A 451,784-nucleotide genomic window follows, 5' to 3' on the forward strand; every position below is an offset into this window, starting at 1 on the left:
CGGCGCCACGCGGAAGCAGACGGTGCTGGCCATCACCCGCATGACGGCGGCGCTGCTGGCGCTGCCGTGTCCGCTGGTGGCCGCGGTCAATGGCCATGCGCTGGGCGGCGGTTTCATCCTGATGCTCTGTTGCGACCATCGTCTGGCGGTCGATGACGGCGCGGCGCGCCTCGGTCTCACCGAAGCGCGCGCCGGTGTGCCGTTTCCGGCAGGACCAGTGGCGATCATGAAACACGAGGTGCCGGCGGGGCTGCTGCGGCAACTGACGCTCTCCAGCCGTGTTTTGAGTCCGCAGGACCTGGTTGCGCATGCGGTGATCGATGGAGTGGTCGAGCGCGGCACCATCGTCGAAACTGCAGTCACCATCGCGCGCGATCTCGCTGCGCAACCGGCCTTCGCCGTGGTCAAGCAGCAGCTGCGTGGGGCCCTGGCCGCCGAGGTGCGAGCGTTGGCTGCGTCGGAGAGCGATCCATTCTTGTCGGCGTTCGGCTAGCCTTTGCTGCAACGACAATCTTTCGGCTCCCTCCCCCCTTGTGGCAGGGCTGTCCCGGGAATGATTCACTATGCCGCAGCGCATGCCCGGCGACTCCAGCGTGAACCGGATACTTTCTGGTTGTCGAGACACAGAAAAGGGCCGGGCATGCAATACGTGAATAGCATCTTTGGGGAGCTCCTCAAACCGATTGATCGACGACAATTTCGGGAAATCGTCGAGCGACATAACGGTAATGCCTACGACAAGACGTTCAAAAGCTGGGATCATCTTGTGGCGATGGTGGGCGCCCAATTGGGCGGGGTCACGAGCCTGCGCGCTGTGGAAGCGACCTCTAAGGCAAACTCCCATCAGCATTATCATTTGGGTGTAGGCAAGACCCCTCGCTCGACACTCTCGCGTGCGAATGCACGTCGTCCGGTGAGTATTTTCGCGGAAACTTTCGCGATGCTGGCAAAGAAGGCCGATCGACACACGCGGGTGGAAGGGGCCGAGATGGTTCGGTTGATCGACTCGAGCCCGGTGCCGTTGGGCAAGATGTGCGAATGGGCCGAATGGAATGGCCGTATCCGCGGCCTGAAGATGCACGTCGTCTATCATCCAGGGAACGATGTCCCGCGTTGTGTCGAGATTACGCCGGCGACCGTCAATGACGTCGAGATCGGCCGTCAAACGGAGCTGGAAGCCGGTGCGACCTACGTTTTCGACAAGGGCTATTATCACTTTGGCTGGTGGAAGAAGATCAATGCTGCCAAGGCTTTCTTCGTCACCCGCGTCAAGGTGAACACGCGCTTGCGCATGACAAAGTCCCGGTACGTGCGCAAGACCATAGGCGACGGCTTCAGAGTCATCGCCGATGCCAATGTCTCGCTCGCCAGCAAGGGCGATTCCAGTCTGCCGATCCCATTGCGACGCATCAAGGTCAGGCGTGACAAAGGGGGAATGATCACTCTCATCACCAACGATCTCGAACGCACGGCAGTCGAGATTGCGGCTCTCTACAAGAGCCGCTGGCAGATCGAGCTCCTGTTCCGCTGGATCAAGCAGCATCTCAACCTCCACAAGTTCATGGGCAAGAACGACAACGCCATTCGGCTGCAAATCATAGCCGCGATGATCGCCTATCTGCTCCTGCGCCTCGCGCGGCGTCTGAATTCCTTGCCGATGCTGCAGCTACGTTTCGCTGAGCTCGTTTGCCAACGCCTGTTCATGCGAAAACCGATCGCAGAAATTGACACCCCGCCACCCGTCAATCCGAGCAGGCCAAAACCCAGGTTCTCTCCCGATCAGCTGGGGTTCACCTATGCGTGATTTTTCCCGGGACAGCCCTGCCCTTGTGGGGGAGGGTCGGGGAGGGGGGTATCCCGGATTCCGAAATCAAGATCATTCACGGGGCGCAGCTGAACCGACACGCTACGGAGCCACATCACCCCCCTCCCTACCCCACAAGGGGGGAGGGAACAGCTCATCGTCGCGACGAGATGTCGGAGGATAATTGCGAGTGAAGTGTGCGTGCGTCGAAGCCGCTACTTCGACGGCTCGAACGACAGCGGCGCCTGTTCGATCTCGGGCAGCTCGATCTTCACCTTGGAGGTGTCGATCACGGTCTTGTCGAGCCAGTAGGTCACCGAGCTCGGCCAGGCGATCACCACGATCACCAGGATGATCTGCATGAACACCCAGGGGATCGCGCCCCAGTAGATGTCGGAGCTCTTCACTTCCGGGGGCGCGATGCCGCGCAAATAGAACAGCGCGAAACCGAACGGCGGATGCATGAACGAGGTCTGCATGTTGACGCAGAGCAGCACGCCGAACCAGACGAGGTCGATCCCCAGTTTGCTGGCGACCGGCGCCAACAGCGGGATGATGATGAAGGCGATCTCGAAGAAATCGAGGAAGAACGCCAGGAAGAACACGAAGATGTTGACGAAGATCAGGAAGCCGACCACGCCGCCCGGCAAGCCGGTGAGCAGGTGCTCGATCCAGCGCGCGCCGTCCATGCCCTGGAACACCAGGCTGAAGCAGGTCGAGCCGATCAGGATGAACACCACCATCGAGGTGATGCGCATGGTGGAGGTCATGGCTTGCTCGACCAGCGGCCAGGTCAGCCGGCGGTGCATCGCCGCCAGCACCATGGCGCCGACCGCGCCCATCGCGCCGGCCTCAGTGGGGGTGGCGAGGCCGAGGCCGATGGTGCCGAGCACCAGGAAGATCAGCACGATCGAGGGAATCATGCCCCACAGCACCCGGCTGACCAGTTTCCAGGTCATCGGCTCGCGATCGCTCTCGGGGATCGGCGGCATCGCGTTGGGCCGCGCGATCGACAGGAATACGATGTAGAGTAGGAAGATCACCACCTGCAGCATCGAGGGGCCGATGGCGCCGAGATACATGTCGCCGACCGAGCGTCCGAGCTGGTCGGCAAGCACGATCAGCACCAGGGATGGCGGGATCAATTGCGTAATGGTGCCGGACGCCGCGATCACGCCGGTGGCGAGCTTCATATCGTAGCCATAGCGCATCATGATCGGCAGCGAGATCACGCCCATGGCGATCACCGAGGCCGCCACGGTGCCGGTGATGGCGCCGAGAATGGCGCCGACGATGATCACTGCGTAGGCCAAGCCGCCCGGAATCTTGCCGAACAATTGCCCGGTGCCTTCCAGCAGGTCTTCCGCAAGGCCGCAGCGCTCCAGGATCGCGCCCATGAAGGTAAAAAATGGAATCGACAGCAGCAGGTCGTTGGAAATGATGCCGTAGAAGCGGAACGGCAGCGCCTGCAGGAAGGCCGGATCGAAATGTCCGGTGGCGATGCCCAAGATGCCGAAGAACAGGCCGACGGCGGCGAGCGAGAAGGCCACCGGAAACCCGATCAGCATGAACAAGACCATGGTCCCGAACATGAGCGGGGGCATGATGCCGTGCGAAAACATAGAGCGTATCCTGTCCCCGAGGAAAGCGGCGCCTTACTGCAGTGGCGCTTCGTAGTGCGTGTCGATCTTGACGACCCCGATCAGGGCCGCGACGCGTTTGATCAGTTCGGCCAATCCCTGCAGCCACAGCAGCGCGAAGCCGAGCGGCAGGATCGCCTTGGCCGGCCACAGGATCAAACCGCCGGCGTTCGACGAGCTCTCCTGCAGCCGGAACGACTGCAGGAAGAACGGCCAGGTCAGCTCGACCAGATAGGTGGTGACGGGCAGCAGGAAGATGGAGAAGCCGACAATGTCGATCCATAGCCGGGTGCGGTCGGAGACCGAGGAATACAGCAGGTCGACCCGGACATGCTCATTGAGACGCAGCGTCTGCGCCGCGCCCAGCAGCACGATGCCGCCGAACATGTACCACTGGATTTCCAGCCAGCTGTTGGACGAGTAGCTGAACAGATAACGAATGCTGGCATTGCCGGCGCTGACCAGGCAGGCCAGAAGCACCAGCCATTTGGCGATGAAGCCGGCGACATCGCCGATACGGTCGATGACGCTGGTCAGTTTGAGCAGAAATTGCACTTAATCCGTCCCTGGTGTGAGCGATTGTGCCGGGTTTTTACGGTTCTTGTTGTTCACTGGTCGAAAGCGCCAGACGGCAGCCGTGAAAGGCAGCCTAAAGTCGCATAAACGATCCATAATCGTGTCCGCACATCGCATAAATTGGTCATAAAAACAACACCTCGTGGCCACTCTGGCGGGCTCGTGACCCCAACCAAAGTATCATCCAGGGCAGGCGCGAAAGTGGGCAGATCGCATCGCGTTGCAACCTCGCGCAAGACGAGCATGGGCGGTGAACCGGTTCCGACAATTATGATGGTATACTGATGAAATTTGCCGAAGCTGTCAAACGGCAACGCAAGCGGGACGAGAGCGAAGAGGATCGTCCGACGGGCGGGCGGTCCTCCTCAATGGATCTTGTCCGTCGCTGCCGAACGGGCGCGTGATATGGAAACCGGATCCGGAAACCATGGGTTTCGAAAACCTCTCCCTTGCCGCACCGGTATCCGCGATTAAGTACTGACCAATCAAGGCGTTCTCCCTCTCCTTATCGATCTCGCAGCGCCGTCGCGCTCTCCTGCGCGGCGCGACTGGCGATGTCGATGAGGTCGGCGCGGGCGCAGTCACAATGGGAATCTAGAGGATGTCACAGCAACTGGAATTCGGCCTCGATACCTTCGGCGATGTCACCCGCGATGCCGGCGGGCAACTGCTGCCGCACGCCCAGGTGATCCGCAACGTGATCGCGGAAGGCGTGCTGGCCGACGAATTGGGCATCGACTTCATCGGGCTTGGTGAGCACCACCGCGCCGATTTCGCGATTTCGTCGCCGGAGACGGTGCTGGCGGCGATCGCGGCACGCACCAGGACCATCAAGCTGGGCTCCGCGGTGACGGTGCTGAGCTCCGACGATCCGATCCGCGTGTTCCAGCGGTTTTCCACCGTGGACGCGGCCTCGAACGGACGCGCCGAGGTGATCCTCGGCCGCGGCTCGTTCACCGAATCCTTTCCGCTGTTCGGCTTCGACCTGCGCCAGTACGAGGCGCTGTTCGAGGAGAAGCTCGATCTGTTTGTCGCACTGCTGAGCCAGGAGCCGGTGACCTGGGAAGGCAAGCTGCGCCCGCCGCTGAAGAACCAGCTTGTGTTTCCGCCGATCGAAAACGGCACCTTGAAAACCTGGATCGGTGTCGGCGGCAGCCCGGAATCGGTGGTGCGCGCCGCGCATTACGATCTGCCGCTGATGCTCGCCATCATCGGCGGCGATCCCAAGCGTTTTGCGCCTTATGTCGATCTCTACAAGCGCGCGTTTACGGAGTTCAAGCGGCCGGTGAAGCCGATCGGCGTGCACTCGCCGGGTTATGTCGCCGACACCGATGCGCAGGCGCGCGAGGAACTGTGGCCCGACTACAAGAGCATGCGCGATCGCATCGGCGAGGAACGCGGCTGGCCGCCGATGGGGCGCGACGAGTTCGTCCAGGAGGCCGACCACGGCTCGCTCTATGTCGGCTCGCCGGAGACCGTGGCGCGCAAGATCGCGGCGACCGTGAAGGCGCTCGGCGCCGCGCGCTTCCAGCTCAAATACAGCGCGGGGCCGCTGCCGCACGCCAAGCTGATGCGCAGCATCGAACTCTACGGCACCAGGGTGGTGCCGCTGGTGCGGGAGTTGCTGGGGTAGGGCTTAGATTGTAACCCGGGTGAGCGATAGCGACACCCGGGACCGCAGATACCGTCGCTCCCGGATATCGCGCTGCGTGCTCATTCGGGCTGCGGCTTGCTGAAATTCTTCTTCTGTGTGCCGAGGCGTTTCAACATTTCGGTGTCATCGTCCGGGCTTGACCGGACGATGACACCGAGAGGGGCGAGATGCCTCACTCTTGGCGGCTAGAGCCTTTTCCGTTCTGGTTGAATCACAACAGAGGCTCTAGCTTTTTGTTTTGACGCGTTTTCTTCACGCGAACCGGTATCCACTTCGCTCGAAAACGCTCTAGCGACGCGCGATCCGTCATCTCCGCCCGCGCCACTCGCTCGGCGAACACTCGAACCGCATCCGGAAACGCCGCGCGAAAGGTGTCGGGCAGCCATGACCTGTGTTTCACCGATCCGGAGCGCCTTGCGAAGGCGCTGATGGAGGCGGGACGGGACTGAAGGGATCACCATGACGGCGTGCCGCGCGCCGTCATGGTTGTCCCCATTCGGAACGCAGCCTCAACGCGTTGAGGCCTTGCGGCCACAGGCAACAGAAACCCGCAGACTGTCCTTGGGTTTTTGATTGATCTCCTGCTGGAAAAACACTTTTCACACCCTTTGATCCATTCCAAAAGCAATGGTGGCGCGGTTGGCTCCTCACGGTCGCCGCAATACGATCCTAATCAGGCGTTTTCGGAATGGGGAAATCACACAATGGGTTGTCGCGGGTTTGACCTGGGTCCAGACTTGGGTCGAAGGCTGGATCGAGGGCTGTCCAATATCCTCGCCGGTCTGTCGGTTGCGTTTGTCCTGGGCGCTTCGGGAGCGGCGTTCGCTCAGAACCAGGGAACGTTCGAACAGCAGGAGGCCTGCAAGCCCGACGTGTTTCGTCTCTGCGGCAACTACATCCCCGACGCGGACCGCATCACCGCGTGCCTGCGGGACAACGAACCGCAACTGAGCCCGCCCTGCCACGACGTCTTCTTCCCGCCCCAGGCGGAAGAGCCGAAGAAGAAGTCGAAGGCGCCACGCCGGGAGCGCTAGGCCTGCCGAGTGCGGCGTCCTCATGCGTGGGGACGGCGCAACTGCGCCTCCTCACCAGAAGGAGATCGGCAACTGAACCCCCTGATATCGGGCGTCCGCCATTTCCAGCGGCTTGACTTCCGTTCGTCGCCGACGACAGTGCGGGCGGGGAATTTTTCAGGGGCTGGGGATGTTTTTTCGTATTTTGACGACAGGTTGTATTTTTCTTGGTCTGCATGCGAGCGCTTTTGCGCAGTCCGTGCCGGCGACACAGCTCGGCGGATGGAGCTCCGCCTATCCCGGCGCGGTGTATGTCTCGCCGCAGGATTCGTCCTTTGTCGCGCCGGGGATTTACCGCTCGCTGGCACCGGCGGCCCGCGTCGTCAGCCCGATGGAGATCACCCAGATCTGCACCCGCGATTTCCGCGAAACCCAGGCGCTGAACACGCTGTTCTCCCGGGAGAGCGAGGCTGCCGGCCTCACCGACGTGGTGCACAAGGATTTCGCCGCCAAGGTCGCCGGCCTCGACCTGAAATATGTCAGCCTCGGCGCCAATCTGGAATTCAAGGACGAGGCCGCGTTCTCGGCGACGCCGCTGCATGTGGTCTCCGCCGATGACGACGTGGCGCAGACCGTGCTGGCGAACATCGGCGCCGGCTGCAAGACCATCATCGCCGGCCACCTGAAGCAGGGCCGCGCGGTGTTCGTCGCCGGCAAGGTGATCCAGGCCAAAAGCTTCAGCGTATCCTTCAGCATCGGCCCCAAGGGTGACGCCAGCGTCTCCTGCAGCATTCCGATTTTCTGCAACAGCGGCACCGGCGCCTCGGTCAGCGGCGATGGGCAGCGGGTGATGACGCGCTCGTCGGTGCAGACTGTCACCTTCGCGATGGTGCCGGCGGAGGTCGCCGACGGCCGCCGCGAGTTGCGCGCCACCGACCTGCAGTAGGGGCGAGGCGAGGCATCGGCGCGGGTTTCCATTTTGAAACTTGCCGAAGTGATGCGACAATCGCAAAATTGTTTGAACCTTTTCGCCGGACCGCCAGACCCATTTATCGCTGGGGGATTGCGATGCTCAGCTCATTCCGTGGCGCTGTCGGGCGAAGATACTCCGCCGGGCAGCGCCATGCGTTTTTGGGGTCTGCTCACACCGCCGCGCGCGTATTGAGATAAATGGAATACAGCGACGTTTGCCCGCAGATGTAGAGCCGGTTGCGCCGCGGGCCGCCGAAGCAGACATTGGCGACGATTTCGCCGATCGGAATGGTGCCGATGTGGGTGCCGTCCGCGGCAAAGCAGAACACGTTTTCGCCGGCCGAGGTCCAGATGTTGCCGTGGATGTCGCAGCGGAAGCCGTCGAAGAAACCGTCGGTACAGGTGGCGAAGGTCGATGACGCACCGAGCGAGCGGCCGTCGGGGTTCACCTGGTAGGCGGTGATGGTCACCGGCAGATCCCTGATGTGAGAGCGTCCGGTGTCGGCCACGTAGAGGATGCGCTCATCCGGCGAGAACGCCAGGCCGTTCGGCTGCACCCGGTCGGTGATGACGGCCGCGAGTGCGCCGGTGGCGGGATCGAGCCTGTAGACATTGGAGCGGCCGATCTCCGACGTCGCCATCAGGCCCTCATAATCGCTGTCGATGCCGTAGGTCGGATCGCTGAACCACACGGAATCGTCCGACTTGACCACGACATCGTTCGGCGAATTGAAGCGCTTGCCCTCGAAGGCGTCCGCCAGCACGGTGATGGAACCGTCATGTTCGGTGCGGGTTACGCGTCGCGTCAGGTGTTCGCAGCTGATCAGGCGTCCCTGCCGGTCGGTGGTGTTGCCGTTGGAGTTCTGGCTCGGCTGGCGGAACACCGACACCGATCCGTCGGTCTCGTCCAGGCGCATGATGCGGTCGTTGGGAATGTCGGACCAGACCAGATAACGCCCGGCCGCGAAATAGGCCGGGCCTTCCGCCCAGCGGCAGCCGGTCGCCAGCTTCTCCAGATTGACGTGGCCGATCAGGCGCGCGGCAAACCGCGCATCATGGACAACGAATGGCTTCATGACGGTCTCCTTGAGGGATCCGGCGCCGGGAGAGCGGCGCCGGCATTCGGTGAGGGTTCGTGCGCCGCGGGCGCGGCGTGGCCCCAGATCGCACGATAAGTGTCGACCCATCGCCCCGCATGGGCCAAGCGAAAAATCGCCAAGAGGTGCGCGCCGATCAGGACACCTAGCGCGACCAGAACGAGATCGGGCGCGTCGGTAAACACCGCACCCGACACCAGCGCCGCGCAGGCGAGGCCGAGCGTGATCCAGCCGATCGTCTTGTGCAGCGCCTCGAACAGCAGCCGGCGGCGGGTCATGTCATAATGGTCGCCGCGCAGCGTGGTATCGGTCGGGCCGCCCATGGTCCCGCGCAGCAGCGCAGCCGCGATCTGCAGCCATCCCAGCAGCAGCACGCTTGCGCCGATCCGGCTGTGCCAATTGGCAAAACCGCTGGTGCCTGTCACATGCACCACCAGCGCACCGAGCGTGGCCAGCCCCATGCCGGCGATCTGGAACAGGCGATGCGAATTCCACCAGAAACGATTGTCGGTCTCGCGCGGAAAATCCTGGTCGCGCGTCACCTTGAAGTAGCGCGCAACGATGCTGCCGACCGGCAGCAGGATACCCCAGGCATAGATCATCAGCCCGGCATGAACAGCATGAGCCGGCGAGAATGCCCCGGCCGCCGCGAAGCCGAGGCCGGCTGCGAGCAGGGCGCCGCCCACGGCGACCAGCGCTATGATCCGTCGCCTGTGCCAAGCGGCGCGCTGGTCCACGGCTTGCCGCTCCCGCTTCGTCCCGGATGTGATCTTATGTTATCGATAACATCGTATACGGCGCGAGGGGCGCTGCGCAACCGGTTTATGATCGGGATATTGAACCTGTCGATCTAAAAATGCGTCGGTGGATGCCTGCACCAATCCCGCTGCGTCATAGACAAACTCAATCCTCATCCTGAGGAGACAGCACTATGGCGCAGCAGGGTTGGCGTGTTGAACGCGGGCGGTGTGAAAAGTGCCGACTGCCGGCGCCTCCATCGACCAGCTGATCACCGTCGCCGTGGTCCGATAACGCGGCAGGTGATCCTCCATCGCATAGGCCACGCACAGCGCGAGGCTGGACCACACCGCCAGGCTGAAATACAGCGACATCCAGGCAATCTCGCCCTTCCATGCGGCGAGGTCGTGCGCCACCACCCAGCGGGTGCTGACGTCGCGCAGGCCTTCGAGCGGCGTGAGCGGCGTGCTGCCGTCGGTGACGTCGGCGCGCCAGCGGCTCAGATACATCGGGACGTCGACGGTCATCAGAAACGCCAGATAACCGGCGATCCCGACGATGGTGACGATGAGGGCTGCGCGCACGGCGCCATCGAACTCCGGCAGCAGCCGGCAAAGGCCGATCCCGGCGATAAAGAAGGTCACGGCCCAGATCGAATTCTCGATGGCGTTGCCGATGTATTTGGTGGTCAGTACCGCATGCCATGAAAAACATTCCGCGATCAGGATCAGCGGCACGATCATCCACGCGGCGTTCACGGTGGTGTCCGCCCCCGTGATGGTGCCGAGCCGATGCAGGATCATCGCCCACTGCGCCGCAAAGCAGACCTCGGCCACGGTCGCGACGGAACGGCCGACCACCACGCTCGACAGCCAGGTGTCGAACAGGCAGATCCGCTGCACGTCCGCGCGCGGCAGGAACGAGCGGAAGGCGCAACCGAACACATAAGCCGCGCAGAGCAGCAGCATGAGTTCGATGCCGGGGGTGCCGGTGAGGCTGCCCGTCGCCGGTTCGGAGAACCGGCGGTACAGCAGGACCCAGACCGCGATGTTGATGCCGCTGACCAGTGTCAGCAGGCTCCACCACCAGGCCAGGGGATTGGACCAGGCAAGAGAGCTTGCCTGGGAGCTTGCTCGCGAGCTCGACTGCGCCCGCCATTCCAGACTCATGGATCGCTCCGTGTAACCAAACTGATATGTTTCCGTATCAATTCTGTCACAAATCGCGAGGCAGTCACGACAAAAATCTGTGCGTGGCGACCCGAGCCGCGATGGCGGCGGGATGCACCGATGTTTTTGGGCAGGTCAGAACGCCGGATGAATCGAAGTACAGATACCGCTCACGGGCGCGGCATGGCGGCGCCCGTGCCGTCAGGGCCGCAGCACCGTCATCTTGAACGGTCCGCCATGGCTTGCGGCATGGGTGACCGCCTCGTTTGCGCGATCGAGGTCGAAGATGGTGGTCTCGAACTGGTCCAGCGACAGCAGCCCGGCGCGGACCAGCCCCGCCAGACGGATCGCGGCGTCGGGCGGATACATGAAGACGCCGCGGATGGTGATGCAGTTTCGCATGATCCAGGGATAGGCCAGCTCGAGGCCCGGTCCGCCGGACATCCCGACGCCGCCCATCAGCACCACCCGCCCATAGGGCCGCACCGCCATGATCGCCGCCCGCACCACGTTCGGGCTGACGCCGGGCGGCAGGATATCGAACACGCAATCGATCGGTCCCGGCGCCGCCTGCTTCATGCGTTCGCGGTCGATGTCTTCTTCGCCGCTGAGTGTTTGCGTCCGCACCCGCGGGCCGAAACGGCGAACGAGATCGGCCAGCACCGTCTCGTTGCGGCCGGTCGCGATCACGCAGCCGGCGCCCATCGCCAGCGCCACGGCCACCGCGGCGCTGCCGAAATTTCCGGTGGCGCCGCTGACCAGCACCGTCTCTCCCGCCTTCAGATCCGCGGCCAGCCATCCGCCATAGGGCACCAGCAGGGTGCCGAGCGCGCACCACTGGGTGGCGTCGGCCTCGCTCAGTTCGCCGATCCGGATCGCGTTCTCGGTCGGCACGCGTGTCCGTTCGGCCCACGAGCCGTGATGGAAGTGCTTCTGCAGCCGCAGCCCGCCGTCGCCGCCCGCGCTCCAGCCCTGCAGCGTGATATCGGGCGAGCGCGCATCGTCGCGCGAGCGGAACGTCGGATCGCAATAGACCCAGTCGCCTTGCTTGAGATGCGTGGCGTCCGGCCCGAACGCGCGCACCCGGCCGATCGCGCCGGGGCCGGGAATGGCGGGCAGGTTCAGCAGGTAGTTGCGCGCGCCGCTGAACACTTCGTCGGCATAGGACAGCACGCGGGTGGCAACCACATCGACGATCACTTCGCCGGTGCCGAGGACGGGATCGTCGACCTGCTCGATCGACAGTGGCGTTCCGAATGCCTTCAACAGTGCAGCCTTCATTGATCTTCTCCCTTGAGGAGACCATCATGCCGTGGCTGGCCAGGATTAATCAGGACTGGTATTATCCTGGGATAAAGCCACCCACCTTGAACGGGATCGAACGCCATGATGGATCCGCGGCGCAGTGAGCTCGGCAATTTCCTGCGCTCGCGCCGGCAAAAATTGACGCCCAAGGCAGTGGGCCTTGCCGACGGGCGGCGCCGGCGCACGCCCGGCCTGCGCCGCGAGGAAGTGGCCGAGCTCGCCGGCATCGGGGTCGACTGGTACATCCGGCTCGAGCAGGGCCGCAGCGTCAGCCCGTCGGTCACGACCATCGACGCATTGGCGCGCGCGCTGCGCCTCAGCAAGATCGAACACAAGCATCTGCGCGAACTGACACTCAGCGCCGATCGTCGTGCCTTCGTGCGCGAAACCGTCCCCGATAATTTGCGTTGCCTGATCGAAAGCCTCAACCAGCCAGCCTACATCACCGGCCGGCGGCTGGATATCCTGGCATGGAATACGGCTGCCGATGACATCTTTGCGTTCAGCAAACTGCCCGAACAGGATCGCAATTCGCTTCTCAACATGCTGCTCAATCCCGCCACCCGCCGCCTGCTGGGGCCGGCGTGGGCCGAGCAGGCCAAACGCATGGTGGCGCAGTTTCGCGCCACCCACGATTTGTGGGCCGGCGATCCGGCCTTTCTCGATCTGCTGGCGCGGCTGCGCGCCGGCTGTCCGGATTTTGCCGGATGGTGGGACTCGCACGACATCCGCGGCGCCCCGTCCGGCGAAAAGGTGCTGCGGCATCCGACGAAGGGCCTGTTGCGCTACGTCTATGCGAGCTTCCAGTCCAATGACGACCCCGCCTTGAAACTCGCGATCTACGCGCCTGTGAGTTAGCGGGGATGAGCCGGACGAGCCGAAAATTCGGCGGCTTCCGCCGGAGCGCGTCGCGGGCCGATCCCCGGCGTTGGCGCCAGGCCGTCGGCAGTGCATCACGCTGTTTGGGCTCGGGCTCGGCCGCTGCGTCTGCCGCCCTGACGACCTATCAGGATGCCAAGGTCCAGATCGCCACCATCGGCGCTGCCGTCAATCAATGTTCGCCCAATCCACCTCAGGTGCTGTCCGCGTCCGAGACGAATGTCTTGAATCCGCTGATCGGCGGAGCGCATGCCTTCGAGCATACGGTGAACCTGCTCAGTCTCGACGATGGCAAATTTGTATTGCAACGACTGGGCGCATGCCCCGCGCGAATGCCGAAGCCCTGGCGAAGGGAAAGGCCGGCGCGCGTGTCGCGCGAGAGGATCTGAAAGATGCGTCGCGCCTGACGGGGGGAAATCTCCGCGAATGGGTCATTCCCAACACCGCGCTGCAGGACGGCCTGATCGATCCGGGGTCGTGGGTGATCCGGGAGATTCCCCGTCCATCAATCTCCTGCGGGCTCGTCGACTTTTGCAATGAGGCCCGAACGCACCTGTTGCGCGGAGGTTGCCGACGGGCCGGCAAGGATGATCGTCGCGATGGTGGCGAGAATTATCTGGATTGTCTTCGTGGTTATTTCGTTGTCGTTCGCCCCGATGCCTGTTGGTGTTTCAGATGGCGCCGGCCGCACGCAGCAGCAGGCCGGCGCAGCATGACGCTGCGAGGACCGTGAGCATCCCCACATTGAAGCGGAATACCGCGGTGGCGGCCGCCACCGCCAAAGCAAGCGCGACAAGGTCGATGCTTGCTGGGATGGGCGCATCGAGCGAGAGCCCGAACGATCGCACCGGAAAGGTTTGGCGAAACAGCGTGTGAAGTGCAAACCAGATCGACAGATTGAGGATGACGCCGACCACGGCAGCGGTGATCGCGGACAGAGCTCCGGCCAGCGCCTTGTTGCCGCGCATCACCTCGATGAAAGGCGCGCCGAGAAAGATCCAGAGGAAGCACGGGATGAATGTCACCCAGGTTGCCAGCAGGCCACCGAGCGTGCCCGCCATCATCGGCGACAGCGTGCCCGGATCGCGGTAGGCGGCCATGAATCCCACGAACTGCAGCACCATGATCAGCGGTCCCGGCGTCGTCTCCGCCATGCCGAGGCCGTCGAGCATTTCGCGCGGCTGCACCCAATGATAATGCTCGACGGCCTGTTGCGCGACATAAGCCAGCACCGCGTAGGCGCCGCCGAATGTCACCATCGCCATTTTGCTGAAGAATATCGCGATCTGGCTGAACACATTGGCCTGGCCGAACATCGCGAGCAGGATGGCCACCGGGGTGAGCCACAGCAGCAGCCAGATCACGCTGACCTTCAATGCGCGCGCGACGGTCGGGCGCGCGTGCTCTGGCAACTGGTCGCCGAGCATGCTGTCGACGGCGGCTTCCGTCCTGTTGCCTGCGGCATGCACGACCGCTGCGAACTCCGGCCGACCGAGCCGAGCGCCCGCGAATCCGATCATGCCGGCGGTGATGATGATGATCGGAAACGGGATATTGAAAAAGAAGATCGCGACGAATGCCACTGCGGCAAGGCCGATCATGACCGGATTGCGCAGGGCGCGCTTGCCGACGCGGACGACGGCTTGAATCACGATGGCAAGGACGGCGGCCTTCAGCCCAAAAAACAGCGCCGCCACAAAGCCGACATTGCCGAACGCGGCGTAGATGTAACTCAGCCCCATGATCGCGATGATGCCCGGCACGATGAACAGCCCGCCCGCCATGATGCCGCCGGCGGTGCGATGCAGAAGCCACCCGACATAGGTGGCGAGCTGTTGCGCCTCGGGTCCGGGCAGCAGCATGCAGTAATTGAGCGCATGCAGGAATCGACTCTCGGAAATCCAGTTCTTGTCCTCGACCAGGATGCGATGCATCACGGCGATCTGTCCGGCCGGGCCGCCGAAACTCAGCAGCGCGATGCGCGTCCAGACCAGAAACGCCTCCCGGAAGGAGATGCCGTGTCCGGCATCTCCTTTGACCGCTGCTCGGTTGACGACGACGTCGCTCATGGCTTCGTTCATGGCTTCGCTCACGATTTGGCCTTGGAGGTCGGCCAGTTGTGGGTTTCGCCGGTGGCGTCCCTGCACCAGCGATAGAACGCGTCATAGAGCGCGATTCCGGCGTCGAGCTGCCTGAGATCGTCGTCGTACATGCGTGACAGGCCGAGGGAGGCCGCCAGCAGGCCCGGCGCTTCCGGCGACAAGTTGAGGCGTCCGGTATCGGCGGCGCGGACCATGGTCGCCAGCCGAAGCAGGGGCGGCGTGGCCAGGCCGAGTTCTTCGATCAGGATATCGAAGGTGCAGAGTTCGCCGCGATGGCTCCAGAATGTGTTCTCGATGTCGAACGGTACGGCATTGAAACGCTCGCCGACGGCGGAGACCTCCGAAGGCGCCACGAACAGGAACACCGCGTCGGGATCGACAAAACGCCGGATCAGCCAGGGGCAGGCGATGCGATCGATTTTCGGTCGCGAGCGGGTGACCCAGACGGTGCGACCGGAAGAATCCCGCTCGGGCAGTTTGGCTGTAGGGACGAGCGGCAGCTTTGCGGCTTTCCAGCCTTCGAAGCCGCCCTCCAGAGTTTCGGCCGCAACGCCCGTGTGGCGGAGCCATGCCGCGGTGCCTTCGGCGAGCTTCGCGCCTCTTTGGCAGATCACGATCACCGAACGGCCGGCCATGGTCGCCGACCACTGGGCCACGGTCTCGTGCGAAGCCCTGGCGGCACCGGGGATCAGCCGCGGGTCCGCGGCAAAATCCTCGCTGGTGCGCACATCGACAAGCACAGGCGTATTCGCCGTGCCGATGAGCCGTGACAATTTTTCAGATGAGATAGAGGTATAGGATGACATGCGGGCGCCCTCGTGGGAAACGGGACGCGATACTTGGGCATGTCGCCTCGTGGGGGGATCGCAGGCCCCCATATGCGAGAGCTAAGGCGAATGGCGGTGGTCTGTCAAGCCGCCTTCAGGGGCGCTCAAGGCCATTTGGGATGAAGGTCATCGATCACAAACGAGTGCGCGTGAGCGGCTGGTTGCCCGCGCATATGTGGGTGGTCCGATGGCAGCTCGGGATGGTGATGCTGGATGACATCGGAACTTTCTCTGGGCCACAATCGGGTGGCCAGCGCCGCACCGGCAAACGCGATGGTCGCCAGAACCAGGAGCGTGGCCGGAACTCCGGCGGCAATGGCGAGCCATCCCGCCAGCGGATAGGTCAGAAGCCAGCATCCATGCGACAGCGCGAACTGCGCGGCAAAGACGGCCGGCCGGTCGGCGGGCTGTGCGGAGCGGCGGAGCAAGCGGCCGGACGGCGTCATCACCGCTGAATAGCAGATGCCGAGCAGCGCCCATGTCAGCAGCAGCGCTCCCCAGACAAGGTTTGAGCCGGAAGGTCCCCATCCCAGAACGGCGATAACGGATGCAAGGCAAAGCAGTGTGACGCCGAGCGCCGCGGCTGCGGGCAGTATGACGGCACGGTCGGAAATCCGCTCGAGCATGCGCGGCAGCAGCAGTGCTGCCGCCATGGACCCGCCGCCGAAACAGGCCAGCGCAATGGCAACATTGCTGTCGGTCCCGCCGAGCAGGCCCCGCACCACGACCACGGTGTTGACGATCACCATCGCGCCCGCCGCCGCGACCGACAGGTTGAGGGCCAGAAGCCCCCTCAAGCGCGGCGTCGCGAGATAGATGCGCAGGCCGCGCGTGGTGTTTTCGTAGATGCCGCCCATGCGGTCCGCGGCTGGAGGCTGGGGAATCGTAACGGAAAGAACCAGGGCCGCGGAACAGAAGAACCCGATGACCGTGCCGAAGAAAAGCCAGTTGAAGCTGATCAGGGTCAGCAAGGCGGCTGCCAGTGTCGGGCTGAGCAGGCTTTCCATGTCATAGGCCAGTCGCGAGAGTGACAGGGCCCTGGTGTAGTCGCCCTCGTCGGGCAATACGTCCGGAATCGTGGCCTGGAACGTCGGCGTGAAGGCCGCCGATGCCGACTGCAGCACGAAAATCAGAACATACACCTGCCAGACCTGATTGACGAACGGCAACGCGACGGCGATGGCGGCGCGCGTGAGGTCCATCGAGACCAGGAAAGCGCGGCGCGGCAGATAATTGGCGAACCCGCTGACCACCGGTGCCACTCCGACATAGGCGATCATCTTGATGGCCAGGGCGGTGCCGAGCACGGCTCCCGCCTTGGCGCCCGCGATCCTGAAGGCCAGCAGGCCGAGCGCGACGGTCATCATTCCCGTGCCGATCAGCGCGATGACCTGCGCGGCGAACAGGTGCCGATACGTTCGGTTGGCGAGCACGGACAGCATTGGCGACCTCCGACCGGTTACTCCGCGGCACGCCGGGAGAGGAATTCGTCGGACTGGCGATCAGAATTCCCCTGTCGATGTGTCGTTGCGAAATGGGAATACAGCGCGGGCAGCACCAGAAGCGTGAGCAGGGTTGCGCTGATGAGGCCGCCGATCACCACGGTTGCCAGGGGCTTCTGCACCTCGGCGCCGGTTCCTGTCGCAAGCGCCATCGGCACGAAACCCAGCGAGGCGACGAGCGCCGTCATGATGACCGGGCGAAACCGGGTGAGGGCGCCCTGGCTGATGGCCGGATGGATGTCGATGCCTTCGGAGATCAATTTTCGAATCTGGCTCAGCATCACCAGCCCGTTCAGGACGGCGACCCCGGACAAGGCGATGAAGCCGACCGCGGCCGAAATCGAAAACGGCATGCCGCGCAGCCAGAGCGCGGCGATGCCGCCAGTCAGCGCAAGCGGGACCGCGCTGAAGACCAGAAGCGCATCCCGCGCCGACCCCAGCGCGCCGAGCAACAGCAGGAAGATCAGGAGGAAACAACCCGGCACCACGAACATCAGGCGCTGCCTGGCCACCGAGAAGTTCTCGAACTGGCCGCCCCAGGACAGCCAGGTGCCCGGCGCCAGCTTGATCTTTTCGCTCACCGCCGCCTGCGCCTCCGCCACCAGCGAGCCGATGTCCCGGCCGCGGATTTCGGCTGTGGTGACGACGCGCCGCTTGCCGTTCTCGCGGCTGATCTGGTTGGCGCCTTCGGTCTGTTCGAACATGGCCAGGGTTCGCAGCGGGACAGAGGCCGCCGGCGCGTTGTCGCTGAGTCGGGGCAATTGCACCGGCAGGTTTTCCAGCGCCGCGATGTCGTTGCGCAACGTGTCGTTCAGCCGGACGATGATCTGGAACCGGCGGTCGCCTTCGAACACGAGGCCGGCAACCTTGCCGCCGATGGCGGCTTCGATCACGTCCTGGATTGCCAGCAGGCTGAGGCCTCGCCGGGCGATCTCGGCCTTGTCGATCTTGATCTCCAGGAAAGGCAGCCCGGTGGTTTCCTCGACGCGGACGCTCTCGGCGCCGTCGATGCGCCGCAGGGTGTTGGCGATGCGTCCGGCCGTTCGCTGCATCTCCTCGAAATCGTCGCCAAATACCTTGACCGCCAGGTCCTCCCGCACGCCAGCAACCAACTCGTTGAACCGCATCTCGATCGGCTGGGAGAAGCCCACCTTGTTGCCGGGCAGCTTGGTGGCTTCCGCTTCGATCTGCTTGATCAGGTCTTCCTTCGATTGACTCGGGTCGGGCCACTCGTTCTGCGGCTTGACGATGATGTAGGTGTCGGACGAACTTGGCGGCATCGGGTCGGCCGCAAGGTCCGGCGTGCCGGTGCGGGAGAACACGAATGCGACCTGGGGAAACTTGCTGATCGCATTTTCGATCAGAAGCTGCATCGCCTGCGCCTGCGACAACGATGTGCTGGGGACGCGCTTCACCTCCATGACGATATTCTTTTCGTCGAGGGTCGGCGTGAACTCCTGCCCCAGCCGGGTGAGCAGCAAGGCCGCGGCGGCGAACAGCAGCGTCGCGCCGGCGATGACGGGCAGCGGCGAGGCGATGACGCGAGACAGCAGCGGCTCATAACCCGCCTTGAGTTTGCGGATGATGGCGTTCTCCTGCTCGTTGACCGGCCTGGTCACGGTCAGGCCGATCATGGCGGGAACGAACGTCAGCGACACGACAAAGGCCACCACCAGCGCGATGATCACCGTCAGCGCCATGGGTTCGAAGGTCTTGCCTTCGACGCCGGTGAAGGTCAGCAGGGGAACGTAGACCAGGATGATGATGAGCTGGCCGTAGACCGTCGGCCGGATCATCTCGCTGGCGGACTCGGTGACGGTGCGCAGCCGTTCCTCCAGCGACAGCGCGCGACCATATTCGCGCTGGCGTTCGGCCAGATGGCGAAGGCTGTTTTCGGCGATGATCACTGCACCATCGACAATCAGCCCGAAATCCAGGGCGCCCAGGCTCATAAGGTTGGCGCTGATCCTGCCCTGCAGCATGCCCGAGGCCGTCACCAGCATGGTGACGGGGATGACGCAAGCGGTCACCAGCGCGGCGCGCAGGTTGCCCAGCAGCACGAACAGCACGACGATGACGAGCAGGGCGCCTTCCGCCAGATTCTTGGCGACCGTCTCGATGGTGGCATCGACCAGTTGGGTGCGGTTCAGCACGGTATGCGCGTAGATGCCGGGCGGCAGCGTCCGGCTGATCTCCTTGATTTTGGCATCGGCTGCCGCTGCGACTGTGCGGCTGTTGCCGCCGATCAGCATCAGCGCCGTTCCCAGCACGACCTCCCGGCCGTTGACGCTGGCGCTGCCGGTGCGCAACTCCCTGCCAATTGTGACCTCGGCCACATCCTTGACGCGAACCGGCACGCCGGCTCGCGTCGCCACCACGATCTGCGAAATGTCCTCGCTGCTTTCCACGCGACCACTGGCCCGGACCACATAGCCTTCGCCGTTCTGCTCGATGTAGTTGGCGCCGCGGCTGACATTGTTGGCCTCGATCGCGCCGATGACTTGGTTGAGCGACAGCCCGAAACTGATCAGCCGCAACGGATCGGGCTGGACCTGGAACTGCTTGACGAAACCGCCGATGGCGTCAGCGCCGGCAACGCCCGGCACCGTCTTCATCTGCGGGCGCACGATCCAGTCCTGCACGGTGCGCAGATACACGGTGCGCTGGAAGTCGTCGGTCAGGCGCTCGCCCTCGGGGGTGAGATAACTGCCGTCGGTTTGCCATCCCGGCTGGCCGTCGCGCGCAGGTGCGATTTCGCCAGGTTCGGCGTATTCGACGGCCCACCAGTAGATCTCGCCAAGTCCGGTCGAGATCGGCCCCAGTTTCACCTCGACGCCGGGTGGAAGGCTGGCCTTGGCTTCGTTGATGCGTTCAGACACCTGCTGACGGGCGAAATAGATGTTGGTGCGGTCGGTGAAGACGGCTGTGATCTGGGCGAAGCCGTTGCGCGAGAATGAGCGTGTCGATTCCAGGCCGGGTGTGCCGGCCAGCACTGTCTCCAGCGCCACCGTGACTTGTTTTTCGATCTCGACCGGGGTCAGGGCGGGTGCGACGGCGTTGACCTGCACCTGGACGTTGGTGACGTCAGGAACGGCGTCGATCGGAAGCCTTGTCAGCGACCAGAGGCCCGACACCGCGGCCGCTATCGCGATCAGCAGAATCAGCCACCGGCGCCGCACCGAGAAATCGACGATGCTCTCGATCATCGCTCAATCCTCGTCCTTCGGCTTCGCAAGCTCCGCCTTGAGCGAGAACGTATTGGTGACGGCGATGGTGTCGCCGGGCATCAAGCCGGAGACGATTTCGACGGTCTCGTCTTCCCTTTGGCCGAGCACGACATCGCGCTTTTCAAAGCCGTCTTTGGTGCGGACGAACACGATGGGGCGGCCGTCCAGTTTCTGAATCGCCGATATCGGGGCGACGACGGCGGCATCGCGTTCGTTGAGTGCGATCGCCGCGGTGACGAACGAGCCTGGGCGCCAGCGCGCGTCGGTATTCGGAATTTCGGCGACGACCCGCGCCGTTCGTGTATCCTTGTCGACCAGCGGGCTGACGAAGATGATCTTGCCGGTGACCGTCTCCGAAAGGCCTCTTGCCGAAATCCTGACCGGCTGGCCTTCCTTGATCGATGGCAGATCGGCGGACGCCACCGACAGCTCCACCCAGACCCGGCTCAGGTCGACAACGACAAACAGCTCCGTTTCGAGGCTGTCGCGGCCGACGGCCGTTCCCAGCTCGACCTTGCGTTCGACCAGTCGTCCCGAGATCGGCGCCCGGACGTCTTGGCGGCGCAACGACGCTTCGGGGGCCTTGGGCAGCGCAACGATCTCGCTGTCCTGAAGGCCCAACGCGAGAAGTTTCTGCCGCGCGATGTTGAGGCGCATGTCGGTCTGCGCCGCCGTGGTGCGGGAGCGAAGAAACTGCTGCTCCGTCGAGACCCGGCTATCCCAAAGCATCTTGTCGCGCACAAACAATTCCCGCTGCAGTTCGTCCGTCAGCCGGGCGGCGAGATATTCGCTCTTGGCGTCGGCCACTTCGCGACTTTCGAGCACGGCGATGACCTCGTCCTTGACCACATCGTTGCCGATGTTCTTGCGCAGCTCCGCGACCGTCCCGGACAGCTTGACCGACACATGCGCGATCCGGTTGGCGCTGGGAACGATGGTGCCGGGCACGACCAGGCGCTTGGCAATGGTTGCGGGACCGACACCGGCCTGCTCGATCTGGGCCAGCTTGATCCGCTCGTCATCCATCGGGATGACGGATGTTTTCGTCTCTGCCGCTTCCGGCTTGGCCGCACTCTGTGCGGCTTTTTTATCCGCACCAAAACCGACCGCGCGCTGCAACGTGGTGGACAGTCCCGGTGCCAGGGCGACAAGGGCTGCGCCCGCTGCGAAGGCAACCAGGACGGGGAACAGGCGGCGTGCCATCAGGCACCTCTTCTGAATGAGCCGCATTTTCCAGAACGCAAACGCGCGCAAGCGGTGGTGTGCATTGTCACAGGTATTTCGAGATCGCTTTGAATTCGGCGAGCACGGCCTTGGTGGCTTTGCCGGGCCCGTTCGCGGCGGCGTCCAGGCAATGATCGACATGGTCGTGGATCAGGGTCCGCTTGGCCTCGGAGATCGCCTTCTCGACGGCATGCAATTGCTGCGCGAGATCGAGGCACGAGCGCCCCTCGCCAAACATCTCGATGACGCGGCGAAGATGCCCGTCAGCACGCTGCAGCCGTTTGACGATGTCGGGATGGGTTTCGTGGATGTGATCATGAGCCATGGCATAAACCTATCCCCCTGGAGGGGATATGGCAACGGCTGTTTTGTCGCGGAAAGCAATGGGGAGTGACGTTTCTGCGCACCGTTGCCGGGGGGCCCGGAACGGCACAAAAGCGGGCGACTGCGTTTGAAATCAGCTGCCCTTATCCTGCTCGGCATACCCCAGCAGGTTCAGCAGCAGCGTTCCCGTTTCGCGGCCGATGCGCCCGCCGTCGACGGCGGTGGTGAGCGCCGGCAGGCAGTAGCGCGAGATCTCGAAACCGCCGAAGCCGATGACGGCGGGTTGTCCGGTCACGCTGAGGCCTATGGCCTGGGCTTCGGTGAGCGCGCCGAATGCGCAGGGGTCGGACACGCACATGATGGCATCGATGTCGGGCCCGCGCTTCGGCATCTGCGGCAGCGCCACGTGCAAGCCGGCGCGTGCTGGCTGGACTGCTGGCCGAGCTGCCGCCGATGCGTGTATCATGCAGCCAGACCCGGTAGGCAGGAGAACACATGGCCGGCGGAATATCCATTCATGCGGTCGATGTCGCGAGCGGGCGTCCGGCCCAGGGCTTGCGTGTTGAGATCTGGCGAACCGAAGGCGCGCCGACGCAGATCGCCGAAGGCCGTCTTGGCGCCAATGGCCAGCTCGACCATCCCATCGTCGGCGGATCGGGCATCGAAGCCGGCGAGTATGAAGTTCGCTTTTATCTTCGAGAATTCTTCGCGGGAGGCGACGGTGCGAGCTTCCTCACTGTCGCGCCATTTCGATTCAGGATCGAGCAGGTGGACGAGCATTTTCATCTGCCGCTGAAGTTCACCCGCTGGGGGTACTCCCTGTTTCGGGGCGCGTGAGGCGTTAGCTCGTCAATCGTTTCGACAGCCCGGTGGCCCGCTCCATGATCGCCATCAGCGCCACCGTGGCGATGATCAGGACCCCCGACAATGCGGCGATGGTCACGTCGAGCTTGCCCTCGAGGTCCTGCCACATCCGGATCGGCAGCATGTCGGTGGCCGCATCGCGCAGGAACAGCGACACCGGCACATTGTCGAACGACGACATGAACGCAATGAAGGCGCCCGCGATCACGCCCGGACGGATCAGCGGCAACACGATCCGCCTGAATGTGTAGGTGCGGCTGGCGCCGAGAATGCTCGAGCTTTCCAGCAGGGTCGGCTCGAGCTGGGCGAGCGACGCCACCGTGTTGCGCACCACATAGGGAACGCAGACCACGGTGTGGCCGATCACCAGAGTGAGTGCGGACACCGGCAAACCGATCAGCGAGAACAGCATCAAGGCGGACAGCCCGAAGGCGAGGGCGGGAAGCACCAGCGGCGACATGAACAGCGAGTCCAGGATGCGCGCCGACAGTTTCGGTGACCGCGCAATGGCCAAGGCCGCGGCAACACCGAGAACGATCGACAGGCCAGTCGACCACATCGCCACGACAAAACTGTTGCGCGCGGCAAAATGCAATTGCCACGCATTCCATAGCTCGGCATACCAGCGCGCTGAATAACCCGGCGGCGGGAACTTGAGCGAGAACCCGTTGGTGAAGGAGACGATCAGGACGACCAGCGACGGCGCGATGATGACGACCAGTGCGATCAGCGCGATCGCTGTCAAAACGACCTCGAAGCTGATGGCCTCCCAGGTGCGTTTGCGGCCGCCCATCGCTCAGGCTCCGCCGTAGCCGCGGGACAGCCGGCCCAGCAAACCGAACACGCTCACCACGGCGAGAACCGCCAGCAGGAAGATGATCGAGATCGCGGAGGCGAACGGCCAGTTCTGCAGGGTCGAAGCCTGCTGGTAGAGATACATCGGCATGAACAGCATTTGCCCGCCGCCGACCAGCGACTGGGTGATGAAGGCCGTGATGGCGGCCGCATAGGTGAGCGTGCAACCGGCGATCACGCCCGGCAGCGACAGCGGCAGTATGACTTTCCAGAAGGTGCGCCAGCTTCCGGCGCCCAGCGAACAGGAGGCATCCTCGAGGTTGCTGTCGATGCGTCCGAGCGCCGTGATCAGCGGCAATGTCATCAGCGGCATCTGCACCTGGGCGAGAGCGAGCACCACCCCGAGCTGGGTGTAGAGCAGCCGAATCGGGGTGTCGATCACGCCGATGGATTGCAGTGTCGCGTTGATGATGCCCTGGCGCCCCAGGATGACGATCCAGGCAAAGGTGCGGACGACCACACTTGTCAGCAGCGGCAACAGCACGATCAGGATGATCAGTGTCTGGGCCCGCGATCCGACCCGGTGGTAGAGCCAGGCGATCGGAAAGCCCAGCACCAGGCACAAGGCGGTGACTTCAGCGCCCAGCAGCAGCGTCGAGCCGAGCACGCTCAGGCTGAACGGGTCGGTCAGGAAATGGACGTATTGGCCGAAACCCCAGGCGGCACCGGCCGTATCGTTGTGCAGTGACAGCACCAGGAGCTGGACCAGTGGCGCGACGAAGAACACCAGGAAGAACAGGGCCAGCGGCGCGGCCAGCCCCAGGCTGTAGGATGTCACGTCGCGCGGCACCGATGCAGCCATCGCGATTCTCAGAGCTTGATTTCGCGGTTGAACCGTTCGATCCAGGCGGACCGCTGCTCGTTGATTTTTTTCCAGTCCTGGAACACGAACTTCTTTTTCAACTCCGCGGTGTCTTTCGCCAGCACGCTCGCGATCTCGCCGCCCATGGCGACCTTGGAGTTGGTCGGGACGATCAGATAGGGCGAATTCATCAAGGTGGTCTGCACCTGCGGTGAGAGGGCCGCTTCGATCAGCTTGAAGGCGAGGTCCTTGTTCGGCGAGTTCTTGACGACATGGATCGTGGTCTTGAAGGCGATCGCGCCTTCTTTTGGCGCCACGAATTCAACGGGAACGCCGCGCGCCTTGAGAATCTGGATGGCATTGAAATTGCCGGGCGAGATGTCGATCTGGCCCTGCTGGAACAGCGTTGCCAGCGCACCCGGATTGGCCGCGACCGCCGCCAGATTGGGTTTCAGCGCCTCCAGCGCCTTGAAGCCGGGATCGACATTGGCCTCCGAGCCGCCATGCATCCGGGCAACCTCCACAAGCCATCCGGTGCCCAGGGTCGAATTGAGATTGGTGATGCCGACACGCCCCTTGAATTCCGGCTTCCAGAGGTCGGCCCAGGAGGTCGGCGGCGTCTTGATGGTCTCGGGATTGTAGGTGAGGCCAACGACCTGGAAGAACGGCGCCGGTCCCATCGGCTCCTGCGCTTCGGTGATGAGGTCCTTGTAATAAGTGCTCTTCTCGACCGGGAAGGGCTCGACGATGTCCTGACCGATGGCCACCAGCGCCGGGCCCGGATCGTGCAGCATCACGTCGATCGGCGGATTGGCGCGGGCCGCGTTGACCTTTGCGATCTGGTCGACGGACAGCATCGGGTCGAGCACGATCGACGCGTCGGCGTTGGCCTTGCGGAAGGCCGGGACCAGCACCGCCTTGTGGGCCTCTTCCCAGCTTCCGGTGAAGGTGGCGAACACCAGCGGGCGGGCCTGGGCATAGCTCAGGCCGGGGAACGCTCTCATGGCCCCAAGTGTCAATGCGGTCGTTAGAAGTGTTCTGCGATGGATCATCAGGTTTGTCTCCCGCTGGTAATATTGACGCTGTGCTCAAAGTGATGCTGGAAAAACGGTGGCGAGGGCCGGCGCAAGCGGTGCAACGCGCACCGCAAGACCACTCTCCAGCAGGCGCGTCTCGCCGAAGCGCGCCTGGGATATTTTCACGCCGGAGCCGTCGGCGGTCGTGACTTCATGCACGACGGTTGCGCCGAGGGGCAGCGCCATTCCGACCACGCCGGCAAAGCCGGACTCGTCGCTGACGAACTGCAGGTGTTCCGGCCGAATACACACGGTGACGCGTCCGCCGTCCGCCATCGATTTCGACGCCGGCCGGGCGATGATCTCGGCGCCGGCGTCGAGGCGGACTTTCGCACCGGTCGGATCGCTCGATACCAGCGTGCCCGGCATGCGGTTGGTCGACCCGACGAATGTGTTGACGAACAATGTCTGCGGACGATCGTAGACGTCGGAGGGAGAGCCGAACTGTTCCAGCCGGCCCTGGCTGAGAACGGCGACACGGTCGGCCATCGACAGCGCTTCTTCCTGGTCATGCGTCACGATCAGCGTCGTGATTCCGGACACACGTTGCAGCCGCTTGATTTCGATCTGCATGTCCAGCCGCAGGTTCTTGTCCAGCGCCGCGAAGGGCTCGTCGAGCAGCAGGATCGATGGCTTGATCGCCAGTGCGCGCGCCAGCGCCACGCGTTGCTGCTGGCCGCCGGAGAGCTGGCGTGGCAACCGCTCGCCCATCGCGGGAAGCTGGACGAGTTCGAGCAGGCGCTGCGCCTCGCGCCGCCGTGTCGCCGTGTCGACGCCGCGTGCGGCGAGGCCATAGGCGACATTCTCGGTGATGGTCAGGTGCGGAAACAGGGCGTAGTTCTGGAACACGATGCCGACCGCGCGCCGGTTCGGCGGCAACCGGTCGACGATGTCGTCGCCGATGATGATCCGCCCCTCGGTCTGGGCGATAAATCCCGCAACGATGCGCAGCAGCGTGGTCTTGCCGCAGCCCGATGGCCCGAGCAATGCGATGATCTCGCCGCCCTTGATGTCGAGATTGATGTTCTCCACCGCGATCGCACCGCCGGGATAGCGGTGCGTGATCCCGTCAACGACCAGCGAACGACCGCCCTTTGCGTCACTCATGGAGAGCTCCCTCCCGGATCGTTGGGAAAGCGTTGCGATGGTCGCGGCGGGCCCCCGGCTTCTTGAGCGTGGTTTTGGCCAGCACCTCCAGCAGCGCCGTGCCGGTGCGCTGCACGTGCGCCGAGAGCAGGCGCCCGGCCGCTGCGCCGTCGCGGGCCTCGAGCGCGGCAAGAATGCCCGAGTGCTCGTCGACGGAATTGCTCCAGCGCCGGTCCGCACCGAGCGCCAGATAGCGGGCGCGCTCCGCCCGCGACAGCAGCGTTTCGTGCGCCTCGCGCAGCGGCGCATTGCGCGCTGCGCGGACGATCAGGCCGTGGATCTCGCCATTGATGGCGAAATAGTCGTTCAGCTTGCCGTCCCGGTGATGCTTCTCCATGCGCGTCTGCAGCAGGCGCAGGCGCTGCAGGTCGCGCGCGGTGGCGCGCCTGGCCGCGAGTTCGGCCGCGAGCCGCTCGATCCCCGCCAGCGCTTCGAACAACTCGATGATGCGATCCGGTTCGATATCCGCGATCCGCGGGCTGCGGTTGGGTCTCAGCTCCACGAGTCCCTCGGCGGCCAGCAGCTTCATGGCTTCGCGCAACGGCGTGCGGGACACGCCGAGCGCGCTGGAGAGCCTGGTTTCCTGCATCGACGCACCCGGCGCCAGTTCGCCGTGAATGATCATGGCGCGCATCCGCGCCGCGGCGCGCTCATGCAGGCCCGCTCGCTTGAGCTGGAGTGTCTTGCGCCCCGCACCTTCGTCCGTCGGTTTCTGCACGCATCCGCCTCGCTGGAGGTCCATGCTAGCCGGGATGGATGTCAGGCGTTGCCCAAATTTATTCCGTATCCGGATGAAAACAAAAGCATTTTGAACAAAGTGCATGCAGTGTGCAGGAATTCGGTGCGGCGAAGGCGTCAGGGACGGGTGGTTGAAACGAGCCGATGCTGTTGCGATCGGGGGCTGCCGAACTGCTGGCGAGGGCGCGGCCGCCACGCCGTAACGCCTGCCAAAGGTGATGGATCTCTCGCGCCTAATCCGCGCGCGTGGTGCCGCGCGGCGTCAAGTGCACGTCGATCTTGATGCGCTGGCTGGTCTTGCCGTCACTGATATCACCGCTCTCATCCTGCTCGGCATGTCCCAGCACATTCAGCAGCAGCGTTCGGGTCTCGCGGCCGATGCGGCCGAGCGCCACCGAATATCACCTCTCCCACGACAACGATTTTGCTCCTGTTGGCCCCGGCGCATCGGATCGCAGGGAATCGTGGATTTGGCGGAGTTGGCGCAGCACGGTCGATGAAGATGGGCACCATAGCTTCGCCGCGGCGCCGTAACGAGTTGCGATAGCGCACGCCGAGGCAATCGGGAATGCGACGCAAGGTGCCGGAGTCGCTACGCCAGGCTCGTGCTTTTCCCTTGTGAGTATCTCAAAATTGAGATATATTGGATTGTGCCTTGGCGTGTCGAAATCCTCAACGAAACCGTTGTCGCGGAGATCGCCGCCCTTCCGCCCGATATGCAGGCGCGCTTTCTGCGGCTTGCGGAGCGTATTGCCTCGGCCGGGCTGGAAAGCCTGAGCGAACCTCACGTCAAGCACCTTGAGGGGAAGCTCTGGGAGTTGCGGCTGACGGGCCGCGACGGAATTGCTCGCGCCCTTTACATCACGGCGATCGGCCGGAGGGTCGTCGTGGTCCGAGCATTCGTTAAGAAAACTCAGAAGACGCCGCGTGTCGAGATCGAACTTGCGTTACGGCGAGCGAAGGAGATTACATGACAATCCCATTCGAGAAGCTCAAGGCTCGTCTCATGGCCAACCCCAAAGTCAAGGCCGAGTATGACGCGCTAGCTCCAGAATTCGAGATCGCCGCTGAATTGCTCAGGGCTCGCTTGCGGGCTGGCCTCTCGCAGTCCGAATTGGCTGCCCGAATGGGCACCAGCCAGTCTACGATCGCTCGACTTGAAAGCGGACAAACCCTGCCGAGCACGAAGACGCTACTGCGTTATGCCGAAGCGACCGGCAGCAAGTTCCATGTGCGGCTCTCGGCGGCCTGATGCGGCGCTTGCGCGCGATCGGCAACGGCATCGAACAAAATCGCGAACTGGCGTGCCCGAAGAGATTCGAACTTGTGACCTTTTCTGATCTGGCCTTGCCCGATGTCCGACTTGAGGCCGGGATGCGCACCAAAGCGGACGGGCTCCCACGCCTCTGATGGGTTCATGCCCTAATCCCCCCGCGTCGTCCCGCGCGGCGTCAAATGCACCTCAATCTTGATGCGCTGGCTGGTCTTGCCATCACTGATATCACTGCTCTCATCCTGCTCCGCATACCCCAGCAGATTCAGCAGCAGCATTCCGGTTTCGCGGCCGATGCGCCCGCCGTCGACGGCGGTCGTGGTGAGTGCCGGCAGGCAGCAGCGCGACACCTCGAAATCGCCGAAGCCGATGACGGCGAGCTGCGATGGCACATCGATGCCCATGGCCTGGGCTTCGGTGAGCACGCCGAATGCGCCGGGGTCGGATACACACATGATGGCGTCGATGTCGGGCCAGCGCTTCAGCATCTGCGGCAGTGCGGCGCGGCCCTGCAGCATGCTGATCGGTGGGGGGCACTGATCGTGCAGGCGCACCGGGCCGAGCTTGAGCTCCTTGACGGCGCGCACGAAACCCTGCCGGCGGCGGGCGCCGCGGGTGCCCTGGTCGTTGATCTCGCCGAGATAGGCGAGGCGGCGATAGCCGCGCTCGGCGAGGTAACGCACCATGTTGACGGCGACGTCCTCATTGGAGAAGCCGACCACATGGCCGATTGGGCGGCTCGGCCAGTCCCAGATCTGCACCACGGGGATGCCCGCCTTGAGCAGCAGTTCGCGCGACTTGGCCGAATGGCCGTCGGACACCAGCACCACGGCCTCCGGGCGGCGCTGCAGCAGCGCGGCGAGCAGCGGCTCCTCGCGTCTGGTTTCGTAATTGGTGTAGCCGATCAGGGTTTGCAGCCCGGCGGCCTGCAGCGTATCCGCCAGCGCGTGCGTCGTCTCGGCGAAATGCGGGTTGTTCAGCGACGGCACCAACAGCGCGATGAAGCCGGAGCGTTTGGACGACAGGCTGCCCGCGATCTGGTCCGGCACATAGCCGGTCTCCTTGATGATGCCCAGGATGCGGCGGCGCGTGGCGGGTGATACCGAGCTGTCGCGTTTCAGCGCGCGCGACACCGTCATGGCGGAAACGCCAGCCAATCGAGCGACATCGGCCATTTTAATGCGGCGCATCATCGCTCCGGTCTGTGGTTGTTGTGCGCAAGTCCCGACTCCCTCGCTCCCAACGTGGCATTACTTGCGGGGAGCCGTCATCGATGTTATCGATAACATAAACCAAAAAGCAGGGGCGACTTTTGGATCGTCCCGTATGGCTGGACAACGCTGGCCGGCTGTTACGGCCGGGACAAGGGGAGGATGGCATGAGAATTTCGCGTCGCGCGGCTCTTCAGGCGTCACTCGGATCGGCGGTCGCCGCCTTCGCATCGCCCTATGTGGCGCGGGGCGCCGAAACCGGCTGGGCCGGCCTCAAGGGCCAGTCCATCGTCATCAACTGGCCGTCACATCCGCATTACGACGTCGCCAAGACGCTGATCCCGGAATTCACCGCGGCGACCGGCATCAAGGTCGAACTCGACGAGATGCAATACCTGCGGATGAAGGACGCCCAGGTGCTGCAGATGTCCAAACCACAAGGCGACTACGACGTCATTGTCTATGTCATCATGTGGAAAACCGAATACGTCCAGCGCAATTTCCTTAACGAGCTGACGCCGCTGTTCGCCGACGAACGGCTGGCGATGAAGGACTACAACAAGGACGGCATCATCAAGGCGTATTACGAAGGCCTTGGCCTGGTCGGCGGCCCGCGCGGTTATCTGCCGGGGCCGGGCGCGAAACTCTACGGCATTCCCTATGGCGCCGAATGCAGCGTGCTGGCTTATCGCAAGGATATCTTCGCCAAGCACAATCTGACGCCGCCGCGCACCTATGACGAGATGCTGACCGCCGCGCGCGTCATCAAGGAGAAGGAGCCGGGCATGGGCGGCCTCGCGCAACGGGCGCAGACCGGCCACCAGGTCACGGCCGGCTGGCTGATCCATCTGACGCCGTTCAACGGCCAGGTGATCGACGACAAGTTCGTGCCGCAGGTCGCGGCGCCCGAGGCGATCAAGGCCACCGAAGTCTACAAGGAGTTCATCGACACCGGCCCCGCGGGCGCCGCCTCGTTCGATTTCGGCCAGAGCATGAACGCGTTCCTGCAGGGGCAGGCGGCGATGTATTGCGATTCCATCTCGGTGTTCGGCCCGGCGCGCAATCCCGCGAAATCCAAGGTGGTCGACAGCGTCGGTTACCTGGTGCATCCGAAGGCCACGCGGTATTCCGGCGAGCTCGGCGGCTTTGGTCTTGCGATCCCGAAAAACTCGGCGCGGCGAGAGGCGGCGTTTGCCTTTATGCAGTGGATGACAGCGGCGCAGCAGGATATCCGGGTGACCGCGCAGGGCGGCCAGCCGACCCGCCTGGCCACGCTGGAGCATCCCGACGTCAAGAAGATCTATCCGGTCGACGTCTATCGCGAATGCCTGGAGATCGCCAATCCGGACTGGCGCCCGATCATCAACGAGTGGACCGAGATTTCCGAGAAGGTGCTGGGGCTGCGGCTGTCCGAGATCATCACCGGCAAGGCTCCGATCAAGCCGACCATGGAAACCGCGGCGACGGAGATCAAAACCGTGCTGACCCGCGCCGGCTATTACAAGACCTGAACCAGGGACGCGGCATGTTGGGTCGCTGGGGATTCGATCGCAGGCTGGCGCCGTATGTATTTGCGGCGCCAGCGGTGCTGATCATGGCGGTCGGGCTGTTCTATCCGGTGGTCGAGGCGGTGCGGCTGTCGCTCTACGAGGTGCGTCTCGGCGAGCCGCCGACGCCGCAGGCGTTTCGCGGGCTGTCGATCCTGGCGGAAGCACTGGCGGATTCTTCCGTCCGCACCTCCATGGCGGTGACGCTGCAGTTCTCCGTGCTGGTGGTGGCGGTGGAGATGGTGCTGGGCGTGGCGCTGGCGCTTGCTTTGGAAAAGCCGCTGCGGGGCATGCGCGCCTTCCGCACTCTGTTCGTGCTGCCGATGATGATCGCGCCGATTTGTGTCGGCCTGATCTGGCGTTATATGTTCGATGTCAATGTCGGGCCGATCAATAGCTGGCTGGCGATGTTTCATGTGAAACCGGCCTGGCTCGCGGACCCCAGCCTGGCGTTTTTCACGCTGTGCGTCACCGACATCTGGCAGTTCACCCCGTTCGTGTTCATTCTCGCCTTGGCGGGGCTGCAAGGCATCGACCAGTCGGCGGTCGAGGCCGCCAAGATCGATGGCGCCTCGGTGCTGCAAACCATCCGCTACATCAAGATCCCGCTGCTGGCGCCGATCCTGATGATCACGATTTTGATGCGGCTGATCGATGCGCTGCGCGGGCTGGAGGTGGTCTACGCCATGACCAATGGCGGCCCGGGGCTTTCGACCGAATTGTTTTCGCTGCACATCTACAAATCCGCCTTCGTCACCCAGCGCATGGGCCATTCCGCGGCGCTGTCAGTCTGCCTGCTGGTGGTGACCACGGCGCTCAGCGCGGCGCTGCTGATGTGGAGCAATCCCATGCGCCGGAAGGGAGGCTGAGGCATGCATCAGCCTCTTTTCAGTCAGCCTCGCGCCAGCCAGCCGCTTGTCACCCAGTCTCGCGTGAGTCACGTGCTCGCCGCCGCCGCGCCCGCTGCGGCCGAGTCTGGTGCAGACCGCGGCGGCCAAGGCCTGCGCTTCGGTGTCCTGGTATTGCTCGCGGCGCTCTCGGTGCTGCCGATCCTGGTGATGCTGTCGACCTCGCTGAAGACCCAGCGCCAGATCTTGGGCGGAGACTTCTCGTTTTTCGTGATGCCGACCTTCGACAATTACCGCGGCGTGCTGGAGGGGCGCTTCCTCGGTTATCTCGGCAACAGCGTGATTGTCAGCATCTCAGCCACGCTGCTGACGCTGATCTTCGGCACCATGTGCGCCTACGCCATCTCGCGGTTTCGCTTTGCCGGCCGCTCGCCGATCGCGATTGGCACGCTCTTGTTGCGCACGGTGCCGCCGGCGGTGCTGGCGATCCCGGCCTATTTCATCCTGACGCCGCTGCATCTCGACGGCCTGACCGGCCTCGTGATCTCCTATGTCGCGCTGAACCTGCCATTCACGATCTGGCTGCTCTACGGCTTCATCGAGCAGGTGCCGACGGAGCTGGAAGAGGCGGCGACCGTCGACGGCTGCGGGCCGTACCGGCTGTTCTTCACGTTGATCCTGCCGCTGCTCAAGCCGGGGCTTGCGGCGGCCGCGATCTTCACCTTCCGGATCGGCTGGAACGAACTGGTGCTGGCCTCGATCCTGACCAACCGCACCAGCCGCACGCTGCCCTACGGCGTTTATCTCTTCATCACCGATGTCGGCATCGACTGGGGACAGCTGATGGCCGCCGGCATGCTGGTGGCGCTGCCGCCGCTGATTTTCACCTTCATCGCCGCGCGCCAGATCATCACCGGCCTGACCGCCGGTGCGGTGAAGGGGTGATCAATTCGAAATTCCGTCCTCCAACCACAAGGAACACAGCCATGGACATCAAGGGGACCCGCCAGGAAATCGCGGTGAATTACGACACCAGCATCGGCGCCTGGTTCGGCCGCTCGCTGCCGATCTCGCATGAGGAGATGCAGAGCCGGGTGTTCCGTTTCGGCGAACTGCCGTCCAGCGACACCGCTTTCATCGACGCGGCGATCCCCGGCCATAACAGAACATTGCTGGGCGCGCTCGGCCGCGGCACCGCGGAGGAGGACCTCAAGCATCAGGTCGAGAAGGCGGAGAATTATCACATCGATTACATCCGCGCCGATCCCGGCAACGGCGCGGCGCTGCACTCGCACGACACCGAAGAGACCTTCATCTGCATTACCGGCAAGTGGCGCGTCACCTGGGGCACCGACGGCGAGGAGAGCGTCGAGCTGAACTATCTCGACGGCATCTGCTGCCCGCCCGGCGTGATGCGTTCGTTCGAGAATCTCAGCGACCAGCCGGCACTCCTGATGGCCATCATCGGCGGCCGCGAACCCGGCAATGTGGTGTGGTCGCAGTCGATCCAGCAACGCATCGCTTCGGGCCAGCGCTAGGACCTCGCTTCGATGAAGGACGTGCGCTGTGGCGCAGAGCCGAAAGAGCAGGGATGACGACGCGGTGAAAACCGCGCAGGCGCTGCGTCTGGTCAAGGCGTTTACGGCGCTGGACAGCCAGCCGGTCCGTGAAGCGCTGCTCACTCTCGCCGAAGCTCTTGCCGCCGCCAGCGAGGGGCGTCGGCAATAAGGCGCCCGATTGCGCCGAGTTCCCGGCATCCTTCGCTCTCGCGGAGACTGAAACGCTTTTCCGTTTCGGCCGTATCTGGAGCGGAGGCCGCTGACGTTCATCCCGCGGCGGCCTTCGGGCGGCCTCAACGACGCCCCCGGATTAAACCTCCAGCGTTGGGGCCGCTCCCTGCCGGACGTCAGGCCGCGCGCACCGGCGGCGGAGCCGCGTCCAGTTCGGCGGCTTCGGCGTCGGTGAAGACACGGCTGCGGGTCAGGAAACGCACGCCTTCCGGCGCCTCCAGCGAAAACCCCGAGCCGCGGCCGGGCACCGCGTCGATGATCAGCTGGGTGTGCTGCCAGTATTCGAACTGCGCCGCGCCGATATAGAATTTGCAGCCGGCGATCTCGCCGAGTAGCACATCCTGCGGGCCGACCCTGAAATCGCCCTGCGGATAACACATCGGCGCCGAGCCGTCGCAGCAGCCGCCGGACTGGTGGAACATCAGCGCCCCATGCTGCGCCTTCAGCCGCTCAACGATCTCCGCGGCGGCGGCGGTGATTTCGACACGATGGACCACGTGGGTGTCCCTCCGTTTATTGCAACACGATACCCCTCCTTTGTCGTTGCCGGGCTTGTCCCGGCAACCTCGCTTGCGGACGCAGTGCGCCTCTAAGCGGGATCACCGGGAAAACAAGCCCGGTGATGACGATGTTGGGTGAGGCGCCTTCGGAGTAACCCAGGCTCAGAAGAAGCCGAGCGCCTTGGTGCCGTAGCTGACCAGCACGTTCTTGGTCTGCTGGTAATGGTCGAGCATCATCTTGTGGGTTTCACGGCCGATGCCCGACTGCTTGTAACCGCCGAACGCCGCGTGCGCGGGATAGGCGTGGTAGCAGTTGGTCCAGACACGGCCGGCCTGGATGGCGCGGCCGAAGCGGTAGGCGCGGTTGCCGTTGCGGGTCCATACGCCGGCGCCCAGCCCATAGAGTGTGTCGTTGGCGATGGCGAGGGCGTCGGCTTCATCCTTGAACTTGGTCACCGACACCACCGGCCCGAAGATCTCTTCCTGGAACACCCGCATCTTGTTGTGTCCCTCGAAGATGGTCGGCTCGACATAATAGCCATCGGCGATCTCGCCGCCGAGCTGTGCGCGTTGGCCGCCGGTCAGCACCTTGGCGCCTTCCTGCTTGCCGATGTCGAAATAGGACAGGATCTTCTCCAGCTGATCGTTGGAGGCCTGGGCGCCAATCATGGTGGAGGCGTCGAGCGGATGGCCCTGCTTGATCTTCTTGGTGCGCGCCACCGCGCGTTCCATGAAGCGGTCATAGACCGATTCCTGCACCAGTGCGCGGCTCGGGCAGGTGCAGACCTCGCCTTGATTGAGCGCAAACATGGCGAAGCCTTCCAGCGCCTTGTCGAAGAACTCGTCGTCAGCGTCGGCCACGTCGGCAAAGAAGATGTTGGGTGACTTGCCGCCGAGTTCGAGCGTCACCGGGATGATGTTGTCGGAGGCGTACTGCATGATCAGCCGCCCCGTGGTGGTTTCGCCTGTGAAGGCGATCTTGGCGATGCGCTTGTTCTGCGCCAGCGGCTTGCCGGCCTCGACGCCGAAGCCGTTGACCACGTTGACCACGCCGGGCGGCAGGATGTCGGCGATCAATTCCATCACCGTAAGGATGCCGAGCGGGGTCTGCTCCGCGGGCTTCAGCACCACGCAGTTGCCGGCGGCAAGCGCGGGCGCGAGCTTCCAGGTCGCCATCAGGATCGGGAAATTCCAGGGAATGATCTGGCCGACCACGCCGAGCGGTTCGTGGTAATGATAGGCTACGGTGTCGTGGTCGATCTCCGAGATGCCGCCTTCCTGCGCCCGCACCACGCTTGCGAAATAACGCCAGTGGTCGACCACCAGCGGCATGTCGGCGTGCGTCGTCTCGCGGATCGGCTTGCCGTTGTCCAGCGTCTCCACCAGCGCCAGCAGGTCGAGATTGGCTTCCAGCTTGTCGGCGACCTTGTTGAGCAGGCGCGAGCGCTCCTGCACAGAGGTTTTGCCCCAGGCGTCCTTCGCCTTGTGGGCGGCGTCGAGTGCAAGCTCGATGTCGGCGGCGGACGAGCGCGGCACCTGGCACAGCCGCTTGCCCGTGATCGGGCTGGGATTGTCGAAGGTGCGTCCCTCGACCGGCGCGACCCATTTGCCGCCGATGAAATTGTCGTAGCGCTCGCGGATGAGAAGCTGCTTGGAAACCTTATCGATGGCCTCTTGATACATGGCGTTCTCCTTGGTGTGTTGCGCCGTTCGGCGTCGTCATCTTGATTGCAACCGGGGAATGAGTGTTGCCGAAGGCTGTGCCTTTCTCTCGCTCACCGCGGTTCTCGATGTCGAATGAACATGTCGACAGCGCAAAATCCGTCGATCTCACGGCCGTTGTTCTCAGGCGCGACGGCAACCCCGGGGTGTGGAAATGTGCTCCCCGGCACCGGTTCCGTCAACGTTATATTCATTAGAATATCACGACAGTTCCGTGTCGAAGCGACGCGGGAGCGCGATCGTCGCTGGAACCGGATCGCAGAGCTATTTGAGCGCTTCGCACACGCTGATGTGATCCTGCAGCCCATGCGGCGATGTGGTGCGTCGCGATACCACGTGCCACCAGGCCTCGAGCGAGGGACGGTCGCAATGCAGCTTGACGCTCATGCCATCGGAGAATTTGATCCAGTCGGCAAAGCGTTTGGCCGGCACCGCGACCACCACCGGGATGTCGGCACTCAGCGCACGCTCGATCACATCGACCAGGCCCTTGCCTTCGCTTTCCTGCCGGCCGAACCGGTTGACGATGACGAGATCGGCGCCATGGTCGATCGCGCCGGCGATCTTGTGGCCGGCTTCCAGCAGCCGGCCGATGTCGAGCCGGCAGCCCTGCGAACAGGCGCCGAAGTCCTGAAATAATCCCAGTTCTTCCCCGGTATGAATCAGCCGCGCCGAGAGTTGTGGTCGGTCGCTGCAATGCTGTCCAAGCTGCACCAGGCCGGCGACGCGGTTGCCGCTGTCGATCAGTTCCGCGCTGAAGGCGCTCAGCAGTGCGTCCGGATCTTCGTGGCGCTCATAAACGATGGCGGCGAGGTCGCACTGGGCGTCGAATGTCATGGCGTTGAAGGTCATGGGCGCGAAGCTCTCGGAATCAGACTTTCGGAATCAGGCCTTGCAGCGAGCGGATCAGTCTCGCGACTTGTGGGTCTTTGATCCGATAGTACAGCGTCTGCGCCTCCCGGCGAAAACTCACGAGACCGCCGTTGCGCAGCTTGGTCAGGTGTTGCGACAGCGCCGACTGGCTCAAGCCCACAGCGTGCACCAGGTCGCCGGCCTTCATCTCCCGCCGCCGCGTCAGGTGGGCGAGGATCAGCAGCCGGTTGCCATTGGCCATCAGGGTCAGCAGCCGCGCGGTCTCAGCGGCCTGCGCCACCGAGGCCGGTGATGTGCCGGCGGTTGGGCGCAATGGCTGGCCGCGTCGCCCCGTCCGTCGCACCGGTTGCGGGGCGAGGGGATCGCGCAGGGCCGGCTCTGGGGCCGGCCGCAGCAGACGTGGTGAGGACCGTGCAAGCGCACGGTCCTCCTTGTAGAGCGGTTGAGGTTTAGCGAGCGGCATTGATGATCTGGAGCTGGGTGAACTCGGCGAGGCCTTCTTCGGCGAATTCGGTGCCGATGCCGGACTGCTTGGCGCCACCGAACGGAATGTGCGGCGCCATGTCGAGATGCTTGTTGATCCACACGGTGCCGGCTTCCATCCGGCTCGCCACCTTGTGCGCACGCTCGGTGTCCGACGACCAGACCGAACCGCCGAGGCCGTAATTGGTGGCGTTGGCGCGGCGGATCACGTCCTCGGAGTCCGAATACTTGATCACCGGCAGCACCGGCCCGAACTGCTCCTCGTCGACCAGCTTGGAGCCTTCCTTGATGTCGCGCACGATGGTCGGCTGGATGAAATAGCCGGGCCGGTCCATCGCCGCACCACCGGCGATGATATTGCCGTCCTTGCGGGCGGCGTCGAGGAAGCCCTTCACCTTTTCATACTGCATCTTGTTCTGCAGCGGGCCGAGCTTGGTGCCCTGCTTGAGGCCGTCGTCGACCACCGCATTGTTGGCGAGTGTCGCAAGCTCCGCGCACAATTCGTCATAGATCGATTCATGCACATAGAGCCGCTTGATGGCGAGGCAGACCTGGCCGGAGTTCTGGAACGCACCCTCGAAGATGCCGGGCGCCACCTTCTTCGGATCGGCATCGTCGAGCACGATGCTGGCGTCGTTGCCTCCGAGTTCGAGGGTGATGCGCTTCAGGGTTGCTGCGGCGCTCGCCATCACCTTCTGGCCGGTCGCTGTCGAGCCGGTGAACGAGATCTTGCGGATGTCGGGATGCCTGGTCATGGCGTCGCCGAGATCGTTGGCGTCGGTGATGATGTTGAGCACGCCCTTGGGCAGGATGTCGACGATCAGTTCGGCGAATTTCAAGGTCGACAGCGGGGTGGTCGGCGCCGGCTTGACGATCAGGGTGTTGCCGGCGAGCAGCGCCAGCGGCAATTTGAAGCTGAGGATCAGCAGCGGATAATTCCAGGGGATGATGGCGCCGACCACGCCGAGCGGACGGCGGTGCGCCTCGACGCGGCGGTCGTTGCTGTCCTCGATCACCTTCATCGGCAGGTCGAGCGAGGCGAGGTAGCGGAAGAAGCCGGCCATGCCCATGACTTCGAAGGTGGCGTCGGCCAGCGGCTTGCCCTGTTCGGAGGTGAGCAGGCGGGCGAGGTCGCCGGAATTGGCCTCGATCACGTCGGCCATTTTCAGCACCAGCTTGCGCCTCGCCTCGATCGGCGTGGCCGCCCAGGCCGGAAAGGCCGCCTTCGCCGCGGCGACGGCCTGGTCGAGCTGCGCCTTGGAGGCGCGCGGGCACTGCGCCAGCACCTCTTCGGTCGCCGGATTGAGCACGGCCATGGTCTGGTCGCCATCGACCATCTTGCCGTCGATCAAAAGCCTGTATTCGCTCATTGGATCGTCTTTCCCTGGGTTGCGGACCTTTGGACTGGTCTCGTTATATCTGTGTAAATATCACGAATAATGGAGCGATCATAGGGAGTGCCGGGGTCGTCATGGCTGCCGGTCGGGGAACCGGCTGGACGGGGTGGTCGTATCCGATATATTCTATGGAATATAACGTGAGAGTCACGTAACGAAAGTATGACCGCGGCGGAGTTTGATAGATGGAAATCGAAAGCCAGTCCCTGACCACATGCGAGGTGACCGCCGACGGATCGGCGATCTCGCTGGGGTTCGTCGATGCCGCAGGCAGGGCTGCCGCGATCAATTTTCCGGTCGAGCAGGTCGGCGCGCTGGCGATGACATTGCCGGCCCTGATCGAGAAGGCGCTGCGGGCGCGGTTTCGCGACGACAGCCTGCGCTACACTTATCCGCTAGGCTCGTGGGCCTTCGAGCGCTCATCCGACCCCGCCACTTCCATCGTGACCCTGCGCACGGTCGACGGCTTCAGCGTCTGTTTCTCGATGCCGCGCGAACAGCAGAGCGAACTTGGCGAGGCGCTGGTGGCGGAGCCGGTGATCGAGACGGAACTGGTGGCGAATTAGGACGTGTTCCGGACAAAGTAGCCGCGAGCGGCTTCGGTGGCGGTGGGAAAACGGCTCACCATATTCAGTGTCATCACCGGGCTTGTCCCGGTGATCCCGCTTAGGAGTGCAGTGCGTCCCTAAGCGAGGTTGCCGGGACAAGCCCGGCAACGACAAGGGAGAGGTGGTGTCGCACACCTTGACCCTCTCTCCTATCTTTCCGAAAGTGCCGGATGCGCAACTTATCCCGTCTCGCACTGGTGGCCCTCCTCATGACGCTCGCTGTCTCATCCGTGTCCGCATCCGATATCCGCGTGATGGCTGCGGGCAGCCTGAAGGATGCTTTGACTGCTGCGTTCGCCGATTACGGCAAGCAGCACGGCGCGACCTTCGTCCCGGTGTGGGGACCGTCCGGCGTGCTGCGTGAACGATTGCAGAAGGGCGAGGCGTTCGACGTGTTCGCTTCGGCCGCGCTGCCACACGCGCAGGCTTTGACGGACGCTGGAATCTCCGGCCCGAGCGTTCTGTTTGCGCGCAACGCCCTGTGCATCGTCACGTCGACAGACGCTCCGCTCGACGCGGGCAATCTTGTGGAGACCCTGCTGCGGCCAGAGATCCGCATCGGCACCTCGACGCCGGGAGCCGATCCGGGCGGCGACTACACCTGGGAGCTGTTTCGCCGCATCGATGCTCGCAAGGCCGGAGCCTTTGCGACGCTGTCGACCAAGGCGATGCAGTTGTTCGGCGGCGCCACCACCACCGCGCCGGTCGACGGACGTCATCGGTTGCTGGCTGCGCTGGATGACCGCGAGATCGACCTGTTCGTGTATTACTGCTCCAGCGCGCAATTCATGGTCGCCGCTGCGCCGGCCAAATACAAGATGATCACCTTGCCGCCGGAGTTGTCGGTCGGTCCCGAATACGGACTGACGGTGTCGAAAGCGGCCACCGCGGGAGCTGTGGATTTCGCCATGTACGTGCTGTCGCCGCAGGGACAACGCACCCTGAAAGCTTATGGCTTCATTCCCGTGGCGCTGCCGACCGATTGATATCTGCCCGCTGCGGCAGACTTCGTGGTTGAAAAAAGCCCGGGACCACCGCCCGAGGGGCGGAGCGGTGGTCACCGGGGTCTCTCCACGAGGCGGAGAGCCGCCGGGCAGGCCGGATGGGGTCCGGCTCAGTCCGGCGATCCGGATCGGAGCAAGCGATCCGAAGTCGTGTATTGCAGTTACGCGATCCGTTCGTCCTGCAGCGGGCCGTGCGCAGGCTGCGGCAAACGCACGATTCGCCCCGACGTATCCGGATCGCTGGCTTCCAACACGCGGTGATCGCGGGCGAGCAGCACATAGAATGTCGGCAGCACGAACAGCGTGAACAGGGTGCCGATCAGCATGCCCATCACCACCACGATGCCGATGGCGAAGCGGCTGGCGGCGCCGGCGCCGTCGGCGAACAGCAGCGGCACGATGCCGGCGACCATGGCGGCGGTGGTCATCAGCACCGGTCGCATCCGCACCATCGCCGCCTTGCGGATGGCGGCGGCACGGTCGAGGCCCTCCTGGTGCTGGATCTCGTTGGCGAACGACACCATCAGGATGCCGTGCTTGGAGATCAGGCCGATCAGGGTGACGAGGCCGATCTGGGTGTAGATGTTGAGTGTCGTGAAGCCGAGATACAGCGGCAGCAGCGCGCCGCAGACCGCGAGCGGCACCGTCACCATGATCACCAGCGGATCGCGGAAGCTCTCATATTGCGCTGACAGCACCAGGAAGATCACAATCAGCGCCATGCCGAAGGACACCGTGAGGCGGTTGCCTTCCTTGACGAACTGGCGGCTGTCCGAAAGCCAGTCGACGGTGATCCCGGGCGACAGCGGCTGCGCCTGCATGAAGGCGACGGCCTGTCCCATGGTCACGCCGGGCTTCAGCACGGCGGAGAGCGTCGCCGAATTCATCTGGTTGAACTGCGGCAGGCGGTTGGGTTGCGGCGCGACGTCGACCTTGATCACAGTGGAGAGCGGGATCATCTGGCCGGAGCGGGAGCGAACTTCGAAACGGCCGAGGCTGTCCGGGGTCAGGCGATCCTTCTGCCGGACCTGCGGGATCACGTCGTAGGAGCGCTCGAAGAAATTGAAGCGATTGACGTAGTTCTCGCCGACCAGCACCGCCAGCGTATCGGCGATGGTCTGCATGGTCAGGCCGACTTCGCCGGCCTTGGCCTGGTCGATGCTGATCCGCGCCGAGGGGCTGTCGAATGCCAGATCGTTGTCGACGAAGACGAACAACCCGCTTTTCCAGGCCGCCCATTTCAGTTTGTCGAGGTCCTGGTAGATGGTGTGGAAATCGGCGGCCGAGCGCAGCACCATCTGGAACGGCAGGCCACCGGTCGCGGCCGGCAGCGGCGCCGGTTCGAACGGTGATACCGTCACGCCGAGCACGCCGGCGCCCGCGCCATAGAGCTGCTTGAGGACATCGGTGGACGAGCGCTTGCGCTGCGACCAGTCGGTCATCATGATGCCGCCGAAGGCGTTGTTCTGCCCGTCGGATCCGTTGATCACGAAACTGCCCTCGTATTCGGGCATCGCGCGGTAGATCTGCTCGACGGCATCGGTGTATCGCGCCGTATAATTGACATTGGCGTATTGCGGCGCGCGCGAGGCGGTGAACACATAGCCTTGGTCTTCCGGCGGCGCGAGCTCCTTCTGGCTGCCCAGGAACAGCACCGGGATTGCGATCAGCACGAAGATGGCGACGGTGAGCACCGCCGGACGCATGTGAAGGGTGCGTGCCAGCAGGCGGCCGTAGTTGTCCGCAAGCTTCCCGAGCGTATGCTCGACCATGCGTTCGAGCCGTCCCTGCTTGGCGCCTGCGGGAAGCAACTGTGCGCTCATCATCGGTGACAGGGTCAGGGCGATGACGCCGGAGACGATCACGGAGCCGGCGAGGGTGAAGGCAAACTCGCGAAACAGGCTGCCGGTCAGGCCGCCCATCAAGCCGATGGGAGCATAGACGGCGGCGAGCGTGATGGTCATGGCGATGACGGGCCCGACGATTTCGCGGGCACCGGCAATCGCTGCATCCGTCGGGCTGAGGCCCTCTTCGATATGGCGATGGATGTTTTCCACCACCACGATGGCATCGTCGACCACGAGGCCGATCGCCAGCACCATGGCGAGCAGGGTCAAGAGATTGATGGAGAACCCGAACGCCAGCATCAGTGCGGCGGTGCCGATCATCGACAGCGGGATTGTCACCACGGGGATCAGCACGGCGCGGAACGAGCCCAGGAACAGCAGGATCACGATCACCACGATCACGATCGCCTCGATCAGGGTGTGCTGCACTTCGGAAATCGAGGCATTGACGAACTTCACAACGTCGAAGCCGGATCGCACCTCCAGCCCGGGAGGGGCCTGCTTGTTCAACTGCTTGATCATCTCGGTCGAGGCCTTGACGATCTCGATGGGGTTGCCATCGGGGGTCGGCTGCAGGCCGATGAACAGCGTGGGTCGGCCGTTGTCGCGGGCGCCGGAATCGTAGTTCTGGCCGCCAAGCTCAACCGTGGCGACATCGGCCAGGCGCACCAGGCCTTCGTTGCCGGTCTTGATCACCATCCGCCGGAAACCCTCGATATCGTTGAGGTCGGTGGCCGCGGTGATGTTGATCACCGTGGAATCGCCCTTCAGCTGGCCGGGTGCGGCCTGAACGTTGTTGCTGCGCAGGGCTGCTGCGATGTCGGCGGCGGTCAGGCCGCGGGCGGCGAGCTTGACCGGGTCGATCCAGACCCGCATCGCGAGCTGCTGCGCGCCGTAGAGGTCGGCGGAGGCGACGCCCGGGATCGAGGTCAGCAATGGCTGCGCCACACGGGTGGCGAAGTCGGTGATTTGCGGAATACCGAGGGTATCGCTGGTGAAGGCGATGTACTGCACTGCGGAGGCGCCGTCGGTGATCTTGCTGATCACCGGATCGAAAGCGCCGGGCGGCAGGCGGTATTTGACCTGCTGCACTTTCGCCAGGATTTCGGTCATGGCGCGGTCGGCATTGGCGTTGAGCACGAGCTTGGCCTTGATCTGGCTCTTGCCCATGGTCGAGGTGGAGGTCAGGTATTCGATTCCGTTGGCAGTGGCGATCGACTGCGCAATCGGCGTGGTGACGAAGCCCTGCATCACATCCTGGGTGGCGCCGGGAAAACTGGTGTCCACCGTGATGGTCGCGCTTTCCAGGTTCGGATATTGCCGCACCGGCAGCGACACCAATGCGCTGGCGCCGACCAGCAGGATCAGCAGGCTGACGACCGTCGCAAGGACGGGGCGGCGGATGAAGCGATCGGTAAAATGCATGGGACGGCCGCCGTTACTGGGACGCTGATGAACTGGCGACAGCGACCGGCGATCCCGGCTGGACGCGCAACTGTCCGACCGTGATGATCTGGTCGCCGGCTGCGACGCCGCGCTCCACCACGACACGGTCGCCGATGCGCTGTCCGGTCACCACCGGCACGGCGAGAGCCTTGCCGTCGCGCACCAGCATCACGCTGTCGCCGGAGGCCGTGGTCTGGATTGCGGTGGTGGGGATGACGATGGCATCCGGCCGCGGCGGCAGCTCGATATTGGCCGTCACATAAAGTCCCGGCCGCAGCAGCAGATCCGGATTGCTGAATTCGGCCTGGACCGTGACGTTGCGGGTGTCCTGCGCGACGATCGGCTCGATGGCGTTGATCCTGGCCTGGAACGTGCGGTCGGGAAAGGCGTCGGTTCGGAGCGTCACCGTGCCGCCGACATGCAGCCTGAACAATTGCTGCTGTGGCACCGTGAAGTTGACATAGAGCCGGTCGAGCGCGGTCAGTGTGGCCAGTGTATCGCCGGCGTTGACATATTGCCCGAGGTTGACGCGGCGGATGCCGATCTGGCCGGCGAACGGCGCGCGGATGGCGCGCTGCGTGATCTGGGCGTCCAGCTGGTCGATCGCGGCCTTGGCCTGGATCAGCTCTTCCTCGCGCTGCTGGATCACCTCCTGGCTGACAAAGCCGGAGGGGGCGAGACCCTGCGAGCGCTTGCTCTGCAGTTGTGCGAAACGGCCGCGCGACAGCAGTGCGTCACGCTCCGCGCGCTGTGGCGCGTCGTAAAGCTGCACCAGCGGCGCGCCCTCGGCCACGTTCATGCCGGCTTCGAGATTGATCGCGACGACGCGGCCGGCCACTTCCGGCGACAGCGTCACCTGGCGCACCGCCTGCAGCGAGCCGATCGCCTCTATCGACTGCGGCAGGGTTTCCGGCCGCGCCATCATGGCCGACACCGGCGTCGGCGGATGGGGATAGGCGACGTTGGCCGCCGCCTGTCGCGCCGCACGCCAGGCATAGACGGCGGCGAACAGGCACAGCAGCGCGACGACGGCAATCGCCATCGGCCCAAGACGGCGAACGGAGGGGCGGTGATGCAGGGGAATGGCGGTGGGCATATCGGCTCCGGAACAAGGCTCCGCGCGGACGCGGAAAGCTTGCACCAGCAAGCCGACACACGATATACAACCTCAAGCATAGTTGAGGTCAAGAGGGATGGAGATCTCGCGGGATCTGTCGGTCGGCGAGGTGGCGGAACGCAGCGGCGTCGCCATCTCCACCCTGCATTTTTACGAAACCAAGGGGCTGATCGCGAGCCGGCGCACCAGCGGCAACCAGCGCCGTTATCCCCGCGGCATCCTGCGACGAATTGCCATCATCAAGATTGCCCAGCGGGCCGGAATTCCGCTGGCCGAAATCAGGAAGGCCTTTGTTGCCATTCCGCCGGACCAGACCCCCAATGCGCGGGACTGGGCCCGCGCCATGAAGACCTGGACCGCGACATTGCAGGCCCGGATCGAGGATCTCACCGCCCTGCGCGACAAGCTCTATGGCTGCATCGGCTGCGGCTGCCTGTCGCTCAGGGATTGTCCGCTGCGCAATGCGGACGACCGGCTTGCCGCGGAAGGCGCCGGACCGCGCATTCTCATCAAGGCTGTCGGGAAGGCCAGCAAGGCGCGGCGACCGGGCGCATCCTTGTCCCGAATCCGCTAGCCGCGCGAAACCTTGCGGCGGCCGCCGATGTCGGAACGCAGCTCCACCAGGTCCTTGTGCGCGGCGCTGGTGGCGGCGCGTTCGATCCGCCGGTAGCGCTCGATCAGCGTCAGCCCGAACGGGGTGAGCGTCGCCCCGCCGCCGTGCTTGCCGCCGGTCTGCCGTTCCACCACCGGATTGCCGCAGATCCGGTTGATCTCGTCGACCAGGTCCCAGGCGCGCTTGTAGGACATGTCCATGGCGCGGCCCGCCGCCGAGATCGAGCCGCAGGCCTTGATCTGCTCCAGCAGTTCGATCTTGCCGGGGCCGATCCGCCCCTCGGAATCGAGGTCGATCCGCACGCTGAGGGAGGGAAGGGCGGATTTCGGCATTGCGGGTCTCGCTGGTCGGCTGGCTTGGTCGTCGCACGGGGCGCTGGCTTGCTGCGCCATCATAGCCCGGAAGTGCGGTGGGGCGTAAGACGGCAAAGTCTCGTCGCGCAATAAAATCCACGGGAGCGCGGCCAACCGGGCCGCATTGCCGGGTATCCCGGCGTCTGTCGTGCGGGTGTTGATCGATATATTCATATGTATATAACGGTGCGTCGTCCGGGCTCAAAAAATAAATCACGGGAACAATCTGACATGCGTCGTCTGCAACGCACTGCCGTCGCGCTCCGCCATGTGGCGTTCGAAGATCTGGGGCTGCTCGCACCGGTGCTCGATCGCGCCGGCTGGACGGTGTCATTCTGCGAGGCCGCGGTCGAGGACCTGTCGCACGCTTCGATCGTCAATGCGGACCTCCTGATCGTGCTGGGCGGCCCGATTGGTGCCTACGAGATCGACAAATATCCGTTCCTGTCGCGGGAAATTGCGTTGCTCGAACGCCGGCTGCGCAAGAAACGGCCGACGCTGGGTATCTGTCTCGGCAGCCAGCTGATGGCGAAGGCGCTCGGCAGTCGCGTCTATGCCGGTGCCGTCAAGGAGATCGGCTGGGGCAAGGTCGAGCTCACCGAGGCGGGCGCGGCCTCCTGCCTCGGCGGGTTGGCCTGTGACGACGCGCGGGTGCTGCATTGGCATGGCGACAGTTTCGACCTGCCGGAGGGGGCGGTGCGGCTTGCCTCCAACGCGCATTACGACAATCAGGCGTTCGCCTTCGGTGGCCAGGCGCTGGGGCTGCAATTCCATCTCGAGGCCGAGCCGCGCCAGCTCGAAGAATGGTATGTCGGTCATGCGGTGGAGCTTGCCGCCGCCGGCATTTCCGTGCCCGAACTGCGCACGGCCACCTCGGCGCTTGCGGGTCGGTTGCGGACCCAGGCCGACAGCGTGTTCGACCCTTGGCTGCGGCAGATCGGTCCGGTGTGATGCGCAGGAGCGAGCGCCGGTCAGCAGTCGAGCCGCCTGATTTGCCGCGGCGTGCGGCGGTCAGCGAGACTGCCAAACCGTCGCGTGCAAGCCCTGCGGCCAAATCCGTTCAGCGCCAGCGTCTTGATCCCGCCGACCGTGCCAAGACCATTGCGGATGCCGCTGCCGCTTTGTTCGCCGAGAAAGGCTTCGAGGGCCAGACGCGCGAGTTGGCGGCGCGGCTCGGCATCACCCAGCCGCTGCTCTATCGTTATTTCCCCAGCAAGGACGCGCTGATCGAACGCGTTTGCCGCGATATCTTCATCGATCGCTGGAATCCGCGCTGGGAGCAACTGGTGGTGGACCGGCGGCTTCCGCTGCGTGAGCGCCTGATCACGTTCTATCAGGCCTATGCGGCGGCGATCCTCACCTACGAATGGGTACGTCTTTTCATGTTTGCGGGCCTGCGGCAGCTCGATCTCAATGCGCGGTATCTGGATTTCCTGAAGCAGCGGCTGTTCGGCCGCGTGATCGGCGAACTGCGCCATGACTTCGGTCGCCCGCCGCTGCGCGAGATGCCGGTGACGTCGATGGAAATCGAAATGGTCTGGGGCCTGCACGCCAAGATCTTCTATCTCGGCGTCCGCCGCTTCATCTACAACATGCCGCTCGATGACGACATCAACAGCATCATCGGAGCCCATGTGCTGAATTTCCTGGACGGCATTGCGGCCAATTTGCCGCAGGGCGCGACTGCGTCTGTCAAGAGCCGGACGTTGCGCGCGGGGCGCCGCAATTGAGGCAATCTCGACGCTTTCAACCCAGCCCGGCGTTTTTCCGTCTTCGTCTTTGCCGCCGGGTCTGGTAATGAAACTCACCTCAAAAAATCACTCGGATTGAAAAGAACTTAGAGAGGAAAAATCATGGTCAATCGGATGCAGTTCTATATCGACGGCGCCTGGGTCGATCCCGTGGTCAAGAAGTCCACGCCCGTGGTCAATCCGGCCACTGAGGAGCCGATGTATGAGATCGCGCTGGGCTCCAAGGCCGATGTCGACAAGGCGGTGGCTGCAGCCCAGAAGGCCTTCGAGACCTTTTCCCAGACCAGCCGCGAGGAGCGCGTCGCGCTGCTCACCAAGGTGGTCGAGGTCTACAAGACCCGCATGAAGGACATCGGCGCCGCGGTCTCCGACGAGATGGGCGCTCCGCTGCCGTTCGCCGAAAAATTCCAGGCCGGTGCCGGCCTCGGCCACATCATGTCGACCCTCGAGGTGCTGAAGAATTACCAGTTCGAGGAGCCGCTGGGATCCGCCGTGGTGGTGCGCGAGCCGGTCGGCGTCATCGGCATGATCACGCCGTGGAACTGGCCGCTGAACCAGATCGCCTGCAAGGTGGCGCCCGCAATCGCCGCCGGCTGCACCATGATCCTGAAGCCGTCGGAATTCACGCCGACCTCGGCCTTGATCTTCGCCGAAATTCTCCATGAAGCCGGCGTGCCGAAGGGTGTGTTCAATCTGGTCAACGGCCTCGGTCCCGACGTCGGTGCCGCGATGAGCGAGCATCCGGGCATCGACATGATCTCGTTCACCGGCTCGACCCGCGCCGGCATCGATGTCGCCAAGCGTGCGGCGCCGACCGTGAAGCGCGTCAGCCAGGAGCTCGGCGGCAAGTCGCCGAACATCATCCTGGAAGACGCCGACCTCACCAAGGCCGTGACCGGCGGCGTCGCGCACGTGTTCAACAATTCGGGCCAGTCGTGCAACGCGCCGACCCGGATGATCGTGCCGCAGTCGAAGATGAAAGAAGTGGCTGCGATCGCCAAGGGCGTGGCTGAGAAGACCAAGGCGGGCGATCCGCGCGCGGCCGACACCAACATCGGCCCCGTCGTGTCGCGCATCCAGTGGGACAAGATCCAGGCGCTGATCCAGAAGGGCATCGCGGAAGGCGCAACCCTGGTCGCCGGCGGTCCGGGCCTGCCCGAGGGCGTCAACAAGGGCTTCTATGTGCGCCCGACCGTGTTCGCCGACGTCACCAATGACATGACCATCGCACGCGAGGAGATCTTCGGGCCGGTGATCACGATCCTGGGTGCGAAGGACGAAAGCGAGGCGGTGAAGATCGCCAACGACACGCCATACGGTCTGGCCGGTTATGTCTCGGCCGGCACCGTCGAGGGCGCGCGCAAGGTCGGCCGCCAGATCCGCGCCGGCAACGTCAATCTCAATGGCGTGCCCAACGAACGCGCCGCGCCATTCGGTGGCTACAAGCAGTCCGGCAACGGCCGCGAGTGGGGCAAGTTCGGCCTGGAAGAATATCTGGAAGTGAAGGCCATCGCCGGCTTCAGCGCGGCGTAAGGCGCGTCACTTCAAGACTCGGATTGATCCGGGGCGTCGCAATGCGGCGCCCCGGATTTTTTAATGTGCGTCCGAAAGTTAGACCGGACTGACAGTGGTGGTGCGCAGGGCGCGTCAACATCTTCTGCTGTCGTCCCCGGCTTGACCGGGGACCCAGTAAACGCAGGCGCTACTTGGTGTGCACCGCGTTCACTCCATCAACACCGGGCGTACTGGATGCCCGCGTGCGTGCGCGGGCATGACAGCTTCGGGTGTCGCGGTGCATTGCTTCCTACGCAGGCGGTAACTCTCTGCATAACGAGCATGCCGTCGCTTTAGCTACTTCTGCAGCGCGCGAAACAGGCCCAGCAGCGCGAGCGCGCTTACCATCATCGCGGCGGCGAAAAACACCGGGGCCGACGAACTCCCCATGCTGTCGCGCAGTCGCCCGGCGAGCGCCGGCAGCAGCGCCATGCCGGCATAGTAGCAGGTGAAGTACACGCCCATTCCGGTGGCGCGGCTTTCTGGCCGCAGCACCTCGACCGGCAGGGCCATGATCAGGCCTGCCGGAAGCCCGGCCGCGATCGCGATCACCAGAAAGCACGCGACCGGCGCGCCGACCACGGGCAGCGCTGCCGCGGCGACGGCTGACACGATGAAGCCGCCGGCCATCAGCCAAGTGGCGTGGCCGACTCGTGTGCCCAGATAACCGCCGAGCACGATCATCGGGACCAGGAACCAGCCGAGCAGGCTGACGATCCAGCTGCCTTGTGCCAGCGAGAAGCCACGGCTGACGAAAAACTCCGGCGCGAAACTGATCAGGGCGATGAAGCCGACATTGTAGACCGCCCAGATTGCGCCGGCGATCAGCGCCATCCGCCATTCATAACCGTTGAGCTGCAGCGAGAACGCCGCCGCCTGCGCGGTCTGCGTGCCGGGTGGTGGACGATAGACCACGGCCACCAGCACGAGGCACACAAGCGAGACGGCGGTGCCGGCATACATCAGGGCCGGCCAGCCGAAGGCAGCCGCGATGGCCTGTCCGCCGGCCAATCCGGCGCCGACCCCGAGCGGCCAGCTGGTGACCAGGATCGCAAGCGCCGTCGAGACGTTGCGATCGGTGAACCAGTCCGCCACCATTTTGGTCAGCAGCACGTTGAGCAGCACCGCGCCGGTTCCGCTGAGCAGCCGTCCCGCCGTCATCGCGCCGAAACTCGTGCTAGCGCCCATGATCAGCCCGCCGATCGCCATCAGGACGAGGCCGCCGAGCACGACCTTTGCGCCGAAGCGCTGCCCCAGCACGCCGCCGGGAAAGGCGATGACCACGCCCGGCAACAGATAAAGGCCGATCAGCGTCCCGATATCGGAGTAGCTGAAGGCCAGCTGCCCGACGAGCAGCGGCCCGCTCGAACCCACAGTCTGGAATTGCAGGGCCATTGCCGTGCGAGCCGCAAACAGCACGGCGAGAATGATCCAGCGCGTTCGGGACATGGGGACTCGGCGGATTACAAGGGGAGCAGCGGTAACGGGGCGTATTGCAACAAGCACAACTCAGCGCAGATTTTCAAGTGCTCTCGCACTTTTGGGTTGCAGTGCAAACGTGTGTTGGCCGTTCGCAGTCCGATCGATACTGTCAACGGGGCCGAAAGACTCAGAAGAAATTTCTTCGATGGCGGCGATATATCGGGTTATGCGGGAGAGATCTCGCTGCGCCGAGTGATTTTTTTGCTGGCAATGATGAACGTGTCAGATGCGGCGGCGGCCAGGTTTCGCGAATTTTATTTTGTTTGGATTTGTGTCTGAACATGTCTTGACGACAGGGCGTGAGCGGACGGCAATCCGCGATCAGTGTTTGACCGACTGATCGCCCGACGGATCGAACAGCGCCTCGGTGAACGGAAACTCCAGCACCACCTCGCCGCTGGCGTCGGTGACTTCGAGGTGGGCCGTGAGAAGGTGTCGCGGCTGGCTTTCGCTGCCGAGAAGCTCCCGGATCGTGGTGCGAGCCACATCCCATGCCTGGTCGGGATCGCGCAAATCGATGCCATCGGGATCGCGCACGAGATCGGCGCCGATGCGGGTGTTGAAAAAGTATTTCGGCATAAACCTCACCTTGACATGCGACCGTGAACCATACGGAGAGGCGAGGGGCCGTCTGACGACGCTTTGAGCTCTCTTCCCGTTCTCCTGCGCTTCTTTTGGCGTCCGTCACTGTGTCTCGCAAGCAACAAGTCCGTGAGCGGTGTTGGCTAAAAGTCGCACACGGTTTTGCAGCTGCTTGCTGCTAGGATACTGGGATCGAAAAACAAGAAGAGGTAGCGGACATGAAAGATCCGACCCCCACCGGCGCAGCCTATGATGGTTCCCAACACAGCGGTTCCCATCGCCACGGTTCCGACGCCAATCCCACACCGGACATCGACCGCGTCTGGTTCGAAAACAACCCGGATCGTGTCCACAGATTACGGAACCTGATCCCATTCGAATCCAAGGATCCCCTTGGCCTGCCGCCGCTTGGCATGAGCTGGCGCATCCTGGTGACGCGGACTGTCGGTGGTGGGCGGCTGCGACTTCCGGTACCGCTGCCGACCAGCGTCGCCAACGAAAGCGTCGACGACGATCGGCAACTGTCGCTGATATTCGATCGGATTGCGCCGTCGGATGCGGTGACGATTTGCAGGACGGGCATGAACAAGAAGGGGCAGAAAGCCCTGCGCGATCCAAAACGCGATGCCGGAGATTGATGTTCTCCGGCGACGTCCCCGCGTCCGATCATCAGAAGATCCGACATGACGTCTGAGACAGAACGCCTAAGACATGCCGCCTAGTTGGTGAGGCGCGCTTGTGTCACGGCTTTCTGAAACAGCTTGGTCATGGCATCGGCAATGCCCTGGGTCGGGCTCACCTCGAAATAGAAGCCGGGCGAGGCACAGCTCTGCATGTTGGTGGCGATCTCGCTGGAGAACGGCGCGATCCAGGTGTTGTACCAGGCGTTGGTCGGCAAGGGCAGATAGGTGGTGTAGAGCACCGCGATCTGGATGCCGCGTCGTTTCATCGCGGTGCAGGCCGCGACTGTGAGGGGTTCCTGGCAGCGGCCGCCAGTGGTTCGTTTGGTACAGGTCGTGGGATAGTAGGCGTCGGCAACGCCATCCGAGACGAAGAACAGGAATTTCTGCGGAGACGACACAGCACCGGATCCGGGCGTTGCAATCGCGTTGTTCATTGCCGCCAGGACGTTGTCGTAATCGGTGCACTGATCGCTGTTGTAGTTCTGGTAGGGGACGGTCATCAGATCGATGGCGTTGGCCGCGGTCTTGGCGCTCGACAGACTTGCGGTCAACGCGGTGATGGTCGTCAGTGTGGTGCCGTTGCAGGAGGATCCGAATGTGTAGATCGCCATCCGGAACTGCTCGGGCACCACCGCTGCCGCCGCGGCCGTGTCCATCAGCGACTGCGTTGCCTGTCGCACCACGTCGATGCGCATGGTCACGCCGAGCCGTTTCGCGAGCTTGTAATAGTCGTTGGAGTTGGACAGGTCGTGACATGCAAACGCGCATTTGTCCGACGTGTTGGCGATCATCGTCGCAACGTCGGTCGGTGTGGCGGCGACCCCCATCGACGGCGTATTGTCCAGCAGCAGATGAAAGTCGATATAGGTCGGCAGTGCGGATGCCGCCGTCGATGACCCGGCCAGCGTGATGGTGCTGAAGCCCGCGAGTTTCATCATCTGGGTCTGTATCTCGGCCGAATAGCCGACGGTCGCGGTCCGGCCCGTGGCGCTGTCATTGACGCTGACCGTGGCGTTCTTCGAGGTGACCCAGGCGATGTCGGATTGCACGTCGAACATGTTTGCTGCGGTGGCTTGAGCCGCCGATGCGCTGATCGTCAAAGCAGAGCGATTGACCGCGGCCAGAACGGCTGCGTCAGCAGCCGAATCCAGCCGGACCTTCGCAGCCGTGGCGAGACTGTAATCGATGGCGGAGCCGACCATGCACACCAACGGCAGCAATGTCAGCCCGAACAGCAGCGAGATGTTGCCACGCCGGTCGTGCCGAAACCTGTGCAATCGGTTCGTCGCACGGCCGACGGCGCGTGCGGCCCGTGATCCCGGCTTGATGAAGAATGTAATGCTCATGCCCCTGGCCCGTTATCATCCTGCCCACCTCGCGACAGGTTTGTTGCATTCACTGTGCGGAACTCTAGGCCCTGCGGGATAAGCCCATGCAGTGCGCAGGACACCACCCTGTCGTGGTATGTGCATACGCGTCGCGAGGCCTCCGGGCAGATCCGGAACGTGACAATTGTAGGTTTTACGGGCTTATCTGCGTCTTGCTCTCGCCGTTTCGACGATGAAAAACGAGGGGTGGCCGTATGCCAGGATTAACTATCCGCGTTGAAAGCGCGGCCACTCGGAGCAACGATTCGATTGCGGGGGCATCGCTTGAGGCCGAATGCTTCGCTCCAACGCGGCCATGACGTCTGTTTTATGACTCAGTTTTGCATTCTGGGAGGTGTCTAGCGGGCGCCCGGCCGTTTGCTCGCCTTGCGTGCTGTCATCACCGTGCGCACATAGCCCGGCGCTGCCAGGCGGATGCTGCCGTCGGGCACGCGCAGGATGCGATCGAGCGCGATCTCGTAGAGACGGATGCGCTGCTCCAGGGCGTTGATCGCTTTTTTCGTGGCAGCGACACCGCTACTGCCCTCCGCCAACACCATGTCGGCGACGATGCCGCGGGTCGCGCCGCCCAACTGCATGATCATGTCGGCGACGCCTTCCGGATCGAAGGTGTCGAAGGTGCCATCCTTGACCCCTTGTGCGATGACGGCCGTCAGCACCGGGCGAAACAGCGCGCCGGCGGCGACATTGATGCGGTGGAACAGCACCTGGTTTTCGGGACGGAACAGCGTCTCGAACAGCGCCCATTCGGCGGCGGCATTCTCGATCTTGTTTTGCCGCAGCCGTGCCATCAGCGCGTTGAGCCGCGTCAGCGCGTCGAGGCCGGGCTGTTCCAGCACGTCGGCGACGCTGGCGAGCGCTGTAGCCGCAAGCCGTTCGGCCAGCGCCGCGAGCAGATCCTCCTTGGAGGAGAAGTAGTGATAGAACGCGCCCTTCGAGAGCCCGGCCTCTGCAATGACGTCATTGAGGCTCGCCTGGTCATAGCCGCGCGTCAGGAACAGGGATTGCGCGCAGTCCAGGATTTCAGTGCGGCGCACCTCCGGGTGCTTGACGATGCGAGGCATGAATCTCCGTGCGTGGCGTTCAACAACCCGTGCGGTTCCGGCGGCTGAACCTTGAAATTAGACCAGTGGTCGGTATAATAGACCAATGGTCGGTCCAAGACAAGTTTCATGGACAAGTTTCATGGGCAAGTTCCGTGACTGGCCGTGCGTTGTGTGAGGTTTCGCCATGATCGTGAAAATGATCGTCCAGACCCTGATCTCGTTCGGCGTCATGGGCGCGCTGCTGTTCCTGGGTGCGGGGACATTGCACTGGCCGGCCGCCTGGGTCTTCACCATCGGAATGACCATTGCCGGCCTGATCGGCGGGCTGTTGATGGCGCATTACGATCCCGCGCTGCTGAAGGAACGGATGGCGCCGCCGATCCAGAAGGACCAGCCGGCCGCGGACAAGATGTTTGTGTGGGCGCTCGGGACCACCATGCTGGCCTGGCTGGTGTTGATGGGGCTCGATGTCGTGCGTTTCGGCTGGTCGCAGATGCCCCTCTGGCTGCAATGGGTCGGCGGATTGGTGCTCTGTTTTGGTGTCTGGTTCACCTATCGCGTGATGCGGGAGAACAGCTTTGCCGCGCCGGTGGTGAAGATCCAGAAGGAGCGGGCGCAGACCGTGATCTCCACCGGACCGTATGGCTTTGTGCGCCATCCGATGTATCTGGGCATGCTGTTCCTGTTCCCGGGCATCGCGCTGTTGCTGGGCTCGTGGTGGGGCGTTGTCATCGCGTTCGGTCTGGTCCTGCTGCTCTGCGCCCGCATCCCACTCGAGGAGAAAGTGCTGCGGGCCGGTCTCGATGGTTATGACGCCTATACGCGGCAGGTGCGCTACCGGTTAATCCCGGGCCTCTGGTAGGGCGAGATTCAACGGGGATGTTTGTCATGGAAAGCCAGTCGGGTGGACCGCCGGTCGCCGTCCGCCGCCTTGGCGTCGCCGACGCTGAGGATTACCGCACCATCCGCCTCGCGGCACTGGCGCGGGAGCCGGATGCGTTCGGCTCGGTGTATGACGTCGAGGTCGCGCGCCCATTGTCCGCGTTCGTCGAGCGGCTAAAAACCTCGCACGTGTTCGGCGCCTATGCTGGCGAACGGATTGTCGGTTTGGCCGGCTTCAAGCAGGAAGACGGCCCGAAGGACAATCACAAGGGCTTCGTCTGGGGTCTCTATGTCAGGCCGTCGGCGCGCGGGCAGGGCGTGGCGCGGGCGCTGATGGCGGAGGTCATCGCGTCGGCCCGCGATAGGGTCGAACAACTCACCCTGGCGGTGGTCGAAGGCAACGAGGCGGCGCTGAAACTCTATCGCAGCCTCGGGTTCGAGGTTTACGGCCTCGAACCCCGCGCGCTGAAAAGCCCGGCCGGCTATCGCAACGAAGTGCTGATGGTGTTGATTTTCTCACCGGATACGGCGCCACCAGGAGCGGTCGCGACGGCCGAATAAAAATCAAATTTGTTTGAACCGTCCGAGAGCACGGCCGACATAATGGGTGCTGGGGGATTGCACACTCAGCTCAACGCACGGCGCCGCCAGACGAACATACTCCGTCGGGTCGCGCCGTGCTCATATCTTCGCGGATGGTTTGATCAGGCCGGCGCGGCCTCGGACGGAGCGCGGGCGGCGAGCCAGGCCGGCCACACCGCAGCACTTTGCAGCGTTGCCGTTGCAATCCAGCGCGACACCTGCCGCAACGGCGCACCGACCACGGGCGCGCGGCTTGCCTCCTGAAACACCTCGAGCTGGGTATCGGCCGACGTGCCGTCGCGCACGATGGCGCGGCAGTGCTCGACTTCGCTGACGCAATCGAGCGCGATCGCGTCGTCCGCGACCAACGCCAGCACCTTGCCGAGCAAGTCCGCGATTGTCACCGCGCCATCGCGGGTGACGAGCGATCCCTGCACGCCGAAACGCTGCGCCCGCCACTTGTTTTCCACCGCAAACGCGCGGTCGAGGGCATCGATGTCCGCATTGAGAGACGGATCGAGATAGAGCCGCCGCGCCAGGGCGCGATACAGCGCCGCCAGCGCCACGGCATCTTCCAGCCGGGTGCAGCAGTCGGCGGCGCGCAGCTCCAGTGTCGGATGGCCCGATGACGCCCCTCATGTCATTTAAGTATTTGAAATTGAATGAAATTATTTCAGTGAAGGCCAGCCGTGCACGATGGTGAGACGCCATCGATCCGGCTCGTGTCGGCCCGGAGGGCCGGCCATGCATCCTTTCTTATAATCGTTCTAAGAGCGGTCACATCCCGCGGCGCGGCGCTTGACCGAAGCGGGCACGGCTGCGACGTACGGCCTCATGACTCCTGATCAGCAGACTTTCGGTCGCATCCGGCTTGGCGATGCAGCGCGCGGCTTTTCCGGCGTGGTTGCCGCGCTGGAAACGACGGCCTCCACCTCGGCGCTCGATGCGGTCGAGCTGGAGCAGCGGCTGATCGAATTCGGCTTTGTCGAGGGGGCGGCGATCGAAATCCTGCATGAGGGTGCGATCGGCCGCGATCCGATCGCGGTGCGGATCAACAATGTCACGATTGCGCTGCGCCGGCGCGAGGCGATGGCCGTGGTGGTTGCGGCGGTGGAATAGGTACATGCGAATTGATGGCGCCGGCTCCCTGCATCTTGCCCTGGTGGGGACGCCAAACAGCGGCAAGACTTCGCTTTTCAACGCGCTGACCGGCAGCCGCCAGAAGGTGGCGAACTATCCCGGTGTCACCGTGGAGCGCAAATCCGGCGGCTTCATCACGCCGGCGGGCCGGCATATCACCCTGGTCGACCTGCCGGGCACCTATTCGCTGCGTGGCCGCAGCCCCGACGAAGAAATCACCCGCGACGTGGTGCTCGGAAAATTTCCGGGCGAAACCCAGCCCGACGTGGTGGTGTGTGTCGCCGATGCCACCAGCATGCGCCTGGCCATCCGCCTGCTGCTCGAGCTCAAGCGGGCGGGACGGCCGCTGGTGCTGGTGCTCAACATGATCGACATCGCGCGGCGGCGCGGCGTGCTGATCGACATCGAAAAATTGTCGGCACGGCTCGGCGTCCCGGTGATCACGTCGATCGCGGTGCGCAAGGGCGGCACCGAGGATCTGCTGAAACTGGTCGACGTCACCGCGGCTGAGGCCGCAGCTCCCACCGAGAATGTGTGGGCGGCGCCGAGCATCGCCGACATGCGGGCCGCACAGCGCGAGGCCGACCGCATCATCGCCGACTGTATCGGCGCGCCGCCGAAGCCCGACACCCTGACCACCCGTGTCGACGCGGTGGCGCTGCATCCGGTCGGCGGGCTCTTGCTGCTGATCGGGATCCTGTTCCTGATGTTCCAGGCGGTGTTCAGCTGGGCGCAGCCGGTGATGGACCTGTTGTCGTCGGGATTCGACGCCCTCGGTGTGCTGATCCACGACACGTTGCCCGACGGCCTGTTGCAGAGCTTCCTGCAGAACGGCGTGATCTCCGGCGTCGGCAGTGTGATCGTGTTCCTGCCGCAGATCATTTTCATCTTCCTGTTCATCCTGCTGCTGGAAGACTTCGGCTATATGGCGCGCGCCGCGTTCCTGATGGACCGCATCATGGGCGGCGCCGGGCTGCATGGCCGTGCCTTCATTCCGCTGCTGTCGAGTTTCGCCTGTGCCATTCCCGGCATCATGGCCACGCGTGTGATCGACAACAGGAGAGATCGCCTCACCACCATCCTGATTGCGCCGTTGATGACCTGCTCGGCGCGCATCCCCGTCTACACTTTGATCATCTCGGCGTTCATTCCGGCGAAAACCGTGTGGGGCTTCGTCAACCTGCAGGGGCTGGTGATGTTCGGGCTGTATGCGGCCGGCATCGCCAGTGCGCTCGGCATGTCGTTCCTGGTGAAATTCTTCATGCTGCGCGACTATGCGCCGGCGCCGTTCATGCTGGAATTGCCGGACTACAAGCTGCCGCGGCTGAAAAGCATTGCGCTCGGCATCTACACCCGGGTGAAGATGTTCCTGTATCGCGCCGGCACCACGATCTTCTCCATGATGGTGCTGATCTGGTTTTTGGCCTCGTTCCCGCAGGCGCCGGCCGGCGCCACCGAGCCCGCGATCGATTTCAGTCTTGCCGCCATCATCGGCCACGCGCTGCAACCGCTGCTGGCGCCGCTCGGCTTCAACTGGCAGATCGCGGTGGCGCTGATCCCGGGCATGGCGGCGCGCGAAGTCGCGGTCGCTTCGCTCGGCACGGTTTATGCGGTGGAAGGCGGCAAGGAAGCCGCCGAGCAGATCGGGACTGTTCTCGCCGGCCAGTGGAGCCTCGCCACCGCGCTGTCACTGCTCGCCTGGTTCATCTTCGCCCCGCAGTGCGCCTCGACGCTGGCGGTGATCAAGCGCGAAACCGGCGGCTGGCGCTGGGTGGCCGTCACCTTCAGCTACATGCTGGCGCTGGCGTATCTCGCCAGCCTGCTCACTTACAATGTCGCGGTGGCGCTGGGAGCGGGGTAGGGCGCTTCGGCGTCATTGTCTCCGCTTCATCATCATTGGCCCCCGTCGGCATCACTTTTCTCAGCCGATCCTTTTGTCGCCTCTCCGTCACCGCGCTTTCGCTTCACGCGCCCGCGGGCGTACCCCTTGGAGACGGCGGCGAACATCTCGCAGAGTTCGTATTCCAGATATTCGTTGGCGAGGATCAGCGCGCGGATCGCGCTGCGCATGTCGCCATTGCAGGCGGCGATCGCCTGATCGGCGGCAGCTTCCAGCCGATCGGATTCCTCCGATGCGGATGTTTCCAAAGCGGATCTTTCCAAGGAATGGCGTTTCGCGCCGGACGATGCGGCTGCAGACATGTCGGATGCTCGGGATTGTGTGGACCGGTCAGGATAATGTTCTTGTTTTGTTCTTTAGTCAATCGAGAGCGCCAGCTATTTCCACATGCTCTGTTGCCGCAGGATCGTCTGTCAGCGCGGATGACATCATTTTTTGAACCAGTTGCCGTTTTCCGGGTTGTGTCGGCATGGGCGCATCAGAAAAACAGAAAATGCTGGCGGGGGAGATGTACCGCCCCGGGGATCCCGAAATTCAGGCAGACCAGGCGGCGGCGAAAGCGTGGATGGTGCGCTACAACGCATCGCTCGCGGCGCCTGCCAGCGAGCGGCGCGCGCTGCTGCGCGAACTGTTCGGCGAAGTCGGTGATGACGCGGTGATCCGGCCGCCGTTCCACTGCGACTTCGGCTACAACATCCGCATCGGACGCAGCGTGTTCCTCAACTTCAACTGCGTGATCCTGGATGTGGTCTCCGTCACCATCGGCGCCGACACCCAGATCGGACCGGCGGTGCAGATCTATACCGCCGACCGTCCGCGCGATCCGGCAGAGCGCCGTAGCGGCGTCGAGTTCGGACGTCCGGTGGTGATCGGCAGCAATGTCTGGATCGGCGGCGGGGCCATCATCCTGCCTGGCGTGACCATCGGCGACGATGCAATCATCGGCTCCGGATCGGTGGTGACACGCGACGTGCCCAAGGGGGCGACGGTGGTCGGCAATCCGGCACGAGCGACAAAGTAAGGGCTCGTCAAACCAGGGTGACACCGTCGCGTTGCAGCCGCTCCCAGATGACCTGGTCGAGCGTCTGCGCGATGCGCGTGTAGTCGCTCTGGTGCAAGAGAGGGGGCCGGCTTCGGTCATATCCTCCACCTTGGTACCTCCGAACACATGCCAGAACCGCATCAGAGCGAATCTACGAAAGACGTTGACGCCCGCATGGCGCGCGACCCTGGCGATCCGCGCGACCATATCGGTGCTGTTGGCGATGGTCTCGGGATGGATCATGGCCGTGGTGTATTGCAAATCCATCAGCACGATGTCCGCCGAGAGTGTCTTCAGTCGAACCAGGCCCGCTCGGATGGCATCCTCGACCTCATCCAGGTCGTAGCCCTTCCAGGCGGCATTGGTTCCGATCTGCCAGATCACCATAGTCGGATTTTCGGCGACGACCTGCGCTTCAAACCGCGCGAGCTCGTCGGCCGCTTCCTCGCCATTGACGCCGCGGTTGATGACGTCCGTCGGTGGATAGCGGAATCTCAGCGCGTCTTGCAACAGCTCCGGATAAGGCTTCGCACCGCCTTCGCCAAAGGTCGACGACGAGCCGATGGTTACGATCTTGACGCGGTCCTTGTGGGCCATGCATCGCGCCATGTTGGCAAGCGGGTGGCGAAAGCGGACGACCTCGCGCACGTCGTTCGGCAGCGGCTGTTGCTCCGGCATGAAATTCGCTCCGTCATAAAATAAAGCAGGCGCAATCGCGCTGCGGCAAAATCAATCCTGCGAGGATATCCCGTTCCCCCAGTGCGGACAATCGCTGCGGCGTTCGCTGAGGCGCAATGTCGATTAATTGCTTCCTTTGCCGGTCTCCTTAAGGAAGCATCCGGAAGGCTCGACAAAGAGCTTCACAAAAGCAGGTCCCCGGGGGGACACGGGTTTTGCTGTGGGTCCGGTCAGGGCAGGCTCCGCAGAGATCAACAGGGCGCCGTTTCTACCAGAGCGGCGGCGCGGAGAAGATTCATGCTGAGGAGCAGACACAGTCGCGTTGCCACGTTGGCGGCGAGCGCCGTTCTCGCGTTGTCGATCACTGCGCCCAGCGATAGCGGGGCTGCTGAGCTGCTCAAGGCACGGCTGGCGCAAAACCTCGCGCCGATCTCGGCGCTGGCCATCGTCGCCAAGGCGAACGGCCTGTTCGAGAAGCACGGCCTCGATATTTCGGTGAGCAACTTCACCTCGGGCAAACAATGCCTGGATACGGTGGTGGGCGGTGGCGCCGACATCGCGACCACGGCGGAAGCGCCGGTGACCGCGGCCGCCATGGCCGGCCAGCCGATCGCATTCGTCGCCGGCATGGAATATTCCGACCTCAAAACCATGACCGCGGCGACCGCCGGCATCAAGACCAAGGCCGACCTGCGCGGCAAGAAGATCGCCTTCACCGCCGGCACCGGCAGCGAGGTCTATACATCTCGGCTGCTGAAATCGGCCGGGCTGACGGCCGCCGACGTGACCCTGGTGAACCTGCGGCCGCAGGACATGCTGCCGGCGCTGGTGGCCGGCAGCATCGATGCGTTCGACACCTGGGAGCCGCACATCTCCAACGCCCGCAAAGTGCTGGGAGAGAGTGCGATCCAGCTCGATACCCGCGGAATCTATTCCGAGACCTTCAACATCGTGGTGACGCGCGCCTACCTCGAAACCAATCCCGCGCTGGTCGGGAAATTTCTCGCGGCGTTGATCGAGGCCGAGGCCTTCGTCAAGGCGAACCCTGATGCGGCGATAACGAAGGTGGCGGATGCCGTCGGCATGAAGCGCGATGAGCTCGCGGCGATCTGGCCGGACTATGTCTATCGCGTCGGCGTCGACGATCGCCTTGTCGAGACGCTCAAGATCCACGCGGCGTGGCGGCTGGAGAGCGGCAACCATCCGCCGAATGCGACCATGCCTGATTTCACCAAGGTGCTTGCGCTCGAGCCGCTGCGAAGCCTTGATCCCGGCCGCGTTTCCGTATCGGCCAACTAGACCGAATGGACGCGAGCGGTCCCATGCGACGGATGAACCTTCTGGTCAGCGTGCTGTCCATTCCGCTGTTCCTTGTGGTGTGGGAGTTCGTTGCCCGATCCGGCATCGTCAACATCGTGCTGTTCCCGCCGCCGTCGACAGTGGTCGTGGCTTTGGTCGCGTGGATCAAGAGCGGACAGTTCGCCGTCGATCTGCTGGCGAGCCTTACGCGCGTGGTCGTGGGCTTTGTGCTCGGCGCGACCATGGGCATCGTGCTCGGAGTTCTCACCGGGCAGTTTCCGCTGGTCTCCAGCCTGCTGTCGCCGCTGTTCCATATCCTGCGGCCGATTCCGCCGATCGCGTTCGTGCCGATCGTCATTCTGTGGTTCGGCCTCTCGGAAGCGGGCAAGCTGTTCCTGGTGGTGTGGGGCGTGTTCTTCACGGTGTGGCTGGCAGCGCACATCGGTGTGCAGAAGGTCGACCGCGGCCTGATCCGCGCGGCCCAGATGCTGGGAACGCCGCGCCGGCAGATGCTGCAGGAAATCGTCCTACTGGGGGCATTGCCCTATATCGTGGTGGGGCTGCGCACCGCGGTGAGTATTTCGTTCTACACGCTGGTCGCGGCCGAACTGGCGGGAGCATTCGCCGGCATTGTTTATCGGATCGAGATCGCCCAGCAGAATTTGCAAACCGGGCAGGTGATGGGGGGCCTCGCGGCACTCGGGCTGTTGTCGTTCATCGCGGACCGGCTGTTCGCGGTGGCGGCGGAGCGGGCGATATGGTGGCGATGATGCTGAAAGCGGCTCCGGCCCCCGCGCGGTTGCAACCTGTGGCGGCATCGCAGCCCGACAAGGCCGCGATCTCTGTGAAGGATCTGAGCATCGTGTTCGACACGGCGCGCGGCGAGGTCATCGCGGTGGATCGCGTGTCGTTCAGCGTGACCCATGGCGAGTTCGTCTGCATCGTCGGTCCGTCCGGCTGCGGCAAGTCAACGGTGCTCAATGCCATTGCCGGCCTCGAGATGCCTTACCAGGGCGAGGTGACCGTCGATGGCCGGCCGATGCGGCGGCCGCGGCCCGATGTCGGCATGGTGTTCCAGCAGCCGCATCTGTTTCCATGGAAGTCCGTGCGCAAGAATATCGCCCACGGCCCGCGCATGCTCGGCAAGTCGACCAAGGACGCCGGAGCGATCGCCGACGGCCTGATCGAGATGATCGGCCTCACGCGGTTTGCCGACGCCTATCCGCATACTTTGTCCGGCGGGATGCAGCAGCGGGTTGCGATCGCGCGGGCGCTGGCCAACCAGCCGCGCGTGCTGCTGATGGACGAACCGTTCGGCGCGCTCGACGCGCAGACCCGTGCGGTGATGCAGGACAACCTGCTGGCGCTGAGCAGCCGCATCAACGCCACGGTGGTGTTCGTCACCCATGACATCGATGAGGCCATTCTTCTGGCGGACCGCGTCCTGATCATGAGCGCCGGGCCGGGCCGCATCCTGCGCGACCTCGCGGTCGACCTGCCGCGGCCGCGCTCCCACGCCATCATGCTGGAGCCGGCCTATCTCGCGCTGAAGAAGGATTGCCTCGATCTGATCCGCACGGAAGGCCAACGCGCGTTCGATCAGGCGCTGCAACGTTGATGGCGAGCCGCACGTCTTCGATTTACGTGACCAGCGAGCGTAGCTGATCGCAAAACCGGGATTTGCTGTTGTTGAACATGCGGCCGGCCCGTTCGTTCTACCGCATCAAATATCTTTGGAAAGCGATTGCCCACTTTGTTCCCCGCAGTCGGTGGTGGGCGGACTATCTTGCATGCCTTGTTGAGAGGCATTGGCATGAGTCTTGAATTGATCACATCAAATCAATTCAAGGAGGCGGGGATGGCAGCGGTGGATATGACAGCGGCGGCCGGCGTCATGCTGGTGGAGTCGGACAGCCTGGTGCGTCCGCTTCCCGGTCTGCTGGATGAGCTGGGCCCTGCGGATCGCGCCCGCCTGCGCGCCATCGGACGGGAGCGGGTGCTGGAGGTCGGCGATCTGGTATGGCGCCAGGGCGACGTCCAGACCGGAATCTACTTGATCAATTCAGGCCGTATCCGCAGCTATTACGCAGCACCTTCGGGGCGCGAGGTGACGCTGGCCTATTGGTTCGCCGGCAATTTCGTCGGTGGTCCCGATCTGTTCGGCGCCGGACCTCACATGTGGTCGTCGTCGGCGATCGAGCGCAGTGAACTGACCTTCCTGCCGGGGCCGTCGCTGCGCAAGCTTGCGCTGGAGTCTCCGACACTCGCGGTCGCGTTGCTGGATGCGCTGGCCTTCAAGGCACGATGCTATTCGGCGATGGCGCAGATGCTGGGCACGCGCTCGGTGACGGAACGGCTGCAACGCCTGCTGATCTTCCTGTCGCGCATCTACGGCACCCGGCGCGGCCGGGAGGTGGTGATCGGAATGCCGTTCACCCACGGCGACCTCGCCAATCTGATCGGTTCAACACGGCAGTGGGTGACGGTTCAACTCGCCCGCATGCAGGCGCGCGGCATCATCAAATATCATCGCGGCCTGATCGCGATCCAGAACCTGCCGGCGCTGGACCTCGAGGTGGTCTGAACTTCACTCACGCACGCGAGATCAGTTCAAACGCGGCGCCGCCCGCATTGACTTCGAGCCGCCGCGCCAATGCAATCAAGGCCCGATCCGACCAGGCGGGCGCCAGCAGCGTGACGCCCATGGGAATGCCGTTCGGCAGCACCGCATTGGGAATTGCGACGGCGCAGAGATCGAGCAGGTTGGCGAAATAAGAATAGTAGCCGAGGCTGGTGTTGAGGGTGATCGGATCGCGGTTCATGTCATCTAGCGCGATCGGACGCGGCGCGGTCGGCACCACAAGGGCATCGAGATCGGCCATCACCGTCTGCGTCTGCCGCCGCAGCCGCAACAGCCGGTGGTGGGCGGTGAACGCATCCATGGCTGAGAAGCCGCTCGCCGCGCGTAGCACCGTCTTGGTAACGTCCAGCAGCTCATCGGTGTCGATCTCGGTCAGTGCTGCGATCGCGGCGCGCCGCTCGGCGACCCAGGGGCCGGCGAACAGCATCTTGCCCGCTTCCGCGAACGGCGCGAAATCGATCTCGACAGCCGTGCCGCCGAGACCGGTAAATCGCGCGCAGGCCTCTTCATAAAGCGCGGAGCATTCCGGCATGCCGTAACATTCGAGCTGGCCGGGCGCGATGCGGCCGAACCTGAAGGCGGAACTGGGAGCGGCGGCGCCGATACCCGCCGGCCGGCTGTAGGGGTCCTCCGTGTCGAAGCCTTCGATGATGTCGAGGATCGTCGCGCCGTCCTGCACGGTGTTGCAGAACACCGACACGCAGTCGAGTGTCGGGCAATTCGGCACCAGGCCGCGCGACGACACGCGGCCAATGGTCGGCTTGATGCCGACAATGCCGTTGAAGCCCGCGGGAATGCGGCCGGAGCCTCCGGTATCGGTGCCGAGCGCGAATACGACGTGGCCGGCCGCGACCGCCACAGCCGATCCCGAGCTCGAGCCGCCCGAGACGTAGCTGTCGTCAGCCACCGTTGCACAGGCACCGTAGGGCGACCGTGCGCCGGACAGGCCAGTCGCAAACTGATCGAGATTGGTCTTGCCGATGCAGATGGCACCGGCGGCGACGAGGCGCTCGACGCTGCGAGCGGAGCGCGCTGGCTGATAACTGAAGGAGGGACAGGCCGCGGTGGTCGGCATGCCCAGGACGTCAATGTTGTCCTTGACGCCGAACGGAACACCGAGCAGGGGCAGATGTTCGCCGGCCTGCGCGCGCGCCATCAGTTTGCGGCACTCGTCCAACGCCTCCGCAAATGGGCGCACGTGAATCCAGCAGTTGCGGTCGTGTTCGGCCTCAATGCGCCCATAGGCCGTTTCGAGAACCTGCAGGGCATTGGATTTTGCATCGAATGGGCTCTGCCGGCCGGACTGGACCGGCGCGGCGGACCGTGCGTTGGGGCTGCTCACCGAAATCGTCTCCTTCGAACGCTTGCGTTGGGGGAAACTGGTCGGGGCGCCTCGTCTGGACAAGCAATTAAGTGCTTGGGCCTCAAGTGAGGCGATCCCACCTCTCACATCTCGGCGAGCCCAGCTGTTTCCGGTGCAGGAGCGCCGAAAAGGACTTGGCGAAAGCCCCGCTTGATGATCAAGTGATCAGCATGAAACAATCGATTGCAATCGGTGTTTTGGTGCTTGTCGGAGCGGTCGGCGCCGGTGCCTTCGCGCTGACGTACAAACCGGTCATCGCGCCGCGCGATCCAGCCCAGAAGCCTGCTTTCGACCAGGCTTTGGTGCGCCGCGGCAGCGAACTCGCCGCGGTCGGCGATTGCAACACCTGCCACACCGCGCCGGGCGGCAAGGTCTTTGCCGGCGGCCTTGGTCTGCCGACGCCGTTCGGCACCATCTATTCCACCAACATCACGCCCGATCCGGAGACCGGCATCGGCCGCTGGCCGGAGGCCGCGTTCCAGCGCGCCATGCGCGAGGGCGTCGATCGCGAGGGCCGGCATCTTTATCCGGCGTTCCCGTATGATCACTTCACGCTGGTCACCGATGACGATAACCGCGCGCTGTATGCCTTCCTGATGACCCGGCCGGCGGTGCGATCGCCGGCGAAGCAAAACGAACTGCCGTTTCCGTTGACGCTGCGGCCGGTGCTTGCCGGCTGGAAGCTGCTGTTCCTGAAACAGGGGCCATACACGCCCGATCCGGCGCGCGATGCGCTGTGGAATCGCGGCGCTTATCTGGTGGAGGGCATCGGCCATTGCGGCGCCTGCCACACCCCGCGCAACATTCTTGGTGCGGAGAAGTCGCATCAGGCGTTCGCCGGTGGTGATGCTGAGGGCTGGCACGCCTTCACCATCAATTCGGCCTCGCCGTCGCCGGTGCCGTGGGATGTCGATACACTGAATGTCTATCTGCGCCAGGGCTGGCACGGCCTGCATGGCGTCGCACGCGGCCCGATGGGGCCGGTCGCCGACAATCTGGCCGCGGTGTCGGACCAGGACGTCAAGGCGATCGCGGTCTATGTCGCCGACATGATGGGACATCCGACGCCTGAGCGCCGGCAGCAGGGTGAGGCTCTCGCCACCGCCGCGCCGCGCGACAGCACCGGCAGCAAGCCGCAATCCGGGGGCAGCCAGACGGTCGCCTCCGCTGTGCCGAGTGGCGATATCGGCGCGGCCATCTATGCCAGCGCCTGCGCCATGTGCCACGAGAGCGGGCGTCCGGTGCCTTATGGCGGCATGAGCCTGTCGCTGAGCACCACGGTCAGCGCGGACAGCCCGCGCAATCTGATCAACCTGCTGCTGGCGGGTCTGCCGGCTGCGGACGGCAAGCGCGGTCCGATCATGCCGGGCTTCGCCGCGACACTGACCGACCCGCAGATTTCAGCACTGGTCAGCTATCTGCGCGCAAATTTCAGCCGCAAGGGGCCGTGGCCGGATATCGCATCGCCGCTGCGCGAGGCTCGTGCCGCCACGCTTGCGTCCAACACCGCCGAGGCGAAACCGTAAGGAGACGTCATGATCGATCTGATGGTCAATGGCCGCAGCCACAGCGTCGACGCCGATCCGGATACGCCGCTGCTCTATGTGCTGCGCGATCACCTCGAACTCAACGCCGCCAAATACGGCTGCGGGCTCGGCCAGTGCGGCGCCTGCACCGTGATGATCGACGGCGTCGCCGCCTTCTCCTGCGTGACGCCGATCCTGCTGCTGGAGGGCCGCAAGGTCACCACGCTGGAAGGCCTCGGCACGGTGGAGAAGCCGGCGCCGATCCAGCAGGCCTTCATCGAGGAGCAGGCAGCGCAATGCGGCTACTGCATTGCCGGCATGATGATGCGCGCGCAGGCGCTGCTGCAAAAGAATCCAAACCCCTCTGACGGCGACATCCGCAGCACGCTGCAGCCGCATCTGTGCCGCTGCGGCACCCATATGCGCATCCTCAAGGCGGTGCAGCGTGCCGCTGAATTGATGCGCGCCAGCCCCAATACCGTCAAGGGAGCGACCTGATGAACGCCCCGTTCGCATCCCTGTCCCGGCGCGCGCTGCTGCAAGGCGCGGGCGCCCTGGTCGTCGGATTCTCGCTCGATCCGGCCCACGCGCAGCAGGCCGCGCCCGTGCCGCCCGCCGCGGCGCCGCCGAAATTGCCCGGCAGCCTTGCTGGCAGTCCGTATCTTGATTCCTGGATCCGGCTCGACAGCAGCGGCGCCGTCACCGTGTTCTCCGGCAAGGCCGAACTCGGCCAGGGCATCAGGACCGCGCTGTTGCAGATCGCCGCCGAAGAACTCGACCTGCCGATTGAACGGCTGACGTTGGTCACCGCCGACACCGGCCGCACCGCGAACGAGGGTTATACCTCGGGCAGCCACTCCATGCAGGACAGCGGCACCGCGATCCGCCATGCGGCGGCGCAGGTGCGCGAGTTGCTGATCGCGGAAGCCGCGCGCCGGCTCAATCTCGACGCGGCGCAATTGAAGGCCGACAGCGGCGTGGTAGTCGCGCCCAATGGCAGCAAGTTGTCCTACAGTGATCTCGTCGGCACCACCGAGCAGCACGTCAAGGCCGAGCCGACCTCGCGGCTGCGCGATCCCAAGACCTTCAGGATCATGAATACGTCGCTGCGCCGGGTCGACATTCCCGCCAAGGTCACCGGCGGCGAGGCTTATGTGCAGGACATGCGGCTGCCCGGCATGCTGCACGCCCGCGTGGTGCGGCCGCCGAGTTATGGCGCGCAGTTCGCAGGCGCCGATATCGAGGCGGTCGCGGCGATGCCGGGCGTGGTCAAGGTGATCCGCAACGGCAATTTCCTGGCGGTGGTGGCGATCAGGGAATTCCAGGCGATCAAGGCGATGCGAACGCTGGCGGCGAGCGCGCGCTGGAACGAGACCGCAAAATTGCCGGTGCACGCGCCGCTGCCGGAGGTGATCGCGGCGATGCCGGCGAAGGATTACAAGATCCTCGACAATCACGGCGCCACTGAGCCGGCGGTGACGACGGTGGAAGCGAGCTACACCCGTCCCTATCAGTCGCACGGCTCGATCGGCCCGTCCTGTGCGGTGGCGCACTATGAGGGTGATATGGTGACGGTGTGGACCCACACCCAGGGCGTCTATCCCGATCGCGCGGCGATTGCCGAGATGCTGCGGATGCCGCCGGCGAAAGTCCGCTGCATCCACGTGCCGGGCGCGGGCTGTTACGGCCACAACGGCGCCGACGATGCCGCGGCTGATGCTGCGCTGATCGCCGTGGCATTGCCGGGCAAGCCGATCCGCCTGCAATGGATGCGCGAGCAGGAGCATGCCTGGGAGCCTTATGGTCCGGGGATGGTGACCGGCGCCAAGGCTTCGATCGACGCCAGTGGCAAGATCGTCGACTGGCGCTTCAGCGTGCGCAGCAACACCCACTCGATGCGGCCCGGCACGGCGGGCTCGCTGCTTGCCGGCCAGCACATCGAGAATCCGTTCCCTGTGCCGGAGCCGAAACCGCTGCCGCTGCCGGAAGGCGGCGGCGACCGCAACGCCATTCCGATCTATGCCTTCGCCAATGCCGAGGTGATGCATCACTTCATTCCGGAGATGCCGCTGCGGATCTCGGCCATGCGCGCGCTCGGCGCCTATATGAACATCTTCTCGATCGAGAGTTTCATGGATGAGACGGCAGCCGCGGCAAAAGCCGATCCGGTGGCCTTCCGGCTCAAGCATCTGACCGACGTGCGTGCGCGCGATGTCATCACCCTGGCCGCGGAAAAATTCGGCTGGGACAGGCGACTGAGGCCGGTGGACGGCCGCGGCTGCGGCTTCGCGTTCGCGCGCTACAAGAATCTCGCCGCGTATTGCGCCATTGCGATGGAGGTGGAGATCGATCGCGAAACCGGCCGCATTCACGTGATGCGCGCGGTGTCGGCGGTCGATGCCGGGCAGGTGGTCAGTCCCGACGGCATCCGCAACCAGATCGAGGGCGCGATCCTGCAGTCGCTGAGCTGGACGCTGTATGAGGCCGTCACCTTCGACGACACCCGCATCACATCGGTCGACTGGGCGACTTATCCGATCCTGCGTTTCAACAGCGTGCCGCTCAGTGTCGATGTCCACATCATCGATCGTCCGGGATTGCCGTTCCTCGGCGCCGGCGAAGCGGGGCAGGGCCCGGCCGCGGCGGCGGTGGCCAATGCCATTGCGGACGCCACGGGCCAACGCTTGCGCGACCTGCCGCTGACGTCGGCGAGGCTGAAATCGGCGATCGGGATTTGAGGGGGCTTTGAGGCCACAAAGCGGTGCGGCATGTTCAGTGGCACGGGGCTGCGTTTGGGCATATTGCCACGCGGATTGAACTGGGCCCAAATATCGACTGATCGGTCCCGGCTGCGGTCGGTGATCCCAGTTCGAGGAGCCGTCCGGTGCGCCAAGCCAGTCATCATGTCACATCGCTGATCCATGGCCGTTCGGTGTTCAAAAGCGATCTGGGGTCGGTGACCCAGGTCGATGCCGATGAACTGCCGATCCTGAAGGGGCTTTCGATCAAGCGTCTTGTTCTGGCGCCGGGGGCGATCCGCGAGCCGCATTGGCACGCCAATGCCACGGAACTGGCTTACTGCGTGTCCGGCCGCCTGCTGGTTTCGATTCTCGGCAACCGCAGCGTCTTCTCGTCCTTTGCCATCGACGCCGGGCAGATGTTTCATGTTGAATCGGGAGCCATTCACGCCATCGAGAACATCGCCGCCGGCGCGGCCGAACTCATCATCGCGTTCCGGCACGAGCGTCCCGAGGATTTTTCGCTGCACGCCGCGTTCGGCGCGATGCCGGATGCCGTGCTCGGCAATACCTACGGGCTTGCCGCGTCCGCTTTCGCGCCGATCGTGCGCACCACGCAAGCGCCGTATATCGTGCGGCGGCAGGCCGGTGCTGTGATTCCGCCGACCGCGCTGCAAGGCAATTCACACAAGTTCGATGTCGAGGCGCAATCGGCCCCGGTGGCTTTTGACTATGGCTCCGCACGGCTGGCACGCGACCAGTTCTGGCCGGCGTTGAAGGATATGTCGATGTATTCGCTGCGCGTCACCAATATGGGCATGCGCGAACCACATTGGCATCCCGAGACCGCCGAGATGGGGTACGTGCATCGCGGTCATGCCCGGATGACGGTGCTCGATCCCGATGGCTCGACCGACACCTATCAACTCGGACCCGGCGATGTCTATTTCATCCCGCGCGCCTATCCGCACCATATCGAGGTGCTGGGTCCGGACGAAATCCATTTCCTGATCTTCTTCGACCAGCCGACACCGGGCGATGTCGGTTATCGTGCGTCCGCATCCGCTTTCTCCCAGGACGTGCTGGCGTCGACACTCGGCGTCAGGATCGGCGACCTGCCGAAGCTGTCGGCGACATGGGCGGATCCGCTGATCGTGGGTCGCTGCAATCCACAGAGTTCATTCGACGAATGATCGCCCGCTCGTCCTCACAAGCGCGCGTTTGGAGTCTTTGGTGTCGGCGCCGGTGTCAGCTGATGCCGAGCGCGCGGATCAGGATGAAGCTGATCGCGATCAGCACCATCAGCGAGATGGTCACGGCCGTGGTGACGCGGCCGCCGGCGCGGGCGAGTTCGCGCGCGTCGACACCGAGGCCGAGCGCGGCCATCGAGAGCACGGTGAGGAAACCCGCGATCTGTGCGATCGGTTTCAGCGCGACTTCAGGAATGAGCCCGAGGGAGCGCAGCGTCGCCAGCACCAGAAAGCCGACAATGAACCAGGGCACCAGCCGGCCGAGGTTCAGGCGGCGCCTGGGCGAGGACGCCGTTTGATCCAGCCGCAGCAGCGGCGCCAGCAGCGACAGCGCCACCACCACCGGCCCCAGCATCAGCACGCGCACCAGCTTCACGAGAGTGCCGACCTGCGTGCTCACCAGCCCGACCGGGATGGTGGCGGCCAGCACCTGCGGCACGGCATAGACGGTGAGGCCCGCCAGCACGCCATACTGATGTTCCGAGAGGCCGGCGAGCGGCACGAACAGCGGCAGGCCGATCACCATCAAGACGCCGATCGCCGCGGTGAAGGCGATCGACGCGGCCACGTCGTTGCTGTCGGCATCGATGATGGGGGCGACCGCGGCGATCGCCGAGTTGCCGCAGATCGAGTTGCCGCAGGCGATCAGGATCGACATCTTGGTGGGCAGGCCGAGCAGCCGGCAGGTGGCGTAACTCGCGCCGATCGCGAGCACGACGGTGCCCAGGATGCCGGCCAACAGCGCCGGTCCCGATGCGACGATAGCGGTGAGGCTGAGAGAGGCGCCGAGCAGGGTGACCGCGACCTCGAGCAGCTGCTTGGCGCTGAAGGCGATGCCGGACTGGAACCGCTCGGGCGGGGTCCAGGCGGTGCGGATGGCGACGCCGATCAGGATCGCCATTACCAGGGCCTCGACATAAGGATGGCTGAAGACCCGTTCCTCGATAGCCTGGATGCCCATGGCGACGGCGGTGATGGCAAGACAGATGACGATCCCGGGCAGCAGGGCAGCCAGGGCCAGACGGGGTGGGCGGGCGGGTGGGGTCATCGGGTCGAGGGGCCGTTTCGGAGGGAGTGGGTAGAAACTTCCAAATCCGATTGTGGATAGGGAATAATGCTTCCCGGCGCACGCGAAATTCGAAAAATGCGTCCATTTATTGCCTAGCACCCATGCGCTATCTGTCTAGCATGAGCAGCCACACCGAAAACCGCGAGATTCAGAGCGTTTCGTTCGATCCGTTCGGCGAAAAGGCTGTGGTCGTGCGCCCGGCCCCCCGGGACGGACGGTCGTATCGGACCGGAATCATTGTGTTCTGGGCGATCGCGCTGCTGCTGGTCGGCGGCCGGATCTATACCTCGGACCTGCCGATTGCCCGCACCGTGGTCGCCGCTTTGACCGGCACCATCGCGCAGTAGACCACGTCGGTTCACGGATCTCTCGTCGGTTCGCCGATCGTTCTTCCCTGGATTAGTCCTTCTTGCCTTGATGGTAGGCCGCGAGCAGATCCTCGATCGCGATGCCATTGATGCGCATGCCCTCGATCCGGCAATCGGTCAGATTGGCGCCGGCCATGTTGGCATTGTTGACATGCAATCCGGCGAGGTTGGCATTGTCGATGCGCAGGCCGCTCATGTTCACATTGTGAGCCGTCCAGCCCGACATGTTGACGTCCTCGAATGTCGACCCGGAGACGTCGGCGCCCTCGATGTTCATTCGTCGTCTGGTGCCCTTGGCGATATCCATGGATAGTCCTCCAAAAATTGATCTCAGGTATCAGACGTCAGCACCGTAGCCCGGATGAGCGCAGCGACATCCGGGATAAACGCTCAATTAGCCCCGGATGTCGCTTCGCTCATCCGGGCTACAGCCTATCCCTCCGCCGTCAGAACCCGGCCACGGGTTTCGGGCAGCGCATAAGCGGCCAAGAAAAACAGTGCGTAAGCGGCGACCGCGAAGATCGCAATCGCGTTCGCCAGTGTCGTGGTCTGCGACAGATAGCCGACCAGGAACGGAAACAGCGCGCCGATGCCGCGGCCGAAATTGTAGCAGAAGCCCTGGCCGGAGCCGCGCAAGCGTGTCGGATAAAGCTCTGTGAGGAACGCTCCGACGCCGGAGAAATATCCCGAGGCGAAGAAGCCGAGCGGGAAACCCAGCACCCACAGCAGTTCGTTGCTCAGCGTCATCTGGGTGTAGACCAGCACCACGGCGATGGCGCCGATTGAAAAGATCAGGAACAGGTTGCGGCGGCCGATGCGGTCGGCGAGCCACGCGCCGACCAGATAACCGATGAACGAGCCGATGATCAGTGCGGCGAGATAGCCGGTGGAGGACACGATCGAAAGCTTGCGCTCGGTGGTGAGGAAACGCGGCACCCAGAAGGTGATGGCGTAATAGCCGCCCTGGCAGCCGGTGGCGACCAGCGAAGCGAGGATGGTGGTCTTCAGGATCGGGCCGGAAAAGATCTCCCAGATCCTGGGGCGATCGCCCGAACTCGATTGTCGCGCCATCGTCTCAGCCGAGACCGTCGGCTCCTCCACATAACGGCGCAGGTAGAACACCAAGAGCGCCGGCAGCACGCCGATGGCGAACATCCAGCGCCAGGCCTGCTCCGCCGGCAGCAGGCTGAACAGCAACGCCTGCGCCAGCACGGCGAGGCCCCAGCCGACCGCCCAGCCGGACTGCACCGAGCCGACTGCGCGTCCGCGATACTGCGCGCGGATGGTTTCGCCCATCAGCACGGCGCCGGCCGCCCATTCGCCGCCGAAGCCGAAGCCGAGCAGCGCGCGGGCGATCAAGAGCTGGTTGAAATCCTGCACAAAGGCGCAGACCAGCGAAAACGCCGAAAACCAGATGATGGTGATCTGCATGGTGCGCACGCGGCCGATGCGGTCGCACATGAAGCCGGCAAACCAGCCGCCGATGGCGGACGCCAGCAGCGTCACCGTGCCCGCGAGCCCCGCCAGACCAGCGTCGACATTCCACAACTTGATGATGGTGCCAATCACCAGCGGATAGATCATGAAGTCCATGCCGTCGAGCGCCCAGCCGGTGGCGCAGGCCCAGAACGTGCGCCGTTCCGGCACGTTCATGTCGCGGTAGAAGGCGGTGAGGCTGGTGTCGTCAGGCAGGACGACTTTCGCGGCATCGGTGCTCATGGAGGCTCCCTTGTTGGTCTTGTTCTTGGTTTTGATCGCGTTCCTGGTCGCCAGGCCGCTGGGGCGGCCGGCAGGAGACAGTATACGACGATCTGCATCATTGCAGGGAAACGACGTTTCCGGTCCCCGGCGACGGCATGGTCACGAGAATTTTGACGACGATTGCCGAAATCAGCGGCGTCTCTTCAATCAGGAGGCGATGGTTTTATCTTGTCAGCCTGAAGTTGTGATGTCAGGTTATCGGCATTTCCGAAAGACTTTATTCCTCGCGATTTTTTCTGCGCGCCTCCCGGACCTGACTCGCGCATTTTGAACAGAGGTCGAGATGGTCACCAAACCCGGTCGGACATCGAAGAAGCTGACATCGGCAAAACAGCCGCGCGTTGCCGCTGGCCAAGTGAGCGAGGTGACTGACAAGACACCAAAAAGGCCCGCCAGGTCACCGCAAAAAAAGCAGGCCGATCCGGCGCCAAAGCCAAAGCTGAAGTTTCCTCCGTTTCGACCGTTTCCGATTGGCGAACGCGTCAAGGGGCTGCGGGAAGCGGGAGAGGGGCGCCCGGGAGCGCGGGCAAAGCCCAAAAAATGATGTCGGTTCGCGGCGACATCGATGTCGTCGATGTCGTCGTTGCTCCATCCGCCGTTTGTTGGAGACCATGATGCCAGCCCAGCTCATCCTGCTTCAGGCCGCGACAGCCAAGGCCGACGGCAAACCGCCGAAACAAAAACCGGCAAAGCGCCCCGATGACGTGACGGCCGCTCCCAAGCCGCCGGCTCCGCCGAAGAAGAAATTTCCCGAACACATTCCACTTCCCATTGGAACGCTCATTGTGATGGGACAGGAGCCGCATGGGGTGGGCCATTTCGACAATCTCTCGTCGTTGGCGGCTTCGCTGCGTACCAAAGTGGGGAGTTTGCCAGGCGGTTCCAACACCGTGTTCGCGACGGTCGGCGATATCGCGGACCTGCAGTCGACATCGTTGCATGACAGCCTGGCGAAGCTTCCCGATCATCTGACGATCGTTGTCGGCCAGGGGACGTTCAATGACTGACACCGATACGAACAAACTCTATGTGGATGCGCGGGCGTCGCTGCGCGATACGGCGAAGTGGATTGTCACCATCCTGGGGGCGACAGTCGTCGTGGTCATCGGCGGTGGACTGATCGCGAAGATCGCCGACCTGGACACGCTGCCGAGGGTGGCCGCGGCCTGTTGCCTTTTGCTGCTGACGCTGTTTTGCCTGATCCCGCTGCGATCGGCCGTCGACATCGTCGCCTCGTCGCTGACGCCGCTCGGTACCATGGCCCTCTCGCAGGATTATGACGACGCCCGCACCATCGTGAACGGCTGGTTGGCGGGACATTATCCGCCTGGAATCGACACCATCGAGACGCTCTACGGTGAGTATCTCGATCAGACCGCGATCGTGAACAATCCGGCAAAATCCGATCAGCAGCGAACTGACGCCGCTGGCGTGCTGGGGGAACTGCAGCCGAGAATCCGGGAAGTCATCGAGATCACCAACACGGAACATCTCCGGCTCAAGTTCGACAGGATGGTCAGAGCGACCAGCTATGCACTGCCGATTATCGGCCTCTCGCTGTTCGCGTTCCTGACCCTGTCACACAAGGACGACGCGACCGAAAAGGCGCTCAAGAAGCCGTCGCTGTTGCAGATTGCGTGGAGCGGCGACGTCGAGGAGGTGCTCAAGAAGGCCGGCATGCCGTCGAGTTGCTACATGAGCACGCCGCCGAAATGGATCCAGCTTTCGGAGATGTCGGGACTGCGTGCCGGCGTGCTGGTCGTGCCCCGCGATCTCGGAACCGGATGTCCGGCTGTCCGCGTCATCGTCACGAACGCCAACCAGGTGATCCCGTTCGACTGAGCGTCTTGTTTCAGCGAAGCGTCAGCCGCAGCCCCTGCACGTCGATGCCGGCGAGTGTGGTCGACCAGGTTTCGCCGGCGGCGATGGGCATCGCATCGGTGAGTGTGCCGGTGGTGATGATTTCGCCGGCGGCGAGCGGCTCGCTGCCTGGGTGGCGGGCGATCTCGTCGATCAGAAAACGCAGCGCCGGCAGGGGACCATCAAGCACATTCTGGGCGCGGCCCTCCCGGCTGAGACCGTCATTCCGCTTGAGCTGGAGCGTGAATGTGCCGAGCGCCTTGTCCCAGCGCGCGAGATCGTCGGTGATGGTGTGGCGTTCACCAATCAGGTAGGCCGCGTGCATGCCATAACCGGCGATCGCATCCGTCGCGGTGAACGACCAGTTCGGATAGACCGACTGCACGACCTCGAAACCATGGGCGATCCAGTCGATGCATCCCAGCAGTTCGGCGTCGTTCATGCCGCTCTGCGGCGCGCGGGCCAGATGCAGCGCGATTTCCGGCTCGATCAGCGGCTGCGCAAGGCCGGCCAGCGCGAAGTCGCCGCCGCCCGCGGGCAGATCGTGCACCGTCTTGTCGTACATGTAGTTCCAGATAGGCCCGTTGACGCCGTAGGTTGTCCACATGCTGCGGTTGGTGAAGCCGATCTTGCGGCCGACCGGCGTCTCGCCCCGCGCCTTGCGCAGGTCGCGCAACTTGGCGACCACGGCATAGGCGTCCGCCACATCGAGGCCGCCGGGCCGCGAGGCGAACGGCGTGACCTGCCGTCCACTGCCCAGCAAGCCAAGTAATTCACGCGCGATCGCATCGGTGTTGGCGGCTGATCGTTCTGCGGCAGTCATGGCATTCCCCGTTGCGTTTCTTGTTTCAAGGACGCGGAGACTAGCTGCGATTGATGCATTCGCCCAGATGGTCCGGACATAAAAGGCGGACAAAGGACACAAAAATTGTTGCGCCCATCCGTGTTGACGAACGCGCGATGGCATCTTGCGGGACGCACCAGCGCACGGCGCTCATGATCTCGCTCAGGAGTTGTCGTCAGCTTCGGTGCGCGGGGCGATGAACGTGCCGTTCGGCTGATGATAAACCAGCTCGTCGATGATGCCGGACGGGCCGCGGCGAAATTCCACGCGAAAGCCGTCGAGCTCGACAATGCTGAAGATCGCGTCCTGGTAGGGACGCAGGTGGTACAGCGGCTGGAACGGCAGCTTGAGTGTGAGCTGGCCGTCGGCCTCCTGCGATACGGCATGGATGTCGCCGCCGCGGGTGTAGCGGCCGACGCAGGCGGTGCGGAAAGCGGGATCCATGCAGGCGCCGGCGGGGGCGCGCGTGAAAACGATATCCGTGACCAGCGCCTCGAGCTGGGCGGACAGGCTTGCGATGTTGCCGTCGCGATCGGTGCCAAACGAGATCGCGAGGCGATCCGGGTTCAGCTCGCCGATGATCTCCGGCAGCTCGAATGTGTCGTAGTGACGATGCGACAAGGGGGCGGCCATGCCGCGATAGGCCCAGTGCAGCGCATCGCCGGTCTGTGTGATCACCATCCGTCCATAGGCGGAATGTTCGTAAGCACCGGCATAATCGGCCAGGCCGTGACTCGGACGCGTGTCCGATTTGCGCGCCGTCCGCCGCGTCTGCTCGTCGATCTCTTGCTGCTCCAGGGATTTGCGGCGCATCTCGCGCAGGCGCGCCAGCCAGGGCACCGGCTCGTTGCTGCAGACATGATCGAAGATCCGGTTGATCAGGATGCTGGGCACCGGATTGCCGTCCCCCCGGTTGCTGAACACCGCGACCCCGATATTTCGCCCCGGCAGCAGGCGCAGCAGGGTGTTCCAGCCGATCCAGCCGCCAGCGTGCCCCACCACGCGTTCTCCGCGATAGGTGAACGAGCCGAAGCCAAGACCATAATGCGAGTGACCGAATTCGGCGAATTCGGGCGCACCCGCGAACACCCGCGGCGCCTGCATCTCGCGGATGAGCGCGGGGGACAGCAAGCGCTCGCCGGCAAACTCGCCCTCCGCGAGCAGGAATGTCATCCAGTTGGCGATGGCCGTGATCGAGGTGTTGATGGCGCCGGCGGCCGTCGTGGGAAGGGGAAACAGCTTGGCGCGGACGCGTTCGTCGCGGTTCATCAGATAGGGGACGGCGGCGTCGTCGGCTTCGACGAGGTCTTCGACCGAGAAGCTGACCGGTATCCGCAGCTTGTCGGTCAATCGCCTGCGGATGAAGTTCTCGAAGCTCAGGCCGCTGACGCGTTCGATGACGATGCCGGCGACGTTGTAGGCGAGATTGTTGTATTGGAAGGTGGTGCGGATATCCCTGGCCGGTTCGAGATGGCGCATGGCCAGCATCATCTCCTTGCGCGAGAGACCGCCCGGCATCCAGATCCAGTCGTGGCGCGGCAGGCCGGAATGATGGCAGAGCAGGTCGCGCACGGTCACACGCTCGGTGGCGACCGGATCGTGCAACCGGAATTCCGGAATATAATCGCGAACCGGCTTGCGCCAGTCGAGACGCCCCTCGTCGACCAGCAGCGCCAAAGCCGTTGCGGTGAACGTCTTGGTGATGGAGCAGATCAGGAACTGGGTCTGCGTTGTCATCGGCAATCCGGCCTCGACGTCGCGCTGGCCGTAGGCTTTGAGAAGCGTCGTCTCGCCATTTTGCACCACGGCCAGCGCGATGCCGGGCACCTTCCACTCCGCCATCGCCTCCGCGGCGAGGGCATCGAGCTCGGGCACGATGGTGGCGACGGTCGTTTGTTTCGCGGCGGGCTGCGTGGTCATTCCGAATCCTCAGGCGGCAAAAGGCTTAGGCCGATGACGACGATCTGTAGTGCTACAATCCGTAGCATTCAGGATCAAACAAAACAAGGGCTCGGCCTCGTAGCTCGGGTGAGCGAAGCGATACCCGGGATCAATCGCCGAGCACTTCCCGGATATCGCGCTGCGCGCTCATCCGGGCTACGAACCACGCGAGCTCAGCCGTCGGAGCTCACCGCTGCCGTGCGTAGGCGGTCAACCGCTCCTGCAGCAGCGCGATCATCTCATCGCGCAGCGGGTCGCGTGAGCCGCGCACCCAGGCCGCTGCCAGCGGCAGCTTGTTCATGGCGCGCCGGGCGGTGCGCAGCGGAACGTAGCGCACGCCTTGCGTCGCCATGCGCGAGGTCCAGCGCGGAACGATCGCGATCCCGAGGCTTGCGGCGACCAGGTTGACGATGGTCTGCTTTTCGTCCGCGAGCTGGATCACATTCGCCTTCAGGCCGGCCTCGGCGAACAGCGTCATGGTGAGGTCGTGGCTGTGCGGACGCGAGCGCCGCTCCGGCACGATCATCGGTTGTCCCGCCAGATCGGCAACCGTGAGGGCGCTGCGTTTCGCAAGCCGATGCCGTTCCGGCACCGCGACCACCGCGGTCTCGTGAAACAGGAACAGGATCTCCAGCCGCTTGTCCGGGTGCTCCGGCGGCCGGACCAGCGCGAGGTCGAGCCGGCCCGACAGCAGTCGCGGCAGCAGGCGAATCGTCTTGTCCTCCAGCAGCTGCACCGAGACATCGGAGCGTCGCGCGCGAAAATCGTGCAGCAACCGCGGCAACAGGCCGGCGGCGGCGCTGTCGATCGCGCCGATGCGCAGCCCCGCGGCCTGCCGGCGGGTGCGCGTCCGCATCCGTTTCGCCAGCGCATCGGCACGGGCGATCAGGTCGCGCGCCTCGTCGAGCAGCGCCGCGCCGTCGCGGGTCAGCGCCACGCTGCGGGTGGTGCGGGTCAACAGCCGTGTGCCGAGATCTTCCTCGAGCAGGCGGATGCGACGGCCAAGCGCCGCCGGCAGCATATCGAGCCTGTGCGCCGCGCGGCCGAAATGCAGCTCGTCCGCGGTGGTGACAAAGCAGCGCAGCTGGTTCAGGTCCATCGTGCGATCTCCTGACTCAATTGGCCGCAATTCGCTTTGCATGCTGATGACTGTGTAAGCCGGTGCATTTCGTCTCGCTCTGCGTCATTGCCGGGCCTGACCCGGCAATCCAGCTTACTCACCGCCCGACGGGAGTTCTAAGCTGGATCACCGGGGCAAGCCCGGTGATGACGCTGAGTGAGGGGCGCCGAGTTGGTTCCGGCCATAACCGATATAACTCCTGATTATATCATTTAATTGTATAATGCCATGCGGATTGATGCGGCCCTGCGGGCTCGCTTAGGGTGACAGATGAATGAGGAGCTTGTCATGCGTGAATATTCCATCGCCGCGATCCCCGCCGACGGTATCGGACCGGAGGTTATCAACGCCGGTCTTGCCGTGCTCGTGGCGCTGCAGCAGCGCCTTGGGGACGTCAGCTTCAAGGTCACGACCTTCGACTGGGGCTCGGACTATTACAAGACGCATGGCGTGATGATGCCGGAAGACGGACTGACGCAGTTGAAAGCTTTCGACGCGATCTATTTCGGCGCCGTCGGCGCCCCCGACGTACCCGATCACATCACGCTGTGGGGGCTGAGGCTGCCGATCTGCCAGGGCTTCGACCAGTATGCCAATGTGCGCCCGACCAAGATCCTGCCCGGCATCACCTCGCCGCTGCGCCATGTGGGCGTGGGTGATCTCGACTGGGTGATCGTGCGCGAGAACTCCGAGGGGGAATATGCCGGCAGCGGTGGCCGCGCCCACCGCGGCCTGCCGGAAGAGGTCGGCACGGAAGTCTCGATCTTCACCCGCGTCGGGGTCACCCGCATCATGCGCTATGCCTTCCGACTGGCGCAGGCGCGGCCGCGCAAGCTGCTCACGGTCGTGACCAAGTCGAACGCGCAGCGCCATGGCATGGTGATGTGGGACGAAATCGCCGCGGAAGTGGCGAGCGAATTTCCCGACGTAACCTGGGACAAGATGCTGGTCGACGCCATGACCGTGCGCATGACGCTGCATCCCAAAAGCCTCGACACCATCGTCGCCACCAACCTGCATGCGGACATTCTGTCGGATCTGGCCGGCGCGCTGGCCGGCAGTCTCGGCGTGGCGCCCACCGCCAACATCGATCCGCAGCGGCGCTTCCCCTCGATGTTCGAGCCCATTCATGGCTCGGCGTTCGACATCACCGGCAAGGGCATCGCCAATCCCGTCGCCTCGTTCTGGACCGCGGCGCAGATGCTCGAGCATCTCGGCGAGCCTGACGCGGCTGCGCGCCTGATGCGCGCGGTGGAGCAGGTCACCGGCGCCGGCATTCTCACCCCCGATGTCGGCGGCAAGGCGACGACCAAGGAGGTCACCGACGCCGTGGTGGCGGCGATCCAGGGCTCGAACGAATAGGGTGCGAGCGGGGAGAGGGCGCGCCGTGACCGGCGCGTCCGGGTCTCACCTGACCGGGCGGATGTTTCACACGGTTACGTTGTTCATCCGACGACCTTTTCTGCTACGGTCGGGCCATGCCGAATCCATCCGACACCGCCGCGCCCCCGCTGGGGTTGCGCGAGCGCAAGAAGCAGAAAACCCGTGCCGCCATCGTGGAGGCCGCAACGCGGCTGTTCGAGCAGCGCGGTTTCGATCACGTCACCGTCGCGGAAGTCGCGGCGGCGGCCGATGTCTCGGCCAAGACGCTGTTTACGTACTTTGCCAGCAAGGAAGACCTGCTGTTCGGCGACGAGACCGAATTGCAGGAAATGATCCTGGCCGCGATCCGCGACCGCGCGCCCGGCGAGAGCGTGCTCGGCGCGGTGCGCAGGCAGATCGAGGCGCTGGTATCGCCGCGGCAAGCGCCATCGCTGGTCAGCGGGCTCGATGGCCTGCGCCGCAGCCTTGGCGACAATGCCGCGCTGCATGCCCGCCTGCGGCTGATGTGGGAGCGTTATGAAATCGCGATCGCCGCAGCCCTGATGCAGGAGACGGATGCGGCGGCCGACGATCCGCGCCCGCGCATGGTCGCGGCGCAGATCGTGGCGCTGTATCGACTGCTGATCTCGGACGCGGTCGGCGGCGCCCTGCTGGCGCGGGCGCCGGGAACCCGCCCGGTGGCGGTGCGACGCTGGTTCGAGGGGGCGCTCGATTTGATCGAGCAGGGCACCGGCAGCTACGGGCGGAAGGGCAAACGGCCAAAAACGTAATTTTATATATTTATGCCTTGAATATAAAACTACACTAAGTTACCTAATTGGCATTCTCCGACCAGGATGGAGTGCCATGACTGTCATGCATGCAACCGATTTGCCCGCGAGCGATCTGCTGACCGATCCCCTCGCGTTGCCGATTCTGCGAACCCAGCCGTTCATGCCACCGGCGTTTTACGCGCAGCTGCGTGCCCGCGAACCGGTGAAACGGGTGATGCTGGCCGGCGGCGGCACCGCCTGGCTGGTGGCGCGCCATGTCGATGTGCGCACCGCACTGAAGGACCCCAGGCTCAGCTCGGATTCCCGCAAGCCGGGTTTTCCGGAGCCGCAGGACGCCGATCACACGCCGTTCCTGATCGAGATGGATGCGCCGGAACACACACGCCTGCGTCGTATGCTGGCGGCGGAGTTCTCGCCGTCCCGGCTGGCCGCATTGCAGGCCGATATTCAGGCCGATGCGGACCGGTTGATCGCGGCCATGCTGGCGCGTGGCAATTCGGCCGATCTGGTTGCAGACTATGCACTGCCGATTCCGTCGCTGACCATCTGTCATCTGCTCGGCATTCCCGAAGCGGATATGGCGTTCTTTCACGAGAAGGTGGCGGTGGCGTTCTCGCTGAGCGAGGACAAGGGTGCGGCATTCGGCACGGTGATGGCGTATTTCGAAGATCTGGTGACGGCGAAGGAAAAAGCTCCCGGTGATGGACTGATCGATCGCCTGGTGGTGGAGCGGGTTCGCACCGGCGAACTGTCGCACGACGACCTGGTGCGGCTCGCCTTCATCCTGATGATGGCGGGGTTCGAGACCACCGCGACCATGATCGCGCTCGGCGTCGCGACGCTGTTCCAGTATCCGGACCAGCTGGCGCTGTTTCGGGCCGAACATGCGCTGACCGACGGCGCGGTGGAGGAGTTGCTGCGTTTCCACAGCATCGGCGATTCCGACGGTTTGCGGGTGGCGGTAGCCGACACCGAGATCGGCGGTCAAAAAATTCGAACCGGCGAGGGCGTGATCCCGCTGGTCTGGTCCGCCAACCGTGACGAGGCCGCGTTCGAGCGCCCCGACCACCTCGATATCCGTCGCGACAGCCGCGGCCAGCTGGCATTCGGCTATGGCGTGCATCAGTGCATCGGTCTCAATCTGGCGCGGGTCGAGATGCGGCTGGCGCTGCGCACGCTGTTCGATCGGATCCCGACGCTGCGGCTCGCGGTGCCGGTGGCCGAACTGCCGTTCCGTTACGATGCGGAAGTGTTCGGCCTCAAGAACCTGCCGGTGAGGTGGTGAGGGCGCTGCGGCCGAAAGCGCGCGCGAGGGCGCTTGCCGGCCCGGCGTGCTGAACTGGAAAACTGGCTCAAAGGCAACGCAGCGTCGTAGCCCGGGTGAGCGCAGCGATACCCGGGACCGACCTCACCGGTTGCCCCGGATATCGCGCTGCGCGCTCATCCGGGCTACGGGTCATTCACACAAACGGCATCCCAGCCTCGGTCGCGCAATCGTGAAGGCGATCTGCTGAGAGGCGCCATGCCTGCATGCGTGTTTGTCCTGTCTTGCTGGTGTCATGCCGGCGGACATTAAATCAAATGCCGGAAGTCATGCGTCGGACGAGGGCCGTGCCCATGCATGTCTCCGTTTCGGCTGCGAGTCCGGAGTCATCACTGCCGTCGCCAATGATCGTGCGGTAGTGGAACCAAAACGCCTGTGTTAGCCTTAAGGTCCTGGTCGCAGTGAGGGAGGGGGCGGGATGCACCTTGCGAGGCTTTCGATCAGCCTGCCGATGGCGTGTGCGATTGTCGCCGGTCTCAATACAATCGTGTATGCCCAGCCCGCGCCGGCCGGCCCTCCCGCGGTCGGCGTGATCGAGGCCACCACGCGGCCGATCACCGAAAGCAGCGAATATCTCGGCCGCATCGAGGCCACCAATCGCGTCGATATCGTCGCCCGCGTCACCGCCTTCATGGAAAAGCGCCTGTTCGAGGAAGGCGCCGACGTCAAGGAAGGCGATCCGCTTTATCTGCTGGAGCGCGGGCCGTTCCAGGCGGATCTTGCGGCCAAGGAGGCCCAGGTCGCGCAGATGCAGGCGACGCTGGATAATGCCAAGCTGACCACCGAGCGGCAGCGCATCCTGCTCAGCGGTCCGGCCGGCCAGCAGTCGACCTACGACACCGCGGTCGCCAACCAGCGCAGCCTCGAGGCGCAGCTGCAGGCGGCGCAGGCCCAGGTGCAGGCCTCGCAGATCAATCTCAACTACACGGATATCCGCTCGCCGATCAACGGCCGGATCGGCCGAACAGCGGTGACCATCGGCAATGTGGTCACCCCGAGTTCGGGGGTGCTCACCACCATCGTCAGCCAGGATCCGATGTACGTCACCTTTCCGGTGTCGGTGCGCGAAGCCCTCGACCTGCGCGATCGTTATGCCACGGCCGGGGGCTACGCCGCGGTGGTGATCAAGCTGCGGCTGCCGAACGGGCGCACCTACGACAAGACCGGCCAGCTCAATTTCGCCAACAACACCATCGCGCAGAACACCGATACCATCCTGCTGCGCGGCACGATTCCCAATCCGCCGCTCTACACCAACAGCAATACCGCCAACACCGGCGGTGTGGTTCGCGAATTGTTCGACGCTGAATTCGTCACCGTGATGCTGGAGGGCGTGCAGCCGGTCGAGGTGCTCGCCGTGCCGCGCTCCGCGGTGCTGTCCGACCAGCAGGGCGACTATGTGTTCGTAGTCGGCGCCGACAACAAGGCCGAGCAGCGTCGCATCCAGCTCGGACAATCGACGTCGACGGTCGCCGCTGTCATGAGCGGGATCTCGAAGGGCGACAAGGTGATTGTCGAGGGGCTGCAGCGGGTGCGTGCGGGGCAACCCGTGGCGCCGGGACCGGCGAGCCCGCAGGTGCAATCCTCGATGACGGCGGCCCCGCAGGGTGGCGGTGCCGGGACGACACCCCCGGCCGCCAAGCCCGCAGCCAAGGCCGGCGGCTCCGGGGCGGCGGCTCCCGCAGCGGCGGGTGCGGGCAAATGATCTCCTCGGTCTTTGTCGATCGTCCGCGCCTTGCCATCGTCATCGCCTTTGTCATCACCATCGCCGGGGCGCTGGCGATGCTGCGGATTCCGGTGGCGCAATTTCCTGACATCGTGCCGCCGCAGGTGACGGTCTCCGGCGTATTTCCCGGAGCCTCCGCCTCGGTGGTGGAATCCAGCGTCGCCCAGCCGCTGGAGGCGCAGATCGTCGGCGTCGACAAGATGCTCTACATGAAGTCGACCAGCGGCAACGACGGCAGCTACAGCCTCACGGTGTCGTTCGCGCTCGGCACCGATCCGGATATCGACACCGTCAATGTCAACAACCGCGTGCAGACCGCGCTGTCGCAACTGCCCTCCGAGGTGCAGCTGCAGGGCCTGACGGTGGCGAAAAAATCCTCCGCAGTGCTGCAGTTCATCACGCTGTACAGCGAGAGCGGCGCGCAGGATCCGCTGTTCATCACCAACTACGCCATCATCAATGTGCTCGACGCGATTTCGCGCACCCCCGGCGTCGGCCAGGCCAACCTGTTCGCCAAGATGAACTATTCGATGCGGATCTGGTTCGACTCGCAGCGGCTCACCAGCCTCAATCTTGCGCCCTCCGACGTCGTCAATGCCATCAAAGCCCAGAGCGTGCAGGCGCCGGTCGGCCGCATCGGCGCCCGTCCGATCAGCGACCAGCAGCAATTTCAGCTCAATGTGCAGACGCAGGGCAGGCTCGCCAGCGCCGAGCAGTTCGGCAACATCGTGCTGCGCGCCAATCCCGACGGCTCGGTGCTGCGGATCAGCGACGTTGCCCGGGTCGAGATCGGCGCGCAGAACCTCGACAGCGAATCGCGGATCGACGGCCGCTCCGGCGTTCCCATCGGCATTTATCTCGCCCCCGGCGCCAATGCGGTGAGCACCGCCAAAGCCGTGCAGGCCACACTGGATAAATTGTCGACGCGGTTTCCCGAAGGCCTGAAGTATCTCGTGGTCTACGATTCCACGAGCTTCGTGCGTGAGACCATCGGCGAAGTGGTCAAGACCCTGGGCGAAGCCTTCATCCTGGTGGTGATCGTGGTGTTTCTGTTTCTCGGCAATTTGCGCGCCACGGTGATCCCGGCGGTGGCGGTGCCGGTCAGCCTGATCGGCGCCTTCGCGGTGCTGCTGGTGCTGGGTTATTCCGCCAACACGGTGTCGCTGCTGGCGATGGTGCTGGCCATCGGCATCGTGGTCGACGACGCTATTGTGGTGGTGGAGAATGTCGAGCGGGTGATGGAGGAGGAGCCGGAGCTCTCGCCTGCGGATGCCACCAAGAAAGCGATGACGCAGATCACAGCGCCGATCATCGCGATCACGCTGGTGCTGCTGTCGGTGTTCGTGCCGATCGCCTTCATTCCCGGCATCTCCGGCGAGCTGTTCCGCCAGTTCGCGGTGACGATCTCCGCGGCGATGGTGATCTCGGCACTCAACGCGCTGACGCTGTCCCCGGCGCTGTGTGCGGTGTTCCTGCGCCACACCGGGCCGCGGCGCGGCATCATGGGACGCGTGCTCGGCGGCATCGACTGGGTGCGCGATAAATATGCTGGCGGGGTGCGCCGGCTGGTGCGGATGGCGGCGCTGTCGCTGGTGCTGGTGGCGTTCTTCGGGCTTGCCGTGTTCGGGGTGTCGCGGATCACGCCGACCGGATTCCTGCCCGAAGAAGACCAGGGCGCGTTCTTCATTTCGGTGCAGTTGCCGGACGGCGCCTCGGTGTCGCGCACCAGCGATGTGGTCAAGCAGGTGGAGGGCCTGCTGAAGCAGATGCCGGGCATCGACCACACGCTGTCGATCGTCGGCTTCTCGCTGCTGGACGGCGCGTCGGAGCCCAACGCCGCCTTCATGGTGGCGCGGCTGAAGCCGTTCGAGGATCGCAAGGCGGCGTCGGAATCCGCGCAGGCGCTGATCGGGCGCACCTTCGGCGCGGGGTCGCAGATCCGCGCGGCCAGCGTGCTGCCGTTCAATTTGCCGCCGATCATCGGTCTCTCCACCAGCGGCGGTTTCGAGTATCAGCTCGAAGCGCTGGAGGGGCAGGATCCGGCGGCGATGGGCAGTGTGATGGGCGCGCTCGTTGGCGCTGCCAATGGTGATCCCAGGCTGACGCGGGTGTTCTCCACCTTCACCGCCACCAATCCGTCGATCTATCTCGACATCGACCGCGCCAAGGCGCAGGCGCTGGGCTTGAACATGAGCGACGTGTTCACCGCGCTGCAGGCGACGCTCGGCGGCATCTACGTCAACAACTTCAATCTGTTCGGCCGCACCTGGCAGGTCAATGTGCAGGGCGAGGCGGCCGATCGCGGCGACATCCCCGCCATCTGGCAGATCTATGTGCGCAACAGTGGCGGCCAGATGGTGCCGATCCGCTCCATCGCCAGCCTCAAGATCGTGCAGGGCCCACAGGTCATCACCCGCTACAACAATTATCGCTCGGTCACCGTGAATGGCGGCCCGGCGCCCGGGATATCGTCGGGCAGCGCGATCGCCGCGATGTCGGAAATCTCCAACACAACTCTGCCGCCGGGCTACAGCTTCGAATGGACGGGTACCGCCTATCAGGAGCAACAGGCGTCCGGCCAGACCGGGATCATTCTCGCGCTGGCGATCCTGTTCGCCTACCTGTTCCTGGTGGCGCTGTATGAAAGCTGGACGATTCCGATCCCGGTGCTGCTGTCGGTGGTGGTCGGCGTGCTCGGCTCTTATTTGGGCATCAAGCTCGCCGGGCTGAATCTCGATCTCTATGGCCAGATCGGCTTGGTGGTGCTGATCGCGCTGGCCGCCAAGAACGGCATTTTGATTGTCGAATTCGCCAAGGAGCGGCGCGAGGCCGGCATGGCGATCGACGAGGCGGCCATCCTCGGCGCCCAGACCCGGTTCCGCGCCGTGATGATGACCTCGATCGCCTTCATCCTCGGCCTGCTGCCGCTGGTGATCGCCACCGGCGCCGCCCAGATCAGCCGGCGCGGGGTTGGCACCGCGGTATTCGGCGGCATGCTGGCGGCGAGCTCGATCGGCATCTTCCTGGTGCCGATGCTGTATGTGACATTCCAGAAACTGCGCGAGCGGGTGAAGGAGCGTTTTGGCGGATCGGCGGCGCCAGCTCACGGGGAGATCACTCCACCGGCGGGCACTCCCTGAGCGTTGCGGCGTTGTCTGGCGTGCTGCATTTGCTCAGAGACGATTGCGATGGACGCCTATGACCTGATCCGCTCCGCCGTTCTCGACCACCGCTGTCTGACAGCGACGTACCGGCGACGTGTCAGACATTTCAGTCCACACTGCCTGGGTCGCAACAAGGATGGCGGCTTCAGTGTGCTCGGATTCCAGTATGCCGGGCAATCCAGCACAGTCTTGCCAGCGGGCGGCGAATGGCGGTGCTTTGCAGTGAGCGAGTTGACGGGGATCCACATCAACAACGATCCCTGGCGCACCGGTTCCCATGCCGGCTCGCGCAGTGGTTGCGTCAAACTGGTCGATGTGGATGCCTATCTGGACAGCGGCTCGGGCGATCGTCGGCGGCGATAAAAATCAGCGGCCGCTGGGCAGTCGCGAACGTCCGTCATCGCGCCGCACAAGAGGTCCGGCCGGCGGCACCTTGTTCTGCACCGAAAACACCCGCGCAATATGCTGAAAATCCGAGCGGCGGCCTCGCTTGATCAGCCGCGCCAATTCAACCGGGTCGAACGGACAGCCATCATGGTGGTGTTGCGCCACCGAAGGAGCGATCCATTTCGCAAGGAGGATCTTGAAACGAGCGAACATGGTGGCGAGCCGAGCACGAGTGTCGAAATGCATAATGCAAGGGATCGGCGATGGTTGCAAAGTTATTTCGTCGTGACGTGGCGCAATATTGGATTGCAGTGGGATCAGAGCTTGTCGTGCCCGGATCGGCAAAAAAAGAGGCTGGTTCAACACAGGTTGAACCAGCCGTTAAAAGCTGCCCGGCCCGCCGGTTGGAGGTCAACCCGCGGACCGGGCACGACAAAGGCGAGGGGCCATCCCCGACTTCGCCGTTTTCAAAAGGCGCATCGCACCTCGTGAACCGAATTCAGTGAATCTGGATGCTCCGTGCTCATGGGTCGAACAGCACACGCAGCACGTCCGAGCCCGGCGGCGACGTGAGGACGTAGATGCCGACCAGCAGCACCACGAAAATTGCGAATGCGGGCCAGAAGATCGCCTTGTCGGTCAGCGGGTTTTTGTCGTCGTCCAATTGCTTGTCCAGTTCGTTGCTCACCACATCAACTCTCCCGCTGTCGTTCGACGGCTCACGCGTACCGAGGCAGGTCTTTGCTTGATCCCCTGCATTTGAAGAAAATGTTTCAGCCACCAAGCAACGCCATCTTCACCCAGCTGCCACCCGCGACCGGCGCCGATGTCGTGAACATCGCCTGGACGACATTGCCGCCGGGTGGCGCCGTGACGAGGTAGAGCCCGATCAGCAGGGACGCGAACAGCAGGAACGCCGGCAGGAACAGCGCCTGGTCGGTCAATCGGGGGGCGTTCAGTTCGGTGTTCATGGGTCCAACTCCGGTGGCCATGTTGCGTGTCGGCGTCATGTTCTCGGGGCCTAGTGGCCGGCGGCCAGCCGCGTCACCGGCGCGGCACCGGGAAGCGCTGTGCCGGCGGCAGAGGATGAGGACTGGGCGATCGGGAATTCGGCCTGGACGGCCTCCGAGACCAGTTTCCCCCCGTCGGAGCCGGCGGCCATGAACAGCACGACCGCGGACGCGATCAGGCCGCAGACGGCAAACATGCCGATGATCCAGGGTTCGTCGGTTCGGCGGTCGATCCGGAAAGTGGTCTTGTCGTGGGTGGGGTGGGTCATGAGATGCCTCCACTGCACTCGCGCTGTCCTCACGCTGCACTTGGCATCCCTCCCTTAGGGCGAATCCCGATTCCCAAATGTGAGCTGGCTCACATTTGCTAAGAGACTCGTCGGGCTAGGGTATTTCGAGCGGGGACGGGCAATCCGCGGGGCTGAAATATGATCCGGACAACCAGGATGTCGACTTTCAGGATGCCGATTTGGTGCTCCGCGGGCCGTGGGGTCATCCCCGCGCACCCGCGTGGCCGCGGCGTGCCGGCCAAGCGGCGTTTTCGGCGGTTTTCAGGCCCGTGTCTTTTAGGTTTCCGGCTCGTCTTCGGCGGCAATTACCCTGAGCGGGGTCATGTCCAGCACCACAATGGCGCCATGGCCGAGCTTGACCCAGCCCCGCGCCACCCAGGCCCGAAGCTGCCGGTTGATGCTCTCCCGCGACATTCCGATCATTTCGCTGAGTTCCTGCTGGGTCACGGCGACCTTGTCGCTTTTGGCGGTCGCCGGATCGCGCTCGCCAAGCCGGATCAGGGTTTTGGCCAGGCGGGTCTGCAGGTCGGGCAGGCCGATCTGCTCGACATGCTCGCTGACCCAGCGCAGCCGCTGGCACAACAGTTCGATGAACTTCATCAGCAGCAGCGGCTGGCTCTGCATGAAGGGCAGGAAATCGCGCTTGTCGAAACTCAGGATTTCGCAGGCGGTGTTGGCAACCGCATCTGCCGTCCGTGGCGAGCCGTCGAGAAAGGCGATTTCGCCGAACAATTCACCGGCGCTGACCAGGTTGAAGATGGTGCTGCGGCCGCTGGCGGCGGATGTGCCGATCTTGACGGTGCCGCTCATCACCGCCAGCAGCCGGTCGCCGGGGTCACCCTTGGCAAGGACCATCGCGCCTTTGCGGAATTTGCGGGTTTTGGCGTATTGGCAGAGGTGCGCCAGCGCCTCGCGGTCGATGTCGCGAAAGATCGGGTGCGCGCTGAGAAAAGCGACCTTGTCGTCCAGTCGGGTGGTGTCTTTCGCCATATGCCTGATCGTAATGGGTCTGACCGTAATGGGCCTGATTATAATGCGCCTGATGATGTCTCGCGTGGAAGCCGGTCCCTACCGCCGGCTTTGAACCCAAATCACGCGGGAACTACAAACAATTGCCGAGTAAAGTGCCAGAAGTACCAAGTGAAAAATAATTGCATCGACGGGACACTAGCCTCGAAACAGCGGCTCGAAAAGGGCGTCGCGCGCCGCGATGGCGCGTCGGCCCGCTTGCGTCGCTTCGTCCCGGATCGGGAATCAAACCCCGCCGCCATGCGTGCCGGGACGACATCGTGAGGACAGCATCATGCAGACCAACGTTTCCGAGCCGGCGGTGAAGGCCGACCTGACTTTCAATGGCGGCGCGTCCACACAGCCGTCGACGGAGCCGGACACCTGGTTCTGGAAGCGGCTGAAGCTGCGGGGCCAGATCGCGGGCTATCGCATCTTCTGCTACCTGATGAACCACATGCTGCTGTTCAAGCTGTTCTTCGCCGTGCTGCGGCGGATGCGGCCGCTGGCGCTGATCGGGAACACGCTGTGGGTGACCAAGGCGGACGACATCCGCGAGGTGATGAGCCGGTTCGACGATTTCCTGCTCGGCGAATCGATCGAGCCGGGGATGCCGTGGGGGCAATTCATGATGACGATCGACTGGCGCGAACAGCATGCGCTGGAGCGCGCCATGCTGCAGAGCGTGGTCAATCCGGCCGCCGACGTGCGGACGTTGCACGCGATCGCCGCGGATGAGTGCCGCAAGCAGGCCGACCTCGCCAGCGGGCGGATCGACGTGATCGCGGGGATCGCCGAGCCGGTGGCGGTGCGCATCGCGGCGGACTATTTCGGCGTGCCGCCGCTCGGGGGCAGCGCGCATCGCATGGCGGACGCGATGGCTGATCTGTCCGGCCTCGTCCTGCTTCAGCCGCCGGTCAATTCGCAGCCGTGGGCGAGTTCGCGCGAGTATATCGCCGGGGTGACCAAAGCCATCCTGGCGCGGATTGCGGAGCGCAAGGCCGCCATCGCGCAGGGCGACGCCAGCCTGCCCGACGACTTGCTGACCCGCCTTGTGCGCAAGCTCGGCGACAGCAAGCTGCCGCCGTGGTTCGGCGAGGACTGGGTCCGCCGCTATCTCTCCGGCCTGATGTCAACAGGCGGAGCGACCATCGTGCGCGCCGCCGCTCATGCGATCGACCAGTTGCTGGAGCATCCGGAAGGATTGCAGCAGGCAAAAGTGGTGGCAGCGCAGCTCGATCAGGCGCCTGGCGATCCCAAGCTGACCGCGCAACTGCGGCAACTGATCTATGAAGCGCTCCGCCAGCGGCCGATGCTGCCGATGATGGTGCGCACATGTCCGCGCGACACCGTGGTCGCCGCCGGCACAAAGCGTGCGCGCGTCGTGCCTGGTGGCTCGCATGTCATTCTCGCCGCGCTCGGCGCAATGCTCGATCCGGAGACGGTCGAATCGCCCAGTGAATTCCGTGCCGGCAGGCCAGACGACGTCTATCTGCTGTTCGGATACGGCCTGCGCGAGTGCTTCGGCCGCTACGTCGCCGAATCCGCGCTGATCGAGATCATCCGTTGCGTGGTGCAACTGCCGGGGCTCGCGCGCGCGCCCGGATCGGCCGGCAGCATCAAATATGTCGGTGTGGCCCCGCGCTCGCTGACGGTGACGTTTACAGCGCCGGGCGCGAGGAGTGCCGCATAGTGTCCAATGTCGCCACCATCATCACGCCGCTCGATCCCAACCATGTGGAAACGTGCCGGCAATATCTGCGCGCCAATGCCGATCCGAACCCCGACTTTGCCCAGGGACGGCTGCAGTGCAAGCCGTTGTTTCAGTTCGACCGGATCAAGACGCTGCATTTCTGCAGCTTCGTCATTCTCGATGCCGAGGCGAACTTCGGGCCGAGCCTGGTGTTCGAAGCCACCTTCGACGGCGCGCGCGCGGATTTCCTGCGCGAGCTGCTGCGCGTCGCGCCGGACGGCCTGCACGAGCTGTACAAGCATTGCATCGGATATCCGGCGCTCGGGCTTGTGTCGCCCGAGACCACCGCGCCCGAGCTGATCCGGGAATATCTGGAGCGCTACGATGTCGGCGCAAACACCTTCTTTTCCGGCTATCCCGGCCGCTCCGCGGCGCAGGTCCGCGACGAGAATGCGATCCATTCGGGGATCGTGACCTTCCTCGGCGATCGCTGGCGCGCGGCGCAGGCCCTGCCGGGGCGGCTGGTGGGCTTCTTCGACAGCATTCGCGACGAGTTCATTCGCGGCCGCCCGGAGAATCGCTGGGCCGCCGAGCCTGCGCAATTGCCGTGGGAGGTGACTGCGCGCGATGCAACGGCCTGGGTGGCGACCGCCGTCATTGCCTTGCTGGCGTGGGCGATCGGTGCGCTGGTCGGACGTTTGATGCCCGCGTTGCGTCCGAATTCGCTCTATGACGACATCACCGGGGGCGTCGATGCCGCCGGCCAGACCGGCGTCGGCATCGCCCGTGCCATCGGGGCCGTGCTGCCGTGGATGGGGGGCTTCATCGATGCGCTGCAGCCGGCGCTGCCCGGTTTGATCGGCGGCACGGTCATCTGGGTGATCGTTCGCGGCCTCGAATTGTTCCTGAGCGATCTCACTCGGAATCCGAGGGATCAATCGTTCATTCTGCGCTTTCCGTTCCAGTTGGCCGTGGTGTTTCGTTATGCACTGGTTCTGTTCATGGCGGGCTCCGTGCTCCGTGTGATCGTCTCGGGCCTGGAGAATCGTTCGCCGTCGTACGAACCGGACCTTGTCGCCGTGCTGGTGATAGCGCTGACGTTGTTGATATGTGGGGTGGTGTTGTTTGCCCTGCAACACTGGGCGAACACACTGCGTCTCGCGGTCGAGCTCAAACCGTTCGGGCTGCGCCGGGAGCGGTCGCGCCGGGCGCTGCTCGATATCATCCAGCTTGCAATGGTGCTGACCTGCGCGATCGGCCTGTTGATCGTGGTGCGGCAGACGGCGTGGCTGGCGCTCAGTCATGAGGGTGCGCAAACCCTGCGTGCACTGATATGGCTGGGCTTCAAGGGCCTGTTCTATGTCGTGCTCGGGACCCTTGCCGGTTATGCCGCCGCGCTGCTGCTGTTCGGCGTGATCTGGGTGCTGGAATGGCGCGACAAGCGCAGCTTTGCCGATCCGTCCGGCCTGATCGAGCGGGCGCAGATCAACGCGCGCAAATATGCCCGCGAGGAAGGCGGCATCAACACTTTCCAGAATCATCTGGCGAGCATCACCTATGTGAAGCCCGGTCTGGTGCGCTGGCTGCTGGTCTGGCTGGCGCTTGCCGCCGTCAATTTGCTGGCGCGGTTCTGGTTCAACCGTGGCGAGCTCGGCGGCATTCCGACCATCATGTCGGCGCGCTGGGTCCTGATCGATCGCGGCCGCCGGCTGCTGTTTCTCGATAATTTCGGTGGCGCCTGGGAAAGCTATCTCAACGAGTTCATCGACCTCGCGGCGGTCAAGGGGCTGAACGCGATCTGGACCAATACCTTCGTCCACGCCGCCGGCCGGCGATTCGGCTTTCCCGCGACAGACCTGCTGTTCTGGCAGGGCGCCCAGGCCGAGCAGCCGTTCAAGGCCTATGTGCGGCAGAGCCAGATCGAGACGCTGGCCTGGTACAGCGCCTATCCGACGCTGAGCGTCGTCAACGTCAACGCCAACACCGATCTGCGGCAGGCGCTCAGCCGCGAACTGACGTCCTGCGAGATCGATACCGTGTTTCAGCGGCTGTAGCCCGCCGTTCGTAAAATCAATCCGTTTTGGCGCGCGAGCGCGCCGTACCATGAAGAGAGACCGGGTCGCGATGGAAAAAGTGGAATGGGACGACGTCCAGGGAGTTGTGCTGAGCGGATATCCGCGTCTGCCATATTCCGCCTTTGTGCTGTGGCGCTTCCGGCCGCAGCGCGTCGCGGCGGCCCGGCAGTGGCTCGGCGGGCTCGCCGGACGGCTGATGCGCGCGGGCGACGTCGAAGGAGGACTGGAATCCACCGTGCCGTCGATCAGCATCAATACGCTGAAGCATGCCGGACAGCGTGATCTGCGGGCCATCAACCTGGCGCTGACGGCGCGCGGGCTGGAGCAGCTCGAGGTCGGCGACAACACGCTGAAGAGTTTTTCCGTCGAATTTCTCGAGGGCATGGCGCCGAAGCCGGATCAACTCGGAGAGACCCCGCGGCGGACCAACGCGCTCGGCGACCTCGGCGAGAGCTCGCCCGCATCGTGGGAGTGGGGCGGCTGGGCGAATGGTGAGCTCGACGGGCTGCTGATGCTGTTCGCCGCCGACACCGAGGCGCTGCGGTCGCTGGTCGACGACGAAATCAAGGCGATGGCGGAGGCCGCCGAGCCCATCATCGTCGCGTCGCCCGGCGGTGGCGATCCGCGGCTGCTGCAGGGGCGGATCTACGAGGATCGCAAGGAGCATTTCGGCTACACCGATGGCATTTCGCAGCCGGTGATCGAGGGCTCGCCGCGGTCACACCGCCGCGGTGAATACACCGCGGAAGACAAGCGCATCCACTTCGTCAAGCCCGGCGAATTCCTGTTCGGCTACAAGAACGAGCGGCGGATGCATGCCGTGGGCAGTGATCCGGCGGACCTGCGGCGCAACGGCAGTTATCTGGTGCTGCGGCAGCTCGAGCAGGATGTCCCTGGCTTCAACGATTTCGTTGCAAAAGCCGCCGGCCTGTTGCACGGCAGCGAGGATGCCGAGGAGAAGAAGGAGTGGGTCGCGTCCCGGCTGGTCGGACGCAGCACCAGCGGCGAGGCGCTGGCCTGTCCGGCGATCAACTCGCGGAACGACCAGGATCCGCTGGCGAAACACAAGTCCGGCAACGATTTCCTGTTTTATCACCAGGATCGTTTCGGCATGAAATGCCCGATCGGATCGCACATCCGGCGCGCCAATCCGCGTGACACCAAGGGACCGGATCCCGACACGGCGCTGCGGTTGTCGAAGATGCATCGCATCATCCGGCGCAGCCGCATGTATGGCGACAGGTTCGATCCGGCCAAGCCGGCCAGCGACAAGGGCAAACGCGGCATCCTGTTTGTGTGTCTCAATGCCGATATCGCCGGCCAGTTCGAGATGATCCAGCATTCCTGGCTGAACAACCGCCACTTCGGTGATCTCTATGTGGGCACCGATCCGATCGGACATTCAGCAGCCGACGGCGGCGCCATCGTGATCCAGCGCCAGCCGACCAACATCGTGCTGGAGCGGCCGAAGCCGTTCGTGCGCGTGCGCGGCGGCGGCTATTTCTTCCTGCCGGGCATCGCCGCGGTGCGCAGGCTCGGCGCCATGGGAGCGGACTCCGGCGTCGAGACGCGCCGGGCTTCGTAAGTCTTCCCTCCCATCATGGTGGTCCGGAAGTCGGCGCTCCGGTCGAGGAAGCCGGTGTCCGGCCCGGCGCCACGGCATCGAAGACGCGCGCGATGACGCAGCGGAACCTGGGCAGGACGATGGGAGCACGCGCTACCCGACGCGGGCGTGCTGCGCCGGCAGCTTGGCCTGCGCCTCGCGGCAGCGCTGCATCACCAGCTTCATGCCGCAGCGTTCGGCGAGCTCATAGGCGGGGCGGTAATGCTCGTCGGCGGCCGTGGGCTCGGTGATGGCGGCGATGTCGCCGAGCAGGATCAGCGCATTGGCCTGTTGCGGCGGTTCACCGCGTTCTTGCGCCAGAGCGAGCGCCAGCTCCGCCGCCGCCAGCGCGTCGGCGATGCGGCCGGCGGCCAGCAGCGCACGGCCCTGCGCCACGAACAGATAGCGCCAGCCCCAGCTGTGCTCCGCCAGCGGCACGTCGAGCTTTTCGGGAGCGGCGGTGATCTCGATCGCCGCATCGATATCGCCTGCCGCCAGATGCGCTTCGGCCATGCGCGCGGCGAGCGTCGGATACATCTGCACCATTTCGCGCTCGAGGCATTCGTCCCAGGTCTGCTGCAGCAGCACGAGGGCTTCAGTGGGCCGGCCCAGCACCGTGAGCAGCCGGCCGAGCACGTGGTTGATGGTGGCGCGGGAATAAGCGTCCTTGGTGACTTCGGCGCGCAGGCGTGCGTCCTCGGCCATGGCGCTGGCGCGCTCCAATTCACCGAGCTCGATCAGCGAAGCGGCAATGAAGGCCCGCACCATGACACTGGGGTAAGCCGCCCAGCCGGCGCGCTTCTGGTCGATCTCCGGCGTCCAGGACTGCAGGCACTGCTCGTGAATCTCCAGCGCTTTGGCGAAGTTGCCGATCTCGTGGTGCACGATGCCGATGACGAAGGTTGCGCCGAAGCTCAGCGTCGGCACCTTGATATGCTCGGCGATTGCGCTCGCATCCGTCGCCGCGGTCATGGCGGCCTCATGCTCGCCCAGCCGCCACAGCGCGATCGCGAGCTGGATGTTGACGGCGGTGATGCGCAGCGCATCGTTGGAGGCATAGGCGAGGCGCTGCGCCTCGCGCAGCACGTCGGCGATGCGGCGGTGCTGTCCCAGCGGCTCCAGCGCGATCACGGCGGTGAGCCGGAAATCCAGTTCGGCCCGGGTCTTGTCCGGCGAGGGCAGCCAGCGCGACAGCGTTTCCAGCGCCCGCTCGAAAATGGTGACGGCGCCGTGATAGGCGCCGCGCTTCAGCGCGCGGCGGCAGCTGCGCAATTGATAGGGGACGGCCTTCTGCCAGAGCTCGGCGAGGAAGGCGTGGTCGGCGAGGCGGTCAATGTGCTCGTCGAGGCGATCGCTGAACCGGGTTTCGATGATCTCGACGGCCTTGGCGTGCAGCGAGCGGCGCAAGCCCAGCAGCATGGTATTATAGGCCACTTCGCGCGTCAGCTCGTGTTTGAAGGAGTATTCCGCCGCGGCCGTTACTTTGTTGCGGCGGAGGAAGTCGCCGTGCTCGAGCGTATCGAGTTCGCCCGCCAGCGCCTTGGGCTCGACACCGACCATGCCGGACAAAAGCGTGATCGACACGTCGCTGCCGATCACCGCCGAGGTCTGCAGCAGGGTTTTCGGCAGCCCGTCCAGCAGATCGATACGCGCCGCCAGCACCGAGGCGATGGTCGGCGGAATGTCGATGCGGGTGGTCGGCGAAGCGAAGCGATAATTGCCCGGCTGGCCGTCGAGCACCTTCTTGTCCTTCAGCGCCTGGACCAGCTCTTCGAGGAACAGCGGATTGCCCTGGGCCTGCGCCAGGATGGTCCGCTTGATCGCGTTCAGGCTGGCATCCTTGCCCATCAGCCAGTCGAGTAACTGGTGCGAGGCCTCCATCTCCAGTGGGCCGAGGTCGACGCGGCTGAGACCGCGATCGATCGGCTTGGCATCCGGACGCTGGGTGGCGATCAGCAGAATCCGTGCGCGCCGCAGCGCGGCCACCATGGCGTGCAGGACCAGCCGGGATTCGACGTCCATCCAGTGCACGTCCTCGACCAGCATCACCACCGGCGTCAGCCGCTCCTGACGCAGCACCAGTCCCCGAACGGCGTCGATGATTCCGGCCCGCCGCTGGGTTGGGTCGAGTTTCTTCCAGTCTGGATCGTCACTGTCGATGTCGAGCAGCGACAGCACCGCGGGCAGAAACGCCATCGCGTCGGGGCCGAAGCGGTTGAGCACCACCGGGGCGCGGGCGATGATGCGTTCCGGCGTGTCGTCGGGACCGATGTTGAACATGGTTCGGATCACGGTGGTGACCGGATAATAGCTCGATGTCACCCGCTGGGGCGCGCATGCGGTTTCCAGCACGATCCAGTCCGACGACAAGTGCCGGATGAAGTCGTGCACCAGGCGCGATTTGCCCTGGCCGGCCTCGCCGGAGATCAGCAGGGCCTGGCCCTTGCCGCTTGCGGCGCGGGTCATCGCGTCGGTCAGGCTGCGCAATTCCTCGTTGCGGCCGACCAGCAGGCTGAGGCCGCGCGCCGAGCGCACCTGCCAGCGCGTGCGCAGGCGCAGCTCGGTCAGCTCATAGGTGTCGATCGCTTCCGAGATGCCCTTGACCCTGGTAGGGCCGCGTTTGACCGCCTTGATGAAGCCCTCGGCCAGGCCGTGGGTGTCCGCCGACAGCACGATGGTGTTGCGCGGCGCGATCTCCTCCATCCGCGCGGCGAGATGCACGGTCTTGCCGACCGCGTCATAATTCATCGCGAGATTGCTGCCGATCGAATGGATGACGACCTGGCCGGAATTGATGCCGATGCGGATGGCGACATTGGCGCCGGTGGTGCGGTTGTGATTGTCGACCGCCGCGCGCATCGCCAGCGCCGCGCGGCAGGCCTGCACGGCATGATCTTCGCTCGCGATCGGGGCGCCGAACAGCGCCATGATGCCGTCGCCCAGCGTCTGGTTGACGAAGCCCTCGTGCTGATGCACCGCGTCCATCAGCAGTCGCAGCAGGGGAGCCAGTACGCCGAGGGCTTCCTCCGGATCGAGCTGGTCGATCAACTGGGTGGATTCGAGGATGTCGGCGAAGACGACGGTGACGTGCTTGCGTTCACCGAGGATGGCATTACCGGAGCGCTGGATATGTTTGGCGAGGGCCGGGGGAACGCTGGATTGCAGGAAGGTCTGGGCATGATGGCCGAATGCGCTCGGTAGCGTTTTCGGCCGCCCGCATCCGCCGCAAAAGCTTACGGCGGGTCCCATTGCGAAGCCGCAATGAACGCATGGAATTGTGATGCCGCCAGCCACTCCGCTGCCCTATGTCCCTCGGCAGCCCCAACCTTGAAAAGCCCCGACCTTTGCGCAGTGCACACGATAGCATGGCGGATGTCATGCTAAAAGGGTCACCAGCGCGCCGCTTTGGCGCGACAATTTGCAAAGCCGCCGGTCGCGAGACCGCAGGCTGTCTCGGGGAGCCGCATGTAACTGCAGGTTGCGCGGGGGCTGCAGCCTAAAATTAACGCAGGCCGCCCGGAGGGTCCATGCTTCCGGCGATCTGGCTGCTCGATGCCTTTTGCGCGAGGCCGGGCGCTACTCGCTCACCGGCTTGTCGGAAATGTCCCAGTCCTTGCCGTTGAAGATCTGGATATAGAGCGTCCCGATCGAGGTGTAGTCGTCGGGCTTGTAGCTGTAGGTGACGCCGTCGAGGAAATGCGGCGCATGGAAGCCTCCCAGCGTCGCGGCCTGCTGCATCACATTGGCGCGGGTCAGCTCGTTGCCGCAGCGGCGCAGGATTTCCGCCATGGTCGCTGCCTGGCCGTAGCCGGCGAACGCGATGCTGTTGTCGGGATCGATAGTGGGGAGGGATTTCTTGCGCAGCGCCTCGAACGCCATCACGTCGGGATCACTGGCCCAGCGTGGCGCGCCGATGTCCTTGATGTAGCTGATGGCCGCGATGCCTGCTGCATTCTCCAGTCCGGCGGCGTTGAGGATCGAGCGGCCGGTCGAGCCCGCCGAGAGTAGGTGCAGCGGCTTCCAGCCGAGTTCGGCAACCTTGCGGATCGACTGCGACGTCGCCTTGCCAGTGGTGATGTTGTAGAATACGTCGGCGCCCGATTTCGACAGGTTGATCAGCTGGGAGTCGATGGTCGGATCGGTGAGATCGTACGTCGTCTCCATGATCACCTTGGCGTTGCCGCCTGCGTCCGCCAGTACCTTCTTGAACGGCCCCAGGAAGTCGCGGCCGAAATCGTCGTTCTGGTAGAGGATGCCGACGTTGGCGTTCGGCTTCACGTTCAACACGTGCCGCGCCAGGATGCGCGCCTCGGTCGGATACAGTGGCAGGCCGGCGGTGGTCCATTTGTAGGTCTTCGGATCGTTCCATTTCGAGGCGCCGGTGTTGAGCAGCAGCTGCGGCACGCCCTTGCCGTTGAGGTATTTGTGGACCGCGGTCTGTGGCGCGGTGCCGAGCGAACCATAGAGCGCGAGCACTTCGTCCTGCTCGACCAGCCGTCGTGTCGCCTCGACGCACTTGGGCGCGCTGTAGGCGTCGTCCATGGTCAGGAAGGTGATCTTGCGGCCATTGATGCCGCCTTTCTCGTTGAGCATGTCGAAATAGGCCGAGCCGGTGCGCCCCAGCACGCCATAGAGCGAGCCCGGTCCGGAGTGCGGAATGGTCTGGCCGATCTTGATTTCGGTGTCGCTCGCGCCGGCGTCGTATTTGCCCGCGGCGGAGGCGCGCCGGATCGATCCGCCGAGTGCGACGGACGCTGCTGCCGTCGCGATGAAGAATCGTCGGTTGATGGTGCGTTTGCTCATCGGTCGTCTCCCCTGACATGTTTTATGTTGTTGGCATCGAGGCTAATCGATTGCCTGTCCGGGAGCTACACCCGTGCGACGAAATCACGCCGCACGTCGATCATGACGCGGTAACGCCGGCCGCATGGTGCGACCGGCGTTGGTTATTTCCGCGGAGAGGAATACGTTAAAGCGGCTTGATCTGCACCTTGCGGAATTTGATCACGCCGGAGGCGTACTGCAGCGCGAACGGGCCTTCGGTCAGCCGGGAGTTGTTGGCATCCACGGTCTTGACGCCGTTGAAGATCACGACGAGATGCGAACCCTGGGCGGTGATGTCATAGGTGTTCCACTTGCCGGCGGCCTTCGGCATCGGGTCCACCTTGCCGACATCGACGATCGCGCCGGTGCCGTATTCGGGCTTCGGCCGCTTGTCGAAGATGTTCACTTCGTAACAGGTGTCGGAATCGACCTTCTTGATGTCGGAGCAGCGGATGAAGATGCCGCTGTTGGCCTCTTCGTCGGCCCAGAACTCGGCCTTGATCTGGAAATCCTTGTAGGACTTCTTGGTGATGATGTAGGTCGGATCCTTGCCTTCCTTGCTGTCGGCGACCAGCGCGCCGTCGGCGATGCGCCAGTTGGCGACGCCGAGCTTGTCCCACTCGCCGACCTCCTTGCCGTCCACCACGGTGATCCATCCGTCCGACTGCGCGATCGCAGGCGCGGTGAAATTCAGGGCACCGAACACGGTGACCGTACCCAGCAGCAGCGACCCCATCCCCAAAACGACCAGACGATTCATCACGCACTCCCTCTGTTTTTTGATGCGCGTATCAGCGACCTCGATGCGCGTACGCACGACGCGCTCTTGTTCGACGGCGCGGGACGATATCAGCCGTCCCCGGCAATTGGTAGCTCCGGTGGAAAGCTGTCTCGACGAAATCTTTTTCCATCCAGGGATTAGTTAGCAACTGCAGCATTGATGATGCGCCGGCGTCGTCACGTGTTCGCGACGGAGCGTGGGATGCGCTCGGCTTCTGCTTCGGCCGTGCTATCGTGGCGTCAAGCTCTCACCAAAAGAGTGTTATGGGAGACTATCATGACTGCTCGGTCGATCTCATCCATCCGCAAATGTCTGCAAGACGGCCTTCTCGCCGGCCTCGTTGCCATAGTGCTTGGTGTATCGGGCGCTTCCAGCATCGCCGCCGAACTCAATCCGGCCGCGATCGCCATCAAGCTGCCGGACCAGATTCCCTGGAGCAAGCCCGACGCGCGCGGGTCGCAGAATGCGGTGCTCGTCGGTGACCCCTCCAAACCGGGCTTCTATGCGGTGATGACCAAATGGACCAAGGGCAATCACTTCAGCCGGCCGCATTTCCATCCCAACGATCGTTTCATCACCGTGCTGAAAGGCACCTGGTATGTCGGCACGGGCAACAAGTTCGATCCCGACAACGGCACGGTCGCGATGCCGGCCGGCAGCTTCGTCACCCACTTCGGCAAACAAGTGCACTGGGACGGCGCCAAGGATGAGGACGCCGTGCTGCTGATCATGGGCGAGGGGCCGGGGTCGTCGACAGCGGTCGAGGAAGCGAAGTAGCAGCGCGAGCGATCTGTTGATGGCAGACGGATTCCATTTCGGGCTGAGGCAGCTTGACCTGACGGATATGGAGCCAGCCGCCGTGGTTCACCGTGTCGCGTTCAATGCGGCGCTCCCGTGCCTGGCCGACCTGCACACCCCGGAGGAAGATCGTTGGTTCTTTCGGGAGCGTGTCTTCGCGAACTGCGAGGTCTGGGGAGCGTTCGACGATGCCGCGATGACCGGGATCATCGCGTTTCGCGACGGCTGGATCGATCAGCTCTACGTGTTGCCGGACGCTCAAGGTCGCGGCATTGGTTTGGCGCTGCTGGGCATCGCGCAACGGGCGTTCGACCGGTTGCAACTCTGGACGTTCCAGTGCAACGCGCCCGCGCGGCGTTTCTATGAGGCGAGAGGCTTTGCGTTGGTGGAAATGACGGACGGCGCGGGCAACGAAGAGCGGGAGCCCGACGCCCGTTATCTCTGGACACGCCCATAGGCTGCGGTCGACGGATCCTCTCTAACCGCAGTTATAATGCGGTCCGATCGGCGTATAGGTCCAGCACGGCCCGAAGCCACCGCCGTTCCAGCGTCCGCGATAGTAGCCGGGGTAGCCGTAATAGACGTTGAAGGGGTCGCGGCGGCGGGCCTGGTCGCGTTCCCATTCGATCCGCTCCTGCGAACGCACGCCCGGCAGGAAGCCATAGCCCTGCCAGCGCTGCACCTTGAGTCGGGTGCGCGGCCGTGCATCGGCGGTCGTCACCAGGGCGAACACCGTGGCGATCACGCACAGGCCGGCCACGATCCGCATCATCTGTCGTCCTGGCGTCATGTCGTCGTCCTGTCTCATCGCAGCCGATTGCGGCTGCTGAATTCGTGCATCTCGTGGGGGGCGTCGGCGGAAAACGGTCCGTAGATGCCATAAGCGACCTCACCGGCGGCGAGCGCCAGCATCAGCAAGATCAGGGTGATGAAGAACGAGCGGTCTTCCATGGGATTTCTCTGGAGGGTCTCTCTGGGGTCTCTCTCGTTCGTCGAACCGGTTGAAACTACCGCGCCCGGCCGCGCTGGGCAAATCCCTGGGAGCGTGCGGCGGAAGGTCGCCACATTTTGTCATCGGCGATAACAAAACCAGCAGGGATCGGCAATATCGCGAAATATTCACGATTGATTGAGGGAATTGGTTCGGAACGGTTCTAGCGGGGATTGCGGAAACTTAATCTCCATGGTCCGGGCCACACGATAATGTCATCTGGCAAATCCGATTGGCCACCCCAAGAGACATCCTGACATGGTCAAATTGATCGTCCCTGCCATTGTCGGCGCGCTCCTGAGCATGATGTCCTTCGCAGCCCATGCGCAGGCGCCTGGCCGCGACGAATCGAAACAGGCCGATCCCCTGAAAAACGGCCCGCTGATCTGGGACGCCAACCATGACGGCGTCTACACCTGCGACGAATGGAAGAAATTCGCTGACCAGATCTTTACCGTGGCCGACCGCAATCGCGACGGCTTTCTCAGCGCGGCCGAGTTTTCCGTCATCCGCAAGACCGATCCCTCGCTCGCGGATGCGGAGCTCGGCTATTTCGATGACAATGGCGATGGCAAGGTCAGCCGCAAGGAGTTCGTCGACAAGCCAAGCCCCTTCATCATGCGTTACGACCGTAACGGCGACTGCCGCGTGACCGCGGAGGAACTCAGGGGTGTCGCGCCCAAGGAGACGCCGGCCGGCAAGGGCAAGCGCGGTGGCGGCGGTATGGGGGGCGGAATGGGCGGCGGCTCCAGATTCTAGCTGTGGCGGACCGCGTCTGCCGGTATCATCGCTCTCGATCCGTCCGGCCATGGCGCCGGCGGACGATGGAGCACAACTATGGGCATCGGCTCGCTGTCTGAACTCGACGATCGCATCGCCATCATCCGCGACAACATCCGCCAACTGGTCGAACAGGCGGCCGCGGCGTCCGGCAGCCAGAACGAAACACTGGTTGCCGACCGCATCGCCCAGCAGACCGACGAACTGGAGCGACTGAGCAAGGCGCGCGACGATCTGCTGGCGAAGAAGTCGTGACGGATCCCCAGATCCTTCTTCCTCAAGTCTATCTGGCCGGCCCCGGCGTGTTTCGCAGCGATGTGGCCGAATTCGCGACAGTGCTCAAGCAGTTGTGCCGGCAACACGGCCTTGTGCCGCTATGGCCGATGGATAACGACATCGCGCCGGAGGCCGACAAGGCGCGGCAGGCGGATCACATCCGTCGCGCCAATGAAGACATGATCCGCCGGGCCGATGCGGTGCTGGCGGAGCTCACGCCGTTTCGCGGGCCGAACATGGATCCCGGCACGGCTTATGAAATCGGCTTTGCGGTGGCGCTCGGCAAGCCGGTGTTCGCCTGGACGCCGGACGGGCACACGCTGCTGGAGCGCACGGTCAACGCAACATCGGTAAATCGTGGCGGCGTGATCTACGACGCCGACAACTTCGCGATTGAGGATTTCGGCTTAAGCGAAAACCTCATGATCGCGACGTCGGTGCGACGCACGTTTGCGACGGCGGCCGAGGCAGCCGCGGCCTGCGCCGATTTCCTGAAGCAGGCACCACGCTGAGCGACGGCAGTTCGCCGCAATCATCACATCCATGATCGATGCGGGCTTTCCAGGTCTGTGCTCTTGCATGGCGGTCGCCGCCGCGGGACGTTGCGCGCCAACAATACAAAAAATGCGGGAGCGCACATGCCGGACCTGCCCTCGAACCTGACGTTGCGGCTCGCGCGCCATATTGTCGGCTATTCCGACGCCAGGCTCGACGCGGCGGCGCTCACTGTCCCGAAACAATGCATGCTGGACTGGTTCGGGGTAACGCTGGCCGGTTCGGATGAGCCGGTTGCGCGTATCCTGCGCGAGGAGCTGTCGACCGGCGCGCGAGGTGGCGCGTCGATTGTCGGCTTTGACCTGCGCGGATCGCCGGTCGATGCGGCCTTGATCAATGGCGCGACCTCGCATGCGCTCGACTATGACGACGTCCATCCCCTGATCGGGCATCCGACCGCGGCCATCCTGCCCGCGGCGCTTGCCGTCGGCGAGGCGGAAGGGCGCTCGGGCCTGGAGGTGCTGCGCGCCTTCATCGCCGGCTATGAGGCGGCCGGTTCTATCGGATCGCTGGTGATGCGGTCGCATTATGAGCGTGGTTTCCACTCCACGGCCACGCTCGGATCGTTCGGCGCCGCCGCCGCGGCTGGCTTGCTGATGAAGCTCGATGAGGCCCAAATGGCGATCGCGCTCGGCCTTGCCGGAACCCAGGCGGCCGGATTGAAATCTATGTTCGGCACGATGGCGAAACCGTTTCACGCCGGTCGCGCCGCTGCCAACGGCGTGCTCGCCGCCCGGCTCGCGGCGCGGGGCTTCACCGCCAATCCCGGTGTGCTCGAGGCCGCGCAGGGATTTGTCGTCACCCAAAGCGACGGCGATCTCTCGGTCGACATGCCGCTGCCGCCTCCCGGCAGTCTGGTGATCGAGACGCTCTTCAAGTATCACGCTGCGTGTTATCTCACCCACTCCGCCATCGAGGCCGTCAAGCTGCTGCGCCGGCAGTTGTCGCTGAGCGGGCCGGATGTTGCTGCCATCGATGTCCATGTCGCGTCCGGCCATCTGTCGGTGTGCAATATCCCGTCGCCGCGCACCGGCCTGGAGAGCAAGTTCAGCCTGCGCCACGCCGCGGCGCTCGCGGCCTGCGGTGTGGATACCGCGGCAATCGGTACCTATTCGGATGACAATGCCGTCGATGCGACGCTGACCGCGGTCAGGGAGCGGGTGACGGTCCATGGCGACCGGCCGCAAGGCCGCGATGCCCATGTGGTCATCAAGACCCGCGCCGGTGACGTTGCCGAAACCAGCCTCGATGTGGCCGTCCCCGACCGCGATCTCGATCGCCAGGGCGAGCGCCTCGCCAGCAAGTTCCGCAGCCTTGCCGTGCCCGTGATCGGCGCGGAGCGTGCGGAAACGCTCCGGCGCAATATCAGGGGTCTGGAATCCGCAGAGGACATTCATGCCCTGATGGCGTTATAGAGAACCTGATCCGGAAACGTGGATTACCGGTTTTCCCTCGCGCAAACGCGGAGCGTTTGCGCGGACATCATGCTCACCCCGAAGAGCGTCGATCGTGCGAGCGCCTGACTGATGAAACCTTATGTCGAAGTGGTTTCCGGCGGAACCGGGCCACATCTCCTGCTGGTCCACGGCTTTCTCTCCAGTCGCGCGCAATGGCGGCCCAATCTCGAAGGCTTGAAGGCGTTCTGCCGCCCGGTCATTGTTGAATTGTGGGGCCATGGACGCTCGCCGACCCCGGACAATCCAGACATGTACCGTGTCGCGAGCTATCTTGCGGCCTTTGACGAGATCCGGCGCGACCTCGGCGTCGAGCGCTGGTTGGTGTGCGGCCAGTCGTTTGGCGCGGGCTTGACGATCCGTTATGCGCATCAGCATTCGCGACACGTCATCGGCCAGGTCTTCACCAATTCGCTCTCCGCTCTGTCGGCGCCGGGTGAGCGGGAAAGCGAAACCAACCGACTGGTACGCGCCGATGCCATGGAGCGCGACGGCCGGCCCGCCATCGAAGCACTGCGCTTTCATCCGCGCTTCGCCACCCGATTCGCGCCGGAGGTGAAGCAGGAGATGCTGGACGATGTCGCGCGGATATCGCCGGCTGCGGTTGCCAACGCGCTTCGTTATACCACGCCGCAACTGTCGGTGGTCGATTGTCTCGGCGAGATCCGTGTTCCGAGCCTGCTGATCAACGGCGTGTGGGAGCGGCCGTTTCAGCCGCTGCGCGAGCGGGCTTTAAAGCTGCTGCCGTCACTTGGGGTCATTGATCTCGAGGGCGGACATTCGATCAATGCCGAAGCGCCGCTGTTGTTCAATGAGGCGATCAAGAGCTTTGTTTCCTCATTCTGAAGAACCTGCGTAACTGTCAGTAGCCCGGATGAGCGAAGCGACATCCGGGTGAGGTGAGATGAGCTCCCGGATGTCGCTTCGCTCATCCGGGCTACTCTCCAGACACTTGCCCTCAAGATGTCGATCCGCGTGAGCGCGCAACAGTGCCTCCTTGCCACGAGGATGAGCCCTCCAACATCACATATGTGATTCCATCGTCGGCACCTGTCGTTTCGGGTGGACGAACCGCGATGCGGTTGCCACTGTCGATCAACATCGAAAAACGTCGAGGGAACGATCGAGATGAGCACCGACATCGTCGCCGAGCTGAAAGCGAAAGCGAAGCCGTGGCGGCGCGGCAACCGGTTCGAGGATTTCTCGGTCGGGCAGGTGTTCAGGCATCATTGGGGCCGCACGCTGACCGTAGCCGACAACACCACGTTCGCGACGCTGACCCTGCACTATAACCCGCTCTACACCAATGCCGATTATGCGCGCGCGCATGGCCATGCTGATCTGGTGGTCTGCCCGCTGCTGCTGTTCAACACGGTGTTCGGATTGACGGTGGAAGATCTCAGCGAGGGTGGTGGTCCGTTTCTCGGCGTCGACCAATTGACCTATCACCGTCCCGTGATTGTCGGCGAGACTGTCTACGCGGACAGCGAGGTCGTCGCCCGCCGCGAGACCGAAAGCCGCCCCGGCTTCGGCATCGTCACCTGGCACAGCAAGGGTCTCGACGCCAAGGGCGCGCTGCTGATCGACTATCAACGCACCAATCTGGTGAGGAAGCGCACATGACCATATCTGCGGACGTCACCGTATCCGGCGACGGCAATGGCTACATGACGGAAGAACGCCGGCTGATCCGCGACACCGCGCGTGAATTCACCATGAAAGAGGTGCTGCCGGTCGCCAATCGGCTCGATCCGCAGCAGGGCCTGATCCCGATGGACCTGCGCCAGAAGATGGCGGACATGGGTTATTTCGGCATCCGCATTCCGGAAGAATACGGCGGCCTCGGGCTCGGCTCGTTCGAATACTGCCTGGTGGCGGAGCAGTTGGCGCGTGGCTGGATGTCGGTCGCCTCCATCATGGCGCGTGGGCAGGCGGGCTGGCTGCGGCTCGGCGGTTCGCTCAGTCCGAAGAATGCGGAGCGGATGCGCCGCGCCGCAAAGGGCGAATTCCTGCAGGCGGCGGCGCTGTCGGAACCGGGCACCGGTTCGGACCTCGCATCGATCTCCTGCCGTGCCGTGCGCGACGGCGATCACTGGGTGATCACCGGCAACAAATACTGGTGCACGTTTGCCGATGGCGCCGATTATATCACGGTGTTCGCCCGCACCGCGCCGCCGCCCTCGGCCGACAAGCGTTATCTCGGGATCTCAGCCTTCCTGATCGAGAAGCCGCGCGGCTCGCTGCCGCAGAACTGCGAAGGCAATCCGATCCCGAAAATCGGTTATTTCGGCTGGAACACCTATGAACTGGCATTCCAGGGCACGCGGGTGCCGGCGGATGCGCTGATCGGCGAGGAAGGCAAGGCCTTCTATCTGATGACCTACGGCCTGGAGACAGCCCGCGCCCACACCGCGGCGCGCTCGATCGGGCTGGCGCAAGGTGCGCTGGAGGACTCCATCGCTTATGCCAGGGAGCGCAAGCAGTTCGGCATGCCAATCTCCGAATTCCAGGCCATCCGCTTCAAGATCGCGACCATGGCCACCAAGATCGAAGCAGCCCGGCAATTGCTGTACTACGTCTGCAACGAGATCGACCAGAAGCGTCGCTGTGATACCGAGGCGTCGATGGTGAAATACTTCGCCTCGGAGATGGCCGAGGAGGTGACCTCGGAGGCGATCCAGATCCATGGCGGCGCCGGCTACACCAAGCTGCATGCGGTCGAGCGTTACTGGCGCGACGCGCGGCTGACCAAGATTTTCGAGGGTACCTCGGAAATCCAGCAGCGCATCATTTCCGACAACCTGCTCGGCAAATCGGCCACCGATCGCCGCATGATCGAGCAGGCCTTCGAGCATCTCGGATGAGGGCGCCATGAGCAACATCAGCAGCAACATCAGCGCAAGAACATCACCGGACAATTATTTCGAGAATTTCGAGGTCGGCCAGGTGATCGCCCATGCCCGCGGCAAGACCGTCACCGAGATGGACAATGTCCTGCTCACCAACATGGTGATGAACACCGCGCAGGGTCACTTCAACGAGCACCTGATGCAGCAATCGTCGGACATCCCGGGCTTCGACACCCGCGTCGTGTACGGCGGCATCAATTTCTCGATGGTGATCGGGCTTGCCGCCCAGGACACCGGCGAGCAGGTGCTTGAGGAGCTCGGCATGGACAAGATTCGCCTGAAGGCGCCGGTGCACCACGGCGACACGCTATACGCCTTCACCGAGGTGCTGGAGAAAGCCGATGCCGACCGCACCGACGCGGGCATCGTCTGCTTCAAGCATTTCGGCATCAACCAGCACGACAAGCTGGTCTACGAGGGCGAGCGCACCGTTTTGATGAAACGCCGCAGCGCCTGGGGCGATCGCTAAGCCAATTCAAGATTTCGGAGATATCCATCATGACCAAACACGTCCGCCCCAGGCGCCTGCGCCGTTGCCAGCTATCGGTGCCCGGCAGTTCCGAGAAGATGATGGCCAAGGCCGCCGCTCTCGACCTCGATTATGTGTTCTTCGACCTGGAGGACGCGGTGGCGCCGGACCAGAAGAAGGCGGCGCGCGGCAACATCGTCAAGGCGCTGAACACGTTGGAGTTCGGCAAGACCGTGCGATGCGTTCGCATCAACGACACCGCGACACGCTATTGCTACGGCGACATCATCGAGGTGGTGCAGGGCGCCGGCGAGAAGCTCGACTTGATCATGATTCCGAAGGTGCTCGACGCCGACGACGTGCTGTTCGTCGACAAGCTGCTGTCGCAGCTGGAGAAGGATCTCGGCCTCACAAACCGGATCGGCCTCGAGTGTTTGATCGAGGAGGTCGAGGCCATGATGAACATCGAGCGCATCGCCGCATCCACGCCGCGGCTCGAGGCGCTGATCTTCGGCATGGGTGACTATTCCGCGAGCCAGGGCGTCTCGGTGAAGGATATCGGCGGCTCCGGCGGATATCCCGGCGATATCTGGCACTATCAGCGCCATTGCCTGGCGATCGCCTGCAAGTCGTTCGGGCTCGATCCGGTGGATGGTCCCTATGCCGATATCCGCAATCCGGAGACCTATCGCGAAGAATGCCGGCGGGCGATGACGCTGGGGCTGGTCGGCAAATGGGCGATCCATCCCTCCCAGGTGGAGATTGCCCAGGAGGTGTTTTCACCGACCCGGACCGAGGTCGACCGCGCCCGCGCCATGAAGGCGGCGTTCGACGACGCTTTGGCGCAGGGGCTGGGTGCGGTGATGTACGAGGGCAAGATGATCGACATCGCCTCGATCCGGATCGTCAACAACGTCGTGGAACGCGCCAATCTGATCGGCATGTGATGGCACACGCCGTGTTCATGTCCCCCGATCCCTGTTGCAACAGCCAGGTAAGACGATGACGTCAACTCAATCGACGGGCGCGTTGGAGGGCATTCGGGTCATCGACCTGACCCAGATGCTGGCCGGCCCCTACTGCACCATGATGCTGGCCGACCAGGGCGCCGAGGTCATCAAGGTCGAACCGATGGAGGGCGATGCCACCCGCGCCGGCGGGCCATTTCGTGCCGACGATACGCTGCAGCTTTACGGCGGCTATTTCGCCAGCGTCAATCGCAACAAGAAGAGCATCGCGCTGGATTTGAAGAGTCCGGAGGGCAGGGCGATCCTGATCCGCCTGTGCAACAGCGCCGACGCAGTGATCGAGAATTTTCGCGCCGGCGTGATGGACCGTCTCGGATTATCCTACGAGATGCTGCGCAAGGAAAATCCGAAGCTGGTCTATGCCTCGATCCGTGGCTTCGGTGATCCGCGCACCGGCCGCAGTCCTTATACCGACTGGCCGGCCTATGATCCGGTGGCGCAGGCGATGGGCGGCATCATGGGCATCACCGGCCCCGATGCTGATACACCGATGAAGGTGGGCCCGGGCGTCGGTGATACCGTGCCGGCGGCGATGGCCGCCTTCGGCGTGGTCTGCGCCATCCTCCGTGCGGGCCGCACCGGCGAAGGCCAGTATGTCGATGTTTCGATGGTCGATGTCATGCTGTCGATCTGCGAGCGGATCGTGCACCAGCGCGCCTTCCAGGGCGTCAATCCGCATCCGGAAGGCAATCGTCATCCGCTGCTGGCGCCGTTCGGCATGCTGAAGGCGAGCGACGGCTGGGTCACCATCGCCGCGCACACCGATGAGTTCTGGAAGACGCTCTGCGGCCTGATTGGGCGCAAGGATCTGGTCGACGATCCCCGCATGGCCACCCGGCAAGCGCGGGTCGCCAACAAGGATGCGGTCTATGACGCGGTCGGCGCCTTCGTCGGCCGCCATACCAAGCAGCAATTGAAGGATCTGCTTGGCGGCAAGATTCCGTTCGGGCCGGTCTATCACATCGACGAGATTGCCGGGGACCCGCATTTCGCTGTGCGGGAGATGATCGTCGAGGTGGAACAGCCCGGCTGCGCGACCCCGGTGACGATCGCGGGCGTGCCGATCCGCATGACGGAAACGCCAGGCGCAGTGCGCCGCCGCGCGCCGCTGCTCGGCGAGGATTCCGACGAGGTGCTGCGCGCGATCGGCTTTGCGCCCGGCGAGATCGCCGGATTGCGGCAGGCCGAGGTGATGAAGTAGCGGCTGGCTCCGCGACTTTGCCGACTGAGGGACTTTCAGGTCTCGCGCAACAGCCGCCGCATCACCCGCAGGATCTCGTTGCGCTGTTCCTCGATGCGCACCATCGGGCCGCCGACGCCGATGGCCAGCGGAGCGCTGTCGGGCTGACCGGGCACCAGCATGCCGATGACATTGGCGCCGGGCGTCATCTTGCCGCGGCTTTCGGCAAAGCCCTGGCTGCGGATCACCTCGATGTCCGCCATGAACTCCCGCTCAAGGACACGATGGTCGCTGTCTTCGGCGTCGGCATTGTTGCGGCGGACGATGGCCCGGATTTCCTCGTTGCTCTTGCGGCTGAGCAGAACGCGGCCGAGTGCGGCGCAGGTCATCGGCCGCAGGATTCCCACCTGGGCGGCGAGTTGAACCTGATAACTCGCGGGGACGATGTGGACATATTGCATGCAGGGGCCGTTCTGGAGCCCCAGCAGCACTGTCTCGCCGATCGCGTGCCCGATCTCGTCCATGATGTCGGTCAGCGGCCCGCTCTTGAACAGGCTCTGCTGGATCCAGCTGCCCAGCACCGCCACACGAAATGTGGGCCGGAATTTTCGGGTCAATGGCGTGTAGTCGAGGTAGCCGAGATTGAGCAGGCTTTTGAGCAGCATGGTGGTGCTCGATTGCGGTAGCTCGAGTGCGCCGGCGATCTCGCCGACGGTGGCGGCGCGTTTTTTCTCCCGGAAGTATTCCAGGATGGCCAATGTCCGTTCGGCGGATTTCACCGCCGTGCTGGCGGCTTTGCTTTTTGCCGGCATATCCAACGCACCGATCAGTCAACGGGATGATGCCCGCCCGCGGCGGGGATGTCCACGATCGTTGCGGCCTCAGTCGCTCAGAACATGAACTCCCCGCCATTGACATGGATCACCTGGCCGGTGACGTACTTGCCGCTGTCGCCGGCGAGATAGAGACAGGCTTCGGCGATGTCGGCGGAATCTCCCGCATGCTTGATGGCGAGGCGCGCCAGCACATGCTCCATGTTGACATGGCCATATTGCGCGCGATCGCGCTTGGTATCTATGGCGCCGGGCGCCACCGTGTTGCTGGTGACGCCGTGAACGCCGTATTCCCGCGCGATCGCCTTGGTCAGGCCGTGCATGCCGGCCTTGGCGGTGACGTTGTGCGCACGCTGGTCCATGTGACCGGTGAAGCCGTCATAGCCGGAGATGTTGATGATGCGGCCCCAGCCCCGCTTGCGCATCCGGGGCAGCACCACATGGGCCAGATAGAACACCGAGCTCAGATTGTGGTTGATGGTGTCGCGCCAGTCGGCGATCGAGATCTCCTCGAAGTTCTGGCGCAGTCGGCGACCGACATTGCTGACGGCGATGTCGACCTGGCCGAAGGCCGCTTCGGCCTGCGCCACCATCTGCTTGACCTGATCGGGATCGGACACGTCCGCCATCACGCCGATCGCCTTGCCGCCGGCGGCGGTGATGTCCTGGACCACCGCATCGACATTGGCGCGGTTGGAATGCCCGTTGACAATGACGGCGGCACCCTCTCTGGCGAAAAGCCTGGCAATCGCGCTGCCGATATTCTGTCCCGATCCGGTCACGATCGCCGTTCGGCCCGCCAGACGTCCCGCGGTCATTGTAATCTCCATTACCGTTCAAAATGCATTGTGCGCGTCTGAGCGGGTTATTGCGACTGTCCGCTGCCGACTTCGCCGGTGATGACGTCGTTCATCAGACGCCAGGCCTCGCCGTCGAACTGCATCAGCTGCATCTGTTCCATCGGGAAGAAGTCGGTGGCGCTGGTGTTGATCTTGATGCCCGGCAGCAGCATGCCGAACTCGAAGTCCTTCAGGTTGGCGGCCTGTTTCATGACATTGGCGCGGGTCAGGTCATCGCCGCACTGTTTCAGCACTTGTGCCAGAGTTTGTGCGGCCGCATAGCCATACACCGTGGTGTTGTTGGTCTTGTCGCCATCAGGGAAATACTTGTCCATGAAGGCGGTCCACGCCTTCACACCCGGGTCGTCCTTCCAGGCGGGGTCGGTCGGATCCTTCAGATAGGCGCTGGAGATAATGCCTTTGGCGTGCTCGAGGCCGGCCGGCTTGAGCACGCTCGCCACCGAGGTCGAGGTGTTGCCGAGAAAATAGGCCGGCTTCCAGCCGAGCTCGCCGATTTTGCGGATGGCCTGCGCCGCCGCTTTCGGTGTGCTCCAGGACACGAAAATATCGGCGCCGGAATTTTTCAGCCGGACCACCTGGGAATCCAGTGTCGGGTCGGCCATCTCGAACGGTGCATCGGCAATGATCATGTCGGCCTTGTCGCCGAGTCCATCGCGCAGGCCCTTCATCTGATCCTTGCCGGAATCGTCGTTCTGCCACAGCGCCGCGATCTTGCCGTGCGGATAATGCTGCAGGATGTATTTGGCGTAGATGCGGCCTTCACTCTGGTAGTTTGGCTGCCAGCCCATGGTCCATGGAAATTTCTGCGGATCGCCGAATTTGGTCGCGCCAGTGGCGACGAACAGTTGCGGCACCTTCTTGGCGTTCATGTATTTCTGGATCGCGGAGTTGGACTGGGTGCCGAGCGACTGGAAGATCAGCAGCACCTCGTCGCTCTCCACCAGTTTGCGCGCCTGCTCCACCGCCTTGGGTGGACTGAACGCATCGTCATAGCTGATGAAGGTGATCTTGCGGCCGTTGATGCCGCCGTCATCGTTGATCTTGCGGAAATACGCCGCCTCGGTCTGGCCGATCGACGCATAGGCCGAGGCCGGTCCGCTGTAGGGCATGATGTTGCCGATCCTGATCTCGGTGTCGCTGGCGCCGGGATCGTATTTCTTTTGTGCAAGGCTCGGGGTTGCAACGCAAAGCGTAGCCGACAGGATCGCCGAGAAGGCGAGATGCAACGGTTTCGGTGACACGGTTTCTTCCCGACATGGTTCTGCGCGCACACTCGTTGGCCTTGACAGGCGGTGTGGCTTCGGGGCGCAGAGTTGCGCCGGCGAGGGCGGCGATCAAGCCGCTTTGCGGCTTGATCCGCGAGTCATCACGGTTGTGATATGTGAAAACCTGGCTTTGGCGGCGTCGAGGCAGGCTCCGGCAGCTACTGCGATTGTCCACTGCCGACCTCGCCGGTGATGATTTCACCGAACAGCTTCCAGGACTCGCCGTCGAATCTCATCATCTGCACCTGCTCGATTGGAAAGAAGTCGCTGGCACCCGTATTGATCTTGATACCGGGCAGAAGCATCCCAAGCTCGAGATCATTCAGGCTGGCGGCCTGTTTCATGATATTGGCACGCGTGAGATCATCTCCGCAGCGCTTCAAGACCTGCACCAGGGTTTGCGCGGCCGTATAGCCGAAGACATTGTTGCTGTTGGTTTTATCGCCCTCTGGAAAATACCTGTCCATGAAGGCGTGCCATTCCTTTGCGGCTGGATCGTCTTGCCAGGTCGAATCGGTGGGGTCCTTCGCATAGGCGTTGGACATGAGCCCTTGTGCGTGTTCGAAGCCAGCAGGCCTGATCACGGATCCTACCGAGTTGGAGATGCTGGAAAGGAAGTGAATCGGTTTCCAGCCAATCTCGGCGATCTTCCTGATCGTTTGAGAGGCAGCCTTTGGTGTTGAAAAGGTGACCATGATATCAGCGCCCGACGCTTTCAGGGCCACGACTTGTGAATCGACCGTTGGATCGCTCATTTCGTAGGGTTTCTCGGCGACGATCATGGACTTGGCCTTGTCACCGAGGCCGTCCTTGAATCCTTTCAGGTAATCCTTGCCGAAATCCTCGTTCTGCCAAAGGATGGCGATTTTGCCGTCGGGATGATGCTTCAGAATGTATCTGGCGAAGACGCGCCCTTCGCTCTGGTAGGTCGGCTGCCAGCCCATCGTCCAGGGGAAATGTTTGGGGTCGCCCCATTTCGTTGCGCCGGTTCCAATGAAGAGCTGCGGGACCTGCTTTGTATTGAGATATTTCTGGGTTGCGGTGTTCGATGCAGTTCCGACGGAATTAAAAATGAACAGCACTTCATCGCCTTCGACAAGTTTGCGGGTCTGCTCGACGGCTTTCGGCGGGCTATTGGCATCGTCGTAGGAAATGAAATTGATCTTGCGGCCGTTGATGCCGCCCTCATCGTTGATCTTCTTGAAATAAGCGGCTTCGGATCTGGCGATCGTCCCGTAGGACGAGGCCGGACCGCTATAGGCTACCGTGTTGCCGATCTTGATTTCAGTGTCACTGGCGCCGGGATCATACTTCTTCTGCGCATGGCCGGGCGTACTGAAACAGGTTGCTGCCAACGCAATCGCAAGCAATGCCAGATGCGAAAATTTCGACGCCATGATCTCTCCCGGTATCCGCTCACGGGCGCACTTTGTGATCCTCGGAGAGGACGTGGCTTCTCGTGAAAATGCAGCGGCCAGACTTGCGCCTGTGCGCGGGACGATCAAGCTGATTTCGTGTTTGTGCCTCGAAGGATCATGGTTGTGATAAGGCGGCGTTGCTTTCTGCATGCTTGTTCCGTCGCATCGTCGTGCTCCCGCCCGTGCGCCATCACATCACATCACGTCCATGATTTCTGATGACGAGGTGCGCGGCTCGACTGGACGACAAGCTCCAGGAATTGTCACAGTACCGTCGCCCGCAACGACAAGCAGCACAAACAGCGCGGTCCGGAAATGTCCCGGACGGAGGAAACTACATGATGTGGCGATCGGCAATCTGCGCAGAACGCAACCGGATCCATGACTAAGGCCTCTATCGTCGGCGCCGTGCCCGGAGACATCCTCCCGCTCGCCGGCCTTGTGATTCTGGAGATCGGTAACGCGCAAGCGCCGATCTGCGTCCGTCTGGCAGTATCGCTGGCGGGCAAGATCGCGGCCGATCTGGGTGCGCGGGTCATCAAGCTCGAGCCGCCCGGCGGCGATCCCGTGCGACGCAAGCCGCCGTTGCTGTCACGCGGCGGCACGTCGGTGCGCAGTGCCTTGTTCGAGTTTCTCAACGCCGGGAAAACCTCGCTGACGCTGCCGGATGATGCCGAATCGGCTCGTGCCTCCGTTGCAACTTTGCTGAGCAAGCGGATCGACGCCGTTTTGCTGGAGGAGGGCGATGAGGCAAGCGCACCCGCCGTGGCGCGCGGATTGGCCGTCGTCGAGGTCAGGGGATGGCCGGCAACGATGCCGACACCGGGGCCGCGTCTGTCGGAATTCACCACTCTCGCACTCGGCGGTTTGCTGGACATGGTCGGAGATCCCGATCGCGAGCCGTTGCGGCTTGGCGGACATCAGGCATCATATTCGGCAGGTCTGTCCGCGTTCACGGCGTTGATGGCGCTGCTTGTCGAGCGTGACGCCGGCCGACCACTGTTGCCCGCGCGGGTCTCGTTGATCGAGACCGTCACGTGGGTCAATTGGAAGGCGATTGCCGGGGTGGATTCGGACGGCCTCGCGCCAACGCGTCAGGGCGCCGGTTCAGAATTCCAGGTGGTGCGATGCCTCGATGGCTGGATCGCAGTGGTTTTTACCGTGACTCAATTCGAGAACTTGCGCGATCTCGTCGGCAGCCCAATCCTGTATGATCGCAAATTCGCGACGCGCCAGAGCCGCCTTGAAAATATCCGCGAGCTCTATGAACAATTGTCGCCGTGGTTCGCGTCGCGGACGCGCGACCAGATCTATGCCGAGGCGCAAGCCCGCGGTGTGCCGCTTGGACCGGTCTGCGGGCCCGCCGACCTGCACGACGACCCGCAACATGCGGCGCGCGGCTTTATCATGCCGGTCGCCGATCCATCGCTGGGCCTGCTGCGTTCACCGAGGCTGCCGGTGCTTTGGAACGGCCGAAACTTTGGTCCGTCCGCACCCGCGGCCCGATCGACGCTGGACGCGGTGCTCGGATGAAGCCACTTGCAGGCGTCCGCGTCATCGATTTCGGTCAGCTCACCGCCGGCGCCAATACTTCGGCGATGCTGGCTGACCTCGGTGCCGAGGTCATCAAGGTCGAATCGGCGAGCTTCATGGATCTGTTTCGCTGGATCGGCAGCGGCCGTGAGACGGCGCCGGGATGGTGGAATCGATCACCGCAATTTCGCTTTACCAATCGAAACAAACGCGGGGTCGCGCTTGACGCGAAGATCCCGGAAGGCCGGCGTGTGATCCTGGATCTGATTGCGAAGGCGGATGTTGTCGTGGAAAATTTTCGCCGCGGCGTTCTGGAACGTTTGGGGCTCGATTACGCCACTCTCGCAACTCGCAATCCGCGGCTGATCTTTGCGTCGATCTCAAGCCAGGGCGAAACCGGCCCCTACCGGCTTCACGGTTCGTTCGGCTCGACACTGGATGCGATGGGTGGCATTGCGGCATTGACTGGCTATGAGGACAGCAAGCCCGTCATCAGCGGCTCGCACGTCAACTATCCGGATCAGGTTGTCTCCCTGTTTGCCACCGGGATGATCATTGCGGCGCTTCGCGAGACGCGGCGTACCGGAAAGGGCGCGCTGCTCGACATTTCACAACGGGAGGTGACGAGCTTTCTGATCGGGGAGGAAATCCTCGCCAGTTCGGCCGATCTCGGACCGGTCGAGACAAGGCGGCGCGGCAATGCGGAAGAGGGCATTATCCTGCAGGATTGTTTCCTGGCATCGGACCGCCGCTGGGTTGCCCTGACGCTGGAGGATGAGGCCGATGTCGCAAGCTGCCGTGCGATTGTCGGCGGTGATGACAATCTGCGCGATGGAGTGGCAGCATGGTGTGCAGCGCATCCAGCGGCCGAGGCCGTCGCGGGGCTGGCTGGCGCCGGACTTGCTGCCGCGCCTGTCCATGATGGCGCGGCCTTGAAGCGAGCGCGAGACCTCGCCGGCCACACACTGATATGGCGCGCGAGCGGCGAGGTGGTCAAGGGCATGCCGTACTGCTTCGGCGGCCAAGGCCCGGCGGTCGCGTGCGACGCGCCCGATCTCGGCGAACATACCGAAGAGGTTTTACGAGAGATTCTTGGGTTTGACGACGCGGAGATCCAGCGCCTTGCTGCGCTTGGCGTCACGCGTGCCGAACCCTACGCGTGACAACAGATATGATCTGGAGGCTGCAATGAACGTTCAAGAGATGGCCGGCAAACTTGAGATCCCGGTCATTGTCGCGCCGATGTTTCTGGTTTCGACACCAGCGATGACGCTGGCGGCTTGTTCCGAGGGCTTGATGGGAAGTTTCCCCGCACATGGCACCCGGACGCGCGAGGTGTTCGAGCAATGGCTGGTCGAGATCACGCAGGGACTGAAACGCCTGCACGAGGATGCGTCCGGCAGCAAGATTGCGCCGTTTGCGGTCAACCTCGTGGTCCATCCGTCGAATACAAGACTGCAGGGCGATCTGGAACTGTGTATCAAGTATCAGGTGCCGGTGGTGTTGACCTCCAAGGGTGCGCCGACTGACGTGATCGCTCGCATTCATGATTATGGTGGCGTGGTGCTGCACGACATTGCCAGTCAGCGCCATGCCGAGAAGGCGCTCGAGGCGGGTGTCGATGGTGTTATTGCTGTTGCCGGCGGGGCGGGCGGGCACACCGGTACAATCAATCCGTTCGCCCTGATGAACGAGGTCCGCCGTATCTATCGAGGTCCAGTGGTGTTGGCCGGCGGCATGACCACTGGCCGGGATGTGCTGGCGGCGCAGGCGATGGGAGCCGATTTCGGCTACATCGGTACTCGCTTCATCGCCACAGCCGAGTCATCCGCGCCGCTGGGCCAGAAGCGCATGATCGTCGAATCGAATGCGACCGACGTGTTCTTCAGTGCGTCGATCGACGGTGCCCCAGCCAACTGGCTGACGAAGAGTCTGCTTGCGGCCGGAGCAGACCTTGATGTGCTGCGAACGACGCTGCCGGGGAAGGTGGTTGCGGCGGCCGAGACCCGCAAGCGCTGGAAGGACATCTGGAGCGCGGGGCATGGCGTCGGCAACATCGACGATATCCCCTCGACGGTCGAATTGTGCCGGCGTTTGAAGACTGAATATCGAGCTGCTGCGGGAGTGTTCCGTTCCGCCGCCCTGCCGACCGAGAATTTGCAGGACGGCACCAAGCAGGCGCCGCGTGCGATTGCTTGATCGCACGCGGCTACAATGTGTTCTGCCGACTTCACGCCGTCCGATCGTCGACGCACTCGACATGAACGCGGCGGCAATCCATTTCGTATTCGAGGTCGACCACCGGCGGCCGGTTGAAATGCCAGGTCAGTCCCGAGCGCAGTGCGCCGCGACGTCCCAGTTCCTGCTCGAGAAAGGGGAAGATGTCGTGCACGGTATAGAGCTGCACCGCCGTGGTGTCGCGCCACGCCGCCGAAAACGCGCTCATCCGGCGCTCCATTTCGCCGAGCACCCATTGCGCTTTCTCACGCATGGCGGCGGGGGATGTGTCGCCGAACCGGATGGTGCGCTCGCGGTAGGTCGCGTGTCCTTCCTGCTCTTCGCCGCTGCCGGAAACGACGAAAGAGGCAGGTGCATCAGCTGCTGCGGCCGTCGTGAAGGCGAAGGCGTGTACGCTGGGTTCGGACGGCGGATCGATCTTGGGACAGACATTGCTGCGGGCGACCGGATTGACACCGTCCTGCATCAGGCCCCACGACTTCAGGATCTCGATGTAGGAAGCATTGAAATCCTTGAAGCCCTGCTCGGTGAAGGGCGCCGGCGAGCGCAACTCGCAGGCGCACAGCGCCGTCAGTGGCCGGCCGGTGTTGCGGATGATGTCGGCGGCGCGGGCAAATCCATCGCGCAGCGGCACGGGATTGGCAAACCGGACGCGTTCGATCCGGAATCCGGGCAAGGCCCCGACGCCGCCGGAGTACTGGCTCACACCGGGGATGAATCGATAGTCGCCACCAGGCGCTTCAGCGGTCTTGATCATGGTGCCTCGCTTTTTGAACTCGAGTTTCGCGGAGTGTGGAATTTACGACGCAACGACGCCGAGATAGGCGTCGCGGATGGCCGGGTCGGCCAGCAGTGCGTCGGAGCTGCCCGAACGGACGATGCGGCCCATGTCCATGACAAAGGCCGAATGGCAGAGTTCGAGGGCGGTGATGACGTCCTGCTCTACCAGCAGGATCGACATGCCTTCAGAATTCAGGGTGCGCAGCGCCGCGACCAGTTGCTCGACCAGCAGCGGCGACAGCCCCAGCGACAGCTCGTCGATCATCAGGAGTTTCGGCGCGCTCATCATGCCGCGGCCGATGGCGCACATCTGCTGCTCGCCGCCGGACAGCGTCGAGGCCGCCTGGTTGCGCCGCTCGAACAGTTTCGGAAACGTCGTGTAGATGCGATCGAGGCCGCGCCGGATTTCGGCCTGACCGGCGCGGCGGGAGTAGGCGCCCATCAGCAGATTGTCTTCCACCGACATGGCGCCGAACAGGCGGCGACCCTCGGGCACGTGGACGATGCCGTGGGCGATGATGGTTGCGGCGCTGGCTGAGCTCAGGTCAACGCCCTCCCAGCGGAACGTTCCCTGCTGCACCGGAATGAGGCCGGAGAGCGCGCGCATCAGCGTGCTTTTGCCGGCACCGTTGGAGCCGATCAAAGCGGTGATCTCGCCATGGCGCACGGCGAGGTCGACGCCCCACAGCACCTGGATCTCGCCATAACCGGCGCACAATCCGTTCAGCTCCAGCGCGAGGGTATCGGTCATGACGGGCTCCCTTGCGGCTGATGTCGCTGCGCGAACTTCTGGCCGAGATAGGCCTCCACCACCGCCGGATTGCTGATGACGTCGCGGGGCAGGCCGTCGGCGATCAGCCGGCCGTTGTGCAGCACCACGATGCGGGTGCAGACATTGAGCACCACCTTCATCAGATGCTCGATCATCACAATGGTGATGCCGCTGGCGGCGAGCTCATGAATCAGCTGGGTCGCGCGCTCCACCTCGGCGCTGTTGAGGCCGGCATTGACCTCGTCGAGGAACAGAAGCTTCGGCCGCATCGCCAGCGCCTTGGCGAGCTCGAGCCGTTTGCGCATGGCAAGTGTCAGCGTCGCCGCCGGCTGGTCGACCTGCTTGTCGAGGCCGACAAAAGCGAGATGGGCGCGCGCTGCTTCGCGGGCGGTTTTCAGGCTGACACCGGCCTGCGAAAACAGCGCGGCACCGGCGACATTGTCCAGCGCGGAAAACTCGGCGAACGGTTGCACGATCTGGAACGTCCGCGCCAGGCCGAGGCGGGCGGACCGGTGGGTTTTGACGCGGGTGATGTCGCTGCCCATGAAAACGACTTCGCCGGAACTCGCTGGCGTCACCCCGGTGACCACATTGACCAGGGTGGTCTTGCCGGCGCCGTTCGGCCCGATCAGGCCCAGCACCTCACCCTTGGCGATGCCGAGCGACACGTCGCGCAGCGCCTGCAGCCCGCTGAAGCGGCGCGACACCGATTGCAGCCGCAAAATCTCAGACATGCTTCAGCCTCCGCCAGGGCAGACGGACCACGCTGGAGAACGACAGCATGCCGTGCGGCAGGAACAGCAGCAGCATCACCACCAGCACGCCAAGCAGACCGCTGTGGAACTGGATGAAGTTGCGCCAGACGGTTTCCTCGAGGCCGAGATAAACGAAGGCGCCGACCAGCGCACCGAGCGGTGATCCCAGGCCGCCGATCAGCGCCATCACGATCGGCTTCACCGAATAGAGAATGTCGAACACGTCGGAGGGGTCGATATAATGCACCCAGGCCGCATAGATGCCGCCGGCGGCGCCGACGCTGCAGGCCGACAGTCCGAAGGCGAGGCTTTTGTACAATGTGGTGTTGAGGCCGATCATGTTCGACGCGGTCTCGTTCTGGCGGATGCAGGCGAGGCCGAAGCCGAGTTTCGAGGAGGCCACCACGATCGCCATCAGCGCTGTCAGTAGCAGCAGGCCCCACATGGCGTAGAAGAAGAAAATCGCTTCCTGCAGCACGCCGGTGCCGGCAGCGAGCGGAATGTTCAGCCCCATGCCACCGCCGGTGAGGTCGGTGGCGTTGTTGACCAGTTCGCGGAACACCTCGACCAACGACAGGCTGGCGATGGCGAAATAATGCCCGCGCAGCCGCAGCAGCACGGCGCCAAGCAGGCCGGCCAGCGCAAACGCCGCCACCGCGGTGAGGGCGACGCTGACCACGAACGGCACGCCCAAACCGAGCAGGATGCCGGTGGCATAGGCGCCGAACCCGAAAAACGCGGCGGTCGCGAACGACGGATAACCGGCGAAGCCACCGACGATGGTCCAGGACAACGCCAGCACCGCATAGAGGCCGGCCATGGTGCCGAGCCGCAGCGCGTAGGAGCCGCCGAACACCGGCAGTGCGGCGAGGCACAGCACCAGCGCCAGCAACGCGAGGTGGGCCCTTTTCATGCCAGGCTCTTTCTCAGTTCAAGCTCTTGCTCACTCAAAGCGTTGCTCATTCGAAGCCCTTGCGCCCGACCAGGCCCTGCGGCCTGACGATGAGGAACACGATCAGCAGTGCGAACGACAAAGTGGTGGCGTGGGCCGGGCCGATGAAGGTGGCGCCGACGCCTTCGATCAGGGCCAGCAGCAGGCCGCCGGCCAGCGCACCTGACACGCTGCCGAGGCCGCCGAGCACGCAGACCACGAAGGCCTTGCCGAGATAGGTCGACGCGGTCAGCGCCGAAATCGGGAAGATCATCGCCATCAGGACACCGGCGCAGCCGGCAAGCGCGGCCCCAAGGCCGAAGGCGATGGCGTAGATGTTGCTGATGTTGACGCCCATCAGCACGGCGGCATCACGATCCAGCCGCACCGCGACAATGGCGCGCCCGATCCGCGAGCGCCGCATGATCAAATAAAGCAAACCGGTCAGCACCAGCGCAGCCGCGGTCGCGATCAGCCGGTCGACCGGGACCACGACGCCCATCACCGAGATCGATCCCATCGGCGGCACCAGCGTCAGCTTGCGATAGTCCGCCTTGAAGAGATAGATCATGGCGTTGTTCAGGATCAGGTCGAGCCCGAACGTGAGGGTCAGCGTCACCAGCACCGGTGCGGTGATCACCCGGTTGAGAATGAGGCGCTGGATGCCATAGCCCAGCACGAAGAAAGCGGGGGCCGCTGCCACCAGCACGTACCAGGGCGGCACGCCGAACGCTTGGTAGAGTCCCCAGGCGAGATAGGCGCCGAGCACGATCATCGACCCGTGGATCAGGTTGATGACGTTCAGCACACCCCAGACCAGCGAGAAGCCGATCGCGATGCAGGCATAGAGACAGCCCAGCACCAAGGCATTGATCAGCACCTGGACGGCGAGCATGGCGTTGGGCCTCGTTGGTGCGAGCGCGGAAAAGCGGGGAGAGGCGTGCTCAGTTCACGCCGAGCTTGAGCTCGCCCTGCCGGATGGCCTGCGGAAACAGCACCACCGGCTTGCTGCCCTGGATCTGGAACACCGGCGGCTCCAGCGACGTGATTTGTCCGGTGGGGCCGAACTTCACCGGGCCGAAAAAAGTGATCTCGTTGATCTTGGCGAGTTCGTCGCGCACCTTGTCGCGATCCAGCGAGCCGGCACGCTCCAGCGCCATCTGGAACAGTGCGCCTGCGACGGACGCCGAGGCCTGCGCATAATCCGGGTCGGACTTGTACTTGGCGCGGAACAGCTTCACGTAGTTCTCGGTGGTGACGAAAATGTCCTTGCCGGCATAGTCCTCGGCCGGATGCCACCAGGCCGCGCTGGTGATGTTCTCGGCGGTCGGGCCGGCGGCATCGATGAATTCCTGATAGGCGGGGCCGGCGATCATGGAGACCACCTGCGCCTTGATCTGCTGATCCGCCATCTGCTTGCGCACCAGCAGCAGGTCGTTGGTGTAGCCGGTGACGAAGATCCACTGCGGCGCCAGCGATTTGATCTGCGACAGCGTGGCCGAATGATCCAGGGTGCCGATAGCGTATTTCTCGAAATAGGCGACCTCGATCCCGTTGGCCTTGGCGGACTTGTCCATCTCCTGGGCGATGGCGAGTGGGAACAGGTCGTTGCGGGCCAGGATCGCCACCTTCTTCACGTCGGGCGCCTTGGCCTTGACCATGCTGGTGAGCGGCGTGGTCAGGGTGTCGTTCGGCGTGAAGGTGCCGAACAGGTATTTGTAGCCCTGGTCGTAGACCTGGGATGAGGACGCGGTCGCCGCGATGGTCGGCACCTTGTGTTTCTCCGACACGGTGCTCGCCGCCTTGGCGGCGCCGGAGCCGAAGGCGCCGAACAGGAAACTCACATTGTCCTGGGTGATCATCTGCTCGGTGGTCTGCACCGCGCGCGGCGTGTTGGATTGATAGTCGGCATAGACGATCTCGACCTTGTAGCGCTTGCCGCCGACCTGGATGCCGCCCGCCTTGTTGGCCTGTTCGGCCCAGAGATCATAGCCCTGCTGCTGCTTGATCGCTTCCGGCGCCAGCGGGCCGGTCAGTGGCAGCGGTGCGCCGAACTTGATGACCTCCTGCGCCGAGGCGGTTGCCGTCGCCAGGCCCGTTGCGATCAAGGCGGCACCGGCGATCCGGGCAGTCAAAGTCACGGGGACACGAACCATCGAGGAGTCTCCTTGCGCGCAAGCCGGCGAGTTCAAACATGACAAATCCATATTTCGAATAAAAGCATTGAATTTAGAATAGAGAGGTCTGAAAATTAGAACGCTCGGGACGGCGGGCTTGAGGGGCGGGACGATGCTTGAAGCGATGGCGATCCGGTATTTCCGCGAGGTGACCAAGAGCGGATCGATCAAGCGTGCCGCCGCGGCGTTGCATATCGCGCCCAGCGCCATCAGCCGGCAGATCCAGGGGTTGGAGCAGGAGCTTGCGGTGAAGCTGTTCGAACGCGGCGCGCGCGGCATGAGCCTGACCAATGCCGGTCATTTGTTGCTGCGTTACGCCGTCGAGAGCCGCAAGCAGCTCGACGATATCCGCACCCTGGTGCAGGAGTTCGACTCGCTGCAGCGCGGCCACATCAGGCTGGCCACGGTCGAGGGGCAGCTGGCGAGCTTCATTTCCGATTTCGTGCTGGACCTGTCGCGGCAATATCCCGGCGTCACCGTTGCGGTGACGGCGGTGGGATCGCGCGATGTCGCCGAGATGGTCGGGCGGCACGAGGCTGATTTGGGTCTGGTGTTCGGCCGGGCGCCGCGCCGCGATTTGATCGAGCTCGCGCGGATGCGGCAGTCACTGTGCGTGATGGTTTCGCCGCATCATCCGATGGCGCACCGGAAATTCTGTGCGGTGAAGGATCTCGCCGGGCTGCGCTGCATCGTGCCGGACCCGACCTTCGGCATCCGCCAGGAGATCGACCGCGCCTGCGCCCGGGCCCGCGTCGCCATCGATGTCTATTGCGAAACCAACTCGCTGGCGTTTGCGCGTACGGTGGCGTCGCGCAGCGATCTCGCGACTTTTCTGCCGCAGGACGCCGCCGCCCCGGAGCTCGCGACCAAAACTTTGGTGGCGATTCCCATTCGCGACAAGAGCCTGGAGGCGACGCAGGTGACCCTGGTGCAGCCGGCCACCCGCACCGCATCGCTGCCGGTGCGGCGGATCGCACAGCTCTTGGCGGCGCAGATGAAGAGCCGAAGCTAGACATCGGCGGTGGAACAGGCCACCGTGACGACGGCCGGTTTGCCGAACCCTTTCAAATGAATATCGGATTTCAGCACGAAATTTGCAGGAGCAGCCTGCGGGGAGGAAGCGGGATTTGGCGATGAATCTGATCAGTCTCGACATCCGGATGCTGCGGTCGCTGATTTCGGTGGTCGACACCGGCAGCATCACCGAGACGGCTCGCCGATTGGGACGCACCCAGCCGGCCATCACCCTGCAGTTGCAACGGCTGGAGGAGCTCACCCGCAAGCAGCTTTTCCTGCACGAGGGGCGGCGCCTGACCCTCACCGCCGACGGCAACACCGTGCTGACCTACGCCAAATCCATTCTCCGCCTGCACGATGAACTGCTCTCGCAGCTCGCGTCGCAGGAGATCGAGGGCCAGGTGGTGCTGGGAACGCCGGATCTCTATGCGGCCTTCATGCTGCCATCGATCCTCAGCGTGTTCCGCAAATCATTCCCGCGCATTCATGTGGCGCTGAACTGCGCGCTCTCGACGCCCCTGGTCGGCCTGGTCAAGCGCGGCGAGGTCGATATCGCGCTGGTGACGCGGATGAATGATTTCACCGGCGGCCAGGTGGTGCGCCGCGAGCAGTTGATCTGGATGACCGGCGAGCAGTCGAACGCGCATCTGGAAGAGCCGATCCCGCTGGCGCTCTTGCCCGAGGGCAACATCTATCGCGACTACGCGATCGAGGGTCTGGAGAAAGCCGGATTGCGCTGGCGCGTCGCCTGCGTCAGCGAAAGCGTCGGCGGATTGCAGGCCGCCGCATTCGCCGGCATGGCGGTGACGGTGCTGGGGCGCAGCGCGCTGGTCGGCGGCATGCGCGAGATCGGCGCGGACCACGGTTTTCCGCCGCTGCCGCAGGTCGAACTGCTGCTCTACAAATCCGCCAACGCGACCTCGAAAGCTGCGACTGCGCTGCATGATTATCTGGCGCACTATTTGCCGCTGGACGAGAAGCTCGGCGAGAAGAGCGTGCCGATCGAGATGGGGAATTGAAGCGTCTCGCCGCTCTCGGTGTCATCGTCCGGCTTGACCGGACGATGATACGGCATTTGATGCACCCCTTCCGTTATCAACTCACGCTCCGCCATTGAACTGCGGCCAGAACCCTGCCCATGGATGCGCCTGTTCGAAGGCGGCGGCGATGCGGAAGATGGTGGGTTCGTCCAGCCAGGGCGCGATGATCTGCAGGCCGATCGGCAGGCCGTCGCTGTCGAAGCCGCAGGGCACGGTGGCGGCGGGCAGGCCGGCGAGATTGATCGGCCACGAGAATGGCGACCAGCCGAGATGCGGATCCACCGCCACGCCATCGACCGTGCCGACACCAAGCCGGCCGGCCTCGAACGCGGTCACCGCCACCGTCGGGGTCACCAGCGCGTCGACCCGCTCGAACAGCTTGAGAAAGGCATTGCGCACCTGGCCGCGGCGATAGCCGGCTTCGATGTAGTCGGTGCCGCTGAAGGCCCGCCCGTCTCTGACCACGTCGCGATACTCGCTCTCGGAGCCGGCGAGATGGTCGAAACTCTTGTCCGCCACGGCGGCGGCCTGTTCGGTGAAGGCGATCGGCTTGAGCGTGTGTTCGAGGATCCCCGGATCGAGCGCGGGGCCATCCTCGCTGATCGCGGCGCCACAAGAGCCGAGAACGCCGACGGCGTCGGCGAATGCCGCGCGCACCGCCGGGCTGACGGCGGCGTAGCCGAAATCGACGCTGGCACTGATCCGCAGGCCGCTGAGCGGGCTCGGCCTGGCGTCGAAATTGCGCCGCGACACCGGCAGGCTTGCCGGGTCGCGCAGGTCGTAGCCGGCGATCACCTCCAGCACCAGCGCCGCATCGGTCACGGTGCGGGTCATCGGTCCGGTGTGCGCCAGCGACGCCCATGACGGCGGTGAGAATCCGGGCGAGCGCGGCACGAGGCCAAAGGTGGGCTTGAGGCCGAACACGCCACAAAACGAGGACGGCACGCGGATCGAGCCGACGCCGTCGGTGCCGATCGCGATCGGCCCACAGCCGGCGGCGACTGCGGCCGCCGCGCCGCCACTCGATCCGCCGCTGGTGTGCCGCAGATTCCAGGGATTGCGGGTGGTGCCCGTCACCGGGCTGTCGGCGGTGAGCTTGTAGCCGGACTCGCAGGTCGTGGTCTTGCAGGTGATGATCGCGCCGGAGGCTTTCAGCGCCGCCACCACGGCGGCGTCGACCTGCGGCACGAAGCTCGCATTGAGCGGGGCGCCGCCATAGGCCGGCACGCCGGCCACGAACACCAGATCCTTGATGGTCACGGGCACGCCGGCCAGCGCGCCCAGCGTCTCGCCCGCGTGCATGGCCGCGGTGATCCTGTCGGCCTCGGTGCGTGCCTGCTCGTACATCGGCGTCACCACCACGTTGCAGGCGGCGTCGGTCGCCTCCAGCGCCGCGATCACGTCGTCGACCACATCGCGCGGGGTGAAAGCCTTGCGCCGATAGCCGTCGATGATATCCGTGGCTGACAGCTTGGCGAGCGCGCGCGCGGCCGGCGCGCGTGCGGCCCGAACATGACTGGAGTCCATTATCTATTTGTCCTGGATGGTCTTGAGTGCTGATTGAACGGCCCGTTTCGCCATCACGGTGACCAGATGAGCGCGATAGTCCGCTTCCGCATGCATGTCCGAGGTCAGGTCGTCGGCGTCGATCCGGATCGCCGCGACCGCCGACGGCTCGAACTGCTGCGCCAGCGCCCGCTCCATCGCCGGCACGCGGAACACGCCGGAGCCGGCACCGGTGACTGCGACCCGCGCGCCTTCGCTGATCTGCGCCACGAACACGCCGACCAGCGCATAACGCGACGCCGGCGATTTGAACTTGGCGTAACCGGCGCGCAACGGCGTTGGGAAGCGGATTGCGGTGATGATCTCGTTCGGCGTCAGGGCCGTCTCGAACAAGCCCTGAAAGAAATGGTCCGCCGCGATCTCGCGTTCGCTGGTGATGATGGTGGCGCCGAGCCCGAGTACGCCGGCCGGATAGTCCGCGGCCGGATCGTTGTTGGCGGCCGAGCCGCCGATGGTGCCGCGGTTGCGCACCGCCGGATCGCCGATGCCGGCCGCAAGCTCGGCCAGCGCCGGGATGCGCGCGCGCACCAGGGCCGATGCGGCGACCTCCGCATGCTTGGTCATGGCGCCGATGGTGATGGTCGCGCCGTCGTTGCTGATGCCTTTCATGTGCGGCAGCTTCGACAGGTCGATCAGCGCCGGCGGCGTCGCCAGCCGCTGCTTGATGGTCGGGATCAGGGTCATGCCGCCGGCGACCAGCTTGCTGTCGGCGAGGGTGTCCAGCAGCGAGACGGCGTCCGGAATCTGCTCCGGCTGATGATAAGCGAAAGGTCTCATCTGTCTGTCTCCCTATTCGGCTGCGATCGGAACCGAGGCGTTCTGGATCAACCGCCAGATCCGGTTCGATGTCGCCGGCATGTCGACGTGGGTGACGCCGAGATGCGCCAGCGCGTCGACTACCGCGTTGATCACGGCGGCGGGCGAGCCGATGGTGCCGACCTCGCCGCAGCCCTTCACGCCCATCGGGGTGTGGGTGCACAGCGTGGCGTGGGTGCTGATGCTCATGGTCGGCATGTGATCGGCGCGCGGCAGGCAGTAGTCCATCAGCGATCCCGACAGCAGTTGCCCCGATGTCTCGTCATAGACCGCGTTTTCATACAACGCCTGGCCGACGCCCTGCACGATGCCGCCGTGCAATTGTCCCTCCACGATCATCGGATTGATCACAGTGCCGACGTCGTCGACCGCGGTGTAGCCGACCAGGGTGACCGTTCCGGTTTCCGGATCGACCTCGACCTCGGCGATGTGGCAGCCGCCGGGATAGGTGAAGTTGATCGGATCGTAATAGGCCTGTTCTTCCAGCCCCGGCTCCAGCACTTCCAGTGGATAGTTGTGCGGCACATAGGCCGCGACCGCGATCTCCTCGATGGTCTTGTTGCGGTCGGTGCCGGCGACCGAGAACTTTCCGGCCTCGAACTGGATGTCCTGCTCGCCTGCCTCGAGCAGATGGGCGGCGATCTTCTTGCCCTTCAGGATCACCTTGTCGGCGGCCTTCGACAGCGCCGCGCCGCCGACCACCAGGGAGCGCGAGCCATAGGTGCCCATGCCGAACTGCACCCGATCGGTGTCGCCGAACACGATGTCGACATTCTCGAACGGCACGCCGAGCTTCTCGCAGACGATCTGCGCGAACGTCGTCTCATGGCCCTGGCCGTGGCTGTGGGTGCCGATCAGCACGGTCACCTGGCCGGCCGGATGCACGCGCACGGTGGCGCTTTCGTAAAGTCCGCCGCGGGCGCCGAGCCGGCCGGCGAAGCGCGATGGCGCGAGGCCACAGGCCTCGACATAGGTGGAGAAACCGAGGCCGCGGAATTTGCCCTTGCGTGCGGAGGCCGCCTTGCGTTCGCCGAAATTCTCGACGTCGCCGGCGATCAGTGCGCCGTCGAGACAGCCGACGGGATCGCCGGAGTCATATTCCACCAGCACCGGCGTTTGATACGGATAGGCCTCCTTCGGAATCATGTTGCGGCGGCGGATCGCCACGCGGTCGATCCCCATCTCGGCCGCCGCGACATCGACCAGCCGCTCGACCACGAAGGTCGCTTCCGGCCGGCCGGCGCCGCGGTAGGCGTCGACCGGCACGGTGTTGGTGAACACCACCTTGACGTTGCAGTAGATCGCCGGCGTGGTGTAGACGCCGCCGAGCAGCGGCGCATAAAGGTTGGTCGGGATGTTCGGCCCGAAGGTCGAGAGATAGCCGCCGATGTTGGCGAGGGTGTTGACGCGCAGCGCCAGGAATTTTCCGGTCTCGTCCAGCGCCAGTTCCGCTTCGGTGACGTGGTCGCGGCCATGGCGATCCGACAGATAGCCCTCCGAGCGGCTCGCCACCCACTTGATCGGCCGCATCACGCGTTTCGCCGCCCAGGTGATGACGGCTTCCTCGCCATAGTGGAACTGCTTGACGCCGAAGCCGCCACCGACGTCCGGCGCCACCACGCGCACCTTGTGTTCGGGAATTTTCAGCACCAGCGCGCTCATCAGGAAACGCACCACATGCGGGAACTGGCTGGTGGTCCACAGCGTATAACGGCCGGTGCCGGGTTCGTATTCGGCGATCGCCGCGCGCGGCTCCATCGGATTGCCGATCAGGCGGTTGTTGACCAGGCTGAGCTTGGCCACATGCGCCGCCTTGCGGAAGGCGGTTTCAACCGCGGCCTTGTTGCCGAGCTCCCAGTCGCAGCAGATGTTGCTGGGCACGTCGTCGAACAGTTGCGGTGCGCCGGGTGCGACAGCATCGAGCACGCCGGTGACCGAGGGGAGGGGTTCGTAGTCGACCTCCAGCAGCTCGGCGGCGACACTGGCCTGCTCGGGCGTTTCCGCGATCACGAACGCCACCATGTCGCCGACGAACCGCACCTTGCCCTGCGCCAGCATGGGAAACGGCGGCTCCTTCATCGGTTGGCCGTCCTTGCCGGAAATTCCCCAGCCGCATGGCAGGGATCCCAGGCCGTCGGTCGCGACATCCTCGCCGGTCAGCACCGCGACCACGCCGGGCGCGGCGAGTGCCGCCGTCTTGTCGATCCCGCGCAGCACCGCGTGCCCATGCGGTGAACGCACGAACACGCCCGCGGTCATGCCGGGGCGTTTGATGTCGGAGACATAGTTGCCGCGGCCGGTGAGAAACCGCTGGTCTTCCTTGCGCTTTGGCGAGGCGCCGATCCCGATGACGTTGGACATGGTCATTTCCCCCGGTTGTTATGTTTCAGCTGCCACGTGCATCGCGGCGGCGCCGGCGATCACCGCATTGACGATGTTCTGGTAACCGGTGCAGCGGCAGATGTTGCCTTCGAGACCGTGACGAACCTCCGTCTCGCTCAGGCTCGGCTTGCCGGCGGCGAGCGCGACCGCCGTCATCAGCATGCCCGGCGTGCAGAAGCCGCACTGCAGGCCGTGATGTTCGCGAAACGCCTCCTGCATCGGATGCAGCAGGTTCGATCCCTTCGGTCCCTGCAGGCCTTCGACGGTCAGCAGCGAGATGCCATCGAGCATCGGCGCCAGCAGGGTGCAGCTCTTCACCGACGCGCCGTCGACATGAACCACGCAGGCGCCGCACTGGCTGGTGTCGCAGCCGATATGGGTGCCGGTGAGACCGAGATGCTCGCGCAGCAGCTCGGTCGCCAGCATGAACGGTTCGACATCGACGGTGGTCGGCTTGCCGTTGAGAGTGAAGGAAATCTGCACGATGGAACCTCCTTAAGGAAACTCAGGAACGGGCCAGGGAGCGGACGCGGTCGACCGCCCAGGTGGCGAGCACGAGATCGCCGACATCGAGCGGATCGCGGAAAAAAGTGCGCTCCGGCACATAGGCGATGAAGTCATCGCCGGGCACCGCATCGAGCATCACCTTGACGAAGGAGCCCTGGTATTCGATCGCCAGCACCCGGCTCGGCAGCCCCGCGGCATGCCCCGGCGGCACGCCCTTGTCGGGCCGGATCAGCTCCACGTCGTCGCGGCGCACCGCGATATCGATGCGATCACCGATGCTCGGCGGACGGTTCTGCATCGGAACTTCGATGCTGCCCTGAGCTGATTGCGACAGTGTGAAGGTGGCGCCGTTGACCTTCTCCACCTTGCCGCTCAGCACGTTCTGGCCGCCGAGGAATTCGGCGACATAACGATCGTGTGGGCTGGCGTAGACGTCGCGGGCGGGGCCCGCCTGCTTGATCTTGCCGCGTTCCATCACCACGACGACATCGGCCAGCGCGATCGCTTCGAGCTGGGTGTGGGTGACATGGATGAAAGTGATGCCGAGTTCGCGCTGCATCCGCCGCAATTCGCCGCGCATCTGCACCCGCAGCTGTTCGTCCAGCGCCGACAGCGGCTCATCGAGCAGCAGCACGCGCGGTTCGGTGATGGCGGCGCGCGCCAGCGCCACGCGCTGTTGCTGGCCGCCGGACAGATGCGCCGGCAGCCGGTCGGCAAACTCAGTGAGGCGCACCTTTTCCATCATGGCGTCGGCGGCACGGTTGCGCGCGACCTTCGACAGCCCGCGCACCCGCAGCGGAAACGCGATGTTGTCGCGCACGCTGAGATGGGGAAACAGCGCGTAGGACTGGAACATCATGGCGGTGCGCCGCTGCACCGGCGCCATCCCGACCACGTTCTGGCCGCCGATCACGATTTCGCCGGCGCTGGGATCTTCATGGCCCGCGATCATGCGCAGGATGGTGGTCTTGCCGCAGCCGGACGGACCGAGGAAGCAGCAATAGGCGCCGTCCGGAATCCTGAGATTGACGCCGTCGACCACATGGGTGACGCCGTCGTAGCTCTTGCAGACGCCGGCCAGTTCGATATCGCCGCGACCGTCAGTCATTGCAAACCCCTAATCCGCGATGAATTCAGGCCGAGGGAAATCTTCCCGTCATCTTGAGGTGCGAGCCTTGCGGTGCACTTGCACCGCTGGGCGAGCCTCGAAGGATGGACGGCCCGGGCGTTCGCCCTTCGAGGGCCGCGCTTACGCACGGCCACCTCAGGACGACGGTTAAGCTCACTACGATTCATGTCTTCACGCTCTAGTGCGACGCGACGCGGGCACCGCGCCGCTTCTGGATGAACACGATGGTGCCGAGGCTGGCACCAATGATGAGGAATGAAATGATGGTGGTCACGGTGCCCAGCGCATAGAGCGACGGGGAGGTGACGTTGAGGGTCATGCTCCAGATCTCGAGCGGCAGCGTGTTCAGCGAACCGGCGGTCTGCAGGCTGCGGGCGAACTCGTCATAGGACAGGGTGAAGCCGAACAGCGCCACGGCCACCAGGCCTGGCGCGAGCACCGGCACCACCACCAGCCAGATGGTCTGCCAGCGGCTGGCGCCGAGATCACGCGCCGCTTCTTCCCAGGCGTCGTCGAAACGCGACATCACGGCGAACATCACCAGCACGCCGAACGGCAATGTCCATGACAACTGCGCGCCAAGCGCGGAGGTGTACCAGCTCGCATCGATACCGAGCCACTGGAACAGCAGCCCGATGCCGAGACCCAGCACCAGGCCCGGTGCCACCAGGCTACCGATCATCATGTAGAACACCACCGCGTCGCCCCGGAAGCGGCGGCGAAAGCCGAGGCCGGCGAGAAACGACACCACCACGGTGATGATGGTGACGATCACGGCCAGCTTGATCGACCGGTCGAACGAACCCTTGACGTCGCCGGTGCGCACCTGGGTGAACAGGTCGACGAACCAGTGCAGCGAGTGCCCCTTCATCGGAAACACCAGGCCGCCGCGGACATCCTGGAACGACAGGATGTAGATGCAGATCATCGGTCCGTAGAGCGCGAGCACATACAGCGTGAACAGTGCGGCGAGGAGGTAGAAGGTCCAGGGACGTTTGCCGCGGCTCGGCGCGATGGCGTGGCGGGCGGCCGCATCGATCGTCTCGGAGGCTGACACGTCGACGCTCATCGGGTGATCTCCCTGCGGATGTCGACGGTGCGCAGGATCAACGAAATCAGTCCCAGCAGCACCAGCGTCAGCAGCACGGCGCTCGCCGCGGCCATCGGATATTGCAGCACACCGACGTCTTCATAGAATGCGCTGACCACCGAGGCCGAGCCGCCGCCGGACATCACCTTGACCACGAAGAAGTCGCCCATCACGATCGACACCACGAAGATGGTGCCGAGTGCGATGCCGCTTTTCGACATCGGCACGATGATCAGGCGCATCACGTCGAGCCGGCTGGCGCCGGCGTCGACCGCGGCCTCGACCAGCTTCTTGTCGATCCGGGCCATGGCGTTGAAGATCGGCACGATCATGAAGATGGTGAGCTGATGCACATAGGCGATCACCACGGCGAGGTCGGAGAACAGCAGCACTTCGAGCGGCTGGTGGATGATCCCGGTGGCGCGCAATGCTTCGTTGATCAGGCCTTCCTTGCCGAGCAACGGGATCCACGAAATCATGCGGATGATGTTCGAGGTCCAGAACGGCACGGTGCACACAAGAAACAGCCCGATGGCCAGCAGCGGGTTGCGGACATGGAACACCAGGAAATAGGCGACGAAAAAGCCGATCAGCAGGGTGAAGAACCAGGTCAGCACCGTGAACTTGATGGTCGACAGATACAGGCTCAACGTCAGCGTCGAACTCAGCACCTCGGTATAGTTCGACAGCGTGAAGTCCGGGGTCAGGCCGCCGAAACCGTCGGTGCCGAAAAAGCTCGCCGCCAGCACCACCAGGATCGGCGCCACGAAAAACGGCAGCAGCACCAGCACCAGCGGCAGCACATAGAGCCAGCCGGCGGTGCCGGGTTTGCCCGGCATCTTGTGTAAAGCGATGTGACTGCTCGCCATCGTTTGCGACGACCTTTACGCTAGACTAATCCGTCGTCCTGAGGTGGCCCTGCGAAGCAGGGCCCTCGAAGGGCGTCGGCCGATTCCTTAGAGAACTTTGGCCGCTCATCCTTCGAGGCTCGCCCAGCGGTGCAAGTGCACCGCAAGGGCTCGCACCTCAGGATGACGGAGAGACGATAGAGCTGGACGCAACGAAGCAGGAATCACGCCACCTTGAAGTCGTTCCAGCGCTTGTTCATGTAGGCGGCTTCGTCCATCAGCGTGTTCCAGCAGGAGATGTTCTTGACGCGCTCGAGGAACGAGCCGCCGTCACGCTTGGTGCCGGCCTTCTCCATCGGTACGCCGTAGGGATCGTTGACCACCTGCGGGGCGGGTTTGCCGTCGTACCAGAAGTCCCATTCCGCTGATGTGAGGAACTTCTTCGCTGTCGAGGGCACCGGACTGTAGTAGCCGTAGCGGCCGACGAACGCGCCTTGCCATCCCGACAGATACCAGTTGAGATATTCATAGGCCGCGTCGAGCTTCTTGCCGCTGAGGTGCTTCATCAGGCCCATGCCGTTGCACCAGCCGCGATAGCCCTCTTTGCCGTTCTTGACGTTGACCGGCGCATAGACGCAGGGGATTTCCTTGACGCGGACCGCCGCCACCGCCGGCGACCACATCGACTGGATGACGACTTCGCCCGCCGCCATCAGCTGCACGGATTGATCGAAGGTGGTCCAGGTGGCGCGGAACTGGCCGGCCTTCTTCAATTCGATCAGCTTGTTGCAGGTGAAGTCGATCTCTTCCTTGGTCATGTTGCCCTTGTTGGCGTACTTGATCAGGCCGGCGCTCTCGAAGCACAAAGCGGCGTCCATGATCCCGATCGCGGGCACGTCGAGGATCGCGGCCTTGCCCTTGAACTTCGGGTCGATCAGGTCCTTCCACTCGGTCACTTCGTGGCCGACCAGATCCGGGCGATAGCCGATGGAATCCGCGTTGTAGACCTGGGGCAGGAAGGTCGCCCATTCGGTGACGCCGTCATGCAGATCGGTCGCGTCGGGCTTGGCGATATACATCGCCTCATAGGGCGAGATGCCCTGGCGCGGGATCTTGTGGCCGTCGATCTCACCCTTGGTGAAGATCGGCAGGATGTTGTCGAACTCCTTGATCTTCTTGACCTGGATGCCCTGGATGACACCGCGCTTGGCGGCGAGTTTGGCCTGCCATCCCTCGAGATCGGCGATGTCGACGGTGTTGGGCTGGCTGATGAAACGGTTGATCGCGGCAGAGGTGTCGAGGTTCTGCATCGTCACCTTGAAGCCGAGGTCCTTGGCGGCCTGGTCGCCGATCGCCTTCACCACGGAGTAGGACACGCCGGCGTGCCGCAGCTCGATGTCCTTGATTTCCTGGGCCCAGATCGTCGGGAAGCCGCCGACGAGGTCGGATCCCGCGGCGGCGCCGGCCAGCGCCGCGCCCGCCTTCAGCAGCGAACGACGGCTGAGCTTGCCGGACTTCTCTGCTGCCTTGCCGCCGGTTGTGGTGGGTTTCGGCTTTCGTCCATCATGGTCAGACATCGCAATCCTCATCCGTTCCAGTGAAGGTCCGCAATGATCGGGGTGATCAGCTGCCGGTGTGTTCGATTTCGTGGATGAGGCTAGCGACCGCATTTTTCGAAGTAAAATTGGAAGAAAAAATTCTCGCCATAAGCCGGACTAATGATCTGCATGCATGCTCCGTATTTCGGCAGCGATGCTCAATTCGCAAACAAGGCCCGGATGATCCCGGCGAAACAGGCTGCGAGATCATGCGCCGCGCCGGCCGCGTTAGGAGCAATTTCACCAATTCGCGCTAGCACGGAGCCATGCGGTGCCATCCGGCGGTCCGCTCTCGCGACCCCAGAACAGGTGCCCGATGCTCGGCAATTTGCGGATTTCCTCCAAGCTCATGATCATGGTTGCGCTGTCGGTGCTCGGTATTGGCGCGGTGGCGGGCGTCGGACTGTCGGCGCTCAAGGACAACCTGCTGGAGGACCGCAAGGCCAAGCTGCAGGAGCTCGTGCTGCTGGCGCGCCAGGCGCTTGATTCTGACCGCGAGGCGGCGAAAAAGGCCGGGCTGTCCGATGCCGATGTGATGGCGCGCAGCAAGGCGCTGATCCGCACACTGCGTTTCGACAAGGACAACTATTTCTACGCCCTCGACATGACGGGGACGGTGGTGGCAAACCCCAACGAGAAGGTCGAAGGCCGCAACCTGTTCAACACCCCGGATTCCAACGGTGTCTACTTCACGCGTCAGCAGGTTGAACTGGTGAGCAAGGGCCCAGGCGCCGGCTTCGTGGCGTTTCGCTTCCCGCGCCTCGGAACCGATCAACCCGCTCCGAAGCTCGCCTACGCGGTCGCGTACAAGCCCTATGACTGGGCCGTCGGCGGCGGAATTTATCTGGACGACGTCGACGCCATTTTCTGGTCGCACGTCAGGTCGATCGCATTTCTTGTCGGCATCGCGCTGCTGCTGGTTGTCGGCATGTCGCTGCTGCTGGGACGCAGCATCGTCAAGCCGATCACCGGCATGACGGCGGCGATGCGCAGCCTCGCAAGCGGCGACACCGCGACCGAGATCCCGGCGCGCGAGCGCGGCGACGAGGTCGGCGCCATGGCGCAGTCGGTGCAGATCTTCAAGGACAACATGATCGAGGCCGAGCGGCTGCGCGGCGAGCAGGACGCGCTGAAGCGCAAGGCCGAGGCCGAGAAGAAGGGCTTCCTGACCCGGCTCGCCGACGAATTCGAAACCGGCGTGCGCACTTCGCTGGATACGCTGGGGCAATCGGCCACCGGCATGCGCACCATGTCGCAGAGCATGTCGGCGACCGCGGAAGAGGCCAGCCGGCAGGCCACCACCGTGGCCGCAGCCGCAAGCCAGGCCACCTCCAATGTGCAGACGGTTGCGGTCGCCACCGAAGAGTTGTCGTCGTCGGTGTCCGAGATCGGCCGCCAGGTAACGCAGTCGACCCAGATCGCGGCCAAGGCAGTGGAGGAGGCGAACCGCACCAATGTCACGGTGCAGGGGCTTTCGGCAGCGGCGCAGAAAATTGGCGACGTGGTGAAGCTGATCAGCGCGATCGCCAGTCAGACCAATCTTCTGGCCCTCAATGCCACCATCGAAGCGGCACGCGCCGGCGAGGCCGGCCGTGGCTTCGCGGTGGTGGCCAGCGAGGTCAAGTCGCTTGCCAACCAGACGGCGCAGGCGACCGAGGAAATCTCCGCCCAGGTCGCCGCCATGCAGGGCGCCACCGGTGAGGCAGTGCAGGCCATCGCCAATATCGGCGGCACCATCGCCGCGATCAACGAGATCGCCACCACCATCGCCTCCGCCGTCGAGCAGCAGGGCGCGGCCACGCTGGAGATCGCGCGCAATGTACAACAGGCGGCGCAAGGCACCGGCCAGGTCTCGCACAACATCGTCGGCGTCAATCACGCCGCGGGCCAGACCGGCACCGCCGCGAGCCAGGTGCTGCTCTCGGCCGAAGAGCTCTCGCAGCAGTCGGCGACGCTGCGTGCCGACGTCGATCATTTCCTGGCGAACATTCGCGCGGCGTGAACGTTGCTTATTGTCGGGCATCGCTGATGACCGACAGCGCCCATCACCACACTCAGCGTCATCACCGGGCTTGACCCGGTGATCCAGCTTAAGCGCCAAATTTCCATGGAAATTTCGAAGAAAGCTGGATTGCCGGGTCAAGCCCGGCAATGACGCAGTGGGGATGATTGGCCCATCGCCAAACTGCCACTTGCGTAAAACTTGCATCCGGACTGACGTCGGTCGATAAGCCGCCGCACCAGTCATCGTGATCAAGCGAAATCGAACTCCCAAATGACCAGCACCAACCCCGATCTCCAATCCGTCGTCACAGACATCGCCAACGAAATGGCGCAGCGCTCGGATCGGGGTGAGGTCGCCAGCTACATTCCCGAACTCGCCGGCGTCGACGCCAATCAGTTCGGCCTCGTGGTGATCGATGCAGACGGCAACATCGCGGCGGGCGGCGACAGCGAGGCGCCGTTTTCGATCCAGAGCATCTCGAAAGTGTTCACCCTGACGCTGGCGCTGGGCATGATCGGCGACCGGCTGTGGCGGCGGGTGGGGCGCGAACCTTCGGGCAATCCGTTCAACTCCATCGTGCAGCTGGAGCGCGAGCGCGGCGTGCCGCGCAATCCCTTCATCAATGCGGGTGCGATCGCGGTCACCGACGTCATCGTATCGGGGCATCAGCCGCGGGAGTCGCTGGGAGAAATCCTGCGCTTCATGCGTTTTCTGGCGCAGGACTCCTCGATCGTGATCGATCACGCGGTCGCGGCCTCGGAAAAGCGCACCGGCTATCGCAACACCGCGCTCGCCAACTACATGAAATCCTTCGGCGTGCTCGAAAACCCGGTGGATTTCACCCTCGGCGTCTACTTCCATCATTGCGCCATCGCGATGTCATGCCGGCAACTCGCCATGGCCGGACGTTATCTCGCCCATTCCGGCACCAATCCCTCGACCGGTTTCTCGATTGTCCCGGCGGAGCGGGCGCGCCGGATCAATGCGCTGATGCTGACCTGCGGGCACTATGACGGCTCCGGCGAATTCGCCTATCGGGTCGGTCTGCCGGGCAAGAGCGGTGTGGGGGGCGGCATCCTGGCGATCGCGCCGGGCAAGGCGTCGATTGCGGTGTGGGCGCCGGGCCTCGATGCCAACGGCAATTCCCATCTCGGCCGGATCGCGCTGGAGGCGCTGACCCGGCGACTGGGCTGGTCGATCTTCGGGGTCTGAGTTTTAAGGGGCACAAATGAAAAGAGCCGAAACATGGTGTTTCGGCTCTTGTTTCGGCTCTTGGGTTGGGTCGCGCTGCAGCGGGCGGCAACACGGGGATGTCAGTCCTGCCGGCGACATCAGTGGTCCAGGCCCCGCTTGGTCTCTTCGATCGCGGCCTCGTGGTACCAGCCGGACACGTCGATCGGCATGCGCTGCGGACCGGCTTCGGTCGCGGGCTTGGCTGTCTGGGCGGCGACGCCTGCACGGCCTCCCAGCGGAAACTGATAGATCCTGGCGGTCTGGCCAGGTGATAGACTAACCATCAAATGCACTCCTTATCGGCCGCGCAAGAACGTGCGGGGCAATCATTATATAGGGAGTCGCCCCTCATTTGCGCCGCCTGCCTTATATGGCAGCAGTGTTTGCTTATAATATCAGCATATCGTGTGTGTGCGTGTAGGCTCAGCATGAGCGTCCTCGCCGGATCGGTTCCGACCTTCGAACACCTGGTCTACTGCCGACGCCCTGCGCAGTTCCGCCCTGACTGACTCGCTCTGGCTAAGAAGTATGCGATTTTGCTGCACTTGCGCGTGCTTACGAGAACGTCAGGAGCACTGCCCAATGGCCAGCGGGGGTGCGACATCTCGGCGCACTGCGGTGCAATGGCCTGTTCGACGCGGCGCGGTAGCCGGCGTCATCTTTGGCATAAGAAATGCTTAACAAAGGGCAGGCCGTTGGTGGCCAGTTTACGTATTGGACCGGGCCAGCCTTGGAAGTTCAGCCTTGGGAAGAATTTCTCACTCTACGCATCGTCAACTCAGCAAGAGATCGCAATGACAAAGTATAGACTCGAGTACATCTGGCTCGACGGATACACCCCGACGCCGAATCTGCGCGGCAAGACCCAGATCAAGTCGTTCGACGCCTTCCCGACCCTCGAGCAGCTCCCGCTGTGGGGCTTCGACGGCTCGTCGACCATGCAGGCCGAAGGCCACAGCTCCGACTGCGTTCTCAAGCCGGTTGCGGTCTATCCGGACGCCGCCCGCACCAACGGCGTGCTGGTGATGTGCGAAGTCATGATGCCCGATGGCGTCACGCCCCATGCCTCGAACAAGCGCGCCACCATCCTTGACGATGAAGGCGCCTGGTTCGGCTTCGAGCAGGAATACTTCTTCTACGAGGACGGTCGTCCGCTCGGCTTCCCGGAAGCCGGCTATCCGGCGCCGCAGGGCCCGTACTACACCGGCGTCGGCTACAAGAACGTCGGCGATGTCGCCCGCAAGATCGTCGAAGAGCATCTCGACCTCTGCCTCGCCGCCGGCATCAACCACGAAGGCATCAACGCCGAAGTGGCGAAGGGCCAGTGGGAATTCCAGATCTTCGGCAAGGGCTCCAAAAAGGCCGCCGACGAAATGTGGATGGCCCGCTACCTGATGCTGCGCCTCACCGAGCAGTACGGCATCGACATCGAATTCCACTGCAAGCCGCTCGGCGATACCGACTGGAACGGCTCGGGCATGCACGCCAACTTCTCGACCACCTATATGCGCGAGACCGGTGGCAAGGAGTACTTCGAAGCGTTGATGAAGGCGTTCGAACTCAACCGCGAAGATCACATCGCGGTCTACGGTCCGGACAATCACCTGCGCCTGACCGGCAAGCACGAGACGGCCTCGATCCACCAGTTCAGCTGGGGCATTGCTGACCGCGGCGCATCGATCCGCGTGCCGCACTCGTTCATCAACAACAGCTACAAGGGCTATCTGGAAGATCGCCGCCCGAACTCCCAGGGCGACCCATACCAGATCGCATCGCAGATCCTGAAGACGATCGCGTCCGTGCCGGCCGGCGCCAAGGCAGCCGCGGCCTAAGCCACAACATCAAGGCCGGGACGGATGCGTCCCGGCCTTGTCGTTTGAGATCTCGTTGGAAACGCTTGAGCCATGCTCTACCCCTTTTGGCTCGGGCCAGAGCCGGGGCGGAGGTTGGTCACTTCCCCTCGGCTTGTTTCTGAGAGCGTGTTATTCCGGCCTCATCGTTCGGGCAGCTCCTTCACAACAATTGTTCGCTTCTCGCCGCGCGCGCCATTGAAGCATCCCGTTGAGATGCGGCGCCGAGGTTGCCCTAGCAGTCCGCGACCGTCACGATGTAGGTGCCTTGAAGGCTCTCTCCCTTCCTGAGGCTGCGGGGCTGCAGGTTGGTTGGTCCCAGAGCCATGAAAGCAAAGTCGGGATTGCCACCATAGAACGACAGGAACAGCGCATTGGCCTGCGTCGCGTTCTGCTGGAATGTCACCGCCGCGCCTTTGCCCTGAAAGGACACCGACGCGGGTGTGTCGCCGGAGGCCGTCCCCGGGGGATAGACCTTGCCGCCCGCGAACAGATCCTGCGCGAGGCGCAGACCCAGGCCGCAATAGCCGATCTGCCCAGGCTCCATGCTCCATACGCTCTTGATGATCTCGACATTGCGTTCGGCGGTCAGCGTTGTCCGCCATGTCCAGACGAAGGCTCCCGGCACGGCTGTGACCGAGATGATCCGCGTCTCGCGGAAGGTGACGAGCGTGTCTCTCGCCCACACCACCTGCTGGATGAATCCGATTCCGTCGGCCGGAGGCAGCATTGCGGGTATACCGGATTGCTGCCGTCCGATCGGAATCTGGCGATTTGACGGCTCCGCGGACAGGCTCTCTTCCCAGAAATTCACATCGGACGCGCACAGCCCGAACTGCAGTCCGTGGTGGTGCGGATGGTCAGGCGGGGGAGGTGCGACGACGTCCTTGCCGCTGGGAGTGAAGAGCCCCCGGAAGAACGACTTGAAGGGATCCTGATAGTGATAGACACCGCATAGCCTGCCATGGCTGTCGCGGATCTCCAGGGGGGTGTCGAGGTTCGCGTTCATGACATCCTCTCGCGATGGCGTGTGTCGGGTGCGTGGCGGCCAGCAGATGGGCCGGCCGCCTGCTCGATTGCGTGGTCCCTACAGCAACGCGGTCGCCGCAATCAGGACGGCTGTCTGGTTGGCCAGTGTCTCAAGGGAGGGGTTATCGGGGCTGAGCATTGCGGCGTTCGCACTCACCCGCAGCATGTCTTGATAGGCCGTGCCGGCGAGAAAGGATCGCAAGGCGGAATTGGTCTTCCAGACATACAGATAGTTGCGCCAGAAAACGCCGGATCCGACCTGGTAATCGGACGTGTCGCCGTCAGGAACGATGATGGGTGGAGTCACCGAATAATTCGGCGGCGTGTAGCTGATCACCACGCCATTGCTGTCGACCAGATTCTGGCGAACGCCCGCGACGATCTGCTGTGCGCGCGCGAGCAGTGCCGGGCGCTGATTGGGAGCGGCGTTCTGCATGGCATCGCTGAGGCTGCCCAGCATCAGTCCCTGGTCGCCGGTCCAGGCCCATTTCTCTTGAAAACCCAGTGCCGGTGTCACGTTTGCGAAATGGCCGACCCGCTCACGGACCAGGCCCGCATTGGCGCTGAGTGTCCACCAGAGCGGCGTGCTTGTCTCATTCAGCCAGGTGGACAGGAATGACAACTCCGCTTCTGCCGCCATCCGTGCGACGGGATCGGTTCGGCCGAGCCGCTGCGCCGCCATCAGGTAGAGCGTGTTGGTCACGGTGTTCTGGATTCCGACCAGACTGCCGTTGCTCGGGTCACCGTTTTTGGGGCCCAGATATTTATCGGGCGTGCCGGTCCAATATGCGTTCCACACGCCACCATCGACGACCGGGCCGTAGTTCTGGAATGTCGTGGGATCGTGACGCTGCCAGACGAACGGGGCATTGTTTGTGAAACGGGGCCAGCACTCGTGGAGGACGTTCTGCAGTTGTTTCCTGGCTGACGCGCTGAAGAACGGCTTGTTCAGGGCGCGCTCAGTGGCGACGCTCCACCATCCGAAATCGTCGAACCACGCGCCGTCGTATCCCCCCTTGATATGCTTCAGGGATGCGTTGAGCTGCGTGACGACCATGTCGACGATGCCATTGGCATTGTTCGGATTGATGACGTCGAGAAAATCGATCATCGTGTCGAACGTGTTTCCCAGCTTCCAGAAAGAAACCGGGCTCAATTGCTCGTCGTTCGTGCTGTAGAGGTTCACGAGCGCCGTGAAGTTGCTGATTGCAGCGGCTTGATAGTCGACGTCGGAGGCGGGTTTATCGAGCATTTGTTTCACCTTTCTTCGCAAAAAGTCCCTCTCAAAAAAAACTCCGCGAAGCGCCGGTCACGGAAGGCCTGCAAGCGCGCGATCTCGGCCCGGAGCGCCGCTCCGGGAGAGATGCAGCCGATGCTGCTGGACGTTTGGTTCAGGCTTGGCTCATCAGAAAACGAAAACCGGTTTCGCGCTGTGCTAAAATGCACATTCAAGCGTGACGCGCGCAGCAGCATTGGTCGCAGCGCGGGCCTTGTGCCCTTGTCCTTGTGCGGCTGGCTGGTGTTAGATCGGCTCCTCGAAGACGTTGCAAAAACGATCGCGAAGGGTTGGAAATGCTGGCTGAATCGGAAGCCGTCGCAGCGGGGTCGGAGGCGGCGATGGCCGCGAACTGGCTTGCGCAATTCGAAACTGCGTTGTTGCAAGTTGACGGCGTCAGGCTCGCGGCACTGTTCCATCCCGAGAGCCATTGGCGCGATGTGCTGGCGTTCACCTGGACCCTGACAACCATCAGCGGGCATGATGCGATTGTGCCGGTACTCGCGTCCTGTGCCAGGGACGCGCGACCGACAGGCTTCATGATCGATCCCGCGCGGACTGCCCCTCGCACTGTGACCCGAGCCGGCACGCGCACCATCGAGGCGATCTTTAAATTCGAAACCACCGTGGGCCGCGGTTATGGCGTGCTGCGTCTGATCCGCGATGCAGACGATGGCGATGCTTTCAAAGCGTGGACGCTGCTGACCTCGCTGGAGGAATTGAAAGGCTTCGAGGAACAGCTCGGGCGCGCGCGCCCCGTGGGGCAATCCTATTCACGCGATTTCCGCGGGCCGAACTGGCGCGATCTGCGTGCTGCCACATCGGCTTATGACGATCGCGATCCGGCCGTGCTGGTGGTCGGCGGCGGGCAGGCGGGTCTTTCGATCGCAGCGCGTCTCAGCCAGTTGAAGGTCGACACCCTGATTGTCGATCGCGAACAGCGCATCGGTGACAACTGGCGCAACCGCTATCACGCATTGACCCTGCATAATCAAGTGCAGGTCAATCACCTGCCTTACATGCCGTTCCCACCGAACTGGCCGAGCTATATTCCGAAGGACAAGCTCGCCAACTGGTTCGAGGCCTATGTCGAGAGTTTGGAGCTCAACTTCTGGACCGGCACCGAATTCGAGGGCGGCAGCTACGATGCCGCCGCGCGGCGCTGGACCGTGACGCTGCGGCGCGCCGACGGCAGCGTGCGCGAGATGCGGCCGCGCCATGTGGTGCTGGCCACCGGTGTCAGCGGCATTCCCAACCTGCCGGAGATTCCGACGCTGGCGAATTTCACAGGTCCCGTGCTGCACTCCAGCCGGTATCGCGACGGCGAAGACTGGGCGGGCAAGCGCGCGATCGTTTTCGGCACCGGCAACAGCGGCCATGACATCGCCCAGGATCTTTATTCCAGCGGCGCCGAGGTGACGCTGGTGCAGCGCAGCCCCACGCTGATCGTCAATATCGAGCCAAGCGCGCAGCTGGCGTATGCGCTTTATGACGAGGGACCACCGACCGACGATTGCGATCTGATCGCGACCGCGATGCCGTTGCAATTGGCGCGAAAAAGCCATGCGCTGTTCACCGAACGGGGACGGCAACTCGACAAGCCGCTGCTCGACCGGCTGGAGGCGCTCGGGTTCAAGCTCGATTTCGGCGAGGACAACACCGGCTGGCAGTTCAAGTACTTGACCCGCGGCGGTGGTTATTATTTCAATGTCGGCTGCGCGGACCTGGTCGCGGACCAAAAAATAAAGCTGCTGCAGTTTTCCGAGATTGCCGAGTTCGTCACTGAGGGCGCGCGCCTGCGCAACGGAGAGACGCGCGCGGCCGATCTCGTCGTGCTGGCGACCGGCTACAAGGGCCAGGAGCACTTGGTGCGCAAGCTGTTCGGTGAGGAGGTGGCTGTTCGCGTCGGCCCGATCTGGGGTTTCGGCGACACCCAGGAACTGCGCAACATGTATGTGCGCACGGCGCAGCCCGGCCTCTGGTTCATCGCAGGCAGCCTGGCGCAATGCCGGATCAATTCGAAGTATCTGGGCTTGCAGATCAAGGCGGTGGAAGAGGGTTTGGTCTCGTAGCCCGGATGAGCGCGCAGCGCGACATCCGGGGGAGCGTTCGCGTGATCCCGGGTATCGCTTCGCTCACCCGGGTTACGGATCATTATCATTGTGCAGTGCAATTCATCCGAAAGCACAAGTCTGCTGCGTCACGCTGGCTTTCGACAAGCCGGCCGGAAGTGCCTATGCTGATCGCGCGATAAAATGCCGGTCGGTCAACGAACCGATCAAAAAGCAACAAACATCAACACGCATGGAGGAGACGAGATGAGCGATTTCACGACCGATCGACGACGTTTGCTCAAGGGCGGCGCAGGTGCGCTTGCCGCCGCGGCCACGATGTCCGCCGATCAGTTGCTCGGTTATGCGAAAGCGTGGGCGCAGACGGCGCCCTGGAAACCGGAAGCCGGCGCCAGCATCAACATGCTGCGATGGAAACGTTTTGTGGAGGCCGAGGACGTTGCCTTCATGAAGATCGTCGACGCCTTCCAGAAGGCGACCGGCGTCAAGATCAACGTCTCCAACGAATCCTATGACGATATCCAGCCCAAGGCGTCGGTGGCCGCGAACACCGGCCAAGGCCTCGACATGGTGTGGGGGCTCTATTCACTGCCATTTTTGTTTCCGGAAAAATGCGTCGATGTCACCGACGTTGCCGATTATCTCGGCAAGAAGTGCGGGGGATGGGCGCCATCAGGCGAGGCCTATGGCAAGATGGGCAACAAGTGGATCGGCATTCCGGTGGCGGCCACCGGCGGCCTTGTGAACTACCGCGTCGCGGCGACGGAGAAGGCGGGCTTCAAGGAGTTTCCGAAAGACCTCGGTGGCTTCCGCGAACTCTGCAAGGCGATGCAGAAGAACGGCACCCCGGCGGGCATGGCGCTGGGACACGCCTCCGGCGACGCCAACGGCTGGCTGCACTGGGCGCTGTGGGCCCACGGCGGCGCCACCATCGACAAGGACAACAAGGTCATTGTCAATTCACCGGAAACGGCCAAGGCGCTGGAGTACATCAAGTCGCTGTACGAGACCTTCATTCCCGGCACGTCGTCCTGGAATGATTCCTCCAACAACAAGGCGTTCCTGGCTGGCCAGCTGCATTTGACCACCAACGGCATTTCCATCTACGTGACCGCGAAGAAGGAAAATCCCGCCATTGCCGAAGACATGAATCACGCGCATCTGCCGGCGGGCCTCGACGGCAAGACCAGGGAGTTGCATCTCGGCTTCCCGATCCTGATCTTCAACTTCAGCAAGTATCCGCAGGCCTGCAAGGCCTTCACGGCCTTCCTGCTGGAGCCGGAGCAGTTCAACCCATGGATCGAGGCGGCGCAGGGCTATCTCTCGCACTTCCTGCTTGGTTACGACAAGAACCCGGTGTGGACGGCCGATCCGAAGACAACGCCGTATCGGAACGTGGCTCAACTCGCCAACACGCCGGCCGGCGCCGGCAAGATGAGCGAGAGCGCCGCGGCCGCGATCGCCGACTTTATCGTGGTCGACATGTTCGCCAACTACGCAACCGGCGCCGAAGATACCAAGACCGCGATGGCCTCGGCGGAGCGCAAGCTGAAGCGAATGTACCGGGTCTGACCTGAACGGCGAGACCGCGACCTAACGGCCTCCGTTCGGATAAAACCGGAACGGAGGCTCCCTTTTTATCCGGCCTTGTTTTCGAGTCGGTATGTTGGGCTGCTGTCAAGGTCCAACGAATCGACGCATGACTGATTTGCGACACCCCCTGTTGCGGCGATGCCGCATCCGCCCGGCGTGACCAAACACGACAAATCGATTACATCTGCATCAAGCAGCGCCGTCGAACAACGCCGGCAGAGGGAATCGCATGGCCAAGCAAGGTCCGTTTCAAGGATTGTTTCCGGGGTGGAAGGTCGTTTTGGGCTCCGGTGTCGGCATTTCATTCGGCTCCGCGCCGGTGTTCGCCACCGGCTTTGCATTGTTCGGCAGTGCCATTGCGCACGATTTCGGCTGGACCCAGCCTGAGGTCGCAAGGGCAGCGACCCTGTTCCTGCTGCTGCAGACACTGATCTATCCGTTTTGCGGCTGGCCGCTCGACCGTTTCGGATCGCGCCGGTTCGCCATGTACAGCATCACGGCCTTCGCGGTCTCGCTGATCATCTTGAGTCAGATCGGCAACTCGCTGACCCAGTTCTACCTTGCGTTCGCGTTGATGGGCTTGATCAGCGCCGGCACCAATGTGCTGTCCTATGCCCGGGCGATTGCGCTGTGGTTCAACCGCAAGCGCGGCCTGGCGCTGGGGCTCGCCGCCAGTGCGCAGGCGGTGGGGTCGTTTGTAATTCCGATCGTGGGCCAGAAGCTGATCGCGAACCACGGCTGGTCGACCGCGCTGCTGGTGCTCGCGGTGTTCGAACTCGTGGTGTGTCTGCCGCTGGTCGGATGGCTGGTGAAGGACTCGCCGGTGCCCTACGGGTTGCGGGCGGACGGTGACGATCCGGCAGAGAGCGTCGTAGCGGCGCAAGCTGCCGATACGGGCATGGAGGTCGCAGAGATCATCCGCACCGCCACGTTCTGGAAACTCGCAGTGGCTTTTGCGCTGATCGGCATGTCGTTCTACGCCATCGTGCCCAACATCGTGTACATCCTGACCAAGACCGCGAGCCTGAGCCATGCCGAGGTGGCAAAGGTGCAGGCGGCGGGCGGTGTCGCCGTCCTGTTCGGCCGCATCTGTTTCGGCTATCTGCTGGACCGGGTGCATGCGCCCTATGTCGGTGTGCTCACGGTGGTGATCTCGGCTTGCTGCGCGCTGGTCTATGGCAACGTCAGCGGACATGCGGTGATCTATGTTGCCGCCATCCTCTCGGGTTTTGCCATCGGCGGCGAAACCGATCTGCTGCCGTATCTGGCCAGCCGCTATTTCGGCACAAAATCCGTGTCGAAGATTTTCGCCTGGTTCCTGTTCGCGTTCTTCCTCGGCGCCACCGTCGGACCGACGGCGTTCGCGCAGATTTCGGCCGCTTACGACAGCGTCACCACGCCGCTGTTCATGCTGGCGATCCTGCAGATCATCCCCGCGCTGCTGTTCCTGTCGCTGGGAGCTTATCCGGCGGCGCCGGTGCCGGCGCAGAGCGAGGCGCTTGCGAAGGCGGCCTGACAAGGTGCGTTATCCGGCTCGCGGTCGTCGGGCCGACGTTGATGGATGCGGATATCTCTTGCCAAGGCATGCGGCAGCATGGCATCACGCTGCCCATGACCAGCATGATGACCCTCGCTCGTTGCAATTGGTGGCGCTCCTTTTAAGGAGCGGCACGTCGTCATGTCCTGATGTTTCATTGACCGTCGCCGCCGTGTTCGGGCAGGCGAAGTTTTGATCTCTTTGGCAATCGTGTCCGGCGCGGCGGCTCCATCCCTTGGAGACCGAAAATGCCCGTTGCCCCCGACAATCGCCCCATCATCCTGACCGGCGACCGCACTACTGGTCCGCTGCATCTCGGCCACTATGCCGGATCGCTGAAAAATCGCGTCCGACTGCAATCGACCCATCGGCAGTTCCTGCTGCTCGCCGATACCCAGGCGCTCACCGATAATGCGCACGATCCCGATAAGATTCGCCGCAACGTGCTTGAGGTAGCGCTGGATTATCTCGCGGTTGGCATCGATCCGGCGCTGACCACGATCTGCGTACAGTCCGCCTTGCCGGCGCTGGCGGAGTTGACGCTGCTCTATCTCAACTTTGTTACCGTCGCTCGACTCGAGCGCAACCCGACCATCAAGGATGAGATCCAGGCGCGAGGATTCGGGCGCGATATCCCGGCGGGCTTCCTGTGTTATCCGGTGGCGCAGGCCGCCGATATCACGGGCTTCAAGGCCACCGTGGTTCCGGTCGGCGAGGATCAGGCGCCGCTGATCGAACAGACCAACGAAATCGTGCGTCGGCTGAATCATCAGATTGGCCGTGATGTTCTGCTGGAGGCGAAGGCGTTATTCGCAGAGGTGGGCCGGCTGCCGGGTGTCGACGGCAAGGCGAAGATGAGCAAGTCGCAAGGCAATGCGATCCTGCTCTCCGCCTCGCCCAACGGCATCAGCAACGCGGTGCGGCGCATGTACACCGATCCCGCCCATCTGCGTGCTACCGACCCCGGTAAGGTAGAGGGCAATGTCGTCTTCACCTATCTCAACGCGTTCGACGAGGATCGGTTTGCGGTCGCGGAACTGAAGGCGCAATATCGAAGGGGTGGTCTCGGCGACGTGGCGGTCAAGCGCAGGTTGGAAGATCTGCTGCAGCATGTGCTAGCGCCAATTCGTGCGCGGCGGGAACAATTCGGCCGTGATCCGGGCTTTGTGATCGATCTATTGCGGCGGGGAACACGGACCGCACGCGAACGCACCCAGGCGACGCTCGACGAGCTGCGCGGCGCGCTCGGGCTGTCAGTGCTCCCACCTGCATGATGCCCCCATCGAAGAATCCGGGAACGAGGTGCGCGGCGGGTGGTTGGTCTTCCTCACAACAGGGAGATCAGTCATGGCAACAGCAGCACGTGAAACCGGAACTCTGATCGGCAGTGACAAAGTCGAGGGAACCGCGGTGTACGGCGCCGACGGCGAAAAGATCGGCTCGATCGAGCGGGTGATGATCGACAAGGTCAGCGGCAAGGTGTCCTACGCCGTGCTCAGCTTCGGCGGCTTTCTCGGCATCGGCGACGATCATTATCCGCTGCCGTGGTCATCGCTGAAGTACAACACCGAACTCGGCGGTTATCAGTCGATGATCCCGGTGGAGAAACTCGAGAAGGCGCCGAGCTACGCCACCGAGTCCGAGTGGAACTGGAACGACACCGCCCGCGCCCGCAGCGTGAATTCGTACTATGGGGTTGCTATGGTGTAGGGGCCGCACCGGTTAGGCTATGAGTCACAACACCCACTCCGTCATGCCCGGCCTTGTGCCGGGCATCCACGTCTTAGCGGTAGTGCAGCAAGTAAGACGTGGATGGCCGGGACAAGCCCGGCCATGACGCAGAGTGTGGAGTAGCGCGGACGTTCAACCGCGGTTCTCTCTTCAACTCACCCCTTCGCCTTGTGAAACTTCTCCACGATGGCCTGGAACGTCTTCACGTTGTCGCCGCCGGAATAATCCGAGATCCGCTTGTAGGCCGGCTCCATCCGGGCGCGGAACAGCGAGAGATCGGGCATGGTGATCTGCATGCCGGCGGCCTCCAGTTTCTTGAGCTGGTCGGCTTCCGCATCCGCGATCAGCTTGCGCATCAGTTCGCCGGAGGTCTTGCTTTCCTCGCGGAAGATCGTCTGCTGCTCCGATGTCAGCTTCTTCCAGCTGTTGACGCCGATGGTGTGGATCATGTTGTTGTAGACATGCTGGGTCAGCGCGAGGTGCTTTTGCACTTCGTTGTATTTGTTGAAGAAGATCACTGCGACCGGGTTTTCCTCGCCGTCGACCACCTTCTGCGACAGCGCGAGGTAAAGCTCGGGGAAGGCGATCGCCTGCACCGTGGCGCCCAACGCCTCCATCGAGGCCTGGATCTGCAGCTCCGGCGGGGTGCGGATCTTCAGGCCCTTCATGTCGTCGGGGACGTTGATCGGCCGCACGCTGTTGGTGACGTTGCGGAAGCCGTATTCCCAGTTGCGCAGCAGGATGAAGCCCTGTTTTTCGGCGAGCGGCGCCACCCACTCCATCACCGGTCCGTCGAGGATCGGGAAGGCGTCGGCGCGGCCGTTGAAGATGAAGGGCAAGAGGATCGCGGCGAAGGCGCGCTCGTATTTGTCGAGCTGGCCCTGGGTCGGCAATCCCATGTCGATGGTGCCGAGCTTGATCTGCTGCGCCTGTTCCGGCGGTCCGCCCAACTGGTTGTTGGGGAAGATCGCGATCTTGACGGCGCCGTCGGTGCGCTTCTCGACATTGGCGGCGAACTGCTTGGCCGCGATGTTGGCGGGGTGGTTTTCGTCGGCGAAGTGCGCGAAGCGCATGGTGATGCCGGCGGCGCGAAGCACGGCGGGGGCGGCGATGGTGAAGCTTGCGGCGGCGGTCGTCACCTTGATGAACTGTCTGCGATCCATGGTATCCTCCAAGTCTCTCTTGTTTGTTGGTATCAAGTCATTGCAATGCGATGGGCCCGCTAACCTCGGAAACCGAAATAGGCAGGCAGGAACAGCGTGAACCAGGGTACAAAGGCGACGATCAGAAGGCCCGCGATCAGCACCACGAGATAGGGCAGCATGGCGCGCGACGCTTCCTCGATGTTGCATTTCATCACCGCGCAGCAGACGTAGAAGCCGACACCGGCGAACGGCATGAAGCCGCCGATGCCCATGGCGATGATCAGCACCAGCGCATAGTGCAGTTCGCTGAGGCCGAGCTTGCCGGCGATCGGCAGCAACAGCGGCGCCAGCACGTTGAGCGAGGGCAGTCCTTCGAGCAGCACACCGACCACGATCAGCAGGATGATCGAGCACACCATGAACACGGCGGTGCTGCCGCCGGTCGCTTGCAGCAGCAGCACCAGGCGCTGCGGCAGATAGGCGACAGTGAGTGTCCAGGAAAAAGCCGAGGCGGCGGCGAAAATAAACAGCAGCACGCCGGTCATCGCCGCGGTGTCGGCGACGATGCGCAGCAGGCTCTTGAGCGTCAGCTCCCGGTAGACCAGTGCCGAGAGCGCCACGCCATAGATCACGGCCAGCGCCGCGATCTCGGTCGGGGTCGCGACCCCCGCGAGGATGCCGACCAAAAGCGATCCGGGCATGAGCAACGGCAGGATGGCGTCGCGGCCGGCGCGGGCGATTTCGCTCGCCGGCGCGCGCGGCATCCGCGGCAGGCCGGCGGCGCGGGCGCGGAACCAGATCATCACCATCAGGCACAGCGCCATCACCGCCGCCGGCACCAGGCCCCCGATGAACATGGCGCCAACCGAGACGTTGGTGATCGAGCCGACGATCAGCATGGCGATGCTGGGCGGCACGGTCTCGCCCATCACCGCGGAGGCGGCGAGCACCGCAGCGCCTTCCGGCGCACCGTGTCGTTCGGTCAGTTGCTTGCGCATTACGGTGCCGACGGCGGCGACATCCGCGGGCTTGGAGCCGGAGAGGCCGGACACCGCATACATGCTGGCGACCGTCACCTGCAGCAGGCCGCCCTGCATGTGCCCGACCAGCACCTGGATGAAGCGCACCAGACGGATGCTGATGCCGCCGCGCTCCATCACCAGGCCAGCGAGAATGAAGAAGGGGACCGCCAGCAGGATGAAATTGCCGGTGCCGTTGACCATGGTCTGCGGCAGCACCACCAGCGAGGCGGTGCCGGTGCCCCACAGATAAGTGGCGGTCGCAAGCAGCAGCACGAAGCCGACGGGAACGCCGGCGAGGATCGCGGCAAAGAATAATATCAGCGCCACCATGATCGCCGCATCGTCGCCGAGCAGCGGCAGCCAGATATCGCGTGTCAGCGCCGCGATGGCGATGGTGCCGAGGAACACTGCGCCGACCCAGAGTGCCAGCGTGCCGTGGTTGCGGCGCAGGTTGAGAATGGCGTGCATGGCGAGCAGTGCCATGCCGATCGGCAGCGGCGAGCCGATCAGCGCCGCCGGCCACTGCAGGATCGGGGTCAGTTCGTTCCAGCTCGACGCCAGGAATTCGATCGAGGCGACACCCGTGATGCCGCACACGAACAGCACCACGATGTCGGCCAGCGCGAGCAGGATGCGGCTGCCTTGATCCGGCAGCCGGTCGAGCACCACGCGGACAAAGGCGTGATCATGCCGGCGATAGGCCACGGCGCCACCGATGAAGGCGAGCACGGAGAGCGCGAAGCGCGCCAGTTCGTCGGTCCAGAGAAAGGAATGATGCAGCCAGACCCTCGCCACCACATTCATCAGCACCAGCGTGAGCTCGCCGAACAGGGCGACCACGACCAGCGTTTCGGCTGTCGCGTCGATGGCGCGGATGATGGCGGGGTCGCGCGCGACCTCGGCGCGCGGCACAGCGTCAGTCACGGCCGGGGCCAGCAGCCCGTCGGCGCGATCAGCGTGCGACACGGTGTTCAGTGTTCGTGCAAATGACCTTGCGCATGGTGGTGAACCTCCCGTTCATTCATGATTTTTGTAGTCACGGCTTTTGTTTCCGGCCGCGTTGTTTTTGGTGGTCGGTGGCGCGCCGGTCTGTGCCGGCTTCGCCCTCGCTGATCTCGAACAGATCAGGGTTGAGTTGCTGGGTTGCGGAAATGTCGGCGAGCAGCCGCTCCAGATGATCGGTGATGGCGGCAACGGCCCGCACCGGGTCATGGGCCGAGATCGCCGCCAGGATGGTTTCGTGCTCGGCGATAGCGCGGGTGATGCGGCCGGGCTGTGGCAGGGTCAGCCGCCGGTAACGGTCGACATGGACTTTGACCTGCTGGATCAGCGTCCAGATGCCGGGATAACCGGCCACCTCGGCGATGGTCGCGTGAAACGCTTCGTCGGCGAGATGAAATGCATCGTGATCGTCGGCGGCCTCGGCCTCGCGCTGGCTTTGCAGCACCGATTGCAGCGCCAGCAACTGACTGGCGGTGGCCTGGGTTGCTGCGATCCGCGCGGTGGTCTCTTCCAGCGCGCGGCGGATCAGGATGGCTTCGGGCAGCTCCGCAACCGGAATCCGCGAGACGAAGATTCCCGATTGCGGGAAAATATCCAGCAGGCCTTCGTCGGCAAGCTTCAAAATGGCTTCGCGCACCGGTGTGCGGCTGACACCATAAGCTTCGGCGATTTCGCTCTCCGACACCGGCTCATCCGGCAGGCGCTGCAGCGAGACCAGTTGCTGGCGCAAATCGGCATAGATCGTGGCCGACAGCGGGCCGGCGCGTTTGCTGCGCGACTTGCCGGCACGGCCGCCGTTGGAGGTCAGCTTGTCGACGACCGGGCTGCGGCTGCGCGGGCCCGTCGGTGACGCCGGCAACGCCTGCGTCGCCCGGCGCGGCTTGGCCTTGCGGGTGGACAGCTTTCGCGATGTCGTCGGCCGTTTCATGGCGCGTGCCGGATCCGATAGCTAAACGGGGCTTGATAAAACGAGGCATGGCGAGCGGTGCGTTCAACTAGTATATTAATATAAGAATTGTTTCCGCAATCCCGAAACGCACATTTCGACTGAAGATACCCACCAGAAATGCTGCGTTATCTTGCGTTGCACAATCCGAGGAAAACCGCTCATGACCGATTATCGCAAACTGTTCGACCTCACCGGCAAGACCGCGGTGGTCCTGGGCGCGGCCTCAGGCATCGGCAAATCCTCCGCCGAAGCGTTGGCCGGCCTCGGCGCCGAAGTGCTGTGCGCCGATCTCTCGCGCGACGCGGCGGAGGTGACAGCCGAAGGCATTCGCGCGAGTGGAGGTGCGGCGACATCGGCGGCCTGCGACGCCGCTGACCGCGCGTCGGTGATGGCGCTGAAGGACGCGGCGATGCAGCGCTTTGCGCGGCTCGACATTGCGGTGACGACACCGGGCCTCAACATCCGCAAGACCATTCTCGATTACACCGAGGAGGATCTCGATCGGGTGCTCAATCTCAACGTCAAGGGCACGGTGTATTTCTTCCAGGCGTTCGGCGGCGTAATGGTCAAGCAGGGTCGCGGCAGCCTGATCGCCTGCTCGTCGGTGCGTGCGGTGACCATCGAGCCCGGGCTCGGCGTTTACGGATCGACCAAGGCCGCGATCGGACTCCTGGTCAAAGGCTTCGCGTCGGAAGTCGGGCCGTTCGGCGTGCGCGTCAACGCCATTGCACCGAGCATAGCCGAGACTGCGCTGACCGCGCCGTTCAAGCAGCGGCCGGAGCTGCACAAGCTCTATGCCGCGCATACCGTGTTCAACCGCTGGAGCCACGCGGACGAGGTGGCGACGGCCGTCGCCTATCTCGCCTCGGATGCGGCGAGTTATGTCAGCGGCAGCACGCTGTTCGTGGACGGCGGCTGGACCGGCATCGACGGCCCGCCGACCGGGCTGACCCAGCTGACGCGGCCGGCGTGAGCGGCTAAGCCGCGAGCTCCTTGCGCTCGGTCAGCGGCATGGTGAAGGTGAAGCGGGTTTCCTCGGATGTCGACGCGACGTCGATCCGGCCGTCATGCGCCCTGGCGATTTCCGAGGCGATATAGAGTCCCAGTCCAAGTCCCGGCTTGTGTCCCTCGGCGCTGCCGCGGGTGAATGGCTGGAACAGCCGGGTCATGGCATCCGGCGGAATCGGCTTGCCGGCATTCGCCACTGATAGCGTCAGGTCGGTCGCATCCATCGCGGCGCGGACGTGCACCGGTTTGTCGGCGTCACCATAAGCGAGTGCGTTGCCGAGCAGGTTCGACAGCAGCTGCGCGATGCGGCCGCGATCGGCCTCGACCGCCTGCGGCAGCACGAAGCTGACATCGATCAGGCGTTCGGGAAATGCGCTCTGCAGTTCCGACACCACCTGGCTGATCACCGACGCCATCTGCAGGGGCGTGCGGAACAGCAGGAGACCGCCGCCAAGCCGACCGCGCGCCATGTCCATCACATTGTCGATCAGTCCGGACATCCGCTCCACGCTGCTGTCCATCATGGCATAGACCGCGGGGTCCGGTCGCTTGCGCAGCAACTGGATGCCGGCGGCGATCGAGGCGAGGGGATTGCGTAGGTCGTGGCCGAGCACCGCGACGAATTGCTCGCGCAGTTCGGCGAGCTTGCGCTCGTCGGTCAGGCGGGCTTCGCTGAGCGCGACGCGGGCATGCGCATCGAGATGAAACGCGATGAGCTCGGCAAACAGCCTGAACATGCCGAGGACCGCCGGCGTGTTGAGGCGCGCCGGCCGCGGATCGATCGCACACAGCGTGCCGAACATCCGCCCGTCCGGCAGCAAAATCGGCATCGAGAGATAGCTCTGGAAGCCGTACTGCGCCGGCGTCGGGTGTCCGCGAAACACATCGTCGCGCGCCACCTCGTTGATCACCACGGCTTGCAGGCTTTGGCGGATCTCGTTGCAGATGGTGGTCTCGACCTTCAATTCGCCGCCGGGGACAAGTCCGAACGCGATCTCGTCGCGCACGGCGCAGCATATCCAGCGCGCCTCAGTGACGCGGGCCACCGCGGCGAAGCCCATTCCGGTGGTGCGGCAGATCACTTCAAGGATTGCGGGAATTGCCGGGATGCGGTCGATGGCGTCGATATCCGCCTGGAAATCACTCGCCATTTGACTCCGCCCGCCTGCCCCAAAATCGATCTGCATATGCAATGGATTGATAAGCACCGGCAAGCGATTTGGTTTCACAAGAACCGAGGCGCGGCCGCTTGTTTGGTGAATCGCAAACGAAAAAGCCCCGCCTCCCGGGGGGGAGAGGCGGGGCGCAGGTCCAAGTTCGAGGGGCAAACTTGCGGCCTGGGAGTGACGCGACAGAAAACAACAGAGGGCAGAAAACAACAGAGAGTGCCGGGCGCGCGCACGAGCCAGAGCGCGCGACGGTCACGTGATGCGATCTGATGGAGCGGACCTGACTGCGTCCGGTTATTCGAAGAACCGTTGTGTCGTGTATCGGCAGGCTCGCGGCTGTTCGCATTGCAGAGCCGAGAGCGCATTAGAACAAAACAAGAACAAAAGAGTCAAGCCAAAACGCGCGACCACATCATGAAATGTGTGCACGTTTCAGCTCGTTCGGCTCACGCCGACGCCACACCCGCACGGATGCAAGCGTCGGTGTTCGCACGTCGTTGTTAGATGATCGTCAGTGATACCGTTGGCGCAGGTATGTCAGGCCTTCGACCACCAGGCGATTGGTGTCTTCCTGGCCGGTCCAAAACAGCCGGTCGACATACTTCGTCACCTCGTCGCGACGCTGTTCCGCCTCTGCGGCTGAGAACATCATGCTGTAGGTATCGACGATGCGCGTGACGGCAGTTTCAACAACAGTATCCATGCTTTGCATTCCCTCTCATGGATCATAACAACGCATGATGCGCGGTTTTGTTCCGAGGGAACCGCGGGGTGGAACCTGGGTGAGACACCGCCAATGTTCCCGTGCGGCGATGCCGATGTTAGGTCTTTGCGTAAGAGACGCCCATGCCGGCGCGCACGTCGCTCTGAATGCCATAAGGCGCGATCGGATAACGCAGCCCGTTCTTCGCCAGCGCCTTCATGCCGGTGATGGCCTTCTGCAGATCCGCGGGTTTTAGCGCCATCAGCATTTCTTCGTCGGGCACCCCGCCATAACGCCGCTCCGCATAACACGGCAGCGACAGGCTGGGCTCGCCGGTCGCCAGGGCGCGGCCCCAGGAATCGGCGCAGGCGGTTTCGCCGACCACTCCCCATTCGAATTTCTTGTAGCCCGAATACTGCAGGCCGTTGATCAGGATGATCATCTGCCCCGGTGTGGCATAGACGAGGCAAATGTCCGGCGGATTGAGCCGGCCGCTGGCGAGCGGGCTCACCGCCAGTGCTTCGTAACGCCCGTGCGGCACCACGCACAACGCTTCCTGCCGTGCGCGCGCATCCTCCGCGGTCTCGTGCCAGACGCCGACATAGGATTGGCCCGACAGCCATTGCTCGTCCTGCGGCGTCAGGCCGATCACCGCGCGGCACTGCGCGCCCACCAGGTCGCTTGCGGTGATGCCGACGGTCCATCCCAGCCGTGACGCCATACTGACGATCTGGTCGGTGGTGTGCACTGCGGACGGCCGTCGAATTTTGGGGATCGCCGCCATCTCGTCGGCACGGGCGAACAGCTTCATGCCGATCACGGTGGTCTTCAGCCGCAGCAGCGCATTCAACTCGTTGACCAGGGCCGCAAGGTCGAACGTTTGCGGCGGCGCCTTATCCTGTTGGGATTGTTGTTGTGACATGGCGTTCGTGCTCCCGGCGATTTTCAGCAAGCGTAGGGAGGGGCCTATCGCGGGTCAAGCGCATGGCTGCACCGTCTCCGCTCGTTTCATTGCGTGCAGGGATATCCAGTGTTTGGCGCCGGCGTCGTTGTCAGCCGCCGAATTGCAGGCGCAGTCCCTGCACCAGGCTGACCGTCGCCACCGCCGCGATCAGCCGCCGCGACCATAGCCGGAAGGCTGCGTCGCTGATGGCGTCGAGCACGTGGCGCGACAACTGGGTGCCGAGCAGCGCCAGCGTCACGGCGAGAAGGATGGCCGCGGAGGCGACCTGTCCGCCGCCGGCCGTCAGCATCTGCCCGAAATAGATGAGCTTCACCGTGTGGCCGATGGTCTGGATCGCGGCCTTGGTCGCGACCATGTCCTTGCGGCCGATCCCGGAGCGAAGCTTGCGAAGGAAACGCTGCTGCAGGTGGTGCACTGGCCGGAGGACTGGCCGCTCTGGCTCACCGCCGCCGGTGTCGACCTGCGCGGACGCGCGCTCGGGCCGCGCTTCGACAATTATGCGATGGCCCTGCAGGCCGCGCTCGACGGCGTCGGCGTCGCGATCGCGCTGCGGCCCTATGTCGAGGACGATATCGCGGCGGGACGGCTGGTGGCGCCGTTTCCGCTGGCGGTGCCGAAAGGGCGGGCGTGGTTTCTCGTCTACCAGCCATTCCGCAAGGACGAGCCGGGCTTTGTCGCTTTCCGCGGCTGGCTGCGTGACACTTTCAGCAATCAGGGCGAGGCAGTGAGGTGATTGCGAGAGGCCTCTAGCATCCCGGCGTTTACCCCGGCGGCAGCGCCACCGCCCGGAAACACGCCTCCAGCGCCTTCGCGATCAGTGCATTGCGGGGGATCGGCTTGTGTTTTGACGCCAGGATGGCGTCGTCGACCATGCCGTGCACGCCGCTGAACAGGAACACCGCGGTGAGATGCGGGTCGTCGACCGTCCACGCCTTTGCCGCATTGCCGGCGGCGAGCAGGGCGCCGAGATGATCGATCACGATGTTGTCCACCAGGCCCTGCCGGGTCGGCTTGCGTGCCTCGTGAAACAGCATGTCGTGCAGCTTGACGCCGTCGAGATAGGTGGTGACCCCGGTGCGGGCCCAGCAGGCGAGGCGGCCTTCGAAATTGTCCGGACCCAGTTTTGCCAGCGCTTGCGTAATGCGCGCGAGATGATCGTGGGCGAAACGTTCGCCCAGCGCTATCAGCACGTCCTCCTTGGACGGGAAGTAGAGATAGAAGGTGCCCTTGGCGACGCCGGCGCGCGTGGTGATCTGCTCCACGGTGGTGTTGGCGACGCCGTGTTCAAGAAAAAGCTGTTGCGCCGCGGTCATCAGTTCGTCGAGCCGCTCCTGCGGCGGACGGGTGCGCGGCTTCGATGCTTGCTTCCCGCGCGACAATTTGGCGGGTTTGGCAGCCGACTTGGCATTGGAATTGGCGCGCGGGATCATTCCAGTCGCTCCACATGGCGCAGTGATGGGAACAGCTTCATCCACAGCAACGCGATCAGCACCGTGCCGACGCCGCCGATCAGCGCCGCCGGCATGGCGCCAAGCAGGGCCGCGACCATGCCGCTTTCGAAATCGCCGAGCTGGTTGGAGGCGTTGATGAACAGGAAGTTCACCGCGCCGACCCGGCCGCGCATCTCGTCGGGCGTGGCGAGCTGCACCAGCGAGAAGCGGATCACCACGCTGACGGTGTCGGCCGCGCCCATGGCGGCGAGCGCGAGCAGCGATAGCCACAGCCAGTGCGACAGCGCGAACACGATGGTGGCGAGCCCGAACGCGATCACCGCCTGGAACATGCGCATGCCGACGCGGCGCCGGATGGTGTAGCGGGCCAGCACGAATGTCATCAGCAGCGCGCCGACCGCGGGCGCGCCGCGCAACACGCCGAGACCCCATGGCCCGGTGTGCAGGATATCGCGGGCGTAGATCGGCAACAGCGCCGTGGCGCCGCCCAGCAGCACCGCGAACAGGTCGAGCGAGATGGTGCCGAGAATGGTCGGATTGCTGCGCACGAAGCGCACGCCGTCGAACAGCGCGTTCAGCGTCGGTGGCTCCTTCGCCTCGATCGCGCGTGCGATCCAGATCGCGCCAGTCAGGCCGGCGGCGACCAGCCAGAAGGCCGCCATGGTGGCGTAAGGCAGTCCAGGTGAAATCGCGTAGAAGATGCCGCCCAGCGCCGGGCCGGTGATGGTCGCGACCTGGGCGCCGGCGGTCGACACTGCCGTCGCCTGCTGCAGCCGGCCCTCCGGTGCGACGCCGGACAACAGCGCCGCCGACGCCGGACTTTCGAACGCGCCGCAGGTGCCGAAGATGGCGAGCGCCGCAAAGATCATCGGCACCGTCAGCCAGCCTTCATAACTCGCCACCGCAAGGCACATCGCAGTCGTGCCTTCGGCGATCTGGCAGAGCTGCATCACGCGCTTGCGGTCATAACGATCGGCGGCGTGACCGGCGACAAACACCAGCAGCGCGGTCGGCAGGAACTGGGTCAGCCCCGCGAGCCCGAGATAGAACGCGCTGCCGGTCAGGGCATAGACCTGCCAGCCGATCGCGACGGAGGCGATTTGCGAGGCAAATCGCGAGAGGCTGCGGGTGGCGAAGAAAAACAGGAATGGGCGGTGGCGCAGCAGCGCGCCAACGCCGGCGGGGGGATCTTCAGAGACGGCGACAGGCGATGCGGCTGATGCAGGCGACGGCATGAACGACAGAACTCCGCTCGCGGGCGTGGGGCGTCCGCGAGGCCACCATGGGGGATGGCACGTGTGTGAGCCCGTTGCGGGCGATGGCCGTCTATGACTGACCGTCGGTCAGTGGTCAAGTCGCGATCGCGTGTAGATGCCGGCAAGAGGCTGGAATGGCTTTAAGTGGGCGACAAGGAACTTATTTTATTCGAAAGGTCTCTTTGATCTCGGATTGGGTTCTGTCATTGCGGACTTCATCGGTGCGCTGCTCGGACGGTTGTTCAGCGAAGCCTGGGCGCTGGATCGGCTGCTTGGCCGGTTTCGGAGCTGGTTGCAGCGTTTGCCCGACCGCGACCCGTCACAGCTTCCGCTGCTTCACCGTCTGGGCCGCATGCTGCTTGCAGCAGCGACGCTCGCGTGTTTGCCGCGCCGGTGGCATGGTTGATCTGGCGATAGGGCGAGACGCTTCGCCCCCGATGTGATTCGCTCCGCACAAATGCTGTGCAGGGATCACTTTCCGCTGAACCCATTCCATCCTCATGCATTGGCCCTGCGAGCACACCACGCGCATGGAGGCAATCATGGGACAGATGGAACCCATCCGGCCGGTCGCCCTGATCGTCGAGGACGACCAGACCCAACGTGATCTCCTCAGCGTGCTGCTGGAGGAAAGCGACATGCACGTGATCCAGTGCGAGAGCGCGGAGGCGGCCGTCATCGTGCTGGAGTGAACCGGCGGTTGCCTTGCGCTGCTGTTCACCGACGTCGATCTTGCGGGACGAATGGTCGGCATCGAACTCGCCTATCTCGCCAAGCAACGATTTCCGAATCTCAACGTGATCGTGACCTCGGGGGCGCCGCGGGTGCGGCGTTTGCCCGACGGCACATCGTTCATGGCCAAGCCCTGGACGCCGCTGGATGTGCTGCGGGAGGCGGAGAAGTCGCTGCATTAGAGCATGATGAAAGAACCGGATCGGTTATCCGTCATCCTGAGGTGGCCGCGTAGCGGCCCTCGAAGGACGACGGCCAATGCTTAAGAAGAATCGGCCGTGCATCCTCCGAGGGCCGTGCTGCGCACGTCCGGCGGCATCGCGCTGATCAATTCCATCGGCAATCTCGGCGGCTTCGCCGGTTCGGATGCATATTTGCGGCAAGTGGTGCAGGGACTTCAGATCGGCGCTACTAGTACCCACTTTTGATCAAACGTGATTCAGAATCGGTGGGCACGTACAGTGTTTGCTCGTGTCACTTGGCTATGATTCCGGGTACTAGCACGGATGCTCTGAATACGACCAGCGGCGAGCCACCGAGATGGCGGTCGCCGGGTTACGCTCATTCCTGACGCTGTCGCCTCAACACTTATCAATACTTGGCCATCACGGAGTATTTGACGAACCGTGTCGGCGTGATCTTGCCGTCGGGGTGAAAGCCGACGAGATCGACGACGCCGTCGAAGTCGACGTCGTGATAGGAGATGTCCCAGCGGCCGTCGCGATCGCGATCTTCGATGCGGATATCGGGGCGGCCGTCGCCGTTGTCGTCGATCAGGATGTAAATCGGCTGGCTCGTGTCATCGGGTTTGACCAGCGAGAAGTCGGCCTTGCCGCGGCACGTGGTGTCGTATTGCACAAGTTGCGCGGTGTTTTTCTGCTCACGCCCCTCATACAGCTTGACCATCTCGCAGGGTTTCTTGCTGGCCTGCGGCGGTGGCGAATCGGGCAAGCTGAGGAATTTCTGCACGTCGAGTATCGATACGGCGAAGTTGAGATTCTCGCCCTGGGTCTTCTGGAATGAATTGACCCCGAGCAGTTTGCCGTCGTCCGTCAGCAGCGGGCCACCTGAATTGCCGGGGCTGATCGGTGTCTGGGTCTGGATCACGTTCGCCTTGTGCAGGATGTCCTTGTCACCGCCCTTCCACTCATAGTCCCGGCGATACTGGCTGATGATGCCCTTGGTGTAGGTCCAGGTCTGGCCGATCGGGTGGCCGATGGCATGGACGTCGGCTCCGACCTGTATGTCCGCCTCGCTCGCCATGGCGATCGATTTCAGATCCGGCGGAGCGTCCGAGAATTGCAACAGCGCCAGGTCGACCGTCGGGTCGGTCTTGAGCACCCGCGCGATGCGCACCGTCTTGATGTCCGGCTGATCGCCCTCGGTTTTGGGCTTGAAGATCACGCCGACCTTGTTGGCGCCTTTAATGACGTGAAAATTGGTCAAGATCCGGTTGTTGCCGAGATAGCTGCCGGATCCGCTCATGGTCCCCTCAGGCGTATCGGCGAGGACCAGCACCACTTGAGGTGACACGGCACGGTAGATGTCGGCGTCGTGCTTGCCACGCAAGGTCAATGACCCGCGGTCCTCGATCGGGCTGGCCAGCACCTTTTTCAGCGTGCCGCCTGCCAGGCCGCCCAGATCCACGATATCGGGAGAGGCCTTTTCGTTGAGGGGCGCCGCATTCGCCGTAGGCGCGGGCATGGACTTGTCGATATAATTCGCGCCATCCTGGGCCTGTGCCGGGGACGCCAGCAGGGCGAGAGACAGAAGTGCAAAGCTTGTGGCTGCCCCGACACGGCAAGTCCGGTCCGACCAGATCGTGCCTCCGCGAGTAACGTTGCCCATGGTGCATGTCCCCTTTGTGATGCGGCGCAGCCTTGCGGGCAAGGCCGGCAGCCTGTTGTTGGGGCTCATTTTGATACTTGCTCCGGTTGTGGGCAAGGCCCAAAACAATTCTTCAGCCATGGTTGCCGCCGGGTCTGATTTCGAGGCGCGCAAGACCGCTGTGGCGCAGAAATTTCATCGCGGTGCGGTGCGCGAGGCGGCACGCGATCTGCGACAATTTGTCAACGAGACGGGGGACAAGGCCGCGAAGACCTACCTGCTGCGAGACCTCGCTGAGATCTGCAACGTGGCCTATGATGATGTCTGCGTGCTCGCGGCGGTCGATGAAGCGCTGAAGGGGGCCGAGTCCGACGCGTCGCTCAAATCATTAACGCCCGACATCCTGGCGTCGCTCGTAGCGATCGGTGCCTGGCGCAACAATCCGGCCGAAATGATCCCGCTGCTGAAGACCAGCCTGCCGGCCTTCAACGCCGCCACTCATCCCATGGCCACAGCGCTCGGTTACCTTGCTGCAGCTCGCTTCCTGCTCCGGCACGGGCAACACCGAATGGTTGAAGATATGACTTCGGTGGCGGTTCTGGCGTTGCTGCAGATGAGTCCGCTCGACGGATATGGCATCAGCAGGATTCTCGTCGATCTGCTGGATAGCATGATCTCACAGCAGGATCTTGTCGGAGCTCAATCGCTGGTGTCGATAACTTACCCTCATCTGGGCCGAAGGCTTGGGCGCGAGGATCCGTACCGGATCAAATATATCGACCTTGTGGGCCAGCTCTCCGCGATGACCTTGCGCTACAAGAGCGCGGAAACGAACCTCGCCGAGGCCGAGCTGCTGAACGCGCGTCTCGATATCAACGACGACACGCGAATGAGCCGGCTTGCTGTCGACAACGGCCTGAGATCACTGATGCTGGCAATGGAATCGCAAGGCGATGCCGCACGTCAGGTTCACGCACAGCATCCGTTGCAGCCTGGCAAGAAGGATATCATCAGGCGCGGCTCGTTCGACACCATCCGAGAGCTCTATTTCGCCACCTCCGACGTTCTGATGCTCTCGCGTGTGGACAACGGAAGCGGCGCGATACCGTGGACGCCGATTTTCGAGCAGCAGTTTCCACAACGATGGTCGTTGAGCGAAACCGAGGCGCGTGATGCTGAATCGTATCGCGATTTTGCGCGCGGGCTGCTGGCGATGTTGCAGTCGAAAGGCGAGGGGGCGGTTTTGTTGCGGCGGGCCGCCCAAGGCCGGATCGATAATTTCGATGCGGCGCTACGCGCGCGCTCCGAGGGCTTCCAGCTGCCGTCGGTCATCGACACAATCATGGTTGGCGCTGCTGGTGCCGTCTCCGACAGCGCCCAGCATGACCTTATGCTGCAAGGCAGTGAGATGGTGCTGCGGACGCTGCGCCATCAACTCAGCGACTTCGCACTGCTGCTTGGTGCCCAACGGACGGACCAGGCGCGCGATGCCGCGCGCTCGTATCAGTTGGGGCTGGCCGAGAAGCGGAACTTCGAACTGCTGCAGATCAAGGCGCTGCTGGAAGGGCAGCCGCGTGATCTGGGTGCCGTTCTGCGGCAGTATGCTGAATTGCGTGGATCATTCGTGCGGTTAAGAGACGAACTCGCTGCCCGCTCCGATTATGCAGCGACGAGCGGTCTTCCCAGCGTGAAACAGGTCCAGGACGCGCTCGGTGACAATGAGGTCTTCGTAACCTATCTGCCGACCTTGCGCGGGATTGGCCGGCTGTGTGTCTCGAAGACGACGAGTGTGAATTCATTTGGCCCCATGGAGCTTCAGCAGCTTACCGTAGATACCAAGCTCTTGCGTTTGGCGCTGACCGCAGACGATGCGGCCGACGATGAACGGGATGCGCAATTTCCGGCGATCGCGGCGGTGCGTCTCGGACGACACTTGTTCGAGGGCCTCGATCGCTGCATGACCAAGGGCGCACATGTGAACGTCGCGCTGCCGCTTGATATGGCCGGCATTCCGCTGGCGGCGCTGCTTGCGGAGGTGCCGCCGCGGCGCGGCGATGGCTACGATCTCAAGGCGGCCCGCTGGCTCGGCAATGACTATAGCTTCTCGGTAACGGTCTCGGCGCGCCATCTGCTCGGGCTCAAGCGCGCCGTTGCCCATCAGCAGGCGCCGCGGCCCTATTTCGGCATTGGCGATCCCGATCTTGCACCACCGCCGGCGGCGACCACGGTTGCCGCAGCCGGCCAGACGGTGTTTCGCGACGCCTCGCAAAACCGCCTCCAGGATCTGCCGCCGCTGCCCGAGACCGCGGAGGAGTTGTCCGCGGTGCGAACGTTGCTCGGTGTCGATGCGCAGGAGGTGCTGACCGGGCAGGCGGCGACTGAGCAGGCGTTCCGCTCGAAAGACCTGGGCGCCTACGACGTGATTCACTTCGCAACCCATGGCTTGCTGAAGGATGAGGTCGACGGATTGACCGAACCGGCGCTGGTGCTGACGCCGAAGGATTCGGTCAACACTTCCGACGACGGCTTGCTGTCGACGTCCGAGATCACACATCTCGCGCTCAATGCGCGGCTGGTGGTGTTGTCGGCCTGCAATACGGCCAAGATCGACACCGCTGCCGCCAGTCTCGGCGTCAACGATCTGCAGGCGGCGTTCTCGGTTGCGGGCGTGCCGGCGTTGCTGGCGGCGCTGTGGCCGGTGGAGTCCGGTACCGCCCGCGATCTGATGACCGGTTTCTTCCAGGCCTGGCAGCGGCAGCCCGCCAAAAGTGCGTCGCGTGCGTTGGCGGAGGCCACGCGCGGTTATCTGGCGCACGCGGACCGGGCGCACCAGCATCCGCGGTTCTGGGCTCCGTTTGTGGTAATGGGGTATGGGGACACGCTGCCTGGCCGGCAATAACCGAGCGCTCTATCTTGAATTATCCGAAATCGGAGTTATTATGCTCCTGTATCGGAGAATAGCATGTCCCTCGCGCCCCACTATCCGACGTCTCGCTACGAGCCGTCGCCGCTTCCGGATCTCGCCTCCAAGAGCGAGCGCGAGCGGCTGAGCCCGTCGGCCATCAAGGCGTTCCTCAATATCATGGCGACGTGGAAGGTGCGTGACGAGGATGCGCGTGCGCTGCTCGGCGGCATCTCCAACGGGCCGTTCTACGAGATGAAGAAGAAGCCGGAGCGCACCCTGGATGCCGATGCGCTGACGCGGGCCTCGTATCTGGTCGGCATCTTCAAGGCGCTGAACATCCTTTATTCCGAGAAGCTCGCGGACGCCTGGGTGCAGCGGCCGAACAGCAACCGCATCTTCGGCGGCCAGACGCCGCTCGGCTTCATGATCCGGGGCGGCTTGCCGGCAATGCAGACGGTGCGCCGGCTGCTCGATGCGCGGCGGGGCGGGGCGTGATCCCGCCGACTACGCTCGTCCGCCGCAACGACACCCACCGCCTGATCCCCTCGAAATACAGCGAGGGCGGCGACAGCGTGTTGACGCGCATCGCGGATGACGATGCGCATCTCGCCGACATCTTCGATCTCGACAACGCCACCAACGATCGCCTCATTGCCGAGAACAACCTGCTGCCCGGCATCGGCATCGATGAACTGGTGTTCGGCGTGCCGTATTTTCGCATCGTCAACGCCGCGTTCTGCCACGCCCACCCGCAGGGCAGCCGCTTCAACGGGCCGGATCGCGGCGCCTGGTATGCGGCGTTCGCGGTAGAAACCTCGCAAGCGGAGATCGCCTATCACAAAGCGATCGAGCTTGCAGAGGTGGACTGGTTCGAGGAAGAGGTGACCTACGACGATTACCTCGCCGACTTCAGCGCACAATTCCACGACATCTGTGGCGCCGAGTCCTCAGAGATTGAGGCCTGCCTCGCTCCGGACAGCTACCTCGCCTCGCAGGATCTGGCACTGCGCCTGTTCGATGCGGGCTCGCTCGGCATCGTCTATCCCAGTGTCCGCCATGCGCGCGGTACCTGCATTGCCTGCTTCCGCCCGGCGCTGGTGATGAATGTGCGCAAGGGCCCGACGTATCGCTTTGTGTGGGACGGGCGAGGCCTGCCGGAGGTTTTGGCGGTTTAATGCTGGCGCATACGGTAGCATCATGATGCTGCGGCGATACGTGCAAAACCTTGTAAAGTTTCAGCCTGTGTTGGTTTGTCGCATCGCCGTGCTACGCTGACCGCAAGGATGGGGCTGCCTTCCTCGAACGAGCCTTTCTCGAAGCAGGAGCGGTACAATGAACGTGGCAAGGACCGCCGCGCGAGAGATGGTTCGGCATCTAATCTACAAGACGGGCTCCTACGACATCATTACCCGGTTTCGAGCCTGGAGAGGCCGGGCGTCGGAGCACCTCAACGGCGCCGACCTGAAGTCCCGCTTCGAGGCGATCTACGATACCGGCGTCTGGCAGCAGGGCTGGCATGAAGCGACGCCGGGCTCAGGCGCAGGATCATCCGTTGCAGCGACGGTCGCACTTCGCGAGGCTCTCCCGTCGCTGCTGAACGATCTCAACGCCAAGACGCTGCTCGATGTCGGCTGCGGCGATTTCTCCTGGATGCAGCATGTGAGCATCGGACAGCGCTACATCGGAATCGACGTGGTCGGGTCCGTCATCGAGACCAACGCCAGGCTCTACGGGCAGCCCGGCCGAGAATTCCGCAACGGCGATGCGACCGTCGACGAGCTTCCGGACGCCGATGTCGTGTTATGCCGCGAGGTGCTGTTTCACCTGTCGTTCGTCGACATCCGGAAGCTTCTCAGAAACGTCCTGTCCAAGAAGCGATCGTATCTGATCACGACCAGCGACCGTCTGACGACTTTCAATTCCGACATTCCGACCGGTGATTTTCGCCTGCTGAATGTGGAGGCGAGGCCGCTGAAATTTCCGCCGCCGGACATCGTGATCGACGACTCCGCGGTGTTTTCCCGCCGCATCATCGGCGTCTGGGACGCGAGCCGCCTCAGCGGAATTCTGCGGGGGCGCTGACGTTCGCCCTGCATGCTGCGTCATGGCCGGGACACAAGCCCGGCCATGACGTCATGCTTCGGAGTAACTTCTCAGGACAATAATGGGCCGACGCTAAGCGCTCACGTCCCCGCCTTCTTCTCCGGCAGCGGCTGTACTGCGGCGCCGGGGCCGATCTTCTGCAGGTTGCCGGTGATGATCTGGTCGCCTTCGGCCACGCCCTTGGTGATGGTGACGAACTCTCCCTCGGTCGGGCCCACCGAGACGATGCGCTGGTCGACCTTGTTGCCTTCGCCGATCACATAGACGTACTTGCCGAGCTGGCTCGAGCCCAGCGCGATCTGCGGCACCAGCAGCGCGTCCGGCTGTTCACCGAGCTTCAGGCGGATGCGGGCGTATTGTCCCGGCAGCAGCGAGAAGTCCGGATTGCCGACGGTGGCGCGCGCGGTGATGGTGCCGGTCGAGCGGTCCACCGTGTTGTCCAGGAAGGTGAGCTCGCCATGGTAACGCGGCTCCTTGTCGCCCGGCAGCAGCAACTCGGTCTTGATCTTGCCGGCTGCGCGCGCCTTCTGGATGTCGACGAGATCGCTCTCGCTCGGATTGAAGGTGACGTAGATCGGATCGAGCTGCACCAGCGTGTTGAGCGCCGCGCCCGCGACGTTCATCAGCGTGCCGACCGGGGCCTGGTTGCGGCCGAGCCGGCCGTTGAACGGCGCGCGGATCTGGGTGTAGCTCAGATTGAGCTCGGCGGTGCGGATCGCCGCCTTGTCCGAGGTCAGCGCCGCTTCCGCCTGGTGCAGGGTGCTGGCGCGCTGGTCATAGCTGTCCTTGGAGAGGAAGCCGGTCTTGGCCAGATCCGAGCCGCGGCTGTAGTTCGACTGCGCATAATCCAGCGCCGCCTCGTCGCGCTGCGCCTGGGCCTTGGCCTGATCAAGTGCCGCCTGGTAGTCGCGCGGATCGATCTGGTAGAGCAGGTCGCCTTCCTTGACGTCGGCGCCGTCGGCGGCCGGCTGCGCCTGCACATAGCCGGCGACGCGCGCCTGCAGGGTGACGTTGCGGATCGATTCCGTCCGCGCCGTGTATTCCCTGTAGATCGGGATTGTCTTTTTCACCACCTTGGTCGCCGGTACCGGCATGGCGAAGCCGCCGGGGCTTGCCGCGCCGGCATGATTTTCACCGAGCTGAACGCCGTGCTTTGTCATCACATAGGTGACGGCGATGGCTGCTACCGCAACCACGCCGCCGAGGGCCAATTTCCAACCGCGCATCCCACCAATCTCCCTTTATTCCGCTGCCTCAGGCTTGGCCTGGGCATGATCTTGCGCCGGGCCGTGCGCCGGCGCCGCATCGTCGATGTGCAGCGCGCGCTCCCGGATCTGTTCAATCACTGCATAGAACACCGGCACGAACAGCAGCGTCAGGATTGTCGCCGCCAGCATGCCGCCGAACACCGTGGTGCCGATCGATTGCCGGCTCGCCGCACCTGCGCCAGTCGCGATCATCAGCGGCACCACGCCGAGGATGAAGGCGAACGCCGTCATCAGGATCGGGCGTAGCCGCAGCCGTCCGGCTTCCATCGCCGCCTCCACCACGCCAAGGCCTTCCTCGCGCCGGCGCCTGGCGAACTCGACGATCAGAATCGCGTTCTTGGCAGCGAGGCCGATCAGCATCACGAAGCCGATCTGCGAGTAGACATCGGTCTGCATACCGCGCAGCCAGAGTGCGGCCAGCGCGCCGAACAACGCCAGCGGCACCGCGAGCAGCACCATGAACGGCATTGCCCAGCTCTCGTATTGCGCCGCCAGGATCAGGAACACGAACACCAGAGCGAGCGCGAACACGATGGTTGCGACCGAGCCGGCCTTCTGTTCCTGCAGCGTGATGCCGGTCCATTCATAACCGAAATCCCGCGGCAGCGCGGCTGCCGCCGCACGCTCCATGGCCGCGACCGCCTGTCCCGAGCTGAAGCCCGGTGCCGGACCGCCATTGATCAGCGCGGAGCCGTAGTTGTTGTAGTGCGTCACCGTCTCCGGGCCGACGATCGGCTTCAGTGTGCCCAGCGTGTTCAGCGGGATCATGCCGCCGGCCGAGTTGCGCACATAGAGCCTGGAGATATCGGTCGAGGACGACCGCGCATCCTTGTCGGCCTGCAGGGTGACGCGGAAGGTGCGGCCGAACAGGTTGAAGTCGTTGACGTAGAGCGAGCCCAGATAGATCTGCAGCGTGTTGAAGACGTCAGGCAGATTGAGGCCCAACAGCTTCGCCTTGCTGCGGTCGAGGTCGTAGACGTATTGCGGGGTCGAGGTCGAGAACGACGAGAACAGCTGGTGAGCGTCGAGCTCCGGCTGCTTGCGGGCTTCCGCAATCAGCGCTTGCGTTGCTTCGTTGATCGCCACCGCGCCGTGGTTGTTGAGGTCCTGGATCTGGAATTCGAAACCACCGGTGGTGCCGAGGCCCGGGATCGAGGGCGGCTCGAAACTGAGCACGAACGCCTCCGGCATCTGCAGCAGTTTGGGCCGCACCGATTCCACGATCTTGCTGGCGCTGGTGTGGGCGTTTCGCTCTTCCCACGGTGCCAGGATGGCGAACTCGACCGCTGCGTTGGACTGCGCCGCATTGGTGAGGAAGTTGAAGCCGCTGACCGAGATGACGTGGGAGACGCCGGCCTCCTGCATCAGCTTTTCCTTCACCTTGGCGGCGACCGCGTCGGTACGCTCGAGCGACGAGCCGTCCGGCAGCTGGATCACCACGAAGAAGTAGCCCTGGTCTTCCACCGGCAGGAACGCCGAGGGCACCCGCAGCGACATCACATAAGCCGCGACACCGCCGGCAATGAACAGGGCAAACATGGCCCAGCGCCAGCGCACCAGCGAACGGATGCAGTCGGAATATTTGTGCGACAGCCAGTTGAAGCCGCTGTTGAACCAGCGGAACAGCACGAAGTTCATCGGTGGCCGGTGGCGCAGGAAGGCGGCACTCAGCGCGGGGCTCAGTGTTAACGAGTTGAACGCGGAGATGCCGACTGAGATCGCGACCGTCAGCGCGAACTGGTTATAAAGGCGGCCGGAGACGCCGGGGATGAAGGCCACCGGGATGAACACCGCCATCAGCACCGCGGTGGTGGCGATGATCGGACCAGTGACTTCCTCCATCGCCTTGCGGGCGGCGGCGAGCGGCTTGAGGCCGGCCTCCAATTGCCGCTCGACGTTCTCCACCACCACGATGGCGTCGTCGACCACAAGGCCGATCGCCAGCACCATGCCCAGAAGGCTGAGCATGTTGAGCGAGAAGCCCAGCATCTTCATCACCACCAGGGTGGCGATCAGCGACACCGGAATGGCGATGGTCGGGATGATGGTGGTGCGCCAGTTCTGCAGGAAGATGAACACCACCAGCACGACCAGCACCAGCGCTTCGCCGAGCGTGACCAGCACGTCCTTCATCGCGGCCGAGACGAACCGCGTAGTGTCGTACTTCATCTCGTAGGCGATGCCCTTGGGGAAGCGTTTGGACAGCTCCTCCATCTTCTTGGTGACGTTGTGCTGCAGGTCCAGCGCGTTCGATCCCGCCATCTGGAACACGCCGAGCACGACCGTCGGCTTGTCGCCGGAGAACGTGGTCGAGGAATACAAGAGAGCACCGAGCTCGACCCGGGCGACGTCGCGCAGCCGCACCACCGAGCCGTCGCGCGGATCGGCACGCACCACGATATCCTTGAATTGTTCGGGGTCGTTCAGGCGCCCCAGCGCGTTGACCTGCAGCTCGAACGCCGTGCCGGGCGGCGAGGGCGACTGGCCGATCTTGCCGGCGGCGACCTGCACGTTCTGCTCGGCAATGGCCTGCTGCACGTCGACCGCGGTGATGCCGAGATTGGCGAGCTTGTCCGGATCGAGCCAGACCCGCATCGAATAGCGCCGCTCGCCGAAGATCTGCACGTCGCCGACGCCGGGAATCCGCTTCAGCGGATCTTGGATCTGCAGATAGGCGTAGTTGGAGAGCCCGATCTCGTCGACCGACTTGTCGGGCGAGATCAGATTGACGATCAGCACGAAGTTCGGGTTCTGCTTCTTGATGATGACGCCGGCCTGATTGACGATCGCCGGCAGCACCGGAGCAGCCTGGGAAACGCGGTTCTGCACGTCGACCGCGGCGATATCCAGGGAGTAGCCGACATCAAACGTGATGGTGATGGTGGAGGAGCCGTCGTTCGAACTGGTCGACGACATATAGGCCATGCCCTGCACGCCGTTGATCTGCTGCTCGAGCGGCGTCGTCACCGTGTCGGCGACCACCTGGGCGCTGGCGCCGGGATAGTTCGCACTCACCACCACCTGCGGCGGGGTGATGTCGGGGAATTGCGACACCGGCAGCAGGAAGTAGCAGATGCCTCCGGCCAGAACCATGATGACCGCGATCGCCGATGCGAAGATCGGACGTTGGATAAAGAAATTCACCATGGCTTACTGGATCCACCCGAGCATTTGATTCAGACGTCGTCTTGATTCAGATATCGTCGGCGCGCGCTCCGCTGCGAAGCGGCGGGAGTTGCCGCGAAGCAGCGTTCAATCAGTCCCGCGGAGCGTCGTCGTTCTTGGTTGCGAGGCGGTGAGATGCGGTCCGGCGGGTCGTTTGCGCGACGTGGTTGCGCCGTCGCCGGAGTTTCATCGCGGCCTCGATTACGGCCTTAGATATTGCAGCCTTAGATAGTGATGGTCCCCATGATCCCGCCATACTTACTTTTTGGTGGGTATCATACTTTTTGTATGCTCTTGTCCTGATACAGTATTTGCGGTTCCAAGAAAAGTCCCGACTGCAACTAATCCTCAAGATATCGCCATTGATCGGCCCGAAGTGCGGCGGCATTTCGGCACGGACGTGGTGAGTGCACTCACCTCGATTCGATCGACAGGAAATGCTGTTTCTGTGCGCCGTTTTGAAACTTTCCTGCGCAAGGCAGCGCAAACGCGCCGGGCGCGCGCCAGCGGAAACACCATCCACCCGCCGGGCCGCGCGTCAAACGCAATTTGGATCAAATGCAAAATTGCATTGGCATTCGCATCTTCCATGCGGGAGACGCGGGTCGCGGGATGGACTAGCCGCGTTTCGTTTTGCCGGCGCGCGGCGACTGTTTGCGCAGGCGAGCCTGGTTGACCGCCATCGCCGGGCGTTTGCGCGCACCGCTGCTCCGCTTGCGCAGCGCGGCCCAGTCCAGCAATGCCTGGAACACCGGTCCCAGGGCCTTGCCGGCGGCGGTCATGGTGTATTCGACCTTCGGTGGAATCTGCGGATGCACGATGCGCTCAACGATGCCGTCGCGCTCCAGGTCGCGCAATTGCTGGATCAGCATCTTCTGCGACACGTTCGGGATGGCGCGTTCGAGTTGGGAGAAGCGCAGCACGGCGCCCTCGCAGAGACGGGAGAGGATCACGAGTTTCCAGCGTCCCTCGATGCATTTCAGCGTTGCTTCGAGATCGGCGAGGCAGCCGTTTTGCCGGGCGGAGAGAGATGTGGATTTCGCCGACGTCATGCGCCTGATGTCACCTGTCTGTCTCGACGTTTTGGCGTGCCGGCCCATTTTATGAGCCCGGTTCCCCGTGAGGTAAAGCGCGAATCGGCGGCATTGCACAGCGACCCACGGTTGCTCTCGCTGTGTTGATCCACAGTGCATTCCCGCGACCCTTCCGGAAACTCTCTTGCCGCTAAGGTGTTCTTGATCGGCGATGCCGCCAGCCTGCCGTCGATGCCCTCGATCTGCCCACCTTTTGGGCTTGCCTGGGTGGAGTGCGGCGGCGAGCATTCGGTCGTTGCGCGCAGGGGCGATCGATATCGAATGCCGCGCGGGCGTATCGGAGACGATTTTCGGGGACACACTTTCGGGGACGCGTATCGGGGACATGTAGCCAAACTGTAGCGAACGAGCAGGAAGGTCGGAACCCATGCACAACCGCATCAACGTGTTCAGCATTCTGTCCATGATCACGCTGACCACAGTCACCTCCGGATTCATCTACGGCCTGTCCGGCACCTCCACCGCCCATGCCGGCGACAATCGCGGCACCGAGGCGCAACAACTGGCTTGCACGCCCGACGTGTTCCGACTCTGCGGCAGCCAGATCCCCGACGCCGATCGCATCGTGGTGTGCCTGCGCCAGAACATGACCTCGCTGAGCGGCGGCTGCCGTGCGGTGTTCGACGCCGAAGCCAGCGTGCAGCAGGCCGAGAAGCCGGCTGAGCGCACCACCGTCGCCGGCAAATCCCAGCGCACGGCGCAGCCGAAAGTGATGCGCGGGCCGCCGCCGGCACCGGCTGCAGCACCGCTTCCGGCGCGGCCCGCCGAGCAGGATCCCGACAGCGACGAGTAGATCCCCAATCGGGAACGGAGCTCATCGTTTCAGCTGCATCGTTAGCGTCTGGCACCGACCTCGTTCGCGCTTCCAGCTCGCGCGTTCGATCCGAGCGGCGCGAGCGACAACAGATCGCAACAAATCGAAATGTTGGTTGGAACAAGCAGGCGTGATGTTCCACGTGGAACAAAATCGGGGATGTCGGCATTGCCGAACCGAAGCTGCGATGCGGCATGCGGAGGGAAAACGATGCGAACCTTGTTCGGGATGATCCTGGGCTGTCTGCTCACGATTGCGGTGGTTTACATGCACGACACGACGGCGACCTCGACGGTCGCGAACGGACCTGCGACCGCGCAGCAGGCCCAGATCGTCAACTGGGATGTGGCGGCGCACGAGTGGGGCCGGGTGAGCGACAGGATTCGCCTGGCGTGGACCAGGCTGACCGCGAATGTCGGGTAACCGGTACCTGCAGACTTTCGGTTAGCAGCGATATCCTAAAGCAAACAACATAAAGAGAATCGCTGAAAAGCGGCCTGCGCGCGCGGGCCGCTTTTTTATGGTGGGAACCAAGACAGCAGTGCGCGGTTGTCGGATCGATTTTTTGTTTTGACGCGTTTTCTTCACGCAAACCGGGGGCACTTTGCTTGAAAACGCTTTGGTTATCGCGCGACAGCAAGCGATCGCCCTGCCGTGGTCGCAATCCATATTCCGGCGAACACCGTGACAAGACCCAGCGCCAGATTCCAGCGGATCGGCTCGGTCAGCAGCAGCGCGCCCACCATCGCGGCGGTGATCGGATTGACGGTGACTGAGATGGCCACCCGGGTCGGTGTGGTGTGGGCCAGCGCGAAGGCCCATAGAAAGAACGTGATGGCGCTGCCGAACAGGCCGAGATAGCCGATCGCCAGCCATTGCGCCGTGTCGAAATTCATCACAGGCGCAAAGCCGCCGCGGGCCAGCGAGATCGTCATCAGGACGCAGGAGCCGGCCGCCATGCCCATGATGGTGAAGGCAATCGCGCCCGCGCGCCGGATGAAGGGTTTCGACCAGACATTATAGAGCGCCATGCACAGCGCGGCGCCGACCATCAGGAGATCGCCGCGCCAGGCCCCGGCCGGCGCCGAGGCAATGTCGGACACCAGCGCGACTGCGACGCCGCATGTCGCGAGCAACACGCCGATGGTCTTGCGGCCGGTCAGCGGCTCGATCCGCAGCAGCGCGCCGGCCACCATGGTGAGCAGCGGCAGCGTCGACAGCGCGAGCGCACCGCGGGCCGAGGTGGTGAACAGCAGCGAGGCGTTGAACAGCACCGGAAACAGGCCGAAGAACAGCAGCCCGAGCCCCGCGATGCCCAGCCAGTCACGGGGCGGCGGTGGTTGTTCGCCGCGCACCAGTGCGATCGGCAGCAGCAGGATGAAGCCGATGCCGAACCGGAAGGCGCCGAGCACCAGCGGGTCGCAGGCGCCCACCACATAGCGGGTGGCCGCGACAGATGTTCCGCCCAGCGCGCTCGACGCCACCGCCGCCAGCACGCCCCAGATTTCAGTCATCAATTGCCCCGCCCTTCGCGTAAGGCGAACCCGCCGTTATGGGTGCCGAATGGTGGATTAAGCTGCGCACGGCGTCATATCTCCTCATGGTGAGGAGCGCGGCACGCGCGTCTCGAACCATGAGGCCCCGAGTTGCGGCACCAGTGGCCTCGTCCTTCGAGACGGCGCTTCGCGCCTCCTCAGGATGAGGAGATAGTTTGCATATGACGCAGCAGAACTCATCCGCCATTCGAGCTTGTGCGAACCGTAGTACAGATGGATAATCAGGAAATGGAATTTATCTGATAGTTCTTATCAAGGATCGTGATGACGTTCCCGGTACTGGACCTCGATCTGCTGAAGGCTTTTGTCGCGGTCGCCGACCAGCGTTCGTTCACCCGCGCGGCGGCGACGCTCAATCGCACCCAGTCGGCGGTGAGCATGCAGATCAAGCGCCTGGAAGATCGCCTCGGCGCGGAGCTGCTGGCGCGCACCAGGGTGCAGGTCGATCTCACCGTGGCGGGCGAGGGCCTGCTGGGGTATGCGCGGCGCATGCTGGTGCTGAACGAGGAGGCGGTCGGGCGGCTGCACGCGCACCGGATCGAGGGCCGGGTGCGGCTCGGCGTGATGGACGACTACGGCGCGGTGGTGGTGCCGCCGCTGCTCGCAAGCTTCATCGGCGGTTATCCGCGCATCCATGTGGAGATGGAAACCGGCCTCACCGGCAATATGACCGGGCGGCTCGGCAAGGTCTTCGACCTCGTGATCGCGATGCACCCGAAGGGCCGCGGCGATGGCGTGTTCCTGTGCCGCGAGCGGCCGCTGTGGGCGGCTAGCCCTGCGCATCTCGTCGAGACCATCGATCCGCTGCCGGTGGCGCTCTATCCCAAGGGCTGCCTGTTTCGCCAGTGGGCGATGGAGGCGCTGGATAAAGCCAAGCGGCCCTGGCGCCTTGCCTTTGTCAGCCACAGTTCGGCGGCGGTGGAATCGATCGCGGCGCAAGGGCTCGCGATCACCGTATTGAAATCCGGCACCTTCCCGGCGCGGCTGCGTGCGCTATCCCCGCGCCAGCCTGACAGTCTGCCGCGATTGCCGGAGGCCGACATCCGCCTGCATCGGGCGTCCAATCTGTCAAAGCCCGCGTCGCTGCTCGCCGATCATCTGGTCGCGAACTTGCGTGGATGAAGCGTTCCTTGAATGTCGGCTTATTTCCGGGCCGGCTCCTTGGCCGCTGGCGGCGTCAGGATCGCCTTGTACTCGTCGAGCACGGCCTGGATGCGCTGGCATTCGGTGTCGTCGGCGGTGGAGGGGGTCCAGCTCTTGGTCTCCGGCACATAGATGGCGGCGTAAGTCTTGCCGCGCTGGTAGCCTTCGCTGATCCAGCGGCGGTTGTTGCGCGAGAGGTGCTGGTCGATCTGCTTCAGCATCGGCTCCACCTGGCCCTTGGTGATCTGGTCGTGCTGCTCGCACACCGCGGCGGCCGCAAAAAACGAGCCGGCGCTGATCGATGTCTCCCGCGACATCTCGGCCGATGCGGGGGCGGGGCCGGCAGCGAGAAGGACGATCGCGACCATCAGGCTGCGGCAGGCAAAACGGGCCGTGGTCGCGCGCAGTCTCATGGTGCGATGTCCCATCCCTCAGTCACAGTGCCGTTCAGGGAACGGAAAGGTCAAGGCGACAGGTCGATCTCGGGTGCCGGCCGCCCGGGTGTGCCGTCCTTGGGGATAACGCGGAGCTGCCGCGCGGCATCGGCATTGCCGAACATGCAGGCCATGGTCGGCTCCGCCACTGCCGACATCACCTGATCGATCAGCGGGCGCTTGGCTGATGGCAGCAGCGAGCCAAAGATGGTGGGCACGCCGCGCTCGGTGATTCCGTAGAGCACAGCGTCGACCATCTCCATGTCGCCGGTTGTGTCGCGGAGGGTATCGCGAATTTGGGCCTGCAGGCAGTCGCAGATGCTTTCCGGGTGCATATAGCGCTGAACCATGAACGGCGCGCACAGCCGGATGAACTCGCCGCGCGGATCCGGCATTTGCGACAGCTTTTGCGCGTCCGCCCAAGCCGGCATCGAGACGGCAAGCACACAGAGTCCGGCGCAGGCGAGCAGGGATTTCAGCACGAGGTACCCGTAACGACAGCGATCTCAATAAGCAACCGAGGCAACAAACCGAGGCAAGAAACCGAGGCAAAAACCGAAGTGCAGGCGGGTGCCACGCGCCCGGGCCGGCCCTCCCGATTCCGGGAGATTTGGCCCGCATTGAGCCTAACGTCGTTGCTGCTGGCAATAAAACTTATTGGGGAGAGCGGCCGTGGCGGCCACTCTCGGAGATGAATTTCTCAGGGATGAATTTCATGTTGAACCAACTCCGTCATCCTGAGGTGCGAGCCCTGCGGCGCTCTTGCGCCGCTGGGCAAGCCTCGAAGGATGGACAGGCCGATTCTATCTAAGCATTGGCCGTCGTCCTTCGAGGGCCGCGCTACGCACGGCCACCTCAGGATGACGGATTACGTTGATCGAACCATGCCTCATCCCGCTCTAGTGTGGTGGTTCAGAAGTTCGCTCCACCGTTGCCGCGAGTCCTTCGAGCGAACTTCTGAACCAAAGACCACACTAGAATCATATATTTGCTAGTGTCCTTATCGAATCCGAAGTTCGCTCCGAAGATGCGGTTGAGTGATGCGAACTTCGGATTCGGGACACTAGGCCCTGAAGATGGTCAGTCCCAGCAGCAGCACGATGAAGATCGCGGCGAATACATAGAAGAGGAAACGCGCGATGTCGGCCGACACCACCGACACGCCGGTGAAGCCGAGCAGTCCGGCAATGATCGACACCACCAGGAAAATGAGGGCCCATTTCAATATCGTCATCGTCCGTCTCCAGTCCGTCACAAGGCGGGAGAGCAACAATTCACGCAGGCCAAGGTTCCATGCTGGAGCGCGGTCGCGACGACGAGGCGACGTCTCAAGCCGATCCCGCAGTCATGGTCAAGACGGTGCGCCGGGTGCTGTCGTCCGCGGGCCAGGCACGTTCGACGTCCGACAACGGCACCGGCGTGGCTGCGATCTTGAATCCGCCGGGCACGGTCGCCTGCAGCACGGCGGCGACGCAGTGGATCAGGCGATCGGGCGGCACGCTGCCGAGACCGCTGCCCATCAGCGTGATCGCCGATGCGCGAAGCGCCGCGCCCGGCAGCGTGATGTCGGATCCGCTTGCGGCGCCGACCTGAACGAAGCGGATGGGCACGGCATCGGCGCCGGCCTTGGCGGCGGCAATCAGCAGGCGCTCCGCGCTCGGTCCCCAGAGATAGTCGATGACGACATCGACGCCCGCGGCGAACTGCTGCCTGAAGCTGTCCTCGAGCGCGGTCTCGTCGCCACTGAGGGGGATCGTCACGTCGGCGCCAAGGGCCGCGAGCGATGCGAGGGCCTCGGCGTTGCGGCCGGTGGCGATCACTTTTTTGGCCCCGAGATATTTGGCGATCTGCACGGCCAGGCGGCCCGACGTTCCCGTGGCGCCATTGACCAGCACGGTTTCGCCGGCTTTGAGCCGGGCCCGCTCCGTGAAGGCGGCCCAGGACGATAGGCCGGGATTGGCGATGGCTGCGGCGGTGATGTCGTCGAGGTCATCGGGCAGCGGCAGGCAGCGCACCGACGGCACCACGGTTCGCTCTGCCATGCTGCCATACGGCGCGTTCGGCATCAGGAAATACACCCGGCGTCCGTTTTCGCATCGTCCCACGCCATCGATGCCGACCACGAAGGGAAGCCGGCCCGAGGAGCTGTAGTGCGTGCCCGAGGCCCGGCTCTTGACCACATGGCTGATGGCGGCGGCGGTGACGGCGATACGACTCTCGCCCGACGTGGCCACCGGCTCGGCGAAATCTCCGTACACGGGCGATAACCCGGTTTGCAAAACGATCGCGGCTTTCATGACGATGTCCCTTTCGGTTCTCTCATATATGTGCATAATACACATATATGGAGGTCGCTGATGCCGTCAACAAAGAATGTGCAAAATACACATATACGTGACCAGCTCCGCCAGCTTCACGGGGCCGTGCTCGATATCGTCGGGGTCATGAACCGGCCGCAGCGCGACGAGGTGCTGATCAAGGCGGCGGGAATTCCGCTGGACCGGGCGCTGTTTCCGCTGCTGGTCGGCATCGAGCGGTTCGGGCCGATCGGCGTGGTGGAGATGGCCGACCGCACCGGGCGCGACTACACCACCGTCAGCCGCCAGATCGCGAAACTCGAAAGCCTGGACCTGGTGACGCGCCAGGGCAGCGCCACCGATCGCCGCGTGCGCGAGGCCGTCATCACCGCGAAAGGCAAGGCGATGACCAATCTCGTCGACGCCGCGCGCGAACGGATCGGCCGCGCCATCTTCGCGTCATGGGACGCCCCCGACATCGCCGAGCTGGTGCGGCTGATGCGAAAGTTCGCGGATGCCGTGAAGGAAGAGCCGCCGGTTGGGTCATGAGCATTCGTTTTGAACCAGGCCATGCTGCCGTGAAGACCGGGATTGGATGGATCGCGGCCTGTCCGTGTCTTGCGATCGGAAGGGACAGGCCGCCGTCAGAGGGCGCTATTCAGCGGCAAAAACAGGTCCGCGACCGCCTCATGATCCGGCACCTCCGGAAAGAAGCTCAGCCGCTGGCAATAGATCGGGAAGTCGCGTGCCTCCTCGCCGCTGGCCGGAAGCCAGTCGCGATAAAGGTAGAGCGCGGCGGGCTCCAGATTGTGGGTGTTGCCGACCACGCGGAGCACCGCGCAGCGTCCGCCGGGGATCTCGCCGGCTTTGATCTCTTCGCCGTTCGCCGCGATCGGTTGCTCAGTCCCGACACAAAGGTCGATGCTATAATCGGCAGGCGACGCAGGACGTCGCTCGGAACGCCAGACAGTGAAGGTCTGATATGTGCTGGGGTGCAGGCCTGCGGCCTTGCGCCATGCGATGAAGCGCTGGAGGGTGGCGCCCAGCGTCGCCGGGTCGCCCCGATGCTGCATGATCGCCACCGGTGTCGGGGGCACATCGCGAATGGTCACGTCCTCAGTAGTAAAAGTCGTCTGCATGAGCTTGCTCCTGGCGTTGTCGAGAGGCCCGAAGGCCGCAAGCCACGGCTCCCAGTCGGGAGATTTCCGGAACGACGACGGCGACTGCCCGAACAGTTGCCGAAAGGCGCGGGCGAAGGCATCCGGTGCATCGTAACCGGCATCCATCGCGATGTCCGTGACGCTCTCGGCGTCCCTGTGGGCCAGCCGGTATGAAGCGTGCTTCATGCGGGCAAGCTGGACATAGCGATGCACGGACAGCCCGAAGGTTGCCGTGAACTGCCGGTGAAAATGATACTTCGAATAGGCTGCGATGCTGCTCAGCGTTTCCAGGTCCAGATCGTCGTCCAGATGCCGGTCGATGTGATCCAGCACCCGCTGCATCCGGGCATGGTAGTTTTGCAGCGCCGCCTTCATCGTTCTGTTCTCCGTGGCGGCACCAGTTCATCGCTGATAGCCGTGACGCGCTCGACCGATCTTGCGGTTTTGTCAGAGCTCGTAGACCGGATGAGCGAAGCGATATCCGGGAACTCCGAAGCGATCCAACCCGGATGTCGCGCGTCGCGCTCATCCGGGCTACGCGCTGCGTATTCTCACCTACCGCCACATCCCGCGCATCCGTGCGCCGATGTCGACCCGCGGCACGGCGTTTGACGTGCGCGCCTTGGGCGGGATCGCGGCGGGCCAGCTTGCGCGCTCGAACAAGGAGAGCAGCGCGCTCGGGATGAAACGGGTGCGCGCGGCATAGACATGCCGGTCGCCCTTGGCGGCCTGGTTGTGGGTGAAGAAGCGCTGCGGCACCATCAAATGAAGATCGTCCCTGGCGCGGGTCATCGCCACATAAAGCAGGCGGCGCTCTTCTTCCAGTTCGGCCGAGGTGCCGGCGCCGAGATCGGACGGCATGCAGCCGTCGACCACATTGAGCACATAGACCGATTTCCATTCCTGGCCCTTGGCGGAATGGATGGTGGAGAGGATCAGATAATCCTCGTCGCGCAGCGGCACGCCTGACTCGTCGCTGGTGGCATCGGGCGGATCGAGCGTCAGTTCGGTGAGGAAACGTTCGCGCGAGGGATAACCGCTGGCGATCTGCTCCAGCTGGATCAGGTCGGCATGACGGGTGATGTTGTCGTCATGGATGCGCGTGAGATGCGGCTCATACCAGGCGCGGGCGCGCTCCAGCTCCGCCGGCCAGCCGAGGTCGCCACGCCGCAGATCCATCATCGTGTCGACGAAGCTGTGCCAGTCCTCGCCCGCACGCGGCGGCGCGGGCAGCGACGCAAGCGCGGTAACGGGATCGAACGTCTCCGCCATCCGCTCCAGCACCCGGTGCGCTGACGTCGGCCCGATGCCGGGGATCAAATGCAGCACGCGGAAGCCGGCGACACGGTCGCGCGGGTTCTCGGCAAAGCGCAGCAGCGCCAGCACGTCTTTCACGTGCGAAGCGTCGAGGAATTTGAGCCCGCCGAACTTGACGAAGGGAATGTTGCGACGGGTCAGCTCCACCTCGAGCGGCCCGCTGTGGCTGGAGGTGCGGAACAGGATCGCCTGCTGCTTCAGCGTAGTGCCGCTTTCGCGCCGCTCCAGCACACGCTCGACAATGCAGCGCGCCTGGTCCGCCTCGTCGCGCACGGCGACGAGCTGCGGCCGTGCCGGCGAAGCGCGATCCGTCCAGAGATTCTTGGTGAAGCGCTCGCGCGCCAAACCGATGACGGCATTGGCGGCGGCGAGGATCGGCTGGGTCGAGCGATAGTTGCGCTCCAGCGTCACGATGGCGGCGGGTGGGCTGAAGCGGGTGGGAAAATCCAGGATGTTGCGCACGGTGGCGGCGCGGAAGGCGTAGATCGATTGCGCGTCGTCGCCCACCACCGTGAGGCCATGGCCGCCGGGTTTCAGCGCCAGCAGGATCGAGGCCTGCAGCGCGTTGGTGTCTTGATATTCGTCCACCAGCACATGGTCGAAGCGGTCGCCGAGATCCTGCGCGATGGCCGGCTCCGCCGCCATCTGCGCCCAGTACAAGAGCAAGTCGTCGTAATCGAGCACGTTTTGCCGCTGCTTCGCCTCCACATAGGCGGCGAACAGGTCTTTCAGTTCCTCCGCCCACTCGGCACACCACGGAAACGTCGCGCCCAGCACCGGGCCGATCGGCATCCGTGCATTGACGCAGCGCGAATAGATCGCGAGGCACGTCGCCTTGGTGGGAAAACGGTTCTCGGTTTTCGACAGGCCCAGTTCGTGCCGCACCAGGTTGATCAGGTCGGCGGAATCCTCGCGGTCGTGGATGGTGAACGCCGGATCGAGGCCAATTTGCTCGGCATAGTCGCGCAGCAGACGCGCGCCGATGCCATGAAAGGTGCCGGCCCAGCTCAGCGCATCGGTCATGATGCCGGCATCCTTGCCGATCACCTGCCGCGCAATCCGCTCCACCCGCCGGCTCATCTCGACGGCGGCGCGGCGCGAAAACGTCATCAAGAGGATGCGCCGGGGATCGGCGCGGTTGACGATCAGATGCGCCACGCGATGCGCCAGCGTGTTGGTCTTGCCGGAGCCCGCGCCGGCGATCACCAGCAGCGGCCCGCCAATGGTTGTGTCGCCGGAGACGCCATGCTCCACGGCGCGCCGCTGTTCCGGATTGAGGGCGTCGAGATAGGCGGCGGCGGGCACGGCGAATCATTTCCCAGGGGTGGAGGGCACGATCCGGGGTTCGCGGTGTGTTCGCAAGGGTTATCGCGGCGGGCGAGCCGTTCCGGGGGGCTGATTTGTCGAAGGGCGCAATCAACGACCGTTGACACGGACGTTACGGAAGCATCGGGCCTGCCCGAATTCGCATCGGTGACAAAGGCAATAATTTCAGAGATCGAGCGGAGGGCTTACGATCATTCGAAGCGCTAGATTAGCCTTCTTAGTTTCCTCTCCGCGTCAAGTTCTAGTTCAAAATTCCACGGCAACGGCGTCAGAAGCTTCGCTAATCCGCCCTGCGCTTTTGCTTGTTGCAAGGTCGGCATTTTAACTCTTGATCCCCTCAGCTCTAAGAAGGTCGTTGAAGCTCATATGCACAACACCCTCTTTTTCGCAAATATCAGGAATTTTTTGGCGCTTCTCACTTTCCTGCATTGTGTTCAGCTTCTTTTCGGAGCTTATCACAGGGAGCTTAAGGGTCTTAGCCAAAGCTATAATCGTTAAATCGTTTAATCCAACCGTGTTTTTCCGGTTCCCGTTGTATTCAGAAACGATCGATGAGTATTTGATTTTCATTTCTTCATAGTTGGCTACATAGGCCTTCCAATCCCAGAATTCTTCTTCGATCTCTAGCTGAAGATTCGCCTCGTTCGCCTTAATGCAGTCGCCGATGGGTCCGGGAAGGTGGCCAAGTTCTTCATATATTTCCGTTGTTACCGCGAACTTGCCTGCGGCGATCAAGTCAGCGACGCCAGCCCAAATTGATGAATGTATATCCTCTGGCATAAATTCCAGAGGAGTGCTGAGGCCAGACGTATCGAGGCAATACGCCTTCATTTAGTCCCTGAAGCGGTCGCGGATATCCTCTAAGTGAACCAGATTCCTGATTCCCATAAATTCTCCGGCATTATGATTTGTGATTGCGCCGTTCGACCACGCCTCTAGGACAAGGCCTGTATAAAGATCGCCTCTCGACGACCGAAAACGTGATGCGTAATATTTGGGGCGTCCACCGCCTTCGAAAGAGGCCTCCTGCTCAAGAAATCGCTCCCTCATAACCTTCCAATAGAAATCCTCTCGAACGTATCCTAGCTCGACAAGTCTTATCAGCGCGGCATGACGGCTTACGCAGAATGCGTTGGCAATTTTCGATATGCGCTTGTCGTCGATAGACTGTTCTGGTCGCTCAGGCTTTGGAAGCACCTTAGCAACTTGATCCGCAGGCATCAGAAATGCGCCAGCAAATGCGTCGCACCAATCCTCAACGGTTTTAGCCCGCGTTTTTTCGGGAGCCGTACGGAGCGGCCCACTGATAGCGCTTTCTCTTAGCACAACGTGACCAAGTTCGTGTGCGAGTGTGAACGCTTGCGCCGTAGGCGCTTCATTGCTGAAAATAACTACTGGAAGAGGTGACGCAAAAAGACACATACCCCGTGCGCCAAAATTCGCGAGGCCGGAATTCTTCATCACGATTATGCCCGCGCGCTCAAGATAGTTTCTGAATGCCGAAATAAACTTATCTTTGTCATTTCCTTTACGAGAGAGTTGCTCTGCCATAGGCAGTGCAATTTTTTCGCGCACACGACCCGCGACTACGTCGGGTTTTTCTGTCGTAGTGGCGAAAAAAGTTTCCGGTATTCGCATTGGCTCGCTTCCAACCATCGCAAAAAGGTCGATCGCATTCAGCCGGACTTCTTCAGCTTCTGACTGAATAAGCAGTAGTTCATACTGTTCAGTCGGTTTGGGAACCTCACGGTGCATCCGAAAGTCTGGGACGAGATCCAGTTCTTTAACCGGTGGCTTGCTTTTCGAGAGGAGCTCCATGAACGGCAGGTCGTAGACTCCTGCAAGCTTTCGGGCTTGTTTAATGGTTGGGATAACCGAGCCCGATTCCCAATTCTGAATATGATCCGGGGTGACACCGGCGCTCGCCGCCGCGCTGTCAGGGGTCAGCCGAACGCGCTCGCGGGCCCATTTCAGGACTTCGCGGTTAATCGGTGCGCGTTCCTTTTTTGCCGTGGCTGCCATGTCGTTATCCTATCTGAAAGATAATCACGGAACCCGCATAAGTTGAGCGAGAATTTCACTCATTTCGGTTACCGGAAGGGGGCTGGCAGGGAAAATTTGTTTCCTACAAGCTTTTGGGTAGGAGTGCTGTTAGGGGCTTCTCTCACAGCCGAAGTCGTTAGCGGGCACCGGTTATTGAGGCGTCGGAGCATGTGAGTTCCATCATTCATGGCTCGGGTGGGCGATTGCTGGATGACCGACACGCTGCCTGAGCTGGCCATTCCCTTCTGGATTATTGTTATGTTATAACATAACAAATATGTTCAGCAGGAAGCCCGACATGGCCCTCGATCATCTGATGGACGTGCTGCGCCAGAACCTGCAGCAGCAGGCGCGCAGACACATGACCTGGTTTCAAGACCAACTCGTTGTGTTCGACGACAGCAAGGCGGAAGCATTCCTGCTGGAGAACTGCGTCGGTTATGACGGCACCATCGATCTGCGGGAGCTCGCCGAGGCGATCGAGAAGGCGAGGGTTGCCGGATGAGGCGTCCCGAAGACCGTCCTGGTAACGTCATTGTTTTCGTCCCGAAGCCGGACCTCGAACGGGCGCGTCTCATTCGCGAGGCGCACGCGATCTACGAGTCGATATTCCCGACGCAGGTGCCCGACGATGGGGTCGCGGAGCAGGCGGACAGTGAGTCGTGTGAGATGTGATCCTGTCTTTTACCTTCAGCCCAGCAACTCAAAGCAGACAAGCGCAGGCTCGAAACCGACGAGCACCACGCAATCTGGAGCAGGGTCTTTGCAGAATAAAAATTTAGTTATTTCAATGAATTATGAAATGTGACGAGATTGTCGGCGCTATTCTCTGCAAAAAGTGATTGGAATATTATTGCTCATGGTGAGATAAGGCCCCATATTCCCTGCAAAGGATGCAGAGAATATGACATATATATACGAGCTTAAGGGGTGGCCTGACTTCCATTGGAATGCCGAGCGGCTGGTGGAGCGCCTGGCGGCGGTACGCCATAAGCAGGGCAGGCTGATCGGCCGGATGGAGGGGCTAGGGTTCAACCTGCGGGCCGAAGCGGCCTTGCAAACCCTCACCGAAGAAGTGGTCAAATCCAGCGAAATCGAGGGCGAGGTCCTCGATAAGAACCAGGTGCGTTCATCGCTCGCCCGCCGCCTGGGGATGGACATTGGCGCGCTCACGCCCGCCGATCGTCACGTCGAAGGCGTCGTTGAGATGATCCTTGATGCCACCGAGAAGTACGCGGAATCGCTCACCACGGAACGGCTGTTCGATTGGCATGCGGCTCTGTTTCCGACAGGGCGCAGCGGCATGCGAAAGATCACGGTTGGTGGTTGGCGCGTGGAGCAGGCGGGGCCTATGCAGGTCGTATCCGGCCCTGTCGGTCGAGAGCGGGTTCATTATGAAGCACCGGTCGCCGGACGCCTCGAAAATGAAATGCAGCGCTTCCTGGATTGGTTTAACGGCGTTGCCAGCATCGACCCTGTCCTTAAAGCGGCCCTCGCTCACCTTTGGTTCGTCACCATCCACCCCTTTGAGGATGGTAATGGTCGCATCGCGAGAGCGATTGCAGATTTGGCTCTCGCGCGATCGGAAAACAGCGCTCAGCGCTTCTACAGTATGTCGGCGCAGATCCGGAAAGAGCGCAATGCGTATTATGAAATTTTGGAAAGCACGCAGAAGGGCGAGCTGGATATCACCCCATGGCTTGCGTGGTTCTTGGGATGTCTGGACCGTGCTTTTGAAGGGGCCGATTCCATCCTTGCTCACGTGCTTAGCAAAGCGCGATTCTGGGAGCTGCATGCCGGGGATCTCATCAGTGAGCGACAGCGAGCCGTCATCAATAGATTGCTGGACGGTTTCGAGGGTCAACTAACATCATCAAAATGGGGAAAGCTCACCAAGGTCTCGCAAGCGACAGCGGCGCGCGACATCGAGGGGCTTATTGAGCTTGGCATCCTACGGAAGGATTCCGCTGGAGGACGCAGCACAAGCTACTCATTTGTCTTGCCAGAAGAGACATAAACGGATTCAGCGCTTTGTGATGGGTTCCCGGGGGAACCAATCCGGCGACAAGCGGGTTGTCGCGGATGGCTCAAAACCCGGGAGATTGCCGTGACAATCGCAAGGATCATTCTGGCCGGCGCCGTTGCGCTCACGATCATCAGCCCGGCGGCCCGGGCCGAACAGGATCTCACGGGCATGATCACGAAAATTGATCGGATCAGTGGCACCATCACCATTCAACGGACACAAAGCGGGACCGTCGGCTCCGCAAGCGGTGGCGCTGCGGAAGAGTATAGGGCCCAGAGCGGCGTGTCGCTGGATGTCGTGCATGCCGGTGACAACGTCACCTTCTCCACGACCGATACCGGCGGCGGGATGAAGAGCGTCACAAAACTTCAGAAGCAATAGGGCTAAGCAATAGAGCTTCGCGCCGTCAGGGACGTGGGCCGCCGGGGGACTCGTTTCGACTTGCCCCCACCTTCCACCGCTTACGCGCTTGACGCCGTAACGCCAAATCACCGACGCTGAATAGGCTCGCAACCATTCCGGTTGCGGGCGTTTTCTTTTCATTTCGGATCAGCGCGACGAACCCGCCCCCACACCTGGAGGCGGGATTTTTGTTGGTCGCGGTGATTTCGACAGGAGGCGGCGCGGGATGCGGCCGGTCTCACGGAGATGACGGACATGGCAGGACGTGTGAGTGTCTACACCGGGGAAATCGCGGACCGGATTATCGAGCAGGTGAAACAGGGGCGGTCGCTCGCCCAGGTGTGCCGCGATCCCGGAATGCCCAACGAGAGCACGGTGCGCGCCTGGGCGCAGGCGAACCGCGACGGCTTCGGCTCACGCTACCGCAGCGTGGCCCGCCCGTCCGGGCATCCCAGCAGTTATACCGACGAGTTGGCGGAACGGATCTGCACCGAGCTGCGCACGGGCCGCACCCTGGTCGACGTCTGCCGCGACGAGGGCATGCCCTCCGAGCACACCGTGCTGGAACGGGTGCAGCGCAATCGCGGCGGCTTCACCGAGCGTTACCGGCTGGCGCGCGAGATCGGCTATCTCGTCATGGCCGACCAGATCATCGAGATCATCGACGACAGCAGCAATGACTGGAGCGAGCAAGTCGACGCCAGCGGTGACGTCAGGCAGGTGTTCAACCGCGAGAACGTGACGCGGTCGCGGCTGCGGTTCGAAGGCCGGCGCTGGCTGTTGTCCAAGGCGCTGCCACGGATCTTCGGCGAACGGCTCCAGCTCCAGCCGATCGCCGAGCCGAGCGATAGCTGGAAGGAGCTTCTGAAGCAGGTCGACGGCCGTTCGCGCGGGCTGCCGAAGCCCCCGGAGTCGTCATAAGCGCGCGGGGCGACGAGGCAGCTTTCCGGACAACGTCCGAAGCGCTAGAAACGGCGGTTTCTCTTGCCGCACGGACAATGGCCATGATCCTCTCCGCAGACCGCCGGTTCACCTCTCCCTATGCGATGTCGGCCTTTGTGGCGCTGACGGAGAAGCGGCTTGCGTTCGAGGTCAAAACGCTGGACCTCGATGCCGGCGCCAACAACGATCCGGACTATGCCTTGATATCGCTGACCCAGCGGGTGCCGATGCTGGTCGACGACGGCTTCGCGCTGTCGGAGTCCTCCGCCATCGCCGAATATCTGGACGAGGTCTATCCGCAGCCGCCGATCTATCCGGCGGATGCGAAACTGCGTGCGCGGGCCCGCCAGGTCCAGGCCTGGCTGCGCAGCGACCTCATGCCGATCCGCGCGGAGCGCTCGACGGTGACCATCTTCTACCAGCCGATTGCCGTGCCGCTGTCGGTGGCCGGCCAATTCGCGGCGGCGAAACTCTGCGCGGCGGCGTCCGAGCTGCTGGGCCACGGCGGCGCGCATCTGTTCGGCGGGTGGTCGATCGTCGACGTCGATCTCGCCATCATGCTCAAGCGGCTGATTGTGAATGGCGATGAGGTGCCGTCCGCGTTGGTGCGTTATGCGCAGGCGCAGTGGGAGCGGCCGTCGGTGCAGGCCTGGGTGCGGCGGGAGCGACCGGCGCTGTGACGCGGTGGTCCGCGTTGGTCGCGCCATCTCTTCGGCTTATCCGTCTCCTTCGCGCAGTCGCGCCTCAACCACCTCGCCATCGTCCTTGATGAGGCGGCCGATGTGCGGATCGGGCAGCAGATCGAGGACAAGCTCGGACGGCCGGCACAGGCGGGTACCCTTGGGCGTGACAACGATCGGGCGATTGATCAGGATGGGATGCGCCAGCATGACGTCGATGAGTTCGTCATCGCTCCATTTGGGGTTGCCGAGATCGAGCTCCGCGTAAGGCGTGCCTTTCTGCCGCAGCAGTTCGCGCGGCGTGATCGCCATGGCGACGATCAGGGCGATGAGGCGCTCGCGGGACGGCGGCGTCTTGAGGTATTCGATGATCTGCGGTTCGCTGCCGCCCTGCCGGATCATCGCCAGCGTGTTGCGCGAGGTGCCGCAGGCGGGGTTGTGGTAGATGGTGACGCTCACGGGTGGGCCTTTGCCTTGATGGAGTTGGCGCTGACAGGTTTGATATTGCCGGACTCATACCAGCCGCGCGATGCCTTGACGATCCGAACCACCGATAGCATCACGGCACCTTGCCCAGCACGCCGACCACGGTGGCGAGCGCAGCGCCGGAGTCGAGCCCGAATAGGCTGATCGCTGCGGCCACCGCCAACTCGAAGAAATTGCTGGCGCCGATCAGCGCCGCAAGCCCTGCCACGCACCAGGCGACACCGAAGCGCCGGCTCAGCCAGTAGGCGAGGCCGGCATTGAGATAGACCAGGATCAGGATGGGCACCGCGAGCAGCGCAATCACCAGCGGCTGCGCTAGGATCTGCTCGCCCTGGAACCGAACAGGAGGATCAGCGTCGCGAGCAGCGCCATGAGCGAGACCGGCTGCAGGTGGCGCAGCGTCGCCGAAAAGCTGATGCGAGCATGGCGGTGCAGGGCGCTGCTGCCAGCAGGATGAGGCCGGCGATGTAGCTTGAAATCTGCGCCGCCGGCGGCAGCGGTGCGAACAGGTGACCGATGAACAGCGCCATCGAAAACGGCTTTACTGCCCAGTTGATCAGAAGCGTGATGCCGGCGCTGCGCCAGTGGCTGCGGACGTCGCCGAGCACCCAAAAATCGATCTTCAGCAATGATCATCAGCCAGATCAAAGTCGCCGCCGGGATGTTCACCCGGGCGAGCTCGGCGCCAGCAATCATTGCGAACATGCCTGGCGCCAGATAGCCGAGCGCGATGCAGAGCGCGACCCAGAGCGAGAAATAGCGTTCGAAGAGGCTTATACTGTCCTCACATCTTGTTCGACGCACTTACGTATGAACGCGCTTCCGCTTTGTCGCTGCCGGACTACAGGCCGTCGCCAGCGCAGGCGTGCAGATCTCGGGATGGCCGGCGCAGCAGTCCTCCATCAGGAACTGGATCAACGCGGTGAGGGTGCCGTAGTCGGCGGAGTAAATGATGGAGCGAGCCTCGCGCCGGGCGGTGATCATACCGGCATGTTCCAGATCTTTGAGATGGAACGAGACGTTGGAGGGGGAAACCTCTGCGGCGTCCGCGATCGCGCCGGCGGCCATGCCGTCCGGCCCCGCGCGCACCAGCATGCGTATGATGCGCAGCCGGGTCTCCTGGGAGAGAGCTGCGAACGCGATCTTGGCTTGACGTTCATCCATTCCTTGCATCCATTCCTTGATAGTAATATATTTCTATAATTATTAAAATAAGGATAACCGAGATGCCTCCCGCTGCCAACCCCGTTTCTTCATGTTGTTCCGCTCCAGACCTCCCGTCCGACATCTCCGCGGAAATTTCCACCGCGGTGCTGCTCGGCACGCTGGCCGGTCATGCCGGCAAGGCGCTGGTGTTTTACTATGACGGCCGCGACGTGAAGCCGAGCTATCACGTCACTGAAGTGAAGAGCGGGCGGTTTCATGCGCTGGACTGCGGCGCCAATCCCGAGAACTGGGACGAGACCTTCATCCAGCTCTGGGACATTGTCGAGGAGAGCCACGGCCATATGCCAGTCGCGAAATTCCTCGCCATCATGCGCAAGGTGAGCAACGTGATGCCGTTCCATCCGGACGCGAAGCTCACCTTCGAGGTGAGCGACGGCGTCGCGCCGATGCAGCTCTACAAGGCAGATGACATCGCGATGGACACAACCACCGTGCGGGTCCGTCTTAATCCGCGACCATCGAGCTGCAAGCCGCGCGACCGCTGGCTGGAACAGCAGCCGTCGTCCTGCTGCGTGCCGAGGGCCGGATAAGTGACAGTGCAGCGGTCCGCGCGTCGTTTCCGACCGCCGCGCGGATGTCCGTTCCGGTTTTCGGGCCAAAAGTTGTTTCGCTTGTTCTGAAACCCGAAGGCTGCTGCTTCATACGCTTGCGGGTGTTGCTGCTTGCGCCGCTGTGCTCGGGCTTGGGAGCCGGCACTCGTGGCCAGCGACCTCGTCGGCGTCTCTCCTGGGTTCGGTTCCTGATGTCATTTCCAGCGATTGCGTGGTGCGCAACCGCAGGTAGTCAACATGGCTGCAGCAGGCTCCTTCCTTGTCGCGCGGTTTGAACTGAACCGTGTCCTGGCGCGACCAAGGAAAGTAAAGCTCCGCCTGTCGTTTGACGGGCCGGTTTGTTCCATGGGCTGTTCCGATCACGCCTGGGCTGTTTTCAAGCCGGCGTCGCCGCGCCATCGAGGAAGACGACGATGTCGAACTTCCATAATTTCGAGACCAAGGAGCCGCTGAAGGTGCTGTACATCGGCTCCAGCGGCAACGGCAATGTCGTGCTGCGGCATGCCATGGGCCTGAGCAGCTTCCGCGCCCCGCGGGTGATCGTCGCCAACGGGGCCGGCACTGTGAAGCCGGTCGCGATGGCGGGCAAGGACGAGTCGCGCTGGAGCTTCAGCGGGCTGCGGCCCGGATCAAGCATCGTGGCGATCGATGGCAACGACAAGGTCCTGGTGCAGATTCCGGTGAAGATGTTCACGGAGGCGCTGTCGTGGAAGCCGGTCAACGAACGGCTGAACGGCCGCGGCATGAGGATCGCGCTGGATGACCATATCGACTATGTCTGCTACGCCTCGGACATCGCGGGCGAGGGCATCTTCTTCCGCCCCAAGAGCTCCGGCGAATTCACCGCGGCCATCACCGATACACGGATGTTCCACCACGACGACCGCGGCGATCCCTTTGGCCGGATGGCGGCCTCCGCCACCATCGGCGAGGGGTATCGCGAGGTCAGTACGCCGAGCCTGCATGTCGCTATTCATGAAACGATCGCGAGTGTGCACATCGACAGCTTCGCCTTCATGCTGCAGTCGCCCGAAGGGGAATATGTCATCGGTCCGGATGTCGGCCAGCATATCTTCGACGAATTGCTGTTTCGCATGCCGATGGCCTGGCTGCGGCGCAAGAACCTGCCCTTCATCGCCTCGGTGCTGCAGGTGATCCATCCGGTGCTGCCCAATTCGACCAACCGCTACAACAGCATCATCGGCGCCCGCGTCGCGCTCGGCGGCACGCCGCGCCGCGACCTGAAAGCGGGCATGCCGCGGCTGAATTTCGAGAGCACCTATGACTGGGGGCCCTCGAGCACGGCGAAGCGCTGGAACCACGAGATGACGCTGAATATCTATGGCGGCGGCAACACCGACCGCGGCCCGGACTGGGTCGTCGGCATCAAGGGGCAGGTGCTGTGCGGCGACGTCAAATGCAACGACCGCGAGGAATCGGTCGGGCTGTTCCTGAAGGTCGGGCAGTAGTTTGGAATTTATGGGATGGTTCGTCTGACCGCGTCATAGTCGACCTAACCCCTCATCCTGAGGAGCAGGCGAAGCCTGCGTCTCGAAGGACGAGGCCCTTAACTGCGGCATCTGTGGCCTCGTCCTTCGAGACGGCGCTTCGCGCCTCCTCAGGATGAGGGGATAAGTTCGTGTATGACGCAGTCAAACTATGCGCCCTACGCGTCGTGAGTGCTGAGCACGCCTCACACGCCGTCGAGAATGATCACGGTCGGTGCGCCGGGCAGCGCCCCGCGTGACATGGTCAGGCTGCGCGATGTCCGGACGTCGACCGCGAAATCCTGGCCGATCCGCCGCATGAATTCGTCGAGCGGCGTCATGAAGCGATGCATCGGCAGCACCACGGAGGCGCGCAGCCGCTTGGTGATCTCGGAAATGCCGTCGAGCGACATGGTGTAGGTGCCGTCGATCGGCACCATCACGATGTCGAGCCGGCCGATGGCGGCGAAATGGCTCTCATCCAGCTTGTGATGCAGATGCCCGAGATGGCCGATGCACAGTCCGGCCACCTCGAACACAAAGATCGAGTTGCCGTCCCGGATCATCGCAGCACCCGCGTCGTCGCTGTAGTAGCGGCGGATGTCGGTGGTGACGTTGCGGATCAGCACGTCGCCGACCCGGGTGTCGATGTGCGCCGGCGTGCCGTCGTCGTTCCAGCCACGCAGCACGGTGGCGATGCGCGGGTCGGGCGAGCGGGTGTAGTGGGTGCTGTGGGCGCGGTTCATGGTGACGACGTCGGGCAGCCGTCCCGTCACATAGTGGCCGCTGAAATCGGTGGCGATCCGCACCCCGCCGGGAGTGTCGATTACATAGGTGGAGTGGCCGCCATAAGTGATCGTCACCTCTTCGGTAACGGCTGCCGTGCGCCGCAGGCTGACCGGCAACACGCGCGGCATCGTATTCGCCATGGCCAGACATTCGCTGGCGCGCGGCGCGACCTGCGCGGTGCTTTGCGCCATTGTCTGTGCGTTGGCCGGCAGCATCAGTGCCAACACAAAAGCAAGGGACAAAACCACACAGCGACTGGCGACAAAGCGAAACACGGCGGTTTCCTTCGATCGGGGATGACGCATCCTATCGCCGGATCAGGCGGCTGTCATGGTGGGGGTGCGTGGTGCCTCCGGCACGATCTCGTCGGTCCACACCTTGAATCTGACCAGCTTGTTCGGCCCGAACGTTTGCGTGATCGGCACGTCGGCCGCGTCGCGGCCCTGGGCGATCAGGATGCGGCCGATCCGCGGAATGTTGTTGCGCGGATCGAAGGTGTACCAGCGCCCGCCGATGTAGGCTTCGAACCAGCCGGCGAAATCGCCCGGGGCATAGGGCGGGGGCGTGCCCATGTCGCCGAGATAGCCGGTGCAGTAGCGGGCCGGAATGTTCATGCAGCGGCAGAAGGCGATGGCCAGATGCGCGTAGTCGCGACACACGCCCTTGCCCTCGTTGAAGGCTTCCCACGCCGTCTTGGTGGCGCGGGCGTGCTGATAGCCGAATGCAATATGCTTGTGAACGAAATCGCAGATTGCCTGGACGCGCTTCCAGCCCGGCGGCGTCTTTTCGAACAGCTTCCAGGCGATGTCGGAGAGACGGTCGGTCTCGCAATAGCGGCTGCCGAGCAGATACACGATGGTCTCCGCCGGCAGGTCCTCGACCGCGTGCTGGGTTGCTCCGGCCACCACGATGTCGGGCTGGCCGCTGTCACGAACGATGCCGTCGGCGGTCAGTCTCATTTTGCCGGCTGGCGCCATGATGCGGCTGCACCAGTTGCCGAAGCCGTCGCGGTATTGGAGGATCTGCACCGCGGGTTCGGTGGTCAGATAGTCGGGCACGATCACATCTGACGCCCGGCTGAAATGGGTGCCCAGCACCATGATCACCGGGGTGGGCTGCGGGAAGTCGTAGATCATCTCGTAGCCGACCCGGATCTTCATCAAGCGTGCTCCTGTTGCGGTCAGCTCCGCGCGTGTGCTGCTGTTGTGTCGATGCCGACGCGACATGCGCAAGCGCCGCTCCGCGAACGGTGCCCCCGAACAGCTTGCGCCTTTCCCGGGATAAAGTCTGCTCAGAACGCGAGGTTCCGACGGCAGCGGCAGCCTCATTCATGGGCAACCATGCTGCTTGATGGGCAACCATGCGGCCGCCTTCGCGTTGTCGCCGGTGGCCCGTGCGGTGGCGTGCAATCGTCGCCGCGGATCGTTGGTCGATCAGGGCAAAGTGTCGCATTGGGAGTTCGGCAAATCATGACGGAACTGAAAGCTTACGTCCCCCACAACGCTCTGGTCCTCGTTGGCGATGGCCAGAAGGCGCTTTTCCTGCGCAACAAAGGCAACGCCCATCAGGTCCAACTCGCCGTCGAGCGAATTCTCGAACAGGACAATCCGGCCACGCGCGAGCAGGGGACCGATCGTCCCGGGCGATCCAATGCAAGTGTCGGCGCCGCCCGCAGCGCCATGGAGGAAGTCGACTGGCACTACATCGCCAAGGAACGGTTCGCTACCGAGATCGCGGCCGCGCTTTATCGCCGGGCTCACGCCAATGGATTCGATACGCTCGTGATCATCGCTCCGCCCAAAGTGCTGGGCCACCTTCGCAAGGCATTCCATGTCGAAGTCACCGATCGCATCACCGGCGAGTTTCCCAAGGAATTGACGTCGCATCCGATCTCGGAGATCGAGAGGCTGGTCGCGGCTTAAACCGTCGTGTGGCATATCTCCTCATGGTGAGGAGCGCGGCACGCGCGTCTCGAACCATGAGGCCACATCCTTCGAGACGGCGCTTCGCGCCTCCTCAGGATGAAGGATTAACGCTGCGGCTTAGGTCGTCATCTCTCGCATCGATCGGAAATAGTGCTCGGCGTGCTGGAGGTAATTCTCCGCCACGACCCGGTCTGCCTCGTTGCGGGCGAGGGCCAGATAACGCTCGTAGTTGCGCTGGGCGTTCTGGGGATTGGTTGCCGAGGAGCGGGAGCTCCCGACGGAGTCTGTGGGGCGGGTGTTTTGCGGCCGGGAATTTCGCGAGTTGCTATTGGTCATGCGACTGGTCTGCGGGCGCGGTTGCGCCGTCGCGGGCCGGGAGTCGGAAAAAATTGTCATGTTGGTCCGTATGCGCACCGGCAAAGGCCGTGCGCGTTTCATTCGAAGACTTGTCGAGGGCAGCGCAGTCGACGGGCGCGATGCGGCAAAGGCAGCGATCAGACTTCGATGGGAGCTGGACGTTGGACCAGGCGACTGATCAAGAACACATGTTCAAGATGATGGGCTTAAGCTGACAGAAGCCGGGTCGGATCCAGGTCGACCAAATTAACATAGGAAGACAAAGTGGCGGTTTCAAGTTGCCAAACAGACGGAGCCACATCGGGCTACTCGGCCGGCGCGGTCTTGACGTTGACCTCCACGTCCATCCCGAGTTCGTCGTCGCGCTCGCCCCAATAGGTGCCGAACAGCGGGATGGCCTGGCCTGGAACTCTCGCCACCGCAACGCGGATCAGGTCGCGATTGCCGACAATGCCGTTGGTCGGATCGAACTCGACCCAGCCGGAGCCGGGCACATAGATCTGGCACCAGGCATGGGTCGCTCCGCCGCCCTGCACTGCGGGTCCGTCGCGGTCGGGCACGTAGATATAGCCGGTGATGAAGCGTGCGGCGAAACCGAGCGTGCGTGCGGCTTCGATCATCAGCAGGGCGAAGTCCCGGCAGGTGCCTCTGCGGAGCTCGATCGTGGTGGCGGGACTTTGCGTTCCCGGCGCGGTGCGGCGGGAATACGAGAAGCCATCCGAGATCGCCTCGTTGAGGGTCATCAGCACCTGGCCGGTGGGGTGTTTGGTGCCGCGCATCAGAAACGTGTCCAGCCAGCGGCCGACATGGTCGTCCGGATCGGCAGAGCCGCGCTGAATGTAGGGCGCAAGGTCCGGCGCCTCTTCCGCGTGATAGCTGAAGGGATGCTCTCTTGCGTAGTCCTCGATCCGGAAATCCGGGGCGTTTTCCGGCGTATGATCCAGCTTGATGACGCAATCGAACCGCAGGTGATCGCTGACGCAGTCGAAATCCACCTGCGCGACACAGTTCCCGAATACGTCGTGAAGCCATTTCACCTCGGCAGGCTTCGGCGTGACCTCGAGCGAGAAATTGATCAGCCGCTGGTCGAAACTGTCCCGCGGGCGCGCCATCATCTGGTGCCGGCCCAACCGGACCTGGCGCTTGTAGCGATAGGTCGTCACGTGCCGGACGATGAAGATGGTCATGATGGGTGCAGGTCCTTCCCGCCGTTGGGCGGTGGCCGTCACGGACGGTTCGGCGGGAGCGGCATCCTATCCCCCGATCGGTTGACTGTCATGACGCACCCGGTTGCGCCCTCAGCCTGATTTGGCGTCATTCCCGCGACGTTCTGTCCCTGTCGGCGGACGCCACCTGCGTGAACCCCTCCAGATGGTCCGCAGACGAACAGGAATGCCGAAAAGCCGGAGACAATGATGGCCCTGTTTGAGGAATTCTCGATCCGTGGCGCGATCGAAGGGACAGCTTACGCCCACGCCCAGGGCATTTTCATCGCTTATCCCAATCGCATCGACTGGAAGAAGCGGTACCGGCCGAAGCCGCTGCGCATGCCGGATGACAACGGCATCTACCACAGCGTCAACGAGTTCGAGCAGCGCTACCAGGACATGAAACATCATCACGAGACGATGGTGACGAAGATGCTCGACCGCATCCGCCATCATGCGGCGGGCCGCGCCGTGCTCGCCGAGTTGAAGGAGCGGCAGTCCTATTCGGTGAACATCTTTCCGTTCGACTTCCTGAACTCCAGCGACTGGGCCGCCAATCCCATCGCCTTGACCCAGCCCGTGGCCGTTCCGCAAACCGCCAAGGAGATTGCCCATGACAGGAAACCGCTGGGGACATCGATGTGCGTCGAGGGCTCCTGCTTCGGTTTTCGCCAGGCCTCCAGCGTCGAATTGTTCTACTCGCCGCACCGCGACAGCGAACTTGCGGACGCGGACGGCACGCTGCTGCACGAACTGGTGCATGCGGTGCGCTTTCAGCGCGGCAACTTCCGCAGCAAAGGCAAGGAGGTGAATGGCGGCTACAAGAACCAGGAGGAGTTCTTCGCCAATGTGATCGAGATGATCTACCGGTCCGAGAAGCGGCAATCGATCTTCGATTACCGGTTTCACCCTATCCATGCCGACACGTTTCTCGACAAACCCCTGGTGCCGACCCCGCGCGAATTGCTGACCGCCTTCCGACAGCAGCAGGGCACGTTGTTCGATGCCCTTGTGAGGGTCGAGGCGCGCTTCAACCCGATGCGGCAGATGGATATCGAAGCCGGGAATTAAGCCTGCTTGCCCGCCAAGGCGGATGATGACACTGAGCGTGCGAGACGCTTCAATTCTTAACATCGCTGGGGCGGATCCGTGGAACCCGCTCCGACGGATTTGGACTCACGCCTCGGTCAGCGCGCTCAGCCGCGAGGCCAGCACCGCCATCGATTCCTTGAGGTTGGCACGGCGGGTCATGAAGCTGCGCGCGGCCACCGGATAGGCGAAGTGGGCGGGATCGTTAATGCGGGTGCGGGCTTCTTCGGATGCGATCTCCTGGTCGAGCGCGCGCACGGCCTTCTCCATGTCCGCCAGCATTGTGCTGATCTGGGCCGCCTCGCGCGAGACGGTGTTGCGCGGTGTTTCGAAATAGATGAAGGGCTTCATGGTTTCGCTCCGGGCTGGGACACCCCCAAGGGTGATTGCCCGTATCGCCGCAAAAAACCTGCCACTCCCGGTTCAAACGCTGCGTTATCCACTACTTACGCGCTACTACTTAGGCGCCCGGACGTGCCGCGCTCTGGGTCAGTGACGCCAGCGCCGCAGCGAGTGCGGTGGCCGCAGCGTCAGCGCGTTTCTTCTCGAAAATCGCGAATTCCAGATCAGGCAGCCGCGGCAGGCCCTGCGCGGTGCCAAGCACACGCAAGCCCGGGCCGACCACGCTTGCGGGCAGCGGCGTGATCGCCAGGCCCGCGAGTGCCGCGGCGCGCACGCCGGTGAGGCTGGGGCTGGTGTAGACAATCTGCCAGGCGAGGTCGCTGTCGCGCAGCGCATTGAGCGCGGCCTCGCGCGACACCGAATGTTCGCGGTAGAGCGCCAGCGGCAGTGCCGCGCCGGCTATCGGCATGAAGGTGTCCGCGGCCGCCCACACCAGCGGCTCGCGCCAGGCGAGACGTCCGCGCGAGGTGCCGAGCGGGCGCTTGGCCAGCACCACGTCCAGCCGCCCGGCATCGAGCTGCGCGATCAACTCGGCACTGACGCCGATCTGCACCTCGAGCTTCACATGCGGATGCAACGTGGCGAAGCGGCCGAGCGCGGGCGGCAGCGATCCCCCGGCGACTTCTTCCACCGCGCCCAGCCGCACGGTGCCGGAGAGCTGCGGCGCCAAGAGCCGATGGCGCGCGGCTTCCTCCAGCTGCAGCAGATGGCGCGCGTCGCCGAGCAGCATTTCGCCATCGTCGGTCAGCGCCACCGAGCGGGTGGTGCGGCGGAACAGCGGGCGCCTGGCCTCGGCCTCGAGCCGCTTGATCTGCTGGCTGACGGTGGACTGGGTCAGATTGAGACGCTCGGCCGCGCGGTGGAACCCGCCGCAATCGGCCACGGTGACGAAGGTGCGCAGCAGTTCGAATTCGAGCATGAAAGCATTGATCGCTATTTACGATCAATTATATTATAAAATATCGTTTCTATAATCAATGGCCGGCGCCTAGTTTTCCGCTCGAACGATCAACCGAGCGGGAAGGGCCCAGGCCATGGCGACCACATCCAATCAACACACCAACAATCGCAGCGCGCGGCTTGCACGTGCCGCAGCACTCTGCGATGGCGGAAAGATCTGTCCGCCGGAGCGGACGACACAGTTGCTCGAAGCGGTGATCGAGCCCGGCGACCGGGTCGCCATCGAGGGCGACAACCAGAAGCAGGCCGACTGGCTGGCGACAGCGCTGGCCAACGCCGATCCGGCGCGGCTGCACGACCTGCACATGGTGCAGTCGGTGCTGGCGCTGCCCGATCATCTTGCGGTGTTCGAGCGCGGCATTGCCAATCGGCTGGATTTTTCCTTTGCCGGGCCGCAAAGCCGCAAGCTCGCCGAGCTGGTGGAGCGCGGCGCGCTGACCATCGGCGCCATCCACACTTATCTCGAACTCTATGCCCGTTTGCTGGTGGATCTGCCGCCGCGCGTGGCGCTGGTGGTGGCCGACAAGGCCGACCGCGACGGCAATCTCTACACCGGACCGAACACCGAGGACACGCCGACCATCGTGGAGGCGACCGCGTTCCGAGGCGGCATCGTGGTGGCGCAGGTCAACGAGATCGTCGACCGGCTGCCGCGGGTGGATATCCCCGGCGGCTGGGTCGATGTCGTGATCCCGACGCCAAAGCCCTATGCCATCGAGCCGCTGTTCACCCGCGATCCCGCGAAAATCCGCGAGGACAAGATCCTGATGGCGATGATGGCGATTGCGGCGGTCTACGAACCCTACGAGATCCGCCGGCTCAATCACGGCATCGGTTACGCCACCGCGGCGATCGAACTGATCCTGCCGACGTTTGCCGCCGCACGCGGGCTGAAGGGCAAGGTCGCCACCCATTTCGTGCTCAACCCGCATCCCACTTTGATCCCGGCGATCGAAGCCGGCTTTGTCGAGAGCGTGATGTGTTTCGGTTCTGAATTGGGCATGGAGCGTTATGTCGCCGAACACGCCGATATCTTTCCGGTTGGCGCCGACGGCAATCTGCGCTCCAACCGCGCGCTGGCGCAGGTCGCAGGCCAATATGCCTGCGATCTCTTCATCGGCGCGACCCTGCAGATCGATGCGTTGGGCAACAGCTCCACCGCCACCAAGGGCCGCATTGCCGGCTTCGGCGGCGCGCCGAACATGGGCGCGGATGCGCGCGGACGCCGTCACACAAGCCCCGCCTGGCTGCGCGCGGGCCGCGACGGCGGCGATACCCTGCGCGGCCGCAAGCTGGTGGTGCAGATGGTGGAGACCCGCCAGCCCGACGGCACCCCCAGTTTCGTCGAACGGCTCGACGCCTTTGATCTGGCTGAAAGCGCCGGCTTCGCACTGCCGCCGGTGATGATCTATGGCGACGATGTCACCCATGTCATCACCGAGGTGGGCGTTGCGAACCTGCTGCTGTGCCGGTCCCCCGCCGAGCGCGAGGGCGCGCTGCGCGCCATCGCCGGTAATACTGATTTCGGCCGTGCGCAATCACCAGAGACGACCAGCGATTTGCGTGCACGAAAAATCGTGATGCTGCCGTCCGACCTCGGCATCGACCCGTCGACCGCCACCCGCGCACTGCTCTCAGCACAATCGATCGGCGATCTCGTCACCAGCTCCAGCGGTCTCTACACACCGCCCGCGAAATTCCTGCGCACCCGCGCCGCGTAATCGGCCGACACAAGGAGATGACCATGTTGACCATGCAACAAGATGTTCGGAGCTTCGGCGATTCACCTGTCGGATCTTCTGCCGGGGTGTCCCGGCTCGATCACGCCCGAGAGCTTGCGATGGCTCTGCTGTCCGGCCGTGGCGAGGCCTCCGGCGCCGCCGTCGCCCGCGAGCTGCATGAGGTGTTGCGTAAACTGAATGCCGACGACCGGCTCGGTTTCCAGCGCTTCCTGGCTGCGGGATTCACCCCCGACCCTGTGACGCTACGCGCCGCGGCCGACGCCTATCTCGCCGGTGCTTCGGCAGAGACCGCGGCGCAGCTGGCGCAAGTGGCCGATCCGCCGCGGCAGGAGCTGCTGCGCCGGATGAACATGGCGCCCGGCGGCACCGCGGCGCTGGTGGCGATGCGCAAGGACTTGACCGCGCGCCTGCGCGACGAGCCGTCCCTGAAGCCGCTCGATGCCGACCTCAAGCACCTCCTCGCGTCATGGTTCAACCGCGGCTTTCTCGAACTGCGCCGCATCGACTGGCAGTCGCCGGCGGAGGTGCTCGACAAGCTGATCGCCTATGAAGCCGTGCAAGAGATCAAGGGCTGGGACGACCTGCGGCGGCGTCTGGCGCCGGACCGGCGCTGCTTCGCGTTTTTCCATCCGGCGCTGCCGGGCGAGCCGCTGATCTTCGTGGAGGTGGCGCTGGTCGAAGGCCTCGCCGGCGCGGTGCAGCCGCTGCTTGTGGAAGACGGCGATGACGACGCGGCACGGGCGCGGGCCGTGCGCGCCGACACCGCGATCTTCTATTCGATCTCGAACTGCCAGGAGGGCTGCGCGGGGTGTCGTTCGGCAATTTCCTGATCAAGCAGGTGGTCGAGGAATTGAAGGCCGAACTGCCGCACCTGACACATTTCTCGACGCTGTCGCCGGTGCCGGGCTTCCGGCGCTGGCTGAGCAAGCGGCTGGCCACAGCGGACGATCCCGATGCGGCGCTGTTGTCACAGCTGGCGCGCGAGGGGTGGTGGCGCGAAACAACGGCGAGCGAGGCGTTGCGCCCAGCTCTGCTGCGGCTGTGCGCGGCCTATCTGACGCGCCAGGCATCGCCACGCGAGCCCGCTGATCCGGTGGCGCGGTTTCATCTCGGCAATGGCGCGCGGCTGGAGCAGATCAACTGGCTCGGCAACACCGCGCCGCGCGGCCTCACCGAATCCTTCGGCATCATGGTCAACTATCTGTACGACCCGTCGACCATCGAGGCCAACCACGAGGCGTTCGCCCACGGCGGCACCGTGATTCGCTCGCCGCAGGTCGATGCACTGATCGGCATTCAACCGCTCAGTTGATCCCGCTGGGAACTCCGACGCGTCAGATCCGTTCATTGCGGGGACGGTCCCGACCCGCCCGTCGGCACCACAGCGCAAAAGCTGTGGAAATGGAGCATTCTACGTGTCTTTTATTTGTCGCCGCGCAAGACATTTGCTCGGCTGCCGCGGCAGACCGAATGTCATCCGACTATCGTATGGCATCCCACGATTTGCGAAAGCCGTCGGGAGTGTGCAGTATCGTTTGTATACGAATTTTTCCCGCGCAAGGAGAGGGCCGGGGTGGGGACACGTCGTGTCGCATCGCAACGTATCGTTTCGAAACGTCCGCGCACGGGCGGCGGGCGGCCGACCCGCGCGCAGGCCGTGCGGCGCGATGCGCGGCTGCTCGATGTCGCGACCGGGTTGTTCCTGAAGCACGGCTTTGACGGAACCTCGATCGATGCGGTGGCGCGGCTCGCCCGCGTCGGCAAGCCGACCATCTATGCCCGTTACAGCGACAAGAAGGCTCTGTTCATTGCGGTGCTGCGGCGTCGGGTCGACGACGCCAACGCGCAGATCCTGCAAACGGTCCATGTCGGTTCCGCGCAAACCCGTGCCGGCAGCGTCGAAACGGCGTTGCATGAATTCAGTCGTCGCGCCGTCGCCCACATGCTCGCGCCTGACAACGTCACCTTCCAGCGCATGGTGGCGGCGCATGCGGCACGCCTTCCCGAACTCGCGCAACTCGCCGATGTGAACCGGGCCAATCTCACACGGCAGATCGCAGCGGCGCTTCGGCACTTCACGGTGCGTGGACAGATTGCATCCGATGATCCCGACATGTCGGCGGATCAGTTCATTTCGCTGGTGCTGGGACATCCGTTGCGCGCGGTGCTCTATGGCAGTTCGATCAGCGCGCGGTCGGCGGAACGTTATCGCAAGGCGGCTGTGGTGCTTTTTCTTGATGCTCTGAGGCCGCGCTGAAATCGCGCTGCGAATCCGCGGAATTCAGCCTGCCGAATACGTAATGCCAGTGCCGCAGGCCTGCGCCAATACAATTTTGACACTTGTCAAGAATGAAACGACTCCGTATCGTTTAACGTCGACTCGCCGCGCCATCCCCCGGCGCGCAACGTCGGCCCGGGAACCGCAACGCGACTTCGAAGTTGTCCAGTGCCAGCCAACAGCCGGGATCAACAATGAGCACCGATGACGATGCCGATGAGGCGCGCGCAATCAAGGTCGCGGGCCAGGAGTCGCGATCGGCGCCCCCTGAGATCGTGGTGCAGAGCCTGCGGCTGGTTCAAGCGTTTGTCACAATCCGTTCTGCCGAGAAGCGGCAGGCGATCCTCGATCTGGTCGAATTGTCCGCCAGAGCGACGTCGCTGGACGGATAAAGCTGTCGTCCACGACAGACTTCGTTCACGACAGGCATCGCTCACGACAGATATAGACTTCCCCACACGTCGGCGCCGCCGCGACAAGGGTGACGCGCGCTCTGCGCGTGGTTGTTCAGCGACGCCCACCGACCTCGTCGATATGCAGCAGAAGATCTGCGGGATCGTCGTAAACGCGGAACGCGCCGGACTGCTGCAATTCCGCCGTGCCGTAACCACCGCTCAGGAGGCCGACGCCGAGCGCGCGGCATCGGATGGCGGCCAGCATGTCCCAGATGCTGTCGCCAACCACGACCGCCGTTTCGATCGGCGCTTTCAGACGCGCGGCGGCAGCGAGAAACAGGTCGGGATCGGGCTTGGCATATTTGACCTGGTCGCGCGTCACCACCGGCGTTACATCGGGATCGACGCCAAGCGCAGCGAGATTGACCGCCGCGGTTTCCATTCGCCCGCTGGTCGCGATCGCCCAGGGGATGCCTTCCTGGCTCAGCCAAAACAACAATTCGCGCGCACCCGGCAGCGGCCGGATGCGGTCCGCATAACCGCGATAGGCGGCCGCGTGATTCAGGCGAAGGCGATCGACACGCTCGGTGCTGATATCGGTGCCGGTCTCGCGCAGCAATTGATTGGTGAACAGGCCGCCGCTCATGCCGATCTTGCGATGAATGCGCCAGACCGAGAGGGGAATGCCTTCCTGATCGAGCGCGTCCTTCCATGCCAGCACGTGTTGGTACACGCTGTCGACCAGCGTGCCGTCGAGATCGAACAGATACACCGGGTCGATGCGCATGGGGTTCTCCTTGGCTTGCGATGTGGTTTGCCGCGCCGTCATCCGCAACGGGCGTGATCGGCCCTAACGCCCCGTCTTGGCGGGCGGGGCCTTCGACTGCTGAGCGGACGCACCGGCGGCTCCCGGGATGTTGGCCACGGCCTCCTGCAGGGCGCTCAGTTTGGCATTGAGGGCCTCGATTTCGGTCGACAGTCGTTTGGTCTCGGCGCGCTGGTTGGCGAGCAGGTCCTGCACCACCTGCAACTGGTCGACGGCCTGCTGCTGTGTCGTCCCCAGCGCCCGGGTCGCCTCGATGAGGTCGTCAGAAATTTGCGGGCGCGGCGCCGCTGTGACGGCCACCGCCGGCGCCGGTGCGGGCGTGGTGCTGTTGGCGCCGCCTCCGCGCAGGACGGCGATCCCGCCAGCGACCAGCACAAGCGCGCCTGCGATCAGCAGGATCTGCCGCCGCGCAAGATGCGGGGACTTGGACGCCTCGATCATGGAGCCTCAACATCGATCCGGCGGACCAGCCCGGCTGGGGCTGTCCGGCAGCGGATTGTAGCACCGTCAAATGCGGCAAGGTGGTGGAATTCATCCTGCGGGGCCCGGTTGGTGGCCATGCCTTGGGGGCGAGCCTTTCGGCGGGATGTTTTGCGGGATTTGGCCGCTCTATCACCGCGCGCTGTAGTTATGCGGCGGAGGTCTGAGGAGTCAGAGCGCGCTCCGTCGTGCCGCGCAGAGCCTGCCACACGCGTTGCTGGAAGGCGGTGCCCCGCACGTCGAGCGGAAGGTCGAAACCTCTGCCGGCGGCATCAATGAGGCTGACGACGCGCGCCACCGACGCTTCATAATTCTTGTCACCGCCGATCAATCGCGCCTTTGGGAAGCGATCCCGGACTTCGCGCACCAGCGCCTCCGGATTGTCGCCGATCAGGATCGACGCGACGCCTTTTTTGCTGGAGGCCACCAGGATCGCGCCCAGCGAACATTGGCTGACGGCGAAACGGATCTCCTCGCTGGCTCCGCCGGCGCGATAACGGGTCGGGGTCATGCCGAGCATGTCCGTCGATGTTTCGTAAAAACGTCCGTTCGAATTGAAACCGGACTGGTAGATCGCCTCGGTCACAGTCTCGCTCCGGATCAGTTGCTCCCGAACCCGGGCTGCCCTGTGCGCCGCCGCGTAGGCTCTGGGTGTCAGGCCGGTCGAGGCCTTGAACAGGCGATGGAAATGACTGGCACTCATCGCCATGGCGTTTGCCAGTTGCATGAGAGATGGCGGTGTCTCGCTGTGTGCAATCAGGCGACAGGCTTTGGCGATGACGGCTGCGTTCTGGGTATCCGCGGATGGTCCGTCCGGATTGCAGCGCTTGCAGGCGCGGAAGCCGGTGGCGCGCGCGTCCGCCAGGGTGTCGTGCAGGTTGACGTTTTTCGGATTGGCCATCCGCGACGGACATGACGGCCGGCAGTACACGCCCGTGGTCAGCACCGAGTACCAGAATGCGCCGTCGGCGGTTCGATCGCGCGCAACAATGCGCGCCCAGCGCGGATCGGCCGCGATGGTGGGTGAGGGATGTTTGCCGCGAGATGAAGTCATCATCAGTGAAGCCTTGGTCATGGTCGTGTTTGCCCTCGCGGTTCAGCCATTGTCTGCGCTCATCCCATCGCAGCTCGCGGCAGAAACCCACCCGATTTCAGACTGATCGATTTCAAAGCAAGAAGCGGAGTTTGCCGATCGCTCGTTCGATCTAGGTCTGTGGTCGCCACCTGACACACACCACAGATCTGGAGACATCGACCATGTCCAAACTCGACGACAACAAGGCTCTCATCGGCCGCTGGTTCACCAGCTTCTGGGGCGAGACCTGCGACCTCGGCATCGTTGATGAGCTCGCCGCACCCGACATGCTGCTGCAGTATTCGCTGCATGAACCGCGTCGCGGCCGCGACGACATCAAGGCATTCATGACGGGATTTCGCGCGGCATTCCCGGATCTCAATTTCTGGGGCGCCGCCGATCTCATCGCGGAGGGCGACTATGTTGTCGGCCGCTGGGAAGGCGGTGGGACCCACACCGGGCCGGCATTCTCCGATTTCCTGGCCGGCGCGCTGCCGGCCAACACCGGCCGCAAGATGCACTTCACCGGCACCACGGTGCTGCGGATCAAGGATGGCAGGATCGCCGAGGAGATCGGGCTGGACGACGGCGTGACTGCGCTGCAGCAGCTTGGCCTGATACGCCTGGCTGACACCGAAGCGGACGCGTCGGGCCGGCCATTCGGCGATCCGCCCCGCGGCTGGAACAACATGAAATCCTGAGAGCCGATCAGGCCACAAGCCGAATGCGTCCGGCTTGCGGCCTGGCGTGCCTCACAGCCATCTGGCGCGCTTGAAGCTTGCGTAAAGTGCGATGCAGATCGCGCCGATCACGCCGAGAACGATGTAATAGCCGTACTGGGTCTTGAGCTCCGGCATGTTTTCGAAATTCATGCCGTAGATGCCGGCGATCGCGGTCGGCACCGCGAGAATGGCGGCCCATGCGGCCAGCTGGCGGGTGATGGTGCCTTGCCGCTGCTGCTCCAGCAGGGTGCTGATTTCGAACACTGAGGTGAGGATGTCGCGCAATCCACCGACCTGGGCTTCGACGCGGCGGATATGATCCAGCACGTCGCTGAAATAGGGCCGGATATCATTGTCGATGCAGGGCAGGTCGAGGCGCACCAGCTTGGAAGCGACCTCGGCGGTTGGGGGCAGAACGCGAAGAAACTTGATGAGCTGCCTGCGGACGGAAAACAGCCGCCGGATGTCTTTGCGGGTCAGGAAGGCATCGAGGGCCTTCTGCTCGATTTTCAGCACCTCGTCTTCGATGGCGCTGACGATCGGAAAATAGCCGTCGACCACGAAGTCGATGATGGCGTGCAGGACGTAATCGGTTCCCTTGTTGAGAAGCGCAGGTCCAGCCTCGAGGCGTTCGCGCACCTGATGATGTCCGCGCGTCGAGCAGTGCATGGGAGTTTTCAGTATACGGGATGCTTCCCATCCGAGAACGCTACTGCCGCCTGCCGGTTCCATTTGCCGGTCATCCGCTACCGCGGGCTGTCGTGAAGCAACCGGCGCGGTAGGATGATCGGGGAACAAATGGCCGATAACCGTGTTTCCTTAGGTTAAGACGCGAAACGCATTGCAGGGAAGAACCGCTACATTAGGTGTAGCTCGCGGAGAGGGCCCGGGCCAGGGCTTCCGGACTTGGGCTCAGCGAGTATTCCATGGCGCACTCGTTTCACAACGCTGACAAGGCCACCCACCGCAAGGTGATGCTGGTCGGCGCGTTGTTTTGCGTGGCCTTCGTGGCCGTCAGCTTTTTTCTCAAGCCGCAGCCCGAAAGCGACCGCGTCCTGGTCAAGGCGGACCGGCTGGTGAAAACAGCGGGACAACCGCAGCCGGCGAACTAAAGCTCAGTTCATCCGGCCGCGGTCACGAAAATTGGTCAGCTCGTCTCAGCTCTGCTGTCCTCAACAGCGCGCAACTGCGTCGAATTGAATGATCTTCTCCCGCATCGGCCTTGTTTCGATGCGCCGGGACACTTCGAGGCTCACCATCGACAACAGCAAGATGAGCATCTCGTCGCCAGCGGCCAACACCAGGCACTGATCGATCTGCGCACTCAGCTTTTCAAGCTTCTTCATAGCCATTCCCCTCTCTGTTTTTTTGTGATGACTGCGATTTTTTTTGTTTTGACCCGAGGATGACGCGTCGTGATTACCGGGGGCTACTCCCCGGGTGCACCTGACCCGGTCGATCCGACGCTATCGGCACAGGTTGCAATGGATGCTGACGCTGCAAACGCTGCAGGCGTCCATGAAATTACGCCGACGCAACGCGAAATGATGGCGGGGCTGATAAGCCCGAATCACTGACACTTGTACTATACAGGTGTCCAAATCAGAGGTGATTCGCGCCTGTAAGGAAAGAACACTTTTGCACCTGATCCAACCAAATGGTTGGATACCGGATGTGGTGCGGCGCAGCTCTCCAGTTCGAGCGAAGCTGTCTCCCACGTCGCGGACGCAGGCTCATCGCCGCATTTTCCGGGCGCCGGAACTGCTCAATGACGAACTCAAGACCGACACCGTGATCAGCGTCGCCTGATGGGCCGGTGGTTGAGGCAACGCAAGACAGCGGAGCGGCGAGCTTAGGCTTTGTTGATCGCTCAAGGATGTAGCCCGGATGACCGGAGCGATATCCGGGAGCGGTGATCGTGCAGGACCCGGGTATCGCTACGCTCACCCGGGCTACTTGTTCGTCTGTTCTACGCGCCGATCCGCATCGACAGTTCGACGTCTTCGGCGAACGGCGTCGACATGTAGCCGTTTGCCGGCACGCGCACGCGCGCCAGATAGTCGGGGCTGTACTCGGCGTTGTCGGCAATGATGAACGCGCCAGGCTTCAGCCGGCTCTCCAGCAGGCTCAGGATCTCGGGATAGAGCGCCTTGGCGCCGTCGAGCAGCACGAGGTCGATGGCGTCGGGAAGATCGACACTCAGGGTCTTCAGCGCGTCGCCCTCGCGGATCTCCACCAGGTCGATCAGACCGGCTGACGTCAGATGATCGCGGGCACGCGCCACCTTGGATGGCTCGAACTCGCTGGTGATCAGGCAGCCGCCGCCATTGTCGCGCAGCGCCGCGGCGAGATGCAGGGTCGAGATGCCGAATGACGTTCCGAACTCGACGATCGTTCTTGCCTTGGTGCTTCGTGCCAGCATGTAGAGCAGCGCGCCGGTCTCGCGGGAGACGGCGAGCGGGAAATCCTTCAGGCGGCCGTAGAAGTCGCGGTAGTCGGTCTTGCTCCGCATCAGGCGTTCATGCTCCTCGCGCGGGATGGCGGCCAGTGCGGGGTTCGTCATCGGCGACAGCGCTGCGGCTTCGCCGAACAGGCGATCCAGCAGCGGTGCGAGCGGGGCGGTGGTCAGGGTGGTCATGGGGTGTCTCCAGTCCTCAGGTGAGCGCGTTGTTGCGTTGAAACGGAAATACGATTAATTCGTCATGTTTCCAATTCGCATTGCTGGGACGCGCCATGCCCGATCGCCGAAGCTCTTCAATTTCCTCGCGAAAGCAGCCCCAGCAGGCCCGCTCGGCGGATCTCGTTGCCGCGGTTTTGCAGGCTGCTGTTCAGGTTTTGGCGAAGGAAGGCGCGCCGCGTTTCACCATGGCGCGGGTGGCCGAGAAGGCCGGCGTCAGTGTCGGATCGCTGTATCAGTACTTCCCGAACAAGGCGGCGATCCTGTTCCGGCTCCAGAGCGACGAATGGCGGCAGACCGGCGACCTGCTGCGCAGCATCCTCGAGGACGGCCGGCGGCCGCCGCTCGAGCGGCTGCGCGCGCTGGTTCACGCCTTCATCCGCTCGGAGTGTGATGAGGCCGAGGTGCGTGTCGCCCTCGATGATGCCGCGCCGCTCTATCGCGACGCGCCAGAGGCACAGGAGGCGAAGGCGTCGGGAGATGGCATCGTCCAGGTCTTCATGCGCGAGGCGCTGCCCAAGGCCCCGGACGCGACACGCGAACTCGCCGGCGACCTCATCATGACCACGCTCAGCGCGGTGGGAAAGCAGTTCTCGGAAACTCCGCGAACGCCGGCGGAGATCGAAGCCTATTCCGGCGCCATGGCGGACATGTTGTGCGCTTACCTCAGCCAGCTTGCGAATGAGCCGGCTTCATCATCGCTGGCAGCCAAAAGGTCTTGAGCTCGCTTTTAGCTATGCGACGCAGATGCGTGGTGAGTAACGGCGGATGACGCTTGCGCTAATCCGCCCGAGCCTGGCTCCGAACCTTGCCAAACCACATGCGCCGCAGCAGATGATCGCGGCGAACGAACTGGTGATGAAGCGCGGCTCCGGCGTGAAACACCACCAGCGCCAGCAGCAGCCGCGCGCCGATGCCGTGCGGCAGCCGGGGCGGGTAGCTCCAGAAGTCCGGCAGCCGTGCGCCGTCTCCGCCAAAAATAATGGGCGCCGCGCCGCTCAGCACCATCATGCCGATTCCACTCGCGATCATGGCGAGGATGACGACGTAGAGAAGGAGATGCACCGCCTGCGCCGTGCGCTGCTGCCAGCGTGGTGATCCAGCCACCGGAGCGGGCTTGCGATCGACGCCCCACCACCAGCCGATCCGCAGCGCCGTCAAGGCGAGCACGGCGATGGCGATCGGCACATGGAGGCGCAGAATGGCTGCCTTCGCGATCGGATCGATGGTATTGGCTGCGCGAAATCCCGACACGACGAGGATGACGATCAGGAGCGCGCTCAGCCAGTGTATCGAGACCACCACGGCCCCGTAGCGATCCCTGCTGTCCTTCAGGTCCATTGCCGGTCTCCTCCGAATGCGGGTGTGCCGCGTTACGCGACGCAGATGCCTGGCACCGCGACGGTCTGGAACAGATGCGGGGAGGCGACGGCGGACGAGGGATAAGCCCCGATCTTCGCCCTGAACTCCGGATGGGTGAATGCGGCCCGGAAGGCGGCGCTGGATTCCCACACCGCGTAGTTCAGGTAGGTCGGGCTCTCTCCAACAGCGCGGTGCAACTGGGTCGAGATGAAGCCCGGCTGCTGCTTCATGAAGGCGGCATCGTCCTGCCAGACCCGCAGGAAGATCTGCTCGTCGTCCCTGTCGAGGGTGAAGACATTCACCAGCACGAGAGGGCCGGTATCGATGGCGATCTGGCGGTCGATCGGGAAGGCCGGATCCAGTGGACGCATCTGCGGCATGGGAGACTTCCTTCAATTTGGTGTCATGATGTCAATATGGTATGGTTAGGACATATTAGATTGACATCATGATGTCAATATAGCCACAGGATTACAAATGCGTCATACCAAGCGAACGCCCGCCGGGGAGGCCCTGACCGACCTCATTCTCGATCTGTTCCGGCTCAACAACCGCTTCCTAACCGCAGGCGACAGGCTGGTCGCCGACCTCGGCCTGACCAGCGCCCGCTGGCAGATCCTCGGCGCCATCGTGAACGCCGAGCGACCGCAGCCGGTCGCGTGGCTCGCGCGCGACCTCGGCGCCAACCGCCAGAACGTGCAGCGGATCGTCAACGATCTGCACCAGGAGGGGCTCGTTGCCTTCGAGGTCAACCCGCATCACCGGCGGGCTCAGCTTGTCGTTCTCACCGACAAGGGACGACAGACCTACGAAGCGACGTCGCGCCTGCAGGCGCCCTGGGTCAATTATTTCGCCGACGGGATCGCGACCAAGGACATCAAGACGATGCACCGCGTCATGACGATGCTGCGCAAGAAACTGGAGGCCGACGGCAGTGCGGAGGAGGAGGCCTGACGGGAAGAGTGATCTCTGAGCTAAAGCTGGGCTTCGATCGCGGCCTTGTCGATGACCGACCAGACCCGGACGATGCGCTGGTCGCGAAACTCATAGAACACGTGTTCCGTAAACGAGACGCGCCTGCCGTTGACCGGAACGCCGAACAGAATTCCGGTGGGCGTGCAGTCGAAGCGCAGGCGGCTTGCGATGCGCGGCGGCTCGCAGATCAGCAGGTGGATATCGAAATGCAGATCCGGGATCGCCCGAAAATCCCCCTCCTGACAGCCCAATCCGTTTGCCGTTGTAGTCAGCTTCCTCGTGAACGAACTGCGCCAGATTTTGCCAGTCCTGTTTGTTCAGGCAGGCGATGTAGCCGCGGTAGATGTCGGAGAGGTCGGCTATCGCCATGGCAATTGCTCTCGTTTTTCTCGAAGGCTCGCCTGCACAAAATAGGTTGACGTGGACATTCTGCAATCGGGGTTAAAAGGGATGCATCAGCGAATTCTTGCTTGTCATCCCTGTCAATCTCGATGGTCAGAGTTGCCGAAGCATCCTCTGTGCCGTGATCCGATGGCACGATAACATGGGCTATCCGAAACCGGTCAACACACCTGTCAACAGTAAGGGGCGTCCATGAAACGCAATCATTCCGGGGATCTTCATGCGTCCTACACCATCGGCGCGTTGACGGTGACGTCATTGCGTGACGGCTACGTCGATATGCCGGTCACACGATTGCGCCAGCCCGGCGACAAAACATTCGACGACGGTCCGCCGCCGCAGCTGCGGCTTGTCGGCGGGCAACTGAGGCTCTCGGTCAACGCCTTCGCGATTGACGATGGGGCCGACGTCGCGTTGATCGATACGGGAGCGTCGAATGCCTGGCACCCGACCATGGGTCGGCTTCCGCAAGCGTTGCTGGAAGCGAACATAGCCGTCGACAGGATTCGGACCGTCATCTTTACCCACACCCACCTCGATCATATTCAGGGCCTGATCCTTCCCAGTGGCGAGGACGCATTCCCGCGACTGTCGCGTCTGTTCGTTCCCTGGGAGGAACGCGATCTGTTCCGCGCCGAGGCAAGGCTTCAGCGCTTTCATGACCGCGCCGAGACATTCGAGGGCGGGCAACGCATCGGCGCCAGTATCGAGGCGATCGCTGCTCACGGCCACGAAGTCGGGCACAGCTGTTTTCGCGTCACCAGTGGAGATGAAGGCGTCGTGGTTTGGGGGGACATCGTGCATGTCCCGTCGCTCCAGTTCGCGCGGCCGGAGATCGCCTGGGAGTTCGATGACGATCAGGAGCAGGCGCGTGCGAGCCGGTTGCGGATCATGGCGCTGGCCGCCGACAACGGATACGCCGTTGCGGGCGCGCATCTTGATTCACCGGGTGTTGGCCTCATCACCCGTGCGGGAACCGGCTTTCAATTCGATCCTCTGTAATCGAGCGGCGGGCGAAGCCCGGATCTGTCGCGCTGTTTGCTGTGCTGCTCGCTGATCGCTGCCTGGGAACCGGAAGGAACTCGGGAACCGGGCCGCGTCCCTCGGAACGTTCGCCGATTTCCCTGGTTGGCTTTCTGATGTTCATAAAGGACGGAGGACACCATGAAGCGGATTGGTCTGGCGATCGTCGCCGCTGCCGGCGTAATGGGTGTGATGGGCACCGCGGCACAGGCGCAGAGTGTGGAAATCGGCGTGCCCGGCGTGCGGGTCGACAGCGGTTATGGCCATCGTGATCGCGATTGGGATCGCGACCGCGGCTGGCGCCGCAGCTACAATTCCGACCGCGACGATGCCGTCGTGGTCCGGCGCCATCGCGACCGCGACTTTGATCGTCCGCGCCGCAAGGTCATCATCGAGCGCGACGACTGAGCAGGGACTGGCTCGCGAGGGCCGATCTCACGTCACCTGACGGACAATGAGGCTGCATGCGAAAGCGTGCGGCCTTGTTGCGCGCGCGCAACCAAACGTGCGTCGCTAAACAAAAAAAGGCCGCGGGGTGAACCGCGGCCTTCCGGGACAATATCAGTCAGTTAAGAAATGCTCCCACGCCCCCGGAGCCTTCAACCTAACCCAAAGCATGTTGCTCATCATCTAAAAAATTGTTTTTGCCGTCCGGAACAAGGTTGAATGCGCGTTTTGTGATAATGGGGTCTCATTCAGCGCAAAAGCTCTGGAGTTTTGCTGAATCTTTACGGGTTTTTGGCAAGATTTACAACCAACTGGTTGGTTGCGCGCCAGCCCGAATCGGCCAACTCTGTCTGGGCGACGGAGGAAGCGATGACCAGCCAAGGTGAGGTGGCTGCGTATGTAGCCACCACGTGTCTTGAACTGCGGAAGATGGCGGCGAGCCCCGAACTGGGCCTCGATCTGCTGGTCCAGCTTCTCGACATGGCGGCCCTCGAGGCCGACAACGTTCGTGCGGCGGCCAAGGTTCCCGCAGGTTGCGTTGTTCCCTTGAAGCGTCCTTGAGCACTGGGCCCTTCCTGAGCCAACCGCGGCATGTCCGCGGCCAGTGTGTTCGGCGCGGATAAGCTGGCCCGCCTCAAATACAAGCGCGAGGCGCCGGGAATTCGGGCTGTGTGCACCGCAATGACGCTGGTGATGTGTGTGCCGCGGTGCAATTGTTCAGGGGGCACCGGCGCTGCGGTCTGGTGGAGACTCGCGCGATGTCTTTGGAAGCGTATGATCCGACGGGTCACGCTGCGGGAGAAACAAGATGAAACGTTACGTCATGTTCGCGGTGCTGGGGCCGCTCCTGAGCGGGATCGTGCTGATGGTCGTGTCGAGTGTCAGTTCCGGCTATTGGTACAAACCGGACTCCTCGCTGCTGAAATTCCTCTCGGTGCTCGGCTCGGCGCTGCCGATCTCCTACATGTTCGGGCTGCCGTCCGCGGTGCTGTTCGCGGCGGTGGACGACATCATCTGCCATATCCGCAGCATCGGACCGGTGGTGCGGATGGTGCTGGTCGGCGCATTCGCCTTCGTGGTGGCGATTGTGCTGTCGGGCACCACCGGCGGCAAGATCGAGATCGAGTACGGCCTCGCGGGTCTGGTGCCGGCGATGCTGCTGTCGTGGTGGGCGCATCGGGTCAGCCCGATCACACCGCCGGCCCCGCGCGGCGGTCACGTCACCGGACACTGATCGGGTTCGGCCAATGCTGCTCAGCCGGCTGTCGGCCGCCGTCGATGAAAATCCGCCGGTGAGAAACGAGGCCTCGTCCGAGAGCACACGCACGCCGGTCAGAATGGTCGTGCCTTATCTCAGCGAGATGGCCAGGCCGCTCAGATCGGCATTGACCATTAGTCCCGTCTGCCGCCCGCTCATTTCCAGAACCGCGCCCTTTTCATTGGTCAGCACGATCACCTGCGCGCCACGGCCGATCGCTGCACCGGCGCCGCCGGCCGCGTAGACGCCTGCGACATCCGAGGCCCGGCTGATGTTGCTGACCCGGCCCGACCAATAGGTTTGCGATGCGCCGAACACCAGGCCCGCGCTTAGTCCGCCGATGGACAGCGGATATTGCCGGCCGCGAAATGTCAGTGTGCCGCTGCCGCCAGAGGCGCCGATGAACCAGCCGCCCTTGAGCACCGAAATGCGGATCGTACCGCTATCGGCGTGGGCGACCGATGAGACGCCGGTGCATGCCAAGACAACGACAGCGGCAACAAGCGCCATGAAAGCAGCACGAAATCCGGATGAAGGCATGTCCGTCCCTTGTCTGTTGGATTTTGATCTGCTGGATTCTGATTCGCGACACTATGGCGGTGCCGCGGGCGCAATTCAACGAAAAGCAGGTTGTGGCGGCTTACGCCGAACGCACGAACAGCAGCAGCGACCGTCCCGTCACCTGATATGTGGCGCCCACCGGAAACTGCGTGTCCGGCTCGGCCGCGACCATGTTGGTGTCGATCAGCAGCGTCCATTGGCGGCCGCCCTCGGTCTGCGGCAGGGTGAAATCCACCACGCCGTCGTAGCTGTTGAGGATGAGCAGCAGCGTCGCGTCGTCGCCGCGCTTGCGGATGCCGGTCTTTTGCGACCGGCCGTCGATCAGCATGCCCAGGCACCTGGTGTTGCCGTCCTGCCAGTGCGCCTGTTGCATCTCCTGGCCATTGGCGTTGATCCAGGTCAGGTCGCGCACGTCGAGCACCGCGTCGTGTGCGCCGGTCAGGAAGCGGCTGCGGCGCAACGCCGGATAGGTCTGCCGCAGCTTGATCAGGTCCTTGGTGAAGGCGAGCAGTGCCTTGGCGTCGGCGTTCAGCTCCCAGTCGACCCAGGAGATCTCGCTGTCCTGGCAATAGGCATTGTTGTTGCCGTGCTGGGTGCGGGCGAATTCGTCACCGGCGAGCAGCATCGGCGTGCCCTGCGACAGCAGCAGTGTCGCCAGCATGTTGCGCTTCTGCCGGTTGCGCAGCGCGATGATGGCCTTGTCGTCGGTCGGCCCCTCGGTGCCGCAATTCCAGGAGCGATTGCTGGAACTGCCGTCCTGGTTGTTCTCGCCGTTGGCCTCATTGTGCTTGTCGTTGTAACTCGCCCAGTCGTTGAGGGTGAAGCCGTCATGGGCGGTGACGAAGTTGACGCTGGCCCACGGCCTGCGGCCATACTCGTTGAAGATGTCAGCGGAGCCGGAGATTCTCGTCGCGAGCGCTGCGACACTCGCTTGTCCCCGCCAGAAATCGCGCACGGTGTCGCGATACTTGTCGTTCCACTCGGCCCATCCCGGCGGAAAGCCGCCGACCTGGTAGCCGCCGGGGCCGCAGTCCCAGGGCTCGGCGATCAGCTTCAGCGCTGTGAGCACCGGATCCTGGTCGACGGCTTTGAGGAAGCCGCTCTGTTCGTCGAAGCCGTAGACCTCGCGCGCCAGGATGGTGCCGAGGTCGAAACGGAAACCGTCGATGTGCAGGTGTTCGGCCCAGTAGCGCAGGCTGTCGGTCACCATCTGGATGACCTTGGGATTGGACAGATTGACGGTGTTGCCGGTGCCGGTATCGTTGATGTAATAGCGCTTCTTGTCCGGCATCAGCCGATAATAGCTGGCATTGTCGATGCCCTTGAACGACAGCGTCGGCCCGCGCTCGTTGCCCTCCGCGGTGTGGTTGTAGACCACGTCGAGGATCACCTCGAGGCCGGCCGCGTGCAGCCGTGCCACCATCTCCTTGAACTCGCGCAGGCTGTTGGGCACGTCCGACGCATAACGCGGATCGGGCGCGAAAAAGCCGATGGTGTTGTAGCCCCAGTAATTGGTGAGTTTCTTCTCCAGCAGGTTGCTGTCATTGATGAAGGTGTGGATCGGCAACAGCTCCACCGCGGTGACGCCGAGCGATTTGATATAGTCGACAACAGGCTGCTGGCCGAAGCCGGCGTATGTGCCGCGCAGTTTCTCGGGCACGCCGCCGTGCAGCTTGCTGAAACCCTTGACGTGGGTCTCGTAGATGATGGTCTGGTCCCACGGGCGGTTGAGGCGGCCGGCCTCGCCCTGCCAGTCATAGTCCGGATCGACCACCACGCATTTCGGCATGAAGGGCGCGCTGTCGCGCTCATCGAACGTCAAGTCGTCGCCGCTCTCCATCTTGTAGCCGAACACGGCCGGATTCCATGTCAGCTGCCCGGCATGGGCGCGGGCATAGGGGTCGAGCAGCAGCTTGTGGGGATTGAAGCGGTGGCCGGCGTTGGGCTCGTAGGGCCCGTGCACGCGATAGCCGTAGAAGGTGCCGGGGCCGATGCCGGGCAGATAACCGTGAAACACCTGGTCGGTATATTCCGGCAGTTCGATCCGCGCCGTCTCCTTGGCCCCGCTCGCATCGAACAGGCAGACCTCCACCCTGGTGGCGTTGGCGGAGAACAATGCGAAATTGGTGCCTTTGCCATCCCACGTCGCGCCGAACGGGTTGGGCAAGCCTTCTTCGACAACCAGGCCTTCTTCCACGATGATGTCTGTCACAACCGCCCCCAATCGATCCCGGGCAAAACCGGCATCGGTTAACAGCGATCGGTCGTTTTCGTTGCAGTGCAATCGGCCCGGACGGTGATTAATTTGCGCGGCCGCGGCTCGCTTGTTTTATTCCAGCTTGCCTTCGGGAAGATCAGGCGGTGTGGTGGGTACGGCTTCTCCGGCCTCCTTTGCCAGTTCGCGCTCAGCCTGCAGCCAGAAGTCCATCTCGGAGCCTTCTGTCCTGCCGCTCTTCTCCCACAGCTCATAAGCGCGCTGCCTGATCTGTTCATCCCTGATGTTCATCTGCGTTGTCCTGTTTTGGCGGACCGTGTCCGCGTGCGCGATGCTGGGATCGCTTGATATCGATGGCTCAATTCCGGTGCGATGCGCGCGTTCCCGTGATCGGATGATGTGTTTTGCGCGGGGAACCTGCCGGTTGCAGGATTGTTGCCATCATCAGAACCCGAGGCAGGCACCATGGCAGATAAGTTCAATCCGGCGCCGATCGACAAGCACGCCGAACATCCGAAGGACGCGGCCCGCAAGGATCGCGAGCAGAGCAAGCTCAACAAGGATCTGGAGCACACTTTCCCCGCCTCCGATCCGGTGAGCGAAACCCAGCCGTCGAAACCGAGAGCACATCACCCGAAGCCGGGTGAGAAGGAGGGGCACTGAGGCGAGCCCAAGTTTCATAGTCATGGTCTCACACTCCTGCTCGAACACCCATGGCCGACCCCACGCCCGAACCGCCACCCCGCAGGCCGGATCCGAAGGCCAGCGCGGAGGCGGACGAAGCTCTCGAACAGGCGCGCAGTTTGCCGCCGGGGCCTGAACGGGTCGCGGCCCTGAAAAAGGCCGGCCTGCTTCGCTACGTTGCCGACCTTTCGGCAATCGTGTTTGCGCGTCGGGGCCGCCCGCCCAAATAAGGTTGTTCATCGCCGGTCCCGAGGAGAAAGCGCCGGTCTGCCTGAGCGACGCTTTCGCATGGGATTCGGCGCCCCGCTGTTCAATGGATTGAGAGGATCGATGTCGAACCAGAAGGCGACCTCCGCGGCGCGTGAACCGGCGTTGGACGTGAAACGCCTGGCGCTGATTCTGGATGATGCGTGGGAGCGCATGGTCGCGACCTGCGGCGAGGCGGAAGCGACATCAGCCAATCGGGCGGCGCTCGCGTCGCGGATCGTGGTGCTGGCGCAGCAGGGCGAGACCGATGCACGGCAGATGAGCGAAGCTGCCGCGATCTATCTCAGCGCGCTGATCGCCGTACGCGGGCTTCAGCAACGAAATTCCGAGACAAGCATCTCTTGTCGCGCCACGCCATTGCGCGAAAATGCCGGCGCTGCCTACGATGCGGATGCGCTGGCGGCGATGGAGGAGGGGCTTGCATTGTGCCGCGAAGCCTTGCCGGATCCGATCCCCTCAGTGGTCTCGGCCTTTCTGCTGACGTCGATTCTGGATCAGGCCGCCAAGGGTGAGCGCAATCCGGTTCAGCTTTGCAATCGAGCTTTGGAGGCGCTGAGGGCACGCCGTTAGAACTCGGGTCGACGCATGCCGCGAAGACGCCGCAATCGGTGACGTTTCATTTACTCCGTCTTTAAGGAGTTTGGTTAAACCCCAATGATCGAATAAGTATCGAATGAGTGGATCGAATGATCTCGCATGATCGGCTGCGCAACCGCGGCGTTCATGGTGGTATTGCGGAGTCCTGATGTCGCTGTTGAAATGGATCGTGCTCGGTGTGATGGGCGTCACGCTTGCCGGTTGCGCCGGCAGTTTCACTGCACCATCGCCCGCGGGTTTACCGATGGCTTGGGACGGCAACGGCACGCCGCCCACCGATGACGTCCGGCCGACACGGAAACCACGCCGTGCCACCGCAGTCATCGAGACCGCTCCGATTGCTGCGGTGACGTCTGCGCCGGCCGACGCCTATGCCCAGCAACAGGCCGACGACAGCGCCCGCGAAGCTGCCTTGAAAAAGCGCATGGTGATCTGTCGCGATTGTCTGCCCAACGAAACCGGCGACATCGTCACCGGCAGCATAACCACGCCGCCGCTCGCCGCGGTCGCGTCGAAGCAATAAGCCAGGAATATTAAGCCAGGGATATTACGCGCGCAAAAAAGGCGGCCATCCGGCCGCCTTTTTAGTTGATGTCATCGATCGCTATTGGCGATCACTTATTGGCAAAGCGTGCGTTTGCCGTTCTCATTGCGGAACACCGTGCCGGGCTGGCAGACGAAGTTGTTCCGGCGGGCATAGCCGTCATCGTAACCGGGGCCATAAGCGGGCGCCGCGTCATACGCGTCGTAGGCATAACCCGACCGATAACCCGGTCCGTAACCATAGCCCGGGCCAGGGCCGTAAGCGTAGGAGTTCGATGCGATGCCGCCGATGATCGCGCCGGCTGCAAGGCCACCGATGATGCCGGCGGCCAGGCGTCCGCCGCGCGCTTCGGCCGGTGCGGGTGAGAGAGCTGTTGCCGCGGCAATGGTGGCTGCAGCTGCGATCGCCAACATGGTCGTTTTCATCGGGCATTCCTTTCGGTCATGTGAATCTGTTCAGTCGACTGTTCAAGCCGGTTTCAGTCCTTAAAGGCAGTTTGCTCTAAAGGCGGTGTTGCAGGGATAACTGTTCAATCCGGGGAAAGTTGCATCCGCTGCAACCTCGCCCGTGCCTTGAGGTTTACCCGCGTCGGCGTGCCGGTGCGCGTTTTTTGGTTTGTTCCTGGGCTTGCTCTTGCTGCTCCCTGGCGAGCCGCGCTTCGCGCAGCTTTTCCATATTGGAGCGCACGAACGCATCGCGCGCACGTACCTCCACCATTGCCTGGCGGCCTTCGATCTCGGCGATTTTCCTGCGTTCCTGAATCGGCTTTCGCTCAACTCTGGGAAGATCATCTGTCATGTTTGTCATGCCGGGATAACGCCCGTGACACCGGATAGTTCCCCCGGGTTCCATTGTATCCTGATGCGGGGAACCGCGCGGTGTGGCGGTTGTTGTGGGCGTAGGCAGTGGCCGCCCTCACGAGACGAACATGCTCTTCAATCCGGAGACCCTGAAGCTGCTCAGCGTCGTGCTTGACGATGTGTGCGGCCATGTGTCCAGCGAGGAGGCGCGCGCCTACGTCGCCACGCAGCTGCTGGAAGCGGCGGGTGACGGTGAGCGCTCCATGGAGATTCTGAAGCAGGTAGCGACGCTGGCGCTGCTCGAGATCTATGCGCGAACATGGGCGGATGAGGACGACGCTGTCGATGCGACGAGGCAGGAACGCGGCGCGCCGGATCAGCCGCTGGAGCGGGAGAGATCGACCGATTGATCGTTGGGGATACGGCAATCGATCATGCAGCGCAGACCCGACGGCAGGAACTGGCGCTGCGTGTGGCCGTCGAAGGCGCGCAACGCCGCATCCAGCAGGCGGATGCCGAAGCCCTCGCTGGCAGGCGGACTGACGGCAGGCCCGCCGGTTTCGTCCCACAGCACGTTCAGCCGATCGGCGCGCAACTCCCAGGAGACATTCAACAGCCCCTCGGGCGCCGAGAACGATCCGTACTTCGCCGCATTGGTCGCGAGCTCATGAAACACCAGCGCCATGCTGACCGCGAGTTTCGGCGGCAGCAGGACGTCATCGCCGGTCAGCGTGTAGCGCACGTGCCCGTAAGGCTCGAGTTCCGACATCAGCAGCGCCTTGAGGTCGCAGCCGCGCTCATCGGTGCGGGCGATCAGGTCGTCGGTGGCGGACAGCGCGCGGATGCGGCCGTCGATCCGCTCCCACGCCTCGGGATAGGCGCGCAGCGCCTGTCGCACCACCGCATGCACTGTCGACACCTTGTTCTTGAGCCGGTGTTGCAGTTCGTCGACCACCAGCTTGCGATAGCTTTCCTCGGTGGCGAGCTTGTCGGCGATCTGGCGGTAATGCCCGACAACGGTGCGATAGTGCGTCAGCGCCCAGATGATCAGGGCGCAGACAGCGGCATAGATCAGGAGCAGCGCGACCTTGGCGCCGCCGGACGGCGCGTCGCCGAAATGGACGATATAACCGAGGCAGGCGCCTGCGATGGTGGTGGCCACGCCGGCGCGGAAACCGCCCAGCAGCGTTGCGAACAGCACGGCCGGAAAATAGGGCGTGAACGTAATATCCGGGCGCAGCGAGGAGATGCCCCAGCGGATCAGGGTGCTCGCGGCGAGGCACGCGGCGGCAAATCCCCAGATCAGCGGTGCGGACGGCTCAGCCGTGCCGCGCCAGCTGCCAAGGAGCTCATCCACCCATTTCATCGGACATCCGATCCGGCGCGCGCAGCGCACGCGTGCAGCAGGCTAGCTCGCGCTCATCGGTGTTGTCCATGGCGTTGCGCCGTGCGCACGATTGCTTATGCGACGAGGTCGGCGAGGCGGTCGAGCAGGGCGCGCTGGCCGGAGAGGATCTTGTCGCGGGCGATGTCGAGGGCGAACCATTCCGCGCGATCGACCTCGGGAAAGGTTTGCATGCGCCCGCTTTTGGGTGGCCATTCCAGCTCGAACGTGTTGCTGCGGATCGCCGTCGCATCGAGGTCGCCTTCGACCGCGAAGCCATGAACCCGCTTGCCGCCCCGCTGCTTGATCTCGCCGAGCGGAACAAGCGTATCGGTTAGGGCAACACCGAGCTCTTCCTCGAATTCCCGCCGCGCCGCGGCTTCCGGATCTTCATCCTCAGCCATCTCGCCTTTTGGAATCGACCAGGTGCCATCATCCTTGTTGCGCCAGAATGGGCCGCCGGGATGCACGAGCAGGACTTCGAGTTCGCCGTCACAGCGCCGGTACATCAGGATGCCTGCGCTCGCCAGTGGCATGAACCTAACCCCTCATCCTGAGGAGCGGCCGTTTGGCCGCGTCTCGAAGGATGAGGCCTCGACGGTCGCTGCTCGGGGCCTCATGGTTCGAGACGCGCGTGCCGCGCTTCTCACCATGAGGAGATATGTCTTGTCCATGGAAGATAAGCCGTCTCAGCGCAGCGCCAATCCCGTCGCCGCTTCCAGCTCGGCGATCGCCTGTGCCGCGTCAACCACCTTGATGGTGGTCATGCCCATCTCGCGCGCCGGCTTCAGGTTGACGCCGAGATCGTCGAGATAAACGCAGGCCCTGGGATCGACGCCAAGGGCCTCGATCATCATCCGGTAGATTTGGGGATCGGGCTTTCGCAGGCCGATCTTGGCCGACTCGATGACATGGTCGAACAGCACCATCACCTCGGCGACATAGAGCGAGCGGCCGCTGTGGCTGCCGATGCTGTTGGCGGGCAGGTTGTTGGTGATGCAGCCGGTCTTGCAATGGGTTTTCACGCGGCGCAGGGCCTCGATCATTTCGGGGCGCAGGTCACCGGACAGCAGCGGCAGCACGTCGCGGCCCCGCACCTCGGCGCCCAGCGCCCGCGATTCCTCCGCGAACAGCCGGTCGAAGGTGTCGAGATCGACCTCGGCGCGCTCGAATTTCGCCCAGGCGTTCTCCCAGTGGTTGGTCGCGTTGGTGCGGCGGATGATGTCGGCGGGCAGGCCACGCTCGGCCTCGAACCGCTTAAATGCCTCGAACGGCGAGGTGGTGATGACACCGCCGAAATCCCAGATCACCGCTTGGACCATGCCGCTCCCGTTTGCTGGACGCCTCATCGCAGAGATCACGACTAGCATGCGATCCCGGTAGCGGGCTAGTCTGACGAGTCGGAACGTCAGGCATGAAGGAAAATTCCGTGAGGAAAAAATTGTGAGCGCACACGACTTGATTGTTGCGCTCGGCGACCAGCGCTATCGCGTCGAGCGTCCCTTTGGCGCCTGGCCGCAGAACACCGGCTTTGTTACCGACGTTGCGGTCGATCCGCGCGGGCATGTTTTCGTGATGCTGCGGCACGATCCGCTGGTGCATCCCAACGACCCGCGCGTGATCGAGCTTGCGCCCGACGGGACTTATCTCGGAGGCTGGGGCGGCGATCTGATTGCGGATTCCCACATGCTGACCACCGACGCCACAGGACGGATCCTCGCGGTCGACCGCGACATGCATGAGGTCATCATCTGCTCGCCGGCCGGCGAACGGATTGGTGGGTTGGGGCGGCGCGGCGTGCCGTTGTCTCCGTTCAACCATCCGACCGACGTGCATGTCTCGGCCTGGGGCGAGATCTATGTCTCGGACGGTTATGCCGCGAGCCGGGTGCATCGTTTCGATGCCGACGGCACCCTGATCGCATCCTGGGGCAGCCATGGCACCGGCGATGGTCAGTTCGGCTGGCCGCATGCGATCTGGACTTTCGCGGATGGCCGCGTGGTGGTGGTCGATCGCACTTTGAACCGCGTGCAGGTGTTCGACCGCGAGGGCCGGCACCTGGAGAATTGGGGCGAGTTCTACCAACCCGTCGCGATCTGGGGCGATGATGAGGGCTGCGCCTATGTCACCGACATGGTGCCGAACCTGCAAAAGATCGGCCCCAAGGGCGAGCGTCTTGGACGATGCCGGCCCATGCTCAATGGCGCGCACGGCATCTTCGGCACACCCGACGGCGACATCCTCCTGGCCGAGAGCAATCCCAGCCGGCTCACGCGGTTGCGGCTGCTGCGATAGGATTGCTACGCCGGCCCGCTTGGCAGATCCGCGACCCGCGTCAGCCACACCACCGGCACGATGCTGGCGGCAACGATCAGCAACGCCGCAAGCGATCCCTCCTCAAAGCTGCCGCGGCTGGCGTACTGGTAGATCGAGGTCGCCAGCGTCTCGACATTCAGCGGCCGCAGCAGCAGCGTCGCCGGCAGTTCCTTCAGGCAGTCGACGAACACCACGATGGCGGCGCCCCATAGCGCCGGATTGAGCAGCGGCAGGTGGATGCGGCGCACGGTGACCATCTGTCCGGCGCCGCTGACGCGGGCGCTGTCGTCATAGTCGGTGGGAATGCGCGCGAAGCCCGCCTGGATGAATCCGGTCGGCACCGCGAGAAAGCGGATCACATAGGCAATCACCACCGCGGCGCCGGAGCCGACCAGCACCAGACCTGGTGCAGGCAGGCCGGCGAGGCGCGCCAGTGCGTTGAGGCCGTGGTCGATGGCGAGCACCGGGGTCAGCAGACCCAACGCCAGCACCAGGCCGGGCAGCGCATAACCGGAGCGCGAGAGATTGATGCAGGCGCGCTCCAGCAGGCCAGGCCGCCAGCGGCCGGCGATCTGGATGGCAAACCCCAGTGCGATGGCGATGACGGTCGCCGCGACAGCGAACGCGATGGAGTTGAGCGCGTCGCGCATGACGGCGGCATCGAACTGCGCCAGCAGTCCGCGCCGCAGGCATTGATAGACCAGGAATGCGGCGGGGACGGCGAAGCCGACAAAGGGCGGCAGGGCGCACAGCGCATAGACCGCGGCGGCTTTGGCGCCGTGCAGCTGCCGGCGACGCAGCAGCGCCGGACTCTCGGCGGAGAGCGCATAGGCGCGGTCGCGGCGGCCGTAACGTTCGATCGCAATCAGCACCGCAACGATTGCAAGGATGAGGCAGGCGATCTGCGCCGCGCCCGCAAGGCTGCCGCGGTTGTGCCAGGTGGTGAACACCGCCACCGTCAGCGTCCGGATGCCGAGATAATCGCTGGCGCCGATGTCGTTCAAGGTTTCCAGCATCACCAGCGACACGCCGACGGCGAGCGCCGGGCGCGCCATCGGCAGCGATATCCGCCGAAAGATGCGCCAGCGTCCGGCGCCCAGGGTGCGCGCGGCCTCGAACACCTCGACGCTCTGCACCTGCAGCATCGCCCGCGCCGAGAGATAGACATAAGGGTACAGCACGACACCAAACACGAAGACGGCGCCGGGCAGGGAGCGCAGGTTCGGCAACCATTGAATCGCCTCCGCCGGCGTCATCCAGTGCGTGAGCAGGCGATGGACGATCCCGAGCGGCTCGACAATGTCGGCATAGACATAGGCGCCGATATAGGTCGGGATCGCGAGCGGCAGCGCCAGCAACCACAGCAAGTGGCTGCGGCCGGGGAAATCATAGGACGAGATCAGCCAGGCCGCGCCGGCGCCTGTGGCCAGCGCCGCGAGGCCGGTGCCGGCGAGCAACAGCGCCGTGTCCCACAGCGCCTGCGGCAGCACATAGGTCAGAAGATGCGGCCACAGCTCCGGGATAGGCTGCAGTGCCAGCAGCACGATGCCGGCGATCGGGCTTGCGACCGCGGCCGCTGTCGCGACCGCAAGCACCAGGATGACGGTTTCAATGCGCAGCGAAGGGCGCCGCGGCCGGCTGGCCGCGGGCATCGTCTCAGTTGTCAAAGCCGACCTTGTCGACGAGGTTGGCGGCCGCCTTGCGGCTTGCGGCGATCTTGGCGAGCGGCTGGGCATCCGCATTCAGCTTGCCGTAGCCGGCGATGGTCGGATTGATCGCGATGCCGCTGCGCACCGGATACTCGTAGTTGGCATCGGCATAGATCTGCTGCGCCTGCTCGCCCGCCAGCCAGTCGATCAGCTTCATGGCCTCGGCCTTGTGCGGTGCATGCCTGGCCAGCAGCACGCCGGAGAGATTGACGTGGGTGCCGCCACCGGCGAACGTCGGCAGGATCACCTTGGTGGCGTCGGCCCAGGCCTTCTTGTCGGTTTCCTTGTCGTTCATCAGCGCCCAGTAATAAGTGTTGCCGATGCCGATATCGCACTTGCCGGCGGCGACATCGCGCGCCGTTTCGCGGTCGCCACCAGAGGGTTTCTGCGCCAGGTTGGCCTTGACGCCGCGCAGCCATTCCTCGGCCTTGGCCTCGCCATGCCGCGCCACATAGGCTGCGAACAGCGCGTTGTTGTAGATGTGCTGGCCGGAGCGGATGCAGATCTTGCCCTTCCATTTGGGATCGGCGAGCTCCTCATAGGTGATGGCATCCTGCTTCACGCGCTCCTTGGAAGCGTAGATGACGCGGGCGCGCATCGAGATGCCGTGCCAGTGCTTGTCCGGATCACGATATTGCGCCGGCACCGTCTTCTCGATCACCGCGGAGTCGATCGGCTGGGAGACGCCGGCCTGCACCGCATCGTCGATGCGGCCGATGTCGACGGTGATCAGAACGTCGGCCGGCGAGTCCTTGCCCTCGGCCTTCATGCGCTGTTCCAGGCCCGAGCTTGCCGAGGTCACATTGACCTTGATGCCGCTCTCCTTGGTGAAGGCATCGAACAGCGGCTGCATCAGCTTGGTTTCGCGATAGGTGTAGACATTCACCTCCTGGGCCCGCGCCTGCGATCCCAGCGAGATCAGGAGGGCGGCCGATGCTGCGGCGGCTGTGCGAAACCGGTTCATGAGAGGCTCCAATACGCTTCGATATGATGTCTCAAGAGGATCGGCTCTGCGCGCGATCGGGGTCCGGTGTAGCCCATTCAACAGGCCCGGCCTCTGCGGCGAAATGGCCGCCAGACCATGATTTAGAATGATTCCAAAGACTTGCTGGGTTGGGGAGTTGTGGCGGTGCCAGCTCGCTGAAGTTGTCCCATGCACGGGCGATGTTTTGTCGGCTCCCTCCCCCACAAGGAGGGAGGGAACGATTCCGTGCGGTGTCGAGTCGATGTCGCTCAACGCGGCTCCAACTTTCGTCTTACGTCATCATCACCACGCGCTTGCGTCATGATGTGCCTGAAAGCTGCTCTGGCCCGTCCCTGATTTGCTTGTTACAAACCGTGCGTTGTCACTTCAACATACGCTGACCGCGCGCAAGTCGCGGCAGTTGGGGGAAACCAATGCTTTCACTTTTGAAGTCTGTCGCTTCGCGTCCCGCCTTCGTGCGTTCCGTTTCGCGCCGTGGCGCGGTCGGTCTGGTTGCGATGGGAGTTGCGGCCGTGCTGTCGGCAGGTGGCGCCGCGGCGCAGGATTATCCCACTCATCCGGTGCGCTGGGTGGTCGGTTATCCCGCGGGCGGAGCCACCGACATCCTGGCCCGCCTGATCGGGCAGCGGCTGTCGGAGCGGCTGGGCCAGCAGTTCGTGATCGAGAACAAGCCCGGCGCGGGCAACAACATCGGCACCGAAGCGGTGGTGAACGCGGAGCCGGATGGCTACACCATCCTGCTGGTCAATCCCGCCAATGCAATCAACGCCTCGCTCTATGCCAAGTTGAACTTCAATTTCATCCGCGACATCGCGCCGGTGGCCGGCATCGCGCGGGTGCCCAATGTGATGATCGTGCCGAATGATTTCCCGGCCAAGACGGTCGCCGAATTCATCGCCTATGCCAAGGCCAACCCCGGCAAGGTCAACATGGCCTCGTCGGGCAACGGAACTTCGATTCATCTCTCCGGTGAGTTGTTCAAGGCGATGACCGGGATCGAGATGCAGCACGTGCCGTATCGTGGTTCGGCGCCGGCGATCACCGATATGCTGGGCAACCGCGTGCAGGTGATGTTCGACAACATGCCGTCCGCGATCTCGCACATCAAGGCGGGCAGCCTGCGGGCGCTGGCGGTGACCACCACGGATCGCTCGTCCGAACTGCCCGACGTTCCGACCGTCGGTGCTACCGTCAAGGATTATGAGGCGAGTGCGTGGTTCGGCATCGGCATGCCGAAGAAGACGCCGAAGGCAATCATCGACAGGCTCAACAAGGAGGTCAACGCCATCCTTGCCGAGCCGGCGATGAAGACGCGCATTGCCGAACTCGGCGGCGTGATCCTGATTGGAACCCCGGACGATTTCGGCAAGATTGTCGCGGCCGAAACCGAGAAGTGGGAAAAGGTCGTCAAGTTCGCCGGCGCGAAGGTGGAGTAGCGGCGCGTCTTGGAACCGCGCACTGTTGCAGCCGGACAACGTCGGAATTGTTCCTGCTCTGGAACCGCTGATTCAGGATCAGTGATTCCCTGGGCTCTTGTTACGCTGGTGGTCCGGGGCAGGGGGAGCATCTCAGCACGGATCAATATTGATCCCGGAGGCCGTTGGACGATCGTTCGACGGCCTTTTTCACGACAAGCCGATTTCGCGTTCCACCAATTGCGGGAGAGATGCTGACGCTGATGAAACCTCAGCGGCGTGACGTGGTTGATGCGTTAGCCGTGGTTGCCTGCTTCGGGAGCCGGACGATGATCTCTAACGGTTTTGATCAAGCCGCCATCACCAATATGGGCATCGCGCTGGAGCGCGCTTGCCGCGATCTGCCCCTTGCTTCACGGACGCCAGGCGATCGCCAGTTCATCGCCAAGAGGATCCTTGCCTATGCGGGCCGTGGCAACACGCGGGTGGGGGATCTCACGGTGGTCGGCCGCGACGCCGCGGATGAGTTGCTGTCGCAATCCAGCGAGATCGCCTGAGACGCGATCCGCGTTCGGTCGCTTCCGTGGACGGACAGGCCGGAGTGCTTCTCGCTGCCGTAGCCGGCCGATGCGGTGTGTCATGCCGCGATGCGCCGCTCAAAGCCGGCGATCGCCTTGTTCGCCAGCCGCAGTGCATTGCGCTCGCCGTCCACGATCAGGCGCGAGATCTCCTCCGACAGCAGCAGATGGCAGCCGTCGGGATCGTCGATCCGGCCGGACTGGCTCAGATAATTCCACGCGATATTGTAGGATTCCTCCACAAGCCGGGCGGCGGAATCCGCATCGATGAGTGCGACGATCATGACGGGGCAACGCGGTTGCGTGTGGCGGTGTTCCCGCATCGCAGGCCGTTTTGGCCGCATACGCTTCGCGGTTCCCATCACCAGGAATGATGCGAATCTTTCGATGTCGTCGCAAAGATGATCGTCAAGGCGTGGTCGGCGCGTTCAAACCGTCGTCGTAGATCTTGATCCGCGGCAGCGCGACCTTGACCATGCTCTCGGTGGCGGCTTCCACGGCATCGACCACCGCGCTGCGGGTGTTGGCCTTGGCGCCGCCGGTGAATTTCGTGCTCACCATCTTCTCACCCTTCTTCTTGTCCTTGGTGAGCTCTCTGGGATAGTGCACGACGATGCCTTCCAGGTTGCATTGCAGATCAGCGCCGTCCGGCTTGACGCTGACCAGGGTGATGATGATCACATAACCCTTGAGGGCCTTCAGCGCCTTGGCGTCGGTCGGCTTGGTGCTGGTGAAGTCGTTGGACTTGCCGATCCCGGCCCGTATCGCCCGCTGGATCGCGGCTTCGGCTTTATCGGCATCGCCCTGCGCCAATGTCGCGACATAGATCTTGTTGTTGCGGTCGGAATTGTCGGTCTCGATGAAGATCGGCATGGGACCTCCTCGCGAGGCCCTGATTCAGACCCCTGGTCTTATGGGTCGTGCGGCTGCGTCCGCGGGTTCATCAGGTTCGAATGATGCGGGATCAGCGCGCCCGCAGCCGCAGACGGTCGGTTGCATGGCCCTCGATCAACACGCGCCGGTCGACCACTGCATGGTGAAACTGCTCCATCACAAGGCCGAACGCGGACAGGCCGCCGGCCTCGATCGCGCCGTCGTCGTAGCAGTCGAGCGTCTCGCGCAGGATCTCGTCCACCTCATGCTGCATCGCTGCGAGCTCCTCCACGCTGTCCGCCTGCCGCACCTTGGAGATCGCGTCCAGCAGTTTGTCGCGATGCTGCGTGTTGCGTTCGCGCTCCGCTCGCCGCCAGGTGTGGCGCAGCCAGGCGCCGGCCGAGCCGAAGCCCGACAGCAGCAGCACCGCGGCCCAGATGTAATCGCTGTACTTCTCCAGGAAGGTGCGTTCGGTGCCGTCGATGAAAGCGGCCGCGCCCGGGTGGGCCGGCAATGCGGCGTCCTTGTCGGTATCGGGCTTGGCGATTTTCGCAGCACTGGGCATGTCGCGCGCAAGCTGCGGCCGCACCGCGAACAACTGCCGGACAAAGCTGCCGACGGTGGTGTCCGACAGCGTGCTCGGCGCGATGATCAGGTGGTTGATGCCGACCGTCTCGATCTTGTCCCCGGGCCGCGCCGGCGAGGAGTTGAAGCTGCTGCCGGCGATCTCCTCGGATTCGTACAGCGGATGCCGCTGCGCGATCGCTTCCGACACATCGACGGGGAGAAAGCGCGGCTCGCCCCGGGCGCGCGCGGTGGCCGCAATCGCCTCCGTGACGACCTTGCTGTCCAGCGGGCCGACCGTCATGAACGCATCGATTTGCGGATTGCTTGCAAGCTCATTGATCTGGTCGGCGCCGAACTGAGTGATCTCGACCTTTTTGGGATCGACGCCGGACTCCGCGAGGATGACGCGAAGCAGAACGACATTGGCCTCCGAGCGCCCGATCACGCCGACACGGCGGCCTGCGAGGTCGGCGATCTCCTTGATCCTGTTTTTTGGCGCCGCCGACTTTCGCGCGCCGTCGGTGCGAACGCCGGGCGCCGACCACAGCACCACCAGATTGCGCCGCACGATGGCGACGGATTGCGCATCGGCCGGCATCGCGAGGTCGCCACGCGCCACCGCAAGATCGGCTTTGGAGGCCGTGAGTTGCGCGATGCTCTCCGCCGCGCCGCCGGTCGTGACCGGCACGAGGCGCACCGCGCTGCCGTCGCGCGTGAACGATTGCGCCAGCGCCTGGATCAGCTTGTGATCGTCACTGCCCGCGGGGCCGACGGCGATGCGCAACGCCACCGGCCGCAGCGCGATGAACAAGAGGCCGACGGCGACAGCGAACAACAATAGCCCGGCGGCGAGCGCCGGGAGCGCGGAGGTCTTGCCGTTGCGTCGCCGGGGCGGCAGGTCGGTCACGGGTGTCGCTGAACTGGAGCGGGTGCATTGCGCGGCGAGCCTATCCGAAAATGCCGGCGACCGGTACGGGTCTTCAGAACGACGGCGTCAAACCAGGCCGCCGAAATTGTGTCGCAACATGTCTTGTGTGACCGTTGTGCGACGGATGGCAGATCGTCGCATCGGGCATCGCGGGATACGGCGCGACGTTTGCGCTGCCCGCCGCCTGCGATCGGCGATGCCGCGGGGTGGAAAAATCCGCCGATTGCGATGTGCGGATCATCGCTGTCCCGGAACGAACCTCCGGGGAGCGCGAGCGGCTGCTCGCCGAGCGAAACCGCGAAGCATGACGCAAACGCGCCTCAGGTCTGCACGACGTCGCCGAACACGTTGCGGAGCGCCTTGGCTTCCTCGATGTCCTGGCAGAACATCGCGGTGGTCCTGAGCGATGCGCCGTCGGTCTTCAGGGCCCATTCGCCCTTGATGACGAACTTGTCGGCGGCGTCGCCGATCAGGCCGTACACCACCTCATGAGTGCGGAAGATGCACCGAACAACTTCGCCGGCGTTTTCGGCGTGCGCGATGCGATCTCTGTTGTCCTCTGCGGCTTTGCGAAGGTCGGTCATGTCAGTCCTGCCAAAAAGGCCCGAAGCCCAATGCTTGCGAGTTCAGGGGCATGCGAGTTCAGATCGAGGGGATGTTGTCGCCGCATCCCACGTGATCCTCGCCAGATACAGCAACGCCACGGCGCTGCAAGCCTGCCGGCCGGCGGCTCAGCTATGCAGAACGCTGCCTTGGCAAGTTCGCTTTTCTCGTTCCGTTCGGCTTGTGGAACAAACATCGCCTTGCGATCACAGATCGCGGAGAACGTCGTCCTGATCGATCGGTGTGCAGACCACGCGGCATGTGCCGCGCAGATGTCCACTGCCGGTTGCATCCGGCACAGCTCGCCATATCGGAAACGAAGCGATCGACGCCCCAGGGGCGCGGCATCATGAGGGAGAGAGTCCAGCCGCCGGCGCATCGTGCAGGCCGGGGCCGTTTCACCGGCTGAACCGAGCGGGGACTCAACTTTGGGTAGATCCGGCTCGCGTCAGATCCAGCCCCAGGCCATCAGCACCAGCGCCACGAGCAGACCGAGGCCGCCAAACAGCAGGAATGTTTGCAGCGTATCGTCCTCGTTGATAGCGGGCCACAAGGCGCGCTTGAATGCTCTAGCAACGGCAGCCACGGGGGTCTCCAGTCATTGATCTCCACAGGATACGTCCGCGCCGGCCGATAAAGGTTCAAACCTAAATCATTAAAGGCGTGGGGCCCGCAGGCCGCCGCGCGGCATTTACGTACCCTTTTGGGGCTGGGCGGGGAATTTCCAGCCATCTTCGTTTCTGATTATTGCTGAAAAGGTACGGCCCCCCCGGCGGGAACGGCGTTAGCATTTGGCTGATTTTCTCAAGCTTGGGGGAGCACATGAAGTCATTCCTGATTGGAAGTCTGGCGATTCTCGCACTCGCGGCTGGCGGGGCGGCGAACGCGGCCGATTTGCCGATGAAGGCCGTGCCGCTGCCGCCGCCCGTGCCGGTCTTCAGCTGGACCGGCTTCTACATCGGCGCCCATGTGGGCGGGCACTGGGGCGAGGACAAGCTTGCCGCCGAGCCGCTGAATCCCGCCGTGTTCGGAGGTCCGGCAACAACCGCAGAATTCCTTGCGATCACCTCGGGAAAACTGAAACCGCAGGGTTTCGCCGGCGGCGGCCAGATCGGCTATAACTGGCAGGTCAGCAATTGGGTGCTCGGCCTTGCGGCCGACGCCGCCTAGCTCGACGGCAAGGCGTCCCGCACCGTGCCCTTCACCGGCGCCGTCAACATCAACCCCGGCGACATCATGACCAACGCGACCAACGCCACGTGGTTGTCGACCGTGCGCGGCCGGGTCGGCATGACCTTCGACCGCCTGCTGGTCTACGCCACTGGCGGTGTCGCGTTCGGCGAGATCAAGACCACCGACACGTTCTGCGTGGGCGGCTGCCCGGCCACGCCGGACGTGTTCTCCTCGGTCAGCGCCAGCACCACGCGGGTCGGCTGGACCGCCGGCGCCGGCCTGGAATATGCGCTGAGCAGCAACTGGTCGGTGAAGGCCGAATATCTCCATGTCGATCTCGGCTCGTTCAACACCACCATCCCGGCCTGTGCGCTCTGCGTGGCCCAGAACCTCGCATCCGAAGTCGTGGTGCACCACAAATACACCGACAACATCGCGCGTTTCGGCGTCAACTACCGCTTCGGCGGGCCGGTGGTCGCGCGCTACTGACGTGATGTTTTAAGACCAATGGGGGCTGTGGACGCTCCGCGCACCGAGGGGACCGGTGTGCGGAGCGCTCTGCATTTGGGGGGCGAGGTAGGCGCTAGAATATAATGAGTTGATTCAACTCCGTCATCCTGAGGTGCGAGCCTTGCGGTGCACTTGCACCGCTGGGCGAGCCTCGAAGGATGGACGGCCCGGGCCGTCGTCCTTCGAGGGCCGCGCTGCGCACGGCCACCTCAGGATGACGGATTAGTTGATCGAACGATATCTCTCATAGCTACGCCGGCCGCATCAGCTTGAGATCCGCGGTGAGGCGAATGCTGCGTTTGCCGATCAGGGCGGCGGCTTCCAGCGTGGCGCCGTGCGGATCGAAGGTGCCGGAAAAGCCGATGCCGACCTCGTGGCCGCCGAACACAGGATGCGCCTCTTTCGCCGGCGTATGCTCCTGGTTGACGATGCCGCCTTTCCATTTGCCGCCGGCGCTGGTGTAGCTGCCGAGATAATAGAAGAACGCATCGCCGCCGAGGATGCAGCCGTCATGGAGCAGCATCACGCCCGTCAGCGCACCGTCCACGCCGTCGAGCGCCTTGAGATGGATGGAATAGAGACCGCTGACGAGCTTGTTGCCGACATCCGGAGCGCTCTGTGGCGAGGACGACGTGTCCGCGGCCGGCAATTCCTCATCGTCCAGCCGCGTCATCACCGATCGGAACACAGCGCCGGGCATCTGCGGCGAGCCGCCCTGGAAATGAAAGGCGTCGCCGACGGCGCGGCCGCGGGCGTTGATCTCGGCGATATCGGAGCCCAGGAGCGAGATGTGGTTGGGATCGAGGTTATGGCGATGGCTGGTGATGCGGGTAATCGTCTCGCCGCCGGCCTCGTGATAGCTGCCGTAGTGCGCGAAGCCGGAATTGCCGCCCAGCATCTGGCCGGCATGAACGTACATCACGCTGCGCCCGACGGCCGCGTCCACCGAAAACTCGACCTTGTAAAATCCCTCGCGCAACGACGGCTTGTCCCACCCAGCAGACGGCATCTTAAAGCATGATCCGGACAAGTGAATACCGGTTTTTCTTGCGACAAACGCGAGGCGTTTGCGCCGGGAATGTACGGCAGTATCGCAGGCACGCGTAGCGCAGGCACACGCCCGCCGTTTTTCGCGAAACAGGATCTCGGATATCAGGCCGTCAGCCGGTCCGCTCTCAAAACGAATCCGCCAGCGCAATCTCCGCCTTCAGCGCGGCGATGCGCACGTCGGCTTCGTCGCGGCTGAGGTTGGCGGCGAACTGCTTGGGCTGATAGGCCTCGATGCTCAGGCTGCGCAGGGTCGCGGCCTGGGTCCGTGTCATCGGCTGGGTGATCTGGTCGGGCAACGTGATTGCAATGCGCTCCATCGCAATCACGTTCATCGCAACGCTAGTCACCGCAACGCCATTCATCACAACACTGCTCATCACAACTCTCCGAAACCTGTGGTTTTCGCCGTTTCCGGGCCATCTCTGGCTTGCATTTTGTTCTCTATTTGTTCTTATATGGCATGGCGCTGGCTGAAGTCAAGACGGGCGGCGAGGCGTGTCCGGCTGCGCTGCAGTCTGGCGCCGCCACCATCCTGCATGCCGATCTCGACTGCTTTTATGCCTCGGTCGAGCAGCTCCTGAATCCGTCCCTGCGCGGCAAGCCGATCGCGGTTGGCGGCGGCGTGGTGCTGGCGGCTTCGGTGGAGGCGAAGGTGTTCGGGGTGCGCGGCGGCATGCCGGGCCGGCGGGCGCGCGAACTCTGCCCGCAGCTGATGTTTGTCGGCGGCAATTTCGGGGAGTACCAGCGGCTCGGCGATGCCGCCATCAAGATGCTCGGCGATTTCACCCCGCTGGTCGAACGCATCTCGATCGACGAGGCGTTTGCCGACGTCGCCGGCTGCACCCATCTGTTCGGTTCGCCCGGTGAGATCGCGCAGGCGATCCGCGCCCGCGTGCGCGCCGAGCTGGGCCTGCCGATTTCCGTCGGTGTGGCGCGCACCAAGCATCTCGCCAAGATCGCCTCGCAGGTCGCCAAGCCCGACGGCATGGTGGTGGTCGACCCCGGACACGAACTGGACTTCCTGCATCCGCTGCCGGTGGAGTTGATGTGGGGCGTCGGCCCGGCCACCCGCGCGCGGCTGGCGGAGCAGGGCGTGGTTACGATCGGACAATTGGCGCAGATGCCGGGACGCACCCTCGAGCGCCTGCTCGGTCCCGCCGCCGGCGAGAAGCTGGCCCGGCTGGCGTGGAACAGCGATCCGCGCAAGCTCGTGGTCCACAGGCGCAGTAGCTCTGCCGGCGCGCAGTCGGCGCTGGGACGGCGGCCCGCGCAGGCGCATGTGTTTACCCCGGTGCTGCGGCATCTGGCGGATCGCGTCGCCAGCCGGCTGCGTGCCAAGGCGCGGCCGGGCCGCACCGTCACCGTGCGCGTTCGTTTCGCCGACATGCGTGCGGTCAGTCGCTCCATCACCCTCGATGCGCCCATCTCATCAACCACAACGCTCGCTGAAATCAGCGAACAGCTGGTGCGCACGGTGCTGGCCGATCACCCGCAGGAGGCAACCATCTCGCTGCTGGCGATTTCCGTGTCCCATCTCGAGAGCCGGGCCGGCCTGCAACTCGAACTGCCGCTGGACCGCACGGGCGATGCCGGCCGTCCCGGCAGCCGCCGCGGTCTCGCGCGCTGGACCGCCGACCGCGCCATCGATGCCATCCGCGAGCGTTTCGGCTGGGAGGCGGTGGGCTATGGTTCGGTGGCGCTGGAGCTCAGCCGCTCGGTGCCCGACGGTTTTCGGGAGCTTGCGGAGAAGGAATTATAAGGGGCGGCGCTGCGGCGATCTGTCGAAGTAAAATCCAGCGGCGCTGCGGGAACCGCGGCCACATCAGCGGATTAAATCGCCATTCCCGCTGAGTGGAGGAGCCGCTCCATGATCACCGATTGTTTTGACGACGCGGTTGTCCTGAACATGAGCATCGCACTGGAGCGTGTCTGCCGCGATATTTCCATGGAGCTGCGCAAGCATGAGGATCGCCGCTTCGTCGCCGATCGTATCCTCGCCTGTGCGCACAGCGGCAAGACCAGGCTGGATGACTTCATCGCCGCAGGCCGCGCCGCCGTCGACGAGCTGTTTCCGCAGACCGGCCAGGCCGCCTGACGCGGGCGTCCCCAAACGGCAAGTGTGATGTCCTATTTGGCGGCAAGGGTGACGGCTTCAACCTTGTTACCGTCGGGATCGCGCGCGAACGCGCCGTCATGGTTGGCGTCGTACTCCTGCGCTTGCTTGCGTGTCTGCTGCCTGGCGGGTTCGGCGTTCGCAGATCACAGCAGGTTTCAAACCGAGAGGCGCGGTCCCTTCGGCCGCAGCAATCGCTTCATGTCGATGTACATCCGCAGCTGCGCGGCCTCGGCCAGAATTTTCTCCCGGCTTTGTCCCTGCGGCAGCGTGTCGGCGATGGTCAGCCGTTCGTCGATGATGCGCTCGATGTCCTCGTCGGTCATGCGATGCGTCAGCTTCCCAGCCGCACCGGCCACATCAGTCAGAATGTTCTGTGCCATTGGGTCTCCCGTCGTGCCGTGAGTGCCATGTCGAAGCGGCTCTGTCGGCGTCTTTGAAAAAGTCACGCGAAAAGGTCTTTTGAAAAGCTGTCTTTGAAAGGTGATTGTGGACGAAGCCTGGCAACTCACCTTGGAAAGACGCTCCAGCAACGCATCGGACCCCGCGTTGTTCCGTCTGCGCAGCGAAGCGGCGCGATCGGCGCAACCACCGAACACGCTAAATGAGTAGTTTGCTCATGACGCTCGCAAGCAAAAGCCCGGCACCAGGGCCGGGCTTCGCTTGGATGAGACTTTAGGTGGATGTGATCAGTGCTTAACCTGATCAGTATCTGGCCGATCAGTACCTGGCGACGACGGGGCCGCCGAAGCGATAGTTGATGCGGCCGGTGATGGTCGAGATTCGCAGATCGTCGCTGAAACGTTCGGTGCCGAAGGTGGTGCCCGTGGATGTCGTGTTGACACCGGAGAACGACTTGCTGCCGAAATCCATGTAGTTGTATTCGACCGCGACGCTCCAGTTGGTGGCGAAGCCGACTTCGACGCCGGCGCCGATCACGTAGCCGCTGCGCCAGGTTTCGTTGATGAGACGCGTGCCGAAGATGTCGAAGTTGGTGGTCTTCAGGTTGGCGCCGGCATAGCCGCCCTTGATGTAGGGCAGCCAGTTGTTGAAGGCGTAGCCGATGCGGCCGGTGACCGTGGCGAAGGTGTCGATCTTCGCGCGCACCAGGTCGGTGGTCGGGAAGAACAGACTGGTGTCGGTGCGCTTGAGGTCGGCGCCGTTGAACTGGCCTTCCAGGCCGAACACCCAGTTCGCGGCCTGCCAGTTGTAGCCCATCTGGCCGCCATACACGGCGCCCTGGGGCTTCAGGGTCTGGGTCGGGCCGAGCGGGTTCATGGTGCCGGAGGTCCAGAAGCCGCCGAAGCCCGGTATCAGATCCTCATGCTCCACGCGGCTCCAGCCATAACCGCCGTTGCCGCCGATATAGAAACCGGTCCAGTTGTAGATCGGATCGAGCACTGGCGGCGGAGCCTTGGTGTAGGGCCGCGCGGCGAGGTCGGCGGCACTGGCCGCGCCAGTTGAGATGGCCAAAGCGGCGGCGGTGATCAGAAACTTGCGCATGATGAAAACCCCATAAAAATTTTGAATCGAAATGATGCGGGAATTGCACCACGAGTCGGCCCGGAATGCTGTAACCGCCCCGCCACAGGCGCAGCAATGTTGAGACACAAACGCACTGCGGGTCTGCGCCCTTGGCCCCAGAGGCTGGAAAATAACTGCGGAATCAATATTATCGAAGATGTAGCGAAATCTTCACCACGCGACGATCAGTGCACTCTCGATCAATCGGACGAGCCGCAGGTGGTCGTGTCGAAGCGCGCTTTGGCGATTGCCGCGGAGCTGCCCTTTGGTCTCGAGCCTGAAGTTGGACATGCGGTAAGGGAGTGCGGATGCCGGGCCGGCGTGCGCCAAATGGTCGCTGTCGCGGAGCCCGGCAGTCACACTTTGACCATGTCCACAGACCCTAATCCCTGCGCGACGGGGCTGGGATGGGGAACCTGATCAATGCTCGGCAGTCTGTATTATGCGCGTCAGGCAAGGACGCTGCTCAAGATGGCGCGGGTCACCAAGGACCCGAAGCTGATCGCAACACTCATCAGCAAGGCTTCCGATCTCAGGGATCGCAGCGAAAATCCGCCGCTTGCGCCGGATCTCGAGCCGGATCCCAGCGAGTTGCAGGGCAGGGCTTAAAGCTCATCGTTCCGGTTGACTGCTGGAGTGGGCCGGGGGCACGGGCCGCGGGTCGGCGCATGCGCTCCTGCGCCACTGGCAGCGATCGTCGAGGGGATCGGCGTCGCGTGGCGCGGGCGAGGGATAGATCCACTGCGCCAGCACATACAGCGCCACCAGGAACACCGCCGCGATCACCAGACCGGCGGCGATCGCCTTGTAGGCTTCCCTGTCGAAATCATCGATTTGCATCGGCTGTGGGCGTCGCGCGGCGAATGAGGAGCTCTGGGATTAGGTCTGCGCAGCCGTCCCCATCGTTCAAATCGCAGTGCTGATGCGCCGACGCTCATCGCTGCAGCCCGATGTTCGCTGGCAATTGCAGGTCGATGCGCGGCGTGGTCGGCTCCAGCTCCGGCCGGGATTTGCCGCCCAGGAAATTGGCCCGGTCGCGATTGCTGAAGCCCTGATTGACGACGCTTTGGTCCGTGCGCTCATACTCGCTGTGCGAGCGATAGCCTCGCTCGCGGTCCGGCCCGAAGCGTCGCTCCAGCGGCTCCGCGGCAAGGGGCGCCGCGGCCATCGTCATGAGGATGGAAACCATCAGCAGCCACACTGGCATCCGCTGTTCCTCCATGGACCGCGGCGCACATTCGCGCGCGCCGGACATGCGCGCGCATGCGTGACAGTATAGCAGGAGGGAGCAGCAGGAGGAACGACATCGGTCGGTACTCAACCGCGAACCTGTGTGCCGGCGATCGTTGTCATCCGCTGCGTGGGTGAATCCAATGCGTCCGTCGGTGGCAGGTTCTGAAGGGGCGGGGTTGAAAACAGCGGTCGGGCACATCGCGGCGGCGACAGCCCACGCTGCGCCGCGACAATTCATCCCGGCGCTGCCGTCTGGGCGGCCCAGAATTTGGCTTTCTCGGCGGCGGCCTTTTGCATAGGCTCGCGAGCGGAACCCGGCCGAAAGCGCAACGACGCCAAAAAATACGGCACGGGCAGGGAGGAAGCGATGAAGCGACGATCCGTGCTTGCCGGACTCGGGGCCGCTGCGGCTGCCGGCACATTTGGTAACTTGGCAATCCCCTCGATCCTGAGAGCCCAGACCCCCATCACGTTGAACGGCGCCGTGCAGTTCAACGACGATCATGCCTTCACCAGGTCGCTGCTCAAGTTCGAAGAACTGGTGAAAAAATACTACGCCAAGCCGATCTCGTTCACGCTGCACAAGAACTCGTCCCTCGGCCTCGAGAAGCAGTATTTCGAGTACATGTCGCAGGGCAAGGCGGTGGATTACGGCATCGTCTCGCCGGCCCACATGTCGACCTTCGCCAAGGCCGCGCCCTTCATCGACGCGCCCTTCGTGTTCAAGGGCATCGCGCACATGAACAAGGTGGTGACGCAAAACATCCTGGCGCCGATCGCCGACGAGGTCGCGGCCAAGGCGGACGTCGTGCTGGTCGGCTATGCGGGGGGCGGCGTGCGCAACATCTTTGCCAACAAGCCGCTCAAGACGCTCGCCGATCTCAAGGGCCTCAAGGTGCGGGTGCAGGGCGCGCCGATCTGGTCCAAGACGTTCGCCGCCGTCGGCATGAGTCCGACCGTGATTGCCTACAACGAAGTCTACAACGCCATCCAGAACGGCGTGATCGCGGCCGGCGAAAACGAGGCCGCCGGCGTCGAGGCGATGAAGTTCTACGAAGTCGCACCGCACCTCAATCTGACCGAGCATGCGGTGTCGATCCGCCCGATCTGTTTTGCGGTGAAGACGCTGAAGACCCTGCCCAAGGACCTGCAGGACGCCATCATGAAGGCGGGCAAGGAGGCCGGCGATTTCGGCCGCCAGCTGGAGTCGAGCGAAGAGGTCACCAAGCTCGATGCGCTGGAAAAGGCCGGCAAGCTCAAACGCGTGCCGTTCGCGGACCGCGACGCCATGAAGAAGCTCGCCGATCCGGTGATGGCCACCTACGCCAGGGAGATCGGTGCGGAGGGGATTTTCGAGAAGATCAATGTGGCGTGAATCGTTTTCGGAAAGTTGCCCGTAACGGGGCGAAATTTTGTGCGGCTCCCTCCCCCCTTGTGGGGCTCTCGTATGCACACATCTTGCCAGATGATTTGATCACTGATTCCGTGGGTTGTTCGATGATTCACGGAGCGTTCGATGTCTGGACTGGAATTTGGCCTGGGGCGGTTCGGCGACCTGCGGCTGGAAAAAGGGGGGCGCGTTTGCACGCGGCGCTGGTCGACCGACCGGGGTCGTGCATCCGCCGGCTGGGCGGGACGCGGGCCGGCGAGATGCAGTTTACGCGCTTTCTTCGCAATGGGTCGGTGACGGCGACAGCGATGGCTGAGCACGCGGCGGAGCGGACGGCGGCGCGAGTTGCAGGGCGCGATGTTTTGGTCGTGCAGGATACGAGCGAGCTTGCGTTGGGAGGTCGTCGTGCCAAGGCCAATGGCTACGGTCCGGTGGGAAAAGGCGGGGCGCTGCGTGGGCTGTTGCTGCACGCGGTTTTAGCGGTGGATGCCGGTACCGGTGCGGTGTTGGGCCTCGTCGATGCGCCGGTGAGGAACCGCAGCGGCGGCAAGGTCAAATCCCGCCGATCGCGGACGACGGCGCAGAAGGAATCGCAGCGCTGGCTCGATGGGACGGCGCGTGCCGGTGGTGCTGGCAGCGGCGCGGAGCATCACTGGCGTATCGGATCGGGAAAGCGACATCTACGAGCACTTCGTGCAATGTCCGGCCAACATGCATCTGATCGTGCGGGCGTGCCAGAATCGACGGATTGAAGCCGACGATGAGGAGCAGACGAGGCTGCTGTTCGCGCACGTTGACAGCCTGCCCGAACAAGGCCGCTTTAGCGTTGAAATCCCGGCGGCTCCGGGACGGCGCGGCGCGCACGGGCGAACTGGCTGTCCGCTTTGGCCGCGTCGAGTTGCGCAGGCCGCTGCATGGCGCCTCTGATCTGCCGCCCGCGACCACGGTGAGCGTTGTCGATGTCCGCGAAACCTCGGCAACTGAGGGCGAAAAGCCGATCCATTGGCGGTTGCTGACGACGCACACGGTCAGGAGCCTTGCCGATGCGCAAAGGATCGTCGGCCTCTATCGGATGCGCTGGGTCATTGAAGAATACTTCCACACCATCAAGACCGCAGGCTTCAGCATCGAACAGGCCGATATCGCCGACCCCGAAGTCATGATCAAGCTGGTCGCGGCCATCGCCATCGCGGCAGTCACGGTGATGCAACTTGTCAAAGCTCGCGACGGTACCACCGATCAAAGCCTGCTCGAGGCCTTCGAACCAGCCGATCAACCAATCCTGGAGGCCGTCTCGGCCCGCCTGGAAGGCAAAACCGCACGCCAACAGAACCCGCATCCGAAGGGATCGCTCGCCTTCGCCGCATGGGTCATCGCTCGTCTCGGCGGCTGGACCGGTTACTATGATAAACCTGGTCCAAAAACCATGCGTCGGGGTCTCGACGACTTCCAGCGCATCAAATACGGCACCACCTTGAGGCTCCAAGATGTGTGAATCGGAGAGCCTTGTGGGGGAGGGCTGGGGAGGGGGGTATGCCCAGCATTCAGCGATGAGAGGTGGCGTGACGTCGTCGACTCAGTCGCGCTGCGGTTTTGTTGGTCCGACCGGGTCGATTCCTGACATTTTGGACCGGGCTGATGCCTGACAGTATTCGGTCATTGTTTTGCTGTCGCTGCCGTTTTCTGCTGAACGCGGAACCGGGCGCGCGGGGGAGCAAAGCGGAGGAAACGGTGGTCACGATCGATCACCCCCAGATCCCGGTCGCAGAAGCGCAGGATGTGGCCGCCGGTGTCGCGTTCGGCGAGACCAACGAGTTCGCCTGCAAGCGCTTCACCGACGAACACGAGCTCGCCGCGCCATTTGATTTCGCCGGAGGAACGCACACGGCGGACCTCATGATAAGCATCGTACCAGGGGTCATGGAGATGGCTCGGCAGGGCGCGCGACGGCGACTGCCAGAGCTTGGCGGGCGGCGCTTGATCGAGAGCCTCGTGCGGCCGCTCCTGGTTGAAGTGGTGGCGGAAGACGTCGAACCGGCGCTGCTGCTCGGCAGCCGTTGCCGCCGGCGGTTTCGAGGTCTCAGCCTTCAGAGTGCGGTGCATGCGCTCGTGCCGGGCGTTGTCCTGCGGACTCGCCGGCGGGATGTAGTGCGGCTCGATGCCGAGCTTGAGCCACCACACCGAGAGTGCCGAAAGGCCGCCCGCCCCGTGGATCCGAACGGTGTACCGTTATCGGAGCGGATCGCATCGGAAGGCCAATGTCCGCGAAAACGCGTTCCAGCGCGCCTTTAACGCCAGCCCAGGTCGGATCGACGATGCGGACCTCGACAAGAAAGCGGCTCGCAGCATCCGTGATGGTGAGCGGATCGCAGCGTGTCCCGTCGCGGGTTCGAAACCAGCCCTTAAAGTCGATCGACCATTCCTCATTGGGGACGCTTGCCGGCGCCACCACCTCGCCCTGTGCAATCGCTCGACGTCGGCGACGGCGTGTCTCGACCAAGCCTTCCCGCTTCAGGATGTCGCCGATCGTCGACGCCGCAGGCCAGTCGATCTCGGGCCGCCCGCGCTCAAGCCATGCCTTGACCTTCTTCGGGCCGAAATGCGGGAACCGTCGCCGTGTCGCGATGAGGCAGTCGGCCAGTTGGCTAGCCGTCGCATGCGGACAGCTCTCCACCGCGTGGCTTCTCTCCTCGAACCAGTGCGGCTCCCCGCTCGCGCGGCGGCGCTTCCACACGTAGAAGGTCTCCCGGCTGATGCCATACCGCGCGCACAGCTCCGTCACCGAAAATGCTCCCGTCTCGTACTCCCGAAACAACGCGATACGCTCCTCCATAGGACTGCTCTCCCTGAAAGGCATCGCCTGATCCTCCATCGAATCAGACGAAGCTTGCCTGTCAGGAATCAACCCGGGTCAAATTGTCAGGACTCAGCCCAGTTTGTACCGTTGCTACCCCCCTCCCTAACCCTCCCCCACAAGGGGGGAGGGAACAGGTCTTTGCTGGAATTGGCCTGCACGTCTCAGCGGACGTGGTCCGAGTGAAAAAATAGAAGCCTGGGGCAGGCCTCGCCGCTTGCTCCATCGATAACAACGTAACCGCGCGGGGGCGCCATGACGGAAATGCCGACGACCTTACACCCGTCGCTGTGGCGGCGTGTCACGGCCGGCTATGCCAGGCTGCTGGAGATGTTGCTGGCGGCCAGCGTCGGCATTCTGGTGATGCCCGTCACCCTGCAAATCGTCTCGCGCTACACGTCGCTGATCCCCTCCTACATCTGGACCGAGGAGATGGCGCGATTTCTGTTCGTCTGGGCGATCATGATCGGCAGCATGGTTGGCGTCAGGGAGGCGCAGCATTTCGAGGTCGATGTCTGGCCGAACCTGTCGCGGCGCACTGAAGCCGCGGTGCGCATCGCGGCCCGGCTCGGGATTCTGGCGCTGGCGCTGGTGTTCGTCTGGGCAGGGATCGAGTTCACGCGGTTTGCCTGGAACCGGACATCGGAGCTGGCCGACCTGCCGCTGTGGCTGATCCACGTGGCCTGGCCGGTGGCCGGGGCAACGTGGATCGTGTTCGCCGGCGAGCAGCTTTGCGATGAAGCGCGCATCCTGTTCGGGATGGCGCCGGGAACAGCGCCAGGAAAGGCACCATGAGCGGAAATGTGCTGTCCGCCGGCCAGGCCGCCATGGTGTTGTTCGGCGTTTTTTTTGCCCTTCTGGCCGTGCGTGTTCCCGTCGCGTTTGCGCTGGGGCTCGCGTGTCTGCCGATCCTTCTGATCGAGCCTCATCTGTCGATGATGATGCTCGCGCAGGAGACGTTCAACGCCTACAACTCCTTCATCCTGCTGTCGGTGCCGTTCTTCCTGCTGACCGCGAACCTGATGAGCATCGGCGGCATCACCGACCGCCTGGTCGAGCTGTCGCGCGCCATGGTCGGGCACTGGCCGGGCTCGCTGGCGCAGATCAATGTGGTGCTGTCGGTGTTCTTCGCCGGTATCTCCGGCTCCTCGACGGCGGACGCGGCGAGCCAGTCCAAGATCTTCATCGATGCGCAAACCAAGGAAGGCTACGACCTCTCGTTTTCTATCGCCATCACGGCGGTGTCGGCGGTGCTGGCGGTGATCATCCCGCCCTCGATCCTGATGATCGTGTGGGGCGGGCTGATCTCGACCTCGATCGCCGCGATGTATCTGGCGGGCATCGTGCCGGGCCTTCTGATCGCGGGCGCGCAGATGGCCACCGTGCATGTCTACGCGGTGCGCCGCGGCTACCCGACCTATCCGAAATCGAGCTGGGTGGAGATGCGCTGTGCGATCTGGCGCTCGATCCCCGCTCTGGTCACGCCCTTCATCATTGTCGGCGGCATCCTGCTGGGCTGGTTCACGGCCACCGAATCCGCCTGTGTCGCGGTGCTGTATTCGGTGGCGCTGTCGACCTTCTTCTATCGGGAAACCGGTGCGAGGGAGCTCTATAAAGCGCTGCTCGACACCGGCCGCCTGGCCGGCGTCGCGCTGTTCTGCATCGGCACCGCCAGCGCCTTCGGCTGGCTGCTCGCTTATTACAAGATCCCGCAAGTCCTGCTGGCCAACGTCTCCACATGGGGCATGGGCCCGATCGCGGCCGGCTTCTTCATCTCGTTCTGTTTTCTGGTGGTCGGCTGCTTCCTTGATGCCATCCCGGCGATCGTGATCGTCGGCACCGTGCTCGAACCGCTGGCGAGGTCGGTCGACCTGCACCCTGTGCAGTTCGCCATCATCTCGATCGTCTCGCTGGCGTTCGGCCTGGTGACGCCGCCTTATGGCCTGTGCCTGCTGATCGCCTGCGCGGTCGCCGGCGTGCGCCTGCGTTATGCGCTCAAGGACACCGCCATCATGCTGGTTCCGATGCTGCTGGTGCTGGTGGCACTGATCGTCTGGCCCAGCGTCTCGCTGTTCCTGCCGCGGCTGATCGTTCCGGAGATGTTGAAATAGCCTATACTGGCTCGAGCGGGTGCACGGCGCAGAGATCGGCTTATTGCCGGTCTCGCTGATCGGGTGGCGCCGGTGAAAGGGCCAGAGATTGTTTCAGGGAATTGTTAGAAAGGCCCGGCCGGATGATGCGCCTGCGATTGCCGCCGTGCACGTCTCGGTGTCGCGCGAGACCTATGCTCATCTGTTCTCGGCGGAAGAGCTCGGTCAGTTTTCTGTCGCGCACCGGGCCAGGCAGTGGCACGCCATGATCGGGGAGCGCGACCGGGCCGATCTTGCGGTGTTCGTGGCGGAGTCTGCAGCCGACAAGACGATTTCCGGGTTTGGCTGCTGCAGCCGGCAGCGCTCCGACATGCTGGTCGAGCAAGGCTTCAACGGCGAGTTTCAATCCATCTATATCCTGCCGCCGGCTCAGGGCCGCGGCCTCGGACGGGCTCTGATGGCCGAGATGGCGCGTTACCTCAGTGCTCTCGCCATATCGGGCGGCGCCTGCTGGGTGCTGCGCGGCAACGCCGGAGCGCACCGGTTTTATGAAGCGCTTGGCGGAGAGATCGTGGGTGAGCAGGCGCTGGGGCCGGACACCGAAGCGACTTTGACCCAGGTGGCCTACGGTTGGCGGAATCTCGCGGCCCTGTCGGGCGATTGACCTCCCGCACGGTCAATGTTACGAGTTGTAGCATTAACGCGCAGCGCTCGCCGGGCATGTCCTCGCATGATTATTCTTGGTCGTCATCGTCCGCTTGTCCATGAAGCCTGGAGTGAAGGCGCTGTCCGCTCTGCGATTGAAGAGATCGCTGATGACGCCATCGCCCATTTCGATCCCGACAGGTTTTGGCCGGCTCATCCGAGCGACGACTCGGCAGGCGACGGCGACCCCAGTTTCTACAAGGGCGCGGCTGGTGTGATCTGGGCGCTGGATTATCTGCATCGCGTCGGGGCCGTCAGCGCCGCGGCGGACTTTCGCCCAGTGCTGCCCAGGCTGATGGAACGGACGATCGTCGACTTCAAAGCGAGTTCATCGGCCGATTACGAGAAGCACGGCTCGCTGCTGCGTGGCGATATGGGTGCGGCGCTGCTCGCCATGCGCCTTGCGCCCACGTCGGATGTTGCCGACCTGGTGTTCAGGCGTGCGGAAGACAACAACGAGCTGCCGGTGCGGGAGCTGATGTGGGGCCTGCCCGGGTCAATGATCGCCGCCATCCACATGACGGAGATGACAGGGGAGGCGCGATGGCGCGGCCTGTTTGAAACCCAGGCCGCCCTGCTGCTCGCCGATCTGGAAGATACACCGCAAGGTCCGTTGTGGACACAGGATCTGTACGGCGAGCGCGACCGCTGGCTCGGGCCGGTTCATGGTTTCGCCGGCAATGCCATTCCGCTGTTGCGCGGCTGGGAGTGGCTAACGCCACAGCAGCAGGCACACGTGGCGGAGTTCGTGCCGAAAGCCCTTGCCGCCAATGCGTGGGAGTCCGACCTCGGCACCACATGGGGCGCGCGAAGCAAGCGCGCGGCACCGCCACGGATGTGCCAGCACTGCCACGGCGCGCCCGGCATGGTGACGACATTTGCGGATGCGCCCTTCGCGGACCCTGACTTTGACGCGCTTCTGCTGGATGCCGGCCGCTTCAGCTGGGCCGCCGGACCGCTGACAAAGGGCGCGAACCTCTGCCACGGCACAGGTGGCAACGGTTACGCTTTCCTCAGGCTGTACCGTCGCACCCATGATCCGATCTGGCTCGATCGCGCCCGCCAGTTCGCGATGACAGCCATTGTCCAGTATCGCGGCGCTCAGCTCGCCGCCGGCCGCGGCCGGTATTCGCTGTGGACCGGCGATATCGGTCTCGCCATCTATTTGTGGGACTGCATCACCGGCGAGCCACGTTTCCCGACCGTCGACGTGTTCTGATCCCTCGTTTTGCCGGTCTGTTCGCGGGGCTCTTCGGCACAGCCGTCCGCACGTCAGGTCTTTCGGCTGACGCCTGCAGTGTCGGACGTGTCGGGCCCAGCCTCACCCCTGCAAGTGAGGCGGGTCGTCGTAGCCATGATGGCTGCTGTAGACCAGCAGCCCCAGCAGCCCCGCGCCGAAACCAATGGTCAGAACGGCACCGATCGTGAGCGGGAGGTATCCTTCGGTGGGCATCGCTCCGATGCCATAGACCGCGAACGCGATCGAGGCGGCGAGCAGCCCGAGCAGCAGGGTCCAGGTCGCAAGGATGGTGATACGCATGTGAAACCCTCCTTTTCGGAGTCAAACAAATTGCCGCGTTCCGGTTCCCGGTGGATCCGCAGGCCTGTCCGAATTTTCAGGCCCTCGCGCCGGTCGCGGCTCACGTCCCGCCATTTGTCCGCAGCGCCGACCAGAACGGAATCTCCCGGAGCCGAAGCTGGAGATTCTTCTCAACGCAACGTCACTGGTGGCGGGATTTTTAGTGGATGTGATGGCGCTGCGCCGATGGTCGATCACCCTCGAACGGCCGTGACCAAAAACAAAACCCGGGCTGAGGCCCGGGCTTGGTTTTTTGCGGCGCGAGGCCGATCCGGTCAGAACTTATAGCTGAGCGCGGCGCGCGCGATGCTCTGGGTGTAGTTCACGGAGTGCAGGAACTTGAGGCCGCCGCCGGCGATGTTGTACTGAACGCCGGTGTTCGGATTGATGACCGGCGCGCTGCCCTCGATATTCTCGAACGCCACATACAGCCATTCGCCGCGCAGCGACCAGTGATGATCGAACCGGTATTCGAGGCCAGCGCCGGCGGCGAGGCCGACCTTGATCTGGCTTGCCCCGAACGACGACACCGCCGGGCTGAGAATGTCGCTGAACGCGCTGGCGAACTTGATCTCGGACACCGCGAGACCGGCGGTGAGATACGGAATCCAGCCGCCGAAATTGTAGCCGACCCGTCCGGTGAACAGCGCCAGCCAATCCTGTTTCACGCTCTGGTTAAATGTGTCGAAGGGGGCGCCAAAGAACGTCCCGCTCCGGGTCACCGACGCCTTGGCGTCGACCCAGTCGAACGAGGCTTCGACCGCGACCACCCAGGGGGTGCTGGAATTGGTGAAGATGTAGCCGATCTGGCCGCCGACAAGGGCGCCTGAGCCCTTCAGCCCGTTGTTGCCGTCCCGAAGGACTGTCGCGGTGGCGATAGGGGTGTACGAATTGTTTCCAATCCCGAGATCCGAGCCGGCGTGGCTCCAATTCCCGCCACCGTTGACGCCGATGTAGAAACCGGACCAGTCGCGCGCCGGATCCACCGGCGGCGCCTTGGCATAGGGCAGGTCGGCCGCAGAGGCGGCGGTGACACTGAAAGCGGCGATGGCCGCGGCAATAACAAGTTTCATCGCAATTCCCCCTTGAAAATCACAATCAAGTGAGAGCCACCGTACCCTAGGCCGGACCGCTTGAATGTTCCCGATCGGCAACAGTCGGAAGCATTTTGAAACAAAGCGTTTCCTTGATTTTCTTCGGAAATTGCAGCGTCCGGGTACGCGGGTTCGCCGCCAGTGCATCCTGCCTACGTAAATACCTCTGCCGCAAGACGCGCGTCGCAACGTTTTGTCCGGTTTTGACCAAGCCCCGTCCCGACTGAACAAGGCTCACATCGATTGATCTCTGCGCTTCACCTCGCCCCGCTTGCGGGCTATCGGATTCACACATCTCGACGCGCGCATCTTGATGCCGAGATGATGATTTTACGGCTCCCTCCCCCGTGTGGGGCTGTCGAATTCACACATCTCTACCGTGAGAAAGAGAATCTGAATCAAGTGCTTAGGTGAATTAGACCCGTCATCCTGAGGTGGCCGCGCGTAGCGCGGCCCTCGAAGGGCGACGGCCAATGCTTAAATAGAATCGGCCGTGCATCCTTCGAGGCTCGCCCAGCAGTGCAAGAGCACTGCAAGGCTCGCGCCTCAGGATGACGGGTATAAGTTGATCCTACGCAGCCCAACGAGATGTGTGAATACGACAGCCGTGTGGGGGAGGGCGGGGAGGGGGTCCAGCACTCTGCGATTGAGATGAGTCTTGTGAAGTCACCGATGAGGCGTGCCTCAAGGGGGAGGGAGCGTTCATCGCATCGGCGAAAGAGATCAACCGAAGGCGGAGATGTGTGTTGGTCAGGCCGACGCGAACGATTGCGGCCGGTGCCAGCTGGCGGCTACTGTGGCCCCAGGGAAACGCCAGACAAGAACAGGGAAAAACAATGACACTTTCGCACCGGCCCAAACCGCGGTTCGTCGCGTCGCTCGCACTGATCGCCTCGCTCTGTTTCGCGTCGGTTGCGTCCGTTGCTCAAGAGCGGCCGAAGGTGACCAAAATCGCGCCGCCCAAGAGCTCGATCTTCATCGGCAACAGCTTCTTCTATTACAACGACAGCCTGCACAGCATGGTGCTGAACCTGCTCAAGACGGCCGATCCGGCTGATAAGGCCAGCTATCGCAGCACCTCGGTCACCATCTCCGGGTCCGGCTTCGACTGGCACGACATCGGTGTCTATTTCCGTCCCGATGCCGTCGGCCGCTATTCGTTCGACGACAACAACAATGTCGTGTTCAACAAGCTCGACAAGCTGTTCGACATCGCCATCATGATGGATTGCAGCCAGTGCCCGATCCATCCGCAATTGAAAGATATCTTCGTTGCGTATGCGAAAAAGAATGCCGAGATCGTGCGCAGTCACGGCACCGAGCCGGTGTATTTCATGTCCTGGGCCTATGCCGACAAGCCGGAGATGACGCGCCAGCTCGCCGATGCCTATACGGCGGCCGGCAATGCCAACAATGCGCTGGTGATTCCCGCCGGTCTTGCGTTCGCGCGCGCCATCGAGAAGCGCCCCACGCTCAATCTCTATGCCCCCGACAAGCGCCATCCCAGCCCCGCCGGCAGTTATCTCGCCGCCGCCACCGTCTACGCCGCCACCACCGGACAATCCCCGGTCGGCAACGGCTTTGCAGGCCCGGTGGACAAGGACACCGCGGCCTTCCTGCAGGGCGTGGCCTGGGAGACGGTGCAGGCGTATTACAAGGGCGAGTGAGGGGATGGGCTGGTGAAAGCGTGCAGGGCAGGTTAGCCGAAGGCGTAACCTGCCGCCAAGCAGCGCAGAGCAAGAAACGGCGGATTACGCTTTCGCTCATCTGCCGTACGACCGTAGCCCGGATAAGCGAAGCGGCATCCTCGAAGACGACATGAACAGGACTGGCGCAACGCGTGGCTCACCCGCGCTACGCTTTCTGATCGACTTGCTCAGAGAGATCCCGCGGTCACAATTCGAATGATGGCGAAGGAGCCGACCCCGACGGCCATGGCGACCGAAATTGAAAAAACGATACGAACCGCATTATCAAACGCACTGGACATAATGGCCTCACGACACTGCAGCAGACTGACAACGAACGGCATGCACGGAAGCGTCCGAAGCAGACCAAGGCCGGCTTCGGGAGTCAACGACCGGGGAACCGTGGGACTCCCGAATCTCGTCGGCCGTGACCGGCTTGCCACACCCCGGCCGGGTGCCCGGATGAGCCAGCGCCTCCACGGATGACCGGCTCCCATTCCAGGATATGTTGCGGCATGCTCGCTGCCCGCCTAACGGAGGCTCGAAGATGCAGGTCAGGTTCGCCGATGCCGGTGAGGTCGATCATCTCGCGCGATTGTGGCACGATGGCTGGCACGACGCGCACGCGCCTCTTGCGCCGCTCGAGCTGATCCGTCTCCGCACTCTGGCGAGCTTTCGCGAGCGGCTGCAGGCCGCATTCCCGGATGTCTACGTTGTCGGCCCGGCCGGCGCGCCCCTCGGCTTCTGCGTGCTCAAGGGTGAGGAGTTGTCTCAGCTTTTCGTCGCCCCTGAGGCGCACGGCTCGGGCGTCGCCGCGGCATTGATTGCCGACGCGGAGGCACGGCTCGCCCAGCGCGGTGTGGAGACGGCGTGGCTCGCGTGTGCGATCGGCAATGATCGCGCCGCGCGATTCTACGAGAAGAGCGGCTGGCGCCTGGCCGGCACATTCGTCATGTCGTCGGAGACCTCGAACGGCCCTTTTCCGCTGGAGCACTGGCGCTACGAGAAACGGCTCACGCGCCCAACGTGAGCGTGCGATCGGGGAATTCGATCGGAACGTCCTTTGGCGGCCCTTCGCGATATCCACGCGGGTGACAGTCTGGCTGACGACGCACGTGTGGCTTGGCTAGTACCGCCGATCTGAAGTTCCTGCACCATTTGCCGCAAACTCGTTCCAGGACCTTCAGATCGAAAAGCGGTGCTAGAATCATAGGTTTGCTAGTGCCCCTGATGCATCCGAAGTTCGTGTCAGAGAGCGCTGCGACGTATCACGAACTTCGAATTCGGGACACTAGAACCGCAGCCGCATGCTGATGGAACGGCCTTCATCCTGCGGGTCCCAGCTCGGACACGCGCGAAAGCCGAGCCCATGATACAGCCGATGCGATGCGGCGAGTTGTGCATTGCTCATCAGACGAACGGCCTTGAAATTCCGGGAACGTGCGTCATCAAGCAGATGCCTCGCGAGCGCCGTTGCAAGCCCGCGTTTCCGCCACGCCGTCGCAACAAACATCCGCGAGAGCTCGCACTCGTCGTCCGAGATGCCACGGATGGCGCCGGTTGCGACAACACAGCCTCGCATCTCCTGGACCAGGAAAAGACCGCCGATGCCGGTTTCCCCTGCCGCCCGATCGATGTCGTCCAGAGCGTGCGGCAGGAGGAGAAAGTCCCGGACAAATACGTCCGGGTGAGCCTCAAAATTCTCCCGCCAGACGTCGCGTATCAGTGCTTTTGCGCCGTTCACGTGGTGCGGACGCAAACGCTGGATGACTGGAAATTCACGCTCTGAATGCATGTCCTCGTTGCTCATCGGCGCTTGCTCGTGATCGGCAAGACTATATCGCGTCGGGTGGGCTGGTGCGACTGCGTCATATACAAACATGATTCTCATCCCGAGGAGATACGAGGCGGCAGGACCAACCGCGGCTGCCGAGGGGTCATGCGCCGACGAATGCCGAGGCGCGCACAGCCGCCGATGAAGCGATTAGGCACTTGTTCGAGGGGCCGCGCCGCTGAACGGGCCGGCGCTTGATGCGCGATGCGACATCGCAGTGGTCCACCTCCCGCGTCGGGAACGGCGCGCCTCTCGCATATGGGAGATGCGACGGGATCGGTTCTCCCATATGGGAAGCTGATCGGTCGTGGTTCGAGCGCGTCCCGCGATGCGGGCGGGCTGCGAGACGTGATCTAACCGCGACGTTTTCCAACACTGACTTTCCAACAGTGGCTTTTCCAGCAGTGAGTTTTCCAAAAGTGGACTTGGTTTGAAAAGTGACTTGGTCTCACATCGCCTATGGGGCGATCGCCGTCTGGTGTCTCGGCGCACTCGGCCTGTCGGGGCGGCAAAATTACCTCGGCCTGCACATGCTCGCCAACCTGGCTCCCGGTGTGAGCTTTTGGGATTGGAGGCTGCGGTGGCCCCGGTCGACCTTCCGGCGCGATCCTGCCTTGTTCAATGCGACGGGGCAGCACTACCGCGAACGCGCCATCGCCAACGAACGTTTGCTGTTCTGGTGGATCGTCGGTGGCTTTGCCGTCTTTCTCGGCTTCGTCGTCTCGCTTTAGCCAGTGCAATCCGGAGAAACGGAAGTTAGCGCGTCATGGCCATTGCTGCGTCGATCTCAGCGTAGGCCTCAGGGGAGCCTTCGCGGAGACGTTGCGGATGCCGGCGGCTTTGACGGGTTCGGTCACACGTCCGATCCGGGCCGGGGTCTGCTCATGGTTCCATCGTGCCTTCCCGCCCGAGCGCCATGTCTGCCTCCACCACGGGATCGTTGAAGGTCCAGCGAGGGACCGTGCGTATGCGGTCGAGGCCGGCGAAGATATCAGCCGCAAAGCCTGCGGCGTCCTGCGAATCCTCCCGGAGTGCGGCCTCGAACTCCCGGCCGAACCCGTTGAAGCCGTCGGCATCCAGCTCGCACAGATGAATCTGATTCCAGTCGATTGTCAGCGCCGGGTCACGGTAGAGCACCGCCGCCGTCTCCATTGCCCGGAACGTCCCGATCCTGTTCGCCCGCACGAGCTTCGCGGCGGCAGGGCCGCAATAGTCCCTCATGACGTCCCTGTAGTCGCGCAGATATCTCGATTGCACGTCGATATATTCCAGCGACGCCTGCCGTTCGGGCCGATCGGCCGAGCCCTGCCAGTCGCGCGGCAGGATGAAGGATGAAGGGGTGGTCAGAAGAATCTCCGCGCGAAGCAAGTGCATCTCCGGTGGTTGCCGCCTGACCACGAGCTCAAGGATGACGTCGGCAGGAACCAGGTCGCGAAAGTAGCTGAGTTCGAGATGGCTCCACACCGGCGCGTCCGCAGTGTTGCGAGAAACACTGCGATGCCGATAGAGCGCCTGCCCGAGGCATGTGTCGCCGAAGCGCGCCCAGTTGACGGCGCTGTCCTTGAGCGCGGTTTCCGCTTCGGGATCCGGCGCCTGGATCGTCCGTGCCAGCACCACGAGGCGGTTGCCGGGCTCAATCCGGGCCAGATGACGGGTGAGGTTGGCCATCTCAGATTGTCTCCTGTTCGACGAACTCCAGCGCCAGGCCATGCGATGCAGCGGGCGCAATCAGCAATGCGGTGTCGATGACCTCGAATGCGACAGCGTTATGGGCCAAAACCCGTCTGGTCGCATCGAGATCGGTGACCGCCACGCGCGCCGCACAGAAGCGCGGCGAACCCTCCGTGGCGCAACCCGGCAGCCGGCGCGCCATGTTGGACGGGCCGAGCACTGTGATCCGGTCGCCGCGCTGGCCGACCGTCAGCCGTCCGGGCTCGAGCTCGGCTTGGCTCTGCGTAAGACGCTCGAGGAAGGCGCGATGTTGCGCGGGCTCCGACGCCGACATCACGACCTCGATCACGCGCAACGCGCCGTTGGCGTGGTGCTGATAGTCCGCCTTCCAGAACAGCTCCGGCGGATGACGTTGCTGGCAGGTGAAGAAGGCGATCCCGGGCATCGCGGCATCGGTGGCAAAGGCCAGTGAAAACGCAACGCGCGCCGTGCCGCCGCCCGGCAGCACCGCGTCACGGCCGAAGTCGAACGGCGCATAAGCGCCGATGTGAGCCGTTTTGAAGCGCGCCGCATCGGCATGGGCGTCGGTGCTGTGCAAGGCCAGCATCGACATACCCTCGGCTGTCTCAAGGAAAGTCTGGTTGTGGGCGGCGAAGCTGAATCGGCCGGGCGCGGCGGGCTGCACGGCCGCAACGTCGGTGACGGCCAGCAATTCCAGAAAATTATTGCCGAACATCGCCAGGCGGTTGCTGGTTCCAAAGGGATGGACGCCGGTTGGCGTCAGGGTGAAGCCGAGCGTTTGCCAGTCCGACGCGGCCCGCGCCAGATCGTGGACACAGATGACGAGATGATCGAGGCGGCAAGACCCGAGGTGGTGAGGCATGAGATCTCCGGATGTTGCGAACCGACCGTAACCGGAGCCGCCAGGCCGGCGCAAAGCATGGTTGCTGCGGTCAAGCACTAGAAAATCTATTGCAAGGCTACGGCCTGTCGGTGTCAAACTGCCAACGGGTCCGCGCAAAGCGCGGCCCGACGACAGGCTCCAGATGACCTACACCCTTCCGCCTCTCAACGCGCTTCGCGCATTCGAAGCCGCCGCCCGGCATCTCAGCTTCAAGCTGGCCGCGCACGAACTGCACGTGACGCCCGCCGCCGTGGGGCAGCAGGTGAAAGCGCTGGAGGCGCGCCTCGGCGTGCGCCTGTTCGAGCGGCTGCATAAGCAGCTGATCCTGACCGCGGCCGGTCAGGCCTATCTGCCCGGGATATCCGATGGTTTTCGTCGTATTGCGGACGCGACCTCGCAATTGAAACCGGCCGGTGCGGTGCTGCTGCAACTGGGGGTCCATGGCGGATTCGACCTGCGCCGCCTCGCGTTGGCGGAGTTTCGCGGCGCGCATGCGGACATCGGTTTGCGGGTGCTGTACCCCGCCGGCTTGCACGAGCTGGTCGAGGGCAAGGTCGACCTGCTGATCGCCCGCGGTCTTGGCCACCATCCGGGCTATCGCTGCGACCGGGTTTATGAGGGATCAGGTCTGGGTGATTGGCTGATTGCGCCTGAAGGCACCGCGGATTGTCCCGAGGTCGTCAGCTTCCGCGAATGGCTGCGCGCGCTGCCGGCCGAGAACTCGCTCGCAAACCACCGCCGCCCACGTCTGGTCGGCAGCATCGGACGTTGAGGCGACCGGGAAGCAGGAAGCTGCTGATCTTTTTGAGCCCCTATACACACTGGATCGCAATCTGCGTGCTGCCGCTTGTGGTGATCTATCCGTTTTGCGCTTGCGCCACACCGTCTTGAACGGCAGCGAACGCTGTGAGACGTTCGCGTCATGAAAACTGCTGTGATCTACATCGGCGCTGCATTCGCCGAAATCGCGGGCTGCTTTGCGTTCTGGGGCTGGTTGCGTCTCGGCAAACCCATCGCCTGGCTGCTGCCGGGCCTGCTCGCGCTCATCCTGTTTGCGTATCTGCTGACATTGGTTCCGACCGATGCGGCCGGGCGCGCCTATGCCACGTATGGCGGCATCTACATCGTCGCCTCGCTGGTCTGGCTGTGGCTGGTCGAGAGCACCGCTCCGGATCGCTGGGACATCGCGGGCGCGTCGCTGTGCCTGATCGGTGCGGCCGTCATCCTGTGGGGGCCGCGCGGGTAGCAGATCCGGGATTCAGGCCGCGGCGCGCGCTCCGCTGCGTGACGCCTCGCGCAGGTCGTCCCGTGCATGACGGACGATGGTCCAGCCGCCCGAGAGTCCGAGCCCGGCCATGACAGCGGCAACGATCACATCCGGCAACCCCGTCCCGGTCCCGAACACGCCGCCGGCCGCGAGCAGAACAGCGACGTTGCCGATGGCGTCGTTGCGCGAGCAGATCCAGACCGAGCGCATGTTGGCGTCGCCGGTTCGAAAACGATAGAGCAAAACGGCCACGGCGCCGTTGGCAACGAGCGCGACAACGCCGACGAAACCCATCACCTCCGCGCGTGGCAGCGTGCCGAGCCAGGCATGAACAGCCGCGGTGCCGAGGATCCACACGCCGAGCCCGATCAGGGTCAGCCCCTTCAGCAAGGCCGCGCGGGCCCGCCAGGCCATCGTCATTCCCGCCACACCAAGGCTGATGGCGTAGTTGGCGCTGTCGCCGAGAAAATCCAGCGCGTCGGCTTGCAGCGCCGAGGAGCCCGCCGCCAGGCCTGCGGCGATCTCGGCCACAAACAGGGTGGCGTTGACCGCGAGCGCAATCCAGAGCGCGCGCCGCCAGGCCGGGCTGTCCAGTGCCGTGGGCGCGGGAGCACAGCAATCGTCGTGGGCGCAAGCGGGCATCGGCGAATTCTCCAAAACCTTCGACTTTTCCAGACGCAGGGTGCATCCTCTGGTGACTAGAGGAGCAAGCGGATTCATCGCCACGACGGAAAAGGCATGACTGACAAACTGAGCATTGGAGAGGCCGCCCGGCAGAGCGGCATCAAGATTCCGACCATTCGGTATTACGAGCAGATCGGCTTGTTGCCCGCGCCGCCGCGCACGGACGGCAATCGCCGCTGCTACGGCAAGGACGATATCGGCCGCCTCGGATTCATCCGCCACGCCCGCGAACTCGGCTTCGAGATCGAGGCCATCCGCGCCATGCTGGACCTGCAGGACCAGCCCGATCGCTCCTGCCAGCGCATCGATGCGCTCACCCGCGCGCATCTCGTCGAGATCGAAGCCAGGATAGTCCGCCTCAACGCGATGCGGCAGGAGTTGCAGCGGATGCTCGCCTGCTGCGCCGGTGGGCGCGTGGCCGAATGCAGGATCATCGAGGCCATCGCGACCGTTTGAGGAATCGGGAGAGATCGGGCGAATGAGGCCGCATCCACTCATTCGGCGAAGATTGTGCGGGCCGGCCGTGGAAAACGTGGCTAACCGCGCGAGGCGAATCCTTGCTCGGCCGATGCTTATTCCATCCGCGTTTTCACACAGATAACGCCGACGGGTTTGCAAAAACCCGTTCCGCTTTCGTTTCGGTCGCGGCTCCGATTGGCGTGGCCGGCGATGCGTGTTCGATCGCTTTTCCTGGCTCTCCTTGCCGCTCGTGCCACGGCGCGCGGGCTGTTCCGGTGGCCGAAGCGGTCGCGGTTTCTTCGCAACGCGACACGTGTTGCGAACATGCCGCCACGCTCCGCCACGAACCGCGGTGATGCTCGAACGTGAGACGGGATGCGCGCGCATCACGTGTCCCGGCGAAGCGATTTCGCGTCGCGATCGGTCTCGTCCGATTTTTTCAAACAGGATCAATCGGCGCGCACCCTTCGCGTCACGTGGCATCGGCGCGATGCAACGGTTGACGTCACGCCCGCGAAACGGTCCATGCTGCGTGACGCCGCCGTGACCGTCACGCCCCAGAGCAGATACAGATCAGATACAGATCAGAGCACAGCAGGGCGCGCGTGACGAAATGAGAATTCGATTTTCATGTTTGCCACAGCTTTCGTTTTCGACCGCTTGCGCCGTAACGCGGAATCGACGAAATTGGGCACAGTCGCAAGAGTTGGCGTCGCAACCCGCTTCCGGAAAACCGGTGGCGGGTTTTTGTTGGCGGCCACGCGCCGTCAGGGCTGCCCCACCTCGAACGCCAGCAGCACATTGCCGGGCACGCCGGCCCACTGTCCGTAACCGGAATTGACGTAGAGCATGCCGTCCACGATCACCGGGCCGGGGCCGTCGATGGCGCCGCCGTGCGCGGGCACGCCATTCACCGTGTCGTAGTCGCGCGCGGTGTCGAACTCCCACAGCAGTCGCCCGTCCTTGCTCGCGTAAGCGCGCAGGAAGCCGCTGACGCCGCCGGAGAACACCACGCCGGGAATCGAGGTGATCGCGGCGGAGAGGGCGGGGCTGCAGCGGTCGCGCTCGCCGCACGCCACCGGCGCCACTTGCATGGCGATCTTGCCATCGGAGAGATTGAGCCCGAACAGGCCGCCGCCGGCATTCGGATTGAGACGCAGCGGAGCGCCGCTCACGAAACGCACGTCCGAGTTCGCCACATACACATGCTCCGCATCCGCGGTGGAGCCCCACTCCATGCCGCCCAGCGAGCCGCCCTTGCCCACACGCGTCTGCCACAGCACTTTGCCCTCCTGGTCCGGATCGAATGCATGCACGACACCGGATTTCTGGCCGATCACCAGTATGCGGTGTCCGTCGGGCAAATTCGCCAGGATCGGGGATTGGCCGAAGTCGACGTCGGGGCCATTGTTCTGCGGACAGTTGGTCCGGTCGGGCATGAAGCACGCCACCACGAAACTGTCGTTGGGGGTGGCCTGCCGGTGCCAGAGCATCCGGCCGGTTGCCAGGTCGAACGCAATGACGGCGTCGCTGGTGTCCGCGGGCGGATTTGAATAGGAATTGCCGGTGGCGACATAGAGCGCCTGGCGCAACACATCGATGGTCGGTGCGGACCACACCGACGCGCCGGACGGGCCATACAGTTGCGTGCCCGCGGCATTGGTGGTGGTCGGATGCGGCGCATCGGCGATGGTGTAGGATTTCCAGCTTACGGCGCCGGTCGCGGCCTCCAGCGCCACCACGCTGCCGCGAAATGTGCAGCATGGGTAGGTCGGGCGCGATCCCGTCGCTTCCTCGATCGAGGACACGGGCACGTAAAGCCTGCCGGACCACAGCGCCGGCGCCCCGGTGATGCGGGCGGCGGGATGGTCCTCGACCTTGACCTTCCAGATCAGCGCGCCCGTCACCGCGTTCAGCGCATAGGCATTGGTCCGCACATCGCCGAAAAACACCGCGGCCTGATCGCTGCCTGCGAGCGCACCGAAGGTGAGGGACGTGCGCACTGGCGCTTCGCTCGTGTAAGTCCACAGCGTGCATCCACGTCTGGCGTCCAGCGCGCGCACCTTGCCGTCGGCGCCGCCGACAAACAGCACGCGCCCGATCACGGTCGGCTGCGCATTGGCGGCGGGTACGCCGGGAAAGCCGAACGCCCATGTCAGCTTCAGCCGCGGCACCTGGTCTGCCGACAGCCCTGCCATGGCCGCCGGCTGGAAGCGGCTGTTGCTGAGATCGGCGCCCCAGCCATTCCAGCGGGGACCGTCGAGCGCGCCCGCGGACACGCGTGCATCCGGCGCGCAAGCGCCGCCCGGTCCGGTGCCGGCCGCAGTCTGATCAGTCCCGCTCTTGCCGGTGACGAAGGCGGCGATCGCCTTGCGTTCGTCGTCCGTCCGCTCCCTGGCCATCGCGGCCATGCTGCCCGATGTGATTGCTACAAGCACATGTTCGAACGACATCGCGCGAAGCGCGCTCCGACTGGGCGTCCGGCTCTGCGGATCGCCCGCATCATGGCACTGGGCGCAATGCTGAGTGTAAAGCGCGTCGCCGTTCTGCTGCGCGAGCGCGGGAGGGCAGGCGAGAAAGCAGGAAAGCAGCAGGCCAACGGTGGCAGCGTTCAATTTCATGGCGAAACCGGTACAGTGCAGTGGCGAGGCTTGAGGCGAGCGTAACACAACCCAAACGGTTGTCGTCAACGGATTGATCGGAATAAATCAAGGTAGCCCGGATGAGCGCCAGCGACATCCGGGAACGGGTCAGCGCGCAGAACCCGGGTATCGCTTTGCTCACCCGGGCTACTCGCTAGCGTAGGCGTTGCCGACTTTGCCACACCTTTCGTTTTTCCCCGCTTGCGCCGTAACGAGGAATCGACGAACTTAGGCACGGTCGCAAGAGTTGTCGTTGAAACCCGCTTCCAGAACCTGGTGGCGGGATTTTTATTGTCCGATTTTTATGCCACGCGCATCTGAACCAGGGAGGGGGGTCTCACATGAGCAGGGCCTTGTCCTACACGCCCGAATTGGCTGACTGGATCTGCGCGGAACTGGTCAAGGGCCGCACGCTGAAAGAGATCTGCCGTGCGCCTGATATGCCGAGAGCAGGCACGGTGCGGAGCTGGGCGCGGGTCAATCGCGACGGCTTTGCCGCGAAGTATGCGGATGCGCGGGCGGCAGCGCCGAAGGCGGGATACTCGCCCGAGCGCGCCAACAGGGTTTGCGAAGAACTGGCGAAGGGGCGCACCGTGACAGACGTCTGCCAGGACCAGGGCATGCCCTCGGTGCGGGTGGTGCAGACCTGGGCGCAGACCGATCGCGATGGTTTCGCCGCGCAGTACCACGCCGTGCGCAAGATCGGCAGGCCGACGGTCTATTCGGTCGAACTCGCCGACGCGATTTGCCGCGAACTCAGCGCCGGCCGCTCCCTGACCGATATCTGCCACGACGCGGGCATGCCGGATGAGGCCTCCGTGCGGCTGTGGGCGCACGACGATCGCAAGGGGTTTGGCGCGCGTTACCGGCAGGCCCGCCAATTCGGCTATGAGACCCTCGCTGACGAAATGCTTGATATCGCCGACGATAGCCGGAACGATTTTGTGGAGCGGCGCAAGGCGAACGGCGAGGTCACGCTTGTCGCCGATCAGGAGGCGATCACGCGCGCGCGGCTGCGGGTCGAAACCCGGCGCTGGCTGTTGGGGCGCATGCTGCCGAAGACCTATGGCGACGAACTGGATGTGACCGCCGCCGATGAGGCCGGCCACAGCTGGGCCGATCTGCTCAAGGCCGTCGACGGCCGCTCGCGCGGCCTGCCCAATCGCAAGTGAGCGAGAAAGCGTGGCCCGGTGTTATGAACCTGCCTCCTGCGGAATGTTGTCCATCAGGGCATAGACCCGCTCCAGCCGTGCCACGGGATCGAGGGTGGCCAGCAAGCTTTGCTTGTCGCTGATCGGCAGAGCGACATGCATAGCAATGATATCGGCCACCCGCCCGGGATCGCGCATGCGATCGAGTTGCGGCCAGATCTTCTGCTGCGAAGCCTTCGAAAGTTCGCCCGCGTTTTGAAGCTCGGGCGCCGTCACATAGCTCTCGAACCGCCTGGCGCCGGTTCGTCGCTCCACCTGCGCGGCAATGATCTCGGCGACCCGTCCCGGCTCTCGCATGCGATCGAGCCAGGTCTTCTGAAGTCCGCGCGCCGCGGCGTAGCTTTCAAACCGCGCGGCGGCTTTTTTGATCAGAAAAGGTGCTTCGGGAATCGGTCCCTCGCGGATATCGGTGACTTCGGCTCGGTACGCGCCGTTGTCGTCGAAGAAACGCCTGACGGTGACGCGCCGGTGCGTCTGGACCTGCACCTTCAGGTGGCCATGTTCGCCAAGGTCCACGCGCCAGAGTTCGACCACCCTGGCAAGCACTCCGACCTCATGAACATCGTCAATTCCGGGATCGTCGACCTCGCCATCCCTCTGGGTCACCAGCACAACTTCCCGCAAACGTTCCAGGGCATGCCCGAGCGCGTGCTTGCTCTTCTCACGTCCCACGAACAGCGTCGGGAAGTTTGTTGTCGGGAAGGGAACGAGGTCTCGCAGCGGCACGGCGGGGTAACTCGCCGTATCGGTTGCAGGCCGCCCGCCTTGGAGCTGCGCTGACAAGGTGTTCCAGTCGGCCAGGCCGAGCATTCTGGAGACCAGCTCCAGGCTCTCGCTGTGGCTGATGGTGATGGACTTGGCGTTCAGGTTGTCGCGCAGGGTGCGCGCCATAGCCTTGGCATCGCGAAAATCGCGCATCGGTGTCGTCCTCTGCATGAGCGAACCAGGCTTGTCAGGTGGTTGCGTTGCTGACCCGGTCGCTCGGGCAAAGGGAAAAGCCGAGACACCTCGATACGTTCACCATTCCCCATGGGGGGCGCAACCGGCAGGTCGTATCAACCAAGCCAAAGGCTGACGCAAAGACGATCAGGTGTCAATCGCCGGCCGAGAGGCGGGCGCGGATCAAGCAGAGGTCGGCATCGCGTTGTTCTTCCGCAACGCTTCCGACCAGAACGCGATCTCCCTGATCGGCGGCCATGGTTTGATGGTGTAGCCGCCGCGCTCCCGCTCCATCCAGTCGGCGAGATCGGCGCCATAACAAATGACGTCGGTCTGATACACCGAGAGCACGGGATTGCCGCGTTCACAGGGCTCCGCCGGCAGGTAGCGATGGCCGAACAGCGGGATCAGCTTTGGCGCTGATGCGAAAATCTCCTGAAGCCGTCTGCGCTGCGCATCCGCCGCCGCGGGCTTGTCACCCCATTCCGGCCACCACACCTCATTGTGCTGCACATCGAACCAGAAGCTCAGGAATGGCCAGGCCAGCCGGTCGCGGATGGTGTCGGGATCGCTGTTAATCCAGTCGAACGCGGAAGGGCCGTCCAGCAGCACACGCTGCCGCTGCAACAGCTCGATCAGATCCGGCGGGAAACGAAGCTCCCACCGCGCCTGGATGGTGTCGAGCTCGGCCAGCGAATAACCCATGCGTCAGGTGTCCTGTTTCCCGGTTGTGAAATCTTCGTAACCCGTAACCGGGACACTCTATGGTCCATCATTGGCTCCTAAGGGCCTGAATGGACTATTTATGGAGCATAAACAGGTTGGCGTTGATGAAGCGAGCGCCGAGCCTATCGCTGGCCGACGGCCGGAAAGCCCGGCGCCGTCCGGCTGTCGCCCACCAGTCCGCTCGGCTGGGCGCCGGTGCCGATGATGCCGGGGGTCGAGGTGTTGGGCACGCCGGGCTGGTTGTGGCCGCTGGTGTTGATGCCGATCGGCGGTGTGACCACCACGGGAACCGCGGATGGGGCGTCGAGAAGTGCGGGATTGCGCGCGGCGCGGTGTTCGCCGGCCGCGCTGGCGCTGGCCGTCGCGCCGACAACAGCAGCGAGAACCAGTGCCGCGAGAGCGAAGCGATGATTGAGGGCGGAACGATGCATAGGACTCTCCAGGGTGATCGAAGTTTGCGGGGCAACGCCGCAGCTCTGGCTCTCGTTCCAACACGTCCGCGTGCGCTGAGCGCCGTGCGGCCGCGCGCGCGTCTCACCTTCGCGTGACACATGCTTCAGCGATCGATGGCGCATCACATTGACCCAAGACACTTCGATCCAAGACACATCGATCCAAGACACATCGACCGGCCCCACATCAGCGACCGACACGGATGCCTCCATCGCCGCGGAAAACGCCCCGGCCTGGGAAGGCGCATGGGGCGCAGGCGTTGACGCCTATTCCGATCCGCGCTGGCGGCTGAACAATCTCTACGTCATCACCGACAAGGACGGCCGCCGGATTCCCTTTCGCATGAACACCGCACAAGAGGCGTTGTTCGAGGGTATGCACAATCAGAACATCATCCTCAAAGCGCGCCAGCGCGGCTTCACGACTTTCATCCAGCTTCTGATGCTCGATGCCTGCGTGTTCAACTCGAACATCCGCGCCGGCACCATTGCGCACACGCTGGCCGATGCGCAGGTGATCTTTCGCGACAAGGTGCGTTATCCCTATGACAACCTGCCGGAGGGGCTGAAGGCCGCGGCGCCCGTGATCAACGATAACGCCAGCGAGCTTTTGCTCGGCAACAATTCCGGCATCCGGGTCGGCACCTCGCTGCGGTCCGGCACGCTGCAATACCTGCACGTCTCCGAATACGGCAAGATCTGCGCGAAGTTTCCCGACAAGGCCCGCGAGGTGCGCTCCGGCGCGCTCAACACCGTGGACAAGGAGCAGATCGTGTTCATCGAAAGCACGGCGGAGGGGCAGGACGGGCATTTCTTCGAACTGTGCCAGGCGGCGCGCAGCCGCAGGAACTCCGGCGACCTGCTGACGCCGATGGATTTCAAGTTTCACTTTTCGCCCTGGTGGGAGGACGAGCGTTATGTGCTGCCCGCGAACACCGTGGCGATCCCGCCGTCCTACGCGGCCTATTTCACGCGGCTGGAAGGCTGCGGCATCCAACTGACGGATGAGCAGCGCGCCTGGTATGTCAAGAAGTCCGAGCAGCAGCAGGGCGACATGGTGCGCGAGTTTCCCTCGACGCCGGATGAAGCGTTCGAGGCCGCGATCGAAGGCGCCTATTATTCGGAGCAATTGGCGCGGATGGAGCTCGACCGGCGGCTGACGCGGATCCCGATCGATCCGGCCATTCCGGTGATGACGGCGTGGGACCTGGGCTTCAACGATGCCAACACCATCTGGTTCATCCAGGTGGCGGGCCTCGAGATCCGCCTGATCGACTATTACGAGAACTCGGGCCACGGGCTGGAGCATTATGTCGGCGAGTTGAACCGGCGGCGCGAGCAGCACGGCTTCATCTATGGCGATCATTACTTTCCACACGATGTCACCAGCAATGAATTGAGCAACGGCCGCAGCCGGTTCGATACCCTGGTGGGCCTCGGCGTGACGCCAGTGGCGGTGCCGCGGGTGCACAACATCAATGACGGGATCAACGCCGTGCGCCGCATGCTCAGCCGCGCGGTGATCGATCCGGTGCGGTGCGAGCGCGGACTGAAGTGCCTGCGCAACTACCGCAAGCAATGGGACGACGATCGCGGCACCTTCCGCGACCGCCCGCTGCACAATTGGGCCTCGCATGGCGCGGACGCGTTCCGCACCTTTGCTCAAGGTTATGTCGAACAATCGCTTGTTGCGCCGCGTGACCGCTATCGCCGCCCGCTGCGCAAAGGCGAGTCATGGGAGTCGGCGTGAGCAAAATTTGATCAGGGAGGGGCGGGATTGTGTTCCCATCGTGTCCGTGCATGTCTGCAATGTTGCTTTGCTACAACGCCCTTGAAATTAAGTGGATTACCGCATTGCACTCCGCGAATCAGTGCGCCGCAACAGGAGCAGAATCGCGCTAAGCACGTCATCGGGTAAGGGCCAACGGGACAACGGCGATGACGACACTGCTTTATATTGGGTGCGGATGGCTGGCGCTGAATGCTGCCTTCGTGCTGTGGCGCGTGTTTGTCGGCTATCAACAGCAGTCGCAGACGCAGACGCATTTCCCGCACGCGGGTCGATGGACGCACGCATCCTGATGCCGCCGCGTTGATGCCGGCATGACGCACCGATTGATGGTGTGACGTGGTGATCGTGTGCCGGCTGCCACGATCTTTCGTGTCTTGAGATCGATGCCCTCAGCTCTGTAATTCTATTTCTCCGTTATCTTTTCGTCGTGCCGCACACTGCGGCGCCTTTCACGTTCCGGCGCAGTCGCCCGGATGAGCGCTTCCTGCGCGATATCCGGGATGGGGTGCGAGCATCCCGTGACCATTCGCCTTCGGCGCTTCCTCTTTTCCTTCACCGAAAACCAGAGCCTAGCCATCCGACACGCGTTGTCCGACGCGGCCGGATGCTTTGGCGCAACCCAGCGAGGCCCTCATGCCCTATCGACCGGACGACAGCGCATTCGACACCGATGACTCCTTTGCGCGTCTCGCGCCGGACACCGCATCCCCGCGCGACTTGTTCTATGCTCTGACGGCGCAGGGCGTGCCGCCGCAGCAGGCGATGACGGCGGCCTATGCGCGGGACAGCGACGTGCTGCACGCGACGTTGCAGGCCTACGGCCGCCCAACCGTCATCCCCAACGCGCCGTTGTCGTCCCTGACTGAGATTCCCGTGGTCGATACCAGGCTTCCCCCGGCCGACTTTTCGAGGGGGCAAGTTGTCCAACCGACGTCTGCGCGCGGCGCATCAGTGTTTCCAGATCCGCCGTACTTCCCGCCGCAAACCGACGACGATGCGATGCGCCGCCGGCCGGGCTTCATCCCGCGCGCTGACGGCGGAGATAATCTGGGGCCCGGCTATCTCAACCCGCGTTCGGAAGTCGAACGCCGATCCCGCTGGGCCGCCCGGGATTCGTCCCGTGAAAGCCTGGGACTGCCGCCGGACAGCACCGACCAGTTCGCGGGCGTCAATCTCGGTAGAGGCGCGGATGGAGGTTACGGTCTCGATCCGCACTATGCGGCGCAGACGCAACGCGCGCTGGATACGGAGCCCTATGTGCCGACCCAGCGTGAGCGCATCGTTCGCGGCGGCAAGTTCTATGCAGGCGCCGCGCCGTTCGGGTTTGCCGGGCCGGGGTCTTTGAATTTCGATCCGTCGCTGGAGGCGAATACGGAAACTCTCGCTCCGTTCCGGCGTCCGTTCACCGAACGAGGGCCGTTGGACGCCTTGGCGAAAGCCTATGTGGAAAGTCCGGCTTACCAGGCATCGTTGCAGCCTGAGGCCGCGGATCACGGGCGCTCGGAGCGCCAACGAAGGTCCGCGCTAGGGAGCCGCAGTACGTCCGACGAATATTTCGAAACGGCCTTACGAATAGGTCGGGAGGGGCGAGAGCAGATGTCTCGCGGGTGGGATCAGTTCAGGAATTCTGATGATCCCTGGACACGGGCTGAAGGTGTAGGCAACTTCGGAATGGGCTTATGGGATGCTGCGCTGTCGCCGGTGTCCGCGGCTTTGCGGACTGAAGTGACACAACCGTTGGAAGATGTCGTCGGGCTTCCCAGGGAAATTCTGGAGAGTGGGGTCCGAGGAGCGTCGGCAGCGAGAACCATTGCCGCTGTCCCCGGTGTCATTGCCAGCATCCCCGGTCTCATCGCTGGCGTTCCACGTGTGATACGCGGCCTCTTGTCGCGATGATGGCTGAGATGCCGAGGTCCTTCGGACCGACGTGTCAGCTATAAGACTGCCCCATGAAGGCAAAAATCAAAATGATGACGATGTAGGCGATGATCTCCGCGAGTTTGCGCGTCCACGGCCAGCGTGGAATAGTCATCGCGAAGAACGCGACGTAAACCACGAAGGCTGACCAGCCCCACGTGCCAAAGAAAAATATGCTGTACAGCAGCTCGGTCAAGGACAACTGCTCGCCCGGTTCGTGAAGCAGTTTCATGCCGTAGAAGAAAAGAAACGGGGCCGCAAAAAACCAGAGCACGATGATAGTGAGTGTTGTCCAGCCGACGATTCGCTCATGCCTATATGTCATGTTCCGATTCCGCGCCGAAAGCCGCAGCTTGTCTGAGGCTTTGCCACATCTTGTCGCGACGATGCTTTGTCATGTCCGGCAACGTTCTCATTTGCCCCATGGCGCAAAGATCAAAAACCTCAAGATCATGTCGGTGGTCTCTTTGAGTTGGCGCACCCGGAGAGCGTTCTTCGGCCAGCGCGCCTCGGCCAGCCTGAAGAGCGCGCCGTAGACCCAGTAAAACGACCAGAACCAGGTTCCGACAAAGAATAGACCATACAACAACTCGGTCAGAGAAATCTGCTTTCCGCTTGGCATGCCCATCAATATGGAGCCATAGACGAAAAGAAATGGCGCCGAGAAAAACCAGAGTACGATAACCGTCCCTTTAGCCCAGCCGACGATCTGACTCTGCGCGTGCGTCATCTTCCGATCCCCCGCCAAAAGCTGCTACTTGTGTCATCACGATTGAAATAAGTTTTGGCGTTTCCAGCCGCAAGCGGCAGCACGCCCGTCCGCCGCTGCGCCATCGGCTTTCAAACATCAAGAACTGGTGATGGTGCGGTGCGCTCAAGCGACCGCGCTTTCGGCGCCGCGCCCCGCGGCAATGCGAGTGCGACAATGTCGATAGCAATGCGTCCTGACCTCCTGACGAATTGCAAGCGGTAATTCCCTTTCCATTCATCGACGACGAGCCGATCTGCCCCACCGCGTGAACCGACGCGGCGGGCGGGTCGACGCATCCCAGTGAGGCCCTCATGCCCTATCGACCGGACGACAGCGCATTCGACACCGATGATGCTTTCGCGCGCCTCGCGCCGGACACCGCGTCCCCGCGCGATCTGTTCTATGCCTTGACGGCCCAGGGCGTGCCGCCGCAGCAGGCGATGACGGCGGCCTATGCGCGGGATAGCGACGTGGTGCACGCGACGTTGCAGGCCTGCGGCCGCCCAACCGTCATCCCCAATGCGCCGTTGTCGTCTCTGACTGAGATTCCCGTGGTCGATACCAGGCTTCCTCCGGCTAACTTTTCCCGGGGGCAAGTTGTCCAACCCATGTCCCAGGCGATGTCCGCGCGCAGCGCATCGGTGTTTCCGGATCCGCCGTACTTCCCGCCGCAAACCGACGACGATGCGATGCGCCGCCGGCCGGGCTTCATCCCGCGGCCCGACGGCGGTGATAATCTGGGGCCCGGCTATCTCAACCCGCGTTCGGAAGTTGAACGCCGATCCCGCTGGGCCGCCCGGGATTCGTCCCGTGAAAGCCTTGGACTGCCGCAAGACAGCACCGACCAGTTCGCGGGCGTCAACCTCACGAGAAGCGCGGACGGAGGCTACGGCCTCGATCCGCACTATGCCGCGCAGACGCAACGCGCGCTGGATACGGAGCCCTATGTGCCGACCCAGCGTGAGCGCATCGTCCGCGGCGGCAAGTTCTATGCAGGCGCCGCGCCGTTCGGGTTTGCCGGGCCGGGCTCGTTGAATTTCGATCCGTCGCTGGAGGCGAATACGGAAACTCTCGCTCCGTTCCGGCGTCCGTTCACCGAACGAGGGCCGTTGGATATTGCTATCGACACCGTCGTTGAAGGCGCAAAACGCGCAAAAGAGGCGTCATTGCAGCCTGAACCTGCCGATCACGGTTACTCGGAACGTCAGAGACAATCTGCGGTCCAGCGGCTGCTTAGTCCAATCACCTACTATCCTGAGACTTACCTCAGAATGAATCGGGAGGCGCAAGAACAGTTTTGGCGCGGTGTGGACCAGGCAAAAAGGATGGATGAGCCATGGACCTTTGCCAAGGGGGTGGGCAATATGGTCTTGGGTGGGGCAAATTACGTCTACTCACCGAGAAACGCGGCCGTGCGGACCGCTCTGTCACAGCCGTTTGAAGATTTGACTGGAATCTCACGATATTATCCGGAGGCGATGGTTCAGGGAGGGCTCCTGGCGCGCGGTGCTTACCGCCTTGCGCGCCACATTGGCCAGAAGCTGTCGCCGTAATAGTTCAATGTTGCCGAGCGACTCTTCATGTAAGAAGCGCCGCCATCACAGCACATGATCAAGGCAGAGGTGCAGAAAAAAGACAGGTCAGAAACAGATCGATGACTTGCTTGATCTCGCGGGCGCGTGGCCAACGGGCTTCAGCCAGCTTGAAGAGTGCGGTGTAAATCCAGTAAAGCGACCAGAGCCAGGTTCCAAAGAAAAACAGGACGTATAACAGTTCGGTCGAAGTATGCGACGCTTCGCCCTGTGAGAAAAACGATCCGAGGCCGTAGAAGAACGGGAACGGCGTCGCAAAAAACCAGAGCACGATGACCGCGCCTTTGCTCCAACCGACGATCCGGCCATGCCTGTATGTCATCTTCCGATCCCGCGCCGAAAGCTGCAACTCGTCCGAAGTTTCAACAACGAAGATAGGTTTCGGCGTTTTCAGCCGCAAGCAGCTGTCGGTCCCGCTCGTGGTTGCGCCATCGGCTTTCAAACATCAAGAACTGGTGATGGTGCAGTGCGCTCAAGCGATCGCGCTTTCGGCGTCTCATCTAGCAGCGATGCAGTACGACCAATGTTGATAGCAATGCGTCCCGTCTGACCTCCTGACGAATTGCGCACCGTAACTCTCCTTCCATTCATCAACGAAGAGCCGACCTTTCCAGCTGCGTGAACCGGCGCGGCGGGCGGGTTGGCGCATGTCTGCGAGGCCGCATGACTGACGAGCACGACAACCCGATCGCCGACACCGACGCGCTGTTCCGGCGCCTGAAGGGCTGGTTTCTGCAAGACCAGGAAACCGAGAGCGGCTGGCGGCGCAAGGCGCGGGAGGATTTCGCCTTCACTGCCGGCGAGCAGCTGTCCGACGAGGACAAGGCGCGGCTGCGCGAGATGAACCGGCCGATCATCGTGATGAACCGGATCGAGCCGGTGATCGACAGCGTGGCCGGCTCCGAAGTCGCCAACCGCCAGGAGGTGCGTTTCATTCCGCGTTCGCAGGGCGACGTGCAGGTCAACGAGGTGTTGACGTCGGCGGCCAAGTGGTTCCGCGATCAGTGCGATGCCGAGGACGAGGAGTCCGACGCCTTTCGCGACACCATCATCTGCGGCATGGGCTGGACCGAGACCCGCCTCGACTATGAGGACACGCCGGAAGGCGCGCCGGCGATCGAGCGCTGCGATCCCCTGCAGATGGTGTGGGACTCGGCTGCCACGAAGCGCAACCTGGTCGACATGCGCCGTGTCTTTCACATCCGCCGCGATATCCCGATTGCCGAGGCGCGCGCGCTGTGCCCCGGTGACGATTTCGAGGATGCGGACTACAACGCCACCTGGGTCGACAGCCGCGACGACAAGGAGCCGCGCCATGTCGACAACACCTTTTACGACAAGGACGAGACCGGCGCGGGCGGCGACCCGGGCGCCGGCGACGACACCTGCGTTACCATGGTCCGCGCCCAGTGGTGGGAGCGGGTGCCGGTGTATCTGGTGCTCGACCCGACCAATCCGGACAACATCCTGACACTGGACAAGCCGGCGTTCGACGACCTGCAGGCGAAAGCGAAACTCGTCGGCGCCGAGCTGCGTTTCACCAAACAAACCCGTAAGACCTACAAGCAGGCGTTTCTCGGCAACATCCTGCTCGAGATCGGCGAGGCGCCGTGCCGCGAGCACTTTTCCTTCAAGTGCATCACCGGCAAGCGGGACCGCAATGCCAACACCTGGTACGGCCTTGTGCGCGCCATGAAGGATCCACAGCGGTGGGCCAACAAATGGATGTCGCAGACCATGCACATCATGAACACCTCCGCCAAGGGCGGCATCCTGGCCGAACGCGGCTTCTTCGAGAACGATGCGGATGCCGAAGCCACCTGGGCGCGGCAGGATGCCATCACCTGGGCCAGGCAAGGCGCGCTCTCCGGCACCGCGCCGAAATACACCCAGAAGCCGCAGTCGGAATTTCCCTCGTCGTCGTTCCAGCTGATGCAGTTCGCGATCTCCTCGATCCGCGACGTCTCCGGCGTCAATGTCGAGATCCTGGGGATGCAGGCCGGCGCCAGCCAGGCGGCGAGCCTGGACATGCAGCGCAAGCAATCGGCGATGACCATCCTGCAGCCGCTGTTCGACAGCCTGCGGCGTTATCGCAAGGAGCAGGGGCGGCTGCTGCTGTACCTGATCGAGAACTATCTGTCCGACGGCCGGCTGATCCGCATCGTTGGCCAGGAGCAGGAGCAATATGTGCCGCTGATCCGCCAGCCGGGCACGGCGTCCTACGACGTGATCGTGGACGAGGCGCCGACTTCGCCGAACCAGAAGGAGGCGACATGGTCGATGCTGCAGCAATTGCTGCCGGTGATCGGCACCATGCTGCCGCCGGCGACATGGCTGGCGCTGCTGAAATATTCGCCGCTGCCGACTTCGGCCCAGAAGGACATCTCCGACAGCGTGACCCAGAGTCAGCAGGCGGCGCCGCAGCAACCGCCGCCGGATCCCACCGTCGAGCTGATCAAGGCCCAGCTGCAGCAAACCACGCTGAAGACTCAATCCGACATCGTCAACCAGAAGGCGCTGACGGATGCCAAGATCGCCAATCTCACCCGCGAGGCCGAGGCCGAGACCGCGATCAAGCTGCGCAAGGCCCAGGCCGACAACCTCGCCGACATGCTGGCCACGCCGCCGCCGCTCGGCCCCGACGGTCTGCCGGTAACCGGTGGCAGCGAAGGGGTGGCGCTGGTGATGTCCGTCATCGACGAAATGCGCAACGAGATGAAGACACTCGCCGACACCCTCAACACGCCGAAGCAGATCGTGCGCGATCCGCAGACCGGGGAGATCACCGCAGTGGTGCCGATGCGGATGAACTGAAAGAAGCGGGCAGCAAAATCAGCCGCTTGTCGTTTTGCGCGTCAGCTCACCTCAAATGCCATCCGTGTTTGATTTGCATTTGATCGATGCCATGCAGAACTCGTTAGCCGTGGCGGCGCGGTGCTGTGGACGGGTGGTGGTGCGGCCACGCGCGACTTTCGAGGAATGATATGACCGCTGTGCGAAGGAAAGGTGCTGCACCGTGGATATTTTCGGCCTCGATATCTTCAACATCGTGTTCGGGACACTCGGAGCGATGTGCCTTGTGAAGCTCGCGATGCTGTTCAGCTGCGCGTTTCTGTTCAACTGCTGACGACCGCCGAGGCCGGCGTGACGCCAGTGCGCATGGTTGCCGCAATGCGCGGCACGCCGGTCGTTCGGCGCCATTATTTTCCAAGGCGGCAAAAATACACGGCGGTGTCTGCGGCTGCGGCTCCGGTTACAGTTTGTAACTGTGTCTGCCGAATCCTTGCCGCGGTTCATCTCACGGCCGTCACGCGATGCAAAATGCATCAGCAATGCATTTCCGATCATGCGTGGTGAGCCTGCTGGTCATGCACCGACAACGTCGATCGACGAGTGAAGAGCAGAGTCATGACAATCAACGCCCATGCGTGGCAGCGAACCTGACAGGAGCAAACAATGGCCGTCTACAACAAGTTCGACATCTTCGTCGAAAATCTCGCCGAAAAGGTGCACAACCTGCAAAGCGATACACTCAAGATCATGCTGGTGAACAGCTTGGCGCCGGTGTCCACCAATTCGGTCAAGGCCGATCTGACCGAGATCGCGGCGGGTAATGGCTATCCGGCCGGTGGTCTGCAAGTCGCACAATCCGTATCGGCGCAGACCAGCGGCACCTACAAGCTCGTGGTGTCGGACGCGACGTTTACCGCGACGACAGCGTCGTTCGGGCCGTTCCAGTATGCGGTGCTCTACAACGATACGCCGACGAGCCCGCTGAAGCCGCTGATCGCATGGTGGAACTACGGCACCGCGATCACCATCACCGCAGGCAACAGCTTCACGGTCGACCTCGACCAGGCGGGCGGCGTGTTTACGCTGGCTTAGCATCGCGCGGGCGTTCGCTGTCCGCGGCATCGTTGGCGCTTATCCGCAACGATTCATTACTCACGAAAGGAGAAGTCTCATGCGCGTCCTCTATGGTTTGCTCAATGCGCCGCCGAGCGCGGTTCGGTGGCCTGACGACGTTCGGGGGCAACTTGCCCCTGCGGTGGGGTCATCCGACGACATCCGCGGCGGGCCGAACGGTTATCCGCCGCCGTTCGGGTTCGTGCCGGTGGGCGCGACACGGTTGATCAATCGGGACGGGGGGCGTTCGATATGGGCCGGGCCTACCAATGGCAACTGGGGTGGGAAATACTGGAGCGGCGGACAATACGCGCCTCCGGGCCGGCCGAATGGGTCGCTGCCCCCGGTCGACAGCGGGGACGAAAGCTATATGCGGCATGATCTCTGTTACGATGCAGCGGGCAGCGATCCCCAAAAAATCCGCGCATGCGATAAAGTTCTTATCGACGAACTGAATGCGTTACCGAGGTCGCCGAAAGATTGGCCGAGGCCGCCGCAGCCTGGCACGGAAGATGAAACGGAACAGTTTCGCGGCTGGGCAAAAGGGTGGTTCGGCTCGTGACGTAGAATGACGCGTCCGCCTGACGTTAGCTGCGTCATGTTGACATGATTCGTGATTTGTTCCAGCATTCTGACGCAAGCACGTTCATCCGTCAGTTCAGCGCGGAGATTGTCCGAGGTGGCTCTACACAAGAGTGAATTGCGTCAGCCCGCCAACAGGCGCCTCTGGGTGCTCTGCCTTATTTTCATCGTCTGGTCCATTTTGGGTTTGAATCAGCTGGGCGAGTTCTGGATTCCGAAAACGAAATGGTGGGGCCTGCTTGTCTACATTCTCGTGCACATCGGACTCGTCGGAATAATTTTGCGAACAGCCGGCTTGCGACTTTGGTCAGCCGGTTTATGTCTGCTCGGACTTTTGATCGGGGGATGGACTGTTTGGCCGACTTTCTGGGCTTTTACAGCCTGGCACTGGGGCGGGTTCGTCTGATATCGCCGCGTGGAATCCGGCTTTGAGTCGGCATCGCGACGATATTCGGGCGTCAACACTGAGCGTCCAAATTCAATCGCCGCGATGATGCTTGCATAGCCATCGACGGCAGCATCTCGCAATTTTATCTCACCCGAAACGACCGGCACCGGCGGCGTGTTCACGCTGAAGGAAGGAGAACCCATGTCGAATACCCTAGCTCCGCTCCGCCTGCCGACGTCGCCGGCCGATCCACTGATCGTCTGGTGGGATGTCGGCACGTCAATCACCGTTACGGCCGGCAACGGCTTCGTTGTCGACCTGGATCAGGCCGACGGCATTTTTTCGCTGACCTGATGTTCGGATTCGACGCGTTCGGGCGGCTGGCGTTTGGGCAGTTCGCGCCGGCCTATCTCTCGCCGATCGTCGGCTTTCATCAGTTCAATGAGGACCTGGCGGAAGGCGTTCACAATCTCTCGTCGGACAGCCTGCGGCTGATGCTGTCGAACACGGCGCCGCTCCTGAACGCGAAAGTGAAGGCCGAGATTGCGGAGATAGCCGCTGGCAATGGGTATCCGCTTGGCGGTCTGACGTTGCCGGGGATCAACGCGTTTGCGCGGGGGATCTATACGCTGACGTGGTCGGACGTGTCATTGCAGGCCGCAGGCGGCTCGATCGGGCCGTTCCGATACGCCGTGATTTACAACGCGACGACGCCGGCCGGCAGTTTGATCGGATTCTGGGATTATGGCGCGCCCATGTCCCTCACCGAAGGCGCGCGGTTCGCGCTGTTTCTCAGCCATGCGTCATTCGCACTGGTTTAACGAGGTATCACGATGGCCAAAACTCAGGACTTGCTGAGGCAGCGCTTTGCGGAGGCTTGCGGCGAGCGCGACGCGATTATCGATGCTGCCGCGCCACTGCGCCGGCAGCGCGACGACATCCTGGCCAAGGCGCAGGCACAGGCCGGGAAGGCCGAGCCGTTGACGCAACGGATTCGGGACCTGGAGGGGCCGCTGTACGAGCTGCATAATGAAATTGCGACCCTCTCGCGCGCACTCGGCGGCAAGACCGCGAAGGATGCTGTCTGATGGTCGGATTTCTCAATGTCTGCCGTTTCAACGTCACCGCCGGTGGCCTGACCGACTGGACGGTGTCCTCCGCGGTGACGGGCTATCAGGCGCCGTCTTCGGCCGGCGCCACCAATGGGACCGTCTATGCCTACCGCGCCGAGAGTGCTGACCTGACGCAATGGGAAATCGGCGTCGGCGCCTACGCGACGGGAACGGGCGTGCTCGCGCGCACGACGGTCCGGGCGTCATCGACTGGAAGCAAGGTCAATTTCAGTGCGGCGCCTCAGGTGGCGATCGTGGGGCTTGCAGAGGAGGTGGCGAACCTGTCGGCGCAGAATCTCTTCACCGATGCAACGAATGCCAGCTCGACCACCGCGGGTGGTGCGCTCAACGTCGCCGGCGGCATTGCGTCGAACGGCCTGAGCTATCTGAAAAACCTTGTTGTCGGCACGACGGCACGCGATCCACTTAGCGCATCGTTTCAAATGGACAACCAAGTACTTCACATCGGCGCAGGGCCAACTTACTCGGTCAAGGCCGCTACCGGAGGAACAGATCAAAAATTCTGGGATATGACATGTGCCCCGACCAACATCTCATACCGCGCTTTGAACGATAGTTATTCCGCCGCTTCTACCTGGATGGCGGTCAACCGAGGTAGTGGATACACGATCAGTAACGTTGTGTTCCCACCAATAGTTGCGATTACGAATGGGACGGCAACAACCAATACGACAACTGGCGCACTTCAAGTTTCGGGAGGTGTCGGCATACAGGGGTCTGTTAATGTAGGTGGGTATGTCAACGCCAGCAGCGATGTATTCGGCCAACATTTGGTGGCGATGGGTTCGCCTGTTGCTGGTTGGCATTGGAATGCTGGCGCGGCGACGGGTGTTTCTATCGCAAATGGATCGAGCGCCGTACTACCTGCAGGAACGGGGCTGTACATAATTCGTATTGGCGAGGCTATCGTGAGCGCAGTGATTATCCTTGTAGGTGGTGGATCAAGCGCCGTCGGCCTGCAAATTGGGACCATATGGGTCACCGCTACAACAACTCCCGGTGCTGGTAATTGCTCAGTCGCATTTGATGGGAGCACCTACAGAATCTACAATAACTACGGCTCAACTCAGACGTTTCATGTCACCAATATCTGCTGTTACGGTGGCAACTAATTAGAAAGTCCTAGAGCCATTTCCGTTCCGATAGAATCGGAACGGAGCTCTAGCATTTTGTTTTGGCGCGTTTTCTTAACGCGAACCGGTATCCACTTCGCTGGAAAACGCTCTAATCGCTAGGAGAAGGTCCATGGCAATTGAGATTGGCACCGAAACGGTCGCCGTCACCACGCAGGAGCGGACTTGGCGCATCAACATCGAAACGCCGTGTGAAGTGGTTCCGACCGTCACGGTCTTTCGGGAGGTCGTGAAGTCGGATCCGAACGGCGTCGTCATTTCGAAGGCGCAGGGCATTTTGGTCACTCGTCAGGCAGATGCCGTCGCTGGTGACAGCTTTTCGGCCGACGGCGTCTCGGTGACCGGCGCGCAATTGACCGCACTGATTGCGCTGGCTGTCGATCAGTGGCGACAAGAGGATATTGCGGCGGCGGCTGCCTGATGTTCGGCTTTGACGCCATCGGCCGCTCTGCCTTTGGGCAGATCACGCGCGCCGGACCGTCGTACGTTTCGCTGTTTGGATCTCGCGGCAGCTACACAATCGTCGGCAATGCGGCTGCCTTCAGCGGCACACTCACGCTTGGGTCGGCGGCGTATACGATCGGTGGGAATGCCGTCGGGCTAAAATCAACCTTATCGGCGACCCCGGGCGTTTATGTCGTTTCGGGTGGAATGTCGCTGCTTCCTGGGCGAATGGCGGCGGCAAGCGGCGGCTACATGCTCGGCGGTCAGTCGGTCGGCTTCAAGTCGAACTTTCCGGCGCTGACCGGCGCGTATGTGCTGACCGGGACGATGGTTTCGTTGCGGGATTATCTGGCGGCATCTGCCGGCGCCTATAACCGATCCTTCGGGGGCACGCGTGCCGGACTTGTCGCGCCGTTTGCCGGCGGCGCCTATGTGCTGACGCTTGGCGATTATGTTCTGACCCGCACCGGCGGCGACTACGACCAGGTTTACGGCGGCATCGGGCACTATCTCGAGGAACTGGAGCGGCTGCGACAGCTTGCGGCGATCACGCGGCCGACGCCGCGGCCGGTCGTGCGCGAGATGCGTCCGCACTTGCGGCCGCTTCCCCCGCTGCCGTTGCCGCAGGCACTGCGGCCCATGGCTGCGAGTGCGCCACCCGATGGGCAGACCGCTCATCTTCAGAACATGGCTGCGCAGCGTCTCACGGACTATGTCGCGCAACAGCAGGCCACGATCGCCAGGCGGCGGCGGCAGGAGGCCGAGATCCTGCTGCTGGTGAGCTAGCAGAGCTCTCCATCACATCGTGACGACAAGAAAAATCAGCGCGGCGATGCATGCGCCGATACCCGTCGCAATGATCGCGATCAAAGCCTTGTTCATTTGAATCCCCGCATGGCCGGGGATAACCGGCGGCGAACAAGAATGTTCCGCCTGACATCATCACCCCATTCCCGACTCTGATCGGGTTCGCGCCGCGCGGCGTTACGCGCGGTCTGTCGTCAGCAGGTCTGACGGGAATACTCCACATGACTGACATCGATCCGATCGGCGCGTCCCTGACGCCGGCCGAGGCGAACTATTTCGAAACCGGCGGCGCCACCGAGATCCCAGCCGACGAAACCGCCGGCGCGGCGCACGGCGACGCCGACCAGGACGGGCAGGCGCGTTCCGACGACGGCCAACACAATGGCGGCGATGCGCCGAAGCCGGAAAAGATGGTGGCGCTCGCGGCGCTGCATGAGGAACGCAGCCGCCGCAAGGAGATCGACCGGCAGAACCGCGAGTTGCAGCAGCAGGTGGCGGAGATGCGCGGCAAGTTCGCGGTGATCGATCGCCTCACCACGCCGCCGCCGGCTCCGCGGCCGACGGTCGAGAGCGACATCTTCGGCGTGGTGAAAACCACGACCGCGACTGTGGACGACATCAAGCGGCGGCTCGATACGGCCGACCGCGAGAGGCATGAGACAGCGATCCGCGATGACTTCGTGCGAGCCTATCAGGTCGACGCGGCGCAGTTCGAGGCCGCAACGCCGGATTTCAAGGCGGCGTATGATCATCTGCTGGCGAGCCGCGCGCAGGAATTGGTCGCGCTTGGTTACGACAGCCCGCAGGCGGTGCACCAGGCGCTGCTCGCCGACGAATTCGCGGTGGCGCAGATGGCGCTGGCGTCTCGGCGCAGCCCGGCCGAGGTGATCTACAACCTCGCGCGCCAGCGCGGCTATGTGAAGGGCGCCGGCGGCCGCGACCGCCTCGACACCATCAGCCGCGGCCAGCAGGCCAACAAGAGTTTCGCCGCGACCGGCGGCGGCAGCGGCGGCGCGGAGATGACCGCGGAGGCGCTGCTGAAGATGCCGATGGACGAGTTCGAAGCCTGGTGCAGCAAGAATCCGCAGCGGGCGAAGCGGATCATGGGTGGGTAGCGCGTCGCCTGCCCGCGAGTTTTTGACCACTCCAACTCACTTTGCATTCCGCAAACGCGACCCAACCGGGGTGGCGTCGGCTTGCGATGAGCAATTTTCCAATTCGAGAACCAGAAGAGAAATACGATGGCCTATCGTTTTGACGACAAGACTTACAATCGCATGCCCTTCGGCACGCCGGCACCGTTTGGTTTCGGAGGCGGTGTTCTCCCATTGCCGCGCGTCCAGGTTGGTGATGATCTCGGTCGCGCTAGGGCCGAATTCCCAGAATTGGCGACCGGGTTCGGCTTCGGCCGTTCGACATCCTCTGAACCGACGTGGGAAGTAGCCTCAAGCGATGATCCAACCTACCCTTATTATCCGCGGCCCGGATATGCACCTCCAATCCCGGACATCTTCGCACCTTGGAAAAGGGGAGCCGAGCGCAGCCTGACAGACCTATGGAATTATCTATTTCGAGACGGATATCGGCCTGGTGGGGGTGGAGATCGCAATGGGCCGGAGTGCGAGGAGGAGTGGAGAGAGGCACGACGATATTGCATAGACCAACTCTCCAAGGAGAATCCGGCCCGGGGGCCAACTGGTGGCGCTCGAGATATCGAGAATTGCGCCAGAGGCCTGGTCAGCGAACGTTGCGGCGGTAACCCATACGTACAGGATCCGAAGAGGCGGTATTGAGAGGGACGTTCTTTGGGCAATTCCTCAAGCCCATACCAGTCGAATGATAATGGCTTCGCTCGAATTCGATTAGCGGACAACAGCGGTCGTCATCGGGAAGATGTCTCATGAATATGAAAACAAAGCATCAAGACGACGCCTCTCATTCTTTCCATGATTGAACGCTCGATTATCCGTCTTGACTCTCTCAAGATAGTGTTCTTATTTTGTTCTTGTGTTGAACGGTGAGAATGAAGCTAGTTCACGTCAGCGCATATGGGATGATAGTCACGCGCGGCAGATTCTGCGAAATTTCCGTCGCCCCTGCAGAGGCTTTCACTTGAAGAGAATTCCTCCAGCCCATCTTGATCGCATGATCATGGCTTCGCTCAGATCCAATTGGCGGAAAACAGCGTTCATTATCCTGAAGGTGCTTTACGAATGTGAGCACAAAAGAATCAAGACGACGCCTGAGGAAATTTACGATCGCATCTTGTTCTTAAAGCGGCTGAGAAAAATCGACTCTGAGGGGATGCTGCCAAGATGGCGCTACAGCGAGATTCGTTTGTTGCCGAAGAGCGCGTGAGCCGGCGCGAGTGCTATCGTCCCCGCGTTCGTGCGATACCGAATTGTTTGACGGTAACGCAAATGCGCTCGATCGGATCGCTATGACTGACGAGTTCTTCGAACTGCATGCATTCCTGGAACGCGATGGAGAGCTGAAGCCTTTGTATTTGCGCATTTCACCTGCGTCGCTTTCTTCGGATCAGATCAGCTATTCCAGCTGCATACACGCGCCTTTGCTTTTCACCAAGGATACAAACATCCATGGTTTTGATGCCGATCAGGCGCGATCCCTTGCGGCTCAGTTCGTCAAGAATTTCCTCGGTGAGGAAAGGGTTATCGATGACAAGGGGCGGCCTATCGATTGGTGAGATTTCATGTGTGGCGAGGAGTCCGTAGGGCGGATTAGTCTTACTGCGTCATGATTTTTCTGCGCGTGGGTGATGCTGCGACGGCGCCGCAACAAGGGCATCGTATGATTGTTTTGCTGAGGGCCCGGCTCAACCGCACGCGCATGGTTGCGATCGAGTTCGGGACGTGGCGTTCAGGCCGCAAGGGCAGATCCTCTGGGTCGATAATTGTCGGGTAAGGGAGGGACCTGGACTGGCGCGGCGGAACAAGTTTCTGAGGGGGGAATCGTCGCCTGTTCGGCGATCAGGAAGCCGTAGGCCGCGATGCACAGGGTTGCGTGATGATGGAAGCCACGCCAGCCGCGCCCCTCGTAGTGACCGAGCCCGACCTCCTGCTTGAGCTCCTGATAGTCGCGCTCGATGCGCCAGCGCAGCTTGGCCAGATTGACGAGCTGCGTGAAGCTGACGTTCTCCGGCAGCGTGGCGAGCCAGTATTTGGTCGGCTCTGCTTCGCCCTCCGGCCATTCGATCAGCAGCCACTCCGGCGACAGCTTCTCGGGGATCAGTTTGTTGTACCCGACGCGGACACGCACCCGCGCAAAGCGCGAGGATAGCTGGTCGGCCGAGCCTTCCCGCCACGCCACCGTGCGCCAGGCCTGCTTCGGGAGACTGAGTGCCACTTTTTTGGCCGAGACCAGTTCGGGCTCGTCGCGGCGGCCGGTGTTGTTCATCGGCTTGTCCATCCGCCGCGGGCCGCTGCCAGGGGCCCACATCAAGATGGTCGGCACGATGCCGACCACGTAAGGCAAGCCCAATTCTGTCATGCCGGCACGCAGCCGCGCGTCCCTGCCGTAGGCCGCATCCATCAGCGCGACGCCGCGTGGCAGACTGCTCTCGCAGGCCCAGCGGATTTGCTCCAGCGCGATCTGCGGCTTAGTCTTGAACTTGATCTGCTTCGGCACGCCTGCCTTCTTCCGCCGGGCACGATCCTTCGTCCAGGCTTCCGGCAAGTACAGCCGATAGGCCACCGGAAGGCTGGCGGCATGATTGGCGATCGAGAGCGACACCGCCACCTGGCAATTGGCCTGCTTGCCGAGCTGCCCGCAATATTGGTGGTGCACGCCGACCGAATGCTTGCCTTGCTTGGGGAACGAGGTGTCGTCGATGATCCACGCCTCGATCGGCCCGCTCTTCTCGATCGCCGGCAGCACCAAATCGCGCACCTTGGTCAGCACGTCCTCGTCCGACCAGGCCGCGTTGGCGACAAAATGCAGCAACGACTGATGCTGTGCCGCCGTGCGCGCTGGAGCCGTCCGCGCCGCCATCGGCTCCACGCTCTTGCGTTCCCCAGGCAGCATCAGGCCCGTGCAATAGTCGCGCAGCGGTCTCGTCCGCTCCACGTGACCGATCACGCTTCCAAGACCGGCTACATACTCCGCAAACCGCGTTTCGCTATCCCCACCCTGATCGAGATTCATCCGGCCCTCCGCGCGCCAAATATTGAATCTCCTCAATTACTTGATTCTCAGCCTCAATGACTGCGACCGTCTGACTCAGTACGATTAGCGAAGCGTAGTCCGCCGAGTCACATCAGATCCGCTCATGGTGGATTACGCCTTCGCTCATATAGACCGGTTAAGCAAAACAAGCGGCTCACTCATCGACGATCAGTCCGTACGCGCGGCGCATTTCTATTTGCGTGACGACGATTGCTTTGCGAATAGCATTCATTGGATCGTCGCCCGGTTCGTACCCTCCGATAATCCAACCGGCTCTTTCGTCCGGAATCACCGTCACACTGACAAGACCTGTGCAGCCTGACACTTTCCTGACTCTCTCCAATGCGATGCGCTCCAGGTCGTTGGCGGTCACAAATTCTTTGGCCATCTGAACGCTCCCGGTCCAGCCCATGGGGCAGATTGGACTGTAGCTCGCAGGGCGAATTAGCAAAGTGTAATCCGCCAGGTCGCATTATGTGCGAGTGCAGCAGGCCCGGTCGCTCGCCTGACAATCGTCCCCGACGCCCCTGAGCCGGCCGTCAAAACGGTGACGTTGCGCCCGCCGCGATCGGGCGAAACGGCTCCCGAACCTCCTTAATTGCGCCCCGATGTTCCGCTGCCTTGAGATGCCGGAGCGCCCCTTTTCGCCATGTAGCCGCAAGGTTGCAGGGGTATGGGGATACGACATTCTCAGAGAGAGGCCTGTGCGGATCCTGCTGGTGGAAGACGAGGCGCGGATGGCGGCGGCGCTGACCACTGCGCTCAGGAAATACGATATGGTGGTGGACCGGGCGGCGTCGCTGAGCGAGGCGCAAGCCGTGATCACCGAGGGCGGGCACGACGCCATCCTGCTCGACCGTCATCTGCCTGATGGCGACGGCCTGTCGCTGGTGGCGCAGTTGCGCGCGCGTGCCGTGGCCACGCCCATCATCATCCTCACCGCCAAGGGTGAGCTTTCGGAGCGGATCGCAGGGCTCGACGGCGGCGCCGATGATTATCTGGCCAAACCCTTTGCGGTCGACGAGCTGCTGGCGCGGCTGCGCGCGGTGCTGCGCCGCCCCGCCGACCTGCGCTCGCGCGTGATGCGGCTGGGCCGGCTTGGCTTCGATCTCGGCAACAGCGAGGCCGATGTCGAGGGGCGGCCGCTGGACCTGCCGCGGCGCGAGCGCCTGGTGCTCGAAACCCTGATGCGGCGGATGGGGCGCACGGTGGTGCGTGCCGCACTGGAGGCCGCGGTGTATGCCCTCGATGAGGCGGTGCAGCCCAACACCCTCGACACCCATGTGTCGCGGCTGCGGCGCAAGCTCGCGGAGGCGGATGCCGGCGTGCAGATCCACAGCATTCGCGGCGTCGGCTACCTGCTGCGGTGCGTGTCGTGACATCTGCGCCAAGCGACGCGCGTCATGAGATGCAGGACATGACATGTCTGCCACTGTGACTTGCGCGCCCACCGACTCGCTGAAGTCCGGCCTGGTGCGCCGCCTGGTGCCGCTGCAGGGCGGCCTGCTTGCGGTGTTCGCGCTGATTATCGTGACCTCGCTCTGGTTCACCGGCTTCATCCTGCACCAGCGCGACGAAGACCGGGTGATCCATGTGCTGCAGGATGCGCTGACGCGCGATGCGAGCGGCCATCTGGCGCTGCGTCCGACGCGGTATCTCGACGACCTGCGCGAAGACAATCCGAACCTCTGGTTCCAGATCCGCGATGGTGGCGGGCAGACGCTGACCGAAGGCATTGTGCCGCCGCAGTTCGCGGGCCTCGGGCCCGCCCTGGACGGCATCGGCCAGGCGAAGCTGGGCTTCGATCAGGGACACAGCAAATACAAGGGCAAGGACAGCCATTTCAGCGCGCGTTTGAAACGCGTCAACACCGCGGCGGGCGAGGTGCAGATCATAGCGACCTCGGATGTCACGCTCTCGGACCTGACATCATGGCTGCAACTGGCCCTGGCCTTTCTCGCATTGACGCTGCCGGGGCTGGTGCTGATGACGCTGGCGACCAAGGTGGCGACACCGATGGTGGTGCGCCGCGCGCTCGCCGGCCTTGCGGATGCGGCGCAGCGCGCCCGCGAGATCGACATCGACAAGCGCGGCACCCGGCTGCCGGTGACGGCGATCCCCGGCGAGGTGACGCCGCTGGTGGATGCGGTCAATGATGCGCTGGGCCGGCTCGACGAAGGGTATGAGCGGCACAAGCGTTTCCTGACCGATGCGGCCCATGAGCTGCGCACGCCGATCGCCATCCTGACCACGAGCCTGGAGTCGCTGCCCGACGAAGGCACCGACAAGACGCAGCTGCTGCAGGACGCGGCGCGGCTGGCGAACCTGATGGAGCAATTGCTCGATTTGCAGCGGCTCGACCAGCGCATCGCCAGGCTCTCCACCGTCGATCTGGTGGCGATCTGCGCGCGGGTGACGGCGGATCTCGCGCCGATGGCGATAGCAGCGGGCTATGACATCTCGCTGTTGCCCGAGACCGACCGGATCGAGGCCTGGGGGGATGAGAGCTCGCTCGAGCGCGCCGTGGTCAACCTGGTGCAGAACGCGATCCAGCATGGCGGCCGGCGCGGCATCATCGTGGTGGCGGTGCACTGGCCGGCGATCATCGAGGTGATCGACCAGGGGCCGGGCATCCCGCCGTCCCAGCGCGAGCAGGTGTTCGAGGCGTTTCACCGGGTGCGGCCGCTCGACCGCGGCGCCGGGCTCGGCCTCAACCTGGTGCGAGAAATCGTCCGGCTGCACCAGGGCGAGGTGGAGATCGGCGAAGGTCCCGGCGGCGGCACCCGCGTGCGCGTCACGCTGGCGCCGATCGCGGTGCCGTATCTCGCGGCGGGGTAGGGTGCCGGAATCGTAGCCCGGATGAGCAAAGCGACATCCGGGTTGGATCTGTCGTACTGGCCCCGGATATCGCTCCGCTCATCCGGGCTACGCTCGGGCTTTGTACATTCGGCTCATGACATCGCGTGCGCTTACCCGCGGCGATGATGGCGATGATGATGACGATGCCTTTGATGGTGCCGCGGCATGGCATTATACGCCCGCAGCGGTTCGGCCTGCAGCGCCGGGTTCAGCCGGCAATCGCCGACGGTGCCGGACAGGGCGGCCATGCACTGCCCATAGGTTGAATACATGCAGTCGTGATTGCCTAGGCGGCACCAGGGATAATCTTGCGCCGCGGCGGACGTGATCGATGCGAGCAGGCCGGCGGTGGCGGCGATGATGAGCGCGGTGCGCATGGCGGACTCCCGAGGCTCGATGCGTGAAGACTTGATGCGTATCATTGGTCAACACCGATGGTGCGCCCGATGTCCGCGCACGGCATCTGAACTTTTCGTCATCGATGGATGCGGCGCGCGCGGCGTCCGCAAAACCGCAATGTTGACGTAAGGAGGCGGCGGCACAGTGCGCGCATTCCGGTGCCGGCGGATCGATTCACCGCCGGTGACGGACACGACGGTTTTCCGGAGCACCGATGTCGCACGATTTCAGATCGTTTGTCCTGTCCTGGCTGTCCAGCCCGCGCCGCGTCGGCGCCATCGCGCCCTCGGGCGAGGCGCTGGCCGAGCTGATCACCCGCGAGATCGGGCCCGCGTCGGGGCCGGTGATCGAGCTCGGCCCGGGCACCGGGGTGTTCACCTACAAGATCCTCGAGAGGGGCGTCCGGCAGCAGGACCTGACGCTGGTCGAATACGGTTCGGAGTTCGTCAGGGTGTTGCAGCTGCGCTTTCCCGGCGCGCGGGTGTTGTGGATGGATGCCTCGCGCCTCGGCACCACACCGATCCTGAAGGAGGGCACGGCCGGCGCCGTGATCAGCGGCCTGCCGCTGCTGACGATGTCGCCGCGCAAGGTGCACGCCATTCTCGGCGGCGCCTTTCGCCATTTGCGCAAGGACGGCGCATTCTACCAGTTCACTTACGGACCGCGCTGTCCAATCCCGCGGCCGCTGCTCGATCGGCTCGGGCTGAAGGCCACGCTGCTCGACCGCACCCTGCAGAACCTGCCGCCGGCGGCAGTCTACCGGCTGACCCGGCGCTCGCCATCCCGGTTTGCCGCCAATACTGTTCGAGAATTGGGCGCTCAACCCGGCGTTGAGGGGTGGACCACGGCGACGGACCAGGAGGGGCCCCGGGAGGCGAGGGCGGAGGCCGAGGCGGTGTGAGAATGGCGGGCATTGCCGCGTCTATTCGCGCCAGGGTGGTGTTTCGGCTCGCCGACCGGCATCCGTGTACCGCTGGGGCCGGCTACAGTGCGGCGGCACCGGCATGGCTTTCCGAGTGTCCATGGATCCCGCGGGTCCACCCTGTGGACAACGGGGATAGTAACTCCCGATCAAGAAACCGCCATCATGGATACAGGTTCTTCCCTTCAGGTGAGAACCCAAGATGCAGAAATTCAGCTTCGACCTGACCGACCTGACCTCCTTCGAAAAGCCCGCTGGCGAGTTCTGGCTCAAGCCGAACGGCGCGGTGCGGCGAGGGAAGGCTTTGGCCGCGCGTCTCGCCAAGGGCATGCCGCCGGCGATGCTGGCCGGACTGTGCATTGTCGCGTTCGACTCCGGCGGCAACCTCGCCGCCGTGGTGCCGCTGGCGACGGTGCATTGAGGCCGATGATCTCGCGCCTGTGTTGAGCGCAGCCGGCCGCACCCGGACCAGGGTGCCCGGATTGCCGTCGCCCGACGGGCGACGTCTCCCACGGAAACCAATATCCATATCGCAGGAAAATACTTTAAGCTTCGCACCGCCCACGCAACCTGGACGGACGATGAGCGCGCTTCTTATCCTGATCGCCTTTCTTCCGATGGGGATTGCAGCCCATCAGTTCTGGTCAGCGATCGAGCAGGTTAAACCCACATTGCCGATCCAGTTCAGAGACAATCGCCTCGCGCGAATCGCAATCGATACCCATGTCTGGAACTCGTCTGTCCCTGCATCGGCGCGCTGGCGGTATCTGAGATCTCTGCTCGGCATGAGTTTGGGCTTTGGTTTGATTGCGCTGGCGGAGCTTGTCGCCGGCCAGCTCGTTCCCACACTGCTGTTCGCAGGTCTCTTCCTGCTGGCGCTTGTTCAATTCCTGAGACGGCGGATCAAGTACAGCGCGCTGCTCTAACAAGTATTTCCGTATTGTGATTGGACGCCGGCGCAAGTCCGTTTCCGCTTCACTCGAAGCGTGAACCCCGCGTGGCGTCGTCCGCGAAATCAGCTTCAGACAACATCAGGTCGGATCGACGTGGCATCTCGCCACGGCGAAGTCGCTTGCTGTGACAAGAGTTCGCAACCCCTAAATGAAAGTGAGGACTATATGGCCGATCCTAATACTCCCAGCCGCAGCGGATATTACGGTTGTTTTATCGGAACGACCCCATTCTTCGGCTTGGGCGGTGGATTTTGCGCCGATCTCGATGGCAATATTTACCCGCAAGTGGCCTGGGGAGTGCCCGGTTTCTCGGCCTCCGCCGGGCACGCATCGGATCTCAACGAGTATCTGACCGGTCCTTCCATCGGAGTCGGCGGAAGCGGAATGCGGGTCGGAAGTAAAATCGACTATCACGCAGGAGGCAACGCGACATCGATCGGTGGAGGGATTGGTGTCGGTACACCAGGCGCCGGTATTGGTGCGACCTACGGCCTGCCGCCGTTCAATATCCACGACGTGCCGTCCTATATTTCGAAGCTGCCAACGCTGTTGTATCCGCGTGGCGGGGTGGAGCCGAACTATTCGCTGATCTGACGGGCTTCCATGGAAAGCCGAGCATCGCCTGCATCAGGCCCAAACTATTCGGCCTGATGCAGGCGAGCACTACGCTCAGCGCAGTCCTGTCATGCTACTTCAACGACGCCTGTCCGGCCAGCGACACCACATTGTCCTGGGCGCCGGAGCCGCCGCTGACGCCGATGCCGCCGACGACCTTGCCGTCGACCAGCAGCATGTTGCCGCCGCGCGAGGCGATGACGTCGTCCAGGGTGACGAGATAGTTGAAGTAGGGACCCTTGCCGATCAGGTTCTCGAACGCCAGCGTCGGGCGGCGATAGCGCACCGCGGTGCGGGCCTTGTGCTGCGAGACGTTGATCGAGGCATACTGGCAATTGTCCTGCTTCTCGAAATACACCAGTTCGCCGGCGGGATTGACGATGGCGATGCAGAACGCATTCCAGTTGCGCTTCGCCGCCTCGGCGAGGGCCGTGGCGGCGACCTTCTTTGCGGTCTCCAGATTGAGCGACTCGCCATAAGGGGGCGGGTTCAGCGTTTCGGCCACCACATCGTTGGGATTGTCGGGATTGGGCGCCACCTGGGCGAAGGCTCCGGTACCGAGCAGACACGAAACACATGCAGCCGCGGCGAGCGTGATCAAACGACGCATTCAGTCCTCCCACAGTGTTGTTGTTGGCTTGTTGTTCTTGGCTTCCCGGAAGACGCTCCGGGATGCCGAACGGTAACACGAATCGGGTCGCCGGCTGCAGTCATCTGCGTGGCGGCATTTGTCTTGCGGACAGCCATTGCGAAAGCATTGGCTATGCACGACATATATGATGGCGAAGCAGCACTCATCCCAGAGCTGCTGCCGGGATCAGGGCCTGCCCCGGGGAACGTCATCCGCTCTGACGCGTTCCCACGCCAAGAGGCGTGATCCTCTCATCCATCGAAAGGCCGTACATGAAAAAGTCTCTCACCATCGCCGCCGCCGCACTGCTGATTGTCAGCTTCTCGTTTGAGGCGGCATCGGCGAAGCATCGCCGCCATCACAGCAGCAGCCAAAGCGGCGTGACCACGGGCGCATCACCCACCGGCGGTAACGCGGCGCTGAGCGGCAACAACGGTAATTCCGGCAGCGGATCGAATGCACTGGGCGGCCATATCCAGGGCGGCAATGTCGGCGCCGGGAAGTAAACCGATCAGGCTCACCAGGGAGTGATGCGTTGCTCCCTGGCGGATTGCGTGCGCGCGGAGTTGGCCACAGCTTTTGCAAAGCGCCGATTGACGCGTAACGGCAAATCAGCGACATTGGGCACAGTCGCGAGAGTTCGGTTCGCGGCACGGTTTTTCAGCCCGCCCCCAGGAATTGGTGGCGGGATTTTTATTGGGGCAACCGTTTCAGTGCAGCGGGCGTGTTAGCGCAGCGGCCGGGCGCCGACCTGACGTCCTGTCAGAGGGTTGCTCAGAACGATCGCTGGTCGGGCGCGATATCGGGAAAGTTTTCGGGAATGCGATACGACTTGCATTCCACCCGTGCCCACTGCACTGCGCCACGGTAATCCGGGCAGCGCAGCACAAGCTGCTTGCCGCGATGAACCACGATCACATCATATTCCGGGCCGTCGTCATGCCGCCGGATACTCACCACGCCGTGAGCCGCCCTCATGTGAATCTCGCCAGTCATCCCTGAAAATCAGGGATCGATGCCGGCGGACGCTATGAGATTCGCGGCCGGCTGTCTGCGCATTTTCGCCACAATGCCGGGGCGGGGGCATGCTTGCTCCAAGTTAGGCGCCGCATTCGGCTGGCGGCCAGCCTGCGCTAACCGCCCGCGCCGAAGGCGTGAGTTTCAGGACGTGGCGTACGAGAGCGCGTCGGCGCACGTGCAATCCAACCAGGGAGTGATCCAGCATGCCAGACAATCGCAAATTCCGTATGTACGATAATTATCGACCGTTCGGCTTCGCAGGACCGTTCGCATCGTTCCCTTCCGCTGAAGACTGGAATGCAAGCCAGCAGCCAACGAGTGGCGCGGCCACCGCTTTCCAGTACACTCCACCTGAAGCTGATGCAGATCGGTTCGGCGTGCCGGATTACACGCCGATTTTTGGAAGGGGTGGTGGTGGGGGTAGCGGTTCAGGCGGGTTCTGCAAATTGTTGCCTGCGCCAATTCCAGGTGTATGCTTGTATATGTGTCCGGATGGTCGCATTCTTCGCTTGGAAATGGACAGTCGCCATCTTAGCTGTCCTTCGTCGATTCCGAGCTTTGGCGGACTCGGTTTGTAGCGGTGATCTCTGCAAATGGCGGGTTCGTTTCCTATAAACTTCCAGATTTCGACTCTCGCGCAGGAGAGGATACGCTTGCTGCAGAACGAGCTGGAGTTGACCGAAGGTCTGAAAGACCAGATCCCCGCGATCTGTTTTACAATCGCACTGGGAGCTGACGAACAGGATCTTGATCCCGAACTCACGATAGGTTTTTTTGACCGGACCCAGATCGGCGACGAGAGGCTGTTGCTGGATTTAGCCGGTATGGCAGTGCTACTTCCCGGGCCGGACGATGATATCCACAAGTTCGATCATAAAACGCTGGACTTCAGCGTGGCTCGCAAATTCTTCCTGCGCGATCGAACGCCCTCGGACGTTTGATAGAAGTTTCACGTAAAGTTTCATCATTTTCGCAGACTGCCAACATGGCATCGATCAGCTATCGAGTGAACGATTCACTCTGCAACAAGCTGTGGTCGAAGAAACTGTCCGCAGAAGCGCTGAAGGAACTTGCTTCGGTAAGTTCATGGGCACCTCGTTCGACAGCAAACCTGAGATCCGAGACCTCGACCAACGCTGGCGATGCCATCACTTTCGGGCTCCGCATGCGGGCCTGGCGGCGGGATGGACAGCGCAGACACTGACGGTGATGAAGTGCTGCTCGCCTTGAAACGGCGCCGGTTCAATATAAGCTGGCCAGTCTGAGATTCCGTTTCGGCTCAAACGAGCCAGAATTATCCTTGCACTCTGTCAGGCTTTGGACTTTTAGGCGGCAGGAACCGTTGCATTTACCGATGTGTGGGGTCAAATAGAGAGCCAGTCGTGACGATTGGATCGCTGCCGAGAGAGTTTTGTCCGGCATGGATCCTTGATCGTTGATACATTAGGGAGGATCTGGTGACGCCCCCTTCTCGACAATCCGTTCCCAGTCTTGAGGGATATGGCCTGACTGGACTGGAGATCGGCTCCCCGGCAACTTTTCTGCATTTTCTCGGCGATGAGCGCGTTTTGTCGACCTCGCCGTTGAAGACCGAATTCAACGCCTGGACCTTTACTTTCTTCGGCGCATCCGTTTCCGACATCGACTATTCCTACGACGGGGCCGCGGATGTCAGTTCGTTCAACCTGGTCCGCATCGGGGACGGGGAGCGGGACTTCAATTTCGGCGTTGATCTGGTGCTGAAATCGGGGCGGCTCAAGCTGAAATGCTACGATTATTATTGTTATAGCCGCAAGACGCCGGGATAATTCGAGGAGAAGATCTCGTGGAGGCGGAGATTGATCAGATCATCGGAGCGGTCATCATCGGGCTGTCGCGTCCGACGGCAACGACCCTTCGGCTTCAATGCATGAATTTCGCGCTGCTGCGTGATCACGGGGTTGCTTCCCTGGAGCTGCTGTTTTCGGGGGCACGTGACATAAGAATTGTCTGTGCGGGAAACTTGATCGACGCCCGGATCGTCGAGGTCGCGAGAAGTCAGGGATTTTCAGGTTTCGAAATCAAACTGACTCATGGATTTCTGAGTGTGACTTGCAGGGAACTGCGCGTCACGCAGATCGCCATCGGATAAATTCTCACAACGTCCGCTCGCTTTATGGCACTTGCCTGCGTGGCGCTTGCCATCAACGATTTTGTCCACGCTCTGAGCACGGGGCTGCTGGTTGTTGGCCTGTTTACTGCCGCGTTCGATTTGATTTGACGGCGCGAGCTCAAGCGCGGGACGTTGCGTTGCGCGACCTGTTTCTGTACGGAGTTTTTGAATCTGCATCCGGCCGGCGGCCGTTAAACGCCATTCCGCCCGCACCGAAGGCGTAATTCGGTGAAGCGCTGCGCGGCGTCAAGCGGCAACCCACACATCCAGTTTCATCATTTCGGAGACCGCCAACATGGCATCGACCAGCTATGGAGTGAACGATTCACTCTCCAACAAGCTGTGGGCGAAGAAACTGTCCGCGGAAGCGCTGAAGGAAACCTACTTCGGCAAATTCATGGGCACCTCGTCCGACAGCATGATCCACTTGAAGTCCGAGACCTCGACCAATGCCGGCGACGCCGTCACTTTCGGGCTGCGCATGCAGCTGTCAGGCGATGGTGTCACCGAGTCGCAGACCCTGATGGGCAACGAAGAAAGCCTCACCACCTATTCCGACAAGGTGGTGCTCAACGAACTGGCCCACGCGGTCCGCGTGCGCAACAAGAACACCATCGACGCCCAGCGCGTGCCGTTCAGCCTGCGCGATGAAGCCAAGATGGGGCTGAAGGACTGGTTCGCGAACCGGTTCGACACCGCGATGTTCAACCATCTCGCCGGCAATACCCTGGTGACCGATGGGCGCTACAGCGGCAGCAACACCATCACGGCGCCGTCCGCCGGACGGATCTATCGCGCCGGCACCGCGACCGATGACGCCACCATCAATGCCGACAACACCAAGGTGTTCACCCTTGGCGTGATCGACGCCTGCGTCGAGCGGGCAGGGACGGCGGTGCCGCTGATCCGGCCCATCAAGGTCAATGGCGAAAGCAAATACCTGATGTTCCTGCACGACTACCAGGTGACCGATTTGCGCACCAACACCAACAGCGGGCAGTGGCTGGATATCCAGAAGGCCGCGCTCGCCGGCGGTGTCGGCAGCAAGTCGCCGATCTACACCGGCTGCCTCGGTGAATACAACAACGTCGTCCTGCACAAGTCGAACCGCATCCCGAACGGCGTCTCCAATGCCGGCGCGGTGCAGACCTCGACCCGCCGCGCGGTGTTCTGCGGCGCGCAAGCCGGCGCCATCGCCTTCGGCAAGGAGTTCAGCGACGGCGTCAACTACAAATGGGTCGAGGAGCTGTTCGACTACGAACGCGAACTCGGCGTCTCGGCGCAGACGGTGTGGGGTCTGAAGAAGACGGTGTTCAACGGCATCGACTTCGGGACCATCGCCGCGACGACCTACGCCGTCGCTCACTAAGATTTTGGCGCACTAAGCGAAGCGGCGCCGGTTGGGCCGGCGCCGCCATCCTTCCCAACAACTCCACAACAGAAAGGTTACCGTCATGGTAACGAATACTCAGGGATCCTCTGCGCGCCAGAACAGCACGCAGCAGGTGCACTATCTGCGCTTTGCGGTGAACTACAACGACAGCGGCATCGCGAACGGCATCGGCAAGCAGTGGCTGCCGAAAGGCGCCATCATCACCGGCACGTCGGTTTATGTGGGTACGGCCTTCAACGCCGCGACGACCAACGTGCTGACTGTGGGCACTAACTCGACTGCTTATGACAACATCGTCGGAACTGCCGATGTCGACGAGAGCGCTGCGGTGCCGCTGACCAACGGCATCAAGCCGTCCGGAGCGGCGCTGGGGCCGCTCGCGGCCGATGCCCAGGTGTTCGTCAAATATGCCCAGACCGGGACGGCCGCGACCGCGGGCGCCGCTGTCGTGGTGGTCCACTACGTTCCCAACAACGACCTCTGATCCCGTATCGCCCGATGCTGGATCATTGGCTGCATTATGCAGGGGCGGCTGTTCTTCTGGAGCAGCCGCCCCCGGCATTTCCGGAGGTGAGGAATGGGAACGCTGCTCGAGCTGAAAACCCGGATCGCGACCGACCTGACGCGGGACGACCTGACGAGCCAGATCGCAAGCGCGGTCACCGACGCTATCGCGTTCTATGCGCGGGAGCGCTTCTGGTTCAACAGCTCGCGCAACCTGACGTTCACGACGGTGCCGGGCCAGATCGCCTACGGCGCCGCCGATCTCGCAGGGATACCGACACTGCTGCGGATCGACGCGATGTTCCTGCCGCAAAACCAGTCGATCCTGCCGCTCGACCGTTACGAACCCGTCGACTTCGAGCTGCTGAATAATGCGACCACCGGCGGCGGCCGTCCCACGGCCTTCACCTATGTCGACCAGGCCATCCGGCTGTGGCCGACGCCGAACGCGGCCTTCGTGATGCGCCTGCACGCGCATCTGCGGCTGCCGGCCGCGGCCGACGGCGACACCAACGCCTGGACCGACGACGCCGAGGAGCTGATCCGTTCCCACGCCAAGCTGCTGCTCTATCTGGACCTGCTGGAAGACGACCAGGGCGCCACGCGGATGCAAAGCAAGATCCCATTGTTGCTGAATGCGCTGCGCGCGGAGACCTCGGCCAGGCTGTCGGCGGGTGTGATCAAGGGGACGGAGTTCTGAGGTCCAGCGCAGTCACCGATTGAATGAGAACAACACGTCAGAGGAATTTCGATGGCTCAATACACGCAATCTGATTTTCAGCAGGGTCCGCAATACGGAGAGCTCAAGGACAGGGAAATCACGGACTGGAGCCCGGATGTCTCACAGGTCAATATCGGTCAGATGTTGCAGAATCCGCCCCTGGCCCCATTTTGCCTTGGCGGCCGCCCCGAGATGCGGGCTTATGATCCATCAGTGCGGGAGCGTCTCGCGGGCTGGTTGATTGGTGACAATCCGTCAGTGGGGCGACGCGGTCTGATTTCCGGGCTGCTTGGATCAAGCGGACTCGGCATCGGTTTCGGGTTGCTGGATTTGACGCCGGCGGGCATCCCGTTTGCGGTGAATGAGGCGATTCGGGCGCGGGATCCGCAGGCGGCGGTGCTGGCTATCGTTCCCGGCAGTGCCGCCGGCCGCGCCGCCATGGCGGCCGAACGAAGTGCCGTCAGGGGAGCGCGCGAGCTGTACAATATCGAGAATGCATCGCGCTACACGTCGATGTATAATCCACCGGTCAAGCCTCTACGGCCATTCGAGATGGATTACCCCAAGGGAGCGCCGGGTGAACCAGGATCACGACTCACCGTCGACATCGACGGAAAACCCCTCACCGCAAAATACGTTGTCGGTCGCCGAGTGGTGGGCGGAGCTGACGAAACCCTCTCGCCAGCGGAACTTAACGCCGTTACGCAGGCAACAATTGGCTCGCTTCCTGAGGCTGTTGCGCAAGGAGCGCTTCCAAAAGATGCAATCGGAGTCTATCGAACAGTCCCCGGGCCGGAAGGCTTGAGGCGCGAGATTGGTGTTCTCAAGACTCTGCCGGAGGATACCGCAAAAATGGCTGTCGATCATGAGGTCGGCCACATGATCGATGATCTGACCGGCAAGTATCAGCGTCTGGACAAAGGTATCGCGGTTAGTGGCATTCCGCAGGATGGCATCAAAAAAGAACTATACCAAGTCTATCACGACCTGAACGATCCGTCGTCACGACGCGGCCAAATCACCCCGCGGCGCTTGCAGACCCGGCCGGAGGATTTCGGTTACAGTGGGAACGATATCGAGCCCGAATACATGGCCGAAGCGATCCGCGCTTACCTGGCTGATCCGAACTACATGAAGACGATGGCTCCGGGCACGGCTGCACGGGTCCGCGAGTATGTCAGGAATAGTCCTCGGTTGAGTAAGATCCTTCAATTCAATACGCTTGCGCCGTTTTTGGGGGCCGCTGGTGGTGCTGGAATGATGGCCGCGTCTGACGGTTCCGATCCGAGATCGCCTGATCAAATATGACGCTCTGCTGATCAACCTGTTCTCGATGCTGGGTGCGACCGGAATTTCTCCAATGCTCTATCGAGTATGGCGAACATCGGCGGCGCTGATCTTCGGAGAGTCGACACGGCGCCGTCACGGCTCCGAGCTCTGCAGCGGCCGGGGCGGCCGCGGCGCGGTGGCCGCATCCGGATCATACGATTGCGGCGATGGTGGCGGCACGCGTGGCGCCGTGGCTTGCGGCGACGGGTTTTGCGGCGTGATCGGCTGCGGTGATGTGGCCTGCGGTGTCGCCGATGGAGGCGGCGTCGGATATGGCCGGCGGGCCGTGATTGGTGGCGGGGGCGGCATCGCCGCCACGGGCCTGGTGCGTGTTGCACCTGGGGCGGAAGCCGGTCGCGGGGGGGCGGGCGGAGGAGGCGCTGCAACGCGGCGCCGCGCGTCCTGATCCGACAGCTTCGCGATTTCCTTCGCCATCTGATCCTGACCGGCCTTGAGCTGGTCAATGGTCTGCTGCAGCCTGGCCAGATCGCGGGCCATAGCCTGGAGTTGCTGCGTCACTTCGGGTGGCAGTGCGGAAACGGCGGGCGCCGCGGCCGCCGTTGCGGCGGCCGGTGTCGCCGTAGCTGGAGTCGCGTCCTGGGCTGGCGGGGCCGCAGCCAGAGTCATCGATGGTGTCGCGGCCGGTTGCGCGGGCGCGGGAGCCGCAGCCGCCACGGCCGGCTGAACGGGAGGCTGGCCCGCCTGTGCGGCGGCGGCCGGATCCTGATCGGCGCTCTGCCCCGGAAATTTCAACCACGACGGCAGGGACACCTGTGGCGCCCATTTCGCCAGCATCTGTTCGCTGATCGCTCGCGCCTCGTCGCCATGGTGCTGCCAGGCATAGGTGGCGCCGACGCCGACCAGCGCCAGGATGAAACTGGTGACGACGCGCCGCAGCCAGCTGCGTTGCGGCGGCTGTGCCTCCCGGGCCTGGCCCGGGATGTCGCGCGGACCTGGACCTTGGTCTGCAGAGAGACCCGCCAAAGGACCTTTCAAGAAGGGATCATTCAAGGACTCATCGGCGCGGGCTGCCGGACGAAATGTCGCCTCGATCGGCGGAACGGGCCGGGCCGGCCGGCTGGGCGAGAAGACAGGTGCGACGCGCTGCGGCGGATTGAATGCCGGGGCGGCACGCTGCGCGGGGCGGGACTCATCCAGCGTCGGGCTGATGGGCACGAAGTCATGCGGATCGTTGCGCGGATCGGCCGGCTTCGGGCTCGCGAGTTCAGCGGTGTCAGTGGCGGGGTGCGACGTGATGTCGATCGGCGGTACCGGCCGCTCGGACGGCGCGGGAAGCTCCACGCGGGGCGGCGGAGTCGACGGCGCCGGCGCGGCATGACCCGCGGCCTCATGCGCCAGTTTCGACAGCTCTTCTTCCACCCGCGCGACCAGATGGATTTCATCCGCGTGCGGATCGGTTTGTTTTGGTGTCAGCGTGGACAGCATGATGCTTCGTTCCCCGTCCTGAAACCGCCATCCCGCGCCCCGGGCCGGCGGAATATGTCAGTCCTTACGCCAGGTTGACGCCCTTCCACCCCGCAATCCCCCATGCCGGTTTGACCAAAGCAAGGCCGGACGATGGAGAGGATGGGGCGATGGCGGCGGTTGCCCTGCGGGAACCGGGCTCCGGGGGGAGAGCTGCGGCCCATGAGCCTAAGCAGCAACGCTACTTCTTGGGTGCGGCAGGAGCGGGTTTTGCCGGAGCGGGCTTGGCGGCAGCCGGTGCCCCAGGAGCGGGCTTCGCTTTCGCTTTCTGCATGGCCTGCAGGATTTTGGTCAGCTTATCCAGTCTCTCCTTGCTCTTCACGCCGCCTTCCGTAGATCCTTGGGCCCATCCCTTGCTGACGATTGCATCCGCCGCCGCTTCATAAGTCTTGGGCCAGTCTTTGTTAGCGTTCGTGGCGCGATTGGCCACGATCACTTCAACACTGGCCGCAATCGGATGACTTGGGCTAATTGGTTTTCCAACTGCTGCACGGAACATCAAGCCCTCGACAATGTAGGCATCTGTCTCCCAATATTTGATAGGGGCTGGAGAGTTGAGCCAGTCTTGGATTGCGTGCGTCAACTCGTGAGCGTGCTCATGTGGGGCGCCCTCTGCTCCTGCAAAAAAAGTTACCCTAGGCGGGTCGAGCCGGCGATTATAACTCACGAGCGCGCCACCTCCAGCCGGGCGGCCCTTCGGCCGGATTTTTCCAGAAACGATTCCGCGGTCATTTACCTCGATGACTTCTATGGCACGATCTTTCACCAGTTTCTTTATGGCTTGGAACTTGCTGGCATCGTAGGTGAATCCTGTGCCAGGGCTGGTGAAGTTGACGCGCTCCCCGGCAAGGTCAAGCGCTTTGTAAACACTATCCAATTCCTTGTCCGTTTTGAGAACCTTGCCGACACCTTTGCCAAGCGCTGCCGCGACACGGGTGTCGATAACCGCCATGCGCTCGAATTCCAAGGCGTCCTGGTCAAAAGTGCACCCTTCGATGATGAGGATGAGTGCGTCCAGTTCTTGTGACGTGATCGCGCCGTCCTGGTCCAGCAGTTGATTGAACAGCGTAGCAATAGCCTCATAGGTGATGACAGCTTTCGGATCGTCCTTGGTGAAGTGAAAATATATTTGCGCCACCTTCGGATCGAGAGTCTTCAGCTTCTTGTAAAGTTCGGAGTCCGGCATCACGGCACCTCATCTTGTTCTTCCGCATATCGGCGGACAGATCGTTGATCGAAATCGTTTGTAGGTGTCGGCTGCGAAAGCCGCGGTTCAAACCACGATGCTAAGAAATGCCCGCCAATGCTGCGTTTGTTCAATTTGACGCCGCACTGACGCCGCACTGACGCCACGCTGACGCTTGCTTGACGCCATCGCCGAAATCGAGGCCGCGTCGATCGTTCGATGTCGTCGCACCATGCTCGCCGTTGGCGTTTGTGTGTCTCCTCACCATGAGCAGATTGTTCTCGCGCGCCACCGAGCGCGCCTTGCATTGCGGATATTGCAGTCATGCCCCTCATCCCCTTCGGCGAATACCGCCCCGACGTCTCCGACTACGAGGCGCAGACCACCCGCAACATTCTCAATGTGCTGCCGCGTGGCGACGGCTACGGGCCGTTTCCGGACATGACGGTGCTGTCAAGTGCGCTCGGCGCGCAGTGCCGCGGCGCCTTCGTGGCTTATCAGGGCAATGGCACCGTCACGATTTTCGCCGCCACGGCGACCGACATCTACATCATGAACAATGCGACCTTCGCCTGGACCAAGGTGTCCAAGGGCGGCGGCCCCTATTCGGCGCTGTCAAGCACCGAGCAATGGCGGTTCGCCCAGTTCAACAACCTGGTGATCGCGGTGCAGGCCAACGTGGTGCCGCAGGTGTATGACATCGTCTCCTCGTCGGCGTTTACCGACCTTGCGGGATCGCCGGCGCCGCCGCAGGCGCGCTATATCGACATCGTCGGGCGTTTCGTGGTGCTGTCGGGTTTGCTGCAGTTTCCTTACCGGGTGCAGTGGTCCGGCCTCAACGACGTCAACGGGCCGAGCAGCTGGACGCCGGGCGTCAATTCCGCGGACTATCAGGACCTGCCCGACGGCGGCATCGTGCGCGGCGTCGCCGGCGGCGAGACTGGCGTGATCCTGCAGGACCAGGCGATCCGGCGCATGACCTATGTGCCGGGTTCGCCGGTGATCTTCCAGATCGAGCGGGTGTCGCAGGACAAAGGGCTGTTCGGTCCCTACAGCCTGGTGCGGGCGGGCGAGCGTATCTTCTTCTTCTCGGCGCAGGGCTTCCATCGTATCGATCCCGGTGGCTTTCCCACCCCGATCGGGCGCGAGCGGGTGGACCGTACGTTCTTCGCCGATCTCGACAAAGCCAACCTGCAGCTGTTCATCGGCGCGGCGGACCCGCGCAACTCGCGGGTGTTCTGGGCCTACAAATCGGTCAACGGTACCGTCAGCCGGTTCGACAAGATGCTGTGCTACGACTGGGTGCTGGATCGCTTCACGCCGATCAAGATCCTCGGCGAGTATCTGTTGCCGATGTCGCAGCCCGGCTTGACGCTGGAAAACCTAGATGCGATCTCGACCTCGCTCGACGCGCTGACCACGTCGCTGGACGATTTCTCGACGTCAGTGACGCCGGAGCTTGCGGCGTTCGACAACGCCCATGCCCTGAATTTTTTTCGCGGGCCCAGTCTAGAGGCCACGCTGGACTCCGCGGAGCAGGGCACTGACGGCACGCGGCTGAAGCTGCGCGGCTTTCGCCCGGCGACAGACGCGCCAGCGGTGTTCGGATCGGTGTCGCGGCGCGAGACGCAGGCGGCGGTGCCGGTGTTCGGCGCCGAGAGCCCGATCCACCCGCAGACCGGCAAGATCAATCTGCTGGCATCGACGCGTTATGCGCGGGCACGGGTGCGAATTCCCGCCAGCACTGCCTGGAGCTTCATCGGCGGGATCGAGCCGGACGTTGTCACCGAAGGCAAGCGATAGGGATCATCTCATGACCGTCTCCACCAACGAACGCGATCTTGCGAAATTCGCGGTCGCGATCCAGCAGCTCGAGCAGGGGCGCAGCAACGCGGCGGGCATGTGTACCTTGTCAGCAGGCGTCGTGAACACCACCGTGAAAGCGCCAAACTGCGCCGCCACCAGCAAGGTGTTGCTGTTTCCGCGCAGCGCCAACGCGGCGGCTGAGCTCGGCAACGGCACGCTCTATGTCAGTGCGGTGGCCAACGGCGCATTCACGCTGACCCATGCCGCCAACGCGCAGATCGACCGGAGCTTCGTCTTTGTCTGCCTCGGTTGAGCTGATCTGCGTCGATCCCCGGCGCATCCACGAGATCTGGCCGCACGCCGCCGACCTCATTCACAGGGCGGTGCGGCGCACCAACCTCAACCACACGCGGGATATCGATGCCGATGTCCTCAGCGGCGCCGGGCTGCTCTGGCTGGCATGGAACGGCGAGGCGATCGAAGCCGCGGCGACCACGTCGCTCATTCAAACCGATACCGACAAGGTCTGCATTCTCACCGCCTGTGGTGGTGAGGACATGGCGCGGTGGCTGCCGCTGCTGCGGCAGATCGAGGACTACGCACGCAACGAAGGCTGCGCCTGTGTCCGGATCTACGGCCGCAGGGGATGGCAGCGCGTTCTGGATGGCTACGACGTCACGCACGTTATCTTGGAGAAGGAATTGACCTGATGGGCGGCACCAGCACGCAAGAGTCCAAACAAACCTCGCAGACCTCGCCATGGGCGGCGGCCGCGCCGGCGCTCAACAGCGCCGTGAGCGGCCTCAATGCGCAACTTCCCAACGCCGGGCTGACGCCGACCGAAACCAGCGCGTTGGATGCCTGGAAGGCGAACGCCCAGGCCGGCAATCCCTTCGCCGGCTCGATCAGCGACCTCGCCAAGGGCTTGCTGAGCGGCGGCGGCGCCAGGGCGAATGATGTCAACATCAGCGCCAATCTCGCGGGCTATCAGGGGCTGCTGTCGCCTTATGCCAACGGATCGATGATCGGCAACAACAAGGCGCTGCAAGACCAGCTCAGCGCCATCACCAGCGATGTCACCAACCAGGTCAATTCCCAGTTCGCGGCCGCGGGGCGCGACGGATCGGCTGCCAATCTGCAGGCGCTGGGCCGCGGCATCGCGCAGGGCACGGCGCCGGTGATTGCCAGTCAATATAACCAGGACGTCGCCAACCAGCTCAACGCCGCGAACAGCCTGTATGGCGCGGGAAACACCTCCTACGGGCTGCTGAACCAGAACAACCAGCAGGCCAATGCCAATGCCCAGGCCGGCGTCGGCGTCGGCAACGCCGCGCTCGACGCCAGCAATTGGGGCGCCAGCCAGCTGCTGGGCGAGGAAGCCCAGCGCCGCGGCATTCCGCTGAATGCCTACCAGACGCTGCTCGGTTCGATCCTGCCGCTGGCGCAGGCCTTCGGGACCAACAACAGCACGAGCAACCAGACGAGCACGATGTCGGGCGCGCAGCAATTCGGGACCATCGCCAGCGGTCTCGGCAGTCTCGCCGGTATATTCAAATCCATCCCGTCCGACCGCCGCCTGAAAGAAGACATCACGCAGGTCGGCACGCTGTTCGATGGATCGCCGGTCTATCGCTATCGCTACCGCAACAGTCCTGCTTTCCAGATCGGCCTGATGGCGCAGGATGTGGAAACGCGAACGCCGGACGCGGTGATCGAGATCGGCGGCTTCAAGGCAGTCGATTACCAAAAGGCGACTGAAGCCGCAGTTCGAATGGAGAATGCAGATGGGCTTGCTTGATTTTCTTCAGTTCGGCGACCAGAGCGGCCTGGCCGATCTGCTGCGCAATTCGGCGCTGAGCCAGAATCTGGATGCGGGCGTAGGCTCCGATGTGGCTGCTTACGGCCAGCCGCCGAACACCATCATGTCGTCTGCGCCGCAAACAGCTGTGCCGCCGTTGGCCCCGCCGCCACAGGCTTACCAGGCATCACAGGCGTCACCGCAGAATCCCGACTTTGGCGATCGCCTGTCGGCGGGCTTTCAAAGCTGGGCGCATACCCCCGTCGGTTCGCCGTTCGCCGGTCTCGCCAACGGTATTCAGGGCTTTGAGAGCGGACAACGTGTCGATCCGGAGGGCCTCGCCCAACGCAACAAGGACCGCAGTGATAATCTCACGGCGCAACTTCTGAAGGCCAGGGGAGCGTCTCAGGAGGAGGTGGATGCCGCGATTGCCAATCCCAGCCTGATGATACCCTTGTTCGGGCAGTACTTCAGGCCGAGTGGGGCAGGCTCCGGATCTCCTCAAGCCGGAAGCGCCGCGACGGGATCGATCGGTCGGCCCGGTGGTGCGCGACCACTCAATCCGCAGGTCTCGCCCCAAGGTTCGAATGTCCAGGCCCCTGGCCAGCTGCCAGCGGCACTGCCAGCCACCGACGTCGCGGCCACGCTCGTGCGGGCGAGGGCAGCGATCGCTTCCAATCCGTCGATCCGCAGCGTGGTCATCCAGCGTTTGCGTGAGCACGGCATCGATCCGGCTGGTCTCTGAAGCGAGAACGTCATGACGCGCGTAACTAAGTCGAGCGGAGGAAACTGATAATGGGTTTGCTGGACGATCCGGACTATCAACCAGGCTATGGCGGCCTTCTGGGGCCACTATTCTATCGCAGCCCGCCGGCGAACGACACCGATCTGGCCGAACAGGCGAGGGTTGCCGCTGCCGCTCAGCTTGCGCGAGGTGTGAGACGCGACAATCGCACCTACGCTGGCGGAGCGTTTCAGACGAAAAGCGCGCCGTTTGGTCTCGCCGGACCGGGATCGTTGAATTTCGGCACTGCGACGAGTCCGCTTGATTTGTCGGCGTTTGAGCCTGCTCGCGAGCCGGAGGAGCAGGGGCCCATGCCGGATGATGTGATGTCGGCGCAGTTGGCAAGAAACAATGCAGCTGCGCGATTGGCCCGGGGCGTGAAGAGCGTGAGCCGTACCAATGCTTCTCCCGACTTCGTTGATGTTGCGAAATCGGCGGGCATTGGGATGGTCAATGGCGCAGTTGGATTGGCCGGTCTGCTACCCGACTCGGTAGCTAAAGCCGAAGACCTGGCCGGTCGGTACATCATTGATCCGGTCTTGCATGCTGTTCTAGGACCGCCGCCAAAACTCGAAGGCAACCCACCCTTTAGTCTCAATAAATTTCTCGGGAAGGACAACCTCCAAAAGCTCATCGAAAGTCAAACCGGAGAATTCTATCAGCCCCAGACCCGAATGGGCCGGTACGCCGAAACAATCGGTGAGCTGGCGCCTCTGTCACTTGGTGGGGCGACATTGGGGGCTTTGCGTGGCGGCTTCGCTGCTATTGGTAGTCGGACTGCAGCTGGCGATCTTCTTCCAGCCGCAAGAGCGGGACTAGAGAAGCTTGGGCGAGAACTTGCGGTCGGCTCGGTCGCTCCGGGTATCGCCATCGAGGCCCTCAAGGAAGCTGCGCCCGGCACGTACCTGGATGAAGCTGTTCGTTATGGCTATCCGACAGTTCGGCGCGGGCTTCCGATCGCACTCGCCGCGAAGCGGTATCTGGGTTTCTAACTCCTGGCGTGGGGGCGGACACGAGTCATTCTCGCCGGCTCCTACTAGGAGAGTGAACCTCAGGAAGAGTGGCCTCCCTGACTGCCGTAGAGGATGGAGTACCAGACGACATTGAGGACTTCTCTGACAATCCTTGCGCGAGGCCATCGGGCTTCAAGTGCTTTAAAGATGCGATGATAAGTCCAATAGGCTGATGCGCACCAGAGAATCAGCCCGAGTACATAACAGCCCAATCCCCACAAGCTTGGATCGGCTTGTGGGGCGGCAAACGCCGCGCAGTAGACAAAAAGCGCGGGCGCGGCCACGAACCAGAGAACCGCGGCTGTGCGGACGATGCGCGGGATTATTTTGGATGATCGCTGGCTGGGCATTTTCTGAGCCTCTTGTTGGTCGCTCATTGCTATCCGCTTGAAGTTTCGGGATTCGGTAGTCAGCGATAATACAAGCCGAGACGGCGGAAGAATTCCCGGCAGGTTCTTCGTGATTGGCTGGTTATCAGTAAAAAAGACCGGTGATGACGCTCACGATATAATCTTCAAGGCGCGGCCATTCACCAAATTGCATGCCGTTGTAAAAAAGGCGGATAAAAGCGGTTAAAACAAAGGCGAACAATGCTCCTGTAGCCAAGCCGCTCCATATCGTAAATGCAGTTCCTTCGCGGCCATATAGACCGTACGTTGCGGTCGCGCTCACAGTGAGGATCAGGGCCTGCAGCGCTACCGTCACCCACTGCAGCAGGTTAGCTCTTTTGGGCTTGAAAAAACGGCGGCCGATGCCGAGCGGAAGAGAGTGGGACCAGTACATATTGGCCAGCTCGTAGAGCCAATCACTGATCCACCAGAGCGACCGCAGCCAGAACAGCAGCCCGATAAAGAAAACTCCAAAAAACCACCAGCCGGGGACGAGCCATCCCGGCATGATCAGCAACACGGCCTCCAACAGGGCCGGTGGAAAAATAAAGCAGACAAGCCAAAAGCTTCGCATCAGATCCTCGCGTGCGCGGAGATCGAGGGATGATGCAGTCATGATGGTCTGATCCATAACCAAAAGCCGCGGTTCTTACACGTCAACGTAATAACCGGTGCGTGCGAGTGCAAGCCAGAGACGAACGCCGGTCAACTGAACGGTGCGTTCCATGCGGGGCTTTGCTGCAATGCAGGTGTACGCGATCGAACTCAATTGGCGTTCGGTGTTTCAATCACCTAAGTGGCGACTACGAAATGGGACTGTTGGACGATCAAGACTTCGACATGCAAGGCTATGGTGGCCTCCTCGGTGGCCTGCTGTATCGCGGCACGCCACCGAGCGAGTCCGGTCTGGCGGAGCAGGGTCGGGCAGCTGCGGCTGCCCGGCTTGCGAGCGGGATCCGCAATGGCAATCGCACCTACGCCGGCGGTGTTTTTGAGGCGGGAAGCGCGCCGTTTGGCCTCGCCGGGCCGGGATCGTTGAATTTTGGTGCGACGAGCACGCCAGACTTGTCGGCATTCGAACCTGCGCGCGAGCCGGAGGAGCAAGGGCCCATGCCAGACGATGCGATGCGAGCCCAGCAGGCAAGGGATGCTGCTGCTGCACGTGTGGGGCGTGGAGCGAGAAACGCCAATCGCGAATGGACGACTGTCGAACGTCCGTCCGTGACTGGAGCGGATGTCCTTGCGGGAAGCAACGGCACCGTAAGGTCTGCGGTAAATGCCGTGCCGATCGTCGGTGGCTTTAACAACCGGATCAGTGCAGCGATCAACGCCAGCGTCGCACCTGTTTTGAATCCGATGTTCGATCCCACAGACCAATTGAGCGAACCAACTTGGCGCAGACGATATGATCACTCACTTCGCTCTCAGAACGACCTCGATGCTCGATTTGCGGAAGAACATCCTTATCTTGACGCGGCGGCCAAATTTGTCGGAGGTTCGCTCGCCTCAGGAGGCGTTGCTGGGGCTGTTCCATGGGCTGCGAAAGCCAGTGCACCATTGGTCGAGAAAGTCATTCGTGACTTTGGCACGCAGGCCGCACTTTGGGGTGTGGACGCACTTGCGCGTGGCGGGGATGTCGAAAAGGGCATGGAGCGCGGCATGGCGCGGGGCGCGGGCCGCGAACTCCGCAATAGAATTTTTGGCAACGTTCTAACCAAGATCAGGCCGTGACGGTGTGCCGCCGCGATATGGTGGGTCGAGGACTATATCGCTCTCGTTGCGGTCTGATGGTGGAGTTTCGTCGCTGACGCGTTGCATGTAGAACGTATTGTTCGCAAAATCCCGCTCGCTAACGTCTTTTCAGCCACCAAAGGTGTCCGACGATTACGGCGAGAAGCATGGCGACCAGGCAGACAACGAAAAAAGCGGCCCCAGGGCCTACATCGGAATACCACTGGACAATCCCAGCGACACCGCCCCCGGCTACCGCAATGGCCATCCATATGAGAACGTCGGCGATCGCACCGACAAATTCGCTTGGCCGTTTATCGCTTGGCTTGCGTTCGCTCACGCTCAATCGCTTTTTGAACAATGTACACACCAAAGATATGAGCGCCAGAGGCCTTCGGCAATAGACCTTATGCTTGCGGCGAGGATGTTGGTGCGGCGTCGAGGCGCGGTGCGATTGGTGGTGCATTCCGACCCGCACGCAAAGCCTGGCTCGGTGTGTCGTAGATTCTCGCCGGTCAGCCGCTTCCCAAGATGATTTTCGCTCTTGGCTAGCGCGCCTCGAGAGTGTCGAACAGCAGTTCAAGCACCACCGCAAGGGAGCCGAGCCACACGATAAACAGGACGCTGAAGAGAGCGTAAACATGCGCTCTGCGCCGTGAGCCAGCCCAGTCGATCGGCCAGGACAAAAATGCGGGTATTGCAACACAAAATCCGACAGCAATCGCGTTGGCTATCGGCGAGTCGACCCGGGATGGCGGATCGCGCGGCAGTTGCGGCGCGGCCTCGTTTGACGGACGCGGTGTTGCAGCGGTGACGGGAGTCCGATCGATTGCGGTCGGGGCCGGCGAGCGGATCACATGCCAGATGGCCGTGGCCAGCAGCGCTGCCAGGGCGCCGAGATACAGGGCGGCGAAGGCGGGTCCCATGTCCAGCGCCCAGTGAAGCATGGCACCGCCACCGCCGATGATTGCGATTTTCAGGATCAGCGGCATTGCCGGTACAGCAAGGTTGATCCGGTCGACGTGTCGTCGAGAGGTTCGTCCTTGTGCATCGACATTGCCTTTGGGTCACACGATTGATCCCAACACAGTGGGACGCCGTGCTTCGTTGGCAACGAGGCCGTGGGCCCAACCCCCGAAATTTTCATGCTGCGGTGCAAGTATTAGCCGGCAGCTGCTGGCGATGCAGGCGCCGTGACAAAGCCGCGCGCGCATCTTGCAAAACTGTCCGGGTATGACGGGCAGCCCGGTTGTCCCCACGAGCGTGCAGATAACGACGGCATCCGCCAAACGACGGTCTCCCGGCCAGGCGACGCCAAATGCAGCCGAGAGTCCACCGCAACAACGGCCGTGTTGATCCCCAGCAAAGAGAGTGACCCATGACATTCTGGAAATGGAGCCGCACCGCGTCTGCGAACGCGACGGCCGACTCGACATGCCCTTTCCCTGAAGGCATGGCGCCATCAGCGGTGAACGACGGCGTGCGCGGCCTGATGGCGGCCGCGGCGAAGTATCGGGATGATATGTCGGGGGCGTTGATCAGCTCGGGTACTTCGTCCGCTTACACGCTGACGACCAATCAGGGCTTCACCGGGCCGATCGCCGACGGAACGGGACTGGCGTTCTGGGCGCACGCGACCAATGCGGCAGGCGCGACCCTCAATGTTGACAGCACCGGAGCGGTCCCGTTCATGGCGCCAATTACTGTCGCGTTGCCGGCTGGCGTGCTCGTAGCGGGAACGCCCTACCGGATCAGGTACACGACGATCCCGGGATGGGTGATCGAGAGCATGTTCGGCCAAGTTTACTCGATCCCGATCGGCGGTTTTCTGCCGTATCTGTCGACTACGCCGCCGAATAGCTCGTTCGTGCTGCCGTTCGGTCAAGCGATCAGCCGCACAACCTATGCAGCATTATTCAGCATGATCGGGGGAACGTTTGGAGCGGGGGACGGAAGCTCGACGTTCAACATCCCGGATCTGCGGGGGAGGGCGATATTTGGTTTGGACAACATGGGTGGTGTCGCGGCCAACCGTGTAACTGGCGCTAGCGGCATCGGTGGCGCGTCTATTGGCGCGATGGGAGGCGCGGAGACGGTCGTTCTTTCTACTGCGCAGATGCCTCCGCACGCCCACGGCGGCATCACGGGCTCAATGAACAGGAGCAATCCACATTCACATTCGCAAATTGACCAAGGCGGCGCTTCGAATATCTCGGGCGGCGGCTCTTATGCGATCGGCAATCAACGTAGCTTCCAGACAGGATTGACCGATGTCAATCACGAGCATGGTATTGCCCTTGAAGGTGGCGGACAGGCGCACAACAACATGCCACCCGCGATCATTCTTCCGATGTTGCTTCGTGTAATTTAACCGATCAGAGGGCTTTTAAAGGCATGAAAAATTCCGCGGTTGCCGCGTCGGCTTTTTGGGTGACGTCGGTACGTGACTCTCTCGAAGCCGCTAGCTTGGAGAAGACCAGCAACGCAAGCACGATTTGGGGCCCACCAGTTCGTCGGATCATTCAATAGTTCGGTCGTGGGATAGAAACGCATCGCCGGCCAAGGCAGAAAATTCAGTGCCATTTGTGTTTCAACAATAAGCCCTTTTTTTGCAATCTTGCTCAAGGATTGTATTGCGCTGATTGGGTCGAGGAGGTGATAAAACACTCCGAAAAAAAAGACGTAATCGAATTGGCCGACGGATTCGATGCAGATGTCTTGTACGCCGATTACGCGATCTTCGATATCGAGCCCTGTCAATTCCCGTGCTATCTCGAAATTGCGTCGTGCGTGAGGGTGCTCAGTCCAGATAAAATGATCGGTCGCAAGAACGCGTGAAGCGCCACGTTTTTTAGCTTCAAAGCTGTAAAAGCCATCCCACGCTCCCACATCCAAAACAGAACAGCCCTTAAGGTCCAACGAGCGAAAAATTGCGTCAGCCTCCGCTGTGATCAGCGACTTACTCTTTTTGCCGACGCTCGCGTTACCGTCGCCGAAATCAATGGTGTGCCACCAGTTGTTTGCCGCGGCTTCGCGTAGCAGTGCATCTCGATCCAGTACGATTGCCATGTAAGTGTGCCCAAGTCTCTATTCGCTAGGCCGCAACACTAGAAATAATATCGGTTCAGGGCAACCGCGATGGAGCGCTTTAAGGCTAAACTATTCGCCTTCGGACAGCTTTTCGTGAGGAAAATGCCAATCAGGAGTGTAGAAGAAATGAAGTGTCGAAATGCCAAGCGTGCTTTGTCGGGAAAAATTGACGTCAATGTGCCGATGGCAGGCAGGAAGTTGCCTCTTCAGTCATCGATCCCGTCCTCCACGCACCAAAAACGTATTACTCCGCGTCTTCCCCGTGATCTTGTAACCCCGCCTCTCCATGTCTTCGATACAGTCATGGGCCCAATCCGCGCGCTCCAGGTGCTCGATGGCGACGGCACCGGGCCAGAGTTCGGACGGTGCGTCCCGGAAGAACGGCGTCAGCACGCGGTCCTCATAACCCTCGACGTCGATCTTCAGGGCATCGATGCGGGCGATTCCTGCCTCCTTGAGCACGGCCGTGAGCGTCCTGACAGGCACGGTGATGCCATGGTCGCTGACCCGCGAGGCGCCGAGGTTGTCCGCGGAGGTGCTCATGGTCAGCTCGCCCTCGGCTTCGCCGATCGCGGAGCGCACCAGAGTGACGTTCTCGAATGAAAGCTGGCTGGTGTTGAACACCAGGCGATCGTGGGCGCTCGGATACGGCTCGATCGCCAGCACGCGTCCGTTGCGGCCGACGCGCAGGGCCAAAACGACGGCAAAGGTGCCGACGTTGGCGCCCACGTCCACGAACACGCCGCCGACCGGCGTATGTTCACGCAGGAAATCGAGCTCTTCCAGATTGTAATCGGGATTGAACAGCGCGCCACGCTCGGTACCGCTGTCCCTGTGGTGCAGCCGAAATCGGGCGCCCTGGTAGACCGTGTCGATCGGCGCCGAACCCATCAGGCGCGACATCAACGGGCGGAAAGCGCCGCGTTTCAGCTTCGAATTCTGGATCAGCGCCAGCAGGATATTTTGCACGGCATTGGGGGAATAGGTCCCGTACGGGGCTTCGACCATTTCATCTCTACCTTGCAGAACTTCCGACCGTCTTCGCGCGGCGGACACTAGGAAACGCAGCGCCATAATTCAACCCAGCCGCCTTCGGGCGGCTTTTTCTTTGGAGCATCACCATGAACACCGCAGCCCTTGTGGCGGCGAATGCCGCCCGCTGGTCCAAGGTCAGGGTGCAGGCCGCGAAAGGCGCCTCGTTCGGGGCGATCGCGCGGCGGCTGCTCGCGGCCCGGGATCGCTATCAGGCGGTGTCGATGCTGACCGGCGTGCCCTGGTTCGTCATCGCCGTGATTCATGAGCGCGAGGCGTCGCAGCGCTGGGATGCGTCGATCGCGCAGGGCGATCCATGGGCGCGGGTCTCCACCCATGTGCCGAAGGGACGCGGGCCGTTCGCCTCGTGGCAGGCGGCGGCTGTCGATGCGCTGACCAACTGCGCGCCCTATGCCGCAAAGTGGAAGGACTGGTCACCGGGCGGCACCATGACGCTGCTCGAGCAATACAATGGCCTGGGATACGCGAACCGGGGCCGGCCATCGCCTTACATCTGGGCCGGCACCGGCCAATATGTTCGCGGCAAGTATGTTGCCGACGGCAAATACGATCCCGATGTCGTCGACAATCAGCCGGGCTGCGCCGGCTTGCTGCTGGCGATGGCTGCGATCGACGCCTCCGTCGCCGATGGTCTCGGCCAGCACGGCTCCGCGCCGCCGGCCACGCCGACGCCACCTGCCAAACCCTCCATCACAAATCCCGCGCCGGGCTCGCTCGGCGCGTGGATCGTCGCGTTGTTCAAAAGGAGCTTCTCATGATCTGGTCCGTTCTCTCGCTGCTCGTGTTCGTCCCCGCCTATCTGCTCGTCCTGCGTCCGCTGCTCAAAGCGCTGCCGGCGCTGCAGGCGTTCTACCGCGAGGCTCGCACCGTCTGGCAGAAGGCGAAGGCGCTGGCCTGGAACTCGCTGACCGTTGCCTGGTCGTATGCCATGGCGGTGGCCGGCGTCGCGATGCAGCAACTCGATGGCATTGCCGACATCTTCGGCGATCCGGACCTGAAAGCCAATCTCTCGGCGGTGATCGGCACTGACACGAAGACGCTCGGCTATGTGCTGCTGAGCATCTCGGCGGTGACGCTGCTGACGCGCCTGCGCTCGATCCGCAAGGCGTGAGTGATGTGGAGCGCGATCCTCGGTTTTCTCGGCGGTCCCATCGTCTCCGGCCTGCTCAGCGCCTACAAGGCGCGGCTGGCGTCGATCAACAGCCAGGATCAGATGGCGCTGGATCTCTTGCAGAAGGAGATCGAGGCCGACATCGCCGCGCGCAGCGAGGCGACCAGGCTCTTGATCGCAGAACAAGGGCGCTGGTTCACCGCGATCATCCGCCCGCTGTTCGCGGCGCCCTTCATCATCTTCGCGTTCAAGGTGGTGGTCTGGGACAAGGTGCTGGGGCTCGGCGTCACCGACGCGCTCGATCCGAATTTCTGGAGCGTGTTCCAGACCGTCATCGTTTCGTATTTCGGGGCGAGCGCGGTGGAGCGGGTGTCACGGATCTTCAGGAGGTAGGTGCCATGCGACGCGCAAAACAAGCCTATTTCGGCATGCGTCTTGCTTTTCATTCATCAGCCGGACGGAAGGAGCTCACGAACGTGAGACTGATGACTGCTGTTCTGATGGTCGCGGTCGGCTGCGGCGCTGCTGGATTGACCACCGCGCTGGCGCGGGACGATGGCCGCTATGCCAACTCGCCGCTGAAATCCTGGTTCGATCAGCTCAGAAGCGAAAAAGGCCCCTGCTGCTCGGACGCTGACGGCTCCGCGGTGTCCGACGCCGATTGGGACAGCAAGGACGGCCACTATCGCGTGCGCCTCGAGGGCGAATGGATCGTGGTGCCCGACGAGGCCGTGGTCAAGGGACCGAACCTCGCCGGCCGCACCATGGTGTGGCCGATGTATCTGGACGGCAAGCCGGTGGTCCGCTGCTTCATTCCCGGCAGCATGACCTGATCGCGGATTCGCTGCGGTCCTGACGCGGCCTGTCTCAGCAATCCCCTCATGCACGACGCACGCGCATCGCGCGTGCGTGCGCGTTTCTGTCTCACCCAACTCCCGGTGTCCGCGCCACGCGGATACCGGCCTACGCCTGGATGGATGCCATGACCAGCAGCAGCGACGTGCGCGACATCGCCGAGGAAGTGGCGCGTGCCACCGTCAAGGAGTTTTTCCTGGCGCTCGGCGTCAACGCCGACGATCCCGATGCGGTGATCGCCGTGCAGAAAGACTTCGCGCATCTGCGGGCCTGGCGCGAGGCCAGCGACACCATCAAGCGCAAGGGGCTGGGCACCGCCGTCACCATCGTGGTCACCGGGCTGCTTGGGCTGGTGTGGCTCGCGCTCAGCCGGCATTGAGGCGCAGATGTTCGATGTGATCTGCCTCACAGTCGCGACACGATGACATTGCTATGGTTGCGGCTGAAACCACAGGGAACAGCGCGCGGTTCCGCAGGCATTTATGAATCCGCTGGCAGACCGGTTCCCGTCTGCTTTTCCTCCCCACGACTTGGCCCGGCGCGTTCCATTATGAACGTGCCGGGCATTTTCTTGCGTGTGGTCAGCCCGCTGACTCGGTTCCACCCGTGCACATCCCGATCGCGCTGGAACCAGACACGTTTCGACATTTGCCGGTCACGAAAATGAAACTTTTTGGGAGCATGTGAAGCATCTGACCTTGGGCTGGGACACCTTTGGTTGGAGTGCTTGTACATGGTGGGTTTGGTACCTGGTTGGGTCATCCTGCTCCCGATTACGATCGGGATCCTGGCGGTTGGTCTGGGGATGCGCGTCCCCGTTGCCGTGCGCGGCGACCATGACGTGGTCCCGTATTTCTTCGCTGCGGTTCAACTCGGCGTCAGCTTCGTGGTCAGCCTCGGCCTCTGGCTGGCCTATCTCGGCGATATGCTGCTGAAAAGCTGAAGCGCGAAGCCAGCCACGCTCTTACGGCCGGATTTCCACGACCTTCAGGTCGAGCTTCTGCGATCGCACCGTGGCGAGATCGTGCAAACGCAGCGTCGGCTTCTTCCGCGCCAGCGCGGCCTCTTCATCCGCCGTCAGCACGGCGAGCGCCGGTGTGGTCAGCGATGTCAGGCCATCCAGCGCGACTTCGTGAACGGGCCCTTTGACGTAGACCAGCATGTTGTGCTCCGCCGACTCGGTGACGATGTAGAGCGGGCCGGGCACCTCACGACGCACCGCGTCGATGGTTCGTCCGGCGATCTGGCTTTCCTGAAACCAATCCGGCTTGAGCGGCATCACGATCCAGCCGAGAACCATGACGAACACGGCGATCACATAGGCCGTGACCAGCGTCACCACGATCACCCGGGAGTGGATCCGCCGCCAGCGCGCGAACATCAGGCCGGCGACGACGGCGAGGCCGAGTGTTCCGGGCATGGCGTAACGCGTCGCGATGCCGCCGGGCCAGACCAGCAGCACCAGCGTACATGTCAGTGTGTAGAGAACGGCAGCCAGCATCAGATCGTGATCCTGGCTGCGCTCCTGGCGCGCAAGGATGACGAGCGCGGGGACGAGCAGGATCAGGCCCGGCAGCCATTCGAGCATCATGCTGATGAGGAAGTCGACATGGTCCGACACAAGCTCAGTGCCGTGCGTGGTGAAGATGCGCGAGTGCACGGCCCACGCCTCGGTGTCGTGCGGCACCGCGACCATCAGATACCAGCTGCCGATGATCGCCGCCGCGAGCAGGTTCGCGAGCAGGAAGGCAGGCAGGTCGGCGAACCGCCGCTTGATCAGCAGATAGGCGCCGATCCCCAGCGTGACGTAGGCGACCGGCTGCGGTCCCTTGGTCAGACCGGCAAGTCCGAGCAGCACGCCGATCATCAGCCATCGCGCCGGCGTCAGCCGCCCGGCGGTCAGGCTTTTCCACCACACGCAGAACACGGCAAACAGCAGCACCGAGAGCGTGACGTCCGGCTCGGCGGTGACGAATTTTTGCGCCACCATGGGAGAAGCAAACCAGCACAGCGCCCCGAACAGGCCCGCGGCCTTGCCGGCGGCTGCCTTGACCAGGTCATAGACCAGCCATGCGCCGGCCAGCAGGAACAGCACGTGGGGAATGCGGGCGGTCAGGACCGTCACCCCGCCGGACACTTCGCCCAAGGCGGCGACGATCCAGGACAACAGCACCGGCCGCTCGACAAAGCGCACGCCATAACGGAACGGTGCGAGCCAGTGGCCTTCCTCGACGGCGCCGCGGGCGAGGCCCAGCACGGTGCCTTCTTCCAGATGGACCGCACGCAGCCACACGGCCGGGAAGGCCATCAGTGCCCAGAATGTGAGAATCCAGAGCCAGGCATATTTTTGCTCGTCGGTCCGGGAAAACCGTGTCAGCAGCCACTGGCCGGGAATGAAGAAGATGTGGAGGGCAGACGACACGGTCGGCCCCGACATCCACTGCGCGAACCTTGATCGGCCCCCTCGCGCGGCAAGCTCGCCAGTGATCATGTCCATGTCGGAATTATCAATCTCGCTGGCATTGGGCGGCCACGTTTCTTCGCAGGTGCGGAATCTCCCGCTCCGGGCCTGCTGATACCCCGGATGCCAGCCGGGGCCAACCCCGTCCGGACGGCCTCCGGTATCATGACGGGAACCGGCGGTCGGGCTTTTGCCTGATCAATTCCTGAGCATCCTGCGCTACACATAGTGTGACGATTGTGTGGCTGGTTCGACGGTTCTGGCCCCCATTTTGTCGGGCTTCGCTCCCTGTCCGACCAAGTGATTTCGATAGTGCGCATGGCATCCGCTGGCAGACCGGCTCGTCTGCTTTCCTCCCAACGACTTGGCCCGGCACGCTTCCTTCATGGGCGTGCCGGGCATTTTATTGTTTTGGGCGATATTGAATCAGAGAACAAACCGTGTCCGCAACGGACCGCGCAGAGTGGCCCGTTCTTAACCAGATCCCATTCTAGGGATTCGGTCCTCTCGACTGTTGTCCCAAAACGGGTAGCATGGATAGCTTGGGGGATCGGGAACCTGCCTGGCCCCGGTTTATTGGTTTGTGCGCGGCTCAATCGCAAAACCTGTCTTAATTTTGCGAACGATGCGACGCGCGGTGTTGCGTTGGAGTGTGTGAGATGGCGCCGCGTCCGAATTGGAAGGGCTTCTTGCGTTTATCGCTGGTGACCTGCCCGGTCGCGCTTTATCCGGCCACCTCCGAGTCCGAGAAGATCAGCTTCAACCAGATCAACAAGACCACCGGCCACCGCATCAAGTACATGAAGGTGGATGCCGAAACCGGCGATGAGGTGGAAGCCTCCGACATCATCAAGGGCTACAAGGTCGATACCGACAGCTACATCCAGGTGTCGCAGGACGAGATCGACGCCATCCTGCCGGAGAGCAGCCGCACCATCGAGATCGACGAGTTCGTGCCGAAATCAGAGATCGACGATCTCTATCTGGTGCGCCCGTATTATCTGGTGCCGGACGGCAAGGTCGGCCACGACGCCTATGCGGTGATCCGCGAAACCATCAAGTCCATGGACAAGGTCGCGATCGCGCGCGTGGTGCTGACCAACCGCGAGCACATCATTGCGCTGCAGGCGCGCGGCAAGGGCCTGATGGGCATGCTGCTGCGTTACCCCTATGAGGTGCGCAAGGAGGACGAATATTTCGACGGCATCCAGGACGTCAAAGTCACCAAGGACATGCTGGATCTCGCCAAGCACATCGTCGAGACCAAGACCGGCCACTTCGAGCCTGAAAAATTCGAGGACGAATACGAGACCGCGATGATCGACCTGATCAATCGCAAGAAAGCCGGGCAGCCGATCGCCAAGGGCAAGGCGCGCACGGAAAGCAACGTCATCGACCTGATGGATGCTCTGCGCCGCAGCCTCGGCAAGGATGCGAAGCCGGCAGCGCCTGCCAAGACAGCAGACAAGGCAGCCGAGAAGGTCGCCGCCAAGGGCAAGAAGCCGCGCAAGCGGATCGAGGGCCAGAAGGAAATGCTGTTTCCGATTTCCGGCAAGGGATCTGACAAGGGCGGCGGCAAAGTCGCTGCGGCCAAGGAGAAAGAGCCAGCCAAGGCCCCGGCGAAGAAGCCGGTGCGTGCCACCGGCCGCCAGCGCAAGGCAAGCTGAAAAAGCGAGTTGATAAGGCAAGCTGATGGGTATCGATCGGCACGAGTGGGAGCATCGCAACTACAAGTCCGGCCGTGCTGTGGCGGCACCGGCGCAGCTTGCCGATGACGATGACGGCGAGCTCGCGGTCGACGCCTCGCTCGGCGATGCGTCGTTGCAGCCCGAGCCATCCAGGCCTGTTGCAGCTAAGCCAGCTGCATCCAAGACAAAAACGAAGGCGGTTCCTAAAGAGGCGCCCAAGGCTCCTTCGAACAAGGCTTCTCCAAAGACGGGCGCAAAGACAACATCCGGCGGCAAGCGTCCCGCGCGTGCGCGGTGATCAATGCGCAAGCTGATCGGCTTTGACGATGAAACCTTGGACAAGCTGGTCCAGCTCGGGCGCAACCGGATGGCGACATTGCAGGAGCTGGCGGATGAAGCGTTCGCCGATCTCCTGAAGAAGCACGGCGTGCCGATCGATCTGCGCGACGCGCTGAAGAAAAGTGTTCGCAGCGAGGAGGCCGGCAAACGCGCCGGCAACACCTCGCGCAAGCGAATCGAAACGGCGGCTCGGAAACTGTCACGCTCCTGAGCGCGGCGGATGCCGAACCGGCACTTGAGTTAAAAAAACAACTGGCGGTCGATCGATGCTGATGGCCTCGACGAATACGCCAGAGGAGAGGCGAACAGTTTGGACAGGGCAACACCATGCAACCGAGGAAGCCTGAGGATATTGCGCGCCAGATTGCGGAGCGCAGATTTCAACGCAGCACGCTGAATGACGGGATGAAGCGGGAAAACTTCATGCTGCCGCGCATCGAGGCGCGCTTGAAGGCGAAAGAGTTTTTGAGCCGCTATCCGAAAGCGGCCTACATGACCGAGATCGAGAACTGGCGCGAATTACCCGGTGACATGATCGAGTTCACCATGCGCCGGTTGCCGTCGTCGGATTGACCGCGGTCGCGAACCACATGCGTTTGAGTAGCCCGGATGAGCGCGCAGCGCGACATCCGGGACCGAGTGCGGGTCGGCCGGACCCGCATGTCGCGTTGCTCATGCGGGCTACGGACCGGCTTCCCACGGGCCGACCCCATTCGGGGCTTTCCGTTCACGCGAATGCGTATCCAAACCCCTCAAAAACGCTCTAACATAACTGTGAAGGAATAACCGGCCCGGCCGATGGTTGTGCATCGGGGATATTCTGCGGCCAATATCCGCGCCGATCTCGAGGAGACGAACACCCATGAAGTACCTGGTTTTGACGGCCGTGGCAGCCGGGCTCGCGGCAGGTGTCGCCATGGCACCAGCAACCGGCCACGCGCGCGCCATGAAGAAGCCCTATGCAACGCCCGCATCCCAGGAAATGCCGGATCCCCGGATCGAGCGGGTTCGTCCGGATGCATCCGGTGGCAACGCCGCGGCTGGCGGCAACAATGCCAACTCGATGACCGGCTCCAACAGCGCGGCTGAGAACGCCAATGGCCGCACCAGCGGTGGCGCCGGCTTCGGTGGATAGCGCTCCATCGCGCCATCCATCGCCATGACAGTCGTTTTCGCGTCGGCAATCGCCGCGCTCCTAATCCGGAGCGCGGCTTTCTATTTTGCCGGCTCGGTCTTCTCGGTGCCGCACACGGAACAGCGATAGGTGATGCGGTCGCCTTCGGCCTTGAGCCCGGGGCGAAGCGCCTTGATGATCATCGGCCGCGACGACCGGCAATCCGGGCAGCGGGTGAGGCCGGTCATCGTGGTCGACGGTCCGCGTGCGGCTGCGTCGATCGCCTGATCCTGATGTTGCATGGCGCGCATCCTCCCAAGATGGATGGCAGACGTGATCCTGCTCCCGTGTGACGCGGCTGGAAAGACACATCGCCGCGAGCGACGCGATCCGATTCCCAGCCGCGTGGAGCCCGGCTCAAAACCTTAAAGTCTCACTGTGCGCAAAATCAGCAGAATCTTGCGCTGGGCTGAATGAGCCCGCCGACTTATCGTAAGTATTTGATATAAAATATCTTTTATTGCCTCGATCACGCATCGAACGCCGTGAAAGGCCCATCGTCGCGATTGCATGCGCGACAACGCCGTTGCTAGCAATTCGACGGGGTAAGGGGCTTTTATGTTGTTTCGCGTTTTCGCCGTCATGGCCGTTCTCGTCGCCAGCGTTGCGCTGGCGATCGGCAGTGACGTGTTTTCAATCAACGATGCGATCCAGCAGGCGGTGCGGACCAATCCGGCCGTGAGCGAAGCCAGCGCCAATCGCCGCGCCACCGAGGCGGAGCTGCGCCAGGCCCAGGGCACCGTGTTGCCGCAGGTTCGGCTGGAGGCCAATGCCGGGCCGGAGAAGCTGCGGCGCTACATCTCGCCGGCGCCGGTCGACAATGGCGTCTATCAGCGCGGCCGCGAAGTGTCGGTGGTGATCCGCCAGACCCTGTTCGATGGCTTCGCCTCCATCAACGAGATCTGGCGCCAGGCGGCGCGTGTCGATGCTGCGGCGCTGCGTGTGCTCGAACGTACCGAGCTCATCGCGCTCGACGCGTCGGAAGCCTATATCGACGTGGTGCGTTATCAGCGCATCGTTGCGCTTGCCGAGGAAAATCTCCGCGTTCACTACGGCGTTCGCGAAAACGTCCGCGCCCGTTTCCGCGGCGGTCGCGCCGGCGAGGGTGACAGCCAGCAGGCCGAGGAGCGCGTGGCATCCGCGCAGGCCGTGCTCAGCGAGTTTCGCCTGAGCCTTGAAACCGCGCGCGCGTCCTATCGCAAGACGGTCGGGCTTGAGCCGTTTAATCTGCGTTTTCCGGGCCGGCTCGGCGGCTTGCCGGCATCGAAGGACGCCTCGCTTGCGATAGCGGTGCGCTACAATCCCACCATCCGTGCGGCGCAGGCCGATGTCGACGCCGCCAAGCGGGCGTTCGACGCCACCGCCGGCGCCTTCGTGCCGCAGGTTTCGCTGGAAGGCCGCGCCAGCCGCGGCGCGGATTCCGTCCTGTACAACGGCCAGTATGACGAGGTCAGCGGCAAGGTGGTGATGAGCTGGGACATTTTCCGTGGCGGCCAGGATTCCTGGAAACGCAAGGAAGCGGCCGAGCGCATGATCGAGGAAACCCAGAAGCACGCGCGGCTGCAGCGCGGTGCGGTGGAGGCGCTGGACAAGGCCTGGGCCGCGCGCACCATCACCACCGAGCGCGCCGCGGCGCTGTTGCGCGATGTCGAGGCCGCACGGCGCACCTACATCGCCTACAACAAGGAATATGAACTGGGGCAGCGCACGCTGATCGACGTGCTCAACGCCCAGAACCAGTATTTCAATGCCCAGGTTTCGCTGGTGTCGGCACGCGGCACCACGGTGTTCGCCGACTACCAGCTGCTCGCGGCGATGGGGCACCTGCTGACCTATCTGAAGACCGCGGGACCGCCGGAAATCGACCTGCTCGAAACCAGGCCGCTCGGCTTCATCCCGGTGAAATTTCCGCCGGTGATCCTGAGTGCGCCGTCGCCGGGGCCCGAACCGCTGCATGTGGCGGCGCGGCCGGACTGGCTTGGCAATATCTTGCCATCATCCGAGCAGGCGGTGATGTCGGCCTGGGATCCATGGCCAAAGAGCGGCCCGCGGATGACCGCCACGGCGCAGGATTACATGATCAACGGTGTCCGCAACTGACCGGTCGTGATTACGCCGCGCAGGCGCCCCACACGTTGAGATTCCAGACCTCGAGATTAAGGTGAACGCTTCGCCTCACATCAAAGCCGTTGCAGCGCGCCCCGACGCCGTCGCTGCCGCGCCCGCGATCGACGATCCCTTGTCCGACAGCCTGCTGTTCATCGCCGCCCATCACGGCCGCGCGCTGAGCCGCGGTGCGCTGCTCGCGGGTCTGCCGGTCGAGCACAACCGGCTGAGTCCGTCGCTCTATGAACGCGCAGCGCGGCGCGCCGGCCTCGAGGCCGAACTGGTCGAACGTCCGATCTCCGAGATTCCGAGCCTGGTGCTGCCCGCCGTGCTGGTGCTCCGGGACGGCACCAGCCGTATCCTGATCGGCGGCGATCGTTTTGCCGGTCGCGTGAGCGTGCTGAACCCGTCGCGTCGCGAGCCGGGGCCGATCGAGACTGTCGCCGACATCATCGGCAGCTATACTGGGTTCGCCTATTTCCTGCGGCCGATGCAGGTCGCCGATCCCCGTGCCGTCGCCGCCGGCGACCTGCCGCGTACGCACTGGTTCTGGTCGACGGTCAGCCGCTTCAAGGCCAACTATATTCACGTCGCGATTGCCGCCTTCATCGTCAACATCCTGGCGCTGGCCGCGCCGCTGTTCACCATGAGTGTGTATGACCGGGTGATCCCCAACGGCGCCATTCCGTCGCTGGTGGCGCTCGGCATCGGGCTCGGCCTCGCCATCCTGTTCGATTTCGTGCTGCGGGTGGTGCGCAGCCGCATCATCGATGTCACCGGCAAGAAGATCGACGTGGTGCTGGCAGCCGGCATCTTCGAACACATCATGTCGGTGAAGCTGGCGCAGCGGCCGCAGTCGGTCGGCATCCTCGCCAACCAGATCCGCGATTTCGATTCCGTGCGCGAGTTCTTCACCTCGGGCACGGTGGTGTCGGTGACAGACCTGTTGTTTGCGGTGCTGTTCATCGTGGTGCTGTTCATCGTCGCAGGTCCCCTGGCCTGGATTCCGCTGCTGATGCTGCCGGTGATGATTGCGATCGGGCTCTTGCTGCAGCGTCCACTCGACCGCGCCATCCGGCGGCTGCAGGCGGAATCCGCGGCGAGACATGGCATTCTGGTGGAATCGCTGTCCAGCATGGAAACCGTGCGTGCGGCTGCGGGCGAAGCACGGATGCAAACCGGCTGGGAGCGCTCGGTGGCGGCGACCGCGCGTTCCAGCGAGGATGTGCAGTTCTGGTCGTCGCTGGCGCTCACCAGCGCCAGCGTGGCGCAGCAGGTGTGCAGCCTGCTGCTGGTGGTGGTCGGCGTGTTCCTGATTCTGGACGGCAAGCTGACGGTCGGCGCGCTGGTCGCAGCCAATATGTTGTCGGGGCGGGTGCTGGCGCCGATCGCCGGACTTGCCGCGGTGATCACCCGCGGCACCCAGACCTTCTCGTCGCTGCGTGCGCTCGACCGGCTGATGGCGCTGGAGCGCGAGCGGCCTGCGGACAAGGTGTTCGTCGCCCGCGAGATCAAGGAAGGGCGGATCGATTTCCAGGGCGTGTCGTTCGCCTATCCCAACAGTCCGACCAAAGCGCTGGACGCCGTGTCGTTCAAGGTGCGTCCCGGCGAGCGGATCGGCATTGTCGGCCGGGTCGGCTCGGGCAAGACCACCATCGCCAAGCTCGCGGCCGGATTCTACTCGCCGTCCGAGGGCGGCATCCTGATCGATGGCATCGACATCCATCAGTACGACCCGGCGGATCTGCGCGCCGGCGTCGGCTTCGTGATGCAGGACACCGACCTGTTCTACGGCAAGCTGCGCGACAACATCACCTTCGGCCGGCCGCAGGCGACCGACGCGGAGGTGCTGGACGCGGCGCGGCTGTCCGGCGTCGAGACCTTCATCGCCGGCCATCCTCAAGGCTATGACATGCTGATCGCCGAGGGCGGCCGCAGCCTGTCCGGTGGTCAAAAGCAAGCCATCGGTCTTGCCCGCATCCTGATCCGCAAGCCGCGCATCCTGTTCCTTGATGAGCCGACCGCGCATTTCGATGTGCGCAGCGAAGGCGAATTCATGGACCGGCTGAAGGCGATCGCCGACAACGGCATGACCATCCTGGTCTCCACCCATCGGCCGTCGCTGCTGACACTGGTGGACCGGGTGCTGGTGTTCGAGCAGGGTCGGCTGGTGGTGGATGGCCCGCGCGACGAGGTGCTGTCGCGGCTGCGCCCGGTCAATGTCGCAGCGGCGCCGGTGGGAGCAGCCCATGCGAAGCTCTGACTTCGCCTTCGCCAACGATATCCGCGCCGCCGTCGAGCTGCGCACGCCGCGCACCGCGCGGTTGCTGCTGTTCACGTCGCTGGCGTTGATTTTCGTGTTCGTGGTCTGGGCGCACTTTGCCGTGCTGGATGAAGTGAAGCGCGGCAACGGCAAGGTGGTGGCGTCGCGCCAGACCCAGGTGGTGCAGACCCTCGAGGGCGGCATCGTCGGCGCCATCCTGGTGCACGAGGGAGCCCTGGTGGAACAGGACCAGCCGATGTTCCGCATCGACGACACGGCTTTCGCCGCGCAGTTCGGCGAGGTGCGCGAGCGTCGCGCGGCGATGGCGGCGCGGGTGACCCGGCTCGCGGCTGAAGCGCTGGGGCGTGATCAATTGGTGTTTCCGGCTGATCTCGATGCGGCGTCGTCGCGCAGCGTGCAAGCCGAACGCGGCGTGTTCGACGCCCACATGCGCAAGCTGACGCAGGACGTCGAGGTGGTGGCGCAGCAGAAGAGTCAAAAAGAAAAAGAGATCGACGAACTCAAGGCCTCGGAAAAGCGCTTTGACGACACTTTGAAACTGATGACCAGGGAACTGGAGCTGACCCGCAATCTCTATAACCAGAAGGTGGTGCCGGAGATCGAGATGCTGCGCTCGGATCGCCAGGCCACCGACATGCGGGGGCAGCTGCAGGTGGTGCGCGCCACCCTGGTGAAGACCCAGGCGGCGATCGAGGAGGCGTCGGCGCGGATGTCGACGATCCGTTCGACATTCCGCGCCCAGGCCGAAGACGATCTGGCGAAATCCCGCGGCGACCTCGCGGTGCTGGATGAAAATATCAAGTCGGCGCAGGACCGCGTTCGCCGCACCGAGCTGCGCGCGCCGGTGCGCGGCATCGTCAACAAGCTCAATATCACCACGGTGGGCGCGGTGGTGCAGCCCGGCGCCAGCATTGCGGAACTGGTGCCGCTCGACGACTCGTTGCTGGTCGAGGGGCGCATTCGTCCGCAGGACATCGCCTTCATGCGGCCGGACCAAGCCGCGGTGGTGAAACTCAGCGCCTATGATTCTTCGGTCTATGGCTCGCTGCACGGCAAGGTCGAGCGCATCAGCGCCGACACCATCACCGACGACAAGGGCGACAAGAACGAACGCGGCGAGACTTTCTATCGCGTGATGGTGCGCACCGAGAAGAACCACCTCGGCACATCGGAGCATCCGCTGCCGATCATTCCCGGCATGGTGGCCACGGTGGAGATCCTGACCGGCGAGAAGTCGGTGCTCGATTACATCATCAGGCCGGCGCGCATGCTGCGTGACGAGGCGCTGCGGGAGCGGTGAGGTGATGTGCGATTACGTCCCGCTCGATGTCGTGAGAGGCGAAGCATTTCGACACTCCGCGGTGTCGTCACCGGGCTTGTCCCGGTGACCTCGCTTAGGGACGCACTGCCTTCCTAAGCGGGGTTGCCGGGACAAGCCCGGCAACGACAAGATAGGGTGATGGTGTCGCGAAGAGCGCCCCGCTCATGCTTAACCACCCCTAAACTCACCTCTAAAATTTGAACGAAGCCACTTCCGCGGCATTGACGCTGCTCCCGATCATTCCCCCAACGATTGACACCACTTAACCGCCTGGAAGCGGCGCGCTCGCATGCTTGCGCACAGGGATCCGGGCGGGATCGGCGTCTGCGCCGACCGACGTTCCGGACCATGGGGCGTCGATCATGTTGCGGTTCGGTCAGTCACGCGGTGTCGCGTGCGCCGTCATGCTTGCGGGTATTGTTTCATTCACCATGGTCTCGGCCGGTGAAGCCGGGGCGAAACCGCGCGCACGCAGGCCTGCGGTCGATGCGACGCCTATTGTCGAATCCAACTCGATTAAGCCGCCTGCGCGTTTCTTTACAATCAGCACGGTGCTGGCAAAGCACGACGGCAAAGCGGCCTCGATCAGGATGGCCGCGCTCGGTGATGCGTCGGTCGCATCCGATGCGTCCTCCAGGGCGGCGCCGCAGATCAGTGACCGGCCGTTCGGGCTGTTCACCTTCCGCGCGCCCGACGGCGTGCTCTGGAGCAAGTGGCGCGGCGTCGAAGCCCGCATGGCCGGCGAAAGCCTGTTGTTGCAGCTGTGCCGGACCGAGCCGGCCTCGTGCGGCGCAGCGGGCCGGGCGGCGCTGGCGGTGATGGACGAGGCGCGCGACACTGACGGTTTGGCCCGCATCGGTATCGTCAATCGCAGCGTCAACGCGGCGGTCCGCTATGTCAGCGATGATCAGCAACACGGTCTCGCCGATGTCTGGAGCTCGCCACTGGCCACGCTCGCGAGCGGAGCGGGCGATTGCGAGGACTACGCCATCGCCAAATACATGCTGCTGCGCCAGCTCGGTGTCGCGGAGGCTGACCTCATGCTGCTGCTGGTGCGCGACAATGCGGTGCGCCAGGATCATGCGGTGCTCGGCGTTCGCGTCGATGGGCGCTGGCTTGTGCTCGACAATCGCCAGGCGCGGGTTCTCGACCCCGACCAGCTTGCGCACTTTACCCCGCTGTTTGCGCTTGATCATGATGGGGTCGGCCTGTTTGCCGCGCCCTATGCCGCCCGCGTCTCCCATGAGAGCGAGACGGACCTGCAGCCCTCGGCCGATGTCGGCTTGAGCGGTGGAGCGGGGTTGCAGCCACTGCTGTAGCCATGGCGCGGCGATTGCCGCGCTCTCGCCATTTCTTGGTCGTTTTGCGCGCAATGAGACGACCGCAGGGCAACGACCTGTGATGATTGCCAGGTCGCATGGGCGTGGCGCGCGATCGGTGGTGAGGGGCGAGCATGGGCATGATGAGCAAGATTTCAGCCGCCGCGGTGGCCGTGATTTCGATTGTTGGCGGCGCGTCCGTCGCGCAGGCCGGAGGTTTCCCGGCGTCCGGACGCTTTGTCGTGGCGTGCGAGAACGGCGCGCATTACCGGCTTGAGGCGGCGTCGACCACGGTGTTCGGCGAGGTCGTCACCGGCCGCCTGCTTCTGTCCCCGCGGCGCGCGGTCGCCGTGCGATTGATCCCGATGGGTGACGGTTATCGTTATGCCGGCCGTGGTGTCTGGCTCGATGGATTCCGCGAGCAGGCGGCGCTGTTTCTTCGCAAGGACACACCGGTGAGCTGCAACGTTGCACCGATCTGACATCGCTCGCGCCGCGCGTGTCCAATAACGCGGGCTGATCTTGCGATCGCGGCAAGAGCTCGCGAGAATTGGCCAAATGATCGTTGTGTCGATCGCCGTTTCGCGTTGCTGTCTCTTCAATATTCGTCAGATATCCCGCCATGGCCTCCGCGCCATGATACCCGAACGGCCAGCAATACCTTGCGGTGGTGAGTGATGTCAGCGGAACTTGAAGCTTAGTTCTTTGCGATCTCGAATATAAATTTGAATCTATACTTCGAATTATTTGATTCTCACTCCGCGCAAACTTAACCAAAACATTTAAAAGCTTCTGAAAACGTTAGACATTCGAGCGCTTAAGAATATTTTAACCTCACCGGTTCGGCCCATGGCGGGCGCACTGGCATCGGGGTTTGAGCATGAACGCGCCGCTTGTTTTCGCTGAGTTGTCGACCGCAAAGCCTGTCGCGGGCGCGCCCCCGAAAGCGTTGAAGCTCGAAAAGCCCGGCAACGGCACAGCGGTCACCGTCCATCTCGACGGCAACACCCGGATCGATTTCACCGACATCGCCAACGAAAAGATCACCTTCGTACGCATCGGTGATCGGCTGATCGTGCTGTTCGACAATCAGTCCACCGTGACCGTGGAGCCGGTGTTTGCGGCAAACGGCGAGCCGCTGCCGACTGTTACTTTCGAGATGACCCATGACCGCGTGTTGAGCGGTGGCGAATTCGCTGGCATGTTTCCGATCTCCACCGACCAGTCGATCCTGCCGGCCGCCGGCAACAGCGCCAGCGGTCCCGCCGCCGGTGCGCATTTCTCCGACGCGCAAGTCGATGCGCTCGGCAACAGTGCCACGCCGCTGGCGCTGCTGGGCGACGATGCCGGCGGCACGTCGGGTGCTGCCGCTGCTGCCAGCCAGGCCGGCAATTCGCAACCGGTGTTCGGCACGGCGGACAGCGCCGCGCTCGACGATGAAGGTTTGAGCGGCGGTAATCCCGGTGGCCCCGGCGATGCCGCTGGCGCGGCCACGAGCTTCACCGGCTCGCTGCATGTCGATTTCGGCGTCAACAGCGCAGGCGCGAGCTTCGCCTTCAATGCAGCGCAGCCGGGCCTCGGTGGCCTGACCTCAGGCGGCGAGGCCGTGCATGTGCTGGCGACCACCGTCAACGGCGTGCCGACCCTGATCGGCTACATCGGCAGCGATCCGTCTGTGGCGACCAACCAGGTGTTCACGGTCACCATCAACGGCGCGGCGCTTGAGGGTGAATACACCTTCACCCTGCTGCGTCCGCTCGATCATCCGGTGCATGGCACCGAAGACACGCTCAACCTCAGCATCAGCTTCACCGCCACCGACGGCAGCGGCAACACTGGCTCTTCCACCATCCATGTCGATATCAATGACGACACGCCGGTGGTGGATTCGAGTGCGGTGGTGCATGTCACGCTGACGGATCCGACGGGAGCTGCTCCGTCGGTGGAAAGCGGCGCGCTTGGGATTTCCTGGGGTACGGACCGCTTCAACGCCCATGTCGATGGCGGTGTCTCCGCCGGCACCGGCCAGAATGGCGATCGCGCGGTGGTGTTCGCCGATGCCGTGGTGACGGCGACCGGCCATGCGGGCGAAGGCGCCGGCACCGCCGTGGCCAGCCTCTCGTCGCTCGGAGAAACGCTGCACTATGTCCTGCTCGACAACGGCACGACGTTGGTGGCCTACACCGGTGGCAATGCGCCACAAAGCGTGCCGACCGGCAGTGAGGTGCCGCAGAACATCGTATTCGTGGTGACGCTGTCCGACGCCGGCGACAGCGGCAGCTACACCGTCCAGCAGTATCGGCCGCTGGATCATGCAGCCGATGGCGCGGCCTTCCAGTCCATCGACCTGACATTCCATTTCACCGCGACCGACAGCGACGGCGATGCTGCCGGGGGCACGCTGACTGTGACGATTGACGACACCGCGCCGTCCGCCGCCAATGTCACCGCCGCGATGTCGGAGAACGAAGCCGCCATCATCACGCTGACGGCCGGGACCGACTATAATTTCGGGGCCGATACCCACGGCGCGGCCATCACGCTTGGCGCGCCGACCATCTCCGGTGCTCCGGCCGATGTGGTGTTCGGCACGCCCGGCATCGTGCTCGGTGCCGACGGTCACACCATCACGGTCACGCCGGGCACCGCATTTGATGCGCTGCCCGCGGGCGCGACGGCGGTGCTGCACATCCCCTTCACCGTGACCGATGGCGACGGCGACACCGTGACCCGCGACATCGCCGTAACCATCACCGGTGTCAATGACGCCGCCACGATCAGCGGCACGGCCGCCAGCAAGGTGCTGGAGGACGACGCGCTGACCACCGGCGGCACGCTGACCGTGACCGACGTCGATGCCGGGGAGGCTCATTTCCAGACGCCGGCTTCGCTGACCGGGACCTATGGCACCTTCACCTTCGATGCCGCGACGGGGCAGTGGGGCTACACCCTGAACAACGCGGCGGCCAACGTCCAGGCGCTGGCCGGCAACACGGTCGCGCACGACACGCTGACGGTGACGTCGGTGGACGGCACCGCGACCCAGGTGATCGACGTCACCATTACCGGCAACAACGACACCGCGTCGATTTCCGGCACGGCCACCGGTGCGGTGAAGGAAGACGGCACTCTGACCGCGAGCGGCACGCTGACGGTTAGCGACGTGGATACCGGTGAAAACCATTTCCAGACGCCGGAGTCGCTTGCCGGCACCTACGGCACCTTTACCTTCGATGCGGCGACCGGACAGTGGGGCTACGCTCTCAACAATGAGGCCACCAATGTGCAGGCGCTGACCGATGGTCAGGTCGTGCACGATACGCTGACTGTCACCTCAGTGGATCACACCGCCACGCAGGTGATCGACGTCACCATCACCGGCACCAACGATGCCGCGTCGATTTCGGGCACGGCCGCCAGCAAGGTGCTGGAGGACGATGCGCTGACCACCGGCGGCACGCTGACCGTGACCGATATCGATACCGGCGAAGCCCATTTTCAGACGCCGGCCTCGCTGGTCGGGATCTACGGCACCTTCACCTTCGATACCGTAACGGGGGAGTGGGGCTACACCCTGAACAATGCGGCAGCCAACGTCCAGGCGCTGGCCGGCAACACGGTCGCGCACGATACGCTGACGGTTATCTCGGCGGACGGCACCGCCACGCAAGTGATCGACGTCACCGTCACCGGCAACAACGACAGGGCGTCAATCTCCGGCACCGCCACTGGCACGGTGAAGGAAGACGGCACTTTGACCGCCGGCGGCACGCTGACGGTCAGCGACGTGGACACCGGTGAAAACCATTTCCAGGCGCCGGCCTCGCTGGTCGGGGCCTATGGCACCTTCACCTTCGATGCCGCGACGGGCCAGTGGAGCTACACCCTCAACAACGAAGCCGGCAATGTGCAGGCGCTGACCGACGGCCAGGTGGTGCACGACACGCTGACTGTCACGTCGGTGGATCATACGGCGACGCAGGTGATCGACGTCACCATCACCGGCAGCAATGATGCGGCGTCGATCTCCGGCACCGCGACAGGCATGGTGACGGAAGACGGCACCCTGGCCGCCAGCGGTATGCTGACGATCAGCGACGTCGATACCGGTGAAGCGCTTTTTCAGACTCCGGCTTCGCTGGCCGGCACCTACGGCACCTTTACCTTCGATGCGACGACCGGACAGTGGGGCTACGCCCTCAGCAACACGGCGACCAACGTGCAGGCGCTGACAGACGGCCAGGTCGTGCATGACACGTTGACGGTGAAATCGGCCGATGGCACGGCGACGCAGGTGATCGACGTTACCATCACGGGTACGAACGATGCGGCGTCGATCTTCGGCACCGCGACGGGTGCGGTGAAGGAAGACGGCACGCTGACCGCGAGCGGGACGTTGATGGTCAGCGACGTCGATATCGGCGAGGCGCATTTCCAGGCGCCTGCGTCGCTCGCCGGCACCTATGGCACCTTCACCTTTGACGCAATGACGGGGCAGTGGAGCTACGCTCTCAGCAACGCGACAACCAATGTCCAGGCGCTGACCGACGGCCAGGTCGTGCATGACACGCTGACCGTGAAGTCTGCCGATGGCACCGCGACGCAAGTGATCGACGTCACCATCACCGGCACCAACGATGCGGCTTCGATCGCCGGCACCGCGAGCGGCGCGGTGAAGGAGAGTGCGACGCTGACCGCGAGCGGTGCTCTGACGGTCAGCGATGTCGATACCGGTGAGGCTCATTTCCAGACGCCGGCCTCGTTGGTCGGCACCTACGGCACCTTTACCTTTGACGCGGCGACCGGGCAGTGGGGCTATACTCTCAGCGACGCGGCAACCAATGTCCAGGCGCTGACCGACGGCCAGGTCGTGCACGACACGCTGACGGTGAAATCGGCCGATGGCACTGCGACCCAGGTGATCGATGTCACCATCACCGGCAGCAACGATACGGCGTCGATCTCAGGCACCGCGACCGGCGCGGTGAAGGAGGATGGGACGTTGACTGCGGGCGGGACGCTTACGGTCAGCGATGTCGATACAGGCGAGGCGCATTTCCAGACCCCGGCGTCGCTTGGCGGCACCTATGGCACCTTTACCTTCAACGCGACGACCGGGCAGTGGGGCTATACCCTCAGCAACGCGGCAACCAATGTCCAGGCGCTGACTGACGGCCAGGTCGTGCACGACACGCTGACTGTGAAATCGGCCGATGGCACCGCCACGCAGGTGATCGACGTCACCATCACCGGCACGAACGACGCGGCGTCGATTGCCGGAACCGCGACTGGCGCCGTCAAGGAAGACGGGACGCTGACTGCGGGCGGAACGCTCTCCGTCAGCGACGTCGATGCTGGCGAGGCTCACTTCCAGACGCCGGCGTCGCTGGCCGGCAGCTACGGCACTTTCACCTTCGATGCGACGACCGGCCAGTGGGGCTATGCCCTCAGCAACACCGCGACCAACGTCCAGGCGCTGACTGACGGCCAGGTCGTGCATGACACGCTGACGGTCAAGTCGGCCGATGGCACCGCGACGCAGGTGATCGATGTCACCATCACCGGCACGAACGATGCGGCGTCGATCTCCGGCACGGACACGGGGGCAGTGAAGGAAGACGGAACGCTGACCGCGGGCGGAACGCTGACGGTCAGCGATGTCGATACCGGAGAAGCCCATTTCCAGACCCCGGCCTCGCTCGCCGGCACCTACGGTACCTTCAGCTTCAATGCGGCGACTGGTCTGTGGGGTTATACCCTCAACAACGGCGCCACCAATGTGCAGGCGCTGACCGACGGCCAGGTCGTGCACGACAGGCTGACGGTGAAATCCGCCGACGGCACCGCGCCCCAGGTGATCGACGTTGCCATCACCGGCAGTAACGATGCTGCATCAATCTCCGGCACCGCGGCAGGCGCGGTGAAGGAAGACGGCCTGCTGACCGCAGGCGGCACGCTTGCCGTGACCGATATCGACAGCGGCGAGGCTCATTTCCAGACCCCGGCATCGCTTGCCGGCACCTACGGCGCTTTCAGCTTCGATGCAGCGACCGGGCAGTGGGGTTACACCCTCAGCAACGCGGCCAGCAACGTGCAGGCCCTGACTGACGGCCAGGTCGTGCACGATACGCTGACGGTCAAGTCGGCGGACGGCACGGCGACGCAGGTGATCGACGTCACCATTACGGGTGCGAACGATGCGGCGTCAATCTCCGGCACCGCGACCGGTGCGGTGAAGGAGGATGGGACGTTGACCGCGGGCGGCACGCTGACGGTCAGCGACGTCGATACCGGCGAAGCGCATTTCCAGACACCGGCATCATTGGTCGGTACCTATGGCGCCTTCACCTTTGATGCGACAACGGGGCAGTGGGGCTACGCTCTCAGCAACACTGCGACCAACGTCCAGGCGCTGACCGACGGTCAGGTCGTGCATGACACGCTGACGGTCAAGTCGGCCGACGGTACGGCGACGCAAGTGATCGATGTCACCATCACTGGCAGCAATGACGCCCCGATCATCACATCGGCGGCGAGCGCAAGCGAAGCCGAGGGCACGCCGGTGTCCCATATCGTTTATCAGATCGCCGCGAGCGACGTCGATGCGGGGGCGGCGTTCAGCTATTCCCTCAGCGGGACCGACGCGGGGTTGTTCGACGTCTCTTCGACGGGCGCAGTCACATTCAAATCGGTGCCGAACTACGAGACCCAGAGCTCGTACACCATCGTGGTTCACGTCAATGACGGAATAGCCGACACCACGCAGGCCGTGACCATCACCCTCACAAACGTGGCGCCGGTGATCATATCGCCGACCACGATATCCGTGGCGGAAGGAATCTCACCATCGACCGCGGTCTATACCGCAGTTGCAACGGATGTCGCCGGTGGTGTCGTGCACTATTCTCTGACCGGCACAGATGCTGCGTCGTTCAATATCGATGCCACGACCGGTGTCGTGACCTTCAAGGCGATGCCGGACTACGAGACCAAAACCACCTACAGCGTCATCGTGCATGCCAATGACGGCGCGCTCGACTCGGTCCAGGCCGTGACCATCAATGTGACGGATGTGGCGCCGGTCATTACGTCGCCGGCCACCGCGACCGTGGCGGAAGGAACTTCGACGTCGACTGCGGTCTATACGGCGACGGCAACGGATATCGCCGGCGGAGCCGTGCACTATTCTCTGACCGGCGCGGATGCCGCGGCGTTCAACATCAATGCAACGACCGGTGTCGTGACCTTCAACGCCGTGCCGGACTACGAGACCAAGACCACCTACAACGTCATCGTGCATGCCAATGACGGCACACTTGACTCGCTCCAGGCCGTGACCATCAATGTGGCGGATGTGGCGCCGGTCATTACGTCGCCGGCCACCGCGACCGTGGCGGAAGGAACCTCGACATCGACTGCGATCTATACGGCGACGGCAACGGATGTCGCCGGCGGGGTGGTGCACTATTCACTGACCGGCACGGATGCCGCGGCGTTCAACATCAATGCCACGACCGGTATCGTCACCTTCAAGGCCGTGCCGGACTACGAGAGCAAGGCCACGTACAGCCTCATCGTTCATGCCAATGACGGAACGCTCGACTCCAGCCGAAACATCACCATCAATGTGACCAATGTTGCGCCGGTCGCGGCCACGGACAGCTATACCGTCGCCGAAGATACCCCGCTGAATGTGCCCGCGGCGACGGGTGTTCTCGCCAACGATAGCGACGTTGCCGGCGGCGCATTGTCGGCGGTACTGGTCACGGGACCGGCGCATGGCACCCTGACCCTGAATGCCGATGGCTCCTTCAGCTACCAGGCGGCCGCCAACTATGCCGGGCCGGACAGCTTCACCTACAAGGCGAACGACGGCTCGCTGAACTCCGCGCCGGTGACGGTGAACCTCACCGTGACCCCGGTGAGCGACGGCCCGGCGACGCTGACCATCGCCGACACCAGTAATCCCGGGGCGTCCGCACCCAAGGCGGGTGATGTGCTGCAGGCCACGCTTGGACACGACCTGGATGGTGACCCTGCGCTCGGAAACGTGGCCTACCAGTGGCTGCGCGACGGCAACGTGATCGCCAACGCGACGGGCGCGACCTATACCCTGACGAGCAATGATATCGGCGGGCACATTTCCGTCACGGCGCACTATGTCGACGGCCAGGGTTACACCAACGATCCCGTGAGCAGCGCGACCACCGCGGTGGTAAGCGACAATGTGGCGCCGCAGATGAGCGGCACTTTCTCTGGCGGCGTGGTCGAGGATGCCGGCACCACTGGAACGGGGCCGGAGCTCATCACCAACGGCAATATGGAAGGCGGGCTCACGCAATACACCCTCGCCCAGAACGGCGCGATCTACTATCTGCCGACCGGATGGACGGGGACGCCGCCGAGTTATGCAACGAGTTCGCTCTACAACACCCACTCCGGCGATTATTCGGTCATCATCTACGCCAATCCCCAGGGCGTGCTTTCGCAGAATGTAACGACGGCCGCTGGCACGAGCTATGTGATCGATTTCTGGGCGCGCGACCAGTACGGCACGGGCGTGATCACGGTGTCCTGGAACGGCCAGACTGTCGGCACTTACACGCCGACAAGCACGAACCCGCTGAACACCAGCTACCATGAGTACCAGATCGTGGTGACCGGTACGGGTGGCAGCGCGGAGCTGTCCTTCGCCGGTACGGAAGGCACATTCAATAACTTCGACCTGATCTATATCGACGACGTCTCCGTGAAGACGGTGGCGCCGAGCCCGACTCAGACCGCGTCCGGCACAATCCGTTTCACCGACGATCCGACGGATACCCACACCGTCACCACCAGCACGCCGCAGAACAGCAATTATCTCGGCACCTTCACGGTCGGTACCGTCGACGAGGCGAACCAGCAGTTCAACTGGAACTTCTCGGTCGACAACAGCGCGCTGCAGAGCCTGGCGGGCGGCCAGGTCGTGACCCAGACCTACACGCTTGCGATCAATGACGGCCACGGCCACACCACGACCAAGGATGTGAGTGTCACGCTGACGGGCGTCAATGACGCGCCGGTCAATGTCGTGCCTGGCGCGCAGACCACCGCGCCCAATACCGCACTGGTGTTCAGCGCCGCCGGCGGTGACGCGCTGTCGGTCTCGGACGTGGACAGCGGCACGCTGACCGTGACGCTGAGCGTCACCCACGGCACGCTGACCCTGCATCAGCTGGCCGGCCTGAGCTTCTCGGCCGGGGACGGCACGTCCGATGCCACGATGACGTTCACGGGCTCGACAAGCGCCATCAATGCGGCGCTCAACGGCCTGACCTATACGCCGACCGCGGGTTATACCGGGACGGACGTCGTCAAGATCATCACCAGCGATGGGGCGCTGAGCGATACCGACACCGTCGGCATCTCGGTCCAGACGGTCAATCATGCGCCGGTCACGGCGGCGGATGCGGTGTCTATCTATGAAAATGGATCGATAACGACCTTGCCGGCGAACAACAACACCGTGCTTTCCAACGACAGCGATCCCGATCCCGGCGACAAGGCGACGCTGGTGGTCAGCGCGATCCTGCCGGGCATCAGCGGCACGGCAACTGCCGTCGGCAGCAGTGGCCCCATCGTGGTGCATGGCATCTACGGTGACCTCAGCATCGGTGCGAACGGCGCATACACCTATACGGCGAACAATTCGGACCGCCTGGCGGATGGCGTTGTGGGTGACGATGTCTTCACCTACACGGCGAAAGACATCCAGGGCGCTACGGCGACCGGAACGCTGACCATCCACGTCTACGGCGTGAACGATACGCCGACGCCGGTGGCCGATCTGGTCAATGTCGGCGCCGGGGCCGCCACGTCGGTGTCGACGCGTGCGGCCGGCGTGCTTGCCAACGATACCGATCCGGACACCGGCGATGCGGCAAACCTGATGGTCCGCTTCATTCGGGTGGGAAGCAGCGGCACCGGTGCCTCGGCGTATGTCGATCCCGGTTACCCCGGAACAGTGCAGGGCGCCTACGGCACCCTCACCATCAAGACCGACGGCACCTACACCTACACGCCGAACGCGGCAGCCCAGGCGCTGGGGCAGGGCGCGACCGCAGACGATGTCTTCACTTACACCGCGCGGGACACCAGTAACGCCAACGCGACCACCACGCTGACCTTCCACATCACCGGCCAGAACCACAACCCGGTGATCACCAGCACCGCCGCCAGGGTCGATCTGCTGGAGGATGGTCCCAACCTGATCAGCAATGGCGGCTTCGAGCAGGGCCTGGGTGGGTGGACCACGACCAACTCACAGAGCACGGCGTATGCCTCGACCGCCGGCACCGAATTCGGTCCGAACCATACCGGGTCGGTTCATGCGGTGTTGTCGTCGAGCCGCGGGGATGCGCTGACCCAATCGGCAATCCCGACGGTCGCGGGCCAGCATTACACCCTGAGCTTCTGGCTCAATCCGAGCGGCCTGCAGAATGCCGGCCCCGACGATCTCACGGTGTTGTGGAACGGCACGGTGGTTGCGCTTCATATCGTCAACCCGGGAAGCGACGGCGCATATCATCTGTATTCGGCCGATGTGCTGGCGACGTCGAGCTCGTCCTCGCTTTCGTTCCAGTTCGTCACCTCCAACAATTATTTGTTCCTCGACGACGTTACGCTTACGCCGGTGGTCGCCGCGCAGCAGGTGGCGAACGGCACCATCGCATTCACGGACGTTGACACCGGTGACACGCACACTGCGACGTTCGCGCCGCAAGGCGGTGGCGTGGGTTACATCGGCACCTTCTCGGTCGATCCCAATGCCGTCGAGGCGAACGGCAGCGGCTCGGTCGGCTGGCATTTCACGGTCAACAATGCGGCAACCCAGTATCTCGCCGCGGGACAGGTGCTGACGCAGACCTACACCGTCACCATCAGCGACGGCCATGGCGGCCTGAAGTCGCAGGACGTCACGGTGACCATCACCGGCCTGAACGACGCGCCGGCGCTTGTCGCGGGATCGGGCGTCACCGATGCGTTCAGCGAGCAGGCCGGCACCAGCAACTCGCCCGCGCTGCACCAGGCCGGCGGCACCATCGGCTTCGCCGACCCCGATTTGACGGATACTCACACCGTCACGCAGGGCACGTCGACCTATACCTGGTCCGGCGGCACGCTCACCGCGGGTCAGATCGCGGCGCTGACCGGCGCCGGCGTTTTCAATCTCGCTTTGACCGATGGTGCCGGCGGCGGGTCGGTGGCCTGGAGTTACAGTATCGCCGACGGCGCCCTCGATTTCCTCGGTGCGGGTCAGACGCTGACCGTCACCACCAATGTGACCGTGGACGACGGACACAGCGGCAAGCTGGTGCAGCCTGTCACGGTGACCATCAGCGGCACCAATGATGCGCCGATCGCCTATAACGACACGTTCGGCGGCAGCGCTGATATCTTCATCGGCGGCCCTGGCGAACCGTCGCACGTGGTCTTGAACGACGGCCACGGTGTCCTCACCATGCAGCCGCAGAGCTATGCCAGCCCCTATGCCGACTATACCCAGGACATCGTCCTGGTCGATGTCGACAATGACGGCCGTCTCGATGCGGTGACGGTCGGATTCAATCTGGGCGTGCAGGTCTGGCACAACGCCGGCGACGGCACGTTCACCCTGGCACAGACGGTGCCGGGCACCGGCTCAAAGTCTTCCATTGCGGCCGGCGACCTCAATGGCGATGGCTATGCCGATCTCGTTGTCTCGGGCTCGGGAAACCTGGGCGGAGCGTCGCAGCCCAATACGGTGCTGCTGAATGACGGCCACGGCGGATATACCGTCGGGCAGAACATCGGCACCTCCAGCAGCGCGTCCGGTGTGGCGCTGGGAGACTTCAATGGCGACGGCAAGCTCGATGTGTTTGTCGTCAACGGGATCTTCGGCGGCAGCAATTCGTCAAATCCCTCGATCTGGCTGAATGACGGCACCGGGCATTTCACGGCCTCTACCGCCAACGGCGCACCGTTGTCGATCGCCGGCATGGATGTGGCGCTTGGCGATTTCGACAATGATGGACGTCTCGATGCGTTTGTTGCCAGCGAGGGCAGCAACCAGGTCTGGCGCGGCGACGGCCATGGCGGCTTCACGCTGGTCCAGACGTTCTCCGGCGGGCAAAACAGGGGCGTCGCCATCGGCGATCTCAATGGCGACGGTTACGCTGACGCCGTGACCGCGACCTACCAGAGCGGACCGTCGACGGAGCTCTATTTGAACGACGGTCACGGCAACCTGATCGCGTCCGGGGTTATTCTTCCGAACATCGACACCAAGAGCGTGGCGCTGGCCGATATGAATGACGATGGCTCGCTGGACATCGTCTACACCACGTCACAGGGCACCTACGTCCTTCTCAATGATGGTCATGCCAATTTCACCTTCAGCAGCCAGTTCAGCGCGGGGCCCTACGGTGCCGTGGCTGTCGGCAATCTCGATGACGGGATTCTGACCAATGCGGCGCCCGCGACACTGCGGGTGCTGGCCAACGACACGGATGTCGAGGGTGATGCGCTGTCCATCAGTGCACTCGGTGCCGCCACCAGCGCGAATGGCGCGACCCTGACGATCTCGGCCGACCATCACAGCGTGATCTATGATCCGAGCACGCTGACGGGCGGCAAGGCCCTGGCCGCGGGACAAGTGCTGACCGACCATTTCACCTACACCGTCTCCGACGGCCACGGTGGAACCTCTACCGCAACCGCCACGGTGATGGTCACCGGCGTCAATGACGCGCCGGTGGTTCAGGCATCGAGCGGGACGGTGACCGAGGACGGCACCGTCACCGCAACGGGGCAGGTGACGTTTACGGACGCGGATCTGACGGACACCCATACGTTCAGCGTCACGCCGGGCGGTGGCAATTATTACGGCACCTTCACGCCGGTTCTCGCCCAGGATACCACAGGCACCGGAACCGGCGGCGCAATCAGCTGGACGTTCTCGGTCGATAACAGCGCCATCCAGGGCCTGACCCAGGGACAGGTGGTCACGCAGACCTACATGGTCACGGTCGACGACCATCACGGCGGCATCGTCTCGCAGCCGGTGACGATCACGATCACCGGCACCAACGACGTACCCGTGATTACGGGATCGACAAGCAGCAGTGTCACTGAAGACAGCGTATTGACTGCGAGCGGCACTTTGACCGTGGCGGACGCGGACACCGGTCAGAGCGGCACCGTCGCCGCATCGGGCAATACGACGTATGGCAGTTGGTCGATCGATGCCACCGGTCACTGGAGCTATACGCTGAACAATACGCTGCCTGCGGTGCAGGCCCTCAACACCGGGCAGAGCCTTGCGGACAGCTTCAATGTCACCACGATCGATGGCACGTCGCAGACGATCGCAGTCACGATCAATGGTGCCAACGAGGTCGTCGCACTGCCGGCGACCGCCAACACCTATAATATCGGACAATCCGGTGCGGGCAACTCGACGGCTGCGGCCTACGATCTCAATGGCAGCGGCGTCGTCTATCTGAAATCCAATGATCCGGATATCACCAACGCCAGCACAAGCCCCTCCGTCACCATCGCGGCTCAGACCAAGAGCGGCGAAACCGACTACTACAAGTTCGTGGTGGCGCAGAACGGGACCACCGTGACATTCGACATCGATCACACCACGGGTGGTCTCGACACGGTGATCCGCATTCGCAATGCCAGCAACACGACGACCATTGCATCCAATGATCAATCGTCCTCTGCCGATGCCGGGAGCTCGACCGTCAACGATTCTTATCTGTCGGTCACGCTGAATGCGGGGACTTATTATCTGCAGGTCGGCCGCTACGTCAGCAGCAGCACGACGCCGGCGACCTTCAACAGCAATAGCCAGACCTATGAGCTTCAGGTCTCGATTGTGCCGCCCGGCGGCGATCCCATCGTGCTGGACCTCGGGACGCCGGGGCTTGCCTTCACCACGCTCGACCATGGCGTGCAGTTCGACGTCAATGGCGACGGCGTGCGCGACCACACCGCGTGGACCGCGGGCGAGGACGGCATCCTTGCCTTCGACGCCAGCGGTTCCGGCAAGATCGACAGCGGGGCTCAGATCTTCTCGCCGTATTTTGCCGGCGGGCAGTTCGCCGACGGCCTCGCGGCGCTGGCCACGCTGGACACCAATCATGACGGCAAGATCGACAGTGCCGACGCCGATTTCGGCAAGCTGGTGGTCTGGCAGGACCTGAACCACAACGGCATCAGTGATGCCGGCGAAGTCAACACCCTGGCGCATCTGGGCATCACCAGCATTTCGCTTGGTGCCGCGGCCGCCTCGGGCACGCTCGACGGTCAGACATTGTTAGCATCGGGGACGTTCACGCGTGCGGATGGTTCGACGGGGAACTTCGCGGAAGTCGATTTCGACAAGACCATCTCGCCCACCCCTGACGGCACCGTGGTCTTCAACTCGAAGGTCGCAATCGCCGACACAGACTTCGCCGACGTCGGCCATGTCGACACCCTGAGGCTGGGCGATTTCGCCAACAGCGTGACGCTTGGCGAGCATGCCTCTGCCACAATCGGCAGCGGCACGCTGACCATTGATGGTTCGGCGGCGACCACGGCCACAAGTACGCTGACGGTCGATGGCTCGGCGCTGGGGGCGGCCACGCATCTCAATGTGCTGGGCGGCTCCGGCAACGACATCCTGATCGGCGGCGCGGGTGACGATGTGCTGGCCGGCGGCAGGGGCCATGACACCCTGACCGGCAATGGCGGCGCGGACACCTTCGTGTTGTCGGACCTCGGCGCCCACGCCGACACCATCCTCGACTACAGCGCCGGCCAAGGCGACGTGCTTGATCTGTCGGCACTGCTGGGCGCCGCCAGTGGCATCAAGGCCGACGGCTCCAACATCGACAGTTACGTCCATCTGAGCCAGAGCGGGGGTGACGTCACCGTCCAGGTCGACACCTCGGGCAGCGGCAATTTCAGCGGTGGCGGCCACGATGTGGCAACGCTGCACGGTTATGCCGGCAGCGGTTCCGACATCGTCAATGTGGTGTTCCAGCAGGCGCAGCATCAGATGCACGTCGCTGCGGCCTAGATTTCATGTGTGGAAGGTGGCGACGACAATGGCCGGGACTTGCGTCCCGGCCATGATCGTTTCAGCGCGGAGTGTTTACTGCCGCAGTTCGTTGCTGAGCTCGCCGATGCCCTCGATCGCCACGGTCACCTTGTTGACCGGGCCCTTCATGGTGCCGACGCCCAGTGAGGTGCCGCAGCAGATGATATCACCGGGCTCCAGGGTCATGTCGTGGGAGATCCGGCTGACCAGCTCCTGGGCGCTGAAGATCATGTCGGCGATCGGGTAGGACTGCCGTTCCGCACCGTCGAGGATGGTGCGCACCACCAGCTTCGCCGGATCGATGCCGGAGACGATCGAGGGGCCAAACGGGCAGAAGCCGTCAAAGCTCTTGGCCCGGGCCCACTGCGCGAAGGTGGCGTCCTTGGCGATGATGTCGGCGGCGGTGATGTCGTTGACGCAGGTGTAGCCGTGGATATAGGCGTCGGCATCCTCCGGCGAGACATTGGTGCAGGTTTTGCCGATCACGATGGCGAGTTCGCCCTCATAGGCGATCTTGCCGTCATAGGAGACGGGACGCGCGACGATCGCGTCGGGATCGGTGACGGAGGAGGGCGCCTTCAAAAGATACAGCGGATCCTTCGGCTCGGCGACATTGAGCTTGGCGGCGAGGGCGTGGAAGTTATTCCACAGCGCGATCACTTTCGATGGCGCGGTGGGCGACAGCAACTCGACATCGGACAGCGCAAGGCGAGCGCCGTTGGCCGTGGGTGCATCGAACATGTCGCCGTGATGCACGGTGATCTTGCCGTCGGCGAGGGTGCCGAAGCCGATGTCGCCCTGATGGCGATAACGTACCCAGTGTGTCATGTGCGTCTCTCTGTCATGTGACGTTGTTGTTTTTCTCCGTCATGGCCGGGCTTGTCCCGGCCATCCACGTCTTACTTGCTTGGATGCTGTTAAGACGTGGATGCCCGGCACAAGGCCGGGCATGACGGCCTGTTATGTAGTCGTGCTGTGCGCTCCTGACGCCGCGTTCAGGTCGCAGCTCAATAAAGCCCCGCCACCCGCGCGCGTTGCGCGGTCAGGGCCAGCACGGTGTCGATCGCCGGCGTCGGGATCTCGGTCAGCCGGCCCATCTCCTGCACCACCGTCACCAGCGGATCGATTTCCATGGGCCGGCCGCGCTCGAGGTCCTGCAGCATCGAGGTCTTGTGGGCGCCGACCTTGCGGGCACCTTCGATGCGGCGTTCGACGTCGACGCGGAACTTGACGCCGAAGGTCTCCGCAATGGTCTGCGCCTCGATCATCATCGCTTTCGCAGTGGCGCGGGTGCCGGGGTCGGAGCAGATGACATCGAGGGTGGCATGGGTCAGCGCGCTGATCGGGTTGAGGCAGACATTGCCCCACAGCTTCAGCCAGATCTCGTCACGGATACGATCGAGCACCGGGGCCTGCAGGCCGGCTTTCACGAACAGCGCGGCAAGCTGCTCGACATCGGCCGAGGTTTCGCCGGAAGGCTCGCCGAGCGGGAAGCGGTCGCCATAGACATGGCGGATCACGCCGGGCGCCTCGAGTTCGGTCGCGGGATAAACGATGCAGCCGATCGCGCGCTGCGGTCCCAGTTCCTTCCACTGCCGGCCGCCGGGATCGATGCTCTCCAGTGTGGAGTTCTGGAACTGGTTGCCGTGCTTGTAGAAGTACCAGTAGGGGATGCCGTTGACCGCGGTGATGATGCGGGTGTGATCGCCGATCAGCGGCTTCATCGCCTCGATCACGCCGGTGATGGAATGCGCCTTCAGGCAGATGATGACATAGTCCTGCACGCCGAGTTCGGCGGCGTTGTCGGTGCAGCGCGGATGGATGATGCGCTCCTCGTCGCCGATCAGGAGCTTGAGGCCGTGCTCGCGCATGGCGGCGAGATGCGCGCCGCGCGCCACGAGACTGACATCGGCGCCGGCTTGTGTCAGCTGCACCCCGAGATAGCCGCCGATCGCGCCCGCGCCGTAGATACACACTTTCATGCCGTGCCCCAATCCATCCGATGGTGAGAGTTAGCTTTTGCGCGCAAATCTCCTCCGGCCCTCAGGCTCGTGCCCGAGGGAGACCTGCACAAAGGCGGTGATGCGATGCCTTACTGCCGCGTCGGCTGAGTGGTCGCCTGCGGCACCCCGGCCAACGCGATGTGCGTTTCGTCAGGCATCAGCTCGATATCGCGGATGCTGATGACGCCGATCAGCGAGTAGTCGTCGATGACCGGCAAATGGCGGATGTGATGATCACGCATCAGGCCGCGCACATGCTCCAGCGTATCGGTCGAGCTGCAGGAGATGAGCTGCTGCACTGAGATCATGTCCGACACCTTGAGCGCGAGGCCGGCCGAGCCGTGCTCGGCGACGGCGCGCGCGACATCGCGCTCGCTGAACATGCCGACCGCGACATTGCCTTCGGTGCGGCACACGTCCTTCACCACCAGCGCGCCGACGTCCTCCGCCCGCAGCAATTGCGCGGCCGTGGCCACCGTCTCGTTCATGCGGACCGTCGCAATCCGGGTCCCCTTCCTGTTTCGCAGGATGTCACCGACTTTCATCACAACCTCCTCGATCAGATGTGGATGGGCCTTGCTCGTCGTCTGAACGAAAGATTGGTATACATTATGCCAGAAGTCAATCGTAGAAATCCGTGCCCGAACGTGTAATTTTGTCAAGAAAAGGGGCATAAGTGCTGACCATTCTTGCGGTTGCTGCGTTCTGCGCGGGCATCGTCAATGCCCTGGCGGGCGGAGGCGCTTTCCTCACTTTTCCGGCTTTATTGGTCTCTGGCATACCAGCCGTGGACGCCAATGCCTCCAGCACGGTGGCGCTGTTTCCGGGGCAGGCGGTGACATCGATTGCCTCGCGCGGCGAGCTCAAGGCGTTGCCGCAGGAGTGGCGGCAGGACCTGCTGAGCATGTCGATCATCAGCCTGGTCGGCGGCACCGCCGGGGCAGTGCTGCTGCTGGTGACGCCGTCGGACGCATTCAAGGCGCTGGTGCCGTGGCTGCTGCTGGTGGCCACCGTGATCTTCGCCGCCGGCACCCGTCTCGACATGACATCGCAGCGGCGCTGGCTCGGGCCGAATGCCATCAAGCTGGTGCACGGCGCGATCGCCGTCTATGGCGGCTATTTCGGCGGCGGCATCGGCATCCTGATGCTGGCGGCGCTGGCGTTCTACGGCATGCGCGACATCCGCGCCATGAACAGCATGAAGATCCTGTTCGCGACCCTGATGAACGCCGCCGCCGTCGTCATCTTCATCGCCGCCGGCCGGGTGCACTGGCTGGAGACCTCGGTGATGATGGTCGCGTCGATGCTGGGCGGTTATGCCGGCGCCAGGCTGTCGGGTTTCCTGCCGCAGACCGTCGTCAAGGCATTCGTGATCTGCGTCGGTAGTATCCTGACGGTGTATTTTTTCGTGAAGCCGGTGTGACGGGTGAGGCGGTGCTCCATAGAAGGCTGTCATGCCAGCGCTCGTAACCCCACTTCCAAACTGTCATCACCGGGCTTGTCCCGGTGATCCCGCTTAGGGACGCAGTGCCTTCCTAAGCGGGGTTGCCGGGACAAGCCCGGCAACGACAAAAAGAGGTGTGTCGCGCGCATCGCAACAACATGGTTGCCATCCTCTCGTGTACCAAAGCGCCCACATTGCTCTCGACTGCCGTCCGTGTATGATTCCCTCAGAGGCCAATGACACCGGAGAGCATGATGCGTCGATTCCTCACCATCCTTGCAGCCCTTGCCTCGTTGAGCCTCACGGGATGCGGCTATAACTCGATCCAGCAGACCGATGAACAGGTCACCTCCGCGTGGTCGGAAGTGGTCAACCAGTATCAGCGTCGCGCCGATCTGGTGCCGAACCTGGTCAATTCGGTAAAGGGCTTCGCCCAGCAGGAGAAGGACGTGCTGCTCGGCGTCACCAATGCGCGCGCCAGGGTCGGCAGCGTGCAGGTGACCCCCGAGGTGCTCAACGATCCCGCTGCGCTGCAAAAATTCCAGGCCGCGCAGAGCGAACTGACCGGCGCACTGTCGCGTCTGCTGGTGACCACGGAAAATTATCCGCAACTGAAGTCCGATCAGTTGTTTCGCGACCTGGTCGCTCAGCTCGAAGGCACCGAGAACCGCATCACGGTGGCACGCAACCGCTATATCAAGGCGGTGCAGGATTATAACGTCGGCATCCGCACCTTCCCCAACAACCTTACCGCCATGGTGTTCGGCTACAAGACCAAGGCGAACTTCACGGTCGACAACGAGAAGTCGATTTCCACCGCGCCGAAGGTCGATTTCAATCCGCCGCCCGCGGCGCCGGCTCCTGCTGCGCCGGCGAAGTAGGCTGCGCGTAACGAAAGCGACCGCAATGGCTGCTGCAAGACGCGTCGTTCTGGCGCTGATGATGTGCTGCTGGTCCCTGGTGGCCGCGGCCGATGTCGCGGTGCCGCCCTTGGGGCGGGTGGTCGACCTGACGGCGACGCTGAGTTCAGGTGACGTCGCGACGCTGGAGCAGAAGCTCCGGGATTTCGAGACGCGCAAGGGCAGCCAGGTGGCGGTGCTGATCGTGCCGACCACGGCGCCGGAGACCATCGAGCAATATTCGCTGCGGGTGGTCGAGCAGTGGAAGCTGGGGCGCAAAAAGATCGACGATGGCGCGCTGCTGATCGTCGCCAAGACCGACCGCAAGCTGCGCATCGAGGTCGGTTATGCGCTGGAAGGTGCGCTCAACGACGCCACCTCCAAGCGCATCATCGATGAGGTGATCGCCCCGAAATTCAAGGCGGGTGATTTTGCCGGCGGCATCGGTGACGGTGTCGAGCGCATGCTGAAGGTGATCGACGGCGAACCGCTGCCGGCGTCGCAGCCGAAATCCTCCTCCCTGAGTCTCGACGATCTCGGCGACATGATTCCGGTCATCTTCATCCTGGCGATCGTGATCGGCGGCATCCTGCGTGCGATGCTCGGGCCGCTCTTGGGGGCGCTGGTCACCGGCGGCGGGGTCGGGCTGATCGCCTGGGCGATCATCGGCGTGCTGTCGCTGTCGGCGCTTGCAGGCATCATTGCCTTTGTTGTCACCCTGATCGGCGGTGGGCTGGGAGGCGGGCGTGGCGGCGGCTATGTGCTGCCCGGCGGCGGTGGGTTCAGCACCGGTGGTTCGAGTGGTGGTGGCGGTGGGTTCAGCGGCGGCGGCGGTAGTTTCGGGGGCGGCGGCGCCTCCGGAAGCTGGTAACGGGGGCGGCAGCGATGGGCGTCAAACGCATCGGCAAGCATCTGCTCCAGAGCCGCTGGCGCGTGCGCCAGGTGTTCACTCACGCGGTGCTGGCGCGAATCGAGCAGGCGATCAAAGCCAGCGAAGCCAGCCATGGCGGCCAGATTCGCTTCGCGGTTGAGGGGGCCCTCGACGGCGTGGCGCTGTTCCGCGATCAGGGGCCCCGCGCGCGTGCGCTCGACGTGTTCGCGCACCTGCGGGTCTGGGACACCGAACACAACAACGGTGTGCTGATTTACTTGCTGCTGGCCGACCGCGATGTCGAGATCGTTGCCGACCGCGCTTTCAATACCAGGGTGAGCGCTGCGCAATGGGAGGAGATCTGCCACCGGATCGAGGCGGATTTTCGTGGCGGCAATTTCGAGAGCGGTGTGCTGAAGGGAATCGCGGCGGTGACGCAACAGCTCGCTGCGCATTTTCCGCCCTCGGGATCGCATCGTAATGAACTGCCGGACAGGCCGGTGGTGTTGTGAGAGGCCAGACGCTTCGATCGTGATGGCGCAGAGATCGATACGGGGCGCGTAGGGGAATGCCAAATGGGACGTTATCGCAAAATCGCAGCGGGCATGCTTGCGGGAGCCGTGCTGGGTGCCGGCGCAGTTCAGGGATTGCACGCCCAGATGAAGTCGCCGGTCTATTACATCGTCGAAATCGATGTCGGCAATCCGGATGCCTATGCGAGCGAGTTTGCGTCCAGGGCCCAGGCCGCTATCAAGAAAGCGGGCGGGCGCTTCCTGGCGGTTGGCGGAGCTGGCTCGTCGATCGGAAAGGTCACTGCTCTGGAAGGCGATCCGCCGAAGCGTGTCGTCGTGCAGCTGTGGGACAGTGTGGACCAGCTCAAGGCGTGGCGGGCCAGCCCGGAGTATTTGGAGATCCGCAAGATCGGCGACCAATACGCGAAGTTCCGGGCGTTTGCTGTGGATGGCTTGCCGCAGTAAGTGGGAGTCAAGGTGCATCGACCAATGACGCCGTCATGGCCGGGCTTGTCCCGGCCATCCACGTCTTAACAGCGTTGCGGCAAGGAAGACGTGGATGCCCGCACCAAGTGCGGGCATGACGTAGAATGTGGAGAGACGCCTAGCGCCTCATGAGAGATCCTGAACCCTACCGCTTCAACACCTCCACCAGCGTCGTCCCGAGCCGCGCCGGCGAGGGCGAGACGCGGATGCCGGCGGATTCCATCGCGGCGATCTTGGAGTCGGCGTCACCCTTGCCGCCGGCGATGATGGCGCCGGCGTGGCCCATGCGGCGGCCGGGAGGTGCGGTGCGCCCCGCAATGAAGCCGACCATCGGCTTCTTGCGGCCCCGCCTGGCTTCGTCCTTGAGGAACTGCGCGGCGTCTTCTTCCGCCGATCCGCCGATCTCGCCGATCATCACGATCGACTGGGTTGAGGGATCGCCCAAGAACATCTCCAGCACGTCGATGAACTCGGTGCCCTTCACCGGATCACCGCCGATGCCGACCGCCGAGGTCTGTCCGAGGCCGACCTGCGAGGTCTGGTACACCGCCTCATAGGTCAGCGTGCCCGAACGCGAGACCACGCCGACGCTGCCCTTCTTGAAGATGCTGCCGGGCATGATGCCGATCTTGCATTCGCCGGCCGTCATCAGCCCCGGGCAATTGGGGCCGACCAGGCGCGACTTCGAGCCTTCCAAAGCGCGCTTCACCTTGATCATGTCCTTCACCGGAATGCCTTCGGTGATGCACACGATCAGCGGCACTTCGGCTGCGATCGCCTCGCAGATCGCATCGCCCGCGCCGGGCGGCGGCACATAGATCACGCTGGCGTCGGCGCCGGTCGCCTCGCGCGCGTCGGCCACGGTGTCGAACACCGGCAGGTTCAGGTGGGTCGAGCCGCCCTTGCCCGGCGAGGTGCCGCCGACCATTTTCGTGCCGTACAGGATGGCCTGCTCGGAATGAAAGGTGCCGTTCTTGCCGGTGAAGCCCTGGCAGATCACTTTCGTATTGCTGTCGATCAGGATGGACATTTATGCAGCCTCCTTGCGCACGGCGCGAACGATCTTCTGTGCGGCGTCGTCGAGATCGTCCGCGGAGACCACATTGAGTTTGGACTCGGCGATGATCTTCTTGCCGAGTTCGACATTGGTGCCTTCGAGGCGCACCACCAGCGGCACCTTCAGGCCGACCTCGCGCACCGCCGAGACCACGCCCTCGGCGATGACGTCGCAGCGCATGATGCCGCCGAAGATGTTGACCAGGATGCCCTTCACATTGGGATCCGATGTGATGATCTTGAAGGCCGCCGCCACCTTGTCCTTGGTGGCGCCGCCGCCGACATCGAGAAAGTTCGCCGGTGTCGCGCCATAGAGCTTGATGATGTCCATGGTGGCCATGGCGAGGCCTGCGCCATTCACCATGCAGCCGATCTCGCCTTCCAGCGCGATGTAGTTGAGATCGTATTTCGAGGCCTCGATCTCCTTCTCGTCCTCCTCGGTGAGGTCGCGCAGCTTGACCACGTCGGCGTGGCGATAGAGCGCGTTGGAATCGAAATTGATTTTTGCGTCGAGGCAGCGCAGTTCACCGCCCTTGGTCACCACCAGCGGGTTGATCTCGAGCATCGCCATGTCCTTGGCGACAAAGGCAGCGTAGAGCTGCAGCGTCAATTGCTTCGCCTGCTTGGCGAGGTCGCCGGTCAGCCCGAGCGCTTTCGCCACGGTGCGGCCGTGATGTGGCATCACGCCGGTGGCGGGATCGACCGAAAACGAAATGATCTTTTCCGGGGTGTCGTGGGCGACGGCCTCGATGTCCATGCCGCCTTCGGTCGACACCACGAACGAAACACGCGAGGTGACGCGGTCGACCAGCATCGAGAGATAGAACTCCTTGTCGATGTCGGAGCCATCCTCGATGTAGAGCCGGTTGACCTGCTTGCCGAACGGGCCGGTCTGCGCTGTCACCAGGGTGTTCTGCAGCATCTCCCTGGCGAACGCGCCGACCTCCTCGATCGACTTGGCGATCCGCACGCCGCCCTTGGCGTTATCAGGTAACTCCTTGAACTTGCCCTTGCCGCGGCCGCCGGCATGGATCTGCGACTTCACCACATAGACCGGGCCGGGCAGGGTTTTCGCCGCGGCCACCGCTTCCTCGGCGGTGAAGGCCGGCACGCCCGCGGAGATCGGCGCGCCGAACTCCTTCAGGATCGCTTTGCCCTGATACTCGTGAATATTCATGTCGTTTGCTCTCCCTTGGGTCCCTGGCTTGCTGCGCCAAGCCAGCGCTGATCGCCGTTTTTTTGGCATTGTGTATTATGTATACCAGAACTGAAAAAGGCGCGGATGTCAATTCCGGAGGCCGTCCGACGATTTGCGGATCGGCAGGGTCGCCATGCGTGCCCCGGCAGGGATAAGCCGCCGAAGGTGTGATTAGCTCCAGCTCCCACATCGAGAATCGACAACAAAAACAGGGGAGGCCCACATGAAGGCGGTCGTTCGCCGCGGGACGGCATTGATTGCGACCGAGATCGCCGATGTCGTGCCGTCACCAGGCCAGGTGCTGGTCAAAACGCTGGCCTGCGGCATCTGCGGATCGGATCTCCATGCGGTGCATCATCTCGACACTCTGGTGGCCATGAACCGGCGCGCCGGCTCGGCCAGCTCACTGGATCCCGCGCACGACCTGGTGATGGGGCATGAGTTCTGCGCGGAAGTGCTCGATCACGGGCCGAACACCGACACGCGGATTCGTCCAGGCACGCGGGTGGTGTCGGTGCCGCTCGCCATCGGGCCGAACGGGCCGGAAACCATCGGCTATTCCAGCCGTTTCCCCGGCGGCTTTGCGGAGCGCATGGCGCTGACCGAAGCAACCTTGCTCGAGGTGCCGAACGGATTGCGCTCCGAATACGCCGCGATGGTCGAGCCGATGGCGGTCGGCGCCCACGCGGTCGAAGCCGCTGACCTGTCGGGGCAGCCGGTGGCGCTGGTGATCGGCTGCGGTCCGGTCGGGCTCGCGGTCATTGCCGCGCTCAAGCGCAGAGGTGTCGAACCGGTGGTGGCCTCGGACTATTCGCGGGCGCGCCGCCGCATGGCCAAGACGATGGGGGCCGATATCGTTGTCGATCCCGCCGAGACCTCACCGCACCAGCATTGGGCCGGCTTCGACGTGCCGGCGACCCTGGCCGAACTCGGTTTGGCTCGCATCACCGGGCGTGTCGGCCGCTCGCCGTTGATCTTCGAGTGCGTCGGCGTGCCGGGATTGCTGCAGGCCATCATCGAGGGTGGGCCGCCGCTGGCCCAGGTGATCGTGGTCGGCGTCTGCATGGAGGAGGATCGCCTGGTGCCGGCGCTGGCGATCATCAAGCAGATCCGTTTGCGCTTCGTGCTGGGATACACGCCGGACGAATTCGCGCGCACGCTGCGCGATGTGGCCGAGGGCGTGATCGACGTGGCGCCGATGTACAGCGGCACTGTCGGCCTCTCCGGCGTGGCGGCCGCCTTCGCGGCGCTGGCCTCGCCCGAGGACCGGGTCAAGATCATCGTCGATCCGCGGCAGGTCTGAGCGCGGCACGAGCAAGAATCTGTAGGGCGGATTAGCGCAGCGTAATCCGCCATTCGCGTCACCGCGTTGCCTGGCGACTTACTATTATGCACTCGCGCTCAACGCGGGCGAGCCTCCGCTAATTTGATGCTCCGGGTACTTAAATGCCGGCGGACTTTCCGCCTGCTTGAGATGCCTTTGTTTTCGTCTAGGAACGCAAAAATGCGAGATTATCGAATCCGGGTCTGCAAAGTGTTCCGGGGCTATGTCGGGGCGGTAATGAAGCCGACGGTATGCCCTTTTCTTTCTTTGATAGTTTGCGTGACGCCATACAGGAGAAGGCACGACGACGTGCGCCGTGACGTCGAGCGCGCCGGTTTGCACTATGCCGAGTCTGGTCTGTCTGGTTAGGTGCGCAGCGTAATCCGCCCTTCGTGTCAGCGCGTTGCGTGGCGGCGGGTTACGCTGCGCTAATCTTACTGCGTCATGATTTTTCTGCGCGTGGGTGATGCTGCGACGGCGCCGCAACAAGGGCATCGTATGATTGTTTTGCTGAGGGCCCGGCTCAACCGCACGCGCATGGTTGCGATCGAGTTCGGGACGTGGCGTTCAGGCCGCAAGGGCAGATCCTCTGGGTCGATAATTGTCGGGTAAGGGAGGGACCTGGACTGGCGCGGCGGAACAAGTTTCTGAGGGGGGAATCGTCGCCTGTTCGGCGATCAGGAAGCCGTAGGCCGCGATGCACAGGGTTGCGTGATGATGGAAGCCACGCCAGCCGCGCCCCTCGTAGTGACCGAGCCCGACCTCCTGCTTGAGCTCCTGATAGTCGCGCTCGATGCGCCAGCGCAGCTTGGCCAGATTGACGAGCTGCGTGAAGCTGACGTTCTCCGGCAGCGTGGCGAGCCAGTATTTGGTCGGCTCTGCTTCGCCCTCCGGCCATTCGATCAGCAGCCACTCCGGCGACAGCTTCTCGGGGATCAGTTTGTTGTACCCGACGCGGACACGCACCCGCGCAAAGCGCGAGGATAGCTGGTCGGCCGAGCCTTCCCGCCACGCCACCGTGCGCCAGGCCTGCTTCGGGAGACTGAGTGCCACTTTTTTGGCCGAGACCAGTTCGGGCTCGTCGCGGCGGCCGGTGTTGTTCATCGGCTTGTCCATCCGCCGCGGGCCGCTGCCAGGGGCCCACATCAAGATGGTCGGCACGATGCCGACCACGTAAGGCAAGCCCAATTCTGTCATGCCGGCACGCAGCCGCGCGTCCCTGCCGTAGGCCGCATCCATCAGCGCGACGCCGCGTGGCAGACTGCTCTCGCAGGCCCAGCGGATTTGCTCCAGCGCGATCTGCGGCTTAGTCTTGAACTTGATCTGCTTCGGCACGCCTGCCTTCTTCCGCCGGGCACGATCCTTCGTCCAGGCTTCCGGCAAGTACAGCCGATAGGCCACCGGAAGGCTGGCGGCATGATTGGCGATCGAGAGCGACACCGCCACCTGGCAATTGGCCTGCTTGCCGAGCTGCCCGCAATATTGGTGGTGCACGCCGACCGAATGCTTGCCTTGCTTGGGGAACGAGGTGTCGTCGATGATCCACGCCTCGATCGGCCCGCTCTTCTCGATCGCCGGCAGCACCAAATCGCGCACCTTGGTCAGCACGTCCTCGTCCGACCAGGCCGCGTTGGCGACAAAATGCAGCAACGACTGATGCTGTGCCGCCGTGCGCGCTGGAGCCGTCCGCGCCGCCATCGGCTCCACGCTCTTGCGTTCCCCAGGCAGCATCAGGCCCGTGCAATAGTCGCGCAGCGGTCTCGTCCGCTCCACGTGACCGATCACGCTTCCAAGACCGGCTACATACTCCGCAAACCGCGTTTCGCTATCCCCACCCTGATCGAGATTCATCCGGCCCTCCGCGCGCCAAATATTGAATCTCCTCAATTACTTGATTCTCAGCCTCAATGACTGCGACCGTCTGACTCAGTAGGACTAATCTTACTGACTCAGTAGGACTAACCCGCCCTACAGACTGAGTACAAGAAAAAAGCGCGCATCCGACGATGCACGCTTTTAATGATCTCGCCGGAGACAGACCGGGCGCGAACGCCCGGTCGAAGTTCAAGCCAATCCCTTACGCAGTCCTTGCCTTCTGCGTTGCCCCCTCAGAGGCCGCCGCATCCTGGTGGCCGTTGATGAACGCGGCGCGCATCGGCTTGATCACGAACACCGCAAGCAGTGCGGCGAGCGCGTTCAGGGCCACGGCGATGATGAACACCGACTGCCAGCCATAGGTGGCCGCGACCACGCTCGCGATAGGCACCAGCAGCGATGCGGTGCCTTTGGCGGTGTAGAGCATGCCGGCATTGGTGGCGGCGAACTTGGAGCCGAAGGTGTCGCCGCAGGTGGCGGGGAACAGGCTGTAGATTTCGCCGAACACCGCGAAATACACCGCCGTCGACAGCACGAACACCACCGGGTTCTGCCCGTAGGTGGCCAGCGTCAGCAGCATCAAGGCGGCGGTACCAAACGCGATGAACATGGTGTTCTCGCGGCCGATGTTGTCGGACACCCAGCCGAAGAAGGGTCGGCCGAAACCGTCGAAGATGCGATCGAGCGAAATCGCGAACGTCAGTGCTGCCATCTGGAAGCCGAGCAGGCTGACCGGCACCGCGGCGATCTTGTAGTCATGAGCGATCGGCGCGATCTGCGCCGCGGTCATCAGGCCGCCCGAGGCCACCATCACGAATACGATGTACAGCATCCAGAAGATCGGCTTGCGCAGTACCTGCGACGGCGCGAAGTCGATCTTGGTCTGCGGCAAATTGAGCTGCTTCTTGCGCGGCGGAATCGCATGCTCCGGCTTGCGCAGGAACAGCGCGAGGACGAACACGATGATGCCTTGGCCGATGCCGAAGGTGAGGAACGCCTGCTCGTAGCCGCTGCTCGCGATCATCTTGGCGATCGGCACCACGGTGAGTGCTGCGCCGGCGCCGAAACCGGCGGCAGTGGCGCCGGCGGCGAGACCGCGGCGATCGGGAAACCATTTCAGCGCATTGCCGACGCAGGTGCCGTACACCGAGCCAGCGCCGATACCGGCGACCACGGCGGCGACGTAGAGCATCAGCAGCGAACTCGCCATCGAGTTCAGCACCCAGGCCAGCGTAATCATGACGGCGCCGAACATGATGACCACGCGCGGGCCGTAGCGGTCCACGAACCAGGCTTCGACCGGCACCAGCCAGGTTTCGGTGACGACGAAAATCGTGAAGGCGAACTGGATTGCCGCGCGGCCCCAGTGGTACTTTGCATCGATCGGATCGACGAACAACGTCCAGCCGTATTGCAGATTGGCGATCATCGCCATGCAGACGATGCCCATCGCAAGTTGAAGCCAGCGGAAGCCGCCGCCTTCAGCGGGCAGGGGCGCAGACGATTGCGGGTTAACAGTCATGTGTCCTCCGGGGCGCGTATTGGTTTGTGGCTTTTGAGCCGGGCGCTACCAGCGGGAAGTCTGGTATACTATATTCCAATTTGCAAGGACGTTTTGACACACCCTTGCGAAAGTCGGAGGGGCTGCGCAGCAATCATTCGTGCCGGGGGAAGGTCGCCTGAAAACACCTGAAAATAAAAAAAAGCCCCGGAGAACCGGGGCCTTAGAAAAGTCAGGGAAGAAAATCGGAACAATCAGGTTCGAATAACCCACGGCGGGGCCGTGTGTCCTCGGCATATTGGTATAATATATACCAATATGCAAGGGCTGATTTTTTGACCGGATTGGGTGCGACGGTCTGACGCGAAAACGCAAGAAAAAAGGCCCCGGAAAATCCGGGGCCCAGGTTTCGAGAGGTCCTTGGGAGGAAAGGTCCATCTCGGGAGGAAACTCAGATAGTCAGCCGATCCGAAGCGTCAAGCCCTTGAAAGAGCGACGCGTTTGTCAGATCAGAGGCCGAAATAAGGCTGGTCGCCGTTGCGCGCGGCAATCTGCGCGACCTTGTCCAGGCCGGTTTCGATCAGGCTGAGAAAGCGGCCGAACAGGCTCTGGGGGGGCAGGCGGCCGAGCGAAGCGGTGTTGGACATCGAAGTGATCCCTGATTTCTTGGGCCGGTGTGTCCGGCGGCATGGGATCTAAATAACGTATACCAGATGCCACAACAACCAACGTCTTCGCATGGCAGCATAGGCGTAGTTGCAATGCAGCAAAGGACAGGTATGCGGACCTATTCGCGAGCTTTGGCGGTGGGTGTACGTTTTGCGGAGCCGCTGCCAAGATCGAAACCGACAGGATGCAACGGGGCGACCGCATTGACGACGGCCTCCCTGGAGGGCGCGGATCAAAGCTTCGTGTCGGCCTTTCGGCCGCCGGAATTGTTTTAGACCTGCTGACGTCGCTGAACTTGAAACGTTACAACGCGGCCGAGGCGATGTTACGCGACGATCTCTCGGGGATCGGGCCTGATGGGGCCGACACCACCGCCATGCGTCTTGCCGTCAACAAGAGGACCTGGACACCATCTGGTGGCTGATCGCCCATGGCGTCGACCTCAATGCCCAGCGGCTCATGTGGGCGTCACGCGACTGCATTGGGGTGGGCCGACTTCTTCGGCCGCGGGGATTTCGCCGAACTCATCCGCGAGAAGGGGGTGTCGAATGAGCGCTCCGTCTAGCGACCAGCCAGCAGGCCCCTCTGCTGACGGAAGGCGATCACGCTTAAAACCAGATCCGATGAATGCCAAGGGAGAGCATGCGGTAGTCGCCACTCATTCCAAGCGCCTTGGGTGAAATTGCATCCGGTAACCAAAGAGCCAGCAAGCCGTCTCCGTCAAGAGCTTCAAGTGATTGCAAACGAAGCGACAGAACCGCATCCGATTGTCCCTGCGGGACTTCCAGCTTTTTTCGCTCGATTCCTCCCGACATAAAAATCCTTGTGAGCTGGCCCGAGTTGAGGACATGTCCACGAATCTGAACGGGTGCCCCCTTCTTTTGCTCACTGTTCAGCGGAATGATCGCGAGAGCCCAATGGCCGTCTGTCCAACGGCCCCACTTTTCCGGAAATGAAAAGCCGTACAGAAACTTGATGCGACCATTGGATTTGTTGGAGGTTCGACGACTGGCTGAGCGCCAATAAGCCTCGAGACTCCTGTCGCCTCGACCTCCGGTCGCAACCAGGGCTTCGCGCAATGTAAGCCTCCAGTCGTCCGGACTGCTCCGGGAAAATCTAGCGTCGTTATATTGCAGGAGCCATCGCTCCAAATCCGTTCGCTCGGATGGGGGAGTGCCGCGTACCGTCCATTCTTTTTTCAACATGAACCACCAGGGACGAGGCGGCTTTCTCACAGCCACAGGAACACCAATGTCTGTTGCCTTGACAAGCTCGCTAAAAAACGCCGATGCCCACGCCTCCAGCCGGTATTGCGCAATCAATCTTTCAAGCTCAACCCAATCCAGCCTATCGCCGCACTTCGACAGCAAGAAGTATGCTTCCAACAGTCTCGTGAAGCACTCGTCCTTATCCCAGCGCTCACATCGGGCAAGACAGGTGAACAGCTGATGCACCGGACTGGGTATTGGCACCTTATATTGATGGAGCGCCCCTTCCTCCGAACATCTGATGATCCGTTCGGTCAGCTTCGGGTCGCGAAGGTTGGGAAGTACGCGCCAATGGATGTCAACTTCGTCCGAAGAGCCAACGAGCGTAATCGGGGCACTTCCAGTCGTACTGCTTTGCAACTCGCCGTCGAGGTCGTCGAATGAAAAGCCCTTCATGGTGAAGCCGGCGGCTTCCAGTTCGCGCCGCACAGCCCCCATGTGCGACGGATCGACCAAAACGTCGTAATCGCCACTGGTGCGCAGAGCCGCAATTTCCGGCATCGTGGCAAAAAGCGCTGCGCCCTTCAGCACGACGAAGGGCGCGCCCGCACGCCGAATGGCGGTCAGGGCTTGAAAAAGCTGCTTAAAACGGAGGGTATTCGAAGCCCATATGTGGCGTTCAATTCCCTTCATCCGGCGGAGATCGGGATCGTCCAATCCCTCTCGCTTCACGAGCGCCAGAAGGAGCGGAATAACTCTCAAAGCGGAGTGCTCAATCGCGTCGAGCGGCATCAGAGCGCGCCAGCGCTGGAAGGCCTCAATCGCCGATTGTCCCGAACCGGTCGCCGCCCTGAGCACGAGACGCTGTTGTTCGCTCAGTAGTCCCGTGTGTTCAATCACCGGAATCATTCCCAATTTGATTTTTGCCTCGGCTGAATTGCCGGCCAAGCGAGCCATAGCTTAAGCCGTCCGAGCATCGCTGTTCACGAGACCGACGAAACCTGGCTATTTCCCGTTCGCCTCAATCGCTTTGCGCCAACGGATCATCTTCGTCGCGGCCTCCGCTCCTTGATCGAACAATTTGCAGCCGCAACGCGGCGAGGAGACTCTTGTCGCGCTCTTCTGAGAAAATTTTCCCGAAGTTTGACGCATGCAAACGACGATGGTGAAGAACCTCTTCGATCACCGCATAGCGAAGCGCCATGTGCTTGGCGCGGCCAAGCCATTCAACGAATGCCGTTTTCGACAAGGGATCAAAATTTCCAATGCGGTCGAAAGCTGGCCGCCGGATCAGCATGCAACCGGCAAATTCGCGCACCAGCACGTCCTTGCGCGGCCTGGCCTCGCCTGCCGCATCGGCCAGCTCTGGGCTCACGAATTGCTTCGACAGGCAGAAGACCGCCTCGAGCCGGGTGTCCGCCTGGGCCGCATGTTGCCGCGCGAGCTTGTCGGGGGTCCAGATATCGTCGCCATCCAGGAATGCAAGATATCGGCCCGTTGCAACGGCAATTCCGGCAATAAGGCCCACGGACTGTCCGCTATGGTCCTGTGTCAGCAATCGAACGCGATCACCGTACGCCCTGATGATGGAGTTTGTCTGATCGGTCGAACCATCGTCGACCACAACGAGCTCGATCGGCGCATAAGTCTGATCAAGGATGCTATCGATCGCTTCCTTGAGGTAAGCGCCTCCATTCCATACCGACATGACCACTGAGGTGGTTTCGCGGGTCATTTCTTTTCAATTCGATTTCTGTGAATTTTTCGGGACAAAACCTTCAGCAGATCGGTATTCACTGTCTGACGCATCACCGTCGTGCTGGTCTCATGTCTTCTATAGATCGAGGCGTCACCGTCCCAGGTCAGCGCGCGCATGCCAATCTCCTGAAGACGGATCAAATAGTCGGTGTCTTCACCGGCAAGGAGCGTTTCATCCATCTCTCCGGCTTTCTCGAGAATGATGCGGCGAAACAAAAACGAAGACAGGCTCAAAAATGGAGTCAAGACTCCATCGAGCTGCGTAAATCGCGGATCGAGACCGCCTTCATCTGTTAACCTGATTCTCCCGTAGGCGGCATCGATCGCCGGGTTCTCATCGAGGCAATGCATCAAACCCTGCTGCCGGCCGTCGGGCCAGAGATCGTCGCAATCCAGAAATGCAACGAACGTCCCCTGCATGTGACGAAAGGCTCTGTTCCTTGCGACGGCGGCACCGCTCCTGGGTTCGTAATGATATTTGATGCGCGGATCGGGGATGGCCTTCACGATGCGCGCGGTAGAATCGGTCGACGCGTTGTCAACGACGATCAATTCGTCGTCGTCGGTGAGCTGGCTCAAACCGGATTCGATTGCGAGAGCGATGTACCTTTCGCCGTTGAGGGCGGGCATCACCACGCTGACATTGGTCTTGCCCGCGCTCACGGCGCACCGTCCAGAATCGTTTGGAGGCCGGCCGGAATCGCCATGGCATCGCGCCCTGTCTCGACAAAATATGCGGGGACCATTCCGGCCGCCGACAGTATTTTCTTCGTCAACTGCTCGGCACGCCCGGGGGTATAAACCCGTGTAAACGGAATCATGCACGCAAAGGCATCGGCCGGCCTCGCGCGTTCGATTTGAAACGCCGGGTCGCCCCTGCGGCGTGGAATGAGAACACGCGCGATGGTGCCACCTTCGATGGGAATTTGTCTGTCGCCTGTGCTGAAGCGCATTTCCAGTCTCGATTCATCGCCCTCGTTGGATTCCGCAAAAATAAAGCGGGAGAGACTTGCCGCCAGCCGCTCAGGTCCGCCGACGCGCAAGCGTCCGGATGCATACAGCGGCTTGACGAGACGCTGTGTTGGATTGATCAGGACAAAGTCATCGCCCGCATACTGCCAGCCTGCGGCAACACACGACAAGGCGGCAGTGCTTTTGCCTGCGCCGCCGGGGCCAATCATCAAGAGAAACTCGCCGTTGCGGCCGACCGCGGACGCGTGAACGGGGCACCACTCGGTCTGGCTGGCGTAGGCATGGAGGAGAGGAAGGATGGGCCGGCTGAGCAGCCAGGACGGCATCGTCTCCGTGGTGCACCACATAACGCCGGCGCAGTTTTCAAAATCCCAAACATAGAGCACACCGTCGGGGAAGGGCAGCCATACGGTGAGATAGCGATCATCTTCATAGATAGCGTGTCTTGAGACATCGGATGGCAAGAAGGACGATGGCAGGCGGGTGCCGCCCAGTATTGCCGTTCTAAAGTCCGATGGCGGGTTCGACCGCGTTTCGATGCCTGCGAATGAAGACAGCACGTCCTGATCGTTTGCCCATTCATCAAGGCTCAAGCGGAGGGAAAACGCGCCGGACGACACGTTCGCATCGATGGATGCGGATTTAAAGGCAAGTTCGACAATCGACCGGAAAATAGACATCAGTCGGCTGGGCGTCGCGGCCAACCCGCCTGATCAACGTCGTGAAAGGGATCGAGCAGGAGAAGTTGCTGGAGATCGTCGAAACGCTCAATCACGGGCGGAGCGAAGACCTCTCCAGTCAAGGCCGGGAGTTCGCTGGGCGCGCGATTGCTCGTCGAAGCCTCGAGGACCAATCCCTCAGTCACCAGCTTTCCGATAAAATCCTCGATCAGCGTCACGAGTCCGCTCGCCTGACCTGGAAAGTGATCCGAGAGCCACTCAACAACCTGCGAAACCGAGAGGCCGTGAGCCAAACCTTGCCAGATCCAGCATCCCTCGATGGAGATGGAATAGTACAGGCCGGATTTGTAGTTCGCGATGACGAGTTCGCCATCAAAAATCTCGCTCGCTATTTCAGGCACTGCGGTGATGTACGTGCCAATTCGGACTGACGGATTCATGCAACTTCCTGCGAAACTTGAAAGATAAACTGCCAATTTCGGCGATGCCGATAACAGCCAACCAAATTCAGAGAATGGCACTATCCGCCTGTTACGGTGTGATTCTGACGACTTCACAATCTTATCCAAGCCCAAAAAAAGCCTGCGTCTCTTCAGGAAACGTCCGATCGCCTGTCGCGATGAGATCGCAATCCGAATCGTGAACGTCCTTCGACTCGCGGCCGCGATCCATGCCGCGCCCGATGGAATGGGCAACCAACCAGCGCCGCCGACTTGCTATTGTCAGGGCAATGACGGTTCCGCAGCACGCGGCGTTGGCGGCGTTCATTCCGGCCAGGCTCCAATCGTTCAGGTTCACCCAGGCATAGAGGCCGGTTGCGGCGTTGGCGGCCGTCCAAAGCAGCCACGTCGAATAGGAAATGGCCGAGGCGCCGTTGCGGTCGCGCGCGATCCTGACGATCTGGGGCAGATACGAGACCAGTCGCAGGCCGTTGAACACCGTGAACAGACCGTAAGTGAGATCGGCAAATATGATCGTCACGCAACCCTCGCAGCAGCGCCACCCGAGACGACGGTGCCTGTGTACTCAACCATCATTCCGCAGAACGCCGAAGGTTTTTCAGAATCCGCTTCACTGTCATTCCGTAGGCTGCACTTGCAAGCTATCGGCTTCATCAACGAACGGACCGTCTGACTAGCTGCGGAATTCTATCGATGACACCGATGGCCGGCTGGCGAACCAGGAGCTCGATGTTGGCGATGACGATATTCTGGTCGTCCACGAAAACGATGTTCGTCACTCCGGGATTCAGCGGCTCGAGGGCGACCGTGCGATCGTCGCGCCTGTGAACATCGATGATGTCGGGGGCTCCGATCAGGACGGTCTCGTAGGGTTTGTCGAGCGCGAGTGTCGACACGTTACCGAGTTCGACAACAACCGTTTGATTCGCGGCCCGCGCAGCGGCGATTGCGGTGACGAGCAGGGCGATCCCAAGGGCGCAGGCGCGAACAATGGCGATCATCGTGAATCCTCCGATTCCTTTTGCTCCTTTGGCGCTCTTTGCGCTTGGCGTTTTTGCAGGCGCGCTCAATCGAGCCTCGGCACCGCGCGTCAGCCTGGTCTTGCTCTGGTTATCCAACTCGCAAGCATCAAGAAAATTGCTTTCAGAACCCGATTTTTTCAGCAATCCGCCAAGTCTACTGCACGATAAATCTGCTGCATGATAACGTGTCATGCAGGCGAAGACCTGCGCCCGCGCCTGCGTCTGCGCCGGGTAAGTGTCCTGAAGCGCTTCCGAGAAAATTGCAAAATTTCTTCGAATGACGCCGGGCCTACCGTAATAAATACCAGTGCAAACCATGTTCTAGGTTCTCGCCACGGAGAGAGGGAAGGGAAGAACGAGCTCAATTCGATCGGGCCGAAGGCGTCTGCGGACCTTTCGTTGCCGGGGCCGTTGCAACCTTGCTTGCGCGATCAAGTTGGGTTTTCCGGCGGGGAGCTTGCAGTCGGCTTTTTGGTTGTCGCACTGGTTGTCGCATTCTTGGGTAAATGCGAAGCGTCGACGCTTTGCGGTGGTGTTCGCGCCGCCCCCCGCGGCATAGTCGGCCGCCTCGGACGACCGAGCGCCGAACAACAAGGCGAATCCGAATATCAAACAAAAGCAGGTCGGAATGATAGAGGTCGGGCCAATGGCCGATTTGCCCCACCAGTTGAATTGCATCTTCTTGCTCCCTCGGATTCGATGGCGCCACCACAGCAGCGCGACTGCAACAAATGTTTCCGAAGATGGCGGGCGCGAAAACCCGGCATATACCAGGGTAGAGATACTTTGCGACCGGCTGTGACAAAGCGGCCACGCGGCCGCCGGACTCAGCGGCGCGGAATCAGCGGCTGCGTGCTCTTCAGCAGCGCGACAAGCTGGCTTTGCTGATTGGTGCGGGTCTTGCGGAAAATGCCTTCGAGGTAGGAACGCGCGGTGCTGTAGCGAATGCCCTGATGAATCGCAGCGTCCTTCAGGACCAGGCCGCTCGCGAGCGCCGCTGAAAGCCGCGCCTCGGCGGGCGTAAGGTCGAACAACTGGCGGGCGTGATCTTCGAAACCACCGGGCAGCGCCAATGACACCTCGCGCAGGTAGATGACTGCGTGCCGTGGCTGCAAAAACGGGGATGCGCCTTTGCCGGCCATCGGGCCGACGGTCAGCGCAACATCGATGCCGGGACCGTCGGCCCCGCTGGCGCGAAGCAAAAGATCGCCGCCGCGACCTGGCGCGACACCGTCGTGAACCGTACAGACGTCCGCGACGAACTGCTGCAACGCAGCCGTATGTCTTGCGTCCGCTGTTGCCAACACGCCGGACTTCACGCGCAGCTGGCTTCCCTGGCGCATGAGGATGTCCTCGGCCACCTCGTTCACATGTGCGATGCGCAGCTGGGCATCGACGAGCAGGACGCCGACCGGCAAATGTGCGTAACTTGAGATCAACGCCTGCGCCGATTGAATCCTGTGGCTGAGATCGGCCGCGCGCGCGATGTGCTGCACGACGAATTTCAGCAACTCGGCGTCGGCCGCGTCGAAGGCCTGTTGGTTGCGCCCGCGCTGGACGTCGAGGAACCAGAACGACGGACCGGACGCCAGCAGCTTGCTGCCGAGGCCGCCATACATGTCCTGCGGGGCCATCCATTCATTCCAGAAGCGGCTCTGCCGCAAGATGTCATCTCCGATCAGCGCGTGATCGCTGTAGATCGTTCCGACCGGAGCGGCCTCCAGTGCGTCGGCATAGATTTCGGGACGCCCTGCATGTTCCTCGATATAGCGACGCTGGTACGTGGGGTCGGGATTTGCGTTGATCATATCGGTCGGCGCAAGGTTGGGGCCGCTCCGGACGAAGCACGCCGCTGAACCATGGAACAGGATGCGGACCTGATCGATGGCGTCCTGCCACCGCGATGGCTCGGAAGTCGCCTCGTATATCATGTCTATGACGCTGGACAGAAGCTCCGGTCCGATCATTGTCATGAGAAGCCGCAGGCCGAGACATTGGTGCCGGAGCCTTTTGCGTTTCGATAAAATCGGAACGGGGCTCTGCTTTCTTGTTTTGATGCGTTTTTGCCGCGCAAACACTTCGCGTTTGTTGCGAGCGAACCGGTATCCACTTCGCTCGAAAACGCTCTTGTCGCCGAGGACGTGTCGCCGACCGCGGTCGCAGCGCCGGACGGAGCATCGTTCACACCGAACAAGGCGGCGCAGGCGCGAAGACTGACGATCATCGTAAATCCTCCGATTGCCGTTGCGCACTTTTGCGCTTGGCGTTTCTTGCAAGCCCGCTCAATCGAACTTCGGCACCGCACCGTCAGCCTCAAGCCACCGGCGGTGAAATGACCATGCGCTTCCTGCCGAAGTTGGCGAGGTCCTTTTCCGGGATGCCGAAATTGTTGGCCAGCAGATGGCGCGGCGCCTTCGCCAGCCAATCCGACAGGGAGCTTTCGCGGTAGGCGCCGCTGTCCAGCACGCCGACGATCTCGGCGTCATCGGCGCCGATGTTCTGGATCGAGTGCCCGCAATTGCGGGGAATGTAGGCGCATTCGCCCGGTGAGAGCTCGGCGACGGCAATTCGCTTGTCGGGCGCGAACAGTGTGACCCGGGTTCGCCCCTTCAGCACATAGTGCCATTCATTGGCATCGACATGCCAATGCGGCTCATGCATCGCGCCGCGCTTCAGTTTCAGGACGATTCCCGTCAACGTCGTCGACATCGGAAATTCCCTGGCCGAGGCCACGTAAAGCGCGCCGCCGGGCGTGCTGACTTTCGGCCTCTGCGCCATCAGCGCGTAGCGGTGACTTCGCCTGCGGTCGAGTTCGCGGGTCGCGCGGGCCTGCGGGCCGTCCAGCGGCAATATCTCGCCCTGCATGATGTAGGTTTCGGCCTTCGGGATTCGTGCAAAGGTTTCCGCGGATACGCCGAAAGCCTGTGAAAGCGCCGGGGTATCGTAGCGGCTCATCCAGTCGCTGATGCCGAACGTGCCGTGCTCGGAATAGAGCCCGTCGTCAAACGCCAGGATGGCGTGACAGGGCGAGGCCCCGAGGGTCTGGATCGAGTGACCATGGCCTTTTGGAAAATACCAGAGATCACCCGGGGAGAGATTGACGATTTCGGTCAGACCCTCGGGATCGACCACTGTGACCTGACAATGCCCATCGACGATGTAGGCCCACTCGGCCGAGTCGTGCCAGTGCATCTCACGGGCGCCGCCCGCGTTGATGAACAGGTGCGCGCCTGCGATGCCGGTGGCGATCGGAAGCCCGCGCGTCGTGACCTCACGAGCCCAGCCGCCGGACGTCGCCTTGATCGGCCCTTTGTCCAGTGAAGCCGTGAATACGACGGGATCGCCTGACTTGCGCGGAATCGTTTTCAGATAATCGGACGCTGGCGCGACATCGTAGCCAACGGCATGCCCATCGCCGGGTGCTGCTATTGAACGGCCGGCTGCAACGGTTGTTGCTCCGAATGCGAACGCGCTGATGAAAAGCCGCCGGCTTGCATTGAACATGGATGCCCTCGTCGATGATCACATGTAATTCGGAAATCGAAAACGCTCATCTGCTCCGCAGCCAAATGCCGGACCCGGCGCGCCGCCATTCAAGACGCGAGCGCATGATTGCCGGACAAAGCCAGCGTGCTCATCTGAAGCTGAGGGAAACAAACCGACGGCACATCAACCGTTCGGTGGAATCATCGTGTGTGCGATCACTCACTTCGAATCTCGGATGTTTGTTTCTACCTCCGGCGATCGGTCATGCGGTTCGGACGTCCAAAGTCCGGACCAGCACGCGCAACAGCTCCATTTAGATACCATTAAGAGTCCAAATTAATACCAAATTAAAGCCATATTCTTGAATTCTTGTTGCGGGGAGGGGGAGGAATGAGCCCAATTTGGTCAGGCCGAAGCGCTGCCTCCGACGGTTCTTGCCGAGGCCTTTGCAATTTTGGCTCACAGGGAGGGACTTACGGTGACGCGGGCGGGATCGGACGGACGACGGCCGGAGTCATGTGGCGCGACAGCGATGGTCCAACGGAGCGCGATGGGGAAGTGGCGGGACGGTTGCCGGCTTCGTCAAAGATGTTCGCGCAGGACAGCACCCACGGTCGCCCGGTCCGGAAACGCATCGAAAACCCCCCAGGTGCTGGCGAGAACGGCACCGCAAGCGTTCGCAAACGCCATGACTTTTTCCCAGGGCTCTCCCTCGGCCAGGCTGACCGCGAGCCCGGCTGCGAAAGCATCGCCCGCTCCCAATGTGTCGGTCGCGACAACGGGAAAGCCCGGCTGGTGCAGAGGCGGGTGCTTGCTGCGGCAGACGACAGCCCCTCCCTGCCCGAGTGTCACGACAACGATCGTGGGGCCCATGGTCATGACGGCTTCGGCGAAAGCCTGGATCTCTGCAAGCTCATGGGCATCAAAAGGTGGCCTGCTCGCTCCAGCCACATCCGAGGCCAAGTCTGATGCCAAGTCTGATGCCATGTCCGCAGCCTCATTCGCATTGACGACCAGGATGGTTGTCAGTGCAAGAAGCCGATGGTCCGGCTTGCGAAACGGAGAGGGGTTGAGAAGCGTCGTCTTGCCCGCATCGCGCGCGATCTCGAACGCCGCGATGATGGGCTCGTCGCCAACTTCAAACTGGGCCAGAGTTATGTCTGCCTGCGAGATCGCAGCTTGCTTTTCACGCACATCGCTCCCGCCAAGGCGTGCATTCGCACCCGGAAAGACCGCCAGGCAATTCTCTCCTTGGGCATCGATGAAACCGATGCCCGCGCCTGTCGACCCCGGAAGCCGGCGGAGCATCTCGCCGGGGAGTCGGGCGCGCTCCAGCGCCGGCTCCGCAAGCCCGGACAGCATATCGTCGCCAACCGGCAGGATCCCATCCACCGTGGCGCCCAATCGTCGACAGGCAACGGCAAGGTTGAACCCCTTGCCGCCAGGTTCCAGAGCAAAGGCGTGCGCCGTCAAGGATTCGCCGGGTTTGGGAAGTTTCTCGACTTTAGCGGCGCTTGCCGCGACGAAGCTGCCGACGACAAAGAGGTGAATATTGTTTTGCATGAACCGCCCGTACATTGATTTGGCAACGATAATCGGGATAACTCCCGCCGCGAGATCGTTTTCCTTTAGTATTACAACGGTTAAGTAGATAATTGAACGGTACCAAAATTTCCAAGCCAGCGCCCAGCAGCCTGATTGACGGCCTCAAGCTCCGCGAAGACACGGCCATGCCGCTCTATCGTCAGCTTGAGGAGCAGCTTGTGTCCATGATCAAGCAGGGCAGGCTGGCTCCTGGCGCGACGATGCCGGCAGAACGCCACCTGGCGGCTGAATTGGGCTTGAGTCGGACGACCGTGCAACATTGCTACGATGCGCTGCGGAAACGTCGGCTGCTCGCAGCTCACGGTCGTCTTGGGTACATTGTCCAGAAATCGGAAACCGTCCTTGAGCCTGGCATGAACCGCCTGAAGGGCTTTACTCAGGAGATGCAGGAGCTCGGCCGCACGCCCTCGTCAAGGATATTGGAGCGACAGGCTCTCAGCGACCGATTGATCGCGTCCATCTTCGGCCTGCCGTCGACGGCGCGGTTTCTGAAGCTCATCCGCGTGCGGCTCGGCGATGGCATCCCGCTGTCGCGCGAGATTGCGTGGTACAGCCTTGATGCTTGTCAAAGCCTTGAACACGCCGACCTGTCCGGGTCCATTTATACCTATCTTGCCGAGCATGGTGCCCCGCCGGCTCATTGCGAGCAGACGATTGAAGCAACCTCCCCCGATATGGCGGAATGCGCGATCTTCGGCTTCACCGAGCCACTGCCCTCACTGCTGATCAAGCGCCGGACCTATGACCAGACCAACCGCATGCTGGAATATGTCGAGGGCCTGTTCCGCGGCGACAGCTATGCCTATCGACTGAAGATGAAGGTCTAGGACCGCCGATCGGATCCGAAGCTCGTTCCGAAGCTGCGGTTAAGTGATGCGAGCTTCGGATTCAGGACATTCGTGCCTCCGATGCATCCGAAGTTGGCGTCATTTTCAGCAGGGTCCGAGCGAACGTCGGGATACCAGGGCTCGTTTCAGCTCCACTCTCTTCGACCCGTCCTTGCCAATGTCGCGCGCGAATTCTAACGTTCGTGAGATGCGAAGGAAGGCCCGCGATGACAACGACAGGCTCGGCGGTTTCAATGCGTCCACGCGATGAAATCCGCGATGGTTTGCGAGATATTTTTCCGGCCGCGGTCGCCGCCATCCCAATTGGTCTGTTGTTTGGCGCGCTGTGTGTGGGAAAGGGACTTTCTCCGATGGAAGTCGCATTGATGTCGGCCACGGTCTGTGCCGGCGCCGCGCAGTTTGCATCGATCGAGATTTGGGGGCAGCCGGTTCCCGTCGCGGCGATCGTGCTGTCCGCCCTGCTGGTCAACCTTCGCAACCTGCTGATGAGCGCGTCGCTGGCGCCGAAAACCGCCTCTTTCACAACCTTGCAGCGGCTGCTTGGGTTCTACGTCCTGTCCGATGAGAACTGGGCCTTGAGTGAGCGGCGTGTTCGAGCGAAGCCGCTGACCCCGGCCTACTTCCTGACGATGGGAGGGACGCTGTACACGAACTGGGTGTTCTGGACCACGCTCGGTGCGTTTGCAGGCGCGTTCCTGGGCGATCCTCGGCGCCTGGGTGCCGATTTCGCGTTCACAGCGCTTTTCATCGGGTTGATTGCCGGCTTCTGGAAGGGGGGGAGTACCGCAAACGCAGTGGTCTCCAGTGCGATTGCCTCAGCGATCGCTTTTGTCACCATCGGCGCCCCATGGCACGTGCTGATCGGGACGATCGTCGGCATCGCGGCGGTGTATCTTGCTGCTCCCGAGCCGACGCCATGAGCATCTCTGCGTCGACCATTCTTGCCATTATCGGCATGGCCATCGTGACCTATGCCACGCGGATTGGCGGGCTTTTCTTTGCCGACAGGCTTCAACTCAGGGGCAAGGCCAAGGCGGCGTTCGATGAGATCCCGGCGGCGGTGCTCGTATCCGTCATCGCCCCGGCGGTTCTCACGACCGGACCAGCCGAAACAATCGCCGCCTTGATAACGGTATTCGCCGCGCGGCGACTGCCTTTGATCGCGGTCGTCGTGATCGGAGTGATCGCGGTGGTCGTATTGCGACTCTTCGTGAGCTAGTACCCGGAATCATAGCCAAGTGACACGAGCAAACACTGTACGTGCCCACCGATTCTGAATCACGTTTGATCAAAAGTGGGTACTAGGGCCATTTCCGTTCCGATAGAATCGAAACGGATCTCTAGCATTTCGTTTTGACGCGTTTTCTTGACGCGAACCGGTGTCCACTTCGCTGGGAAACACTCTAGGTGGCATCAATTGCGGGCGTCGATCCCATCGAGCGACCGATATAAAGTGAGCGTGATGCAAGCGACAATGAACTAAACAACCTTACGCGACGATCGGTAAGATGGTGAATGGCGATGACCGCGCTGTGGATAGTCATCCATGACATTCTCCAGCAAGCGGCGTCGTTGGATCGAATGAATTTGTGACAAACAGCCGCAAGCTCTCAAGCGACGGACTCTACCCATTACTTGGAGGAATTTTGAGGGCGCAGGTCACCTGCATGACCCGCGCCTGCGTGGCAAGATCGTCACACCATTCGGGTAAAACCATGCGTCACCGGCATATGCCGGGGTCCGCCCCCCAGTTCGTTTCGCTATCTTCTTAATGCGCGACTTATTCCAGGTCGCGGGGGAAGATACCAATGGTCGGTCCGTTCTATGGCTTGATCCGTAACCGCTTTTCTTGCCTGTTGAAAACCGGGCCAGCCGCAGACTCTCCGCCACCATTACTGCTGGCCCGCAGCATTGGAATCGACGGTTTTTTCGATTCGGCGGCGAGGTAACCCGATGCGCCGCCCGCTGCAATTCGCGCTGCTGATCGTCGCTTTTCTGTTCGGAGTCCAGTTGATCGCCGTTCATGCCGCCCACGCCGAAAGCCGCGTTGCACTGGTGATCGGCGAGTCGGCTTACCGGTCGGTAACGGTGCTACCCAATCCCGCCAACGACGCCAGGATGATATCGCAGCTTCTGACGGATGCCGGATTCGACGTGGTCACCGCATCCGATCTGTCGCAGAAGGACATGCGCGAGGCAGTGACGGCGTTTTCCAACAAGATTGCGGCCAAAGGGCCGGACACCGTCGCCTTGATGTTCTACGCCGGCCATGGCCTGCAGATCGATGGCGAAAACTTTCTAGTACCGGTCGATGTCGATCCCAAGCGTGAGGCCGACATTCCCTTGCAGGCGGTCCGGCTCAATGACGTGCTGAACACGTTGGCGTCGGTTCCCAGCAAGATGCGCATCCTGCTGCTCGACGCTTGCCGCAACAACCCTTTCCCCGAACTCGCCAAGACAGCGGGCCACGGCTTCGCCATCGTCGATGCCAAGACCAGCGCCGCCGGCACCTTCATCTCCTATTCGACCTCGCCTGGCGCGGAAGCCGAGGACGGCCGCGGCGTCAACAGTCCCTACACCACGGCGCTGCTCATGGCCGCCCGTGAGCCGGGCCTGTCGATCGAGGACACGTTCAAGCGCGTGCGCGTCGCCGTCAATCGGGACACCAGCGGTCGCCAGACGCCGTGGGATTCCTCGTCGCTGACCGACGCCTTCCGTTTCTTTCCGCAGAAGGGCCAGGACGACACCCGCGCCTCCACCCCGAAGCGCTCGGTCGACGCCTGGAAGAGGCAGTTGCAGGGCAAGACGCCGCAGGCGGCCTACGAGCTCGTGGTCGCTGACGACACCGTGCAGGCCTATGCGGCGTTTGTCGCTGTTGTCGCGACGCCGCCCTACGCGCCGCAGGTGCGCGGCCTGCTGAACCGCCGCCGCGAGATGGTGGCATGGCAGACGGCAACCGCCGTCAACACCGAAGCCTCCTATCGCGCCTTCCTGCTCGGCCATCCCGACAGTGACCTCGCCGTCACCGCGCGCAGGCTCGAGGAGCGCCAGCGCACCCGCGCGCTCAACACCGAAGGCGTGGGCTCCGGCGGCCCGATCTGTCCCTGCGGCGATTCCGGCACCACGCCGACGCTGCCGCGCAACGACGCCCCGCGGCGGGAGCGGCCGAGGCCACCGCGACGCGCCGAAGCCCCGCCGCCACCGCTGCCCTACACCGAGGTGCAGTCGCTGCCCTGGAGCAGTACCCGCTGTTATGCCGGCGTCAGCGGCGGCTATGTCCACCAGCCCCGCAGCTCCACGTCGATCACGGCGAACGATCCGGATCTGCTGCTGTCACAGACGCTCGGCAACGTGCCGACGTCGCTCTCCGGCAACGGCAGTGGCGGCATCGTCGGCGGACAGCTCGGCTGCGACACGCAAGTGGGCAATCTTTTGTTCGGCGTCGAGACCGATCTCTCCTACAACAGCATCAACCGCAACGCCGCGGTGACGCTCGGCGACTACGATGTCACCACCAGCTTCCACCAGGAGATGCAGACCTTCGGCACCCTGCGCGGCCGCGTAGGTTTCGCCGCCGGGGCGACGCTGTTCTACGCCACCGCCGGCCTTGCCTACGGCGACGTGCGGGCCAATGCGTACATCGCGCCCGGACCGACCGGTGTGGCGGCGGGCGGATCGCAGCTGCTGGGCGCGCAAAACGGCTGGCGTGTCGGCTGGACCGCGGGCGCTGGCATCGAGCAGATGATCACTCAGAACTGGTCGATCCGCAGCGAGTATCTCTATTACGACCTCGGCGACACCTCGTTCACGGCGGTCACCGTCGTCGGCTCACCCTATGAGACCGGAAATTTCAAATATAGCACCACCGGCCACATCGTCCGTGCTGGCGTGAACTTTCATTTCTGAGGCGCTGCAGACCTCAATCTGCCGGAGCGACAGCCGGCAGGAGCGTCGGCCTTTAGCGATGCTCAATGCTCGCAAAAATTGTTCGACGCATCCCCCGCGACAAACGCGAAGCGTTTGCGCGAAGAAAACGCGCCAAAACAAGAATCCAGAGCTTCCGTTCCGATTCTATCGGAACGGTAAGGGCTCCAAAGCCAGCTTGTTGCGCTGCTGAAGAGCACGCAGCCGCTGATTCGGCGCGGCTGAGTCCGGCGACCGCGTGGCCGCTTTGTCACAGCCGGTCGCAAAGTATCTCCACCCCCGGCATATGCCGGATTTTCGCGCCCGCCATCTTAGGAAACATTTGTTGCAGTCGCGCTGCTGTGGTGGCGCCATTTAAAAAAATGGGATGAGCCGATCATGAAGAAAAGTTTTGTCATGGCCTTGGCGCTTGGCATCGGCGCGGCCGGCGCCGCGCATGCGGCATCGAATGACGACATGGTGGTGCGGCTCAATATGCTGGAGAAGGAAAATGCTGCGATCCGCAAGGAGAACGCGGCGTTGCGTCAGAACAAGTCCTTGCGCGAACAGAATGCGACGTTGAAGTCGTCGTCGGTCGAGCCGCGAGCTGCCCCCAAAGCCGATGCAACGTACTCCGATCCGTTCGGCGCGTTCGCTGCCGATCTGCCGTTGGCCTACAAGGCGCGGCCGGTCGAATCGCCCGGCCAGTTCCGGGTCTGGGGCGAAGGCGGCGCGATCTGGAGCGGCGGCGACCCGGTCGCATCGGACTACAGCCTCACCGATTTCAGCAGGCTAGGGGGCAACGGCCTGTTCAGCATTAGCGCTCCGGGATCGTTCGATCTGACTCCCAAGGTGGGCTGGGAGGCGGCGGCCGGCTTCGACTACCGCTTTGCGGCTTCACCCTGGCACGTCAGCGGACAATTCCGCTACGGCGAGGGCAAGGCCAGCGGCTTCGCATCGTCGGCAAACCCGGGAATTGATCCGGCACTTCTGGCTGGAACGGCTTTTTCCAGCTTGAGCGGCAGCCAATCGATTGCGGCGACGAACAAGGAAACGCATTGGCTGGCTGACATCGCAGTCGGGCGGGACGTTGTTGGCGCCGGTGCGTCCGCGATGCAGGTGAAATTCGGCCTGCGCCTGGCGGAATTCGTCAGCGAGACGAGCACAACGAACAAGATCAGCAACGCCGGTACCTTCGCCAAGCCGGTTGATATTTTCGGCAATGGATCGCTTCTTATCAGTCAATTCTCAACCAGCCAGACGGACGCAAACGGTCAGCGAAGCAGCTTCTTCGGCGCCGGTCCGCGTGTCGGGATCGAAGGTTCAGTTCCATTCGCGGGCAACTGGGCGTTCGACTATCTCGGCGATGCCGCCGTGCTGTTTGGAAACCAGAAACTGGTGAGTACGTCGTCGACGACGACCGCCAACGATCCGCTCATCCTCTTTGGAGGTGTCAACTTCCTCGACAGGTCGACTGACCAGCGCTTCGCCACCGTCTTCAACGCGGATGTCCAGGCGGGCGTGTCGTACTGGATGATGCCAAACCTCAAGCTCAGCGCCAGCTACCGGCTGGATGCCTACTTCAATGTATTGAACCAGACCTTCAGCACGGACACCAAGCAGACACTCGATCGCTACATCCACGGCCCGCGCCTGGGTCTGAGTGCGACGTTCTAGTGCCGCCGATCTGAAGTTCCTGCATCACTTGCCGCATACTCATCCAGGAACTTCAGATCGAAAAGCGTGCCCGAGAGTTGTTGTGCCCGCGGCGGCGGCATCAGGCACCTGAAACGATCAAATCGGATGCATCTATCAACGTCGTGTCTCAGGTTCTGCAAATTCGTAAACGCGCGACTTGCTTTGGTATGATTTTGGATGCTTAATGGTTGTTGAGATCTGGCGCGGCCGATGGTCGGGCCCCAATAGAAGGACGGTGGCCGTGATCTCTGGAGTCGAGCGAGGCCGGGAATTTCAACACCATCGGGCGCTGATCGAGCCGGAGGCTTATCGGCTTTCGAAGGCCATGGCGGCTTCGACGACGGAAAGCGCAACTGGAATCTCCAAGCCGGGCTCGACGAGCGCCGTCGGTGCAGCGGGTGATCCGATAGAGTTCCAAACTGTCTTCGATACCGAGTCCGTTCACAGGCGTCGCGTCGAACCAGTCATGGTCAAATGAACGCGTGACTTGGGCGTGACTTGGGCGTGACTCGGGCGTGACCCGGGGATGAGCTTTGGAGACGTGTGGTGCTGTTTGAGCCGTTGCGGATCAAGAATGTCGACTTCAGCAACCGCATGCTTCGGTCGTCAATGGGTGGACGCAACGCGTTTTACGACGGTACGGTGTCTCCGGCCTGGACGCATTTCGAGAAACGATTTGCCGAGAGGGGAGTTGCCGGGATCATTTCGGCGACGATCAGCGTTAATGAGACGCGTATGTCACCCCTCGAATATCCCGCTTTGCACAGCGACCGTTTCGTGCCGCCGCTTCGCGAGGCCATCCGCGAGATCAGGCAGGCGGGTAGTGTGTCCGGTGGGTGCAAATACATCATCCAGCTTGGCGATACCGGTGCGGCGACGCACACCAGCCTCCGGCCGCAGGATGGTGACCGGCTATCCGCCTCCTGGTTCTTCGATCTTCTGTACGGCTACCACAACAGCGCGCTTGCGATGAGCCCCGCACAGATCAAGCGGACGATCCAGAATTTCAAGCAAGCCGCTCGGCGGGCCGTGGAGGCTGAGTGCGATGGCATCGAGATTACGGCGTCCAAGGGGTATTTGATTCATCAGTTTCTCAACCCGGCCACCAATCGGCGCAAGGACGCCTATGGCGGTTCGGTCGAGAAGCGATTCCGACTGCTGCGGGATATTGTCGAAGCCGTGCGCGAGGCGATCGGCCTGAATTTTCTTTTCGGCGTTCGCCTGTCGGCCAGGGACTTCAATTTTCTGCCGTTGAACCTGCGGTTTCCGCCGGTGTGGCCGCTGCGACACTACATCATGGGCAACGGACTGCCGGAAACCACGTATTATGCCCGGCAACTCCAGGAGCTTGGCGTGGACTATCTGCACGTCGATAGTGGATTTGGCTTTCCCAATCCGATGGGTAGCCCAGGAGATTATCCCGATCAGGGCTTTCTCACCTTCGTCAATGCGACGCGCTATCTCAGCCGCAAGGCGAATGTCCGCGCCGGCATCTTCAATCTCACGCCGGCCGCGATAAGAAAAAGTCTGTTTGGCATCGGCTGGCGCTTTCGGCCGGCGGCCAATGCCGATTTCGCAGCGGCCATTCGCGCCGAAGTCGGTATTCCCGTCATCACCAACGGCGGCTTTCAGGATCGCGATACGATCGATCGTGCGCTTGCCGCAGGCAAATGCGACATGGTTGCGATTGCGCGCCCGCTGCTTGCGAACCCGGACTTGCTCGAGCAATTTGCGCGCGGCGTGAAGCAGCCGGACCGGCCTTGCTCGTACTGCACGCTCTGTTGCGCCCACACCGCGGTATTCCCCTTGGGCTGCTACGACCAGCGGCGTTTCGCGTCGACCGAGGCGATGATGCATCAGGTTCTCGCATGGAGCTCCCCGAACGCGCCATTTTCGTTGCTAGGAACGCCCTTGAGCGGCGGACCGGAGAACGCCACGGAGGTTTAGCAATGGACAGGACAGCATTTCGGTCGGCAACCGAGCTGGCCGGTCTGATCAAGGCGAAAAAGATCAGCTCCGAGGATTTGCTGGACCTCTACCTTGTACGCATCGACAAGCATAACGCGCGCGTTAATGCAGTTGTCGCGACCGACATCCCGGGTGCGCGAAGGCGCGCAAGGGCTGCCGATGCCGCGCTGGCGAAGGGGGACGTCTGGGGCCCCCTGCACGGCGTTCCCGTCACGATCAAGGACAGCTTCGATCTCGCGGGCCTGCCGGCAACGTGGGGAGTGCCGGAACTCAGGGACCACCGACCGGCAACCAATGCACTGGCCGTGCAGAGATATATCGACGCTGGCGCGATTGCGTTCGGCAAGACGAATGTTGCGGCTTATCTTGTCGGCTGGGCGACGCAAAACGACATCTATGGCACGACAAGCAACCCCTGGGATCTCAACCGGTCTCCGGGTGGCTCGGCTGGCGGAGCGGCAGCGGCGCTGGCTGCAGGCCTTACCGGGCTGGAACTCGGCGTGGATTTCGGTGGCGGCGTTCGCAACGTTGCTCACTATTGCGGAATCTATGGGCATAAATCGACCTACGGCATTACCAACTGGTCCGGTCACGTGATGCCCGGCATCGGGAGCAAGCCGGACCTCTGTGTCGCCGGGCCGCTGGCGCGGAATGCTGACGATCTGAAACTCGGGTTGTCCCTGATCATGGGGCCAACGCCCGAGGATGCCGTCGGCTGGAAGTTGGACCTGCCGCCGCCACGTGTGAAAGACCTGAGCGAACTGCGAGTCGCGGTGATGCTGGAGGATCCGAGCTTCCCTGTCGATCACGAGGTTCAGGAGCGCATCCAGGCCGTTGTCGATTTTCTCGTCAGCCGAAAAGCCAGGGTGAGCGAGCGCGCGCGTCCCGCGATCGATCCAGCGATGGCGTTCGAGATCTTCGGTGGCCTGCTGATGGCCGGTCTCGCCACCCGTCAGCACGACGAAAAATTCTGGACCAGACTGGCTCATTTGCGCGCGCGATTCATGACGACGGATGACCGCAGGGGTGATGCAACCGAGAAGGTCTTCACCCACGCGGATTGGTCGGAGCTTGATACAGCGCGCAACCGGTTGCGTCAGGCCTGGCGTATGTTCTTCAACGACTGGGATGTGTTGTTGTGCCCGGCGGCACCGACCGTCGCGGTTCCGCATGATCCGAAACACGCATGGCATGAGCGCAAGGTGATGGTGAAGGGGAGGCCGACGTCTCCCGCCGACCCGACATTCTGGGGGGCCTATTTCACCGTCGCCTATCTGCCGGCAACGGTGGCGCCGGCAGGCCTCTCAAGAAGCGGGCTACCGGTCGGTGTGCAAATTGTTGGTCCCGAATACGGCGACCTGACGTGCATCGAGGTGGCGCGGTTGCTCGAGCGGGAGTTTCAGGGCTTTGTACCTCCCAAGGGATGGGATTAGCTTTGGCCGCCGGGATCGCAAGAACGACAATGGTGTACTGACCCGGGCAGGCCGTCGAATGCAACTCGAGACACTCTCTGACATCGTTGGCGCGGTCTACGATTGTGTACTCGCGCCCGAGAACTGGTACCGCGCATTGCCTCTGATCTCGACCTTCGGCAAAAGTGCCGCAAGTTCGATCGTGATCCAGGGCCGCAGTGAGGTCCATGCCGCCAGCGTGTTCGAATATGGCGCCGAACAATCGTTTCTGCGGTTGTATTTTGAGAAGCTCGTCGCATCGCGACTTCCGGCGGGGTATTCGGCGACATTCGACGATGTCGGCGAAGTGGCCACCATGACGATGCTGGCGGGCGAGCGTGAGCTGCTCAACAGCGATTTTTATGTGAAATGGGTGAGGCCGCTCGGTTTGCGCGACGTCATCGGCGTGCTGGTCCTGAAATCCGGAAAGCGCGTGGCCTGGTTTTCGGTAACGAGATCCAGCGTGCAGTCTCGTTTTACCGACGAGGACCTGCTGCAGATGTCGCTGCTGTCGCCGCACATTTGCCGGGCGTTGCTGATCTCGGACGCGTTCGATCTGCGCACCATCATGGCCTCGCGCCTCGAACAGACCGTCGATCAGCTCTCGACGGGCATTTTCCTCACCGAAGACGATGGCCGCATCTCCTATATGAACAGTTCCGCCGAGCGCATCCTGAAAGCGGGCGGCACGCTCAAATCAAAGAACGGCCGGCTGATGGCCACGGAGTCTGGAGCGCGGGATCGGCTCGCGCACGCGCTGGCGCAGAGCGTCGTCGGCAAAGCGCCGCGTTCCACGGGTCGGCATGCGGTTGCGTTGCCGGACGAGGAGGGTGGCGGTCTGATCGCCAACGTCCTGCCGCTGCAGTGGCGAGACGGCCGCAACCCGCTGATGCCGCTGCCGGGGACCGCTGCTATGTTCGTCCAGGATCCCGCCGAAGCGGCGCCGCCGCTCACGCAGGCATTTGCCACGCTCTACGGACTGACCGCGGCCGAAGAGCGCGTACTCGAGCAAATCGTGAAGGGGCAAACGCCTCAGGAGGCGGCGGATGAGCTGAGCATCGGCCTGGCGACCGCAAAAACTCACCTGCTGAAAATCTTCGCCAAAACCAACACCGGACGCCAGGTGGAGCTGGTTCACCTCTTCGAGAGATTGAAGTCGCCGGTGCGAGCCAGGACGAAGTGAGCCGATCCGAATTGCTGGCGCAGCTGACGCCTTTGATGCTGCGGGGTGGTCGTATCGCGCTGTGGCTGCATCATCGTCGGCGGGGCCGGGGCGCATTCAACCAGGGCGTGATGCTGCGCGCGCTCACCGCGGGCGAGCCCCAAATCCGCAGCTGAAGCGGTCGTATCCGTGATGATTCCACCGAACGGTTGATGTGGCATCGGTGCGTTTCCCCGAGATTCCGGTGCGGGGACGGAAACATGGAGCGACAGATGCCATCCGGACCTATTCGCCGAAACCAGGCTGCGGGCACATACGCCAGCGCAATCATCCGCTCGCCTGCCTCGATCAAAACACTTCGCTCGGACGATGCGCCGGCAAGCATAACCGTCATGTTTGGCGCGGCGCTGCGCGCGACGGTCCGGCTCCCCGTGACATGGTGGCAGCGAATCCACTTTAGAGCGCAGTTGCGCGCGGACATCGTGGACGCAGCCGATTTCTTCCATGATATCGGCATCAGCTTGCCTGAGGCGCAAGCCGAAGCGGCGCGTTTTTTCTGGGAGCCGGTCACGCTGACGTGCGGGCCAATCACCACCCCCGGCGTCGCGCCCACGCGTGGAAACCTGGATTTTCGATCGGGCGCGTGACCCGTCCAGCGTCGATCGTGCGTGGGCAGCATATTTGGCCGCACATCTGGCAGAGGCCTGCTGCGTCAAGTCGTGTGCCCCAGCGATCATTATATTCCGGACATAAAATATGAATTCACCAGACGTGAAAATTATCTCAAGGATATGCCCATGGGGACGCCATTTTTTTCTCCGCCGGCTGTCAAACCTAACTCCACCGACATATTCGGGTTCGACGAGGTGCCTCCGACGGCGAGTGGCATATTCAATGCCTATCAGATGGTGCCCTTAAATGGATATCGCGATGTCGACATCAGTACCGGCGGCGAACCATTCGTCGTATTCTCGCGTGCACCTGATATTGCACAAGTCCTGGAATCTAAGACGGGTGTTCCTGCTCCCGACAAAGGTCTTGCTTTCAGGAATCCGGCGCCTTCGGTCAAAGTGACTATCCGAAACCAGGGGATGGAAGGCCTGACCGAAGTCGTCATCATGAAGCTGCTGGACGGAGCCGTGACATCGACCTTGGCCGTCTCGGCGAAAACTCCGAAGCCGCTCACATTTAAAGTGTTCACATTGGAAGACTCGCTACGCAACGTGGGGCAACAGGAAAGGCCGACCTCCATCGATCTGGGTAGGCTAAAGACCTCTCTTGAGGATGTAAAAAAAATCTATCTGAACCAAGCCAATGTTGTGCTGACCCAACAATTCCCCCTGGAAAGCCTTTCAATAGAGGGAGACCTGGGTGATCCCATAATGTTGGAGGACAAGGGCGCGCTCATCAACGGAAAGCGGGATCAAGCCCCGCTGAATTTTTTCGAAGAGAGATTCAAGAGCTCACCGGTCAGATTCAATATCGTCTTGTCTTGGGAGTTCCTGCAGAACAAGCGAGAGCGTAAATCCATTGGCGGCTTGGCGCCGCAACCTGGAAATGTTTGCATTATAAACCCATTTATTGTGGATTATGCCTTTCTGACCCAGAGAATAGCGCACGAGATGATGCATAGTCTGGGAGCAGGGCATGTGACTCCGACAAGCGGTTTCCTCATGACGGTGGATGAAATAAACTCGAATTGGCGAATGACCAGAGCCAACATCGATCTGGCAAATCCTTCCGGAATGCTAGTAGTTGTCGATCCGAGATTTCTCTGATGGAAAGCGAGATAACGATGCCGCTCACGTCTCGATTGTTCAAAGACAACCAGCAACTTCAGGCATGCCTCACCAGTGACCCCGCGCATGTGACGCCGGGCGCCCGTGGTTCCCACGTTCATCTTATTCACCTTGCGCTTATGATTATCGACACGCTACCGATCGCGGAGGGGGAGTATGATACGCGACGATACGGCACGAGCACGGCCTCAGCCGTCCTGGCGTACAAGAAAAAACGACAGATCATAAACAAGAGCTATCAAAAAACCGAAGACGACATTGTGGGAAAGATGACGATCTCATCGCTGGATCAGGAGATGAGGAATCTTGAGAACGCTCCTCTCACTGGACCAAAGAGAGGACGCCGCGTGTGCGCATGCCGAGGCTGTGGCCGGCCTGTTCGCACCGAGACGGTGCCTCCTGTATCCCGAGCAACGTGCGAGCAAATCGCCGCGGAATGCCGCGACGAGAAATCGATTCAATAGAGCTGCGCCGTCGACGCATATCGCGACCCCAGCGCTGTCGGGAAGGAGCACATATTGACGGTTTCCAAGCCATCAGTTCTGGCCGCGCATAGCGATGCGCTATGGAGAAATTTCACTTCTGAATATCGCGCGTAAGCGGCTGAAGCTTCCGGGCGACGACAATGACAATCGCCTGTTCGGCGTCGCGGCCAAGATCACCTGAACACCAGGCCAGCCCATCAATTGGCTGGCAGATCCCGCTTACGCCGTTCGACGCGAGCGCAATCGGCTTGCGGGACGCGTCATGAGGCGGCCGTCCTGAGCGCAAAAGGCCGCCGGATGATCCCGCGGCCTTCGAACAGCGGATCACTGATACGATCCTAGCTCCGCTGTTCGGTCTCGACCACCGGATGTGCCGTCGTGTCCGCCGGTCCGCCATTCAGCGCGCCCCCGCCGGTGGCGTTCTCCAGTAGCGTCGCCAGCGGATCCGATCCAGGCTTGTAGCCACCCTGGCGCAGGATCTCGTCGACCATCGGCCGCAGCGCCTGCAGTTTCAGCAACTGACCGGCGAGGCCATCGCCGAAGCCGAGGCCGCCGCCATCGCCACTACCGCCGCCGCCGAGCAAACCGCCCGTGTTCAGAATGCGGATGTCCTTGATGCTGGCGATCGGCTTGACCGCTTCGGCGATCGCGGTCGGGATCACCTCGAGGCGTTTCTTGGCCAGTTCGAAGTTGATGACGTTCTCGCCGAGCTTGTTGCGGGCCTCGTTGTTCAGCGTCGTGACAGCGGCTTCGGCTTCGCCGATCTCGCGCACACCGACGGCCTTGATCTTGTTGGATTCGGCTTCAGCGGTCGCGAGTGTGCGGATCGCGTCGGCGCGATCGAGCGAGGCCTTCTTTTCAGCTTCCGCCGCGACGATGACCTCGGTCGACTTCTTCTCGGCCTCCTTGCGGGCAGCGAGCACAGCGGTCAATCGGTCGCGGTCGGCGACCTCGATCGCGCGCGCGGTCACCACTTTTTCCTCCGCCGAGACCGCGAGCGCTTCGGCGGTCTTCGCGTCGGCGATTGCCTCGGATTGCTCCTTGCTCTTGTTGGCGATCGCGATCTCGTTCATCTGGGTCGCGATCTGGATTTCGCGGCTGGCGTCGGTCTTGCGCTTGTTGACGGCGAGATCCGATTCGATCACCGCGGTGTCCCGCGCCTGCTTCGCCGCAGCCTCGCGCTGGGCGACCTGCTGGTCGGTGCCGATGCGGGCGTTTTCTTCCGTCAGCTTGGCGGTCTGCTGCGCCTGCGCCACCTCGGCGCGGGTGCTGGCCGTCTTGTTGGCGATGTCGCGCTCCTGGCTGAGCTCGGCTTCCTTCTTGGTGCGCTCGATGGTCAGGGTCTGCTGGCGGGCTTCGAGATCCTTTTGCGCGATCGCCACTTCATTGTCGCGGATGATGGCGTTGCGCTCCTGCTTGCGCACCTCGGTGATCTTCTTCAGGCTGGTGAGGCCTTCGGCGTCGAAATAGTTCTCGGGGTTGAAGAAGGTGATGTCTGTCTGGTCCAGCTTGGTCAGCGACACGGACTCGAGTTCAAGTCCGTTCGACTTGACGTCGGATTCCACCGTGGTCTGCACGTGCTTGACGAAATCGCTGCGCTTTTCCTGCAGCTCGAGGATTTCCATGGTGGCGGCGACCGAGCGCAGGCCGTCGACGAATTTGGCCTCGACCTGCTCGCGCAGCTTCTCGGCATCGTTGGTGAGGTCGCCCAGCGTTTGGGCCGCGAGCGCGATGCTCTCCGCATCCGGCCGCACGCGGACGTAGAACTCGGCGCCGATGTCGACGCGCAGCCGGTCCTTGGTAATCAGCGAGTCCTTCTTGCTGCGCTCGACCTGCAGCCGCAGCGTCTTGAGGTTGACCCGCGCCAGGGAGTGAAAGATCGGCAGCACCACGGCGCCGCCGTCGAGCACCACCTTCTTGCCGCCGAGGCCGGTGCGGACAAAGGCTTCGTCACGGGTCGAGCGGCGATACAGCGTGGTGAAAACGATGCTGAGGACGACAATCAGCGCGACGCCGATCAGCGCGGGCAGGGCAATATCAAACATGAAAGTTACTCCGGTCAGTGGCTCTGTGAAATGCTGCGAGAACTCGCTGGGGATTTGGCAGGAGATTTGAGATCGTCGGGAACGGCGACCGCGACAAACCGCGTGTCGTCGCGATCGACCAGCAGCACCGAGGCGCCTTGCGGCAGTGGCGGGGAGGCGGGCGCAGCGGACGCCGCGACGAAGTGCAGGTTGCCGTAGATGTCCTTGACGCGGACGCGTCCCGGAAGTCCCTGGTCAAGCGGGCCAATCACCACTTCGCCGACGCGGCCGACCAGGTCGCCAAGATCGACGGCATAACTCTCGTCGCGCGGGATGATTTTGGCGACAAGCCGGCTCGAGGCGCGCACGAACGGCAACGCGACCACGAGTGCAGCGGGCGCGGCGACGATTGTCGGCAGCGGGCCACCAAGGGCGCGGGCGATGTCCTGGATCAGGAAGCCCGCAATGGAAAACATGCCGAGTACCAGCAGGACGAAGATCAGGAGCGGCACGCCGCCGGCATTGATCCACGAGATGGCATTGAGCAGCCCATGGTCGCCGTGACCATTGAAATGGCCGTCGAAATTGAAAGCACTTCCGATGGATTCGCTGATCGAGAAACCGATCAGCATCGAAATCACTTCGACGCCGCCGACGAACACGATCATCACCGCCGCGATGGCGAAGGGGCGCACGTCAGGGGCCAGAAGGTGCTCGAGAATGCCCATGTGAGTTGTTCACCTCCATTCGCGTCCTTTTGCTTGCGCACGGTCCCCGGACGCGGCGGGGGCATGCGTTAGAGATCACCTATGTCTGCGATTTCAGCTTCGCCAGCCGGTCCGCTATCTCTTTGTCGCGGTGCAGTGCACTGAGTTCATCGATTCCCTGCAATGAGGCAACGCCGCCGGCCGGAACGCCGGTGGTCCGGGCGATTGCCCGGCTGGCGCGCTCGGTTCGGGTGATGCTGTCGGCCGATTGCCGCAATGCGGCAGGCATCGCCTGCGTGGCCGCGGCCGCTTCGCTCTTTTTGAGGTCGGCGAGGCGCGCCTCGGCGTCCTGCAGGGCGGAGCGAACCGCATGCAGCGAGGTGACGTTGGCTTCGATCACCTCGTCATTGTCGGCGAGCGCCTTGGACAGCACCTCGAGCTGGGCCTCGAGATCGAGCTGGCGCGCGATGCCGGCTTCCGCGAGATCGTCGCGCGTCTCGGTGATCGCGGTGCGGATCTTGGTGGCGAGATCGGCGAGATCCTTTTCGATCTCGCTGCGACGCGCCTTCAGCCGATAATCGCCGGCGCGGGCCTGGGCGAGATCGGCGCGCGCAGTCTGCTCCGCCTCCTCGATCTCGCGGATGGCCTGCTGCACCACCGCGGTCTTGTTGCTGTCTTCCGCCTTGTCGATGGCGACATGGGCAATGCCGGAAATCAGGCGGCCGACGCGGCTCAGAATGGTTTCGGGAACCATGACATTCTCCTGTTCTGGAGGGAGGTTGGGGGTGACGCCGAAGTGGATTTCGAACGCGCCGTCACGCTGGATCAGGCAGGCGGGCGCGTTGTAGTTCCAGCCCTGCGCGTAGCCGGCGACGTCAAAGGGAATGCTGACGCGCCCGAGTGCCGTGCCGAGCGTCAGCGTGGTGGCGGTCTTGATGTTGACCAGCTTCTCGTCGAGCGGCAGCCGCGCGACCTGCGCGTTGCGATAATCGATGCGGTCGCGCAGGCCGAGCGTCACCAGGCGTGACGGCAGCCGGGTGCGCTGGCGAATGGCGTCGTAGGCGTGCGCATGCAGGGCGACGAGGTTGGAGCCGATGTTCTTCTCGCTCACGATGGCGTCGAGGACCTCCATCATCAGATGGTAATCCGTGAACGTGGCCTCGATGGCGGCGCGGGCGGCCTCGTCGGGGGCGAGGCGGTAGCGGAGCGCGGAAGCCGCAGTCTGGTAAGGAGCAACCATGGGAAAAGGATAAAGCACTACTTTGGTGCTTTACAAGGGGCTGGCAATGAAAATTTTGTAGGACCCAAGTAACTGTTTGGCAGAACTTGTTTTTTTGAAAGATTGGTGGGATGGCGGCCCTGCCGAACGCTCCGATCCGTGGCCCGGGTGAGCGAAAGCGAGACCCGGGAGCGGCACAAGACCCGCATCTCGGCTTCGCCTCATGCGGGCTACAGGCCGAACTTTCCGCTAGCCGTGATGCGCCGCTTGGCTGTCGACCGGAGCCTGCTCCCGCCGCTCGGTCATGCCGTAGTCCCTGACAACGCCGGCGATCCGCAGCCGGTAGTCGCTGAAGATGCCGTTGCGGCCGGCGGCCTGCGTCGCGCGATGCCGTGGCCGATTGCGCCAGCTGGCGACGGCCTCTTCGTCGCGCCAGAACGACAGCGATAGCAACTTGCCGGGGTCGGTCAGGCTCTGGAAGCGCTCCACCGAAATGAAGCCGTCCATGCCCAGCAGTTCGTCGCGCAGCCGCGCGGCATGATCGAGATATTCGTCTTTGCGGCCGTCGGCCGGCGAGACTTCGAAGATCACGGCGATCATGGGGACCTCACGTTCCGATCGAGACAACACTACAACCAATGCCTATCGCGCGGGAGATGTCTGATATTTCGGCCGGCATCGAAGGATGGGGCGCAGGATCGCGCGGTGAGTCTGCGCGGATTGAGACGCCGCATGCATTGACCGAAGAACTCCGCTATCGAACTGTTGAACGGCGATTCGGGGAGGGCGGTCATGACCGGCAAGCGTATCGTTGTTCTGGTTCTGGCGGCCGTCATCGCCGTGGCTGCGCTGTGGGCGACGCAGCATAAACAGCTGCCGAGTCCACCGAAACGGGAGGTCTCCGCGGCCATCCTAAAAAGCGCGTCGAAAGAAACCTTCTTTGAAATGATCGCGGCCTATTGCAAGGCCCATCCGGATCCCTCCGATCTCGGAAGCTGTGCGATGTGCAGCAGCGAGACTTGCCCGACCTGCGGCTTCGGCCCGGAGCGGGCCGTGCTCGTGCACCAGTGCAATCCAGGCAACTGGGATTGCGCCGGCAGCCTGCTGTTCGCGCCGGCCACCGGCGGCAGTTGCGCCTTCGCGCCGAACGGCGGCTGCCAATGTCCGGTGGGCGGCGTGAAGAAGTCCGAGGCGGACAGCGCGAAACGGCTGGCCGCGTTGCTTCGACCGGCCGCGCCGGTGGCGCCGTTGTCCCTGCGTCAACCGCAGTAGCGCGCCATCGTGTGCGATCCAGCGAGGCGCGGACGACGTCAGCTCAGAACTTTCAGTTGAAGCTGCCCTCCACCGAATGGTCCTGCATGCGGTCGGCGATCTGGCCGACATAGGCGACGCCGATGCTGGCCTGCGAAGTGACGCGCAGGTCCAGCCCGCCTTCGAGGCGAGCCCGGCGAACGGTTTCAGCGCGATCCACAACCGCTGAAAATAAGGATTGAAATCGAATCAAAGTCTTCGAATTGGAAGCGTTGTGGTCGCGGAACGATGACGTTCCAGAACGTGCGCACGATAACGGTTCGTTGCAGTGATGCTTTGCGTCTCAAGAGCAATGCTGTGCGTCTCAAGAAAAAAGAGGTGCTCTCTTTTGTCGTTGCCTGGCTTGTCCCGGAAGGAGAGGGAGCACGAAAAAAAATGATCTCGAAAAACGAGATCGGACAAAAAAGAGGCTCGATAAAAAATCAACGCCGGGAGGGACCAAGTCGGACCATGCCTCACTGATGAGGCCCCTGAGGTCGCTCCCAGCGCGTTGTTCGTGTGGTGCCGCTACGCTGTCGCCCGATCACAAACGGCAGCGGTGAACGCGGCAATCAAACCCGGTGGCGTCATTCCATACCTCCGACATGAGCGGCGATATTTTCAACGGTCGGCGCGTGTCTTGCGCTGATCTCTGCCTTCACCAAGGGCAGGTGTCTTGAGGCTGAGCCTGGTTCGGCTCCGTGTCAAGACCGGACTATTGTCCCATTGCTCGCCACGGTTCTCGGCTCACGTCGCCTGCGCGCTCAAATCAGCAATCAAATCAACATCAGGTTTGCGCCGATGGATGCGACGCCGAATTGTCGAAATGATCAAATCGCGGGCTGTTCGCTGGTTGCCCCAGGCCCGATCGTTGTTTTGGCAACTGTCCGGCCGCCCCCTCTTACATTCGCCCGAATTTTGTCGCATGACGGTTTTGTAACGGGGATGCGACGGGTGCTGGTATAGCGATGGGCAATCAATCAAAACGTGAGAGCTATATGGACGCGGTTCGTCGCGTTTTTGATGAATTCGAGAAACAAGAGCGCGATCGCAGAGTTCGCGACCGCGCCGAGCGCGAGCCCCAGTTCGCGCGAATTCTGCAAACGCACAGGTCGGCCGGCGCGGAGCCCGCGATCAAGCCCGGCGAATAAGATCGCAGTGCCGTCCGCGGCGACCTCAAGCGTGATTGTCTTAAAGATTTTCCGGATGAACGCGCGTAGTGGCGGTCGCGACACTGCGCATGATGTCGCCGGTCACCCGGCGTGGGCTTAGCCGATCGCGTGTTCGCCGCACGATGCCTTCACCGAGTCGGCCGAGAAAGCGCGCCCAGCGTCGCGCCTGCCAGACAAGCCCATCGTCGATGGTCACCGAACGCAGTGTGAAGGCCTTGGCGGTGGCGCGGATATCGCAGGTGGTCTTGACGGGATCGTCGTAGAACGTCGCGATCTTGTCGGCGCTCATGCCTGATGTCGCCAGCCAGTTCGGAATGTGCACGCGGCAGAGACGCTCGACATCGGTGAACACCTTGTCCGTGCCGGTGCCGCTGCCTGGGCAGGGCGAGGCAAAGGCGTCGCCGATCAAGACGACGCCGGCCTGGCGATAGCCCGAGCTGACATAGAGGTCCGCGGGCCGGATCTTGATGTCGCCGTTGATTGTGTAGTCGCCGATCAGGCGGCGCAGTTTCGGCAAGCAGGCGTCCAGCGCCTGCTCCGGTGTGCGGCGCATCTGGCGCAGCCACGGATCGTCGGCGGCCCGGTAGACGAACAGGTTGCCGCGCATGCGATCGCCGATCGGAAACAGCGTTAGATAGGCGGTGCGGTGAACCGTGCGTTCGGAGAAATAGGTCATCGCCGGGAAGGCGAAGGCAGCGCGGCCGACGGGGGCGATGTCGAAGCCGATCGAGATCGAATGGCAGGGGCTGATGACGTGGCGCTGGATGCCGAGCTTCTCGCGCAGGCCGACATTCAATCCGTTGGCCATCACCACAAGGCGCGCGGAGATCTCTTCGCCATTGGACAGGGTGACCGTCTGCCGCTCCGCGCTGGTCGCGATCGATGTCGCCTTGGCGTGGATGGTCTCGACGCCGGACGGAATCGCCGCGCGCACCGCGTTGACCAGCGCATCGTACATGATGCCGTATTGCTGGCTGGGTTTCTTGTCGATCAGGAAACCGAAACGGGCGATCCAGTTTTCGCCATCGAGGGTGGTCGCCGGCAGCACAGCTTCAGCAATCCCGGTCCGGAAAAACCGATCGAGCTGCGGCCGTCCGCTGATTTTTTCGCAGCGCAGTTCGGGTGAATGCACCTGATGCGGGTCGATCAGGATGGTGGAGATGCCGGCACGTCCCAGCACGGCCGCCGCGGTCGATCCGGCGAGGCCTCCTCCGACGATGACGATGTCCGTGTGCCGCACGTGTATGCCCCAGTATCCGTTCATAGCGTTTTCCAGCGAAGTGGAGATCGGTTCGCGTGAAGAAAACGCGTCAAAACAAAATCTAGAGCTTCTGTTCCGATTCTATCGGAACAGAAGCTTGAGCAGTCACTCTGCGCCCAGAAAGCTAAAAAAGCCGAAAGGGACCTGAATACCGCTTCGGAAAGCCGAGTGTTTTCCGAGCGGCTGTGACGCCGACCGGGCGGAATTAACGGACGCTTAAGACAAGCGGCGTGGTCTGGGACGGTTGACGCGTGCGAAGGGCCCTCGCAGTATTTGATGTACGAAATCGGGACACCGGATCGTCTTCATGCGCGACCTTCGGAAAACGTTGCGGAAAACCTCTCTTCGGCACCTCCTCCATGCTGCAGCTTTACTTATGCTCATGGGCCCGCTGGCGCCCGCCCAGGCCGAAATCCGAATCCTGGCGAGTCCCGGCGGTGAGGTGAAACAATTTCTGAGACTGTTCGGCGCCCTGCGGGAAACCGGCGAAACCATCGCCATCGACGGGCCCTGCTATTCGGCCTGTACGCTGGTGCTGGGTACCATTCCGCAGGATCGCATCTGCGTGACGCGGCGCGCGCGCCTTGGCTTTCATGCCGCGCGGCTGTTCGATGATGAGGGACGGGAGTCCTCGGATCCGCGAGTGAACCGCGCAGTCCTCTATATGTATCCTCCAACGGTGCGGGACTGGATCTTGCGCAACGGCGGCTTGCGCCGGAAAACAATCGTGCTGCGCGGCCGCGCGCTGGCGGCGATGTATCCGCGCTGTTCTTGAGTGTCGCGTTCGCGGATGAGCGTTGGGCTCATCCGCCCTGCATGCTGCCTGCAGGCCTCCCGCTTGAACAGATCAGAAATGATAGTTCAGGCCGACGGTGACCGTCTGGAATTTTTGCTCCCGGACGGGCAGGCCGTCATCCTTTTTGAAGTCCCTGGAAAGATCCGTGTAGAGATATTCGAGCTTGGCGGACCAGTTCTGTTGAAACGCCCATTCGACGCCGCCGCCGGCGGTCCAGCCCAGTCGCATCTTGTCGACCCCCGCATCCTTGACCTGGCCGAAGGCCATGCCGCCGGTGCCGTAGACCAGCAGGCGTGAATCCATCAGCGCGACGCCCGCGCGTGCGCGGCCGGTGCCGTAGAACGGTAGGCTCACTTCGTTGCCGCCGTCGTGGCGTGTCTTGAGTCCCGAAGCCATGAAATCGTTTTCGATGCCGACAACGAACATCGGCGACACCTGATAATTGTAGCCGACCTGAATGCCGCCCACGACACCGTCGGCCTTGCCGCCGCTCGTTCCCAGATAGCTGTTGAAGGCATCAGCGCCGCTGAAACCGCCACCCACACTGGCGCCGGCATAGAAGCCGGTCCAGGAAAACGCCGGCGGCATTATCGGCGCATAGACCGGCGTGGCCTTGCGGTACGGAAGATCCGCCGCATGCGCGGTGCCGGCTGCGAGGGCTACGGCCAGGATCAAAGCGGACATCATCTTGCTGTTGTTCATCGAATTTTCGCGGGCCATGGCCCGGTCTCCCCATGTTGCAGATCACCAGAGCCCGAAAATGACCGTCGGCCATTAATCAAACTATATCGTACTATTAATCGGTGCCGTTCGAAACTGCAAGTGGTGATCTCAGGGAATCGGATGATCGACGCGTGCCGCATCCAGGCTACGGGTCTGGAGGGCGCGCAGCAAAAAGGCCGCCGGATGATCCGGCGGCCTTGATGTCTCTGATCGATTGAAGTGCCGTGCTTACTCCGCCGCCACCTTCTGCGGCGGGTCGACCGCGCCGGAGTCGTGGATCTCGGCCACCTGGTGATCGGTGTAGCCGAGCACCTGCTTCAGGATCTCGTCGGTATGTTCGCCGAGCAGCGGCGAGCGCGTCACCACGGTCGGCGAGTCCGACAGCTTGATCGGGTTGCCGACCGACATGTACTTGCCGCGCTCGGGGTGATCGACCTCGACAATGGTGCCGGTGGCGCGCAGTGACTGATCCTCGATCAGTTCCTTCATCGACAGGATCGGGCCGCAGGGAATGTCGTCCTTGTTGAGGATTTCCATCGCCTCGAACTTGGTCTTGGTGGTGGTCCACTGTTCGATGCGGGCGAAGATCTCGTTGAGGCGGGGCAGGCGGGCTGCCGGCTTGGCGTAATCCGGATGGGTCTTCCAGCCGGGTTCACCGATGACGTCGCAGATCTTCTCCCACACCGGCGCCTGGGTGATGAAGTAGAGATAGGCGTTCGGATCGGTCTCCCAGCCCTTGCACTTGACGATACGGCCCGGCTGGCCGCCGCCGGAGTCATTGCCGGCGCGCGGCACTGCGTCGCCGAACGGAATGCCTTCGCCGTACTGGCTGTATTCGGTCAGCGGGCCATGATCGAGGCGCTGCTGGTCGCGCAGCTTGACGCGGGCGAGGTTGAGCACGCCGTCCTGCATCGCGGCGGTGACCTTCTGGCCCTTGCCGGTGACGGTGCGCTGATAGAGCGCGGTGACGATGCCGAGCGCGAGATGCAAGCCGGTGCCGCTGTCGCCGATCTGCGCGCCAGTCACCAGCGGCGGACCGTCGCGGAAGCCGGTGGTGGAGGCGGAGCCGCCGGTGCACTGGGCGACGTTCTCATAGACCTTGCAGTCTTCGTACGGGCCGGGACCGAAGCCCTTGATCGAGGCGACGATCAGCTTCGGGTTGATCTTCTGGATGGTTTCCCAGGGGAAGCCCATGCGGTCGAGCACGCCGGGGCCGAAGTTTTCCACCAGCACGTCGCAGGTCTTCATCAGGGCGGTCAGCACTTCCTTGCCCTTGGCGTTCTTGGTGTCCAGCGTGATCGAACGCTTGTTGTGGTTGAGCATGGTGAAATACAGGCTGTCCACCTTGGGCACGTCGCGCAGCTGGCCGCGGGTGATGTCGCCAACGCCGGGGCGCTCCACCTTGATGACGTCGGCGCCGAACCAGGCCAGCAGCTGCGTGCAGGTCGGGCCCGACTGCACATGGGTGAAATCCAGAATTTTTACGCCCTTGAGCGCTTGGGTCATAATCTGCTCCGTTTAAACTTGAAAAGGGTGTGTCTGTTGCGTGTTCAGTGGATTGCCGCGCGCTATTTCTTCTTGAGCACGCTCTGCGGATTGAGGTTGCCGATGCGGCCGCTCTCGCTGCCGGCGGTCGGGTCGATCACCGCGTTGATCAGCGTCGGCTTGCCGGAATCCATGGCTTCGTTGACCGCGCGCTTGAGTTCGTCCGGCGTGGTGGCGTTGACGCCGACACCGCCGAAGGCTTGCATCATGATGTCGTAACGCGCGTCCTTGACGAACACGGTGGGTGCGACGTCGGAGCCGCCGCTCGGATTGACGTCGGTGCCGCGATAGATGCCGTTGTTGTTGAACACGACAACGCAGACCGGCAGGTTGTAGCGGCAGATGGTCTCGATCTCCATGCCGGAGAAGCCGAACGCGCTGTCGCCTTCGACCGCGAGCACCGGCTTGCCGGTCTCGATGGCGGCGGCGACCGCAAAGCCCATGCCGATGCCCATTACGCCCCAGGTGCCGACATCCAGCCGCTTGCGCGGCTGATACATGTCGATGACACCGCGGGCGAGATCCAGCGTATTGGCGCCTTCGTTGACCAGGATGGCGTCCGGCCGTTCCTTGATGATGGTGCGCAGCGCGCCGAGTGCGCCGTGGTAATCCATCGGGAACGCGTTGCTCATCAGCTTCGGCGCCATCTTGGCGATGTTGTCTTCTTTCTTGGTCTTGACGGCGCTGACCCAGTCGGCGGGGGCGGCGGGCCACTTGCTGTCCATGCCGGCAATCAGGGCCTCAACGCAGGAACCGATGTCACCAACCAGAGGCGCGGCGATCTCGATATTGCTGTCCATCTCCTTCGGCTCGATGTCGATCTGGATGAACTTCTGCGAGCCGGGCTTGCCCCAGGTCTTGCCTTTGCCGTGCGACAGCAGCCAGTTGAGGCGGGCGCCGATCAGCATCACGACATCGGATTCTTTCAGCACGGTGGAGCGGGCGGCACCGGCGCACTGCGGATGGGTGTCGGGGAGCAGGCCCTTGGCCATGCTCATCGGCAGGAACGGAATGCCGCTCTTTTCGATCAGCGTGCGGACGGCGTCATCGGCTTGCGCATAAGCCGCGCCCTTGCCGAGGATGATCAGGGGACGCTTGGCGCTCTTCAGCACATCAAGCGCACGCTTGACCGCATCCGGCGCCGGAATCTGCGCAGGGGCCGCATCGATCACCTTGACCAGCGACTTGGCGCCGGCCTGGGCATCCATCACCTGGCCGAACAGTTTTGCCGGCAGATCGAGATAGACGCCGCCCGGACGGCCGGAGACGGCGGCGCGGATCGCGCGCGCGACGCCGATGCCGATGTCGGCGGCGTGCAGCACGCGGAACGCCGCCTTGCACAGCGGTTTGGCGATCGCGAGTTGGTCCATCTCTTCATAGTCGCCCTGCTGCAGGTCGACGATCTCGCGTTCCGACGAGCCCGAGATCAGGATCATCGGGAAGCAGTTGGTGGTGGCATTGGCCAGCGCAGTGAGGCCGTTGAGGAAGCCGGGCGCCGACACCGTCAGACAGATGCCGGGCTGCTTGGTCAGGTAGCCGGCGATGGCGGCGGCGTTGCCGGCGTTCTGCTCATGACGGAACGAAATGACGCGAATGCCTTCGGCCTGCGCCATGCGGCCGAAGTCCGTGATCGGAATGCCGGGAACGCCGTAGATCGTCGTGAGACCGTTGAGCTTGAGTGCATCGATGATGAGATGAAAGCCGTCCGTCAGTTCCTGTTCAGTTTCGGCTTCACTCTTGGCAACGGTGTTCAACATCTCGGCGTCTCCCTGGTCCTTGTTTTTGTGAGGCTGGCTTTCCCTGAGCATGATCGGGATCGGAAAACCGTGTCTCACTTTGTCCGGATCATGCTCTAAGTAAAAATCTCATGCCCGTGGGCTTCGACATAAGCGGCGAGGCCCAGCGTGTGGTCACGCGCGAGCTTCTCTGCGAGTTCGGTGTCGCGCTCCTCGAGCGCTGTAATGATGCCCATGTGCTCGCCGAGCGAGCCGGCGATGCGTTCCTGCCGGCCGATGGTCAGCTGGCGATGGCCGCGCACGTGCAGCAGGATGTCATTGGTCATGTCGACCAGCACCTGGGATTCGCTCAGCGCCAGCAGCGCCTGGTGGAACGCGATGTTGGCCTTGGAATATTCCTCGATGTGATCCTGCGGCAGGCGATCGTTGCCGAAATCCTTGAAGAAGCCGCGCAGCGCCGAAATGTCCTTCTTGCGCGCGGTGGTGGTGATGAGACGCGCGGCCATGCTTTCCAGCGCCGCCCAGGCGCGGATCATGTCGACCACTTCGGACTTGCTCTTGCGCACCACCACGATGCCGCGGCGGGGAACGGTTTTGACGAAGCCGTCCTGCTCCAGCATGGCGATGGCTTCGCGGATCGGCGTGCGGCTGACGCCGAGGCGCTCCGACAGGGCGCGCTCGTCGAGCATCACCGGTTCCGGCGTGGCATAGATATCCATCTTGAGAATCGCTTCCTTCAAGGCGTCGTAGGCCTTGGTCTTGAAGCTCGTCTCAGGAGCGATCCGCATGATCGCGATATCTGCGTCTGCCATGGTCGGCTGCGCCTTGCTGATTTTCTCGATGGACATGAATCATTCCCCCGGTTGGTGAGGAGGGGACGATACCACGTCCTTGCATCCCTTGTTCTTGGCATACCAGATGCCAGAATGACAACTTGCGCGCTTTCTCAGCAGAGTCAAGCGACAAATGCCCTTGACAAAGTTTGTTCTTGGCATACCAAATGCCAAGGTAATTTCGGGCTGCCGTGGCTTCAAGTCCTGGGAGAAGGAGGGGACTTCGGAGCGCGCGGGGGTTCGTAACCGAACCGGTTCGCCTGGGCGCTGTATCCTTCAGCGGGCATCTTAAGTGCTCGCTGATGACGGGTCATTGACAAGTTACGCGTGGGAATGGCCGTCCGAGGCTCGCGCGTTCCAGGCCAATCAAAAATGGACGTAACAGGAGGAAGCCAATGGCGCAGGACGCAGCTCGCAAGATCGATCTGGGGAAAGATGCCAAAAATTCAGTTCGTGCGGTTCTCGATGCGGTGAAGGCCGATGGCCGCACCAGCCTCACCGCCCCCGAAGGCAAGCTGGTCTGCGATGCCTATGGCATCCCCGTACCGAAGGAAGGCGTGGCGAAGTCCGCAGCCGACGCCGCGAAACTCGCCGGTGGCATGGGTTTCCCGGTGGTGATGAAGATCGTCTCGCCGGACATCCTGCACAAGACCGAAGCGGGTGGCGTCATTGTCGGCGTCAAGACCGCAGCCGAGGCCGAGGCGGCCTATGACACCATTCTCGCAAATGCGAAGAAGTATAAAGCCGATGCCAAGATCGAAGGCATCCAGATCCAGCAGATGCTGCTGGGCGGTACCGAGGTCATTATCGGCTCGATCACCGACGGCTCGTTCGGCAAGCTGGTGGCGTTCGGCCTCGGCGGCGTGCTGGTCGAAGTCCTCAAGGACGTCACCTTCCGTCTCGCGCCCGCCACCAATGACGACGCGCTGTCGATGCTCGACGGCATCCAGGCCCATGAAATGCTCGAAGGCGTGCGCGGCGGCGATCCGGTCAACCGCGAAGCGCTGTCCGACATCATCGTCAAGGTGTCGCAGCTCGTCACTGACTTCCCCGAAATCGTCGAGCTCGACCTCAACCCGGTGTTCGCCACCAAGAAGGACGCCATCGCCGCCGACGTGCGCATCGTGGTCGATTTCGACTACAAGCCGCGTCCCGCGCCGCGCTCCAACGAAGACATCGTCACCGCGATGAACCGCATCATGATGCCGAAGGCGGTTGCGGTGATCGGCGCCTCCGCCGAGGCCGGCAAGATCGGCAACTCGGTGATGAAGAACCTGATCAATGGCGGCTACAAGGGCGAGATCTATCCGATCCATCCCAAGGCCGACGAGATCATGGGCCGCAAGGCCTACAAGAGCGTCAAGGATGTGCCGGGCGTGATCGACACCGCGGTGTTCGCGATCCCCGCCAAGTTCGTCGCCGGCGCGCTGATCGAGTGCGGCGAAAAGAAAATCCCCGGCGCCGTTCTCATTCCGTCGGGATTTGCCGAAGCCAACGAGCCTGCGCTGCAGGAAGAAATCGTCGAGATCGGCAAGAAGTACGATGTCCGCCTGATGGGGCCGAACATCTATGGCTTCTATTATACCCCGGCCAATCTCTGCGCCACGTTCTGCACCGCCTATGACGTCAAGGGCTCGGCCGCGCTGTCGTCGCAGTCCGGCGGCATCGGCATGGCGATCATCGGCTTCTCGCGCTCGGCCAAGATGGGCGTCTCCGCCATCGTCGGCCTCGGCAACAAGTCCGACATCGACGAGGACGATCTGCTCGCCTTCTTCGAGCAGGATCCCAACACCACCATCATCGCGCAGCATTGCGAAGACCTGAAGGACGGCCGCGCGTTTGCGGAAGCCGCCAAGCGCGTCTCCAAGAAGAAGCCGGTCGTGGTGCTCAAGGCCGGCCGCACGTCGGCTGGTGCGAAGGCTGCCTCGTCGCATACCGGCGCGTTGGCCGGCAACGACAAGATCTACGAGGACGTGCTCAAGCAGTCGGGCGTCATCCGCGCCCGCTCGCTGCGGCAGCTGCTCGAGTTCGCGCGCGGCATTCCGGTGCTGCCGACCCCGAAGGGCGAGAACGTGCTGATTATCACCGGTGCCGGTGGATCGGGCGTGCTGCTGTCGGACGCGGTGGTCGACAACGGCCTGTCGCTGATGGCGATGCCGCCGGATCTCGACACCGCGTTCCGCAAGTTCATCCCACCGTTCGGTGCCGCCGGCAATCCCGTCGACATCACCGGTGGCGAGCCGCCGATCACCTACGTCAACACCGTCAAGCTCGGCCTCTCGGATGAGCGCATTCACTCGCTGATCCTGGGTTACTGGCACACCATCGTCACCCCGCCGATGGTGTTTGCCCGCAACATGGTCGAAGTGAAGAACGAGATGGAGGCCAAGGGCTTCGTCAAGCCGATCGTGGCCTCGTTGGCCGGCGACGTCGAAGTCGAGGAGGCCGCCGAATATCTCTACCAGAACGGCATCCCGGCCTATGCCTACTCGACCGAACTGCCGGTCGAAGTGCTCGGCGCCAAGTACAAGTGGGCCCGCGGCGCGGGTCTGCTGTGAGCGGCGAGATGACGCTGTGACAGACGAGGGCCGCCTCGGATATCGTGCCGGGGCGGCAGCTTTCTTGTTTTCCGGAAAGTGTTCGTGAACCTGCTGTGAGCGTCGGGCCGTCAAAGTGTGCTTAGACGTGTAGCCCGGATGAGCGAAGCGATATCCGGGACTTTTCTCGAGGCGTGCTGATCCCGGATGTCGCTACGCTCATCCGGGCTACAGATCTTGCAACGGGAGCAGGTGGCGATGAAGAAAGACGGTATCCGGCGCAAGCCGGTGGAACTCCATGCGCCGGCCGAGCACGACGCCGATGCCAGGGACGGTGGCGTGCAGTCGGTCGACCGCGCACTGTTGCTGATCGAAACCCTTGCCGAGGATGACGAAGGCTATCGGCTGACCGATCTCGCCGTCCGCACCGGCCTGTCGCCCTCCACCGTGCACCGCCTGCTCACCACGCTGGAAAAGCGCCGCTTCGTGCAGTTCGACCGCAGTGAGTCGATCTGGTATATCGGCGCCAGGAGTTTCTCCGTCGGCACCACCTTCCTGCGCCGCCGCAGTTTCTCTGCCCAGGCGCTACCGTTCCTGCGCAAGCTGCGCGACCAGACCCGGGAGACCGCGAATCTCGCCGTGGTCGATGACGGCTCCGTCATGATCGTCAACCGGGCCGAGAGTCGCGAGATCATGCGCACGGTCACCAAGGTCGGCGGCCGCGTGCCGATGGTGGCCTCGGGCCTCGGCAAGGCGGTGCTGTCGACCTATTCCGAAGACGAGGTCCATGCGGTGATCCGCCGCCAGGGCATGCCGAAGCTGACGGCGAAGTCCGTGGTGCGCGCCGGCGAGCTCTGCAAAATCCTGCAGACCATCCGCGAGCAGGGCTATTCAGTGGACGACGAGGAAGCGGTGATGGGCCTGCGCTGCGTGTCCGCGGTGGTCTATGACGACCGTAGCGAACCGCTGGCGGCCATCTCCGTGTCGGGCACCACCGCGCGCGTGCCGGTCGACCGGCTTCCGGTGCTTGGCAAGATCGTGCGCGATGTGGCGCAGGAACTGACCACGGCGCTCGGCGGTGTGGTGCCAGTGGTGATACGGACGGCGTAACAATGACGCTGTGTCCCTCATCTTGAGGACCGCATGAGATGCCGGCTAGGCGCGCTGTCGTGAGCCGCCGTCGTCGGGCATGAGACCGGGGACTGACGGCCAGATCTCATCCGGCACGATCGTTGGCCCAAACCGCCGGGTCGCATGCGCGATAAACCCGCGCATCACGTTCTCGCGGTGCATTGGCTGCCGGAAGCCGCGGGCATGCACATAATGCAGGTAGATGACGCCGTTGCGAATCTGCGCAGCATCGAAGCGCTGCAGGTCGGTGACGATGTTCTCGTCCGCCGCTGCCCAGTAATGGCCGAGCTGCGCCCGGATGATCGGCCTGATCGCGTAAAGTTGTGTCCGGGTCGCGTCGAGCGTTGCGCGCTCGTTCGCCGCCAGCAGCGCGAAACACTTCACCATCATCAGGAAGACATGAAATTCCGAGCGTGGTTCGGCCATTTCGATGCCGCGGTCGAACAGCTCCAGCGCTTCCGCGATCCTGCCCCTGAACATCCGGATCTGGCCGAGCACCGAGAAGGCGGCCGCGAACGCCGTGCTGGCGGCGAAGGCCTGCTCGGCCAGCGCTTCGGCGAAATCCATATGGCCGCGATCGATGAAGAACAGCAGCTTGGCGGCCGACAGCACCATCACCGGATCGTGCTGCACGGCCGCCAGATTGTCGAATACCAGTGCTTCGATCTCGCTTTCCATCGCGGTGCGCTCATCGGCGGTGAGGGCGCCATGGACGCCGCTCAGCAGCTGCCGGTTGTAGAGATGCGTAGCCCACATCACCGCGGTCTGCGGATTGGCCGGATCGTCCGCGCGCACACGCTTCAGCAGCGCCTCACTTTCGAGCCAGCTTTGCGGTGAACGCGTCAGCAGCGTTGCGGCACTGTGCATCCGCACGCCGAGCGGCTCGTCGGTCGGTCCGGCGAGACTCTCCGGTACCAGCGACAGCCGCTGCCAGATCGCCGTCTTGAACGCGGCCGCCGCCTCGGTCGCCTGCGATTGCAATGTGGCGGCATCGCCAAGCAGCAGCCGGCGGCTCTGCACGATGTGGCGGCTGGCCCCGTCGCGCAGCACCGCGGCGCAATGCAAGCCGCGCGCGTCCGCATGGAAGGAGACATCGAGCGAAAAGCGCACATGCCGCGGCAAGGCGTCGCCCGGGCGCCATCGCGGCGCGACCACGATCGCCTGGTCTGCGGCGGTCAGCTCGTCAAGCGCGTGCTGCAACCGATCGAGAAAATCATGTGCGGTGCCGGTCGATGATGCCTGACTGTGTCCGAACACCGGGCCGATCAGCACGAAGGCGTCATCCGGCAGTTCGGTCGCCGGCTTTGCGATCCAGACGTAACCCTCGCCATATTGCGTCGCGATCCAGGCCCGCTCGCGGGTGGAGTCGCCGAGCTTGCCACGCACCCGGTTGATCAGGAAATCGATGTTGCGGTCGGAGGCGTCGGAGCCGACATGCGCAATGGCGTCGAGCAGCCGGGAGCGTGACAACACCTGCCCGACATGGCGGGTGAACATCTCGAGCAGCGCCCGCTCGGAGCGGGTGAACCTGATCTCCTCGCCGCTGTCGCGCCTGGCACACAGGAACGCTTCGTCGAACGCGAGATCGCCGAAACGCAGTTCTTTCATCCGTCCCTCGAAACACACTCGTTCAAGTCACTGATCCCGGCGACTTTCCCAAAGTCGCTGGTGTCCAGTCGGTGTCGGCCCGCAGCTGTCGGAAGCCGCTCGGCGCTGTTGGATGGATACAGCCCCGAGCTTTCTGCGTACTCAAATAATTGCACAAAAATCGGCTTTTACAACCATGCGTGGTGTCGCGATCCGATCCGTGGTGGCGCGGCCGACATAGATTTTTTTCCTAAATTTCAGGGGATGCCGGGTGTGGGCGGCTGCTTGCTGCAGTGTGCATTTATGCACGTCAGGATGCGTTCCGAGGGCGTATTTATGGCTACCTGATGGAAGCGATCACACCGGAGGACATCATGGCTCCCCAACGCATCATGTTCACGCGACACGCCGAAAAGCCCTATGACGCCGACGAGGCGACCGCGGCCGAGGCAGCCGAAGCCGAGAAAGACCACAAGACGGACTATCTGGGCGTCACCTCAAAAGGCAATAACAACAAGGACAGCCTGATCGTGCGCGGCTGGCAGCGGGCGGGGGCACTGGTCCGCTTCTTCTGCCCGAATCCGGCGAACAGCCAATATCCGATGATCCCGCCGGACACGATTTTCGCCTGTGCGTATGGTTCTGGCGGCGGCGGAAGCCGGCGACCGAAGGAAACCGTCGAGCCATTGGCCCAGATGCTGACGACGGCGGTGTTCGACACCTCAATCTACCGGGACGACCATAAAGGGCTGATCGATGCCGTGCTCGCATGCGAAGGCACGGTGCTGGTGGCATGGGAGCACAAGGCCATTCCGGTGTTGTGCGGGCTGATCCCAGGCGCTCCGGCTGTCCCGCAGCACTGGCCCGGCGATCGCTTCGACATCGTCTGGGTGTTCGATCAGGCGGGAGCGAGCTGGACCTTCTCGCAATGGCCGCAGCTTCTGCTCTCCGGCGACAGCCCCGATCCGATTCCCTACACATCCAAATCGTAAGGGATCCGACGCTTTCCGTGGGGACGTGAAATCTCGGTCTATGTCTGCGAGCGCGCCGGCCACATCCGCGTCAGGGTATCGTCTTTCTTGACCAGAACGTGCCAGAGGGTCGCTGCAATGTGCAGCGTCACGACAAGGTAGACAACATAGGCGAGGAAGCCGTGCGCGGTCTCTCCGGCATGCGCGATCGCCTGATTGCCGGCGAACAGCCGCGGCCAGCTGAAGATCCAGAAATAACGCAGCGAATAGCCGCCGGCCGAGGAAAACATGTAGCCGGTCACCGGCATGATGAAGAGGATCAGATACAGCGCCCAATGATTGAGCCGCGCGGCCAGCCGAACCATCGGTCCGAACCCGGCCGGCTCGGGCGGAGCCTGGGTCGAGAGGCGCACCAAAACGCGCAGGATCGCCAGCGCAAACAGCGTCACGCCGAGCGATTTGTGGACGTCGAGCAGTTCACGGCGCGGTGACGTGCCCGGCTCCTGCAGGCCGCAATAGAGGCCGATCAGCATGGCCATGATGAACAGGATCGCTGTCGCCCAGTGGATCTTGCGCAACAGCGGGTCGTAAGTCGTTGGTGTCGTCATGATGTTCGGATGCGGAGGCGGCGGATGGAAAGGCGAAGCGGCATCCTTAAGGGTGACTCGGCGCCTTGGCCATCACGCGCACGGTCACGACTTCGCGAGCCGCCTCTTGTTATGGTGGAGCGAGCTTCGGATTCGATAAGGACACCAGCAATTATGGGATTCTCGTGCGCTTTGGGAATGCGAAGGTCGTGAAAGCATTTGCCGTGAAATCGCACGAATCTCGCATTCAGCACACTAGACACTTGAAGTGGCGGCTCGCGCGGGGCGCTGGCTGGTGCCGTACACCACACCCTTTTCCTTCAGCCAGCGCCGGTAGGCGACGGACGACGCGTCGGCGCGGGTCGGGATTTCGGCGCGGGGCTCCAACGGCAACAACCGCGGGCGCTGGTTTTCCAGGATGATGCGGTCCTGCAGGAAAATCAGCTGCTGGAATTGCACGAGGTCGGTCAGCGCCGACTGGTCGTCGATCAGGAACATCACCGGATGCGCCCGGCAATGGTCCTGCTCGAGCGGCTGCACGAACAGGCAGATCACGTCCCAGCGGTTGGCGGCGTTCGGGCAGGTCTTGTAGAGCAGCGTTACGAAGGGAGCGGCGACGCGATACATGTATTGCGTGACGATGCCGCCGGCCGCGGACAGCGCCGCCTGCGGCTGGAAGAATTCGCAGTCGGTGGCCCAGACCTCGTCGATATCGCGGCGGATTTCGGTGGTGTAGTGCCGCACCTCGGTATGCGGCTCCGCGCCGAGGATGTCGGTGTGGACGAACGGGAAGTGCGCCATATCGAGAAAGTTCTCGACAATGCGCAGGCCCGAGCTGCGCACGGTGATCGCGCCGCACACCACATGCCGGCGATCGGATTCGTCGGCTTCGGGAATCGACGGTACGTCGCGCTCCGGCTTGCCGAGCGTGGTCCAGAGATAGCCGTAGCGCTCGCGCGCCGGCAGCGGATCGGGCGCGGCCTCGGCGGTCACAATGATGCCGCCGTCGGCGCCGCGGCGGGTGACGAGGTCGGTGCCGAGCAGGCGATGGCACCTGGACGCCGATGGAATATCGGTCAACGCATCGAGCACATACCATTGATCGAGAGTGCCTGCTTCGATGGTGTCGGTCATGACCTTCTCCTGGTGTCGATGCCCTTACTGCTCATAGATGCGTTTCATGATCCTGGCATGGGCGGCGAGCGATGCCTCGACGTCGTGCTCGCAGAACTCGCCGCGACGGATGATCTCACGTCCGTTGATGTAGGAAAAGTCGACCTTGAAGGGTCCGCACATGATCATGGCGGCCAGCGGGTCGCGCTGGGTGCCGGAAAGTCCCAGCTGGTTGAGGCGGATGGCGATGAAGTCGGCGCTCATGCCCGGCGCCAGATGGCCGATGTCGTCACGTCCCAGCAGCTTTGCGCCGCCGCGGGTCGCCATCTCCAGCGCCTCGCGCGCCGACAATGCCTTCGGGCTGCCGCCGAAACCACCGCGCCCGCCCGGCGCTTCCGACAGGTAGCGGCTGGGCGCGATGCGCTGAAGCATCTGCGCCAGCCGCGCCTCGAGAAAAAGGTTGGACGTGTCGTTGGAGGCCGAGCCGTCGACCCCGAGCCCGCAGGTCACGCCGGCGTCGCGCATCTCCCGGATCTTGGCGATGCCCTGGCCGCAGCGCATGTTGGCGGACGGACAATGCACCATGCCGGTGCCGGTCTCGGCGAATTGCCTGATCTCGGCGCTGTCGAGGAAAATGGCGTGGGCGAACCAGACGTCGGGGCCGAGCCAGTCCACCGAGGCTGCGAATTCCACCGGACGCATGCCGTAGACCTGGCGGCAATAGGTTTCCTCGTCGAGATCCTCGGCCAGATGCGCGTGCAGGTGCACGCCGGTGTGGGTGCGCGCGAGCTGCGCGGCCTCTTTCATCAGCCCCGGCGTCACCGAGAACGGTGAACACGGCGCCAGCACGATCCGGCTCATGGCATGCCGGCGCGCATCGTGATGGGCGTGGATCAGCCGTTCGGCATCCCGGAGAATGTCCTCTTCCTTTTCCACGCAATTGTCCGGCGGCAGGCCGCCCTGGCTCTGGCCGCGCGACATCGCGCCGCGCGCCGCATGAAAGCGCAGGCCGAGCTCTTGCGCCGCGGTGATGGTCGAGTCGAGGCGGACATTGTTGGGCTGGATGTAGAGATGGTCGGAGCTGGTGGTGCAGCCGGACTGGATCAGTTCGGCCATGGCGACGCGGGCGCTGACATAAACAGCCTCGTCGTCGAGTTCGGCCCAGATCGGATACAGCGTCGTCAGCCAGACGAACAGCTCGTCGTCCTGCACCATCACCCGGGTCAGGTTCTGGTACATGTGGTGATGGGTGTTGACCAGGCCGGGCATCACCAGATGTCCGGCGAGATCGAGCACGCGATCGGCGGTGAGATGCGCGAGTTCCGCGGTGGTGCCGACCGCCTCGATGACATTGTCGCGCACCAGCAGGGCGCCGTCCTTCAGCTCGCGCCTTGCATTGTCGAAGGTGGCGAGATGGTCGATGTTTTTGACAAGCAGCGTGGTCATGGTCACCTGACGTCGCGATAATAGGGAATGCCGAGGGCGGCGGGCGCGGCCATCGCCTGCCGCATGCGGCGCCAGGCAACCACCGGAACGATGATGAAGGCGATGGTGCCGAGATAGGGCAGCATCGACAGGATCGGGGCAGCGATCGGCCAGTTGCGGGCCTGTCCGACGAAGCCGAGCGAGGTGATGACACCGAACAGCAGAGCGGCCAGCACGGCGTTGAGCGGGCGATAGCCGGCGAAGATCACCAGCGCCACCGCGATCCAGCCACGTCCGGCAACCACGCCTTCCGACCATGACGGCACGAATGCCAGTGTGAGATAGGCGCCGGCGCCGGCGGCCAGGGCCGCGCCCGCCGTCACATACCAGAACCGGATTTTCTGTACCGCGATGCCGGCAGCGTCGGCGGCCGCCGGATTTTCGCCGACGGCGCGGAGGTTGAGGCCGTGCCGGGTGCGGAACATGATGATGTGCAGCAGCACCGGCAGGATGAAGTAGATCAGATAGACCAGGATGTTCTGCGAAAACACGGCCCGGCCGAGCACCGGGATGTCGCTGAGATAGGGCAGTGCGATCGGCGTGAACGTGGCCGGCGCCGGCATCCCCGAATAGGCCTTGCCGATGGTGGCGGCGAGGCCGGTGCCCATCAGCGTCAGCGCCAGGCCGCACAGCACCTGATTGGCGCGGACATAGACCGTCACAGCGGCAAACAGCATTCCGAACAGCAGACCCACAGCCAGTGCGAGCAGGAAGCCGGCAACGGGACTGCCGGTCGTCACCACGGTTGCAATTCCGGTGATGGCGCCCAGCGCCATCAGCCCCTCGACGCCGAGATTGACCACGCCAACCCGCTCGGCCAGCACCTCGCCGAGGGCGGCGAGGGCGAGCACGCCGCCCGCGAGAATCGACGTCTGGAGAATGCCGGCGATCAGGTCCATCGATGATATCTCTCGGGCATGTCTTTCAGGCTGGTCTGTTAGGTTTTGGCCGGTTTGCTGCGGGTGATCTTGTAGTGCGCGAGCTCGTCGCCGATCGCGGTGAAGAACAGGATCAGCCCGGTGATCGCGAGCACGGTGGAGGTGGTAAGGCCCTGGGTCTGCAGGATGATTCCGGAATTGAGAATGACGGCCATCAAGGCCGCGCCCGCGATGACGCCGATGCAGGAGCCGCGCGCCAGCACCGCGACCATGATGCCGAGATAGCCGAAATTGTTCGAGATGCCGCCTTGCAGCCGGTGCACCGTGCCGGCGACTTCGAGCATTCCGGCAATGCCGGCGATCGCGCCCGACAGCAGCATCACCACGATGAGGTGGCGGCGGAACGGCATCCCGGCATATTTCGCCGCCTGCGGGTTGGAGCCGGCGATGCGGACCTCATAGCCCCAGCGCGTGAAGCCGAGCGCCGCCGCGACCACGACGCACAGCAGCATGGCCAGCGGAAAGCCCCAGTGCACGATGCCCCAGAACTCGGGCACGTTGTGCTTCAGCCGCGCGGTGGTGGCGAGCGCGTGGCCGCCGGGGTCGAGCCATGGGCCGGTGGAGACGTAATACACCAGCAGCGTGGCGACGAAATTCAGCAGCAGCGTGGTGATGAGTTCGCTGACGTCGGCATAGGCGCGGGCGAGTGTCGGCACCAGGATCCAGATCAGTCCGCCAAGGGCGCCGGCTGCGAACATCACCGGCAGCATCACGATGGTGGGGCCGGGGATGAAGAGGGCCACGCCGGTGGCGGCAAAGGCGCCGGCATAAAACTGCCCCTCCGCTCCGATGTTCCAGGCGCCGATGCGCAAGGCGACCGCGACCGACAGCCCGGTCAGCATCAGCGGCGTGACCAGCAGGCCGACATCCTCGAGCCCGAAGCCGGAGCCGAATGTCGACTTCAGGACCTGCATCGCGAGCTTGAGCGGCTGGGCGCCGCCGGTGGCCAGCAGCAGCCCGGCCGCGACCAGCGCCAGCACGATTGCCGCGGCGCGGGCCGCAAAGGCAACGGCCGGCGAGGCCGATGGCAGGCGCTGGATGCGGATCGCCACGCTCACGCCCCCGCCGCGGCGCGAGACGCCACGCCGGCGCGCTGGCCGCCCATCATCAGGCCGATCTGCTCGATATCGGCGGCGGCGGTGTCGACGATCCCCATGATCTCGCCGTGGAACATCACCGCGATACGGTCGGTCAGGTTGAGCAGCTCTTCCAGTTCCTCCGAAATCACCACGATGCCGACGCCGGTGTCACGCAGTTCGACGAAGTAGCGCATCATGGTGTTGATGGCGCCGACGTCGAGGCCGCGGCTCGGATAGGCCGCGACCAGCACGCGCGAGGCGATGCGCATCTCGCGCCGGGCGACGAAGCGCTGCTGGTTGCCGCCCGAGAGGTTGCGGATCGGCATGGCGAAGTTCGGCACCGTCACGGAGGCCGCCTGCGCGATGGTGCGGGCGAGGGCGGTGGCCGCCCACGGCCGGAACCAGGCTCCGAGCGATACCGGCGGGCGATCGTATTCGCGCATCACGCCATTGTCGGTGACGCTCAGCGCCGGCGCCAGCCCACTGTGCAGGCGGTCCTCCGGAATGTGGCCGATGCCGAAGTCAGCGAAAGTGGCGGCGCTGGCGGTGGAGAAATCCTCCCCGCCCACCATGATCCGGCCGGCGCTGATCGCGCGCATGCCGGTCAGGGCCTGGCTCAACTCCTTCTGGCCGTTGCCGGCGACACCGGCGATGCCGAGGATTTCGCCGGCGCGGATGTCGAGCGACACGTCCTTCAGCGCCGCGTAGCCGAGATCGTCGCGCACCGTGATGTCCCGCAGGCTGAGCATCGGCTCCACCGAGACGGCCGCCGCCGCGGGGCCCCGCGTGCGCAGATTGTCGAGCACGATCTCGTGCCCCACCATCAGCTTCGCCAGCATGGTTTCGCTGCAATTTTTGGTGTCTTCCGTCGCGACCCGTCGTCCGCCGCGCAGCACCGTGATCCGGTCGGAAATCTCCAGCACCTCGTCGAGCTTGTGGCTGATGAAGATCACGGCGTTGCCGCGGGCGACGAATTCCTTCAGCGCCTTGAACAGCTCGCGGGCTTCGGCGGGCGTCAGCACCGCGGTGGGTTCGTCGAGGATCAGCACCCGCGCGTTACGCGTCAGCACGCGCAGGATCTCGACGCGCTGCTGCTCGCCGGTGGAGAGGTCGCTGAGCCGCGCGTCGGGCCGGACAGCGAGATTGAGCGAGGCGGCCAGTTCCGCGGTGCGCCGTTCCAGCACCTGCGCGCTGACGGCGCGCGGTGTCTGCGACCAGCCGAGATGGATGTTCTCCGCGACGGTGAAGGCTTTCACCAGCTTGAAATGCTGGTGGACCATCCCGATCCCCGCGGCAATGGCTTCGACCGGCGAGGCGAAGGTCTTCAGGTAGCCGTCGATGATGATCTCACCGGCGTCCGGCTGGTAGATGCCGGTGAGGATGTTCATCAGCGTCGATTTGCCGGCGCCGTTCTCGCCGAGCAGGGCATGGATTTCTCCCGGCATCACCTCCAGGTCGACATCCTGGTTGGCGATGACGCCGGGAAAATATTTCGCGATGCCCTTGAGCAGAACGACCGGCGGCGTTCCCGGGGAGGGCGACAGACGTTCGGTGATCAGGGGCATCGCGGTCATTGATGGCCGAAGGCAATTGGGCAGCCGGAGGCGATTGCAGGTGCGGCGGGCGCGTTCAAAGCCCAGTCACGCCCGCAATCGACCAGTCCCAGTTGTAGAGTTCCGCCTCGGTCATCTTGTGGCCGGCTGCAACCTTGACGTTGCCCTTGGAATCCTTGATCTCGCCGGTGAACGGCGACCAGCCACCGAGGATCTTGTCGCGCACCGCGTCGGCCTGCTTGCGGACCTCCTCCGGAACGGTCTCGCCCCAGGCGTCGCGATCGACGCCGCCGCCCATCGGCAGGATGGTGCCCGATGGCGTCCAGGTGCCTTCGAGCCGTTTGCGCACCTGGTCGACATAGTACTTCTTGAAATCGATCACGATGGAGGAGATGTAGCCCTTCGGTCCGTAGCGGCGGATGTCGGTGTTCCACATCACCGCCTTGGCACCGCGCTTTTCGGCCACCTGCAGGTAGCCGGCTTCGTCCATGATGCCGAACAGCAGGTCGCAGCCATTGTCGAGCAGTGCGGTTCCGGCCTGGGTCGCGGCCTGCGGGTCGAACCAGGAATTGATGGCGATCGCCTGCAGGGTGGCGTTGGGATTGACCGAGCGTGCGCCCATCAGGAAGGCGTTGGTGCCGGAGAACACCGACGGCACCGGGAACGAGGCCACATAGCCGAGCTTGCCGCTCTTGCTCATCAGTCCTGCGGCGACGCCGGTGACATAAGTGGGGTACCAGTGCGCCACATAATAAGTGCCGAGATTGTCGAGCGGATTGCGGCCGTCGCATTCGAAGAACGCAACCTTCGGTGAGCGCTTGGCGACGTCATAGAGGAAGTCGCCATAGTTCGAGGTGGCGAACACCATGTTGGCGCCCTCCGACACGAACTGGCGGAATGTCCGCGTCGCGTCCGCCGAATAGGGAATGCTTTCGACGAACAGCGTCTTGAGCTTGGGGAACGCCGCCTGCACGGCCTTCATTCCCTGGTCGTGGCTCCAGGTCCAGCCTTCGTCGGTGACCGGGCCGGTATGGCCGAAGGCGATGACGGCATCTTTCTCGTCCACCGCGGGCAGCGGTGCCGCGGCGCGGGCCGAGCGGATCAGGGCCGGCGGCAGCAGCAGCGAACTGCCGGCGGCGGCGCCGATATTGAGCAGGCCTCGGCGGGACGGATTGCGGAGATCGAACATGACTTAACCTCGCTGTGTGTGAACACCTGAGCATCTCAGGCGTGGATTCGCTGCCATGGGGAGGCGCTGTGCCGAAACGTGAAGAGCGATGTCGACCGATCGGGGGTGCCGATCATCGTCTTCGTCGCTCGCTGAGTCATTTCCGTAGCAAGGTCCATGCCGGACATTGGCGGTGTGAGGGAGCCGGCGATCATGATCACCAGCAAAACCATTCGCACCCGAGTCACCCGCGACGAACACCTTGTGCCTCCGATAGCAGGCGGACGGGGTCACAACGACATCGGTGTCTCGTGCGTCCGCATCATCAGCCTGTCGGCTTGCCGCTGTTTCGCATAGGCACTGTTTTGGGATCGGACTGATGTGTTGAAAGCAACATCATTCGGCGTCAACATCTTAAAAAACAAGCAAAATGCGGGTCTTCTGCTCAAACGGTATGCACGCGTCATTTTTGGGCTTGCCCGGCTTGCGAGACGATCCAATAAGTCGAATAAAGGTGTCGGGCATCATGCAGGGAGCAACCACCATCGTCTTCGTCGGTCGTTTCGTTGCAGCGAGTTTCATCGAATTCGTCGATCATCGCGCCCGGCGTCTGCAACTCGACGCAGTGGTTGAGGCCGTCAGTTCCGATCGCATCGAGGTTGCCGTATCGGGCCAGCGCGACCTGATCGATGCATTCGAGATGGCGTGCAGCCTCGGACCGATCGATTGCCTGGTGCACGATGTGGCGCGGCGGGACGCGCCGAGATGAGCGTCGCGTCATGCCCAGAAATTTGTTTTTCGACTTTCGGCTTCTCGGCTTTGTTTCTTCGGAAGTGGAGGTGAGCTGATGGAGCTCGGCATCGGCTGGTATCCCGTCGCTCTTGCAGATGATCTCGCGAGCCGCACGTCGGCCGGCACCCGGTTGTTCGGCCGGGAGCTCGTGGTCTGGCGCGACGATGCGGGGTCTTCCCACGTCTGGGAGGATCGCTGTCCGCATCGCGGCATGCGTCTCAGCTTCGGTTTTGTCCGCGACAACGCCATCGCCTGCCTCTACCACGGCTGGCAATACGACACGGCGGCGCGATGCCGCTACATTCCCGCCCACCCGGATATTCAGGTGCCGGGCTCGATCAAGGTTGCCACCTGCGCCTCGGTCGAGCGGCTCGGCCTGGTGTGGGCCTACAGCGAGATCGATCAGGATGCGGTTGAGTCGATGCCGCCGGTGGATCGCGGGCCGCTGACGCCGGTGCGCAGCCTGACCGTCGAGGTTTCATGCGCACGGGTGTTCGATGAACTGGCCCAGGTTCATCTTCCGCATTTCAGCGACGGTCCCCGGAGTGGCCAGCCGCGGCACCACCGCGCCGGTGCGCTGGTTTTGCTGGCCGCCGGCGACGACGAACTGATCGTCGCCGTGCAGCCGCTGTCGGAGCGCGAGACCGCGTTGCATCTCGTCATCGCCGGTGCGCCGAAGATCTATCGCGGCGCCGGCCAGAAGCATTTTTCGGCGTGGGCCGAGGCCCTGCGCCGCAAGCTCGAAGCGTCCGGCGGTGCGGGGGGCGCCGGCGAGGCGCAGCGTGAGGTGGCGCTGTGAACGAGATCTTGCTCTACGATTTCGAACTTGACGAGAACTGCTACAAGGTGCGCCTGTTGCTCTCGGCGCTCGGCGTCGCCTACCGCAAGATCGCGGTCAACATGTTTCCCGGCAACGAACACACCGAGCCGCCGCTGCTGGCACTCAATCCGCGCGGCAGCCTGCCGATCCTGGTCGACGGCGATGCCGTTCTCAGCGAGGCGGAAGCCATCCTGTGCTATCTCGCCCGGGCGCACGATGGGGCGGGCACCTGGCTACCGGCCGATCCAAAAGCATTCGGCGTCGTGATGACGTGGCTGCAGTTCGCGGCCCGCGATCTTGATACGGCGTCGCGCGCGCGCCGCCATGCGATGTTCGACGAACCGGCGGACCAAGCCGCACTCGCCGCTGCCGTGCGCCGCGCCTTCCGCCTGATGGACGATCACATGACCGCCCGTGAATTCGACGACGCGCAGTGGTTCGTCGGCGCGGCGCCGTCGCTCGCCGACCTCGCGCTGTTTCCGGCCATCGCGCTCAGCCGGGATTTCGGTGTCGATCACGAGGCTTACCCCGCCTTGCGGCGCTGGATGCGGCGCCTGCGGACCATTCCAGGTTTCATGACGATGCCGGGGATTCCGGACTATCATTGAAGCGCCCGTCAGTTCCTGAAAGCGAGATTGCCATGACCCCTTTGACCCGCTTCGCCGTCCAGCCGCTGCATACCATGACGCGCCGTCTCGCCGATGTCGCCTCCGGGCGCACCGCGCCTGACATCATCATTACCGGCGCGCGGGTGCTGTCGACTTATTCGGAACGTATTCTCAGTGAACGCGAAGTCTGGATCAGCGGCGGACGCATCGCCGCGGTCAAACCGTCCGGCGCCCACAAGGCCACGGGCGGCCATGCGGCGACCTACGATGCCGCCGGCGGCATCATCGCCCCGGGCCTGGTCGATCCGCACATTCATATCGAGTCGTCAATGGTGACGGCCTGCGCCTATGCGGAAGCGGCGCTGCTCAACGGCACCACCACGATCTTCTGCGACAGCCACGAGATCGGCAATGTGATGGACGTGGCCGGCGTCGAGGCCATGCTGGAGGATGCCCGCCAGGCGCCGCTCTCGATCTTCCTGACGGTGCCGAGCACGGTGCCGGCGACCTCCGCCGCGCTGGAGACGGCCGGCGGCGATCTCACCGCGGAGAAGATCGCGGGCTTGTTCGATCGCTGGCCCGAGGCCGTGGCGCTTGGCGAGAAGATGGATTTCGTTCCCGTCACCATGGGCGATGAGCGCAGCCACGCGATCATTGCCGCCGCGCTCAAGCGGGGACGGCCGGTGTCCGGCCATATCTATGGCCGCGAGTTCGTCGCGGCCTACGCGGCGAGCGGCGTCACCGACACCCATGAGGCGATCGACCGCGACATCGCCGACGATCTGCTGGAGGCCGGTGTCTGGATCTTCCTGCGCGGCGGCCCGCCGACCACGCCGTGGCACAGCCTGCCGCAGGCGATCCGCACCATCACCGAGCTCGGCGCATCGCACAAGCGGATCGCAGTGTGCACCGACGACCGCGATGCCGACGACCTCTTTCAGTTCGGGCTCGATTGGGTGGTGCGCGAAGCAGTCAAGGCTGGGATGTCGCCGGAGCAGGCCTGGTCGATGGGCTCGCTGCACGGCGCGACGCGCTTCAATGCCGAGAACGAGATCGGCGGTTTGGGTGGCGGCCGGCGCGCCGATCTGGTGCTGATGGACGATACTCTCAAGCCGCGCTGCACCTGGTATGGCGGCGAACTGGTGGTTGAAAACGGCAAGATCACGCCAAGGCTCGATGCCGCGCTGTCGCAGCGCTACCAGTATCCGAAGGCGGCTTATGCCACGGTGAAACTGCCGGAGAGCATCAAGCTGACGCCGCCGTTGCCGGCCAAGGCTTGCACCGTCAACGCCATCAAGACGGCGCTGCCGGGCATCACCCTGATCCACGACAAGGTCGCAATCGAACCGGCCAAGGACTGGCCGACGCTGTTCGAGCGTTACGGCCTGTGCTTCGTCACCGTGGTGGAACGGCATGGCAAATCGAAAGGCAATGTCGCCTACGGCCTGCTCAAGGATTTCGGGCTGAAGCGCGGCGCGGTCGCCTCCAGTGTCGGTCACGACAGCCACAACATCGTCATTGCCGGCACCAATGAAGCTGACATGCAGGTCGCGCTCACGGCCATCAAGCAGCAGCAGGGCGGCGTCTGCGTCGTGGCCGACGGTGAGGTGAAGGCATGTGTTGCGCTGCCGATTGCCGGTCTGTTGTCGGACAAGCGTATCACCGAGGTGGCCGAGGAGGTGAAGCTCCTGAAGACGGAATGGACCGCCGCCGGCTGCACCATTCCCTACATGGGCTTCAACCTGATCCCGCTGTCGGTGATCCCGGAGATCCGTATCACCGACAAGGGCCTCGTGCTGGTGCCGCAGATGTGCCTGACGCCGCTGTTTGAATAAACCGAACAAGACACCATGGATCCGCATCGGCTCGGCCTGATCTCGACGCGTCTGCACTATTTCCAGCTCGTCGCCCAGCTGGGGTCGATCCGTCAGGCGGCGCGGGTCCTCAACGTGGCGCCGTCGTCGATCAGCCGGGTGATCGGCCAGCTCGAGGACGAACTCCGGACCCCGCTGTTCGAGCGCATCCGCCAGCGGCTCAAACTCACCAGTGCCGGCGAGATCCTGCTGTACCGGACCCGCGCCAGCCACGGCGAACTGACCCGCGCCTGCACCGAGATCGATGACTTGCAGGGACTGCGTCGCGGCACCGTCACGGTGGCTGTGGTCGAGAGCATTGCGCGAGGCCTCCTGCTCGACGTCATGTCGACGTTCTGGGAGCGCTATCCGGCGATCACGGTCGACATCCGGGTGATGGGATCGCAGCGCGCCTTCGATGCGGTCGCGGAAGGCGAATGCGACATCGGCATTGCTTTCGATATCCGCACGCCGCGCAACGCCCAGCGGCTGAGCGGAACGATGTTGAGCATGGGGGTGCTGATGCATCCCGATCATCGGCTTGCCGGCCGCACCGAACTGCGCCTGTTCGACCTTGCCGGCGAGCGCGTGGTGTTGTCCGACACCAGCCTGTCGCTCAGCGCCTCGATCGAGGAAGCGTTGAGCGGTTCGTCGATCGACTTCGGGCGACGGGCGCGGACCAATTCGATCGGCGTGATGGCGGATCTCGCCACGCGCGGCGATGGCGTGGCGCTGCAGACCCGCGTCGGCGTGCAGGCGGAGATCGTGCGCGGCGCGCTGGTGTTCGTGCCGCTGCGCGATCCCAAGCTGCGTCCACGCAAGCTGGTGCTGATGTCCCGCGCCAAGTCGGGGATGTCCGAGGCGGCAGCCAGTCTTGCGACAATGCTGACCGCGGCGATCGAAGCGCTGGCGGGCGGGTGAGCGAAATGTTGCCTTCAGCGCATCAGCCCGATCGGGAAACAGGCTCTATCCAGAACATCTCGGATCTGGGAGTTTGTGCACGAAAGGGAATTCTGCCGCATGAAACAGTCTGCTGTCGCTGCCGTGATCCGCGGCCTGAAGAAAGCCGGGGTCAGCATCGTCTGCTATCTGCCGGACTCACTGTTCAAGGAGCTTTATCCGGCGCTCGACGCCGACCCGGATATCCGCACCATTCGCGTCACCAATGAAGGCGAGGGGGCTGCGATCTGCGGCGGCGTGTTCCTGTCCGGCAAGCGGGCCGCGCTGGTGATGGAGAACTCCGGGCTGCGCGCCTCCGTCGAGCCGCTCGCCCGCATGGGTCTCGGCGCGGGCATTCCCGTTGTCATGCTGATGAGCTACCGCGGCGAACTCGGCGAGAACAACTGGTGGGCGATCCCCCACGGCATCACCATGGAGCCGGTGCTCAACGCGCTGCGAATTCCCTATCGAATCGTCACCGAGGAGGAGCGCATCGAACGCGCCATTACCGACGCCTTCGATTGGTCCTATGCCGCCTATTATCACTCCGCGGTGGCGCTGGGCGGGGGCGTGGTGCGATGAAGCGCTTCGATTGCATGACGGCGCTGGCCCGCCGGCTCACGGATCAACTGGTGATCCTGTCGCTCGGCGCCAGTGTCGACGAATGGTACAACGCCGCGCCGCACATGCGCGAGGCCAGCCTGTTCCAGCAGCAGCTCGGCTGCGTTACGCCACAGGCCTTCGGGCTCGCCGCCGGCCTTCCGCATCGCCGCATTGTCTCGCTCGATACCGACGGCGGCATGATGTTCAACCTCGGCATTCTCGCCACGCTCGGCAATGAGCAGCCGGCAAACCTGTTCGTCGTGGTCTGGGACAACGAATGCTACCAGTCCATCGGCGGACCGCCGACCCACACCGCGTCGGGCCGTGTCGACATCGCCGCGATTGCCCGCGGCGCCGGTGTCGCCAACGCCTACACGGCGCATACCGTCGAGGAATTCGACGAACACTGCGCGAAGGGGCTGGCCGCCGATGTGCCGTACGTCGTCGTCGCCAAGGTTGCCGGCACGGTGCAGCCCGACATCAAGCGCAAGCACAGCGACGGGCGCGAGGACAAGTACATCTTCGTGCGCCATGTCGAGCGCACCGAGGGCGTCGTGATCATGGGACCGAGCGAGCACAACTGAAGATGGACCGGCTGCAGCCCGCTTATGACTACATCGTGGTCGGCGGCGGTTCCGGCGGCGCGGTGGTGGCGCGGCGCCTGGCCGAACGCGGCGACGCCAGCGTGCTGCTGCTCGAGGCCGGTCCGTCGGATCTCGGCATTCCCGCGATCGAGGATGCTGCAAACTGGACTGGCCTGCTGCGCGGTCCTTATGATTGGGGCTACGACTATGCGCCGTCGCCCCACCTCAACGGGCGTACCATCGCCATTCCGCGCGGCCGCGTGCTCGGCGGCTCGTCCAGCATCAATGCGATGCTGTGGTATCGCGGCCATCCCCGCGATTACGATGCATGGGAAGCCGCCGGCGCGGCGGGGTGGAACTTCCGCAGCGTGTTGCCGTACTTCAAGCGCGCCGAGGATTGGGAAGGCGGTGAAACCGAATTTCGCGGCGCCGGCGGCCCGCTGCGCATCGAGCGGCCGCACAATCCGCATCCCCTCGCACTGGCGATGCTGGACGGCGCTGCCGAACTCGGCCTGCCGGTGATCGACGATCCCAATGGCCCGAGCAATGAGGGTGCGAGCCTCGCCAATCTCAATATGAGCAGCGGCCAACGCTGGAGCGCGGCGCGCGGCTATCTGCGGGCGGTCGCGGAGCGATCCAACCTTGCGATCCGCACGCGGGCGCTCGCGATCGGCCTCGGCTTTGCCGCCGGACGCTGCGTGTCGGTGCGCTGCATTGTCGGCCGCTCCATCAGGGAGATCCGCGCCGAGCGCGAGATCATCCTGGCGCTCGGCGCTATCGACACGCCGCGCCTGCTGCTGATGTCGGGCATCGGCCCGCCTGATGACCTCAGGCGTCTCGGCGTGTCAGTGGTGCAGGCGCTGCCCGGCGTCGGCGAGAACCTGCAGGACCACCCGCTGCTGATGGGGATCAATTTCCGCGCCAGGACCCCGCTCGGTCCGGTGCGCGACAACGGCGGCGGCAGCATGATGAACTGGAAGAGCCGGCCGGAGCTCGCCGCGCCGGACCTTCATGCCTTCGTGGTGCAGGGCCCGCACGCGGGCGCCGAGATTGCGTCGGCCTATGATCTGTCCGGCGACGTCTTCGCGATCTCGCCGGGGTTGATGCGCTCGGCGAGCGTCGGCCGGCTGCGGCTCCATAGTGCGGCGCCGGGAGGCCGCATCGACATCCAGCCGAATTTCCTCGCGGAGCCTGCCGATCTCGAAGCGCTGATCGCGGGCATCGATAGGGTGATGGATCTTGCGGCGACCTCGGCTTTCGCCAGTTCCGCCACTGGGCCGGCCGCGCCCGACCGGCGGCTCACGCGTTCCGAGAAGGTCGCGTTCATCCGCAACAGTTGCGCCACGTTCTTCCACCCCTGCGGCACTTGCGCGATGGGCGGCGACGACCGCGCCGTGGTGGATCCGCAGTTGCGGGTGCGCGGTATCGATGGCCTGCGCATCGCCGACGCCTCGGTGATCCCGATCATCCCGTCCTGCAACACCCATGCGCCGGTGGTGATGATCGCCGAGCGTGCCGCAGACTTGATCCGGGCGGCGGCATGAAACCTGCAGGGATCATCGCGACAGGAGCGCGCCGACAACGGGGACCGCAGACGTGACCGACAGGATCGTCGCCGCCGATTTCCTTCTCACCATGGAAGCGGACGACTGCGTCGTGACGGACGGCGCCGTGCTGGTGCGCGACGGGCGCATCGCAGGGATCGACACCAGGAACGCGCTGATCTCGGCGCATCCGGCGGCCGAGGTGAAATATTTGCGCGATTGCCTGATCATGCCGGGACTGGTGAATGCCCACATGCATTCGGGGCTGCTGCGCGGCACCGCGGAGCACCTGCCGGTCTGGGACTGGCTGCGGCTTCACATCAACCCGATGCACCGGGTGTTGCAGCCGCAGGAGGCGGAAGCCGCGTCCTGGCTGTGCTACGCTGAGAGTGTCCTCAGCGGCACCACGACCCTGGTCGACATGTGGCGCTTCATGGACGGCAGCGCGCGCGCGGCCGAAGGCATCGGCAACCGCCTGGTTGCCGTGCCCTATGTCGGCGAGCATCCCGACTACAACTATTTCGATACGCTCGACGACAACGAGCGGATGATCGAGAACTGGCACGGCAAGGCCAATGGCCGCGTCGGTGTCTGGGTTGGCCTCGAGCATCTGTTCTATTCCGACGAGGCCGGCCAGCGCCGCGCCATCGAGATGGCGAAGCGCCATCGCACCGGCTTCCACACCCATTGCAGCGAAGCCTCGATCGAGGCCGCGGAGTTCGAGACGCGTTACGGCAAGCGCGCGATGTTCGCGCTGGACGATCTCGGCTTCTTCGAGACGCCGATGGCGATGATTGCCCACGCGGTCTGGCTCGACGACGGCGAGATCGATCTGCTGGCGCGCCGCAGCGTCTCGGTGGCGCACAATCCCGTCAGCAACATGAAGCTCGCCAGCGGCATCGCGCCGGTCGAGGCGATGCTTGCCGCCGGCGTCGCCGTTGGTCTAGGAACCGACGGCGAAAAGGAGAACAACAACCTCGACATGTTCGAGGAGATGAAGACCGCGTCGCTGCTCGGCAAGCTTCGAGGTCTCGATGCCGCGGCGCTGGATTCATGGAAAGCGCTGAGGATGGGGACCATCATGGGGGCCCGCGCCATCGGACTCGACCATGAGATCGGCTCGCTGGAGGTCGGCAAGAAGGCCGACTTGATCGCGGTTCGCACCGACACGCCGCGGATGACGCCGTTGTTCGGCGACGGCCCCTATTTCAATCTGCAGCACAATCTGGTCCATGCGGTGCGCGGCAGCGATGTCGCGCTGACCATGATCGACGGCGAGATTGTGGTCGAGGGCGGCGAACTGAAGACCGCCGATCTGCGCGCGCTGATCGATCATGCGCGCGCAGTGGCGCCGGGACTGTTCGCGCGCCGCGCGGCCTATCTTGCCGAACACGAACACGGTTCGGTGCAGTGGACCGGGCCGGCGTGACGCGAACAGGGAGGATGCATGGCCAGGACCGACGACCCAGTGGCGCTCAACGACTGGTATGCGGTCGAGACATCGTCCGATGTCACGGCTGTTCTCCGCCGGACCCGGCTGCTCGGCCAGGACATCGTGCTGCGCCGCCAGGCCGACGGCACGCCGCTGGTGCAGGAAATTGATGCGTCAGGCCGTCTCGGTGCGGCGCTGCCGGTGCGCGAACGCTACGGCTGCCTGTGGACCACGCTGGGCGCGCCGCCGCGGGAGATTTTCGACATTCCCGAAGCGGCCGAACACGACCGCCGCTTCGTGATCTGCGGCTGGGTCAAGATGCGCGCGTCCGGGCCGCGCGTGGTCGAGAATTTTCTCGACATGGCGCATTTTCCATTCGTCCACGCCGACATTCTCGGCTCCGAGCCTCACACCGAAGTGCCTGTCTACGGCTACGAGATCCGCCGCGACGTCGATGAGGTCTGGGCCACCAACTGCCGGTTCTTCCAGCCGCGCATCGCGGTTACCGAAGAGGCAGGCGATTTTGTCCGGCTCACCTATCGTGTTCCCTCGCCATTCGCGGTGATGCTCTATCGCGTCTGCCCTTCGGCACCGTCGTGCCTCGACGCCATTGCGCTGTTCATCCAGCCGATGGAGGAGGATCTCTGCCGCGCGCAGCCGGTGATGTTTCTGGTCGATAGCCAGTCGACGCACAACGATCTGCTCAAGTTCGAGCAGGTGATCTTCCTCCAGGATCGCATCATCGTGGAGAACCAGCGCCCGGTGCGGCTGCCGCTCGAGCCGCGCGCCGAAACACCGACCCGTGCCGACGGATCGTCGGTGGCCTATCGCCGCTGGCTCAAGGAAAAGGGACTGCGCTACGGCACGATTGCCGGTTCGCGGTGACCGGCGGAGCGTGGCACTTACCTCGTCATGGCCGGGGGACGAGCCATGGCGGCTGAGGGTGTCGCAGCGCCTCGCCCTGTCCAGCCGAGCGTCTTCCTGCGTGCCCATTCCACGCTCGTTCGCGGCCTAACCGCTTGAGCAGATAATGCTTTCCATATCTCTGCCGCATCGTGGGAAACAAAACCGGGGCGATTGAGAACGGCCTCGCATACGCCGATGCTGCAACTCCGACAACAACTTATCGGAGTGGGCCATGGCCAGGATGCGAGCAGTCGATGCGGCGGTGCGGGTTCTTGAAAAGGAAGGCATCTCCTGCGCATTCGGCGTGCCGGGGGCTGCGATCAATCCGCTGTATTCGGCGCTGAAGGCGCGGGGATCGATCCGCCACGTGCTGGCGCGCCATGTCGAGGGCGCCTCGCACATGGCGGAGGGTTACACCCGCGCAGTGGCCGGCAATATCGGCGTCTGCATCGGCACTTCGGGGCCGGCCGGCACCGACATGATCACCGGATTGTATTCGGCGCAGGCGGATTCGATCCCGATCCTGTGCATTACCGGCCAGGCGCCGCGCGCAAAACTCTACAAGGAGGATTTCCAGGCCGTCGACATCGAGTCGATCGCCAAGCCCGTCACCAAATGGGCCGTCACGGTGCGCGAACCGGCGCTGGTGCCGATGGTGCTGCAGCAGGCGTTTCATGTGATGCGCTCGGGCCGGCCGGGCCCGGTGCTGGTCGACCTGCCGATCGACGTGCAGCTCGCCGAGATCGAATTCGATGAAGACACCTATGCGTCGCTGCCGGTCTACAAGCCGCGCGCGACACGCAAGCAGATCGAGAAAGCACTCGATATGCTGGAAGCGGCCGAGCGGCCGCTGATCGTGGCCGGCGGCGGCATCATCAATGCGGATGCGTCGGCTGAGCTGATCGAGTTCGCCGAACTCACCGGCATTCCGGTGATCCCGACCCTGATGGGGTGGGGCGCCATTCCCGACGATCATCCGCTGATGGCCGGAATGTGCGGCCTGCAGACCAGCCATCGTTATGGTAACGCCACGCTGCTGGCATCCGACTTCGTCATCGGCATCGGCAACCGCTGGGCCAACCGTCACACCGGCTCGGTCGAGGTCTACACCAAGGGCCGCAAGTTCATCCATGTCGATATCGAGCCGACGCAAATCGGTCGGGTGTTCGGCCCTGACTTAGGCATCGTCTCCGATGCGCACGCGGCCCTGACGCTGTTCATCGAGGTGGCGCGCGAGCGGCAGAAAGCGCGGAAGCTGAAAGACCGCAGCGCCTGGGCGCGGGAGTGCGGCGAGCGCAAGGCCAGCATGCTGCGCAGGACCCATTTCGACCAGGTGCCGCTGAAGCCGCAGCGTGTCTATGAGGAAATGAACGCCGCGTTCGGCCGTGACGCTTGTTACGTCACTGCGATCGGTCTCTCGCAGATCGCCGGCGGTCAGTTGCTCAACGTCTATCACCCCAGGCACTGGATCAATTGCGGCCAGGCCGGCCCGCTCGGCTGGACCTTGCCGGCGGCGCTCGGCGTGCGCGCGGCGTGCCCGGACAAGAAGATCGTGGCGCTGTCGGGCGATTACGACTTCCAGTTCCTGATCGAGGAGCTCGCCGTCGGTGCCCAGCACAAGCTGCCTTATCTGCATGTGGTGGTGAACAACTCTTATCTCGGCCTGATCCGCCAGGCGCAGCGCGGCTTCAATATGGATTTCGAGGTGAGCCTCGCGTTCGAGAACATCAATGCGCCGGATACCGGCGGTTACGGCGTCGATCATGTCGCGGTGGCTGAAGGCCTGGGATGCAAGGCGGTGCGGGTGCGCAGTCCCAACGAGTTCAAGGACGCCTTCGCCCGCGCCGAGGCGCTGATGCAGGAGCACCAGGTGCCGGTGGTGATCGAGTTCATCCTTGAGCGCGTCACCAACATCCCGATGGGCCTGGAGATCGACGGCATCAATGAGTTCGAGGAAGCGCCGAAGCCCGCGCTGGTGCCGGCGGAGTAGTTGGGGAGGGGCGAGATGCTCCTCCACCCACCACTGTCATCACCGGGCTTGTCCCCAGCGACTTGGCTGCGCCAAGTCGCAGTGATCACGCTTAGGAGGGCACTGCGTCCCTAAGCGAGGTTGTTACCGCGACTTCGGCGAAGCCGAAGTCGCTGAGGACAAGCCCGGCAACGACAACGAAAATTCGCACTTCGGACATAGAAGGACACCACCCGTGCCGAAATTCGCCGCCAACCTCACCATGCTGTTCAGCGAGCTGCCGTTCGTCGAGCGTTTCGCTGCCGCCAAGCACGCCGGCTTCTCCGGCGTCGAGTATCTGTTTCCCTATGAGTTCGAGAAGGCGGTGCTGGCCGAGCAGTTGCAGCAACACGGGCTGACCCAGGTGCTGCACAATCTGCCGGCGGGACGCTGGGCGGACGGAGAGCGTGGCATTGCGATCCTGCCCGATCGCCTGCTGGAATTCCGCGACGGTGTCGAGCGCGCTATCGATTACGCCAGGGCGCTGGATTGCCGTCAGCTCAATTGTCTGGTGGGCATTGCGCCTGAGGGATCCGACAAGGCCCAGCTCAAAGAGGTGCTGGTGAAAAATCTGCGGTATGCCGCGGCCGCGCTGGCGAAGGAGCGCATCAGGCTGCTGATCGAACCGATCAACACCCGTGACATTCCCGGCTTCTCCCTCACCGGCACGGCGCAGGCCGCTGATATCATCGCCGAGGTCGGTTCGGACAATCTCTTCATCCAGTACGACATTTACCACATGCAGGTGATGGAGGGCGACATCGCGCCCACCCTGAAGAAGCACCTCAATCGCATTGCGCACGTGCAACTCGCCGACAATCCCGGCCGCAACGAACCCGGCACCGGCGAGATCAACTATCCGTTTCTGTTCCGCTATCTCGACGAGATCGGCTACCGCGGCTGGATCGGCTGCGAATACAAGCCGAAGACCACCACCACCGAAAGCCTCGGCTGGTACGCGCCGATGGCTGCGGAGTGAAACGACGCGCCACTTTCTCCTGTCGTTGCCGGACTTGTTCCGGCAACCCCGCTTAGGGGCGCACTGCCTCCCTAAGCGGGATCACCGGGACAAGCCCGGTGATGACACAGAGGGTGGAGTGTCGGCTTGCGCGATCGATTGACTCTCAATTCAAAGGAAAATCACAATGAGCAATCTCGGCTTTATCGGCCTCGGCATCATGGGGCGCCCGATGGCGGGGCATCTTCTAGCGGCGGGACATCGCTTGGTGGTGCATGACGTCAATCCCGTGCCCGACGACCTGCTGAAGGCAGGTGCGACGGCGGCCAAGTCAGGCAAGGACGTGGCGGAGCAGTCCGACATCATTTTCATCATGGTGCCGGATACCCCGCATGTGAATGCCGTGCTGTTCGACAAGGGCGGCGTGGCCGAGGGGGTCAAGGCGGGCAAGATCGTGGTCGACATGAGCTCGATCTCGCCGTTGGCGACCAAGGAGTTCGCCAAGGCGATCAACGCGCGTGGCGCGGATTATCTCGACGCGCCGGTGTCGGGTGGCGAGGTCGGCGCCAAGGCGGCGTCGCTCACCATCATGGTGGGCGGCCCCGAGAACGCGTTCAACACCGTGAAGCCGCTGTTCGAGAAGATGGGCAAGAACGTTACGCTTGTCGGTGGCAATGGCGATGGCCAGACCACCAAGGTGGCGAACCAGATCATTGTCGCGCTGACCATCGAAGCGGTTGGCGAGGCGCTGTTGTTCGCTTCCAAGGCCGGCGCCGATCCCGCGCTGGTGCGCCAGGCCCTGATGGGCGGGTTTGCCTCCTCGCGCATCCTTGAAGTGCATGGCGAGCGCATGGTGAAGCGCAATTTCGAGCCGGGTTTCCGTATCGAGCTGCACCAGAAAGATCTCAATTTGGCTCTGGACGGTGCACGCGCACTGGGCTTGGCGTTGCCGGCGACCGCAATGGCGCAGCAGCTGTTCAATGCCTGTGCCGCGCAGGGCGGCAAGGCCTGGGATCACTCGGCGATGGTGAAGGCGCTGGAGCTTGCTGCCGGGCACGAGATTGCGAAGGCGTGAGGCGTCACGCTGTCGTTTCGGCCCGGCGGATGGCATGACAATCCCCGGGTGACCACATCCGCGAGCATTCGATTGATCCCCCCGGTCGAACAGATGCTCGCGGATGTTTTTTGAACGCATTGATTGCCGCGAAGGAATATTGACCGTGCGCCGTTCTCGAAACGCCAAAATCGTCGCGACGCTGGGACCGTCGAGCTCGTCGCCGGAGATGATCCGCTCGCTGTTTGAGGCCGGAGTCGACATGTTCCGGCTGAACTTCAGCCACGGCAGCCATGAGGATCACCGCGCGCGGTTCGAGATCATCCGCAAGCTGGAGCAGGAGGTCGGGCGTCCGGTCGGCATCCTGATGGACCTGCAGGGGCCGAAGCTGCGGGTCGGCAAGTTTGCTGACGGTCCGATCGTGCTGCGCAGCGGCGAGTCCTTCCGGCTCGATCTGGAGTCCGGTCTGGGCGACCAGCGCCGCGTCTCGCTGCCGCACCCGGAGATTTTTGCGGCATTGAAGCCCGGCACCAGCTTGTTGCTCGACGACGGCAAGATTGCGCTTGAGGTCGGCGCCTGCGGGCCGGACTTCGCCGAGACCCGTGTCGTGGTCGGTGGCAAATTGTCCGAGCACAAGGGCATCAATGTTCCCAGCGTCATCCTGCCGATGTCGCCGTTCACCACCCGTGATCGCCGCGATCTCGCCTTTGGGCTCGAGATGGGCGCTGATTGGGTGGCGCTGTCGTTCGTGCAGCGCCATGAAGATATCGAGGAAGCGCGGGGCCTGATCGGTGATCGTGCGCTGATCATGGCGAAACTGGAAAAGCCGGCGGCGATTCACAATCTCGATGCCATCGTGGCATTGGCCGACGGCATCATGGTGGCGCGCGGCGATCTCGGCGTCGAGATGCCGCCGGAGCAAGTGCCGGTGATCCAGCGCCGCATCGTGCGTGCCTGTCACCGCGAGGGCAAGCCGGTGGTGGTGGCGACACAAATGCTGGAATCGATGACCAGCTCACCGGTGCCGACCCGCGCGGAAGCCTCCGACGTCGCCACCGCGATCTATGAAGGCACCGATGCGGTGATGCTGTCGGCGGAGTCCGCCAGCGGGCAGTATCCGCGCGAAGCGGTGACGATGATGCATTCCATCATCCAGGGCGTCGAGGCGGACCCGCATTACCGGGTGCTGGCGGACGCCCAGCACGAGGAGGCCCGCACGACCCATGCCGATGCCATCTGCCGCGCGCTGCGCCATGTGGCACGGCAGATTTCCGCCAAGGCCACCATCACCTACACCAGCTCCGGCTTCACCAGCATCCGTGCTGCCCGCGAGCGGCCGGTGGCGCCGATTCTCTCGATCACGCCCTCGATCGCCACCGCACGACGGCTGACGCCGGTGTGGGGCATTCATTCCGTGGTGATCGACAGCGAGATCGAAGATGAAGCGTCGATGACACGGGTCGCCTGTGAAACGGCGCTGTCCCAGCGCTTCGGCGCGCCCGGCGACAACATCGTGATCACCGCCGGCATCCCGTTCGGCCAGCCCGGCACCACCAACCTGCTGCGGATTGTCGCGCTGCCGGAGAGGCCGCCTGCACTGAATGGCGACGGATGGAACGGGAACGGGCAGAGCTTCAGCGTTTGACACCGGGCTCCTCTGTCGCGGTGTCGTGCGATACGGCGATGTCCGACTCGCCTGGTTCGGTTGCAACGCGGAGCGGCGATATAGCTCTCGCGGTCCGCGATCGATTATTCAATCAGAACTGCGACGGTGCACGCTGCTTGCGCTGCCCGTACCGGGTCATGCCACGCGGCTTGTACACCGACAGCACGGTGAGCACGATCAACACCAGCACGGCGGAAATGGAGGCAGTTACGATCAATAGTTGCTGATTTTGGATGTCGGCATTGAATGCCTTCGACGTTGCCGCCACACCGGCCAGGAGTTCAATCGGCCGAATGTGTATCAGTGAGATGACGGTGGCAAAAATGCTCGGCCAATGTTGGCCGATCGACTTTCTACGCCCACTACACAAGCAAGGATGATTTAAAGCGGAGCGGTTTTGAGCCTTTGCGTAGGCTGCTCACCGATCGATAGAGGGAGGCGCTGGCGACGGCGGGAGCAGTGAAGAGCCGGAGCTTTGATTTCAGTCTGGCCATGTTCGAGCATGCGCGTAACCATAGGGACTACTATCAAGTGTTGGTCGGCGGGCGCGGCGGCACCGTCAGCTTGGCGCCATTCGCCAGATACTTTCTGATCTGGCGCGCGACGAACTTGCCGCAACCGACGACAAGAATCCCGGGAGGTGATGCCGCGTGAACTTGCCGTCCAGTATGTCATCGGAGCCTACATGACCATGTTGACCTGGTGGCTTGACAGTGGGGCGAAGCTGCCGCCCCAACGGATTGATGCAATGTTTCGGCGCTTGGTCACCGTTGTACCTTCGCTCTCCTGAAAGAGGCGAGTCTGTCCGATTTTCTGCTGAAGAACGACGACGGGAAAACTCCAAATAACGCCACGTCTTTTGCGATCATCGATTTCTTTTCGATATCGCTGCCTGGACGTCCCATGCCAAACTGTAAGCTCTTACGTGACCGAACGCTATGCTGCCAGTTGGGCGCGGAACAGCACGTCAACGCCGTAGCTCGTCGCATTGTATGTGTTGCTTGGGAACAGGCTCCCGCTCCCATACGCATACACGCCGTTACCGCCGCTGGACGCGGACGAGGGCGCCGTCAGCGGCCCATTGGTGACGGCGTTGGCAAACAGGTTCGGATCGGCTGAGTAGTTTCCCGCGGTGTGATAAGAGGCTATGTAAGTCGTCCCCGCGGTGATTGTCACCGGCGTGGCGAAATTGACCTGCTGCCAGCCGCTCGTGGTTTCGTTGCTGAAGGTCGCGCTGGCAAGCAACGTGCCGGTGGCCGACCAAAGGTCGGCGACGTGGGTACCGGTATTCTGCGGTCCCTTGTAGAAGCGAATCCCGATAATGTCGCCGTTGCTCGAGGCTTGGAATTTGAGCCCGAGCTCTACCGAGTTCGGGTCGTTGACCGTCACGACGCTAGGGGTCGAACTGGCACTGAATAGGCTCACGGTCGACGACGCAGGGCTCACAGTCAGGCCGACGGATGCCGTGGCGGCGCCGCCACGGCCATCTGAGATCGCGTAATTGAACGACGCCGGCCCGGTGTAACCGGCGGTCGGCGTAAAAGTCACGGTGTTGGTCTCTGCATTGTAGGCGGCCGTGCCGTTGACGCCGCCGCTGGCGCCCGTGACTGTCAGGGCATCGCCGTTCGGATCGGTGTCGTTGGCGAGCAGGGTCGCCGCCGGAATAGACAGCGTCGTGTTCTGGGTGGCGCTGAAGCCGCTGTCATTATTCGCGACCGGCGGCTGGTTGGCGCCGCTCGTGGGGCTGAACAGCACGTCGACCCAGTAGTTGGTTGCGCCGTATGTGCCGGTCGGGAACAGATTGCCGGTGCCATAGGAGTAAACGCCATTGTTGGTTGCGGGCGCCGTCAGCGGACCGCTAACGCGAGCGGTGGTGAAATAGTTGCTAGTACCCGGAATCAGAGCTGAGTGATACGCGATCCTCTGCGGAAGAAGGGGCTTCTCTTGCTAGCAGAATCATCCTGACCTTGAATCGCGACTCACGTTCCAAGAAAAGGGGGTACTAGTCGCGGCGTAGCGGCCGTTGCTGTTGAAGCTCGCCACATATGTCGTGCCGGCTGCGATCGAAACCGGGTTGCTGAAGGTGATGGTCTGCCAGCCACTGGTCGTCTCGTTCGTGAACGTGGCGGTCGCCAGCAGCGTACCGGTGCTGCTCCACAACGAGCGGGTGTGGGTGACCGGCCGATCCGACCGCTCTGGTCGACACCGCCGTAAAAGTTGTAGCCGCCCCACCAGTTGTACGCCTGCCAGGTGGTATCCGAGGTCTGAAACGTGATGTCGCTGGGATTTTGGTCGTCACGAACGATGAACGGGATGATGTTCTGGCCGCCGGTGTCGAGACGTGTCAGCTCGGCGAAATAGATACCTGACACGGCATCCGCCGGGATGTCCCATGAGGCGGATACCGACCAATTGCCGGCATCCACCAGTTTTGTGGTCGGATCAAACAACGGTAGCGGCTGAGTTTGCGCGGTCGCGAGGTTCTTGTTGATGGTGGTGATGAGCCGGGCGCCATTTCCGCCATAGTAGCCGAGGCGATAGATATCGATGCGGTAGTTGGTGGCGTTCGTGCTGATCTTGAAATCGACCCGTTGACCATTGTCGATCGTGAATTGCGCTGCATATCCTTCGATGCTCGAGTCGGCTTGCCCGATAAGCCACACGCTCTCTGGCGTGCCCGGCTTCTGGTTTTCCAGCACGATGGCATTTTGTGCTGCGGCCGCAGCAAGCGAGGGCGCGGCAGAGGTGCTGGTGCTCGGCTGGAAGAGATTAACAGTCGACGGATCCGTGGTGCCGAGCCCGCCAGGGCCGTAGCTCAGGAGTGCTGCAAAGTCCAGGACGCCAAGGTTGTTGGTGTCAGTGGTCGTTGCATCGTCCGGCTTGTCGTACTCAAGTATCCTGGGCGCGTATCCGGAAGGCTGACCATTTTTCGACGGACCCCCGATACGGATCGAGCATACTGAGCAAGCGCGCCCGTTGCAGGAGCCGCACGGTGAAGAAAGCGCTTGCTGTTGCCATTGAGCTGCCCACGATCTCAATATGGTGCTTACGCTACCGGAAGAAGCCGTTGATATTGCCATGGCGGGGCTCGCAATGAAGAATAAAATATTAAATAGTTTAATGATTTAAAATATTAAATCACGGCAAAAATTAAATATGAGGTGTTTTGCCGCCGATAGCCGAACGGGCCGGATACTGGCCCGCTTCTCGAGGAATTCGCGGCAGGGGAGTTCCGGACCAACGGCCCGTATGAGACGGCGGAGCCTGCGGACAATGTGCCAGCGTTGCTGCGCCGGTGCCGTCGCTGATCTGCAACTGTCCCCCATGACATGATCGTGCTCGCAGACCGGCGGTCGATGTCACTGGATTGGCAGCTCCAGCCGTTGATCGCAATCGGCCTCGCCGGCCCGGGCCGGCGAACTCTATCGGGACGGTCTGCCTTGAGCGTCTCTATTCAGCTGGCAGGCGAATTTCGGGTGTGCCTCACGGACGCAGCGGTTATTGACGTCGGCAACGCTGACTCAGACAAATCGCAGCCACGTCGACGGGGGCGAGCAGCCCGGCAGCGAAGACGCCGTTCGCTAACAAGACGTCGCGCGCCCGCGTTGGTTATACGGTCGAGCATTTTCTGCTCTATGGCACGGCAGGTTTCGCTCGGACCTACGATGAAGGTGAGACGCACCCTCAAACGTTAATGGTGGCCGTGGTGGCCGCCATGATGACCGTGGTGACCATGATGGTGATGGTGGAAGAATCCTCCGCCGCCAAAATAAAAGCTTGGTCCACCACCGTAATAGTAGCCTGGTCCGCCGTCATAGTAACGGGGGCCTGTTTCATAACAGGTCCTGCGCCAGCCATAGCCGGTCCATGTTCGCCGACATACCAGATGCACCGGTTCTGTCAGTTCACCTGCAACTGATGCGTTCAGTCCATCAATTCTCGGCATCGCATTTGCCGGCACACTGACGAGTGATCCCGCGCCGACGATTGCCGCAACTACTGTCGCCGCAAAAATTGAACGACGCATTTTTTCCTCCTCTTGGGCCAGAAGCCCAGCGTCCGATCAGCGTTTCAGCGCCATCTGACAATGGGTGTATGTTGTGCTAAGCTGCGAGCTTGCATTATGGCCAATTGTCGCAGCGCGGTTGTGAACAAAGCATGTTGGATCAATTCATCCTTTGTTCATTCAATCGGCCGCTAGACGCTTGCCACTTTCAGGCGCGGCCGTTTTCGGGACGCGTCGGTTAGGTAGCATCCTAAAGCCCGATCGCAGTCACAGAGAGGAAGTTCTAGGCAGTCAGAGCTCGGTTCCTCGCAGCCGCAATGCGTTGCCGACGACGCTCACAGACGATAATGCCATTGCTGCGGCCGCGATGATTGGCGAAAGCAACACACCAAAGGTTGGATAAAGAATACCCGCTGCGACCGGAATTCCGGCTGCGTTATAGATGAACGCGAAGAACAGATTCTGACGGATATTGCGCATGGTGGCCTGCGACAGGCGGCGCGCCCGGACGATGCCGCCGAGGTCGCCCTTGAGCAAAGTCACGCTGGCGCTCTCCATCGCGACGTCCGTGCCGGTACCCATTGCGATGCCGACTTCCGCGGCCGCCAGGGCAGGGGCGTCGTTGACGCCGTCGCCGGCCATCGCGACGATGCGCCCGGCCTTCTGTAGTTTGCTGACAACGGCGCTCTTCTGATCCGGAAGCACTTCTGCCTCGACATTGGCGATTCCGAGCCGCCTCGCGACTGCATTTGCCGTGGTCCGGTTGTCGCCGGTCAACATGATGACGTCGATGCCCTCTGTCGCCAAGGCCTTCAGGGCAGCTGGTGTTGATTGTTTCACCGGGTCGGCAATTGCGAAGAGTCCGGCCAATCGACCATCGATTGCAATGTTGATGACGGTTGCGCCATCTCCGCGCAGCGTCTCGGCTTGCGCATCCAGTGGCTGGGTTTCGATGCCCTCAGCCTTCAGCAAGGCCACGTTCCCCAACAAGATTGTCTTGCCCTCAACCTTTCCCGTGACGCCTTTGCCGGTGGGAGAGTTGAACTCGTCCACATTGGCTAAAGTCAGATTCTGTTCGTTGGCAGCGCGAACGATGGCGTCGGCGAGAGGATGTTCGCTGGCGCGCTCGACGCTCGCAGCAAGTCGCAGAATATCGGCTTCCTGCAAGCCTGTGGCTGGAACAATCGAGACGACCTTCGGCTTTCCTTCAGTCAGCGTACCCGTCTTATCCACCACCAGCGTGTTGACCTTCTCCATGCGCTCAAGTGCCTCGGCATTCTTGATCAGCACGCCCGCGTGAGCGCCACGACCGACGCCAACCATGATCGACATAGGCGTGGCCAAGCCCAGCGCGCAGGGGCAGGCGATGATCAGCACGCTCACGGCTGCGACAAGGCCGAATGCCACACGTGGCTCCGGGCCGAAGAGTGACCAGGCGCCAAATGCGATGAGCGCAACAACAATCACAGCCGGCACGAACCAGCCGGCAACCTGATCGGCGAGCCGCTGGATCGGAGCCCGCGATCGCTGCGCCTGCGCCACCATCTGCACGATCTGGGAGAGCATGGTGTCGCGACCGACTTTTTCGGCTTTCATCACGAAGCCGCCGGACTGATTGAGCGTGCCCGCAATGACCTTGGCGCCGGTTTCCTTTGTGACCGGCATCGATTCACCGGTTACCATCGATTCGTCGAGGGACGAGCGTCCATCGAGTATGACTCCATCAACCGGCACCTTCTCCCCCGGCCGGACGCGCAACTTGTCGCCCACATGGACGCTGTCGAGTGGGACCTCGTGATCGGTGCCGCTGTCATCAACGCGCCGCGCCGTTTTGGGCGCGAGATCGAGCAGTGCCTTGATCGCCCCGGAGGTGGCCTCGCGGGCGCGCAGCTCCAGCATCTGACCGAGGAGGACCAATACGGTAATGACCGCCGCTGCTTCGAAGTATACGGCGACCGCGCCGTCGTGGCGGCGGAAAGCCGGCGGGAAGATGCCCGGTGCGATCGTTGCTACCAGGCTGTAGGCGTAAGCAACTCCGACGCCCATCGCGATCAGGGTGAACATGTTGAGATTGCGCGTCAGCAGGGATTGCCAGCCGCGTACGAAGAAAGGCCAGCCTGCCCAAAGAACCACGGGGGTCGCGAATACAAGCTGGATCCAGTTTGACAAGGTCTGATCGACCCAGCCATGGCTGCCGACCAGATGGCCACCCATCTCCAGAATGACCGCCGGGAGCGCCAGCGCGAGCCCGATCCAGAAGCGTCTGTTCATGTCGGCGAGTTCGGGATTGGGGCCGGCGTCAACGGTTGCCAGCTCAGGTTCTAGCGCCATCCCACAGATAGGACAGCTTCCCGGACCGATCTGACGGATCTCCGGGTGCATGGGGCAGGTGTACATCGTGCCTTCCGGGACGTCGGCTTGCTGAACGGTCTTGTTGAGGTATCGCTCCGGTGCCGTCGCAAATTTGGTCCGGCAGCCAGCCGAACAGAAATAATATGTGTGGCCGTGATAATCGAAACGATGTTTGCTAGTCGCAGGATCGACCGTCATCCTGCAAACAGGGTCGACCCCCGTCGTGCTCTGGTTTGAGCTGTGATCATAGTGATGATCGCCGTGCTTGTGCGCGGAGTGGCCGTGATTTCCGCCGCAGCAACCTGTTGCGTTCGTGTCCTTATTTGCATTTTCGGCGGCGGTCATCTAAATCTCCCGAGCACCTTGCAACCCATACCCTGTAGGGGTATATAGCTCGCATGCGAAAAGACATCAAGACGTCCTGCCAAAAGCGCTTGAGCCGAATCGAGGGCCAGGTGCGCGGCCTCTCCCGAATGGTGGAGGAGGACCGCTACTGCATCGATATCGTAACGCAGATTTCCGCCGTTCGTGCCGCGCTTCGCCGGGTGGAAGAAGAGTTGCTGAAGGACCACGTTGCGCATTGCGTGGAATACGCGATCGCGAGCGGCGACAAGGCCGATCAGCGCAAGAAGATCGCCGAACTTATGGAGGTTGTCGGGCGGGCGGAAAGGTGATGAACAACTGGAGTTCCGGCTTGGCGACCATTCGGTTCCCGGCTATGCTTGTGGTTCAGGTCGATCAACAGTCTTTTTTGGGAATAAGATCAAACTAGCGATGTTCGTGCGTCTGACCAAAGCAATGCGATTGAGAGCAGGCTTGCTTGCCCTGACGTATCTGCTTTGCGTGCTGGCACCGAGCCTTGCGTTTGCTGCCACCAATGGCTCGAGGGCAGCGCCTTGTCTCACCGACGAGGAGCATAATCTGGGCATTATTCATGTGCATCAGCCGGGTGATGGTGTCTCGCGGCACGTCCATAAAGACGGCCAGGTGCATGAACATCGAGAAGCAGGCCATTCGCACGTTAGTGCGTCGGACGATTCAGATGCTGCAAAATCCGTCGCCGATAGAGCGGCGCCTCCTGCGGAAGAGCCCCACAAGGCGGCTGGTACGCTATGCTGCGGCATGGTGTGCATAAGCGCGCTGCCGGCCACCGTCGTCGACATGGTCGAGCCTGCTGCGCCAGCCTCGGTCTGCGACGCCGAGAATTACCGCAACCTCGCGGATAACGCGCCGCCTCGGCATTACCGTCCCCCCATTTCCTGACTTGACGAAATGACGTGGCGCCGCGCCTGACTTGGCGTGCGCGGCTTCGATTCATCGGCAGTTCGGGGAAAAGGTTTATGTTGACGCAGTTTGGGGCGAAGTTCGCCGCCGTTCGTTCGGTGGCATGCAAAATCTATCAGAGGAGGGCCGGCGTTGCGACGGGGATGGCTCTGTTGGCCATCGGCGGCGTGGTGTCGGGATGCGCGGTTCCGATCGCGTTGAAGGAGAAGGATCCCGCGGATCCGGCGGCGCGCGTTGCGCCCGTCAGCTACCGCTCGACGGTTGCGCCCTACACCAGCCTGCGTCCGGCCACGCCGGCGCCCTGGCGCCAGCAGAACGAAGACGTCACTCCATCCCCGAAGTCCGGGCAATAGGAGGCGGCGATGACAACATCAGCAAATATTTTGCACGTCGTCTCGCAACCCGGTCGGCACCGGACAGCGCTTGGGCTCGTCGTGGTGTCAGCGCTGCTGTCCGGCTGTGCGTCTTTCTCGCCCGACGGTGGGATGAAGGTTGTGGCCGACGTCACGGGAGAGGCTCTGAAGAAGGACGTCATTGCGGTCCGGACGCCTGACGATGCGCAATCGGCCAACGATGCCGTGCGGTCACTGCTTCGGCCAACGCTGACCGCGGACTCGGCTGTTCAAGTCGCTTTGCTCAACAATAAGGGCCTGCAGGCGGCCTACAACGAGCTGGCGCTGGCCGAAGCGGACATGGTTCAGGAGAGCCTGCCGCCCAATCCGACATTCTCCATCTCGCGGATCACCGGCAATGGTGCGAGCGAGATCGAGCGACAGGTCGTCGGTGATATTTTGGCGCTCGCGACCCTGCCGTTCCGCTCGGAGATCGCGCGCGAGCGCTTCCGCCAGGCGCAACTGCGGGCGGCGCTGGAGACCCTGCGTCTCGCCGCCGATGTTCGACGGGCATACTACCGCGCTGCCGCGGCGAATGAACTTTCCGCTCTGTTGACGGATTGGAAGTCAACGGCCGAATCGACCGCTCAACTGGCGTTAAAACTTGGTCAGACCGGTTCATTGAACAAGCTCGATCAGGCGCGTGAACAGGCATTCTATGCGGAAACCACTGCTGATCTCGCAACTGTCAGGCAAGAGGCTGCAAGCTCGCGCGAGCGGCTGGCGCGCCTGCTCGGTCTGTGGAATGGCGATCTCAATTTCCGCTTGCCCGGCAAGCTTCCGACGCTGCCGCCGCGCCCGCGCACGCTTCCCGGAATCGAGGTCGATGCCGTCGGGCATCGTGTCGACCTGCAGATCGCCCGTATGGAACTCGACGCGCTGGCGAAGTCTCTCAAGCTGACTGAGGCTACGCGTTTCGTGACGTTGCTGGACATGGCCGGCATCTCGAGAAGGACCCGCGATCCGGAGGGCCCTCCGTTTAGGGAGCGCGGCTTTGACATCCAGTTTCAGATCCCGATTTTCGACGGCGGCGAGGTGCGCGTTCGGCAGGCGACCGAAACCTACAATCAGGCGTTCAATCGTCTGACCGAGAAGGCGGTCAACGTTCGGTCCGAAGCGCGGGATGCCTATCGTGTTTATCGATCGACCTACGACATCGCCAGCCACTATCAACGCGAGGTTCTGCCGCTTCGCCAGATCATCTCGGACGAGATGCAGTTGCGCTTCTCAAGCATGCAGGTCGACGTGTTCGCGCTGCTCACCGAGGCGCGGCAGAGGCTGGCCGTGATACGCGCCGCGGTTGATGCAAAGCGCGAATTCTGGCTGGCGCAGTCGGAGCTGAAGACCGTCGTCTTCGGTGGAGGAGGGGGCGCTGCTTCGCCGGAGACGCGCTCCACGACGACGGTCCAGGCGGCTGGCGGCAACGAACATTAAAGGAGGTCATCATGTTCTCGCGACGTAACTTCATTGGATCGGCGGCCGTGCTTGCTGGCGCAGCCGCTGTCAGCGGCCGCGTGCAGGCCGCAAGCATTCCCGAAGCGCCGACAATGGACAAGGTCAACATGCAACCGCCGCTTTACCCGAAGAGCGGTCCCGACTATCGCCCGGTTGTCACGCTTAATGGGTGGTCACTGCCTTGGCGCATGAACGGCGACTGGAAGGAATTTCATCTGGTCGCCGAGCCGGTGGTGCGCGAGTTCGCCGAAGGCATGAAGGCGAATCTATGGGGCTACAACGGCCAATCGCCGGGTCCGACGATCGAGGCAGTCGAAGGCGACAAGGTCCGCATCTTCGTCACCAACAAGCTTCCCGAATGGACCACCGTGCATTGGCACGGCATGATCGTGCCGAGCGGGATGGATGGCGTCGGCGGGCTGAATCAGCCGCACATCAAGCCGGGCGAAACCTTCGTCTATGAGTTCGAGATGAAGAAGAGCGGGACATTCATGTACCACCCGCACGCCGACGAAATGGTGCAGATGGCCATGGGCATGATGGGCATGTTCATCGTTCATCCGCGTGATCCATCGTTCCGGCCCGTCGACCGCGACTTCGTCTTCATCATGAGCACCTATCTCATCGACCCCGGCACCTACCTGCCGAAGGTCAACGAGATGACCGACTTCAACATGTGGACCTGGAACAGCCGGGTGTTCCCTGGCATCGATCCCTTACCAGTGCGGCTCGGGGACAAGGTGCGGGTGCGCATTGGCAACCTAACGATGACCAACCATCCAATACATCTGCATGGGCATAGCTTCGCGGTCAGTTGCACTGACGGCGGCTGGGTCCCCGAAAGCGCCCAATGGCCGGAAACCACGACCGATGTACCGGTCGGCGCGGTGCGGGCTTTCGACGTCCTGGCCGATAATCCCGGCGACTGGGCGTTCCACTGCCATAAGTCGCATCACACCATGAACGCGATGGGCCACGACGTGCGCAATTTCATCGGTGTGTCGAAGAAGGATCTCGCCAAAGCGGTTGGAAAGCTCGCACCGGATGCGATGGTGATGGGTTCAACCGGCATGGCGATGGGCGAAATGGAGATGCCGATGCCCGACAACACGCTGATGATGATGACGGGATCCGGCCAGTTTGGGCCGATCGAGATGGGCGGCATGTTCACGGTGATGAAGATTCGCGAGGATCTCGCGCGGGATGATTACAAGGATCCTGGCCCATACAAGTTTCCCGCGGGCACCGTTGCTTACAAAGTCGACGCTCCTGCCAGCCAGGCGCCGCGGCAAAACAATACGAAACCGGACGGCAAGTCCGATGGCATGAAGGCCAAGAAGCCCATGCAAATGAAGGGCATGAAAATGCCGATGTAGGAACGCTGCGAGGACAGCAAATTCAACTTCACAGGAGAAGCATATGAGAATTGGACGACAAACCTTCATCACGCTTGTGGGAACTACGCTTCTGACGGCAGCGGCCTGGGCTGGCGAGGGGCCTCCCGGTCACCACCACGATGACTCGTTTTCGGCGGGCGAACCAGGAAACGCGAAGAAGCCGGCGCGGATCGTGCAGGTCACGATGGGTGAGATGGACGGCAAGATGATGTTCATGCCGGCAAAGGTCGAGGTGAAGAAGGGCGAGCAAGTCAAGTTCGTGCTTCGCAACAATGGCGAGCTCGATCACGAGTTCATCCTGGCTACGACAGCTGAGAATCTCAAGCACGCCGAGGCCATGAAAAAGAACCCGGATATGGAGCACGACGATCCGAACGGCAAGCGGCTTGCACCGAAGAAAGCGGACGAGATCGTCTGGAAATTCACCAAGGCCGGCGAGTTCGAATACTCCTGCCTGATTCCCGGTCACCGGGAAGCGGGGATGATCGGCACCGTCGTGGTCAAGTAAAGCGGGCGAATTCAACCGAAAGGAGTGGATATGAACGTTAAACTCACAACAGCAGTACTCTCGCTTTCCCTTCTCCTGGGCGCCGGAACAGCGGTCGCTCAGGCTGCGAATGGCGAGGTCAAGAAGATCGATGAGGCTGCCGGAAAGATCACCTTGAAGCATGGCCCGATCAAGAACCTCGATATGGACGAGGAGAGCATGACCATGGTCTTCCGTGTTCAGGATCCTGCAATGCTCAAGCAGGTGAAGGTCGGCGACAAGGTGCAGTTCGAGGCCGAGCGTGCGACGGCCGGCATCACCATCACGAAAATGCAGAAAAGCAAATAGCGACGCCAAATCCGACGCCGCCACACGAGTCGGCGGCGTCGAACCTCAAAACTCAATAAGTGGGGCGCCAGCGGCGACCGCGCGGGGAAGCGAAAGGAGCCATCATTGAGCCAAGCTGATCTGGCTGCCGAGAGAATCGGGAGGAGAAGCCGAGTTGTCCGACCACTCGAGTGCGGCCGCCACATGTACCAAAGTCCGGCACAATGGGGGTATTTGCCAGAACTTCATGAAGACATCGCGCACTCAAGAAGAGGGCCGCTCGCAAATCGCATGAAAATCAGAGCTGTTCTACCTCCTAAGGGACGTGATCTTCGCTTGGATCTTTTCGCGGCGTTGCTAACTGGGCTATCTTTCTTGACCATATCCCCAACAATGCCGTGAACTGGATTACGACGAGAAACTACGGATTCAGCGACGCCGCGGATCTCTTCGTTTTCATTGCCGGCTACGCAGCGGCCTTTGTCTATGCGAAGAGCATGCTGAGGCAGGGTTTCATTGCAGCAACGGATCGCTTGGTTGAGCGGGCCTGGCAATTGTATGTCGCTCATACCCTGGTGCTCGTCGTTTACATGGTGGCGATCAATTGGGTCGCGCAGACGTACAACCAGTCGCATCTTCTGGACGAGTTCAACGTAGCAGGTCTGATTGATCGCCCAATCCCTACACTGACGCAGGGATTGCTGCTGAATTTCAAGCCCCTCAACCTCGATGTTCTGCCGCTCTACATCGTGCTGATGGCCGCCTCTCCGCCAGTGCTATGGCTGATGCTTCGACAGCCTGATCTTACGATTATGGGGTCACTCGCACTCTATCTTGTAGCCAGGTATTTCGGGTGGAATCTGTCTGCCTATCCAACAGGTGTCTGGTATTTTAATCCGTTCACATGGCAATTTCTATTTATGCTTGGCGCCTGGTCTGCGCTCGGCGGAGCATTGAGAGCACGGAGGATCATTCGATCCTGGCCGGTTCTTGCAATCGGATCAGCCTATCTCATTTTCGCGTTGGTCATGACAATGGCGGGGCGTTTCGAGGCGTTCGGGCAGCTATTCCCTGAATGGCTCGTGAGCCTGTTCAATCCGAACGACAAGACAAACCTTGCACCCTACCGAGTGATCCATTTCATGGTTCTCGCAATTCTCGTCGCCCGGTTTTTGCCCATCGATCGGCCTGGCCTGAGATCGCGCTGGCTTGCGCCCTTGATTGTCTGTGGTCAGCGCTCACTGGAGGTATTTTGCGTTGGCATCTTTCTATCCTTCGTTGGTCATTTTCTGCTTGAGCTGATATCTGAGACGTTGCTGGCCCAACTTCTCGTTAGTCTTGCCGGTATTGGATTGATGACTGGAGTTGCCTATTATCGATCCTGGTCGAAAGGACTTGAGAAGCCGCCCAGGCCGCTAACGCATCCAGCAAACTGAAGGTGTGTTGACTGCGTGAAGTCTGTGGTGGCGAGTCGCTCACATGAAAAGTTGACTCGACGCTGGGCAGGTATGGACTAATCTAGGTAACCAAAAAGCTGAACAGGTCAAAGATATGGATGACTTGACAGGATATCCGCGCGGTTTGACAAGACGAGGTGTGCTTGGGTTGTCAGTCGCGCTGTTGATGCTGCCGAGATCGGCAGCATCCGCCGAAGCATCGGAGATACTGGTTCATAAAGATCCAAACTGCGGCTGTTGCACAGGCTGGGTCCACCATCTTCAAGGCGCAGGCTTCGCCGTGACGGTGCATGAAAGCACCGAGTTGCATCTCGTCCGGCAACGCCTCGGCGTGCCGGCCGATCTCGCCGGATGTCACATCGCCGAGGCGAGCGGATATGTTCTCGAGGGGCATGTTCCCGCCGCGGCCGTTCGACGCTTGCTGGCGGAGCGACCTAAGGCCGTCGGGTTGGCTGTTCCGGGCATGCCGATTGGATCGCCGGGAATGGAAGGCGGGGTGGCCGAAAAATACGACGTCGTTCTCTTCGGAGCCAACGGCCGCCGAAAATTCATGAGCTTTGTCGGAGCCGAGATGGCTGGTTGAATCTGGCTGTGATCACAGCCGGCATTCGGTTCGGTGGTGCCGGCATCATCGACCTCGAGAACTGCAACATGTGTTGCAGCTCTCGCGCTTGACTTCGCCGCCATCGACATTCGCCCCGCGGGACTTTAGGTTTGCGGCGAGCCAAGGCCGAGACCGTCAAAGACAAAGGCGCGTCAGCCGTCATCGAGGGAGGATACATTTGCGCTGGGTTATGCGTTCGAAGATTCACAATGCGACTGTGACCGAGGCAAATCTCGCCTATGTCGGATCCATTACCATCGACAAGGAGCTGATCGAACGGGCCGGGTTGTGGGTCGGAGAGCGCGTGCTGGTGGTCTCGAACACGTCAGGCGCACGATTGGAAACCTATGTCATCGAAGGTGCGAGACACTCCGGTGCGATCTGCATGAACGGCGCAGCTGCGCATCTCATCGGCCAGGGCGAACAGATCATCATTATGGGCTTCGAACTCGTCGAGGCGCCCGTCGAACCGAAGGTGATCCTTGTTGACGCGGACAACCGCTTTGCCCGCGATCTGACCGAAACGGCCATGACCCCCGTCTAGTGTCCCGAATTCGAAGCTCGCATCACCTGGCCGCACCTCTGAGCGAACTTCGAATTCGGGACACTAGGGCCTGTCCTCAATTGAGCCAAATGATAGCAGCGGCGAGGTGGATTGCGGCAAGGAAATTTCTCGCAGTTTTATCGTAGCGGGTTGCGATGGCGCGATACTGCTTGAGTTTGCAGAAGAAGTTCTCGATGAGATGGCGCGCCTTGTAGGCGTCTTTATCGAAGTCGCGCTGGATTTGGCGGTGGCCTCTTGGCGGGATCACGACCGATTTTGCCCGGGCGAGTAACGGTTCGATCACCCGCTGGTCGGCATCGTAGGCCTTGTCTGCCAGCAAGGTATTGGCCGCCATGTCCGGCAGCAGAGCATCGGCGCCTTGCAAATCATGGGCCTGGCCGGGCGTAAGTTTGAACCCTAGCGGATTGCCCAGCGCATCGACGAGCGCATGAATCTTGGTGCTTAACCCGCCTTTGCTGCGCCCGAGCGCCTCGTCTTCGCCCGCTTTTTTTGCGCCCCGGCACTGTGCTGATGCGCCCGCACGATTGTGCTGTCGATCATCGCGTACTCATTGTCGGCATCGCTCGCCAGCATCTCAAACAACTTCTTCCACACACCGCTCTTGGCCCAGCGTGAAAACCTCGTGTGAACCTTGATCGGATCGCCAAAGCGCTCCGGCAAATCCCGCCAGGGAATCCCGGCGCGATAACGGTACAGCACCGCCTCGACAAACAGCCGATTGTCCTTGGCGGTGACCCCAACGTGCCCTTTGCGGCCGGGCAAAAACTCCTCGATCCTGTCCCATTGATCGTCCCGAAGGGCGTAGCGGCGCATCTGTCAGCTCCCGAATCAGCTGACTGCCTATGAATCACGCGATAATCTGCCGGGGAATCCTCTAATTGAGGACGGGCCCTAGCGTCCGGCTTCCGAAACTCGCGGCACATTGCTGCATGCGCCGGCCGGCTGCGTGTTCCGCGCCGGTGCGACAATCACGACGTGTGACATGCCCCACACACTTTGCGCAGCAGCATATTTTTTCGACAGCGGAGAAGGATTTGAGGCAGCGTGCGCTGCTATATCGCGCTTGACTTCAATATCGATCTAGGGGAGCTTCATATCTGAGCGTTGGGCAAAGCTGCCCGCTAACGCGGCAAGTTCACAACGATTTCCAACACCACGCTGTCGCATTTCAGGCGTGTTGAGTTGGTGGCGAGGGCGCCCTCGGCTTCACAGCCGGCGGGCGTTTTTTTGTTTTTGAAAGAGGCGGATGACGCGACAGCATTTCCAGATCGGCGTGATGTTCTCGACCACCGGCTCCTACAGCGTGGTGGCGCGCTCGATGCTGAATGGTGCGTCGTTGGCTTTCCGCGAGCTGGCCGAGGCGGGCGGGGATGTCACGTTCGAACCAGTGGTGGTCAATCCGTCGGGCGACCTGCAGCGCTATCGCGCGCTCAGCCTCGATCTGCTCAAGGCGGGCATCCGCCAGGTGGTCGGCTGTTACACCTCGTCGAGCCGCAAAGAGGTGATCCCGTGCTTCGAGAAGTACGACGGGCTGCTGTGGTATCCCTCGCACTATGAGGGGTTCGAGAGCTCGGACAACGTCGTCTACACCGGCGCCTCACCCAACCAGCATGTGCTGCCGCTGGTCGATTATCTGGCCTCGCGGGTCGGAACGCGCGCGTTCTGCGTTGGCTCCAATTACATCTGGGCCTGGGAGAACAACCGGATTTTCCGCGAGGCGCTGACCGCGCGGGGCGGCAGTGTGGTGGCCGAGCGTTACCTGCCGGTCGGCGACACCGAATTCGACCAGGTGGTTGCGGCGATCCTCGACCAGCGCCCCGACTTTGTCTTCAACAACCTGATCGGCACCAGCAACTATGCCTTCTTCCGCGCGTTCCGCGCCGCCTGCCGTGCGCGGGGCATCGATCAAGCCATGGCGATTCCGGTGGCGAGCTGTACGCTGTCGGAGCCGGAACTGGCCGAAATCGGGACGGAGGCGGTCGACGGACATCTCAGTTCCAGCGTGTACTTCTCTTCGCTGGACTCGCCCGCAAGCACAGCCTTCATCTCGGCTTATGCCAAGGCGTTTCCGGAGGGGCCGGTGTCATCGGCCGACGCGGAAGCCTCCTACATCGCGGTGAAACTTCTGGCCGCGTCGCTCACGCAGGCGGGAACCGATGAAGCGCGCGCGGTGCGGGCCGCAGTTGCCAACCAGCGCCTGCTGGCTCCGCAGGGCGAGGTGCGTATCGATCCGCAAACCTATCACGCTTGGCTGACACCGCGGATCGCACGCTCGGCCACCAACGGCCAGTTCGAAGTTCTGCTGGAGGCCCGCAGCCCGGTGGCTCCGGATCCCTATCTCGTCCAGTCGTCGCCACGGTTTGCGGTGACGATGCGCGCTCCCGTCTTGCGAGTGGTGAAATCATGATGCCTCGATTGCTTCAGAATTTCAGGGGTGGCCGCGCGCTGATCGTTTCCGCCCGCGGCGGTTCGGAAACCGCGCTGGAAACCACGCTCGCCAAACTCGGGGTCACGAGCGAGTATCCGCCGCTCGTCGATGGCAAGGCGCAGATCGATCCAGCCAGCCTGCAGGCTGAGCGGGATATCCTGTTCATCGACGGTGATCTCGAAGGCGCCGTGGCCATCGAGGTGGATCCGGCGTCGCGCCTGCCGCCGGTGCCGGTGATCGGCCTGGTCGGCGTCGAGGCGCCGAGCCGGCTCAAGGCTCTGGTCAATCTCGGTGCCACATCCTTCCTGCGCAAGCCGGTGCATGGCGGTGCCGTCTACACCTCGCTGTTCATGGGCATCAACCAGTTCCTGCTGCGCAGCGAGATGAATGACCGGATTCAGGATCTCGAATTGCGCCGCCGTGGCAGGCGTGCGGTGGTGCGATCGATCATCCTGCTGATGCAGCAGGATGGCCTCGACGAAGACAGCGCCTATTCCCAGCTCCGCCGCAACAGCATGCGCGCGCGGCAAAGCCTGGAATTCTACTGCGACGACTTTCTGAGCAGGCGGGCGCGTCCTCCCGACAGTCCGGAACGGACGGACGGCGTCACCAAAAAACAGGCCATGTAGGAGAACGACATGACTAAAAACGTGTTGCGAGGGCTGCGTGCCGCAGCCCTCACGGGGACGCTTGTCCTCAATTGTGGCTCGGCCTTCGCCGCCGATCCCATCAAGCTCGGCGTGCTGGAGGACCAGTCCGGCGACTTTGCCGCGGCCACCATCGGCAAGGTGCATGCGATCCAGCTGGCGGCGGAAGAGATCAACAAGGCCGGCGGCATCGCGGGCCGGCCGCTGGAGCTGGTCATCTACGACACCCAGTCCGACAACACGCGTTATCAGGAATTCATGCGGCGCGTGCTGCAGCGGGACAAGGTCGACGTGGTGTTCGCCGGATTCTCGTCGGCGTCGCGCGAGGCCTATCGTCCGATCGTCGACCAGTTCAACGGCTTTGCCTTCTACAACAACCAGTATGAAGGCGGCGTCTGCGATGGCCACATGATCGTCACCGGTGCCGTACCGGAGCAGCAGTTCTCCACTCTCATTCCCTACATGATGGAGAAGTACGGCAAGAAGGTCTACACACTCGCCGCCGACTACAATTTCGGCCAGATCTCGGCCGAATGGGTCCGCAAGATCGTCAAGGAGAACGGCGGCCAGATGGCCGGCGAGGAGTTCATCCCGCTTGGCGTGTCGCAGTTCTCGCAAAGCATCCAGAACATCCAGAAGGCGAAACCCGATTTCGTCGTGACCCTGCTGGTCGGAACCGCCCAGGCTTCCTATTACGAGCAGGCCGCATCCGCCAACGTCAACCTGCCGATGGCCTCCTCGGTCAATGTCGGCCAGGGCTACGAGCACAAGCGCTTCAAGCCGCCGAGCCTGAAGGACATGTACGTCACCACCAACTACATCGAAGAGATCGACTCCCCGGAGAGCAAGGCGTTCCTTGCCAAGTTCAAGGCCAAGTTTCCGAACGAGCCCTATGTGAACCAGGAAGCCGAGAATTCCTATCTCGCCGTCTATCTCTACAAGCAGATGGTTGAACGTGCCAAGTCGACCAAGCGCGAGGAGATCCGCAAGGTGATCGCCCAGGGCGACGTCTGCATGGATGCGCCGGAAGGCAAGGTCTGCATCGATCCGAAGAGCCAGCACATGTCCCACACCATCTATCTGGCGAAAGTCGGCGCCGACCACTCGATCTCGTTCCCGAAAATCTGGGAGGACATCAAGCCCTACTGGCTGGGTGACGCGGGATGCGACCTGACCAAGAAGGATCCGATGGCGCAATACACGCCGTCGAACCCGCCGCCGAAACCCTGAGTCGGCGGTTGGACAGTCACCCCGGCGTTTGCTGCTGCGCGCCGGGGTGATGCCTCACGTGATCCGTCACCCTGAGGTGGCCGCGCAGCGGCCCTCGAAGGGCGACGGCCCAGGCCTCGGCCGTTCATCCTTCGAGGCTCACCTCGCGGTGCAAGTGCACCGCAAGGCTCGCACCTCAGGATGACGGAATAGGTGTCCATCTCAATTCGATCCGCTGAAGCCTCTTCGTACGATCAATCTTCTCAACTCCGGTTGGTTCATGGACATCGCGACCCTCGCATTCTCCGCCCTCTATCAATTCGGCGACGCCTTTGCATTCCTGGTGCTGTCGGCCTGCGGGCTTGCGGTGATCTTCGGCATGATGGGTGTGATCAATCTCGCCCACGGCGAGTTCATCATGTGCGGCGCCTATGTCACGGTGTCCGCGGCCCACGCCGGCCTGCCGCTGCCGCTGGCGATCGCACTGGGCACCGCGGTGTCCGCGCTGGTCGGCGCACTGATCGAACTTGTCGTGATCAGGCACCTGTACGATCGTCCCCTCGACACCATCGTCGCCACCTGGGGACTGAGCCTGATCGCAACCCAAGGCACGCTGATCGTGCTGGGCTCGACCATGGCCGGGGTCGGCACCCCGTTCGGCAGTTTCCAGGTCGGCCAATACTCTTATTCCATCTATCGCATCGTGCTGTTCGTCTCCGCGGTCACGGTGCTGGGCGGCCTCTACATGCTGTTCAACTGGACGCGCTTTGGCGTGCTGGCGCGGGCCACCATCCAGGTACCGCACATGGCCGCCGCGCTCGGCGTCGATATCAGACTGATCTACAGCCTCACCTTTGCCTGCGGAGCCGGCCTCGCGGGCCTCGCCGGCGGCCTCTACGCGCCGACCATGACGCTGGTGCCGACCATGGGCGCCACCTTCATCATGGAGGCCTTCGTCACCGTGGTGGTGGGCGGTGCCGACGTGTTTCTCGGGACGGCGCCGGCCGCGGCCGTGCTTGCGGTGGTGAAATCGGGCATGACATCCTGGCAGGGGCAGCTGTTCGGCCAGATCGGCTTGCTGGTGGCGGTGATCCTGGTGATCCGGGTGCTGCCCAAGGGCATTTCCGGTTTCCTGCTGCGCGAGCGGACCTGAGGGGGATTTGCGTGACCGCCTTGCTTCGCTTGTTCCGTCATCTCGAAGGGCCGCAGACCGTCGGCCGCGGCCCGGCATTCTGGGCCACGTTTGCAGCCGTTGTCGCCGCTGCCTGCGTCTATCCGCTGTTCAGCGACGGTTACACCGTCGGCAACACCGTCTACTTCTTTATCTGGGTGTTCATCGCGCTCAGCCTCTGCCTGATCTGGGGCTATGGTGGCGCGCTGAGTTTCGGCCAGACTGCGTTTTTCGGCATCGCCGGCTACGGCTATGGCATCCTCACCATCAATTTCGGCTCGGCTTACGGCTTCACGCTGCTGGCGCTGGTGCTGGCAATCGGGTTTGCGGCGCTGTTCGCGCTGCTGCTCGGCTACTTCATGTTCTTCGGCCGCATCAGCGGCGTCTTCCTCGGCATCGTGACTCTCGCGGTCACCCTGATGCTGGAGCGCTTCATGGCGCAGACCGCGGGCCCGGAGTGGCGCATCGGCGCAGCACGGCTCAACGGCTTCAACGGCATGAGCGCCATGCCGCCGCTGACGATTCCCTGGCCCGGCGGCGATATCGTGCTGTTCGCCGATATCGGGCTTTATTATTTCGTGCTCGGCCTGCTGCTCGCGATTTATCTGGGCCTGCGCATCCTGATGAACTCGGCGTTCGGCAATGTCATTGTCGCCATCAGGGAGAATCCGGAACGCGCGGAGATGCTGGGCTACGACGTGCGCAAGTATCAGCTGATCACCTTCGTGATCGGGGCCGCGCTCGCCGGCTTGTCCGGTGTGCTCTACACCACCTGGGGGCAATACATCACGCCGTCGAGCATGGGCATGACGGCGGCCGCATTGCCGTTGATCTGGGTCGCGGTCGGCGGCCGCTCCGACCTGACGTCGACGGTGATTGGAACCCTGGTGGTGCTGCTGGCGTTCCAGGCGCTGACCATCTACGGCAGCCAGTATGCGCTGGTGGTGATGGGTCTGCTGCTGGTGCTGACTGTGCTGATCGCACCCAACGGCCTTGTGCTCGGTGCCATGAACCTGATCGGACGCCTGGTCACGCGCCGCGGCAAGGGAGAGCTCTGATGCCGCTGCTGGAGCTGCGCGGGCTGAACAAGCATTTCGGCGGCCTGCACGTCACCAATTCGGTCAACCTGGTACTGGAGGCCGGCGAGATCCATTGCCTGATCGGGCCGAATGGCGCCGGCAAGAGCACGCTGTTTCGGTTGATCCTTGGCGAGCATCATCCCAGCAGTGGCGATATTGTTTTTGCCGGTGAGAACATCACGGCGCTGAAATCCTTTGCGCGGATTCACCGCGGCTTGTCGGTCAAGTTCCAGGTGCCCGGCGTGTTCAAGGGCCTCTCCGTGCGGCAGAACCTCGAGATCGCCGTGCAGCGGCTGCACGGTGGCGCTTCCCTTGAAGACGAGATCGATCGTCTGCTCGCCTTCCTCGGGCTGGCGGGCGAACAGGCGCAACTCGCCGGCAATCTCAGCCACGGCCAGAAGCAGTGGCTCGAGATCGGAATGGCCATCAGTCTTAAGCCGCGCCTGCTGCTGCTCGACGAGCCGACCGCTGGCATGTCGCCGGAAGAGACCCACTTGACCGGCGAGATGGTACAGCGGCTCAATGCCGAAGGCATGACCGTGCTCGCGGTCGAACACGACATGGCCTTTGTGCGGCAGGTCGCGCACAAAGTCACTGTGCTGCATCTCGGACAGGTGTTCGCCCAGGGCACCATCGACGAGATCGTGGCCGACGAGCGGGTCGCCGCGATCTATCTGGGGCAAGCTCATGAGCCGGCGCATGCATAAGCCCATGGACAACGAAGCCGCCCGCAAGGAAGTCATCCTGTCGACACTGGCACTGCGCGCCGGTTATGGCGGCAAGCCGGTGCTGCAAGGCCTCGAGATCGAGGTGCGGGACGGCGAGATCGTTGCGGTGATCGGCCGCAACGGCGTCGGCAAGTCGACGCTGATGAAAAGCCTGATTGGCCTGGTGCCGGCCATGAGCGGCTCCATCGTCTATCGCGGCGAAGCCGTCGAGCAGTTGCCCGCCCACAGGCGGGCGCGGCTCGGCATCGGTTATGTGCCGCAGGGCCGCGACGTGTTTCCGCGCCTGACGGTGGCCGAGAACATGGCGGTGGGCGCCGCCATCAATGGCGGCATCCCCGAAACCGGCCGTCGGCGCGTTGTCGAGGCCTTTCCGATCCTGGAGGAGCGTTGGCACCAGCGTGCCGGCACCATGTCCGGCGGCCAGCAGCAGCAGCTTGCGATCGGGCGGGTGCTGATCGCCGATCCCGATCTCATTCTACTCGATGAACCGTCTGAAGGCATCCAGCCGAATATCGTCCAGGACATCGCCCGCAACATGGTCGAACTCAATCGCAAAACGGGCGTGACCATCATCCTGGTGGAGCAGAACCTCGATATGATCCGCGCCATGGCGCAGCGCTGCTACGTCATGGACAAGGGGCGCATCGTCGCCAGCCTCGATCGCGCCGCCCTCGACGACGCCGCCGAGATGCGTCGTCATCTTGCAGTCTGAAAACCAATCCACGCCGGCAATAACAGACAACAGAAGGAGCAAATCGATGGCCTGGTATGAGAACTCGATCATGGCCCGCAAAGGCGTCGCCAAGGGCAAGTCTGGCACCAAGCACACCATCACCGAAGCCGAGCAGGGCAAGTACCACTATGTCTATGGCCCCTACGTCAAGCCGGTGCTGACCATCGATCCCGGCGCCGTGGTCTCGGCCGAGACCCACGACGCTTTCGAAGGCGCGATCAAACACGAGACCGACAGTCCCTCGAAGATCCTCAACTTTCCCTATCTCAATCCGCAGAACGGACCGATCTGGGTCAAAGGCGCCGAGAAGGGCGATACGCTCGCCGTCTATATCGAGAGCATCGTGCCCCGCGGGCCGCAGCCGCGTGGCACCACGGTGGTGATGCCGGGCTTCGGCGGCCTTGTCAGCACCGACCAGACCGCGCTGCTGCATGAGCCGCTGCCGGAGCGGGTGAAGAAGCTGCACATCGATGCCGAGACTGGCACCAAGTGGAACGACAAGATCACCCTGCCGTACGAGCCGTTCATCGGCACCATCGGCACCTCGCCGGAGATCGAGGCGATCTCCTCGCTGGTGCCGGACTATTACGGGGGCAACATGGACCTGCCCGATGTCGGCGTCGGCGCGGTGGTGTATCTGCCCGTCAACACCAAGGGTGGTCTGTTGTATCTCGGCGATTGCCATGCGGCGCAGGGTGACGGCGAGCTCTGTGGCGTCGCCATCGAGCATCCGACCGTGACCACCGTGCAGGTCGACCTGATCAAGGGCTGGACCATCAAGTGGCCGCGGCTGGAGACCGCCGAGTTCATCATGACCATCGGCTCGGGACGGCCGATGGAGGATGCGGCCCGCATCGCCTACCGCGAGCTCTGCCGCTGGATGGCGGCCGACTACGGCTTTGACGAGATCGACGCCTACATGCTGCTGACGCAAGCGGGCCGCGTGCGGCTCGGCAACATGGTGGATCCGAAATACACCCTCGGAGCCTCGATCAAGAAGTCGTTCCTAGTGTAGAGCCGAGAGTGCAGGGCATGCTGCGGGTTCACAAGGTCGCTACGGTTCAGTTCGAGCCGACGATGTTCGACAAGGCGCGCAATATCGCGCGTCTTCTCGAGCTGTGCGAGGCGGCGGCGAAAGCCGGCGCCCGCCTCATCGTCACCCCGGAAATGGGCACCACCGGCTATTGCTGGTTCGATCGCGCGGAGGTGGCCCCGTTTGTCGAGACGATTCCGGGGCCGACCACCGACCGCTTCATGGCGCTGGCCCGGCAGTATGATTGCTACATCGTCGTCGGCTTGCCGGAGGTCGACGACGACGACATCTATTTCAACAGCGCGGTGCTGGTCGGCCCCGATGGCGTGGTCGGCTGGCACCGCAAGAGTCATCCTTACATTTCCGAGCCGAAATGGTCGGCGCCGGGCGATCTCGGCCATCAGGTGTTCGACACGCCGATCGGGCGCATCGCGCTCCTGATCTGCATGGACATCCACTTCATCGAGACCGCGCGACTGGCGGCGCTGCAGGGCGCCGACGTCATCTGCCATATCTCCAACTGGCTGGCCGAGCGCACGCCGGCGCCATACTGGATCAGCCGTGCGTTCGAGAACGGCTGCTATGTGATCGAGAGCAACCGCTGGGGGCTGGAGCGCACCGTGCAGTTCAGCGGCGGTAGCTGCGTGATCGCGCCGGATGGCACCGTGCCGGCGGTGATCGACAGCGGCGACGGTTTTGCGCTCGCCGAGATGGACCTCGACTTCGCGCGGGCACGGCAGGTCTCCGGCGAAGCGGTGTTCGCTCAGCGCCGGCCCGCGCTCTATGCGGAGCTCTTGACCAACACCTTCAGCTGGAATCCGCACGACTTTTTCGGGCTCTACGGCCACAAGCCGTGGCCGGTGGGACGTCAGTCCCGTATCACGGTCGCGCAAATGACGCCCGGCAACAATGTCGAAGCCAATCTCAATCGCATCGCAGTCCTTGTCGAACAGGCAAAGACGCAGCATGCGGCCGACCTCGTTGTGTGTCCCGAACTCGTGTTGAGCGGCCTTGCCGATCCCGCCGCGTCAGCACAGCCGATACCAGGCCCGGCCACGGATCGGCTCTGCCGGCTGGCGGCACAGCTCGATCTGCATCTCGTGGTCGGCCTCGCCGAGCGCGACGGCGGCACCCTTTATAATAGCGCCTGTCTGATCGGCCCGGACGGATTGATCGCGCGTTATCGCAAGATCCATCTCGCCGAGGCCGATCGCGCCTGGGCCACCGCCAGCGACACCTGGACGGTGGCCGACACGCCGCTCGGCCGCATCGGCCTGATGATCGGCCACGACGCAGCGTTTCCCGAAGCCGGGCGCATTCTTGCGCTGCGCGGTTGCGACATCATCGCCTGTCCGTCGGCGATCAAGGGCGGCTTCTGCTCGCCGCATGCGGGCACATCGGTGACGCAGAGTGCGCCGATCCCGACCGGCGCCGATCCGCATCATTGGCATCACTACCGGGTCCGTGCCGGCGAGAACAACGTGTTCCTCGCCTTTGCCAACGTGTTCGATCCGGCGAATGGCTACCCCGGTCTCAGCGGTGTGTTTGGTCCGGACACGTTCGAATTCCCGCGCCGCGAGGCGATTATCACCGATGGTGCCGAGATAGTGACAGCCGTAGCCGACACCAGCAATCTCGACAGCGCCTATCCGACCAATGTCGTCCGCCGCAAGGACCTGATGCTGATGCGGCTGCCGCATCATTATCGCGATCTGATCCGGTCGGAGCGCAACGGCTGAGCGGCGTTCAATCCTTTGCTGCGGCCGGGATCGCAAAGCGCGCGATGCGCTCGCCGGTGAAGCTGCCGACCCAGAGCATGCCGTCTATCTCCACCGCGCCGGTGGCGCCGCCAAAGCCGGTCGCGGCGAAGGACTGTTCGTCTCCGTTCAGCAGCGGCGTGACGGCAAGAGTCACCGGATCGACCCGCGCCACCGCAAACCCCATCGGGCAAGGCTTGCCGGTGGTGGAGTTGGTGAACAGGTCCCGCGGTTCGGCGATCTGTCCGGCCACCAGCAGGTCGCCATCGGCGGTCCAGCGCAGATTGTCGGTCAGGAACGAGGTGGTGACGAAATGCGCGTCGCCACCGTCGATCGGAACGCGCCAGATCCGCCGCAACGCCCATTCGGCGACGATGATGGTCCTGCCGTCCGCGGTCGTCGCGATGCCGTTGGCACCGGACAGGCGCGGCGAGGGCAGTTCGCGCCAGCCCTGATCGGGTGACCAGCGCCAGACGCCGCCGGTGGGGGCGCCCGCAGCGAACTTGTCGATGAACGATGCGTCCCGCGGGTCGTACATGCTGCTGATGACAAAGCCGCCATCGGGCATCGGTGCAATGCCGTTGGCCCAGGCGCCCGGTGGCAGCTCGATGCGGCTGACGGATGCGACCGTCGGGCGGCCGCCGTCGCCGCTCTCCAGCACAAAACGGTCGATCGCCTCGCTGCCGCCGTGGTCGACCACCAGCAGTTCGAATTGCCCGGTACCAAGCGCGCGCGCATTGATGCCGTGCGGTGCGAAGGCTGCGGCGTCGGGGCCGCCCTTGATCGGTGTGACCGAGGGATAGAGTGTCATCGCCGTATCGGGGTGCCGGGTGTCGAGCAGATAGAGGCGTCCCGGCTGCTTGTCGGAGCGCATGCCGCTGACCACCACCCACGGCGTACCGGGCAATTGCATCAGGTCTTCCGGATTGGAGACGCCGGTCACGAATGCGCGCGGGGTCTGCACCGTGGCTGCGGTCGGTGCGGCGGCG

At 63.1% G+C, this 451,784-nt stretch carries 443 protein-coding genes and 12 pseudogenes (2 of these 455 cut by a window edge); 247 read left to right on the top strand and 208 right to left on the bottom strand.

The window, feature by feature from the left end; all coding sequences use genetic code 11:
- Both RS897_RS21900 and RS897_RS21905 read left to right on the top strand, forming a co-directional pair.
- Positions 1-493: the 3' portion of an enoyl-CoA hydratase/isomerase family protein gene (locus tag RS897_RS21900; RefSeq protein ID WP_315830816.1), read on the top strand. Its footprint begins 203 nt before the window's first position; only the last 493 of its 696 coding nucleotides appear in the window; its start codon lies beyond the left edge, outside the window; the stop codon is at positions 491-493.
- Between the two features lie 147 nt (positions 494-640).
- Positions 641-1,804: an IS4 family transposase gene (locus RS897_RS21905; RefSeq protein WP_315838550.1), complete on the top strand. Its 1,164-nt coding sequence runs from the start codon at positions 641-643 to the stop codon at positions 1,802-1,804.
- 215 nt (positions 1,805-2,019) lie between these two features.
- Here the strand turns inward: RS897_RS21905 and RS897_RS21910 are convergent, their stop codons facing one another.
- Both RS897_RS21910 and RS897_RS21915 read right to left on the bottom strand, forming a co-directional pair.
- Positions 2,020-3,426, bottom strand: coding sequence for a TRAP transporter large permease (locus RS897_RS21910; RefSeq protein ID WP_315830817.1), 1,407 nt, complete (start codon positions 3,424-3,426; stop codon positions 2,020-2,022).
- Between the two features lie 33 nt (positions 3,427-3,459).
- Positions 3,460-3,981 (bottom strand): TRAP transporter small permease subunit, encoded by a 522-nt coding sequence (locus RS897_RS21915; RefSeq protein ID WP_407654560.1) that lies wholly within the window; start codon positions 3,979-3,981, stop codon positions 3,460-3,462.
- 640 nt (positions 3,982-4,621) lie between these two features.
- Between RS897_RS21915 and RS897_RS21920 the strand changes: the two genes are divergently transcribed.
- The 3 genes from RS897_RS21920 (at position 4,622) to RS897_RS21930 (ending at position 7,633) form a co-directional block, all read left to right on the top strand.
- Complete coding sequence (locus RS897_RS21920; RefSeq protein WP_315830819.1) at positions 4,622-5,653, top strand: LLM class flavin-dependent oxidoreductase; 1,032 nt, start codon at positions 4,622-4,624, stop codon at positions 5,651-5,653.
- 758 nt (positions 5,654-6,411) lie between these two features.
- Positions 6,412-6,708, top strand: coding sequence for a hypothetical protein (locus tag RS897_RS21925; RefSeq protein ID WP_315830820.1), 297 nt, complete (start codon positions 6,412-6,414; stop codon positions 6,706-6,708).
- A gap of 238 nt (positions 6,709-6,946) precedes the next feature.
- On the top strand, positions 6,947-7,633 hold the full coding sequence (locus RS897_RS21930; RefSeq protein WP_315830821.1) for a hypothetical protein: 687 nt from the start codon (positions 6,947-6,949) through the stop codon (positions 7,631-7,633).
- Between the two features lie 196 nt (positions 7,634-7,829).
- Here RS897_RS21930 and RS897_RS21935 read toward each other — a convergent pair whose 3' ends face one another.
- The 4 genes from RS897_RS21935 to RS897_RS21950 form a co-directional block, all read right to left on the bottom strand.
- On the bottom strand, positions 7,830-8,735 hold the full coding sequence (locus RS897_RS21935) for an SMP-30/gluconolactonase/LRE family protein (RefSeq protein ID WP_315830822.1): 906 nt from the start codon (positions 8,733-8,735) through the stop codon (positions 7,830-7,832).
- Positions 8,732-9,493 carry a cytochrome b561 domain-containing protein gene (locus RS897_RS21940; protein WP_315830823.1) on the bottom strand — a complete coding sequence of 254 codons (762 nt, stop codon included), beginning with the start codon at positions 9,491-9,493 and terminating at the stop codon, positions 8,732-8,734. Before RS897_RS21940 ends, RS897_RS21935 begins: the two co-directional genes overlap by 4 nt.
- Positions 9,494-9,685: 192 nt before the next feature.
- Positions 9,686-10,663, bottom strand: coding sequence for a hypothetical protein (locus tag RS897_RS21945; RefSeq protein ID WP_315830824.1), 978 nt, complete (start codon positions 10,661-10,663; stop codon positions 9,686-9,688).
- 201 nt (positions 10,664-10,864) lie between these two features.
- Complete coding sequence (locus RS897_RS21950; RefSeq protein WP_315830825.1) at positions 10,865-11,944, bottom strand: quinone oxidoreductase family protein; 1,080 nt, start codon at positions 11,942-11,944, stop codon at positions 10,865-10,867.
- Positions 11,945-12,049: 105 nt separating this feature from the next.
- Between RS897_RS21950 and RS897_RS21955 the strand changes: the two genes are divergently transcribed.
- Both RS897_RS21955 and RS897_RS21960 read left to right on the top strand, forming a co-directional pair.
- Entirely contained in the window at positions 12,050-12,826 is a 777-nt protein-coding gene (locus tag RS897_RS21955) for a helix-turn-helix domain-containing protein (RefSeq protein WP_315830826.1), read from the top strand.
- A 104-nt stretch (positions 12,827-12,930) separates the two neighbouring features.
- Positions 12,931-13,236 (top strand): hypothetical protein, encoded by a 306-nt coding sequence (locus tag RS897_RS21960; RefSeq protein WP_315830827.1) that lies wholly within the window; start codon positions 12,931-12,933, stop codon positions 13,234-13,236.
- Positions 13,237-13,518: 282 nt separating this feature from the next.
- On the opposite strand, the gene chrA is transcribed toward RS897_RS21960, so the two are convergent.
- From chrA to RS897_RS21995, 7 genes are all read right to left on the bottom strand, one after another.
- Positions 13,519-14,916 (bottom strand): chromate efflux transporter, encoded by a 1,398-nt coding sequence (gene chrA, locus RS897_RS21965; RefSeq protein ID WP_315838713.1) that lies wholly within the window; start codon positions 14,914-14,916, stop codon positions 13,519-13,521.
- A 20-nt stretch (positions 14,917-14,936) separates the two neighbouring features.
- Positions 14,937-15,755: a chromate resistance protein ChrB domain-containing protein gene (locus RS897_RS21970; RefSeq protein ID WP_315830828.1), complete on the bottom strand. Its 819-nt coding sequence runs from the start codon at positions 15,753-15,755 to the stop codon at positions 14,937-14,939.
- A 125-nt stretch (positions 15,756-15,880) separates the two neighbouring features.
- Positions 15,881-17,218, bottom strand: coding sequence for an MFS transporter (locus RS897_RS21975; protein ID WP_315830829.1), 1,338 nt, complete (start codon positions 17,216-17,218; stop codon positions 15,881-15,883).
- 17 nt (positions 17,219-17,235) lie between these two features.
- On the bottom strand, positions 17,236-20,484 hold the full coding sequence (locus RS897_RS21980; protein ID WP_315830830.1) for an efflux RND transporter permease subunit: 3,249 nt from the start codon (positions 20,482-20,484) through the stop codon (positions 17,236-17,238).
- A gap of 3 nt (positions 20,485-20,487) precedes the next feature.
- Positions 20,488-21,708, bottom strand: coding sequence for an efflux RND transporter periplasmic adaptor subunit (locus RS897_RS21985; RefSeq protein ID WP_315830831.1), 1,221 nt, complete (start codon positions 21,706-21,708; stop codon positions 20,488-20,490).
- Positions 21,709-21,775: 67 nt separating this feature from the next.
- Positions 21,776-22,054: a metal-sensing transcriptional repressor gene (locus tag RS897_RS21990; RefSeq protein ID WP_315830832.1), complete on the bottom strand. Its 279-nt coding sequence runs from the start codon at positions 22,052-22,054 to the stop codon at positions 21,776-21,778.
- 132 nt (positions 22,055-22,186) lie between these two features.
- The gene (locus tag RS897_RS21995) at positions 22,187-22,459 is read right to left on the bottom strand and encodes a substrate-binding domain-containing protein (protein ID WP_407654277.1); all 273 of its coding nucleotides are present in this window, start codon (positions 22,457-22,459) and stop codon (positions 22,187-22,189) included.
- 89 nt (positions 22,460-22,548) lie between these two features.
- Between RS897_RS21995 and RS897_RS22000 the strand changes: the two genes are divergently transcribed.
- Positions 22,549-22,890, top strand: a complete 342-nt coding sequence (locus RS897_RS22000) for a hydroxyisourate hydrolase (RefSeq protein WP_315830834.1) — start codon at positions 22,549-22,551, stop codon at positions 22,888-22,890.
- A 4-nt stretch (positions 22,891-22,894) separates the two neighbouring features.
- On the opposite strand, the gene RS897_RS22005 is transcribed toward RS897_RS22000, so the two are convergent.
- The 6 genes from RS897_RS22005 to RS897_RS22030 form a co-directional block, all read right to left on the bottom strand.
- Positions 22,895-23,710 carry an ABC transporter permease gene (locus tag RS897_RS22005; RefSeq protein ID WP_315830835.1) on the bottom strand — a complete coding sequence of 272 codons (816 nt, stop codon included), beginning with the start codon at positions 23,708-23,710 and terminating at the stop codon, positions 22,895-22,897.
- A gap of 3 nt (positions 23,711-23,713) precedes the next feature.
- Positions 23,714-24,574, bottom strand: coding sequence for an ABC transporter permease (locus tag RS897_RS22010; protein ID WP_315830836.1), 861 nt, complete (start codon positions 24,572-24,574; stop codon positions 23,714-23,716).
- Positions 24,575-24,582: 8 nt separating this feature from the next.
- A complete protein-coding gene (locus RS897_RS22015; RefSeq protein ID WP_315838714.1) occupies positions 24,583-25,629 on the bottom strand; it encodes an ABC transporter substrate-binding protein in 1,047 nt (348 codons plus the stop codon).
- Positions 25,630-25,662: 33 nt separating this feature from the next.
- Positions 25,663-26,757 carry an ABC transporter ATP-binding protein gene (locus tag RS897_RS22020; RefSeq protein WP_315830837.1) on the bottom strand — a complete coding sequence of 365 codons (1,095 nt, stop codon included), beginning with the start codon at positions 26,755-26,757 and terminating at the stop codon, positions 25,663-25,665.
- Positions 26,750-27,514 carry a GntR family transcriptional regulator gene (locus tag RS897_RS22025; RefSeq protein WP_315830838.1) on the bottom strand — a complete coding sequence of 255 codons (765 nt, stop codon included), beginning with the start codon at positions 27,512-27,514 and terminating at the stop codon, positions 26,750-26,752. The genes RS897_RS22020 and RS897_RS22025 overlap by 8 nt, the downstream gene beginning before the upstream one ends.
- Before the next feature lie 253 nt (positions 27,515-27,767).
- Complete coding sequence (locus RS897_RS22030) at positions 27,768-27,929, bottom strand: hypothetical protein (RefSeq protein ID WP_315830839.1); 162 nt, start codon at positions 27,927-27,929, stop codon at positions 27,768-27,770.
- Positions 27,930-28,184: 255 nt separating this feature from the next.
- On the opposite strand from RS897_RS22030, the gene RS897_RS22035 reads away from it, so the two are divergent.
- From RS897_RS22035 to RS897_RS22045, 3 genes are read left to right on the top strand one after another with little or no spacing between them, the layout of a single operon-like run.
- Positions 28,185-28,508: a type II toxin-antitoxin system RelE/ParE family toxin gene (locus tag RS897_RS22035; protein ID WP_315830840.1), complete on the top strand. Its 324-nt coding sequence runs from the start codon at positions 28,185-28,187 to the stop codon at positions 28,506-28,508.
- The gene (locus tag RS897_RS22040) at positions 28,505-28,786 is read left to right on the top strand and encodes a helix-turn-helix domain-containing protein (RefSeq protein WP_315830841.1); all 282 of its coding nucleotides are present in this window, start codon (positions 28,505-28,507) and stop codon (positions 28,784-28,786) included. Before RS897_RS22035 ends, RS897_RS22040 begins: the two co-directional genes overlap by 4 nt.
- Positions 28,786-28,944 carry a hypothetical protein gene (locus RS897_RS22045; protein ID WP_315830842.1) on the top strand — a complete coding sequence of 53 codons (159 nt, stop codon included), beginning with the start codon at positions 28,786-28,788 and terminating at the stop codon, positions 28,942-28,944. Before RS897_RS22040 ends, RS897_RS22045 begins: the two co-directional genes overlap by 1 nt.
- Positions 28,945-28,956: 12 nt before the next feature.
- Here RS897_RS22045 and RS897_RS22050 read toward each other — a convergent pair whose 3' ends face one another.
- On the bottom strand, positions 28,957-29,997 hold the full coding sequence (locus RS897_RS22050) for a LacI family DNA-binding transcriptional regulator (protein WP_315830843.1): 1,041 nt from the start codon (positions 29,995-29,997) through the stop codon (positions 28,957-28,959).
- Positions 29,998-30,185: 188 nt separating this feature from the next.
- Between RS897_RS22050 and RS897_RS22055 the strand changes: the two genes are divergently transcribed.
- From RS897_RS22055 to RS897_RS22075, 5 genes are read left to right on the top strand one after another with little or no spacing between them, the layout of a single operon-like run.
- Entirely contained in the window at positions 30,186-31,529 is a 1,344-nt protein-coding gene (locus RS897_RS22055) for an ABC transporter substrate-binding protein (protein ID WP_315830844.1), read from the top strand.
- A 14-nt stretch (positions 31,530-31,543) separates the two neighbouring features.
- Positions 31,544-32,434, top strand: a complete 891-nt coding sequence (locus tag RS897_RS22060; protein ID WP_315830845.1) for a carbohydrate ABC transporter permease — start codon at positions 31,544-31,546, stop codon at positions 32,432-32,434.
- A gap of 3 nt (positions 32,435-32,437) precedes the next feature.
- On the top strand, positions 32,438-33,358 hold the full coding sequence (locus RS897_RS22065; protein ID WP_315830846.1) for a carbohydrate ABC transporter permease: 921 nt from the start codon (positions 32,438-32,440) through the stop codon (positions 33,356-33,358).
- A 41-nt stretch (positions 33,359-33,399) separates the two neighbouring features.
- On the top strand, positions 33,400-33,951 hold the full coding sequence (locus tag RS897_RS22070; protein WP_315830847.1) for a cupin domain-containing protein: 552 nt from the start codon (positions 33,400-33,402) through the stop codon (positions 33,949-33,951).
- Positions 33,952-33,979: 28 nt separating this feature from the next.
- Positions 33,980-34,141, top strand: a complete 162-nt coding sequence (locus RS897_RS22075) for a hypothetical protein (RefSeq protein WP_315830848.1) — start codon at positions 33,980-33,982, stop codon at positions 34,139-34,141.
- 178 nt (positions 34,142-34,319) lie between these two features.
- On the opposite strand, the gene RS897_RS22080 is transcribed toward RS897_RS22075, so the two are convergent.
- The 5 genes from RS897_RS22080 to RS897_RS22100 form a co-directional block, all read right to left on the bottom strand.
- A complete protein-coding gene (locus tag RS897_RS22080; protein WP_315830849.1) occupies positions 34,320-34,700 on the bottom strand; it encodes a DUF779 domain-containing protein in 381 nt (126 codons plus the stop codon).
- Between the two features lie 165 nt (positions 34,701-34,865).
- Complete coding sequence (adh, locus tag RS897_RS22085) at positions 34,866-36,386, bottom strand: aldehyde dehydrogenase (protein ID WP_315830850.1); 1,521 nt, start codon at positions 36,384-36,386, stop codon at positions 34,866-34,868.
- Positions 36,387-36,689: 303 nt separating this feature from the next.
- Positions 36,690-37,277 (bottom strand): DUF2478 domain-containing protein, encoded by a 588-nt coding sequence (locus tag RS897_RS22090; protein ID WP_315830851.1) that lies wholly within the window; start codon positions 37,275-37,277, stop codon positions 36,690-36,692.
- Between the two features lie 19 nt (positions 37,278-37,296).
- Positions 37,297-37,611 carry an ArsR/SmtB family transcription factor gene (locus tag RS897_RS22095; protein WP_315838715.1) on the bottom strand — a complete coding sequence of 105 codons (315 nt, stop codon included), beginning with the start codon at positions 37,609-37,611 and terminating at the stop codon, positions 37,297-37,299.
- Between the two features lie 136 nt (positions 37,612-37,747).
- On the bottom strand, positions 37,748-39,151 hold the full coding sequence (locus tag RS897_RS22100; RefSeq protein ID WP_315830852.1) for an aldehyde dehydrogenase family protein: 1,404 nt from the start codon (positions 39,149-39,151) through the stop codon (positions 37,748-37,750).
- 212 nt (positions 39,152-39,363) lie between these two features.
- Here RS897_RS22100 and RS897_RS22105 point away from each other — a divergent pair, with 212 nt between their 5' ends.
- The gene (locus tag RS897_RS22105; RefSeq protein WP_315830853.1) at positions 39,364-39,744 is read left to right on the top strand and encodes a hypothetical protein; all 381 of its coding nucleotides are present in this window, start codon (positions 39,364-39,366) and stop codon (positions 39,742-39,744) included.
- Positions 39,745-39,995: 251 nt separating this feature from the next.
- Positions 39,996-40,772, top strand: coding sequence for a substrate-binding domain-containing protein (locus tag RS897_RS22110; protein ID WP_315830854.1), 777 nt, complete (start codon positions 39,996-39,998; stop codon positions 40,770-40,772).
- A gap of 179 nt (positions 40,773-40,951) precedes the next feature.
- Here RS897_RS22110 and RS897_RS22115 read toward each other — a convergent pair whose 3' ends face one another.
- The gene (locus tag RS897_RS22115; RefSeq protein ID WP_315830855.1) at positions 40,952-44,062 is read right to left on the bottom strand and encodes an efflux RND transporter permease subunit; all 3,111 of its coding nucleotides are present in this window, start codon (positions 44,060-44,062) and stop codon (positions 40,952-40,954) included.
- A gap of 13 nt (positions 44,063-44,075) precedes the next feature.
- The gene (locus tag RS897_RS22120; RefSeq protein WP_315830856.1) at positions 44,076-45,179 is read right to left on the bottom strand and encodes an efflux RND transporter periplasmic adaptor subunit; all 1,104 of its coding nucleotides are present in this window, start codon (positions 45,177-45,179) and stop codon (positions 44,076-44,078) included.
- Between the two features lie 97 nt (positions 45,180-45,276).
- On the opposite strand from RS897_RS22120, the gene soxR reads away from it, so the two are divergent.
- On the top strand, positions 45,277-45,774 hold the full coding sequence (gene soxR / locus RS897_RS22125) for a redox-sensitive transcriptional activator SoxR (protein WP_315830857.1): 498 nt from the start codon (positions 45,277-45,279) through the stop codon (positions 45,772-45,774).
- On the opposite strand, the gene RS897_RS22130 is transcribed toward soxR, so the two are convergent.
- Positions 45,771-46,145 carry a winged helix-turn-helix domain-containing protein gene (locus RS897_RS22130; RefSeq protein WP_315830858.1) on the bottom strand — a complete coding sequence of 125 codons (375 nt, stop codon included), beginning with the start codon at positions 46,143-46,145 and terminating at the stop codon, positions 45,771-45,773. The two genes, soxR and RS897_RS22130, sit on opposite strands and share 4 nt — an antisense overlap.
- 252 nt (positions 46,146-46,397) lie before the next feature.
- Between RS897_RS22130 and RS897_RS22135 the strand changes: the two genes are divergently transcribed.
- The 3 genes from RS897_RS22135 to RS897_RS22145 all read left to right on the top strand — a co-directional run bounded on the left by RS897_RS22135 (position 46,398) and on the right by RS897_RS22145 (position 49,450).
- Positions 46,398-47,117: a glutamine amidotransferase gene (locus RS897_RS22135; RefSeq protein WP_315830859.1), complete on the top strand. Its 720-nt coding sequence runs from the start codon at positions 46,398-46,400 to the stop codon at positions 47,115-47,117.
- A gap of 41 nt (positions 47,118-47,158) precedes the next feature.
- Positions 47,159-47,896, top strand: coding sequence for a TetR/AcrR family transcriptional regulator (locus RS897_RS22140; RefSeq protein ID WP_315830860.1), 738 nt, complete (start codon positions 47,159-47,161; stop codon positions 47,894-47,896).
- A gap of 123 nt (positions 47,897-48,019) precedes the next feature.
- Entirely contained in the window at positions 48,020-49,450 is a 1,431-nt protein-coding gene (locus RS897_RS22145) for an aldehyde dehydrogenase family protein (RefSeq protein WP_315830861.1), read from the top strand.
- Between the two features lie 318 nt (positions 49,451-49,768).
- Here RS897_RS22145 and RS897_RS22150 read toward each other — a convergent pair whose 3' ends face one another.
- Positions 49,769-50,920 (bottom strand): MFS transporter, encoded by a 1,152-nt coding sequence (locus RS897_RS22150; RefSeq protein WP_315830862.1) that lies wholly within the window; start codon positions 50,918-50,920, stop codon positions 49,769-49,771.
- A 114-nt stretch (positions 50,921-51,034) separates the two neighbouring features.
- Between RS897_RS22150 and RS897_RS22155 the strand changes: the two genes are divergently transcribed.
- Positions 51,035-51,232, top strand: a complete 198-nt coding sequence (locus RS897_RS22155) for a hypothetical protein (protein ID WP_315830863.1) — start codon at positions 51,035-51,037, stop codon at positions 51,230-51,232.
- Positions 51,233-51,274: 42 nt separating this feature from the next.
- On the opposite strand, the gene RS897_RS22160 is transcribed toward RS897_RS22155, so the two are convergent.
- On the bottom strand, positions 51,275-51,532 hold the full coding sequence (locus tag RS897_RS22160; protein WP_315830864.1) for a DUF6894 family protein: 258 nt from the start codon (positions 51,530-51,532) through the stop codon (positions 51,275-51,277).
- A 221-nt stretch (positions 51,533-51,753) separates the two neighbouring features.
- Here RS897_RS22160 and RS897_RS22165 point away from each other — a divergent pair, with 221 nt between their 5' ends.
- Positions 51,754-52,173: a hypothetical protein gene (locus RS897_RS22165; RefSeq protein WP_315830865.1), complete on the top strand. Its 420-nt coding sequence runs from the start codon at positions 51,754-51,756 to the stop codon at positions 52,171-52,173.
- 80 nt (positions 52,174-52,253) lie between these two features.
- On the opposite strand, the gene RS897_RS22170 is transcribed toward RS897_RS22165, so the two are convergent.
- Positions 52,254-53,564 (bottom strand): pilus assembly protein TadG-related protein, encoded by a 1,311-nt coding sequence (locus tag RS897_RS22170; protein ID WP_315830866.1) that lies wholly within the window; start codon positions 53,562-53,564, stop codon positions 52,254-52,256.
- Between the two features lie 380 nt (positions 53,565-53,944).
- Positions 53,945-54,670: a TetR/AcrR family transcriptional regulator gene (locus RS897_RS22175; RefSeq protein ID WP_315830867.1), complete on the bottom strand. Its 726-nt coding sequence runs from the start codon at positions 54,668-54,670 to the stop codon at positions 53,945-53,947.
- 166 nt (positions 54,671-54,836) lie between these two features.
- On the opposite strand from RS897_RS22175, the gene RS897_RS22180 reads away from it, so the two are divergent.
- Positions 54,837-55,514, top strand: a complete 678-nt coding sequence (locus RS897_RS22180; protein WP_315830868.1) for a methyltransferase family protein — start codon at positions 54,837-54,839, stop codon at positions 55,512-55,514.
- 26 nt (positions 55,515-55,540) lie between these two features.
- Complete coding sequence (locus RS897_RS22185; protein ID WP_315830869.1) at positions 55,541-56,095, top strand: GNAT family N-acetyltransferase; 555 nt, start codon at positions 55,541-55,543, stop codon at positions 56,093-56,095.
- A gap of 143 nt (positions 56,096-56,238) precedes the next feature.
- Here RS897_RS22185 and RS897_RS22190 read toward each other — a convergent pair.
- A pseudogene (locus RS897_RS22190) lies at positions 56,239-56,730 on the bottom strand (glutamate-cysteine ligase family protein); the annotation flags it as partial.
- Between the two features lie 220 nt (positions 56,731-56,950).
- On the opposite strand from RS897_RS22190, the gene RS897_RS22195 reads away from it, so the two are divergent.
- On the top strand, positions 56,951-57,235 hold the full coding sequence (locus RS897_RS22195; RefSeq protein ID WP_315830871.1) for a FeoA family protein: 285 nt from the start codon (positions 56,951-56,953) through the stop codon (positions 57,233-57,235).
- Positions 57,236-57,239: 4 nt separating this feature from the next.
- Complete coding sequence (feoB, locus tag RS897_RS22200) at positions 57,240-59,117, top strand: ferrous iron transporter B (RefSeq protein WP_315830872.1); 1,878 nt, start codon at positions 57,240-57,242, stop codon at positions 59,115-59,117.
- A 32-nt stretch (positions 59,118-59,149) separates the two neighbouring features.
- On the opposite strand, the gene RS897_RS22205 is transcribed toward feoB, so the two are convergent.
- Entirely contained in the window at positions 59,150-59,458 is a 309-nt protein-coding gene (locus tag RS897_RS22205) for a hypothetical protein (RefSeq protein WP_407654280.1), read from the bottom strand.
- A 167-nt stretch (positions 59,459-59,625) separates the two neighbouring features.
- Between RS897_RS22205 and RS897_RS22210 the strand changes: the two genes are divergently transcribed.
- Entirely contained in the window at positions 59,626-60,177 is a 552-nt protein-coding gene (locus RS897_RS22210; RefSeq protein WP_315830874.1) for a sugar O-acetyltransferase, read from the top strand.
- A gap of 171 nt (positions 60,178-60,348) precedes the next feature.
- Here the strand turns inward: RS897_RS22210 and RS897_RS42300 are convergent.
- Positions 60,349-60,876, bottom strand: a pseudogene (locus RS897_RS42300) (SGNH/GDSL hydrolase family protein); the annotation flags it as partial.
- A 297-nt stretch (positions 60,877-61,173) separates the two neighbouring features.
- Here RS897_RS42300 and RS897_RS22220 point away from each other — a divergent pair.
- From RS897_RS22220 to RS897_RS22235, 4 genes are all read left to right on the top strand, one after another.
- Entirely contained in the window at positions 61,174-62,175 is a 1,002-nt protein-coding gene (locus tag RS897_RS22220) for an ABC transporter substrate-binding protein (protein WP_315830876.1), read from the top strand.
- A 23-nt stretch (positions 62,176-62,198) separates the two neighbouring features.
- Positions 62,199-62,945 (top strand): ABC transporter permease, encoded by a 747-nt coding sequence (locus tag RS897_RS22225; protein ID WP_315830877.1) that lies wholly within the window; start codon positions 62,199-62,201, stop codon positions 62,943-62,945.
- Positions 62,933-63,793, top strand: a complete 861-nt coding sequence (locus tag RS897_RS22230) for an ABC transporter ATP-binding protein (RefSeq protein ID WP_407654281.1) — start codon at positions 62,933-62,935, stop codon at positions 63,791-63,793. The genes RS897_RS22225 and RS897_RS22230 overlap by 13 nt, the downstream gene beginning before the upstream one ends.
- A gap of 240 nt (positions 63,794-64,033) precedes the next feature.
- The gene (locus RS897_RS22235; protein WP_315830878.1) at positions 64,034-64,759 is read left to right on the top strand and encodes a Crp/Fnr family transcriptional regulator; all 726 of its coding nucleotides are present in this window, start codon (positions 64,034-64,036) and stop codon (positions 64,757-64,759) included.
- Between the two features lie 7 nt (positions 64,760-64,766).
- Here the strand turns inward: RS897_RS22235 and atzF are convergent, their stop codons facing one another.
- Positions 64,767-66,158 (bottom strand): allophanate hydrolase, encoded by a 1,392-nt coding sequence (gene atzF, locus RS897_RS22240; RefSeq protein ID WP_315830879.1) that lies wholly within the window; start codon positions 66,156-66,158, stop codon positions 64,767-64,769.
- A 191-nt stretch (positions 66,159-66,349) separates the two neighbouring features.
- On the opposite strand from atzF, the gene RS897_RS22245 reads away from it, so the two are divergent.
- The 4 genes from RS897_RS22245 (at position 66,350) to RS897_RS22260 (ending at position 71,636) form a co-directional block, all read left to right on the top strand.
- The gene (locus tag RS897_RS22245; RefSeq protein WP_315830880.1) at positions 66,350-67,705 is read left to right on the top strand and encodes a c-type cytochrome; all 1,356 of its coding nucleotides are present in this window, start codon (positions 66,350-66,352) and stop codon (positions 67,703-67,705) included.
- 9 nt (positions 67,706-67,714) lie between these two features.
- Positions 67,715-68,203, top strand: coding sequence for a (2Fe-2S)-binding protein (locus RS897_RS22250; protein WP_315830881.1), 489 nt, complete (start codon positions 67,715-67,717; stop codon positions 68,201-68,203).
- On the top strand, positions 68,203-70,443 hold the full coding sequence (locus RS897_RS22255; protein ID WP_315830882.1) for a xanthine dehydrogenase family protein molybdopterin-binding subunit: 2,241 nt from the start codon (positions 68,203-68,205) through the stop codon (positions 70,441-70,443). The genes RS897_RS22250 and RS897_RS22255 overlap by 1 nt, the downstream gene beginning before the upstream one ends.
- Positions 70,444-70,589: 146 nt before the next feature.
- Positions 70,590-71,636 (top strand): cupin domain-containing protein, encoded by a 1,047-nt coding sequence (locus RS897_RS22260; RefSeq protein WP_315830883.1) that lies wholly within the window; start codon positions 70,590-70,592, stop codon positions 71,634-71,636.
- Between the two features lie 55 nt (positions 71,637-71,691).
- On the opposite strand, the gene RS897_RS22265 is transcribed toward RS897_RS22260, so the two are convergent.
- Complete coding sequence (locus tag RS897_RS22265) at positions 71,692-72,741, bottom strand: YeiH family protein (protein ID WP_315830884.1); 1,050 nt, start codon at positions 72,739-72,741, stop codon at positions 71,692-71,694.
- Positions 72,742-72,881: 140 nt separating this feature from the next.
- On the opposite strand from RS897_RS22265, the gene RS897_RS22270 reads away from it, so the two are divergent.
- Positions 72,882-73,109: a hypothetical protein gene (locus RS897_RS22270; RefSeq protein WP_315830885.1), complete on the top strand. Its 228-nt coding sequence runs from the start codon at positions 72,882-72,884 to the stop codon at positions 73,107-73,109.
- A 52-nt stretch (positions 73,110-73,161) separates the two neighbouring features.
- On the opposite strand, the gene RS897_RS22275 is transcribed toward RS897_RS22270, so the two are convergent.
- Both RS897_RS22275 and RS897_RS22280 read right to left on the bottom strand, forming a co-directional pair.
- Positions 73,162-73,437, bottom strand: a complete 276-nt coding sequence (locus RS897_RS22275) for a pentapeptide repeat-containing protein (protein WP_315830886.1) — start codon at positions 73,435-73,437, stop codon at positions 73,162-73,164.
- Positions 73,438-73,562: 125 nt separating this feature from the next.
- On the bottom strand, positions 73,563-74,849 hold the full coding sequence (locus RS897_RS22280; RefSeq protein WP_315830887.1) for an MFS transporter: 1,287 nt from the start codon (positions 74,847-74,849) through the stop codon (positions 73,563-73,565).
- 644 nt (positions 74,850-75,493) lie between these two features.
- Here RS897_RS22280 and RS897_RS22285 point away from each other — a divergent pair.
- Both RS897_RS22285 and RS897_RS22290 read left to right on the top strand, forming a co-directional pair.
- Positions 75,494-75,898, top strand: a complete 405-nt coding sequence (locus tag RS897_RS22285) for a hypothetical protein (protein WP_315830888.1) — start codon at positions 75,494-75,496, stop codon at positions 75,896-75,898.
- Positions 75,891-76,733: a hypothetical protein gene (locus RS897_RS22290; protein ID WP_315830889.1), complete on the top strand. Its 843-nt coding sequence runs from the start codon at positions 75,891-75,893 to the stop codon at positions 76,731-76,733. The genes RS897_RS22285 and RS897_RS22290 overlap by 8 nt, the downstream gene beginning before the upstream one ends.
- Before the next feature lie 10 nt (positions 76,734-76,743).
- On the opposite strand, the gene RS897_RS22295 is transcribed toward RS897_RS22290, so the two are convergent.
- From RS897_RS22295 to RS897_RS22305, 3 genes are all read right to left on the bottom strand, one after another.
- Positions 76,744-77,574, bottom strand: a complete 831-nt coding sequence (locus tag RS897_RS22295) for a 2-keto-4-pentenoate hydratase (protein ID WP_315830890.1) — start codon at positions 77,572-77,574, stop codon at positions 76,744-76,746.
- A gap of 183 nt (positions 77,575-77,757) precedes the next feature.
- Positions 77,758-79,515 (bottom strand): serine hydrolase, encoded by a 1,758-nt coding sequence (locus RS897_RS22300; RefSeq protein ID WP_315830891.1) that lies wholly within the window; start codon positions 79,513-79,515, stop codon positions 77,758-77,760.
- Between the two features lie 208 nt (positions 79,516-79,723).
- Entirely contained in the window at positions 79,724-80,635 is a 912-nt protein-coding gene (locus RS897_RS22305) for a LysR family transcriptional regulator (protein ID WP_315830892.1), read from the bottom strand.
- A gap of 309 nt (positions 80,636-80,944) precedes the next feature.
- On the opposite strand from RS897_RS22305, the gene RS897_RS22310 reads away from it, so the two are divergent.
- The 6 genes from RS897_RS22310 (at position 80,945) to RS897_RS22335 (ending at position 89,389) form a co-directional block, all read left to right on the top strand.
- Positions 80,945-82,018, top strand: coding sequence for a tartrate dehydrogenase (locus RS897_RS22310; protein ID WP_315830893.1), 1,074 nt, complete (start codon positions 80,945-80,947; stop codon positions 82,016-82,018).
- Positions 82,019-82,134: 116 nt separating this feature from the next.
- On the top strand, positions 82,135-82,809 hold the full coding sequence (locus RS897_RS22315; RefSeq protein ID WP_315830894.1) for a TetR/AcrR family transcriptional regulator: 675 nt from the start codon (positions 82,135-82,137) through the stop codon (positions 82,807-82,809).
- Positions 82,810-82,885: 76 nt separating this feature from the next.
- On the top strand, positions 82,886-84,097 hold the full coding sequence (locus RS897_RS22320) for a cytochrome P450 (protein ID WP_315830895.1): 1,212 nt from the start codon (positions 82,886-82,888) through the stop codon (positions 84,095-84,097).
- Positions 84,098-84,554: 457 nt separating this feature from the next.
- Positions 84,555-85,841, top strand: a complete 1,287-nt coding sequence (locus RS897_RS22325) for an efflux RND transporter periplasmic adaptor subunit (RefSeq protein WP_407654282.1) — start codon at positions 84,555-84,557, stop codon at positions 85,839-85,841.
- A complete protein-coding gene (locus RS897_RS22330) occupies positions 85,838-89,002 on the top strand; it encodes an efflux RND transporter permease subunit (RefSeq protein ID WP_315830896.1) in 3,165 nt (1,054 codons plus the stop codon). Before RS897_RS22325 ends, RS897_RS22330 begins: the two co-directional genes overlap by 4 nt.
- A 48-nt stretch (positions 89,003-89,050) precedes the next feature.
- Complete coding sequence (locus tag RS897_RS22335) at positions 89,051-89,389, top strand: hypothetical protein (RefSeq protein WP_315830897.1); 339 nt, start codon at positions 89,051-89,053, stop codon at positions 89,387-89,389.
- Between the two features lie 3 nt (positions 89,390-89,392).
- Here RS897_RS22335 and RS897_RS22340 read toward each other — a convergent pair whose 3' ends face one another.
- The 5 genes from RS897_RS22340 to RS897_RS22360 form a co-directional block, all read right to left on the bottom strand.
- The gene (locus tag RS897_RS22340) at positions 89,393-89,776 is read right to left on the bottom strand and encodes a hypothetical protein (RefSeq protein ID WP_315830898.1); all 384 of its coding nucleotides are present in this window, start codon (positions 89,774-89,776) and stop codon (positions 89,393-89,395) included.
- A gap of 160 nt (positions 89,777-89,936) precedes the next feature.
- A complete protein-coding gene (locus RS897_RS22345) occupies positions 89,937-90,101 on the bottom strand; it encodes a hypothetical protein (protein WP_315830899.1) in 165 nt (54 codons plus the stop codon).
- A gap of 85 nt (positions 90,102-90,186) precedes the next feature.
- Positions 90,187-90,384, bottom strand: a complete 198-nt coding sequence (locus tag RS897_RS22350) for a hypothetical protein (RefSeq protein WP_315830900.1) — start codon at positions 90,382-90,384, stop codon at positions 90,187-90,189.
- Positions 90,385-90,434: 50 nt separating this feature from the next.
- A complete protein-coding gene (locus tag RS897_RS22355; protein WP_315830901.1) occupies positions 90,435-90,692 on the bottom strand; it encodes a hypothetical protein in 258 nt (85 codons plus the stop codon).
- Positions 90,693-90,989: 297 nt separating this feature from the next.
- A complete protein-coding gene (locus RS897_RS22360; protein WP_315830902.1) occupies positions 90,990-91,703 on the bottom strand; it encodes a Crp/Fnr family transcriptional regulator in 714 nt (237 codons plus the stop codon).
- Between the two features lie 313 nt (positions 91,704-92,016).
- Here RS897_RS22360 and RS897_RS22365 point away from each other — a divergent pair, with 313 nt between their 5' ends.
- The 3 genes from RS897_RS22365 to RS897_RS22375 are packed head-to-tail and all read left to right on the top strand — an operon-like array spanning position 92,017 to position 97,074.
- Positions 92,017-93,414, top strand: coding sequence for a cytochrome P450 (locus tag RS897_RS22365; protein ID WP_315830903.1), 1,398 nt, complete (start codon positions 92,017-92,019; stop codon positions 93,412-93,414).
- Entirely contained in the window at positions 93,414-95,468 is a 2,055-nt protein-coding gene (locus RS897_RS22370; protein WP_315830904.1) for a hypothetical protein, read from the top strand. The genes RS897_RS22365 and RS897_RS22370 overlap by 1 nt, the downstream gene beginning before the upstream one ends.
- Positions 95,469-95,517: 49 nt before the next feature.
- Complete coding sequence (locus RS897_RS22375; RefSeq protein ID WP_315830905.1) at positions 95,518-97,074, top strand: Dyp-type peroxidase; 1,557 nt, start codon at positions 95,518-95,520, stop codon at positions 97,072-97,074.
- A 132-nt stretch (positions 97,075-97,206) separates the two neighbouring features.
- On the opposite strand, the gene RS897_RS22380 is transcribed toward RS897_RS22375, so the two are convergent.
- The 3 genes from RS897_RS22380 to RS897_RS22390 all read right to left on the bottom strand — a co-directional run bounded on the left by RS897_RS22380 (position 97,207) and on the right by RS897_RS22390 (position 102,676).
- A complete protein-coding gene (locus tag RS897_RS22380; protein WP_315830906.1) occupies positions 97,207-100,341 on the bottom strand; it encodes an ATP-binding protein in 3,135 nt (1,044 codons plus the stop codon).
- Between the two features lie 327 nt (positions 100,342-100,668).
- Positions 100,669-101,895: an ABC transporter substrate-binding protein gene (locus RS897_RS22385; protein ID WP_315830907.1), complete on the bottom strand. Its 1,227-nt coding sequence runs from the start codon at positions 101,893-101,895 to the stop codon at positions 100,669-100,671.
- A gap of 166 nt (positions 101,896-102,061) precedes the next feature.
- Positions 102,062-102,676 carry a 3-keto-disaccharide hydrolase gene (locus RS897_RS22390; protein WP_407654283.1) on the bottom strand — a complete coding sequence of 205 codons (615 nt, stop codon included), beginning with the start codon at positions 102,674-102,676 and terminating at the stop codon, positions 102,062-102,064.
- Between the two features lie 297 nt (positions 102,677-102,973).
- Between RS897_RS22390 and RS897_RS22395 the strand changes: the two genes are divergently transcribed.
- Both RS897_RS22395 and RS897_RS22400 read left to right on the top strand, forming a co-directional pair.
- Positions 102,974-103,474, top strand: a complete 501-nt coding sequence (locus RS897_RS22395; RefSeq protein WP_315830909.1) for a cupin domain-containing protein — start codon at positions 102,974-102,976, stop codon at positions 103,472-103,474.
- A gap of 67 nt (positions 103,475-103,541) precedes the next feature.
- Positions 103,542-103,952 carry a GNAT family N-acetyltransferase gene (locus RS897_RS22400; protein ID WP_315830910.1) on the top strand — a complete coding sequence of 137 codons (411 nt, stop codon included), beginning with the start codon at positions 103,542-103,544 and terminating at the stop codon, positions 103,950-103,952.
- A 21-nt stretch (positions 103,953-103,973) separates the two neighbouring features.
- Here RS897_RS22400 and RS897_RS22405 read toward each other — a convergent pair whose 3' ends face one another.
- Positions 103,974-104,285 (bottom strand): hypothetical protein, encoded by a 312-nt coding sequence (locus RS897_RS22405; RefSeq protein ID WP_315830911.1) that lies wholly within the window; start codon positions 104,283-104,285, stop codon positions 103,974-103,976.
- A 14-nt stretch (positions 104,286-104,299) separates the two neighbouring features.
- Positions 104,300-104,446, bottom strand: coding sequence for a hypothetical protein (locus tag RS897_RS22410; protein ID WP_315830912.1), 147 nt, complete (start codon positions 104,444-104,446; stop codon positions 104,300-104,302).
- Positions 104,447-104,744: 298 nt separating this feature from the next.
- On the opposite strand from RS897_RS22410, the gene RS897_RS22415 reads away from it, so the two are divergent.
- The 10 genes from RS897_RS22415 (at position 104,745) to RS897_RS22460 (ending at position 113,158) form a co-directional block, all read left to right on the top strand.
- Positions 104,745-105,245, top strand: a complete 501-nt coding sequence (locus RS897_RS22415; protein WP_315830913.1) for an EF-hand domain-containing protein — start codon at positions 104,745-104,747, stop codon at positions 105,243-105,245.
- Positions 105,246-105,323: 78 nt separating this feature from the next.
- A complete protein-coding gene (locus RS897_RS22420; protein WP_315830914.1) occupies positions 105,324-105,521 on the top strand; it encodes a hypothetical protein in 198 nt (65 codons plus the stop codon).
- A complete protein-coding gene (locus tag RS897_RS22425) occupies positions 105,518-106,054 on the top strand; it encodes a nucleoside 2-deoxyribosyltransferase (protein ID WP_315830915.1) in 537 nt (178 codons plus the stop codon). Before RS897_RS22420 ends, RS897_RS22425 begins: the two co-directional genes overlap by 4 nt.
- A gap of 126 nt (positions 106,055-106,180) precedes the next feature.
- Positions 106,181-107,512, top strand: coding sequence for an MmgE/PrpD family protein (locus RS897_RS22430; protein ID WP_315830916.1), 1,332 nt, complete (start codon positions 106,181-106,183; stop codon positions 107,510-107,512).
- 111 nt (positions 107,513-107,623) lie between these two features.
- Complete coding sequence (locus tag RS897_RS22435) at positions 107,624-108,397, top strand: alpha/beta fold hydrolase (protein WP_315830917.1); 774 nt, start codon at positions 107,624-107,626, stop codon at positions 108,395-108,397.
- Positions 108,398-108,679: 282 nt separating this feature from the next.
- Positions 108,680-109,174, top strand: a complete 495-nt coding sequence (locus tag RS897_RS22440) for a MaoC family dehydratase (protein WP_315830918.1) — start codon at positions 108,680-108,682, stop codon at positions 109,172-109,174.
- Positions 109,171-110,415 carry an acyl-CoA dehydrogenase family protein gene (locus tag RS897_RS22445; protein WP_315830919.1) on the top strand — a complete coding sequence of 415 codons (1,245 nt, stop codon included), beginning with the start codon at positions 109,171-109,173 and terminating at the stop codon, positions 110,413-110,415. Before RS897_RS22440 ends, RS897_RS22445 begins: the two co-directional genes overlap by 4 nt.
- 7 nt (positions 110,416-110,422) lie before the next feature.
- On the top strand, positions 110,423-110,929 hold the full coding sequence (locus RS897_RS22450) for a MaoC family dehydratase (RefSeq protein ID WP_315830920.1): 507 nt from the start codon (positions 110,423-110,425) through the stop codon (positions 110,927-110,929).
- A 29-nt stretch (positions 110,930-110,958) separates the two neighbouring features.
- Positions 110,959-111,876 (top strand): HpcH/HpaI aldolase/citrate lyase family protein, encoded by a 918-nt coding sequence (locus RS897_RS22455; RefSeq protein ID WP_315830921.1) that lies wholly within the window; start codon positions 110,959-110,961, stop codon positions 111,874-111,876.
- Positions 111,877-111,931: 55 nt separating this feature from the next.
- Positions 111,932-113,158, top strand: coding sequence for a CaiB/BaiF CoA transferase family protein (locus RS897_RS22460; protein ID WP_315830922.1), 1,227 nt, complete (start codon positions 111,932-111,934; stop codon positions 113,156-113,158).
- 35 nt (positions 113,159-113,193) lie between these two features.
- Here the strand turns inward: RS897_RS22460 and RS897_RS22465 are convergent, their stop codons facing one another.
- The 4 genes from RS897_RS22465 to RS897_RS22480 all read right to left on the bottom strand — a co-directional run bounded on the left by RS897_RS22465 (position 113,194) and on the right by RS897_RS22480 (position 117,492).
- The gene (locus tag RS897_RS22465) at positions 113,194-113,949 is read right to left on the bottom strand and encodes an IclR family transcriptional regulator (protein ID WP_315830923.1); all 756 of its coding nucleotides are present in this window, start codon (positions 113,947-113,949) and stop codon (positions 113,194-113,196) included.
- Between the two features lie 77 nt (positions 113,950-114,026).
- Positions 114,027-114,788 (bottom strand): SDR family NAD(P)-dependent oxidoreductase, encoded by a 762-nt coding sequence (locus tag RS897_RS22470; protein WP_315830924.1) that lies wholly within the window; start codon positions 114,786-114,788, stop codon positions 114,027-114,029.
- A gap of 47 nt (positions 114,789-114,835) precedes the next feature.
- A complete protein-coding gene (locus tag RS897_RS22475) occupies positions 114,836-116,071 on the bottom strand; it encodes an ABC transporter substrate-binding protein (protein WP_315830925.1) in 1,236 nt (411 codons plus the stop codon).
- A 182-nt stretch (positions 116,072-116,253) separates the two neighbouring features.
- Complete coding sequence (locus tag RS897_RS22480) at positions 116,254-117,492, bottom strand: ABC transporter substrate-binding protein (protein ID WP_315830926.1); 1,239 nt, start codon at positions 117,490-117,492, stop codon at positions 116,254-116,256.
- Between the two features lie 402 nt (positions 117,493-117,894).
- Between RS897_RS22480 and RS897_RS22485 the strand changes: the two genes are divergently transcribed.
- From RS897_RS22485 to RS897_RS22495, 3 genes are read left to right on the top strand one after another with little or no spacing between them, the layout of a single operon-like run.
- Positions 117,895-119,046, top strand: coding sequence for a CoA transferase (locus RS897_RS22485; RefSeq protein WP_315830927.1), 1,152 nt, complete (start codon positions 117,895-117,897; stop codon positions 119,044-119,046).
- On the top strand, positions 119,043-120,209 hold the full coding sequence (locus RS897_RS22490) for a CaiB/BaiF CoA transferase family protein (protein WP_315830928.1): 1,167 nt from the start codon (positions 119,043-119,045) through the stop codon (positions 120,207-120,209). The genes RS897_RS22485 and RS897_RS22490 overlap by 4 nt, the downstream gene beginning before the upstream one ends.
- A 25-nt stretch (positions 120,210-120,234) precedes the next feature.
- Complete coding sequence (locus RS897_RS22495; RefSeq protein ID WP_315830929.1) at positions 120,235-121,245, top strand: NAD(P)H-dependent flavin oxidoreductase; 1,011 nt, start codon at positions 120,235-120,237, stop codon at positions 121,243-121,245.
- Positions 121,246-121,276: 31 nt separating this feature from the next.
- Here the strand turns inward: RS897_RS22495 and cnbZ are convergent, their stop codons facing one another.
- From cnbZ to RS897_RS22525, 6 genes are read right to left on the bottom strand one after another with little or no spacing between them, the layout of a single operon-like run.
- Positions 121,277-122,041 carry a 2-amino-5-chloromuconate deaminase CnbZ gene (gene cnbZ, locus RS897_RS22500; protein WP_315830930.1) on the bottom strand — a complete coding sequence of 255 codons (765 nt, stop codon included), beginning with the start codon at positions 122,039-122,041 and terminating at the stop codon, positions 121,277-121,279.
- A gap of 42 nt (positions 122,042-122,083) precedes the next feature.
- On the bottom strand, positions 122,084-122,815 hold the full coding sequence (locus tag RS897_RS22505; RefSeq protein WP_315830931.1) for an ABC transporter ATP-binding protein: 732 nt from the start codon (positions 122,813-122,815) through the stop codon (positions 122,084-122,086).
- Entirely contained in the window at positions 122,812-123,570 is a 759-nt protein-coding gene (locus RS897_RS22510) for an ABC transporter ATP-binding protein (protein WP_315830932.1), read from the bottom strand. Before RS897_RS22510 ends, RS897_RS22505 begins: the two co-directional genes overlap by 4 nt.
- A complete protein-coding gene (locus RS897_RS22515; protein WP_315830933.1) occupies positions 123,563-124,504 on the bottom strand; it encodes a branched-chain amino acid ABC transporter permease in 942 nt (313 codons plus the stop codon). Before RS897_RS22515 ends, RS897_RS22510 begins: the two co-directional genes overlap by 8 nt.
- A 46-nt stretch (positions 124,505-124,550) precedes the next feature.
- Complete coding sequence (locus RS897_RS22520) at positions 124,551-125,417, bottom strand: branched-chain amino acid ABC transporter permease (protein ID WP_315830934.1); 867 nt, start codon at positions 125,415-125,417, stop codon at positions 124,551-124,553.
- Positions 125,418-125,466: 49 nt separating this feature from the next.
- Positions 125,467-126,678, bottom strand: a complete 1,212-nt coding sequence (locus RS897_RS22525) for an amino acid ABC transporter substrate-binding protein (RefSeq protein ID WP_315830935.1) — start codon at positions 126,676-126,678, stop codon at positions 125,467-125,469.
- Between the two features lie 133 nt (positions 126,679-126,811).
- Between RS897_RS22525 and RS897_RS22530 the strand changes: the two genes are divergently transcribed.
- Together RS897_RS22530 and RS897_RS22535 are read left to right on the top strand one after the other, a co-directional pair.
- Positions 126,812-127,711: a LysR family transcriptional regulator gene (locus tag RS897_RS22530; protein WP_315830936.1), complete on the top strand. Its 900-nt coding sequence runs from the start codon at positions 126,812-126,814 to the stop codon at positions 127,709-127,711.
- A gap of 121 nt (positions 127,712-127,832) precedes the next feature.
- Positions 127,833-128,735: a LysR substrate-binding domain-containing protein gene (locus RS897_RS22535; RefSeq protein ID WP_315830937.1), complete on the top strand. Its 903-nt coding sequence runs from the start codon at positions 127,833-127,835 to the stop codon at positions 128,733-128,735.
- A gap of 81 nt (positions 128,736-128,816) precedes the next feature.
- Here the strand turns inward: RS897_RS22535 and RS897_RS22540 are convergent, their stop codons facing one another.
- From RS897_RS22540 to RS897_RS22575, 8 genes are all read right to left on the bottom strand, one after another.
- The gene (locus RS897_RS22540) at positions 128,817-130,283 is read right to left on the bottom strand and encodes an amidase (protein WP_315830938.1); all 1,467 of its coding nucleotides are present in this window, start codon (positions 130,281-130,283) and stop codon (positions 128,817-128,819) included.
- Positions 130,284-130,286: 3 nt separating this feature from the next.
- Positions 130,287-131,099 carry an FAD binding domain-containing protein gene (locus RS897_RS22545; protein WP_315830939.1) on the bottom strand — a complete coding sequence of 271 codons (813 nt, stop codon included), beginning with the start codon at positions 131,097-131,099 and terminating at the stop codon, positions 130,287-130,289.
- Positions 131,100-131,111: 12 nt separating this feature from the next.
- Positions 131,112-133,499, bottom strand: a complete 2,388-nt coding sequence (locus RS897_RS22550) for a xanthine dehydrogenase family protein molybdopterin-binding subunit (protein ID WP_315830940.1) — start codon at positions 133,497-133,499, stop codon at positions 131,112-131,114.
- Positions 133,500-133,517: 18 nt separating this feature from the next.
- Positions 133,518-134,003 carry a (2Fe-2S)-binding protein gene (locus tag RS897_RS22555; protein WP_315830941.1) on the bottom strand — a complete coding sequence of 162 codons (486 nt, stop codon included), beginning with the start codon at positions 134,001-134,003 and terminating at the stop codon, positions 133,518-133,520.
- 22 nt (positions 134,004-134,025) lie between these two features.
- On the bottom strand, positions 134,026-135,135 hold the full coding sequence (locus RS897_RS22560; RefSeq protein WP_315830942.1) for an ABC transporter ATP-binding protein: 1,110 nt from the start codon (positions 135,133-135,135) through the stop codon (positions 134,026-134,028).
- A gap of 199 nt (positions 135,136-135,334) precedes the next feature.
- A complete protein-coding gene (locus RS897_RS22565; protein WP_315830943.1) occupies positions 135,335-136,225 on the bottom strand; it encodes an ABC transporter permease in 891 nt (296 codons plus the stop codon).
- Positions 136,222-137,115 carry an ABC transporter permease gene (locus RS897_RS22570; protein WP_315830944.1) on the bottom strand — a complete coding sequence of 298 codons (894 nt, stop codon included), beginning with the start codon at positions 137,113-137,115 and terminating at the stop codon, positions 136,222-136,224. The genes RS897_RS22565 and RS897_RS22570 overlap by 4 nt, the downstream gene beginning before the upstream one ends.
- Before the next feature lie 203 nt (positions 137,116-137,318).
- A complete protein-coding gene (locus RS897_RS22575) occupies positions 137,319-138,671 on the bottom strand; it encodes an ABC transporter substrate-binding protein (protein ID WP_315830945.1) in 1,353 nt (450 codons plus the stop codon).
- Between the two features lie 337 nt (positions 138,672-139,008).
- Here RS897_RS22575 and RS897_RS22580 point away from each other — a divergent pair, with 337 nt between their 5' ends.
- Together RS897_RS22580 and RS897_RS22585 are read left to right on the top strand one after the other, a co-directional pair.
- Positions 139,009-140,694 (top strand): methyl-accepting chemotaxis protein, encoded by a 1,686-nt coding sequence (locus RS897_RS22580; RefSeq protein ID WP_315830946.1) that lies wholly within the window; start codon positions 139,009-139,011, stop codon positions 140,692-140,694.
- Between the two features lie 273 nt (positions 140,695-140,967).
- A complete protein-coding gene (locus RS897_RS22585; RefSeq protein WP_315830947.1) occupies positions 140,968-141,909 on the top strand; it encodes a glutaminase in 942 nt (313 codons plus the stop codon).
- 119 nt (positions 141,910-142,028) lie between these two features.
- On the opposite strand, the gene RS897_RS22590 is transcribed toward RS897_RS22585, so the two are convergent.
- On the bottom strand, positions 142,029-142,214 hold the full coding sequence (locus tag RS897_RS22590; RefSeq protein WP_315830948.1) for a DUF2735 domain-containing protein: 186 nt from the start codon (positions 142,212-142,214) through the stop codon (positions 142,029-142,031).
- 510 nt (positions 142,215-142,724) lie between these two features.
- On the opposite strand from RS897_RS22590, the gene RS897_RS22595 reads away from it, so the two are divergent.
- Positions 142,725-143,762, top strand: coding sequence for a glutamine synthetase beta-grasp domain-containing protein (locus RS897_RS22595; protein ID WP_315830949.1), 1,038 nt, complete (start codon positions 142,725-142,727; stop codon positions 143,760-143,762).
- A 253-nt stretch (positions 143,763-144,015) separates the two neighbouring features.
- Here the strand turns inward: RS897_RS22595 and RS897_RS22600 are convergent, their stop codons facing one another.
- Entirely contained in the window at positions 144,016-144,789 is a 774-nt protein-coding gene (locus tag RS897_RS22600; RefSeq protein ID WP_315830950.1) for a DUF6807 family protein, read from the bottom strand.
- Positions 144,790-144,867: 78 nt separating this feature from the next.
- The gene (locus RS897_RS22605; RefSeq protein WP_315830951.1) at positions 144,868-146,061 is read right to left on the bottom strand and encodes a hypothetical protein; all 1,194 of its coding nucleotides are present in this window, start codon (positions 146,059-146,061) and stop codon (positions 144,868-144,870) included.
- A 320-nt stretch (positions 146,062-146,381) separates the two neighbouring features.
- On the opposite strand from RS897_RS22605, the gene RS897_RS22610 reads away from it, so the two are divergent.
- From RS897_RS22610 to RS897_RS22630, 5 genes are all read left to right on the top strand, one after another.
- A complete protein-coding gene (locus RS897_RS22610; RefSeq protein WP_315830952.1) occupies positions 146,382-148,157 on the top strand; it encodes a flavin-containing monooxygenase in 1,776 nt (591 codons plus the stop codon).
- 246 nt (positions 148,158-148,403) lie between these two features.
- A complete protein-coding gene (locus RS897_RS22615) occupies positions 148,404-149,729 on the top strand; it encodes an ABC transporter substrate-binding protein (protein ID WP_315830953.1) in 1,326 nt (441 codons plus the stop codon).
- Positions 149,730-149,979: 250 nt separating this feature from the next.
- Positions 149,980-151,266, top strand: a complete 1,287-nt coding sequence (locus RS897_RS22620) for an MFS transporter (RefSeq protein ID WP_315830954.1) — start codon at positions 149,980-149,982, stop codon at positions 151,264-151,266.
- 269 nt (positions 151,267-151,535) lie between these two features.
- Positions 151,536-152,561: a tryptophan--tRNA ligase gene (trpS, locus tag RS897_RS22625; protein WP_315830955.1), complete on the top strand. Its 1,026-nt coding sequence runs from the start codon at positions 151,536-151,538 to the stop codon at positions 152,559-152,561.
- Between the two features lie 73 nt (positions 152,562-152,634).
- Positions 152,635-152,997, top strand: a complete 363-nt coding sequence (locus RS897_RS22630) for a PRC-barrel domain-containing protein (protein ID WP_315830956.1) — start codon at positions 152,635-152,637, stop codon at positions 152,995-152,997.
- 176 nt (positions 152,998-153,173) lie between these two features.
- Here the strand turns inward: RS897_RS22630 and RS897_RS22635 are convergent, their stop codons facing one another.
- The 3 genes from RS897_RS22635 to RS897_RS22645 all read right to left on the bottom strand — a co-directional run bounded on the left by RS897_RS22635 (position 153,174) and on the right by RS897_RS22645 (position 157,115).
- Entirely contained in the window at positions 153,174-154,181 is a 1,008-nt protein-coding gene (locus RS897_RS22635) for a DctP family TRAP transporter solute-binding subunit (RefSeq protein ID WP_315830957.1), read from the bottom strand.
- Positions 154,182-154,240: 59 nt separating this feature from the next.
- A complete protein-coding gene (locus tag RS897_RS22640; protein WP_315830958.1) occupies positions 154,241-156,151 on the bottom strand; it encodes a TRAP transporter large permease in 1,911 nt (636 codons plus the stop codon).
- A gap of 70 nt (positions 156,152-156,221) precedes the next feature.
- The gene (locus tag RS897_RS22645; protein WP_315830959.1) at positions 156,222-157,115 is read right to left on the bottom strand and encodes a GntR family transcriptional regulator; all 894 of its coding nucleotides are present in this window, start codon (positions 157,113-157,115) and stop codon (positions 156,222-156,224) included.
- A 181-nt stretch (positions 157,116-157,296) separates the two neighbouring features.
- Between RS897_RS22645 and RS897_RS22650 the strand changes: the two genes are divergently transcribed.
- Positions 157,297-158,109: an SDR family NAD(P)-dependent oxidoreductase gene (locus RS897_RS22650; protein ID WP_315830960.1), complete on the top strand. Its 813-nt coding sequence runs from the start codon at positions 157,297-157,299 to the stop codon at positions 158,107-158,109.
- Between the two features lie 4 nt (positions 158,110-158,113).
- Here the strand turns inward: RS897_RS22650 and RS897_RS22655 are convergent, their stop codons facing one another.
- From RS897_RS22655 to RS897_RS22670, 4 genes are all read right to left on the bottom strand, one after another.
- Positions 158,114-159,295 carry a GAF domain-containing sensor histidine kinase gene (locus RS897_RS22655; RefSeq protein WP_315830961.1) on the bottom strand — a complete coding sequence of 394 codons (1,182 nt, stop codon included), beginning with the start codon at positions 159,293-159,295 and terminating at the stop codon, positions 158,114-158,116.
- Between the two features lie 529 nt (positions 159,296-159,824).
- Entirely contained in the window at positions 159,825-160,016 is a 192-nt protein-coding gene (locus tag RS897_RS22660; RefSeq protein ID WP_315830962.1) for a hypothetical protein, read from the bottom strand.
- Between the two features lie 118 nt (positions 160,017-160,134).
- Entirely contained in the window at positions 160,135-160,938 is an 804-nt protein-coding gene (locus RS897_RS22665) for a DUF169 domain-containing protein (RefSeq protein WP_315830963.1), read from the bottom strand.
- 130 nt (positions 160,939-161,068) lie between these two features.
- Positions 161,069-161,335 carry a hypothetical protein gene (locus tag RS897_RS22670; protein WP_315830964.1) on the bottom strand — a complete coding sequence of 89 codons (267 nt, stop codon included), beginning with the start codon at positions 161,333-161,335 and terminating at the stop codon, positions 161,069-161,071.
- Between RS897_RS22670 and RS897_RS22675 the strand changes: the two genes are divergently transcribed.
- Positions 161,297-161,713: a LysR substrate-binding domain-containing protein gene (locus RS897_RS22675; protein ID WP_315830965.1), complete on the top strand. Its 417-nt coding sequence runs from the start codon at positions 161,297-161,299 to the stop codon at positions 161,711-161,713. The two genes, RS897_RS22670 and RS897_RS22675, sit on opposite strands and share 39 nt — an antisense overlap.
- 28 nt (positions 161,714-161,741) lie before the next feature.
- Here the strand turns inward: RS897_RS22675 and RS897_RS22680 are convergent, their stop codons facing one another.
- Positions 161,742-162,410: a TetR/AcrR family transcriptional regulator gene (locus tag RS897_RS22680; RefSeq protein WP_315830966.1), complete on the bottom strand. Its 669-nt coding sequence runs from the start codon at positions 162,408-162,410 to the stop codon at positions 161,742-161,744.
- Positions 162,407-163,666, bottom strand: coding sequence for an MFS transporter (locus RS897_RS22685; protein WP_315830967.1), 1,260 nt, complete (start codon positions 163,664-163,666; stop codon positions 162,407-162,409). The genes RS897_RS22680 and RS897_RS22685 overlap by 4 nt, the downstream gene beginning before the upstream one ends.
- Positions 163,667-163,802: 136 nt before the next feature.
- Between RS897_RS22685 and RS897_RS22690 the strand changes: the two genes are divergently transcribed.
- From RS897_RS22690 to RS897_RS22700, 3 genes and pseudogenes are all read left to right on the top strand, one after another.
- Positions 163,803-164,093, top strand: coding sequence for a hypothetical protein (locus tag RS897_RS22690; RefSeq protein ID WP_315830968.1), 291 nt, complete (start codon positions 163,803-163,805; stop codon positions 164,091-164,093).
- 136 nt (positions 164,094-164,229) lie between these two features.
- Positions 164,230-164,601, top strand: a pseudogene (locus RS897_RS22695) (response regulator).
- A gap of 96 nt (positions 164,602-164,697) precedes the next feature.
- The gene (locus RS897_RS22700) at positions 164,698-164,847 is read left to right on the top strand and encodes a hypothetical protein (protein ID WP_315830969.1); all 150 of its coding nucleotides are present in this window, start codon (positions 164,698-164,700) and stop codon (positions 164,845-164,847) included.
- 163 nt (positions 164,848-165,010) lie between these two features.
- Here the strand turns inward: RS897_RS22700 and RS897_RS22705 are convergent, their stop codons facing one another.
- Positions 165,011-166,267, bottom strand: a complete 1,257-nt coding sequence (locus tag RS897_RS22705) for a S1C family serine protease (RefSeq protein WP_315830970.1) — start codon at positions 166,265-166,267, stop codon at positions 165,011-165,013.
- On the opposite strand from RS897_RS22705, the gene RS897_RS22710 reads away from it, so the two are divergent.
- From RS897_RS22710 to RS897_RS22725, 4 genes are all read left to right on the top strand, one after another.
- Complete coding sequence (locus RS897_RS22710) at positions 166,266-169,145, top strand: CHAT domain-containing protein (protein WP_315830971.1); 2,880 nt, start codon at positions 166,266-166,268, stop codon at positions 169,143-169,145. The two genes, RS897_RS22705 and RS897_RS22710, sit on opposite strands and share 2 nt — an antisense overlap.
- A 63-nt stretch (positions 169,146-169,208) precedes the next feature.
- A complete protein-coding gene (locus RS897_RS22715; protein ID WP_315830972.1) occupies positions 169,209-169,646 on the top strand; it encodes an MbcA/ParS/Xre antitoxin family protein in 438 nt (145 codons plus the stop codon).
- Complete coding sequence (locus RS897_RS22720; protein WP_315830973.1) at positions 169,643-170,326, top strand: RES family NAD+ phosphorylase; 684 nt, start codon at positions 169,643-169,645, stop codon at positions 170,324-170,326. Before RS897_RS22715 ends, RS897_RS22720 begins: the two co-directional genes overlap by 4 nt.
- Positions 170,327-170,483: 157 nt before the next feature.
- Positions 170,484-171,233: a class I SAM-dependent methyltransferase gene (locus tag RS897_RS22725; RefSeq protein ID WP_315830974.1), complete on the top strand. Its 750-nt coding sequence runs from the start codon at positions 170,484-170,486 to the stop codon at positions 171,231-171,233.
- 101 nt (positions 171,234-171,334) lie between these two features.
- Here the strand turns inward: RS897_RS22725 and RS897_RS22730 are convergent, their stop codons facing one another.
- The 3 genes from RS897_RS22730 to RS897_RS22740 form a co-directional block, all read right to left on the bottom strand.
- Entirely contained in the window at positions 171,335-172,480 is a 1,146-nt protein-coding gene (locus RS897_RS22730; protein ID WP_315830975.1) for an efflux RND transporter periplasmic adaptor subunit, read from the bottom strand.
- 15 nt (positions 172,481-172,495) lie between these two features.
- Entirely contained in the window at positions 172,496-175,669 is a 3,174-nt protein-coding gene (locus RS897_RS22735; protein ID WP_315830976.1) for an efflux RND transporter permease subunit, read from the bottom strand.
- A gap of 635 nt (positions 175,670-176,304) precedes the next feature.
- Positions 176,305-176,739 carry a winged helix-turn-helix transcriptional regulator gene (locus tag RS897_RS22740; protein ID WP_315830977.1) on the bottom strand — a complete coding sequence of 145 codons (435 nt, stop codon included), beginning with the start codon at positions 176,737-176,739 and terminating at the stop codon, positions 176,305-176,307.
- Positions 176,740-177,148: 409 nt separating this feature from the next.
- Here RS897_RS22740 and RS897_RS22745 point away from each other — a divergent pair, with 409 nt between their 5' ends.
- Both RS897_RS22745 and RS897_RS22750 read left to right on the top strand, forming a co-directional pair.
- Complete coding sequence (locus RS897_RS22745; protein ID WP_315830978.1) at positions 177,149-177,574, top strand: hypothetical protein; 426 nt, start codon at positions 177,149-177,151, stop codon at positions 177,572-177,574.
- A gap of 231 nt (positions 177,575-177,805) precedes the next feature.
- A complete protein-coding gene (locus RS897_RS22750; RefSeq protein WP_315830979.1) occupies positions 177,806-178,018 on the top strand; it encodes a hypothetical protein in 213 nt (70 codons plus the stop codon).
- Positions 178,019-178,218: 200 nt separating this feature from the next.
- On the opposite strand, the gene RS897_RS22755 is transcribed toward RS897_RS22750, so the two are convergent.
- On the bottom strand, positions 178,219-179,109 hold the full coding sequence (locus RS897_RS22755) for a DMT family transporter (RefSeq protein WP_315830980.1): 891 nt from the start codon (positions 179,107-179,109) through the stop codon (positions 178,219-178,221).
- 306 nt (positions 179,110-179,415) lie between these two features.
- On the opposite strand from RS897_RS22755, the gene RS897_RS22760 reads away from it, so the two are divergent.
- Entirely contained in the window at positions 179,416-180,273 is an 858-nt protein-coding gene (locus RS897_RS22760) for a LysR family transcriptional regulator (RefSeq protein WP_315830981.1), read from the top strand.
- 20 nt (positions 180,274-180,293) lie between these two features.
- Here RS897_RS22760 and RS897_RS22765 read toward each other — a convergent pair whose 3' ends face one another.
- The 4 genes from RS897_RS22765 to RS897_RS22780 all read right to left on the bottom strand — a co-directional run bounded on the left by RS897_RS22765 (position 180,294) and on the right by RS897_RS22780 (position 182,986).
- The gene (locus RS897_RS22765) at positions 180,294-180,707 is read right to left on the bottom strand and encodes a hypothetical protein (protein ID WP_315830982.1); all 414 of its coding nucleotides are present in this window, start codon (positions 180,705-180,707) and stop codon (positions 180,294-180,296) included.
- A gap of 50 nt (positions 180,708-180,757) precedes the next feature.
- A complete protein-coding gene (locus RS897_RS22770; protein WP_315830983.1) occupies positions 180,758-181,174 on the bottom strand; it encodes a hypothetical protein in 417 nt (138 codons plus the stop codon).
- Positions 181,175-181,791: 617 nt separating this feature from the next.
- Positions 181,792-181,962 (bottom strand): DUF1328 domain-containing protein, encoded by a 171-nt coding sequence (locus tag RS897_RS22775; RefSeq protein ID WP_315830984.1) that lies wholly within the window; start codon positions 181,960-181,962, stop codon positions 181,792-181,794.
- Positions 181,963-182,056: 94 nt separating this feature from the next.
- Positions 182,057-182,986, bottom strand: coding sequence for a quinone oxidoreductase family protein (locus tag RS897_RS22780; RefSeq protein ID WP_315830985.1), 930 nt, complete (start codon positions 182,984-182,986; stop codon positions 182,057-182,059).
- 99 nt (positions 182,987-183,085) lie between these two features.
- Between RS897_RS22780 and RS897_RS22785 the strand changes: the two genes are divergently transcribed.
- The gene (locus tag RS897_RS22785; protein WP_315830986.1) at positions 183,086-183,574 is read left to right on the top strand and encodes a MarR family winged helix-turn-helix transcriptional regulator; all 489 of its coding nucleotides are present in this window, start codon (positions 183,086-183,088) and stop codon (positions 183,572-183,574) included.
- A 95-nt stretch (positions 183,575-183,669) separates the two neighbouring features.
- Here the strand turns inward: RS897_RS22785 and RS897_RS22790 are convergent, their stop codons facing one another.
- From RS897_RS22790 to RS897_RS22805, 4 genes are all read right to left on the bottom strand, one after another.
- Positions 183,670-184,560 carry an AraC family transcriptional regulator gene (locus RS897_RS22790; RefSeq protein ID WP_315830987.1) on the bottom strand — a complete coding sequence of 297 codons (891 nt, stop codon included), beginning with the start codon at positions 184,558-184,560 and terminating at the stop codon, positions 183,670-183,672.
- 180 nt (positions 184,561-184,740) lie between these two features.
- The gene (locus RS897_RS22795; protein WP_315830988.1) at positions 184,741-186,807 is read right to left on the bottom strand and encodes an ATP-dependent helicase; all 2,067 of its coding nucleotides are present in this window, start codon (positions 186,805-186,807) and stop codon (positions 184,741-184,743) included.
- Between the two features lie 342 nt (positions 186,808-187,149).
- Entirely contained in the window at positions 187,150-187,659 is a 510-nt protein-coding gene (locus tag RS897_RS22800) for a DUF4411 family protein (protein ID WP_315830989.1), read from the bottom strand.
- On the bottom strand, positions 187,660-188,850 hold the full coding sequence (locus RS897_RS22805) for an XRE family transcriptional regulator (RefSeq protein ID WP_315830990.1): 1,191 nt from the start codon (positions 188,848-188,850) through the stop codon (positions 187,660-187,662). It lies immediately after the preceding gene.
- Between the two features lie 319 nt (positions 188,851-189,169).
- Between RS897_RS22805 and RS897_RS22810 the strand changes: the two genes are divergently transcribed.
- The 5 genes from RS897_RS22810 to yfcF all read left to right on the top strand — a co-directional run bounded on the left by RS897_RS22810 (position 189,170) and on the right by yfcF (position 192,921).
- On the top strand, positions 189,170-189,376 hold the full coding sequence (locus tag RS897_RS22810; protein ID WP_315830991.1) for a hypothetical protein: 207 nt from the start codon (positions 189,170-189,172) through the stop codon (positions 189,374-189,376).
- A gap of 399 nt (positions 189,377-189,775) precedes the next feature.
- A complete protein-coding gene (locus RS897_RS22815) occupies positions 189,776-190,888 on the top strand; it encodes a Fic family protein (protein WP_315830992.1) in 1,113 nt (370 codons plus the stop codon).
- Between the two features lie 90 nt (positions 190,889-190,978).
- Positions 190,979-191,278, top strand: coding sequence for a copper-binding protein (locus tag RS897_RS22820; RefSeq protein WP_315830993.1), 300 nt, complete (start codon positions 190,979-190,981; stop codon positions 191,276-191,278).
- A gap of 276 nt (positions 191,279-191,554) precedes the next feature.
- Positions 191,555-192,220: a terminase small subunit-like protein gene (locus RS897_RS22825; protein WP_315830994.1), complete on the top strand. Its 666-nt coding sequence runs from the start codon at positions 191,555-191,557 to the stop codon at positions 192,218-192,220.
- Between the two features lie 83 nt (positions 192,221-192,303).
- On the top strand, positions 192,304-192,921 hold the full coding sequence (gene yfcF, locus RS897_RS22830; protein ID WP_315830995.1) for a glutathione transferase: 618 nt from the start codon (positions 192,304-192,306) through the stop codon (positions 192,919-192,921).
- Between the two features lie 36 nt (positions 192,922-192,957).
- Here yfcF and arsC read toward each other — a convergent pair whose 3' ends face one another.
- The 3 genes and pseudogenes from arsC to RS897_RS22845 form a co-directional block, all read right to left on the bottom strand.
- Positions 192,958-193,380 (bottom strand): arsenate reductase (glutaredoxin), encoded by a 423-nt coding sequence (gene arsC / locus RS897_RS22835; RefSeq protein ID WP_315830996.1) that lies wholly within the window; start codon positions 193,378-193,380, stop codon positions 192,958-192,960.
- Positions 193,377-194,184: pseudogene (locus tag RS897_RS22840) on the bottom strand (arsenic resistance protein). The gene arsC and the pseudogene RS897_RS22840 overlap by 4 nt, the downstream one beginning before the upstream one ends.
- Before the next feature lie 27 nt (positions 194,185-194,211).
- Complete coding sequence (locus RS897_RS22845; protein ID WP_315830997.1) at positions 194,212-194,571, bottom strand: ArsR/SmtB family transcription factor; 360 nt, start codon at positions 194,569-194,571, stop codon at positions 194,212-194,214.
- A gap of 62 nt (positions 194,572-194,633) precedes the next feature.
- Between RS897_RS22845 and RS897_RS22850 the strand changes: the two genes are divergently transcribed.
- Together RS897_RS22850 and RS897_RS22855 are read left to right on the top strand one after the other, a co-directional pair.
- Entirely contained in the window at positions 194,634-195,164 is a 531-nt protein-coding gene (locus RS897_RS22850; protein ID WP_315830998.1) for a DUF6428 family protein, read from the top strand.
- 434 nt (positions 195,165-195,598) lie between these two features.
- Complete coding sequence (locus RS897_RS22855; RefSeq protein WP_315830999.1) at positions 195,599-196,654, top strand: hypothetical protein; 1,056 nt, start codon at positions 195,599-195,601, stop codon at positions 196,652-196,654.
- A 224-nt stretch (positions 196,655-196,878) separates the two neighbouring features.
- Here the strand turns inward: RS897_RS22855 and RS897_RS22860 are convergent, their stop codons facing one another.
- On the bottom strand, positions 196,879-197,676 hold the full coding sequence (locus tag RS897_RS22860; protein ID WP_315838718.1) for an MBL fold metallo-hydrolase: 798 nt from the start codon (positions 197,674-197,676) through the stop codon (positions 196,879-196,881).
- 102 nt (positions 197,677-197,778) lie between these two features.
- The gene (locus RS897_RS22865) at positions 197,779-198,621 is read right to left on the bottom strand and encodes a transglutaminase-like domain-containing protein (RefSeq protein ID WP_315831000.1); all 843 of its coding nucleotides are present in this window, start codon (positions 198,619-198,621) and stop codon (positions 197,779-197,781) included.
- A gap of 309 nt (positions 198,622-198,930) precedes the next feature.
- Between RS897_RS22865 and RS897_RS22870 the strand changes: the two genes are divergently transcribed.
- Entirely contained in the window at positions 198,931-199,383 is a 453-nt protein-coding gene (locus RS897_RS22870; protein ID WP_315831001.1) for a host attachment family protein, read from the top strand.
- A gap of 120 nt (positions 199,384-199,503) precedes the next feature.
- On the opposite strand, the gene RS897_RS22875 is transcribed toward RS897_RS22870, so the two are convergent.
- Positions 199,504-199,722 carry a DUF4167 domain-containing protein gene (locus tag RS897_RS22875; RefSeq protein WP_315831002.1) on the bottom strand — a complete coding sequence of 73 codons (219 nt, stop codon included), beginning with the start codon at positions 199,720-199,722 and terminating at the stop codon, positions 199,504-199,506.
- A gap of 326 nt (positions 199,723-200,048) precedes the next feature.
- Entirely contained in the window at positions 200,049-200,930 is an 882-nt protein-coding gene (locus RS897_RS22880) for a transglutaminase family protein (protein ID WP_315831003.1), read from the bottom strand.
- Between the two features lie 228 nt (positions 200,931-201,158).
- Here RS897_RS22880 and RS897_RS22885 point away from each other — a divergent pair, with 228 nt between their 5' ends.
- Entirely contained in the window at positions 201,159-202,022 is an 864-nt protein-coding gene (locus tag RS897_RS22885; protein ID WP_315831004.1) for a hypothetical protein, read from the top strand.
- 105 nt (positions 202,023-202,127) lie between these two features.
- Here RS897_RS22885 and RS897_RS22890 read toward each other — a convergent pair whose 3' ends face one another.
- The gene (locus RS897_RS22890) at positions 202,128-202,391 is read right to left on the bottom strand and encodes a hypothetical protein (protein ID WP_315831005.1); all 264 of its coding nucleotides are present in this window, start codon (positions 202,389-202,391) and stop codon (positions 202,128-202,130) included.
- A gap of 109 nt (positions 202,392-202,500) precedes the next feature.
- Complete coding sequence (locus tag RS897_RS22895) at positions 202,501-203,361, bottom strand: LysR substrate-binding domain-containing protein (protein ID WP_315831006.1); 861 nt, start codon at positions 203,359-203,361, stop codon at positions 202,501-202,503.
- Between the two features lie 115 nt (positions 203,362-203,476).
- Here RS897_RS22895 and mdcA point away from each other — a divergent pair, with 115 nt between their 5' ends.
- The 4 genes and pseudogenes from mdcA to RS897_RS22915 all read left to right on the top strand — a co-directional run bounded on the left by mdcA (position 203,477) and on the right by RS897_RS22915 (position 207,814).
- On the top strand, positions 203,477-205,123 hold the full coding sequence (gene mdcA / locus RS897_RS22900) for a malonate decarboxylase subunit alpha (RefSeq protein WP_315831007.1): 1,647 nt from the start codon (positions 203,477-203,479) through the stop codon (positions 205,121-205,123).
- A gap of 119 nt (positions 205,124-205,242) precedes the next feature.
- Positions 205,243-206,456, top strand: a pseudogene (locus RS897_RS22905) (malonyl-CoA decarboxylase).
- Between the two features lie 261 nt (positions 206,457-206,717).
- A complete protein-coding gene (locus tag RS897_RS22910) occupies positions 206,718-207,401 on the top strand; it encodes a TetR/AcrR family transcriptional regulator (protein ID WP_315831008.1) in 684 nt (227 codons plus the stop codon).
- A 215-nt stretch (positions 207,402-207,616) separates the two neighbouring features.
- Complete coding sequence (locus RS897_RS22915) at positions 207,617-207,814, top strand: hypothetical protein (protein ID WP_315831009.1); 198 nt, start codon at positions 207,617-207,619, stop codon at positions 207,812-207,814.
- Between the two features lie 115 nt (positions 207,815-207,929).
- On the opposite strand, the gene RS897_RS22920 is transcribed toward RS897_RS22915, so the two are convergent.
- The 3 genes from RS897_RS22920 to RS897_RS22930 form a co-directional block, all read right to left on the bottom strand.
- The gene (locus tag RS897_RS22920; RefSeq protein WP_315831010.1) at positions 207,930-208,604 is read right to left on the bottom strand and encodes an HAD family hydrolase; all 675 of its coding nucleotides are present in this window, start codon (positions 208,602-208,604) and stop codon (positions 207,930-207,932) included.
- Positions 208,605-208,667: 63 nt separating this feature from the next.
- Positions 208,668-209,084 carry a hypothetical protein gene (locus RS897_RS22925; RefSeq protein WP_315831011.1) on the bottom strand — a complete coding sequence of 139 codons (417 nt, stop codon included), beginning with the start codon at positions 209,082-209,084 and terminating at the stop codon, positions 208,668-208,670.
- Positions 209,085-209,271: 187 nt separating this feature from the next.
- Entirely contained in the window at positions 209,272-210,180 is a 909-nt protein-coding gene (locus RS897_RS22930; protein ID WP_315831012.1) for a bifunctional transcriptional activator/DNA repair enzyme AdaA, read from the bottom strand.
- A gap of 200 nt (positions 210,181-210,380) precedes the next feature.
- Between RS897_RS22930 and RS897_RS22935 the strand changes: the two are divergent.
- A pseudogene (locus tag RS897_RS22935) lies at positions 210,381-210,827 on the top strand (ester cyclase); the annotation flags it as partial.
- Between the two features lie 123 nt (positions 210,828-210,950).
- Here the strand turns inward: RS897_RS22935 and RS897_RS22940 are convergent.
- A pseudogene (locus RS897_RS22940) lies at positions 210,951-211,580 on the bottom strand (magnesium and cobalt transport protein CorA); the annotation flags it as partial.
- Positions 211,581-211,846: 266 nt separating this feature from the next.
- Between RS897_RS22940 and RS897_RS22945 the strand changes: the two are divergent.
- Entirely contained in the window at positions 211,847-212,032 is a 186-nt protein-coding gene (locus tag RS897_RS22945) for a hypothetical protein (RefSeq protein WP_315831013.1), read from the top strand.
- A gap of 60 nt (positions 212,033-212,092) precedes the next feature.
- Here RS897_RS22945 and RS897_RS22950 read toward each other — a convergent pair whose 3' ends face one another.
- A complete protein-coding gene (locus RS897_RS22950) occupies positions 212,093-212,266 on the bottom strand; it encodes a hypothetical protein (RefSeq protein WP_315831014.1) in 174 nt (57 codons plus the stop codon).
- Positions 212,267-212,889: 623 nt separating this feature from the next.
- The gene (locus RS897_RS22955; RefSeq protein ID WP_315831015.1) at positions 212,890-213,558 is read right to left on the bottom strand and encodes an O-methyltransferase; all 669 of its coding nucleotides are present in this window, start codon (positions 213,556-213,558) and stop codon (positions 212,890-212,892) included.
- A gap of 95 nt (positions 213,559-213,653) precedes the next feature.
- Between RS897_RS22955 and RS897_RS22960 the strand changes: the two genes are divergently transcribed.
- Positions 213,654-214,319 carry a TetR/AcrR family transcriptional regulator gene (locus RS897_RS22960; RefSeq protein WP_315831016.1) on the top strand — a complete coding sequence of 222 codons (666 nt, stop codon included), beginning with the start codon at positions 213,654-213,656 and terminating at the stop codon, positions 214,317-214,319.
- A 58-nt stretch (positions 214,320-214,377) separates the two neighbouring features.
- On the opposite strand, the gene RS897_RS22965 is transcribed toward RS897_RS22960, so the two are convergent.
- Together RS897_RS22965 and RS897_RS22970 are read right to left on the bottom strand one after the other, a co-directional pair.
- Positions 214,378-214,938, bottom strand: coding sequence for a cytochrome b (locus tag RS897_RS22965; RefSeq protein ID WP_315831017.1), 561 nt, complete (start codon positions 214,936-214,938; stop codon positions 214,378-214,380).
- A 32-nt stretch (positions 214,939-214,970) separates the two neighbouring features.
- Entirely contained in the window at positions 214,971-215,339 is a 369-nt protein-coding gene (locus RS897_RS22970) for an antibiotic biosynthesis monooxygenase family protein (protein WP_315831018.1), read from the bottom strand.
- A gap of 97 nt (positions 215,340-215,436) precedes the next feature.
- On the opposite strand from RS897_RS22970, the gene RS897_RS22975 reads away from it, so the two are divergent.
- Positions 215,437-215,913, top strand: a complete 477-nt coding sequence (locus RS897_RS22975) for a MarR family winged helix-turn-helix transcriptional regulator (RefSeq protein ID WP_315831019.1) — start codon at positions 215,437-215,439, stop codon at positions 215,911-215,913.
- A gap of 20 nt (positions 215,914-215,933) precedes the next feature.
- Here the strand turns inward: RS897_RS22975 and RS897_RS22980 are convergent.
- Positions 215,934-216,303 (bottom strand): annotated as a pseudogene (locus tag RS897_RS22980) (ester cyclase).
- Between the two features lie 225 nt (positions 216,304-216,528).
- On the opposite strand from RS897_RS22980, the gene RS897_RS22985 reads away from it, so the two are divergent.
- The 4 genes from RS897_RS22985 (at position 216,529) to RS897_RS23000 (ending at position 219,040) form a co-directional block, all read left to right on the top strand.
- Positions 216,529-217,338, top strand: coding sequence for an MBL fold metallo-hydrolase (locus RS897_RS22985; RefSeq protein WP_315831020.1), 810 nt, complete (start codon positions 216,529-216,531; stop codon positions 217,336-217,338).
- A 162-nt stretch (positions 217,339-217,500) separates the two neighbouring features.
- Complete coding sequence (locus RS897_RS22990; protein ID WP_315831021.1) at positions 217,501-217,767, top strand: hypothetical protein; 267 nt, start codon at positions 217,501-217,503, stop codon at positions 217,765-217,767.
- 408 nt (positions 217,768-218,175) lie between these two features.
- On the top strand, positions 218,176-218,367 hold the full coding sequence (locus RS897_RS22995; protein WP_315831022.1) for a hypothetical protein: 192 nt from the start codon (positions 218,176-218,178) through the stop codon (positions 218,365-218,367).
- A gap of 247 nt (positions 218,368-218,614) precedes the next feature.
- Complete coding sequence (locus RS897_RS23000; protein ID WP_315831023.1) at positions 218,615-219,040, top strand: DUF5413 family protein; 426 nt, start codon at positions 218,615-218,617, stop codon at positions 219,038-219,040.
- A 114-nt stretch (positions 219,041-219,154) separates the two neighbouring features.
- On the opposite strand, the gene RS897_RS23005 is transcribed toward RS897_RS23000, so the two are convergent.
- From RS897_RS23005 to RS897_RS23015, 3 genes are all read right to left on the bottom strand, one after another.
- Entirely contained in the window at positions 219,155-219,574 is a 420-nt protein-coding gene (locus RS897_RS23005) for a lipid-binding SYLF domain-containing protein (RefSeq protein ID WP_315838719.1), read from the bottom strand.
- A gap of 130 nt (positions 219,575-219,704) precedes the next feature.
- Positions 219,705-221,837 (bottom strand): glycogen debranching protein GlgX, encoded by a 2,133-nt coding sequence (gene glgX, locus RS897_RS23010; protein ID WP_315831024.1) that lies wholly within the window; start codon positions 221,835-221,837, stop codon positions 219,705-219,707.
- A 117-nt stretch (positions 221,838-221,954) separates the two neighbouring features.
- The gene (locus RS897_RS23015) at positions 221,955-222,131 is read right to left on the bottom strand and encodes a DUF2934 domain-containing protein (RefSeq protein WP_315831025.1); all 177 of its coding nucleotides are present in this window, start codon (positions 222,129-222,131) and stop codon (positions 221,955-221,957) included.
- A gap of 174 nt (positions 222,132-222,305) precedes the next feature.
- On the opposite strand from RS897_RS23015, the gene RS897_RS23020 reads away from it, so the two are divergent.
- The 4 genes from RS897_RS23020 (at position 222,306) to RS897_RS23035 (ending at position 223,911) form a co-directional block, all read left to right on the top strand.
- Complete coding sequence (locus tag RS897_RS23020) at positions 222,306-222,503, top strand: hypothetical protein (RefSeq protein WP_315831026.1); 198 nt, start codon at positions 222,306-222,308, stop codon at positions 222,501-222,503.
- A gap of 50 nt (positions 222,504-222,553) precedes the next feature.
- Positions 222,554-222,754: a hypothetical protein gene (locus tag RS897_RS23025; RefSeq protein ID WP_315831027.1), complete on the top strand. Its 201-nt coding sequence runs from the start codon at positions 222,554-222,556 to the stop codon at positions 222,752-222,754.
- A gap of 58 nt (positions 222,755-222,812) precedes the next feature.
- A complete protein-coding gene (locus tag RS897_RS23030) occupies positions 222,813-223,361 on the top strand; it encodes a hypothetical protein (protein WP_315831028.1) in 549 nt (182 codons plus the stop codon).
- Positions 223,362-223,536: 175 nt separating this feature from the next.
- On the top strand, positions 223,537-223,911 hold the full coding sequence (locus RS897_RS23035) for a hypothetical protein (protein ID WP_315831029.1): 375 nt from the start codon (positions 223,537-223,539) through the stop codon (positions 223,909-223,911).
- A 95-nt stretch (positions 223,912-224,006) separates the two neighbouring features.
- Here the strand turns inward: RS897_RS23035 and RS897_RS23040 are convergent, their stop codons facing one another.
- Complete coding sequence (locus RS897_RS23040) at positions 224,007-224,357, bottom strand: hypothetical protein (RefSeq protein WP_315831030.1); 351 nt, start codon at positions 224,355-224,357, stop codon at positions 224,007-224,009.
- Positions 224,358-224,511: 154 nt separating this feature from the next.
- Entirely contained in the window at positions 224,512-224,730 is a 219-nt protein-coding gene (locus RS897_RS23045) for a transcriptional regulator (RefSeq protein ID WP_315831031.1), read from the bottom strand.
- 130 nt (positions 224,731-224,860) lie between these two features.
- Here RS897_RS23045 and RS897_RS23050 point away from each other — a divergent pair, with 130 nt between their 5' ends.
- Positions 224,861-225,142, top strand: coding sequence for a hypothetical protein (locus RS897_RS23050; RefSeq protein ID WP_315831032.1), 282 nt, complete (start codon positions 224,861-224,863; stop codon positions 225,140-225,142).
- Here RS897_RS23050 and RS897_RS23055 read toward each other — a convergent pair.
- The 3 genes from RS897_RS23055 to RS897_RS23065 all read right to left on the bottom strand — a co-directional run bounded on the left by RS897_RS23055 (position 225,109) and on the right by RS897_RS23065 (position 227,438).
- The gene (locus tag RS897_RS23055) at positions 225,109-226,098 is read right to left on the bottom strand and encodes a sensor histidine kinase (RefSeq protein WP_315831033.1); all 990 of its coding nucleotides are present in this window, start codon (positions 226,096-226,098) and stop codon (positions 225,109-225,111) included. The genes RS897_RS23050 and RS897_RS23055 overlap by 34 nt on opposite strands.
- A gap of 95 nt (positions 226,099-226,193) precedes the next feature.
- Positions 226,194-226,652 carry an NUDIX hydrolase gene (locus tag RS897_RS23060; RefSeq protein ID WP_315831034.1) on the bottom strand — a complete coding sequence of 153 codons (459 nt, stop codon included), beginning with the start codon at positions 226,650-226,652 and terminating at the stop codon, positions 226,194-226,196.
- Between the two features lie 153 nt (positions 226,653-226,805).
- Complete coding sequence (locus RS897_RS23065; protein ID WP_315831035.1) at positions 226,806-227,438, bottom strand: HAD-IA family hydrolase; 633 nt, start codon at positions 227,436-227,438, stop codon at positions 226,806-226,808.
- Between the two features lie 121 nt (positions 227,439-227,559).
- Here RS897_RS23065 and RS897_RS23070 point away from each other — a divergent pair, with 121 nt between their 5' ends.
- On the top strand, positions 227,560-228,411 hold the full coding sequence (locus RS897_RS23070) for an NHL repeat-containing protein (protein ID WP_315831036.1): 852 nt from the start codon (positions 227,560-227,562) through the stop codon (positions 228,409-228,411).
- A 5-nt stretch (positions 228,412-228,416) separates the two neighbouring features.
- Here RS897_RS23070 and RS897_RS23075 read toward each other — a convergent pair whose 3' ends face one another.
- Together RS897_RS23075 and RS897_RS23080 are read right to left on the bottom strand one after the other, a co-directional pair.
- Positions 228,417-230,084 (bottom strand): ABC transporter permease, encoded by a 1,668-nt coding sequence (locus RS897_RS23075; protein ID WP_315831037.1) that lies wholly within the window; start codon positions 230,082-230,084, stop codon positions 228,417-228,419.
- Between the two features lie 4 nt (positions 230,085-230,088).
- On the bottom strand, positions 230,089-231,105 hold the full coding sequence (locus RS897_RS23080) for an extracellular solute-binding protein (protein WP_315831038.1): 1,017 nt from the start codon (positions 231,103-231,105) through the stop codon (positions 230,089-230,091).
- Positions 231,106-231,539: 434 nt separating this feature from the next.
- Here RS897_RS23080 and RS897_RS23085 point away from each other — a divergent pair, with 434 nt between their 5' ends.
- A complete protein-coding gene (locus RS897_RS23085) occupies positions 231,540-232,562 on the top strand; it encodes a Bug family tripartite tricarboxylate transporter substrate binding protein (protein ID WP_315831039.1) in 1,023 nt (340 codons plus the stop codon).
- Between the two features lie 164 nt (positions 232,563-232,726).
- Positions 232,727-233,098, top strand: coding sequence for a hypothetical protein (locus RS897_RS23090; RefSeq protein ID WP_315831040.1), 372 nt, complete (start codon positions 232,727-232,729; stop codon positions 233,096-233,098).
- An 80-nt stretch (positions 233,099-233,178) separates the two neighbouring features.
- Here the strand turns inward: RS897_RS23090 and RS897_RS23095 are convergent, their stop codons facing one another.
- The 5 genes from RS897_RS23095 to RS897_RS23115 form a co-directional block, all read right to left on the bottom strand.
- A complete protein-coding gene (locus RS897_RS23095) occupies positions 233,179-233,403 on the bottom strand; it encodes a hypothetical protein (RefSeq protein ID WP_315831041.1) in 225 nt (74 codons plus the stop codon).
- Positions 233,404-233,527: 124 nt separating this feature from the next.
- The gene (locus RS897_RS23100; protein ID WP_315831042.1) at positions 233,528-233,992 is read right to left on the bottom strand and encodes a hypothetical protein; all 465 of its coding nucleotides are present in this window, start codon (positions 233,990-233,992) and stop codon (positions 233,528-233,530) included.
- 91 nt (positions 233,993-234,083) lie between these two features.
- Positions 234,084-235,466 (bottom strand): TAXI family TRAP transporter solute-binding subunit, encoded by a 1,383-nt coding sequence (locus RS897_RS23105; RefSeq protein ID WP_315831043.1) that lies wholly within the window; start codon positions 235,464-235,466, stop codon positions 234,084-234,086.
- A 341-nt stretch (positions 235,467-235,807) separates the two neighbouring features.
- Positions 235,808-236,071 (bottom strand): hypothetical protein, encoded by a 264-nt coding sequence (locus RS897_RS23110; protein ID WP_315831044.1) that lies wholly within the window; start codon positions 236,069-236,071, stop codon positions 235,808-235,810.
- A gap of 467 nt (positions 236,072-236,538) precedes the next feature.
- Entirely contained in the window at positions 236,539-236,676 is a 138-nt protein-coding gene (locus RS897_RS23115; protein ID WP_315831045.1) for a hypothetical protein, read from the bottom strand.
- 236 nt (positions 236,677-236,912) lie between these two features.
- Between RS897_RS23115 and RS897_RS23120 the strand changes: the two genes are divergently transcribed.
- Together RS897_RS23120 and RS897_RS23125 are read left to right on the top strand one after the other, a co-directional pair.
- Positions 236,913-237,260, top strand: coding sequence for a hypothetical protein (locus RS897_RS23120; protein WP_315831046.1), 348 nt, complete (start codon positions 236,913-236,915; stop codon positions 237,258-237,260).
- 24 nt (positions 237,261-237,284) lie between these two features.
- Entirely contained in the window at positions 237,285-237,752 is a 468-nt protein-coding gene (locus tag RS897_RS23125) for an outer membrane protein (RefSeq protein WP_315831047.1), read from the top strand.
- Between the two features lie 271 nt (positions 237,753-238,023).
- Here RS897_RS23125 and RS897_RS23130 read toward each other — a convergent pair whose 3' ends face one another.
- Complete coding sequence (locus RS897_RS23130) at positions 238,024-238,752, bottom strand: GrlR family regulatory protein (RefSeq protein WP_315838720.1); 729 nt, start codon at positions 238,750-238,752, stop codon at positions 238,024-238,026.
- Between the two features lie 196 nt (positions 238,753-238,948).
- Positions 238,949-239,200 (bottom strand): DUF3072 domain-containing protein, encoded by a 252-nt coding sequence (locus RS897_RS23135; protein WP_315831048.1) that lies wholly within the window; start codon positions 239,198-239,200, stop codon positions 238,949-238,951.
- Positions 239,201-239,283: 83 nt separating this feature from the next.
- Between RS897_RS23135 and dinB the strand changes: the two genes are divergently transcribed.
- The gene (gene dinB, locus RS897_RS23140; protein WP_315831049.1) at positions 239,284-240,582 is read left to right on the top strand and encodes a DNA polymerase IV; all 1,299 of its coding nucleotides are present in this window, start codon (positions 239,284-239,286) and stop codon (positions 240,580-240,582) included.
- Positions 240,583-240,690: 108 nt separating this feature from the next.
- Entirely contained in the window at positions 240,691-240,918 is a 228-nt protein-coding gene (locus RS897_RS23145; protein WP_315831050.1) for a hypothetical protein, read from the top strand.
- Positions 240,919-241,094: 176 nt separating this feature from the next.
- On the opposite strand, the gene RS897_RS23150 is transcribed toward RS897_RS23145, so the two are convergent.
- Positions 241,095-241,319 (bottom strand): hypothetical protein, encoded by a 225-nt coding sequence (locus RS897_RS23150; RefSeq protein WP_315831051.1) that lies wholly within the window; start codon positions 241,317-241,319, stop codon positions 241,095-241,097.
- Between the two features lie 337 nt (positions 241,320-241,656).
- The gene (locus RS897_RS23155; protein WP_315831052.1) at positions 241,657-242,439 is read right to left on the bottom strand and encodes an outer membrane protein; all 783 of its coding nucleotides are present in this window, start codon (positions 242,437-242,439) and stop codon (positions 241,657-241,659) included.
- Positions 242,440-242,883: 444 nt separating this feature from the next.
- On the opposite strand from RS897_RS23155, the gene RS897_RS23160 reads away from it, so the two are divergent.
- Entirely contained in the window at positions 242,884-243,069 is a 186-nt protein-coding gene (locus RS897_RS23160; protein ID WP_315831053.1) for a hypothetical protein, read from the top strand.
- 3 nt (positions 243,070-243,072) lie between these two features.
- On the opposite strand, the gene RS897_RS23165 is transcribed toward RS897_RS23160, so the two are convergent.
- Positions 243,073-243,300: a hypothetical protein gene (locus RS897_RS23165; protein WP_315831054.1), complete on the bottom strand. Its 228-nt coding sequence runs from the start codon at positions 243,298-243,300 to the stop codon at positions 243,073-243,075.
- Between the two features lie 94 nt (positions 243,301-243,394).
- On the bottom strand, positions 243,395-243,715 hold the full coding sequence (locus RS897_RS23170; protein ID WP_315831055.1) for a hypothetical protein: 321 nt from the start codon (positions 243,713-243,715) through the stop codon (positions 243,395-243,397).
- Positions 243,716-244,060: 345 nt separating this feature from the next.
- On the opposite strand from RS897_RS23170, the gene RS897_RS23175 reads away from it, so the two are divergent.
- The 3 genes from RS897_RS23175 to RS897_RS23185 all read left to right on the top strand — a co-directional run bounded on the left by RS897_RS23175 (position 244,061) and on the right by RS897_RS23185 (position 246,578).
- On the top strand, positions 244,061-245,068 hold the full coding sequence (locus RS897_RS23175; protein ID WP_315831056.1) for a TRAP transporter substrate-binding protein: 1,008 nt from the start codon (positions 244,061-244,063) through the stop codon (positions 245,066-245,068).
- A 323-nt stretch (positions 245,069-245,391) separates the two neighbouring features.
- Positions 245,392-245,835 (top strand): hypothetical protein, encoded by a 444-nt coding sequence (locus tag RS897_RS23180; protein ID WP_315831057.1) that lies wholly within the window; start codon positions 245,392-245,394, stop codon positions 245,833-245,835.
- Positions 245,832-246,578, top strand: a complete 747-nt coding sequence (locus RS897_RS23185; protein WP_315831058.1) for a transposase — start codon at positions 245,832-245,834, stop codon at positions 246,576-246,578. Before RS897_RS23180 ends, RS897_RS23185 begins: the two co-directional genes overlap by 4 nt.
- A 161-nt stretch (positions 246,579-246,739) precedes the next feature.
- Here the strand turns inward: RS897_RS23185 and RS897_RS23190 are convergent, their stop codons facing one another.
- Positions 246,740-247,186, bottom strand: coding sequence for an integrase core domain-containing protein (locus tag RS897_RS23190; protein ID WP_315831059.1), 447 nt, complete (start codon positions 247,184-247,186; stop codon positions 246,740-246,742).
- Positions 247,164-247,916, bottom strand: a complete 753-nt coding sequence (locus RS897_RS23195; protein ID WP_315831060.1) for a helix-turn-helix domain-containing protein — start codon at positions 247,914-247,916, stop codon at positions 247,164-247,166. The genes RS897_RS23190 and RS897_RS23195 overlap by 23 nt, the downstream gene beginning before the upstream one ends.
- Positions 247,917-248,192: 276 nt before the next feature.
- Here RS897_RS23195 and RS897_RS23200 point away from each other — a divergent pair, with 276 nt between their 5' ends.
- The 4 genes from RS897_RS23200 (at position 248,193) to RS897_RS23215 (ending at position 251,951) form a co-directional block, all read left to right on the top strand.
- On the top strand, positions 248,193-248,732 hold the full coding sequence (locus RS897_RS23200) for a TRAP transporter small permease (RefSeq protein ID WP_315831061.1): 540 nt from the start codon (positions 248,193-248,195) through the stop codon (positions 248,730-248,732).
- Positions 248,729-250,048 carry a TRAP transporter large permease gene (locus RS897_RS23205; protein WP_315831062.1) on the top strand — a complete coding sequence of 440 codons (1,320 nt, stop codon included), beginning with the start codon at positions 248,729-248,731 and terminating at the stop codon, positions 250,046-250,048. Before RS897_RS23200 ends, RS897_RS23205 begins: the two co-directional genes overlap by 4 nt.
- 88 nt (positions 250,049-250,136) lie before the next feature.
- Positions 250,137-250,691 carry a GNAT family N-acetyltransferase gene (locus RS897_RS23210; protein WP_315831063.1) on the top strand — a complete coding sequence of 185 codons (555 nt, stop codon included), beginning with the start codon at positions 250,137-250,139 and terminating at the stop codon, positions 250,689-250,691.
- A 66-nt stretch (positions 250,692-250,757) separates the two neighbouring features.
- A complete protein-coding gene (locus tag RS897_RS23215) occupies positions 250,758-251,951 on the top strand; it encodes a lanthionine synthetase C family protein (RefSeq protein WP_315831064.1) in 1,194 nt (397 codons plus the stop codon).
- A gap of 102 nt (positions 251,952-252,053) precedes the next feature.
- On the opposite strand, the gene RS897_RS23220 is transcribed toward RS897_RS23215, so the two are convergent.
- Entirely contained in the window at positions 252,054-252,272 is a 219-nt protein-coding gene (locus RS897_RS23220; RefSeq protein ID WP_315831065.1) for a hypothetical protein, read from the bottom strand.
- A gap of 314 nt (positions 252,273-252,586) precedes the next feature.
- Positions 252,587-253,384, bottom strand: a complete 798-nt coding sequence (locus tag RS897_RS23225) for an outer membrane protein (RefSeq protein WP_315831066.1) — start codon at positions 253,382-253,384, stop codon at positions 252,587-252,589.
- A gap of 857 nt (positions 253,385-254,241) precedes the next feature.
- On the opposite strand from RS897_RS23225, the gene RS897_RS23230 reads away from it, so the two are divergent.
- Together RS897_RS23230 and RS897_RS23235 are read left to right on the top strand one after the other, a co-directional pair.
- Positions 254,242-255,072, top strand: coding sequence for a hypothetical protein (locus RS897_RS23230; protein WP_315831067.1), 831 nt, complete (start codon positions 254,242-254,244; stop codon positions 255,070-255,072).
- Between the two features lie 568 nt (positions 255,073-255,640).
- The gene (locus RS897_RS23235) at positions 255,641-256,123 is read left to right on the top strand and encodes a GNAT family N-acetyltransferase (RefSeq protein WP_315831068.1); all 483 of its coding nucleotides are present in this window, start codon (positions 255,641-255,643) and stop codon (positions 256,121-256,123) included.
- Positions 256,124-256,384: 261 nt separating this feature from the next.
- On the opposite strand, the gene RS897_RS23240 is transcribed toward RS897_RS23235, so the two are convergent.
- Positions 256,385-256,903 carry a GNAT family N-acetyltransferase gene (locus tag RS897_RS23240; RefSeq protein ID WP_315831069.1) on the bottom strand — a complete coding sequence of 173 codons (519 nt, stop codon included), beginning with the start codon at positions 256,901-256,903 and terminating at the stop codon, positions 256,385-256,387.
- 461 nt (positions 256,904-257,364) lie between these two features.
- Here RS897_RS23240 and RS897_RS23245 point away from each other — a divergent pair, with 461 nt between their 5' ends.
- Entirely contained in the window at positions 257,365-257,658 is a 294-nt protein-coding gene (locus RS897_RS23245; RefSeq protein ID WP_315831070.1) for a hypothetical protein, read from the top strand.
- Positions 257,659-257,809: 151 nt separating this feature from the next.
- On the opposite strand, the gene RS897_RS23250 is transcribed toward RS897_RS23245, so the two are convergent.
- Positions 257,810-258,595, bottom strand: coding sequence for a hypothetical protein (locus RS897_RS23250; RefSeq protein WP_315831071.1), 786 nt, complete (start codon positions 258,593-258,595; stop codon positions 257,810-257,812).
- 1 nt (position 258,596) lies between these two features.
- Positions 258,597-259,481: a VOC family protein gene (locus RS897_RS23255; protein ID WP_315831072.1), complete on the bottom strand. Its 885-nt coding sequence runs from the start codon at positions 259,479-259,481 to the stop codon at positions 258,597-258,599.
- A gap of 163 nt (positions 259,482-259,644) precedes the next feature.
- Here RS897_RS23255 and RS897_RS23260 point away from each other — a divergent pair, with 163 nt between their 5' ends.
- Together RS897_RS23260 and RS897_RS23265 are read left to right on the top strand one after the other, a co-directional pair.
- Positions 259,645-260,274 carry a LysR family transcriptional regulator gene (locus RS897_RS23260; protein ID WP_315831073.1) on the top strand — a complete coding sequence of 210 codons (630 nt, stop codon included), beginning with the start codon at positions 259,645-259,647 and terminating at the stop codon, positions 260,272-260,274.
- A gap of 150 nt (positions 260,275-260,424) precedes the next feature.
- On the top strand, positions 260,425-260,748 hold the full coding sequence (locus RS897_RS23265) for a YnfA family protein (protein WP_315831074.1): 324 nt from the start codon (positions 260,425-260,427) through the stop codon (positions 260,746-260,748).
- Between the two features lie 12 nt (positions 260,749-260,760).
- On the opposite strand, the gene RS897_RS23270 is transcribed toward RS897_RS23265, so the two are convergent.
- Complete coding sequence (locus RS897_RS23270) at positions 260,761-261,411, bottom strand: cation efflux transmembrane domain-containing protein (protein WP_315831075.1); 651 nt, start codon at positions 261,409-261,411, stop codon at positions 260,761-260,763.
- A gap of 96 nt (positions 261,412-261,507) precedes the next feature.
- On the opposite strand from RS897_RS23270, the gene RS897_RS23275 reads away from it, so the two are divergent.
- Positions 261,508-261,909, top strand: coding sequence for a MerR family transcriptional regulator (locus tag RS897_RS23275; protein WP_315831076.1), 402 nt, complete (start codon positions 261,508-261,510; stop codon positions 261,907-261,909).
- Between the two features lie 770 nt (positions 261,910-262,679).
- On the opposite strand, the gene RS897_RS23280 is transcribed toward RS897_RS23275, so the two are convergent.
- On the bottom strand, positions 262,680-264,533 hold the full coding sequence (locus RS897_RS23280) for an outer membrane protein assembly factor BamB family protein (protein ID WP_315831077.1): 1,854 nt from the start codon (positions 264,531-264,533) through the stop codon (positions 262,680-262,682).
- Between the two features lie 362 nt (positions 264,534-264,895).
- Here RS897_RS23280 and RS897_RS23285 point away from each other — a divergent pair, with 362 nt between their 5' ends.
- Positions 264,896-265,726: a terminase small subunit-like protein gene (locus RS897_RS23285; protein WP_315831078.1), complete on the top strand. Its 831-nt coding sequence runs from the start codon at positions 264,896-264,898 to the stop codon at positions 265,724-265,726.
- Between the two features lie 21 nt (positions 265,727-265,747).
- On the opposite strand, the gene RS897_RS23290 is transcribed toward RS897_RS23285, so the two are convergent.
- The 3 genes from RS897_RS23290 to RS897_RS23300 all read right to left on the bottom strand — a co-directional run bounded on the left by RS897_RS23290 (position 265,748) and on the right by RS897_RS23300 (position 267,861).
- A complete protein-coding gene (locus RS897_RS23290) occupies positions 265,748-266,701 on the bottom strand; it encodes an LON peptidase substrate-binding domain-containing protein (protein WP_315831079.1) in 954 nt (317 codons plus the stop codon).
- Positions 266,702-266,887: 186 nt separating this feature from the next.
- On the bottom strand, positions 266,888-267,409 hold the full coding sequence (locus tag RS897_RS23295; RefSeq protein ID WP_315831080.1) for a hypothetical protein: 522 nt from the start codon (positions 267,407-267,409) through the stop codon (positions 266,888-266,890).
- 143 nt (positions 267,410-267,552) lie between these two features.
- Entirely contained in the window at positions 267,553-267,861 is a 309-nt protein-coding gene (locus RS897_RS23300) for a hypothetical protein (protein WP_315831081.1), read from the bottom strand.
- A gap of 148 nt (positions 267,862-268,009) precedes the next feature.
- On the opposite strand from RS897_RS23300, the gene RS897_RS23305 reads away from it, so the two are divergent.
- The 3 genes from RS897_RS23305 to RS897_RS23315 all read left to right on the top strand — a co-directional run bounded on the left by RS897_RS23305 (position 268,010) and on the right by RS897_RS23315 (position 271,570).
- The gene (locus tag RS897_RS23305; RefSeq protein ID WP_315831082.1) at positions 268,010-269,632 is read left to right on the top strand and encodes a terminase large subunit; all 1,623 of its coding nucleotides are present in this window, start codon (positions 268,010-268,012) and stop codon (positions 269,630-269,632) included.
- Between the two features lie 188 nt (positions 269,633-269,820).
- Positions 269,821-269,964 (top strand): hypothetical protein, encoded by a 144-nt coding sequence (locus RS897_RS23310; protein WP_315831083.1) that lies wholly within the window; start codon positions 269,821-269,823, stop codon positions 269,962-269,964.
- Between the two features lie 343 nt (positions 269,965-270,307).
- Positions 270,308-271,570, top strand: coding sequence for a hypothetical protein (locus tag RS897_RS23315; protein ID WP_315831084.1), 1,263 nt, complete (start codon positions 270,308-270,310; stop codon positions 271,568-271,570).
- A 34-nt stretch (positions 271,571-271,604) separates the two neighbouring features.
- Here RS897_RS23315 and RS897_RS23320 read toward each other — a convergent pair whose 3' ends face one another.
- Together RS897_RS23320 and RS897_RS23325 are read right to left on the bottom strand one after the other, a co-directional pair.
- The gene (locus RS897_RS23320; RefSeq protein WP_315831085.1) at positions 271,605-271,916 is read right to left on the bottom strand and encodes a hypothetical protein; all 312 of its coding nucleotides are present in this window, start codon (positions 271,914-271,916) and stop codon (positions 271,605-271,607) included.
- Between the two features lie 87 nt (positions 271,917-272,003).
- On the bottom strand, positions 272,004-272,321 hold the full coding sequence (locus RS897_RS23325; RefSeq protein WP_315831086.1) for a hypothetical protein: 318 nt from the start codon (positions 272,319-272,321) through the stop codon (positions 272,004-272,006).
- A gap of 332 nt (positions 272,322-272,653) precedes the next feature.
- Between RS897_RS23325 and RS897_RS23330 the strand changes: the two genes are divergently transcribed.
- The gene (locus RS897_RS23330) at positions 272,654-273,895 is read left to right on the top strand and encodes a hypothetical protein (RefSeq protein ID WP_315831087.1); all 1,242 of its coding nucleotides are present in this window, start codon (positions 272,654-272,656) and stop codon (positions 273,893-273,895) included.
- Between the two features lie 58 nt (positions 273,896-273,953).
- On the opposite strand, the gene RS897_RS23335 is transcribed toward RS897_RS23330, so the two are convergent.
- Positions 273,954-274,334, bottom strand: coding sequence for a hypothetical protein (locus tag RS897_RS23335; protein ID WP_315831088.1), 381 nt, complete (start codon positions 274,332-274,334; stop codon positions 273,954-273,956).
- Between the two features lie 263 nt (positions 274,335-274,597).
- Between RS897_RS23335 and RS897_RS23340 the strand changes: the two genes are divergently transcribed.
- Complete coding sequence (locus tag RS897_RS23340) at positions 274,598-276,748, top strand: portal protein (protein WP_315831089.1); 2,151 nt, start codon at positions 274,598-274,600, stop codon at positions 276,746-276,748.
- Positions 276,749-276,799: 51 nt separating this feature from the next.
- Here the strand turns inward: RS897_RS23340 and RS897_RS23345 are convergent, their stop codons facing one another.
- A complete protein-coding gene (locus tag RS897_RS23345) occupies positions 276,800-277,282 on the bottom strand; it encodes a hypothetical protein (RefSeq protein ID WP_315831090.1) in 483 nt (160 codons plus the stop codon).
- Positions 277,283-277,390: 108 nt separating this feature from the next.
- On the opposite strand from RS897_RS23345, the gene RS897_RS23350 reads away from it, so the two are divergent.
- The 10 genes from RS897_RS23350 to RS897_RS23395 all read left to right on the top strand — a co-directional run bounded on the left by RS897_RS23350 (position 277,391) and on the right by RS897_RS23395 (position 285,034).
- Positions 277,391-277,819, top strand: coding sequence for a hypothetical protein (locus tag RS897_RS23350; RefSeq protein WP_315831091.1), 429 nt, complete (start codon positions 277,391-277,393; stop codon positions 277,817-277,819).
- Between the two features lie 79 nt (positions 277,820-277,898).
- Positions 277,899-278,402 (top strand): hypothetical protein, encoded by a 504-nt coding sequence (locus RS897_RS23355; RefSeq protein WP_315831092.1) that lies wholly within the window; start codon positions 277,899-277,901, stop codon positions 278,400-278,402.
- Positions 278,403-279,011: 609 nt separating this feature from the next.
- Positions 279,012-279,164: a hypothetical protein gene (locus RS897_RS23360; protein WP_315831093.1), complete on the top strand. Its 153-nt coding sequence runs from the start codon at positions 279,012-279,014 to the stop codon at positions 279,162-279,164.
- The gene (locus RS897_RS23365) at positions 279,164-279,631 is read left to right on the top strand and encodes a hypothetical protein (protein ID WP_315831094.1); all 468 of its coding nucleotides are present in this window, start codon (positions 279,164-279,166) and stop codon (positions 279,629-279,631) included. Before RS897_RS23360 ends, RS897_RS23365 begins: the two co-directional genes overlap by 1 nt.
- A gap of 12 nt (positions 279,632-279,643) precedes the next feature.
- A complete protein-coding gene (locus tag RS897_RS23370; protein WP_315831095.1) occupies positions 279,644-279,898 on the top strand; it encodes a hypothetical protein in 255 nt (84 codons plus the stop codon).
- Positions 279,898-281,055 carry a hypothetical protein gene (locus tag RS897_RS23375; RefSeq protein ID WP_315831096.1) on the top strand — a complete coding sequence of 386 codons (1,158 nt, stop codon included), beginning with the start codon at positions 279,898-279,900 and terminating at the stop codon, positions 281,053-281,055. The genes RS897_RS23370 and RS897_RS23375 overlap by 1 nt, the downstream gene beginning before the upstream one ends.
- A gap of 133 nt (positions 281,056-281,188) precedes the next feature.
- Entirely contained in the window at positions 281,189-281,497 is a 309-nt protein-coding gene (locus RS897_RS23380) for a hypothetical protein (RefSeq protein ID WP_315831097.1), read from the top strand.
- Positions 281,497-282,306, top strand: a complete 810-nt coding sequence (locus RS897_RS23385) for a hypothetical protein (protein WP_315831098.1) — start codon at positions 281,497-281,499, stop codon at positions 282,304-282,306. The genes RS897_RS23380 and RS897_RS23385 overlap by 1 nt, the downstream gene beginning before the upstream one ends.
- Positions 282,307-282,548: 242 nt before the next feature.
- Positions 282,549-283,442 carry a hypothetical protein gene (locus tag RS897_RS23390; RefSeq protein ID WP_315831099.1) on the top strand — a complete coding sequence of 298 codons (894 nt, stop codon included), beginning with the start codon at positions 282,549-282,551 and terminating at the stop codon, positions 283,440-283,442.
- A gap of 1,325 nt (positions 283,443-284,767) precedes the next feature.
- Complete coding sequence (locus RS897_RS23395; RefSeq protein ID WP_315831100.1) at positions 284,768-285,034, top strand: hypothetical protein; 267 nt, start codon at positions 284,768-284,770, stop codon at positions 285,032-285,034.
- A 173-nt stretch (positions 285,035-285,207) separates the two neighbouring features.
- Here RS897_RS23395 and RS897_RS23400 read toward each other — a convergent pair whose 3' ends face one another.
- Entirely contained in the window at positions 285,208-286,491 is a 1,284-nt protein-coding gene (locus RS897_RS23400) for an IS701 family transposase (RefSeq protein WP_315831101.1), read from the bottom strand.
- Positions 286,492-286,666: 175 nt separating this feature from the next.
- On the bottom strand, positions 286,667-286,900 hold the full coding sequence (locus RS897_RS23405; RefSeq protein WP_315831102.1) for a hypothetical protein: 234 nt from the start codon (positions 286,898-286,900) through the stop codon (positions 286,667-286,669).
- A gap of 316 nt (positions 286,901-287,216) precedes the next feature.
- Here RS897_RS23405 and RS897_RS23410 point away from each other — a divergent pair, with 316 nt between their 5' ends.
- Positions 287,217-287,891, top strand: coding sequence for a response regulator transcription factor (locus RS897_RS23410; RefSeq protein WP_315831103.1), 675 nt, complete (start codon positions 287,217-287,219; stop codon positions 287,889-287,891).
- A gap of 43 nt (positions 287,892-287,934) precedes the next feature.
- On the top strand, positions 287,935-289,350 hold the full coding sequence (locus tag RS897_RS23415; RefSeq protein WP_315831104.1) for a sensor histidine kinase: 1,416 nt from the start codon (positions 287,935-287,937) through the stop codon (positions 289,348-289,350).
- 131 nt (positions 289,351-289,481) lie between these two features.
- Here RS897_RS23415 and RS897_RS23420 read toward each other — a convergent pair whose 3' ends face one another.
- Entirely contained in the window at positions 289,482-289,748 is a 267-nt protein-coding gene (locus RS897_RS23420; RefSeq protein WP_315831105.1) for a DUF3551 domain-containing protein, read from the bottom strand.
- Between the two features lie 236 nt (positions 289,749-289,984).
- On the opposite strand from RS897_RS23420, the gene RS897_RS23425 reads away from it, so the two are divergent.
- The 4 genes from RS897_RS23425 (at position 289,985) to RS897_RS23440 (ending at position 292,239) form a co-directional block, all read left to right on the top strand.
- A complete protein-coding gene (locus tag RS897_RS23425) occupies positions 289,985-290,671 on the top strand; it encodes a class I SAM-dependent methyltransferase (protein WP_315831106.1) in 687 nt (228 codons plus the stop codon).
- Positions 290,672-290,894: 223 nt separating this feature from the next.
- Positions 290,895-291,113 (top strand): hypothetical protein, encoded by a 219-nt coding sequence (locus tag RS897_RS23430; protein ID WP_315831107.1) that lies wholly within the window; start codon positions 290,895-290,897, stop codon positions 291,111-291,113.
- Positions 291,114-291,273: 160 nt separating this feature from the next.
- Positions 291,274-291,618 carry a hypothetical protein gene (locus tag RS897_RS23435; RefSeq protein WP_315831108.1) on the top strand — a complete coding sequence of 115 codons (345 nt, stop codon included), beginning with the start codon at positions 291,274-291,276 and terminating at the stop codon, positions 291,616-291,618.
- Between the two features lie 192 nt (positions 291,619-291,810).
- The gene (locus tag RS897_RS23440; RefSeq protein ID WP_315831109.1) at positions 291,811-292,239 is read left to right on the top strand and encodes a hypothetical protein; all 429 of its coding nucleotides are present in this window, start codon (positions 291,811-291,813) and stop codon (positions 292,237-292,239) included.
- 94 nt (positions 292,240-292,333) lie between these two features.
- Here RS897_RS23440 and RS897_RS23445 read toward each other — a convergent pair whose 3' ends face one another.
- Positions 292,334-292,870 (bottom strand): GlcG/HbpS family heme-binding protein, encoded by a 537-nt coding sequence (locus RS897_RS23445; RefSeq protein WP_315831110.1) that lies wholly within the window; start codon positions 292,868-292,870, stop codon positions 292,334-292,336.
- 293 nt (positions 292,871-293,163) lie between these two features.
- On the opposite strand from RS897_RS23445, the gene RS897_RS23450 reads away from it, so the two are divergent.
- Positions 293,164-293,397 (top strand): hypothetical protein, encoded by a 234-nt coding sequence (locus RS897_RS23450; RefSeq protein ID WP_315831111.1) that lies wholly within the window; start codon positions 293,164-293,166, stop codon positions 293,395-293,397.
- A gap of 268 nt (positions 293,398-293,665) precedes the next feature.
- Here the strand turns inward: RS897_RS23450 and RS897_RS23455 are convergent, their stop codons facing one another.
- Positions 293,666-293,869: a hypothetical protein gene (locus RS897_RS23455; protein ID WP_315831112.1), complete on the bottom strand. Its 204-nt coding sequence runs from the start codon at positions 293,867-293,869 to the stop codon at positions 293,666-293,668.
- Between the two features lie 695 nt (positions 293,870-294,564).
- On the opposite strand from RS897_RS23455, the gene RS897_RS23460 reads away from it, so the two are divergent.
- From RS897_RS23460 to RS897_RS23490, 7 genes are all read left to right on the top strand, one after another.
- Complete coding sequence (locus RS897_RS23460) at positions 294,565-294,852, top strand: hypothetical protein (protein ID WP_315831113.1); 288 nt, start codon at positions 294,565-294,567, stop codon at positions 294,850-294,852.
- A gap of 516 nt (positions 294,853-295,368) precedes the next feature.
- On the top strand, positions 295,369-295,719 hold the full coding sequence (locus tag RS897_RS23465) for a hypothetical protein (protein WP_315831114.1): 351 nt from the start codon (positions 295,369-295,371) through the stop codon (positions 295,717-295,719).
- A gap of 17 nt (positions 295,720-295,736) precedes the next feature.
- Positions 295,737-296,042, top strand: coding sequence for a hypothetical protein (locus RS897_RS23470; protein WP_315831115.1), 306 nt, complete (start codon positions 295,737-295,739; stop codon positions 296,040-296,042).
- Positions 296,043-296,358: 316 nt separating this feature from the next.
- Positions 296,359-297,432 carry a N4-gp56 family major capsid protein gene (locus RS897_RS23475; protein WP_315831116.1) on the top strand — a complete coding sequence of 358 codons (1,074 nt, stop codon included), beginning with the start codon at positions 296,359-296,361 and terminating at the stop codon, positions 297,430-297,432.
- 85 nt (positions 297,433-297,517) lie between these two features.
- Positions 297,518-297,940, top strand: coding sequence for a hypothetical protein (locus RS897_RS23480; protein WP_315831117.1), 423 nt, complete (start codon positions 297,518-297,520; stop codon positions 297,938-297,940).
- A gap of 93 nt (positions 297,941-298,033) precedes the next feature.
- Positions 298,034-298,660, top strand: coding sequence for a phage adaptor protein (locus tag RS897_RS23485; RefSeq protein WP_315831118.1), 627 nt, complete (start codon positions 298,034-298,036; stop codon positions 298,658-298,660).
- A 51-nt stretch (positions 298,661-298,711) separates the two neighbouring features.
- Complete coding sequence (locus RS897_RS23490) at positions 298,712-299,989, top strand: hypothetical protein (protein WP_315831119.1); 1,278 nt, start codon at positions 298,712-298,714, stop codon at positions 299,987-299,989.
- A gap of 114 nt (positions 299,990-300,103) precedes the next feature.
- Here RS897_RS23490 and RS897_RS23495 read toward each other — a convergent pair whose 3' ends face one another.
- A complete protein-coding gene (locus RS897_RS23495; protein ID WP_315831120.1) occupies positions 300,104-301,456 on the bottom strand; it encodes a hypothetical protein in 1,353 nt (450 codons plus the stop codon).
- A 220-nt stretch (positions 301,457-301,676) separates the two neighbouring features.
- Positions 301,677-302,681 (bottom strand): hypothetical protein, encoded by a 1,005-nt coding sequence (locus tag RS897_RS23500; RefSeq protein WP_315831121.1) that lies wholly within the window; start codon positions 302,679-302,681, stop codon positions 301,677-301,679.
- A gap of 324 nt (positions 302,682-303,005) precedes the next feature.
- Here RS897_RS23500 and RS897_RS23505 point away from each other — a divergent pair, with 324 nt between their 5' ends.
- Genes RS897_RS23505 through RS897_RS23530 form a run of 6 tightly spaced genes read left to right on the top strand, consistent with a single transcriptional unit; the run spans position 303,006 to position 308,061 of the window.
- A complete protein-coding gene (locus tag RS897_RS23505; RefSeq protein ID WP_315831122.1) occupies positions 303,006-304,484 on the top strand; it encodes a hypothetical protein in 1,479 nt (492 codons plus the stop codon).
- A gap of 10 nt (positions 304,485-304,494) precedes the next feature.
- Complete coding sequence (locus tag RS897_RS23510) at positions 304,495-304,800, top strand: hypothetical protein (protein ID WP_315831123.1); 306 nt, start codon at positions 304,495-304,497, stop codon at positions 304,798-304,800.
- On the top strand, positions 304,784-305,197 hold the full coding sequence (locus tag RS897_RS23515; protein ID WP_315831124.1) for a hypothetical protein: 414 nt from the start codon (positions 304,784-304,786) through the stop codon (positions 305,195-305,197). Before RS897_RS23510 ends, RS897_RS23515 begins: the two co-directional genes overlap by 17 nt.
- The gene (locus RS897_RS23520) at positions 305,197-306,285 is read left to right on the top strand and encodes a tail fiber domain-containing protein (RefSeq protein ID WP_315831125.1); all 1,089 of its coding nucleotides are present in this window, start codon (positions 305,197-305,199) and stop codon (positions 306,283-306,285) included. Before RS897_RS23515 ends, RS897_RS23520 begins: the two co-directional genes overlap by 1 nt.
- Positions 306,272-307,030 carry a hypothetical protein gene (locus RS897_RS23525; RefSeq protein ID WP_315831126.1) on the top strand — a complete coding sequence of 253 codons (759 nt, stop codon included), beginning with the start codon at positions 306,272-306,274 and terminating at the stop codon, positions 307,028-307,030. Before RS897_RS23520 ends, RS897_RS23525 begins: the two co-directional genes overlap by 14 nt.
- A 50-nt stretch (positions 307,031-307,080) precedes the next feature.
- Positions 307,081-308,061, top strand: coding sequence for a hypothetical protein (locus tag RS897_RS23530; protein ID WP_315831127.1), 981 nt, complete (start codon positions 307,081-307,083; stop codon positions 308,059-308,061).
- A 495-nt stretch (positions 308,062-308,556) separates the two neighbouring features.
- Here RS897_RS23530 and RS897_RS23535 read toward each other — a convergent pair whose 3' ends face one another.
- Positions 308,557-309,102, bottom strand: coding sequence for a hypothetical protein (locus tag RS897_RS23535; RefSeq protein WP_315831128.1), 546 nt, complete (start codon positions 309,100-309,102; stop codon positions 308,557-308,559).
- Between the two features lie 179 nt (positions 309,103-309,281).
- Between RS897_RS23535 and RS897_RS23540 the strand changes: the two genes are divergently transcribed.
- Positions 309,282-310,202, top strand: coding sequence for a hypothetical protein (locus tag RS897_RS23540; RefSeq protein ID WP_315831129.1), 921 nt, complete (start codon positions 309,282-309,284; stop codon positions 310,200-310,202).
- Positions 310,203-310,750: 548 nt separating this feature from the next.
- On the opposite strand, the gene RS897_RS23545 is transcribed toward RS897_RS23540, so the two are convergent.
- Positions 310,751-311,194, bottom strand: a complete 444-nt coding sequence (locus RS897_RS23545) for a hypothetical protein (protein WP_315831130.1) — start codon at positions 311,192-311,194, stop codon at positions 310,751-310,753.
- Between the two features lie 386 nt (positions 311,195-311,580).
- On the opposite strand from RS897_RS23545, the gene RS897_RS23550 reads away from it, so the two are divergent.
- Complete coding sequence (locus RS897_RS23550) at positions 311,581-312,573, top strand: phage tail protein (protein WP_315831131.1); 993 nt, start codon at positions 311,581-311,583, stop codon at positions 312,571-312,573.
- Here RS897_RS23550 and RS897_RS23555 read toward each other — a convergent pair.
- Positions 312,570-313,271: a class I SAM-dependent methyltransferase gene (locus RS897_RS23555; RefSeq protein WP_315831132.1), complete on the bottom strand. Its 702-nt coding sequence runs from the start codon at positions 313,269-313,271 to the stop codon at positions 312,570-312,572. The genes RS897_RS23550 and RS897_RS23555 overlap by 4 nt on opposite strands.
- Before the next feature lie 231 nt (positions 313,272-313,502).
- On the bottom strand, positions 313,503-314,300 hold the full coding sequence (locus RS897_RS23560; protein WP_315831133.1) for an FkbM family methyltransferase: 798 nt from the start codon (positions 314,298-314,300) through the stop codon (positions 313,503-313,505).
- 113 nt (positions 314,301-314,413) lie between these two features.
- Between RS897_RS23560 and RS897_RS23565 the strand changes: the two genes are divergently transcribed.
- The 6 genes from RS897_RS23565 to RS897_RS23590 all read left to right on the top strand — a co-directional run bounded on the left by RS897_RS23565 (position 314,414) and on the right by RS897_RS23590 (position 317,254).
- Positions 314,414-315,103, top strand: a complete 690-nt coding sequence (locus tag RS897_RS23565; RefSeq protein WP_315831134.1) for a hypothetical protein — start codon at positions 314,414-314,416, stop codon at positions 315,101-315,103.
- Positions 315,100-315,456: a hypothetical protein gene (locus RS897_RS23570; RefSeq protein ID WP_315831135.1), complete on the top strand. Its 357-nt coding sequence runs from the start codon at positions 315,100-315,102 to the stop codon at positions 315,454-315,456. Before RS897_RS23565 ends, RS897_RS23570 begins: the two co-directional genes overlap by 4 nt.
- Positions 315,457-315,459: 3 nt before the next feature.
- The gene (locus RS897_RS23575) at positions 315,460-315,849 is read left to right on the top strand and encodes a hypothetical protein (RefSeq protein WP_315831136.1); all 390 of its coding nucleotides are present in this window, start codon (positions 315,460-315,462) and stop codon (positions 315,847-315,849) included.
- 92 nt (positions 315,850-315,941) lie between these two features.
- On the top strand, positions 315,942-316,289 hold the full coding sequence (locus RS897_RS23580; RefSeq protein ID WP_315831137.1) for a hypothetical protein: 348 nt from the start codon (positions 315,942-315,944) through the stop codon (positions 316,287-316,289).
- A 149-nt stretch (positions 316,290-316,438) separates the two neighbouring features.
- On the top strand, positions 316,439-316,690 hold the full coding sequence (locus RS897_RS23585) for a hypothetical protein (RefSeq protein WP_315831138.1): 252 nt from the start codon (positions 316,439-316,441) through the stop codon (positions 316,688-316,690).
- A 354-nt stretch (positions 316,691-317,044) separates the two neighbouring features.
- Complete coding sequence (locus RS897_RS23590; protein WP_315831139.1) at positions 317,045-317,254, top strand: hypothetical protein; 210 nt, start codon at positions 317,045-317,047, stop codon at positions 317,252-317,254.
- Between the two features lie 21 nt (positions 317,255-317,275).
- Here the strand turns inward: RS897_RS23590 and RS897_RS23595 are convergent, their stop codons facing one another.
- Positions 317,276-318,733 (bottom strand): ArnT family glycosyltransferase, encoded by a 1,458-nt coding sequence (locus tag RS897_RS23595; protein ID WP_315831140.1) that lies wholly within the window; start codon positions 318,731-318,733, stop codon positions 317,276-317,278.
- Positions 318,734-319,431: 698 nt separating this feature from the next.
- Here RS897_RS23595 and ku point away from each other — a divergent pair.
- The 5 genes from ku to RS897_RS23620 all read left to right on the top strand — a co-directional run bounded on the left by ku (position 319,432) and on the right by RS897_RS23620 (position 321,934).
- A complete protein-coding gene (gene ku, locus RS897_RS23600; protein WP_315831141.1) occupies positions 319,432-320,439 on the top strand; it encodes a non-homologous end joining protein Ku in 1,008 nt (335 codons plus the stop codon).
- Positions 320,440-320,464: 25 nt separating this feature from the next.
- Entirely contained in the window at positions 320,465-320,758 is a 294-nt protein-coding gene (locus RS897_RS23605; protein ID WP_315831142.1) for a hypothetical protein, read from the top strand.
- A 3-nt stretch (positions 320,759-320,761) separates the two neighbouring features.
- On the top strand, positions 320,762-321,010 hold the full coding sequence (locus tag RS897_RS23610; RefSeq protein ID WP_315831143.1) for a hypothetical protein: 249 nt from the start codon (positions 320,762-320,764) through the stop codon (positions 321,008-321,010).
- Positions 321,011-321,126: 116 nt separating this feature from the next.
- A complete protein-coding gene (locus RS897_RS23615; RefSeq protein ID WP_315831144.1) occupies positions 321,127-321,372 on the top strand; it encodes a hypothetical protein in 246 nt (81 codons plus the stop codon).
- Positions 321,373-321,661: 289 nt separating this feature from the next.
- Positions 321,662-321,934, top strand: coding sequence for a hypothetical protein (locus RS897_RS23620; RefSeq protein WP_315831145.1), 273 nt, complete (start codon positions 321,662-321,664; stop codon positions 321,932-321,934).
- Positions 321,935-322,014: 80 nt separating this feature from the next.
- Here RS897_RS23620 and RS897_RS23625 read toward each other — a convergent pair whose 3' ends face one another.
- The gene (locus RS897_RS23625) at positions 322,015-322,215 is read right to left on the bottom strand and encodes a hypothetical protein (RefSeq protein WP_315831146.1); all 201 of its coding nucleotides are present in this window, start codon (positions 322,213-322,215) and stop codon (positions 322,015-322,017) included.
- Between the two features lie 340 nt (positions 322,216-322,555).
- On the opposite strand from RS897_RS23625, the gene RS897_RS23630 reads away from it, so the two are divergent.
- From RS897_RS23630 to RS897_RS23655, 6 genes are all read left to right on the top strand, one after another.
- A complete protein-coding gene (locus tag RS897_RS23630; protein WP_407654561.1) occupies positions 322,556-324,073 on the top strand; it encodes a TolC family outer membrane protein in 1,518 nt (505 codons plus the stop codon).
- Positions 324,074-324,134: 61 nt separating this feature from the next.
- On the top strand, positions 324,135-326,342 hold the full coding sequence (locus tag RS897_RS23635) for a type I secretion system permease/ATPase (protein WP_407654285.1): 2,208 nt from the start codon (positions 324,135-324,137) through the stop codon (positions 326,340-326,342).
- Positions 326,329-327,663, top strand: coding sequence for an HlyD family type I secretion periplasmic adaptor subunit (locus tag RS897_RS23640; protein WP_315831148.1), 1,335 nt, complete (start codon positions 326,329-326,331; stop codon positions 327,661-327,663). The genes RS897_RS23635 and RS897_RS23640 overlap by 14 nt, the downstream gene beginning before the upstream one ends.
- 383 nt (positions 327,664-328,046) lie before the next feature.
- Complete coding sequence (locus RS897_RS23645) at positions 328,047-329,003, top strand: transglutaminase-like cysteine peptidase (RefSeq protein ID WP_315831149.1); 957 nt, start codon at positions 328,047-328,049, stop codon at positions 329,001-329,003.
- Positions 329,004-329,146: 143 nt separating this feature from the next.
- Positions 329,147-329,485, top strand: coding sequence for a hypothetical protein (locus RS897_RS23650; protein ID WP_315831150.1), 339 nt, complete (start codon positions 329,147-329,149; stop codon positions 329,483-329,485).
- Positions 329,486-329,883: 398 nt separating this feature from the next.
- On the top strand, positions 329,884-344,097 hold the full coding sequence (locus RS897_RS23655) for a VCBS domain-containing protein (protein WP_315831151.1): 14,214 nt from the start codon (positions 329,884-329,886) through the stop codon (positions 344,095-344,097).
- Positions 344,098-344,172: 75 nt separating this feature from the next.
- Here RS897_RS23655 and RS897_RS23660 read toward each other — a convergent pair whose 3' ends face one another.
- The 3 genes from RS897_RS23660 to RS897_RS23670 form a co-directional block, all read right to left on the bottom strand.
- Positions 344,173-344,946 (bottom strand): fumarylacetoacetate hydrolase family protein, encoded by a 774-nt coding sequence (locus RS897_RS23660; RefSeq protein ID WP_315831152.1) that lies wholly within the window; start codon positions 344,944-344,946, stop codon positions 344,173-344,175.
- A gap of 179 nt (positions 344,947-345,125) precedes the next feature.
- Complete coding sequence (locus tag RS897_RS23665) at positions 345,126-346,100, bottom strand: 2-dehydropantoate 2-reductase (protein ID WP_315831153.1); 975 nt, start codon at positions 346,098-346,100, stop codon at positions 345,126-345,128.
- A gap of 110 nt (positions 346,101-346,210) precedes the next feature.
- On the bottom strand, positions 346,211-346,666 hold the full coding sequence (locus RS897_RS23670; protein ID WP_315831154.1) for a CBS domain-containing protein: 456 nt from the start codon (positions 346,664-346,666) through the stop codon (positions 346,211-346,213).
- Positions 346,667-346,797: 131 nt separating this feature from the next.
- Here RS897_RS23670 and RS897_RS23675 point away from each other — a divergent pair, with 131 nt between their 5' ends.
- The 5 genes from RS897_RS23675 to RS897_RS23695 all read left to right on the top strand — a co-directional run bounded on the left by RS897_RS23675 (position 346,798) and on the right by RS897_RS23695 (position 350,312).
- A complete protein-coding gene (locus RS897_RS23675; RefSeq protein WP_315831155.1) occupies positions 346,798-347,544 on the top strand; it encodes a sulfite exporter TauE/SafE family protein in 747 nt (248 codons plus the stop codon).
- 275 nt (positions 347,545-347,819) lie between these two features.
- The gene (locus RS897_RS23680; RefSeq protein WP_315831156.1) at positions 347,820-348,446 is read left to right on the top strand and encodes a LemA family protein; all 627 of its coding nucleotides are present in this window, start codon (positions 347,820-347,822) and stop codon (positions 348,444-348,446) included.
- 25 nt (positions 348,447-348,471) lie between these two features.
- The gene (locus RS897_RS23685) at positions 348,472-349,335 is read left to right on the top strand and encodes a TPM domain-containing protein (RefSeq protein WP_315831157.1); all 864 of its coding nucleotides are present in this window, start codon (positions 348,472-348,474) and stop codon (positions 349,333-349,335) included.
- A 14-nt stretch (positions 349,336-349,349) separates the two neighbouring features.
- Positions 349,350-349,847, top strand: coding sequence for a TPM domain-containing protein (locus RS897_RS23690; RefSeq protein WP_315831158.1), 498 nt, complete (start codon positions 349,350-349,352; stop codon positions 349,845-349,847).
- Positions 349,848-349,910: 63 nt separating this feature from the next.
- Entirely contained in the window at positions 349,911-350,312 is a 402-nt protein-coding gene (locus RS897_RS23695) for a DUF1330 domain-containing protein (protein WP_315831159.1), read from the top strand.
- Positions 350,313-350,478: 166 nt separating this feature from the next.
- Here RS897_RS23695 and sucD read toward each other — a convergent pair whose 3' ends face one another.
- Complete coding sequence (sucD, locus tag RS897_RS23700; RefSeq protein WP_315831160.1) at positions 350,479-351,363, bottom strand: succinate--CoA ligase subunit alpha; 885 nt, start codon at positions 351,361-351,363, stop codon at positions 350,479-350,481.
- Positions 351,364-352,566 carry an ADP-forming succinate--CoA ligase subunit beta gene (gene sucC, locus RS897_RS23705; protein WP_315831161.1) on the bottom strand — a complete coding sequence of 401 codons (1,203 nt, stop codon included), beginning with the start codon at positions 352,564-352,566 and terminating at the stop codon, positions 351,364-351,366. It lies immediately after the preceding gene.
- A 244-nt stretch (positions 352,567-352,810) separates the two neighbouring features.
- Between sucC and RS897_RS23710 the strand changes: the two genes are divergently transcribed.
- Complete coding sequence (locus RS897_RS23710) at positions 352,811-353,890, top strand: zinc-binding dehydrogenase (RefSeq protein WP_315831162.1); 1,080 nt, start codon at positions 352,811-352,813, stop codon at positions 353,888-353,890.
- Positions 353,891-354,478: 588 nt separating this feature from the next.
- On the opposite strand, the gene RS897_RS23715 is transcribed toward RS897_RS23710, so the two are convergent.
- The 3 genes from RS897_RS23715 to RS897_RS23725 all read right to left on the bottom strand — a co-directional run bounded on the left by RS897_RS23715 (position 354,479) and on the right by RS897_RS23725 (position 357,934).
- Entirely contained in the window at positions 354,479-355,762 is a 1,284-nt protein-coding gene (locus tag RS897_RS23715; protein ID WP_315831101.1) for an IS701 family transposase, read from the bottom strand.
- A gap of 226 nt (positions 355,763-355,988) precedes the next feature.
- Positions 355,989-357,308 (bottom strand): oxalate/formate MFS antiporter, encoded by a 1,320-nt coding sequence (gene oxlT / locus RS897_RS23720; protein WP_315831163.1) that lies wholly within the window; start codon positions 357,306-357,308, stop codon positions 355,989-355,991.
- A 488-nt stretch (positions 357,309-357,796) separates the two neighbouring features.
- Positions 357,797-357,934, bottom strand: coding sequence for a hypothetical protein (locus RS897_RS23725; RefSeq protein WP_315831164.1), 138 nt, complete (start codon positions 357,932-357,934; stop codon positions 357,797-357,799).
- Between the two features lie 206 nt (positions 357,935-358,140).
- On the opposite strand from RS897_RS23725, the gene RS897_RS23730 reads away from it, so the two are divergent.
- Positions 358,141-358,380: a hypothetical protein gene (locus RS897_RS23730; protein ID WP_315831165.1), complete on the top strand. Its 240-nt coding sequence runs from the start codon at positions 358,141-358,143 to the stop codon at positions 358,378-358,380.
- Positions 358,381-358,564: 184 nt separating this feature from the next.
- Here RS897_RS23730 and RS897_RS23735 read toward each other — a convergent pair whose 3' ends face one another.
- From RS897_RS23735 to RS897_RS23790, 12 genes are all read right to left on the bottom strand, one after another.
- On the bottom strand, positions 358,565-360,121 hold the full coding sequence (locus tag RS897_RS23735; protein ID WP_315831166.1) for a nucleotidyltransferase family protein: 1,557 nt from the start codon (positions 360,119-360,121) through the stop codon (positions 358,565-358,567).
- 64 nt (positions 360,122-360,185) lie between these two features.
- Positions 360,186-360,899 carry a glycosyltransferase family 2 protein gene (locus RS897_RS23740; protein ID WP_315831167.1) on the bottom strand — a complete coding sequence of 238 codons (714 nt, stop codon included), beginning with the start codon at positions 360,897-360,899 and terminating at the stop codon, positions 360,186-360,188.
- Positions 360,896-361,585, bottom strand: a complete 690-nt coding sequence (locus tag RS897_RS23745; protein WP_315831168.1) for a glycosyltransferase family 2 protein — start codon at positions 361,583-361,585, stop codon at positions 360,896-360,898. The genes RS897_RS23740 and RS897_RS23745 overlap by 4 nt, the downstream gene beginning before the upstream one ends.
- Complete coding sequence (locus RS897_RS23750; RefSeq protein WP_315831169.1) at positions 361,582-362,574, bottom strand: hypothetical protein; 993 nt, start codon at positions 362,572-362,574, stop codon at positions 361,582-361,584. The genes RS897_RS23745 and RS897_RS23750 overlap by 4 nt, the downstream gene beginning before the upstream one ends.
- Positions 362,574-363,014, bottom strand: coding sequence for a PqqD family protein (locus RS897_RS23755; protein WP_315831170.1), 441 nt, complete (start codon positions 363,012-363,014; stop codon positions 362,574-362,576). The genes RS897_RS23750 and RS897_RS23755 overlap by 1 nt, the downstream gene beginning before the upstream one ends.
- A 121-nt stretch (positions 363,015-363,135) precedes the next feature.
- On the bottom strand, positions 363,136-363,513 hold the full coding sequence (locus tag RS897_RS23760; RefSeq protein WP_315831171.1) for a PQ-loop domain-containing transporter: 378 nt from the start codon (positions 363,511-363,513) through the stop codon (positions 363,136-363,138).
- Between the two features lie 175 nt (positions 363,514-363,688).
- Entirely contained in the window at positions 363,689-364,375 is a 687-nt protein-coding gene (locus RS897_RS23765) for a pilus assembly protein N-terminal domain-containing protein (RefSeq protein ID WP_315831172.1), read from the bottom strand.
- 3 nt (positions 364,376-364,378) lie between these two features.
- On the bottom strand, positions 364,379-364,735 hold the full coding sequence (locus tag RS897_RS23770; RefSeq protein ID WP_315831173.1) for a hypothetical protein: 357 nt from the start codon (positions 364,733-364,735) through the stop codon (positions 364,379-364,381).
- A gap of 149 nt (positions 364,736-364,884) precedes the next feature.
- Entirely contained in the window at positions 364,885-366,024 is a 1,140-nt protein-coding gene (locus RS897_RS23775) for a helix-turn-helix transcriptional regulator (protein ID WP_315831174.1), read from the bottom strand.
- A gap of 2 nt (positions 366,025-366,026) precedes the next feature.
- Complete coding sequence (locus tag RS897_RS23780; RefSeq protein ID WP_315831175.1) at positions 366,027-366,281, bottom strand: hypothetical protein; 255 nt, start codon at positions 366,279-366,281, stop codon at positions 366,027-366,029.
- An 89-nt stretch (positions 366,282-366,370) separates the two neighbouring features.
- Positions 366,371-367,561, bottom strand: coding sequence for a cupin domain-containing protein (locus tag RS897_RS23785; RefSeq protein ID WP_315831176.1), 1,191 nt, complete (start codon positions 367,559-367,561; stop codon positions 366,371-366,373).
- Positions 367,562-368,125: 564 nt separating this feature from the next.
- Positions 368,126-369,106 carry a ribokinase gene (locus tag RS897_RS23790; protein WP_315831177.1) on the bottom strand — a complete coding sequence of 327 codons (981 nt, stop codon included), beginning with the start codon at positions 369,104-369,106 and terminating at the stop codon, positions 368,126-368,128.
- 92 nt (positions 369,107-369,198) lie between these two features.
- On the opposite strand from RS897_RS23790, the gene RS897_RS23795 reads away from it, so the two are divergent.
- The 12 genes and pseudogenes from RS897_RS23795 to RS897_RS23855 all read left to right on the top strand — a co-directional run bounded on the left by RS897_RS23795 (position 369,199) and on the right by RS897_RS23855 (position 381,956).
- Positions 369,199-369,975 (top strand): GntR family transcriptional regulator, encoded by a 777-nt coding sequence (locus tag RS897_RS23795; RefSeq protein ID WP_315831178.1) that lies wholly within the window; start codon positions 369,199-369,201, stop codon positions 369,973-369,975.
- Positions 369,976-370,202: 227 nt separating this feature from the next.
- Entirely contained in the window at positions 370,203-370,916 is a 714-nt protein-coding gene (locus tag RS897_RS23800; protein ID WP_315831179.1) for an AzlC family ABC transporter permease, read from the top strand.
- Positions 370,913-371,215 carry an AzlD family protein gene (locus RS897_RS23805; protein WP_315831180.1) on the top strand — a complete coding sequence of 101 codons (303 nt, stop codon included), beginning with the start codon at positions 370,913-370,915 and terminating at the stop codon, positions 371,213-371,215. Before RS897_RS23800 ends, RS897_RS23805 begins: the two co-directional genes overlap by 4 nt.
- Positions 371,216-371,949: 734 nt before the next feature.
- On the top strand, positions 371,950-373,902 hold the full coding sequence (locus RS897_RS42305; protein ID WP_407654286.1) for a caspase family protein: 1,953 nt from the start codon (positions 371,950-371,952) through the stop codon (positions 373,900-373,902).
- A gap of 396 nt (positions 373,903-374,298) precedes the next feature.
- Positions 374,299-375,576 (top strand): Lpg1974 family pore-forming outer membrane protein, encoded by a 1,278-nt coding sequence (locus tag RS897_RS23820; protein WP_315831181.1) that lies wholly within the window; start codon positions 374,299-374,301, stop codon positions 375,574-375,576.
- A gap of 205 nt (positions 375,577-375,781) precedes the next feature.
- A complete protein-coding gene (locus RS897_RS23825) occupies positions 375,782-376,075 on the top strand; it encodes a hypothetical protein (RefSeq protein WP_315831182.1) in 294 nt (97 codons plus the stop codon).
- Between the two features lie 68 nt (positions 376,076-376,143).
- Positions 376,144-377,331, top strand: a pseudogene (locus RS897_RS23830) (NADH:flavin oxidoreductase); the annotation flags it as partial.
- A 26-nt stretch (positions 377,332-377,357) separates the two neighbouring features.
- Positions 377,358-378,998 carry an amidase gene (locus tag RS897_RS23835; protein ID WP_315831183.1) on the top strand — a complete coding sequence of 547 codons (1,641 nt, stop codon included), beginning with the start codon at positions 377,358-377,360 and terminating at the stop codon, positions 378,996-378,998.
- Between the two features lie 334 nt (positions 378,999-379,332).
- A complete protein-coding gene (locus tag RS897_RS23840; protein WP_315831184.1) occupies positions 379,333-380,199 on the top strand; it encodes a helix-turn-helix transcriptional regulator in 867 nt (288 codons plus the stop codon).
- 11 nt (positions 380,200-380,210) lie between these two features.
- Positions 380,211-380,354 (top strand): hypothetical protein, encoded by a 144-nt coding sequence (locus RS897_RS23845; RefSeq protein WP_315831185.1) that lies wholly within the window; start codon positions 380,211-380,213, stop codon positions 380,352-380,354.
- A gap of 84 nt (positions 380,355-380,438) precedes the next feature.
- Positions 380,439-380,825, top strand: a complete 387-nt coding sequence (locus RS897_RS23850) for a hypothetical protein (protein WP_315831186.1) — start codon at positions 380,439-380,441, stop codon at positions 380,823-380,825.
- A 150-nt stretch (positions 380,826-380,975) separates the two neighbouring features.
- Positions 380,976-381,956 carry a hypothetical protein gene (locus RS897_RS23855; protein ID WP_315831187.1) on the top strand — a complete coding sequence of 327 codons (981 nt, stop codon included), beginning with the start codon at positions 380,976-380,978 and terminating at the stop codon, positions 381,954-381,956.
- A gap of 844 nt (positions 381,957-382,800) precedes the next feature.
- On the opposite strand, the gene RS897_RS23860 is transcribed toward RS897_RS23855, so the two are convergent.
- From RS897_RS23860 to RS897_RS23875, 4 genes are all read right to left on the bottom strand, one after another.
- Positions 382,801-384,507: a flotillin family protein gene (locus tag RS897_RS23860; RefSeq protein ID WP_315831188.1), complete on the bottom strand. Its 1,707-nt coding sequence runs from the start codon at positions 384,505-384,507 to the stop codon at positions 382,801-382,803.
- 14 nt (positions 384,508-384,521) lie between these two features.
- A complete protein-coding gene (locus RS897_RS23865) occupies positions 384,522-385,214 on the bottom strand; it encodes an OB-fold-containig protein (protein ID WP_315831189.1) in 693 nt (230 codons plus the stop codon).
- A gap of 79 nt (positions 385,215-385,293) precedes the next feature.
- On the bottom strand, positions 385,294-386,433 hold the full coding sequence (locus RS897_RS23870; protein WP_315831190.1) for a PspA/IM30 family protein: 1,140 nt from the start codon (positions 386,431-386,433) through the stop codon (positions 385,294-385,296).
- Positions 386,434-386,661: 228 nt separating this feature from the next.
- Complete coding sequence (locus RS897_RS23875; RefSeq protein WP_315831191.1) at positions 386,662-387,012, bottom strand: antibiotic biosynthesis monooxygenase family protein; 351 nt, start codon at positions 387,010-387,012, stop codon at positions 386,662-386,664.
- A 192-nt stretch (positions 387,013-387,204) separates the two neighbouring features.
- Here RS897_RS23875 and RS897_RS23880 point away from each other — a divergent pair, with 192 nt between their 5' ends.
- Positions 387,205-387,684 (top strand): hypothetical protein, encoded by a 480-nt coding sequence (locus RS897_RS23880; protein WP_315831192.1) that lies wholly within the window; start codon positions 387,205-387,207, stop codon positions 387,682-387,684.
- 52 nt (positions 387,685-387,736) lie between these two features.
- Here RS897_RS23880 and RS897_RS23885 read toward each other — a convergent pair whose 3' ends face one another.
- Positions 387,737-387,883, bottom strand: coding sequence for a hypothetical protein (locus tag RS897_RS23885; protein ID WP_315831193.1), 147 nt, complete (start codon positions 387,881-387,883; stop codon positions 387,737-387,739).
- A gap of 817 nt (positions 387,884-388,700) precedes the next feature.
- On the opposite strand from RS897_RS23885, the gene RS897_RS23890 reads away from it, so the two are divergent.
- Positions 388,701-388,853: a hypothetical protein gene (locus RS897_RS23890; RefSeq protein ID WP_315831194.1), complete on the top strand. Its 153-nt coding sequence runs from the start codon at positions 388,701-388,703 to the stop codon at positions 388,851-388,853.
- Positions 388,854-388,893: 40 nt separating this feature from the next.
- On the opposite strand, the gene RS897_RS23895 is transcribed toward RS897_RS23890, so the two are convergent.
- Positions 388,894-390,114: an NAD(P)/FAD-dependent oxidoreductase gene (locus tag RS897_RS23895; RefSeq protein ID WP_315831195.1), complete on the bottom strand. Its 1,221-nt coding sequence runs from the start codon at positions 390,112-390,114 to the stop codon at positions 388,894-388,896.
- A gap of 328 nt (positions 390,115-390,442) precedes the next feature.
- Here RS897_RS23895 and RS897_RS23900 point away from each other — a divergent pair, with 328 nt between their 5' ends.
- Positions 390,443-390,910, top strand: coding sequence for a hypothetical protein (locus RS897_RS23900; protein WP_407654287.1), 468 nt, complete (start codon positions 390,443-390,445; stop codon positions 390,908-390,910).
- Positions 390,911-390,982: 72 nt separating this feature from the next.
- On the opposite strand, the gene RS897_RS23905 is transcribed toward RS897_RS23900, so the two are convergent.
- The 4 genes from RS897_RS23905 to RS897_RS23920 form a co-directional block, all read right to left on the bottom strand.
- Positions 390,983-391,651: an outer membrane protein gene (locus RS897_RS23905; protein WP_315831196.1), complete on the bottom strand. Its 669-nt coding sequence runs from the start codon at positions 391,649-391,651 to the stop codon at positions 390,983-390,985.
- A 231-nt stretch (positions 391,652-391,882) separates the two neighbouring features.
- The gene (gene frc / locus RS897_RS23910) at positions 391,883-393,160 is read right to left on the bottom strand and encodes a formyl-CoA transferase (RefSeq protein WP_315831197.1); all 1,278 of its coding nucleotides are present in this window, start codon (positions 393,158-393,160) and stop codon (positions 391,883-391,885) included.
- A gap of 62 nt (positions 393,161-393,222) precedes the next feature.
- The gene (oxc, locus tag RS897_RS23915; protein WP_315831198.1) at positions 393,223-394,956 is read right to left on the bottom strand and encodes an oxalyl-CoA decarboxylase; all 1,734 of its coding nucleotides are present in this window, start codon (positions 394,954-394,956) and stop codon (positions 393,223-393,225) included.
- A 95-nt stretch (positions 394,957-395,051) separates the two neighbouring features.
- Complete coding sequence (locus tag RS897_RS23920) at positions 395,052-395,783, bottom strand: GntR family transcriptional regulator (RefSeq protein WP_315831199.1); 732 nt, start codon at positions 395,781-395,783, stop codon at positions 395,052-395,054.
- A 380-nt stretch (positions 395,784-396,163) separates the two neighbouring features.
- Here RS897_RS23920 and RS897_RS23925 point away from each other — a divergent pair, with 380 nt between their 5' ends.
- Together RS897_RS23925 and RS897_RS23930 are read left to right on the top strand one after the other, a co-directional pair.
- The gene (locus RS897_RS23925; protein ID WP_315831200.1) at positions 396,164-398,326 is read left to right on the top strand and encodes an acetate--CoA ligase family protein; all 2,163 of its coding nucleotides are present in this window, start codon (positions 396,164-396,166) and stop codon (positions 398,324-398,326) included.
- A 237-nt stretch (positions 398,327-398,563) separates the two neighbouring features.
- The gene (locus tag RS897_RS23930; protein ID WP_315831201.1) at positions 398,564-399,415 is read left to right on the top strand and encodes an IclR family transcriptional regulator; all 852 of its coding nucleotides are present in this window, start codon (positions 398,564-398,566) and stop codon (positions 399,413-399,415) included.
- Positions 399,416-399,460: 45 nt separating this feature from the next.
- Here the strand turns inward: RS897_RS23930 and RS897_RS23935 are convergent, their stop codons facing one another.
- Entirely contained in the window at positions 399,461-401,044 is a 1,584-nt protein-coding gene (locus tag RS897_RS23935; RefSeq protein WP_315831202.1) for a winged helix-turn-helix domain-containing protein, read from the bottom strand.
- Positions 401,045-401,397: 353 nt separating this feature from the next.
- On the opposite strand from RS897_RS23935, the gene RS897_RS23940 reads away from it, so the two are divergent.
- Entirely contained in the window at positions 401,398-402,015 is a 618-nt protein-coding gene (locus tag RS897_RS23940) for a histidine phosphatase family protein (RefSeq protein WP_315831203.1), read from the top strand.
- A 38-nt stretch (positions 402,016-402,053) separates the two neighbouring features.
- Here the strand turns inward: RS897_RS23940 and RS897_RS23945 are convergent, their stop codons facing one another.
- From RS897_RS23945 to RS897_RS23975, 7 genes are all read right to left on the bottom strand, one after another.
- Entirely contained in the window at positions 402,054-402,602 is a 549-nt protein-coding gene (locus RS897_RS23945) for a cytochrome b (protein WP_315831204.1), read from the bottom strand.
- Between the two features lie 234 nt (positions 402,603-402,836).
- Complete coding sequence (locus RS897_RS23950) at positions 402,837-403,715, bottom strand: aromatic ring-hydroxylating dioxygenase subunit alpha (protein WP_315831205.1); 879 nt, start codon at positions 403,713-403,715, stop codon at positions 402,837-402,839.
- Between the two features lie 24 nt (positions 403,716-403,739).
- Complete coding sequence (locus tag RS897_RS23955) at positions 403,740-405,140, bottom strand: 8-oxoguanine deaminase (RefSeq protein ID WP_315831206.1); 1,401 nt, start codon at positions 405,138-405,140, stop codon at positions 403,740-403,742.
- A 2-nt stretch (positions 405,141-405,142) separates the two neighbouring features.
- Positions 405,143-406,078 carry an ABC transporter permease gene (locus RS897_RS23960; protein WP_315831207.1) on the bottom strand — a complete coding sequence of 312 codons (936 nt, stop codon included), beginning with the start codon at positions 406,076-406,078 and terminating at the stop codon, positions 405,143-405,145.
- Positions 406,079-406,116: 38 nt separating this feature from the next.
- Positions 406,117-407,169, bottom strand: coding sequence for an ABC transporter permease (locus RS897_RS23965; RefSeq protein ID WP_407654288.1), 1,053 nt, complete (start codon positions 407,167-407,169; stop codon positions 406,117-406,119).
- Between the two features lie 2 nt (positions 407,170-407,171).
- Complete coding sequence (locus RS897_RS23970; RefSeq protein WP_407654562.1) at positions 407,172-408,761, bottom strand: ABC transporter ATP-binding protein; 1,590 nt, start codon at positions 408,759-408,761, stop codon at positions 407,172-407,174.
- Between the two features lie 64 nt (positions 408,762-408,825).
- A complete protein-coding gene (locus RS897_RS23975; protein ID WP_315831210.1) occupies positions 408,826-409,938 on the bottom strand; it encodes a BMP family ABC transporter substrate-binding protein in 1,113 nt (370 codons plus the stop codon).
- Positions 409,939-410,443: 505 nt separating this feature from the next.
- On the opposite strand from RS897_RS23975, the gene RS897_RS23980 reads away from it, so the two are divergent.
- From RS897_RS23980 to pyk, 14 genes are all read left to right on the top strand, one after another.
- Positions 410,444-410,686, top strand: coding sequence for a hypothetical protein (locus RS897_RS23980; protein ID WP_315831211.1), 243 nt, complete (start codon positions 410,444-410,446; stop codon positions 410,684-410,686).
- A gap of 78 nt (positions 410,687-410,764) precedes the next feature.
- Complete coding sequence (locus RS897_RS23985) at positions 410,765-411,508, top strand: Rieske 2Fe-2S domain-containing protein (protein ID WP_315831212.1); 744 nt, start codon at positions 410,765-410,767, stop codon at positions 411,506-411,508.
- Positions 411,505-412,137, top strand: coding sequence for a glutathione S-transferase family protein (locus RS897_RS23990; RefSeq protein ID WP_315831213.1), 633 nt, complete (start codon positions 411,505-411,507; stop codon positions 412,135-412,137). The genes RS897_RS23985 and RS897_RS23990 overlap by 4 nt, the downstream gene beginning before the upstream one ends.
- 32 nt (positions 412,138-412,169) lie before the next feature.
- Positions 412,170-413,972 carry an adenine deaminase gene (locus tag RS897_RS23995; protein WP_315831214.1) on the top strand — a complete coding sequence of 601 codons (1,803 nt, stop codon included), beginning with the start codon at positions 412,170-412,172 and terminating at the stop codon, positions 413,970-413,972.
- Between the two features lie 15 nt (positions 413,973-413,987).
- The gene (locus tag RS897_RS24000) at positions 413,988-414,911 is read left to right on the top strand and encodes a LysR family transcriptional regulator (RefSeq protein ID WP_315831215.1); all 924 of its coding nucleotides are present in this window, start codon (positions 413,988-413,990) and stop codon (positions 414,909-414,911) included.
- Between the two features lie 99 nt (positions 414,912-415,010).
- Positions 415,011-415,511, top strand: a complete 501-nt coding sequence (locus tag RS897_RS24005) for a thiamine pyrophosphate-binding protein (protein WP_315831216.1) — start codon at positions 415,011-415,013, stop codon at positions 415,509-415,511.
- Positions 415,508-416,116, top strand: coding sequence for a thiamine pyrophosphate-dependent enzyme (locus RS897_RS24010; RefSeq protein ID WP_315831217.1), 609 nt, complete (start codon positions 415,508-415,510; stop codon positions 416,114-416,116). The genes RS897_RS24005 and RS897_RS24010 overlap by 4 nt, the downstream gene beginning before the upstream one ends.
- 2 nt (positions 416,117-416,118) lie before the next feature.
- On the top strand, positions 416,119-417,660 hold the full coding sequence (locus tag RS897_RS24015) for a GMC family oxidoreductase (RefSeq protein ID WP_315831218.1): 1,542 nt from the start codon (positions 416,119-416,121) through the stop codon (positions 417,658-417,660).
- 52 nt (positions 417,661-417,712) lie between these two features.
- Positions 417,713-419,089 carry an amidohydrolase family protein gene (locus RS897_RS24020; protein WP_315831219.1) on the top strand — a complete coding sequence of 459 codons (1,377 nt, stop codon included), beginning with the start codon at positions 417,713-417,715 and terminating at the stop codon, positions 419,087-419,089.
- 18 nt (positions 419,090-419,107) lie between these two features.
- Positions 419,108-419,977 carry an aromatic ring-hydroxylating dioxygenase subunit alpha gene (locus RS897_RS24025; protein ID WP_315831220.1) on the top strand — a complete coding sequence of 290 codons (870 nt, stop codon included), beginning with the start codon at positions 419,108-419,110 and terminating at the stop codon, positions 419,975-419,977.
- Between the two features lie 253 nt (positions 419,978-420,230).
- Positions 420,231-421,988, top strand: coding sequence for a glyoxylate carboligase (gcl, locus tag RS897_RS24030; protein ID WP_315831221.1), 1,758 nt, complete (start codon positions 420,231-420,233; stop codon positions 421,986-421,988).
- Between the two features lie 214 nt (positions 421,989-422,202).
- On the top strand, positions 422,203-422,985 hold the full coding sequence (hyi, locus tag RS897_RS24035; protein WP_315831222.1) for a hydroxypyruvate isomerase: 783 nt from the start codon (positions 422,203-422,205) through the stop codon (positions 422,983-422,985).
- Between the two features lie 166 nt (positions 422,986-423,151).
- Positions 423,152-424,039, top strand: coding sequence for a 2-hydroxy-3-oxopropionate reductase (gene glxR, locus RS897_RS24040; protein WP_315831223.1), 888 nt, complete (start codon positions 423,152-423,154; stop codon positions 424,037-424,039).
- 145 nt (positions 424,040-424,184) lie between these two features.
- Positions 424,185-425,663 carry a pyruvate kinase gene (gene pyk, locus RS897_RS24045; RefSeq protein ID WP_315831224.1) on the top strand — a complete coding sequence of 493 codons (1,479 nt, stop codon included), beginning with the start codon at positions 424,185-424,187 and terminating at the stop codon, positions 425,661-425,663.
- Between the two features lie 112 nt (positions 425,664-425,775).
- Here pyk and RS897_RS24050 read toward each other — a convergent pair whose 3' ends face one another.
- The 5 genes and pseudogenes from RS897_RS24050 to RS897_RS24080 all read right to left on the bottom strand — a co-directional run bounded on the left by RS897_RS24050 (position 425,776) and on the right by RS897_RS24080 (position 432,387).
- Positions 425,776-425,901: a hypothetical protein gene (locus tag RS897_RS24050; RefSeq protein WP_315831225.1), complete on the bottom strand. Its 126-nt coding sequence runs from the start codon at positions 425,899-425,901 to the stop codon at positions 425,776-425,778.
- Positions 425,902-426,620: 719 nt separating this feature from the next.
- Positions 426,621-427,856 (bottom strand): annotated as a pseudogene (locus RS897_RS24055) (DUF4082 domain-containing protein); the annotation flags it as partial.
- Positions 427,857-427,888: 32 nt separating this feature from the next.
- Positions 427,889-428,485, bottom strand: a pseudogene (locus RS897_RS42310) (N,N-dimethylformamidase beta subunit family domain-containing protein); the annotation flags it as partial.
- A gap of 883 nt (positions 428,486-429,368) precedes the next feature.
- Positions 429,369-429,521 carry a hypothetical protein gene (locus RS897_RS24075; protein ID WP_315831227.1) on the bottom strand — a complete coding sequence of 51 codons (153 nt, stop codon included), beginning with the start codon at positions 429,519-429,521 and terminating at the stop codon, positions 429,369-429,371.
- A 460-nt stretch (positions 429,522-429,981) separates the two neighbouring features.
- Complete coding sequence (locus tag RS897_RS24080) at positions 429,982-432,387, bottom strand: heavy metal translocating P-type ATPase (RefSeq protein ID WP_315831228.1); 2,406 nt, start codon at positions 432,385-432,387, stop codon at positions 429,982-429,984.
- A 53-nt stretch (positions 432,388-432,440) separates the two neighbouring features.
- On the opposite strand from RS897_RS24080, the gene RS897_RS24085 reads away from it, so the two are divergent.
- From RS897_RS24085 to panD, 10 genes and pseudogenes are all read left to right on the top strand, one after another.
- On the top strand, positions 432,441-432,716 hold the full coding sequence (locus tag RS897_RS24085; RefSeq protein WP_315831229.1) for a metal-sensitive transcriptional regulator: 276 nt from the start codon (positions 432,441-432,443) through the stop codon (positions 432,714-432,716).
- Positions 432,717-432,816: 100 nt separating this feature from the next.
- Positions 432,817-433,305, top strand: coding sequence for a hypothetical protein (locus tag RS897_RS24090; protein WP_315831230.1), 489 nt, complete (start codon positions 432,817-432,819; stop codon positions 433,303-433,305).
- A 77-nt stretch (positions 433,306-433,382) separates the two neighbouring features.
- Entirely contained in the window at positions 433,383-433,679 is a 297-nt protein-coding gene (locus RS897_RS24095) for a hypothetical protein (RefSeq protein WP_407654289.1), read from the top strand.
- A 9-nt stretch (positions 433,680-433,688) separates the two neighbouring features.
- On the top strand, positions 433,689-435,152 hold the full coding sequence (locus RS897_RS24100; protein WP_315831232.1) for a TolC family protein: 1,464 nt from the start codon (positions 433,689-433,691) through the stop codon (positions 435,150-435,152).
- Positions 435,153-435,163: 11 nt separating this feature from the next.
- Complete coding sequence (locus RS897_RS24105; RefSeq protein ID WP_315831233.1) at positions 435,164-436,549, top strand: multicopper oxidase family protein; 1,386 nt, start codon at positions 435,164-435,166, stop codon at positions 436,547-436,549.
- Positions 436,550-436,592: 43 nt separating this feature from the next.
- The gene (locus RS897_RS24110; protein ID WP_315831234.1) at positions 436,593-437,078 is read left to right on the top strand and encodes a cupredoxin domain-containing protein; all 486 of its coding nucleotides are present in this window, start codon (positions 436,593-436,595) and stop codon (positions 437,076-437,078) included.
- 30 nt (positions 437,079-437,108) lie between these two features.
- On the top strand, positions 437,109-437,405 hold the full coding sequence (locus tag RS897_RS24115) for a copper-binding protein (RefSeq protein WP_315831235.1): 297 nt from the start codon (positions 437,109-437,111) through the stop codon (positions 437,403-437,405).
- Between the two features lie 270 nt (positions 437,406-437,675).
- Positions 437,676-438,820, top strand: a pseudogene (locus tag RS897_RS24120) (OpgC domain-containing protein).
- Between the two features lie 115 nt (positions 438,821-438,935).
- Positions 438,936-439,424, top strand: a complete 489-nt coding sequence (locus RS897_RS24125; protein WP_315831236.1) for a DUF411 domain-containing protein — start codon at positions 438,936-438,938, stop codon at positions 439,422-439,424.
- A gap of 211 nt (positions 439,425-439,635) precedes the next feature.
- On the top strand, positions 439,636-439,989 hold the full coding sequence (panD, locus tag RS897_RS24130) for an aspartate 1-decarboxylase (RefSeq protein WP_315831237.1): 354 nt from the start codon (positions 439,636-439,638) through the stop codon (positions 439,987-439,989).
- A gap of 76 nt (positions 439,990-440,065) precedes the next feature.
- Here panD and RS897_RS24135 read toward each other — a convergent pair.
- A protein-coding gene (locus RS897_RS24135; RefSeq protein ID WP_315831238.1) for an IS5 family transposase occupies positions 440,066-440,823 on the bottom strand; the annotation gives its coding sequence in 2 pieces (ribosomal slippage) (positions 440,066-440,493 and positions 440,493-440,823; 759 coding nt in all).
- 433 nt (positions 440,824-441,256) lie between these two features.
- On the opposite strand from RS897_RS24135, the gene RS897_RS24140 reads away from it, so the two are divergent.
- From RS897_RS24140 to RS897_RS24180, 9 genes are all read left to right on the top strand, one after another.
- Positions 441,257-442,417, top strand: a complete 1,161-nt coding sequence (locus RS897_RS24140; RefSeq protein ID WP_315831239.1) for a transporter substrate-binding domain-containing protein — start codon at positions 441,257-441,259, stop codon at positions 442,415-442,417.
- Positions 442,414-443,067, top strand: coding sequence for an ANTAR domain-containing response regulator (locus RS897_RS24145; protein ID WP_315831240.1), 654 nt, complete (start codon positions 442,414-442,416; stop codon positions 443,065-443,067). Before RS897_RS24140 ends, RS897_RS24145 begins: the two co-directional genes overlap by 4 nt.
- Positions 443,068-443,076: 9 nt before the next feature.
- Complete coding sequence (locus RS897_RS24150; protein WP_315831241.1) at positions 443,077-444,315, top strand: urea ABC transporter substrate-binding protein; 1,239 nt, start codon at positions 443,077-443,079, stop codon at positions 444,313-444,315.
- A 259-nt stretch (positions 444,316-444,574) separates the two neighbouring features.
- Entirely contained in the window at positions 444,575-445,447 is an 873-nt protein-coding gene (locus RS897_RS24155; RefSeq protein WP_315831242.1) for an ABC transporter permease subunit, read from the top strand.
- An 11-nt stretch (positions 445,448-445,458) separates the two neighbouring features.
- Positions 445,459-446,523 carry a branched-chain amino acid ABC transporter permease gene (locus RS897_RS24160; RefSeq protein ID WP_315831243.1) on the top strand — a complete coding sequence of 355 codons (1,065 nt, stop codon included), beginning with the start codon at positions 445,459-445,461 and terminating at the stop codon, positions 446,521-446,523.
- Positions 446,523-447,251, top strand: a complete 729-nt coding sequence (locus RS897_RS24165; protein ID WP_315831244.1) for an ATP-binding cassette domain-containing protein — start codon at positions 446,523-446,525, stop codon at positions 447,249-447,251. Before RS897_RS24160 ends, RS897_RS24165 begins: the two co-directional genes overlap by 1 nt.
- Positions 447,244-447,984 carry an ABC transporter ATP-binding protein gene (locus tag RS897_RS24170; RefSeq protein ID WP_315831245.1) on the top strand — a complete coding sequence of 247 codons (741 nt, stop codon included), beginning with the start codon at positions 447,244-447,246 and terminating at the stop codon, positions 447,982-447,984. The genes RS897_RS24165 and RS897_RS24170 overlap by 8 nt, the downstream gene beginning before the upstream one ends.
- Before the next feature lie 46 nt (positions 447,985-448,030).
- Positions 448,031-449,020 (top strand): acetamidase/formamidase family protein, encoded by a 990-nt coding sequence (locus RS897_RS24175; protein ID WP_315831246.1) that lies wholly within the window; start codon positions 448,031-448,033, stop codon positions 449,018-449,020.
- 17 nt (positions 449,021-449,037) lie between these two features.
- Entirely contained in the window at positions 449,038-450,777 is a 1,740-nt protein-coding gene (locus RS897_RS24180) for a nitrilase-related carbon-nitrogen hydrolase (RefSeq protein ID WP_315831247.1), read from the top strand.
- Positions 450,778-450,784: 7 nt separating this feature from the next.
- Here RS897_RS24180 and RS897_RS24185 read toward each other — a convergent pair whose 3' ends face one another.
- Positions 450,785-451,784, bottom strand: the 3' portion of a protein-coding gene (locus RS897_RS24185; protein WP_315831248.1) for an SMP-30/gluconolactonase/LRE family protein. It continues 50 nt past the right edge of the window; 1,000 of the gene's 1,050 nt are visible here — the last part of the coding sequence; its start codon lies off the right edge, out of view; it ends in the stop codon at positions 450,785-450,787.

The organism is Bradyrhizobium prioriisuperbiae (assembly GCF_032397745.1).
Taxonomy (GTDB): domain Bacteria; phylum Pseudomonadota; class Alphaproteobacteria; order Rhizobiales; family Xanthobacteraceae; genus Bradyrhizobium_A; species Bradyrhizobium_A prioriisuperbiae.

What these genes read in the sequence shown, in the direction of transcription:
- RS897_RS21905 (WP_315838550.1), top strand. Translation starts at nt 641, where the DNA reads ATGCAATACGTGAATAGCATCTTTGGGGAGCTCCTCAAACCGATTGAT.
- RS897_RS21910 (WP_315830817.1), bottom strand. Translation starts at nt 3,426, where the DNA reads ATGTTTTCGCACGGCATCATGCCCCCGCTCATGTTCGGGACCATGGTC.
- RS897_RS21920 (WP_315830819.1), top strand. Translation starts at nt 4,622, where the DNA reads ATGTCACAGCAACTGGAATTCGGCCTCGATACCTTCGGCGATGTCACC.
- RS897_RS21935 (WP_315830822.1), bottom strand. Translation starts at nt 8,735, where the DNA reads ATGAAGCCATTCGTTGTCCATGATGCGCGGTTTGCCGCGCGCCTGATC.
- RS897_RS21945 (WP_315830824.1), bottom strand. Translation starts at nt 10,663, where the DNA reads ATGAGTCTGGAATGGCGGGCGCAGTCGAGCTCGCGAGCAAGCTCCCAG.
- RS897_RS21950 (WP_315830825.1), bottom strand. Translation starts at nt 11,944, where the DNA reads ATGAAGGCTGCACTGTTGAAGGCATTCGGAACGCCACTGTCGATCGAG.
- RS897_RS21955 (WP_315830826.1), top strand. Translation starts at nt 12,050, where the DNA reads ATGATGGATCCGCGGCGCAGTGAGCTCGGCAATTTCCTGCGCTCGCGC.
- chrA (WP_315838713.1), bottom strand. Translation starts at nt 14,916, where the DNA reads ATGAGCGACGTCGTCGTCAACCGAGCAGCGGTCAAAGGAGATGCCGGA.
- RS897_RS21970 (WP_315830828.1), bottom strand. Translation starts at nt 15,755, where the DNA reads ATGTCATCCTATACCTCTATCTCATCTGAAAAATTGTCACGGCTCATC.
- RS897_RS21975 (WP_315830829.1), bottom strand. Translation starts at nt 17,218, where the DNA reads ATGCTGTCCGTGCTCGCCAACCGAACGTATCGGCACCTGTTCGCCGCG.
- RS897_RS21980 (WP_315830830.1), bottom strand. Translation starts at nt 20,484, where the DNA reads ATGATCGAGAGCATCGTCGATTTCTCGGTGCGGCGCCGGTGGCTGATT.
- RS897_RS21985 (WP_315830831.1), bottom strand. Translation starts at nt 21,708, where the DNA reads ATGGCACGCCGCCTGTTCCCCGTCCTGGTTGCCTTCGCAGCGGGCGCA.
- RS897_RS21990 (WP_315830832.1), bottom strand. Translation starts at nt 22,054, where the DNA reads ATGGCTCATGATCACATCCACGAAACCCATCCCGACATCGTCAAACGG.
- RS897_RS22000 (WP_315830834.1), top strand. Translation starts at nt 22,549, where the DNA reads ATGGCCGGCGGAATATCCATTCATGCGGTCGATGTCGCGAGCGGGCGT.
- RS897_RS22005 (WP_315830835.1), bottom strand. Translation starts at nt 23,710, where the DNA reads ATGGGCGGCCGCAAACGCACCTGGGAGGCCATCAGCTTCGAGGTCGTT.
- RS897_RS22010 (WP_315830836.1), bottom strand. Translation starts at nt 24,574, where the DNA reads ATGGCTGCATCGGTGCCGCGCGACGTGACATCCTACAGCCTGGGGCTG.
- RS897_RS22020 (WP_315830837.1), bottom strand. Translation starts at nt 26,757, where the DNA reads ATGAGTGACGCAAAGGGCGGTCGTTCGCTGGTCGTTGACGGGATCACG.
- RS897_RS22040 (WP_315830841.1), top strand. Translation starts at nt 28,505, where the DNA reads ATGACAATCCCATTCGAGAAGCTCAAGGCTCGTCTCATGGCCAACCCC.
- RS897_RS22045 (WP_315830842.1), top strand. Translation starts at nt 28,786, where the DNA reads ATGCGGCGCTTGCGCGCGATCGGCAACGGCATCGAACAAAATCGCGAA.
- RS897_RS22050 (WP_315830843.1), bottom strand. Translation starts at nt 29,997, where the DNA reads ATGCGCCGCATTAAAATGGCCGATGTCGCTCGATTGGCTGGCGTTTCC.
- RS897_RS22055 (WP_315830844.1), top strand. Translation starts at nt 30,186, where the DNA reads ATGAGAATTTCGCGTCGCGCGGCTCTTCAGGCGTCACTCGGATCGGCG.
- RS897_RS22060 (WP_315830845.1), top strand. Translation starts at nt 31,544, where the DNA reads ATGTTGGGTCGCTGGGGATTCGATCGCAGGCTGGCGCCGTATGTATTT.
- RS897_RS22065 (WP_315830846.1), top strand. Translation starts at nt 32,438, where the DNA reads ATGCATCAGCCTCTTTTCAGTCAGCCTCGCGCCAGCCAGCCGCTTGTC.
- RS897_RS22070 (WP_315830847.1), top strand. Translation starts at nt 33,400, where the DNA reads ATGGACATCAAGGGGACCCGCCAGGAAATCGCGGTGAATTACGACACC.
- adh (WP_315830850.1), bottom strand. Translation starts at nt 36,386, where the DNA reads ATGTATCAAGAGGCCATCGATAAGGTTTCCAAGCAGCTTCTCATCCGC.
- RS897_RS22090 (WP_315830851.1), bottom strand. Translation starts at nt 37,277, where the DNA reads ATGACCTTCAACGCCATGACATTCGACGCCCAGTGCGACCTCGCCGCC.
- RS897_RS22100 (WP_315830852.1), bottom strand. Translation starts at nt 39,151, where the DNA reads ATGAGCGAATACAGGCTTTTGATCGACGGCAAGATGGTCGATGGCGAC.
- RS897_RS22105 (WP_315830853.1), top strand. Translation starts at nt 39,364, where the DNA reads ATGGAAATCGAAAGCCAGTCCCTGACCACATGCGAGGTGACCGCCGAC.
- RS897_RS22110 (WP_315830854.1), top strand. Translation starts at nt 39,996, where the DNA reads ATGACGCTCGCTGTCTCATCCGTGTCCGCATCCGATATCCGCGTGATG.
- RS897_RS22115 (WP_315830855.1), bottom strand. Translation starts at nt 44,062, where the DNA reads ATGCATTTTACCGATCGCTTCATCCGCCGCCCCGTCCTTGCGACGGTC.
- RS897_RS22120 (WP_315830856.1), bottom strand. Translation starts at nt 45,179, where the DNA reads ATGCCCACCGCCATTCCCCTGCATCACCGCCCCTCCGTTCGCCGTCTT.
- soxR (WP_315830857.1), top strand. Translation starts at nt 45,277, where the DNA reads ATGGAGATCTCGCGGGATCTGTCGGTCGGCGAGGTGGCGGAACGCAGC.
- RS897_RS22130 (WP_315830858.1), bottom strand. Translation starts at nt 46,145, where the DNA reads ATGCCGAAATCCGCCCTTCCCTCCCTCAGCGTGCGGATCGACCTCGAT.
- RS897_RS22135 (WP_315830859.1), top strand. Translation starts at nt 46,398, where the DNA reads ATGCGTCGTCTGCAACGCACTGCCGTCGCGCTCCGCCATGTGGCGTTC.
- RS897_RS22145 (WP_315830861.1), top strand. Translation starts at nt 48,020, where the DNA reads ATGGTCAATCGGATGCAGTTCTATATCGACGGCGCCTGGGTCGATCCC.
- RS897_RS22150 (WP_315830862.1), bottom strand. Translation starts at nt 50,920, where the DNA reads ATGTCCCGAACGCGCTGGATCATTCTCGCCGTGCTGTTTGCGGCTCGC.
- RS897_RS22160 (WP_315830864.1), bottom strand. Translation starts at nt 51,532, where the DNA reads ATGCCGAAATACTTTTTCAACACCCGCATCGGCGCCGATCTCGTGCGC.
- RS897_RS22165 (WP_315830865.1), top strand. Translation starts at nt 51,754, where the DNA reads ATGAAAGATCCGACCCCCACCGGCGCAGCCTATGATGGTTCCCAACAC.
- RS897_RS22170 (WP_315830866.1), bottom strand. Translation starts at nt 53,564, where the DNA reads ATGAGCATTACATTCTTCATCAAGCCGGGATCACGGGCCGCACGCGCC.
- RS897_RS22175 (WP_315830867.1), bottom strand. Translation starts at nt 54,670, where the DNA reads ATGCCTCGCATCGTCAAGCACCCGGAGGTGCGCCGCACTGAAATCCTG.
- RS897_RS22180 (WP_315830868.1), top strand. Translation starts at nt 54,837, where the DNA reads ATGATCGTGAAAATGATCGTCCAGACCCTGATCTCGTTCGGCGTCATG.
- RS897_RS22185 (WP_315830869.1), top strand. Translation starts at nt 55,541, where the DNA reads ATGGAAAGCCAGTCGGGTGGACCGCCGGTCGCCGTCCGCCGCCTTGGC.
- RS897_RS22195 (WP_315830871.1), top strand. Translation starts at nt 56,951, where the DNA reads ATGACTCCTGATCAGCAGACTTTCGGTCGCATCCGGCTTGGCGATGCA.
- feoB (WP_315830872.1), top strand. Translation starts at nt 57,240, where the DNA reads ATGCGAATTGATGGCGCCGGCTCCCTGCATCTTGCCCTGGTGGGGACG.
- RS897_RS22205 (WP_407654280.1), bottom strand. Translation starts at nt 59,458, where the DNA reads ATGTCTGCAGCCGCATCGTCCGGCGCGAAACGCCATTCCTTGGAAAGA.
- RS897_RS22210 (WP_315830874.1), top strand. Translation starts at nt 59,626, where the DNA reads ATGGGCGCATCAGAAAAACAGAAAATGCTGGCGGGGGAGATGTACCGC.
- RS897_RS22220 (WP_315830876.1), top strand. Translation starts at nt 61,174, where the DNA reads ATGCTGAGGAGCAGACACAGTCGCGTTGCCACGTTGGCGGCGAGCGCC.
- RS897_RS22225 (WP_315830877.1), top strand. Translation starts at nt 62,199, where the DNA reads ATGCGACGGATGAACCTTCTGGTCAGCGTGCTGTCCATTCCGCTGTTC.
- RS897_RS22230 (WP_407654281.1), top strand. Translation starts at nt 62,933, where the DNA reads ATGGTGGCGATGATGCTGAAAGCGGCTCCGGCCCCCGCGCGGTTGCAA.
- RS897_RS22235 (WP_315830878.1), top strand. Translation starts at nt 64,034, where the DNA reads ATGGCAGCGGTGGATATGACAGCGGCGGCCGGCGTCATGCTGGTGGAG.
- RS897_RS22245 (WP_315830880.1), top strand. Translation starts at nt 66,350, where the DNA reads ATGAAACAATCGATTGCAATCGGTGTTTTGGTGCTTGTCGGAGCGGTC.
- RS897_RS22250 (WP_315830881.1), top strand. Translation starts at nt 67,715, where the DNA reads ATGATCGATCTGATGGTCAATGGCCGCAGCCACAGCGTCGACGCCGAT.
- RS897_RS22255 (WP_315830882.1), top strand. Translation starts at nt 68,203, where the DNA reads ATGAACGCCCCGTTCGCATCCCTGTCCCGGCGCGCGCTGCTGCAAGGC.
- RS897_RS22265 (WP_315830884.1), bottom strand. Translation starts at nt 72,741, where the DNA reads ATGACCCCACCCGCCCGCCCACCCCGTCTGGCCCTGGCTGCCCTGCTG.
- RS897_RS22270 (WP_315830885.1), top strand. Translation starts at nt 72,882, where the DNA reads ATGAGCAGCCACACCGAAAACCGCGAGATTCAGAGCGTTTCGTTCGAT.
- RS897_RS22275 (WP_315830886.1), bottom strand. Translation starts at nt 73,437, where the DNA reads ATGGATATCGCCAAGGGCACCAGACGACGAATGAACATCGAGGGCGCC.
- RS897_RS22280 (WP_315830887.1), bottom strand. Translation starts at nt 74,849, where the DNA reads ATGAGCACCGATGCCGCGAAAGTCGTCCTGCCTGACGACACCAGCCTC.
- RS897_RS22290 (WP_315830889.1), top strand. Translation starts at nt 75,891, where the DNA reads ATGACTGACACCGATACGAACAAACTCTATGTGGATGCGCGGGCGTCG.
- RS897_RS22295 (WP_315830890.1), bottom strand. Translation starts at nt 77,574, where the DNA reads ATGACTGCCGCAGAACGATCAGCCGCCAACACCGATGCGATCGCGCGT.
- RS897_RS22300 (WP_315830891.1), bottom strand. Translation starts at nt 79,515, where the DNA reads ATGACCACGCAGCCCGCCGCGAAACAAACGACCGTCGCCACCATCGTG.
- RS897_RS22305 (WP_315830892.1), bottom strand. Translation starts at nt 80,635, where the DNA reads ATGGACCTGAACCAGCTGCGCTGCTTTGTCACCACCGCGGACGAGCTG.
- RS897_RS22310 (WP_315830893.1), top strand. Translation starts at nt 80,945, where the DNA reads ATGCGTGAATATTCCATCGCCGCGATCCCCGCCGACGGTATCGGACCG.
- RS897_RS22315 (WP_315830894.1), top strand. Translation starts at nt 82,135, where the DNA reads ATGCCGAATCCATCCGACACCGCCGCGCCCCCGCTGGGGTTGCGCGAG.
- RS897_RS22320 (WP_315830895.1), top strand. Translation starts at nt 82,886, where the DNA reads ATGACTGTCATGCATGCAACCGATTTGCCCGCGAGCGATCTGCTGACC.
- RS897_RS22325 (WP_407654282.1), top strand. Translation starts at nt 84,555, where the DNA reads ATGCACCTTGCGAGGCTTTCGATCAGCCTGCCGATGGCGTGTGCGATT.
- RS897_RS22330 (WP_315830896.1), top strand. Translation starts at nt 85,838, where the DNA reads ATGATCTCCTCGGTCTTTGTCGATCGTCCGCGCCTTGCCATCGTCATC.
- RS897_RS22335 (WP_315830897.1), top strand. Translation starts at nt 89,051, where the DNA reads ATGGACGCCTATGACCTGATCCGCTCCGCCGTTCTCGACCACCGCTGT.
- RS897_RS22350 (WP_315830900.1), bottom strand. Translation starts at nt 90,384, where the DNA reads ATGAACACCGAACTGAACGCCCCCCGATTGACCGACCAGGCGCTGTTC.
- RS897_RS22355 (WP_315830901.1), bottom strand. Translation starts at nt 90,692, where the DNA reads ATGACCCACCCCACCCACGACAAGACCACTTTCCGGATCGACCGCCGA.
- RS897_RS22360 (WP_315830902.1), bottom strand. Translation starts at nt 91,703, where the DNA reads ATGGCGAAAGACACCACCCGACTGGACGACAAGGTCGCTTTTCTCAGC.
- RS897_RS22365 (WP_315830903.1), top strand. Translation starts at nt 92,017, where the DNA reads ATGCAGACCAACGTTTCCGAGCCGGCGGTGAAGGCCGACCTGACTTTC.
- RS897_RS22375 (WP_315830905.1), top strand. Translation starts at nt 95,518, where the DNA reads ATGAAGAGAGACCGGGTCGCGATGGAAAAAGTGGAATGGGACGACGTC.
- RS897_RS22380 (WP_315830906.1), bottom strand. Translation starts at nt 100,341, where the DNA reads ATGGGACCCGCCGTAAGCTTTTGCGGCGGATGCGGGCGGCCGAAAACG.
- RS897_RS22385 (WP_315830907.1), bottom strand. Translation starts at nt 101,895, where the DNA reads ATGAGCAAACGCACCATCAACCGACGATTCTTCATCGCGACGGCAGCA.
- RS897_RS22390 (WP_407654283.1), bottom strand. Translation starts at nt 102,676, where the DNA reads ATGAATCGTCTGGTCGTTTTGGGGATGGGGTCGCTGCTGCTGGGTACG.
- RS897_RS22395 (WP_315830909.1), top strand. Translation starts at nt 102,974, where the DNA reads ATGACTGCTCGGTCGATCTCATCCATCCGCAAATGTCTGCAAGACGGC.
- RS897_RS22400 (WP_315830910.1), top strand. Translation starts at nt 103,542, where the DNA reads ATGGAGCCAGCCGCCGTGGTTCACCGTGTCGCGTTCAATGCGGCGCTC.
- RS897_RS22405 (WP_315830911.1), bottom strand. Translation starts at nt 104,285, where the DNA reads ATGACGCCAGGACGACAGATGATGCGGATCGTGGCCGGCCTGTGCGTG.
- RS897_RS22410 (WP_315830912.1), bottom strand. Translation starts at nt 104,446, where the DNA reads ATGGAAGACCGCTCGTTCTTCATCACCCTGATCTTGCTGATGCTGGCG.
- RS897_RS22415 (WP_315830913.1), top strand. Translation starts at nt 104,745, where the DNA reads ATGGTCAAATTGATCGTCCCTGCCATTGTCGGCGCGCTCCTGAGCATG.
- RS897_RS22420 (WP_315830914.1), top strand. Translation starts at nt 105,324, where the DNA reads ATGGGCATCGGCTCGCTGTCTGAACTCGACGATCGCATCGCCATCATC.
- RS897_RS22430 (WP_315830916.1), top strand. Translation starts at nt 106,181, where the DNA reads ATGCCGGACCTGCCCTCGAACCTGACGTTGCGGCTCGCGCGCCATATT.
- RS897_RS22435 (WP_315830917.1), top strand. Translation starts at nt 107,624, where the DNA reads ATGAAACCTTATGTCGAAGTGGTTTCCGGCGGAACCGGGCCACATCTC.
- RS897_RS22440 (WP_315830918.1), top strand. Translation starts at nt 108,680, where the DNA reads ATGAGCACCGACATCGTCGCCGAGCTGAAAGCGAAAGCGAAGCCGTGG.
- RS897_RS22445 (WP_315830919.1), top strand. Translation starts at nt 109,171, where the DNA reads ATGACCATATCTGCGGACGTCACCGTATCCGGCGACGGCAATGGCTAC.
- RS897_RS22450 (WP_315830920.1), top strand. Translation starts at nt 110,423, where the DNA reads ATGAGCAACATCAGCAGCAACATCAGCGCAAGAACATCACCGGACAAT.
- RS897_RS22455 (WP_315830921.1), top strand. Translation starts at nt 110,959, where the DNA reads ATGACCAAACACGTCCGCCCCAGGCGCCTGCGCCGTTGCCAGCTATCG.
- RS897_RS22460 (WP_315830922.1), top strand. Translation starts at nt 111,932, where the DNA reads ATGACGTCAACTCAATCGACGGGCGCGTTGGAGGGCATTCGGGTCATC.
- RS897_RS22465 (WP_315830923.1), bottom strand. Translation starts at nt 113,949, where the DNA reads ATGCCGGCAAAAAGCAAAGCCGCCAGCACGGCGGTGAAATCCGCCGAA.
- RS897_RS22470 (WP_315830924.1), bottom strand. Translation starts at nt 114,788, where the DNA reads ATGACCGCGGGACGTCTGGCGGGCCGAACGGCGATCGTGACCGGATCG.
- RS897_RS22480 (WP_315830926.1), bottom strand. Translation starts at nt 117,492, where the DNA reads ATGGCGTCGAAATTTTCGCATCTGGCATTGCTTGCGATTGCGTTGGCA.
- RS897_RS22485 (WP_315830927.1), top strand. Translation starts at nt 117,895, where the DNA reads ATGACTAAGGCCTCTATCGTCGGCGCCGTGCCCGGAGACATCCTCCCG.
- RS897_RS22490 (WP_315830928.1), top strand. Translation starts at nt 119,043, where the DNA reads ATGAAGCCACTTGCAGGCGTCCGCGTCATCGATTTCGGTCAGCTCACC.
- RS897_RS22495 (WP_315830929.1), top strand. Translation starts at nt 120,235, where the DNA reads ATGAACGTTCAAGAGATGGCCGGCAAACTTGAGATCCCGGTCATTGTC.
- cnbZ (WP_315830930.1), bottom strand. Translation starts at nt 122,041, where the DNA reads ATGATCAAGACCGCTGAAGCGCCTGGTGGCGACTATCGATTCATCCCC.
- RS897_RS22505 (WP_315830931.1), bottom strand. Translation starts at nt 122,815, where the DNA reads ATGACCGATACCCTCGCGCTGGAGCTGAACGGATTGTGCGCCGGTTAT.
- RS897_RS22510 (WP_315830932.1), bottom strand. Translation starts at nt 123,570, where the DNA reads ATGTCTGAGATTTTGCGGCTGCAATCGGTGTCGCGCCGCTTCAGCGGG.
- RS897_RS22515 (WP_315830933.1), bottom strand. Translation starts at nt 124,504, where the DNA reads ATGAAAAGGGCCCACCTCGCGTTGCTGGCGCTGGTGCTGTGCCTCGCC.
- RS897_RS22520 (WP_315830934.1), bottom strand. Translation starts at nt 125,417, where the DNA reads ATGCTCGCCGTCCAGGTGCTGATCAATGCCTTGGTGCTGGGCTGTCTC.
- RS897_RS22525 (WP_315830935.1), bottom strand. Translation starts at nt 126,678, where the DNA reads ATGGTTCGTGTCCCCGTGACTTTGACTGCCCGGATCGCCGGTGCCGCC.
- RS897_RS22530 (WP_315830936.1), top strand. Translation starts at nt 126,812, where the DNA reads ATGCTTGAAGCGATGGCGATCCGGTATTTCCGCGAGGTGACCAAGAGC.
- RS897_RS22535 (WP_315830937.1), top strand. Translation starts at nt 127,833, where the DNA reads ATGAATCTGATCAGTCTCGACATCCGGATGCTGCGGTCGCTGATTTCG.
- RS897_RS22540 (WP_315830938.1), bottom strand. Translation starts at nt 130,283, where the DNA reads ATGGACTCCAGTCATGTTCGGGCCGCACGCGCGCCGGCCGCGCGCGCG.
- RS897_RS22545 (WP_315830939.1), bottom strand. Translation starts at nt 131,099, where the DNA reads ATGAGACCTTTCGCTTATCATCAGCCGGAGCAGATTCCGGACGCCGTC.
- RS897_RS22550 (WP_315830940.1), bottom strand. Translation starts at nt 133,499, where the DNA reads ATGTCCAACGTCATCGGGATCGGCGCCTCGCCAAAGCGCAAGGAAGAC.
- RS897_RS22560 (WP_315830942.1), bottom strand. Translation starts at nt 135,135, where the DNA reads ATGACTGACGGTCGCGGCGATATCGAACTGGCCGGCGTCTGCAAGAGC.
- RS897_RS22565 (WP_315830943.1), bottom strand. Translation starts at nt 136,225, where the DNA reads ATGAGCGTCGACGTGTCAGCCTCCGAGACGATCGATGCGGCCGCCCGC.
- RS897_RS22570 (WP_315830944.1), bottom strand. Translation starts at nt 137,115, where the DNA reads ATGGCGAGCAGTCACATCGCTTTACACAAGATGCCGGGCAAACCCGGC.
- RS897_RS22575 (WP_315830945.1), bottom strand. Translation starts at nt 138,671, where the DNA reads ATGTCTGACCATGATGGACGAAAGCCGAAACCCACCACAACCGGCGGC.
- RS897_RS22580 (WP_315830946.1), top strand. Translation starts at nt 139,009, where the DNA reads ATGCTCGGCAATTTGCGGATTTCCTCCAAGCTCATGATCATGGTTGCG.
- RS897_RS22585 (WP_315830947.1), top strand. Translation starts at nt 140,968, where the DNA reads ATGACCAGCACCAACCCCGATCTCCAATCCGTCGTCACAGACATCGCC.
- RS897_RS22590 (WP_315830948.1), bottom strand. Translation starts at nt 142,214, where the DNA reads ATGGTTAGTCTATCACCTGGCCAGACCGCCAGGATCTATCAGTTTCCG.
- RS897_RS22595 (WP_315830949.1), top strand. Translation starts at nt 142,725, where the DNA reads ATGACAAAGTATAGACTCGAGTACATCTGGCTCGACGGATACACCCCG.
- RS897_RS22600 (WP_315830950.1), bottom strand. Translation starts at nt 144,789, where the DNA reads ATGAACGCGAACCTCGACACCCCCCTGGAGATCCGCGACAGCCATGGC.
- RS897_RS22605 (WP_315830951.1), bottom strand. Translation starts at nt 146,061, where the DNA reads ATGCTCGATAAACCCGCCTCCGACGTCGACTATCAAGCCGCTGCAATC.
- RS897_RS22610 (WP_315830952.1), top strand. Translation starts at nt 146,382, where the DNA reads ATGCTGGCTGAATCGGAAGCCGTCGCAGCGGGGTCGGAGGCGGCGATG.
- RS897_RS22615 (WP_315830953.1), top strand. Translation starts at nt 148,404, where the DNA reads ATGAGCGATTTCACGACCGATCGACGACGTTTGCTCAAGGGCGGCGCA.
- RS897_RS22620 (WP_315830954.1), top strand. Translation starts at nt 149,980, where the DNA reads ATGGCCAAGCAAGGTCCGTTTCAAGGATTGTTTCCGGGGTGGAAGGTC.
- trpS (WP_315830955.1), top strand. Translation starts at nt 151,536, where the DNA reads ATGCCCGTTGCCCCCGACAATCGCCCCATCATCCTGACCGGCGACCGC.
- RS897_RS22630 (WP_315830956.1), top strand. Translation starts at nt 152,635, where the DNA reads ATGGCAACAGCAGCACGTGAAACCGGAACTCTGATCGGCAGTGACAAA.
- RS897_RS22635 (WP_315830957.1), bottom strand. Translation starts at nt 154,181, where the DNA reads ATGGATCGCAGACAGTTCATCAAGGTGACGACCGCCGCCGCAAGCTTC.
- RS897_RS22645 (WP_315830959.1), bottom strand. Translation starts at nt 157,115, where the DNA reads ATGAAACGGCCGACGACATCGCGAAAGCTGTCCACCCGCAAGGCCAAG.
- RS897_RS22650 (WP_315830960.1), top strand. Translation starts at nt 157,297, where the DNA reads ATGACCGATTATCGCAAACTGTTCGACCTCACCGGCAAGACCGCGGTG.
- RS897_RS22655 (WP_315830961.1), bottom strand. Translation starts at nt 159,295, where the DNA reads ATGGCGAGTGATTTCCAGGCGGATATCGACGCCATCGACCGCATCCCG.
- RS897_RS22660 (WP_315830962.1), bottom strand. Translation starts at nt 160,016, where the DNA reads ATGGATACTGTTGTTGAAACTGCCGTCACGCGCATCGTCGATACCTAC.
- RS897_RS22665 (WP_315830963.1), bottom strand. Translation starts at nt 160,938, where the DNA reads ATGTCACAACAACAATCCCAACAGGATAAGGCGCCGCCGCAAACGTTC.
- RS897_RS22670 (WP_315830964.1), bottom strand. Translation starts at nt 161,335, where the DNA reads ATGGTCGCGACCAAGGCCGCGATCCAGACCATCGGCCACACGGTGAAG.
- RS897_RS22680 (WP_315830966.1), bottom strand. Translation starts at nt 162,410, where the DNA reads ATGATCCCGCGCGCCAATTCCAATGCCAAGTCGGCTGCCAAACCCGCC.
- RS897_RS22685 (WP_315830967.1), bottom strand. Translation starts at nt 163,666, where the DNA reads ATGCCGTCGCCTGCATCAGCCGCATCGCCTGTCGCCGTCTCTGAAGAT.
- RS897_RS22690 (WP_315830968.1), top strand. Translation starts at nt 163,803, where the DNA reads ATGCCGGCAAGAGGCTGGAATGGCTTTAAGTGGGCGACAAGGAACTTA.
- RS897_RS22710 (WP_315830971.1), top strand. Translation starts at nt 166,266, where the DNA reads ATGGTGCATGTCCCCTTTGTGATGCGGCGCAGCCTTGCGGGCAAGGCC.
- RS897_RS22705 (WP_315830970.1), bottom strand. Translation starts at nt 166,267, where the DNA reads ATGGGCAACGTTACTCGCGGAGGCACGATCTGGTCGGACCGGACTTGC.
- RS897_RS22715 (WP_315830972.1), top strand. Translation starts at nt 169,209, where the DNA reads ATGTCCCTCGCGCCCCACTATCCGACGTCTCGCTACGAGCCGTCGCCG.
- RS897_RS22725 (WP_315830974.1), top strand. Translation starts at nt 170,484, where the DNA reads ATGAACGTGGCAAGGACCGCCGCGCGAGAGATGGTTCGGCATCTAATC.
- RS897_RS22730 (WP_315830975.1), bottom strand. Translation starts at nt 172,480, where the DNA reads ATGCGCGGTTGGAAATTGGCCCTCGGCGGCGTGGTTGCGGTAGCAGCC.
- RS897_RS22735 (WP_315830976.1), bottom strand. Translation starts at nt 175,669, where the DNA reads ATGGTGAATTTCTTTATCCAACGTCCGATCTTCGCATCGGCGATCGCG.
- RS897_RS22740 (WP_315830977.1), bottom strand. Translation starts at nt 176,739, where the DNA reads ATGACGTCGGCGAAATCCACATCTCTCTCCGCCCGGCAAAACGGCTGC.
- RS897_RS22745 (WP_315830978.1), top strand. Translation starts at nt 177,149, where the DNA reads ATGCACAACCGCATCAACGTGTTCAGCATTCTGTCCATGATCACGCTG.
- RS897_RS22750 (WP_315830979.1), top strand. Translation starts at nt 177,806, where the DNA reads ATGCGAACCTTGTTCGGGATGATCCTGGGCTGTCTGCTCACGATTGCG.
- RS897_RS22755 (WP_315830980.1), bottom strand. Translation starts at nt 179,109, where the DNA reads ATGACTGAAATCTGGGGCGTGCTGGCGGCGGTGGCGTCGAGCGCGCTG.
- RS897_RS22760 (WP_315830981.1), top strand. Translation starts at nt 179,416, where the DNA reads ATGACGTTCCCGGTACTGGACCTCGATCTGCTGAAGGCTTTTGTCGCG.
- RS897_RS22765 (WP_315830982.1), bottom strand. Translation starts at nt 180,707, where the DNA reads ATGAGACTGCGCGCGACCACGGCCCGTTTTGCCTGCCGCAGCCTGATG.
- RS897_RS22775 (WP_315830984.1), bottom strand. Translation starts at nt 181,962, where the DNA reads ATGACGATATTGAAATGGGCCCTCATTTTCCTGGTGGTGTCGATCATT.
- RS897_RS22785 (WP_315830986.1), top strand. Translation starts at nt 183,086, where the DNA reads ATGCCGTCAACAAAGAATGTGCAAAATACACATATACGTGACCAGCTC.
- RS897_RS22790 (WP_315830987.1), bottom strand. Translation starts at nt 184,560, where the DNA reads ATGAAGGCGGCGCTGCAAAACTACCATGCCCGGATGCAGCGGGTGCTG.
- RS897_RS22800 (WP_315830989.1), bottom strand. Translation starts at nt 187,659, where the DNA reads ATGAAGGCGTATTGCCTCGATACGTCTGGCCTCAGCACTCCTCTGGAA.
- RS897_RS22805 (WP_315830990.1), bottom strand. Translation starts at nt 188,850, where the DNA reads ATGGCAGCCACGGCAAAAAAGGAACGCGCACCGATTAACCGCGAAGTC.
- RS897_RS22810 (WP_315830991.1), top strand. Translation starts at nt 189,170, where the DNA reads ATGGCCCTCGATCATCTGATGGACGTGCTGCGCCAGAACCTGCAGCAG.
- RS897_RS22815 (WP_315830992.1), top strand. Translation starts at nt 189,776, where the DNA reads ATGACATATATATACGAGCTTAAGGGGTGGCCTGACTTCCATTGGAAT.
- RS897_RS22825 (WP_315830994.1), top strand. Translation starts at nt 191,555, where the DNA reads ATGGCAGGACGTGTGAGTGTCTACACCGGGGAAATCGCGGACCGGATT.
- yfcF (WP_315830995.1), top strand. Translation starts at nt 192,304, where the DNA reads ATGATCCTCTCCGCAGACCGCCGGTTCACCTCTCCCTATGCGATGTCG.
- RS897_RS22845 (WP_315830997.1), bottom strand. Translation starts at nt 194,571, where the DNA reads ATGGATGAACGTCAAGCCAAGATCGCGTTCGCAGCTCTCTCCCAGGAG.
- RS897_RS22850 (WP_315830998.1), top strand. Translation starts at nt 194,634, where the DNA reads ATGCCTCCCGCTGCCAACCCCGTTTCTTCATGTTGTTCCGCTCCAGAC.
- RS897_RS22855 (WP_315830999.1), top strand. Translation starts at nt 195,599, where the DNA reads ATGTCGAACTTCCATAATTTCGAGACCAAGGAGCCGCTGAAGGTGCTG.
- RS897_RS22860 (WP_315838718.1), bottom strand. Translation starts at nt 197,676, where the DNA reads ATGCTGCCGGCCAACGCACAGACAATGGCGCAAAGCACCGCGCAGGTC.
- RS897_RS22865 (WP_315831000.1), bottom strand. Translation starts at nt 198,621, where the DNA reads ATGAAGATCCGGGTCGGCTACGAGATGATCTACGACTTCCCGCAGCCC.
- RS897_RS22870 (WP_315831001.1), top strand. Translation starts at nt 198,931, where the DNA reads ATGACGGAACTGAAAGCTTACGTCCCCCACAACGCTCTGGTCCTCGTT.
- RS897_RS22875 (WP_315831002.1), bottom strand. Translation starts at nt 199,722, where the DNA reads ATGACCAATAGCAACTCGCGAAATTCCCGGCCGCAAAACACCCGCCCC.
- RS897_RS22880 (WP_315831003.1), bottom strand. Translation starts at nt 200,930, where the DNA reads ATGACCATCTTCATCGTCCGGCACGTGACGACCTATCGCTACAAGCGC.
- RS897_RS22885 (WP_315831004.1), top strand. Translation starts at nt 201,159, where the DNA reads ATGGCCCTGTTTGAGGAATTCTCGATCCGTGGCGCGATCGAAGGGACA.
- RS897_RS22890 (WP_315831005.1), bottom strand. Translation starts at nt 202,391, where the DNA reads ATGAAGCCCTTCATCTATTTCGAAACACCGCGCAACACCGTCTCGCGC.
- RS897_RS22895 (WP_315831006.1), bottom strand. Translation starts at nt 203,361, where the DNA reads ATGCTCGAATTCGAACTGCTGCGCACCTTCGTCACCGTGGCCGATTGC.
- mdcA (WP_315831007.1), top strand. Translation starts at nt 203,477, where the DNA reads ATGGCGACCACATCCAATCAACACACCAACAATCGCAGCGCGCGGCTT.
- RS897_RS22915 (WP_315831009.1), top strand. Translation starts at nt 207,617, where the DNA reads ATGAGCACCGATGACGATGCCGATGAGGCGCGCGCAATCAAGGTCGCG.
- RS897_RS22920 (WP_315831010.1), bottom strand. Translation starts at nt 208,604, where the DNA reads ATGCGCATCGACCCGGTGTATCTGTTCGATCTCGACGGCACGCTGGTC.
- RS897_RS22925 (WP_315831011.1), bottom strand. Translation starts at nt 209,084, where the DNA reads ATGATCGAGGCGTCCAAGTCCCCGCATCTTGCGCGGCGGCAGATCCTG.
- RS897_RS22930 (WP_315831012.1), bottom strand. Translation starts at nt 210,180, where the DNA reads ATGATGACTTCATCTCGCGGCAAACATCCCTCACCCACCATCGCGGCC.
- RS897_RS22945 (WP_315831013.1), top strand. Translation starts at nt 211,847, where the DNA reads ATGGCGCACTCGTTTCACAACGCTGACAAGGCCACCCACCGCAAGGTG.
- RS897_RS22950 (WP_315831014.1), bottom strand. Translation starts at nt 212,266, where the DNA reads ATGAAGAAGCTTGAAAAGCTGAGTGCGCAGATCGATCAGTGCCTGGTG.
- RS897_RS22955 (WP_315831015.1), bottom strand. Translation starts at nt 213,558, where the DNA reads ATGACCACCCTGACCACCGCCCCGCTCGCACCGCTGCTGGATCGCCTG.
- RS897_RS22960 (WP_315831016.1), top strand. Translation starts at nt 213,654, where the DNA reads ATGCCCGATCGCCGAAGCTCTTCAATTTCCTCGCGAAAGCAGCCCCAG.
- RS897_RS22965 (WP_315831017.1), bottom strand. Translation starts at nt 214,938, where the DNA reads ATGGACCTGAAGGACAGCAGGGATCGCTACGGGGCCGTGGTGGTCTCG.
- RS897_RS22970 (WP_315831018.1), bottom strand. Translation starts at nt 215,339, where the DNA reads ATGCCGCAGATGCGTCCACTGGATCCGGCCTTCCCGATCGACCGCCAG.
- RS897_RS22975 (WP_315831019.1), top strand. Translation starts at nt 215,437, where the DNA reads ATGCGTCATACCAAGCGAACGCCCGCCGGGGAGGCCCTGACCGACCTC.
- RS897_RS22985 (WP_315831020.1), top strand. Translation starts at nt 216,529, where the DNA reads ATGAAACGCAATCATTCCGGGGATCTTCATGCGTCCTACACCATCGGC.
- RS897_RS22990 (WP_315831021.1), top strand. Translation starts at nt 217,501, where the DNA reads ATGAAGCGGATTGGTCTGGCGATCGTCGCCGCTGCCGGCGTAATGGGT.
- RS897_RS22995 (WP_315831022.1), top strand. Translation starts at nt 218,176, where the DNA reads ATGACCAGCCAAGGTGAGGTGGCTGCGTATGTAGCCACCACGTGTCTT.
- RS897_RS23000 (WP_315831023.1), top strand. Translation starts at nt 218,615, where the DNA reads ATGAAACGTTACGTCATGTTCGCGGTGCTGGGGCCGCTCCTGAGCGGG.
- RS897_RS23005 (WP_315838719.1), bottom strand. Translation starts at nt 219,574, where the DNA reads ATGGCGCTTGTTGCCGCTGTCGTTGTCTTGGCATGCACCGGCGTCTCA.
- RS897_RS23015 (WP_315831025.1), bottom strand. Translation starts at nt 222,131, where the DNA reads ATGAACATCAGGGATGAACAGATCAGGCAGCGCGCTTATGAGCTGTGG.
- RS897_RS23020 (WP_315831026.1), top strand. Translation starts at nt 222,306, where the DNA reads ATGGCAGATAAGTTCAATCCGGCGCCGATCGACAAGCACGCCGAACAT.
- RS897_RS23025 (WP_315831027.1), top strand. Translation starts at nt 222,554, where the DNA reads ATGGCCGACCCCACGCCCGAACCGCCACCCCGCAGGCCGGATCCGAAG.
- RS897_RS23030 (WP_315831028.1), top strand. Translation starts at nt 222,813, where the DNA reads ATGGGATTCGGCGCCCCGCTGTTCAATGGATTGAGAGGATCGATGTCG.
- RS897_RS23035 (WP_315831029.1), top strand. Translation starts at nt 223,537, where the DNA reads ATGTCGCTGTTGAAATGGATCGTGCTCGGTGTGATGGGCGTCACGCTT.
- RS897_RS23040 (WP_315831030.1), bottom strand. Translation starts at nt 224,357, where the DNA reads ATGAAAACGACCATGTTGGCGATCGCAGCTGCAGCCACCATTGCCGCG.
- RS897_RS23045 (WP_315831031.1), bottom strand. Translation starts at nt 224,730, where the DNA reads ATGACAGATGATCTTCCCAGAGTTGAGCGAAAGCCGATTCAGGAACGC.
- RS897_RS23050 (WP_315831032.1), top strand. Translation starts at nt 224,861, where the DNA reads ATGCTCTTCAATCCGGAGACCCTGAAGCTGCTCAGCGTCGTGCTTGAC.
- RS897_RS23055 (WP_315831033.1), bottom strand. Translation starts at nt 226,098, where the DNA reads ATGAAATGGGTGGATGAGCTCCTTGGCAGCTGGCGCGGCACGGCTGAG.
- RS897_RS23060 (WP_315831034.1), bottom strand. Translation starts at nt 226,652, where the DNA reads ATGCCACTGGCGAGCGCAGGCATCCTGATGTACCGGCGCTGTGACGGC.
- RS897_RS23065 (WP_315831035.1), bottom strand. Translation starts at nt 227,438, where the DNA reads ATGGTCCAAGCGGTGATCTGGGATTTCGGCGGTGTCATCACCACCTCG.
- RS897_RS23075 (WP_315831037.1), bottom strand. Translation starts at nt 230,084, where the DNA reads ATGCCCGCGGCCAGCCGGCCGCGGCGCCCTTCGCTGCGCATTGAAACC.
- RS897_RS23080 (WP_315831038.1), bottom strand. Translation starts at nt 231,105, where the DNA reads ATGAACCGGTTTCGCACAGCCGCCGCAGCATCGGCCGCCCTCCTGATC.
- RS897_RS23085 (WP_315831039.1), top strand. Translation starts at nt 231,540, where the DNA reads ATGCTTTCACTTTTGAAGTCTGTCGCTTCGCGTCCCGCCTTCGTGCGT.
- RS897_RS23095 (WP_315831041.1), bottom strand. Translation starts at nt 233,403, where the DNA reads ATGATCGTCGCACTCATCGATGCGGATTCCGCCGCCCGGCTTGTGGAG.
- RS897_RS23100 (WP_315831042.1), bottom strand. Translation starts at nt 233,992, where the DNA reads ATGCCGATCTTCATCGAGACCGACAATTCCGACCGCAACAACAAGATC.
- RS897_RS23110 (WP_315831044.1), bottom strand. Translation starts at nt 236,071, where the DNA reads ATGACCGACCTTCGCAAAGCCGCAGAGGACAACAGAGATCGCATCGCG.
- RS897_RS23120 (WP_315831046.1), top strand. Translation starts at nt 236,913, where the DNA reads ATGAAGTCATTCCTGATTGGAAGTCTGGCGATTCTCGCACTCGCGGCT.
- RS897_RS23135 (WP_315831048.1), bottom strand. Translation starts at nt 239,200, where the DNA reads ATGAGCAGTGTTGTGATGAATGGCGTTGCGGTGACTAGCGTTGCGATG.
- dinB (WP_315831049.1), top strand. Translation starts at nt 239,284, where the DNA reads ATGGCGCTGGCTGAAGTCAAGACGGGCGGCGAGGCGTGTCCGGCTGCG.
- RS897_RS23145 (WP_315831050.1), top strand. Translation starts at nt 240,691, where the DNA reads ATGATCACCGATTGTTTTGACGACGCGGTTGTCCTGAACATGAGCATC.
- RS897_RS23150 (WP_315831051.1), bottom strand. Translation starts at nt 241,319, where the DNA reads ATGGCACAGAACATTCTGACTGATGTGGCCGGTGCGGCTGGGAAGCTG.
- RS897_RS23155 (WP_315831052.1), bottom strand. Translation starts at nt 242,439, where the DNA reads ATGCGCAAGTTTCTGATCACCGCCGCCGCTTTGGCCATCTCAACTGGC.
- RS897_RS23160 (WP_315831053.1), top strand. Translation starts at nt 242,884, where the DNA reads ATGCTCGGCAGTCTGTATTATGCGCGTCAGGCAAGGACGCTGCTCAAG.
- RS897_RS23165 (WP_315831054.1), bottom strand. Translation starts at nt 243,300, where the DNA reads ATGCAAATCGATGATTTCGACAGGGAAGCCTACAAGGCGATCGCCGCC.
- RS897_RS23170 (WP_315831055.1), bottom strand. Translation starts at nt 243,715, where the DNA reads ATGTCCGGCGCGCGCGAATGTGCGCCGCGGTCCATGGAGGAACAGCGG.
- RS897_RS23175 (WP_315831056.1), top strand. Translation starts at nt 244,061, where the DNA reads ATGAAGCGACGATCCGTGCTTGCCGGACTCGGGGCCGCTGCGGCTGCC.
- RS897_RS23180 (WP_315831057.1), top strand. Translation starts at nt 245,392, where the DNA reads ATGGCTGAGCACGCGGCGGAGCGGACGGCGGCGCGAGTTGCAGGGCGC.
- RS897_RS23190 (WP_315831059.1), bottom strand. Translation starts at nt 247,186, where the DNA reads ATGCACCGCACTCTGAAGGCTGAGACCTCGAAACCGCCGGCGGCAACG.
- RS897_RS23195 (WP_315831060.1), bottom strand. Translation starts at nt 247,916, where the DNA reads ATGGAGGAGCGTATCGCGTTGTTTCGGGAGTACGAGACGGGAGCATTT.
- RS897_RS23200 (WP_315831061.1), top strand. Translation starts at nt 248,193, where the DNA reads ATGACGGAAATGCCGACGACCTTACACCCGTCGCTGTGGCGGCGTGTC.
- RS897_RS23205 (WP_315831062.1), top strand. Translation starts at nt 248,729, where the DNA reads ATGAGCGGAAATGTGCTGTCCGCCGGCCAGGCCGCCATGGTGTTGTTC.
- RS897_RS23215 (WP_315831064.1), top strand. Translation starts at nt 250,758, where the DNA reads ATGATTATTCTTGGTCGTCATCGTCCGCTTGTCCATGAAGCCTGGAGT.
- RS897_RS23220 (WP_315831065.1), bottom strand. Translation starts at nt 252,272, where the DNA reads ATGCGTATCACCATCCTTGCGACCTGGACCCTGCTGCTCGGGCTGCTC.
- RS897_RS23225 (WP_315831066.1), bottom strand. Translation starts at nt 253,384, where the DNA reads ATGAAACTTGTTATTGCCGCGGCCATCGCCGCTTTCAGTGTCACCGCC.
- RS897_RS23230 (WP_315831067.1), top strand. Translation starts at nt 254,242, where the DNA reads ATGACACTTTCGCACCGGCCCAAACCGCGGTTCGTCGCGTCGCTCGCA.
- RS897_RS23235 (WP_315831068.1), top strand. Translation starts at nt 255,641, where the DNA reads ATGCAGGTCAGGTTCGCCGATGCCGGTGAGGTCGATCATCTCGCGCGA.
- RS897_RS23240 (WP_315831069.1), bottom strand. Translation starts at nt 256,903, where the DNA reads ATGAGCAACGAGGACATGCATTCAGAGCGTGAATTTCCAGTCATCCAG.
- RS897_RS23250 (WP_315831071.1), bottom strand. Translation starts at nt 258,595, where the DNA reads ATGGCCAACCTCACCCGTCATCTGGCCCGGATTGAGCCCGGCAACCGC.
- RS897_RS23255 (WP_315831072.1), bottom strand. Translation starts at nt 259,481, where the DNA reads ATGCCTCACCACCTCGGGTCTTGCCGCCTCGATCATCTCGTCATCTGT.
- RS897_RS23260 (WP_315831073.1), top strand. Translation starts at nt 259,645, where the DNA reads ATGACCTACACCCTTCCGCCTCTCAACGCGCTTCGCGCATTCGAAGCC.
- RS897_RS23265 (WP_315831074.1), top strand. Translation starts at nt 260,425, where the DNA reads ATGAAAACTGCTGTGATCTACATCGGCGCTGCATTCGCCGAAATCGCG.
- RS897_RS23270 (WP_315831075.1), bottom strand. Translation starts at nt 261,411, where the DNA reads ATGCCCGCTTGCGCCCACGACGATTGCTGTGCTCCCGCGCCCACGGCA.
- RS897_RS23275 (WP_315831076.1), top strand. Translation starts at nt 261,508, where the DNA reads ATGACTGACAAACTGAGCATTGGAGAGGCCGCCCGGCAGAGCGGCATC.
- RS897_RS23280 (WP_315831077.1), bottom strand. Translation starts at nt 264,533, where the DNA reads ATGAAATTGAACGCTGCCACCGTTGGCCTGCTGCTTTCCTGCTTTCTC.
- RS897_RS23285 (WP_315831078.1), top strand. Translation starts at nt 264,896, where the DNA reads ATGAGCAGGGCCTTGTCCTACACGCCCGAATTGGCTGACTGGATCTGC.
- RS897_RS23290 (WP_315831079.1), bottom strand. Translation starts at nt 266,701, where the DNA reads ATGCAGAGGACGACACCGATGCGCGATTTTCGCGATGCCAAGGCTATG.
- RS897_RS23295 (WP_315831080.1), bottom strand. Translation starts at nt 267,409, where the DNA reads ATGGGTTATTCGCTGGCCGAGCTCGACACCATCCAGGCGCGGTGGGAG.
- RS897_RS23300 (WP_315831081.1), bottom strand. Translation starts at nt 267,861, where the DNA reads ATGCATCGTTCCGCCCTCAATCATCGCTTCGCTCTCGCGGCACTGGTT.
- RS897_RS23310 (WP_315831083.1), top strand. Translation starts at nt 269,821, where the DNA reads ATGACGACACTGCTTTATATTGGGTGCGGATGGCTGGCGCTGAATGCT.
- RS897_RS23315 (WP_315831084.1), top strand. Translation starts at nt 270,308, where the DNA reads ATGCCCTATCGACCGGACGACAGCGCATTCGACACCGATGACTCCTTT.
- RS897_RS23320 (WP_315831085.1), bottom strand. Translation starts at nt 271,916, where the DNA reads ATGACATATAGGCATGAGCGAATCGTCGGCTGGACAACACTCACTATC.
- RS897_RS23325 (WP_315831086.1), bottom strand. Translation starts at nt 272,321, where the DNA reads ATGACGCACGCGCAGAGTCAGATCGTCGGCTGGGCTAAAGGGACGGTT.
- RS897_RS23330 (WP_315831087.1), top strand. Translation starts at nt 272,654, where the DNA reads ATGCCCTATCGACCGGACGACAGCGCATTCGACACCGATGATGCTTTC.
- RS897_RS23340 (WP_315831089.1), top strand. Translation starts at nt 274,598, where the DNA reads ATGACTGACGAGCACGACAACCCGATCGCCGACACCGACGCGCTGTTC.
- RS897_RS23345 (WP_315831090.1), bottom strand. Translation starts at nt 277,282, where the DNA reads ATGATCGGAAATGCATTGCTGATGCATTTTGCATCGCGTGACGGCCGT.
- RS897_RS23350 (WP_315831091.1), top strand. Translation starts at nt 277,391, where the DNA reads ATGGCCGTCTACAACAAGTTCGACATCTTCGTCGAAAATCTCGCCGAA.
- RS897_RS23355 (WP_315831092.1), top strand. Translation starts at nt 277,899, where the DNA reads ATGCGCGTCCTCTATGGTTTGCTCAATGCGCCGCCGAGCGCGGTTCGG.
- RS897_RS23360 (WP_315831093.1), top strand. Translation starts at nt 279,012, where the DNA reads ATGTCGAATACCCTAGCTCCGCTCCGCCTGCCGACGTCGCCGGCCGAT.
- RS897_RS23365 (WP_315831094.1), top strand. Translation starts at nt 279,164, where the DNA reads ATGTTCGGATTCGACGCGTTCGGGCGGCTGGCGTTTGGGCAGTTCGCG.
- RS897_RS23370 (WP_315831095.1), top strand. Translation starts at nt 279,644, where the DNA reads ATGGCCAAAACTCAGGACTTGCTGAGGCAGCGCTTTGCGGAGGCTTGC.
- RS897_RS23375 (WP_315831096.1), top strand. Translation starts at nt 279,898, where the DNA reads ATGGTCGGATTTCTCAATGTCTGCCGTTTCAACGTCACCGCCGGTGGC.
- RS897_RS23380 (WP_315831097.1), top strand. Translation starts at nt 281,189, where the DNA reads ATGGCAATTGAGATTGGCACCGAAACGGTCGCCGTCACCACGCAGGAG.
- RS897_RS23385 (WP_315831098.1), top strand. Translation starts at nt 281,497, where the DNA reads ATGTTCGGCTTTGACGCCATCGGCCGCTCTGCCTTTGGGCAGATCACG.
- RS897_RS23390 (WP_315831099.1), top strand. Translation starts at nt 282,549, where the DNA reads ATGACTGACATCGATCCGATCGGCGCGTCCCTGACGCCGGCCGAGGCG.
- RS897_RS23395 (WP_315831100.1), top strand. Translation starts at nt 284,768, where the DNA reads ATGACTGACGAGTTCTTCGAACTGCATGCATTCCTGGAACGCGATGGA.
- RS897_RS23400 (WP_315831101.1), bottom strand. Translation starts at nt 286,491, where the DNA reads ATGAATCTCGATCAGGGTGGGGATAGCGAAACGCGGTTTGCGGAGTAT.
- RS897_RS23405 (WP_315831102.1), bottom strand. Translation starts at nt 286,900, where the DNA reads ATGGCCAAAGAATTTGTGACCGCCAACGACCTGGAGCGCATCGCATTG.
- RS897_RS23415 (WP_315831104.1), top strand. Translation starts at nt 287,935, where the DNA reads ATGTCTGCCACTGTGACTTGCGCGCCCACCGACTCGCTGAAGTCCGGC.
- RS897_RS23420 (WP_315831105.1), bottom strand. Translation starts at nt 289,748, where the DNA reads ATGCGCACCGCGCTCATCATCGCCGCCACCGCCGGCCTGCTCGCATCG.
- RS897_RS23425 (WP_315831106.1), top strand. Translation starts at nt 289,985, where the DNA reads ATGTCGCACGATTTCAGATCGTTTGTCCTGTCCTGGCTGTCCAGCCCG.
- RS897_RS23430 (WP_315831107.1), top strand. Translation starts at nt 290,895, where the DNA reads ATGCAGAAATTCAGCTTCGACCTGACCGACCTGACCTCCTTCGAAAAG.
- RS897_RS23435 (WP_315831108.1), top strand. Translation starts at nt 291,274, where the DNA reads ATGAGCGCGCTTCTTATCCTGATCGCCTTTCTTCCGATGGGGATTGCA.
- RS897_RS23440 (WP_315831109.1), top strand. Translation starts at nt 291,811, where the DNA reads ATGGCCGATCCTAATACTCCCAGCCGCAGCGGATATTACGGTTGTTTT.
- RS897_RS23445 (WP_315831110.1), bottom strand. Translation starts at nt 292,870, where the DNA reads ATGCGTCGTTTGATCACGCTCGCCGCGGCTGCATGTGTTTCGTGTCTG.
- RS897_RS23450 (WP_315831111.1), top strand. Translation starts at nt 293,164, where the DNA reads ATGAAAAAGTCTCTCACCATCGCCGCCGCCGCACTGCTGATTGTCAGC.
- RS897_RS23455 (WP_315831112.1), bottom strand. Translation starts at nt 293,869, where the DNA reads ATGAGGGCGGCTCACGGCGTGGTGAGTATCCGGCGGCATGACGACGGC.
- RS897_RS23475 (WP_315831116.1), top strand. Translation starts at nt 296,359, where the DNA reads ATGGCATCGACCAGCTATGGAGTGAACGATTCACTCTCCAACAAGCTG.
- RS897_RS23480 (WP_315831117.1), top strand. Translation starts at nt 297,518, where the DNA reads ATGGTAACGAATACTCAGGGATCCTCTGCGCGCCAGAACAGCACGCAG.
- RS897_RS23485 (WP_315831118.1), top strand. Translation starts at nt 298,034, where the DNA reads ATGGGAACGCTGCTCGAGCTGAAAACCCGGATCGCGACCGACCTGACG.
- RS897_RS23490 (WP_315831119.1), top strand. Translation starts at nt 298,712, where the DNA reads ATGGCTCAATACACGCAATCTGATTTTCAGCAGGGTCCGCAATACGGA.
- RS897_RS23495 (WP_315831120.1), bottom strand. Translation starts at nt 301,456, where the DNA reads ATGCTGTCCACGCTGACACCAAAACAAACCGATCCGCACGCGGATGAA.
- RS897_RS23500 (WP_315831121.1), bottom strand. Translation starts at nt 302,681, where the DNA reads ATGCCGGACTCCGAACTTTACAAGAAGCTGAAGACTCTCGATCCGAAG.
- RS897_RS23505 (WP_315831122.1), top strand. Translation starts at nt 303,006, where the DNA reads ATGCCCCTCATCCCCTTCGGCGAATACCGCCCCGACGTCTCCGACTAC.
- RS897_RS23510 (WP_315831123.1), top strand. Translation starts at nt 304,495, where the DNA reads ATGACCGTCTCCACCAACGAACGCGATCTTGCGAAATTCGCGGTCGCG.
- RS897_RS23520 (WP_315831125.1), top strand. Translation starts at nt 305,197, where the DNA reads ATGGGCGGCACCAGCACGCAAGAGTCCAAACAAACCTCGCAGACCTCG.
- RS897_RS23525 (WP_315831126.1), top strand. Translation starts at nt 306,272, where the DNA reads ATGGGCTTGCTTGATTTTCTTCAGTTCGGCGACCAGAGCGGCCTGGCC.
- RS897_RS23530 (WP_315831127.1), top strand. Translation starts at nt 307,081, where the DNA reads ATGGGTTTGCTGGACGATCCGGACTATCAACCAGGCTATGGCGGCCTT.
- RS897_RS23535 (WP_315831128.1), bottom strand. Translation starts at nt 309,102, where the DNA reads ATGGATCAGACCATCATGACTGCATCATCCCTCGATCTCCGCGCACGC.
- RS897_RS23540 (WP_315831129.1), top strand. Translation starts at nt 309,282, where the DNA reads ATGGGACTGTTGGACGATCAAGACTTCGACATGCAAGGCTATGGTGGC.
- RS897_RS23545 (WP_315831130.1), bottom strand. Translation starts at nt 311,194, where the DNA reads ATGCCGCTGATCCTGAAAATCGCAATCATCGGCGGTGGCGGTGCCATG.
- RS897_RS23550 (WP_315831131.1), top strand. Translation starts at nt 311,581, where the DNA reads ATGACATTCTGGAAATGGAGCCGCACCGCGTCTGCGAACGCGACGGCC.
- RS897_RS23555 (WP_315831132.1), bottom strand. Translation starts at nt 313,271, where the DNA reads ATGGCAATCGTACTGGATCGAGATGCACTGCTACGCGAAGCCGCGGCA.
- RS897_RS23560 (WP_315831133.1), bottom strand. Translation starts at nt 314,300, where the DNA reads ATGGTCGAAGCCCCGTACGGGACCTATTCCCCCAATGCCGTGCAAAAT.
- RS897_RS23565 (WP_315831134.1), top strand. Translation starts at nt 314,414, where the DNA reads ATGAACACCGCAGCCCTTGTGGCGGCGAATGCCGCCCGCTGGTCCAAG.
- RS897_RS23570 (WP_315831135.1), top strand. Translation starts at nt 315,100, where the DNA reads ATGATCTGGTCCGTTCTCTCGCTGCTCGTGTTCGTCCCCGCCTATCTG.
- RS897_RS23575 (WP_315831136.1), top strand. Translation starts at nt 315,460, where the DNA reads ATGTGGAGCGCGATCCTCGGTTTTCTCGGCGGTCCCATCGTCTCCGGC.
- RS897_RS23580 (WP_315831137.1), top strand. Translation starts at nt 315,942, where the DNA reads ATGACTGCTGTTCTGATGGTCGCGGTCGGCTGCGGCGCTGCTGGATTG.
- RS897_RS23585 (WP_315831138.1), top strand. Translation starts at nt 316,439, where the DNA reads ATGACCAGCAGCAGCGACGTGCGCGACATCGCCGAGGAAGTGGCGCGT.
- RS897_RS23590 (WP_315831139.1), top strand. Translation starts at nt 317,045, where the DNA reads ATGGTGGGTTTGGTACCTGGTTGGGTCATCCTGCTCCCGATTACGATC.
- ku (WP_315831141.1), top strand. Translation starts at nt 319,432, where the DNA reads ATGGCGCCGCGTCCGAATTGGAAGGGCTTCTTGCGTTTATCGCTGGTG.
- RS897_RS23605 (WP_315831142.1), top strand. Translation starts at nt 320,465, where the DNA reads ATGGGTATCGATCGGCACGAGTGGGAGCATCGCAACTACAAGTCCGGC.
- RS897_RS23610 (WP_315831143.1), top strand. Translation starts at nt 320,762, where the DNA reads ATGCGCAAGCTGATCGGCTTTGACGATGAAACCTTGGACAAGCTGGTC.
- RS897_RS23615 (WP_315831144.1), top strand. Translation starts at nt 321,127, where the DNA reads ATGCAACCGAGGAAGCCTGAGGATATTGCGCGCCAGATTGCGGAGCGC.
- RS897_RS23620 (WP_315831145.1), top strand. Translation starts at nt 321,662, where the DNA reads ATGAAGTACCTGGTTTTGACGGCCGTGGCAGCCGGGCTCGCGGCAGGT.
- RS897_RS23625 (WP_315831146.1), bottom strand. Translation starts at nt 322,215, where the DNA reads ATGCAACATCAGGATCAGGCGATCGACGCAGCCGCACGCGGACCGTCG.
- RS897_RS23630 (WP_407654561.1), top strand. Translation starts at nt 322,556, where the DNA reads ATGGCCGTTCTCGTCGCCAGCGTTGCGCTGGCGATCGGCAGTGACGTG.
- RS897_RS23640 (WP_315831148.1), top strand. Translation starts at nt 326,329, where the DNA reads ATGCGAAGCTCTGACTTCGCCTTCGCCAACGATATCCGCGCCGCCGTC.
- RS897_RS23645 (WP_315831149.1), top strand. Translation starts at nt 328,047, where the DNA reads ATGTTGCGGTTCGGTCAGTCACGCGGTGTCGCGTGCGCCGTCATGCTT.
- RS897_RS23650 (WP_315831150.1), top strand. Translation starts at nt 329,147, where the DNA reads ATGAGCAAGATTTCAGCCGCCGCGGTGGCCGTGATTTCGATTGTTGGC.
- RS897_RS23655 (WP_315831151.1), top strand. Translation starts at nt 329,884, where the DNA reads ATGAACGCGCCGCTTGTTTTCGCTGAGTTGTCGACCGCAAAGCCTGTC.
- RS897_RS23660 (WP_315831152.1), bottom strand. Translation starts at nt 344,946, where the DNA reads ATGACACACTGGGTACGTTATCGCCATCAGGGCGACATCGGCTTCGGC.
- RS897_RS23665 (WP_315831153.1), bottom strand. Translation starts at nt 346,100, where the DNA reads ATGAAAGTGTGTATCTACGGCGCGGGCGCGATCGGCGGCTATCTCGGG.
- RS897_RS23670 (WP_315831154.1), bottom strand. Translation starts at nt 346,666, where the DNA reads ATGAAAGTCGGTGACATCCTGCGAAACAGGAAGGGGACCCGGATTGCG.
- RS897_RS23680 (WP_315831156.1), top strand. Translation starts at nt 347,820, where the DNA reads ATGCGTCGATTCCTCACCATCCTTGCAGCCCTTGCCTCGTTGAGCCTC.
- RS897_RS23685 (WP_315831157.1), top strand. Translation starts at nt 348,472, where the DNA reads ATGGCTGCTGCAAGACGCGTCGTTCTGGCGCTGATGATGTGCTGCTGG.
- RS897_RS23690 (WP_315831158.1), top strand. Translation starts at nt 349,350, where the DNA reads ATGGGCGTCAAACGCATCGGCAAGCATCTGCTCCAGAGCCGCTGGCGC.
- RS897_RS23695 (WP_315831159.1), top strand. Translation starts at nt 349,911, where the DNA reads ATGGGACGTTATCGCAAAATCGCAGCGGGCATGCTTGCGGGAGCCGTG.
- sucD (WP_315831160.1), bottom strand. Translation starts at nt 351,363, where the DNA reads ATGTCCATCCTGATCGACAGCAATACGAAAGTGATCTGCCAGGGCTTC.
- sucC (WP_315831161.1), bottom strand. Translation starts at nt 352,566, where the DNA reads ATGAATATTCACGAGTATCAGGGCAAAGCGATCCTGAAGGAGTTCGGC.
- RS897_RS23710 (WP_315831162.1), top strand. Translation starts at nt 352,811, where the DNA reads ATGAAGGCGGTCGTTCGCCGCGGGACGGCATTGATTGCGACCGAGATC.
- RS897_RS23715 (WP_315831101.1), bottom strand. Translation starts at nt 355,762, where the DNA reads ATGAATCTCGATCAGGGTGGGGATAGCGAAACGCGGTTTGCGGAGTAT.
- oxlT (WP_315831163.1), bottom strand. Translation starts at nt 357,308, where the DNA reads ATGACTGTTAACCCGCAATCGTCTGCGCCCCTGCCCGCTGAAGGCGGC.
- RS897_RS23725 (WP_315831164.1), bottom strand. Translation starts at nt 357,934, where the DNA reads ATGTCCAACACCGCTTCGCTCGGCCGCCTGCCCCCCCAGAGCCTGTTC.
- RS897_RS23730 (WP_315831165.1), top strand. Translation starts at nt 358,141, where the DNA reads ATGCAACGGGGCGACCGCATTGACGACGGCCTCCCTGGAGGGCGCGGA.
- RS897_RS23735 (WP_315831166.1), bottom strand. Translation starts at nt 360,121, where the DNA reads ATGGCTCGCTTGGCCGGCAATTCAGCCGAGGCAAAAATCAAATTGGGA.
- RS897_RS23740 (WP_315831167.1), bottom strand. Translation starts at nt 360,899, where the DNA reads ATGACCCGCGAAACCACCTCAGTGGTCATGTCGGTATGGAATGGAGGC.
- RS897_RS23750 (WP_315831169.1), bottom strand. Translation starts at nt 362,574, where the DNA reads ATGTCTATTTTCCGGTCGATTGTCGAACTTGCCTTTAAATCCGCATCC.
- RS897_RS23755 (WP_315831170.1), bottom strand. Translation starts at nt 363,014, where the DNA reads ATGAATCCGTCAGTCCGAATTGGCACGTACATCACCGCAGTGCCTGAA.
- RS897_RS23765 (WP_315831172.1), bottom strand. Translation starts at nt 364,375, where the DNA reads ATGGTTTGCACTGGTATTTATTACGGTAGGCCCGGCGTCATTCGAAGA.
- RS897_RS23770 (WP_315831173.1), bottom strand. Translation starts at nt 364,735, where the DNA reads ATGCAATTCAACTGGTGGGGCAAATCGGCCATTGGCCCGACCTCTATC.
- RS897_RS23775 (WP_315831174.1), bottom strand. Translation starts at nt 366,024, where the DNA reads ATGATCGGACCGGAGCTTCTGTCCAGCGTCATAGACATGATATACGAG.
- RS897_RS23780 (WP_315831175.1), bottom strand. Translation starts at nt 366,281, where the DNA reads ATGATCGTCAGTCTTCGCGCCTGCGCCGCCTTGTTCGGTGTGAACGAT.
- RS897_RS23785 (WP_315831176.1), bottom strand. Translation starts at nt 367,561, where the DNA reads ATGTTCAATGCAAGCCGGCGGCTTTTCATCAGCGCGTTCGCATTCGGA.
- RS897_RS23790 (WP_315831177.1), bottom strand. Translation starts at nt 369,106, where the DNA reads ATGCAAAACAATATTCACCTCTTTGTCGTCGGCAGCTTCGTCGCGGCA.
- RS897_RS23800 (WP_315831179.1), top strand. Translation starts at nt 370,203, where the DNA reads ATGACAACGACAGGCTCGGCGGTTTCAATGCGTCCACGCGATGAAATC.
- RS897_RS23805 (WP_315831180.1), top strand. Translation starts at nt 370,913, where the DNA reads ATGAGCATCTCTGCGTCGACCATTCTTGCCATTATCGGCATGGCCATC.
- RS897_RS42305 (WP_407654286.1), top strand. Translation starts at nt 371,950, where the DNA reads ATGCGCCGCCCGCTGCAATTCGCGCTGCTGATCGTCGCTTTTCTGTTC.
- RS897_RS23820 (WP_315831181.1), top strand. Translation starts at nt 374,299, where the DNA reads ATGAAGAAAAGTTTTGTCATGGCCTTGGCGCTTGGCATCGGCGCGGCC.
- RS897_RS23825 (WP_315831182.1), top strand. Translation starts at nt 375,782, where the DNA reads ATGGTTGTTGAGATCTGGCGCGGCCGATGGTCGGGCCCCAATAGAAGG.
- RS897_RS23840 (WP_315831184.1), top strand. Translation starts at nt 379,333, where the DNA reads ATGACGATGCTGGCGGGCGAGCGTGAGCTGCTCAACAGCGATTTTTAT.
- RS897_RS23850 (WP_315831186.1), top strand. Translation starts at nt 380,439, where the DNA reads ATGGAGCGACAGATGCCATCCGGACCTATTCGCCGAAACCAGGCTGCG.
- RS897_RS23855 (WP_315831187.1), top strand. Translation starts at nt 380,976, where the DNA reads ATGGGGACGCCATTTTTTTCTCCGCCGGCTGTCAAACCTAACTCCACC.
- RS897_RS23860 (WP_315831188.1), bottom strand. Translation starts at nt 384,507, where the DNA reads ATGTTTGATATTGCCCTGCCCGCGCTGATCGGCGTCGCGCTGATTGTC.
- RS897_RS23865 (WP_315831189.1), bottom strand. Translation starts at nt 385,214, where the DNA reads ATGGGCATTCTCGAGCACCTTCTGGCCCCTGACGTGCGCCCCTTCGCC.
- RS897_RS23870 (WP_315831190.1), bottom strand. Translation starts at nt 386,433, where the DNA reads ATGGTTGCTCCTTACCAGACTGCGGCTTCCGCGCTCCGCTACCGCCTC.
- RS897_RS23875 (WP_315831191.1), bottom strand. Translation starts at nt 387,012, where the DNA reads ATGATCGCCGTGATCTTCGAAGTCTCGCCGGCCGACGGCCGCAAAGAC.
- RS897_RS23880 (WP_315831192.1), top strand. Translation starts at nt 387,205, where the DNA reads ATGACCGGCAAGCGTATCGTTGTTCTGGTTCTGGCGGCCGTCATCGCC.
- RS897_RS23890 (WP_315831194.1), top strand. Translation starts at nt 388,701, where the DNA reads ATGGACGCGGTTCGTCGCGTTTTTGATGAATTCGAGAAACAAGAGCGC.
- RS897_RS23900 (WP_407654287.1), top strand. Translation starts at nt 390,443, where the DNA reads ATGCGCGACCTTCGGAAAACGTTGCGGAAAACCTCTCTTCGGCACCTC.
- RS897_RS23905 (WP_315831196.1), bottom strand. Translation starts at nt 391,651, where the DNA reads ATGGCCCGCGAAAATTCGATGAACAACAGCAAGATGATGTCCGCTTTG.
- frc (WP_315831197.1), bottom strand. Translation starts at nt 393,160, where the DNA reads ATGACCCAAGCGCTCAAGGGCGTAAAAATTCTGGATTTCACCCATGTG.
- oxc (WP_315831198.1), bottom strand. Translation starts at nt 394,956, where the DNA reads ATGTTGAACACCGTTGCCAAGAGTGAAGCCGAAACTGAACAGGAACTG.
- RS897_RS23920 (WP_315831199.1), bottom strand. Translation starts at nt 395,783, where the DNA reads ATGTCCATCGAGAAAATCAGCAAGGCGCAGCCGACCATGGCAGACGCA.
- RS897_RS23925 (WP_315831200.1), top strand. Translation starts at nt 396,164, where the DNA reads ATGGCGCAGGACGCAGCTCGCAAGATCGATCTGGGGAAAGATGCCAAA.
- RS897_RS23930 (WP_315831201.1), top strand. Translation starts at nt 398,564, where the DNA reads ATGAAGAAAGACGGTATCCGGCGCAAGCCGGTGGAACTCCATGCGCCG.
- RS897_RS23935 (WP_315831202.1), bottom strand. Translation starts at nt 401,044, where the DNA reads ATGAAAGAACTGCGTTTCGGCGATCTCGCGTTCGACGAAGCGTTCCTG.
- RS897_RS23940 (WP_315831203.1), top strand. Translation starts at nt 401,398, where the DNA reads ATGGCTCCCCAACGCATCATGTTCACGCGACACGCCGAAAAGCCCTAT.
- RS897_RS23945 (WP_315831204.1), bottom strand. Translation starts at nt 402,602, where the DNA reads ATGACGACACCAACGACTTACGACCCGCTGTTGCGCAAGATCCACTGG.
- RS897_RS23950 (WP_315831205.1), bottom strand. Translation starts at nt 403,715, where the DNA reads ATGACCGACACCATCGAAGCAGGCACTCTCGATCAATGGTATGTGCTC.
- RS897_RS23955 (WP_315831206.1), bottom strand. Translation starts at nt 405,140, where the DNA reads ATGACCACGCTGCTTGTCAAAAACATCGACCATCTCGCCACCTTCGAC.
- RS897_RS23960 (WP_315831207.1), bottom strand. Translation starts at nt 406,078, where the DNA reads ATGGACCTGATCGCCGGCATTCTCCAGACGTCGATTCTCGCGGGCGGC.
- RS897_RS23970 (WP_407654562.1), bottom strand. Translation starts at nt 408,761, where the DNA reads ATGCCCCTGATCACCGAACGTCTGTCGCCCTCCCCGGGAACGCCGCCG.
- RS897_RS23975 (WP_315831210.1), bottom strand. Translation starts at nt 409,938, where the DNA reads ATGTTCGATCTCCGCAATCCGTCCCGCCGAGGCCTGCTCAATATCGGC.
- RS897_RS23980 (WP_315831211.1), top strand. Translation starts at nt 410,444, where the DNA reads ATGCAGGGAGCAACCACCATCGTCTTCGTCGGTCGTTTCGTTGCAGCG.
- RS897_RS23985 (WP_315831212.1), top strand. Translation starts at nt 410,765, where the DNA reads ATGGAGCTCGGCATCGGCTGGTATCCCGTCGCTCTTGCAGATGATCTC.
- RS897_RS23995 (WP_315831214.1), top strand. Translation starts at nt 412,170, where the DNA reads ATGACCCCTTTGACCCGCTTCGCCGTCCAGCCGCTGCATACCATGACG.
- RS897_RS24000 (WP_315831215.1), top strand. Translation starts at nt 413,988, where the DNA reads ATGGATCCGCATCGGCTCGGCCTGATCTCGACGCGTCTGCACTATTTC.
- RS897_RS24005 (WP_315831216.1), top strand. Translation starts at nt 415,011, where the DNA reads ATGAAACAGTCTGCTGTCGCTGCCGTGATCCGCGGCCTGAAGAAAGCC.
- RS897_RS24010 (WP_315831217.1), top strand. Translation starts at nt 415,508, where the DNA reads ATGAAGCGCTTCGATTGCATGACGGCGCTGGCCCGCCGGCTCACGGAT.
- RS897_RS24015 (WP_315831218.1), top strand. Translation starts at nt 416,119, where the DNA reads ATGGACCGGCTGCAGCCCGCTTATGACTACATCGTGGTCGGCGGCGGT.
- RS897_RS24025 (WP_315831220.1), top strand. Translation starts at nt 419,108, where the DNA reads ATGGCCAGGACCGACGACCCAGTGGCGCTCAACGACTGGTATGCGGTC.
- gcl (WP_315831221.1), top strand. Translation starts at nt 420,231, where the DNA reads ATGGCCAGGATGCGAGCAGTCGATGCGGCGGTGCGGGTTCTTGAAAAG.
- glxR (WP_315831223.1), top strand. Translation starts at nt 423,152, where the DNA reads ATGAGCAATCTCGGCTTTATCGGCCTCGGCATCATGGGGCGCCCGATG.
- RS897_RS24075 (WP_315831227.1), bottom strand. Translation starts at nt 429,521, where the DNA reads ATGAAACAGGCCCCCGTTACTATGACGGCGGACCAGGCTACTATTACG.
- RS897_RS24080 (WP_315831228.1), bottom strand. Translation starts at nt 432,387, where the DNA reads ATGACCGCCGCCGAAAATGCAAATAAGGACACGAACGCAACAGGTTGC.
- RS897_RS24085 (WP_315831229.1), top strand. Translation starts at nt 432,441, where the DNA reads ATGCGAAAAGACATCAAGACGTCCTGCCAAAAGCGCTTGAGCCGAATC.
- RS897_RS24090 (WP_315831230.1), top strand. Translation starts at nt 432,817, where the DNA reads ATGTTCGTGCGTCTGACCAAAGCAATGCGATTGAGAGCAGGCTTGCTT.
- RS897_RS24095 (WP_407654289.1), top strand. Translation starts at nt 433,383, where the DNA reads ATGTTGACGCAGTTTGGGGCGAAGTTCGCCGCCGTTCGTTCGGTGGCA.
- RS897_RS24100 (WP_315831232.1), top strand. Translation starts at nt 433,689, where the DNA reads ATGACAACATCAGCAAATATTTTGCACGTCGTCTCGCAACCCGGTCGG.
- RS897_RS24105 (WP_315831233.1), top strand. Translation starts at nt 435,164, where the DNA reads ATGTTCTCGCGACGTAACTTCATTGGATCGGCGGCCGTGCTTGCTGGC.
- RS897_RS24110 (WP_315831234.1), top strand. Translation starts at nt 436,593, where the DNA reads ATGAGAATTGGACGACAAACCTTCATCACGCTTGTGGGAACTACGCTT.
- RS897_RS24115 (WP_315831235.1), top strand. Translation starts at nt 437,109, where the DNA reads ATGAACGTTAAACTCACAACAGCAGTACTCTCGCTTTCCCTTCTCCTG.
- RS897_RS24125 (WP_315831236.1), top strand. Translation starts at nt 438,936, where the DNA reads ATGGATGACTTGACAGGATATCCGCGCGGTTTGACAAGACGAGGTGTG.
- panD (WP_315831237.1), top strand. Translation starts at nt 439,636, where the DNA reads ATGCGTTCGAAGATTCACAATGCGACTGTGACCGAGGCAAATCTCGCC.
- RS897_RS24140 (WP_315831239.1), top strand. Translation starts at nt 441,257, where the DNA reads ATGACGCGACAGCATTTCCAGATCGGCGTGATGTTCTCGACCACCGGC.
- RS897_RS24145 (WP_315831240.1), top strand. Translation starts at nt 442,414, where the DNA reads ATGATGCCTCGATTGCTTCAGAATTTCAGGGGTGGCCGCGCGCTGATC.
- RS897_RS24150 (WP_315831241.1), top strand. Translation starts at nt 443,077, where the DNA reads ATGACTAAAAACGTGTTGCGAGGGCTGCGTGCCGCAGCCCTCACGGGG.
- RS897_RS24155 (WP_315831242.1), top strand. Translation starts at nt 444,575, where the DNA reads ATGGACATCGCGACCCTCGCATTCTCCGCCCTCTATCAATTCGGCGAC.
- RS897_RS24165 (WP_315831244.1), top strand. Translation starts at nt 446,523, where the DNA reads ATGCCGCTGCTGGAGCTGCGCGGGCTGAACAAGCATTTCGGCGGCCTG.
- RS897_RS24170 (WP_315831245.1), top strand. Translation starts at nt 447,244, where the DNA reads ATGCATAAGCCCATGGACAACGAAGCCGCCCGCAAGGAAGTCATCCTG.
- RS897_RS24175 (WP_315831246.1), top strand. Translation starts at nt 448,031, where the DNA reads ATGGCCTGGTATGAGAACTCGATCATGGCCCGCAAAGGCGTCGCCAAG.
- RS897_RS24180 (WP_315831247.1), top strand. Translation starts at nt 449,038, where the DNA reads ATGCTGCGGGTTCACAAGGTCGCTACGGTTCAGTTCGAGCCGACGATG.